450 protein-coding genes, 5 tRNA genes, 2 other RNA genes, 4 pseudogenes and 2 riboswitches (2 of these 463 running past the window's edge) are annotated in these 461373 nt (G+C 35.1%); of the genes and pseudogenes, 78 read left to right on the plus strand and 383 right to left on the minus strand.

From position 1 onward, the window contains the following. Window positions 1-541: the 3' portion of a 16S rRNA (guanine(527)-N(7))-methyltransferase RsmG gene (gene rsmG, locus QJV49_RS01590; RefSeq protein ID WP_225511495.1), read on the plus strand. It extends 176 nt beyond the left edge of the window; only the last 541 of its 717 coding nucleotides appear in the window; the start codon falls outside the window, past its left edge; the stop codon is at window positions 539-541. Between the two features lie 141 nt (window positions 542-682). Here the strand turns inward: rsmG and QJV49_RS01595 are convergent, their stop codons facing one another. From QJV49_RS01595 to QJV49_RS01615, 5 genes are all read right to left on the minus strand, one after another. Further along, window positions 683-2239, minus strand: coding sequence for an LPXTG cell wall anchor domain-containing protein (locus QJV49_RS01595; RefSeq protein WP_225511496.1), 1557 nt, complete (start codon window positions 2237-2239; stop codon window positions 683-685). 143 nt (window positions 2240-2382) lie between these two features. Beyond that, window positions 2383-3108, minus strand: a complete 726-nt coding sequence (gene pyrF, locus QJV49_RS01600) for an orotidine-5'-phosphate decarboxylase (protein WP_225511497.1) — start codon at window positions 3106-3108, stop codon at window positions 2383-2385. 220 nt (window positions 3109-3328) lie between these two features. Beyond that, a complete protein-coding gene (locus tag QJV49_RS01605) occupies window positions 3329-4264 on the minus strand; it encodes a dihydroorotate dehydrogenase (protein WP_225511498.1) in 936 nt (311 codons plus the stop codon). Between the two features lie 71 nt (window positions 4265-4335). Next, window positions 4336-5124, minus strand: a complete 789-nt coding sequence (locus QJV49_RS01610; protein WP_225511499.1) for a dihydroorotate dehydrogenase electron transfer subunit — start codon at window positions 5122-5124, stop codon at window positions 4336-4338. A gap of 329 nt (window positions 5125-5453) precedes the next feature. Beyond that, window positions 5454-6818 carry an MDR family MFS transporter gene (locus QJV49_RS01615; protein WP_225511500.1) on the minus strand — a complete coding sequence of 455 codons (1365 nt, stop codon included), beginning with the start codon at window positions 6816-6818 and terminating at the stop codon, window positions 5454-5456. A 376-nt stretch (window positions 6819-7194) separates the two neighbouring features. Here QJV49_RS01615 and QJV49_RS01620 point away from each other — a divergent pair, with 376 nt between their 5' ends. The 3 genes from QJV49_RS01620 (at window position 7195) to QJV49_RS01630 (ending at window position 10487) form a co-directional block, all read left to right on the plus strand. Next, on the plus strand, window positions 7195-8406 hold the full coding sequence (locus QJV49_RS01620; protein WP_225511501.1) for an SPFH domain-containing protein: 1212 nt from the start codon (window positions 7195-7197) through the stop codon (window positions 8404-8406). Window positions 8407-8565: 159 nt separating this feature from the next. After that, window positions 8566-9705, plus strand: coding sequence for a TFIIB-type zinc ribbon-containing protein (locus QJV49_RS01625; RefSeq protein ID WP_225511502.1), 1140 nt, complete (start codon window positions 8566-8568; stop codon window positions 9703-9705). Next, a complete protein-coding gene (locus tag QJV49_RS01630; protein WP_225511503.1) occupies window positions 9702-10487 on the plus strand; it encodes a TPM domain-containing protein in 786 nt (261 codons plus the stop codon). Before QJV49_RS01625 ends, QJV49_RS01630 begins: the two co-directional genes overlap by 4 nt. Before the next feature lie 32 nt (window positions 10488-10519). Here QJV49_RS01630 and QJV49_RS01635 read toward each other — a convergent pair whose 3' ends face one another. The 9 genes and pseudogenes from QJV49_RS01635 to QJV49_RS01675 form a co-directional block, all read right to left on the minus strand. Continuing rightward, a complete protein-coding gene (locus QJV49_RS01635) occupies window positions 10520-11056 on the minus strand; it encodes an rRNA large subunit pseudouridine synthase E (protein ID WP_225511504.1) in 537 nt (178 codons plus the stop codon). Window positions 11057-11364: 308 nt separating this feature from the next. Further along, the gene (locus QJV49_RS01640) at window positions 11365-12528 is read right to left on the minus strand and encodes a DUF916 and DUF3324 domain-containing protein (protein ID WP_225511505.1); all 1164 of its coding nucleotides are present in this window, start codon (window positions 12526-12528) and stop codon (window positions 11365-11367) included. A gap of 75 nt (window positions 12529-12603) precedes the next feature. Then, window positions 12604-13416, minus strand: a complete 813-nt coding sequence (locus QJV49_RS01645) for a WxL domain-containing protein (protein ID WP_225511506.1) — start codon at window positions 13414-13416, stop codon at window positions 12604-12606. Then, window positions 13397-13735 carry a hypothetical protein gene (locus tag QJV49_RS01650; RefSeq protein WP_225511507.1) on the minus strand — a complete coding sequence of 113 codons (339 nt, stop codon included), beginning with the start codon at window positions 13733-13735 and terminating at the stop codon, window positions 13397-13399. Before QJV49_RS01650 ends, QJV49_RS01645 begins: the two co-directional genes overlap by 20 nt. A gap of 31 nt (window positions 13736-13766) precedes the next feature. Then, window positions 13767-14771, minus strand: a complete 1005-nt coding sequence (locus QJV49_RS01655) for a WxL protein peptidoglycan domain-containing protein (protein ID WP_225511508.1) — start codon at window positions 14769-14771, stop codon at window positions 13767-13769. Between the two features lie 9 nt (window positions 14772-14780). After that, window positions 14781-16718: pseudogene (locus tag QJV49_RS01660) on the minus strand (RTX toxin). Between the two features lie 42 nt (window positions 16719-16760). Then, on the minus strand, window positions 16761-17342 hold the full coding sequence (locus tag QJV49_RS01665) for a hypothetical protein (RefSeq protein ID WP_225511509.1): 582 nt from the start codon (window positions 17340-17342) through the stop codon (window positions 16761-16763). A gap of 197 nt (window positions 17343-17539) precedes the next feature. Then, window positions 17540-20734, minus strand: a complete 3195-nt coding sequence (gene carB / locus QJV49_RS01670; protein ID WP_225511510.1) for a carbamoyl-phosphate synthase large subunit — start codon at window positions 20732-20734, stop codon at window positions 17540-17542. A 311-nt stretch (window positions 20735-21045) separates the two neighbouring features. Beyond that, a complete protein-coding gene (locus tag QJV49_RS01675) occupies window positions 21046-21519 on the minus strand; it encodes a glutathione peroxidase (RefSeq protein WP_225511511.1) in 474 nt (157 codons plus the stop codon). A gap of 183 nt (window positions 21520-21702) precedes the next feature. Between QJV49_RS01675 and QJV49_RS01680 the strand changes: the two genes are divergently transcribed. Beyond that, on the plus strand, window positions 21703-22332 hold the full coding sequence (locus QJV49_RS01680; protein ID WP_225511512.1) for a glycoside hydrolase family 73 protein: 630 nt from the start codon (window positions 21703-21705) through the stop codon (window positions 22330-22332). A 42-nt stretch (window positions 22333-22374) separates the two neighbouring features. Here QJV49_RS01680 and yoaB read toward each other — a convergent pair whose 3' ends face one another. The 4 genes from yoaB to QJV49_RS01700 form a co-directional block, all read right to left on the minus strand. Further along, the gene (gene yoaB, locus QJV49_RS01685) at window positions 22375-25011 is read right to left on the minus strand and encodes a cation-translocating P-type ATPase (RefSeq protein ID WP_225511513.1); all 2637 of its coding nucleotides are present in this window, start codon (window positions 25009-25011) and stop codon (window positions 22375-22377) included. 257 nt (window positions 25012-25268) lie between these two features. Next, the gene (locus QJV49_RS01690) at window positions 25269-25991 is read right to left on the minus strand and encodes an epoxyqueuosine reductase QueH (protein ID WP_225511514.1); all 723 of its coding nucleotides are present in this window, start codon (window positions 25989-25991) and stop codon (window positions 25269-25271) included. Window positions 25992-26212: 221 nt separating this feature from the next. After that, entirely contained in the window at window positions 26213-26782 is a 570-nt protein-coding gene (locus tag QJV49_RS01695) for a hypothetical protein (RefSeq protein ID WP_225511515.1), read from the minus strand. A 132-nt stretch (window positions 26783-26914) separates the two neighbouring features. Beyond that, on the minus strand, window positions 26915-27748 hold the full coding sequence (locus tag QJV49_RS01700; RefSeq protein WP_225511516.1) for a hypothetical protein: 834 nt from the start codon (window positions 27746-27748) through the stop codon (window positions 26915-26917). 494 nt (window positions 27749-28242) lie between these two features. On the opposite strand from QJV49_RS01700, the gene QJV49_RS01705 reads away from it, so the two are divergent. Continuing rightward, on the plus strand, window positions 28243-28797 hold the full coding sequence (locus QJV49_RS01705; protein ID WP_225511517.1) for a TMEM175 family protein: 555 nt from the start codon (window positions 28243-28245) through the stop codon (window positions 28795-28797). Between the two features lie 183 nt (window positions 28798-28980). Further along, window positions 28981-29739: a TraX family protein gene (locus tag QJV49_RS01710; protein ID WP_225511518.1), complete on the plus strand. Its 759-nt coding sequence runs from the start codon at window positions 28981-28983 to the stop codon at window positions 29737-29739. A gap of 64 nt (window positions 29740-29803) precedes the next feature. Here QJV49_RS01710 and QJV49_RS01715 read toward each other — a convergent pair whose 3' ends face one another. The 37 genes from QJV49_RS01715 to QJV49_RS01890 form a co-directional block, all read right to left on the minus strand. Beyond that, window positions 29804-30157, minus strand: coding sequence for a DUF1304 domain-containing protein (locus tag QJV49_RS01715; protein ID WP_225511519.1), 354 nt, complete (start codon window positions 30155-30157; stop codon window positions 29804-29806). A gap of 95 nt (window positions 30158-30252) precedes the next feature. Beyond that, complete coding sequence (locus QJV49_RS01720) at window positions 30253-30681, minus strand: universal stress protein (RefSeq protein WP_225511520.1); 429 nt, start codon at window positions 30679-30681, stop codon at window positions 30253-30255. 316 nt (window positions 30682-30997) lie between these two features. Then, window positions 30998-31399 (minus strand): arsenate reductase (thioredoxin), encoded by a 402-nt coding sequence (gene arsC, locus QJV49_RS01725; protein ID WP_225511521.1) that lies wholly within the window; start codon window positions 31397-31399, stop codon window positions 30998-31000. Window positions 31400-32086: 687 nt separating this feature from the next. Further along, window positions 32087-32147 (minus strand) — tRNA-OTHER (locus tag QJV49_RS01730). 275 nt (window positions 32148-32422) lie between these two features. Then, window positions 32423-32488 (minus strand): hypothetical protein, encoded by a 66-nt coding sequence (locus tag QJV49_RS13195; RefSeq protein ID WP_230315133.1) that lies wholly within the window; start codon window positions 32486-32488, stop codon window positions 32423-32425. 371 nt (window positions 32489-32859) lie between these two features. Then, entirely contained in the window at window positions 32860-33270 is a 411-nt protein-coding gene (locus tag QJV49_RS01735) for a hypothetical protein (protein WP_225511522.1), read from the minus strand. Continuing rightward, window positions 33263-33907, minus strand: coding sequence for a hypothetical protein (locus QJV49_RS01740; protein ID WP_225511523.1), 645 nt, complete (start codon window positions 33905-33907; stop codon window positions 33263-33265). The genes QJV49_RS01735 and QJV49_RS01740 overlap by 8 nt, the downstream gene beginning before the upstream one ends. 187 nt (window positions 33908-34094) lie before the next feature. Further along, complete coding sequence (gene arsC / locus QJV49_RS01745; protein WP_281449147.1) at window positions 34095-34499, minus strand: arsenate reductase (thioredoxin); 405 nt, start codon at window positions 34497-34499, stop codon at window positions 34095-34097. A gap of 91 nt (window positions 34500-34590) precedes the next feature. After that, a complete protein-coding gene (locus QJV49_RS01750; protein WP_281449148.1) occupies window positions 34591-35508 on the minus strand; it encodes a GH25 family lysozyme in 918 nt (305 codons plus the stop codon). 9 nt (window positions 35509-35517) lie between these two features. Further along, complete coding sequence (locus tag QJV49_RS01755) at window positions 35518-35979, minus strand: phage holin (protein ID WP_225513202.1); 462 nt, start codon at window positions 35977-35979, stop codon at window positions 35518-35520. Between the two features lies 1 nt (window position 35980). Beyond that, the gene (locus tag QJV49_RS01760) at window positions 35981-36301 is read right to left on the minus strand and encodes a hypothetical protein (protein WP_225513203.1); all 321 of its coding nucleotides are present in this window, start codon (window positions 36299-36301) and stop codon (window positions 35981-35983) included. Window positions 36302-36313: 12 nt separating this feature from the next. Further along, the gene (locus tag QJV49_RS01765) at window positions 36314-36535 is read right to left on the minus strand and encodes a hypothetical protein (protein ID WP_225513204.1); all 222 of its coding nucleotides are present in this window, start codon (window positions 36533-36535) and stop codon (window positions 36314-36316) included. Between the two features lie 12 nt (window positions 36536-36547). Further along, the gene (locus tag QJV49_RS01770; RefSeq protein ID WP_225513205.1) at window positions 36548-38227 is read right to left on the minus strand and encodes a collagen-like protein; all 1680 of its coding nucleotides are present in this window, start codon (window positions 38225-38227) and stop codon (window positions 36548-36550) included. After that, a complete protein-coding gene (locus QJV49_RS01775; RefSeq protein WP_225513206.1) occupies window positions 38205-38378 on the minus strand; it encodes a hypothetical protein in 174 nt (57 codons plus the stop codon). Before QJV49_RS01775 ends, QJV49_RS01770 begins: the two co-directional genes overlap by 23 nt. Next, a complete protein-coding gene (locus QJV49_RS01780; protein WP_281449149.1) occupies window positions 38378-39499 on the minus strand; it encodes a hypothetical protein in 1122 nt (373 codons plus the stop codon). Before QJV49_RS01780 ends, QJV49_RS01775 begins: the two co-directional genes overlap by 1 nt. A gap of 15 nt (window positions 39500-39514) precedes the next feature. After that, entirely contained in the window at window positions 39515-41311 is a 1797-nt protein-coding gene (locus QJV49_RS01785) for a hypothetical protein (RefSeq protein WP_281449150.1), read from the minus strand. Beyond that, entirely contained in the window at window positions 41311-42876 is a 1566-nt protein-coding gene (locus tag QJV49_RS01790) for a distal tail protein Dit (protein ID WP_281449151.1), read from the minus strand. The genes QJV49_RS01785 and QJV49_RS01790 overlap by 1 nt, the downstream gene beginning before the upstream one ends. Continuing rightward, window positions 42873-46961, minus strand: a complete 4089-nt coding sequence (locus tag QJV49_RS01795; protein WP_225513044.1) for a phage tail tape measure protein — start codon at window positions 46959-46961, stop codon at window positions 42873-42875. Before QJV49_RS01795 ends, QJV49_RS01790 begins: the two co-directional genes overlap by 4 nt. 78 nt (window positions 46962-47039) lie before the next feature. After that, a complete protein-coding gene (locus tag QJV49_RS01800; protein WP_225513043.1) occupies window positions 47040-47603 on the minus strand; it encodes a DUF4177 domain-containing protein in 564 nt (187 codons plus the stop codon). Window positions 47604-47674: 71 nt separating this feature from the next. Further along, window positions 47675-47887 carry a hypothetical protein gene (locus tag QJV49_RS01805; protein WP_039116089.1) on the minus strand — a complete coding sequence of 71 codons (213 nt, stop codon included), beginning with the start codon at window positions 47885-47887 and terminating at the stop codon, window positions 47675-47677. Further along, the gene (gpG, locus tag QJV49_RS01810) at window positions 47884-48201 is read right to left on the minus strand and encodes a phage tail assembly chaperone G (RefSeq protein WP_216793126.1); all 318 of its coding nucleotides are present in this window, start codon (window positions 48199-48201) and stop codon (window positions 47884-47886) included. Before gpG ends, QJV49_RS01805 begins: the two co-directional genes overlap by 4 nt. A 3-nt stretch (window positions 48202-48204) precedes the next feature. Then, window positions 48205-48804 carry a major tail protein gene (locus tag QJV49_RS01815; protein ID WP_225513042.1) on the minus strand — a complete coding sequence of 200 codons (600 nt, stop codon included), beginning with the start codon at window positions 48802-48804 and terminating at the stop codon, window positions 48205-48207. A gap of 18 nt (window positions 48805-48822) precedes the next feature. After that, complete coding sequence (locus QJV49_RS01820) at window positions 48823-49212, minus strand: hypothetical protein (RefSeq protein ID WP_225513041.1); 390 nt, start codon at window positions 49210-49212, stop codon at window positions 48823-48825. Next, entirely contained in the window at window positions 49209-49613 is a 405-nt protein-coding gene (locus QJV49_RS01825) for an HK97 gp10 family phage protein (RefSeq protein WP_136122522.1), read from the minus strand. The genes QJV49_RS01820 and QJV49_RS01825 overlap by 4 nt, the downstream gene beginning before the upstream one ends. After that, window positions 49606-49938, minus strand: coding sequence for a phage head-tail adapter protein (locus QJV49_RS01830; RefSeq protein ID WP_211753057.1), 333 nt, complete (start codon window positions 49936-49938; stop codon window positions 49606-49608). The genes QJV49_RS01825 and QJV49_RS01830 overlap by 8 nt, the downstream gene beginning before the upstream one ends. A gap of 50 nt (window positions 49939-49988) precedes the next feature. Continuing rightward, window positions 49989-50291 (minus strand): helix-turn-helix domain-containing protein, encoded by a 303-nt coding sequence (locus QJV49_RS01835; RefSeq protein WP_225513039.1) that lies wholly within the window; start codon window positions 50289-50291, stop codon window positions 49989-49991. Between the two features lie 12 nt (window positions 50292-50303). Next, a complete protein-coding gene (locus QJV49_RS01840; protein ID WP_167593704.1) occupies window positions 50304-50459 on the minus strand; it encodes a hypothetical protein in 156 nt (51 codons plus the stop codon). 10 nt (window positions 50460-50469) lie between these two features. Next, complete coding sequence (locus tag QJV49_RS01845; protein WP_195363074.1) at window positions 50470-51615, minus strand: phage major capsid protein; 1146 nt, start codon at window positions 51613-51615, stop codon at window positions 50470-50472. 2 nt (window positions 51616-51617) lie between these two features. Further along, window positions 51618-52433 (minus strand): head maturation protease, ClpP-related, encoded by an 816-nt coding sequence (locus QJV49_RS01850; RefSeq protein ID WP_225513038.1) that lies wholly within the window; start codon window positions 52431-52433, stop codon window positions 51618-51620. Then, window positions 52420-53613, minus strand: coding sequence for a phage portal protein (locus tag QJV49_RS01855; protein ID WP_058208910.1), 1194 nt, complete (start codon window positions 53611-53613; stop codon window positions 52420-52422). Before QJV49_RS01855 ends, QJV49_RS01850 begins: the two co-directional genes overlap by 14 nt. Before the next feature lie 133 nt (window positions 53614-53746). Beyond that, window positions 53747-53917 (minus strand): hypothetical protein, encoded by a 171-nt coding sequence (locus tag QJV49_RS01860; protein WP_192840979.1) that lies wholly within the window; start codon window positions 53915-53917, stop codon window positions 53747-53749. 30 nt (window positions 53918-53947) lie between these two features. Beyond that, window positions 53948-54019: transfer RNA gene (locus tag QJV49_RS01865), tRNA-Met, on the minus strand. Window positions 54020-54303: 284 nt separating this feature from the next. After that, window positions 54304-56043 (minus strand): terminase TerL endonuclease subunit, encoded by a 1740-nt coding sequence (locus QJV49_RS01870; protein ID WP_225513037.1) that lies wholly within the window; start codon window positions 56041-56043, stop codon window positions 54304-54306. Beyond that, window positions 56033-56344: a P27 family phage terminase small subunit gene (locus tag QJV49_RS01875; RefSeq protein ID WP_023189099.1), complete on the minus strand. Its 312-nt coding sequence runs from the start codon at window positions 56342-56344 to the stop codon at window positions 56033-56035. The genes QJV49_RS01870 and QJV49_RS01875 overlap by 11 nt, the downstream gene beginning before the upstream one ends. A 142-nt stretch (window positions 56345-56486) precedes the next feature. Continuing rightward, entirely contained in the window at window positions 56487-56786 is a 300-nt protein-coding gene (locus QJV49_RS01880) for an HNH endonuclease (protein ID WP_225513036.1), read from the minus strand. Window positions 56787-56834: 48 nt separating this feature from the next. Beyond that, entirely contained in the window at window positions 56835-57122 is a 288-nt protein-coding gene (locus tag QJV49_RS01885) for a hypothetical protein (RefSeq protein ID WP_225513035.1), read from the minus strand. Between the two features lie 87 nt (window positions 57123-57209). After that, on the minus strand, window positions 57210-57569 hold the full coding sequence (locus QJV49_RS01890; RefSeq protein WP_225513034.1) for a hypothetical protein: 360 nt from the start codon (window positions 57567-57569) through the stop codon (window positions 57210-57212). Window positions 57570-58045: 476 nt separating this feature from the next. Here QJV49_RS01890 and QJV49_RS01895 point away from each other — a divergent pair, with 476 nt between their 5' ends. After that, window positions 58046-58255 carry a hypothetical protein gene (locus QJV49_RS01895; RefSeq protein ID WP_038600435.1) on the plus strand — a complete coding sequence of 70 codons (210 nt, stop codon included), beginning with the start codon at window positions 58046-58048 and terminating at the stop codon, window positions 58253-58255. Between the two features lie 52 nt (window positions 58256-58307). Here the strand turns inward: QJV49_RS01895 and QJV49_RS01900 are convergent, their stop codons facing one another. The 28 genes from QJV49_RS01900 to QJV49_RS02035 all read right to left on the minus strand — a co-directional run bounded on the left by QJV49_RS01900 (window position 58308) and on the right by QJV49_RS02035 (window position 69148). Next, window positions 58308-58541: a hypothetical protein gene (locus QJV49_RS01900; RefSeq protein WP_281449152.1), complete on the minus strand. Its 234-nt coding sequence runs from the start codon at window positions 58539-58541 to the stop codon at window positions 58308-58310. Then, complete coding sequence (locus QJV49_RS01905; protein WP_225513158.1) at window positions 58538-58720, minus strand: DUF1660 domain-containing protein; 183 nt, start codon at window positions 58718-58720, stop codon at window positions 58538-58540. Before QJV49_RS01905 ends, QJV49_RS01900 begins: the two co-directional genes overlap by 4 nt. Continuing rightward, complete coding sequence (locus QJV49_RS01910) at window positions 58717-58959, minus strand: hypothetical protein (RefSeq protein WP_225513160.1); 243 nt, start codon at window positions 58957-58959, stop codon at window positions 58717-58719. Before QJV49_RS01910 ends, QJV49_RS01905 begins: the two co-directional genes overlap by 4 nt. 52 nt (window positions 58960-59011) lie before the next feature. Next, window positions 59012-59431 carry a dUTP diphosphatase gene (locus QJV49_RS01915; protein WP_225513161.1) on the minus strand — a complete coding sequence of 140 codons (420 nt, stop codon included), beginning with the start codon at window positions 59429-59431 and terminating at the stop codon, window positions 59012-59014. Between the two features lie 15 nt (window positions 59432-59446). Further along, complete coding sequence (locus QJV49_RS01920) at window positions 59447-59575, minus strand: hypothetical protein (RefSeq protein WP_281449153.1); 129 nt, start codon at window positions 59573-59575, stop codon at window positions 59447-59449. A gap of 101 nt (window positions 59576-59676) precedes the next feature. Continuing rightward, window positions 59677-59889 (minus strand): hypothetical protein, encoded by a 213-nt coding sequence (locus tag QJV49_RS01925; protein WP_225513163.1) that lies wholly within the window; start codon window positions 59887-59889, stop codon window positions 59677-59679. After that, the gene (locus QJV49_RS01930) at window positions 59886-60554 is read right to left on the minus strand and encodes a DUF1642 domain-containing protein (RefSeq protein ID WP_225513165.1); all 669 of its coding nucleotides are present in this window, start codon (window positions 60552-60554) and stop codon (window positions 59886-59888) included. The genes QJV49_RS01925 and QJV49_RS01930 overlap by 4 nt, the downstream gene beginning before the upstream one ends. After that, window positions 60547-60840 (minus strand): hypothetical protein, encoded by a 294-nt coding sequence (locus tag QJV49_RS01935; RefSeq protein WP_225513166.1) that lies wholly within the window; start codon window positions 60838-60840, stop codon window positions 60547-60549. The genes QJV49_RS01930 and QJV49_RS01935 overlap by 8 nt, the downstream gene beginning before the upstream one ends. Next, window positions 60837-61034 carry a DUF1125 domain-containing protein gene (locus QJV49_RS01940; RefSeq protein WP_225513167.1) on the minus strand — a complete coding sequence of 66 codons (198 nt, stop codon included), beginning with the start codon at window positions 61032-61034 and terminating at the stop codon, window positions 60837-60839. Before QJV49_RS01940 ends, QJV49_RS01935 begins: the two co-directional genes overlap by 4 nt. Window positions 61035-61093: 59 nt before the next feature. After that, window positions 61094-61294, minus strand: coding sequence for a hypothetical protein (locus tag QJV49_RS01945; protein ID WP_225513168.1), 201 nt, complete (start codon window positions 61292-61294; stop codon window positions 61094-61096). A 180-nt stretch (window positions 61295-61474) separates the two neighbouring features. After that, a complete protein-coding gene (locus QJV49_RS01950) occupies window positions 61475-61984 on the minus strand; it encodes a hypothetical protein (protein ID WP_225513170.1) in 510 nt (169 codons plus the stop codon). 10 nt (window positions 61985-61994) lie between these two features. Next, window positions 61995-62360: a DUF658 family protein gene (locus tag QJV49_RS01955; RefSeq protein ID WP_225513171.1), complete on the minus strand. Its 366-nt coding sequence runs from the start codon at window positions 62358-62360 to the stop codon at window positions 61995-61997. After that, window positions 62335-62499: a hypothetical protein gene (locus QJV49_RS01960; RefSeq protein WP_225513173.1), complete on the minus strand. Its 165-nt coding sequence runs from the start codon at window positions 62497-62499 to the stop codon at window positions 62335-62337. Before QJV49_RS01960 ends, QJV49_RS01955 begins: the two co-directional genes overlap by 26 nt. A gap of 97 nt (window positions 62500-62596) precedes the next feature. Continuing rightward, on the minus strand, window positions 62597-62905 hold the full coding sequence (locus QJV49_RS01965; protein WP_225513174.1) for a hypothetical protein: 309 nt from the start codon (window positions 62903-62905) through the stop codon (window positions 62597-62599). Between the two features lie 15 nt (window positions 62906-62920). After that, a complete protein-coding gene (locus QJV49_RS01970; RefSeq protein WP_225513176.1) occupies window positions 62921-63160 on the minus strand; it encodes a DUF1031 family protein in 240 nt (79 codons plus the stop codon). 2 nt (window positions 63161-63162) lie between these two features. Further along, window positions 63163-63537 carry a DUF1064 domain-containing protein gene (locus QJV49_RS01975; RefSeq protein WP_225513177.1) on the minus strand — a complete coding sequence of 125 codons (375 nt, stop codon included), beginning with the start codon at window positions 63535-63537 and terminating at the stop codon, window positions 63163-63165. After that, window positions 63518-63799, minus strand: a complete 282-nt coding sequence (locus tag QJV49_RS01980) for a hypothetical protein (protein WP_281449154.1) — start codon at window positions 63797-63799, stop codon at window positions 63518-63520. Before QJV49_RS01980 ends, QJV49_RS01975 begins: the two co-directional genes overlap by 20 nt. Then, entirely contained in the window at window positions 63783-64583 is an 801-nt protein-coding gene (locus QJV49_RS01985; RefSeq protein WP_281449155.1) for a helix-turn-helix domain-containing protein, read from the minus strand. Before QJV49_RS01985 ends, QJV49_RS01980 begins: the two co-directional genes overlap by 17 nt. Next, window positions 64583-64909 (minus strand): HNH endonuclease, encoded by a 327-nt coding sequence (locus QJV49_RS01990; protein WP_167593159.1) that lies wholly within the window; start codon window positions 64907-64909, stop codon window positions 64583-64585. The genes QJV49_RS01985 and QJV49_RS01990 overlap by 1 nt, the downstream gene beginning before the upstream one ends. Window positions 64910-65136: 227 nt before the next feature. Next, window positions 65137-65913, minus strand: a complete 777-nt coding sequence (locus tag QJV49_RS01995) for a PD-(D/E)XK nuclease-like domain-containing protein (protein ID WP_225512932.1) — start codon at window positions 65911-65913, stop codon at window positions 65137-65139. After that, window positions 65913-66719 (minus strand): recombinase RecT, encoded by an 807-nt coding sequence (locus tag QJV49_RS02000; protein ID WP_225512931.1) that lies wholly within the window; start codon window positions 66717-66719, stop codon window positions 65913-65915. Before QJV49_RS02000 ends, QJV49_RS01995 begins: the two co-directional genes overlap by 1 nt. Window positions 66720-66721: 2 nt before the next feature. Continuing rightward, window positions 66722-66979, minus strand: coding sequence for a hypothetical protein (locus QJV49_RS02005; RefSeq protein ID WP_225512930.1), 258 nt, complete (start codon window positions 66977-66979; stop codon window positions 66722-66724). A 16-nt stretch (window positions 66980-66995) separates the two neighbouring features. Then, window positions 66996-67214 carry a helix-turn-helix transcriptional regulator gene (locus QJV49_RS02010; protein WP_225512929.1) on the minus strand — a complete coding sequence of 73 codons (219 nt, stop codon included), beginning with the start codon at window positions 67212-67214 and terminating at the stop codon, window positions 66996-66998. 98 nt (window positions 67215-67312) lie between these two features. Continuing rightward, on the minus strand, window positions 67313-67489 hold the full coding sequence (locus QJV49_RS02015) for a putative transcriptional regulator (protein WP_032943269.1): 177 nt from the start codon (window positions 67487-67489) through the stop codon (window positions 67313-67315). Further along, entirely contained in the window at window positions 67486-67713 is a 228-nt protein-coding gene (locus tag QJV49_RS02020) for a hypothetical protein (protein ID WP_225512928.1), read from the minus strand. Before QJV49_RS02020 ends, QJV49_RS02015 begins: the two co-directional genes overlap by 4 nt. A gap of 64 nt (window positions 67714-67777) precedes the next feature. Then, a complete protein-coding gene (locus tag QJV49_RS02025; RefSeq protein WP_023188819.1) occupies window positions 67778-68068 on the minus strand; it encodes a phage protein in 291 nt (96 codons plus the stop codon). 12 nt (window positions 68069-68080) lie between these two features. Next, a complete protein-coding gene (locus QJV49_RS02030; RefSeq protein ID WP_225512927.1) occupies window positions 68081-68884 on the minus strand; it encodes a phage antirepressor KilAC domain-containing protein in 804 nt (267 codons plus the stop codon). Window positions 68885-68899: 15 nt separating this feature from the next. Beyond that, window positions 68900-69148 (minus strand): helix-turn-helix domain-containing protein, encoded by a 249-nt coding sequence (locus tag QJV49_RS02035; RefSeq protein WP_021468383.1) that lies wholly within the window; start codon window positions 69146-69148, stop codon window positions 68900-68902. Between the two features lie 153 nt (window positions 69149-69301). Here QJV49_RS02035 and QJV49_RS02040 point away from each other — a divergent pair, with 153 nt between their 5' ends. From QJV49_RS02040 to QJV49_RS02065, 6 genes are all read left to right on the plus strand, one after another. Then, the gene (locus QJV49_RS02040) at window positions 69302-69727 is read left to right on the plus strand and encodes a hypothetical protein (protein ID WP_225512926.1); all 426 of its coding nucleotides are present in this window, start codon (window positions 69302-69304) and stop codon (window positions 69725-69727) included. Between the two features lie 385 nt (window positions 69728-70112). Next, a complete protein-coding gene (locus QJV49_RS02045) occupies window positions 70113-70631 on the plus strand; it encodes a helix-turn-helix domain-containing protein (protein WP_225512925.1) in 519 nt (172 codons plus the stop codon). A gap of 9 nt (window positions 70632-70640) precedes the next feature. Continuing rightward, window positions 70641-71228, plus strand: coding sequence for a hypothetical protein (locus QJV49_RS02050; protein ID WP_225512924.1), 588 nt, complete (start codon window positions 70641-70643; stop codon window positions 71226-71228). 47 nt (window positions 71229-71275) lie between these two features. Further along, window positions 71276-71650 (plus strand): PH domain-containing protein, encoded by a 375-nt coding sequence (locus QJV49_RS02055; RefSeq protein ID WP_012898051.1) that lies wholly within the window; start codon window positions 71276-71278, stop codon window positions 71648-71650. Window positions 71651-71712: 62 nt separating this feature from the next. Further along, complete coding sequence (locus QJV49_RS02060; RefSeq protein ID WP_225512923.1) at window positions 71713-72516, plus strand: Ltp family lipoprotein; 804 nt, start codon at window positions 71713-71715, stop codon at window positions 72514-72516. Window positions 72517-72637: 121 nt separating this feature from the next. Next, entirely contained in the window at window positions 72638-73717 is a 1080-nt protein-coding gene (locus QJV49_RS02065) for a site-specific integrase (protein ID WP_225512922.1), read from the plus strand. A gap of 145 nt (window positions 73718-73862) precedes the next feature. On the opposite strand, the gene ssrA is transcribed toward QJV49_RS02065, so the two are convergent. Beyond that, window positions 73863-74221: a transfer-messenger RNA gene (ssrA, locus tag QJV49_RS02070) on the minus strand. Between the two features lie 198 nt (window positions 74222-74419). Beyond that, entirely contained in the window at window positions 74420-74755 is a 336-nt protein-coding gene (locus QJV49_RS02075; protein WP_225512921.1) for a putative DNA-binding protein, read from the minus strand. A gap of 183 nt (window positions 74756-74938) precedes the next feature. Between QJV49_RS02075 and QJV49_RS02080 the strand changes: the two genes are divergently transcribed. From QJV49_RS02080 to QJV49_RS02090, 3 genes are all read left to right on the plus strand, one after another. Continuing rightward, complete coding sequence (locus QJV49_RS02080; RefSeq protein ID WP_225512920.1) at window positions 74939-75649, plus strand: response regulator transcription factor; 711 nt, start codon at window positions 74939-74941, stop codon at window positions 75647-75649. Further along, on the plus strand, window positions 75639-77192 hold the full coding sequence (locus QJV49_RS02085; RefSeq protein WP_225512919.1) for a cell wall metabolism sensor histidine kinase WalK: 1554 nt from the start codon (window positions 75639-75641) through the stop codon (window positions 77190-77192). Before QJV49_RS02080 ends, QJV49_RS02085 begins: the two co-directional genes overlap by 11 nt. A gap of 99 nt (window positions 77193-77291) precedes the next feature. Continuing rightward, window positions 77292-77732 (plus strand): DUF4395 domain-containing protein, encoded by a 441-nt coding sequence (locus QJV49_RS02090; protein ID WP_225512918.1) that lies wholly within the window; start codon window positions 77292-77294, stop codon window positions 77730-77732. A gap of 7 nt (window positions 77733-77739) precedes the next feature. Here the strand turns inward: QJV49_RS02090 and QJV49_RS02095 are convergent, their stop codons facing one another. The 7 genes from QJV49_RS02095 to QJV49_RS02125 form a co-directional block, all read right to left on the minus strand. Further along, on the minus strand, window positions 77740-78447 hold the full coding sequence (locus QJV49_RS02095; RefSeq protein WP_225512917.1) for a GntR family transcriptional regulator: 708 nt from the start codon (window positions 78445-78447) through the stop codon (window positions 77740-77742). A gap of 189 nt (window positions 78448-78636) precedes the next feature. Continuing rightward, entirely contained in the window at window positions 78637-79689 is a 1053-nt protein-coding gene (locus QJV49_RS02100) for a BMP family protein (RefSeq protein ID WP_225512916.1), read from the minus strand. Between the two features lie 257 nt (window positions 79690-79946). Continuing rightward, window positions 79947-80339 (minus strand): cytidine deaminase, encoded by a 393-nt coding sequence (locus QJV49_RS02105; RefSeq protein ID WP_225512915.1) that lies wholly within the window; start codon window positions 80337-80339, stop codon window positions 79947-79949. Further along, window positions 80326-80988 (minus strand): deoxyribose-phosphate aldolase, encoded by a 663-nt coding sequence (deoC, locus tag QJV49_RS02110; protein ID WP_225512914.1) that lies wholly within the window; start codon window positions 80986-80988, stop codon window positions 80326-80328. Before deoC ends, QJV49_RS02105 begins: the two co-directional genes overlap by 14 nt. Window positions 80989-81000: 12 nt before the next feature. Next, on the minus strand, window positions 81001-81189 hold the full coding sequence (locus tag QJV49_RS02115) for a hypothetical protein (protein WP_225512913.1): 189 nt from the start codon (window positions 81187-81189) through the stop codon (window positions 81001-81003). Window position 81190: 1 nt separating this feature from the next. Continuing rightward, window positions 81191-82483 (minus strand): pyrimidine-nucleoside phosphorylase, encoded by a 1293-nt coding sequence (locus tag QJV49_RS02120; RefSeq protein WP_225512912.1) that lies wholly within the window; start codon window positions 82481-82483, stop codon window positions 81191-81193. Window positions 82484-82517: 34 nt separating this feature from the next. Then, window positions 82518-83117: a class I SAM-dependent methyltransferase gene (locus QJV49_RS02125; RefSeq protein WP_225512911.1), complete on the minus strand. Its 600-nt coding sequence runs from the start codon at window positions 83115-83117 to the stop codon at window positions 82518-82520. Window positions 83118-83304: 187 nt separating this feature from the next. Here QJV49_RS02125 and coaA point away from each other — a divergent pair, with 187 nt between their 5' ends. After that, entirely contained in the window at window positions 83305-84225 is a 921-nt protein-coding gene (gene coaA / locus QJV49_RS02130) for a type I pantothenate kinase (RefSeq protein ID WP_225512910.1), read from the plus strand. A gap of 68 nt (window positions 84226-84293) precedes the next feature. Here the strand turns inward: coaA and psiE are convergent, their stop codons facing one another. The 5 genes from psiE to QJV49_RS02155 form a co-directional block, all read right to left on the minus strand. After that, window positions 84294-84725: a phosphate-starvation-inducible protein PsiE gene (gene psiE / locus QJV49_RS02135; RefSeq protein WP_225512909.1), complete on the minus strand. Its 432-nt coding sequence runs from the start codon at window positions 84723-84725 to the stop codon at window positions 84294-84296. Window positions 84726-84778: 53 nt separating this feature from the next. Beyond that, a complete protein-coding gene (locus tag QJV49_RS02140) occupies window positions 84779-85723 on the minus strand; it encodes a cation diffusion facilitator family transporter (protein WP_225512908.1) in 945 nt (314 codons plus the stop codon). 292 nt (window positions 85724-86015) lie between these two features. Beyond that, window positions 86016-86321: a helix-turn-helix transcriptional regulator gene (locus QJV49_RS02145; protein ID WP_225512907.1), complete on the minus strand. Its 306-nt coding sequence runs from the start codon at window positions 86319-86321 to the stop codon at window positions 86016-86018. A gap of 79 nt (window positions 86322-86400) precedes the next feature. Next, entirely contained in the window at window positions 86401-86943 is a 543-nt protein-coding gene (locus tag QJV49_RS02150; RefSeq protein ID WP_225512906.1) for a ParB/RepB/Spo0J family partition protein, read from the minus strand. Beyond that, entirely contained in the window at window positions 86925-88244 is a 1320-nt protein-coding gene (locus QJV49_RS02155) for a DUF3440 domain-containing protein (RefSeq protein ID WP_225512933.1), read from the minus strand. The genes QJV49_RS02150 and QJV49_RS02155 overlap by 19 nt, the downstream gene beginning before the upstream one ends. A 273-nt stretch (window positions 88245-88517) precedes the next feature. On the opposite strand from QJV49_RS02155, the gene QJV49_RS02160 reads away from it, so the two are divergent. Continuing rightward, on the plus strand, window positions 88518-89084 hold the full coding sequence (locus tag QJV49_RS02160) for a TetR/AcrR family transcriptional regulator (protein ID WP_225512905.1): 567 nt from the start codon (window positions 88518-88520) through the stop codon (window positions 89082-89084). Window positions 89085-89131: 47 nt separating this feature from the next. On the opposite strand, the gene QJV49_RS02165 is transcribed toward QJV49_RS02160, so the two are convergent. The 26 genes from QJV49_RS02165 to QJV49_RS02290 all read right to left on the minus strand — a co-directional run bounded on the left by QJV49_RS02165 (window position 89132) and on the right by QJV49_RS02290 (window position 125592). Further along, a complete protein-coding gene (locus QJV49_RS02165) occupies window positions 89132-89302 on the minus strand; it encodes a DUF3042 family protein (protein WP_225512904.1) in 171 nt (56 codons plus the stop codon). A gap of 191 nt (window positions 89303-89493) precedes the next feature. Then, the gene (locus tag QJV49_RS02170) at window positions 89494-91215 is read right to left on the minus strand and encodes an ABC transporter permease/substrate binding protein (RefSeq protein ID WP_225512903.1); all 1722 of its coding nucleotides are present in this window, start codon (window positions 91213-91215) and stop codon (window positions 89494-89496) included. Then, window positions 91212-92438, minus strand: a complete 1227-nt coding sequence (locus tag QJV49_RS02175; RefSeq protein WP_003130443.1) for a glycine betaine/L-proline ABC transporter ATP-binding protein — start codon at window positions 92436-92438, stop codon at window positions 91212-91214. Before QJV49_RS02175 ends, QJV49_RS02170 begins: the two co-directional genes overlap by 4 nt. Before the next feature lie 207 nt (window positions 92439-92645). Continuing rightward, window positions 92646-93266 carry a GntR family transcriptional regulator gene (locus QJV49_RS02180; protein WP_225512902.1) on the minus strand — a complete coding sequence of 207 codons (621 nt, stop codon included), beginning with the start codon at window positions 93264-93266 and terminating at the stop codon, window positions 92646-92648. A gap of 211 nt (window positions 93267-93477) precedes the next feature. Next, on the minus strand, window positions 93478-95103 hold the full coding sequence (asp1, locus tag QJV49_RS02185) for an accessory Sec system glycosyltransferase Asp1 (RefSeq protein ID WP_225512901.1): 1626 nt from the start codon (window positions 95101-95103) through the stop codon (window positions 93478-93480). A 23-nt stretch (window positions 95104-95126) separates the two neighbouring features. Further along, window positions 95127-96647, minus strand: a complete 1521-nt coding sequence (asp1, locus tag QJV49_RS02190) for an accessory Sec system glycosyltransferase Asp1 (RefSeq protein WP_225512900.1) — start codon at window positions 96645-96647, stop codon at window positions 95127-95129. A gap of 40 nt (window positions 96648-96687) precedes the next feature. Further along, window positions 96688-99957: a hypothetical protein gene (locus tag QJV49_RS02195; RefSeq protein WP_225512899.1), complete on the minus strand. Its 3270-nt coding sequence runs from the start codon at window positions 99955-99957 to the stop codon at window positions 96688-96690. Between the two features lie 148 nt (window positions 99958-100105). After that, on the minus strand, window positions 100106-101053 hold the full coding sequence (locus QJV49_RS02200) for a glycosyltransferase family A protein (protein ID WP_225512898.1): 948 nt from the start codon (window positions 101051-101053) through the stop codon (window positions 100106-100108). A 147-nt stretch (window positions 101054-101200) separates the two neighbouring features. After that, window positions 101201-108997, minus strand: coding sequence for a KxYKxGKxW signal peptide domain-containing protein (locus tag QJV49_RS02205; RefSeq protein ID WP_281449156.1), 7797 nt, complete (start codon window positions 108995-108997; stop codon window positions 101201-101203). Between the two features lie 535 nt (window positions 108998-109532). Continuing rightward, entirely contained in the window at window positions 109533-110969 is a 1437-nt protein-coding gene (locus tag QJV49_RS02210; RefSeq protein WP_225512690.1) for a glycoside hydrolase family 1 protein, read from the minus strand. Between the two features lie 47 nt (window positions 110970-111016). Further along, window positions 111017-112927, minus strand: coding sequence for a beta-glucoside-specific PTS transporter subunit IIABC (locus QJV49_RS02215; protein WP_225512691.1), 1911 nt, complete (start codon window positions 112925-112927; stop codon window positions 111017-111019). A 100-nt stretch (window positions 112928-113027) separates the two neighbouring features. Beyond that, a complete protein-coding gene (gene licT / locus QJV49_RS02220) occupies window positions 113028-113867 on the minus strand; it encodes a BglG family transcription antiterminator LicT (RefSeq protein WP_225512692.1) in 840 nt (279 codons plus the stop codon). 175 nt (window positions 113868-114042) lie between these two features. Further along, the gene (gene trpA, locus QJV49_RS02225; protein WP_225512693.1) at window positions 114043-114804 is read right to left on the minus strand and encodes a tryptophan synthase subunit alpha; all 762 of its coding nucleotides are present in this window, start codon (window positions 114802-114804) and stop codon (window positions 114043-114045) included. Then, a complete protein-coding gene (gene trpB / locus QJV49_RS02230; RefSeq protein ID WP_225512694.1) occupies window positions 114801-116009 on the minus strand; it encodes a tryptophan synthase subunit beta in 1209 nt (402 codons plus the stop codon). Before trpB ends, trpA begins: the two co-directional genes overlap by 4 nt. Window positions 116010-116046: 37 nt before the next feature. Beyond that, window positions 116047-117108 (minus strand): phosphoribosylanthranilate isomerase, encoded by a 1062-nt coding sequence (locus QJV49_RS02235; protein WP_225512695.1) that lies wholly within the window; start codon window positions 117106-117108, stop codon window positions 116047-116049. Continuing rightward, complete coding sequence (trpC, locus tag QJV49_RS02240; RefSeq protein WP_225512696.1) at window positions 117098-117892, minus strand: indole-3-glycerol phosphate synthase TrpC; 795 nt, start codon at window positions 117890-117892, stop codon at window positions 117098-117100. The genes QJV49_RS02235 and trpC overlap by 11 nt, the downstream gene beginning before the upstream one ends. A gap of 9 nt (window positions 117893-117901) precedes the next feature. Then, window positions 117902-118261, minus strand: a complete 360-nt coding sequence (locus QJV49_RS02245) for a VOC family protein (protein WP_225512697.1) — start codon at window positions 118259-118261, stop codon at window positions 117902-117904. 40 nt (window positions 118262-118301) lie between these two features. After that, the gene (trpD, locus tag QJV49_RS02250; protein WP_225512698.1) at window positions 118302-119309 is read right to left on the minus strand and encodes an anthranilate phosphoribosyltransferase; all 1008 of its coding nucleotides are present in this window, start codon (window positions 119307-119309) and stop codon (window positions 118302-118304) included. Further along, window positions 119299-119895, minus strand: a complete 597-nt coding sequence (locus QJV49_RS02255) for an aminodeoxychorismate/anthranilate synthase component II (RefSeq protein ID WP_021722742.1) — start codon at window positions 119893-119895, stop codon at window positions 119299-119301. Before QJV49_RS02255 ends, trpD begins: the two co-directional genes overlap by 11 nt. Window positions 119896-120018: 123 nt before the next feature. Beyond that, on the minus strand, window positions 120019-121389 hold the full coding sequence (trpE, locus tag QJV49_RS02260) for an anthranilate synthase component I (RefSeq protein WP_225512699.1): 1371 nt from the start codon (window positions 121387-121389) through the stop codon (window positions 120019-120021). 456 nt (window positions 121390-121845) lie between these two features. Then, window positions 121846-122205, minus strand: coding sequence for a DUF1304 domain-containing protein (locus QJV49_RS02265; protein WP_225512700.1), 360 nt, complete (start codon window positions 122203-122205; stop codon window positions 121846-121848). A 14-nt stretch (window positions 122206-122219) separates the two neighbouring features. Next, window positions 122220-122858, minus strand: a complete 639-nt coding sequence (locus tag QJV49_RS02270; RefSeq protein ID WP_225512701.1) for a nitroreductase family protein — start codon at window positions 122856-122858, stop codon at window positions 122220-122222. 12 nt (window positions 122859-122870) lie between these two features. Continuing rightward, complete coding sequence (locus tag QJV49_RS02275; RefSeq protein WP_225512702.1) at window positions 122871-123290, minus strand: MarR family winged helix-turn-helix transcriptional regulator; 420 nt, start codon at window positions 123288-123290, stop codon at window positions 122871-122873. Window positions 123291-123403: 113 nt separating this feature from the next. Next, the gene (locus tag QJV49_RS02280) at window positions 123404-124147 is read right to left on the minus strand and encodes a class I SAM-dependent methyltransferase (protein WP_225512703.1); all 744 of its coding nucleotides are present in this window, start codon (window positions 124145-124147) and stop codon (window positions 123404-123406) included. Window positions 124148-124222: 75 nt separating this feature from the next. After that, window positions 124223-124903: a VIT family protein gene (locus tag QJV49_RS02285; RefSeq protein ID WP_225512704.1), complete on the minus strand. Its 681-nt coding sequence runs from the start codon at window positions 124901-124903 to the stop codon at window positions 124223-124225. Further along, window positions 124903-125592, minus strand: coding sequence for a VIT family protein (locus QJV49_RS02290; protein WP_225512705.1), 690 nt, complete (start codon window positions 125590-125592; stop codon window positions 124903-124905). The genes QJV49_RS02285 and QJV49_RS02290 overlap by 1 nt, the downstream gene beginning before the upstream one ends. Window positions 125593-125718: 126 nt before the next feature. On the opposite strand from QJV49_RS02290, the gene QJV49_RS02295 reads away from it, so the two are divergent. The 3 genes from QJV49_RS02295 to QJV49_RS02305 all read left to right on the plus strand — a co-directional run bounded on the left by QJV49_RS02295 (window position 125719) and on the right by QJV49_RS02305 (window position 127680). Then, on the plus strand, window positions 125719-126105 hold the full coding sequence (locus QJV49_RS02295) for a Fur family transcriptional regulator (RefSeq protein WP_225512706.1): 387 nt from the start codon (window positions 125719-125721) through the stop codon (window positions 126103-126105). Between the two features lie 145 nt (window positions 126106-126250). Further along, window positions 126251-126598 (plus strand): YxeA family protein, encoded by a 348-nt coding sequence (locus QJV49_RS02300; protein WP_225512707.1) that lies wholly within the window; start codon window positions 126251-126253, stop codon window positions 126596-126598. A 194-nt stretch (window positions 126599-126792) separates the two neighbouring features. Then, the gene (locus QJV49_RS02305; RefSeq protein ID WP_225512708.1) at window positions 126793-127680 is read left to right on the plus strand and encodes a DMT family transporter; all 888 of its coding nucleotides are present in this window, start codon (window positions 126793-126795) and stop codon (window positions 127678-127680) included. Window positions 127681-127718: 38 nt separating this feature from the next. On the opposite strand, the gene QJV49_RS02310 is transcribed toward QJV49_RS02305, so the two are convergent. Continuing rightward, window positions 127719-128153, minus strand: coding sequence for a MerR family transcriptional regulator (locus tag QJV49_RS02310; RefSeq protein ID WP_225512709.1), 435 nt, complete (start codon window positions 128151-128153; stop codon window positions 127719-127721). Window positions 128154-128229: 76 nt separating this feature from the next. On the opposite strand from QJV49_RS02310, the gene QJV49_RS02315 reads away from it, so the two are divergent. Then, window positions 128230-128961: an SDR family oxidoreductase gene (locus QJV49_RS02315; protein WP_225512710.1), complete on the plus strand. Its 732-nt coding sequence runs from the start codon at window positions 128230-128232 to the stop codon at window positions 128959-128961. Window positions 128962-129065: 104 nt separating this feature from the next. Here the strand turns inward: QJV49_RS02315 and QJV49_RS02320 are convergent, their stop codons facing one another. The 17 genes from QJV49_RS02320 to QJV49_RS02400 form a co-directional block, all read right to left on the minus strand. Further along, window positions 129066-130865, minus strand: a complete 1800-nt coding sequence (locus tag QJV49_RS02320; RefSeq protein ID WP_225512711.1) for a 1-deoxy-D-xylulose-5-phosphate synthase — start codon at window positions 130863-130865, stop codon at window positions 129066-129068. Between the two features lie 455 nt (window positions 130866-131320). Beyond that, window positions 131321-132421 carry an MFS transporter gene (locus QJV49_RS02325; RefSeq protein WP_225512712.1) on the minus strand — a complete coding sequence of 367 codons (1101 nt, stop codon included), beginning with the start codon at window positions 132419-132421 and terminating at the stop codon, window positions 131321-131323. 174 nt (window positions 132422-132595) lie between these two features. Beyond that, window positions 132596-132955 (minus strand): MFS transporter, encoded by a 360-nt coding sequence (locus QJV49_RS02330; RefSeq protein ID WP_225512713.1) that lies wholly within the window; start codon window positions 132953-132955, stop codon window positions 132596-132598. 387 nt (window positions 132956-133342) lie between these two features. Further along, window positions 133343-134884, minus strand: a complete 1542-nt coding sequence (gene guaA, locus QJV49_RS02335; RefSeq protein WP_225512714.1) for a glutamine-hydrolyzing GMP synthase — start codon at window positions 134882-134884, stop codon at window positions 133343-133345. Between the two features lie 208 nt (window positions 134885-135092). Then, window positions 135093-135968, minus strand: coding sequence for a fructokinase ScrK (scrK, locus tag QJV49_RS02340; protein ID WP_225512715.1), 876 nt, complete (start codon window positions 135966-135968; stop codon window positions 135093-135095). Between the two features lie 102 nt (window positions 135969-136070). After that, entirely contained in the window at window positions 136071-136952 is an 882-nt protein-coding gene (locus QJV49_RS02345) for an ROK family protein (RefSeq protein WP_225512716.1), read from the minus strand. A gap of 36 nt (window positions 136953-136988) precedes the next feature. Beyond that, the gene (locus tag QJV49_RS02350; protein WP_225512717.1) at window positions 136989-138416 is read right to left on the minus strand and encodes a glycoside hydrolase family 1 protein; all 1428 of its coding nucleotides are present in this window, start codon (window positions 138414-138416) and stop codon (window positions 136989-136991) included. Between the two features lie 29 nt (window positions 138417-138445). After that, window positions 138446-139054, minus strand: a complete 609-nt coding sequence (locus tag QJV49_RS02355) for a YesL family protein (protein ID WP_012898106.1) — start codon at window positions 139052-139054, stop codon at window positions 138446-138448. 114 nt (window positions 139055-139168) lie between these two features. After that, window positions 139169-141607, minus strand: coding sequence for an endo-beta-N-acetylglucosaminidase (locus tag QJV49_RS02360; RefSeq protein WP_225512718.1), 2439 nt, complete (start codon window positions 141605-141607; stop codon window positions 139169-139171). Beyond that, complete coding sequence (locus tag QJV49_RS02365) at window positions 141604-141939, minus strand: hypothetical protein (RefSeq protein WP_225512719.1); 336 nt, start codon at window positions 141937-141939, stop codon at window positions 141604-141606. The genes QJV49_RS02360 and QJV49_RS02365 overlap by 4 nt, the downstream gene beginning before the upstream one ends. Before the next feature lie 21 nt (window positions 141940-141960). After that, a complete protein-coding gene (locus tag QJV49_RS02370) occupies window positions 141961-143550 on the minus strand; it encodes an alpha-glucosidase (RefSeq protein WP_281449157.1) in 1590 nt (529 codons plus the stop codon). After that, entirely contained in the window at window positions 143543-144520 is a 978-nt protein-coding gene (locus tag QJV49_RS02375; protein ID WP_225512721.1) for a family 20 glycosylhydrolase, read from the minus strand. Before QJV49_RS02375 ends, QJV49_RS02370 begins: the two co-directional genes overlap by 8 nt. Before the next feature lie 77 nt (window positions 144521-144597). Then, a complete protein-coding gene (locus tag QJV49_RS02380) occupies window positions 144598-146049 on the minus strand; it encodes an ABC transporter substrate-binding protein (RefSeq protein ID WP_225512722.1) in 1452 nt (483 codons plus the stop codon). Window positions 146050-146151: 102 nt separating this feature from the next. Further along, window positions 146152-147072: a carbohydrate ABC transporter permease gene (locus QJV49_RS02385; RefSeq protein WP_225512723.1), complete on the minus strand. Its 921-nt coding sequence runs from the start codon at window positions 147070-147072 to the stop codon at window positions 146152-146154. A 55-nt stretch (window positions 147073-147127) separates the two neighbouring features. After that, window positions 147128-148060: a sugar ABC transporter permease gene (locus tag QJV49_RS02390; protein ID WP_003130089.1), complete on the minus strand. Its 933-nt coding sequence runs from the start codon at window positions 148058-148060 to the stop codon at window positions 147128-147130. After that, window positions 148057-150744, minus strand: a complete 2688-nt coding sequence (locus QJV49_RS02395; RefSeq protein ID WP_225512724.1) for an alpha-mannosidase — start codon at window positions 150742-150744, stop codon at window positions 148057-148059. Before QJV49_RS02395 ends, QJV49_RS02390 begins: the two co-directional genes overlap by 4 nt. A gap of 34 nt (window positions 150745-150778) precedes the next feature. Continuing rightward, a complete protein-coding gene (locus QJV49_RS02400) occupies window positions 150779-152038 on the minus strand; it encodes a glycoside hydrolase family 125 protein (protein ID WP_225512773.1) in 1260 nt (419 codons plus the stop codon). A gap of 274 nt (window positions 152039-152312) precedes the next feature. On the opposite strand from QJV49_RS02400, the gene QJV49_RS02405 reads away from it, so the two are divergent. Together QJV49_RS02405 and QJV49_RS02410 are read left to right on the plus strand one after the other, a co-directional pair. Next, the gene (locus tag QJV49_RS02405) at window positions 152313-153350 is read left to right on the plus strand and encodes a LacI family DNA-binding transcriptional regulator (protein ID WP_225512725.1); all 1038 of its coding nucleotides are present in this window, start codon (window positions 152313-152315) and stop codon (window positions 153348-153350) included. Beyond that, window positions 153347-155500, plus strand: coding sequence for a GH92 family glycosyl hydrolase (locus tag QJV49_RS02410; protein ID WP_225512726.1), 2154 nt, complete (start codon window positions 153347-153349; stop codon window positions 155498-155500). The genes QJV49_RS02405 and QJV49_RS02410 overlap by 4 nt, the downstream gene beginning before the upstream one ends. Before the next feature lie 93 nt (window positions 155501-155593). Here the strand turns inward: QJV49_RS02410 and QJV49_RS02415 are convergent, their stop codons facing one another. From QJV49_RS02415 to QJV49_RS02430, 4 genes are all read right to left on the minus strand, one after another. Next, window positions 155594-158062: a phosphoketolase gene (locus QJV49_RS02415; protein WP_225512727.1), complete on the minus strand. Its 2469-nt coding sequence runs from the start codon at window positions 158060-158062 to the stop codon at window positions 155594-155596. A 148-nt stretch (window positions 158063-158210) separates the two neighbouring features. Further along, window positions 158211-159635 (minus strand): L-arabinose isomerase, encoded by a 1425-nt coding sequence (gene araA, locus QJV49_RS02420; protein ID WP_225512728.1) that lies wholly within the window; start codon window positions 159633-159635, stop codon window positions 158211-158213. Between the two features lie 21 nt (window positions 159636-159656). Next, window positions 159657-160358, minus strand: coding sequence for an L-ribulose-5-phosphate 4-epimerase (locus tag QJV49_RS02425; RefSeq protein WP_225512729.1), 702 nt, complete (start codon window positions 160356-160358; stop codon window positions 159657-159659). A gap of 14 nt (window positions 160359-160372) precedes the next feature. Further along, the gene (locus QJV49_RS02430; protein WP_225512730.1) at window positions 160373-161971 is read right to left on the minus strand and encodes a xylulokinase; all 1599 of its coding nucleotides are present in this window, start codon (window positions 161969-161971) and stop codon (window positions 160373-160375) included. Between the two features lie 213 nt (window positions 161972-162184). On the opposite strand from QJV49_RS02430, the gene QJV49_RS02435 reads away from it, so the two are divergent. From QJV49_RS02435 to QJV49_RS02450, 4 genes are all read left to right on the plus strand, one after another. Further along, complete coding sequence (locus QJV49_RS02435) at window positions 162185-163552, plus strand: sugar porter family MFS transporter (protein ID WP_225512731.1); 1368 nt, start codon at window positions 162185-162187, stop codon at window positions 163550-163552. Window positions 163553-163575: 23 nt separating this feature from the next. Further along, window positions 163576-164547 carry a glycoside hydrolase family 43 protein gene (locus tag QJV49_RS02440; RefSeq protein ID WP_225512732.1) on the plus strand — a complete coding sequence of 324 codons (972 nt, stop codon included), beginning with the start codon at window positions 163576-163578 and terminating at the stop codon, window positions 164545-164547. Between the two features lie 21 nt (window positions 164548-164568). Next, window positions 164569-165825, plus strand: a complete 1257-nt coding sequence (locus tag QJV49_RS02445; protein ID WP_225512733.1) for an oligosaccharide MFS transporter — start codon at window positions 164569-164571, stop codon at window positions 165823-165825. Between the two features lie 160 nt (window positions 165826-165985). After that, window positions 165986-167068 (plus strand): GntR family transcriptional regulator, encoded by a 1083-nt coding sequence (locus QJV49_RS02450; RefSeq protein ID WP_225512734.1) that lies wholly within the window; start codon window positions 165986-165988, stop codon window positions 167066-167068. A 61-nt stretch (window positions 167069-167129) separates the two neighbouring features. On the opposite strand, the gene QJV49_RS02455 is transcribed toward QJV49_RS02450, so the two are convergent. The 7 genes from QJV49_RS02455 to xylA all read right to left on the minus strand — a co-directional run bounded on the left by QJV49_RS02455 (window position 167130) and on the right by xylA (window position 176581). Next, complete coding sequence (locus tag QJV49_RS02455; RefSeq protein ID WP_225512735.1) at window positions 167130-168512, minus strand: sugar porter family MFS transporter; 1383 nt, start codon at window positions 168510-168512, stop codon at window positions 167130-167132. Between the two features lie 172 nt (window positions 168513-168684). Further along, a complete protein-coding gene (locus tag QJV49_RS02460) occupies window positions 168685-169284 on the minus strand; it encodes a sugar O-acetyltransferase (protein WP_225512736.1) in 600 nt (199 codons plus the stop codon). A gap of 58 nt (window positions 169285-169342) precedes the next feature. Continuing rightward, window positions 169343-171022: a glycoside hydrolase family 43 protein gene (locus QJV49_RS02465; protein ID WP_225512737.1), complete on the minus strand. Its 1680-nt coding sequence runs from the start codon at window positions 171020-171022 to the stop codon at window positions 169343-169345. Between the two features lie 117 nt (window positions 171023-171139). Next, on the minus strand, window positions 171140-172606 hold the full coding sequence (locus QJV49_RS02470) for an MFS transporter (RefSeq protein ID WP_225512738.1): 1467 nt from the start codon (window positions 172604-172606) through the stop codon (window positions 171140-171142). 76 nt (window positions 172607-172682) lie between these two features. After that, window positions 172683-173687: an aldose epimerase family protein gene (locus QJV49_RS02475; protein ID WP_225512739.1), complete on the minus strand. Its 1005-nt coding sequence runs from the start codon at window positions 173685-173687 to the stop codon at window positions 172683-172685. A 2-nt stretch (window positions 173688-173689) separates the two neighbouring features. Then, window positions 173690-175195, minus strand: coding sequence for a xylulokinase (gene xylB, locus QJV49_RS02480; protein WP_225512740.1), 1506 nt, complete (start codon window positions 175193-175195; stop codon window positions 173690-173692). 66 nt (window positions 175196-175261) lie between these two features. Next, the gene (gene xylA, locus QJV49_RS02485; protein WP_225512741.1) at window positions 175262-176581 is read right to left on the minus strand and encodes a xylose isomerase; all 1320 of its coding nucleotides are present in this window, start codon (window positions 176579-176581) and stop codon (window positions 175262-175264) included. 107 nt (window positions 176582-176688) lie between these two features. Here xylA and QJV49_RS02490 point away from each other — a divergent pair, with 107 nt between their 5' ends. After that, on the plus strand, window positions 176689-177642 hold the full coding sequence (locus tag QJV49_RS02490) for an AraC family transcriptional regulator (RefSeq protein ID WP_225512742.1): 954 nt from the start codon (window positions 176689-176691) through the stop codon (window positions 177640-177642). Between the two features lie 144 nt (window positions 177643-177786). On the opposite strand, the gene purK is transcribed toward QJV49_RS02490, so the two are convergent. The 3 genes from purK to purD form a co-directional block, all read right to left on the minus strand. After that, window positions 177787-178836: a 5-(carboxyamino)imidazole ribonucleotide synthase gene (purK, locus tag QJV49_RS02495; protein ID WP_281449174.1), complete on the minus strand. Its 1050-nt coding sequence runs from the start codon at window positions 178834-178836 to the stop codon at window positions 177787-177789. A gap of 107 nt (window positions 178837-178943) precedes the next feature. Further along, the gene (gene purE / locus QJV49_RS02500; RefSeq protein ID WP_225512744.1) at window positions 178944-179429 is read right to left on the minus strand and encodes a 5-(carboxyamino)imidazole ribonucleotide mutase; all 486 of its coding nucleotides are present in this window, start codon (window positions 179427-179429) and stop codon (window positions 178944-178946) included. A 31-nt stretch (window positions 179430-179460) separates the two neighbouring features. Then, window positions 179461-180699 (minus strand): phosphoribosylamine--glycine ligase, encoded by a 1239-nt coding sequence (purD, locus tag QJV49_RS02505; protein ID WP_225512745.1) that lies wholly within the window; start codon window positions 180697-180699, stop codon window positions 179461-179463. Window positions 180700-181052: 353 nt separating this feature from the next. On the opposite strand from purD, the gene QJV49_RS02510 reads away from it, so the two are divergent. Then, window positions 181053-181679, plus strand: a complete 627-nt coding sequence (locus QJV49_RS02510) for a TetR/AcrR family transcriptional regulator (RefSeq protein WP_225512746.1) — start codon at window positions 181053-181055, stop codon at window positions 181677-181679. Between the two features lie 104 nt (window positions 181680-181783). Next, window positions 181784-183181: an MDR family MFS transporter gene (locus QJV49_RS02515; RefSeq protein ID WP_225512747.1), complete on the plus strand. Its 1398-nt coding sequence runs from the start codon at window positions 181784-181786 to the stop codon at window positions 183179-183181. Between the two features lie 35 nt (window positions 183182-183216). Here the strand turns inward: QJV49_RS02515 and QJV49_RS02520 are convergent, their stop codons facing one another. The 4 genes from QJV49_RS02520 to QJV49_RS02535 all read right to left on the minus strand — a co-directional run bounded on the left by QJV49_RS02520 (window position 183217) and on the right by QJV49_RS02535 (window position 187533). Beyond that, window positions 183217-183909 carry a YjjG family noncanonical pyrimidine nucleotidase gene (locus QJV49_RS02520; protein WP_225512748.1) on the minus strand — a complete coding sequence of 231 codons (693 nt, stop codon included), beginning with the start codon at window positions 183907-183909 and terminating at the stop codon, window positions 183217-183219. A 176-nt stretch (window positions 183910-184085) separates the two neighbouring features. Then, complete coding sequence (gene purH, locus QJV49_RS02525) at window positions 184086-185642, minus strand: bifunctional phosphoribosylaminoimidazolecarboxamide formyltransferase/IMP cyclohydrolase (RefSeq protein WP_225512749.1); 1557 nt, start codon at window positions 185640-185642, stop codon at window positions 184086-184088. Window positions 185643-185816: 174 nt separating this feature from the next. Next, window positions 185817-186359: a hypoxanthine phosphoribosyltransferase gene (gene hpt / locus QJV49_RS02530; RefSeq protein WP_003130055.1), complete on the minus strand. Its 543-nt coding sequence runs from the start codon at window positions 186357-186359 to the stop codon at window positions 185817-185819. Between the two features lie 136 nt (window positions 186360-186495). Continuing rightward, a complete protein-coding gene (locus QJV49_RS02535; protein WP_225512750.1) occupies window positions 186496-187533 on the minus strand; it encodes an NAD-dependent epimerase/dehydratase family protein in 1038 nt (345 codons plus the stop codon). A 131-nt stretch (window positions 187534-187664) separates the two neighbouring features. Between QJV49_RS02535 and QJV49_RS02540 the strand changes: the two genes are divergently transcribed. Further along, the gene (locus tag QJV49_RS02540; RefSeq protein WP_225512751.1) at window positions 187665-188195 is read left to right on the plus strand and encodes a TetR/AcrR family transcriptional regulator; all 531 of its coding nucleotides are present in this window, start codon (window positions 187665-187667) and stop codon (window positions 188193-188195) included. Between the two features lie 52 nt (window positions 188196-188247). On the opposite strand, the gene purN is transcribed toward QJV49_RS02540, so the two are convergent. The 3 genes from purN to clpB all read right to left on the minus strand — a co-directional run bounded on the left by purN (window position 188248) and on the right by clpB (window position 192632). After that, window positions 188248-188796 carry a phosphoribosylglycinamide formyltransferase gene (purN, locus tag QJV49_RS02545; protein WP_225512752.1) on the minus strand — a complete coding sequence of 183 codons (549 nt, stop codon included), beginning with the start codon at window positions 188794-188796 and terminating at the stop codon, window positions 188248-188250. A 28-nt stretch (window positions 188797-188824) separates the two neighbouring features. Continuing rightward, complete coding sequence (gene purM / locus QJV49_RS02550) at window positions 188825-189847, minus strand: phosphoribosylformylglycinamidine cyclo-ligase (RefSeq protein ID WP_225512753.1); 1023 nt, start codon at window positions 189845-189847, stop codon at window positions 188825-188827. Between the two features lie 181 nt (window positions 189848-190028). Next, the gene (gene clpB, locus QJV49_RS02555) at window positions 190029-192632 is read right to left on the minus strand and encodes an ATP-dependent chaperone ClpB (protein ID WP_225512754.1); all 2604 of its coding nucleotides are present in this window, start codon (window positions 192630-192632) and stop codon (window positions 190029-190031) included. Window positions 192633-192865: 233 nt separating this feature from the next. On the opposite strand from clpB, the gene QJV49_RS02560 reads away from it, so the two are divergent. Then, a complete protein-coding gene (locus QJV49_RS02560) occupies window positions 192866-194206 on the plus strand; it encodes a hypothetical protein (protein WP_225512755.1) in 1341 nt (446 codons plus the stop codon). A gap of 32 nt (window positions 194207-194238) precedes the next feature. On the opposite strand, the gene QJV49_RS02565 is transcribed toward QJV49_RS02560, so the two are convergent. The 27 genes from QJV49_RS02565 to QJV49_RS02695 all read right to left on the minus strand — a co-directional run bounded on the left by QJV49_RS02565 (window position 194239) and on the right by QJV49_RS02695 (window position 216748). Next, window positions 194239-194862 carry an NAD-dependent epimerase/dehydratase family protein gene (locus tag QJV49_RS02565; RefSeq protein WP_225512756.1) on the minus strand — a complete coding sequence of 208 codons (624 nt, stop codon included), beginning with the start codon at window positions 194860-194862 and terminating at the stop codon, window positions 194239-194241. A 111-nt stretch (window positions 194863-194973) separates the two neighbouring features. Then, complete coding sequence (locus QJV49_RS02570) at window positions 194974-195780, minus strand: Cof-type HAD-IIB family hydrolase (RefSeq protein ID WP_225512757.1); 807 nt, start codon at window positions 195778-195780, stop codon at window positions 194974-194976. Between the two features lie 2 nt (window positions 195781-195782). Next, window positions 195783-196493 (minus strand): DeoR/GlpR family DNA-binding transcription regulator, encoded by a 711-nt coding sequence (locus QJV49_RS02575; protein WP_225512758.1) that lies wholly within the window; start codon window positions 196491-196493, stop codon window positions 195783-195785. Window positions 196494-196622: 129 nt separating this feature from the next. Beyond that, on the minus strand, window positions 196623-198086 hold the full coding sequence (gene purF / locus QJV49_RS02580) for an amidophosphoribosyltransferase (protein ID WP_225512759.1): 1464 nt from the start codon (window positions 198084-198086) through the stop codon (window positions 196623-196625). Beyond that, window positions 198071-200290, minus strand: coding sequence for a phosphoribosylformylglycinamidine synthase subunit PurL (purL, locus tag QJV49_RS02585; RefSeq protein ID WP_225512760.1), 2220 nt, complete (start codon window positions 200288-200290; stop codon window positions 198071-198073). The genes purF and purL overlap by 16 nt, the downstream gene beginning before the upstream one ends. Before the next feature lie 217 nt (window positions 200291-200507). Next, a complete protein-coding gene (purQ, locus tag QJV49_RS02590) occupies window positions 200508-201179 on the minus strand; it encodes a phosphoribosylformylglycinamidine synthase subunit PurQ (protein WP_225512761.1) in 672 nt (223 codons plus the stop codon). After that, on the minus strand, window positions 201179-201442 hold the full coding sequence (gene purS / locus QJV49_RS02595; RefSeq protein WP_225512762.1) for a phosphoribosylformylglycinamidine synthase subunit PurS: 264 nt from the start codon (window positions 201440-201442) through the stop codon (window positions 201179-201181). The genes purQ and purS overlap by 1 nt, the downstream gene beginning before the upstream one ends. A gap of 55 nt (window positions 201443-201497) precedes the next feature. Continuing rightward, entirely contained in the window at window positions 201498-202208 is a 711-nt protein-coding gene (purC, locus tag QJV49_RS02600) for a phosphoribosylaminoimidazolesuccinocarboxamide synthase (protein ID WP_225512763.1), read from the minus strand. Between the two features lie 137 nt (window positions 202209-202345). Next, a complete protein-coding gene (locus tag QJV49_RS02605; protein ID WP_225512764.1) occupies window positions 202346-202642 on the minus strand; it encodes a hypothetical protein in 297 nt (98 codons plus the stop codon). An 11-nt stretch (window positions 202643-202653) separates the two neighbouring features. After that, window positions 202654-203055: a cupin domain-containing protein gene (locus QJV49_RS02610; RefSeq protein WP_225512765.1), complete on the minus strand. Its 402-nt coding sequence runs from the start codon at window positions 203053-203055 to the stop codon at window positions 202654-202656. 28 nt (window positions 203056-203083) lie between these two features. Beyond that, window positions 203084-203377, minus strand: coding sequence for an antibiotic biosynthesis monooxygenase family protein (locus QJV49_RS02615; protein WP_225512766.1), 294 nt, complete (start codon window positions 203375-203377; stop codon window positions 203084-203086). A gap of 11 nt (window positions 203378-203388) precedes the next feature. Then, entirely contained in the window at window positions 203389-203703 is a 315-nt protein-coding gene (locus QJV49_RS02620; RefSeq protein WP_021469567.1) for a carboxymuconolactone decarboxylase family protein, read from the minus strand. Between the two features lie 34 nt (window positions 203704-203737). Further along, window positions 203738-204106 carry a DUF2255 family protein gene (locus QJV49_RS02625; protein ID WP_225512767.1) on the minus strand — a complete coding sequence of 123 codons (369 nt, stop codon included), beginning with the start codon at window positions 204104-204106 and terminating at the stop codon, window positions 203738-203740. Between the two features lie 14 nt (window positions 204107-204120). Beyond that, window positions 204121-204873: an SDR family oxidoreductase gene (locus QJV49_RS02630; protein ID WP_225512768.1), complete on the minus strand. Its 753-nt coding sequence runs from the start codon at window positions 204871-204873 to the stop codon at window positions 204121-204123. 219 nt (window positions 204874-205092) lie between these two features. Beyond that, window positions 205093-206466, minus strand: coding sequence for an MFS transporter (locus QJV49_RS02635; RefSeq protein WP_225512769.1), 1374 nt, complete (start codon window positions 206464-206466; stop codon window positions 205093-205095). Further along, a complete protein-coding gene (locus QJV49_RS02640; protein ID WP_225512770.1) occupies window positions 206463-206909 on the minus strand; it encodes a MarR family winged helix-turn-helix transcriptional regulator in 447 nt (148 codons plus the stop codon). The genes QJV49_RS02635 and QJV49_RS02640 overlap by 4 nt, the downstream gene beginning before the upstream one ends. A gap of 104 nt (window positions 206910-207013) precedes the next feature. Beyond that, complete coding sequence (locus QJV49_RS02645) at window positions 207014-207853, minus strand: thymidylate synthase (protein ID WP_225512771.1); 840 nt, start codon at window positions 207851-207853, stop codon at window positions 207014-207016. Window positions 207854-207948: 95 nt separating this feature from the next. Continuing rightward, window positions 207949-208401, minus strand: coding sequence for a hypothetical protein (locus QJV49_RS02650; protein ID WP_225512772.1), 453 nt, complete (start codon window positions 208399-208401; stop codon window positions 207949-207951). Beyond that, window positions 208398-208997, minus strand: coding sequence for a hypothetical protein (locus QJV49_RS02655; protein WP_241891794.1), 600 nt, complete (start codon window positions 208995-208997; stop codon window positions 208398-208400). The genes QJV49_RS02650 and QJV49_RS02655 overlap by 4 nt, the downstream gene beginning before the upstream one ends. 31 nt (window positions 208998-209028) lie before the next feature. Beyond that, window positions 209029-209595 (minus strand): hypothetical protein, encoded by a 567-nt coding sequence (locus QJV49_RS02660; RefSeq protein ID WP_225512109.1) that lies wholly within the window; start codon window positions 209593-209595, stop codon window positions 209029-209031. 88 nt (window positions 209596-209683) lie between these two features. Then, complete coding sequence (locus tag QJV49_RS02665; RefSeq protein ID WP_051880132.1) at window positions 209684-210253, minus strand: hypothetical protein; 570 nt, start codon at window positions 210251-210253, stop codon at window positions 209684-209686. After that, window positions 210240-210887, minus strand: coding sequence for a hypothetical protein (locus QJV49_RS02670; protein ID WP_003130008.1), 648 nt, complete (start codon window positions 210885-210887; stop codon window positions 210240-210242). Before QJV49_RS02670 ends, QJV49_RS02665 begins: the two co-directional genes overlap by 14 nt. Window positions 210888-210890: 3 nt before the next feature. Next, the gene (locus QJV49_RS02675) at window positions 210891-213323 is read right to left on the minus strand and encodes a cell wall anchor protein (RefSeq protein ID WP_241891797.1); all 2433 of its coding nucleotides are present in this window, start codon (window positions 213321-213323) and stop codon (window positions 210891-210893) included. 179 nt (window positions 213324-213502) lie between these two features. Next, window positions 213503-214549, minus strand: coding sequence for a zinc-dependent alcohol dehydrogenase family protein (locus QJV49_RS02680; RefSeq protein WP_225512107.1), 1047 nt, complete (start codon window positions 214547-214549; stop codon window positions 213503-213505). Between the two features lie 110 nt (window positions 214550-214659). After that, complete coding sequence (locus QJV49_RS02685; RefSeq protein WP_225512106.1) at window positions 214660-214929, minus strand: bacteriocin immunity protein; 270 nt, start codon at window positions 214927-214929, stop codon at window positions 214660-214662. Between the two features lie 59 nt (window positions 214930-214988). Beyond that, window positions 214989-215696, minus strand: a complete 708-nt coding sequence (locus tag QJV49_RS02690) for a putative ABC transporter permease (RefSeq protein WP_225512105.1) — start codon at window positions 215694-215696, stop codon at window positions 214989-214991. 116 nt (window positions 215697-215812) lie between these two features. Further along, window positions 215813-216748 (minus strand): dihydroorotate oxidase, encoded by a 936-nt coding sequence (locus tag QJV49_RS02695; RefSeq protein WP_225512104.1) that lies wholly within the window; start codon window positions 216746-216748, stop codon window positions 215813-215815. A gap of 140 nt (window positions 216749-216888) precedes the next feature. Between QJV49_RS02695 and msrA the strand changes: the two genes are divergently transcribed. Beyond that, complete coding sequence (gene msrA, locus QJV49_RS02700) at window positions 216889-217440, plus strand: peptide-methionine (S)-S-oxide reductase MsrA (protein WP_017864746.1); 552 nt, start codon at window positions 216889-216891, stop codon at window positions 217438-217440. Between the two features lie 9 nt (window positions 217441-217449). Here the strand turns inward: msrA and QJV49_RS02705 are convergent, their stop codons facing one another. From QJV49_RS02705 to QJV49_RS02775, 15 genes and pseudogenes are all read right to left on the minus strand, one after another. Further along, complete coding sequence (locus tag QJV49_RS02705; RefSeq protein ID WP_225512103.1) at window positions 217450-218424, minus strand: Gfo/Idh/MocA family protein; 975 nt, start codon at window positions 218422-218424, stop codon at window positions 217450-217452. Between the two features lie 25 nt (window positions 218425-218449). Beyond that, window positions 218450-218632, minus strand: a complete 183-nt coding sequence (locus QJV49_RS02710; RefSeq protein ID WP_021722729.1) for a hypothetical protein — start codon at window positions 218630-218632, stop codon at window positions 218450-218452. A gap of 6 nt (window positions 218633-218638) precedes the next feature. Continuing rightward, window positions 218639-220510, minus strand: a complete 1872-nt coding sequence (locus QJV49_RS02715; protein ID WP_225512102.1) for an ABC-F family ATP-binding cassette domain-containing protein — start codon at window positions 220508-220510, stop codon at window positions 218639-218641. 126 nt (window positions 220511-220636) lie between these two features. Then, window positions 220637-221611 carry a LysR family transcriptional regulator gene (locus QJV49_RS02720; protein ID WP_225512101.1) on the minus strand — a complete coding sequence of 325 codons (975 nt, stop codon included), beginning with the start codon at window positions 221609-221611 and terminating at the stop codon, window positions 220637-220639. Window positions 221612-221708: 97 nt separating this feature from the next. After that, a complete protein-coding gene (locus QJV49_RS02725) occupies window positions 221709-222785 on the minus strand; it encodes an iron-containing alcohol dehydrogenase family protein (RefSeq protein ID WP_225512100.1) in 1077 nt (358 codons plus the stop codon). A 103-nt stretch (window positions 222786-222888) separates the two neighbouring features. Next, the gene (locus tag QJV49_RS02730) at window positions 222889-223425 is read right to left on the minus strand and encodes a hypothetical protein (protein ID WP_225512099.1); all 537 of its coding nucleotides are present in this window, start codon (window positions 223423-223425) and stop codon (window positions 222889-222891) included. A gap of 114 nt (window positions 223426-223539) precedes the next feature. Beyond that, complete coding sequence (locus QJV49_RS02735) at window positions 223540-224964, minus strand: C69 family dipeptidase (protein ID WP_225512098.1); 1425 nt, start codon at window positions 224962-224964, stop codon at window positions 223540-223542. Window positions 224965-225079: 115 nt separating this feature from the next. Continuing rightward, window positions 225080-226276, minus strand: coding sequence for a CCA tRNA nucleotidyltransferase (locus QJV49_RS02740; protein ID WP_225512097.1), 1197 nt, complete (start codon window positions 226274-226276; stop codon window positions 225080-225082). A gap of 218 nt (window positions 226277-226494) precedes the next feature. Further along, complete coding sequence (locus QJV49_RS02745; protein ID WP_225512096.1) at window positions 226495-227031, minus strand: GNAT family N-acetyltransferase; 537 nt, start codon at window positions 227029-227031, stop codon at window positions 226495-226497. 48 nt (window positions 227032-227079) lie between these two features. Continuing rightward, window positions 227080-227862: a 4-hydroxy-tetrahydrodipicolinate reductase gene (gene dapB, locus QJV49_RS02750; RefSeq protein ID WP_225512095.1), complete on the minus strand. Its 783-nt coding sequence runs from the start codon at window positions 227860-227862 to the stop codon at window positions 227080-227082. A gap of 100 nt (window positions 227863-227962) precedes the next feature. Next, window positions 227963-228808 carry a DegV family protein gene (locus QJV49_RS02755; protein ID WP_225512094.1) on the minus strand — a complete coding sequence of 282 codons (846 nt, stop codon included), beginning with the start codon at window positions 228806-228808 and terminating at the stop codon, window positions 227963-227965. Window positions 228809-228825: 17 nt separating this feature from the next. Next, on the minus strand, window positions 228826-229218 hold the full coding sequence (locus tag QJV49_RS02760) for a DUF1149 family protein (protein WP_015426726.1): 393 nt from the start codon (window positions 229216-229218) through the stop codon (window positions 228826-228828). Between the two features lie 124 nt (window positions 229219-229342). After that, window positions 229343-230086 carry a tRNA (guanosine(37)-N1)-methyltransferase TrmD gene (gene trmD, locus QJV49_RS02765; RefSeq protein ID WP_281449175.1) on the minus strand — a complete coding sequence of 248 codons (744 nt, stop codon included), beginning with the start codon at window positions 230084-230086 and terminating at the stop codon, window positions 229343-229345. A gap of 4 nt (window positions 230087-230090) precedes the next feature. Further along, on the minus strand, window positions 230091-230606 hold the full coding sequence (gene rimM, locus QJV49_RS02770; RefSeq protein WP_012898171.1) for a ribosome maturation factor RimM: 516 nt from the start codon (window positions 230604-230606) through the stop codon (window positions 230091-230093). A gap of 151 nt (window positions 230607-230757) precedes the next feature. Beyond that, window positions 230758-231231: pseudogene (locus QJV49_RS02775) on the minus strand (pyrroline-5-carboxylate reductase family protein); the annotation flags it as partial. Window positions 231232-231344: 113 nt separating this feature from the next. On the opposite strand from QJV49_RS02775, the gene QJV49_RS02780 reads away from it, so the two are divergent. Continuing rightward, window positions 231345-232220, plus strand: a complete 876-nt coding sequence (locus QJV49_RS02780) for an AraC family transcriptional regulator (RefSeq protein ID WP_225512093.1) — start codon at window positions 231345-231347, stop codon at window positions 232218-232220. 73 nt (window positions 232221-232293) lie between these two features. Here the strand turns inward: QJV49_RS02780 and QJV49_RS02785 are convergent, their stop codons facing one another. The 6 genes from QJV49_RS02785 to QJV49_RS02810 all read right to left on the minus strand — a co-directional run bounded on the left by QJV49_RS02785 (window position 232294) and on the right by QJV49_RS02810 (window position 237618). After that, on the minus strand, window positions 232294-233148 hold the full coding sequence (locus QJV49_RS02785; RefSeq protein WP_225512092.1) for an alpha/beta hydrolase: 855 nt from the start codon (window positions 233146-233148) through the stop codon (window positions 232294-232296). Window positions 233149-233261: 113 nt separating this feature from the next. Then, a complete protein-coding gene (gene hemH / locus QJV49_RS02790) occupies window positions 233262-234206 on the minus strand; it encodes a ferrochelatase (protein WP_003130709.1) in 945 nt (314 codons plus the stop codon). 264 nt (window positions 234207-234470) lie between these two features. Then, window positions 234471-234710, minus strand: a complete 240-nt coding sequence (locus QJV49_RS02795) for a KH domain-containing protein (protein ID WP_038601504.1) — start codon at window positions 234708-234710, stop codon at window positions 234471-234473. A 94-nt stretch (window positions 234711-234804) separates the two neighbouring features. Further along, entirely contained in the window at window positions 234805-235077 is a 273-nt protein-coding gene (rpsP, locus tag QJV49_RS02800; protein WP_003130711.1) for a 30S ribosomal protein S16, read from the minus strand. Window positions 235078-235165: 88 nt separating this feature from the next. Further along, entirely contained in the window at window positions 235166-236398 is a 1233-nt protein-coding gene (locus QJV49_RS02805; protein WP_225512091.1) for a hydroxymethylglutaryl-CoA reductase, degradative, read from the minus strand. Between the two features lie 80 nt (window positions 236399-236478). Further along, window positions 236479-237618: a thiolase family protein gene (locus QJV49_RS02810; RefSeq protein ID WP_225512090.1), complete on the minus strand. Its 1140-nt coding sequence runs from the start codon at window positions 237616-237618 to the stop codon at window positions 236479-236481. Between the two features lie 329 nt (window positions 237619-237947). Here QJV49_RS02810 and QJV49_RS02815 point away from each other — a divergent pair, with 329 nt between their 5' ends. Then, entirely contained in the window at window positions 237948-239102 is a 1155-nt protein-coding gene (locus QJV49_RS02815) for a hydroxymethylglutaryl-CoA synthase (RefSeq protein WP_225512089.1), read from the plus strand. Window positions 239103-239162: 60 nt separating this feature from the next. Here the strand turns inward: QJV49_RS02815 and QJV49_RS02820 are convergent, their stop codons facing one another. Both QJV49_RS02820 and QJV49_RS02825 read right to left on the minus strand, forming a co-directional pair. After that, entirely contained in the window at window positions 239163-239870 is a 708-nt protein-coding gene (locus QJV49_RS02820; RefSeq protein ID WP_225512088.1) for a glucosamine-6-phosphate deaminase, read from the minus strand. Between the two features lie 151 nt (window positions 239871-240021). After that, window positions 240022-240984 carry an alpha/beta hydrolase gene (locus tag QJV49_RS02825; RefSeq protein ID WP_225512087.1) on the minus strand — a complete coding sequence of 321 codons (963 nt, stop codon included), beginning with the start codon at window positions 240982-240984 and terminating at the stop codon, window positions 240022-240024. A 295-nt stretch (window positions 240985-241279) separates the two neighbouring features. Here QJV49_RS02825 and queA point away from each other — a divergent pair, with 295 nt between their 5' ends. Then, window positions 241280-242317, plus strand: coding sequence for a tRNA preQ1(34) S-adenosylmethionine ribosyltransferase-isomerase QueA (gene queA, locus QJV49_RS02830; RefSeq protein WP_015426735.1), 1038 nt, complete (start codon window positions 241280-241282; stop codon window positions 242315-242317). Between the two features lie 76 nt (window positions 242318-242393). Here queA and QJV49_RS02835 read toward each other — a convergent pair whose 3' ends face one another. The 8 genes from QJV49_RS02835 to QJV49_RS02870 all read right to left on the minus strand — a co-directional run bounded on the left by QJV49_RS02835 (window position 242394) and on the right by QJV49_RS02870 (window position 252688). Continuing rightward, window positions 242394-242705: a helix-turn-helix transcriptional regulator gene (locus QJV49_RS02835; RefSeq protein WP_003130721.1), complete on the minus strand. Its 312-nt coding sequence runs from the start codon at window positions 242703-242705 to the stop codon at window positions 242394-242396. A gap of 81 nt (window positions 242706-242786) precedes the next feature. Further along, window positions 242787-243959 (minus strand): DUF916 and DUF3324 domain-containing protein, encoded by a 1173-nt coding sequence (locus QJV49_RS02840; RefSeq protein WP_225512086.1) that lies wholly within the window; start codon window positions 243957-243959, stop codon window positions 242787-242789. Between the two features lie 122 nt (window positions 243960-244081). Next, window positions 244082-249031 carry a hypothetical protein gene (locus QJV49_RS02845; protein ID WP_225512085.1) on the minus strand — a complete coding sequence of 1650 codons (4950 nt, stop codon included), beginning with the start codon at window positions 249029-249031 and terminating at the stop codon, window positions 244082-244084. 36 nt (window positions 249032-249067) lie between these two features. Then, window positions 249068-249823, minus strand: a complete 756-nt coding sequence (locus tag QJV49_RS02850) for a WxL domain-containing protein (protein ID WP_225512084.1) — start codon at window positions 249821-249823, stop codon at window positions 249068-249070. A gap of 37 nt (window positions 249824-249860) precedes the next feature. Then, window positions 249861-250619 (minus strand): WxL domain-containing protein, encoded by a 759-nt coding sequence (locus QJV49_RS02855; protein ID WP_225512083.1) that lies wholly within the window; start codon window positions 250617-250619, stop codon window positions 249861-249863. Window positions 250620-250656: 37 nt separating this feature from the next. Beyond that, on the minus strand, window positions 250657-251448 hold the full coding sequence (locus QJV49_RS02860; protein ID WP_225512082.1) for a WxL domain-containing protein: 792 nt from the start codon (window positions 251446-251448) through the stop codon (window positions 250657-250659). A 28-nt stretch (window positions 251449-251476) separates the two neighbouring features. Next, the gene (locus QJV49_RS02865) at window positions 251477-252322 is read right to left on the minus strand and encodes a WxL domain-containing protein (RefSeq protein WP_225512081.1); all 846 of its coding nucleotides are present in this window, start codon (window positions 252320-252322) and stop codon (window positions 251477-251479) included. A gap of 60 nt (window positions 252323-252382) precedes the next feature. Then, a complete protein-coding gene (locus tag QJV49_RS02870) occupies window positions 252383-252688 on the minus strand; it encodes a cell surface protein (protein ID WP_225512080.1) in 306 nt (101 codons plus the stop codon). A 607-nt stretch (window positions 252689-253295) separates the two neighbouring features. Between QJV49_RS02870 and QJV49_RS02875 the strand changes: the two genes are divergently transcribed. Beyond that, a complete protein-coding gene (locus QJV49_RS02875; RefSeq protein WP_225512079.1) occupies window positions 253296-253913 on the plus strand; it encodes a hypothetical protein in 618 nt (205 codons plus the stop codon). Window positions 253914-253947: 34 nt separating this feature from the next. Here the strand turns inward: QJV49_RS02875 and QJV49_RS02880 are convergent, their stop codons facing one another. The 14 genes from QJV49_RS02880 to QJV49_RS02945 form a co-directional block, all read right to left on the minus strand. Then, entirely contained in the window at window positions 253948-254118 is a 171-nt protein-coding gene (locus tag QJV49_RS02880; protein WP_225512078.1) for a hypothetical protein, read from the minus strand. A gap of 27 nt (window positions 254119-254145) precedes the next feature. Continuing rightward, on the minus strand, window positions 254146-255459 hold the full coding sequence (obgE, locus tag QJV49_RS02885; RefSeq protein ID WP_225512077.1) for a GTPase ObgE: 1314 nt from the start codon (window positions 255457-255459) through the stop codon (window positions 254146-254148). Window positions 255460-255608: 149 nt separating this feature from the next. Next, window positions 255609-256787 carry a cell division protein FtsQ/DivIB gene (locus QJV49_RS02890; protein ID WP_225512076.1) on the minus strand — a complete coding sequence of 393 codons (1179 nt, stop codon included), beginning with the start codon at window positions 256785-256787 and terminating at the stop codon, window positions 255609-255611. Next, complete coding sequence (gene murG / locus QJV49_RS02895) at window positions 256788-257861, minus strand: undecaprenyldiphospho-muramoylpentapeptide beta-N-acetylglucosaminyltransferase (protein WP_225512075.1); 1074 nt, start codon at window positions 257859-257861, stop codon at window positions 256788-256790. A gap of 215 nt (window positions 257862-258076) precedes the next feature. Then, window positions 258077-259429 (minus strand): UDP-N-acetylmuramoyl-L-alanine--D-glutamate ligase, encoded by a 1353-nt coding sequence (murD, locus tag QJV49_RS02900; protein WP_225512074.1) that lies wholly within the window; start codon window positions 259427-259429, stop codon window positions 258077-258079. A gap of 330 nt (window positions 259430-259759) precedes the next feature. Then, window positions 259760-260101 carry a P-II family nitrogen regulator gene (locus QJV49_RS02905; RefSeq protein ID WP_225512073.1) on the minus strand — a complete coding sequence of 114 codons (342 nt, stop codon included), beginning with the start codon at window positions 260099-260101 and terminating at the stop codon, window positions 259760-259762. A 131-nt stretch (window positions 260102-260232) separates the two neighbouring features. Continuing rightward, window positions 260233-261474, minus strand: coding sequence for an ammonium transporter (locus QJV49_RS02910; protein ID WP_225512072.1), 1242 nt, complete (start codon window positions 261472-261474; stop codon window positions 260233-260235). A gap of 181 nt (window positions 261475-261655) precedes the next feature. Beyond that, window positions 261656-263131, minus strand: coding sequence for a HAMP domain-containing histidine kinase (locus QJV49_RS02915; RefSeq protein ID WP_225512071.1), 1476 nt, complete (start codon window positions 263129-263131; stop codon window positions 261656-261658). Between the two features lie 8 nt (window positions 263132-263139). Beyond that, window positions 263140-263832: a response regulator transcription factor gene (locus QJV49_RS02920; protein WP_225512070.1), complete on the minus strand. Its 693-nt coding sequence runs from the start codon at window positions 263830-263832 to the stop codon at window positions 263140-263142. A gap of 155 nt (window positions 263833-263987) precedes the next feature. Beyond that, a complete protein-coding gene (locus QJV49_RS02925; RefSeq protein WP_225512069.1) occupies window positions 263988-264518 on the minus strand; it encodes a DUF177 domain-containing protein in 531 nt (176 codons plus the stop codon). A gap of 130 nt (window positions 264519-264648) precedes the next feature. Further along, window positions 264649-264894: a type B 50S ribosomal protein L31 gene (locus tag QJV49_RS02930; protein ID WP_011676633.1), complete on the minus strand. Its 246-nt coding sequence runs from the start codon at window positions 264892-264894 to the stop codon at window positions 264649-264651. 155 nt (window positions 264895-265049) lie between these two features. Next, complete coding sequence (locus tag QJV49_RS02935; RefSeq protein ID WP_225512068.1) at window positions 265050-265514, minus strand: hypothetical protein; 465 nt, start codon at window positions 265512-265514, stop codon at window positions 265050-265052. A gap of 81 nt (window positions 265515-265595) precedes the next feature. Next, the gene (locus QJV49_RS02940; RefSeq protein ID WP_225512067.1) at window positions 265596-265958 is read right to left on the minus strand and encodes a TIGR02328 family protein; all 363 of its coding nucleotides are present in this window, start codon (window positions 265956-265958) and stop codon (window positions 265596-265598) included. Window positions 265959-266422: 464 nt separating this feature from the next. Then, window positions 266423-267259: a metallophosphoesterase gene (locus QJV49_RS02945; protein WP_255597715.1), complete on the minus strand. Its 837-nt coding sequence runs from the start codon at window positions 267257-267259 to the stop codon at window positions 266423-266425. A gap of 1260 nt (window positions 267260-268519) precedes the next feature. Here QJV49_RS02945 and QJV49_RS02950 point away from each other — a divergent pair. Continuing rightward, window positions 268520-269146, plus strand: a complete 627-nt coding sequence (locus tag QJV49_RS02950) for a LysE/ArgO family amino acid transporter (RefSeq protein ID WP_225512065.1) — start codon at window positions 268520-268522, stop codon at window positions 269144-269146. A gap of 2225 nt (window positions 269147-271371) precedes the next feature. Here the strand turns inward: QJV49_RS02950 and QJV49_RS02955 are convergent. From QJV49_RS02955 to QJV49_RS02975, 5 genes are all read right to left on the minus strand, one after another. Continuing rightward, entirely contained in the window at window positions 271372-272481 is a 1110-nt protein-coding gene (locus QJV49_RS02955; RefSeq protein WP_225512064.1) for a carbamoyl phosphate synthase small subunit, read from the minus strand. A gap of 61 nt (window positions 272482-272542) precedes the next feature. After that, window positions 272543-273475, minus strand: a complete 933-nt coding sequence (locus tag QJV49_RS02960) for an aspartate carbamoyltransferase catalytic subunit (RefSeq protein WP_225512063.1) — start codon at window positions 273473-273475, stop codon at window positions 272543-272545. A 209-nt stretch (window positions 273476-273684) separates the two neighbouring features. Continuing rightward, window positions 273685-274977: a uracil-xanthine permease family protein gene (locus QJV49_RS02965; protein ID WP_225512062.1), complete on the minus strand. Its 1293-nt coding sequence runs from the start codon at window positions 274975-274977 to the stop codon at window positions 273685-273687. A 94-nt stretch (window positions 274978-275071) separates the two neighbouring features. Beyond that, entirely contained in the window at window positions 275072-275593 is a 522-nt protein-coding gene (gene pyrR, locus QJV49_RS02970; protein ID WP_010906054.1) for a bifunctional pyr operon transcriptional regulator/uracil phosphoribosyltransferase PyrR, read from the minus strand. Between the two features lie 260 nt (window positions 275594-275853). Further along, window positions 275854-276552 carry a M50 family metallopeptidase gene (locus QJV49_RS02975; protein WP_225512061.1) on the minus strand — a complete coding sequence of 233 codons (699 nt, stop codon included), beginning with the start codon at window positions 276550-276552 and terminating at the stop codon, window positions 275854-275856. Window positions 276553-276647: 95 nt separating this feature from the next. On the opposite strand from QJV49_RS02975, the gene QJV49_RS02980 reads away from it, so the two are divergent. Both QJV49_RS02980 and QJV49_RS02985 read left to right on the plus strand, forming a co-directional pair. Beyond that, on the plus strand, window positions 276648-276947 hold the full coding sequence (locus QJV49_RS02980) for a helix-turn-helix transcriptional regulator (protein ID WP_003129394.1): 300 nt from the start codon (window positions 276648-276650) through the stop codon (window positions 276945-276947). Beyond that, window positions 276937-277851, plus strand: a complete 915-nt coding sequence (locus QJV49_RS02985) for a cation diffusion facilitator family transporter (RefSeq protein ID WP_225512060.1) — start codon at window positions 276937-276939, stop codon at window positions 277849-277851. Before QJV49_RS02980 ends, QJV49_RS02985 begins: the two co-directional genes overlap by 11 nt. Window positions 277852-277933: 82 nt before the next feature. Here the strand turns inward: QJV49_RS02985 and QJV49_RS02990 are convergent, their stop codons facing one another. From QJV49_RS02990 to QJV49_RS03005, 4 genes are all read right to left on the minus strand, one after another. Further along, complete coding sequence (locus QJV49_RS02990) at window positions 277934-279175, minus strand: glutamate-5-semialdehyde dehydrogenase (RefSeq protein ID WP_225512059.1); 1242 nt, start codon at window positions 279173-279175, stop codon at window positions 277934-277936. Between the two features lie 17 nt (window positions 279176-279192). After that, window positions 279193-279999: a glutamate 5-kinase gene (gene proB / locus QJV49_RS02995; protein ID WP_225512058.1), complete on the minus strand. Its 807-nt coding sequence runs from the start codon at window positions 279997-279999 to the stop codon at window positions 279193-279195. A 381-nt stretch (window positions 280000-280380) separates the two neighbouring features. Beyond that, window positions 280381-280707, minus strand: coding sequence for an AzlD domain-containing protein (locus tag QJV49_RS03000; RefSeq protein WP_225512057.1), 327 nt, complete (start codon window positions 280705-280707; stop codon window positions 280381-280383). Then, window positions 280694-281401, minus strand: a complete 708-nt coding sequence (locus QJV49_RS03005) for an AzlC family ABC transporter permease (RefSeq protein ID WP_010906060.1) — start codon at window positions 281399-281401, stop codon at window positions 280694-280696. Before QJV49_RS03005 ends, QJV49_RS03000 begins: the two co-directional genes overlap by 14 nt. A gap of 172 nt (window positions 281402-281573) precedes the next feature. Here QJV49_RS03005 and QJV49_RS03010 point away from each other — a divergent pair, with 172 nt between their 5' ends. Next, on the plus strand, window positions 281574-282149 hold the full coding sequence (locus tag QJV49_RS03010) for an NADPH-dependent F420 reductase (protein ID WP_225512056.1): 576 nt from the start codon (window positions 281574-281576) through the stop codon (window positions 282147-282149). Between the two features lie 81 nt (window positions 282150-282230). After that, window positions 282231-282773, plus strand: coding sequence for a GNAT family N-acetyltransferase (locus tag QJV49_RS03015; protein WP_225512055.1), 543 nt, complete (start codon window positions 282231-282233; stop codon window positions 282771-282773). Between the two features lie 28 nt (window positions 282774-282801). On the opposite strand, the gene ffh is transcribed toward QJV49_RS03015, so the two are convergent. From ffh to QJV49_RS03030, 3 genes are all read right to left on the minus strand, one after another. Beyond that, window positions 282802-284358 (minus strand): signal recognition particle protein, encoded by a 1557-nt coding sequence (ffh, locus tag QJV49_RS03020; protein ID WP_225512054.1) that lies wholly within the window; start codon window positions 284356-284358, stop codon window positions 282802-282804. Window positions 284359-284436: 78 nt separating this feature from the next. Continuing rightward, window positions 284437-287352 (minus strand): leucine-rich repeat domain-containing protein, encoded by a 2916-nt coding sequence (locus tag QJV49_RS03025; protein ID WP_225512053.1) that lies wholly within the window; start codon window positions 287350-287352, stop codon window positions 284437-284439. 48 nt (window positions 287353-287400) lie between these two features. Next, a complete protein-coding gene (locus QJV49_RS03030) occupies window positions 287401-289113 on the minus strand; it encodes a ribonuclease J (RefSeq protein ID WP_225512052.1) in 1713 nt (570 codons plus the stop codon). 349 nt (window positions 289114-289462) lie between these two features. Between QJV49_RS03030 and QJV49_RS03035 the strand changes: the two genes are divergently transcribed. After that, complete coding sequence (locus QJV49_RS03035) at window positions 289463-290134, plus strand: MgtC/SapB family protein (protein ID WP_225512051.1); 672 nt, start codon at window positions 289463-289465, stop codon at window positions 290132-290134. A gap of 39 nt (window positions 290135-290173) precedes the next feature. Here QJV49_RS03035 and dapA read toward each other — a convergent pair whose 3' ends face one another. From dapA to QJV49_RS03120, 17 genes are all read right to left on the minus strand, one after another. After that, entirely contained in the window at window positions 290174-291067 is an 894-nt protein-coding gene (gene dapA, locus QJV49_RS03040) for a 4-hydroxy-tetrahydrodipicolinate synthase (protein WP_225512050.1), read from the minus strand. Window positions 291068-291167: 100 nt separating this feature from the next. Further along, window positions 291168-291343, minus strand: a riboswitch (Lysine riboswitch). Window positions 291344-291410: 67 nt separating this feature from the next. Continuing rightward, window positions 291411-291866: an NUDIX hydrolase gene (locus QJV49_RS03045; RefSeq protein WP_225512049.1), complete on the minus strand. Its 456-nt coding sequence runs from the start codon at window positions 291864-291866 to the stop codon at window positions 291411-291413. Between the two features lie 10 nt (window positions 291867-291876). Then, window positions 291877-292953 (minus strand): aspartate-semialdehyde dehydrogenase, encoded by a 1077-nt coding sequence (locus QJV49_RS03050; RefSeq protein WP_023189663.1) that lies wholly within the window; start codon window positions 292951-292953, stop codon window positions 291877-291879. A 94-nt stretch (window positions 292954-293047) separates the two neighbouring features. Then, a complete protein-coding gene (locus QJV49_RS03055) occupies window positions 293048-293911 on the minus strand; it encodes an MIP/aquaporin family protein (RefSeq protein WP_003129417.1) in 864 nt (287 codons plus the stop codon). A 370-nt stretch (window positions 293912-294281) separates the two neighbouring features. Beyond that, window positions 294282-294536: a hypothetical protein gene (locus QJV49_RS03060; protein ID WP_038601548.1), complete on the minus strand. Its 255-nt coding sequence runs from the start codon at window positions 294534-294536 to the stop codon at window positions 294282-294284. 94 nt (window positions 294537-294630) lie between these two features. Further along, window positions 294631-296607, minus strand: coding sequence for a transketolase (gene tkt / locus QJV49_RS03065; RefSeq protein ID WP_225512048.1), 1977 nt, complete (start codon window positions 296605-296607; stop codon window positions 294631-294633). A gap of 181 nt (window positions 296608-296788) precedes the next feature. Beyond that, on the minus strand, window positions 296789-298174 hold the full coding sequence (locus QJV49_RS03070) for a PTS ascorbate transporter subunit IIC (protein WP_225512047.1): 1386 nt from the start codon (window positions 298172-298174) through the stop codon (window positions 296789-296791). Window positions 298175-298235: 61 nt separating this feature from the next. Further along, window positions 298236-298535, minus strand: a complete 300-nt coding sequence (locus QJV49_RS03075; protein ID WP_225512046.1) for a PTS sugar transporter subunit IIB — start codon at window positions 298533-298535, stop codon at window positions 298236-298238. Between the two features lies 1 nt (window position 298536). Continuing rightward, the gene (locus QJV49_RS03080; RefSeq protein WP_225512045.1) at window positions 298537-300477 is read right to left on the minus strand and encodes a PTS sugar transporter subunit IIA; all 1941 of its coding nucleotides are present in this window, start codon (window positions 300475-300477) and stop codon (window positions 298537-298539) included. Window positions 300478-300650: 173 nt separating this feature from the next. Beyond that, window positions 300651-301292 (minus strand): bifunctional 4-hydroxy-2-oxoglutarate aldolase/2-dehydro-3-deoxy-phosphogluconate aldolase, encoded by a 642-nt coding sequence (locus tag QJV49_RS03085; protein ID WP_225512044.1) that lies wholly within the window; start codon window positions 301290-301292, stop codon window positions 300651-300653. 2 nt (window positions 301293-301294) lie between these two features. Then, window positions 301295-302245: a sugar kinase gene (locus QJV49_RS03090; protein WP_225512043.1), complete on the minus strand. Its 951-nt coding sequence runs from the start codon at window positions 302243-302245 to the stop codon at window positions 301295-301297. After that, complete coding sequence (gene uxaC, locus QJV49_RS03095; RefSeq protein WP_225512042.1) at window positions 302242-303660, minus strand: glucuronate isomerase; 1419 nt, start codon at window positions 303658-303660, stop codon at window positions 302242-302244. Before uxaC ends, QJV49_RS03090 begins: the two co-directional genes overlap by 4 nt. Continuing rightward, a complete protein-coding gene (locus tag QJV49_RS03100) occupies window positions 303657-304550 on the minus strand; it encodes an aldose 1-epimerase family protein (RefSeq protein WP_225512041.1) in 894 nt (297 codons plus the stop codon). Before QJV49_RS03100 ends, uxaC begins: the two co-directional genes overlap by 4 nt. A gap of 59 nt (window positions 304551-304609) precedes the next feature. Continuing rightward, complete coding sequence (locus QJV49_RS03105) at window positions 304610-306136, minus strand: MFS transporter (protein ID WP_225512040.1); 1527 nt, start codon at window positions 306134-306136, stop codon at window positions 304610-304612. Window positions 306137-306320: 184 nt separating this feature from the next. Continuing rightward, entirely contained in the window at window positions 306321-307397 is a 1077-nt protein-coding gene (gene uxuA, locus QJV49_RS03110) for a mannonate dehydratase (RefSeq protein WP_225512039.1), read from the minus strand. Continuing rightward, a complete protein-coding gene (locus tag QJV49_RS03115; protein WP_225512038.1) occupies window positions 307357-307698 on the minus strand; it encodes a hypothetical protein in 342 nt (113 codons plus the stop codon). The genes uxuA and QJV49_RS03115 overlap by 41 nt, the downstream gene beginning before the upstream one ends. A 55-nt stretch (window positions 307699-307753) precedes the next feature. Further along, complete coding sequence (locus QJV49_RS03120; protein WP_225512037.1) at window positions 307754-309388, minus strand: mannitol dehydrogenase family protein; 1635 nt, start codon at window positions 309386-309388, stop codon at window positions 307754-307756. A gap of 165 nt (window positions 309389-309553) precedes the next feature. Between QJV49_RS03120 and QJV49_RS03125 the strand changes: the two genes are divergently transcribed. Next, entirely contained in the window at window positions 309554-310237 is a 684-nt protein-coding gene (locus QJV49_RS03125; protein WP_225512036.1) for a GntR family transcriptional regulator, read from the plus strand. 48 nt (window positions 310238-310285) lie between these two features. On the opposite strand, the gene QJV49_RS03130 is transcribed toward QJV49_RS03125, so the two are convergent. The 16 genes from QJV49_RS03130 to ccpA all read right to left on the minus strand — a co-directional run bounded on the left by QJV49_RS03130 (window position 310286) and on the right by ccpA (window position 326283). Continuing rightward, window positions 310286-311716 (minus strand): MFS transporter, encoded by a 1431-nt coding sequence (locus QJV49_RS03130; protein ID WP_225512035.1) that lies wholly within the window; start codon window positions 311714-311716, stop codon window positions 310286-310288. 201 nt (window positions 311717-311917) lie between these two features. Continuing rightward, window positions 311918-312892: a substrate-binding domain-containing protein gene (locus QJV49_RS03135; protein WP_225512034.1), complete on the minus strand. Its 975-nt coding sequence runs from the start codon at window positions 312890-312892 to the stop codon at window positions 311918-311920. Between the two features lie 11 nt (window positions 312893-312903). Further along, window positions 312904-313806, minus strand: a complete 903-nt coding sequence (locus QJV49_RS03140; protein WP_225512114.1) for an ABC transporter permease — start codon at window positions 313804-313806, stop codon at window positions 312904-312906. Window positions 313807-313847: 41 nt separating this feature from the next. Next, complete coding sequence (locus tag QJV49_RS03145) at window positions 313848-315326, minus strand: sugar ABC transporter ATP-binding protein (RefSeq protein WP_225512033.1); 1479 nt, start codon at window positions 315324-315326, stop codon at window positions 313848-313850. A gap of 18 nt (window positions 315327-315344) precedes the next feature. Beyond that, window positions 315345-315743, minus strand: a complete 399-nt coding sequence (rbsD, locus tag QJV49_RS03150) for a D-ribose pyranase (protein ID WP_003129436.1) — start codon at window positions 315741-315743, stop codon at window positions 315345-315347. Between the two features lie 21 nt (window positions 315744-315764). Next, window positions 315765-316667: a ribokinase gene (gene rbsK, locus QJV49_RS03155; RefSeq protein ID WP_225512032.1), complete on the minus strand. Its 903-nt coding sequence runs from the start codon at window positions 316665-316667 to the stop codon at window positions 315765-315767. A gap of 10 nt (window positions 316668-316677) precedes the next feature. Next, window positions 316678-317661 carry a LacI family DNA-binding transcriptional regulator gene (locus QJV49_RS03160; RefSeq protein WP_225512031.1) on the minus strand — a complete coding sequence of 328 codons (984 nt, stop codon included), beginning with the start codon at window positions 317659-317661 and terminating at the stop codon, window positions 316678-316680. A gap of 133 nt (window positions 317662-317794) precedes the next feature. Next, window positions 317795-319090: an adenylosuccinate lyase gene (gene purB / locus QJV49_RS03165; protein WP_225512113.1), complete on the minus strand. Its 1296-nt coding sequence runs from the start codon at window positions 319088-319090 to the stop codon at window positions 317795-317797. Between the two features lie 194 nt (window positions 319091-319284). Then, the gene (aroD, locus tag QJV49_RS03170; RefSeq protein WP_225512030.1) at window positions 319285-319965 is read right to left on the minus strand and encodes a type I 3-dehydroquinate dehydratase; all 681 of its coding nucleotides are present in this window, start codon (window positions 319963-319965) and stop codon (window positions 319285-319287) included. Window positions 319966-320062: 97 nt separating this feature from the next. Further along, window positions 320063-320134: transfer RNA gene (locus tag QJV49_RS03175), tRNA-Gln, on the minus strand. Window positions 320135-320228: 94 nt separating this feature from the next. Continuing rightward, window positions 320229-320432: a DUF2969 domain-containing protein gene (locus QJV49_RS03180; RefSeq protein ID WP_010906074.1), complete on the minus strand. Its 204-nt coding sequence runs from the start codon at window positions 320430-320432 to the stop codon at window positions 320229-320231. A 243-nt stretch (window positions 320433-320675) separates the two neighbouring features. Continuing rightward, complete coding sequence (gene trxA, locus QJV49_RS03185) at window positions 320676-320990, minus strand: thioredoxin (RefSeq protein WP_003129442.1); 315 nt, start codon at window positions 320988-320990, stop codon at window positions 320676-320678. 96 nt (window positions 320991-321086) lie between these two features. Continuing rightward, window positions 321087-323417, minus strand: a complete 2331-nt coding sequence (locus QJV49_RS03190; protein ID WP_225512029.1) for an endonuclease MutS2 — start codon at window positions 323415-323417, stop codon at window positions 321087-321089. A gap of 44 nt (window positions 323418-323461) precedes the next feature. Further along, a complete protein-coding gene (locus QJV49_RS03195; RefSeq protein WP_225512028.1) occupies window positions 323462-324022 on the minus strand; it encodes a CvpA family protein in 561 nt (186 codons plus the stop codon). A gap of 159 nt (window positions 324023-324181) precedes the next feature. Then, the gene (locus QJV49_RS03200) at window positions 324182-325147 is read right to left on the minus strand and encodes an NAD(P)/FAD-dependent oxidoreductase (protein ID WP_058209642.1); all 966 of its coding nucleotides are present in this window, start codon (window positions 325145-325147) and stop codon (window positions 324182-324184) included. Between the two features lie 137 nt (window positions 325148-325284). Next, window positions 325285-326283: a catabolite control protein A gene (gene ccpA, locus QJV49_RS03205; protein ID WP_003129447.1), complete on the minus strand. Its 999-nt coding sequence runs from the start codon at window positions 326281-326283 to the stop codon at window positions 325285-325287. A gap of 214 nt (window positions 326284-326497) precedes the next feature. Here ccpA and QJV49_RS03210 point away from each other — a divergent pair, with 214 nt between their 5' ends. Beyond that, the gene (locus tag QJV49_RS03210) at window positions 326498-327586 is read left to right on the plus strand and encodes a Xaa-Pro peptidase family protein (protein ID WP_003129448.1); all 1089 of its coding nucleotides are present in this window, start codon (window positions 326498-326500) and stop codon (window positions 327584-327586) included. A 58-nt stretch (window positions 327587-327644) separates the two neighbouring features. On the opposite strand, the gene QJV49_RS03215 is transcribed toward QJV49_RS03210, so the two are convergent. The 7 genes from QJV49_RS03215 to QJV49_RS03245 all read right to left on the minus strand — a co-directional run bounded on the left by QJV49_RS03215 (window position 327645) and on the right by QJV49_RS03245 (window position 335903). Continuing rightward, a complete protein-coding gene (locus QJV49_RS03215) occupies window positions 327645-329657 on the minus strand; it encodes a cell division site-positioning protein MapZ family protein (RefSeq protein WP_225512027.1) in 2013 nt (670 codons plus the stop codon). Between the two features lie 144 nt (window positions 329658-329801). Then, a complete protein-coding gene (locus QJV49_RS03220; RefSeq protein ID WP_225512026.1) occupies window positions 329802-330956 on the minus strand; it encodes a class I SAM-dependent RNA methyltransferase in 1155 nt (384 codons plus the stop codon). Between the two features lie 115 nt (window positions 330957-331071). After that, window positions 331072-331454: RNase P RNA component class B (gene rnpB, locus QJV49_RS03225), an RNA gene on the minus strand. 134 nt (window positions 331455-331588) lie between these two features. Beyond that, a complete protein-coding gene (gpsB, locus tag QJV49_RS03230) occupies window positions 331589-331975 on the minus strand; it encodes a cell division regulator GpsB (RefSeq protein ID WP_225512025.1) in 387 nt (128 codons plus the stop codon). 53 nt (window positions 331976-332028) lie between these two features. After that, entirely contained in the window at window positions 332029-333033 is a 1005-nt protein-coding gene (holA, locus tag QJV49_RS03235; protein WP_225512024.1) for a DNA polymerase III subunit delta, read from the minus strand. Window positions 333034-333039: 6 nt separating this feature from the next. Beyond that, entirely contained in the window at window positions 333040-333615 is a 576-nt protein-coding gene (locus tag QJV49_RS03240) for a hypothetical protein (RefSeq protein WP_225512023.1), read from the minus strand. After that, entirely contained in the window at window positions 333612-335903 is a 2292-nt protein-coding gene (locus tag QJV49_RS03245; RefSeq protein ID WP_281449159.1) for a DNA translocase FtsK, read from the minus strand. Before QJV49_RS03245 ends, QJV49_RS03240 begins: the two co-directional genes overlap by 4 nt. A gap of 161 nt (window positions 335904-336064) precedes the next feature. Here QJV49_RS03245 and QJV49_RS03250 point away from each other — a divergent pair, with 161 nt between their 5' ends. Further along, window positions 336065-336850 (plus strand): Cof-type HAD-IIB family hydrolase, encoded by a 786-nt coding sequence (locus QJV49_RS03250; RefSeq protein ID WP_225512021.1) that lies wholly within the window; start codon window positions 336065-336067, stop codon window positions 336848-336850. 45 nt (window positions 336851-336895) lie between these two features. Here the strand turns inward: QJV49_RS03250 and QJV49_RS03255 are convergent, their stop codons facing one another. The 3 genes from QJV49_RS03255 to udk form a co-directional block, all read right to left on the minus strand. After that, complete coding sequence (locus QJV49_RS03255) at window positions 336896-337288, minus strand: hypothetical protein (protein ID WP_225512020.1); 393 nt, start codon at window positions 337286-337288, stop codon at window positions 336896-336898. Window positions 337289-337422: 134 nt separating this feature from the next. Next, on the minus strand, window positions 337423-338403 hold the full coding sequence (gene pta, locus QJV49_RS03260; RefSeq protein WP_225512019.1) for a phosphate acetyltransferase: 981 nt from the start codon (window positions 338401-338403) through the stop codon (window positions 337423-337425). 215 nt (window positions 338404-338618) lie between these two features. Continuing rightward, a complete protein-coding gene (gene udk / locus QJV49_RS03265; protein ID WP_010906081.1) occupies window positions 338619-339239 on the minus strand; it encodes a uridine kinase in 621 nt (206 codons plus the stop codon). Window positions 339240-339535: 296 nt separating this feature from the next. Between udk and QJV49_RS03270 the strand changes: the two genes are divergently transcribed. Both QJV49_RS03270 and QJV49_RS03275 read left to right on the plus strand, forming a co-directional pair. Next, a complete protein-coding gene (locus QJV49_RS03270; RefSeq protein WP_225512018.1) occupies window positions 339536-340516 on the plus strand; it encodes a Gfo/Idh/MocA family protein in 981 nt (326 codons plus the stop codon). Between the two features lie 58 nt (window positions 340517-340574). Further along, window positions 340575-340647: transfer RNA gene (locus tag QJV49_RS03275), tRNA-Arg, on the plus strand. A gap of 134 nt (window positions 340648-340781) precedes the next feature. On the opposite strand, the gene QJV49_RS03280 is transcribed toward QJV49_RS03275, so the two are convergent. Then, window positions 340782-341381 (minus strand): transglycosylase, encoded by a 600-nt coding sequence (locus tag QJV49_RS03280; protein ID WP_003130347.1) that lies wholly within the window; start codon window positions 341379-341381, stop codon window positions 340782-340784. Window positions 341382-342038: 657 nt separating this feature from the next. On the opposite strand from QJV49_RS03280, the gene menA reads away from it, so the two are divergent. Further along, window positions 342039-342998 carry a 1,4-dihydroxy-2-naphthoate polyprenyltransferase gene (gene menA / locus QJV49_RS03285; RefSeq protein ID WP_225512017.1) on the plus strand — a complete coding sequence of 320 codons (960 nt, stop codon included), beginning with the start codon at window positions 342039-342041 and terminating at the stop codon, window positions 342996-342998. A 23-nt stretch (window positions 342999-343021) separates the two neighbouring features. On the opposite strand, the gene QJV49_RS03290 is transcribed toward menA, so the two are convergent. From QJV49_RS03290 to QJV49_RS03375, 19 genes and pseudogenes are all read right to left on the minus strand, one after another. Next, window positions 343022-344560 carry a ClC family H(+)/Cl(-) exchange transporter gene (locus QJV49_RS03290; RefSeq protein WP_029344212.1) on the minus strand — a complete coding sequence of 513 codons (1539 nt, stop codon included), beginning with the start codon at window positions 344558-344560 and terminating at the stop codon, window positions 343022-343024. A 168-nt stretch (window positions 344561-344728) separates the two neighbouring features. After that, window positions 344729-344960 (minus strand): annotated as a pseudogene (locus QJV49_RS13200) (hypothetical protein). Between the two features lie 370 nt (window positions 344961-345330). Beyond that, window positions 345331-345639, minus strand: a complete 309-nt coding sequence (locus QJV49_RS03295) for a bacteriocin immunity protein (protein ID WP_225512016.1) — start codon at window positions 345637-345639, stop codon at window positions 345331-345333. Next, window positions 345606-345851: a lactococcin family bacteriocin gene (locus QJV49_RS03300; RefSeq protein ID WP_225512015.1), complete on the minus strand. Its 246-nt coding sequence runs from the start codon at window positions 345849-345851 to the stop codon at window positions 345606-345608. The genes QJV49_RS03295 and QJV49_RS03300 overlap by 34 nt, the downstream gene beginning before the upstream one ends. Before the next feature lie 318 nt (window positions 345852-346169). Then, complete coding sequence (locus QJV49_RS03305) at window positions 346170-347003, minus strand: Rgg/GadR/MutR family transcriptional regulator (RefSeq protein WP_225512014.1); 834 nt, start codon at window positions 347001-347003, stop codon at window positions 346170-346172. Between the two features lie 36 nt (window positions 347004-347039). Beyond that, complete coding sequence (locus QJV49_RS03310; RefSeq protein ID WP_225512112.1) at window positions 347040-347780, minus strand: demethylmenaquinone methyltransferase; 741 nt, start codon at window positions 347778-347780, stop codon at window positions 347040-347042. Between the two features lie 97 nt (window positions 347781-347877). Then, entirely contained in the window at window positions 347878-350583 is a 2706-nt protein-coding gene (locus QJV49_RS03315) for a YhgE/Pip domain-containing protein (RefSeq protein ID WP_225512013.1), read from the minus strand. A gap of 258 nt (window positions 350584-350841) precedes the next feature. Beyond that, window positions 350842-352275 (minus strand): 6-phospho-beta-glucosidase, encoded by a 1434-nt coding sequence (locus tag QJV49_RS03320; protein ID WP_225512012.1) that lies wholly within the window; start codon window positions 352273-352275, stop codon window positions 350842-350844. A gap of 123 nt (window positions 352276-352398) precedes the next feature. After that, complete coding sequence (gene yidD / locus QJV49_RS03325; RefSeq protein ID WP_225512011.1) at window positions 352399-352665, minus strand: membrane protein insertion efficiency factor YidD; 267 nt, start codon at window positions 352663-352665, stop codon at window positions 352399-352401. A 116-nt stretch (window positions 352666-352781) separates the two neighbouring features. Continuing rightward, a complete protein-coding gene (locus QJV49_RS03330; protein ID WP_225512010.1) occupies window positions 352782-354524 on the minus strand; it encodes a 1-deoxy-D-xylulose-5-phosphate synthase in 1743 nt (580 codons plus the stop codon). 148 nt (window positions 354525-354672) lie between these two features. Further along, window positions 354673-356043 (minus strand): cell wall metabolism sensor histidine kinase WalK, encoded by a 1371-nt coding sequence (locus tag QJV49_RS03335; RefSeq protein ID WP_225512009.1) that lies wholly within the window; start codon window positions 356041-356043, stop codon window positions 354673-354675. A 93-nt stretch (window positions 356044-356136) separates the two neighbouring features. Further along, a complete protein-coding gene (locus QJV49_RS03340) occupies window positions 356137-356805 on the minus strand; it encodes a response regulator transcription factor (RefSeq protein WP_021722129.1) in 669 nt (222 codons plus the stop codon). A 177-nt stretch (window positions 356806-356982) separates the two neighbouring features. Next, the gene (locus tag QJV49_RS03345; protein ID WP_225512008.1) at window positions 356983-357957 is read right to left on the minus strand and encodes a LacI family DNA-binding transcriptional regulator; all 975 of its coding nucleotides are present in this window, start codon (window positions 357955-357957) and stop codon (window positions 356983-356985) included. A 152-nt stretch (window positions 357958-358109) separates the two neighbouring features. Beyond that, a complete protein-coding gene (locus QJV49_RS03350) occupies window positions 358110-360365 on the minus strand; it encodes a glycoside hydrolase family 65 protein (protein WP_225512007.1) in 2256 nt (751 codons plus the stop codon). 22 nt (window positions 360366-360387) lie between these two features. Further along, window positions 360388-362025, minus strand: coding sequence for an alpha-glucosidase (locus QJV49_RS03355; protein WP_225512006.1), 1638 nt, complete (start codon window positions 362023-362025; stop codon window positions 360388-360390). Window positions 362026-362067: 42 nt separating this feature from the next. Beyond that, window positions 362068-363642, minus strand: a complete 1575-nt coding sequence (locus tag QJV49_RS03360) for an alpha-amylase family glycosyl hydrolase (protein WP_225512005.1) — start codon at window positions 363640-363642, stop codon at window positions 362068-362070. Further along, complete coding sequence (locus QJV49_RS03365; RefSeq protein WP_225512004.1) at window positions 363632-364237, minus strand: sugar O-acetyltransferase; 606 nt, start codon at window positions 364235-364237, stop codon at window positions 363632-363634. The genes QJV49_RS03360 and QJV49_RS03365 overlap by 11 nt, the downstream gene beginning before the upstream one ends. Window positions 364238-364263: 26 nt before the next feature. Beyond that, complete coding sequence (locus QJV49_RS03370; protein WP_225512111.1) at window positions 364264-365859, minus strand: alpha-glucosidase; 1596 nt, start codon at window positions 365857-365859, stop codon at window positions 364264-364266. Window positions 365860-366095: 236 nt separating this feature from the next. Then, on the minus strand, window positions 366096-367850 hold the full coding sequence (locus QJV49_RS03375) for a glycoside hydrolase family 13 protein (protein WP_225512003.1): 1755 nt from the start codon (window positions 367848-367850) through the stop codon (window positions 366096-366098). A gap of 367 nt (window positions 367851-368217) precedes the next feature. Between QJV49_RS03375 and QJV49_RS03380 the strand changes: the two genes are divergently transcribed. From QJV49_RS03380 to QJV49_RS03400, 5 genes are all read left to right on the plus strand, one after another. Next, entirely contained in the window at window positions 368218-369444 is a 1227-nt protein-coding gene (locus QJV49_RS03380; protein ID WP_029344227.1) for an extracellular solute-binding protein, read from the plus strand. Between the two features lie 78 nt (window positions 369445-369522). Beyond that, window positions 369523-370905 carry a carbohydrate ABC transporter permease gene (locus QJV49_RS03385; protein ID WP_225512002.1) on the plus strand — a complete coding sequence of 461 codons (1383 nt, stop codon included), beginning with the start codon at window positions 369523-369525 and terminating at the stop codon, window positions 370903-370905. Between the two features lie 5 nt (window positions 370906-370910). Next, entirely contained in the window at window positions 370911-371777 is an 867-nt protein-coding gene (locus QJV49_RS03390) for a sugar ABC transporter permease (protein WP_015426871.1), read from the plus strand. A gap of 160 nt (window positions 371778-371937) precedes the next feature. Beyond that, entirely contained in the window at window positions 371938-372132 is a 195-nt protein-coding gene (locus QJV49_RS03395; RefSeq protein ID WP_058210766.1) for a hypothetical protein, read from the plus strand. Between the two features lies 1 nt (window position 372133). Next, a complete protein-coding gene (locus tag QJV49_RS03400) occupies window positions 372134-372691 on the plus strand; it encodes a hypothetical protein (protein WP_225512001.1) in 558 nt (185 codons plus the stop codon). Window positions 372692-372723: 32 nt separating this feature from the next. Here the strand turns inward: QJV49_RS03400 and QJV49_RS03405 are convergent, their stop codons facing one another. Next, complete coding sequence (locus QJV49_RS03405; protein WP_195229180.1) at window positions 372724-373260, minus strand: YagU family protein; 537 nt, start codon at window positions 373258-373260, stop codon at window positions 372724-372726. Window positions 373261-373370: 110 nt separating this feature from the next. After that, entirely contained in the window at window positions 373371-373646 is a 276-nt protein-coding gene (locus QJV49_RS03410; protein WP_012898279.1) for a bacteriocin immunity protein, read from the minus strand. A 220-nt stretch (window positions 373647-373866) separates the two neighbouring features. Between QJV49_RS03410 and QJV49_RS03415 the strand changes: the two genes are divergently transcribed. The 6 genes from QJV49_RS03415 to QJV49_RS03440 all read left to right on the plus strand — a co-directional run bounded on the left by QJV49_RS03415 (window position 373867) and on the right by QJV49_RS03440 (window position 378321). Further along, entirely contained in the window at window positions 373867-374685 is an 819-nt protein-coding gene (locus tag QJV49_RS03415) for an LssY C-terminal domain-containing protein (protein WP_309568392.1), read from the plus strand. A gap of 64 nt (window positions 374686-374749) precedes the next feature. Next, window positions 374750-375052 (plus strand): helix-turn-helix transcriptional regulator, encoded by a 303-nt coding sequence (locus tag QJV49_RS03420; RefSeq protein WP_003130388.1) that lies wholly within the window; start codon window positions 374750-374752, stop codon window positions 375050-375052. Between the two features lie 91 nt (window positions 375053-375143). Next, a complete protein-coding gene (locus QJV49_RS03425) occupies window positions 375144-376319 on the plus strand; it encodes an NADH-dependent flavin oxidoreductase (RefSeq protein WP_225511999.1) in 1176 nt (391 codons plus the stop codon). Between the two features lie 172 nt (window positions 376320-376491). Beyond that, window positions 376492-377031: a DUF1440 domain-containing protein gene (locus QJV49_RS03430; protein ID WP_017864865.1), complete on the plus strand. Its 540-nt coding sequence runs from the start codon at window positions 376492-376494 to the stop codon at window positions 377029-377031. A gap of 270 nt (window positions 377032-377301) precedes the next feature. After that, window positions 377302-377460: a hypothetical protein gene (locus QJV49_RS03435; RefSeq protein ID WP_225511998.1), complete on the plus strand. Its 159-nt coding sequence runs from the start codon at window positions 377302-377304 to the stop codon at window positions 377458-377460. A 219-nt stretch (window positions 377461-377679) separates the two neighbouring features. Beyond that, complete coding sequence (locus tag QJV49_RS03440; protein ID WP_225511997.1) at window positions 377680-378321, plus strand: type II CAAX prenyl endopeptidase Rce1 family protein; 642 nt, start codon at window positions 377680-377682, stop codon at window positions 378319-378321. Between the two features lie 24 nt (window positions 378322-378345). Here the strand turns inward: QJV49_RS03440 and QJV49_RS03445 are convergent, their stop codons facing one another. The 11 genes from QJV49_RS03445 to QJV49_RS03495 form a co-directional block, all read right to left on the minus strand. Continuing rightward, a complete protein-coding gene (locus QJV49_RS03445; protein ID WP_225511996.1) occupies window positions 378346-379494 on the minus strand; it encodes an LCP family protein in 1149 nt (382 codons plus the stop codon). A gap of 28 nt (window positions 379495-379522) precedes the next feature. After that, on the minus strand, window positions 379523-380320 hold the full coding sequence (locus QJV49_RS03450) for an ABC transporter ATP-binding protein (RefSeq protein WP_225511995.1): 798 nt from the start codon (window positions 380318-380320) through the stop codon (window positions 379523-379525). Between the two features lie 17 nt (window positions 380321-380337). Continuing rightward, on the minus strand, window positions 380338-382095 hold the full coding sequence (locus tag QJV49_RS03455) for an ABC transporter permease subunit (protein ID WP_225511994.1): 1758 nt from the start codon (window positions 382093-382095) through the stop codon (window positions 380338-380340). Window positions 382096-382151: 56 nt separating this feature from the next. Further along, window positions 382152-382321, minus strand: a riboswitch (M-box (ykoK) riboswitch). Between the two features lie 99 nt (window positions 382322-382420). Further along, window positions 382421-383392, minus strand: coding sequence for a carbamate kinase (gene arcC, locus QJV49_RS03460; RefSeq protein WP_225511993.1), 972 nt, complete (start codon window positions 383390-383392; stop codon window positions 382421-382423). 24 nt (window positions 383393-383416) lie between these two features. Continuing rightward, window positions 383417-384517, minus strand: coding sequence for an agmatine deiminase (gene aguA, locus QJV49_RS03465; RefSeq protein ID WP_225511992.1), 1101 nt, complete (start codon window positions 384515-384517; stop codon window positions 383417-383419). A gap of 10 nt (window positions 384518-384527) precedes the next feature. Beyond that, the gene (locus tag QJV49_RS03470; RefSeq protein WP_225511991.1) at window positions 384528-385889 is read right to left on the minus strand and encodes an APC family permease; all 1362 of its coding nucleotides are present in this window, start codon (window positions 385887-385889) and stop codon (window positions 384528-384530) included. Window positions 385890-385904: 15 nt separating this feature from the next. Next, a complete protein-coding gene (gene ptcA, locus QJV49_RS03475; RefSeq protein ID WP_225511990.1) occupies window positions 385905-386927 on the minus strand; it encodes a putrescine carbamoyltransferase in 1023 nt (340 codons plus the stop codon). A 232-nt stretch (window positions 386928-387159) separates the two neighbouring features. Beyond that, on the minus strand, window positions 387160-387990 hold the full coding sequence (locus tag QJV49_RS03480; RefSeq protein WP_281449160.1) for a LuxR C-terminal-related transcriptional regulator: 831 nt from the start codon (window positions 387988-387990) through the stop codon (window positions 387160-387162). Between the two features lie 329 nt (window positions 387991-388319). Further along, entirely contained in the window at window positions 388320-389723 is a 1404-nt protein-coding gene (locus tag QJV49_RS03485) for an LCP family protein (protein ID WP_225512110.1), read from the minus strand. Between the two features lie 77 nt (window positions 389724-389800). Continuing rightward, window positions 389801-390463 (minus strand): (d)CMP kinase, encoded by a 663-nt coding sequence (gene cmk / locus QJV49_RS03490; RefSeq protein WP_225511988.1) that lies wholly within the window; start codon window positions 390461-390463, stop codon window positions 389801-389803. 83 nt (window positions 390464-390546) lie between these two features. After that, window positions 390547-391062: an SAG1386/EF1546 family surface-associated protein gene (locus QJV49_RS03495; protein WP_225511987.1), complete on the minus strand. Its 516-nt coding sequence runs from the start codon at window positions 391060-391062 to the stop codon at window positions 390547-390549. 46 nt (window positions 391063-391108) lie between these two features. Between QJV49_RS03495 and QJV49_RS03500 the strand changes: the two genes are divergently transcribed. The 5 genes from QJV49_RS03500 (at window position 391109) to QJV49_RS03520 (ending at window position 394928) form a co-directional block, all read left to right on the plus strand. Continuing rightward, window positions 391109-391312 (plus strand): ferredoxin, encoded by a 204-nt coding sequence (locus tag QJV49_RS03500; protein ID WP_225511986.1) that lies wholly within the window; start codon window positions 391109-391111, stop codon window positions 391310-391312. A 268-nt stretch (window positions 391313-391580) separates the two neighbouring features. After that, a complete protein-coding gene (locus QJV49_RS03505; RefSeq protein ID WP_003130898.1) occupies window positions 391581-392570 on the plus strand; it encodes a PTS sugar transporter subunit IIB in 990 nt (329 codons plus the stop codon). 78 nt (window positions 392571-392648) lie between these two features. Next, window positions 392649-393461 (plus strand): PTS mannose/fructose/sorbose transporter subunit IIC, encoded by an 813-nt coding sequence (locus QJV49_RS03510; protein ID WP_057720129.1) that lies wholly within the window; start codon window positions 392649-392651, stop codon window positions 393459-393461. A gap of 18 nt (window positions 393462-393479) precedes the next feature. Next, complete coding sequence (locus QJV49_RS03515) at window positions 393480-394403, plus strand: PTS system mannose/fructose/sorbose family transporter subunit IID (RefSeq protein WP_225511985.1); 924 nt, start codon at window positions 393480-393482, stop codon at window positions 394401-394403. 141 nt (window positions 394404-394544) lie between these two features. Beyond that, a complete protein-coding gene (locus tag QJV49_RS03520; RefSeq protein WP_003130895.1) occupies window positions 394545-394928 on the plus strand; it encodes a DUF956 family protein in 384 nt (127 codons plus the stop codon). 24 nt (window positions 394929-394952) lie between these two features. Here QJV49_RS03520 and QJV49_RS03525 read toward each other — a convergent pair whose 3' ends face one another. Next, window positions 394953-395648 carry a YitT family protein gene (locus QJV49_RS03525; RefSeq protein WP_225511984.1) on the minus strand — a complete coding sequence of 232 codons (696 nt, stop codon included), beginning with the start codon at window positions 395646-395648 and terminating at the stop codon, window positions 394953-394955. Window positions 395649-395809: 161 nt separating this feature from the next. Between QJV49_RS03525 and QJV49_RS03530 the strand changes: the two genes are divergently transcribed. Continuing rightward, the gene (locus tag QJV49_RS03530) at window positions 395810-396169 is read left to right on the plus strand and encodes a DUF956 family protein (RefSeq protein ID WP_225511983.1); all 360 of its coding nucleotides are present in this window, start codon (window positions 395810-395812) and stop codon (window positions 396167-396169) included. A 383-nt stretch (window positions 396170-396552) separates the two neighbouring features. Beyond that, window positions 396553-397824 (plus strand): serine--tRNA ligase, encoded by a 1272-nt coding sequence (gene serS, locus QJV49_RS03535; protein ID WP_225511982.1) that lies wholly within the window; start codon window positions 396553-396555, stop codon window positions 397822-397824. A gap of 218 nt (window positions 397825-398042) precedes the next feature. Here serS and QJV49_RS03540 read toward each other — a convergent pair whose 3' ends face one another. Genes QJV49_RS03540 through QJV49_RS03565 form a run of 6 tightly spaced genes read right to left on the minus strand, consistent with a single transcriptional unit; the run spans window position 398043 to window position 403842 of the window. Then, window positions 398043-398720, minus strand: a complete 678-nt coding sequence (locus QJV49_RS03540) for an N-acetyltransferase (RefSeq protein WP_225511981.1) — start codon at window positions 398718-398720, stop codon at window positions 398043-398045. Next, on the minus strand, window positions 398707-399891 hold the full coding sequence (locus QJV49_RS03545) for an MFS transporter (RefSeq protein ID WP_225511980.1): 1185 nt from the start codon (window positions 399889-399891) through the stop codon (window positions 398707-398709). Before QJV49_RS03545 ends, QJV49_RS03540 begins: the two co-directional genes overlap by 14 nt. Window positions 399892-399928: 37 nt before the next feature. Beyond that, entirely contained in the window at window positions 399929-400651 is a 723-nt protein-coding gene (locus QJV49_RS03550; protein ID WP_225511979.1) for an ABC transporter permease, read from the minus strand. A gap of 1 nt (window position 400652) precedes the next feature. Continuing rightward, window positions 400653-401504, minus strand: a complete 852-nt coding sequence (locus tag QJV49_RS03555; RefSeq protein ID WP_225511978.1) for an ABC transporter ATP-binding protein — start codon at window positions 401502-401504, stop codon at window positions 400653-400655. A 35-nt stretch (window positions 401505-401539) separates the two neighbouring features. Beyond that, on the minus strand, window positions 401540-402781 hold the full coding sequence (locus QJV49_RS03560; protein ID WP_225511977.1) for a hypothetical protein: 1242 nt from the start codon (window positions 402779-402781) through the stop codon (window positions 401540-401542). After that, complete coding sequence (locus tag QJV49_RS03565; protein WP_225511976.1) at window positions 402778-403842, minus strand: radical SAM/SPASM domain-containing protein; 1065 nt, start codon at window positions 403840-403842, stop codon at window positions 402778-402780. Before QJV49_RS03565 ends, QJV49_RS03560 begins: the two co-directional genes overlap by 4 nt. Before the next feature lie 671 nt (window positions 403843-404513). Between QJV49_RS03565 and QJV49_RS03570 the strand changes: the two are divergent. Next, a pseudogene (locus QJV49_RS03570) lies at window positions 404514-405487 on the plus strand (S66 peptidase family protein). A 21-nt stretch (window positions 405488-405508) separates the two neighbouring features. Beyond that, window positions 405509-406090 carry a histidine phosphatase family protein gene (locus tag QJV49_RS03575; protein ID WP_225511975.1) on the plus strand — a complete coding sequence of 194 codons (582 nt, stop codon included), beginning with the start codon at window positions 405509-405511 and terminating at the stop codon, window positions 406088-406090. 27 nt (window positions 406091-406117) lie between these two features. Here the strand turns inward: QJV49_RS03575 and phoU are convergent, their stop codons facing one another. From phoU to QJV49_RS03660, 17 genes are all read right to left on the minus strand, one after another. Next, window positions 406118-406771 carry a phosphate signaling complex protein PhoU gene (phoU, locus tag QJV49_RS03580; RefSeq protein ID WP_003130887.1) on the minus strand — a complete coding sequence of 218 codons (654 nt, stop codon included), beginning with the start codon at window positions 406769-406771 and terminating at the stop codon, window positions 406118-406120. 156 nt (window positions 406772-406927) lie between these two features. Then, complete coding sequence (gene pstB / locus QJV49_RS03585; RefSeq protein ID WP_003130886.1) at window positions 406928-407689, minus strand: phosphate ABC transporter ATP-binding protein PstB; 762 nt, start codon at window positions 407687-407689, stop codon at window positions 406928-406930. 261 nt (window positions 407690-407950) lie between these two features. Further along, entirely contained in the window at window positions 407951-408760 is an 810-nt protein-coding gene (gene pstB / locus QJV49_RS03590; RefSeq protein ID WP_225511974.1) for a phosphate ABC transporter ATP-binding protein PstB, read from the minus strand. A gap of 33 nt (window positions 408761-408793) precedes the next feature. Beyond that, on the minus strand, window positions 408794-409687 hold the full coding sequence (gene pstA, locus QJV49_RS03595; RefSeq protein ID WP_003130884.1) for a phosphate ABC transporter permease PstA: 894 nt from the start codon (window positions 409685-409687) through the stop codon (window positions 408794-408796). Beyond that, complete coding sequence (gene pstC, locus QJV49_RS03600) at window positions 409687-410610, minus strand: phosphate ABC transporter permease subunit PstC (RefSeq protein ID WP_225511973.1); 924 nt, start codon at window positions 410608-410610, stop codon at window positions 409687-409689. The genes pstA and pstC overlap by 1 nt, the downstream gene beginning before the upstream one ends. Before the next feature lie 118 nt (window positions 410611-410728). Then, window positions 410729-411580, minus strand: coding sequence for a phosphate ABC transporter substrate-binding protein (locus QJV49_RS03605; RefSeq protein WP_225511972.1), 852 nt, complete (start codon window positions 411578-411580; stop codon window positions 410729-410731). A gap of 346 nt (window positions 411581-411926) precedes the next feature. Next, a complete protein-coding gene (locus tag QJV49_RS03610) occupies window positions 411927-412823 on the minus strand; it encodes a phosphate ABC transporter substrate-binding protein (protein WP_225511971.1) in 897 nt (298 codons plus the stop codon). 204 nt (window positions 412824-413027) lie between these two features. Continuing rightward, window positions 413028-413495: an SsrA-binding protein SmpB gene (smpB, locus tag QJV49_RS03615; protein WP_003130878.1), complete on the minus strand. Its 468-nt coding sequence runs from the start codon at window positions 413493-413495 to the stop codon at window positions 413028-413030. Window positions 413496-413526: 31 nt separating this feature from the next. Further along, a complete protein-coding gene (locus QJV49_RS03620; protein WP_225511970.1) occupies window positions 413527-414084 on the minus strand; it encodes an SGNH/GDSL hydrolase family protein in 558 nt (185 codons plus the stop codon). Window positions 414085-414190: 106 nt separating this feature from the next. Then, complete coding sequence (alaS, locus tag QJV49_RS03625; protein ID WP_225511969.1) at window positions 414191-416809, minus strand: alanine--tRNA ligase; 2619 nt, start codon at window positions 416807-416809, stop codon at window positions 414191-414193. 265 nt (window positions 416810-417074) lie between these two features. Next, the gene (locus QJV49_RS03630) at window positions 417075-418001 is read right to left on the minus strand and encodes a peptidyl-prolyl cis-trans isomerase (protein WP_058205148.1); all 927 of its coding nucleotides are present in this window, start codon (window positions 417999-418001) and stop codon (window positions 417075-417077) included. Window positions 418002-418153: 152 nt separating this feature from the next. After that, a complete protein-coding gene (locus tag QJV49_RS03635; protein WP_225511968.1) occupies window positions 418154-418837 on the minus strand; it encodes an O-methyltransferase in 684 nt (227 codons plus the stop codon). 2 nt (window positions 418838-418839) lie between these two features. After that, a complete protein-coding gene (pepF, locus tag QJV49_RS03640; protein WP_225511967.1) occupies window positions 418840-420645 on the minus strand; it encodes an oligoendopeptidase F in 1806 nt (601 codons plus the stop codon). A gap of 63 nt (window positions 420646-420708) precedes the next feature. Next, window positions 420709-421704 (minus strand): competence protein CoiA, encoded by a 996-nt coding sequence (locus tag QJV49_RS03645; RefSeq protein ID WP_225511966.1) that lies wholly within the window; start codon window positions 421702-421704, stop codon window positions 420709-420711. 74 nt (window positions 421705-421778) lie between these two features. Next, window positions 421779-422861: a YdcF family protein gene (locus tag QJV49_RS03650; protein ID WP_225511965.1), complete on the minus strand. Its 1083-nt coding sequence runs from the start codon at window positions 422859-422861 to the stop codon at window positions 421779-421781. 161 nt (window positions 422862-423022) lie between these two features. Next, window positions 423023-423871: an alpha/beta hydrolase gene (locus QJV49_RS03655; RefSeq protein ID WP_225511964.1), complete on the minus strand. Its 849-nt coding sequence runs from the start codon at window positions 423869-423871 to the stop codon at window positions 423023-423025. 193 nt (window positions 423872-424064) lie between these two features. Further along, window positions 424065-425486: an NCS2 family permease gene (locus QJV49_RS03660; protein ID WP_225511963.1), complete on the minus strand. Its 1422-nt coding sequence runs from the start codon at window positions 425484-425486 to the stop codon at window positions 424065-424067. Window positions 425487-425792: 306 nt separating this feature from the next. Between QJV49_RS03660 and QJV49_RS03665 the strand changes: the two genes are divergently transcribed. The 4 genes from QJV49_RS03665 (at window position 425793) to QJV49_RS03680 (ending at window position 429747) form a co-directional block, all read left to right on the plus strand. After that, window positions 425793-426629 (plus strand): HAD family hydrolase, encoded by an 837-nt coding sequence (locus QJV49_RS03665; RefSeq protein WP_225511962.1) that lies wholly within the window; start codon window positions 425793-425795, stop codon window positions 426627-426629. A 179-nt stretch (window positions 426630-426808) separates the two neighbouring features. Then, window positions 426809-427579 (plus strand): (Fe-S)-binding protein, encoded by a 771-nt coding sequence (locus tag QJV49_RS03670; protein ID WP_225511961.1) that lies wholly within the window; start codon window positions 426809-426811, stop codon window positions 427577-427579. Window positions 427580-427588: 9 nt separating this feature from the next. Then, complete coding sequence (locus tag QJV49_RS03675) at window positions 427589-429061, plus strand: LutB/LldF family L-lactate oxidation iron-sulfur protein (RefSeq protein WP_225511960.1); 1473 nt, start codon at window positions 427589-427591, stop codon at window positions 429059-429061. A 2-nt stretch (window positions 429062-429063) separates the two neighbouring features. Beyond that, the gene (locus QJV49_RS03680) at window positions 429064-429747 is read left to right on the plus strand and encodes a lactate utilization protein C (protein ID WP_225511959.1); all 684 of its coding nucleotides are present in this window, start codon (window positions 429064-429066) and stop codon (window positions 429745-429747) included. A 74-nt stretch (window positions 429748-429821) separates the two neighbouring features. Here the strand turns inward: QJV49_RS03680 and QJV49_RS03685 are convergent, their stop codons facing one another. From QJV49_RS03685 to QJV49_RS03775, 19 genes are all read right to left on the minus strand, one after another. Next, entirely contained in the window at window positions 429822-430535 is a 714-nt protein-coding gene (locus QJV49_RS03685; RefSeq protein ID WP_225511958.1) for a Bax inhibitor-1/YccA family protein, read from the minus strand. A 288-nt stretch (window positions 430536-430823) separates the two neighbouring features. Next, window positions 430824-430907 (minus strand) — tRNA-Leu (locus QJV49_RS03690). 910 nt (window positions 430908-431817) lie between these two features. After that, window positions 431818-432270, minus strand: coding sequence for a protein-export chaperone SecB (locus QJV49_RS03695; protein WP_225511957.1), 453 nt, complete (start codon window positions 432268-432270; stop codon window positions 431818-431820). Then, window positions 432270-432557 carry a hypothetical protein gene (locus QJV49_RS03700; RefSeq protein WP_225511956.1) on the minus strand — a complete coding sequence of 96 codons (288 nt, stop codon included), beginning with the start codon at window positions 432555-432557 and terminating at the stop codon, window positions 432270-432272. Before QJV49_RS03700 ends, QJV49_RS03695 begins: the two co-directional genes overlap by 1 nt. A gap of 8 nt (window positions 432558-432565) precedes the next feature. Next, window positions 432566-433153, minus strand: a complete 588-nt coding sequence (locus tag QJV49_RS03705; protein ID WP_225511955.1) for a hypothetical protein — start codon at window positions 433151-433153, stop codon at window positions 432566-432568. A 217-nt stretch (window positions 433154-433370) separates the two neighbouring features. After that, window positions 433371-433775 (minus strand): arsenate reductase (thioredoxin), encoded by a 405-nt coding sequence (arsC, locus tag QJV49_RS03710; protein WP_104141516.1) that lies wholly within the window; start codon window positions 433773-433775, stop codon window positions 433371-433373. Window positions 433776-433865: 90 nt separating this feature from the next. Further along, entirely contained in the window at window positions 433866-434225 is a 360-nt protein-coding gene (locus tag QJV49_RS03715; protein ID WP_104141515.1) for a YxeA family protein, read from the minus strand. 195 nt (window positions 434226-434420) lie between these two features. Beyond that, the gene (locus tag QJV49_RS03720) at window positions 434421-434651 is read right to left on the minus strand and encodes a hypothetical protein (protein WP_095345376.1); all 231 of its coding nucleotides are present in this window, start codon (window positions 434649-434651) and stop codon (window positions 434421-434423) included. A 192-nt stretch (window positions 434652-434843) separates the two neighbouring features. Continuing rightward, complete coding sequence (locus QJV49_RS03725; RefSeq protein WP_225511949.1) at window positions 434844-435014, minus strand: hypothetical protein; 171 nt, start codon at window positions 435012-435014, stop codon at window positions 434844-434846. Window positions 435015-435311: 297 nt separating this feature from the next. Continuing rightward, the gene (locus tag QJV49_RS03730; protein ID WP_281449161.1) at window positions 435312-435560 is read right to left on the minus strand and encodes a hypothetical protein; all 249 of its coding nucleotides are present in this window, start codon (window positions 435558-435560) and stop codon (window positions 435312-435314) included. Then, window positions 435557-435913, minus strand: a complete 357-nt coding sequence (locus QJV49_RS03735) for a hypothetical protein (RefSeq protein WP_058223378.1) — start codon at window positions 435911-435913, stop codon at window positions 435557-435559. Before QJV49_RS03735 ends, QJV49_RS03730 begins: the two co-directional genes overlap by 4 nt. 157 nt (window positions 435914-436070) lie before the next feature. Continuing rightward, entirely contained in the window at window positions 436071-436277 is a 207-nt protein-coding gene (locus QJV49_RS03740; RefSeq protein ID WP_003132808.1) for a hypothetical protein, read from the minus strand. 18 nt (window positions 436278-436295) lie between these two features. Next, entirely contained in the window at window positions 436296-436478 is a 183-nt protein-coding gene (locus tag QJV49_RS03745; RefSeq protein WP_119723755.1) for a hypothetical protein, read from the minus strand. 360 nt (window positions 436479-436838) lie between these two features. Next, window positions 436839-438536, minus strand: coding sequence for a hypothetical protein (locus QJV49_RS03750; RefSeq protein ID WP_225511948.1), 1698 nt, complete (start codon window positions 438534-438536; stop codon window positions 436839-436841). A 9-nt stretch (window positions 438537-438545) separates the two neighbouring features. Next, complete coding sequence (locus tag QJV49_RS03755) at window positions 438546-438815, minus strand: hypothetical protein (RefSeq protein ID WP_225511947.1); 270 nt, start codon at window positions 438813-438815, stop codon at window positions 438546-438548. A 145-nt stretch (window positions 438816-438960) separates the two neighbouring features. Then, window positions 438961-439215 carry a hypothetical protein gene (locus tag QJV49_RS03760; RefSeq protein WP_225511946.1) on the minus strand — a complete coding sequence of 85 codons (255 nt, stop codon included), beginning with the start codon at window positions 439213-439215 and terminating at the stop codon, window positions 438961-438963. A gap of 1 nt (window position 439216) precedes the next feature. Next, window positions 439217-439387, minus strand: a complete 171-nt coding sequence (locus QJV49_RS03765) for a DUF1655 domain-containing protein (protein WP_011675324.1) — start codon at window positions 439385-439387, stop codon at window positions 439217-439219. 98 nt (window positions 439388-439485) lie between these two features. Then, on the minus strand, window positions 439486-440154 hold the full coding sequence (locus QJV49_RS03770; protein ID WP_104141507.1) for a Rha family transcriptional regulator: 669 nt from the start codon (window positions 440152-440154) through the stop codon (window positions 439486-439488). Window positions 440155-440252: 98 nt separating this feature from the next. After that, entirely contained in the window at window positions 440253-440444 is a 192-nt protein-coding gene (locus QJV49_RS03775) for a helix-turn-helix domain-containing protein (RefSeq protein WP_023164457.1), read from the minus strand. 140 nt (window positions 440445-440584) lie between these two features. Between QJV49_RS03775 and QJV49_RS03780 the strand changes: the two genes are divergently transcribed. Together QJV49_RS03780 and QJV49_RS03785 are read left to right on the plus strand one after the other, a co-directional pair. Beyond that, complete coding sequence (locus QJV49_RS03780) at window positions 440585-441082, plus strand: helix-turn-helix domain-containing protein (RefSeq protein WP_058223380.1); 498 nt, start codon at window positions 440585-440587, stop codon at window positions 441080-441082. Window positions 441083-441156: 74 nt separating this feature from the next. Continuing rightward, window positions 441157-442368 carry a site-specific integrase gene (locus QJV49_RS03785; protein ID WP_225511945.1) on the plus strand — a complete coding sequence of 404 codons (1212 nt, stop codon included), beginning with the start codon at window positions 441157-441159 and terminating at the stop codon, window positions 442366-442368. 120 nt (window positions 442369-442488) lie between these two features. Here QJV49_RS03785 and QJV49_RS03790 read toward each other — a convergent pair whose 3' ends face one another. Beyond that, complete coding sequence (locus QJV49_RS03790) at window positions 442489-443403, minus strand: diacylglycerol kinase family protein (RefSeq protein WP_058219409.1); 915 nt, start codon at window positions 443401-443403, stop codon at window positions 442489-442491. Window positions 443404-443559: 156 nt separating this feature from the next. Continuing rightward, window positions 443560-444072 (minus strand): HD domain-containing protein, encoded by a 513-nt coding sequence (locus QJV49_RS03795; RefSeq protein ID WP_003132795.1) that lies wholly within the window; start codon window positions 444070-444072, stop codon window positions 443560-443562. A 331-nt stretch (window positions 444073-444403) separates the two neighbouring features. Between QJV49_RS03795 and rpsT the strand changes: the two genes are divergently transcribed. Next, window positions 444404-444637 carry a 30S ribosomal protein S20 gene (rpsT, locus tag QJV49_RS03800; RefSeq protein WP_010906113.1) on the plus strand — a complete coding sequence of 78 codons (234 nt, stop codon included), beginning with the start codon at window positions 444404-444406 and terminating at the stop codon, window positions 444635-444637. Between the two features lie 92 nt (window positions 444638-444729). Here rpsT and QJV49_RS03805 read toward each other — a convergent pair whose 3' ends face one another. The 16 genes from QJV49_RS03805 to QJV49_RS03880 form a co-directional block, all read right to left on the minus strand. Continuing rightward, on the minus strand, window positions 444730-447234 hold the full coding sequence (locus QJV49_RS03805; protein ID WP_225511944.1) for an ATP-dependent RecD-like DNA helicase: 2505 nt from the start codon (window positions 447232-447234) through the stop codon (window positions 444730-444732). Beyond that, window positions 447231-447824, minus strand: a complete 594-nt coding sequence (locus tag QJV49_RS03810) for a histidine phosphatase family protein (protein WP_029344268.1) — start codon at window positions 447822-447824, stop codon at window positions 447231-447233. The genes QJV49_RS03805 and QJV49_RS03810 overlap by 4 nt, the downstream gene beginning before the upstream one ends. Before the next feature lie 2 nt (window positions 447825-447826). Beyond that, a complete protein-coding gene (gene pheA, locus QJV49_RS03815) occupies window positions 447827-448666 on the minus strand; it encodes a prephenate dehydratase (protein ID WP_014570689.1) in 840 nt (279 codons plus the stop codon). Window position 448667: 1 nt separating this feature from the next. Then, complete coding sequence (locus QJV49_RS03820; RefSeq protein ID WP_225511943.1) at window positions 448668-449156, minus strand: shikimate kinase; 489 nt, start codon at window positions 449154-449156, stop codon at window positions 448668-448670. Window positions 449157-449178: 22 nt separating this feature from the next. After that, window positions 449179-450471 carry a 3-phosphoshikimate 1-carboxyvinyltransferase gene (aroA, locus tag QJV49_RS03825; RefSeq protein WP_225511942.1) on the minus strand — a complete coding sequence of 431 codons (1293 nt, stop codon included), beginning with the start codon at window positions 450469-450471 and terminating at the stop codon, window positions 449179-449181. 120 nt (window positions 450472-450591) lie between these two features. Beyond that, window positions 450592-451656 (minus strand): prephenate dehydrogenase, encoded by a 1065-nt coding sequence (locus QJV49_RS03830; protein ID WP_225511941.1) that lies wholly within the window; start codon window positions 451654-451656, stop codon window positions 450592-450594. A gap of 2 nt (window positions 451657-451658) precedes the next feature. Next, window positions 451659-452534, minus strand: a complete 876-nt coding sequence (locus QJV49_RS03835; RefSeq protein WP_225511940.1) for a HAMP domain-containing sensor histidine kinase — start codon at window positions 452532-452534, stop codon at window positions 451659-451661. Then, window positions 452521-453192 (minus strand): response regulator transcription factor, encoded by a 672-nt coding sequence (locus tag QJV49_RS03840; RefSeq protein WP_225511939.1) that lies wholly within the window; start codon window positions 453190-453192, stop codon window positions 452521-452523. The genes QJV49_RS03835 and QJV49_RS03840 overlap by 14 nt, the downstream gene beginning before the upstream one ends. Before the next feature lie 2 nt (window positions 453193-453194). After that, the gene (locus QJV49_RS03845; RefSeq protein ID WP_225511938.1) at window positions 453195-454259 is read right to left on the minus strand and encodes a VanZ family protein; all 1065 of its coding nucleotides are present in this window, start codon (window positions 454257-454259) and stop codon (window positions 453195-453197) included. Window positions 454260-454439: 180 nt separating this feature from the next. Next, on the minus strand, window positions 454440-456440 hold the full coding sequence (locus tag QJV49_RS03850) for an ABC transporter permease (protein WP_225511937.1): 2001 nt from the start codon (window positions 456438-456440) through the stop codon (window positions 454440-454442). Further along, window positions 456433-457212: an ABC transporter ATP-binding protein gene (locus tag QJV49_RS03855; RefSeq protein WP_225511936.1), complete on the minus strand. Its 780-nt coding sequence runs from the start codon at window positions 457210-457212 to the stop codon at window positions 456433-456435. Before QJV49_RS03855 ends, QJV49_RS03850 begins: the two co-directional genes overlap by 8 nt. A 183-nt stretch (window positions 457213-457395) precedes the next feature. Continuing rightward, window positions 457396-457755 carry a YxeA family protein gene (locus tag QJV49_RS03860; RefSeq protein WP_225511935.1) on the minus strand — a complete coding sequence of 120 codons (360 nt, stop codon included), beginning with the start codon at window positions 457753-457755 and terminating at the stop codon, window positions 457396-457398. 116 nt (window positions 457756-457871) lie between these two features. Further along, a complete protein-coding gene (gene aroC, locus QJV49_RS03865; protein WP_225511934.1) occupies window positions 457872-459038 on the minus strand; it encodes a chorismate synthase in 1167 nt (388 codons plus the stop codon). A 31-nt stretch (window positions 459039-459069) separates the two neighbouring features. Then, the gene (locus QJV49_RS03870) at window positions 459070-459666 is read right to left on the minus strand and encodes an HAD family hydrolase (protein ID WP_225511933.1); all 597 of its coding nucleotides are present in this window, start codon (window positions 459664-459666) and stop codon (window positions 459070-459072) included. A gap of 4 nt (window positions 459667-459670) precedes the next feature. Next, the gene (locus tag QJV49_RS03875; RefSeq protein ID WP_225511932.1) at window positions 459671-460270 is read right to left on the minus strand and encodes a DUF1054 family protein; all 600 of its coding nucleotides are present in this window, start codon (window positions 460268-460270) and stop codon (window positions 459671-459673) included. Window positions 460271-460534: 264 nt separating this feature from the next. After that, window positions 460535-461373 carry the 3' portion of a DMT family transporter gene (locus tag QJV49_RS03880; protein ID WP_225511931.1) on the minus strand. Its footprint extends 85 nt past the window's final position, so 839 of the gene's 924 nt are visible here — the last part of the coding sequence; its start codon lies beyond the right edge, outside the window — the gene reads right to left on this strand; the stop codon is at window positions 460535-460537.

Below are 461373 nucleotides of genomic sequence, written 5' to 3' on the forward strand. Positions count from 1 at the left end.
TGCACCAATTTTATATGGATTGATCACTGACCAACCTGTTAGCATTTTGGATATTGGTGCTGGAGCTGGTTTTCCTAGCTTACCAATGAAAATTATTTTCCCTGAATTAAAAGTGACTATCATTGATTCTCTCAATAAGCGAATTAATTTTTTAAGTTTACTGACAGAGGAATTAGGCCTCGAAAATGTGACTTTACTTCACGGACGAGCTGAAGATTTTGGTCAGGATGCTAATTATCGTGGAACTTTTGATTATGTTACCGCCCGTGCGGTTGCCAGACTTTCTGTTTTAACTGAATTTACGATTCCCTTTCTTAAGAAAAATGGCTTTTTATTGTCATTAAAAGCTGCTCAATTTGAAGAAGAATTAAATGATGCTAAAAAGGCAATTGCTACACTTGGCGGAAAATTTATAAAAGAAGTCGCTTATGAATTGCCTAACGGTGACGAGCGCCATATTGCCCTTATTGAAAAGAAAAAAGAAACTCCTAAAAAATACCCGCGTAAAGCTGGAACACCTGCGAAAAATCCAATAAAATAATTTACTAGGATCTATGAACTCCCTCGTCCTTCATTCACTTCTATCACATACTTTATAATATTAAAAAGCTATATTTATATAAATATAGCTTTTTAACTTTTAATTGGTTTATTTTGTTTCATTAAATTCAAATCCATAAACCTATTTTCTCCTTTTCATTGCTAGTAAAACTGCGCTAAGTGCTACCGCTCCTACTCCTGAGAGGAAGAGATATTTCCTTTGATTTTCTCCAGTTTTTGGTAATTTTGTTTTTTTTACTTTTTTCTTTTCTACATTATTCTGATTTTTTTCTGTCTCGACCAATTTTGATTCTGGCTCTGGCTCTGGTGTTGATACTGGTACTGGTTCTGGTTCTGGTTCTGGTTCCGGTTCCGGTTCTGGTTCCGGTTCCGGTTCTGGCTCTGGTAATGTTATTTCCATTGTAGCTATTCTTGGAATTTCAAATTCACTAATAATTGGAACATCAACAGTGAAAATTGGTACAATTTGTGGTTGAGCTTCCATTGGATCTGAGAGTGTCAAATTATCTTCCCCGACTCCTACAAGGTAAAGGAATGAATAGATTTGCCCTCTTCCTTCATAGCCTCCTGCGATAGCAGACAATACGTTTTGAATGAGCTCAATTTCATACTCAGTTAAACCACCATACTGAGGATTATGACCATTTTGTTCAATTAGCTCTAAACTACCACCTGATCCTTTTTGGATTACTTCCATTGTAAATTCATTATCTAGTAACATCCAAGTTACCATTTGTGTAACCACTCTGAATTCTCCATCTAACTGGCCATAAGTATCATAGATGTAATTGTAGGCACTAATAATACTATTGTACTGCTCTTCTGTCATATCTCTCCCACCCTGCGAAGAGAAATTATTATCAAAAGGATTGACATCCAAATGGTAGCCTATTCCAGTATTTCCAGCTCCTTCACCTGCAAAAGCATTGGAGCCAAGATAGGCACAAAAGGAGGGAAGAAATTTACCGGTTGTATCTCCTACAGGGGAGATACTCATTTCAAAAATATCTGCAAATCCTTTGGTTGACCAATCATATTCCTCACTTTCATATATTCTCCGCCAAACAGAGGGCTCATAACTATAGTTAACTTGATAGAATTGATTTGACTGATAATCGTAGCCCATCTGAGCTAGAATCCATGCTGTAATATCTCCATTCGGTCCAAAGTAGAGCTCTCTTTGTTCTTTTATGGATAGGAGGTCATTATAAACATCTAGTAATATCTGGTAAACAATTAGTAAGTCCTCATATTCTTCTTTTATTTTTTGAATATTTTCTGTGGCCTCCGCTTGGGTTATCTCGTTTTTATTCTTTTCGTAAGCGAGTTTATTTTCTACAAATTGAGCCAGTTTTTCGTTATAGACTACCAAGTCGTTATTATAGAAATTGATTGTATCCCTAAATGAAGCTTCATCTTCAAGAGTCCATTCCAGCGTACCACTCATCCTACTTGTTAAGATTTGGTTGAAATGAATGGTGTCACTTAAAAACTGAATGCCGTCCATATTTGGGGGAGGTAAATCAGCTTGATATGACGAAAAAATATTATTAGAGGTTTCATTTGCCTTAACAATAATTTTTCCAGCCCCCTTTATGTTTCCAGATAAGACTAGTCCTAGAACAGCCGCCTTAATCGTTTTTTGAAGAAAACTATTTTTGTTTTGTTTACTCTTCATGGTAAATTCCTCCTTTAATTTTAATAATACAATTATCTCATTGTTTTAATTATATACAAAACGATATAATTTTCTGTTATTTTAATAGTGCTTTTATTCACTAAAAAAGACCTTCCTAATCTCAGAAAGTCTTATGTGAGGGATTAATAAAGTAAATTTTGATTCCATTCTGCTTTTATCGCATGATAGCTAGCTACTGGATCTTTTGCTTGGGTAATTGGACGGCCGACAACAATATAATCTGAACCAATTGTTCTTGCTTCTTTAGGTGTCATTACTCGTTTTTGATCGCCTTTACTTGCACCTTCTGGGCGGATTCCTGGTGTGAGACAAATGAATTCTTTCGATGTCGCTGCTTTAATTTTTTCAACTTCATGTGCCGAACAAACGACACCGTCAAGTCCTGCTTGAGCGGTTTTTTGTGCGTAATTAATAACCGATTCTTCAAGACTAGTCATAATTTTTTGGTCATTTTGCATAATTTCCTCAGAAGTTGAGGTTAATTGTGTGACCGCAATTAATTTTGGTCTTTGCCGTCCAACTGGCGTTCCGGCCTCTAAACCACGTTTAGCTGCAACCATCATTTCAACACCACCAGCGGCGTGAACATTAACCATATCCACTCCCAAACGTGCTAAAACACGCATTGAGGATTCAACGGTGTTTGGAATATCATGGAGTTTTAAATCAAGGAATACACTGTGACCGAGCGATTTTACATAGTAAACGACTTGGGGTCCAGCCGTGTAAAAAAGTTCCATTCCTAGTTTAATATACAATTGTTCTGACGGATCAAATTTTTCGAGAAAATCTTTTACGTCTGAGAATTCAGGGAAATCAAGGGCAATGACAGGTCTATTTTCTTGCATTTTTTCTACTTCCTTTTTCTAAATATTTAATGATAGAATTATCAGCTCCGCTGACAATTCTTTTAGCTATGGATAAAATGCTCGCTTTGGTCGCTAACGAACGAGAGAATTATCAGTTCCACTGACAATTCTTTTAGCTATCGATAAAATGCTCGCTTTGGTCGCATTTTACTTACAGAATGATTAAACAGGCTGTCAGTAATTTTAGCTAATAATAAAATCATTTTTTTGAGTTTTTAACTTCTTGAATCAAGTTTTCTAAGCTATCAATTCCATATTGATCCATTACCTCTGGTAATTTTTCAATGATTTTTGGACAGACAAATGGGTCAGCAAAATTGGCAGTGCCAACGGCAACGGCTGAAGCTCCTGCCATATACATTTCTAAAACGTCTTGAGCACTTTCAACCCCGCCCATTCCAATGATTGGAATGTCAACTACTTGAGCCACTTGATGAATGAGTTTGAGTGCAACTGGTTTAATTGCAGGACCCGACAATCCACCTGTGATATTTGCTAAAACAGGTTTTCGTGTTTTCAAATCAAAACGTACACCCATCAGTGTATTTATCATTGTCAATCCATCTGCTCCAGCAGCTTCAACTGCTTTTGCAATCGGAACAATGTCGGTCACGTTGGGTGAAAGTTTCACATACAAAGGCACCTTACTGACCGCTTTACAAGCTTTGACTAGCGCAGCTGCAACATCTGGATCTGTCCCAAAAGCTTGTCCACCGTGTTTAACATTAGGGCAGGAGATATTTAATTCAATGGCTTTCACATTGGGTGCATCTCCAATTTTTGCACAAACAGCCACATAATCATCCTCCTCAGAACCAGCTACATTGGCAATAATCGGAAGGTCTGGAAAATTTTCATTGAGCCAAGGCAATTTTTCGGCCATTATCACTTCTAATCCTGGATTTTGTAGTCCAATTGCATTAAGCATGCCACTCGCTGTTTCAGCCACACGGGGTGTTGGATTGCCAAAACGAGGATGAAGGGTTGTTGCTTTGACCATGATTGACCCTAATTTGTTCAAATCATAATATTTGGCATATTCTTCACCAAAGCCAAAACAACCTGAAGCTGGAATGATTGGATTTTTTAAATCAAGTCCGGGTAATTTTACTGATAGACAATTATTTTCGGTCATTTTTTCTCCTAATTTTTTGTGACAATCATCAGCTCTACTGATGATTTTTTTATGCCGATAGAGTACTCCAATTATAGTGATAGTTGTTTTCCTAAAAATACAGGGCCATCTTCACAGACTTTAAGGGCATGATTCTCATCTTCTTTATCATGTTCAACGCAAGCATAACATGCTCCGATTCCACAAGCCATCCGGCTTTCCATTGAAATATAAAGTCGTTCCAACTGGTCATATTTTTTTGCAACAGCTTTGAGCATGGCTGGCGCACCGCAAGTATAAAGAGCATCAACTTCAAAATCAACTTCTTCCATCAGCATCCCAACATGACCTTTTGTTCCATAAGAGCCATCGTCAGTTGCAATTTTCAAGCTTACATTTTTTAGTTCAGCAAATTCCTTCTCTAAAATCTTGACCTTTTCAGAAGCGAAACCTAGCAAAATGGTCATTTGGCAGTTTTTTTCTTCAAGTTGTTTGGCCAATTCATAGAGAGGCGGAACTCCAATTCCTCCGCCGACAATTAAAATTTTATCAGTCGAAACTACTTCATCTACTGGAAAACCATTTCCCAGTGGGCCTATTACATCAATTTTTGCACCTGTTTGTAATTTTGAAATTTCATAAGTTCCACTTGTTTCGTCCCCAATTCGATAAAGAATCGTACAAGTTTTTGCGACTTTATCCCAACTGGAAATAGAGATTGGGCGACGTAAAAGCATACTAGCATTAGGCACCGCAAGATGTAAAAATTGTCCCGGCAAATCCATCTCTTCTACTAGCTCTCCTTTAAGAACCATCTCGAAAATATTAGAAGCAACCTCACGTTGGCTGACAATCGTCATCATCTCTTGTAACTTAGGCATTATTTCTCCATTCTTTATTCGGACAGAAGCTACAGCTTACTGAACCTTCTTTTATTCATCGATAAAATGCTCATGTTAATCGCATTTTACTGACAGAAAGTGCAGATTTACTGACAACTCCTTAATTGACACAAAAAAACACTTGTAAGAGAAGAACAAGTGTACTAAAAAACTGGTAATTTACTGACAGAATAAATGCGCTAAAAAAGTTCATCTTTAAGCTGTCAGTAAGCCAAATTAAATTTTCCGTATCCTTGCAAGCCTCTCTGGACTTAGTTAAAGGTTTTAAAATATTATAACGAAAAAAGTGTCATTCGTCAAAGATTTTTTTAATGATTGGCTCTAATTTTTTTCAAATTTGGGAAACTGACAATTAAACTCACGATAATCAAGATGAAAAATAGAGCTAAAATAATTGAAGTTCCATGACTTGTTCCAACTTTGAAGCCATTGAGTCCTTGGAAAATTGAAAGTGTCGTTGCGACAACTGCTGTTGCCACTGCACCAATAAATTGTTGCAAAGTATTGACCAATGCGTTTCCATCAGAAAGTTGGTCAGTAGCTAAAGTGCTCAAGCTACAAGTCATTAAGTTACTATATGAAATCCCAAGACCTAACATCAAGACAATGTGTGCCACCAAGAGTAAAGCAAGGCTTTTTGTTGGTAAAAAGACGAAGAGCAAAGCAAGACCAAGGGCTGCTAAAATCAAACCAGTCGTAATTGGTTTTCTGGCACCAATTTGGTCCAAAACTTTCCCAGAAATTGGTGCTAAAACTGCGCCAATCAAAGCTCCAGGAAACATAAAAAGTCCCGCCACTGATGAACTAAATCCAGCAGAAACTTGAATAAAACTTGGTAAAACAAAAGATAGACCTAATAGCAAAGCTTGATATACCAAAAGACTAAAAATCAGCGCCACAAATCGGCGATTTTGCAAAATCCCTAAATCAATTAAACTTTCTTTGCGGTTGAATCGAACAAACAAGAAAGCTCCAACCAATCCTACAATAAAGAGTAAGGCGAAAGTCATTAAATGCTCTGCACTTAGAGCCGAAATGAAAGCAAAGAACATGATTGATAATGCAATAACTGGACGAAGCGCCAATTTCTTGGGCGTTTTTGCCCCTTCTCTTGGAAGACAAGCCAAACCAAGCACTAAAGAAATTATCACCAAAGGTAAAAGGAAAATATATATATAACGCCAATCAAGCGAATTAGAAATAATTCCTCCATAAGTTGGACCAATAGCCGGAGCGATGGAGGTCGTTAAAGTCCCAATTCCCATCATCATTCCTCTTTTATGAAGTGGTGCTTTAGTCAAAATCAGGTGGAACATCAGAGGTAAACCAATCCCGGTTCCCACCCCTTGTAAAAGTCGGCCAAATAATAGCATGGCAAAATTTGGTGAAAAACAGTTGATCAAAACCCCAACTAAAAAGATAAGATTAGCGACCAAGAAAAGTTTTCTTGCTGAAAATCGCTCATTAAAATAAGAAGAGAGCGGAATCGTAATCGCAATCACAAGCAGATAAATCGTCGTTACCCACTGTATTTTTGAAGTAGAAAGTCCAAACTCATTAATCAGCGTTGGGAAAGTCACATTCATCGCCGTTTCAATCAAAACGCCAGAAAATGACAAAATCCCTGTAGCAATCACTGCCCCTAATAAGTGGAAATGGTTGTTTTTATTCATGCAATAAAATCTCCTAAAACTAAACAAAAAGAGACGAAATTATTATCCTAAAATAATAATTTCGCCTCTGTATAATTCAACATAATTTATGTTATCTGTACGAAAGTTATAACTTTTCTATTATATCTATAAATCTGATAAAATGCAAGCCTTAACTTGTTAATCCTATGATACAAGAATTTATTTAAAGAAACAGGAGAGAATCAATAAATTCCGACTTTAGTCTGATTTTAGTAAATTTTCAAATAATTGATAGGTTTCGTCAGAGAAATTTGATATAATTAAGTCAAATAGCTGAGCTATTCACTAAAGGAAAGGAAGGCAAATTCATTCTCTAAAATTTTGTATTGAATTGAATTTGTTTGTAAAAGAATACATGGGAATTATTAAAGCTGCAACAGGTTCACTCGGTGGGGCGTTGGCTGACCAATGGCTTGAGGTCATTGAGCCAAATGAAATGTCAGACCAAACGGTTTTCACTAAGGGAATTAAAGTAAGAAAAGATGCAAAACGTGGTTCTAATCGTAAAGGAACCGAAGACGTAATTACTGACGGTTCTATCGTTCACGTTTATGAAAATATGATGATGATTCTTGTGGATGGTGGTAAAATTATTGATTACACCGCTGAACCTGGATATTATACTGTCAAAAACGACACTGCGCCAAGTCTTTTTAATGGTGATTTGCGTGAATCAATTCAAGAAAGCTTCTTCCGTTTCAAATTTGGTGGAACAACTCCTCAAAAACAAGAAGTTTATTATGTCAATCTTCAAGAAATTAAAGGCATTAAATTTGGAACAGCGACACCTCTTCAATACTTTGATAATTTTTATAATGCAGAGCTTTTCTTGCGTACACATGGAACTTATTCAATAAAAATCACTGACCCTCTTGCTTTTTACGCAAACGTCATTCCTAAAAATGCTGACCATGTCGAAATTCAAGAAATTAATGACCAATATTTGGCTGAATTTTTAACGGCTCTAAATACGTCAATTAACCAATATTCTGCTCAGGGCGAACGAGTTTCATTTTTAACTTCAAAAAGTATGGAGCTCAGCAAATACATGGCCTCTGTTCTTGATGAAGACTGGAAACAGTTGCGAGGAATGGAAATTGTTTCCGTTGCTGTCGCTAGCATTTCTTACACTGATGATAGTCAAAAATTAATTAACATGCGTAATCAAGGCGCAATGCTTGGTGACCCTTCTATCCGTGAAGGATTTGTTCAAGGAGCTGTTGCTCGTGGTCTTGAGGCTGCCGGTTCAAACACTGGTGGTGCGACAAATGCCTTTATGGGAATGAATATGGGTGGACAAAATCTAGCTGGTTTTTCACAAACTAACCAAGCTCAAATGCAAGCCCAAGCAGAGAACAAGGCCGATACTTGGACTTGTCCTGAGTGTAATACTAAAAATACTGGTAAGTTCTGTTCAAATTGTGGACAAGCGAAACCCTCAGCAACTCCCGTTATGCCTGAATTAAATATGGCTTGTAACGAGTGTGGAGCAGTCGTTAATTTGGCGAATGGTGTTCCTAAATTCTGTCCTGAATGTGGTAAGCCTTTTGTTGCCAAAGCGCTCTAAGACATGTAAATAATGATTTAAGATAAAGTAGTTCTAAATTAGGGCTGCTTGTCTTTGCGTATTTTTAAGAATTTATTTCTGATGAAAATTCTTTTAGTTTCTAACTGAATTCCCCCTGCTAAATAAGCAGGTTTCATAACTTAAAAGTAAGGAGTAACGATGAGCGAAAGCCAAGTTCTTACACATAAATGTCCCAATTGTGGAGGCCCACTGCTTTTTGAACCCAAAAATCAAAAATTTCACTGTGAGTATTGTGGTTCAACATTTACGGAACAAGAAGTTTCTGATTTCGAGGCCAAGCAAGAGGCAGCAAAAGTTACTGACAGCCCTATCAGCTCTGTCAGTAATGCTGAAACGACTGACGAAAAAGAAAAAATTACTGACAGCGGCCAAAAAAAAGCTGACGAAAACACTGATGAAGAAATTGGACTATTTCTCTGTTCATCTTGTGGTGCAGAAATCGTCACTGATGCGACAACTGCTTCAACTTGGTGCTATTATTGTCATAATCCAGTTGTTCTGACCGAGCGTTTGTCTGGTAAATTTCTCCCCGAAAAAATTCTTCCTTTTCAAATTGAGAGAAAAGCGGCGGAAGAACAATTTTTAGACTGGGTGGGCAAGAAAAAATTTGTTCCGAAGGCTTTTTTTGACAAAAAACAAATTCAAAATCTGTCAGGAGTTTATTTTCCCTATTGGGCTGTTGATGCTGAATTATCTGGCGGTATTTCGGCCCAAGCCACTAATTTACGCGTCTGGATAGTTGGAGACACTGAATATACGGAACATTCTCAATATGAGATTCAGCGGGGTGGAGATACAAAATTTAAAGATTTAATCAAAAATGCCCTGAAAAAAAATCTGTCAGACAAAATGGTCGGCGCCGTTCAACCTTTTGATATGACTGCTGCTATTCCTTTTAAAAATCAATATCTTTCTGGCTTTTTAACTGAAAAACGAGATATTGAATTCCCTGATATGAAAGAAAATGTTGAACGGGAATTTCGTCAGTATGCTGACGGATTAATGGAATCAACAATTGTCGGTTATACTTCTGTCAGTAATTTACAAAGTAATCAGCAGATTAAAAATATCGATGAAGATTACGTTTTACTCCCAATCTGGCTGGTTACTTATAAAGAAGCTGGCAATGACCGTCTCTTTTATTACGCGATGAATGGTCAAACTGGTAAAGTAGCCGGACTTCTACCCATTGATAAGAAAAAACTTTGGACAGTTGCCATTGGAATCTTTATTCTAGTGCTTCTTCTTGGAATTATAGTGGGGTATTTGCTATCATGAGAAAAAAATTAGTCATTCTTTCTTTATTTTTCTTAAGCTTCTTCTTTTTACTCATTGCACCAAAGACATCCGCGGCGACATTCTCGTCAGGTCTTGAAGATAATCTTCAACTTTTAGGTGGAAATGTAAAACTCCTTGAACAAGAAGCTCAGAAATTGGCCAATGAAACAAAAGCAGGTGTCTATGTTGTCACGACAGATAGCTCTACCCCTGCCAGTCAAATGGCAAAAACTTATCTAGCCGATAAAGTAGGCGCTAAAAACAACGGTGTTGTTCTGGTCATTAACATGAACTTACGTAAAGTTTATATTTGGGCAACAGGAAATCTTAAATACTACCTGCCTTCAAGTCGCATTGAAAAAATCTTAGACATTGTCCAACCCGAATTGACTGACAATAATTATTATCAGGCTGTTAGCGGATTTTTTGACCAAGTTTCTAAGTATTACCAAGCAGGAATTCCAACATCAAGAAAATATTCTATCAACTCCGACACAGGAGCTGTAACTTTCCATCGCAGCTTTCAACCCTTATCAATTTTGATTGCTCTTATCATTTCTTTGATTGCAGCTGGCGGATTCGTTTGGACCATCTATCGTCGTTATCAAATGAAAGACGCTCATGCCGTATGGCGCTATGATTACGGCCGAAATGGTAATTTAGAACTCCATCAACGTGAAGATATTTTAGTCAACACCTTTGTTACTACAAGAATTATCCCTCGTCCTTCTTCTGATAACAATAATTTTAGTGATGGCTCTGGTGGCGGACGCTCTTTCTAAATAAAAAAGGAATCAAAAAAATGATTCCTTTTTTATTTTTGAATAATTTTATATTCCCCAGATTTTAGATTTCCCAGTGAATATTGACCAATTGACCAACGAATTAACCGAAGCGTTGGGAAGCCAACCGCCGCCGTCATTCTTCTAATTTGGCGATTTTTTCCTTCTTTGATTGAAATTTCAACCCAGCTTGTCGGAATTGCCTTACGTTCACGAATTGGTGGAGTCCGTTCCCAAAGCCAATCCGGCTCATCAATTAATTCTACTTTTGCAGGCAAAGTTTTTCCATCTTTTAATAAAACTCCTTTTTGCAACTTTTGCGCTGCTTCTGAAGAAAATTCTCCCTCCACTTGAACCAAATAGGTCTTGTAAGACTTTGACCTTGGGTCTGTCAGTAAATTATTAAGCTTCCCATCATCTGTCAGTAAAAGTAGGCCTTCACTATCTTTATCCAATCTTCCAGCAGCATAAACATTTGGTAGTTTAATATAATCTTTTAAAGTTTTACGACCCTCTGCGTCAGTAAATTTTGTCAGTACATCATAAGGTTTATTAAATAATATAATCATAATTTTTTTGCAAAAGTTCATCTTTCTCAAATCTATTTCTATTAATTATTTTACCAAAAAAAATAATTATTAGCTTACAAGCAAAGTTTTAGCTAGTCATTTGGCTGATATGGATGAACTTTAGTTGGTGAATTAATTTCCATACTTAATTAGACACGCGCACTTACATACAAAAACAAGAGCGCTTCAGACTGGTCTTAATAATATTTAATCTTTAATCTTTAATCTTTAATGATAGCAGACCATTGATCAAATAATAAAAACCTTCCGTTTAAAATGGAAGGTTTTTATTTTGAAGTAAATAGGGGTCACTTTTTATTCAAATCATCAATTATTTTTTCTTGGGCTTCTATTTTTTCTCTGAGTGCTTGCTTTTCTTCTTCCTCTTTTTGAGATTTTTTTCTACGTTTCCACAATAAGATAATTAAGAATAAGACAAGTAGCAATAAACCGATGACAAATAATAGCCATGTCCAGTCTTTTTCTTTTTTAACGGTTGGGTCACTATCATTCAGTTTTTGAGCTTGATTATCAGAAATTGTGAACTCTTGGTCAAATGCCCATTGATACTTATACCGTTGCGTTTTATTATCGACCTGCACCTCATATTTTCCCTGATTGTCCGTTCTGGCGTTAACGACAAGCTGAAGGCGATATTTCCCAGGTTTTAAAGGTTCTGACACCCTTGTAGCCGCACTTTGATTACTAGTTGGAACAGGTAAATCAAAACTAGTATTTGGTGCCATTTGCATCATTGAATTTGAATAAGTATATTTTATATCGGGCTCACTTATACCACTTATTGTTGTTTTTACATTCATTGTATTGATATAAGTCATCGTTGGATTTTGGAGATTTACATTAATCACATTTCTTCCATTGATTTGACTAGGATTAATTTTTTTCAATTTTACATCAGGTGATACTTCATTATCATTTTGCTTCATAAGCAGAGCAATAGTATAAGAATAAGTATTCTTTACCGTGATTCCTTCTGGATCTTCTTCTTTATCATTTTGACCCTCTTTAGAAAAAGTAATCCCACCAGCCATTTGTCCACTAAATTCTTCTTTTGGCATATTTACTTTAAGTTCAACCTTTTGACGAGAAAGAGGTGCTAATGTTAGGCCTTTGGGAACTTTAACATAATCTTTAAGATTATATTTTAAGGAAGAATCCGCTGCGATTTCGGTCGGCTCATAAACTACAAGACCATTTATATTCGTTACAGCACTAGAAAGCGAAAGATCTATCCTTATTTCTTGCTCTGTATTATTAGACAGCTCTACTTGCAAAATCTGCTCTTTACCCGCCCCTAAAATAAGATCAAAATATCCTAAATCTTTATTCGATTGATTTTCTGGAATGATTGGCTTTACAGTATAATCATCTGTCCGAGCATAGCCAGTGTGAGCCAGACCAATGCATAACATCAGAAAAAATGCTGATAAAAACAATTGTAATTTTTTCATTATAATTCCCCATAATCCCCCAATTTTATAAAAGTCGAGTCTCCTTTTGAGAGGCTCTACTATCTGAATTAACTACTAGGCATTACCTGGTGCACTGTAAAGATTCCAATTTAGAGTGGTTGTATATGTATCCACTTTAGCAGAACCTGCTGGTACACTGAGTGTAATATTTGGATCAACTTTACCAGTTGTATTTACCGAAGCATCTAAAGTTTCAGGATCAGTCACTAAACTAGAACCATCTGCCGCACCAAAACTAAGTAAGTTTGGTCCTGTACCAGTTCCAGCATCTGCTTGGAAAATATTTACGGCTGTCCCAGGAACAAGCGCATTTGTTGCAGTATTCACTGTAGAACTTGCCTTGTTTGATGATGTACTCACAACAGTATTTGTTTTATCAGTATTGAAAGTCAAAACAGCATTAGTCAAATCACCAGCCTTTGTTCCTTTAAATTGTGCTGTTTGTGTTAGAGAAACTGACCAACCTACTGGTCCAGTCGCTGTCCCTCGGTTATCTGTTACCTGCATGAATTGTGGAATAGCTTTCCCAGACCCATCATTTGCAGCCCAAGCTGACCACGTATGAGCTGTTGACGCATCTACATAGTGTGTTCCAAAGTTAAGCGCTGGAACAAAGTCTAAAGTCAATCCATCATTTGAAGCAATGGGGGTTGAAGTATTGGGAACACCTGGTGTGGTTGGTGTGATTGGTGTTTTACCATCGCCAGGAGCTACTGGATTCGTTGGTGTTTTCTTTGGTTGAAAGGCTATATTTGCTCCACTACTTGTGTTTCCTACCGTCGCAGCGCCAACTTCTAAAAAGCTCGCTGACAATAGAGACGCCGTAATTACTGCAACGCCACTAAGGCTAATTATTGTTTTTTTCATCGAAGTTCTCCTTTAAAATTATTAGTTTGTTTTTTTTCATCACTAGAACCCCACTTCCAATCATTAGAAAAGCCATTGCAATAGGCATCCATAAGTCATTTTCATCGCTCCCCACAATAGGAAGTTTTCGATTACTAGATGTCTGAATTTCATTGGTATTCGCTGTCTTAGAAGTTTCTGGTGGTTTATCGCTTGGCTCTTTTTCCAAAAATCCTACTTTTCCACTGGTACTCGTTCCGCCAATTTCTTGAGCAAAAGTAGCACTTGTATTTAAAAGTAAGAGGGCACAAATGACCCATAAAATATATTTTATTCTCATAAACCTCCTTTCTTATCTGTAAAGTGGATACTTATTTTTTGAAGTAAGCATAAATTGCTCCAGAAGAGATGAGTACCATTAGAATTAATGATATACCTATTGATTTTTTGTTTACAGCTTTTACTTCTTCTTTCTCATCCTGCAGAATTTTCAAGCTTCCAGAATCGGAAACACTCAGTTTTTTTTTGAGCGTTTGATTAGAAGACCTAATTGTCAAATCATATTTTTCTCCTTTTATCAGCTTTTTCTGATTAACTAGTTTGATATTGACCGAAGCGTATGGTACCACCGCTGTTTTAGAGTTACTGAATTCAGACATAACTTCCCCTTGTTTGTCTTTGATTACTGCCTCGACATTCATTTCTCTTAGAAGAGACGAGCTTGGGTTTTTGATTTTTATTAACTGCTCTTTTTCATTTAAATCCTCCACTCCAAAGTCTAAATTTTGCTTATTGGGTTCCGAATAGTTTTTATCTTCCATTACAAGAGCAACCGTATTACTATAAACATTTAATATCCCTTGCTGACGGTCACTCTCTTTCGGAACTTTGGTGACATTTATCCCTCCAATAACTTGACCTTTAATACCTTCTTTTGGAATTTTTAGATTAATCGTAATTTCTCTAACTTCATTAGGGACCAAAGCAAGTTTTAATTTGCCAGCTTCTTGCTCTTTATCAAAAAAAATATCTTCATAAAAATCAAAATTTATTTTTTTATGATTCAAATATTTTTTTGCTTCTTGTTTTGATAAGCTATAGTCAAGAGTAAAATTACGATTATTAACTGCTTGATTTGAGGTGATTTCAAATTCATTCGCTTCTTTACCATTCGTAATTTTTAACTTCAGCTTTATTGATTCCGCTTCTTCTACTCGCAACCACCAGTAAGAAATATTTTTATCTTTTTGATGTCCTTCGATTACTGCCGCTATACTAAAATCACTGTTTGGACTTTCAGCAAAAATAGATTTAGTTTGTAGGAGCAAAAATAAACTAAGGAGGGATAGAAAAAGTAATTTATAAACTTTTTTCATTTTTCCCCCTTAAGATGGTCCGTTTGCCACTGTGTATTGAAAAGTCCCTACATTAGTATTAGTTTGTGTTAACAAGCTGTTATTGGCTTTAATATTCAAACCAGAATCGGTTGGAAATGTCATTGTATACCAACTTCCTGCACCAGTCATTTTAATCCATGAAGGCAACGTACTATCACTTGTGATACTTGCAATTTGTAAAGCAGAATTAAGTGTTAATTGACTCGGCGTTTTAGTTGTTGGATCAACCCAATAATATTGAAGTGCATTAGAAAAATTATTCTGAGTCATTTTGACAAGGACATGTATATTGGGATTTTGTGCTCGATCATCCCCGACAACAAGTGTTGCGGTACTTGCACCATTAATTAGAGAAGACCATGAGCCGTCTACCGGTGTTCCTTGAGCTAAAGTGGGATCTAATGAAACATTAAATGTTCAATTCATACTTGATAAAGCTGCATTTAATTGAAATCCTAGGGGCTGATACCATGAAATATATTTCCCAGCTGCAATACTTGATGCGTCACTTCCATAACTATTAGGACTTAGATTTGTTACCTGTAAAGTAGGGTTAAAGGTCGTGAGTGTTCCCGTATTCATCCGATACCAGATATCTGAACTCGTTGGGGTAATTGTTCCTTTATTGGGCGTTAGCAGGTCGTAAGTCGAATCAAAAGTATAACCGGTTGATGATGAGTGGGTCCGTAAGCCACTTCCCGAAATCGTAATCGGAAATGTTAGAACGGTAGTGGAAAAGACTGAGCCACCTGCTGTATTAAAAGTTACAACTTTGGGGTCGGTCATTGTTATACTACTTCCTAACCCTGGAGCAAGTGAAACTACATTTTGATTTGGATTTAAGTTATTAAATAGAACACTTGAACCTTGTGCAAAATTCCATTTTACTGCACCCGTCAAAAACGCATCCAAACTAATTACCCCGCCTGTTGTCACTTTGAGAGTTGCATTTTGTCCAACATTTAGGTTCCAACTATTTAATGTATTTAAGGCCATAAACCAGCCTCCAGCATAGGTAGATGAGGTATTTACAGTTCCATTAATTACGAAATCTCCATTAATATTCCAATTTAATGCTCCAACTAGTAATCCATCATCATAGTACATCGTATAAGTCTTATTCAAATTCCAAACCATTGACGCTCCAGCATCAACTTGTAAAGTTGAACCACCACTTGAATAATATACGTAGAAAGGTTGGTCATTTCCCCAACTTTGATTCAAAGTCGTTGTACCAGTTACCACTTCAAGATAGGCTCCTCCTTGAATCCATTCACCTTGATTATCTGCCCCAGCTGAACTTGTATCATTGATATTGTGATTTTGTAAAATATTAAAGGTATTTGTACCTCGAAATAATACTTTTCCATTATCATTTCTAATTGGTTGTGCTCCGTAGATTGCATCACCATTGCTCACTGTCACATTTTCATATACAGCAGTAGCCTTAGCGTTTAAACCTTTCATTTGAAAAATTCCACTCGTGATATTGTTTACAATTGTTGCATTCTTAACTGTTAGGGTCGTATCCGTAGAAATCGTTCCATTTGAGCCGAAAGCTCTGGCTGTTCCATCACTTCCACCAATACTCTGAGCTGTTGTATAAGTTGTATCATTATCAAGATAGAGAGTATAATTATTTCCATTTATTGATAAAGATTTACCACTAGAAACGGTATTACCAGAGTTCAAAATACTATTTCCTGGCACATCGGCTGTCACATTAAAAAATATTGTACTCATTGATGTTGCATTTGGAGTGACTGATTTATATGTGTCAATCATGTCCTGCCAGCTATTGGTATTATAATAAGTAGCCCCGGTCACTCCAGTTACAGCCCCTGAGCTATCAACCGTTCCTGTAAGAACGGCCGCCTTAGTTTTGGGAGCTAAGCCAAATAGAATAATTAGAAATCCCAGACTTATGAGGAATATAATTTCTTTTTTTATTTTCACTTTTTCTCCCTTCTATGGTCCTGTTACAAGTGTTGAGGTAATCGTTGCTTTGTAAGAGCCTGTGACGATTACTTTAGTCGTCCCATCTACTGTCAACTGTGCTGTCACAGCACCACTATTCATCGTTCCATTCGCTCCCGTTCCGCTTCGCAAAACAACACCATTCTGTTTGAAAATGTTGACATTGGAACTTCCAATAAGTTTTCCGTCAGAACTATTTGCTACTGAAACATAAAAGGCCGTTGTGGGTAAAACGATAGTGTTAGAAACTAAAGTAAAATCTGATATTGATTGTTGGAGGGAAAAACTTGTGGATGTTCCAGATAAATTAACAATTTTAATTGCTGCATCTCCCGTTGCATTGCTATTGATTACTGACGAGCTTGCTGTTTGAGTACCAAAATTAAAATTTGGAGCAGTAAGAGACCAAGTATTCGTTGTTGGTGCAGTCACATTAATATAGGCATTCGCTACTGAATTTTGACTGTCTATAGCAGTATCCGCTAAGGTAAGTTTCCCACCAAACATCAAGAAGGTTATATTAATAAAAAAGAAACTTACAATGAATATTTTTGCTTTATTTGCTTTCTTCATTCAACAACCCTCTTTCAGTATTTTGTCGTTTATAAATTACTAAGTAGTCTATATATCTTTTATAACCTATTCCCCAACTTATGTCTAATAAAACGCTTTCTTTAATTAATGCGTACGAATATTAATACAGAATTGATGTAATTTTTGGTTTTTTTATTTAAAAATAAAAAAAGCCCCGTTTGGGACTTCTTTATTTTTTAAATATTTTTAGTTGTAAAACTACGACTTTGCATTACTTTTAAAATTGCAGCAACAGTATCTAGTGATGTGAAAAGTGGAATACCGCGACTAATTGCTTCTTGACGAATACGGAAACCATCGGTAGCCGTTGTTAATGAGGCACGAGTATTTCCCATTGTGTTCACAACTGCTTGAACGCGTCCATGACGAATATCTTCAACTAATGTTCCTTCTTCATCTTCTCCACCAGCTAGTTTTTCAACTTCACGGACATAAAGTCCATTTTCCTTAAAGAATGCAGCGGTTCCTTGAGTTGCAACTAATGAATAACCTATTTCTGCGAAATCTTTAGCAAGTGCTAGCGTTTCTTCTTTATCTTCATCAGCAACTGTGAATAAGACCGAACCATAATCTGCCATGTGCAGTTTAGCGGCTTCAAATGATTTATAAAGTGCTTTTTCAAGGGTCACATCTGAACCCATTGCTTCACCTGTTGATTTCATTTCTGGACCAAGTAAGCTATCAACTTTTGCTAGTTTTGTAAAACTAAAGACTGGTGCTTTCACGTGAACCATATCAGGAGTTTCTGCTAAGCCTTCTGTGTAGCCTAAATCCTTCAAGTTTTTCCCTAAAATCATTTGTGTCGCCAATTGGGCCATTGGAATGTTTGTCACTTTAGATAAAAAGGGAACAGTCCGTGACGCGCGTGGATTTACCTCAATGACATACACTTGTTCTTCAAAAATAACAAATTGAATGTTCATCATTCCGATGCAGTTCAAACCAATAGCTAATCGTTTAGTGTAATCAACAATTGTATCAATAATTTCTTGTGAAAAAGTTTGTGGTGGATAGACAGCCATTGAATCCCCAGAGTGAACCCCCGCTCGTTCAATATGTTCCATAATTCCTGGAAGAAGAACTTCCGTGCCATCACAGATTGCATCAACTTCACATTCACGTCCTTGTAAATAAGAATCAACGAGTACTGGATGTTCAGGTGAAGCTTTTACCGCACGATTCATGTAATCACGCAGGTCTTTTTCATTATTAATGATTTCCATTGCTCGACCGCCCAAAACAAAGGATGGGCGAATAAGGACTGGATAACCAATTTTGTTGGCGTTAGCAACGGCTTCTTCTTCATTTGTTGCTGTTGCTCCTGGTGGTTGTGGGATCTCTAAATCTTGTAATGCTTTTTCAAATAAATCTCTGTCCTCAGCACGGTCTAAATCTTCAACTTGCGTTCCTAAAATTTTAACCCCAGCTTTAGAGAGAGGTTCGGCTAAATTGATAGCCGTTTGTCCGCCAAATTGAACAATCACACCTTCTGGTTGTTCTAAGTCAATGACATTCATCACATCTTCAAAAGTTAGTGGTTCAAAATAGAGCTTATCCGAAATTGAGAAATCTGTAGAAACGGTTTCTGGATTAGAGTTGATAACAATTGCTTCTTTTCCAAGGGCTTGGAGTGCTTTTACACAGTGAACTGTCGCATAGTCAAATTCAACCCCTTGTCCAATTCGGATGGGACCTGAACCGAGAACAATTATTTTCTCTTTGCTTGAACGTTTAGACTCATTTTCCCATTCATAAGTTGAATAGAAGTAAGGCGTTGAGCTTTCAAACTCAGCTGCACAAGTATCAACCATTTTGTAAACTGGAATAATTTGATTTTCTTGTCTGCGACGTCTAACTTCTTCTGGGCTGACATTCCATAACTTGGCAATCTGACGATCTGAGAATCCATTTTTCTTTGCTGTTTTTAAAAGCTCTGGTTCAAATATATTTACCTTTAACTGGTCTTCAATTTCGACAATATGGAGGAGTTTATCAAGAAAGAAAATATCAATCTTGGTTAAATCAGCAATTTCTTCAATAGGAATTCCACGACGAATCGCTTCTGAGACATAGAAAAGTCGGTCGTCTTGTGTTTTAACCATTTTTTCATAGAGGATTTCATCATCGGCCTCTTGTGCCTCTTGTAAATCATTATGAAAAACACCAATTTCAAGTGAGCGTACAGCTTTTAGAAGACTTTCTTCGATGTTACGTCCAATTGCCATGACTTCGCCTGTCGCTTTCATTTGTGTTCCTAGGTGGCGGTCACCATTTTCAAATTTATCAAATGGGAAGCGAGCTATTTTTGCTACAACATAGTCGAGCGACGGTTCAAACATGGCATAAGTTTTATTAGTTACTGGATTGATAATTTCATCTAGTGTCATCCCAATCGCAATTTTAGCAGACATTTTTGCAATTGGATATCCTGTTGCTTTAGAGGCTAAGGCTGATGAACGGCTTACCCGTGGGTTAACTTCGATTACTCGATATTCATAAGAATGTGGGTCAAGAGCAAGTTGAACATTACATCCCCCTTCAATTTTTAGGGCACGAATAATATTTAGCGAAGCGTCACGAAGCATTTGATATTCGTTATCTGAGAGCGTTTGACTTGGTGCGAAAACGATTGAGTCACCTGTGTGAACTCCAACTGGGTCAAAATTTTCCATATTGCAGACAACAATCGCATTGTCAGCAGAATCACGCATAACTTCATATTCGATTTCTTTATAACCAGCAATTGATTCTTCAATTAGGCATTGTGTCACTGGAGAAAGTTTCAGTCCATTTGCCACAATCTCACGAAGTTCTTCTTCAGTATCACAAATTCCTCCACCTGTTCCACCCATGGTGAATGCTGGACGGACAATGATTGGATAACCAATTTTGTCAGCAATTTCAACTGCTTCATCAACTGTTGTTGCAATATCACTGGCACAGAGTGGCTCACCAATTCTTTCACATAATTCTTTAAAGAGCTCACGGTCTTCTGCTTGGTCAATGGCGCTTAATTTTGTTCCAAGAAGTTCAACATTAAGCTCTTCAAGAATTCCTGTTTTGGATAATTCCATTGCCATGTTAAGTCCTGTTTGTCCACCAAGTGTTGGTAATAAGGCATCAGGACGCTCCTTACGCAAAATTTTACTGACAAACTCTAAAGTAATTGGTTCAATATAGACAGTGTCAGTTATTTCTCTGTCAGTCATGATTGTTGCCGGATTTGAATTGACTAAAACAACTTCGTAGCCTTCTTCTTTAAGTGCAAGACAGGCTTGTGTTCCTGCATAATCAAATTCTGCGGCTTGACCAATAATGATTGGTCCAGAACCGATAATCATGATTTTTTTGATATCATTGCGTTTTGGCATTTGTTTTCTCCTTTGTAGTAAAGCATAACTTCGTTGCAAATAATTCACAACCCGCTTCGCTCCTTGCGCACTTTATTTTTAACATCAATATGTCATAAATAAAGCAAAAACATCTGCCAGAAACCTAGCAGATGTGTCCTAAAATGCCTTAGCAACTTACTGACAGTTCTGTCAGTAACTTTTAAGGATAATATTTCTTGTTCACAACCTTGCTAGCCTCTCTGGACTAGATTAAAAGTTTTATTGTTTATTAGTTTAGCAAAATAATTGAGCTTTTACAAGTTTTAAAACACTTTTCCTTAAGAAATTAATTAAAGTAATTTTTGGATTTCTTCTTCCATTTCTTTAGGTTCCGTTTTTGGCGCAAAACGTTCAATAACATTTCCTTCTCGGTCAATTAAAAATTTTGTGAAATTCCATTTAATCGTCCCGCTAAGCGCCCCTTTTGCTTCTTTTTTCAAAAATTGATAAAGGGGATGTGCTTCTTTACCATTGACTTTAATTTTTTGAAACATGGGGAAAGTGACTCCATAATTTAACTGACAGAATTCATTGATTTCCGAATTTTCGCCAGCGTCTTGATTAGCAAATTGATTACAGGGAAAGCCTAAAATTTCTAATCCTTGGTCTTTATAGTTTTCATATAGTTTTTCAAGTCCTTCAAATTGCGGTGTAAAGCCACATTTACTTGCAGTGTTGACCACAATTACAACTTTTCCTTTATAATCAGACATTGAAACAGTTTCACCGTTCATTTTAACGGCACTAAAATCATAAAAATTCATTTGATTGCCTCCGTGGCTTTTATTTAATTATTTTATTGACAACACCGATTCTGTCAGTAAAAATTTATGGCCGTCAGTAAAATTTTACTGACAGAAATTTTATCGCTTACTTCTTAACTAATTTTAGTATAACAAATATTGATTTTTAAGCCAAGAACTTGAATTTTATGTTAAACTATTTTTATGAAATATAAAACTCGACGAAGAAAACCAAATCGACGTCAATCCTTGTTAAAACAGCTCATATTTATTTTCTTAATTATTTTAGGAATCTTAGTCTATAATAAAATTTTTAATAATCAAGCACAAAAGCCATCTGAAGCACAACTTCAAGAAATTAACGAACACAAATTCATCAAAGAAATTGCTCCACTCGCTCAAAAATCACAAAAAGAAAGTCAAGTACTAGCTTCTATCACCATTGCTCAGGCTTGTCTTGAGTCTAATTTTGGCAAAAGCGAACTTGCAAGCAAATATCATAATCTTTTTGGTGTCAAAGCATCTGGTGATGTGCCAAAGGTTTCACTTGCTACGCAAGAATATGAAAACGGTCAGTGGGTCACTGTCCAAGGTGTTTTCCGTGTTTATCCTAATTTTGCTGACTCAGTTTCGGCACACACCCAGCTTTTCCTTTACGGAACAACTTGGAATTCTAAACAGTATGCTTCGGTTCTTAGTGCGACTGATTATAAAACTGCTGCTAAAGCCGTTCAAAACTCTGGCTATGCAACAGACCCCACTTATGCTGACAAACTTATCGATATGATTGAAACTTATCATTTAAATCAATATGATAAAAGTTCAAGTATTTAAAAATCACTGACAGAATTTTTGTCAGTGATTTTTTCTAAAATTTTAATGTTTTTCAAAAACGCCTTTAATTGACTTAAGAATTTCCATACAGATTACAGCAATTACTGCAAGCCCTGCTGCTACAATCCATTGAGACCAACCAAAAGCAGCTGGAATTGAGAAAATTTCTCTGAGGAATGGAAGAGTAGTCAAGCTGTATAAAACAAGACAGAAAGTCACAGCCATCAAAACGTATTTATTCGTTGTAAAACCAAGTTTTAAAATATTTTGTGAATTTGAACGTGCAGCAAAAGTTTGCAAAGTACGTGCCAAAATCAAAGTTGTAAAGGCCATAGCCACACCCATTTCAGGTGAAATTTTTTGTCCAACATATTGCGAAATAATCGCCGCAATCCCAATCAATGAACCCCGAATCAAAATAACCCGCATTAACCCATTGGCAAAGATTCCTTCATTTAACTGACGAGGAGCTTTTTCCATAACATCTGGTTCTGCTTTTTCCATCCCCAAGGCAATTGCTGGGACAGAGTCATTGACCAAGTTAATGAATAAAAGTTGCAAAGCAGTAAATGGATTCACCCAACCCACGACCAAGGCAAAGACAATCGCAATAATCGCTCCTAAGTTTCCAGAGAAAAGGTAACTAATTGATTTTTTGATATTATCATAAACCACACGACCAATTGATACAGCGGAAACAATTGATACGAAATTATCATCAGTCAAAATCATACTTGACGCATCTTTTGCTACATCTGTTCCTGAACCCATTGCAATCCCAATATTAGCTTGTTTCAGGGCAGGAGCATCATTTACACCATCACCAGTCATCGCGGTTACTTGATGCTCATTTTGCCAAGCACGAACAATCCGAATTTTATTTTCAGGAGACACACGAGCATAAACCGAAATCTTTTCTAAGTTTTCACGAAGTTCATCCTCAGTCAGCGCATCAAGTTCTTGACCAGTGAGCGCCATATCTCCTTCGTTCATCAAACCAATATCTTTGGCAATTGCTTGTGCTGTCGTTTTGTGGTCACCCGTAATCATAATCGTTTTAATGCCAGCCTTTTTAGCTTCGGCAATAGAATCATAAACAGCTTCACGAGGTGGGTCAATCATTGCTGACAGACCAATCAGAATCAAATCATTTTCGTCAGTAAGTGTGAGTTCAGTCTTATTATCACTGACAGGTTTGTAAGCATAAGCTAATACACGAAGCGCTTTTTGACTGAAAGCTTCATTTTGAGCTTGAAATTTCTCTTTCAATTCAGGAGTAAATTCTTGCACTTTTCCATCCAAGAAAACTTGATTACAGCGATTAAAGAGTACATCTGGGCCCCCTTTAACAAAAATTGTCTTCTGACCTTCAAAATCATTGATTGTACTCATTAATTTACGCTCTGAATCAAATGGAAATTCAGCCAGACGTGGTGATTTTTCTCTTAATTCTTGATATGGATAGCCGATTTTGTCACTGTAAGCAATTAAAGCCACTTCAGTTGGGTCCCCCAGTGCTTGACCTTCTTGTAAAAATGATGAATCATTACAAAGCACCATTGCATTAAGTAACAATTTTTGGTCTGCTTGTGATAAGTCCGTCAGTTTTTTACTGCCTTTCGTTGGCAAGTAAGAATCAACAACGGTCATTTTATTTTGCGTCAAAGTTCCGGTTTTGTCAGTACAAATGACTGAAGTTGAACCCAATGTTTCTACAGCTGGCAAATTACGCATAATCGCATGCTGTTTTGCCATTTTATTTGTTCCAACAGATAAAACAATTGTAACAACTGATGAAAGAGCTTCAGGAATTGCAGCAACCGCAACTGCAACTGCAAACATGAATGAATCAAGAACAGCCTTTTGCATATCAGCCGTTTGATTTGTCGTAAAGAGTCTCAGAATTTGAACAGCAAAAATTAAAGCACAGAGCGCTAAAATTGCCCAACCTAATTGTTTACCAAATTTTTCCAATTTTTGTTGAAGTGGCGTTTGTTTAGCTTCCGCAGTTTCCAACATTTGAGCAATTTTACCAATCTCGGTTTGCTCAGCAATTGCTGTTACAAGAAAATCTGCTCGTCCATAAACAACAAGGCTTGAACTGAAAACCATATTCTTACGGTCACCAAGTGCAACTTCTCCCTCAATGACATCTGAAAATTTTTCAACTGGCTCTGACTCACCTGTCAGCATACCTTCTTCAACACGTAAGTTTTGAACATCAATTAAACGTCCATCTGCCGGAATAAAATCACCGGCCTCAAGCGAAACAATATCGCCGACAACAAGCTCACGCGCAGGAATTGATGTTTTCTCTCCATTACGTAAAACTTTAGCTGAAGGTGCCGACATCTGTCTCAAAGCATCTAAAGAACTTTCTGCTCGTTTAGTTTGCACAACCGCAACCACTGAATTAATCATCAAAACAATGAAGATAACAAGTGATTCAACAAATTCCCCCAAGAAAAGTTGGACAAAGGCAACTAAAAGTAAAATGATAACCATTGGATCTTTCAAAGTATCAATGAAAAGTTCCCAAGTTGATGTTTTTTTCTTTTCTTTCAACTCATTGAAACCACCTTTAGCTTGACGATTTTCAACTTCTTTTGGACTCAAACCTTCGAATTGACTTTTTGTTTCCTCTAAAACTTCATTGACGGATTGATTGTAAGGTTGCATAATGATTCTCCTTTATTTCTAACTGATATCATGCGAGGTTTGACAAAAAAAGACCTCTGCCAGATATCAAAACTGGCAAAGGTCTTGCTAAACATACAAAGTATGTCAACAAAGCCGGTGAGAATCTCACGAATTGACGACTTTGTTTCGGTCTTACCGACGCTACTCCCCTTTGGAATATTTAAGTTACTTTCATTTTATTAAAAAAGGACTTTTTTGTCAAGTTATTTTCTTATTTTTTAAATACAAATCTATGATTATGATTGATTTCTAATAAATTTAATAGCTTCTCGATTCTGTTCTTTTAAATCAATCCCTTGGGCTTTAGCTGCAAAAATACATCCACAATAACATTGACGATAAACATCGTATTCTTTACACATCTCTATAGAACGTTTATAGCCATTATTCTTCTTAAAATCACTTGGAAGATAATTTACATCATAAATCTTTTGAATATCAAGCCCAATTTCATTAATTAATTGACTATTCTTCTTTGGTGATAAAGTCAAAGCACTACCAAAGTAGTCAAAACCAAGTTCTAAAGCCTTCTCAGCAACAATATCCAATCGCATTTCAAAACAAGAGGTGCAACGTTTTCCGCCCTCAGGTTCATTTTCTAAATGTTTTTGACGAACCATTTGTAAGAAAACATTTGGTTCATATTCGGCAGCAATAAATTGAACATTATTCCCTGTCCGTTCATTAAAATCTTTTACAAATTGTTCTTGAACCATCTTTCTTCTTGTATATTCAGTTGACGGATGAATATTTGAATTAGCAAAATAAATCGTCACATCAGCTGATTGCGTAAGGTATTCTAATGAATAAGTACTACAAGGAGCACAACAAGAATGGAGCAAAATTTTGGGACGAACAGAATCTCTTTCCCAACTTTCACGAACCTTTTGAAAAACACGATCATAATTTATTTTTTGATTAGGATTCATTTTTTCAATGATATTTAAACTATTTTCCATCATTATATCCTTAAATTCTCTCTATTTCTGTCAATTATTATATCACATTTTGAAATAAAAAATGGCCTCTTTTAAGAGGCCACTATTGGTTATTATATCTGTTAAATCAAATTCTTGGAAATTTGAAAAATCTAAGAGATATTGGATAAGATAATTCTACCCATTTTCGAGTTTGCTTTCAATACCATTTATTGGTAACTTTTGTTAATCACAAAAATAATCTACTCACTAAAAGAACTATTTTTTCTTCTTCTCACTAAACTTATTTCCAATTTTTTATTTTTACTTTTTATAAAAGCCGTAAAAGTTAAACTTGAACCCCCGGTTATTAACCAAGTTTCCCAACCATCTTTAGCTTTAAATCTGGCAAATATTGAAATTTCTTTAACTATTTCTTTCCAGAATTCCGTCACTACTTCTTCCACTTCCATGTGTGAATTTGAATAAAAATGAGCACTAATTATTAATAAAAACAAAATAGCCCAACCAATTATATAAGGCCAATTCTTTTTCATCAAAATAATCGGACGTTGATATTTATCCTCTTTTCCCTCATCTTTAAATTCAACTTTTGAAGCTTGCAGCCATCCCACGAAAAATGATAAAAAGAATAATATAATAGCCACCATTATATTTTCTTCACCCCAAGTCATCGTGATAAAAAACATCAATGTTGAATACAAAGGCAAAATAATTAATTCAAGTCTGCTAACTTTTTCAAATTCGAACGAATGTTTTGATAACCTAAAAGCCAAATAAAATAATAGGATATAAGATCCAATTTTTAACATAAATACTCTTTCAGTATTATATCCTAAAAATCAAAATGATTCTCAAACTTTTGAATGATTTTCATAAAAAATGACCTTAAACAAATTTCTGATAAGCTCAAAAATTGTTTAGATCATTTTAAAAACTGTCATTTATTGAACCATGGAAGTATCCATATAAACTTTAGATATAATTCTGTAACCAGTCTCATTATTTACATCTTTAATTTCTAAATTACCATCAGAATTAATTCTAAATTCGTTAATTAATGTTTTACTAGCATTATCGGCACCACCATTAGCAGAAGGTGTATAATCAATTTTAAAAACCTTCACATTTGCGATATTTCCATCAGCAGCTGTTTCTAAATCATAGACCACATCAATCCCTGGTTTCACCCCCTTTTGTTCAAATAAAGCATCTTGAACAGCCACCACCCACATATTTAATTGATTTGTTGTTAATTGATTTTGTTTAATCTCTGGAAAACTTTGTGATACAACTTTCATTGCCGGATAATGTTCAAAGTCAATCGCTTCAAGTTCTCCTGAACTATTAACTTTATAAGTGTTAACGGAATCAATTTGTGTCGCAGTATAATCTAATTTTGCTTGATACAAATTATTATCACTTTTAGAAACAGTAATTCGAAGAGGATGAGTATCTTGCATTTGATTGCTCTGCGTGATTGCTACCCATTGCTCAAATTGATTTTCAGTTAAATTTTTTGTATCCACACTCAACTGCCTTTGAGTGGTTTCTTCTTGACTGCTACTTGATGATTGGCTGTTTGAACTTTTCTGGCTTTCTTTTGTTTCACTAGTTTTTGAAGTCATTTCCTTTTTTGAGCTACTTTTTAAACTAGAAGCATTTGTTTTTACTCCACCAGTTTCATTATGTTTTACTAATGCAAAGCTTACTCCACCAATAAGTAAAACCGCCGCCGCTCCAATAGCAGCAAATTGCCTTTTTGTTAACTTTTTCATCTGATACTCCTCCTAAAATCATTCTAGCTTAAATTAACCTAAAAATCTATTATTTAGATGTATTTCTTTGTATTTTTTTGATACAATTCTTTTAGGAGATTATATGAAAAAATTATATCTGCATTACTTCCCTTTGTTTTTTAGCAATCTGTGGAACTAAATCAAAAGAAACTACTTCAACATCAAAGGATAGTCAATCTCTTCTAGTCCTTCAATTTCACAATCAGCGGAGAAAAAGATAGAATATCCTGCTTCATTAAGCAACTTTTCAAATGGAGATTATTCTAACTTTAATTGCCTCCATAAGAGTACTGCAATAGTTATATCCTTATTAGTGCTGACAAAATCGGTTATTACTCCTCTAAACAAGAAACAATTGGGTCAGTCATCGCAAATAAAAGTACTTATCAATCTAAAACAGAATCTGCTCCATAAAGCTAATAAACTCTTTTCTATAACAGAGTTTACTAGCTTTTTTTGCTATAATTATAAGTATGAATAAAAGCAGAATAGAGGCGCTTACCGACGGAATATTTGCCGTAGTAATGACCTTAACAGTTTTAGAATTTAAAGTTCCTAGAGATGGTAATCTTTTTTCACCGAATGTGTTGCTTATGCTTCTTATCTATATCACTACTTTTGTTGCCCTTGCTTCCATTTGGAACTCACTGCACCATGTAATGACATTTATCAAATCAAATAAAGTTGATGAGTTGATTCTCTGGTCTAATCATTGGATTCTACTTATTGTTTGTCTCTTTCCCTTTTCAACTGTTGCACACGCAGAACATCCGAACTCTTTGACTGCAAGTTTAGCCTATGTTTCAACCTATTTAATTCCTTGGATTAGTTTGATTGTTTTCAGTCAAATAATTTATAAACAATACAATGGGAGTGCTACTCTTCGAAAGAGAAATCTGGAAAGAATTAAAATCTTTCTAGTCTTTTTACTACCTGGGGCTCTGATATCACTTGTTTGGCTTTACGCTCTACCAATAGTGACTATTTTAATGGCAATCAATTGGGGAAGACATAGCAATTTTGATTAAGCGTCTAAACAGCGCTTTTTTTATTACCATTTTGCAATTTATAGATTTCTTGACTCCCAAAAATTTATTTCTGAAATATAACTGAGTATTTCCTGAAAACTGACCTTACATAAACGTAAGTCGTACGTTCTATTTTCTATATTAAAATAGATAAGTAAAATATATTTATTGTGAGGTACTTTTTTGAAACAACGTTTTGGTTTATCTGGCTATCAACTTAAAATAATAGCAATCATATTCATGCTACTTGACCATATATACCTAGAAGTTCTTATAAAACTTCCTGGGATACCCGATTTTTCTATCTTAGATATGGCATCCCGATTCGTCTCTCCTCTCTTCTTTTTTCTAATGATTGAAGGGTTCTTTTATACCCGAAGTCGCAAAAAATATCTAACACGCCTTCTAGTTGCTGGAGCAGTAATGGCCCTAGGAAATTTAGTCATACATTATCTCATGAATGTCTCCATAAGCTTTTTTACTATCCTTAATCCAAATATCTTTCTGAGCTTAGCTTGTGGTTTTGCTGCTGTATGGCTCCTTGATACTATTATAGAAAAGAAGAAAATATTGCTGATTTTTCCGCTCATTCTCGTTTCAGCTCTTTCAATATTTACAGAAGCAAGTTTAGTTGCTCTAATCCTTCCATATTTAATGTACGCATCACGTAAAAGTGGAAAAAATTGGATTCTTCATATTGGTACACTACTTCTATCAGTCTTTTTTCTTCTACAGGCTTTTTCTTTTGACACTTCAATTCCGCTCTGGCAAAGTATTTCTCTTAACCCAGAATTCCTAATCATCACCGTTCTTCCTTTTATTTACCTATACAATGGCAAAAAGGGTGGTCGCTCTTCAACCTTTGAAAAATATTTTTTCTATGGTTTTTACCCAATTCATATCTGGATTTTATTTATTATTGGTCACTTACTAAACCACTAAATAAATTTGAAATAAAAAACGCTAATCTAAGCGTTTTTTTATCTTAAAAAAGTTAATTTTAAATTCAAAGCGATAGCAAAAGAACTATTAAAGTTACAAGAGCCGGTAAAGCTTGCACAAATAATATTTTCTTCGTCACTGTCAAGGCACCATAGATTCCAACTAAGATGACAAAAAGCATCGCAATAATAAAAACGGAAGTAGCTGCATGTATTATGGCTAATACTATAATCATCAAACCAAAACCAAGATTATAAATTCCTTGGTTGAAGAGCGCAACCTGCAATGTCTTATTTTTTAATTCAGATTCATCAAAACCAAAAGCATCAGCTTGTAACTTTGTTCCCCCAAACATCTCAATAAAACCAAACAATAAATGCTCTATTCCTAAAATAATTATTAAAATAAGTGATATCATAAATTCTCCTCAATTAGATTATATCAGTATAAATTAGATATAAAAAATAAAAAGACCTATCACTGATGAAAGGTCTTTTTACTACAAACTGATTCTTATCCTTGAACAATAGTTACTCCACAAGGGGCATGATTTACAACGTAATTAGTCGTAGAACCTGCAAGTAATCTATCAAATGCTCCTGCTCCTGTAGCTCCCATAACAATCAAGTCAATATCATTATCTTTAGCATACTGAACAATTTCTCGCTTTGGAGAACCTGATAAAATTTGAGTTTTGAAATTAGATTCAGCTGGAATAATAGAGCCTACTTTGAGTAAAATATCATTTGCCAACTTATCCAATCCTGGAGTCTCAACAATACCATAGTTAGCAATACCATAATATCGCACCAAATCTTTAACAGTCAACACTATTAATTCTGCCTGGGACCATTGAGCTAACATAACTCCTTCTCGAACTGCATTGTAAGATTGGTCAGAACCATCAACAGGGACTAATATTTTTTTATACTGTTTCGCCATAACAATACCTCCACCTTTTCTTATAATTTTATTATAATACTATAGCTAACAAAATGAAAGCGATAAGCAAAGTGTTTTTATGATAGGTGAGTAACAAAGAATCTTGATAAAAATCAGTAATTACTTATTCATTTTTATACTCTTTAAGCTCTTCTTCTTTGAAATATAATTGTTGACTTGCGTTAAATCTATCTGAGTTTCGAGATTTGTTTTCAGCGACTAACATTCCGATAATTACTTTATAATTTTTTCTAGTAAACTTACTAACTGTCCAATTTTATACTTCATTTCCGCTCCTTTTAATAGCTAAAATAAATCACTTTCCAATCAGCTTAACTTGCTCTTTTATTAAATCTCTCGTTTTTCTAAACTTCTCTAAAATTTCTACTTCTGTTCCTAGAGCACGAGCTGGATCTTCTAAGTTCCAATGCTCATGATTAATCTCTTTAGGAATCATCGGACATTTATCTAAAACATCTCCACAAAGAGTAACAATTAAATCGCTCTCATTAAAATATTCAATATTAATAAATTCTGATTGCTGGCTCGAAATATCTATACCATCTTCTGCCATCACTTGAACAGCACGAGAATTTAATCCGTGCATTTCTATCCCCGCAGAACGAACTTCCCAACCCGTTAGAAATTTATGACCATAGCCTTCTGCCATCTGAGAACGACAAGAATTACCCGTACAAAGAAAATACACCTTTTTCATAATGATGCTCCACTTCCTTTTTTATTAACTTATTATATACTATTTTAGTTTCTTATGTGTAACTATTATTTGTTTTCTAATTTTAAAAAAATTAAAATGAAACCCCATTATTGGCTCGCATCTTCTGGGGAAAACGTATAGTACAATAGAAGGAAGAGGATATAAAATTCACCTCATTTTAAAATAATTAAATAAGGATACAATTCCTCAAAAAATATTAGAAATTTAAAAATTGAAAGTCTCAAGGATGATTAGTTTCTTTTTCTATTTTTATTATAATATTTACCTCAGTTCGTAAAACTATTTAGATATCTTATTAGTCCATGTTGATGTCAGTGGTTTCTTGTCGCCATTTGTTAACGACAAACTCTAATATACGGTGTTATAATAATTAAGGCCAAAGCAAACCATTTTATTGACTATATTTACAATCTATTTAGCATTTTCTTTTCATAACCAAAATCCGGCCAATTTTGAAATTATTTCTTCTACTATTTTGTTGTCTAGTAGGAGTTTTTTATTTAAATCGTAATTCATTCAATAAAAAATAAACCGCTCTATTGAGCGATTTATTAGTCGATAGGATTCTATAAAATCCGTACAATGGAGGCGAGGGGAGTTTTTAAAACACTATTATAAAAGAGCTAGCAAGATTTCTCCCTCTTTTTTTCACTCTTCGTTTATTTATGGTTCTTGCTGGACTCGAACCAGCGACCGAACGGTTAGCTACCATCTGAGCTAAAGAACCTAGTATGACAATCTGCAGCACATATCTTGGTTATTATATTAGATATATGTGGACGGAACTGCAGATTATCAAAGATACTGTAAAAGAAATCAATTTCTCATCCACTAAATATATTATAACACACTACTATAAATAATTGACAATTGTCTAAAAAATTGATAATATTTAAATTGTTAGTACCTCTTATTTTTGTATATACGAAATTTTTTCTGAATTTGTACTAACACTCATCATCCTCTAGTTGGACTCCTTGAAGTCATCCGACTAGAGTTTTTTTATTTGAAAAAAGCCACTCCGAAGAGCAGCTTAATTTTAGAAATGGGATGAAATCTCACAAACATCCCGACTATATTATAGCACAAAAAAAGCGCCCCACGATAGTGAGGCGTCTAGGCAAATATGCAGTGAGTATTTCATGGATTAAAATACTCAGTGATTATTTACGGTAACTAATTATAGCGCTATCATTATTTTTTGTCAAGAAAAAAGCGCCCCAGTTAGGAGAGGGACGCTAAAGAGTAAATTTATGAAAAATTTATTTTTGGAATAGGATAATTATATTCTTCTTTTCTTAAATGAGACAAAAAGAAAGCACTCCAATGACGGTTGGAGCGCTTATGCAAAACTATCTATATTTTTATTATACACTGTAAGCGTTTTTCATCAAAACAATACGCTCAATAAAATAAAAAAGCCCCGGAGGGCGAGAATATTATCTGGTTGATAAATAGTCAGGGTTTAAAGTTAGAAGTAATTGTTCGTTAAGCATTTCGTGATTTGGTTCAATTATCTTTTGATTAATTTCAGCAAAAAGTTCATCACATACATCAGGTCTATTTCTACATAATGAATCTTTTGATATGACCAAATCTTTTGATATATGAAATTCTTTATCCAAGTCTATCAAGGTCTTCTTAGAAAATGGGTTTCTATTTATATCAGCTTCTTCTACTATGGAATTATTCACAAGAGTTAATAATCTAGGCTTATAAGTTTGAGATTTTACAAATAAAGCTTCCTTATCATTCCCAACACAAATGTACATGTGAATTACTCTAGCTAATCCAGAGGAGATGTCAGGAAATGGGACTTTCAAATTAATTACATCTTTTTCCTTAATCAACGAGAAGACCTCCGTCTTCTTCGATTTTAATATATACTGGGTTTAGTAGATTTTTATTATTACTTAGCACTTCCATAGTATTATAATGTTCTTCCGTAAGTGATGAATAGTCTTCTTTAGATACCACAAATCTCTTATCCTGCATAACAATCACGTGGTATTTTTTAAATTCTTCTGGCCTACTAAAACTTAATTGGGATAAAATATCTAAATCTTTTTCTGTTATATCGCCTTCGTAAATAGGGATTTGTTTTATACCATTATCAATTTCATCTCTTTTAGATTTCCACATATCAAATACATGAGTCAGTTCAGAAAGTTCAGTATCTGTCATTGATTCAATCAGGAACAATGATTCTTCTGCATTTTCGCAGTCTATGTGTTTCGGATCAATTTTTTCTAATTCGTTTATAAATTCTGTTTCGTTGTGTACCATATCACCATACACTTTGCTAAAAACCGGACCATTAACATAAGCTTTTAAACTATCTAAGGTATAGTCTTTATCGGCAACTTTTTGGAACATTTCGTAAAAATAAAGAAATTTTTGGACTTGTAAATTCGTTAAAGTTTTTATATTTTTGGTACTATTCAACCAAGCTAAAGCATCTAAGTGATTTTGTGAAGTATAAAGCATATGTACCTCCTTTTTATTTAGCTATTTTATATTTAATAAGAGTATACCACATATTCATGCATTTTCAAAACATATGACAAACTTGTTTATTATACCATAAATCTTCGTAAAAAAATATGGTATTTATTAATTATAGTTTTTTTAATGTTTATGTAACAAAAAAACACCCGCCGAAGCGGGGGTTAATTCATACTTTTGTTAATTTTTTAACTTGGTCTTTTATTAAATCTCTAGTTTTTCTGAACTCTTCTAAAATTTCTTCATTTGTTCCTTTTACTCGAGCTGGGTCTTGTAAATCCCAATGTTCGTGGTTTACTCCTTTAGGAATCATTGGACATTTATCTAATGCATCTCCACATAGAGTAATAATTAAATCACAACTATTAAAGTAATCCATATCAATAAGTTCAGATTTCTGTTGAGAAATATCAATATCTTCTTCTGCCATAACTTGTACAGCTTTTGGATTTAATCCATGAGTTTCTATACCTGCAGATTTCACTTCCCAATCTTTTAATAATTTATGCCCATATCCTTCCGCAATTTGTGAGCGGCAAGAGTTCCCAGTACAAAGAAAGTAAATTTTTCTCATAATATATTCCCTTACTAAATTTTCTTAATATATTATACCTTAATTTATGATTTACCATAACAAAAAGCCCTGACCGAAGTCAGGTTTAATTTTATTTCCAAGCAACTTCTACTGTTTTTTGATTGATTGCTTGCATGAAACGGACATACCAAGGGGCATCTGTCCGCCAACTATACTGTTTCAAGTCTTTTCCTGTTGTCTCTTTATAGATTTGACGAATAATTTTAAGTTGATCTTCATGAGACAAAGCAACTACTTTATTTCCATCATAGTAATAAATAGTTCCTTGCGTTTTTCCTGTTTTTGCATCAATAATTTGATATGTAAATTTCATAAGGTCATCATCCTCCAATTGTGAATTAGTATTTGAGTTGTTGTTATTTTGTGATGTAGAACTTCCACCAGCCAGTTGCTTCCATTGATTAGCGTTGATATAAGCTAAGTTTAAATCAAGCTGTCCGTTCCAGTTCATTAAAGTTCCTGATGAACTGTACTGATGAATCGCTGCTGAACTCCAAGCGCCATATCCTTTGCCATCTGACCAAGGTTCTGATTGATAGCCTGTAGGACTTGTAGAAGCATATTGAGCAACCCACAAAGGAGTATTTCCTGAGGTAATGCTCCAATTAAACTGACGAGTAACTTCTGCAGACATGTAAATCATTGGATTGATGCCAGTTTTTTCTTTTACACGATTCAAAAATTGACGAGCGCCAACATTCCCCCATGCATTAATTGCCCCAGCTTCAAAGTCAAGATTTAGTAGTGCTTTACCAACATAGTCTTTAATAGTACTGATAAAGAAGTCTGCTTCAGAGATTGGATTTCCAATACCAGCAAAGTGATATAATCCTAGTAACTTACCAGCCTGTAAAGCTTGTTTTGCTTGTTCTTCCCACGTTGGATTTATATAATTTGTACCCTCAGTAGCCTTGATAATTACAAAATCTGAGGGGACAATGCCAGTATCAAGCTCAGCTTGGTAGCTGGAAATGTCATATCCATTCATACTAACCTCCTATTCTTCAGTGAGTCCTTCTGTTCCATTAATGATTGGTTCTACAAGATTAGCCAGTTCTTCAGCATTGGTAGAAATATTATCCGCTGTTTTAGACACTGATTGAGCAACTTCAGACGTGGCTTGCGCAACATCTTTAATTGTTTTAGCTGGGTCAGCAGTAAAGTTCTTTTTCAACTGGGCCAAAGAAGCTTCAATTTGAGCTTCAATCTGAGCTGGATTAGCCTTGATTTTAAGATTCTTAGCTTCTTCTGTCACATAGTTAATGGCTTCAGATAACTTTTCAGGATTCTCATTGAAGTTTTTCTGTGCCCAACTTACCGCTTGATTGGCCACTTTAGCCAGAGCATCCATGTCTTTTGTATTGCTATGTTTTTTAGCAGCCTGTGAAATGAAGTAAGTCACTATAGAACCAGCTAAGGTTAAAATACCGCTAAAGATTGTCATTAAATTTTGATCCATTTTATTTTTCCTCTTTTTCTTTTTTATATTTTTCATAAACACTGTGGAGGTAATGATTTCCTCCCATTTCTTCGTATTCATCAAAAATACTTCCAACAATTTGCAAACCATAATCTAAAGTTACTGCTTGCATAAATTCAATTCGTTTAATTTCTTGCCGCATGACTAGCAATTGTTCTTCTTGCGCCTTATCTCGCTCATCTTGCCTTTTATTGAGTTTTCGATAGCCTAGAGCTACAATTCCACTTGCTGAAACGATAGCTGGCCAATAATTGATAATATCTCTTATAAAATAGAGCGTATCATGAATTAGTACCTCCATAACCCCTGCTTTCTAATTCAAATATTTAGCAGAAGCTTCTAGTGCATTATCAATCAGAGTTTTTAACTCAACTGATGAATTAGTAAAGTTTTTAATTTTCCCTCCGTCAATTAATTCAATATTTATTGTTCCTCCACCAGTAGAATTGATACTAAAATTACATCTTGCAATCAATTCATCAACCTCATTATAAACTTCATAATATTGAGTATCTCCTGTATTTTTTGTTGCCATGTTTATTCCTTTCTATGTGAGTTCAAAAGTTTGTTGGAAAGTATATTTTTGATTTGCTGCTGCTCCCAATATTGTAATTAATCCACCGCCACTACCATACGTCCCATTGATTTGGATATGCTTATCATTAGTATTCGTTGTTGCGAATGCGATAGCAGTTAGCATAATACTGTTATAAGGTGCATCTTTAGCTGGAAGAGTTCCTAAAGTAATATTACCTGCTGTTGTTACCATCGCATCTACTACGGATAGTGTAATTCTATTACCTTGTCGTTTATATTTAGTATAGGTCCCAATTGAAGTCCAATCAACGTCAGTAGAAAGGGTAAGCCCTTTGGATGTTAATGTAGCAGATTCAGTAGCATTACCAACATATAATCCCATCTCATTATTACCAATTTCAATGAGTCTAATATTGGAAATAATATCTTGATTTTCACTTAAACGTTGGAAAAATAAACCCGCAATTGCATCAAATCCCATAGATTGAGTATATTGAAATACGTTATCTAAGGTCATTGTTTCAGAAATATTGATTCCTCGATAATTAATAACACTATTACCAAGATATTGATGGTTACCTTGAGCAACGAATCCATAAGAAATATCATTTGTGATACTTCCAGCTTCAACATCTCCAAGGGTTGCAGTTACAGCAGAAAGTTCTGTAATTGTCGCAGTATCAATATTTGCTAGTTTAATAGCTGCAGTATCAATCATTGCGTTTGTAATCCATGCATTTACTGCTTGTATATTCTGCGGATTTAATAACCAAATTTGCCAAGCTGTACCGTTCCATACATAGATTATATTTGATAAAACTGTGATACCTGTAGCGTTCAATGGTTCTATTCCAGTATATTGCCATAACATATTTAAAAATTTAGTTGTTGGCTCTGTATTTTGTTGTATTACTTTACCTGGGTCACCATCGCTTCCAGCAGGTCCGACTGGACCTTGCGGCCCAGTCGCTCCAGTATTCCCTTGAGGACCTTGTGGGCCTGTTGCTCCATCTTTCCCGTCATTTCCCTTAAATATAGTCCAAGGAGCATATTTAGCGGGGTCTGTGGATGCTGTAGATGTGAAATCTGAATACTGACCGATGTAGCTTGGCCAGTCAGCAGTTGTGACTTCACTAGCTGAGGGCATCCATGGAGTGGCGGTTGAGCCTTGTTCTAGTTTAATTTCACTTATAAACAAAGTACCAAGAGTTGTTGTTAATTCCCCAAATATCCCGAATGTATCGGAAGCGCCTCTGACTAATCCCTCGACTTTATAAGTTTTTGGAATGTTACTGTTGTTTGTAACAGTAACAGCTTGCGAGGTGTTGACGGAGCCCATTTTAATATTTAGAGAACTTTCTAAAGAATAGGCTTTAATATAGACTGAATATTTTTGCCCAGTTGGAATGGTAGAAATGCCTGCTGTGTAATATGTACGGTTTAGAGAACCAGCTCCATTAAATTTAACTTTAAAATAGCCGGTTATATCGTCTTTTGAAATTGTAGTGCCATCTGTATTCCATTTGGAACTTATTGGTTTCGCAAATTTCCCATCTTCTATTAAATTCAGATTCGGATAAACAGTGGTGAAACCGTCCGTGCCGTCTGCGCTGTAAGCATAAGCAGTATGAGTTATTGTCCCATCATTAACGTTACTTATAGTGAGGCTATTGCTTGCTACTATCGTCATCAGTCACCTCCGCCCAAATTTCAATAATTGGGGTGGAGATACCATAAGTCCGCCAGATTTGTTCAATCACATCACTTGCGTTTGTTGCTTCAAAGCTAACTTGTGTAATTTCTCCACCAAGTTCAACATTGGCATAAAATGTACTTTTCATTATTGATTCACCTCGCATGTATATTGAGCTTTGACATTGATATCAGAAGCCGCAACACTAATTGTTTTACCAGTTTTATATTGATTGCCTGTACCGCCAAAATTAGCATTTAATACGCCATTTTGGTCACGTTGAGACCATTTATAAGTATAGGTTTTTCCATCTGTATCAATTTCAGCACCAGATTGAAATACTCGGCAAGTAAGTGTTGTTGTACCAGAACCGTTTTTAAAAATGCTACCTGCTGTACTATCAATCGTACAAGTTAATGGGTCTGTATAATCAAGAAGAGTACATATACCACTAACTGACGTTCCGGCTGTACCGCCTGCTTGGTCAATGATAACTGCCTTAAAGCTTTGCGAGTTCGTAACAGCTGCTGGTATAACTGTTAATATTCCTTGAGAAGTTGTATTCGTACCCGCTGCTACATTGGGAATTTCACCAGTTGTAGATGAAGTACATAAATGCCATCCTAATCCAAGGTTTGAGTTATAACCAGTTGAACCAGTTGTAGTTACAGTACTGTCTGCATAACCGAAGAATATTTGCTTGTTTCCTGCAGAAAGTTGCCCTCCTTTATATAAATCGGCGTTAACTGTTAAGCTTGCAGGCATAGAATTGTAGAACGCTCCACCATTTCCAGCATAAACATTCGCAAGAACAGCCGATTTAGCAAGTTGTACAACAGTTAAATCTAAAACAGCTGAGAACGGAACGTTTAAACCTGTATTAGGGTCAACCCATAATCCAGAAGCAGTGAATCGTGATGCTGAGTTAGCAATTGGAACATTGACTTTTGTTGTCAACACACTATTTGCACTTCCGCTCATATATTGAGTATCAGTATTAGTGGTTGATGTGATAGTTGTTGTTGTGGCTCCATCTGATCGTGTCCAGGTAATAGTTCCTGAAATACCACTAACAACAGAAGTAGAACTTCCTGCTTTAGTAAGGTTGAGTGTTAACACTTGTGGAGTAGTTGCATAACTTGGTGACCATGTTTGAGCTGTTGCATCATAAGTTTGAGTAGTTACCCCACTTGCTGTGATGAAAGCATTAAGTTGCATCCCATCTGATAAATCTGTGATTGTGATTTGTCCACTTGAGACAATTGACATATTTTATTCCTCCTATTAATTAAGTGGCTCTGCAGTGCAATCAAATGTAGCTCTCTGCCAAACATCACTATTTGTAATTGTAATTGATTTCCGACTTGTTTGATGAGAAAGATTCCAAGCGGTATCTACTGTTCCGTCAGCGTTAGTTTTAGACCATATATAAGCAAATTTTGTCCCATCACTATCAATTTCTTTATTATTTTGATAAAGTATCGCAGTGAAAGTTGTATTAATGATATTATTTTTAAATTGATAGCCATTAGATGAATCAATAACTAGATTAATCGGGCTAGTTCCATCATCCACATTAGTGATAGTCACCGACTGACTTGCGACTACTTTACCCGCAATCGTCGCCTTAAAGCTATAAACTGCTTTATCCACCACCCCACTTGCATCAACTGTGATAGTTTGAGTTGGAGCAACAACCGTTCCATCTTTCGACCATTCGTAGCTGTCAGCGATAGTTTCAGTTGTTGCAGATCCTTTATAGATATGAGCTGATAAAGTAGTTGATCCAGTTCCGTTTTTGAACTGAACTCCATTTGAAGTTGCTATGTCAGCGAAATACGGTGTAGCATCATTGACTAACTGACTGACAATCGCTTTGATATCAGAAGAAGCCTCGCTCTTTAGCTTTTTATAATTTGAAAAAACAATTTTATTATTAGCAGGGTTTGTATCTGATGTAATGATTTCAGAGACTCTTGCAGATAAAATTAGACCAACATTGCCATCAATATCCATGTAGTTATCATCTTGGATAATAACTGTATCTCCTTTTTGGAGTGGTCTACCATCTCCAACAAGTTGATTAACTAAAGTAGATGATGGAGTAACGGTATATGTGATTTGTTTGTAGGCATATTGCTTAAATTGACTGACAATATAACCCCACATATCATTGGCGTTTTTATATTCAGTGGTTCGGTCTGAGTTTGTCCAAATGTCACCCTTGTCTGTTTTCAATTGAGAAGGGAACATTTTGGCAGATAATGGAGCATAAGCTATTTCAGAACCACTTCTTTTATAGAACTCTTCTACACCATCTGAATTTTTATAACTGAAATCATAATTTTTCCAACTAAAACCGTCAGCACCAGTCATATAAGCGGCGTTAAAAAATCCGTCATCACTCACATCTACTTCAACATCCTCGATGTTTTTACCAAATGTTAGTCTGACATCATCACGCTTTGTTCCCACACCTTGAGCATTTTGACCGTCATTTTCTTTATAGATATTTAGAACAACAGTTCCAAGAGAACCATCATTATTTAAAGTCGTCACAAAATCAAATTCAGCGTTAAAATTATTGATTACCGAAATAAGTCTTGATAATTTAGGTTCTTGCGCATCATAATTAATCACTCGTGTTAGATTTGAAACTTCGTTGATTCCAATAGTAATTTGAGTTCTAGAGATTAAGCCCATTTGGTCAAAGTACCATTGAATATTATGGCTTGCAGTATTCGTTAATGGATTTGCTTGCTCATTAATAAGTTCTCGGTCTAACGAAACGCAGAAAAAGGAAATTTCAGTACTTGTTTCATGAACTGATTGCTCGGATGAAGGAGTCATCAAATAATCTCGACCATTTTTTCTGAAGCTAAAATAACTTTGATCACTTAAGAATTGTGTATAATCCTGTAGTTGATTATTAATCACTTTAGCAACTGTAAAACTAAATGTAGTTGCTCCTTGTTCTAAATAGTCATGAAACTCATCGTTATAATAACTAGGTGCATTGGGAAGTTCATTACTTAAGATTGCTACTTTTTTTAATGAACCATTTAAAACATTAATGAGCATTACAAAATCCTTTCTTTCCATGATATTTCAACGTTTGGTGGTGTATTATTCCAAGAGGATTGAATGATTTTTATCTGACTAATTCCAGGTGGAATACTGAAAGGTTCTGTTCCATTTACTACCTCTGTAATGGCTGATATTCCATCTTTGGATACATTACCACTAGCCATATCAATTTCAACGACTGAGCCATTTTTATAGCGATTTGGTAAGTCATTCCATGTATTAACAAAGTCTTTGCGGCACCAAAAGTCACGAATAACCATATGTGTCATTGTTCCCCTTGGGTTAGTTGACCAGTTTCCGAAGAAGAACTTAACCTTGTGAATTGCGACATCTTCAAGTTCTGGAACTACAATTGTTTGATGACCGCCTTTCCAATAAAAACCTAGAGTCGCTCCTTGTTTGAAGAAATCCAATGCCCCTCGATTATCATTAAGCATCGTATTATTATCTTTTAATCCAGTTTGTTCCCCATTATTTGCGACATAAGGAATGTTTTTCCACTCTCCTTTGTTAGGCCCGCCAATCCAAAAACCAACGGTACCGATATTTCCTGTTTTATCATCCTTTAGCGTTCCATAACCAGCCACAAACTCATCATTTTCATCAGTGAATAGAATTTGCATGACTCCAGTTTGACCAAGAACAGTTGTCCATGTAAATAATCTGAACCAAGCATAGAAATTAACTGCACCAGAATCACCATTTGAATCTGGTGGTAACACAAGCTCTGTCATCCCCCCACGAAAGCCTGTCTGACTTCCAGGATCAATCAACTTAACACCCTTCATTGTTTTCTGTTGCCCATTGGAAGACTTATAATTATATTCTTGATACCCAATTGTTCCATTTGTTCCTGCACCAGCCCATTCTGGATGTGGTTGACCTGCGGCTGATACAAACTGTGAAAAAGTAGGATCAGTTTTACTATCATAAAGAACATCGCTATGCTGGATAGTAACACCATCAACTTCTTCTCGATTACCTAATTCTAAAGCTCCCTTTAATCCTATAACTGCGAAATATCCATTGTCATGATTATTGGTAAGCTTTAAATCTATCCAAGTCGGTAATGTTCCTTGATTATTAATTGTGATATCAACCGAACCATCATCATTAGGAGTGATAGAACCATCAACTCCCCCTGAATTATCTGAGTTTAAAACATTAGTATATGTCGAATAAGCATGCCCTTCTGGGACTATAAATGTAAGAGTTCCAGATTTATTTTCCGTTGAGAATGATTGTTCTCCGTCTGGCAATGCATACCAGACTTTATTTGGTTCATCTTCAAAAACTAAACCTAAGGTATTTTCCGAATTGATATAACTTGCTAACCTTTGCTTGTTTGCATTTATCTCATCAAAAAAAGTTCCTTTTATCAAATAATCAAAAGAGATGTTTCTTGGCCCACGAGATGATGTGATGACATCAACGCCTTCTTTTTTAGCTTGCGTATTATTAGTCCATCCTGAGCCGATGTCACGTTTTATGTTAGTGACACTTTCAAACAAATCTGAAAGAATGTTATCTCCATAAGTTACTTTAATAACTTTGCTCATTGGTTCCTCCTTCCGTTTACGATATTATTGATCGATTGGTTAATAGATTGTTGTTTTGTAATTGGTGCTGTTAAGGCTCTTGCAGCCTCATTTTTGTCAAATACTGCAATTGCTGGACGATTTGCTAAAGATTGAATTGCTTTAATAACATCATTATTAGTACCACTATCTAGAATAGCTTTTAAAATAGCACTCAACAGTCCAGTATTGTCAACAACTGGAGTATTAACTACTAACTGTTGTTGAACTGCTCGCATATCTCTAAATATTTTCGCATTAGCTGGAATACCACCAGTCCCATCGGCATATTTAGGGATAAGTTGAGCTGTTTTGCTAGCTTTTAAAATTTTCGTTCCTCTAGGCAGCGGCATTGTCACATCTCGCCCTTCTGGAATAAAACTTACTCCATTAGGCAAGCTGATTAACTCCTTGTAAGTTGGCCCTTTTTGGTCATTAACCATAGCAAGTCCGCCCGGATGGTATGGTGTACCTTGAGCGTTGTTTGTTTTATTTATGATTAAATCAATTGTTTTTGAAGTCGGAATATCACCTAAGAATCCACTCAATGTTTTTCTTGCTCCACTGTCATTGGCATTTAAATCGACAGTTTTCCCAAGGAAATTATTTTGTATCCATGAATTAGCTGAATTAACACCACTTGCCGTTTGGTTGCTTGCTAATAATTTTTTTGCATCTGCAGGCAAATTATTCCATTGCAGAATTGCATTAGTAGCCCCTTCTTTTTTAGCTAATACATCAAAGTTATTAGCGAGCATTTTCTTAACATTCTCAGGCATTGCATCCCATGCTTTTAACGCACTTGCGGCTGCACCTTTTTTGTTTTGGAAATCAGTATCATTACCAAGAAGCTTTTTAACATTTTCTGGCATAGAGTTCCACGTATTCAATGCTTGAGCTGCGTTTCCTTTTTTACTCAAAAAGTCGGTATCATCACCTAATAATTTTTTAGTTTGAGCAGGAAGTGTATTCCAACCAGTTAAAGCTTGTTGGGCCGTTTCTTTATTTTGTAAGAAATCTTTATTATCACCAAGAATTTTCTTTACAGAATCTGGCATTTCATTCCAAATTTTCATGTTTTGTCTACTATCAGCAATAGCAAGCAACCCCTGTTGATTATTGACAACCAAATTCTTTTGCTCAGGAGAAAGCTGGTCCCATTGGCCACTTGCAATTAAAGCTTCTGCGACTGTAATTCTGGCATTCGTTGTTAAATTAGCGTTCTTCAAGATGAACTGCATATTATCCCAACCTTCTTTAGATTTAACAGCTTCTGCTATAACTTCAGGAGCATTTGTTTTGATTTCACCAGTTTTAGGGTCAAAAATAATACTATTCCATGCATCGTTGGCTTTTTTGGCATCGTCTGACATACCCGTTGTATATTTTGCTAAGAGTTTGCCATTATCTCCTAACTTCTTGCTTGCATCTCCAGCTTTAGCCAAAGCCTCATCAAATGATTCACCATATAAACCCATTTCTGCTTCAGCATTTTCACGCCATTCTTTGTAACCAGCTTCACCTAATTTAAGGTTTCCTCTGATTACATCCTCAGCTTTAGCGACAGCTACTCCATATTTGCTTAGTTTGTCAACACGTTCTTGTTCTGCTGCAGCCATATTTTCGTTATAGGTATCTTGAGTGATAATGTGACCATCAAGCAATTTTTTCTGGTCGGCGGCTTGCTGATCGTATTCTTTATTCGCTTGTTCTCTCATCCCTCGCATGTCATTAATAACTTGTTGAGCTTGAGATTTAGACATGTTATTGAACTCGCCATTGAGAGCCTTCATTAAAGTATTCTTTTTATCACCCGTTATTTTAAGTGCGTCAGCTTCTGATTCGAAAATCACTTTCATATTCGAACTTACACGAGCTTGCTCATCAACTGTCAATGCTCTATTTTTTTCGTCACGTTTGTTGGCATTGATATAAACTTGAGAAATATCATTTGCAGCAGCTTCTACAACAGACTTAGCACTTTCACCCCTTTTTTTCATTTCAGCAATTTGGTCAGCGGTATAACCCGTTCGTTTCATTGCATCTTCAAGTTCTTTAGTTGATTTGTCAATATCACCTTTTGTTCCTTCGGAAAGTGAATTGATAGCATCTTTCACTTTTTGGGCTGAATTCTGGCTTCCGGTACCGAACTCTTCCATCGCAACTTTGGCTTTGTCAATCCTATCTCTAAAATCATCTATTTTATCAACAGTTTCTTTTGGAACTTCAACTTGGCCAAAGAACTTAACTCTATCTTTTGCTTCATCTACAGCTTTGCTTACGCCGATAATTAACCCCGCTAGACCAGCTACACCTAATGCACCTACTGCAACTGGACTTAAACCAGCTAATATTGGAGAGATTCCAGCTAAGGAAGCAGATAGTCCACTACCTCCAGCTATCGCAGCAGTTGCCCCTCCTGCTTCTGTAGCAATTCCTCTAAGTGCAAGTTCGCCTGCCCCTTTTGCTCCAATTCTAGCTAAACCTCCAGTAACTCCCGAAATAATACTTGTTAATCCACTCAAAGCTTTCGCTGTTGGAGCAACTGCGGCCGCTGCTATTGCCATTTTAATGATGAATTGTTGAGTTTCTGGGCTTAGTTTTGAAAATGAGCCTGCTAGATTATCTATTTCCTTAACAACTGGAATGATTGAAGGCAATAGTTTTTGACCTAAATCAATGGATAACACTTCCAAAGTCGCTTTAGCTTTATTAAAAGCATTCTTATCAGAATTATTCATTTGGTCTGCGAGCTTTTTAGTATAACCAGTCGCATTTTGAGTTTCTTTGGTTAAGTTGCGTAATGCATCTCCGCCTTGGTTAATTAGCACGTTCATACCTGTTTGAGCTTCTACACCAAAAGCTTTAGCAACTAATGAACTTTTTTCAGCATCTGTCATACCTTCAGTATGTTTTTTGATGGTATCGAGCATATCAGGTAAACCGATATTTCCTTTTTTCCACTCATCGATATTAATGCCAAGTTCTTCAAAAGCTGCCGACGATTGTTTAGTAGGTTTTAACAAGCGAGATAGAGCGCCACGAAGTGATGTACCAGCTTTTTCGCCTTCGATACCATTATTTGAAAGCAATCCTACTGCAGCAGCAGTTTGTTCAACATTCATACCCAAAGAGTGAGCAACGGGCCCGACATATTCCATTGCTATTCCCATGTCTTCAAATCCTGCAGATGTTTTATTAGCTACAAATGTCAAACTATCAGTTACACGTTGGGTATTTTTCATCATGGATGCTGTATCTTCAGTCTTCAAACCAAACTGTTCAAGAATGGCAGTTGACGCAGACATTACTGTTCCGAAATCTTCCCCTGAGGCTCTTGAAGCATCTAATACCGCAGGCATGGCCCCAACGGTTTGATTAAAATCATAACCGCGCTTAATCATTTCTTCCATACCATCATTGATAGATGAGGTATCGATACCGTATTGTCTAGCCCATTGTTTAGATTTATCTGATAAAGTATCCATTTGCTTAGAAAGAACACTTGCTGGTGTTCCATCTGATAACAAAGCTTGGATTTCAGTCATCTTACCATTGAAATTAGTTGCTGCTTGAATTCCTTTTGCAAATACGGCAGTGACTGCTACTGAAGCAGGAGTAGAAACAGAAGCAATCGAATTTAATCCACCACTTACTTTTTGAAATCCTGTCGATAGCTTAGGTAACAGAGATGTTTGTTTATACTGTTCCTCTGCCGCTAACTTTAACTGTGATTTAAATTGAGCCATCTGAGCGCTTGCTCGAGAAATATCAGTCGCATATTTTTGAGTACTAGAGCTTGCTTTCCCATCAACAAGTGAACCATTGTAAGATTTTTTTAGTAAATCTAATTGCCTTTTTTGTGCCTCAATAGATTTTGTTAGAACTTCCATTGGGCTTTTAACTCCGTCAACACCTTTCCCAAATGTTGAAAATGAGGTTTGAGAAGTTTTTAAATCATTTTTTAAGGCGGATAATTGCTTGCTAACCCCGGTAACACCCTTTGCAAAGCTGGAATCATCAAAGCCCATTTCAATTATCATTTTCCCTAAAGGTGTATCTGCCATGGCTTTCTCCTTGAACTTTTATTCTTAATTCAAGGATAAACAAAAAACGCCCTTAAAAAGTAGCGTTTTTTATATTAGTTATCCATTAAAAATTTGTCTTTCCATAGTTACGAGAATTTCACCATGACTGTTTCCTGTCATTATACCTTCTTGTCGCCATGTGTTTTCCACCATAGATATTACTTTCCAGCCTTGTCTAGCGAATGCGTTTAACATTTCTTCCATAGGTTTTGTTTTTGTATCTCCAATAATCATACGATCACGAAACTTCAATACCTTATATTCAAATTTAGGAAGATTGGTGTAAAATTCTTTAATTCTTTCGTTTTGTATATCTTTATCTTTTTTGGATAGTTCTATTTTTGTTAATTCTTGTAGAGCATTTCTTTGGCTCTGTAACTCTTCTAAATCTATATCTACATCTTTTAAAAAATCTAAAAAATTAATTTGAGAGTGCAAAAGAAAATTATAACTTAAAAGTTTATTTACTATTTCTTTAACTCCTTCTGGAGTTATATCTGTAGCAATTACATTTTTACTGTTTTCTATGAATTTGTCGTATAACTCTTTGTCTGCAAATATAGGTTTTTTTATATCAATTGCAGTCTCTTTAACCTCATCAAAAAAATATCTAATTTCCATATCATACTCCAGTATTTTTTATTTAATTATATCTCTTTTTTAAATAAAAAAACAGCTCATAAGAGCTATTTTTATTTTAATGACTGTCCAAATTCCCATAGTGATAACACTTTTTCTTGTTTAGGCTCATCGACGCTACCATCATTTGATATAATTTTTGCACCAACCACAGAAACAACTGTAGAAAAATCATTACTAAGGATATCTGCCAAAGTATATGAACCAGTCGATACTAGCGTTTTTACAAAGTCTAGAAATTCAGAACGAGCTTCTGAGACTGTCATTGTTCCTTTTTTTCGTCACCCGTAACTTCTTTTGAACCAGTAATCGTTTCAAAAACATCTTTAATGAAATTTTGCAGTCCCCAAGCAGGTACACTTGCCAAAATTGATTCTTCTGTTACCTTTGAACTATCGAATAAACCAGCAATGAAATTAATCCGTTTTTTATAAACGTCTGAAATAGACATCTTATCAGCGTTTTTTTCAATTTCAACTGCCATATCCCAATAATCAAGAAGTTTTTGACCGCTAACATGTTCTTGAGTAACAGTAAACTCACCATCTTTATCACGAAGAGTAATTGACAACTTAGTCATTTATTACTCACCTCCTGCAGGTGCTGCTACCATTAAAGCATCAGCTTCAATTTCTGAAATACCAGCTGCATCAGTAGAAGTTCCAGTCCCTACAAAGGTAGAGTAGTACAATCCGTTGTCATCAGAACCAATGGCAAAGCTAATAGCTTCTGATGGTAGTTCGCTTTGTTTCCCTTGTACTGTATTAAATTCAAGACCATCAGAAGAGAACATTCCGTCTACAAATGCCATTAAATAGGGATTACCTTGAGGGGTAACATCTTCCAATAGAATTGAGCAGTATGGAGAAGTACGGTCTGCAGTAGCTTTATATACACCATTAGTAGAGGCTACAATTCCAAGTACTGCGTTTTTAACTTTTTCTGGAAAGTCCATGATGTCAAAGTCGACCTTACCATCACCTACCCCTTTTCCAGAAATAGCATACACTTTATTTGAAGAGTAAGATTTTACAGCATCAACTGCTAATCCTGAGACTTTAGCGGAAACCATCCCACCATTATCTTTTTTTCCTTCAATTACAAATTTATTTGTATTAAGAACGGGATCGCTTCCGTCTTTAATACGAATTGTTAAACGTTTAAAACCAATAGGTACTGACATTATTTATTCTCCTTATTTTCAATAATTTTCATAAAGATTGCTATTGCCTTCATAAAACCGAGCATCCACATATCTTTTTGTATCGCTAAAATATTCATCTAGTCCGCCATTCATCTGGAAGAATCCTTTTGTTTTTAGAATATTTTCAACTGTATTCTGTAATTTTTTTACTGTTAATCGGTCAATTGCCTCTATGCTGACCTGATAGACAAAATGTTTAGCTAGTGAATCATTGCTACCCATAGCTGTTTGTTCTGGTGGACCAGTCGGAGTAATTGTTATACTTGTTGAGCTTTCAGATAAATTTTCATATCTTGAATAACTTTTAAGCCCACCTGTTCTTTGAATTGCTAGAATATTAGGGTCATTAGCTAAAGCTTGCATAAGTTCACTTAGCATATCATTCATTTTAGCAACTCCTTCAAATTATCTTGCGCTGTCTTAACAAATTTTTGTCCTTGAGCATTTGAAAATCTTTGTAAAGCACCAAAACTTTTATAACGATATGATTTACCATTTCTGACAAAACCATTATTTTCAAGATGAACAAGTCTCCAATGCTTACCGTTGTTACCTATCTTTATGACAGGGAATCCTGATGTTCTAGAAACATTCCCTCTAACAACACCAGCTACTGTATCACCAGAATTTGCAAATTGAGAAAGGGTACTCTTTAAATCAACTACAGCTTCATCCGCAGCTGCTTTAAGTGCATCACTTTCTATCTTCTTCACACGAGTTTCACTAAACTTTTCTCTCAATTTTGCTTCAATTTCTTCAAATCCTTTGATTGTCATTGAACTACTCATTAAGATTTGTACCTCCAAGTATTATTTTTAAGAAAGTACGATCATGAAAATCTGGCTGAATATCGATGATATTCCATACTTTATTTGCATATCTCGGATCATCAATAATCACTTTGTCATCGTTTTTAGGTTGATAACCAGTCATTGGATCACGAATTTTAAGCGTCGCACCATTCTTAACGTTTTGATTTCCCAATATCATTAAATCTTTATTACTAGGGGAATAAACATCTGCGTAGGTTTTAAAAAGAACAATAGGATCACCACCTCTCCCGTCAAATGACGTATCAAGTCCTACTCCTTGAAATGTAACTTGCGTTCGCATTGTTCCGTTATTGGTACGATTAGACGACTTAAGCATTTTCTGAGATTTAATCATGTTATTACCTCATCAACAGAAGATTGATTGGCCAAAAATACATCACGGATATTTTGCTTATAATTATCCTTAAATTCATCTAAAGCATCATTGTAAGTATAACGTGAACGCTCAAAAATTAATTCCTTAACTTCTGGATCACTTGCATCAGGCACTCCAACTAATCTAAGAATTGAGGTATAAGAGGCTATGAGCATATCTGTTAAGTTAGCAAGTTCGTCAGAATCATTAGTACTGATTCTCATTCTTTGTTTGAATGAATTAAGGTTATCATTGGCCCAAGTTTCTGCAGTACTCATATTTAACTCCTATTATTTATCTTCTTTTTCCTCCACTTTTTCAACAAAACCAGGGAGCTTTTTTTCAAGCTCCTTGAATCTTGCTACGGAAGCCTCAAAAACTTCATCAACTTCACGTCTAACATTTTCCTTTAAATCATCAAAGACAGCTTTTACTTTTAATTTCATTGACTACTCCTTACCCAGCAGGCACGGCCGCAATTGTAACAAGCGCTGAAGCGTTATTATCTTTTGGTTTGCCCCAATAGAATGATTTGGTAGTATAAAGTTGAAGATCTTCAAGAGCAAACGTTTGGTCAAATTCTTGCATTGTCATTTTTCCACGATAAGCATTATATCGATTTGCAACAAATACAATTCCTTTACCAGCAGGTACGGCCATTGATTGGACTACAGAGATGTTGAAAGGTAAGATATCAACCCATACTCCATTAGCATTCAAATATAAGAACATCGCAGTGAAATTGTAATAATCTTGAGGATTAACCAAAATTTTTGCTTGCCCAGCAATATTAAGAGGAATGCCTTTTTCGCTGAATGACAATTTTTTCATGATAGGTGCTAGAATTTTAGCAGCTTGTTTGGATACATCTTGAGAATTTTCTAAAGCAGCAAGCGGTGAAAGGTCGGCTGATACTGTTTTATCCCCATATGTAGTAGTTCCATTTACAACTGTAGCATCTTTGATTAAACCAACAGGTTTGTTATTTCCATCTCCAAGTACTAAAGCTGTTTCGAGAGCAACTGCAATTGATTCTGATAATTGCAAGACAATAAATGTTTTCAACCAATCATAACTATAGTCAAGAGCATCTTTAGGGATAACAGTAAATGCAGTAAGTTTATTTTGAGAAAAATCATGTTCTCCGAAGTTTTGGTTCAACTGACCTTGGATATCGCCAGTGAATGTCCCCCATACTGCTAATCCACCGTCATAGATTCCATCAGAAGTAATCGCTTTTGTACGAAGTCCCATATCTTGGAAATTGATAACATCAAGTAAAGGATGGGCATAAGTCAATTCGTCAAAAACTTGATTGATAATTTCAAGAGGCAAGGTTTTTTCTACATTTCCAACACCAGAAGTAATATCGTTAAAGAATTTTGTTTCTTCTGCTGACATTACTTCAGCAGAACGAGATGACATTAGAGAGTTGATTTTTTCGTTTGTTTGATCAGCAAGTTTTTCAACAATTTCAGTGCCCATAACTTCCATAGTCTGTGCAAATAATTTTTGTTGTTCTTTTTCATCTGCTCCGTTAGCAACTGCATCTGTATATTTTCCAACAGCTGCTGTGTAATTAGGTAATTTTGTGTAATCCATTATTAAATTCCTCCTAGGAAAAGTGGTTTAAATTTTTGATTTTTAAGTGGCTTTTCTGCCGAGTTATTAGATTTTTTCGCTAATGGTTCTTCATTTGGTTCTTCACTTTCAAAAGAAATAAGTTGATCTAAACGATCTGTTATCCCTTGATATTGTTCTGAATCCAACTTGAATTCTTGCGAATTATTAGTTTCATTTTTAATTTGAGCCTTCATAAAGTTTTTGAGCTTGGCAATTTTATCGCTGGAGAAAGTCTGGTCCATTGATGCCATCATTTGAAGGGGTGTTTTTACTTCTTCGAATGATTTTTCATCTGCAATTCCTGCCTCTACTGCCTGATCTGCAGAATAATAAGTTTCTTCATCCATTGCTGCTTGCGCTTCTTCCAATGTACATCCCATTCTTTTAGCGTACATTTTAGCAATGCTAGAACTCATTTCTTTCAATACATCAGATTGTTTAGCCATATCGCGATAATCGCCTTGATTAACTGACCAAACATTATGAATAACAATGGTCGCTGCCGGAGATACTGCAATGTGTTCAGCGGCCAACATAATGACACTAGCAATAGATGCGCAAAGCCCTGTTACCTCTGCAGTAATTTTTCCTTGGTAGTTCATCAATAAAGTATAGATTGAACTTCCTGTACGTACCGAACCCCCGCCTGAATCAATTGATAGTTTGATATCTTCACCGTTCGCTTCATCTAAAAATTCTTCAACTGACTTAGCGTTAATATTTTCTATTTCTAGAAGATCATAAAACCAAGAATCATCTGAGTCAATAACAGGCCCGTGTAAATTAAGAGTTTTCACTAGGTACTCCTTCCTTTTGATAATTTTTTGTCATAATGAATCTATCTCCATCAGGAATTGGAGGTAAATTAGAAGCCTCACGGACTTCATTTACTTTAACCACACCACTTGAACCAACTTTATCAATTGCATCTGCACGGTCAAGGATGTTAATTGTTTTAAATCCAGTCATTTGTAGGGTATTACCAACTGAATATCCTGATTTTTTAATTAAAATACTTGCAAATCCTTCTGATAATTTGTTCCCTAATGGAATCACTGCAGATTCAATTGCTAAATCCAAGTTTTCAGAATTATTAGCAGTTTCTCCAAGCACTAGTGCCGGAGGAATTCCCAACAATCCTGCTACTTCTCCAATAAAAACTTTTTTTAAAGACCAAAAGTCAGTAATCTGATTTTGAAGTGTTGCGGACTTGCTAGAAGAAATTTCATCATACGAAGACTTTGCTTTATCATCTGCAGGAATAAAGACAATAGGATCATTCATCATTTTTTCGTATAAGGTTGTCGCATATTGTTGCTGTAATTTTATTCTTTCATTATCATCAATCTTACTAGTAACAGGAATGCTAATTTTTGCTCTAACTTGCCCTACACGGAGCTGATTAGCAATTAAGATTCCAAATAATTTCCCATAATCATCCCATAGACTATCAACATATTTTTTTATACCAATATTGTCATTATCTAAGTGAAAACAATCCACTCCTTGAATAAAGGTTCTATTAAAATATTTTTGAGCGTATGGTCCAGAATTAGGAGCATTAGAAACTTTGCTATTGGAGAAGTTAACTGTCACTCCCGTGTATGTGTTCCCGTCAAGCGAATAGTTTGTTACAAAATTATCAGCAATATAGAACTGATCACCATCCTGTATAACTAATAACTCACCATTTAACAGCTTTTTTATCATTGAAATTTTGAATTCACTAGCTGTTTGGTTAGGATTCGGTCTCATATTTAAAGCATAATCAAATTTAGAATCTGTAATCGAGCTTTCATTCTTAAATACAAATTTACCTTTAGAAACAGTTCTTGCTAAGTAAGAAACACAAGATTCTAAAGCAGCATTCTTAATACCAAGCGTGATTTGTGCATTAAATAATGCGTCATACCCAGTTAAATCGGTTGTACTTAATTTATCTTTTACAGATGACCAAATGTCTGAAAATAGTCCCACATTTTCTCCTTTCCGTACTTTTAATTCAAGTTTAATGGAAAAGTAGAGCGAAAAAGTAGCGTTTTTATAAATAAAAGGCTGCCCATTGGACAACCTGTAATAAAATATAATAAATATAGTTGACTAATATGGGCTAAGCCAGAGCATAACCTGCAGTGCATGCATTGTTAAATACTGCTTCACGAGTAACTCCAGTAGCTTTTCCCGTATAAGTAAAGCTAAACCCTGTAGTTGTTGGTTTAAAATCAGTCACTTCAAAAAAGCGATAAGTTTGTCCGTTGTTTGTAAATACGATTAATTCCATTTTTTCTCCTTTAATTTACATAAAATATAATTCAGGATAACGGGATTGAACCGTTCTATTCTAGCTTATGAAACTAGCGTGACGCCTTGCCACCCATCCTGTTTGATACGAGGTTTTACATACTATTAAACGGAAAGCCTCGTTAACCATTTAATACTGAACTCCTAGCTTTGAAGTCCACAATAGCAAGTCAGGGAGTCGAACCCTGCGCACTCTCCAGTGGTGATTTCCTTGCTACGCTGGTTTTATCGTCCAGCAACGTCTCGCTACGTAAAGTAGCCGCTAACAATAGAAGTATATCCAACTGAACTAATTGTTATTTGTTTGCTTTCGCTGATAACTTCATAAGTAAATTATCTAATATTTTTACTCTCAAAAAGTATCGTTTATCCAATAAACCAACCCAAATTATCATAAAAATCTGTAGAATCCACTTCATTTAGTAAATCGGCCTTAAACATTGCTGCTTCAAAAGCTTTAAATCCATCTGTTTTTCGTCTGACATCTTCTTTTTTGATATATTCCACATTCCCATCTTTTTTCAAATGTCTAAGTACATTATTTGTGTACCAACGCATCATGTCATTATCACCAAAATTAATTTTTTGATTAGCGAAACTGTCCTCAATTACCGTTGATAATTGCGCATCAATGGCTCTAAAGTTACGAATGACTTCCACACGATAACCAAGCGGTTCTTCAAATTTGCCATTCCAAGAGACTTCAAACCCAGCTTCTTCAAATTTAGGTTGTAAATACTCCCTCATTTTATAGCCATCTCCACAAATAGTTTGGAATTCATAGCCTTCTTCATCACGCATACGAACGAACCAATCTACAACGTGCTGTGCATCCATTGATGGTTCATCTAATACTGTGAGCAATCCCTCATCTTCCCATTGTCTAATCGGGGCAAATCGTCGCTTACCATTAACATTTTCATTTGGTTTTGAATAGCTATATATTCTATCGACAAATTCTTTACGAACGAATGAATGAGTTTTGAAAACATAATCCCCATCAACCTTAAACAAAGCACCGACTGCAATAAAGTCACGAGTAGAAGCAAAGTCAAATCCTCCAACTGCTGGTAAATTTCGGAGTTCCGGGAACTCTTTTTTTGTTGCTTTTAATTCTTCATAGGTTGCCACGCTTCTTTCAATGTCAGTAACCGGCAGGTTCATCCGTTTAGTCATAAATTCATCACGGCCACTCGGGTTAACCTCTAGTTTTTTATATTGTTTTGTAACCTTTTTATACAATCTTTTCGCATAACTGCTCATTGGAAGAGTAAACATAGGATTAGCCATTTCCCAATTTGTTGGATTATCGACTTCTTGCTCATCGTTCAGTTTGCAAATAAAAGGAAATAATTCATCAAAATCAGCATCTCCTTTGAGTACCTTTTGAGCTAATTCCTTCATTTCATCAATAAATCCGTCCCGAACAAATCCATCTGTTCCTATGTAAAATTCTCGTGGATTAGCAACTTTACCAAGTCCCGAAACATAAACATCTGTTACTTTATGATCCTCGTATTGATGAATCTCATCAAAAATAACCGCTCCATCTCTTAGACCATCTTTTGTATTGCCATTGCTAGTTTTATAGCGAATAATTGATTGTGTATTGCGATTTCTTATTTCCTTTTTCCCCCAAATAAACATCTTTTGGAGTTTTTCATTAAGTTCGATCGTATCAAAGATTTCTTCAAAGCTCGTCTTAGCCTGTTCCTCGCTATTGGCCACTAATGATATATGATATTTTGGAATTCCATGCATGGGTGTTTGAAGATAGTTTGAAACTCCAGAAATTAATCCATTCTTACCGCCACCGCGACCCATCATGATTAGAAATTGCTCAAAAACAATATCCTCGCCGTCGCTCCAAAATAAAAAAATAAAGCTAATAATGAATTTTTGAAAGTCCTCTAGCTTAAAGTAAAAAGTCTCGATATATCTAATACATTTATTTATTTGATCCTCATTAAAGAAAATTTCTCCTTTTTCAAGTCTCGGTTCAATTTCCCTGCTGATATATGAGACGAGTTCTTCTCGCTCTTTGTTAAATTTAACCCTTTGTTCATGGTAAGAATCAATATAATCGCTGACGTATTTAATCAGCATATAAATCCTCCTCATTAAAATCATTATTTTTGCCCTTTTCGGCTCGTTTTTCCTCGAAAAATTCATCCAATTTTATAAGAGCTGTATTAATTTTTACTTTCTCAGAAATGGCAGGGTTTGGTTTCAAAAATTCTTGATTACCATTAACGACTTTTATCATTGTTCCATCTTTAGAAATAGATTTATCAAGGTTTCTGGATATTCTAACCAAACTACAATATCTCTCCACCTTTTCGATTTCTGAAGCTGATTTTTCATTAATTAGCCCTAATAATTCTATTTCAAGTTTGCTTTTTGCCATGGTTACCCCCCCTTTCAAAAAATTGGCTTTATATTTGGTTAAAAAACCCCAACCGGTCTGTGGTAAATTTGGAAATAGACCCAATTATTTTAGACCCGGGGGTATATTTTAATTATTTTTTTGTAATTTCCGAACAATAAAATCAGAATTCAAAAGTTTCATCATCAAACTGTTTGTATCTGTGTCTATCATGCCTCTTGTTGTGGCAGTCGTGACATAAGGTACGCAGGTTACTAGGCTCTAGTGCAAGCTCTGGATGATACTCAAGCTCCATAATATGATCTATCTCTAGTGTCGCAGTCTTAGCCGTTGTCACTCTGCCTTCTGCTTTGCACCATTGACATTCATTGTTATCACGCTTGAGTATCTGTTCTCTCATACGTCTCCAAGCTCCTGAGCAATAGAACCTGTGCCTTGCCTTTGGTGTGCTTACATCTATCATGATTCAATCGTAAAACAAAAACGCTACGAAAAAGTAGCGTTCTTTATATTATTCATAAAACATCTTAAGTAAATGACCACCGTCATATTTCTCAGCAAACTGTTGCGTTGCTTTATTATTTCTCGCAATGACTGCGCTCTTAGAGTAATACATATTCATTGTAATCTTAATGATTCCCCAACCATCAATGTAATAACGTTTAAATATCTTACGATCATCTTCATCTTTAATATTATCTAATGCTTCATTGATAAGCTGAGATTGCTTGGCATTCTTCTTATTGCGAATGATAATTCTTAGCGTCATTCGAACATCATGCCATTGTGCTTTCGTCAATTCTTTTGTCATATTCTAACTCCTGTTATGTTATAATAGTATTAGAATAAATCAGTTTTTAAACCCGTTCCCAGCGGGCTTTTTTGTTTATTTAATTATTTCAGTTTCATTGTCCTCTAATCTAATAATTACAACTTCTTTAATATCATTAGAATCAATAAACTCATCTGCTTGTTTCCTGGTAAAGAAATATTCTTCTTCCAGTTTCCCAATTCCAAACCATCCTTCACGCTTAAACAATACTTTATATTTATATAAAGCTTTGATACTTCCTTCAAGATAATGAATTTTTACACGAAGTGGTGCTAAATCTATTCGGTTATATAAATCTATACAACTTTCAATCTTAACTTCTAATTGAGCCAGACGTTTATTGGTAAAAACTATAAGAACCAATAAAATTATTATTGAGATAGATGTCATTATCTGTGTAATTGCTATTATCATTTTCCCTCCAGTTGAGTTTAGCGAGTTCCTAGCTCAGTATGTGATATAATATAACTGACCAAAAATATTTAAAAATATTATAATAAGTTGTTGTAAATTCGTATTTCGCTCGAGCTTGGTCAACTCGAGCTTTTTTGTTATAACTTATTTTTATTATGGTATAATGTAGTAGACCTAAATTTTAAGAATAAAATTTAAACCTAGAACATATAACTCGAACTTGGTCAGTTCGGGTTTTTTGTTATAGTTAAAGATTTTTTAATAAATCAAATTTCATAGTTATCAATTAATCAGTGGTATAATGAATGTGACCATTCAATAGTAACTAATAATTTTTACAACAATCGCTCAAGCTTGGTCAGCTTGGGCTTTTTTATATTTCCTTTTATTTAAGTCTTCTTGCTTGTACTCAATTGATAATAGTTTTAAAATAAAATTGTACAAACAATACAAACTATTTGAAGGAGGACTAACTCATGAGCTATGTCGTAGATAAAATTGGTGACTTCAGTGGTTATCATGAAGTACACAAAGGAACTTGCCCTAACCGTCCAAAAGTTAATGATTCATACCTTATTGACGGACATTTTGAAAATGATATCGAAGCGATGGAATACACTCGTAGAACTCATCCATCACTTCAAATTAGACCATGTTCATCTTGCATGGACACATCCTCACGTTAATTTTTGTTAATCCCTCGAAGCCCTCATCTTTGATTTGGGCTTTTTTTTGCGTTCAATCCGTATGTTTATCTTCGTTATTTGATAAATAATCGATAACATTAATTATGGCTACCATATAACCAATAGCAAAATCGGATTTCATTGGCTTGTTATTGCTATTTTCATTATTCAAAAGACTATTTGTAATATCATGTATTTGTTTAAGCTTAAATTGTGCTGATAGTTCTGCTCTTCCGATTTCGGAATTCATATAATTAATATCGTTTCTAACCATTCTCCACCTCAATCCATATGTTTATCAAGCCATTTTTCAGGGAACACGTTCTCCGACTCGTCAATGTATGAGCGTGGAATTCGTTTATCTCTAATGTAGCAACGACGACAAGAGCGTTCTTCATGAGTACCAAATAAATAAATTCTCCATTCCGACCACTTATGCCCGAACAGCTTACACATTAGTTTCATTGGTTGTCCTCCTCAAATACTGATTGCAAATATTCATCCGAATACGGGCACCAACCTTCGTCATCAGTCATTTCTTTTTTAAGTTGCTTCCAGTTTGAAAACTGACCAATAATAGAATCATAGTCTCCACACATCTCATAAGGAGCTTCAACTTCTCCTAATTCTTCTTCTGGAATATCTTCTGACATCAGATAAAATCCTCTGTCCAAATGATTTTCAATTACCCAATATTGTTTCATTCAATCCCTCCCCGCCAGTCATTGACCAGCGATATTAGTTTGTCGGTCATAATTACACCTCCCCAGTGCTACCAAAACCGCCTGTACGCTTTCCATTTGCGTTGTCATCGTCTGTTGTAAGGTATTTGACAAATACCCCTTGCATTATTCTTTGACCTTTAGAAATGGTTACAGGCTCTTTTGAGATGTTCATAAACAAGCCTTTAAATTCATTAGGATAGTAATCTGAATCGATAATTCCTACTGAATTAATCAATGCAATGCCACGCTTAACTGGATTACTTGAACGGTCGTATAATTTCAGTACTTCATCATGTCCGAGTTGAACAGCAAGCCCAGTACTTACCAATTTAATTTCATCAGGTTGAATCGTAACTGTTTCGCTTGCTGAAATGTCATAACCTGCGCTGTGTTTTGTCGCTCTTTCTGGAATAGTCGCATTTTTATTTAGTTTTACAAATTGTCTTTTCATTTTTATCCTTAATCTTTAACCAAAATTTTTTGTTTTTACTGCCCCACATTGAGGACACTTATAATAAAAAGTACCGCAACATCCGCAAGCATCTGGGAAGTCATCAAACCACTTCATTTCTATATCACATTTATCACATTTCATTCTCCGTCCTCCACAGGCACAAGCTCAATGAGCGGGTTAATCCATTCATATTTGTTAATGTACGGATTATAGTTCCAGTCTTGATTTTCTAATTCATTCCATTATGCTGTCGCTTCATGACATTTATAAATTGCACCGCCCATGATTTCAGCAAGCTCTAATTTTGTGAAACTATTTTGATTATAGTTCTCAGCATCAGAACCTTTGTATCTGTCAAAATAATAGTCACTTCCATTAAATCCAAGTTGTACAAGATATTTCCCGCCAGGTTGAAAAGCTTCGGCAAGCCTCACATAATATTTTTTCTCACTCATTCCGCCACCTCAATTTTTTCGTATGATCCAGTTTCCATGCTGTCGATTTCTCGCTGGGTGAATTGAAAATCTTTCTCTTTGCGAAGTTCGTACTGTTCTCCATACTTACTATAACCAAACGCTTTAAACAGATATAAACGTGTCAGCTTATTCTTCAAATAGAACAGCTGCGGTTTTTCGACTGTGTAGCCGTTGATTGCTAAATGGAAAAGGACAAATAGTTTATTGTTTAATTCTCCAAAACCAAATCTTTCATCTTTATGTTGAAATTCGTTTAACCAATCAACGCCTTCTTCCCCTAAAGAGCTATATAGTTTTGACCATGAACTTTCAGGATTATTCTTAAGAAGCTCTACAGTTTTCGCCACACACTCAGGTACGACTGGCAGGGCTTGCTGTTGGAGTTGGGATTTTAAATCAATGATTTGCGATTCTATTTTAGAACTTCTGATTACTTCCTTTTCATAGTTATCATTGAGATTACTATATTTATCCAATAACTCCTGAAATTCTTCATCAGAGTGCCAGTTTTTATAATTATCAAAAATCCAATTCGTTTCGATAAATGTTTTTCTCGTAAGCGAACATCCCTTTTGAGTGATATACATTGGTACTTTCTCTGAATTTAATTTCTCATTTAAATCTTTTTCAAATGTTTTAGTCATTTTTCGTGTCCTCCGTAAATAATTCTTGAATAATTTTTCCAATTTCTTCTTTTTCCAATTGGTTCAAATGAAATCCACATACTTCTGCTTCATATAATTCATACGCAGCAAGAGCAATACTCACATTTTTAAGCACGAATTCTTGCATTTGCTCTGCACTATAAAGCATTGTCCCTACTGGCAAATTTGATAATCCTTGGCTATCTTCTGATATAAATTCACCATATTCAAGAGAAGTTTCCTCTTTTACGACTTCCGCTACTGCTTCAATCTCGCTTAGTTTCATTTTGAATCCTCCAAGATAGCAGTAAAACTATTTCCATGCGCTTCTAAAACAAGTATTTTCCGGTTTAAGTATTCAAATGAAACTGCGTTAAGGTCATTGCCTTGACTAAATCGGAGTAATTCTTTTTCAGACTTATCTTTCAGAATTACATCTGTTCCTTTTTGCATTACTTTTAGTAAACTTTCAACTGTCATTTATACACTCCTAACCAGTACATCATCTAGCCAAACTTCTCCGATAAAGTCCTTTGATACTACAGTATTAAGAATTTAACTTGCTTTTTCAACCATTTTTTACTCCAAGTAGATGCATCAGGCAATGGGTATAAATTAGCATCATAGGCTTTAAAAAATAATTTTGTTTCATTAGAATTTTCAACATCAAGTAGAAATTCTACAGATTCAAAGTTTGAACCATTTGAAAATCCACATTTATATTTTTCAGTCCACTTCATTTCAACCCTCACTTTTTATATTTTCAATGAATTTATCTATTTGCATTAAATACTTATCAATTTTGAATTTTAATTTTGCTGAACATAGATGCAAAGATACTAGCAAAAATTGTTTTTCGTAATATAATGTATTTCGTATTTTTCTTTTCTGTGTTCTTGATATTTTTTGCATCTATTAGTTCACTTTGTCGCATTGACAGCATCGTCTGATAAGTCTTTAGTCTGTTGTGCATCAGTCACAGCTTGAGATAGCTCATCAGTCTTTTGTTGAGCGGCAATTAGCTTTGAGTTCAAATCATTAATCTGTTGCGCCATGTTCGCCTTATCTTGGTTCGCTTGATTTAATTGATTGGTAACATCAGATTTTTGCTGATTGAGTGCATTCAGTTGATTTTGATAATTAGCAGCTTGATTTTGCAAGTTTGAGTTATCTTGATTGATTTGGTCTTTCAACTGGTTAATTTGGTTGTTCAATTGATTCAGTTGCTCTGCATATTGCTGTGAGCTATTATTAGCCTGTTTAAGCTGCTCGTTTCGGTCTAGCAAGCATTGTTTCAAGATAGAAATATTCTGTTGCACAGCGACCATATTTTGATGCCCTGCCCATGCATTAGCTGCATAAGCTCCGAAAGTTGCTGAACCAAAGATTCCTGCTGCGACTACTGCTGTTGTGATTAATTTTTTATTCATTGTTTTTCCTTTATTTAAAGACACTGTCGTCTTTTCTTGAGTTTTCGATTGCCATTTGTGCTCTGATATTTCTTCGCAATCTACGTTCTTCTTTTGTTTCGTGCTTTCTTCGTTCACGATCGGTTATTTCATCAGAAGTCTTAGATTTTGAACCACCATAAGGCTTCCAACCTGGATATTTTTCCATCATCGCTTTTTCATTTACAATGGCGATTTTGACTGCATTCTTTTTCGGAGAATTAGCCATACCATTTTTAACCCAAGCAGCGACTGAATGAGGTGATACACAGAGCATTTTCGAAATCTCTTTTTTTGTACCAGTTCCCCTTTTTATCCCATTGAAATATACATCATAAATTTTTTCTAACCTTGCCATCTCCTGCCTCTTTCAATCCACTTAGTTTATTTTTCCATTGTTCGTGAAACCATTCGTCATCTTCATCAGCAACCCGATAGTTTTTTAAAACATCTTTATCTTTAAATTCCAAAACATTTTTTTCTTTTTGCGTTATCATATTAACACCTCATATTTTAGCTTTTAAGCGCTTTTAGATTGTTCGTGATAAATTATCCATTAAACGGTTTAAGCGAGCTAATTTATCTCGTAGCGCCCTAATCTTCTTTACTCTCAAGCAAACGAGCTTTGAACTGTTCAGACATTCTCTGGCGTTCCTCGTCACTTATATCTCGGGCGACGGTTAAGGAAACACTTTTATTATTTAAAGTTCCATGGATCTCAACTATTTGCCCTGAATTTTCATTTGTGACGATTCGGCCATCTTCTAAGAATTTTGAATATTTTCTTGCGAATTTCGGAATAGTACAAGAGATATTCCATTTTTCGTCATCAGCCGATTTATAAATATTAATCTCTTGACTATCTCCTGATAATGTTTGTTTCACATATTCATTTTTTATCATGTAAATTATCCATTTCTAAAGTTCAATTGCTAAACCTTGAATTAATTCTTCAAGTATTTTGTATAAATCTTTCCATTTCATTTGCTTTGAGTGGTTGTATTTATTGCAAATATCTAAGTAAAGCTGAGAAAGTTCGTGATTGTGTTTAGTTCGACCACTGATTTTCACAGACAATTCTTTGTGGTTAGCGTTGTAATTATTATTTCTTGCCAATCCATACAGCTTTTTTAAAGTGACAAAATTTGTTTTAATCATCCTCATATCTCGCTCTCCTCGAACATATTCATTCTTGCTACTTTCTTAGCAATTGTTATCGGAATTCCATATCTGTTAGCAAATAATTTTGCTTTCATTTTAAATTCAGGTAGGACCATGCCTTTTACATCAACAACTTTGATAATCTCGTTAGCTTCATTTCTGAAAACAAAGTCCGCTTTATAAGCTATTTCTCTATAAAGTTTTCCGTTCAATCTGAATTTATCCATGAGAACAAACTTCTCTTGCATGGTCATCCGTTCATCATTTTTATGTTGCAAATAGTAGATCGATTCAGCTTTGCTATCAAATACAATGCCATCTACCGTTGTTTTCTTTGCTCCATATTTTGAATTTTTAGTTTGCTGGAATTTCACTTGCTTCTCCAAATCTAGCAATTGCAGGAATTACTCCTGAATTTGTCAGTTCTTTATTTTTTTCAAAAAATATTTCGGTTGCTTTTTCATTGTCAATACCTTTAACTATTGCGATAAAAGTGATAGGACTTAATACTATTTCCTCTTCATAAGCTTTTTCAACATATCTGCAGTATTGTTTATGGGTAATCCCAGGAATAAAGCTACGAAAATACTCTGATAGCCCCTCATCAAGAGCACGTTTTTTAAGAGTCCAAGCCATTCATATATTCCTCGAATTCTTCCGCTGTCAGCGTTTCTTCGTCTTTTTCAAATCTTTGATTAGACCAGTTAGGAGCAGGTTTGATAACTTTGCTATTTTTAAATCCTTGAATAGGTGTTAAATCATAGTCATCTTCCCAACCTTTGCCGTTAAACCATGTGCTACCATGTTTTATATAGTTCTGTTGGGTATTTTTGATTCGTATTTCTGATAAATAGTTTTCAAGACCCGTTTTTATCTCTTCGTCTGTCGTTCCAGATTTTACAGCTCTTTTATAAGCTAATAGAGCTTTCGGTTTTCCTTTTTTGTTAGGATATATTTTCCAAAGATTATTAAATCTAGTTTCTAAATCAGACTCTTTATCGGACTTGTCCGATATATTATTATTTGATCTATTAATTGATTTATTAGATGATATATTATACTTACGATTCTTCGGTATACCCTCTAATGATTGTTCGGTAGGGGTATGCGGATTCTTCGGTATACCCCCTACCGATTTATCAACATAGGGATAAATATATCTCTTTTTAACTTCTCCATTTTCAAACTCATATTCTAATTTGATGTATCCTTTTTCTTCAAGACGCTTCAGATTAGCTGAAACTGTTCCTTTTGTCTTGCCGTATCTTTTGGCAAGATAAGCATTTGAAGGAAAGATACTTCCAAAAGAATTAGCCATTGTATAAATTTCACTAAAAAGAAGTTTTTCAAAATCATTTAAATCATCAGCTTCAATAATTGGTACTGGTATTTGGTTAAAAAACTTTGTGCTTTGTTCCATCACTTCGACCACCTTAGATTTCCAACATAATTATTTGATTTATTACCATCAATATGTTTAACGTTTGGCAGTCCTTCAGGGTTTGGAATGAATGATTGTGCTACCAATTGATGTATAAATGGCATTACTCGTTTTCCGTTATCGAGTGTAAAACCATATCTTGGCCGCTGGTCTGATGTGGTATTTATTTTTACTTTCTTGCGAATATTATCACTTATAACTTGTCTCAAATTTCCATGGCTGCTAATCTCATATTCACCTACTGGAATACCAACAATTTTTGGAGAGTTAATAAACTCAATTTTTTTCCACGTTTCAAATTCCATGTGTTCTTCCTTTCTTCTATATTTATTTCAAGTTTTCATTTCAAATTAAAAGCTGGCGATGAGTGGTTATGTGTAAACACTAAATACTCATTGACTTTACGGCTCGTTACGCCACCCTCCAGCTTTGACTAAATACGAAACTACCGCCCAAGGTAGCCTTGCTTAAAGTTGAATTATTTCTAATTCTACTGCTCAGGATTAGTGAGGACTGCAGTTTGCTCATAGGTTTAAATTAAATCTGAGTACGAAATTGTTTGAATATTTCGTTTTGTTGCTTTGCAATAGTTACATTGTTCGCATCTTACTGGAACTCTTCCATTCAATACTTCAATATATTTATCAGTAAATTCGCAAACCTCATCAAGCGAATCATCTAACCATTCTTGTGGAATAGTAATTCCAGCACTATCAGGAAAAGTTTCTTTAGTTACCGCATAAATAACTGGACTAATGTTCTTTCCAATTTTTTCATCGTCGGACTGTCTTAGTATTTCTTGATAGATAGCCATTTGCCATAAATATTTTCTTGCTTTAATCCAGCTCACTCTTCGGTATTCAGTTTCTGACCATTCTTTATCTCTGATAGAACCTCTGATTGTTTTGATATCAATAAATATATTTCGCTCTAGATTCAAACAATCTAGGAATCCATGAAATTCTATTCCTTGAATTTTCCCGAATATTTCAAGTTCTTTAACTCCTTGGTAGATTGTTTTAAACAACGGATCATTATCAAGCGTTTGAACCATTTTCTCAGCAATTTGAAATTGAGACTTCAGACTTCCTTTTTTAGTGAACATATCTGATTCATGCTCTAACTTAAACTCCTCTAAAGCCTTATTACTTTCGAAATATTTATGAACATAGCTTCCAGCATTCATAGCTTCAATTGTCGATGGAGAAAAAGTGGCTTGGCTATCCCATTCTCCAGCCATAACTGCAACAGCTTCGGCTTCGCAATCAGAAAATGCTTTTAAACTTGAAAAACTTAATCTTTTATTCATCAGCTTTTACCAATTGGGAACAATTCTTCCACTTCATCTTCCGGAATTTGTTCCTGACTTTCTGTAGAAGATTCGTTATGTGAAACTTCGGAAGTAACTGATTCATCAATTGAAATAACTGGCTCATCTGGCGTAACATCTTTAGCATTTTCAAAACGCTCACTATCATCTTCTGTGATTGCCGTTTGAATCATTTTTGATTCAATAGATGCTGGAGCATATTTAGTAAGCATGGCTTTTAAAACTGTTTTTTGAGCCATTGCATCAAAGTGGTCGCGCCACGGACCATTAGCTGATTTGACAAATTTTTTCTTGTGTGCCAAGACTTGCTCTTTTGACCAGTAAGTAACTTTTTTAAATCCATTAGCTAATTTCATACTTGCGAAATATCCAACTGCATCTCCGCTTGCTTGCTGACTAAAATCAAGTTCTAATTCTTCAAAAAGTGGGTCATAGCTTACAAATTGACTTTCATATACAATTCCACAGTTAAGACCAGTCAATTGGCCACTTCGTAAAGCTAATTGAATAAACCCTTTATATCCAATTTGAAATTGTGCTTCTCTCCCATAAGGAATTACATAAGCAAATCCAAGACTTGGTTCAATTGGTAAATCAAGAGTAGCTGCTTTCATTGCTGCAGTCATAACACTATTTGCATCAGCATTTTTTAAATTAGAATTACCAACTACTGATAGTAAACTTGCAACGAAGCCTTCCGTTTTTTTGCCTAGCACTTCTTCAAACTTCTTTTTTACCTCTGGACTTTTAAGAGTTTGTTGTGTTTTAGTGATTTGATTTGACATTTTTATCTCCTACTATAATTTTCTTCTTCAAAAATTGACATTTGAGGATTATTTTTTTCTTCCATGCTGTCGAATGCTTGTTTAGCATCTTCAAACAATGCATCATATTCAAAATTTATATCAATTGTGATATCACCAGTTTTTTCATTTTCTTTGTATGAAAAAGAATAGCCATTTCCGATAAGATAAAGAGCAAAATCTTTTGCAGTTCCTGACTGTTTTGGCTTGAATTTACCTTTTAATTTCTTTTCGACGCTCATTTAAATTCTCCGTTTCTTATTTTTTACATTTAGCGAATAGTTCGCTTGGTTGTATATCTAAACCAATACAAATTTTTTCGATAGTATCAAACTGGATGCTTTTACTTTTCCCACTAGTAATATTAGAAAGAGTTGATTGTGCAATACCAGTTTCTTTAGCTAGATTTAAAGCTCTCATATTTTTTTCTGCCAGTAAGGTTCTTAATTTCTGACTTATCATATTTTCTTTGTCCATTTAAATTCTCCATTTCAAATTTCTAGGCATTCGTGGTATAATTTAAGTAGAAGTTTTGGCGAATTTCCTACTTGCTCTGCGTGCCATGCAGGGCTTTTTTATTTTGTCAGTTCAACCGCTGCTTTATATGCATTTGACCATTCATAAAGCTGAGGGATGAGCGAATTTTGAAGGAAATCTTTTGAGTAAACTGAGAGTTTTTCTTTATAAAATTCCACTGACTCTTGATAAACTACTTGTCCAAGATGATTAATTGTTTTTACTTGATTTTTCATTTCATCACCGCCAACTTTTGACGAAATTCATCATTCTTTCGACGAATAATTAATTCTGTTTCGGCTGATTCAAGTTTAGCCTCAATGGTTTTAGCGTAATCCATCCACTCATTGCGATTTTCTTCCATCGCTTTATCATGAGCTAGCAAATCTTTATTTTCAGCTAAAAGTCTGTCATAATCAGCTAACTTAGCTTTTTCTTCTTCTGTTTTAAATCCAAACATAGTTTTTAATCTTTTCTAGCGGAGCGCCGCATTTAATTAATTAATTTTGTATGTGGAGGCCATATTATTTACCTCGTCTTTGCAATTGCAAATTTCGTGGTTCTTTGAACCATTCAATAACTAAATCTCTTGACCATTTTGTCCCTGATTTCCCGTAATTCATTTCAGCAAATTTCAAATGTTCTTTAAATGAAATTGAGAATGTGCTTTCATCCTTACACCCAATCAGCTCCATAACTTGTTTTTGAGTTAAAGCAAGAGGATATTTTCCATCATTGGAGATATAGTCATGCATGGAATCTAAAACAATTCCTCTAACTGAATCTCTCAGCTTTTGAATCATTTCTTCAAACATGAATTTTCCTTTCTAAGCAAGATCTTGCTCAACTACTGGCAGATATCCAGCTTTTTTAAGCTTGCGATATAAGAATTCTCTACCTTTTTGAGTCCAGCAAGTATTGATTCGTGTGTGTTGCTTTTTGTCAGAACCGATATAATTAAATGTACGGCTCTTGATATACCCTTTACCTTGAAATTTTGAATAAAGAATCCATTGATTATTTTGCTTATATTGAATTCGTAGTTTATTCAAAATTTGATTAAACTTAACAGCACTGATTCCATAATCCTGAGCAATTTGTTTTACAATTAATTCGTCTGGACTATCAAGAATCAAATCAAGGTATCGAGTCTTTTCAGTTGCTTCAGCAAGATCAAGACTGAGATGACTATTTTCTTTTTCAAGTTCAAGACGTGCTTCTTGCTCGTCTTTGAGTTTAGTGGCAAGCTGAATAATGAAGTCTGGACTTGTTAAAGTTTTTTCAATGACTTCATTAGTCATATACGCTCCATGCTTACGGATTGTCGGAAGGACTTCAACAGCCAGCCAATCTGTGAATTTTTCAGATACAGCATTGTTTGCTTTGAATGCAAGTTTGTAAACCATAGGTTCACTGATAAATGAGCCTTTTTCAATTTCCCCAGAAAGTTGGGGAAGATATTTATTAATAGTTTCCCAGCGAATACTCTCGTAAATTTTTCCGCTCTTATTTTGCTTTTGAGTTAAACCTAACGATTTTGCGACTTGTTCTGCACTAAATAGAACTTCTTCTCCCTCGACTTTAACATCAAGATTGAAAATTCCATTTGTGAAATTTTGTAATTTGTTCATTTCCTAAATCCTTTCTTAGCTTACTTTTGTATTTTGTTGATTAATCCGTTTCAGAAAAACCGAAGTGTCTTCTAAAAAAATAATATCAACAGATACTCCTAATGCTTTTGCTACTTTTTCAATATTTTTGTATTGAGCATTTCGGATAAAGCTAATATCTTTTTCATAGTTACCGATTGTTTTCTGAGTCAATCCTGCCTTTTCTGCGAGTTGACTTTGCGATAAACGATTTAGTTTTCTTAAATCTGTAATTGCTGTTGCCATACTGGCTCCTTTCTGTGTTTAAAATTTCTGCATACGCAGTAAGGGAAGTTCAGGAATCGAACCTGTTCGCCAGTCTCCCCTGCTCATTGTGAGTGATATCATAACTCCGTGCTATAATGTAAGTGACTAAACTAAAATTATATTGGAGGTTTTATGAACGAACAATTAGAAAAATTAGACTATGATATCATTGAATTTATCAAAAACAATCCAAACATTCATAAAGATAAAATAAGAGAACATTTTCCAAACATTGAAAGCCTTGATGAAAGACTTATGCTACTTTCAAGAAGTGAACAGCGCCAAGATATTCAAGGTAGACCACTAAAAAGTAAAGCTGGCTACATTATTCCTCTTTCGAAACTGGATACCTCTTTTCATCCTTCTAATAATTACACTGGTGAATACAAAATATCAGGAAAAGGAAAAAGAGTTCTTCAAGATCATAAAATTAGGTTAGTAGAAGATCGAAAATCATTTTGGATGAAAAGCATACTTACTCCAATCGGGGTATCTATAGCTACCACTATCCTCGCATTAATAATTACATGGATAGTAACCAAACAAATACTAAAATAATTAAATTAGTAACTAGGCTTGATATTACAGATATTATTAATGAAAACTTATATGGATGTTCTTCTTCATAATTCATTAAAAAGTCCGTGAAATAACAAAACCATTCCAGAAGTTTATCAATCATTTAATTTCCTTTGCCCCTCTGGGGCTTTTTATTTGCCAAACTTGCTACTTACGTCGCGGTGGATACGTCGTGTACCGTCATTTGAGCCTGTTCCGTCTGCCGTACTGAATGCTCCATGATTGTTCGCTTGTTTGACTTTATGAGTTAATTATACACTTCGGTTTTTCCGAAGTCAAGAGTAAAATTCACAAAAACCGAAAAATAATATAAAAAACAAGAAATATATTTCACTTTTACCGAAATATGTGTTATTATATATCTATGAAAAAGAATAATAGTAATGAAAATTATTTTGCTATCAATTTAAAATATCTTAGACAAAAAAATAATATGGAGCAATTAGAACTTGCTAATTTACTTGGGCGAAAAAGTTCTTCATCTGTAAGTGAATGGGAAAAAGGCAAGTACACGCCAAAAGCGGGTGTCTTAAATGACATCGCAAAAATATTTTCTATTCCATTAAGTAAATTAATGAATGAAAATTTATCAGAACAGTCAATTACGATTCTGGATAAAATAAATCAAATTAGCTCTGAACTTGACGAACCTCGTCAAAAAATAGTTCTTGATACTGCTTCTTCTCAATTGGAAGAGCAAGAAGAACAGAAATCTAAAATTGTTTCTATTAAAAACGATCAAGAAAAATTTGACCTTGCAGATTTAGTGGATGATAATAAAGTTGATTGGGACAAGTGGGTTTCATTTGATGGCAGACCTCTAACTGATGAAGTAAAAGAAGCTATGAAAAAAGCTCTAGGAAAAGAGCTAGAAGACAAATAGGAGGTTTCTATGAGCAAACAGGAGCTTTTAGAATATCTCCTTAAAGAAATTGAAAAATGTGGATTCAAAATATGTGATATTAAATCTATGCCACTACTGGCAGTTGTTAATGTTGATGCTAGGGTAATGATTTATAATTCTGATGAAGCAACTCCTTTCGAAGTTGCTCATGAATTGATTCATATCATTAATAAAGATAACCATCGTGGAAAATATTTTGATGCAATCAATCCACAAGAAGTTAGAGCAAACCACGAAGCGATTCTTCTGCTTTGGGAAATATTTGAAGCCAATGGGGGAAGCTATGAATATTTCAATGTGTTTGTGAATACAACAGATGCACCTTTTGAATTGGCTGAGTCAATCATCAAAAATGAATATTTAGAGCTGCATGAAGCTATCACTGAAATATTTGAAGATGAAATAAAAGTTAGTATAAATAAGCAAGAAATGCATGATTATATCGTAGATTACATTAGTTATTTTGATGTAATTGAATCTGTTAATATTTATCAATTTCTGGATCGTTATCATCTAAGCCATAATTTCTATAATATGGCAGAAATAGAGTTTCAGCAATTATTGGGAGCTGATTAATATATAAATAATGTGCGCCATCACTAAACTGGTAAGGAGTAAAATAAATGATAGATTTTAACAATGCTAGTTTCATTAAACTGAACCCAGTAGACAACAATGCTTTTACAAACCTTATCTCACCAATATTTGTAACCGGAGAATCAATTTTAGGAACTTACAAAGGAATTCGAGATGGCGTTGTTTTTACAACACACCGTATCATTGCAATTAATGTTCAAGGAATTACAGGAAAGAAAAAAGACTTTACTTCTCTTCCTTATTCAAAAATTCAAAGTTTCTCAATCGAAACTGCTGGAACTTTTGATCTGGATAGTGAACTTGAATTATGGTTCTCTGGTCTTGGAAAAGTTAAACTTGAATTCTCAACTCGTGCGAATGTATCAGAAATTGCAAAAATAATCTCAGAGAAAATTCTATAAAAAGTAAAACTACGAGCAATGTCTTGATTCTCATAAAAAGCTAGATTAGGAACATAAACATTATGAAAAAAATAGCACTTATTGGAGTAACTATGTTTACTGCTATTTCATTAGCTGCATGTTCTCCGGGTAGTAATTCGGGGTCAAAGAATAGCGAAAAAAGCACAACCGAATCAAGTAATAAACCTACGCTTGAAATTCCTGAGTCTGTTGTCGCAGATAGTTCAAAAACTGCTGAAATTACTGGTAAAACAACACCAAATACCAAAGTACAAATTGGATATGGTATTATAGGTGATAAAGTGACCTCTGATAAAGATGGTAATTTTACTTTAAAATATGAACTAGACGAAGTAAATGATCAAGATATAGTTGAAATAACTGCAAAAAATGGTGGTGGTAAAACCACTAAAGAAATTACTATCAAACAGAATCCTGAAGTAATTAAGAAAAAAGAAGCCGATGCAAAAGCAAAAGCTGACGCAGAAGCTAAGGCTAAAGCCGATGCTGATGCTAAGGCAAAAGCCGAAGCTGATGCTAAGGCAAAAGAAGCCGCTACTCCTATTGAATATAAAAATGCTCTAAAAAAAGCACAATCTTATTCCAATATGATGCATATGTCTAAGGCGGGAATATACGACCAACTAACCTCCGATATGGGAGAAGGATTTTCAGCTGAAGCTGCTCAATACGCAGTAGATAACCTAAATGCAGATTACAATAAAAATGCTTTAGAAAAGGCAAAGTCTTATCAATCTCAAATGGCAATGTCAAAAGATTCTATTTATGATCAGCTCACTTCATCTTATGGTGAAAAATTCACTGCTGAGGAAGCACAATATGCAGTAAATAATCTTCCAGCATAAAATAAAAAATCCACCCAAACTTTGGACGGCTAGGGCGGATTTAAACTATAAAGTAGTACAAAAGCTTTTAACAAGCTTTTTACTATACCATTTTATCAGAAATGAGGTATAAAAAGCAACTTTGGAAATAAAAGCATATAAAAAGAAAAATGGCACTACTGCTTATAAATTCAAAGCTTATATTGGGAAAAAGAATGGTAAAAGCCAGTATGCTGAAAAAAGTGGCTTTAAAACCAAAGCTGATGCCCGAGCTGCTTTGCATAATATCCAAGAAGAAATTGACAATCCTACGCCAAAAAGTGCTATGACGTTTAAAGAACTTTATGATGAATGGTTATTGGTTTATGAAAAGGAAGTACAGAACAGCACTTACTACAAAACTACTAGAGCATTTGAAAAACATGTCTTACCCGTCATAGGAAGCACAAAACTATCAGATTTTACACCCATGGAGTTACAAAACTTTAGAAATGATTTATCTGAGAAGCTTAAATTTGCTCGTAAACTATTCGGAATGGTTCGCAAGGTATTTAATCACGCTGCTCTGCTAAGTTACATACAAGCCAATCCAGCGCTTCCTGTGACGTCTCAAGGTATTAAGAAAAAAGTTGAAGAAAAGAAAGATTTTTATGATACCGATGAATTAAGATATTTTATGGATTTAGTAGAAAAAACGAATGACATTAAGAAAATAGCTTTATTTCGTATCCTTGCTTTTACTGGAATTCGTAAAGGTGAACTTCTCGCTCTTGAATGGAAAGATTATAGAAAATCAACTCTTGATATCAACAAGGCTATTTCTCATTCTCCTGTAGGATATGAAATACTTCCCCCTAAAGCTAATTCAAACAGATTGTTAAGCCTTGATGAAAAAACTTGTAAAATCCTTGATGAATTGCACCAAACCTATCCTGAATCCACACGAATTTTTGAATCTGAAAATGGAGGGATGCTATCACCTTCAAAACCTAGAAAATGGCTTTTAGAGATAACCAAAGAAAAAGACATTGAACCAATCAGAATTCATGCATTTAGACATACTCATGCAAGCTTACTTTTTGAATCTGGCATGAGTTTAAAACAAGTCCAATATCGCCTAGGGCATGCAGATTTAAAAACAACAATGAACATTTATACTCATATTACTAAATTTGCAAAAGATAAAATTGGTCAACAATTTTCAGATTATATTGATTTTTAACCAGTATATTAATGCTGGTTTTTTATTTTTTCTCCCTCTTTTTCTCCCTCCCTTTTATCAGATTATATCGTATCATATCGGATTACAAAAAAAAAACCGCTCTGTTGAGCGATTTATAATGCTATAGGATTCTATAAAATCCATTCAATGGAGGCGAGGGGAGTCGAACCCCTGTCCAAACACCTTGCTACATCAACGTCTACAACCATAGGACTTTCTCAAATTTAACAAAATGCCAAAGCCAGTCTCAAACAGCGACATTTTGCGGGGCTTTAAATCTCTTTTGCTGCGTCAAGCCTCCACAACAACGTATCTGACTAAAAGTTTAGGCCATCAAATTGCCATCAGTGAGCAAAAATCAGGCACGCATGGTGCTGTTTAGGCTGCCATTGCGTAAGTTTGTGTATTATTTTTAGCAGTTATATTTATCTGCGGATGATTTTCCTGATCCCTCAGCAGTTGCAGTTCATGCGCGACAATGCCTGTCGAATCCGTAACGCCCCCAAATTTAAGGAGAGAGTTACTGATTATGCTGTCAGTAATTCTTTGAACCTTGAAGTCTAATTATAGCATATTTTAACTTTTCTGTCAGTAAAATTTCATTAATGGATGTTTTTTTATATAAAAATGGTGAGCTGACAGACTCATTTATCATTTGATTCAAAGCTGTCAGTAATAAAAAAATTTCTGTCAGTAAATTCTTTAAAACTCTTCTTCATCAATTTGTTGAATTTCTTGTAATTTAGCGATTAAATATTGGTCAGTAGAATATTTTTTCATCAGCTCTTCTAATAATTGATTACGAACCACATAATTACTAAAAAGATGTAATTTTTCTTCGTAGCTTTCAAGTACTTTTTCTGTTCTTTTGATATTGTCATAGACAGCTTGACGACTGATATTAAACTCTTCAGCAATCTCTGCCAAACTATAATCATCAGCATAATAAAGTTCAATGTAATTCATTTGTTTATCAGTCAAGAGTGTCGCATAAAACTCAAAAAGAGTATTCATTCGATTCGTTTTTTCGATTTCCATAAGCTCTATTATAACAAAATATATATCATTTTTTATGTTTATTCATTATTTTCTAATTGACGATTAAAAACAATAAAATGTAATTTTTTTATCTTTATCAAAGTCGAAATATCCATTATTTTTTTAGCTAAAAATAATAATTTATTCTATACAAAACTCCTTGTTTTCGTTATAATTAAAAGTATGAAAAAAATTTTAATTGCTGATGATGATCGGGCAATTTTGACCCTTTTATCTTATAATTTTCGGCAAAATGATTACGAAGTAACTATTGTATCAGACGGGAAAAAAGCTTATGACAAAGCTCGTAAAAATCCTTTTGATTTACTTCTTCTTGATTTAATGATGCCCGAATATTCCGGAATTGAAGTCACCCAAAAACTTCGTAAAGAAGGTAATTTTACACCAATTTTAATTTTAACTGCTCGAGATGATGATGAAATGAAACTGACAGGGCTGTCAGCAGGTTCTGATGAGTATTTAGATAAAACGACTCCAATGAAAGAAATCATTGTCAGAGCCGATGCGCTCATTCGCAGAAATCAAATGTATAACCAAGCACCATCCGAAACTGTCAGTGAATCTTTAGATGAGAGTCTTTCATCATTAGTTACTGACAGATTGGTCATTGATTTTATAAAAAAAGAAGTCACTTTTGACGAAAAAGTTTTAGATTTAACTAAACGAGAATTTGAAATTCTTGAGCTCTTAGCTAAAAGAGAGGGAAAAATTGTCAGTCGTGAAGAACTCCTACAACATTTTTGGGGAATTTCAGACACTGCTGAAACCCGCACTATTGATGTGCTCATTTCTAAAATTCGTAAAAAATTAAATAATCATTATATCAAAACAAAACGAGGATTCGGATACTATTTTGAAGAAAATGAAACTTAAACACATCATGATTATGACGGTCCTCTATATTATTGCGACCTTAAGTCTGGTGATTCTATCGAACCAAAATATCTTAGAAAATGATACAAATCGAGTATTAAAAACAATAGATAAAATACAACTCTTTTTAGAAAAACATCCTGATAATCCTCTGCCAGATAATTTCGAACATCTGCCAAAGAATACAGTAAATTCGGATACTAAAAAAATAAAAAAAGGTGCTACTTACGCACGTAGTTTGGATTCTCAAGAAATAACCGTGACCAGTCCTATATTTAGGGAGGGACAAATTAACGGCTATCTAAAGGTTACAGAAAATCGTACTTCGACTTTCTTTACAGATTTTGCCATTATCATTTTTGCAATTTTATTTTATTTAGCTGTTGCCATCCAAGTTTTACGTTCTGCTCAGAGAGCCTACGTTTTTCGGGAAAATACTGTTGCTAAAATTAAAAATATTGAACGCAGTCCATTAACTCAAAGTTATTTGATGAATGAGAACGACGATAAAATTACAACTGAGCTCAATAAACTGGGCGAAAAAATTCAAAAACAAGCACTCTCTCATACTGAAAAGAAAGAAAATCTCTACGAATTTATTGAATTTTTCCAATTTCCAATTTTCATTTATAATAATAAAGGACAAATCCGTCGTACCAATGCTTCTTTCAAAAATGAATTTTCAGATACTGAAAATCTAGATATTTTCAGCCCCTATGCTGATTTCTTAAATTTTCTTGTTGATAAAATTTTACATCCTGATATTCAAGAAAAACTTTTCTATTTTGAAAAACTTGGAGCTTATTATCAAGTCCGTATCACTCCTTTACCTGATTTAGATAGTCGATTTATGGTAACAATGATGGATGTTAGCTCTTATCGTCGAACAGTTGATGCTCATAATGCTTTTATTGCTAACGTTTCTCATGAATTAAAAACTCCCCTTGCTTCTATCAAAGGCTTTGCAGAACTTCTTGAAACAGATTCAATTTCAAGTTCCGACACAAAAAATTTCGCATCTATTATCAATAAAGAAAGTTCACGCCTGATGAATTTAGTTCAGGACACGCTGCTTTTGACCAAACAAAATCATCGAATTGATAAAAAGAAAATTAATCTTACCGCTTTGATACAAAATATTCTCCAAAGCTCAGGACCACAAATTAATGAAAAATCACTTCATTTAGAATCTCAAATTGAAGAAATCACTTTTAAAACCAATGAACCAATGGTTCACAGTATTTTTGAGAATTTGATTGAAAATGCAATTAAATACACTCCAGCAAATGGACAAATTTTTGTCAGCTTACATCTTGAACAAAATAAAGTCATCTTCAGTGTGACCGACAATGGTCCTGGTCTTAGTGAAATTCAAAAAGAGCGAATTTTCGACCGTTTCTACCGAGTTGATGAAAGTCGTGCAGAAGTTAGTGGAACAGGTTTAGGGCTTGCTATCGTAGAGAAAAATGTTCAAGAGCTCCATGGGACAATCGACGTTGTATCGATTCTTGGAAAAGGAACAACTTTCACCGTTAACCTTTAATTGAAGCCTTCAGCAAATTTACTTATCATGTTAAAATAATCTTATAACCAAAACTCTCCAATTAGTATAAAATCAATTTATCAAGATTGGAGAGTTTTTATGGCTAAAAATACTTCTCTGGGCATTCCCCGCCCACTCGTGCGTACTAATCAAACTTTCATTGTTCTTAGTATTATTGTAGCAGTTGTGACTCAGTTTTATTGGATCCTTTTGCTTCCTATTCTCGCTGGACTTTCTGGCATTCTTTTTGAGAAAAACTTTATCATTTTAATCGCCAAAAGATTTCTAAAAAAGAAAGCTTCAGAATACGTGCTCGAAGATAAATCAGACCTTCGTTTCAATCAAATTATTGCTACTGTTCTATTAAGTGCTAGTTTGATTTCCTCAATCACTAATCATCCTATCTTAGCAATAATCTTTGCAGCTTTTGTTTTTCTAGCCGCTTCTATTGCTTTAAGTGGTTTTTGTATAGGATGTTGGATTCATTTTCAACTTCGTCAGTACAAATATCGTCGGCAAGTAAAAAAAGGACTTCACTAAGTCCTTTTTATCTTTCCAAATAAAACTCAAACCGGTCACCAACGTATTGAGACAAAACATATTCAAAGGCTGTACCATCTATTAAATAAGAAACCTGTGTTAAACCAAGAATAGCAGCTCCAACTCTTGTTTTTAAATACTCTGAAACCTCTGTACTCACTCTTTTAGCTGAAACAATCTGTTCACTACGCCCAATCACATATCCGTGACTTTCCAAAGTTTTAAAAAAATTACTCGTGATTTCTTTTTTATCAAAAGACTTGACCAATTTGAAGGGAATACTTGCCACCTCATAACAAATCGGGATATTATCCGCATAACGAATCCGCTCCATTCGGATAATTGAATCCTTTTTGGTAATATTTAGCTTTTCACATTCAACCTCGTTAGGTGCAGTTCTAATATAGCTTAAAACTTCTGTTGAGGGAACTTTACCTTGTGAACTAATAATTTCTGTAAAGGAAGTTGTTCCACGCATTCTTTCACGAACACGTCGGCTAGCAACGTAAGTTCCAGAACCCACACGACGGTCAAGGATTCCTTCATCAACCAAAGCTGTCACAGCTTGTCTAGCCGTCATTCGACTAACAGCAAAACGCTCTGCCAAATCACGCTCACTTGGAAGACGTTGTCCAATTTTCCAGATGCCTTTTTCAACTTCATCTTTTAAGGCATCATGTATTTTTACATAATTTGGTACTGATTTTCTTGCCATAGTTCCCCCTAACTAAATAATAACAATATATACCACTTTAATATCTGTCTACCATTATATCATAGTTCACTTAACTTACAAATAAAGAACATTTAAAATAATCGCAAATCTTATATCCTATTGAGTGTTATGGTATCAAAAAAGAATTAGTTAATAACTAACTCTTTTTTATTTTTGATCAGTCTTTAATTATTTTGAAGGAACAGTAATTTTTCCATCAATAATATCTGTTTTTGCTTTAGCAACAGCATCTTTGATTTCTGAATTTGCACTGTCAAGTCCTAAGTTAACCCCACCATTTTTAAGGTCATAAGTAACGATTGTTCCACCAGGGAATTTACCATCTTTAGTCTTGTCAGCAATATCTTTTACAACATTCCCTACTTCCTTGATTGTTGATACAAGTACAAAGTTAGAATCTTTGCCGTCTTTAGATTTGTATTTTCCAAGATATTCTTGGTCTTGGTCAACACCGATAACCCAAACTTTATCAGCTTCATTCTTAGTTGAGTTTAATGCTTTAGCTTCACTGAATACACCAGTTCCTACACCACCAGCACATTGATAAACCACATCATCGCCAGCACCGTACATAGCTGCAGCAATTGTTTTACCTTTGGCCGCGTCAGAGAAAGATCCCGCATATTGAACATCAACTTTAATATCTGGGTTTACAGATTTAGCTCCAGCTTCATAACCTTTTTCAAAACGTGTAATAACATCTGATTGCATTCCACCGATGAAACCAATTTTGTTAGTCTTAGTTGCTTTTGCAGCAGCTACACCAGCAAGATAGGCACTTTCGTTATCCGCAAATGTTGCTGATGCTACATTTTTTTGGTCCTTGATGACTGAGTCAACGATTACAAAGTTAGATTTAGGATTGTTTTTTGCTGCAGCTGATGTTGCATCTTGTAAAGAGAATCCGATACCAAACAAAAGTTTGTAGCCTTGTTGTTCCGCAGAGTTATAGTTAGTTGTATAATCTGAAGCAGAGTTAGATTGGAAATAAGTGTATCCTGTACCTTTTTTCAGGTTATTTTCTTTCCCCCAGCTTTGAAGACCTTCCCAAGCTGATTGGTTAAATGAACGGTCATTTACACCACCAGTATCGGTGACGATTGCTGCTTTGAGGTCAGTTTTTGCTTTACCTGAACCGGCTGCGTCATGTGAACGGCATCCTGCAAGGACTGCGACTGATGCAAGTGCGAGAGCACTAACTGCGATTACACGTTTTTTCATGGAAAGGGTATCCTCCGAATTTTGTTTGGCTAAATATAGCTTAAGACTATTTTAAGATATATTTAGTCTTTTTGCAAGTCCAAATAAGCTGAATATCCCTTTTTCTCATTAAATGTTCGGAAATAACCTATCAATTACTAAGAATTATTCATATTTGTCAGTAATTACCATTTTTACATTTTTAAAAGAAAAGAGTTAAAGCGCTTACTTTAGTTACAAATTAATATGCTACCTTTTGATAGCATATCAATTTTATTTTAATCAAGATTTTTGAAAGAATATGGCAAAAGTTCCTCAACTGAAGTTTCTTTAACATTATCATTTTTAGAAATCAGAAAAACTGGCATATCTGCTGGACAGAATTCTGCTATAACTTGTCTACAAGCACCACAAGGGCTAATTGGTTCTTCTGTTTCTCCGAACACATAAAGAGCATCGAAATCTTTCACACCTTCTGAAATAGCTTTAAAAATAGCTGTCCGTTCAGCACAATTAGAGAGCCCAAAACTAGCATTCTCAATATTACAACCTGTGATAATTTGTCCCTGAGTGGTATGAAAAGCTGCTCCAACAGGAAAATGAGAGTAAGGAACGTAAGCCAAACCCGCCGCTTCGCGGGCGGCTATAATCATTTCTTTAGTAGCTGTCATTTGAAGTCAAACCTTCCATAATTGCAACACCTGCTGAAACACCAAGACGCGTTGCACCCGCATCAATCATTGCTTTTGCTTCTTCAAGATTATGAACCCCACCAGAAGCCTTAACCCCCATATCTGGGCCAACGGTTTGACGCATTAATTTTACATCATGGACAGTTGCTCCACCCGTTGAGAAACCTGTTGAAGTTTTGACAAAATCAGCACCAACTGCTTTAGCAATTTGGCAAGCTTTAATCTTTTCATCGTCAGTCAAAAGACTTGTTTCAATGATAACTTTAAGAAGTTTATCACCTTTTACTGCATTGACAGCTGCAATATCTGACTCAACAAGATCCCAAGCCTCAGATTTCGCTGCACCAATATTAATGACCATGTCAATTTCATCAGCACCATTTTCAATGGCGTTTTTAGCTTCAAATGCTTTGACTTCAGAAGTATTGGCCCCTAAAGGAAAACCAATAACTGTACATACTTTAACGTCGGAATCTTTAAGTTCTTGACTGGCATAATTTACCCATGTTGGGTTAATACAAACACTCATGAAATCATATTTTTTTGCTTCATCAATAATTTGTTGAACTTTAGATTTTGAGGCATCGGCTTTAAGAATAGTATGGTCAATATATTTATTAATTTGCATTTTATGTTCTTTCTATTTTTTTAATTTTAAATAAATCATTCCAACGATGAGGTAGACTACAACGAAGATAATGATAAAAGCAATAAGTTGAATGAGCCAACCAAAATTTTGTAAGTACAATTTGGTCGCTGCACCAGCCAAAGCCGACAAGATAACTTGCAGGGCCATGACAGGTGTTGGAATTTTTAAATCATTTTTCATCTTATCTGATAATTTCTAGAATTTCTTTTTGATGAACTTGTTGATCACTAATGACCAAGCTATCATTAAATTCAGCAACTAATTCGTCAGTAATTTCACGGTTAGAATAAAGATAAGCAATAACTTCACCAGCAACCACCTTATCTCCTACTTTTTTAGTCAGAGTAATACCTGCTTCAAAATCAATATCATCAGCCTTAGTTGCACGTCCTGCTCCTAATTTCATAGCAAGAAGACCAATTCCTAATGCTTTTTCTTCACTAATAAATCCTGATTTGTCTGCTTTAATTTCTACTTGATGTTTTACTTGAAGAGGAGCTGTCAAATGATCAAACGCAGTTGGGTCACCCCCTTGGGCCTTGACCATTTCAACAAATTTTTCATATGCTAGTCCATTAGTAAAATGCTCTAAAATTTCAGGCATTGATTTTTCAAGTCCCGCAAGTTGCAACATAATTTGGGCAAGTTCAGCAATAAATTCTTTGAATTCCTTTGGTGCTTTTCCTTGCAAAGTATTAACTGCTTCGGTCATTTCATTTCGATTTCCAATAGCAAAACCAAGAGGATGACTCATATTTGTGATGACAGCGACGGTTTCTCGTCCCACAGATTTTCCAAGTTCAACCATTGTTTGAGCAAGTAGACGCGCATCTTCAACCGACTTCATAAAAGCACCATCTCCTACCGTTACATCTAGTAAAATGGCGTCAGAGCCTGCGGCAATTTTTTTGGACATGACAGAACTAGCGATTAGAGGAATGATATCAACAGTTGCTGTGACATCTCGAAGAGCATAGAGCAATTTATCGGCTTTAACAAGTTCATCGGATTGCCCAATTATGGCAATTCCGGTTTCTTTGACCTGTTCAATAAATTCTTTTTCCGTTTTTTCAAATTTGAAGCCAGGAATAGACTCCAATTTGTCCAAAGTTCCTCCCGTATGTCCAAGGCCACGACCAGACATTTTCGCAACAGGAACCCCAAATGAAGCTACAAGCGGAGCTAAAACAAGTGTTACTTTATCACCCACTCCACCAGTAGAATGTTTATCAACCTTGATCCCGGCAATATCAGTCAAATCAAATTCTTTTCCTGAATGAACCATTGCCATCGTGAGATGAGCAGTTTCTTCTGTGGTCATCCCTTTAAAATAAATTGCCATCGCAAGTGCTGACATTTGATAGTCTGGCACAATTCCTTTGACATAATTTTCAATCATCCAATCGATTTCAGCTTGGCTAAATTCACCGCCATCTCTTTTCTTTTGAATGAGATCAACCATCCGATAGGTCATAGGCTCCTCCTAGTTTTATCTTATCAATAATTATCTATTTTTTATAACTTCTTAAAATAAAGTACCCTTTATCTCTAGCTACAAGCTGACAATTACCAAATACTTCTTCCATTTTCTTTTGAGCAGACGGAGCACCTTGTTTCTTTTGGATAACAATCGTCAAATGCCCTCCATCATTTAAGTGACCAAAAGCACCAGCTAAAATTTCATGGACCACTTCTTTACCGGCCCTAATTGGCGGATTCGAGATAATCGCATCATATTTTTCACTGACAGACTCATAAATATTTGAAAGTTCAATTATACTATTACTGACAGCATTGTCAATCGCATTTTTACGACATAAATCAAGTGCCCGACTATTGACATCAACCATTGTCACATCTAAATCAAACTTTTTAGCTAAGGTTAACCCTAATGTTCCATAACCACACCCAACATCTAAAAGACTTTTTGCACTTTCAGGTTGATAGTTTTCCAATAAAACACGAGAACCATAATCAATTCCATTTTTTGAAAAGACACCACGATCTGTTTTGAAACGCATTGACTGACCTAACAATTCAACTGTTAAGGTCTGAAAGTCATGCGACAAATCTTGATTGTCTTCATAATACATATTTGTTTTAACCATTAATTTTATTTTAACATAAAAGCCCTTTTTTATCTTAAAAAAATTTTTAGAACTTCTACTTATTTTGTAATCTCTTACACTTTTACTGACAGAAGTGTAAAAATCTTGTCAGTAACTTATTTAATACGCTTACAGATTTATTAGTTTTTTTACCTTGATACGCCAAAAATATGATAAAATATTTGTCATGAATGAATTCATTAATTTTGACGAAATTAGCCGAAAAACATGGCAAAATCTTTATAATACTTCGATTGCTCCCTTAACTCATGACGAGTTAGAATCAATCCGCTCACTCAATGATGAAATCAGCTTACAAGATGTGGAGGACGTCTATTTACCACTGATTCATCTTCTTCGCTTATATAAAAAAAATTTAGAAGACATGAGTTACTCTAAGGGACTTTTCCTACAAAAAATTGTCAAAACTCCCCCACTCATCATTGGGATTTCTGGCTCGGTCGCCGTTGGAAAATCAACTACTGCAAGGCTTCTCCAACTCCTGCTTTCACGTGCCTTTCCAAAATTAACCGTTGATTTAGTGACAACTGACGGCTTTTTGTACACGACTAATGATTTAAAAACTATGGGGATTCTCGACCGTAAAGGTTTTCCTGAAAGCTATGATATGGAAAAATTGACAAGTTTTCTTTATCACGTCAAAAATGGTGAAAAATTTGAGGTTCCGATTTACTCACATGAAACTTATGATATTTTGCCTAACCAAAGTCAAGTAATTGATAGCCCTGATATTCTCATTGTAGAAGGAATTAATGTTCTTCAAAATCCACAAAATCAACTTCTTTATATCAGTGATTTTTATGATTTTTCAATTTATGTCGATGCTGACGAAAAACTTATTGAAAAATGGTACCTCGAACGTTTTGACAGCCTTTTAAAATTAGCTAAATATGATCAGACAAACTTCTATCATCAATTTACAAAAATGCCAGAAGAAAAAGTAATCAATCTAGCCCGTGAAACATGGGCACGTGTCAATCGTGTCAATCTTAGAGAATATATTGAACCCACAAGAAATCGGGCAGAAATTATTCTTCACAAAACAGAAAATCACTATATTGACAAAATTTACCTGAAAAAATTCTAAAAAAATACTGACAAATCTGTCAGTATTTTTATTGTCTTCAATTTTACTGACAGAACTGTCAGGCAAGATTAGAAATAATCTGCTGTATCATCATTTGGAAACACAAATTTCTTTAAGACAAAGACGCCAATAATTAATATCAGAATAGCACTAGCAATCAATAAGACCCCAACCAATCGTTCATGATAGGTTAACAAAAGTCGAATCAGTGAAGTAATCCCGAGTGATAAGAGGAAAATTAATGACACATGCCCTTTATTTCTCAATGAAGTGATAATCAATGTTAAAAATTCAAAGAAGATAAAGAATGAGAGAATACTTTCCAAAATATCGTAATAATGAACCTCACTCTCAGAAAGAAAAGCAAGTAAAACAAGATTATAAACTTCTCTAAATAGAAAATAAACCATCAAAAGCCCAACTACCATAAGCAACATAAAACTAATTTTCGATAATAAATTAGCAAATTTCAGTTCAACATGATTAAAAAAATTTTTCATAGGCGCACTCCTTCTTGTCTCATCATTAAAATATTTCCTTCAGTAAATTGGGCTTATAAATCTGAAGATTGGACATATCCCTGAACGAATTCGTCAATTTCAATATAAATATAGCACTTCTTATCACTAATTTTTTTTCTAATTTCCGCTTCAATTTGATTAATGATTTCATAATCTTCTAAGACAAGCTGACTCACCAAATCAATTTTTGCAGCAATCAAAATTTCTGTTGGGCCAAGGTGAACTGTTTTAACATTAATTACTCGTTCCACTTCAGGACGATTAAAAGCTGTCAAAATCTTTTCTAAATCACTATCTGTCACACGTTCACCAACAATTAAACTATAAAATTCCCTTGTCAAGAAAATCGCTGCTGCCATAAGCAAGAAACCAATCAACAACCCACTGATTGCATCAAAAACAGGATTGCCCGTCACCATCGTCAAGATAGTTCCCAAAAGCGCTAAAAGTAAACCAATAATTGCACATAAATCCTCAGCAAATATAACTAGAATTTCACTGTGACGACTTTCATGCAAAAACTTAAAGATTGGTAACTTTTCTGTGTTCAATTCGCCAATTTCTTTAAAAGCCACCCTTAATGATGATCCTTCAATTGCCATCCCAAGCAATAAGATCCCAATAACAATCCCCGCATTTTCGACACTATGTGCTGGATGAACCAATTTATCATAGGCTTCCATTACCCCAATAACACCCCCACCGAAAAAGAGGAAAGTGGCTACTATCATACTAAAGAAATATTTTGCTCTAGCTTCACCAAATTGGTGGAGATTAGTACTTGCTTGTTTTGAGCGACGATCGCCAAACAAAAGTAAAATCTGATTCCCACAATCCACTACTGAATGAATACTTTCATTAAGCATCGCTGCTGAGCCAGATAAACCAAATCCAATAAACTTACTAATTGCAACCAGAACATTAGCCCCAAGTGCCGCAAAAACTGCAAACATTCCTGAAGTTTTTTTCTCTTCCATAACTCTCTCATTTCCTATTCAATATATTTTAATTATAACATAAGCCTTTATTTAAGATTTAATCTGTAACTTTTAAGTCAAAAATAAAGAAAAACTAAAAGGTTCTTCCTACAAAGAAAGAACCTTCAAGAGAATAAATCATCAAAACCTATCCCCTAATACTATGTAAGAAAAGAAGTCAAATGAATTTCACTGATGAACTTCATTTAACAAAGATAATAATACAACATTTACAAAAAAGTGTCAATCCATTAACATAATGTTTTTAGTGAAAAATTAGCTTCACAACTTCTCATTCTTTTTGACTTTCTAAAATCAAAATTTCAAGTTCTTTTTTCTCACGATTCAATTTTTCTAAACGATAAGCTAAACTATTTTTATTGTCTTTTTCTTCGATTCCTAACAAAAATTCAATTGATACATTAAAATAATTTGCCATTTCAAAAACACGACCAACACTCGGTTTTTTCTTATACTTATAATTTTTCAAAGTATTCCGAGGGTAGCCAAGTTCCCGCTCAACTTGATTAAAAGATTTATGAGCATCTTTAATCAACAATTTTAATCTTGAGTAAACAAACAAATATTCATGTTCCATAATAATATTCCTTTTTTATAATTTTTTATAGATAACTTTTCAATAAGTGAATAAAATAAATTCAAAGAAACATTCAAATTCATTCTTCACTAATTTCTCCATCCTCTTCCCAATTCCAAGCCCTAGAAAACTCCTGATTTTGGAAAAGTGAAGCCAAACCACTCAACTGCTTTAAACGAAGTAACTCTTCTTTATCCATTCCAATATGTTTCATAATCCACTGGTCACTCAATCCTGATTCTACCAATTGTTGAACAATATCCGTCATTAATTCGATTGAATGTGTGCCTCTGGCACGGTTATGTCGAATGGTACTAGCAATTCTATCTTCAAGTGGACGGTCAATAATCGACACAGGTAAACAATTTCCTTCTCGTTTAGCAATTTCTTCAGAATTTTTCATGACAAGATAACGATGAAAACCATCTACAATTTCATAAAAATCCTGTTCTTTATCGTAATAACAAACGATAGGCATTGTATAACCATCTTCTAAAATCGACCGTTCAAGTAGTTGAAATTCAGGAGGTGCTGTTCGATTTGGATTATAAGCATTTGCTCTAATCTTCTCAATTGGCACTCGCCTGATATCATAAGCTGGACTTATAAAAATGTCTCCCATTTTTCCATTGCCTCTTGTTTTTTCTGTAATTCATCCTTCGTTTGACCAAACCCCATATACTGACAAGAAGTATCATTCTTTAAAATCGTGATACACATTCGTTTATATGAAGGGACCAACCTAAAATTCTTAATTGGCACATCATCTGGATAATCTTTAAACCGAATAACTTCATATTTTTGTTTATATTTTCGTTTATTTGTGGGGGGACCCAAATGTTCAAAATCTAAACCAAGCAGATCCAACTCAGCAATTACATTTTCTGGTAAAGCTCCACCAGTTTTCATCCAATAATCCATCGAAGATTTAAATTTTTTACGATAAACCTTTCGGGTTTCTTCTGGCAATGTATTAAGTAAAAATTCAACGTAAGATTTCCAAGTATGACCTTTTGGTAGCACTGCTCCACGGTAACCCATCGCTGCGGTTCCACCATAGAGTGCTGCAAAATTTGCACCATTGACACGACCAACTAATTTCCCCCAAGTAGCTGGCTCTAGCGCCTGATAAAGTTTTAATGAGTGTACCCCACACTGATGGAAAGGATTGGCAACTCTCATTGATTTATACGGAACTCCCGCCTGAAAATATAAATCATAAAGATGATTATAATCAAAATCAAATTTAGCATTAGCCCGCCAGATATCTTCAAATAGCCAATCATACATTGGATAAAAATTAAAGACATTTTGACTAATACGATGACTATAATTAGTTGTTCCAAAACGAGAAAATGTTTCCTCGCGTGTCACCGCATTATAACGATTTAAACTTTCTTGAGCACGAATTCCCACCAAAACAGCTGTTCGTACAGCCTCTTTTTCTTGATGAAGCCACTGACAAAACTTACTTTGAAACTCATAATCAGACATTCCAACTTTAAAAAATGTAAATTCTTGATTTTCTAAACAAATAGCTTCTGGAGGAATTGAATTCAACCAAAGTTCTTGATGTTCTGGGTCCCAAGGCAGCCAAGTTGATTGTGACATCGAAATTCCACAAGAAGCTGACACAGGAAGACAAACATGATAATAATCAAATTCAGGGTATTTCCCCATTGAACGTTCAATATAATTTCTTGTTTCTTGATAATTTCCTTCATAATCCAAATAAAAAACAGAAACTTTTATTCCTTTTTTTATCCAATCATGACTTTCATAATAAAGATGAACTAATTCCAACATCAAACCCGAATCCTTACCACCAGAAAAAGAAATAATCAGATGGTCAAAATAACTACAAATATAATCTAGTCGATGATTAAATGCTTCATAAACATTTTCATTTTGATAAACTTTCACCTCGTCTTTCCTTTCCATTATTGATTTCATTTTTCCAAAGCGCTTCGTTAAAACTATCAACAATTATATATTACAAAAAAGCAATGACTTTGTAAAAGTTTTTATCAAACGAAAAAATAATCAAAACATTTAATTTCTTACTAAAATAATGATATACCATTTCAAATAATGAAAAAATTATCTATAATAGATTATTTTTAATAGTCGCTTATTAATTAGATAATTAAAGAAAGAAAGGATTTTATACTCCTAAAAGTATAAAATAGAAGCATCATGACAAAAGATACGAAAGAAATTATTATTCGCACTCTCTTAAATATCGCCTCAGAAAATGGAAAATTGACTATTGAGGAAATTTCAAAACGGTCGCATATTACTCGCGCCACTATCAAACGTAATTTTAAGGCGGGAGTTCCCGCTATTGTCGAATATATCTACCTAAATATTGTGGATGAAGCCAATGAACGTTTACTCCAATACAAATGTGAAGAGGTTTCTCTTGAGCTTCTTGCCGATATCTTACTACCAATCCTTTGGCAACACAAAGAGGAAGCTCATATTATCTACAGCTCTCAACTTCCTTTTCGTTTAATTGAAGGCATTAGTGATAGAACCTGGAAATGGGCTGAAAAACGTTTTAACTTTCTTATAAAAGAACATGGCCTAGCAAATTATTTTACAGCTCAAGAACTTCTAAAATATTTTAATGCCCAACTCATTACCGTTCTAACCCTTTGGCTAGAAGCAGATATTCCAATCGATATAGACAAATTCCGCCCAAAATTCATGTTTTTCATGAATTCTTCTATCAATCAACTCATTTTTAAAGGAATAAAATAAAAAACGTAAATCTGTGGATTTACGTTTTTATTATCATATTTTTTTGCTTAGGGAGCAATCCGTTTTCTAGCTGCTCGTTTTCTACCCATTTCAATTTGTTCTTCTTTTTTCTTGATAGGATTGATAACTTTTGCTTTAACGCCAATAGCAGTGGCAGCGAGCCCAGCTATCAAAAGCGCATTTCCTGCCAAAAAGCCCTTAATAAATGTACGATTCATTTTTCTCTCCTCCTAGTTCTATAGATAAATAATCAAATAAAAATACTTTAGTAAACTTTCCTTATTTGACTCTACAAAATCATTTTAACATAAATGTTATAAATCTAAAAATAATAAACTTAGAATGAAATAATAAAAAACCTTCTAACTATAATGCTAGAAAGTTTTTATTAAACTCAAATATTCGTTGATTATTTAAACCATTTATCAACTTCTTTTTGATGATCTTTAATCCAATTTTTGGCAGCTTCTTCTGGTGTTTTACCATTTTGAATATCAAGCATAACAGCTTCCATATCCTTAGTTGTCCAATTAAACTTATCTAAAACTTTATAAGCTTCTGGATTTTCTTTCTTCAAACCTTTACGAACAATCGTATTGATATTTTCTGAAGTTCCCATTGTGCCTTTTGGATCAGCCAAATATTTCAAATCATATTTGTTAAACATCCAGTGAGGAGACCAACCAGTAATAACAATATCTTTATGTTGTTTGATTGCTTCACCAAGAGCAACAGTCATTGCACCTGATGATGAAGGTACAAGTTTCCAACCTTTAAGATTATCATAACTATTAAGTGTTTTTTCACTAGCAGCCATTACACCTGCACCTGGTTCAATACCTGTAATTGTCTTATTCGCTTGATTTGTTAAATCTTCAATTGAATTAACATTCATATAGCTTGGAACAACGAAACCAACTTTAGCCCCTTTAAGGTTAGGACCTAACAAATCAACAGATTTACCATATTTTTGCCATTGTGTTTTATGCGTATTTGGGAGCCAAGCAGAAACCATTCCATCTGCTTGACCATTCGCTACTGTTTGCCAAGCCACCGCATTATCTAAAGCTGTCGTTTTAACATCAAAGCCATGTTCTTTCATCGCTTGAGTCAAAACATTAATGGATGCAACTTCTGAATCCCAGTTCATATAAACTAATTCTACTTTTTTGTCAGAGGCTGTTTTTCCAAAAGACATTCCTGAAAAAGCACCGACAATTAAAGCTAACAATGAAACTAAGGCAATTCCCCGTTTCCATTTTTTCACCGTAGGATTCCCCTGCTTTTCAAGAGGTGAAACATTCAGTTTTTGTGTAAAGCGGTCAATAATAATAGCTAAAATAACTAATGAAATCCCACTTACAAATCCTTTACCAATATCCGCTGATTGAACGGCGGCAAGAACTCCACGACCTAAGCCAGGCGCACCAATCATAGAGGCAATAACGACCATAGAAAGAGCTAACATAATCGTTTGGTTAACACCGGCCATAATTGTTCCTTTAGCTAAAGGAAATTCCAATTTAAAGAGCTTTTGACGAGCAGTTGAACCAAATGAATCTGCCGCTTCAACTAATTCCGTTGAAACTTGACGAATTCCCAAGTTAGTCATTCTGACTGTTGGTGGGAGTGCAAAGATAACAGAAGCAAATACCCCAGGAACAACTCCAATTCCAAAGAATGCAACCGCTGGAATCAAATAAACGAAACCAGGCATTGTTTGCATAAAGTCCAAAATTGGTTGAACGATCTTAGCCACTATATCAGATTTGGCCATCCAAATTCCTAAAGGAACTCCAATGATGATTGACAATAAACTAGAAAGTAAGACTAGTGTGATTGTACTCATTAAGTCTGACCACAAACCCTGATTAGCGATTAAAGAAAGACCGATGAAAGTGAATAAAGGAAAGGCAATTTTTTTACCTGAAACCAAAATGGCAAGAATTGTAACAACAGCAATCATCAACCAGAATGGAACGGCAGTTAAAACACCTGTAATGCCATTCATCAATGCCGTTCCTGATTTTTGAATCACATCAAATCCAGAACTAAAAGTACTTGTAATCCAATCTGTTGCCGATGATACCCAGTTTGCTAAGGGGACTTGTCCAATAGCTAAATCAATCATTTATTCTCCTCCTCTTTTTCAATCTCCTCTACTTCGTCTTCATCAGGAATATCAGCCAAGGCTTCTAAAACACTTCCTCGAATCAATACACCTTTAAGGAATCCATTATCATCCACAACTGCTAAAGGCGTTGGGGCATCATAGATAATTGGCAAGATATCTCTTACAAGCATTTCCTTAGAAACTGTTCCGACATCTGTAGTCATCACATCTTTTAATGGTTGATTATTTTTTCTAGCAGCAATAGCTTGTTCACTCGTAACAACCCCACGGAATTGACGTTTTTTGTCAACAGCCATTAGAGAGCTGACTTCTTCAGTCTTCATCTTCTTCAAGGCAACACTTGGCCCATCAACATCAATGTTAGTAGTTAGAGCTGGAATCATAATGTTTTCTGCTGTAATAACTTTTGCACGATCTACATCTTCTACAAAAGTTTTAACATAATCATTTGCTGGATTAGTCAAGATCTCTTCACCAGTACCAATTTGCATGATTTTACCATCTTTCATGATAGCGATCCGATCTCCGATACGGAGGGCTTCGTTCAAATCATGAGAAACAAAGATAATTGTTTTTTGAAACTTTGCTTGAAGTTCAAGTAGCTCATCTTGCATTTCACGACGAATTAAAGGATCTAGTGCAGAGAAGGCTTCATCCATGAGTAGAATCTCTGGGTCATTAGCTAAAGCGCGTGCTAGTCCAACCCGTTGTTGCATCCCACCAGATAATTGCTTAGGATACTGATCTTTAAAGTCTAACAAATTCGCATTATCCAAGGCCTTTTCTGCACGTTTGCGACGTTCTTCCTTTGGCACATTTTGAACTTCCAACCCATATTCAGTATTTTCTAGAATTGTTCTATGTGGAAATAGACCAAAATTTTGGAAAACCATACTCATTGTTTTACGGCGAACTTGAAGTAAATCTTCTTTATTTAATGTAGCAACATCTTGGTTGTCAATAAATATTTTTCCACTTGTTGGTTCAATCAATCTGTTAAGTAAACGCAACAAAGTTGATTTACCTGAACCAGATAGACCCATGATTACAAAAATTTCCCCCTCATTGATTTCAAAATTTGTATCATAAACCCCTACAGTGGCACCGGTTTTTTTCAAAATTTCATTTTTAGGCTCACCTTTTTCAACCATCGTTAATGCGGTTTTAATTCGTTTGCCAAAAATTTTAGTTAGATGTTCAATTTTTATTTTTACTGGCAAAATAACTCTCCTTTACTCTAACACAGGGAAGCTTAAAACGTTTTTTAGAAATATAAATTCTAAATAAGTTAATTAATAATTAGAAGTTTTAAGTTACACAAGTGATTTTCTTATTTAAAGTGACCACTCAATAATAACAATATGTAGTCACTATGTCAACTAACTAAACTTAAGCTTAAAAAAAGGCACCGTTTTGTAAACGATGTCTTAGTTGCAATAAAAGAAATTTTGTACAATTTGTCCCGTATCAGAAGCACCCACAAAATATAAGGTATCTCCCTGATTTAAAGTTGCGTATGGTCCTGGCGAAACAATTAATTCTGCATTTTGTAAAATAGCAACAACTGTCGCGCCTGTATTTTGCCAAAGATTCATTTCTCCTAGACTCATTCCAAATTTTTCAGAGTCTTTTTCTAGTTCGAATTCAATAGGAGTTAAAGGATTTGTTTTTTGAAAGTGTTCAGTTTGATCAACCAATTTATCTAAGATTGATGAAAAATTAGCTAATTCTCTTCTTTGACTTTCAACGCTCTGCATGATTTGTGTCCGTAAATCTTGCATAGTTTCCACTTCTTGATATTGAGTCAGATATTCCTGCGCCTTTTGCTTTGAAGCAATATTCACACCACTACCATGAACAGGGTCAACAATCCCCAGATCACTTAGAACATTGATTGCTTTACGTGCCGTTTCGGGTGAGACACCAAAAGTTGTTGCAAGAGTTGAACGAGCGTATATTTTTTGTCCAACTTTAAGTTCATTACGTACAATTCTCTCAGCAATTTGTAGGGCAATTTGCTGATATCTTGGTTGCCTCGCTATGCGCATATAATTCTCCTCATCTCAAATCATTAAAAATTTATTCTACCTGAACAAAATGAAATTATTTCATATTATAGCGCTTTATCCTTTATTTTTCAATCTATACCATTTAGTATGATTTTTCAAACCTCTAAGTAAAATATGTTTTTAATGCTCCGTTTTTAGCTGAAATCCTTAAGAAAAAGAAGCTATCACAACAATTATTTTAACTGTTTTTCTATTTAGAATTTTTTAAAGAGTAAATTCTTTGATCACCTATTCCCTCTGTAATTGGAAAACGATAATCAATATTCTTTTTGTTTGCATCTTCAATGAGACTTTGCCAAGCTTTCCAAACATTTTCTTCGGAATATCGTCCAGCGAGTTCATAAGACCGAGTAGACATTTTTTGTAGCTTATCTTCTTGAGTAAAGAGTTCCACTAAACGGTCAGCCATTTCTTGAATCCCCTCAAAAGGAACAACAAAACCATTTTCTCCATCAACTATTAACTCATTTGGACCATAATTAACATCGTAGGTAACACCAACCATACCATGGCTTATTGCTTCCATGAGCGATAAATTAAACCCCTCCATGATTGAAGCTAAGGCATAAACTTGAAAATTCTTTTGCAATTCTCCCACATTATTAGCATACTCAAATTGATGCACCGCCTCTTCCATATGGTATTCTTTTATCGCAGCATTAATGGCTTTTTGCGCCGAATCATCATCTCGATGGTCAACATAACCATAAAAATCTAGCGTAATGTCTGGAACAGTCTTCCTCGCAATCCCTATTGCCCTAATAATATGATCAATTCGTTTTTCAGGTGCAACACGTGCAGTAACTAAAACACTATGTGCTTTACGCGCCTTCATATCAATCCGCTTCTCTGAAAATACTTCATTTGGAACAACCCCAACAGGAATAGTAAATAATTTGCACTGCGGATTAAATCGTTTTGAAACATCAACTGTCTGTTTTTCTGTCGCTGATATCAGGGCATCATAACCATTCAAATTCATTAAACCAAATTCATAAAAGTTATTCATGACTGAATGCATGGGTTCTTGAGCATCTCCAGCATGAGAATTATGTAAATGAAGTACTGTATACGCTGGACGCTCCAAATTTAATAAAGCCCAATCAGCTAAATGAGTCCTGTCCATGATGAAAATATTTGCTTTATCTTTCTGCCAATATTCTTCATTTAATAAATTAAGAAAATGGAGGGTAAGTTCATCAATATTGGCAAAACTATAAATTGCTCCATCGGTACCATTCAAGCGCCATCCTGTTTTACTATATTTTTGGTTCCCGTCATACTTATTAAAAGTTTCTAGTACGGGTTTACCATTGATATCCATCCAAACCTCTGTCCCAATTTTATTATCTGGAGTATACCACTGGCTTAAGCTTAAGAAGCCACGAAAGTCATAAAAATCTACTCGATAAAGATTCCCAAAGCCATCAAAAAATTCTATTGCACTCACCCGTTCAAGAGAATCTTCTGCAAAGTATCGTACTCGAGCTATAAGCTGCTGCCCTTGAAAAACAAGATATCTCAATTGATTAGGTTCTTTATTATAAGTTAATGAATCAACTCCAAAATCTAAATCTTCTACATGAATCACCTTCTCATCTACATGTTCTGCTTTCTGAAAATAATCAAACATACATAAAGTTTCTGAATCAGAAACACCCACTTCAGATAAAAAACGATGAATATTAGGATTCCATTCTCTAAATACTAGTTTAAAAGCCTCTTTATGTTCTCGAAATAGTGCTGCACGTTTAAGTTGCGCATGCTCTATCCCAGAATTTTTTTGATTAAATGTTGAGTTAATAAAAAATAACATGATTTACCATTTCCTTTATTTGTTTATTTTATGAATAAGCTCTCAGCATTAACCTTCTCATTGAGCCACTGCGACCAAACCGCTTCTTCATTGTATTCTTTAGACTTTTCATATGAATAATTAGAAAATTTTTCCCAGTTTTCCTCTGATTCCAAAATTTCAACAATAGAATTGCTTGCTGCTTGAATTGCCCCATAAGGAACGAGATAGCCATTTTTCCCATCTTCTATTTGTTCACTCAAACCATACTTCACTTTATAAGCTACCACAGGAACACCATGATTGAGCGCTTCTAAAACATTCATCCCAAAAGCTTCTCCTTCAGAAGTATTAAGTAAAAGCCCAGCATTATCTAAAGCTTCATCTAGTGCTTTTCTCGATTGATAGCCTTTAAATTTCACCACATTTTTTAAATTATTTGCTTCTATAAGTTTTTCTAAATCTTTCTGAACATCTAGTGGAGAAGAATAACCGTAAAAATCAAGGCTTGTTTCAGGCAATCTACGATGGACTTCCGCAAAAATTTCTACAACATCAGCTGGTTTTTTCTCTACTGATAAACGTCCAACATAGACAATTTTATTTCTATCTCGCAAAAGTGATTTTTTAATTTTTTTCGAAAAAGTATCTGTTAAAGCTATAACATGTTTAAAATCATAATATTTAATAATCTCTTTCTTTTGTTGTGCTGTAGGGACTATTAAACCATCAAAACTATTTTTATAAACTGTAAATAGATTTTGCAGATAGTCAACAACCAATCTGGAAGCCCCTGCTTGTTGATTGTTTTTTGAGTGTGAATTATGTAAAAATTGCCATTTTCCCACAGCTCCTTTTATAGATGCAACCGCAGAAATAAGGGATGGACGGTCATTGATAAAGACAGAGGGCTCTTGCCCAGCTAATTCATTCATAAAGAAGGAAAAAAGCTCTTCCTCCCGATTAAAACGTCGATTTTTCCCTTTGTAGTTTAATAATTTATACATTGTTGGATTTAGAATCCCTTGAATGTTCATATGAGTAATTTCTAATTTTGGCGTTCCGTTAATATCAAAGAAAATTTGCGGACCTAGTGTACCATCTGGATGAAAGTACTGTGTAGAAGAAAGAAAACCTCGTCGATCCCAAATATCTTTAGCTATTACATGATTCATTGAATCATTAAATTCCATTGAACCAACCAATCCCACCGTAGCAGGTGCAATAAGAACTTTAGCAATAGTCTGGCCAGCATGTTTAATTAGAGACTCATTAGCATCAATTCCTTCAATATGATATTTTCTTTTATCAATCTTCTCGGTATAGCGTACATCAACATCTTTTTCAGGAACATTCATAACTTCTTGAAAATAATCGTACATATTTATGACATCATCATGAGTTAAATCTACTCTTTTTAAATCTCCAGAAAGTTGAGGATTGTAATTCTTTGTCAAAATTTTTGCCTCAACCTGATGATTTTTAAACATTTTCAAACGTTTAATAGCTGAAAATTCAGTTCCAGAGTTTAGAGTAAAGATGTTCTCATTTACAAAATAATTCATTATCAGTGCCTTTCTCTTAGGTATATTATTAAAACTGATATTAAGCAAGAGCCTTTAGCGCTTCTTTTTTCTCTATCTTTTGATGTTGCTTTTCAATTTTTTCTATTTCAACAAGATCTTCGATAAATTCGGGTTTGTCGGTAAGAGTTTCTGGTTTTTCTGGTGTTGAATAAGAAGTTTCTAACTTCTCCACCGAAGCAGGGGCCTCAATATTTTTTAATGTGGCAACTACAAGTAAAAACTCTAATTTTTTTTTATTAAAAATCATAGGAACTTCTGGAAGACTGATTGCACTTCCTCCTTCATTAACAGATAAGATATTTTGAACTCGCTTAAATTCCTTAACCTTCTTTACAATATTAATAAAAGATGAACTACCCGTAATGGTAGAAAATAACTGTTTGACATTTTCATCCAAAGCAGTTGTAAAATAGCTCTTTAAATCAAGATCCTTAGGGAGGGAACTTTCTATTACAACCTTCCTTGTTGGAATCCCCGTCAATTTTTCCATCCTATCCAGTTGTTTTCTTAAATTAGTGATACTTTGGTCATAATTAAAGCGAATTTCAGAAAAATGATTAATTGTATCTTCTAGGTTTGTATCTATCAAAGCAGAAACACGTTCAAAATAGACTCTATGAACAAGTTCTTTTAATTCATCCATTGTTCTTAAATGTGTTAAAGTGGAAATTTCTGTTCCAAGAGTGGTGGCCAACAAATGAACATCACGATAAGAAGCACTGTAAATATCCATATAATTAGGTAATGAATTAATGGCATTAACTATATCTTGCAAGCCGTTTTTAGAATCTGACATTTTAGCAATATTTTCATTTAGTTTTATCGATTCATCCAAATACTGGCGATAAGCATAAACTACTTGAGCAAAAGCCTGCTCTCTTTTGGCATACTCTGTTTGCCACTCTTTAAAATTCGTTCGTAATCTTTCCAAATATGTTTCTATATTCGTTCCACGATAAGCTAACTCACTATTTCCCAAATCAGTCAGTTTTTTACCGCCAACCTTCATGAAAACCGAAACTTGCTTTTGGTATATTGTCAGAGATTCTGTGAGTTCTTTGGCACTGGCTTCAACTTGAGCGTACAGATTTTGATAGGTTTCTGTCCATTGTGAGAGTTCAATTTTTCTGACTAATCTTGCAGATGACTCATCAACTTGAATTTCTGGAATATTAAACTCATCTATAAAATTGTAGCCTGTTGCTTCAATAATTGGAAAAGTCAATTTCTCGTTCTTAAAAACAAACTGTTTCAAATTATTCAAAGCGCCTTCAAATTCATTATCTTTTTTGAGAACATTATTTCTCAAATCTAAACAATGGTTAAATTCAAGGCTCACCTGATTATATAATTCTTGATCAGAATTATATTTTTGCATTTCTTGTTGATATTGTGTTTGAGTGGCTTTATGAGACTTCTCTAAGTTTTGATAGTCGTTATATATGACTTCGTATTGCTGATTAAGTTTTTCCAGTTGCCTACTCATCTTTGCATACTCAGGTACAAACGCCTTATAAGAATTATTATAATTAGGATATTCCTCGTGCCACACTTTTGCCTGCTCTGTCAATTGAAGGTAGAGTTTGTTGCCACTTTGATAAGTTTCTTCTAAAACGAAGAAATTATTTTCTACCTCAAACCCTAGTTCTTCTTCCGTTTCTGTCAGTCTTTTCAGTAATTTTTCAGAGACTTTATACTTCTCTAAAATTGATTCTTTATTAGCTGTCGCCACTCTAAGAAGACCAGCCACATCAGAATAAGCCTTTTGAACAATTTCAAGATTTTCTTCACTTTGAGCAAGTTTTACTTTAGCAGCTTCATATGATTCCTTAGTTGAATTATACCGGTTTTCAAAAGCAGTATAATCATCTTTTATCGTATTAAAGTACTGCTCTTCTTTTTGAAATTCTTTCTCAAGTTTATCGTATTCTTGAGAAATTGTTTTAAATGCTTCTTGTGATTGTCCACGTTGATGATTAAGAAGCCCATATTTTGATTTTAAAACTTCTAAAACCATCGTAATTTTTTTCTGAGCAGCCAATGTTTGTATTAATGATTCATTGGAAACCTTAGACTTATCTTTCTTTTCATCGACAAGCTCCTTGACTAGGGAATAACTTGCGCTGATTTGTTCAAATACACTTTTTTGCAGTTTAAATTTTTCTTCTAATGGATAGAAATCCTTTGCCAAGTTGTCAACTCTACTCTTGGCAACATCCATATCCCGTGTGATATACCCTATAACAGTTTGGCTTGGATTTTTGAGGCTTTTCATTTCCTTAAGATTCGACTTAAGTTCAGCATACTTAGCATACTCTGCATCATAACTTTTCTTTGAAATATGATAAGCTATTGATGCTGCTTCATAAGCTTTTTTATGTTCTTTATATTTATCCGTCATTGCTGTTAAAGAAGGTTCAACAAAACTAAAAATTTCCTTTGAGCTGTTCGCTTGCACCTCTGTACTTTTTATTTTTTCTTCAATTGACGAGAGATTTTGCTCAAATTTTTCCTTATTTGATTTTGTCTTTTCAAAATCCTTCATCAGCATCTCCCAATCATTTTTTATGGTATTAGCATGATGCCATTTTTTTCTAGATGCTTCAAAAGTTTCCTTCTTTTCAAGATAATTTTTCTTGAGTAACTCATAGACAGAAATAATTCCATTTAATCGGCTCTGTGTCGCCTTAAAGACTTCTCTCTCTATTACCAATTTACCTTTTAATTCTACAAAAGTATCATTCTTTTCAGATTTTTTATCAATCAGCTCTTGAACTTCTTGATTTATATTTTTTAAGGCCAAAGATTGTTCTGAAAATTTCTTTTGGGCCTCTTGTTTATCACGGATGATACTCTCATATTCTTTTGTGATTTCTTGATACTCTTTTAAACTTTTTTCATACTTTTGCTTGATTTCTTGATATTTAATCATTACAGAAGTATACTCTTGCCTTTTATCGGACATTTCCCTCGAAAGCTGATCAAAGTTTTCTAAATTGCGATTTAATTCGCGGTATCCTTTTTTATATTCAGCTAAATTTTTAAAATATTCTTCTGAATGTTGAAGGTACTTTTCAAGCAACTGTTTGTGCGTTTTTAGTCCTGAAGAATAGGCACTCCTTCCTATCATATTGCTCACTTCCTTTTGACTTAATGATGATTCCTCGCTATTCTTTAGCATAACTTGACTTTTTGAAGTCTCCCTTGATGACGCTCTTTGCTCTTGCTCTTTTCCATTTTTCAAGAACAAGCCATTCAAAATATTAAGTTGTCTGCCTTGTTTCTTCATTAACGAACCTAACCTCTCTAATAAATAAAGTTTAAAAATAATAATAAAAAATAATAACATTAAGCAGATAGATATTTTTATCTATCCGCCTAAAAATTGGAAAGGAATCGTTTCAAAAGATTAAGTTAATCTTTTAGACATCCTTTATTTACCAAGGAAGACTTTGAGCTATCCACTCTTTAAAGCCATCGGTTTTTATTCCGTGCCACTGATTATTAGGGTCGGCACTTTTTTTATCTACTTGTTTTTGAAGTTCTGGAGTCCAGCCAGAGAAAACATCTGAAACCCCCGCAATACATTTACGTTGTTCCTCCCACCACTCTTGCTCATCTATGGGAGGATACTTTTGAGATTTCAAATAGATATCTGTCAAATAATTTTCAAAATCTATCCTTAATCTTTCTGGTTTCCATTTGCTAATCATCTCAAACCAATGTCTGTTTTCCCGCGCCCAAATATGGTTCTGATAATTAAATTTATTCTCCTCGTTTCTCGTAATAGATTTAGGATTACATAGCCACATATAAACGATTTCTTCGAGATAACATTTATCAGTCGCTAATATACAAGCTAAACCAACGAAATAGGTATCTTCGTAGATGGGTAAATCTGGTAAAAATCGTAAATTTAGCATTTCTAAATAACTTCGCTTATACCATTTACCGTAGACTGCCTTTACATCCTTGTTATCATGAACTAAGTAAGTATACGGCGTTCCTTGAATTTGTTCCCAATATCCTGCTAATATCATTTGATGTCCTTGACTAGCCGCATTATAGAATGGCCACAAGGCTCCAACATAGTAGAGAACATCATCTGCATCAATGAACATGAGGTATTCACTATCGCTATGATCAATACCATACTGGCGAGCTAAACCGGGACCACCATTTGGAACTTCATGATAATGAATTTCTAAACGGTCTGCCAAAACATCAAATTTTTTGACATCAATTTTTTCTCCACCGTCGTTAACTAGATGAACATCTAGTTGAGAAAGGTCAATTCCAATTTGATTATAGATAGATGATAAAGGAAGCATTAACTCTGATTCTGTCTGTCCTTTAAAAGGAATAATAATACTTACTTTCTTCATATTTTTAATTTTTCCTTTTATATGTCTGAATAAGCGAACTCTACAATGCTGCACCTCTTCATTGTCAAAAACAAAAATATCTTCTCTTGCAATCTATCAATCATTTGCAAGAGAATCTATTTCAATACAACCTTAAAGATAAGCTAATCAATTTTCTTTCCGACGTTTCACTTCGGTAAGAGTAAATACTCCAAGTAAGGTTCCCAATCCAAGGGCCAGTGCTTCTGCACTATTTAAATCATCATCTCCTGTTTTTGGTAACGTCGCATCACCTGGATTAATGCTAACAGGATTTCCAAGCGTCATCACTGTAGAATTTTGTGTATGTTTAGAAGTGGCTCCACTGATATTTTGACCCGAGGTTGTTCCATCTGGATAAATGATTTCTCCATTTGGAAGATGAATGGTGCCATCTGGGTCAACAACTGTTCCATCAGGCACAGTAAATGTTCCTTTTGGAGTTGTCACTGTACCACCTCCTGGTAGAGTAATACTTCCTCCAGGTCCTACTTGAACTGGATCTTTACCATTTGGCGTTACTGTAACCTCATCGCCTGTATTTGGCTTACCATCATTGCCAGGCAAAGTAATTTTTCCTCCTGGGTCAACAACACTGGCACCAGGTAGATGAATCGTACCATCTGGATCTACTACTGTGCCTCCAGGAACTGTGATTGTTCCTCCGGGAGTAGTAACTGTACCACCTCCTGGTAAAGTAATACTTCCTCCAGGTCCTACTTGAACTGGATCTTTACCATTTGGCGTTACTGTAACCTCATCACCTGTATTTGGCTTACCATCATTGCCAGGCAAAGTAATTTTTCCTCCTGGGTTAACAACACTACCACCAGGTAGATGAATCGTACCGTCTGGATCTACTACTGTGCCTCCAGGAACATTATATGTGCCATCAGGGGTCTTGACTGTACCACCTCCATCAGGAAGCGTCACACTTCCATCTGCACCTGGTTGAAGTGGCTTTTTACCGTTTGAAATTACAGTTACATCATCAGGAGTTCCAAGTTTACCATCTTGCCCTGGCAAAGTAACACTACTGTTATCAGCTGGGTTTGTTGGGTTTGTTGGACTTTCTCCATTTCCTGGGGCTGTTGTAATTCCTTTAGCAATTGCTTTAGCTTTATCGGCATCATCTTTGGCTTTTGAGGCCGCACTGGAAGCAATTGAAGCCATAGATTTTGCATCATCTGCTAAACTACTAGCTACGTTTGAGGCTGATGAAGCTTGATTAGCATAGCTTTCTGCTGCTGAGTTATTTCCAGCCGCAGCGGCTGAACTGGCTTGTTGAGCATAAGAATTTGCTGCATCTGCTGCCGAATGAGCCCCTGTTGCATCAGAAGATGCTTTCACTGCTGCACTGGAAGCAATTGATTTCTCAATCTGAGCATCACTGTTAAGCGAAGCAATTGAACTGTTGTCTGAGAATTGACTTGCTAATGAGTTAGTTGTATCAGCTGCTTTACTTGCATTATCTGCTGAGTTACTTGCTTGTTGAGCATAATCATCTGCTTGTCCATCTGAAACCCCTGCACCAACTGCATAGTCAGAAGCTTTGTCTTTGGGATTAGTTACATTATTTGCTGCATTGTTTGCTTCAGAAGTTGCAAGTGAACCTGCTGTAGCAGCATCACTTTTGGCTTGTGAAGCTGCACTGCTTGCAATAGAAGCTTGTGATTTTGCATCATCTGCTAAACTTTGTACTGCATTTGATGCTGATGAAGCTTGATTGTTTAAAGTATTTGCTAAGCTTTCATTTCCAGCGGCAGCTGCTGAACTTGCACCACTTGCATAACTTGTTGCTTCGGAATCTTTATTACTTGCTTCTTTAGCATCTGATGAAGCTTTATCTGCTGCACTTGAAGAAATCGAATTCTGGGTTTGTGCATCACTATTAAGAGAAGCTATTGAGCTGTTATCTGAAAATTGGTTTGCTAATGAATCAGTTGTATTCGCTGCTTTACTCGCTTCTTTAGCTGAGTTACTTGCTTCGCTTGCATAAGAATCTGCACGGCCACTATCGATTTGTGCACCTTTAGCTGTATCAGAAGCTTGACTTGCAGCCGATGAACCTGTCGTAGTGCTTGAGGTTGGATTTGTGGTAGCGCCTGAACTTGATCCACTATCCGTACTTGAGGTTGGATTCGTTGTAGCTCCTGAACTTGATCCACTATCCGTACTTGAGGTTGGATTTGTGGTAGTGCCTGAACTTGATCCTCCACTTGTGCTTGAGGTTGGATTCGTTGTAGCTCCTGAACTTGATCCACTATCCGTACTTGAGGTTGGATTTGTGGTAGTGCCTGAACTTGATCCTCCACTTGTGCTTGAGGTTGGATTCGTTGTAGCTCCTGAGCTTGATCCACTATCCGTACTTGAGGTTGGATTTGTGGTAGTGCCTGAACTTGATCCACTATCCGTACTTGAGGTTGGATTCGTTGTAGCTCCTGAACTTGATCCACTATCCGTACTTGAGGTTGGATTTGTGGTAGCGCCTGAACTTGATCCTCCACTTGTGCTGGAGGTTGGATTCGTTGTAGCTCCTGAACTTGATCCACTATCCGTACTTGAGGTTGGATTTGTGGTAGTGCCTGAACTTGATCCTCCACTTGTGCTTGAGGTTGGATTCGTTGTAGCTCCTGAGCTTGATCCACTATCCGTACTTGAGGTTGGATTTGTGGTAGTGCCTGAACTTGATCCACTATCCGTACTTGAGGTTGGATTTGTGGTAGCTCCTGAGCTTGATCCACTATCCGTACCAGCATTTGATGAAGCAACATAGCTAGAGGCTTCTGATGCATTAGATGAAGCTTGACTTGCTGCATCACTAGCTGCTTGGGCTTCACTCAATGCTTGGGTGGCAAGACTAGATGCTGCTGTGGAGTCCTCTACAACCTCTGAGCGATAATTTTCAAAATTAGGATCACTATTAATAGCAGCAACACCCGCTTGATTTGCTTCTGAACTAGCTTTATCAACCAAAGATTGTGCTTGACTTGCATGAATACTTGCTTGACTTGCCAATGAACTTGCTGTGCTTGCTGCTGTTGATGCATCTGAAGCATAACTTTGGACAGTAGTATCATCTGGATATTGATTAGCAAGAGAATTTGCGGCTGAAGATGTCATCGAAGCAGCATCTGAAACATCAGTCGCAATACTTGTTGCTGATGATGCTGTACTTTGTGTAACATCCCAACGAGGTGAGACATAAAGACCATTTCCTGAACTACCAGTCAGAGGGTCACCAACAGTAAATGTAGAAGTTAAATATGCATTTGCATAGTTAGTTAAATCAAGTCCCGAGAAGGTAAAGAGGTTTTCAATAGATTCACCATCTTTATTAACATTGATAGATACATTGATGGTGGAAATCGCTTTACCATCGGCATACAAGGTAGCCGTTCCTTCTTGAGTAGAGTTTGGCATATCCGCACCCCAAACATCAAGAACAGAATAGATGGTTTGATTTGAACCGGCTGGAAGGATTTCTCCTTGTTCATAAGCAAGTGTATAACCGTAAGAACCAGTAAATTCTTGACCAGTTGAAGGATCTGTTGATTCGTAGGTAAAAGTAATTGGACTTCCAGCTGCATCAACTGTTGCTGAACTTGCAGTTCCCGCTACTAGTCCATAACCTGAAATTGTAGGGGCAGAAACTGTTTCGCCGGCATATTTATCATAGGTGTATGAACCGATTGTGGTACCGTCAGCTGTTACCGCATTAATGCCCCCTTGAATATCATTTGTATTTACTTGATAAACAATTGATGTGTATTGGGTTTGTCCCGGTGCTGCTGATACCCCTTGAACTGCTCCAAGTGCATTTGCTGAGATGACCGTTGTTTCTGGAATAAAAGTATTATCAAGTTGACGATCGGTTGTCGCAGCAGATTGACCCTCATAATAATAATTCGGAGTTTTCAGATTTTCTAAGATTTGGTCTGTTGGGTCATTAAAGGTCAAGCCAACCGCAACAGTTGCAAGTCCAGTTGCTGAATATCCAGAACTCGTCAAGATTTTTTGTACGGCTGAAGACATAGCAACAGACATCGCACTAGAAGCTCCTGACAAGATTCCGTTAGATTGTGTCACCACATTCATGGCCGACGTATCCGCTGCTACAGAACCGGTTGCGTTATTCGCAGTATTTAACATATTTTGGAAAATGGTATTAATATTTCCTTGAGCCGTTGCAATATAACTTCCGGCAACGGACGCCGTATTTGTACTCGTTGACAAACCGTATAAGTCAAGCGCACCTGATAATGCCAAATATTTTGCGTAAGCAAGATTGACCCCTAGATTTGACTGCAAGTCACCTGATGCGATTGCATTAGAAACTGCTCCAGACAAATTGATTGGCATTAAGCCCGCAATATTTGATGAAGATAAAGCTGCTGCAGATACTTTCGTAGAAGCTTGACTAGCTTGAGCCGTTGAAACAGCAATAGGGAGTGTAGAAACAGTATTAGCTGCTAATGTTGCTTGGCTGATCAAATTTGACATGATATTCGCAATATTTTGGCTAACTGCTGTTGTGTATGAAATCCCGTCAGCATTAATGGTTAATGTACCATCCGTATTCATTGTTACGGGTGCCAAGATAGATTGCGTATAGATGCCATTTGTCCCTTTAACTACGGCTTTAGCATTTGTCGCTAAGCCATCTAAAGTTGTTTGAGCTGCATTTACAGTTTGTTGATAAGAAAGTAAAGCATTAATTAATGCAGACAAAGGTTGTTGTGCTTGGGTTGCGGCTTGAGCAATTGAATCTCCAAGTACTGCGGTTGTAGCTTGAGTAATATCTTGCCAATTGGAAAGGCCTAGAATATCCGAAACTTGCCATGAACCAAAAGTAGGACCTGTGATAGGGATTCCCACACTCACAACATAATCCATCAAAGCGTTCAGTTGGTAGGTTTGGAGATCTTCAGAGTAGATATTATAAAGCGCACCATTTTTATATACCGTCACTTGAGTGGTTCCTGTTCCACCTGCGACTGGTGTGACATTTCCATTGATATCAAGATTAAATGTTGTTGCATTATTTACTGCACCTAACAATGAATAAGTTGGTGTACCAATCAAAGCGGCGGTTGCTTGAGATGCTGCAACAGTTGCTGCTGAATTCATCAATTGATTAGCTTGCGAAGCATTTAATTGAGTAATCAGTTGTTGAGTATTAGTCGTATCTATTAAAAGATTTGAAGCTCCAACCATTTTAAGCATATTATTTTCTGCTTGTTGAGTGGTATAGAGTTGTAAGGCAAGACTTAATAATGTAGAGTTAGTTGCAGTTGCTAAAGAGTCAACAGCCACTGCTGCGGCTGCATAAGAAGCCACTCCAGAGCTAAAAGCTGTGTTCACCAAGGAAGTTGCTGCTGAATTTCCAGTAAATTGAACAGAAACTATGGCTTGAGAGTCTTGGGTAGTTTGGTAGTTTCCGTAAGTTGTCGTTAAGGCATTGTTTGAACCCAATGATGCCATAGTTTGATTATTTGCTACTACCGCTGAAGATAATGCAAGCACATTTCCTAATTCAAGAAATTCAAGGGTAGACCCTGTTTGAGCTGAGATTAGTGCTGAAAGACTTGTTAAACTTGTATTATTATTAAGGACGGCTGTTGACGCTGTGGCTGCAGCTGCGGAAGCAATATCATAAATTGATTGAGCAGTTTGCTGAATTGTAGCCAAGCTCGAAACAATCGTACTATAAGAATTTGCAATATTAGCATAAGATGCAGCTAAGCTTGTATTTGATTGTGCTTTATATGATGATGCAATTATTGAATAAGAAGTTGCTAATGAATTTTGCATCGCAATTCCAGCACTTGCTGAAGCCGCTACAACGGATGCTGAGGAGGCTATCATATTTTCGGTATCGAAAGTGAGATTAGCTGTTGAAGCATTCGAAGCAAAAGCTGAGGCATTGGCAAAATCATCTGCTTGTGACTTTTGAAAGTCATTAAATGAAGCAACTGAGGAAGCAATTGCGGTTCCAGAGTTATTCGCTGCAATAGAATCTGTGATTGAAGTGGCAATCGAGATATATGCCGATTGAGCTTCGTCAAGTAGAACAGATTCTGAATGAATAATCACAATATAAGAATTTGCAATGCTATTAAAAGTTGATTGGGCTGCTGAAGCTGAATTCAATAATGCTGTTGCTGAAGTTGCGACCGAGGTAGCTGATGAAACTGTGGAACTCATCGCCTTCATTGTTGCATTGGCTGAAGAATAGGCATTTGAAGCCTGAACATAAGCTCCTGAAGCATTTATTGCTGCTGTACTATAAGAATTTGCTATTAGTCCGTAGGAACTTGCGAGTGCAGCATAGGAAATATTATTAGGATCCGCATCAGCAGCTGCTTGAGCAGTTTTACCTGTGTTAGCACCCGTCACAAGGTCTGTAGGATTTGGAATGTAAACCCCAGCAACAATGGTTCCTCCTGCAGCTTTGTAAGCTGAATCATAAGCGCTTTGGGCATAGGATGAAGCAACACTTGACGTATAACTTGATGCTAAACTTTCCCAAATGTAATTACTCGTTGTCGCAAGATTAGCTGCCGATTGACCTGCAGCTACTTGAGAATTGAAGGTACTCGTTGCAGAGGAAGTATAACTTGTCAATCCAGCAGAATTGGCCCCGATTGCTGCTACTGAAAAGGCCGATTGTTTATTCATTTCAGATGAATTTGAAATGGCATTTGAAGAGGCAACCGATGCTGTTGAGTTTGCTGAGGAAACAACTGAACTTGCCGAGGAAATCATTGTTGTTGCATTTGATGCAGCAATTGCATAAGAACCCGCGGATGACATATTTTGTAGTGCAAGCAGTGAACTTGCTGTATAGCTGGCTTGGATAGATGTAAGAGTTGCGCTCAATAGAGAATAAGCAGAGCTGTAGGTTAATAAATTATCAGTTGTCGCTACTGCTGAAACTAGCGCAAAAGCTGAAGAAACATTGCTAGCTAAAGATGATAATACGGTCGTTGCACCATCAGAAATTAATACTGCTGTCTCTGAGTAGTATGCAGATTCGAGAGAAGCATTTGACTTACGAAGTGCATCAATCATTGAATTATTAGCTGCTACTGAGGAAGCGGTAATCGTATTTGCTGTTGAAGTTGCTGTAAAATTGCCTGATGAGGGTTGCCCACTTGTCAGTTTTGTGTATGTCCCACCAGCAAGTTGAGCTGTTGCTCCTCCTGCAGAAGACTGTCCTGAATCCGTTCCAGGTGTAGTGATTGTAACAGCAGCCACAGAATAACCAGCTTGTGTTTGGTCAGTTGATGGCGAAATTGTCCAAGAATAAGAACCATCAGAAAGCGTTGAACCTGAGTTTGATACTGACTGGGTCGCTTTGATGTCTACCGTTGTTTGTGAAGCTGCACCAGAACCCGCTGTTACTGCTCCGTTTGAATTCAAGTTTGTTGAAGAAGTTGTATTAATAGTTCCTCCACTTGAAGCTGTAGATGAACTATTGATACCAATCGTTGTTGCGCCACCAGTACCGTTCGTGTTTTGCGAGTTACTTACTTCTGGTGCACCAATTGGATTTCCAGAATTATTATCTTGTTTAAGTACTGCACTTGAAGAATTTACCTGTGCGTCAGTATAACTACTCGGATTTGCAGAAGATTTTGCAGCTGTATTAGCTGAATTTGCTACAGAAGCATTATCAGCTCCAGCTGTAGCATTTGATCCAAGTCCACCTGTTGCAGTATTATCCGCCCCAGTTGTTTTACCTGTTGAAGTTGACAGGACTTGGTCAGCAAAAACGCCATGGGACGAGGATGCAATTGCTCCGCCTGAAACTACTAAAGCAAGAATAGACGAGGCATAAAGCCATTGTTTTCCTGATTTCCAAGTTCTGAAATTTTCATGAATCTGTGCATTTTCAGGAATTTTGAATTGATTATTTTTCATCAGTTCTCCTTTGTTTGTTATCATCGTTTGAACGTTAATAACTAATTATTATGACTAGTGAATATTCCGACAATTTGAGATGTTATAAGTGTCAAGCTAAAATATATGAAACCTATTGACTCTTTTTAAACTTTACCTGGGAAAGCCTCTAATAGTAACATTACTTCTCCTCATTCTTCAACCCTTTCTTTTTATTTTGACTCAGTCCAACCTTTTATTTAGTCCCCTGTTTTCACAACGTTTACTATCATTTTCGAGCGGAAATGAATCCCTTTTCAGAAATATTAACAAATTCCTTTTGATAAATTATACAACTTTCTTTCTTTTATTTCAATATGTTTCTTTTAATTTTTTTATTTTAAATAAAAATAATCAAAGTATTTCTTAGAATACATATAGATTTATAATGGTTTGCTCGAGATAGCTTTAATCTATAGTATTTTTTATACTTCTAAGCTTTGTTTTTTATTACAATTGTATTACTCGCTCGAAGTAATGTATAAAAAAAAGCCTCATCATATCATGAGGCTTTTTTTTATAAATTAGTACCATTTGAAGCAATTACTTCTTTATACCAATCAAATGATTTTTTCTTAGAACGTTTTTTTGTTCCATTACCTTCATCATCTAGGTCAACATAGATAAATCCATAACGCTTACTCATTTCTCCTGTAGATGCTGAGACTAAGTCAATACAACCCCAAGGCGTATAACCCATTAGGTCTACACCGTCTTCAACTGCTTCGTTCATTGATTGGATGTGTTTTTTGAGATAATCAATACGATAATCATCTTGTATCGTTCCATCCTCTTCCACTTTATCAATTGCTCCTAAGCCATTTTCGACAATGAAGAGTGGAACTTGATAGCGACCATATAAATCATTGAGGGCATAGCGAAGTCCATCAGGGTCAACTGCCCAACCCCATTCACTTTCTTTTAGGAAAGGATTTTTAACGCCTCCAAGAACCATATTTCCTGAAGCTTGAACCCCTTCTCCTGTTTTTGATTCTACAGTCGACATATAATAACTAAATCCTATATAGTCAACTGTTCCCTCCTTTATAATTTCAAGATCTTCTTCAGAAATTTCTAATGCCTGTGCGTCTACATCATACTTACGATGAAGTCTATTCGTAAATGCGGGATAGGCTCCTCGAACTTGGACATCATTACAGAAATAATTAAATTCTTGAATGCTTTCTTGTGTTGCTAATTGATTTACTGGGTTTGCATCAAACGAGTAAGTTGTCGAATAAATGCTCATACAACCAATTTGTAAATTTTTATTCAAATCATGACCGAATTTAACTGCTTGAGCACTTGCGACAAATTGATTATGCCAAGCTTTAAAGACATTTGTTTTATCATTTCCACCATTTGAAGGAACAAGACCTTGGCTTAAGGCAGAAAAGAAAGTTGCTGAATTGATTTCATTAAAAGTCATCCAATATTTTACTTTGTCTTGATAACGCTCTAATAAAACTTTTGCAAAACGGACGTAAAATTTGATAAGTTCACGATTTTTCCATCCTCCATATGTTTTAGCCAAATTAAGTGGCATTTCATAGTGAGAAATTGTAACCACTGGTTCAATTCCATATTTCAAACACTCATCAATCAGTTGATCATAAAAAAGCAAACCTTTTTCATTTGGAGTTGTTTCATCTCCCATTGGGAAAATTCTTGACCAAGCTACCGAAAAACGGTAAGCTTTAAATCCCATTTCTGCAAATAATGCAATGTCTTCTTTAAAATGGTGGAAATGATCAATTCCTTCATGATTTGGATAGGTAAAGTGTTCAGTATCAATCGTCCAATCAAATTCAGGACTTGCAAGAATTGCTAATCTTTCTTTACCTCCTGGCATTGCATCTGCTACTGAGAGCCCTTTACCATCTACATCATAAGCACCCTCTAATTGATTTGCTGCCGTTGCTCCACCCCATAAAAAGTCTGTTTTAAATGTCATTTTATAATTTTCCTATCTAATTTTTAAAGTTTTTTATCAATGTTATTTTAAACTGGATTTGCCACTAATTCAGTTGATTGTGCATTAACTGCAGTTAGTAGCACTTCATTTTGATGAATCGTCGATTGATTTGTAACTAGAATGTCCATATAATCCTGAGTATTTGTTACAATGATCGGAACTTGAGTACTGTATCCCGCATTTTGAATACGCTCAATATCAAACTTGAGGAGTAAGTCACCTTTTTTTACACTCTGTCCTTGTTTTACAAAGGTTTCAAAGTATTTTCCTTCAAGTTGGACGGTATCTATTCCGATATGAATGAGAAGTTCAGTTCCCTCGTTTGAAATTAAACCTACTGCATGTTTAGTTGGGAACAAAATCATAACCATTCCATCAAATGGTGCACGAACCTCACCAAGCGTTGGCTCAATCGCTGCACCTTTACCCATTACTCCTGCAGAAAAGGCTGCATCTTTAACTTGTGATAGTGGAATAACCTTTCCTTCAAGAGGGCTTCCAATTGTTTCTTTATTCGTTTTTTGTTTATTAAATTTTTTGTCAGGACTTGGATTTTCGATAACATCATCTTCAAATCCCACAAGATAGGTCACTATAAAGCCAGCTATAACTGCTACAGCTGATACAATCATCATTTTAATCGCGCCTGAAACTTCACCTGTAAGGGTAATATTAGATGTAAAACTGAAGACTCCCAAAGCTCCCATTGTGTAGGCTTTAATTCCTAAGGCCATGGCAACAGCTGATAAAATTCCACTTACGATACATGAAACCCAAAATGGACGCTTCTTAGGGAGGGTAATTCCGTAAATTGCTGGTTCTGTAACACCAAACCAACCAGAAATAAAGGCTGGTATTGCTAATTCACGAAGTCGTTTATCTTTTGTTTTTAACATGACTGCTCCAACAGCTCCAGTTTGCGCAAATGATGCAACACTTGCGGCAATTAAAAGCGCGGTTGGTTCTCCTTTTGCTAATGCGATAATTGCAAATGGAACAATTGCCCAATGTAGTCCAAACATTACTAAGACTTGCCAAGCAAATCCTAGCACTAGACCAAAGATAATAGGATTAAATCCTTGTAATGCTAATAAACCTTTACCTAAAGCATCTGAAGCAAGATTCATTACTGGCCCAATAACTAGGAAGCCTAGAGGAATTGAGATGATTGCCGTAAAGAATGGTGTTAAGAAAAGCTTTACTACATCAGGAATAATTTTCTTTAACTGGTGTTCTAAAAATGCTGCAAATGCTGTAATGGCAATAATTGGCATTACAGAAGACCCATAGCCGGCTGTTGGTACTGAAAAAGGAATTCCAAAGAGGCTTAGTCCACCACTTTCTGCAAATGTTTTTGCAACTGTTCCATCTACGAAGCCTGGGTAAACAAGTGCTGCGGCAATCATCATTCCAACAAATGGTGAGCCATTAAATTTTTTCATTGAAGTATAACCAATGAAAATTGGAAGGAAAAGGAATAGTCCATCACCCATCGCATTAAAAACAGCATAGGTTGCAGACGCTTGAAAACTTTGTCCCAAGGCAAAGGATAAAATTGCATTAACCCCTTTAATCATACCCGCTGCTGCTAATGGAGCTAAAATTGGTTGGAAAATTCCTGAAATCAATTCTACAAACTGATCAAAAAGATTTCCTTTTTGTGCAGAGTCTGCTGGTGAGGTATCAAGTACCCCAAGGACAGCATCTACATCTGCACGTACTTCTGGTACATGATTCCCAATAACAACTTGGTATTGGCCACCAGATTGCATGACTGTAACTACACCATCCATCTTTTTCAGGACATCGGTATTTGCTTTTTTCTCATCTCTGAGTTTAAAACGTAACCGTGTAATACAGTTAATCACTGAGATGACATTTTCTTTGCCACCTACATTTGCTACAATGTCTTTTGCAAGAGCTTCATATTTGCCCATTACAAACCTCCAAAATATTATATTTTTTAGAGGTTTCGCCAACTTAATGTCACGATCCAATTGTTACCATAGTTGATGATGACTAAAGTCATCTTAAAAATTAATCTTGTATTTTCTCTAAAATACGTGCTAGATGGACAGTCATATATATTTGTTCATTTTGAGAAACTTCGTATGACCTTGTCTGTTTAAGAAACTCACTAACTTTCTTTGTTCCTATATATGCCCTTGGGTATTTTCTGGTTATTAGAAGGAATAAATCTTCATCGGTGCTTTCATCACTTTTTGTATTAGAAAGTATTCTTTCGGTGAAAAATTTAAGGTGAGTAATGAACCTTTGAAAATAAATATCTTGCTCATTAAAGTTTACTTGTAAAGTATACTTTAGAGTTGTTAATATTTCTTCCATTAATTTTGTTAATTCCGTTGCATATTCATGACCACTTCCCAGGGTTCCATTAACAATGTGCATGGCTAGAAAACCTGCTTCATCTTCTGGAAGTGAGATATTAAGTTTTTCTTGAACTTTTTGAAGTGTTTCAAGACAAAGTGCAAATTCTTCTGGAAAAAATCTCTTAATATCCCACAAAAGAAAATTTTTAATAGTTATATTGTCTTTTTCACGAATAATTGCTGCATTCAAATGGTCAGCGAAAGCTACAAGTACGGTATCGGAAATTGTTTTATCAAATTTTGTTTTTGCTTTTGCTAAAGTTAATATCGAAAGTTCTACGATTCCGCTTGGAATTTCCGAAAGTAATTCTGAAAAATTCTGTTGCTCAGAAGTTACTTTCAATGCAAAAATTTTTTCAATTTTTTCATCTTCAACAACTTCTCCTGCTTTTTTCCCAAATCCTAAGCCTAACCCCATAAGAATGGTTTCTTCATTATCATTTTGAGCAATGACTACATTATTGTTCAGAACTTTTTTGATTTTCACATTCTTCTCCATTTCACAAAAATAGACCTTATCCCCCTATAATTATAGGTTTGATAAGGTCTAGCTTAACTTAATAATCACTATCCAATTTTTGTAACCGTTTTATTTAATAAAAGTATACCATTTGTAAAGTGGACTGTCAAGGATATATCGTTATATTAATTTTTCAATTATTTTAAAAATTGATTGCTTTTTCAATAAATTTCATAACATCATTCTCTTTGCCTTCATATAAATCACGAACTATTTTCGAGCCGACGATTACTCCCGAAGAAACTTTGTTAAATCGTTCAACATCTGCTAAAGTTGAAATTCCAAATCCTGTCAAAACAGGAATATCGGTTAATGAAGACAATGCTTCTAAATGTTGGTCAAGTTGGTTACTATAAGCATTTTCTTTTCCGGTTACTCCATTGATTGCAACAGCATAGATAAATCCTTCGGCATCAGCTACAAGTTCTTTTTGACGTGAAAGGGGTGTAGTTAATGAAACCAGAGGAACTAGGCTGATATCTTTATCATTGATGAATGGTTTAATATAGTCCTCATGCTCTTTAGGTAAATCAGGAATGATAAGGCCTTTAACTGGTGTTTCTTCAAGAGCTGCAACAAATTTTTCAATTCCAAACTGATAAACGGGATTGAAATAGGTCATAATTACTAGAGGAACTTTTGTATCAATTGTTTTTAAGGTTTGAAGAATACTTGAAAGTGATACATTTCTTGCTAAAGCACGCAAACCTGCTCGTTCGATGACTGGGCCATCAGCAACTGGATCTGAAAATGGAACGCCAATTTCAATAGCGGAACTCCCAGCTTGTTCAAGAAGTTGAATAGTTTCTTTAAGACCTTCTAAGCCTTTTTCATGGTCACCAGCCATGATATAAGGGACAAAATTATTTTTTTTATTGCTTAAAGTCATTTGTAAAGTTTTCATTTTTTCACCTCTTTTTCTGCTTCAAGTCGTTCTTTTACTTGAACCACATCTTTATCTCCACGTCCTGAAAGACAAACAATCATTGATTTATCTGGTCCTAATTCTTTTGCTAATTTGACTGCATAGGCAATAGCATGAGAACTTTCTAGTGCTGGAATAATTCCTTCAGTTCTAGATAAGATTTTAAAACCTTCAAGTGCTTCTTCATCTGTAATATCAACATATTTTGCTCGTCCAACAGCATTGAAATAAGAGTGTTCTGGCCCAATTCCTGGATAGTCTAAACCGGCTGAAATACTAAAGGCTTCTAAGATTTGACCATTTTCATCTTGAAGAACATCCATGAGTGTTCCGTGAAGAACACCGGGGCGGCCTTTAGTAATTGTCGCCGCATGATGTGGTGTATCAATCCCAAGACCAGCAGCTTCAACACCATACATGGCAACTGATTCATCATTAACGAAGGGATAAAAAAGTCCCATTGAATTTGAACCTCCACCGACACAAGCTACTAAAGCATCTGGAAGTTTATTTTCTTTTTCTAAAAATTGGACACGCGCTTCTTGTCCAATAACGGCTTGATAATCACGCACAATTTGTGGAAATGGATGTGGTCCAAGAACTGAGCCCATTACATAATGCGTATCTTCAACTTGAGCAACCCATGCTCTAAGTGCTGCATTAACTGCATCTTTGAGTACACGCGAACCATCAGTTACTGAATGAACTTTTGCCCCGAGTAACTCCATGCGAAAGACATTGAGAGATTGTCTTTTGACATCTTCTTCCCCCATATAAATCGTACATTCCATACCAAAGAGTGCTGCAGCTGTTGCGGTTGCGACACCATGTTGGCCTGCTCCTGTTTCAGCAATGACTTTATTTTTTCCCATTTTTTTGGCAAGGAAGACTTGTCCGAGGGCATTGTTAATTTTATGTGCTCCTGTATGGTTTAGATCTTCTCTTTTAAGATAAATTTTTGCTCCGCCCGCATATTCTGTTAAGCGTTTTGCATAATAGAGTGGATTTTCTCGTCCAACATAGTCTTTAAGTAATTCTTTAAGTTCTGCTTGAAATAGAGGGTCTTTTTTACTATCTTCATAGGCTTCTTCTAATTGTTTTACTGCTGTCATTAAGGTTTCAGGTACGAATTGACCTCCGAATTCGCCGTAAAATCCTTTGTTGTTGGGTTGGTTGTAGGTCATATTGTTGCTCCTTTTTATATAAGTTTCATGGTGAATCTCATTTAATATTTGCGTCATTTTCTTCAAAAAGTAATTTATTTAAAATCTTCTTATCTTTAGTTTTTTTAGCTCGCCATCTATCTATCACTGCCGCTTGGTAAATTTGAATATTTTGCTTTAAAGTAGGGAGAAAAAATTCTTGATGTAACTCAGATCTGGAATTGATTTTAGGAATATCATTATAGTCAACCCCGGCATAGTTTTTAAGGGTCTCCACACTTGCAAAACCAACATGAATGCTAGCCTTTTCAAATTTATGCTCATGTAAATCAATAAGATGATAACCTAATTCTTCCATTAAACTTGTTAATTGCTCAAAATTTTCAAAATCAGACGTTTTGAGTTGAATATCAATGTCATCAGGATTTGTTGGAAAATTGATTATTTGTTCGACTGCTAAACTTCCCATTAAATAAGGGATAATCTTATTTTCATTTAGCTTTTTTGTGATTCTTAAAAACTCTGTAAATAATTGCTTTGATGAGGCAAAGCTTGCATTTTGAACAAAGTTTTTTATCTTTTTAAGGTTTTTAATTCCGTCAGTTTCTACTCCAGAAGAAACATCCACACCATAAGTATCTGGAAAATGTTGGATAGCAGTTGCTACATTTTCTGCATTAAGTCCGCCAGCGATGAAAAATTTATTTTTCAGACCGCTGGTCACCAAAGATTCCCAATCAAATGCTTGACCACTTCCAGCTTGTGGACTATCAAATAATAAAATTACATCTTCGTACTCATTAAATTCTTCGTCTGGCCTTATTGCTTTAATAACCGGAATATCTAGCTGATTAATGTAATTCATATCTTCATTTCCGTGAAGCTGAACGAGATCGAGTTGGGCAATTTGAATGGCTTTTTTTACAAAATCAATAGGCTCATCAACAAAAACTCCTACTTTTTTGACTGTTTTTGGGACATCGTTTGTGATTTGAAGAATTTTTTCTGGTGTAACTTGGCGTTTTGAGGGACTAAGAATAAAACCGAGATGTGTTGCACCAGCTTCTACTGCTGTATCAACAGCTTCTTTTGTAGATAAACCACAGATTTTAATTTTCATTCATTTTCCTCTTGACTTTTAAATCTTTCAAAGATTTTTTGAGATTTTCTGATTGCATGAGTGCTGTTCCAACCAATATTCCATTGAAATCTTCGGAAACTTTTTGGGCCTCATTCGCGCTAAAAATGCCAGATTCGGAAATATAGACATTGTCTTCTTTAAAGTAGGGAATCAAATCTAATGAGTTCTGCAAGCTTACTTCAAAGGTTTTTAAATTACGGTTATTGACTCCAATAATTTTAGCACCAAGCTGATGAGCAATCTCAAGTTCTGCTTTATTATGCGTTTCAACAAGAACTTCAAGTCCTAGCGAAAGTGCGTAGTTGTAGAGGTTTTGTAGTTTTATATATTCATTTTCAAAAACTGCGACAATGAGTAAAATAACTGTTGCTCCTGCATTAACTGCCCTATTGATTTGTTTTTTATCAATGATAAAATCCTTGTTTAGGGTGGGAATTTGGACATTTTCTGAAATTTCTCGGAGATATTCAATATTCCCTTTAAAAAATACAGGGTCAGTTAATACGGAAATCATAGCAGCACCAGCTTGTTCGTAATTTTTAGCTTGGTCAACAATATCTACTTCCAAATTAATATTACCTAGACTGGGCGAAGCTTTTTTGACTTCGGCAATCACTTGAAGTTTGTCAGAATGTTTTTTTAAGTAGTTATAAAAATTGTAGGTTTGACGAACTTTTCCTACTTGTTCTTCTGTCATTTTAGCAATTTCAAGTCTTTTTTCTACTAAGATTGTTTCTAGAAATTTTCCTTTTTTTATATTCATATTTTTCTCTTATTCTTTCCCTATATGACAGACTGCCTCAATTCGATAGCCATCTGGATCAATTATATATGCTGCGTAATAATTGTCTTGGCGAAGGCCCGGTGCTCCGTTATCTCTTCCACCATTTTCCAGTGCTTTTTTGTAAAATTCGTCAACCTCGCTTTTTGTTTTTGCTTGAAATGCAAAATGAAAAGGATAAGGTTCTCCTATTTCAAACCAGATATATCCATTGGAATCTTCTCCTGTTTGATAAGTCAATCCTATGTTACTTTCATCAATTAAATGACAACCAAGCGTTATTAAAACAGCTGTGTAAAAATTTTTTGTTCTTGTTAAATCTTGGACATGAATATCTAAATGGTCAATCATTTTTCTCTCCATATTTTCTCAGCGAGTTTCAACTATATTTTTAGCCAATTTGTTCTGCTTGTAATTCATGCAACTTTGTAAGAGCTGCTCCTGTACTAATTACTTCTCTTGCAAGGTCAACTCCGGATTTGATGGAGTCAACTTTGCCATTGGCATAAAATCCAAGTCCGGCATTTAAAGCGGTCGTTTCTAAAAAGGCTGACGGTTGATTTTCAAGGACATTCTTTAAAATTTCAGCATTTTCTGGGGCTTCACCTCCTCGAATATCATTGAGTTGAACTTCTGAAATACCAACGTCTGAGGCTCTAAATTCATGCAAAGTCACTTTATCATTTTCTAAAAGGGCGTAATGATTAAGTCCAAAGGGGGTTGCTTCGTCCATTCCTCCTTCTCCTGTGATGACTAATGCTCGCTTACGTCCCAGACCTTTCAAAACATTTGCTGTTAATTCAAGTAAATCTGGACGTGAGGTACCAAGAAGTTGCGTATCAAGCGGAATTGGATTGATTAGTGGCCCAGTCAAATTCATAATTGTTGGAATTTCGAGTTGTCTGCGGACAGGCGTGAAGTATTTCATTGCTGGGTGAAGATTTTGAGCAAAGAGGAAAACTAATCCCACTTTATCAAAAACTTGAGCTAACTTTTCTGCTGGTAAATAAAGATTGATTCCTAAGGCCTCAAGAACGTCTGCCGAGCCGGATTTACTGGTAATGGAACGATTTCCATGTTTTGCCATATTAACTCCACCAGCTGCTAAAACGAAAGCGGCTGTGGTTGAAATATTAAAACTGAATGAGCGGTCGCCTCCTGTTCCACAATTGTCCATCGCATTTGTCAAATTTGTTGGGATAGAAATAGCTGCTTTTTGTAAAGCTCGAGCCAAACCGGTCAATTCGCTTGCTGCTTCACCTTTCATTTTTAATGCCACTAAAAAGCTGGCAATTTGGACCTCACTTAATTCACCTTGGATAATTGAATTAGCAAGCATATTCATTTCATTTTCGGTCATGTCACGACCTGACATCACTTTTTCAAGTTCATTTTTCATTTGATGACTCCTTGTTTTCATTTACTTGGTTGACAAAATTTTCAATCATGGTCATACCATCCAATGTGCCAATGGATTCGGGGTGAAATTGTAATCCATAAATCTGTTCTTTTTCATTTTCAATAGCCATAATTTCTCCATCATCTGTCGCGACTGCTGTGATTGCAAAATCTGGTAAAGCGACTGCCTCATCCATGACAATTGAATGATAGCGCATGACTAAAAATTTTGAAGAAAGTTTATTGAAGAGTAAATTTCCTGAGGTTTGCCTAACTTGTGAATTCTTGCCATGCATGACTTGATGTGCCAATCGAAGTTTGCCACCAAAAACTTCAACGATGGCTTGAAAACCTAGACATATTCCTAAAATTGGTTTTTGACCCGCAAATTGTTGAATGAGTGTTTCCATTTTTCCAGCATCTGCAGGCCAACCTGGACCTGGTGAGAATATTAAGGCATCTGCTTTTTCTGCCATATTTTCCAAAGAATCATCGTCATTTTTCACAACTGCTACATCAGTCAAAGCACCGACGTATTGCACTAAGTTGTAAGTAAAACTATCATAATTATCTATTATTAAAATCAATTTTGTCTCCTATTTTTAACGACAAGGCCTGTCAGTAATTTTTTATTTTCTATCAGTAAAAAATTACTGACAAAAATATCTGATGATGTTGAATTTTTTATCTTACATCTTTTTTGGGCCGATTTATTGACCAACTTTCAGTAAGCCTTGGGCTTTGTTTAAGGTTTCTTGGTATTCATGTTCGGGTACTGAATCGTAAACAATTCCGGCTCCTGCTTGAACATGTGCTTTCTTATCTTTCAAGACCATTGTCCGAATGGCAATTGCAAAATCGCAATTACCATTTTTCGTTAGATAACCAATAGCTCCACCATAAATTCCTCGTTTTTGTGTTTCAAATTCATAAATTCTTTGGTAGGCTCGATGCTTTGGTGCTCCTGATAGCGTCCCCGCTGGCAATGTTGCGCGTAAGGCATCCATAGCTGTAAATTCAGGACGAAGCTCGCCAGTCACTTCACTTGTAATATGCATGACGTAGCGATATTTCTCAACTTTCATGAAAATAGGAACTTCAATTGAACCATATTTGGAAATTTTACCAATGTCATTTCGTCCTAAATCAACAAGCATTTTGTGTTCAGCGACTTCTTTTGGATCACTTTCTAAATCTTCAATAAGGGCTTGGTCTTCAAATTCAGTTTGCCCTCGTTTTCTTGTTCCGGCAATTGGATTGGTTGAAACTTGATTTCCATGAACAGCAACCAAGCGCTCTGGTGAGCTGCCAATAACATGAAAATTATCGAATTCCATAAAGTACATATACGATGATGGATTTTCAACCCGAAGTTTTCTGTAATAATTAAAGGGGTTGTCAGTAAAATCTGCTGTTAAACGTTGTGATAAAACAATTTGGAACATATCCCCATTTCTGATAAGTTGCTTTGCTTTAGTAACTTTTTCTTCAAAAAGTTCTTGAGACATATTGCTGACAAAATTCAGTTTACTTAATTCTGTCAGTTCATTTTTCGCTTCTGTCAGTAAAGATAAAGACTCAATATTTACTGACAGAGCTGTAAGTAAGTCTTCTTCTGAGCGTTGACTGTAAGTATTGTCCTCAATAAAAATCAGTTTTTCTCTTTTGTGGTCAAAAACTAAGGCTGATTCGTATAACATAAAATACATATCTGGTGTTCCAATTGTATCTGTCAGTTCAGGTTGAATGCCTTCAAAAATACCATAGGTATCAAATCCAGCATATCCAATCGCACCACTTGTGAAAGGCAAGTCTATATTTTCGTCAGTACTTTCTGGCTGACAGACTAATTTTTCCAGAAATTCCATTGGATTTTCATTGTTAATGATTTCGTCATTAACGCTTAAAATTCCGTCAGTAAATTTGATGTGCTTCACAGGATTCAACGCAATAATTGAAAAACGTGATTGATCATTTTCTCTGGGAATGGATTCTAAAATTACTTTATTTTTCCCTTTCAGGCGAAGATAAACCGAAATTGGAGTCAAGGTGTCTGCTGGAATCTCTTTAATTTTTCTCATGTTTTCTCTCTATCTATAGGTTTGAGGAAGTCTTTTCCATTGATACTGATTAGTTAAAATTTAAGCTTCGCCATCGTTGGTTCATTTTAGAAATCCTTTCAAAAAAATACAAAAAAGCCCGTAGAGTATCAAATACTCTACGGGCGTATGTCACGCGGTGCCACCGTAATTTAAGAGTCACTAAAAGTATTACAAAAATACTAGAAAAACTCTTCTTTTCCTCGTCTAACAACAAGTCGCTTGGTATCGGGAGCATCCGTGATTTTTATTGTTTCAAATCAAATTGCGAAAAACAAATCTTTCTCGACTTTCAAATCAGCCCATTCGCCCTGATGAATTTATCTGCTCGCACAACCGCAGACTTCCTGAAAAATTCTTATTTAGAGTTACTTTTCTGATGTTGAAAGTAATTGTAAAACTTTTTATAAGACTTGTCAAGGATTTAAAAATATTTTTTTAAAAAAATGAAGAAATCAGAGCTAAAATGGCTAAACCACCTTGCGTGAGAATAATCTTTTTATTACTTGTCAAAGAGCCATACAAAGCCACTAAAATAATATAAATAAGCAGTAATCTAACAATTTCAAGTGGAGCTGACGAAAAGAATGTTGCATAAACTAATTCAAAGCCAACCAAACCGTTATAAATCCCTTGATTTTTAAAAAGCGTCTGAACTGAAGAACGTTCTAGCTCCTCTTTTCCCATATTAAACACACGACTGGTTGTTTTTGAGCTTGTAGCAAAGGTTTCTAAATACATAATGTAGAAAAATTCCAAAGCAACCAAAAGCGACAGAATAATTGTTAAAACGGTCAAATTACTTCTCCTTTTTATTTAAAAGTAGTGATTTTATCAGCATTCATGCGAACAGATTCATAACCTTCTTCGACTGCTTTACCAATTGATAAAATCATAACTGGGACAAAGCGTTCTTTGTCTAAATCAAAGGCTTCTGCTAATTGGTCTTTTTCAAAACCACCAATTGGATTTGTTTCATAACCGTGAGCTCTTGCCACCAACATCAATTGCATTGCTGCCAAACTTGAGTCAATTTTGACGACATCATTCATTTCTTGTTTAGAAAAGCTCTTATAATAAGGGATAATTGCTTCGATTTGTTGATCTCTTACTTCCTGAGGCATTTTTCCTTCAGCAACAGCTTGGTCATAGATTTCTTCACCTAATTCATAATTAAGCATGTCACCAAAAATTAAAATCATGGCTGATGAAGTATCATTTTGACGTGTGTTAAAGCGAATTAATGGTTTTAATTTTGCTTTTGATTCTTCTGTTTCAGCAATAATAAAACGCCAAGGTTGCATGTTTACTGATGAGGGTGCGGCTGTTGCTTTTTGAATCATTTCAAGCATTTCTTCGTGAGAAATTTTGTAGTTTTCATCATAAAGTCTGACTGATTTTCTACCAAAAGTAATATCTGCGAAATCGTTATTTTTAAAGTTCTTATTCATTTTTTTCTTCTTTCATTTTGTTAATTTCGTGAGTAGTTCTAAAAGTTGTTCTTCTTCTAAATCGCTGAGCCCAATATTTAATATTTGCTGACTTACATCAAGAGAATCATCATGTTTTTTTGCACAAAGCACTAAATCATTTTTCGCTTTGTCAGTAATTTCGACAAATACTTCTCGATTATTCTCTTTATTGCGCTCTCTTTTGACAAGATTTTTTTCTTCAAGTAGTTTTAAATGTCTTGTTACAGCAGCACTATCAATTTTTAATTCATTTTGTAATTGACTTTGAGAGCAACGACCTTTACATTTTAAAATCATCATAAGTTGATAACGAGTAATACTATAGCCCGTTGACTTCTCAAATTTTGCTGTCATTTCTTGATTTACAATTTTGAGCTGATAGAGTAACTGGCTGACTTTTTCAAGCTTCATAATTTATTTCTCCTTTCTTAATTGATTAGTCAATCATTGATTAATCAATTATAGTACTAAAATAAATAAATTACAACTAAAAGAATTGAGAAATAAAAAAACTAGGATTAAACCTAGCATTTTTCCCAATATAATAACTCAAATATCACTAATCTTTCCATTTCTCGAATTTCTGTTTCACTAAAAAATAATTGCTTCAATGCCATTATTTCTATATTTGAAAGCTCATCAGAGAAATAATCAGAGAAAAACTGTGAACTTACTTTTTCCGATAAAAAGAATCTAAATTTCTTACTTTTAAATTCCCAGCCTAATTCCTCTAACCATGCCTTATAAAGCAACATCTGCTCTTCTTTATTCTGCTCTTGATTGGGTAAATACAATTGCTCGACCTGACTAAAGAGATTATCCTCGTCAAAAATCAAGCGTAAAATTCCAACATTTCCATTGGCAATCCGATTTAATTCTACTAAGGCTTCTTTTGACTCCAACGCAGGATTCATGGCTGAAAACACAAAATCATAAGTATTTTCTTTTGTATTCTTTAAAAATTTATTTTGTTCTTGATGCGTAAAAGTAATTTTATTTGAATCAGCTGACTTATTCTTGGCAAATTCTAACATTTTTGCTGACAGATCAACAAGATGATAGCTGTCAGTAAAATTTGAAAAATGTGGAATATATTTTCCTGTCCCACCAGCTAAATCTAAAAATTGACTTGTTGGTAAAAGTTTTTCAGCTACCAAAAATCCCTGTAATCGCTGACCAATATCAACCAAGCTTTCATTTTGAATTTCTTCATATTCTTGAGAAAACTCATCCCAATATTTTTCTAATTCTTTAGTATTATCATCCATTTGTCAGCCTCTTTCTTAATAATCATAAGTCCTATCTATAATTATAACAAAAGTGTTTAACTAAGCCTAAATTCATTAACCTAAAATCCGACCAATAAAATAATGAATAAAAATTGTCAGTAAACCAATAATAATATTTCTAAGAATTGCTTTAATTACCAAACCATCAGAAAGCTTAGCGCTAATCATTCCGGTTAAGGCCATTGCAATCATTGTTGCAAAAATTGTTGCTGGAAATTGCCAAGCTCCTCTAACCAAAATCATGGTCAGTAAAGGAAAAAGTCCACCAATCGTAAATGAAATTAATGAAGAACCTGCCGCTTGCCAAGGATTCATATAATGTCCTAAAGCAATATCATATTTTACTGACAGAACTGTTTCCAAAGGTTTCCGAGCAAGTAATTCATTAGCAATTTCTGCTGAAGTTTCCGGACTAATTCCTTTTTCAATATAAAAATCTTTCACTGCTACTTTTTGATTTTTAAAATCTTTTTTCAGCAATATTTTTTCTTCTTGAACCACAACTTTCTCACTATCAGATTGTGAACTGACACTTGCATATTCACCAGAAGCCATTGAAAAAGCACCAGAAATCAAATTTGCCAAACTAGCAATCAGTAAAGCAAAGCTACTTCCAGAAGCTGCGGAAACCGAAAAGAGCACACCAACAACTGTAAGAATTCCATCATTTGAACCCAAAACTCCCGCACGAACGCTATTTAATTTTTCATCTATTGTCATTGCTTGTTTTTTCATCACAAACCTCCTTGTTTAAAGAGCAAACCCACTACATAAGTGACAAGCATCGTTAAAATTCCAGCAATAATATTTCTAAAAGTCGCATGTTTTTTATCAGCTCCATTTAAATAAGCCGCTGCATAACCCGTAAATCCTAGAGCAATTAGTACGGAAATAAATGTTGCTAAAGCACTCCAACTTTTAGGAATCAAAGAAATGGCTATCATAGGCAAAAGCGCTCCAGTTGGAAATGAGAGCATTGATGCAATTGCTGCTCCTTTGGCACTCAGTTCTTGCCCAATTGTAAAACCATGTCTTTCACGAACCGTTGTTGCCAAAGCATCCTTTTTCATCATCTCATCCGTTGCTTTATGAGCCAACTCCTTTGAAATCCCATCTGCTCTGTATTTCTGATAAACAAAATTAAATTCATTTTGATAATTAGTAGCAAGTGCTGCTTTTTGTTCTTGAATAATTTTTTCCTGAGCATCACGTTGCGAACTGACGGAAACATACTCTCCCATTGCCATACTGACCGTTCCTGCTAAGGTTCCGGCGAAACCTGCCAGCAAAATTGTACCAATATGAGAAGTTGCGCCAGAAACACCTATGACAATTCCTGCAATGGAAATAATTCCGTCGTTTGCTCCCATAATACTTGCCCGCACAATATTATTTCTTTGAATTAAGTTATTTTTTTCTCTCATTTTCTCACCTTTTTAGAATCATTCTAAATTATATTTTAGAATGATTCTAAACAAATGTCAAGTCATTGAAATGATTTTATGTTGATGATATAATGAAATAAAATACGAGAGATAGGAGTGATGATTTTGGAACAAGACTTAAAACAACTACTACAATCCCATGGTTTGAAAGCCACACCTCAACGTCTTATTGTCTTAGAATATCTAATGAACCATCAAACCCATCCCACGGCTGAACAAATTCATGAAGATTTAGAAAATATTAGCTTAGCCACTGTTTATAATACACTCGATAAATTGGTAGATAGTGAACTTGTCATTGCCATAAATGATGGTAGCAAGAGAAGATATGACTACTACGGAGAGCCGCATTATCACGTGGTCAATAAAACTACTGGTGAAATTATGAATGTCGATAATTTTGATTTTCGTCCACTACTTGAAGCTGCTCGAAAAGCAAGTGGTCTCAATATTACTGGATATAAGGTTGAAATTTATGGAGTTGAAGATTAAATTTATCAAAAATGCTAATGATAATCATTAGTATTTTTTTGTTCTATATTGTAAATTAAGTAATTTCAATCTTACAAAATAGTAAGTTTATTTTTGTAAAATATTGCTAAAATAGACTTGTTTAACAAGAAAGGAATAAGATTTTATGAAAAAAATATTAATTGGACTTGTGGCCTTAGTTTTTATTGTTGGAGGTTCTGCTTACGCTTGGTACAAGATAAATTATGGAGGAACAAGTTATTATGTCCAAATCCATAATGACGGAAAAAAACTTGAGGAAAAAACGCAAAGTGGTTCTGTTTGGCATGGCTATAGTTATAAAGAAAAAGCTTATAACAATGCAGGACAAGAAAAAACACTAGACTTTACTGCCACACATAACTTACGCCATGAAGCCTATTTGAAATTAACTTATAATAAGCAAAAAGGAGTGACAAATTGGGAAGAAGTTAAAAAGTCTGTAATCCCCAAAAAAGCTCTAGATAGATTATAAAAATTCCGTTCCTAAGTCAATTAGGAACTTTTTTATTTAAAAGGATTAATGATTCGAGAATAGTCCCACTTTCGGTAAATCTTTGATAAACATGAATCATCTATGTTAAACTATTAATAATATGAAGTATATAAAGTACTTAGAAATCGAGGATAAAATGACAAAAATAAAAAGTATCAAGTATTGGTCTGATCATGAATAAATTTAAAGGAATTATTTACGCTTCTTTGGGTGCCGCTTTTTTTGGAATTAGTAGTATTATTGCTGGACTCCTCTTTAATCGTTGTTCTATTGAACCGGGTTGGCTAGTTACCACGCGCATGCTCTTTTCAGGCTTATTGCTACTTGCTTGGTTAGCAATTACCAAGCACAACATTTTTAGTGTCTGGTCTTCTGTAAAATCAAGTCTAAGAATTGTAGCTTTTGGGATTTTCGGCGTACTTTTTGCACAATCTTCTTTTCTATTATCTGTTTATTACGGAAATGCAGCTATTGCGACTATTTTACAATCTCTAGGTCCCTCCATCATTATTATTATTTTAGCTATCAGAAGTAAAGCAATTCCACGTCGACTTGATATTATTGCTATTTTTCTTTCTTTAATTGGTGTTTTTCTGCTTGTGACTAATGGAAATATTGGAGAACTTAGTTTTTCAGCTTCTGCTCTTGTTTGGGGCCTTTTATCCGCCCTTGGCGTTTGTGCTTATACTCTTATTCCATGCCCCCTTATCAAAGAACACTCTCCTTTAAGTGTTGTCGCTTGGGCCTTATTAATTGGTGGTGTCATTTCTAATTTCTTACATCCAGTCACAAATTTACCTAAAAATTTTGATCAAACTGATTTACTTTTGGTCAGCCTCATTGTTATCGTTGGAACGCTCCTAGCTTACTCTCTTTATATCAATAGTCTAAAATATACAGAACCTCATATTGTTGGTATGCTTGGAATGCTTGAACCTGTCACCGCTATTTTAATTTCCACTTTATTCCTAGGCGTTTCATTTTTAGGATTCCAACAGTTAGGCATTTTTGTCGTCTTTCTGTCGCTATTTCTCATAAATTTTCCAGCTAAGAAAAAATAAAAAACAAAGCGTAAAAAATACGTTTTGTTTTTTTAATATTATTTGAAAATATCTCTTATCTCTGGTTTAACTTGTGTTGTTCCCGGAATAAAGTGGATACTTTCAGTGCCTGCTTCTGCTGCTGTTTGATAGTACCAAATTTTCCATCTTAAAAAGGCCAAATTCATTTCTAAAACTTTAATTTTTTCTTCTAATTGCTCTTCGTGCGTTTTCATAAAATCTAAACGTTCATCAAGTGTTGAGTCGCCCTTCATACACCAATCAATAAATTGAGCAATATCTTTTATGGGTATGCCTGATTTTTTTAAACAATCAATAACTTCAATATAGCCAAGGTCATCATCTGTAAATTCTCTTCGACCAGCTTTATTTCTTTTAGCAAAAGGGAGCAAACCTTCCTTATCATAATAACGTACAGCATCGTTAGAAACGTTTAATTTACGTGAAATATCTCCAATTGTATATTTTGTCATTTCTTCTCCTTGACATGGAGTTAACTCCATGTTGTATAATCAGTATATCAAAAAAATACTCTTAAGGAGAAATAAAATGTCTAAACCACTTATTGTTATAACAGGAGCAAGTTCAGGATTTGGTGCTGAAATTGCAAAATTATTTAATGCTGATGGATTCCCAATGTTGCTTTTAGGCCGTCGTACAGAAAAAATCAAAGCCTTGCCTCTTGATTTTACGAATGTTCTTGTGGATTCTGTAGATGTCACAGACAAAAAATCTTTTGAAAATGCAATTACTAAAGCTGAGGAAAAATATGGCAAAACTGATCTTCTAGTCAATAATGCAGGTGTCATGTTATTAGGAAATGTTCTTAATCAAGATCCAGCAGAATGGAAACAAATGATGGATACTAATGTTTTGGGGGTACTCAATGGAATGCAAATTGTACTTCCGCAAATGATTGAACGCCAAGGAGGAACAGTAATTAATATGTCTTCTCTTGCTGGTAAAAAAACTTTTACCAACCACGCCGCTTATGTCGCTTCAAAATTTGGTGTCCATGGTTTAAGTGAGACCGTCAGAGAGGAAGTTTCTGCTAAAAATGTTCGAATTTCACTTGTTGCACCTGGTGCTGCCGAAACAGAATTATTGACACATGTTACTGACGAAAGTGCCCTAAATGATTATAATCTTTGGAAAGAATCAATGGGTGGTACAACACTTGCTCCTGAAAGGGTTGCACAAACCGTGAAATTCATTTATGATATGCCTCAAACGGTTAACATCAGAGAAATTGATATTGCTGCAACCAATCAAAATGCTTAAAATTCAATATCTTAGCTAAAAAAGATACTAGTTAATCGCTAGTATCTTTTTTAGCTATTTATTTCATATTTTATCTAGGAGATAAGCTCTGCCCTCAAAAATTATTATTTAGAAAATATTTTCTTAAAAAAATCAGGTGCTTTAGATTCTTTGGTTGCTTCGATAATATCATTTGCCATAAGTTCTGGTCTTATGTGGTAACGATTGTAAAGTTCATCTTTTGGAACAGCATCAATAAACTCAGTATCTGCACCATATACAAGTGTTTTTATACCTTTGCTTGCCAAATAGGTGGCCACTTTTTGACCAAATCCCCCATCTTTAGTGCCATCTTCAATCGTAACAAAGAGTCCATGAGTTTCAGATAATTTGTCTAAAGCAGTTACATCCAAAAGATTAGCAAAGAATGGATTTACAACCGTTGGATTAAATCCTGATTTTTCAAGTTCTTCTGCGACATTTTCTGCTTTCTCAAGCATTGCACCAAGTCCCAAGATTGCAATTTTTTCGCCAGACTTAACGACTTCATACTGAGGTTTGCTAAAATCAGTAATTTTTGTTGGGCGATTTTCCAAAGTATGCTCTGGCAAGTGTATAAATACTGGATGTTCATGTTGATTATATGCCCAATTAAGCATTGCAAAAAGGTCTTCTTCACTTGTTGCTGCAAGGTCAATTACATTGGGAATATTTGATGTTTGACTATAAACAAAACTTCCTTGGTGAGTATCGTTTGTTCCGCCAATTTGGCTGTTACTGATAATAACAATTGCTGGTTCTTTATTCAGTGCCAAATCATGGTTAAGTTGGTCATAGGCACGTTGTAAGAAAGTTGCATTTTGGAAAATAATAGCTCGAGTTCCTGCTGCTGCGATTGCTCCACCAAGTGTCACTGTATATTGTTCAGCAATTCCTCCATCAACATAATTTTTTGGATGATTCTTAGCAAATTGTGACAGGCCAAAGAACATTGGAATTGCGGCATTAATGGCGATAAGATTGTCACCTTTGGCTAACTTTTCTTCCATAAAGTCAAGAAATACATTATTATAGCTACGAACGATATTAGTTGAGCCATTGACTGGTTGACCTGTAGCAATATCAAAGGGTGCAAAGACTTGGTGCATTCCTTCTTTATTTTCAACTGCTGGTTTATAGCCATGTCCTTTCTCTGTGTGGATATGAAGAACAATTGGCCGATTGATATCTTTTACTGATTCAAAAAGGGCAATCAAACTTTGGATATCATTTCCCTCCTCAAGGTAACGGTAATCAAGCCCAAATGATTTAAAAAGGTTATTTGCTGATGTTCCTTTACTTGCTCGAAGATCTGCAAGATGTTGATAGATTCCTCCATGATTTTCGGTGATGGCCATTTCATTGTCATTTACAATAATAATAAGATTCCCGTTAAGTGTACCTGCACCATCAAGTCCCTCAAATGCAAGTCCTCCTGAGAGCGCGCCATCACCAATGATGGCTACAATATTTTCTTTTTTTCCTTGCATATCTCGAGCCAAGGCATATCCCATTGCTGTTGCAATTGATGTTGATGTATGACCTACTCGTATAAAGTCATGTTCATTTTCTTCAGGGTCTGTATAGCCTGTTGTTCCAGAAAATTTGTCGTTGTCAGTAAAAAATTCTTTACGCCCCGTTAAAACTTTATGCGGATAGCTTTGATGACTAACATCCCAAATTAATTTATCAACAGGTGAGTTAAAGACTTTATGTAAAGCAACAGTCATTTCTACCACACCAAGATTTGGACCGAGATGGCCCCCTGGATATTGACTCACACGATTAAGAATTGCATCGCGCACATTTGTGGCGAGCTCTTCTAGTTCTAGCGGTGTAAGATTCTTGATGTCTTTGGGATCATTTACTTTGTCTAATACTGTCATAATTTTTTCTTCCTAGTTCTATTTAGATTATAAAGATGCGAGTAAAATTTAATATTATTTAAGTTTAATAAGGTCATTTTTTAATAAGCTAATATAATATCAACGTTTACGTTTGTAAACGATAAAGAAATTATACTTTTTTATATTTTACTTGTCAAGAAATCTGTCATCTTTTTTAAACAAAGTCTATAATATTATTTTGAGAAACACATTTGGTTTGAAGGAAAAAAGACTAACGTAATTATTAGTCTTTTCCTATTTCGTATAAATTGTCATCTATTTTTTCTAAGGTCCTCCAGAATTCAGCTTGTTCTTTCTCGGTCAAGGAGTCAATCAATTTCTTCTCAGAAGTTTCAAATATTTGATTAATCTGATTAATAATTTTTAGTCCTCCTGATTTAACGGTTGCTGAATAATAAAAAAACGAGGAAATTTAAGGCCTCGTTTTTTATATATTATTTCCCAGTCCAGACGAATTTATCATAATTTAAGCCTGATAAAGCTTCTATTGTTTGTTTTGTTATCAGGTCAGCTGACTCTTTAGCTTTTTTTACTGCCACTTCTCCCCCAATCGAATCAGCCTTTTGTAGACGTGAAATTTCTTCAACCAAAATAGCATGTGTTTTTGAATTAAGTTTGAAAGTAAAAGCATTCCATAAAGCAATTAGCATCAGGCCTCCAACTAAAAACGTCATCAGCATAGCAATTCCAAAGCCAGCACTTTCAATCTGATGTTCTAAAGTAGAACTTGTTACTAAATGGTGAAAAGCTTGTCTAGTCGTCACGTGGTGTACTTGTACATAATTTGACATTTTGTCTGCCACATTAGAAACATGTTGGTTATAACCAGCAACTCCCATAACCGCTCCAATGACAACATTAAAGACAATATTAGTGAATTTACGTACAAAAGTCATAGCTCCAGCAAAAACTCCTGCCCGCTGTTCTTTATGAACAATCATATCAATATCAGGAATTAAAGGAAAGACGACCCAAGGAAGTCCACCAATGATGTTACGCCCCACAGTAAAAACACAAGTTGTAAAAATGATGAGTCCCGTAATCTGAGCTTCTGATAAACTCCCTCTTGCGAAATAAACAATACCATAAGTGATACATGCTAAAATACCAATGCCAAAACCAATTAGGTAGAGTAGGCGTGGTCCAATTTTGGGGTGATTAAAAAGCCATGCTCCAAATGGTGTATATGCAATTGTCATAATCAATAAGGGTGTCGCTAAAATAAGAGCTGCTTGCGCTGGATCAAGTGTTAGAGTTGGCAAAAACGAAATCGTCGCAAAGATAACAAAAATAGCTGTAAAAGAATCAATAATCCCAAAAGTAGAGAAATAAAGAACTAGATGTTTGCGAAAAGTTTTAATCCTTAAGGTTAAAAGTAAATTAGCGATATTTTCCAAGAATAGCCTAGCAGGAGTTTTAGCTCGTTTTCTTTCTTCATCTAAATGTCGCAACATAAGTTCTGTTTTTTCTTTAGAAATAAGAATAGGGTCCCAAGAAGAAAAGTAAACAAAGAGTGTAAATATAATCCCAATCACACCCCAAACACAAGCTGTTGCAAATAAGGCTCAGGCAGAAGTTTGCATTCCATGTTCAGCAGGTAAAAGTTTCATAAAGAGAGTTGGGACAAAAGCGATTAAGGGTTGGGCTAAACCTGAAGCCCACATTCTGATTGACCCCATTTTATTACGTTGTGTATAGGTAGAGGTAATTTATGCAGGGATAGCTTCCCAAGGAATGAGAACTAAATCCAAACAAAAATCAAAAAGTATAAATGACACAAGATAATAAAGCCAAGAAAGGCCACCTGCCATTGGAATCCACATCGCTGCAAAAGCAACCGATGTTGGAATTGCAAAAATCAAAAAGAATCGTCTACGTCCATATTTTCGCCCAAGTGCAAAGCGATAAAAATTATCTGAAATAACAGCAACAGCAGGAGCCCAGAACATATCTATAACGAGTCGGGCTGAAATTAAAAGTGCAGCTAATCCAGGATTAACCCCACCAAAAGAGGTCATAAAATATAAGAGCCACGAACCAATAAGGCCACCAGTTCCTCCATTAAACATATCCCATGAACCAATTCCTAAAGCTCGATGAAACCCAATTATTCCTTCTGCTTTGTTTGTTTTGAAACTAAAAAATTCCCTAAAAAAAAATATTTTTCATTGCCAACCATAACCTTCTCCAAATTTAAATTATATTTCTTGAAAGTAAGAAGTTGTAAGTATATTATGTTGCAAATTAAAGACTTTTCACTCTTAAATATTGCAAAACATAGTTACACCTAATTAATTTCAAGCAAATAAAGTATGGCGCTTTCAAAATAATAAACTTGATTAATATTACGTTATCTTTTAGGAAATAATGCTATTGAACAATGAGTGTTAGTTTTAAAATTTATTATTAAAATAAATAAAAAAACTGATAACAGACACTGTTATCAGTTTTTTATTCTATTGCCACTCAACAGTTGCTGGTGGTTTGCTCGTAATATCGTAGACGATACGGTTGACGTGGTCCACCTCATTAACGATACGTTTTGAGATTTTTTGGAGAAGATCCCAAGGAAGTTGGGCAAAGTCAGCTGTCATTCCATCAATTGAAGTGATTGCACGAATAGCTAGTGTATAGTCATATGTTCGTTGGTCTCCCATGACACCGACTGATTTCACGTCTGTATTTACTGTGAAATATTGCCAAACATCACGCTCAAGGCCTGCAGCAGCAATTTCTTCACGAAGAATTGCATCTGATTCACGAACAGTTTCTAGTTTTTCTTCTGTTAAATCACCAAGGACACGAATGGCAAGTCCTGGTCCAGGGAAAGGTTGACGCCAAACGATTTCATCAGGCATTCCAAGTTGTGTTCCAAGCGCACGAACTTCATCTTTAAAGAGTGTGTTCAATGGTTCAATCAATTGGAATTGCATATCTTCAGGAAGACCACCAACGTTATGGTGTGATTTGATTGTTTGAGCTGTATCTGTTCCTGATTCAATGACGTCGGTGTAGAGTGTTCCTTGAGCAAGGAAGTCGACACCTTCTAATTTGTTTGCTTCATCATCAAAAACATAAACAAATTCGTTACCGATAATTTTACGTTTTGTTTCTGGGTCTGAAAGGCCAACAAGTTTGTCCATGAAACGTTTTTGAGCATCTACTTTGATGATATTAAGACCGAATTTTCCGCCCAATGTATCCATGACTTGGTCAGCTTCGCCTTTACGAAGGAAACCGTGGTCAACAAAGATTGATGTCAATTGGTCACCGATAGCACGTTGTAAAAGAACACCTACAACTGATGAATCAACACCACCTGAAAGTCCAAGAAGAACTTTTTTATCGCCAACTTTTTCACGAATATCTTTGATTTGCATGTCAATGAAATTTTCCATTGACCAGTTCCCTTTTGCTCCACAAATGTTAAGCGCAAAGTTTCTGAGCATTTCTGTCCCGTGAACTGAATGACGAACTTCTGGGTGGAATTGGATACCGTACAAGTTACGTTCTGTGTTTTCAACAGCAGCAAATGGACTATTTGGTGAAGTTCCGACAACGTGGAAACCTTCAGGAATAGCTGTTACACGGTCACCGTGGCTCATCAAAACATCTTGAACTTCGGGAGTTCCTGCAAACAATGCTGATTTTTCAGTGAGTTGAAGTGGGGCAACACCGTATTCGCGTTCGCCTGCTGCTTCTACCATACCGCCAAGCTTGTAGCTCATCAATTGCATTCCGTAGCAAATACCAAGAACTGGCAAACCAAGTTCAAAGATTTCAGGATCAATATCGAATGAGCCTTCATCATAAACTGAATTTGGACCGCCTGAAAGAATAATACCGATTGGATTAAGCTCACGAATTTCTTTGGCTGTAACTTTGTGACTCATGAGTTCTGAGAAAACACCGATTTCTCGGATACGACGCGCAATAAGTTGATTGTATTGTGAACCATAGTCGAGTACAATGATTTTTTCAAGTGTAGTGTCGGACAAGGGACCCTCCTCTAATAAGGTGCAAAAGTCCGAATTCCTGTTGGAAAGTTCGAACTTTTGTTCAATTATTTTATTAGATTTATTCTATCATAATTTATTGTTTTTTGCAGAGATATTTGTGAATAAATAAAATAAATTTTAGAAAAATCGTATGATAGTGATTACATTTATTTTTACTGACGAAAATGAAAAAATACTGACAAAGCTGTCAGTAATTTTTTTCATCTAAATCTTTTGCCAAAGCAAAATTTCCAATCGTTGCCGAACCATTATTTGCAACTGACGGAGTCATAATATAATCTGTCAGTAGATAGGGAACGTGGACATATCCTGCCATTAATTTTGTGAATTCCTTGCGCACGCGCTCAATCATGTGCGTTTGGGTCATAACTCCTCCACCAAAAACAATTTTCTCAGGTGCAAGTGCTAAGGTTGTATTAACGGCAATTTGTGCAATGTAGAATGCTTGAATATCCCAAACTTTGCTGTCAGCTGGAATATCTTCTCCGCGAATTCCTAAGCGAGCTTCAAGGGAAGGGCCTGCTGCCACTCCTTCTAGACAATCACCATGAAATGGACAAACGCCTGCGAAATTGATATCGTCTGGATGACGCTTGACATATTGATGACCCATTTCTGCATGAGAAAATCCACCAATAAATTTCCCATCTTGTACGGCTCCTCCACCGATTCCTGTTCCGATTGTGAAGTAAACCAATGATTTTCCGCCAGTCACAATCATTTCACCATAAGCCGAGCTATTGACATCGGTAGTGAAAACCATCGGAATATCAAGTGCAGCTTTGAGTTTTCCTAATAAATCAACATTTGCCCAACCAGCTTTTGGCGTGGTTGTTATATAGCCATAAGTCGCGCTTTCAGGCTTGATGTCAATAGGGCCAAAAGAACCTACTGCCAATGATTTCACGGGATTCTCTTTAAAAAATTCAATGGTTTTAGCAATTGTTTCTTCAGGGCTTGTCGTTGGAATTTGATTTGTTTTTAAAATGTTAAACTGCTCATCACCAATCGCAAGTACAAATTTTGTTCCGCCTGCTTCGATTGAGCCATAATGATTTGTCATAATTTTTTCCTATAATTTGTTACTTTTTATGTTTTATTTCGTATAGTATTAGTGAAGGAATTTTCTGTCAGTAAAAAATATTACTAACAGAAAACTTCTAGCCTATTTGTCAGTCTTATTAGCGTAAGTTTGTGAAAAATCTACTGCTGCACCAATTAAGTTGGCAGAATTTCTGAATTCACAAGTTACAATTTCTGGTATAAAAGTCGCCACTTCAATAATTTCCATGATTTTTTGAAGTTGTTTTTGCAGTTCTGGAATTAACCATTCAGCTTGGGAAACTCCTCCGCCAATAATAACTAATTCTGGATCAAAAGAATAAGTCAGATTTAAAATCCCTTTAGCGACATTGTATAGAAAAATCTCTTTTTCTTCATTAGCTATTTCATCACCATTAAAGGCTTTTTCAAAGATTTCGATGGCATCAAGAGCTTCTCCTGTGCGCTTATTATAGCGCTCGGCCATTCTAATTGTTGTTCCTAATGTTGAAAACGAATGTTCATCATCCATGAGCATAAAGCCAAATTCACCGCCAAAAAGATGTTTCCCATGATGAACTTTCCCATTCATAACAACAGAACCGCCAACACCTGTTCCAAGCACAAGGAGCAAAACATCTGACAAACCTTTTGCCGCACCAAATTTCACTTCGGCAAGCGCCGCACAATTGGCATCATTTTCGATAGAAACAGGTAAACCAAATCGTTTTTCTAGTTCAGCATGAATATCAAAATCATGAATATAAGGGAGAGCACTTGCTCCTTCAATGACACCAGTTGCTTTATTTACTGCTCCTGGGGAACTAATAGCGACACCACAAACATCAGAATTTTCCTTAAATTGTTCAACGACTGCTGTCAGTGATTGATAAAATTGATCCAGATTATCAGGAGTTCCAAAAGCACCTTCTTCTCCTAATTTTCCGTCAGCAAATCTTGCATATTTAATGCTTGTTCCACCAATATCTATTGTTAATAATGACATATTTCTCCTCCAAATTTTATTATATTTTAACAGAAATCATTGACTGTATTTTTCTAAAATCGAATCTGGAACTTGTAAAAGTGATGAGTCTGTTAAATTTTTATACCAATAAGCTGATTTTTTTAAAGTTTTCACTTGGGTATGGATATTCAAACTAATCAAACCATAACGATTTTTGTATGAATTGCGCCAACTCCAGCAATCAATTGGTGTCCAAACATGATAACCAAAACAATTGGAGCCTTCTTGAATCGCTTTATGGAGCCAGAAAAGATGTTCTGTTGTAAAAATAATTCGATAATCATCTTGGATTTGTCCATCAGCATTTTTGAAACGTTCTTCATTTTCTACGCCCATCCCATTTTCAGAAATAAACCAAGGAATATTTCCATAATCTTCTTGAATTCGCTTGGCAATTTCGTAAATGGTTTGTGGATGTATCTCCCAACCTCTGTCAGCATTCATCCGCACCCCACGTTTATTGAATGATGCGTAATATTTTTCGGGACGCCAATCTTGAGCCAAACTATCACTAGAATATTCAGGTTCTTGCACTCGGCTTGGGTGATAATAATTAACTCCTAAAATATCAATTTTATTGTCCCTTATCCGTTTCAAATCTTCTGCTTCCGACTGCCACAAAACATTTTCTTCTTGTAAAAGACTGACTAATTTTTCTGGAAATTCTCCCTTTATTGATGCATCTAAAAAGAGGCGATTTTGCCAAAGGTCTGCCATTTCTGCTGCTTTTAAATCTTCGATTTTTTCAGTTGCTGGATAGGACGGAGTCAAATTTAAAATGATTCCAATTCGTCCTTCAGGATTTTTATTAATTTTTCGGTATTGTTCAATTGCAAGAGACGAGGCGAGTTGCAAATGATAAGCCACTTGAACAGCTTTTTTTCCATCAACAATATCAGGGTAATGGAAACCTAATAGATAAGCACACTCAACGACAACCATTGGCTCATTAAAAGTAAACCAATCACTCACTCGGTCGCTGAATTCAGCAAAACATTTTGCTGCAAAACCTGCATATAAATCAACAACATGTCGGCTTTCCCAGCCTCCATATGTTTTTAAAAGTTCAACTGGTAAATCAAAATGATTTAAATTAATCATCGGACGAATCCCTTGCGCTATAAATTCATTAATTACAGCGTTATAGAAATCAACCGCTTTTTCATTTACCGTATTCTTTTCTAAATCATCTATCAAACGCGACCATTGAATACTTGTCCTTATTGATTTTAGACCAGCAGCCTTCATTAATTTTATATCTTCTCGAAAGTCATTGAAAAAATTACTGGCTGTATCAGGTCCAATTCCGCCCCAAAAACGTTCTTGATAATGGTCAAAATCATAATCAAAAACATTGTCATGCTGCTTTTTAAAACGTCCTTCAGTTTGTGGTCCACTCGTTGCTGCTCCCCACAAAAAATTTTCTTGGAATTTTAATTCCATTTTCCACCCCTCTCAGTAACTCTTCTTTTTTACTCTGCTAGCTGTTCTTCGACTTTCAAACGCCAAGTTTTTGTCACACTTAAAGAATAAACTTGTAAAAGGCCAATCAACCCAAAGAGAATCATGCCTTTAAATTGCCAAGTCAAAACAAAGATAAGGACAATCCCAAATAAAAGTTTTAGATAGGTTTTAAAACTAATAAAATTTGAAATAAAGCTCATTTTTAATAAGTTTCCAAAACTAATTTCAAATTGACTATCAAAAATCATTGTATATTCAAAAGCGGTCATAAGATAAGTTAAACCAAAGAATAGAATGAAATCAATCACCAAGAAAAGTAAACCTTGGATTTGTACTGAAAGATATAAATTATAAGCGAGTAAAAGACTCAAAGACGTATAGAGCCAAAAAATGATATTTGCTCTTAAAAAGTCTCGCTTGAAAATTTGATAAGCCTGTTTCACTGAGATTGACTTATAGTCAAAACCATGTTCCAAATACAACTCTGTTACCACTTTAAAGGCAGGACCAAGTCCTAAAACAAACAGCCCTGTGAGCGCTAAGAGCCAAAATATCAAGGTCAATTTAACAACGACCCAAATTCGAATAAAGAATTCTTCTAGTGCTTTTCCAATCATTTTTCTATAACTTTCTAACTTTTATTACTTCATTATAACACTTTTCCAATGAAATGTTAGGGTTTTCATGATAGCCTTTTCTTTGCTTTTATGGCAAGTTTTTACAGCCCTTTGTCAGCTATTTTTTTGTCCTAATACTTGTATTTCATATAAACGAACAGCAGTATCTGCTCCTTGTGTTGGTTTAATGGCTGTTATCCTAACGTACCGCGCTTCTGTCTGTTTGAAAGAATCTTTGGTTTCCCCCAATTTATTTTTCTTAACGTTGACAACTTCTGTCCAATTTTGATTATCCTTTGAAATCTCAATGGTGTAATCAGAAGTATTCATGTCAGGTGATTCTCCTCCTTTTTGCGCATGGTCAATCAGGACTTGATTGATTTTTTCTGATTTCCCAAGGTCAATTGTGATATTGTGTTTACCTGGGCCAACGGCACACCATTTGGTATTTAATTTTCCATCAACTGCTTTTGGTCCTGATTCAGATTCATTAGTGAAACTATCTACTTGAACTGATTGATTTAAGGCAAAATTTGTTAATTCTACTGGATGATCAATTACAGTAATCAATTCAGTTTGAGTGACTGAATCTTCTTCCCCTTTTTCGTTGATAGCCGTTAATTTGACGGAGTAGTTCCCCGCTTTATCAAAACTTACTTGAGGGTTCTTTTCTGTAGAAGTAGCGGGACTTGCACCGTCAATTTCCCATTTATATTTGACGGAAGCTAGATTAGATTGATTCATTAAAGTTACTTTTTCACCAATCGTAACTAGAGTTTTATCTGCTACAAATGATGCTTTAGCTAATGAATTATCTGGCCATTTAACAGAGGTCGTAACTGAATGTCCAGATTCTCCAGCCTTATTAATTGGGACAATTTCAAATTTTGTTGAATTGATATTTTTGCCACGTTTTAAGGCATTAACAAAGAAGGCATTGATATTGCTTGCTCCTAAAAATTCTTTACTTCCATCATCATTCAACTGATAGATTTCATAAGTAGAAAGATTATTTTTATTTGCATCTGATTTCCAAGAAAGTCTAAAACCGCCAACTGTGCCTTCTTCTTCAAAAGATTCATCAGTTACTTTTGCATCCGAAAGTGCGATTGGAGCGACTTTTTGACCATTGGTCAAAGTCATTTCTCCTAGATTAATGGCTTTAAAATCCATTGCTTGATCAGATTTTAAGCTTAGGCTGATTTTTTTGATTGTTTGACCTTCATATTTCTTAACATCAAAACTTATTTCTGACCAATTTTCAGTCAGGCTTTTATCACCTGCAATGCTAACTTTTTGACCATTTGCTAGTTCTAAGATTGCTGAAACTTTAATCGCTTGGTCTGAGCGCATATTAACAGAGAATTTTGCTCCCTTATCAATTTTCAAATCACTAGCAAACAATGTGATGTTCGAGCTTTTGCCTGCTTCTAAATGTTCAGCCATAAATTTCAGTGAATTACCACCATTATAAGCACTTGCAAAGTCGAAGCTTGGACTTATTTTGTTTTTTCCTTCGTTGTCAATAATCCAGCGGTAAGATGGTAAAATACCTGCTAAACTGCGGTCATTCCAATCCATTTCTGAGATCTTTTGGCCAGCTTTATAATAGTTATAACCATTTCCTAGATTAAAATTAGTATTAAATTCATTACCGCTTATTGCTGATTTTTCCAGAACATATTTGGAAAGGCCTGTCCATGATTCATTGACGGAGTGATCAACTTGACGAGGGTCTGCTTTTTGATTGACCCAAAAAGCAGATTCACGATTTTGAAAATCATCCCAATTGCTTGCGTTAGTGTAGGTAGCACTTGCTGCATAGAGTCCTATTGATGTTTGAGTGGCTTGATTTCCTTTTTCTAAAAGGTTCCATTTAACTGGAGTTTGAACGTCTTTCGCTTGCACATCTATTCCGGCATATATATTATAAGGGTCAATATTGTGATTTTTAGCATAGATATTAGATTTTTCAAGTAATTTTTGATCGGCTAAACCATTTTCTGTCCACCAAAAATTTAAAAACATTGCATCTGCTGCTTTATCTTGTAGAAATGTCGCATTTTGGTCATTTAACTGATTTTGCCAATCCACTTTTCCGTCTTTAGTCATGGCATCATACCACATGATTTGAAGACTAGGATCTTCTTTTTTTACTTGTTGAATCAAGGCTTTCATGTTAGCTGCATCATCAGCATTTAGCCCTTGGGTTTCTTCATTGATAAACCACCCTTCAAATCCATAAGTCTTGGCAACCTTAACCATTTGACTGGCAAATGGATATTGTCCTTGCTCATCTTTTTTGAGCATTGTTTTGACCCAATCTACTTTTCCACCGTATTCTTTAGGCGGTAAGAAAATTGTTCCAAGTACGGGAACGCCATTTTTGTGTGCTTCATCAATAACATCTGCTGACGGGGTTACAATTATTCCTTCACCAGATGAGCCACCCCAATAAACCAGCGTGTCAATATATTGCCAATAATCAAAAGTATAGCTATCAAATTTTGTTGTTCCTCGCGATGGATTCCCTGAAGTTGAAGAGTTCATCATAGACAAGGCGACAATTTTTGTCTTTTTTTTTGATTTGAATTAGATGGACTTAGTTTATCAGGAAAAATTCGTTTGGCAAGCGAAACTTGGGATTGATTGTAAATTAGATCTTGATCATTTTCTGCTGACCATTCTAAAAATTTATCAGGCATCCAATAAGACGAAATAGGGGAATTTTTACTTTGGTAATCTGGAATTGCTTCAGCTGTCACTTTGTAATTAGCTTTCACATGATTTGCTGTGCTTCCAAAACAAGCTGTCAACAAAGTAACGGATGCCAAAAGTCCTGTAGAGATGGACAATTTACTAAAAGTTTTTTTCGATATTTTCATAAAATCCTCCAATAAAATTTATTAATCAACATTTTTTATTTCTAAAGCAAAAGCTTGCCAAGGTTGAATTTCTATGTCTGTCAGTAAATCTGGAAAGCTGTCATTACTGATGATTTCAGTTTTTTTGACAAAAGAACTTTCAAAGCGTTGGGCTAAATTTGATAAATTGGCGACCACAAGAAAAGTTCTTGTTGTCGTTTTTCTCAAGTATGCGAAGATTTCGTCAGCACTTTCAAGTAATTCAAAATCGGCTTCTATCAACCAATTTTCTTGGTGACGAAGTTTGATTAACTTTTGATAAGTATAAAATACAGAGTTAGAATCGCTGACAGCTTGGTCAGCATTTATCATCTTAGTATTAGGATTAATAGAAAGCCAAGACTTTCCTGTTGTAAAACCAGCTTTCTCATCACCGGTCCATTGCATCGGCGTCCTAGCGTTATCACGACTCATTTCTCGTAAAACTTTGATAATTTTTTCTTCTGACTGTCCTTCTTTTTTTCTGTCAGTAAAATATTCATGTGATTCTACGTCATTTATTGCTGACAGATTTTTAAAAGGAAAATTGGTCATTCCTAATTCTTCGCCTTGATAAATGAAAGGAGTGCCACGCATCAAATGAAAGAGAATTGCAAAAGCTTTGGCTGATTTTTCTCTGTATGTCCCCTCATCTCCCCAAAAAGAGACAATGCGTGGCAAATCGTGATTACCTAGAAAAAGAGAATTCCATGCTTCATTCGGTGTCAATTTCTGCCAAGCTGTCATTGCTTCTTTTAGTTTTGGAACATTTAAGGGGAGTTTTTTCCATTTGTCCCCGTTTCCTGCTGATGTCAATAGATGCCAGAAACCAAAAACCATTGAAAGTTCATGACGATTGGCTCCACTATATAACTTTGCTAATTCTGGTGAACTTGACCAAGCTTCACCAACAGTGAGATAATCCTTTTTACCAAAAGTTGCAGAATTCATCTCTTTTAGGTAATCATGCAATTTTGGACCATTAACCGTGATTTCTTGATCTGGTTTTTTTCCAATCAGATCAATGACATCTAATCTAAAACCAGAAATTCCCTTAGCTAACCAAAAATTCATCATCTTATGAATCTCCTTGCGCACCTCTTCATTTTCCCAATTCAAGTCAGGTTGCTGTGGACTAAAAAGATGGAAATAATATTGTTCAGTGCTTGAGTCATAAGTCCAATTTTTAAATTCTCCAATTGGTTGATCCCGCCAAATATAAAAATCTCTTTTCGGATTATTTTTAGATTTTATGGCTTCTTTAAACCACAAATGTTGGTCAGAAGTATGATTGACGACCAGGTCCATAATGACACGAATGCCAAGTTTCTTTGCTTTTTCTATAAGCTCTTCAAAATCAGCCATTGTGCCAAAAAGTGGGTCAATTTTGTAATAATCACTAATGTCATAACCATTATCAACCATTGGTGATTGATAAATCGGAGATAGCCAAATGGCATCCACTCCTAGTTTTTCAAGATAAGTTAATTTCTCTATTATTCCATTGATGTCACCAATTCCATCATCATTTGAATCCTTAAATGATCGGGGATAAATTTGATAAATGACTGCTTTTTTCCACCAATTATTCATCATTTCCTCCATAAATTTTCATAAATACCGGAAGTATTTTTCTAAGATCGTTTAAAATTTCACTGACAGACTTAGCCGCAGCATTATCAGCCCAAATTGAAAAGTAAGTTCCTCTGACAGCTTTCATTTCTTCTTGATTTAAATATTGCTGACCAGAAAATTTTTGAATTTTTCCTTTCCTTTCCAGTTTTTCAGCCGTTGGATAAGAATAACCTGCTTCTTCACCCAAAACATAATAAAGGTCATTATCACAGAAATTTATTAAGGTATAACCCTTAGCTAACCACTCTTTGACTTCTGCCATCCCTTTGTCCCAGTTTGTCCAATAACAAACCTCCACATTTTTATTCAAAGGAACCAATGACTGAAGATCTTTTCGTAAAAATCCATCATTCCAAATACGAACTTGTTTCCCTTTTTCTTGTAAATGCTCAGTCAATTGATTAACATAGTCATAATAAAACTCTAAACCACTCGCCTTATTTCCGTATTTTTTCCGAGTTTTCTCCAGTAAATAAGGGTATTTTTCAATTTGACGAAAATCAATAAATTCGTCAGCCCCAATATGAAAAGTATCTGAATCTGGGAAAACATCGACTATTCTATCCATTATTCCCAAAATCCAATCAATGGCTGCTGGATTAGTAACATCTACCGCTTGTTGCTTACTGTCAGGCAGTGCAAATTCAGGATTTTTCTCTAATAAGGAGCCCATGTGGCCTGGACTATCAAAATCAGGAATCAAGGTAATTTCGTTTATTTTCGCAAATTCTTTCAATTCTTTGAGCGCTTTTTCTGAATATTTCTTACTGACAGGATTGTCAGTAAAATTTAGCGCAAAACCTTCATTTTCATTGAGATGAAGTTGTAAATGAGTCATCTTGTGCGCTTGAAGTAAAAGAACTAACCTTTTTAACTCTTCTATTGACCAATATTTTCGTCCAATATCAACTAATAATCCTTTTTCCATAATAATTCCAATAAAATAAGACCTCCAAACTAGTTTCAAAATGAATTTAGAAAGGAGATCTTGGATTTGTTTACCTCTTATTTATTTTTTAGATAAGTATCATATTGACTTTGCATTTCTTTTTGAACTTTATCATAACCTGCTTTTTTCAATTCAGCTTTGAGTTTTGGTAAAGTTTGAACCGGATCAACAGAACCTGTGTTCAATTGGTCCAAATATTGACTCATGACATTTGATAAGTTTGAAATTTCAGATTTCACTTTTGATTGGTCAAAAGTAAAGCCAAGCAATGGTGAAACTTTTGCGTCTTTAATTGATTGGTCTCGTTTAGTAATCATTTCATTGGTAACCGCATCAGTTGTATAAAGAATGGCATTATTTCCTGTATTCCAAGCAGCCATATGTTTTACCCCTTCACTGTATGAAGGAAGTAATTTAATTTTCTTATCACCAGTTTTTTCCCATTGTTGTCCTTCAACACCATAAACTAAACCATTTAAAAGTTCAGCGTCACTATTGATGATTCCAAGTGCTTTAACCGCTTCTTCTTTATGTTTAGAGGTATTTGAAACAACGAAGTTAGCCATACGAGCTTGGTCAGTTGTAATTAATGGATTAGTTACTGCTTTAGATACAAGGGGTTGTCCTGCTGCTTGAGTCAAAATAGTATCGCCATAATCGTAAGGGCCTTGTGTTTCGACGCGAGCGAACCAGTTATTTGAATTCAAGTCAAATGCAGTATTTGAAGTAGCTGCATCGGCTGGAATTAAACCTTTAGTATAGTAATCATGCATTTTCTTCAAATTATCAATATAGGCAGGAATGTCATAAACATTTTGGATTTTTTTACCATCTCCTGTTGTGTCTACAGCAAATGGCAAACCATTTCCAAGGACATAGTCAACATTACCTGGTGTTTTGAAACCTTGACCAATGGCAAAAGCTGCAACATTAGGATCTTTTTTATGGAATTCTTCAATCACTTTTTCAGCAGAGGCAAATGAATCAACGCCGTCAATTGATAAATTATATTTATCCAAATATTGCTTGTTAAAAGTAATCACTTGTTGAGCATAAATATTTCCATTTACAGGATATCCATAAAGTTTTCCATTGATTTTATTTCCCTCAATATATGCAGGATTAAGTTCATTATAAGCTGTCTTGGCATATTTAGGGGCTAAATCAGTTAAATCAGCAAAAGCACCTTTAGCGGCATTTGTTGCATAATCCTGGGCAAAAGCAATGTCATAAGCTTCACCAGATGAAACGATAACGTTCATTTTTTGAGCGTAATCTCCCCAACCAATGTAACTAATGTCCAATTTCACACCAGCTTTTTTCTCAAGAATTTTATTAGCGTTAACCATCAATTCTTTGTAATTGTCTGGCTTATCACCAATCTGGTACATGTGCAAAGTTGTTTTACCAGAACTACTTTTTGACTTCGCAGATGAACCACAAGCCACAAGAGTAAAGGCTGCAAGCACTGATACGGTACCAAGTGCAACTTTTTGATAATTTTTCATTAGAGTATGCTCCTTTAGGGTTTCCCCAAATTTTTTAACTTTATTAATGTTTACGCTTTCTTTAAGCGTCTAAATTTACTCTGCTAAATAAGCAGAGTCTTCTTATTCTTTAACGCCACCAATGGTTAAACCTTTGACAAAATAACGTTGGAAGAATGGATAACTAATTGCGATTGGTAAAGTTGAAATTATAACAATTGCCATACGTGCTGATTCACCAGGTAGAGCCGCTAAACCTCCGGCAATCTGTGAGCCTGCTCCTGCATTTTGCGTTAAGAATTGTAAGTTATTTTGAACTTTCATCAGCAAATATTGCAATGGAATCAATTTATCATTTGAGATATAAAGAAGGGCATTAAACCAGTCATTCCAATATCCTAAGGCCGCAAAGAGGGAAATGGTTGCAATCCCAGGTACTGCCAAAGGAAGAACAATTTGAGTGAAAATTCTAAGTTCACTTGCTCCGTCAATTCGGGCAGATTCAATAATTGAATCTGGAACTGAACGTTTAAAGAAAGTTCTCATAACAATGATGTTAAATGGCGAGACAGCCATTGGTAAAATCAAAGCCCAAATTGTGTCTTTCAATTGCAGAAGATTAGTCATTACCAAGTAATTCGCAATCATCCCAGGTGAGAATAACATTGTGATTAAACAAAAGATCGTAAAGAATCGACGGAAAGGAAAGTTATTTCTAGAAATTGCATAAGCATAAAGTGAAGTTGCTGTAGAATTAATTGCAGTCCCTAGAACCGTAACAAGTACTGTGACAAACAATGATTGCAACATTTTATCTTTCATTTGGTCAAATAAGAATGTATAAGCATAAAAGCTCCATTCTCGTGGCCAAAAGCTATAACCGAATTGTTGCAAAGCTGATTCTTTTGTCAGCGAAATGGCTAAGACAAAGAGGAAAGGTAAGACACAAGAGATTGCAAATAGTGCAATGACGATATTAAAAATAAAGTTAACTGGACGATTGAATCCTCGAACAGATAATGAGGCTATTTTTTTCTTTTTCATATATTATTAGCTTTCAAGTTTGATAAAAGGCTTGACCTACTAGCTTCCTCCTTTCTTAGAATAATGCTGAATCACTATCAAGTCTACGGGCAAAGAAGTTTGTAATCATTAGAAGAATAAATCCTACTACCGATTGATAAAGCGCTGCTGCCGTTGCCATTCCTAAGTCACCAGTGTTAGCCAATCCATTATAGATATAGGTATCAAGGACTTGCGTTACTGGTGTCAAAGCACCTGATTGTCGTGGAACATTATAGAAAAGACCAAAGTCAGCACGGAAAATATTCCCAACAGCTAAGATTGTCAAAATCGTCATCAGTGGAACAACTTGAGGAATGGTAATATTTTTAATTTGTTGCCATTTTGTTGCTCCATCCACCATCGCTGCTTCATAGTAGGTTGGGTTAATCCCCATCACTGTTGCGAAGTAGATAATCGAATTATAACCAATTCCCTTCCAAACACCAATGAAGAGGATAATGAAGACCCAGTATTTTGGTTCTTGATACCAATTGACTGGCATTCCTCCATTATGCATAATCATTTGGTTGAAAATTCCTTTGTTTCCTGGTGCCAAGAAGGCATAAACAAAGTAGGAAATAACAACCCATGAAAGGAAATAAGGAAGAAGTGACATCGTTTGATACACTTTTACCAACTTTTTATTCCGTAATTCACTCATGATAATTGCAAATGCAATAGAAATAATCAAGTTCAGTGTAATAAACCCAACATTATAAAGAACCGTATTTCTTGTGATATCAAAAGCAGCACCGGAAGAAAAGAGGAATTCAAAGTTTTTAAATCCTACCCAAGGACTATTGGTCAAACTAGCCAAAAATCCGTCTGGGTCAATATGGAAATCTTTAAAAGCCACCACATTTGCAAATACTGGAATATAAAAGAAGAATATCATCCAAATTGCACCCGGTAGAGCCATAATTATCAGTGCTTTATAGCGCCAAATATTCCGAAAAAATTTTTTCATTGATTTTTCTCCTTAATCAACAAAGTCCGAATTTCGTGAGCTGCAATTTGTGTTTGTGAGTCTGCTTCAATTTCATCTTCGAGTAAATTAAGTAATTTTGCTTCTTCTTCAAGCGCTAAACTTAATGACTGACCAGACATATTGTAGCCTCGTAAAACTAGACCATTATCTGATTCGCGACGTTTCAATGCCGTGATAGCAAATTTATCAGTATCAATTTCTAATATTTTCCCAACTGACGGTAAGGTTTTTTCTGCTGACGGATTTGTCAGTTCTACCGTTGAAAATGGAACTTGTGCAACATAAGCATGTTGATAAGTTTCATAACGTTCATCAGCGAGTCCATGAAATTCTAAACTATAGTTAAAAGTATGACGTCCTAAAGTTTGAGCCTCTGGTGTTGGAAAGTAACCCCAATCACCAAGTTCGCCAACTCCTCTAAGCAAGGTCAATGCAATGACAGAGCTGTCAGTAATTTCATATTCATTTAGGCCAAAATTACCAACAGTTAAACCATATTCTTCATTATGAAGATTGACGAAAGCTTGTTGATGCTGAGGATTTGTTGGATTTTCCCAAGTTTTAGGCATAACATTAGGTCTTGTCACAACTTCATAAATACTGTCAGCTTCGTGATTTTCAGCAGTGAATCCTGCTGGGAATAAAACACGAAGTCTGTGATCCTTCATTTGATTATCAATGCTTGTCTCAAAATCAACTTTTTTTGAATTTTTACGTACAGTGATCTTGCTTGTTACCTCTAAAGGCAAAAGTTTATCAGAACGACCAGCATGACGATATCGGAATTCCAAAACCTTTTTTTGTTCCTCGTCCAATAATTCGTCAGCAGATTCAGGAATCATTAGCACTTGTTTAAGCTGAACTTCGGCAATTTCTGCTCTGTCAGTAATAATTGAAAACTCAACAGGGCTGTCAGTAGAAAGAATTGGTTTGGTATTTTTAGGTTGGAAATAGATATATTCATTTCCAATATCACCAGTGTCTTCAAAGACAAGCAAATCTTTAAAAACTTTATTAAGGCTCTTATCAAAAATACTTAGGCTGCCATTATGATTAACTGTCAGTTTCAAACTTTCATTTTCAATAGTTTGACCAGAAATCATGCTTTCATTATTACTGACAGAACTGTCAGCAGCGTCAGTAAGCACCAAATCAAAGCTTTCCCAAGAAAAAGCACGCATTTCATTTAAAAATAACTTCACTTTCACAAATCGTTTCATGTAAGGAACTCGGAAACGATCTTTCGGTAAATCATAATCAAATAAGACTTCTTCTTCACTGATTTCAGCTGGAACTTCTTGACCTTCTCGATTGATTACTTTATAAGTTGCCTTTGGCTGTGCCTTAAGTTCATCATAAAGTTTTTCAGGAATTCCTTCTTTGAATAATTTACGTTCAAGAACCACTTCAATTTCAGCCTCACCTGTTTTAGAATGTCCAGCTGTATTAAAGACTACAAAAGGATGTTGGCCTTCAAAGTCAATCACTTTAGCGAGTTCAAACAATGCATCATCAGCAATATATTTCCCTACTTCATTTGCTTTTTCAAAACGTGTCATCATTTCACGATGAACTTCGTCAACAGAGCAGCCACAGATACTGTCATGTGGATGATTTTGCATCAAAGTTTTCCAAGCATAAGTCAATTTGTCATGCGGATACTCTCCTGTCACTCGATAAGCTAAACTAGCAAGAGGTTCTGTGATATTTTCTAACTGACGCTCAACTTTTGTATTCCATTGTTTGAGATAAACTCGACTTGAAGCCGTATTCGCTAAAGTATACCAGCCATCGGTTTCCTGTGAAGTTAGTTCCCCTGTAACTGTAGATAAGTTTTCAGGCAAGTCTGACCGTACAGCTTCTAAATAACTTGGCCAATTAGAATGAACAAACTCATAATCTGGGAAAAGTTCATTTGCCAAGCGAATTGCTTTGCTCAAATCTTTCTGAACTGGCTGATGATCCACGCCATTCATCATTAAGAGATGTGATGTCGAAGCAAATTTTTCAACATCTGCTAATTTTTGATTCCAAAAGTCAAGAGCTTCTGATTTTTCAGCAGGAATTTCATTTCCATTTGAGTACCAATTGGCAAATAGAATTCCAAGAATTTTTGTCCCATCAGGACCTTCCCACCACATTTCTGAAAATTGAGAACTATAAGCTTCTTCTGATTGTTCCAAGACTTGGTTATCAAACCCAATTGGCTTCACCCCTCGACCGAAAGCTGCAGCGCTAAGTCCTGCCCCCTTCATCATTTGTGGTGTTTGGCCCATATTCCCAAAAGTATCAGGAAAATACCCCAACTCAACTGGAGCACCCCAACGCTCCGATTCTTTACGCCCAACAAGCATATTACGAACGTTTGATTCAGAACTAATGAGGAAATCATCTTGTAAGATATAAAATGGACCAATTCTCAGTTTTCCAGCTGAAATCGCTGCTTGCACTTCCTCACGACGTTCGGGACGTACTTGCAAATAGTCATCTAAAATAATCGTTTGTCCATCCAAATGAAAGCTATCAAACTCAGGATCTTTCTTGAATAAATCAAGTAAATCATCCACTAAATTGACTAAACGCATATGATGTTCTTCATAAGCCATATACCATTCTCGATCCCAATGACTGTGAGAGATGATATGTACCGTTTTCTTTTTCATAAAGTTCTATCTTTCTAAAACTAATCTCATTAACTTATTTTTCAATTCGGATATCAAAATAATCCATGACTAACTCACAAAACATCATATTAGCCCAGCTAAACCATTCTCTAGTGTAATTTTGTGGATTATTGACATCAAATCCTTCATGCATCAAATGTGTTCCAGCATCTGTTTCGACCAAATGATTTAAGATTCGTTCTTTTTCAGTCTTATCATTTGTAGTCATTCCCTCCATTGCTAAGGCAATTGGCCAAACATAATTTTCTGGTGTATGACTAGAACCAATTCCTCGTGCATATTTTCCTTCATAGTAATAAGGATTTTCTTTACTCAATAAAGTTTGTCGTGTTTTCAAATAAACTTCGTCTTCAGCCTGGCAAAATCCCAAATATGGAGCTGCAATCAGATTGGGAACATTGCTATCATCCATTAAAGTTTTGTTCCCAAGCCCATCAACATCATAAGCCCAAACCTCTTCGCCTTGTTGATTTTTAGTTTTAGCAAATTTCTCAAGTCCCTCTTGAATTTCATCTCTAAGAATCCTTGCTTCATTTGCAATTTCTTCATTAGATAGAAGATCAGTAAAAATTTCCTTGATATAATCCAAAATAACGACAGCAAACATATTTGATGGAACCAAATAACCATACTCACAAGCATCATCACTTGGTCTAAATCCTGACCAAGTCATTCCAGTGTAGGCTGTCTTGGCTCCTTTTCCGTCTCTTATTAAAGTATCTTCTTGTCGCTCAGTATCTCGAACGAAATAATATGGAGAAGCTTCATGATTTTGTTCTGTTTTAAAGACATTCAAAGTGTTTTTGACCGCTTTGATAAATTCTTCATCAAAATGTTTGGTATAACCTGTATTTTTATAGACTAAGTAAGCGAGTTGAATAGGATAACAAAGGGAGTCAATCTCATACTTTCTTTCCCAAATCCAACCTTTGTGTTCATTAAAGTTGGTATGATCTGTCTGATGCCCAGCAAAATTTTCACTTTCGTTGAAAGCATTGGCATATGGATCCAGATTAATATATATCATTTGTTTTTTAACTAAACCAACAATCAAATCACGAATTTCTTCATCTTCATGTGCAAGTACCAAATAAGGTCTCATTTGAGCTGTCGAATCTCGTAACCACATTGCTGGAATATCACCTGTTAAAAGAAAGGTAGTCCTGTCATCATGCACTCTTAAAGTAGTTTCAAGTGTGTTTGAGAAAGAATGATTAAAGTTTACAGCCCACTCTTTATGTTCTTCTCCACAAAGAATTGTTATGTCATTCATAAACTTTTTAACAGATTTTGGAATATTTGCTTTCACTGCATCTCCTTTTAAAATTCATTTGATATATCATTTAAGGTTATTTTAATATAAATTTTTATATTTTGCAAGCGCTTTTTTATTAAAATAAGATTAATATTGTTATCTTTTTTTATTTTTTCTGAATATTGTAGAGGTAAAAAGCCTATTTTTATCATTTTCACCTGTAAAAGACTTGTTTTTTTATAAAAAAAGAGTAAAATATGATATATCAAATAAAACACAAAGGGATACTTCTATGAGCTTACCACTCTACCAGCAGATTTCCGATGATTTAAAGCAAAAAATTGTCACTAAAACATTTAAATCAGGAGACCAGCTTCCCACTGAAAAAGAACTCTCAGAGACTTATTCAGTTAGCCGCATTACCGCAAAAAGAGCTCTTACTGAATTAGAACAGCTTGGTCTTGTCAGTAGAACACGAGGAAAAGGAACTTTTGTTCAAGAATTAAATAAAAACCATACCAAACTATTAAAAAGAGTGCTCTTTATTATTCCTTTTGAAGGAATGTCATTTGGAGATTTCACACAAGGTTTGGTTCCTGCTTTAAAAGTTGAAAACACAACCGTATTTATCACTTATGCAAATTATCTTAAAGAAAATACAGCGGATGATATTAAAGAAAATTTTGATGGATTAATTTACTATCCAATGTATACTGAAGATTATTTAGATATCTTATTAGAACTTTCACTACAAAACTTTCCTGTCGTTCTTTTAGATAAGCAGATTTACGACCTAGGATTTCCTTGTGTTTCCTCAGATAACTTTAATGGTGGTGAGCAAGCCGCTCAAGCGCTCTTAAATTTAGGGCATAAACGAATTGCTTTTGTGGCTAGTAATGATACCCACCATCCCCAAACAACAAGAAATCGATACTTAGGATATGTCAAAGTTCTAAAAGAACAAGGAATCAAGTTTCACACTACTCTTGATGACTCACTTTACACCGAAAGTTCTGTTTTGGAACTTATCCATAACGAAAAAGTCACAGGACTCATCTGTGAAAATGACTTAGTCGCTCTTCAAACTATGAAGACTTTGCAAGATAGTCATTTTTCTGTTCCAAATGATATATCAATTATTGGTTTTGATGATATTCAAGCAGCAAGCTTATCAAATCCGCCATTAACAACCATTGCTCAAGATTTCATTGGCATGGGAAGAATCGCTGGCGAACTGCTTTTAGACTGGATTAAAAGCGGGCAAACCCCCAAAGATGTCAAAGTTCCAATCAATTTAATTAAAAGAAAAACAACTGAGGAGTTGAAATGAAGATAAACAAAATTGATACCCGTCATGGTACTGCTAACCAATCCACTTTTTCACATGGGAATTGCCTTCCTTACACTGGTTTTCCTTGGGGAATGAATTACTTTGCCCCTTCAACCGCTGCTGCTCGTGGGGCTTGGTGGTTTCATCCAGAAGACCGCACCTTTGAAGGCTACCGAATCACTCACCAACCCAGTCCTTGGATGGGAGATTTCTCACATTTGACAATGACACCTGTTGCGGGCCCTTTGCCTGAAACTTCCTTGTGGCACACAGTGAGTTCATACCGTCCAGAAGAATCAACTTTTAATCCAACGCAACTCAAAATTACTCAATTACGTTATCAGATTACATCTCAGTTAATTCCATCAATGTATGGTGGAATTCTATCAATGAATTATCAAAATTTAAGCCTTAAAGATAATGGCTTGATGCTTCATCTCCCCGGTTCTTATGAACTTCAACAACTTGATGATTACAGCTTAGAGCTTTCAATTATTAATTTTGCTGGTTGTGAAGATGAAAATTTTACTTTTTATCTCAAATTTACTGCTGACCAACCTTTTGTTTTAAGTGGAAATTTATCTGATGAAGATTCTTCTGTTCGCTTAGATTTCAAAGCATCCAAGCAGGTTCAAATACATTTTGCTACTTCTTTTATTTCCAAGGAACAAGCCGCTCTTAATCTGGAGCGTGAACTAGATAATTCAGCAGAAACATATTTGGAAAATGCTGAATCTGCTTGGAATAACCTTTTTTCACGTATCGAAATTGAGCATCATAATCAACAAGAAGTTTCCACTTTCTATCACAATCTTTATCGCTCATTTCTCTTTCCACAAACTTTTTATGAATTTGACCAAGAGTATCAAAAAATCCATTACGATACAAGCTCTAAAACTCTCAAGAAAGGCCCGCTCTATACAAACAATGGCTTCTGGGATACTTTCCGAACAGTCTATCCGCTTTATAGTCTAATAGCCGTTGACGAGTACGGTGATATGCTCGAAGGTTTCCTAAATTCTTATCGTGCGACTGGTTTTCTTCCAAAATGGCTTTCTCCTGATGAACGTGGTCTAATGCCCGGTACCTTGATAGACGCTGTCATTGCTGATGCTGCAAGCAAAAACATTCGTCCTGATTTGATGCCTGAGTTTTTGGAAGCAATGAAAAAAGGAGCCACAAGTCAATCTGAAAACTCTAACTACGGCCGTCGTGGCACAAAAGATTATCTAAAACTTGGTTATGTTCCGCTCACTCACCATGAATCTGTTAATCACACTTTAGATTACGCATTTTCTGATTATTGTATTTCTCAAGTGGCGAAACAAACTGGTGACAAAGAAACTTCAGACTTCTATGCCCATCAAGCAAAAAACTATCAAAATATTTTTGATTCTGAAACTGGTTTTATGCGAGCAAAAGATACTGACGGAAATTTCAGACCTGACTTTTTAGATATTCGTTGGGGTCGTGATTATGCAGAAGGTTCTGCTTGGCAGACTTCTTGGTCAGTTCTTCATGATTTTGCTGGACTAATTAAACTACATGGCTCAAGAGAAAATTTTGAAAACAAACTCATCGAGCTTTGTAACCAACGACCAAATTTCAATGTTGAAGGATACGGTTTTGAAATTCACGAAATGAGTGAAATGGCTGCTATCGAATTTGTACAAGTGGCTATCTCAAATCAACCAAGTTTCCATTACCCATACCTTTTTAGCTACATTGGCAAACCTTGGATGGCTACGCCTTTAATCAAAAATTTACTGACAGAAACATTTAATGATAGCCCAAAGGGCTATCCTGGTGACGAAGATAATGGAACAATGGCAGCTTGGTATATTTTTTCAAGTTTAGGATTCTATCCAGTCACGGCTGCTTCTAATCAATATGTATTAGGAATTCCACTCTGGGACAAAGCTAGAATCAACCTTTCCTCTGGTCAGCAACTTACTATTCTTGCAGAACCAAATGCTCCGCAACAAGTTTTCGTCAACCAAATCACATTTACTGACAAAAAAGTCAATGATACTTTTATCAAGCACAAAGAATTGATAAAAGGCGGAACCCTAAAATTTGATTTAGGAATCGTACCAAATCCACTTAAATATACGAACGAACAACTTCCTTATTCACTGACAGAAAATTAATTACTGACAGACCAGACCTAATCATTCTGTCAGTAAAAAAAACACGCTTGATTGATTAAAATCAGCGTGTTTTTTTATTTTATAAATTTAAGCCTATTTCTTTAAATCAGACCAAACCCATTCAGTAAACTCAGGAATATCTACTCCTTCATTTCTTGTCACTTCGAAGTGTTTAACTAGCGTCCGTTCCATTCGGTCAATGAAAGCTTTCGCTAGACCTTGATTAACTTTTCGGTTGACATAAAGAACTTGCATGGCATCAATCGCTTGGTGGAAACGGTCAAGCTCAGAGTAAACCCGCATATCATAAGTCGTCGTAATGTCACCGTCTTCACGATAACCATGAACAATCAAACCATCATGTCCTCTTTGATAGAAAATGGATTCGATTAAATCTTCATATCCATGGAATCCAAAAATTACTGGAGTGCCTGAAGGGCCAAAGTATTTTTCAAATTCTTCATCTGAGAGTTCACGTTCTTGGTTGAGCGCTCCTTTTTTCTTTTGCAACCGACCCAATTCAACCACGTTCACATAACGGAATTTTGCCTGTGGGAAAACTTCGTTTACAAGATGTAAAGCTGCCAGTGTTTCAATTGTAGGCTCAGCTCCTGCTGAGGCAAAAACTAAATCTACTGCTTCTCCATCTTTAGCCGTTGAAGCCCAATCAATTGTTGAAATTCCGTCAGTCGCCAATTTTTCAGCTTCTTCTTTAGTAAACCATTGTTGACGAGGTTGTTTAGAGGCTACAATATGATTAATTTTACTTCTATCTTGAAAAGCACGGTCAAATACGGCTAGCAAAGTATTTCCATCAGCTGGCAAATATTGTCTGATAAAATCAGATTTCTTTTCTGCCAAATGAGTCAACATTCCAGGATCTTGGTGAGTATAACCGTTATGGTCTTGTTGGAAAACAGTTGAAGTCGAAATAACATTAAGCGAAGGATAATCATGGCGCCATTTTTGGTCTGCCGCTTGACGAATCCATTTGAAATGTTGAGTTAACATTGAATCGACGACGCGCAAGAATGATTCATAACTTGCAAACACTCCTGTACGTCCAGTTAAAGTATAACCTTCAAGCCAACCTTCAGCTTGGTGTTCTGATAATTGAGAATCAATAATCCGACCCTCAGGTGAGATAAATTCATCATTTGGATTTTTTATGACTTGCATCCATTGACGATTCGTCACCTTAAACATTTCCCAAAAACGATTAGACATGGTTTCATCAGGACCAAACAAACGGAAACGCGTAGGATTAAGTTTGACTATTTCAGCAAAATATTTTGACAAAACATTCATATCCATATTGTCATTTGTATCAGGGAGCAATTTTCCGCGATTATTTTCAGAAATTGGATTTGCAAATTCTTTCCAATCTGGCAAGACCAAATTAGAAGAGTCAACTCCGCCATTAGTTACAGGGTTTGAAGCCATTCTCATATCACCTTTTGGTGCAAAATCACGCAACTCTTCTTTCAAACTTCCATCAGCATTAAATAAAGTTTCCGGTTGATAAGAAGTCATCCATTTTACAAATTCTGGTAAAGTTCCCATATTTTTAGAAGATAATGGAAGTGGAACTTGGTGCGCACGGAAACTATGTTCAATCGGCATTCCTCTTCCGTCAAATTTTGGACCTGACCAATCATTATAACGTGGACCACCCCAACCTTTTGGTAAACGTGCGATAACAATTGGCCAAGCTGGAATTTCTCCGTTTTGATAACGATTATCTTCACGCGCATCTTTCTGAATTTGATGAATATCTTCAATCGCTTTATCAAAAACTTCAGCTGCTAATTTATGATAAGCCATGTAATCATGAATATCATCATTTTCAATATAACGAGGAGAGTAACCCAGTCCTTCAAAGAACTTACGAATATCAACATCTGAAGTTCGAGCGAACAAAGTAGGATTTGAAATTTTAAAACCATTTAAATCAAGAATTGGTAAAATTGCCCCGTCATTCTTAGGATTAATGAATTTAATAGAGTGCCAACTTGTCATCAACGGTCCAGTTTCAGCTTCTCCATCCCCAACAACAGCAAAAGCAATCTGTTCAGGTTGATCAAGAATAGCCCCTGTTGCATGTGATAGCACATAACCCAACTCACCTCCTTCATGAAGTGAACCAGGGGTTTGCGCCGTCATATGTGACCCTATTCCTCCAGGAAATGAAAAACGTTTAAACAGGCGTGACATCCCTTCCAAGTCTTGAGTAATCTCTGGATAAGCTTCTGTATATGAGCCATCAAGATAAGAAGGAACAACCATAGCTTGACCTCCATGTCCGGGGCCACCCATGTAAAACATCTTTTGATTATATTTATTGATTAGACGATTGGCATGAGCATAAAGGAAAGTTTGTCCTGATACCGTCCCCCAGTGCCCAATAGGATTTGCTTTAAGGTTTTCCGCTTTAATTGGAGTACCTGTCACAGAGAACAAAGGATTTTCTTTCAAGAAGATCATTCCTGCTCCAAGATAAGTTGCTGCTCGCCACCATTTATCAAGCTTTTTCAAGTAAGCTTCTGAATTATATTCTGTCATTTTTTCCTCCTGATTTTCCTTCATTATAGGTTAATTATGCTTGATATTCTAATAATTTGTTCATATATCCGCTAGGAAACATTGCTATTTATTTTTGTTTATTAAAACTAGGGAATACGAAAAGAGAGAGAATTCTCTCTCAAATTTTTCATCCAAGATTAATATAAGTTAGTCCAAACATTGCACACAAATCAGCAATTTGTTCCGAATCAATCACAAATGATAAAACAGTGTGGTGACCTCCGCCTGTTCTTAGCCATTGCTCTGCTCCAGATTTTAATCCTTGTTTAGGTGTCCATAGCTGTTTAGCAACAGGTAAGAATGGCGTTTCTTCTTCCGGCTTATTTCCAACAACCTCATAGGAAATCAACTTAAATTCATCGCCGTAATCTGCCATAGTAATATCTACACCTTCACCAACCATCCCATTAAACACTAAACGTGCTGGATCTTCTTTCCCACCTATATCTAAAGGATGAACTTCAATGCGAGGTTTATTCGATGCAATAGAAGGATCTACTTCGAGCATATGTGACCCAAGAATCGCTTCATGCCCTTGACGCAAATCTAAGGTATAATCTTCCATAAAAACTGTTTCTTTATTATGTGACATAATCTTGAACAAACGAACCAATGCTGCTGTTTTCCAGTCCCCTTCACCAGCAAAACCATAACCATCAGCTAAAAGTAGCTGTGCTGCAAGACCAGGAAGTTGTTCTAAACCTACAAGATCTTCGAAATTGGTAGTAAAAGCGCTATAGCCTTTATCGTCCATAAATTTCTTAATTCCAAGATATTCACGTAGTTGATATTTAACATTTTTTTCAAATTTTTCCGAGCTATTATCCCCTTGAATATAATCATATTTACTTTGCAGTTCTTTATAAAGTTGGTTAATCTCATTATTTGCTACTGCATTGACGTATTCTACTAAGTCACCCACTCCCCAATAGTCAACGGTCCAACCAAATTTAATTTGTGCTTCCACCTTATCACCATCAGTTACTGCAACATCACGCATTTTATCAGCAAATGTCACAACTTTTATTTTATAGGATTCATTGTAAGCTACTGCAACATCCATCCATTTAGCAATTTGTTGACGAATTGCATCATCTTCCCAATATCCAAAAATAATTTTATTATTCTTTTTCAATCGAGCATTAATAAAAGCATACTCACGATCACCGTGCGCAGATTGATTCACATTCATATAATCAAAATCAATCGTTTTATAGGGGATATGATTCAAGAATTGAGTAGCCAAATGAAGTAAGGGTTTTGTCAAAAGTTGCGTTCCACGAATCCAGTTTTTGGCGGGTGAGAATGTATGCATCCATGTCATTACTCCCGCAACTTCATCATGATAGTTCGCTTCTTTCATAATTTCAGTAATATTCTCAGAAGTGGTTGCAACAATTTTAAACTTAATCGGGTAAGGAAGGGTCCCAGAATTATTCATTTCATCAACAATTTTTCGGGCATTTTTTTCAACTGTATCGAGAGCTTCTGGACCATATAAAAATTGAGACCCTGTAATAAACCAAAATTCTTTTTGAGTATTTTCTAACATTTTCCTACCATCTTTCTTATTTTATTTATTTTTTTGGCCGTAGTATGCATTTTTACCATGCTTACGTAAGTAATGTTTATCTAAGATTCTTTGAGGTAAATCCGCCGCATAACTGTTAATTTGACGAGCAAAAATATTCATCTTACAAACATTTTCTAAAACTACTGCATTATATACAGCATCTTCAACATTTTTCCCCCATGTGAAAGGACCATGCCCATGAAGTAGAACAGCTGGTATATCTAAGATATTGATTCCTCTTTCTTCAAAAGTTTCAATAATGAGTTGACCAGTTTCATATTCATAGCCTTTATCAATTTCCTCTTGCGTCAAATAACGAGTACAAGGAACAGGACCATAAAAAGTATCTGCATGAGTTGTTCCCATAGCCGAAACATCTACACCCGATTCAGCCCAGGCTGTCGCCCAGTTAGAGTGCGTATGGACAATTCCACCTAATTCTGGATATTTTTTATATAGTACAGCATGAGTTGGAGTATCTGAGGAAGGATTTAATTCACCTTCAATCACTTTCCCCTCCAAATCAACCACCACCATATCAGAAGCTTTTAATCTCTCATAGCTTACCCCACTTGGCTTAATAACAAAATATCCCGTTTCTTTATCAAAAGCGCTCGCATTTCCCCAAGTAAACTCTACAAGCTCATGTTTAGGAAGTTCAAGATTAGCCTCTAATACTTTTTCTTTTAATTCTTCTAACATTTTCCTCTCTCTTCTTATTTCATTTTTTCAATAGCCTGGCGTTCTATATCAAGTCCCTCGTGATAACGTTTAATGAATAGGTTATAACTTTCTTCATCTTCCGGCTTGGGAATAATGGTAATACTTTTTGTGTCAACAAAAACTTTTTGTTGCAAAAATTCATTTAAATTACCGAACTCGCTTGAAAGAAAAGCTCCTAGAACAGCCATTCCCCAAGCTCCACCTTCTCCGGCCGTTTCCATAACTGTCACGGGTTTTTGAAGTGCAGCAGCTAAAATTTGCTGTCCCACTTTTGGCGTCTTGAAGATTCCACCATGCCCCACCAAGCCACTAATTTCTATTTTTTCATATTTCAGAAGATCCATACCAACTCGCATCGCTCCAAAAGCACTAGAAATATGCGTTCTCATAAAATTAGCTAAGTTGAAATTACTGTTAGGTAAGCGAACAAATAAAGGACGTCCCTCACTAACTTTCGTGATATTTTCACCAGAAAAATAGCCATAACTTAACAATCCACCTAAATCTTTATCTGCCTCTAAAGCTTTATTGAAAAGAATTGAAAATATTTTCTCACGACTGACTTCAATACCTAAACTCATCGTATATTCTTCAAATAACTTTATCCAAGCATTAATATCTGACGTAGAATTATTGGCATGAACCATACCTACAATCTCACCGTCAGGCGTAGTCACAATATCAATCTCAGGATAAACCCTGGAAAGAGGTTTTTCAAGAACAATCATTGCAAAAGCTGAGGTACCCACAGAAACGTTTCCCGTTTTTACTTCTATACTATCTGTTGCTACCATCCCTGTGCCTGCATCTCCCTCTGGTGGACAAAGTGGGATTCCTGCTTTTAGCCCCCCTGTAGGGTCAATCAAAAATGCTCCTTGTTCTGTTAGTGTCCCTGCTCTTTCCCCAGCTCTTAAAACTTTGGGAAGAATACTTTTTAAATCAACTGAAAACTGTTCTGCCTCAAGTTGTTTTTCAAACAGACTAATAAGTTTTTGATCAAATGTTTTTGTTTTACTATCAATTGGAAACATTCCAGAAGCGTCCCCAATTCCAAGAACTTTCTCACCTGTCAATTGCCAGTGGACATAACCTGCTAATGTAGTGAGGTAATCTACTTGCTTAATGTGTTTTTCCTGATTAAGAATCGCTTGATAATAATGCGCTATAGTCCATCTTTCAGGGATATTAAACTCAAAGAGTTTTGTTAAACTCTCTGCTGCTTCTAAAGTAGTTGAATTTCTCCATGTTCTGAAAGGGACTAACAGTTTATCTTTTGCATCAAAAGCCATGTAACCATGCATCATGGCACTGAAACCAATAGAAGCAACTTTTTCAAGAATCAGCCCATACTTTTCATAGACCTCCGCCGCTAGTTCTCTATAACTTCTACGCAACCCCTTCCATACTTCTTCTAATGAATAAGTCCAATAGCCATCAATCAACTTATTTTCCCATTCATAACTTCCAGAAGCGATGGTATGAAATTTTGAATCAATCAATACAGCTTTTATACGTGTTGAACCAAATTCAATCCCTATATTTGTACGGACATCAACTATATCCAACATTTCTTCTGCTTTTACAGATTCCATCTTTTCTCCTTTTCTATCAATTTAGCTTTCACATAGCGCTTACAGAACAAATAATAACACTTACATACGGACATGTCAAGGAAAAATATAGTTTTTTTATAAAAAAAGGCTTGACTTGTCCGGACATAAAGGTTATAATGAAAACGCTTATAACATAACGCTTACATTTGTATTTAATAACTCACATTATCTTATAAGGAGATTTTCAGTAACATGAAAACTAATAAAAAAATTTCTGCTTCTTTTATCTACTTTTTTGGGGCTTTTGGCGGAATATTATTTGGTTATGATATTGGTGTCATGACAGGAGCCCTTCCTTTTTTACAAACTAGTTGGGGATTAACTAACAATGCAACAATTATCGGATGGATTACTTCATCAGTGATGTTTGGGGCCATATTTGGAGGAGCGGCGGCTGGGCTCTTATCTGATCGATTAGGGCGTCGTAAAATGATCCTGATTTCCTCAGTCATTTTCATGGTAGGTTCCTTACTTTCTTCCATATCACCTCATAACGGTCAATATTATTTAATTATTGTGCGCATTATCTTAGGTCTTGCAGTAGGCGCTGCTTCTGCTCTTGTTCCGTCATATATGTCTGAAATGTCCCCTGCTAATATTAGAGGACGTCTCTCAGGAATTAATCAAGTAATGATTGTTTCTGGTATGCTTTTATCTTATATTGCTGATTATTTTTTAAAAAACTTAGCTACAGATATTGCATGGCGAGTAATGCTTGGGGCTGCCGCTATACCAGCTTTGATTCTCTTTTTTGGAGTTTTAGCTTTACCAGAATCTCCGCGTTTCCTTATTAAATCCGGAAAAATTCAAGAAGCTAAACAAGTCCTCAGTTTCATACGTCCACCCAAAGAAATTGAAAGCGAAATAAAATCAATTCAAGATACAGCTATGCAAGAGTCGTCTGCCCTATCTTCTACGAGTTGGGGTACCTTGTTCACAAGTCGTTACAGATATTTGGTTGTTGCTGGTTTAGGAGTAGCAGCTTTTCAACAATTTCAAGGAGCCAACGCTATCTTCTACTACATTCCACTAATCGTAGAGAAAGCGACTGGGCATTCTGCTAGTGAAGCCTTAATGTGGCCAATTATACAAGGAATCATACTCGTAATTGGCGCTCTTTTCTTCTTAGTTATTGCCGATCGATTTAATAGACGGACATTACTTCGATTGGGGGGCAGTATCATGGGACTCTCTTTTATCCTTCCGGCGATCATCAACTTCATCATTCCCAACTCTAGTCCAATGATGATTGTCTTCTTCTTATGTATCTATGTCGCGCTATACTCTTGCACCTGGGCCCCCTTAACATGGGTACTAGTAGGGGAAGTATTTCCGTTAGCAATTCGGGGCCGTGCTTCTGGATTAGCATCATCCTTTAATTGGATTGGTTCATTCCTTGTTGGACTTCTTTTCCCAATTATGACGGCCTCCATGAGCCAAGAAGCTGTTTTTGCTATCTTTGGTGTAATTTGTTTGCTAGGAGTACTCTTTATTCAATTCTTTGTCCCAGAAACACGTGGACGTACCCTAGAAGAAATTGAAAAACATCTTAAAAGCTAAATTCTATCATTAAGGAGTAAATGATGACCACTTACACTACCCCACTAATTATTCAAAGAGCTGACCCGTTTATTTATAAACATACGGACGGTTATTATTATTTTATCGCTTCCGTTCCATCCTATAATTTGATTGAACTTCGGCGTTCGAAGACAATTGAGGGGTTAGCCTTTGCTATGCCTAGAACAATATGGCGAAAACACCCTTCCGGAACAGGAGCTCAAAGTGAATTAATTTGGGCACCAGAAATCCATTTTATAAAGGGAAAATGGTACGTTTATTATGCCGCTTCGCATACCACTGAATTTGATGAGAATGGAATGTTCCAACACAGGATGTTTTGTCTTGAATGCGCAAGTAAAGATCCTATGGAAAATGAAGAGAATTGGATTGAAAAAGGTCAAATTTTAACACCCTTGGATTCCTTCGCTCTTGATGCAACTTCTCTACAAGTTAATGGAAAGCTTTATTATATTTGGGCTCAAAAAGATCCTGAAATTCGTGGAAATTCCAATATTTATATTTCAGAAATGACAAACCCCTGGACTTTAAAAACTGAACCTGTTTTACTCAGTAAGCCTGAGTATGACTGGGAAACAAAAATATTCTGGGTCAATGAAGGGCCAGCTGTTTTACACCGGAATGGGAAGTTCTTCCTAACTTATTCTGCAAGTGCCACTGATGAAAACTACTGTATGGGAATGCTAGTTGCTAATGAAAACTCTAATCTACTAGATCCAAACTCTTGGTCCAAATCAAGTCGACCAGTTTTTGAATCCGACATTGATAATGGACTATTCGGACCAGGACATAATTCATTTACTGTTTCAGAAGATGGACAGACCGACCTGATGGTTTACCATATTCGAAATTATACTGATATCCTAGGTGACCCCCTCTATGATCCAAATCGACATACCGTAGTCCAAGCTTTTACTTATGACAAAAAAGGTTATCCTAAATTTGATAAGCCCCAAAAATTTACTTTTCAATAATTAAAAGGAGAATTATTAATCATGCAAAATAATAAACAAAAAGGAATGTTCTGGTCATTTCCTGTCTCCCACTTTTCATACTTTTTTATATGGGCAATTGTTGCTGGTTATTTAACTTTATGGTTAGAGCAGGTTGCACACTTAAATAGTGGACAAGCTGGAATTGTCTTTTCTATGATGGCGGCCATGTCTCTCATCTTTCAACCTTTCTTTGGATTCTTTTCTGATAGGTTAGTGATGAAGAAGAAACTGGTGATTATTATCTTGCTTGCTGGTGCGCTCATTGGACCATTTTTTCAGTGGTTTTTTATTCCAGTTTTGAACGCAACTAATGGAATCACCGTTGCTATTTTTACCGGATTATATCTCTCCTTTGTTTTGAATGGTGGAGTCGGTGTGATTGAACAGTATATTCAGAGAGCCTCCATAACAAACAGATTTGAATACGGTCGTTCCCGTGTAGGTGGCTCTATTGCAGGTATGGTTGCATCTTTTGCGGGTGGGCGAATTTTCTTAATTAATCCTTATCTCATTTTTTGGATTTCTTCTGCTTCAGCCATTCTTTGTATTATCATGTTTGTTTTCTTTAATAAAATCAATTATGAAAATATAGATCAAGTCACAAACACTTCTGAAAAAATTGCATTATCAGATGTCAAGAAAATTTTCAAAATTCGTAATTTCTGGATTTTAGGCTTATTTTATATGGGCGCCTCAGCAATTTATGATGTATTTGATCAGCAATTTGTCATATTCTTTCAACAATTTTTCTCGTCTGTTTCCTCAGCTACAACTGTTTATTCTAATACGGTCACCATTCAGATGTTTATCGAAATTATCTTAATGTTGATTATGCCCAAAGTCGTCAATAAAATCGGACCTCGCAATGGCCTATTAATCTACGGTTTTGTGACAGCATTACGTATCATTGGCACAGCCCTTTCACCAAACTATGCTTTTGTGGTTGCTTTACGTTTATTGGCTGGCTTTGAAATGCCTTTGGTTCTAATTTCGATTATGAAATATATTGGTATAGCTTTTGATAACATGTACTATGCAACTATCTATGCTCTAACAGCTAATTTTATGAAACAAGTTTCTGTTTTTATCTTTTCAGCTCTAGCGGGAAATATGTATGATTCTCTTGGTTTTCAAACCACCTATCTTATCATGGGAAGTGTTGTCTTAGTCATCTCTTTTGTCGCCTTATTCTTTTTAGAAAAAACAAAATCTAATGACGATTTAAATGAATCCTCTTCAGAGATTTTAGCCAAATAGTTTAGCTAAAATAATAAAAGTCTCGAAAATGAACGAGACTTTTATTATTTTACTTTTTTGTCCGTACCTATGATATAATATAGTACATTATTAAACCTATAAGAATATTTACAGCTTTGGATACTATAAAACATAAATAAATAAGAAAGGAGGTCTTGCTATGAAACCCAAATATCAACTTATTGCTGACTCACTCCGTGATAAAATTATTTCGACTGAGTATCCTGTTGGAGGAGTGATTCCTACTGAATTACAATTGCAAGAAGAATATCATGCAAGTCGCTATACCGTTAGACAAGCTGTATCAGTATTAGTGGCCGAAGGATACCTTCGTAAAGAAAAGGGTTCTGGAACCTACGTCAATGAACTTGTTTCAGTTAGTGAAGCTTCTCCTAAGAAAACAATTGGTGTTATCACAACATATATTTCAGATTATATTTTTCCAACAATTATTCGAGGAATTGAAAAAGAACTAAAAGCTGAAGGCTATTCACTACTTCTTTCAAGTACTAATAATGATTATTTTCAAGAAAAAGAGTGCTTGGATCGAATGATTGAGTTTGGTGTAGATGGTTTAATTGTTGAACCAACTAAAAGTAATCAATATAACCCAAATTTAGCTACATATGTTACCTTACGTGAACACAATATTCCAATCGTTATGATTAATGCTACTTATGAAGAATTAAATACTCCTTCTATTCATGTTGATGATGTTGAGACTGGTTATTTAGCTACTAAGGAACTTATCGATAATAATCATCAACAGCTCTTATTAATTACTAAGATTGATGATCTACAAGGAAAATATCGTATGAAAGGATTCATAAAGGCTTGCGAAGAAAATGAAATTAAGCTTTCTTCGAACTCAATTATTACCTATACCACTGAAACAGAAGAAGCAATCTACGACAAAGTCATTGCTCATCTTGAAGTATTTTCCAATATTACTGGAATTCTTTGCTATAATGATAAAATTGCCAAAACTTTGATTGGAAAACTGTCAGCCGTTGGTTATAAGGTACCTGAAGACTTTTCAATTGTCGGAAATGATGATTCGACTTTAAGTCAAATGGGCGAAGTCAGTTTAACAACAACTGTTCATCCAAAAGAAGAGATGGGCGTGGATGCAGCAAAATGGATTGTAAACACTATTAAAAATGGAACTTTTGAGAAAGATATTATTTATCCGCCAAAATTAATTCGTAGAAACTCTGTAAAAAAACTAAACCCGGTAAAATAATGTTATCTATTATATATTATATGTAAAAAATCCTTGATTAATTTCAAGGATTTTTAAATCACTATTTTATCTCTTCATTTTCTAAATGGTGTACACGATGAAGTAATTCTGCTTCAATCTGTTCAAGGGTCTTTCCTCTAGTCTCGATAACTTTTTTGCTTGTAAACCAAATTGAAAGGAAACAACAAGCTGCATAAATCAGGAAAATTTTACCTGTTCCAAAGAATGATAATAATGGCAAGAATGTCAATGACACCACCCAGTTAGCAGCCCAGTTGACTGCTGCACCAAATGAATTTCCTAAACCACGGATTTTAAGTGGGAAAGATTCACCAATCATTACCCACATTACTGGTCCCCATGTTGCCGAGAAGAAGGCAATATATACTGTTAAAGCGATAACTGCTAAATATTTACCAAAGCCAATATGAGCATTTTCTGCTAAAATCATCCCTACTGACATTAATACGAGAGAAATCCCCATTCCCCAAGCACCAAAATTGAGCATCCACCGACGATTAACTTTATCCATTACTCTCATGGCAATATAAGTTACAATAACATTGAAAATACCAATCCCAATATGAGCTAAGAGCGCTGCGCTTGCCCCAAAGCCTACCGCAACAAAAATTGATGGTGCAAAGTATAATACTGTGTTACAGCCCATAACCTGTTGAAAAATTGCCAGACCAATTGCCATAATCAAAACTGGACGTGACATTTGACCAAATAATTCTTGCAACCCACCTTGTTTTTCTTCCTTAGCCATCAATTGAATATCAGAAATTTCTGCTTCAATCGAGTTCGGATCGTCATTTATCATTCCTAATATTTCACGGGCACCTGCTTCATTATCATGACGAACAAGAAATCTTGGAGATTCTGGCAAAAAGAGTCCACCGATGAAAAGGAGTGCTGCTGGAACAGTGGCTAAACCAAGCATCCAATGCCAATTTCCTGAAACTCCCTTTAAGGCATAGTTTGAGATATAGGCTAATAAAATCCCGGTCATAATCATCAATTGAAACATAGTTGAAACTCCACCGCGAATTTTAGCGGGTGAAAGTTCAGATAAATAGGTTGGGACCAAAGCTGAAGCTGACCCAACAGCCATCCCCAAGATAACACGAGAAATGATGAGCAACTCAGCGCTATTTGAAAGCCCTGAACCTAGAGCCCCAACAAAAAAGATGACCGCAGACAAAAGTAACAAACGTTTCCGACCAAAGCGGTCACTCATTGGTCCAATCACGACCGCGCCAATTACAGCTCCCATTAAAACTGCCGCTGTAATCCATCCTTCCATCCAAGCCCAAGAACTCACCTGCCAGCTCTCTTTTTCAATAAAAAGTAGCGCTCCTGATATAACGCCTGTGTCATAACCAAATAATAAGCCACCTAAAGCACCAAAAAAATAGATGAAAGTGGGAGAAAGTTTTCTCATGATAGTAACTCCTTAATTTTTATTTGCAAGTTTTCTTGCCTTTTTTACTACCCACAAATGATACCGCTTTCCACGCTTATTTTCTTGTAATCCTTGATATTTTAAAATGGAAATGTTGCTCATAATAAAGCTAAAAACTACTCTTATGTAAGAGTAGTTTTGATAAGTTTATTCATTTTTTTATTAAATGTGCCGGATTTCCAGCAATTATGCAGTGGCTAGGAAATGATTTGGTCACCACAGAACCAGCACCAACGACAACATCATCTCCTAAAGAAACTCCGGGCAAAAGAATCACTGACCCACCAAGCCAACAATCATTACCAATTGCTATTGGTCCATCATATTGCCAGCCTTCACGTCTTAAAATCATATCTTTGGCATGATGATTAGGTGTAAATAATTGACAATTTGGTCCGATAAAACAGTTTCCCCCTATCTTAACCTTACCCGCACTAATAATCTGAAGTCCACTATTAATAAAAGTATTTTCTCCGACTTTAAAACGATTGGGATATTCTAAAGCATTTATTGGAAAATATATTTCTGAGCTTTGAGGTAAATTTGGAAGAAAATCCTCCAAGAGTTTTCTTGCTTCATCAATATTTTCTTTTGCCTTATCATTAATTTCAGAAATTTTTTGACTATAATTTTTGACTATTTTTTGTAGTTCTACTTCTTTGCTATATTGGTACCAATCACCATTACTTATTTTCTCAAAAATGGACAACTTTGCTAAACGTAATTTTTCTGCTTCATCTAACACTCTCATCGATTTTTTCCTTTACTAAAAATCCCTTACTACAAATATGTAGGTAAGGGATTGTAGACTAATCAAACCTTGATTCACTTGCTTTCCAAGTATAAGAACCATCTGGTAAGACTTTATCTCCCAATTCTTTATAGTCAAAGTTATAAAATTCTGCAACTTTATCATATCCAGAATAATCAACGGCAGCAAGCCCGACAAATGCTCCAGTGAAGAAGCCGCCATAAGTTTGTAAAACATAGTCATCAGAAAGGACAGCCGCATCTAGGACTACAGGAATTTCTATGAATTTTTTGCCGTCAAAACTATATTCATATGAATATGATTCTTTACGTACTTTAGTGCGGAACCAAACATATTCAGTCCCGTCAGGAATCTTAATGGCATTATCTTTTAAATAAGAAGTATAGTTCCCTCGGTTATTTTCAGCCACTTCAATGACAGCTCCATTGATTTCATTCCATGTGATAAAAGCGAAGGACCAATGACGGTCATTGTAATAGTTGGTTAATCCAGCCATTTGTTGGTAAGAAAATGGGTCAAATTTTACTTTGACTTCTGCGTCAAAATAGAAAGCTTGCCAACGTCTAGCAATCAAAGATAAATCAAAATTATTTGCCAAAGAACCCTGACCAATCAATGTTAACTTGCCATTTCCAACTGAACCCATGTTCTCAGTAAATGGGACACGCAATGTGTTCCAGTTAATATCCAAAGTAGAACTTGCAAAATCATCTTTTTGACTGTTGTCAGCAGGTGCATTAGTTTGAATTGCATCTTTTGGTCCTTCGACAAATGTCGTACCGCCATGTCCTCCAACAATACGTGGCCAACCTTCTTCGTCCCATTCCACTTTTTGGATAGAAGTTTCACGACCTAAAGAACTCCAACCACGAGGGTCTGTGCTTGATTCATTTTTATGATTCCATGGTCGAGCGCATAAGGAAGCATAATACCACTCACCTTCGGGTGTAGATACAAGGCCTCCGTGTCCTTGTTTTTGAATATAATTATCAGGAGTATCGAAGTTTGTAATAAATGGGTCGCCGGGTTCTGTTTCAAAAGATAAAGTATCCAATGTTTTAGAGCGAGCCACGACTTCTTGGTGCGTAAAGACTGTTCCACCTTGAGCCGCAAAAAGATAATAGTAATCATTAATTTGGTAGAGGTGTGGACCTTCAACCAATTTGACATTTGTACCATTGTAAATCGTTTTAGCTGTTTTAGGTTGTAACTTCATTGTTGTCACATCAAACTCAGTCAATGTGATTCCGTCAAATGGATGCTTGTATTCACGATGATCCCATGTTTGTTGAACTAAGTATTTCCGTCCGTCTTTATCATGGAAAAGTGAAGCGTCAAAGCCAAGACCATTGAGCTTGATTGGGTCTGTCCATGGTCCTTTGATGTCTGTGGCAGTTGTTAAATAGTTGGTCATATCTTTGAAAGCACCTTCTGTTACTTTCACATCGGTATAAACCAACCAAAATTTACCATCAGCATAAGACAAATCGGGTGCCCAAATCCCTCCTGATGAAGGATTGCCTTTCATGTCAAGTAGCGTTCGTGTAGACAATGGACTTGGTAAGAGATTCCAATGTTTTAAGTCTTTGGATGCATGCAAACGTACACCCGGGAACCACTCAAAAGTTGAGTTCGCGATGTAATAAGTGTCCCCCACACGAATAATGCTTGGGTCAGCATTGAAACCAGGAAGGATTGGATTTTGAATTGTTGACATTTGTCAAATCTCCTTTGTTTTAATTCTGTCAGTCCTATCAGATGATCGGGACTTTGTGAAGCTGACGAAATTCTCGCCAGCTTTCAAAATCTCTATCTTGAGTTAACTTTAAAATTTTTATCCTTTTAATTCTGCACGTTTAGCATCAAGTTGAGTATTAATATCATTTATGTCTTTATCAGAAATTGGATAGAATTGCATGATAATCATTGATATAACGGCAAGGACAGCTGGAATCCAGATTGCAGTCACATTAATACCTGCAATGGCATTTGCTGTTTGAGTTGCAGCTGTTTCATTGAAATGAAAGATAGATAAAAGGGCAAGTGGCAAAGCACCGCCGAGCGTAAACCCAATCTTGAAGAAGAGTCCCATGATGGCATTTATAATAGCAGCGTTACGCTTACCGGATTTTAATTCACCATAAGACACAACTTCAGGGACAAGTGCCCACATAAATCCAGTTGCTGATGTCAAGCCCCATTGTTTAAGGAAGGTGGAAATATAAGCAAGCCAAAGTGCATCGTGCATGCCATTCATTGACCAAACCCAAGTCAAGAGTTCACCAACAATAAACATGGCAAGGAAAAAATGGAAGAATCCTTTTTTACCAAAAATTTTCTTAAGTTTAGGCCAGAAAAGCGGGAAGACGATCCCAGGAATAGATGAAATCAACCCAACTGCACCCATCCAAGGACTATGTTGAACAACAAATTGATTGAAGAAACCATTTACAGTATTCATGAAGAACATGAATGTAAAAGCCAACATGAAGAATAGACCAAGAATAACGAGCGGACGGTTGTTTTTAAGTTCTAAGAAAAGGTCCGTTGTTTTAACTTGTGCTGATTGTTCGGCAGTTGCGACCACCCGTTCTTTTGTGAACTTGTAGCAAAGAATTAAAGCGATGGCACCAAGAATAGCGTAAACCAGATAAACCGAGAACCATGCATGTTGAGCCGACGGATCTGTGTAAGTTCCCATATGGAGTTTCAAACCAAAAAGCCCAGTATCTTGAAGTTTATTATCTTTTGGCGCTGCCATTTGGACAAACATTGGGAACAAAGTATAAACCAAAAGGTTTGCGCCATTAGCTAACATCATCCGTGTAGAAGTCAATTTGTCAACTGATTCTGGATCACGTGTCAATGAAGCATTGAGTGAACCGTAAGGAATGTTAACCACAGAATATACTAAGTCCATCAAAAAGTAAGTGATAAATGCAAACGGAACATTTCCTTTGATACCGGGGAGAGGAGCAAACATCAAGAGGGCGAAAATCATCAATGGGATTCCTGCACGAAGTAACCAGGGACGATATTTACCAGCTTTGGACGTATGTTTATCAACAAACGTACCAACAAATGGATCCCAAACCACATTGATAATCCGAACAATCAGGAAAATTAATGCTGCTGTTGCTGTACCAATGGCATTGACCGTTGTCATGTAGAGTGCCAAGAATCCACCCACAGTACCGAAAGTTAAGTTTTGGGCAAAGTCACCAAGACCATACCCAATACGTTCGCCGAGGCTGAGCTTTTTGTACTCATCTTCGCGAATCTGAGTTGTTGTTTCACTCATTATTTAGTTCTCCTAACTAATTTTATATAAAATATGAATATTTTTAAGTTACGCACAAGTTCGTCAGTCACTTTTTTTATTCTATGGTAAAGACAAAAGTGTTACGATAGCTCTTTTTCTGTCCAGCAGCAAGGGTGATATTTCCCCATTCAGGATGATGAACAAGGTCAGGTATTTCTTGAAATTCAATAGCAATTCCACGATTTTTGGACATTGGTCTGCCATTAATTATTGACTCTGTTTCTGGATTTGTGGCTGTGTAAATCACGACCGCTTGTCTATCAGTTTGAGCTACTAGTTTACGACCAGATAAAGGGTCATAAAGCATTAAACTTTTATCTCCTTTGGGATTAAAAACAAAGCAATCATCTAGTCCTTCGGGATTATCTTTTAAAAGCTTTTTGATTGAAACGCTTTCTTTAATTGAATAAGAACTGTCGTCAACAGTTAGAAGACGACCAGTTGGTATATTCTCTTGATTGGTTTCAACTAGAAAGTCAACATTTGCTTGAATGAAATGCTCATGAGTCGTTGATAATTCTGCTGACAGATTAAAATAAGGATGCCAAGCCGGATTAAAGATTGTGTCAGTTACTGACAGGCCTGATATTGTCACCTCTAACATATTGTCAGTTAATTTGTAAGTGACTTCTGCTTGGATTTGACCTGGAAAACCGGACTCTTCATCCCTTAAACTTAGTTTAATGCCAAGAGATGACGCTGTTTCAAAAGTTTCATAAGACCAAAATTGTCTTTCCCAACCATGACTTCCTGAATGTAAATTATTCTTTCCTTCATTTGCCTCTAAACTGACAGAATCATAAGTAGCGCCTGAAATACGCCCGGCAACAGGGCCGCAAATTACACCATAATATCCTCCATCATTTGCATAGGTTTCGGAATTGTTTTTGGATAGGAGAATATTTTCAAATGTTCCATTTTTGTCAGGAGTGAAAAGTTGATGGACTCTTGCTCCATAATCATGGACAACGATGGTGAGTCGTTCATTTGATAATGTAATCTGACTGATTGATTTGTCAGCTCTGAAAGGCAAAGATTCTTTGGAAATAGTAAATGTCATAATTAACCCTCGTCATTGAGTTCTACTAATTGATGAGAAATTTCAGAGGTATTTTTATAAACTTGTTTCCAAATTTGATAAATTTGCTCATAACGAGCTACATTTTTCGGATTCGGTATGAAACTGGCTTCCTTGTAATGAACAAAAGATTTAGTGACCGCTTCTAAGCTATCAAAAAGTCCGCAACCAAAAGCAGCAATCATACAAGCACCAAGTCCCGGTCCCTGCTCAACCGTTAAGCGAATCATTTCTGAATTAAAAATATCTGCTTGCATTTGCATAATGTCGGGATTTTGCGCACCCCCACCTACGGAAATCAAACGTTTAAACTTCTTGTTTTTCGTTTTTTCCATGATATCTTTAGAATCACGCAATGAAAAGGTAATTCCTTCAAGCACTGCTCTTGAAAAATGTTTTTGTTCATGATGAGCAGAAATTCCTATAAAACTTCCGCGAATTTTTGAATCAAAATGTGGTGTTCTTTCACCTACAATATATGGCGTAAAGAGCAATCCTTCTGAACCAGGAGAAACTGTGTAAACTTCTGACAAAAGTTCATTGAAACTCAAGCCTTTTCCAAAAGTTTCCTTATACCAGTTTAAAGAATTTCCAGCAGCCAAGGTTACTCCCATTGAGTAATAAGCACCCGGAACCGTGTGATTAAAGAAATGAAGTTTTCCTTTATAATCTGCAATTTTAGGTTCATAAGCGGAAACGACTCCGGAGGTTCCCATTGAAATCAAGCCCACTTCTTCATTGATTAAACCAACACCCAGAGCGGCGGCAGCATTATCAGCTCCACCAGCAAATACTTTTACTTCATTTGTCAGTTTATAGCGTTCAGCTATTTCTGCTTTGACAAATCCTGTTCGGTCAGTGGATTCAATCAATTCAGGTAGAATTTCCATATCAATATTGAATGCGTCAGTAATTTCCTCTGACCATTGTTTTTTCTCAATATCTAAAAGTAAAGTTCCTGCTGCGTCAGAAAATTCGGTATAAATATTTCCTGTCAGCCAAAGGCTCAAGTAATCTTTTGGCAACATTATTTTTTTAACTCTTGACCAAACCTCTGGTTCATTTTCTTGGAGCCAAAGAATTTTTGGTAAGGTAAATCCTTCAAGAGCAATATTTTTTGTAATCTCTAAAAGTCGCTGACCAAGTCTGTCAGTAATTTCTTGACATTGTTTGCTTGTTCTCACATCATTCCAAAGAATTGCTGGATAAACTGGTTTATTATTGTCATCTAAAACGACTAATGAATGCATTTGCCCCGAAAAACTAATGCCTGCAAGTTGCTGACCAAAATCTGAAATTTCTACTGCCAAACCGGTCAGTACCGATTCAAGTGCCACAATCCAATATTCTGGACGTTGTTCAGAATAGCCTTGTTTGGGCGTATCAATTTGGTATTCAGCAGATTTTGTTGTAATTAAATTACCAACTTCATCCATCAAAATTCCTTTAAGACTTGATGTTCCTAAGTCAATTCCTAACACGTAAGTCATTATTATTCCTCATAATAAAAGAGAAGGACGAGGAGGAATTCCTCGCCCTCTTTTAAGTTCTAAATTTTAAACAAGATAGTCATTCAATACTGATTTGATGTATTCCAAGTGGTTAGAATCAAGTTCAATATCGTCACCATGTTCAAGTGCAAATGCGGCAAGACTTTCAAAAGTTGCTGTTCCATTTTCAATGGATTGACCAACTTCTGTATTTTTGTATGAACTATAACGTTCGTCAACAATATCAGACAAGAATTTGTCTTCAATAATTGCTGCTGCTCCTTTCAATGCACGCGCATAAGTATCCATCCCTGCAATATGAGCCAAAATCAAATCTTCTGCTTTGAAACTTGTACGACGTACTTTCGCATCAAAGTTAATTCCACCTTTGCCAAGTCCACCGTTCAAAAGAATTTGGTGCATCGCAAGTGTGATATCAATAACAAGTGTTGGAAATTCATCTGTATCCCAACCAAGCAAGTAATTTCCTTGATTGGCATCAATAGAACCCAAAGCATTGAAAGTACGTGCAGTATTTAATTCGTGTTCAAAAGTGTGCCCAGCCAACCAAGCATGATTTGTTTCAAGATTGAGTTTGAAGTATTTGTCCAAGTCATATTTTTGCAAGAAAGCAAGAGCTGTTGCTGAGTCAAAATCATATTGGTGAGTCATTGGTTCTTTTGGTTTTGGTTCAATCAAGAAAATAGGCAAGTGGTTGATTGATTTTGCATAATCAATTGCCAAATGGAAGAATTTTGCCATGTGATCCATTTCAAGACCCATATCTGTATTCAAAAGTGATTCATAACCTTCACGCCCACCCCAGAAGACGTAGTTTTCACCGCCAAGTTTTTTAGAAAGTTCAAGTCCTTTCTTGACCTGAGCAGCACCATAAGCAAAGACTTCAGCACGGTTAGAAGTTGAAACACCATTCATATAACGTGGGTCTGAGAACATATTTGCGGTATTCCAAAGCAATTTAATACCTGTTTCTTTTTGTTTTTTAAGAAGGTGGTCAGTAATTTCATCCAAATTAGCATAAAATTCTTTTAAAGAATTTCCAGTAGGTGCAATATCAATATCATGAAAACAATAATATTTAACACCTAATTTTTCAGCAATTTCAAAGAAAGCATCTACTCGACGATGGGCACGGTCAAGTTCAGAACCACCTTCCAAATCCCAAGGGCGTTCCATTGTTGCACTACCAAAGGGATCTGATCCATCCATTGTAATTGTATGCCAAAATGCGAGGGCAAAATGAAGGTGTTCCTCCATTGTTTTACCAGCAACTACTTCTTCTGGATTATAATGACGAAAGGCAAACATATTTTTTGTTTTTGTACCTTCGTATTTGATAGGTGCGATGTTGTTAAAGTAAGCCATTTTTATAGCTCCTCCTCTTTATGATATTAATATTATTTTCAAACTCGTAATTACTACTATACTTTTTATGTAATATATGTCATAATAGTGACTAGGAGAGAATGAACATGAAAAACGAATTAGAGAATATTTATCACTCAAAAATAAATAATCTTAATTTTTTACTTGTTGATATTACTTACAGAAAACCTCACCTTCATTTTGACATTGAATTAGCTTTTGTCTTGGAAGGGGCTGGTCAGGTAATAACACAAGAGCAATGCTTTCAAATCAAAGCTGGACAGGCAATTATCTTTAATAGTTGTCAAGTTCACGAACTATCTTCAAGCGACTCTATGAAACTTTTGATTCTACAGTTTTCATCAGAAATTTTTAAAATTATCTTCCCTCAGCTTGATAAAATTTATTTTGAAAGTCATCCTTTCAATCTAAAAAATCAACCTGAAACTTTAAAATTACTCTTACAAGCGGCTTTAAGTTATTTTGCTGATGATAAGAATAATTCCTTGCGTACTCACGGATATACTTCCCTTTTATTAGATCGCTTATTAAGTATTTCTGAATACAGTATTTTAAGCAGTTCTGAACAAAATAAATTAATGGATCTCCAGGAGCGAATGGAAAGAATTTCTTCTTACATTCATGAAAACTACGACCATAAAATTTCTTTAGAAATGATTGCTTCGCATGAAGGACTTTCCAGAACGTATTTTTCCCATTTCTTTAAAAGTAATTTTGGGATTAATTTCAACGAGTATTTAAATAAGATTCGTTCTGAAAAAGCAAGAACATTACTTTCTTCTTCTAAAGATAATTTATTAAATATTGCCTATATGTGTGGTTTCTCAGATATCAGAACACTCAACACCGCTTTTGTTAAATCTTATGGTGTTCTGCCAAAAGAATTTAGGAAAAATAATGTACTCTTCCCAAATCTCAACTATATGACTTTCAATCAAGATAAAATTGATAATCAAGTTTTTTATTCTGATAGAGGCTCTTTTGATATTTTGCAATATTATTTAGAAAAAAACTTTGAAAAAACAAGTAGTCATTTTTAGACTCTTTATTTTTAACAAGTTAATGATATCGCTTTCTAAGAATCTTATCTTACTGTTTTGTTCTATTTTTCAGGGGAAATGTTGTCATTTTATCATGCCTAAATTAAATAAAAAAAATACTTGGCTTTTACCAAGTATTTTTTATTAATCCCAAATTTTAGTTGCTTTAATTTCATTAATCGTTTGGTCAAAATCATTTGTTAAGATTGTAACATGTCCCATTTTTCGGTTATGTTTAGCATCTGCTTTTCCATAATCATGTTGATGCCAATCGGCATGCTCATGATCAAGTTTCTTAACCGCCTCAACATGTTGCCCTAAAACGTTCAACATAATAACAGGTTTCAAAAGCTTAGGTTCTGGTAGGTCTTCTCCTAAAATCCCTTTAATATGTAAATCAAATTGGCTGAAATCACAAGCCTCAATTGTAAAGTGACCACTGTTATGTGGTCTTGGTGCTAGTTCATTGACATAAATTTGACCATCTGCTGTTAAAAACATTTCCACACATAAGGTGCCAGATAGCTCTAATTTTTCCGCAATTGATATCGCAATTTTATAAGCATTCTCAGTAATTTCAGCAGATGTACGCGCCGGAGAAATTGTTTGATGTAAGATATTTTCTCTATGTTCGTTTTCAGCCAGTGGAAAAACCACATATTCGTGACCATTTCCACTAATAATAACAGAAATTTCACGTTCAAAAGAAATAAAATCTTCTAAAACACATTCTGAAAGTTCTATCAGTGATTTTGCCGCTGACAAATCTTTGTCATTTTTTAAAACCACTTGTCCATGCCCGTCATAACCTCCAGTTGTTGTTTTTAAAACTTGTTTTCTAGTTACTGTTTCTGGGAGTTTTTCCACTGAATCTATAAGTTGCCAAGGTGCAACATTAACTTTAGCTTCGTTGGTCAAAAATTCTTTTTCAAAGCGACGGTTTTGCGTAATCTCTAACAGACGTATTCCTTGAGGAATCCTTACACAGCCTTCAATTTCGTGCAAAGCTTTTGCTGATACATTTTCAAACTCATAAGTAATGACGTCACAAGCATAGGCGAGTCTTAATAAGTTTTCAACGTCATCATAAGGTGCAACAATCAGTTCATCAGATACTTTTGCCGCAGAACAGTTTGGATTTGGGTCAAGTGTAATGACTTTATGTCCCATGTATTGAGCAGCAATTGCCATCATCTGTCCAAGCTGACCTCCACCAATAATACCAATTGTTTGCTTTGTATTCTTTATCACAAGTCTTCCTACCCTTCATTATTTAAAATCCGACAACTTTTGAACTCTTTTTAAAGTAATGTTTTGTTTGATTCCTCAACCATTTCTTGTGCAGCAGCCCGATAGACCAACAATTTTTGGTATAAATTCTCGTTTGTATTCGCCAAAAGTTGCAAAGCAAATAAAGCAGCATTTTTTGCTCCAGCCTCTCCAATTGCCATTGTCGCTACAGGAACCCCTGCCGGCATTTGAACAATCGAATAAAGTGAATCCAAACCAGATAAAGCTCGCGATTTTATTGGAACGCCAATGACTGGGACGAGGGTCTGAGCAGCTACCATTCCTGGCAAATGAGCGGCTCCACCAGCACCTGCTATGATAACTTTATAACCTGCCTCATGGGCTTGGCTCGAAAATTCAGCCATTAAAGCTGGTGTTCGATGTGCTGATACGACTTTTTTTTCATAAGCTAAACCAAAGTCATCTAAAATTTTTGCTGTTTCTTTCATTGTCGCCCAATCTGAGCTCGAACCCATGATAATTGCTACTTCTGCCATTTTTCCTCTTCTTTTTTCTTAACCTAAATTTTTATATTGCTCGTGAACCGATATCATGACGATAAAAGAAACCATCATTTTTCAATTTATCAAGTTTTTCATAAAGCAATTTTTGTGTACTTTTTACATCTTCTCCCGTTTCAGAAACAAGATAAACTCGTCCTCCACTAGAGATTAATTGATTATTTTCATTTTTGGAAACTCCTGCATAATAAACATTTAAACCTTCAGGAATTTCTGGAAGAATAAGTCCCAGTTTTGCTTGACTAGGATAGCCTCCTGCGGCAACAACCACACCCAAAGTCACACCAGACTCAAGCCATTCTAATGTTGGCTCATTTCCAGCTAAAATATCAATAATTACTTGAGCTAGATCACTTTTTAAACGAGGGAGAACAACTTGGGTCTCAGGATCTCCAAATCGTGCATTAAATTCAATTGTTTTGACTCCGTCTTTTGTCAAAATTAAACCTGCATAAAGAACACCTGTAAATGACTTGTCTTCTTCTATCATTCCAGCTACTGTTGGTTTAACAACTTTTTCAAAAGCCTCATTCACAACCTCTTTAGAAATATGTAGGACCGGTGAGTAAGCCCCCATTCCCCCTGTGTTAGGACCTTTGTCACCATCGAAAGCTCGTTTGTGGTCTTGAGCAATCGGCATCGGATATATTTTTCCGTCATGGACAAAACTAAATAAAGAAAATTCTTCACCGTCAAGAAATTCCTCAATCACAACTTTTCCTTGACTGTCAGAAAAAATATCGGCCAGAGCTGACTTAGCGGTCTCAATATCAAAGGCAACCGTCACACCCTTTCCAGCAGCGAGACCATCAGCTTTAATAACAAGGGGAACTCCTTTTTCATCTAGATATGCAAGAGCAGGCTCTAAGCTATCAAAAGTAGCATAATCAGCCGTCGGAACCCCATATTTTTTCATAATTGATTTTGCAAAATCTTTAGAACCTTCCAGCTCTGCGGCTTTTTTATTTGGCCCAAAAATTGGTAATTTTGCTTTTCTAAAAGCATCGACAACGCCATTCATCAAAGCAGTTTCTGGGCCAACAAACGTTAGTCCAATGTTTTGATTTTGAGCAAATTCAACTAATTTATCATTAGATAGTTCGGAAATATCAACTGTTTGAATTCCATCTTTTTCCATTCCTGAATTGCCTGGAGCTACAAAAACTTCTTCAACTTGAGGACTTTCCATAAATTTTTTTGCTAAGGCATGTTCGCGGCCGCCAGAACCAATTACCAAAATTTTCATCATTTCTCCGATATTCCCAAACGCTTTTTATATACACAAACTTGTGTATTCAGCTATTTTATTTATTATTCAGCAGTCTTGAACGAATAATAAAAGCCAAAGTGATGATAGCTCATCTATCTTTTCTTGCTTTATAAATCTTATAATTCTATCTTAAAAGATTTATGATAAAAGAAAAAGCCTGAACAAAAATTTCAAGAAATAAGAAGAGAGATTGTTCGGTATTTACTCAATTCTAGATGAAATTTTTCCTAGCAATTTTTAAATGACAAATTTGTTTATCAGCTTTTCTATCGCAATTTTTATTAAAAACATGTAAAATAAATCTAAGTAGAAAAAGAAAGCGAAAACTTATGGCGACTCAACCAACCAAAGATAAAATTATTAGTAGCAGCTGGGAACTTTTAGAAGAACTTCCTCTCACAGAATTTTCAATGCGTAAGTTAGCTAGTCGGCTAGGAATGACAGTGTCTTCTCTTTATTACCATTTTTCAAGTAAAGAAGCACTTTTTGCAGAACTTATTGATAAAGCAAGCCTTGAAATTATTTTTCCAGAAAATGAAAAAACGTGGCAAGACCGCCTTTTCGTCTATGGTAAAAATATTTATGCTGTTTTAGAATCTTATCCAAACCTCGCACAATTGATGATGGATTATCCACCAGAATCTGAGAATTATCTTCGGCTCTTTGATAAACTTTTAATGATTGTAGATGATCTCAAGCTTTCTGATGATCACAAATTTTACACCATTAACCTTTTTCTAAATTTTATTTACACCAGTAAAATAGATAGTGATCGTTTAGTAGAGCAACCCGAAAAAACCGTTTCTACTGTCAAAATTCCTCTGGTACAACTGGCTCCTTTTCTCGATAAATATTGGCGAACTGAGAGCCTCACCAGTCTTGGCTCTTCTGAAAGTTTTGAATTTGGTTTACAGCTTATTATTTCAGGAATTGAAAAAATGCTTAAAATTAATTAATTTATAAAAAACTTCCTGAGGAAGTTTTTTTTCTTGACTTTATTTTAGAACAATGGTGTTATTTTTACCGAACGGTGTTCTATAAATATAAAAGAAGGTTCTTTATGAATAATACTAATGATTTTAATTTAAAAAAAGTCTTACCTGCGGTTTTAACAATTGCAATTGGAATGCTTTTAGTAATGATGGATACAACCATTATGAATGTCACTCTTCCGCATATCCAGTCTGCTTTCCATCAAAATCTCTCAAATAGTCAATGGGTCATTACTGCTTATACTTTGGCTATGGCCACAGTTATTCCATTTGCTGGATTTTTGGGAGACCGCTTTTCAGATAAAAAAGTTTTTGCTTTAGCAATCATTTTTTTCACTATCGCTTCATTTCTTGCAGCTAAAGCTCACTTACTGCAAAGTCTTATTATTTGGCGAATTGCTCAAGGCTTAACTGGTGGCGTTGTTGCTCCAATCGGAATTGGGATGTCTTTTAAAATTATCCCAATGGAAAAACGAGGTTCAATGATGGGCCTTCTAGGGTTACCAATGTTGCTCGCTCCAACAATAGGCCCTGCACTTTCAGGTTTCTTAGTTAAACACTTCAATTGGTCAACTGTCTTTTTGATTAATCTTCCGGTTGGAATTCTAGCCTTAATCTTTGTTCTCCTCTTTCTCCCAAATTTTCCTGCAAATAAAGCAAGTAAAATTGACTTAAAAGGGGCTCTTCTTTCTCCATTTGCCTTTCCAATTTTAATTTATGGTGTGCACCTTGGGGCAGATAAAGGCTGGTCAAATCCTACTGTCCTCTCTTTTGTAGGTCTTGGGTTAATCATGTTGCTTTTATTCATTGTTGTTGAACTACGTGTTGAGAATCCTCTTTTACACCTTCGAGCTTTTGCAATTCCTGAATTTACAAAAGGAATTTCGCTCATGTGGCTCAATCAAATCGTTGTTTTCGGGGCCATGCTTCTTGTCCCACTTTACTTACAAAATGTCGTTGGACTTTCTTCTGAAAATACAGGGCTAATCATGGTTCCACAGGCAATTGCTAGTTTTTTAGGAATGACAATCGGTGGGCGTATTTTTGATAAATTTGGGACGAAAGCCGCAGTTCTGCCGGGCTTTACTCTGGGAGCTTTAAGTCTTAGTCTTTTTAGTCAAATTAAACCTAGTTCTTCTTTGGCTTTCACACTTTGTGCTATTGTTTTACTTGGTTTAAGTCAAGGTTTAGTCAATATGCAAGTTAATAATCACGCCCTTCAATCTGTTCCAATGAAAAATATCAGTCGAGTTACTCCACTAACAAATGAAATGATGCAAGTAGTCAACTCATTTGCCATTGCCTTTTTGACAGCATTTTTAAGTGGTCAAATCAAAAAACAGACTGGGCTTTCTTCTTTACAAGCAAATCTAACTGCCTTCCATCATACTTTTTACTTACTTCTTATTTTTGTAAGCTTCGGTTTCATTTTAAGTCTATTTTTGAGAAAAAAAGTGAAAGCATAATAAAAAAACACTGTTTAAATAAACAGTGTTTTTTATTACCAATTTTTAACCAAAGCTGGAATTTCTAATAGGTCTTGGATTTGCACATCTGGTTGTGCTTCACCACTAACTTCCAATCGTTTTGGATTATACCAAATTGTCTTAATTCCAGCTCTATTCCCTCCTAAAATATCAGTTGCTAGGGAGTCGCCAACGATTGTAAATTCCTTTTGATTGGCCGCTTCAATATGGTCAAAAACGTAATCGAAGAAAGCAAGAGAAGGCTTATGATGACCCACTTCTTCACTAATAAAGATTTCTCTAAAGTGATCAGAAATTCCAGACTCAAATATTCGTGGGCGCGAAACACGTGACGTTCCATTACTAACCACATACATTTCTGCCTCTTTGGCTGACAGCTCTGTTAGTAATTCCTTGGCATGATTAATCAGTTCATGACCCTGTGATAAGTAAAGTTGATATTCATCATCAACAGCAACTGGATTATAATTTACTGACACATTTAAAGCTCTAAAAGCATGGTCAAATCGAGTAGATAGAAGTTCTTCACGTGAAAGTTTTTCTGATTCGTGTAAACGCCAAAGCGCTTTGTTTTCACGAGAGTAAGTCGCACGATTTTCCTGATTATCTTCAATTTGATAGTGGGTAAAAATTTTTCCCAAAGCATCATATTCTGCTTTATCAAAATCAAGTAAGGTGTTATCAATATCAAAAAGTAGTACAGTCATTTCTTTTCCTTTGCTTAATGTATTCTTTGCATTCCTTACATTATAACAGAAAAGGAGATAAAGATGACTGTTCTGAAACTTGAAAATTTTTTCAATAACAATAGACAGAAGATTTTACGATAAAAATTTTTATATTAAATTAGTGAAAAAAATCTACCTTAAAGGTAGACTTTTTATTAATGTCTAAAATGACGAAGTCCTGTGAAGACCATCGCAATTCCATATTTATCACAGGCATCAATCACTTCTTGGTCGCGGACAGAGCCACCTGGTTGAACGATTGCTTTAATTCCTGCTTTAGCAATTTCATCGATATTGTCAGCAAATGGGAAAAAGGCATCCGAACCAAGAACCGCATTTTCTTGGAGTTCTGCTGATTTTTCAGCGGTTGCCTCTAAAGCAATTTTTACTGAGCCCACACGGTTAGTTTGACCAGGACCAACACCAAGCGTCTGGTGGTCATTGGTCACAATAATACCATTTGATTTGACAAACTTAACTGCTTTCCAAGCAAACTTCATGGCCTCCATTTGTCTGTCAGTTGGTTGAACTTTAGTCGCCACCGTCCATTCTTTTGGATTTTCAACAATGATGTCTTGATTTTGAACAAGTAGTCCTCCAAGAACCCCTGTTACAAGCGCTTCTTTTTCTGAGGCTTCTTTTTTAGAAAAATCAACGGTTAAAAGCCGAATATTTTTCTTTTTACTTAAAACTTCCAAGGCCCCTTCGCTATAAGAGGGTGCGATAATAATTTCAAGGAAAATCTTGCTCATTTTTTGCGCAGTTGCCAAAGTTACTTCTCGATTTAAAACGATAATTCCACCGAAAATTGAAACTGGATCTGCTTCATAGGAGTAATCCCAAGCTTTTTCGATATCTGTTGCTGTTCCAATCCCACATGGATTCATATGTTTGAGTGCTACAACTGTTGGTTCTTCAAAATCTCTTGCAATTTGTAAAGCAGCATCTGCATCACGAACATTGTTATAGCTGAGTTCTTTACCATGAATTTGCTGACTTTGTGCAATTGAATAAAGCGTTGGTAAACCTGACTCATAAAAATCTGCATTTTGTTGCGGATTTTCACCATAACGCATTCCTTGTTTAAGGTCGTAAGTCAAGGTTAATTTTTCTGGTTTTACATTTTCTACTGGAAATTCTTCTGTCAAATATTGTGCAATCAAAGCATCATAACTTGCAGTGTGGCGAAATACTTTTGCTGCAAGTTGCTGACGAAAACTTAAACTTGTTTCACCTTTTGCTGACAGTTCTGTCAATACTTTTTCATAATCATTTGGGTCACAAACAACTGTGACTGACGCATGATTTTTAGCTGCTGAACGCAACATTGAAGGACCACCAATATCAATCTTCTCAATCATTTCTGCTTGACTGCCTCCAGCAAGCAAAGTTTCTTTGAAAGGATACAAATTCACAACAACCAAATCAATTGGAGAAATATGGTGTTCTGTCATTGATTTCATGTGACTTTCCAAGTCTCTACGTCCAAGAAGGGCTCCATGAATTAGTGGGTGTAATGTTTTAACACGACCATCCATCATTTCTGGAAATCCTGTTACTTCATCGATTGCAATATTCGGAATTTCTTCTTGGTCCAGAACGGCTTTCGTTCCACCCGTTGAGATAATTTCCCAACCTAATTCCTGAATTTTCTTAGCAAATTCTACAATACCTTCTTTGTCTGAAACACTGATAAGTGCACGTCTTGACATGATTTCCTCCAAGTTTTCTGCTGACAGTTCTGTCAGTAATATTTTTTTATAAAACCACTGACAGAACTGTCAGTAAATATTTATCATGTCTTTATTTTACATTTATCGTTTGGAAATAAAAAGCACCAGTTTTAAAACTGGGCTTTTTTTAATTTAATTGTTCGGAAATTACTTTTAATCTTTAATTAAAAACTCTTCATTGAAAATTCCAATATATGGCAACTGACGGTAACGTTCCGCATAATCAATTCCATAGCCCACAATAAAGGCATCCGGCACTTCAAAGCCAACATAATCAGCGTCAATATCAACTTTACGACCACTTGGTTTATCTAATAAAGAGATAATTTTTACTGAATGTGCTTGACGTCCTGTCAGCAATTTTTTAAGATAGAGCAGAGTATTTCCAGTGTCAATGATATCCTCAACAATCAAAATATCACGTCCATGAGCCACGGTTGATAAATCTTTCAAAATTCTAACTTCTCCAGAAGATGAAATCCCATAACCATAACTGGTGACATCCATAAAATCCACTTCAGCATCAATTGATAATTCTTTAAGCAAATCAACCGTAAACATGATTGACCCTTTTAATATTCCGACAACAAGTGGATTTTTTCCCTCATAATCGCGTGAAACAACTTCCGCAAGCTCTTTGACACGTTCGGCAATTTGTTCTCTGGTAAATAAAACTTCTTTTAAATGTGGATGCATTTTTCTCTCCAATTTTTTTCACAATATGTTTCTATTTTAGACTTTTTTAGAGAGAAGAAAAAGACCAGAAGTCTGACTTTGGTCTTTTTTAGCTTACAACGTTCGGAAATAGAAAATTTTCAAAACCATAATTTTCTTAATCAACTTTAATAACTCCCAAATCCAACATCGTTTGTGCCGTTTGAATAATCGCTGCTTCACCTGAACGTGGTTTCCAGCCTAAAAGTTTAACTGATTTTTCATTTGAACAAGCTGTGTTTTGCCCCAAAAATGTAGCTGGCATCGCCAAACTTTTATCAAATTGAGCTAAAATTTTAACTAAAAAGTCGGGAATTACCTGAGTAGATACTTTTTTAGCTTTTGAACCAAATTCCTTTTTCAAAAACTCTGCTTGCTTTTTGTAAGTAATATTTTGGCCTGAAGTTGCAATGAAACGCTGACCAATCGCTTCATCTTTTTCAAGAGCTAGCAAATGTAAATCAGCAACATCACGAACGTCAACATAATCAAATGCTAAATTTAAAAGTCTGGGCATTTTACCTTCAAACATATTTTTTATAGCCGCACTAGAATGTGAAAAATCATTTCCAAGAATTGGACCCATAACAGCTGTAGGTAGAACCGATGCTCCTTCAATATCATAAGCTTCTGCAAGTTTCCAAAACTCCATTTCCGCCATTGTTTTAGAACGTTGATATGCATTAATTGGAGCATCAAGATTTGTCCAATCTTTCTCTGTGAAGATTTCTGAATGATGCTTATGCCCCGCTAAAACAGCTCCCGATGCTGAGGTCAAAACCACTCTTTTAACTCCTGCTTGCTTGGCTGCTTTCATCACAAACTTCACTCCATCTATAGCCATTTTCACCATTAAATCATCAGCGTCAGGACGTTGCAAAGGTGTTGGTGAAGCCACATGAATCACAGAATCAACACCAGTCATGGCTTGACTCCATCCTTCTTCTTTTGTCAAATCAGTTTGGACAAAATCTAAATCTGTAAAATCTAAAATTCCGCCTTGTGCCATCATTTTTTTCACTTCTTCTTGTCGAGACATCGTCCGCAATGTCGCCCGTACTCGATAGCCTTTTTTCAATAAAACAATCATGATAAACATAGCAATATATCCAGAACCACCTGTTACAAGAATTGTTTTTTTATTTGTATTTGTCATTTAATTTTCTTCCTCTATTTTTCTTAATTCACATCCGTTACACTTGAAACTTATGTAAAATTATTGTACGATAGAAGTGTAAAAAATACAAGCCTTTGAAAAGCTTGTGTGACACAATCAGGAGAAGTGTAATGGCAGCGACAAACTATTCCCAAACTATCAAAAATGATACAAAAGATTTTATTACTACAGCTATTTTGCAACTATTAGGAATTCAAAAAACATCCAAAAAACCGAAAAATCTTGCTCAACTCACCGTTTCAAACGTTTGTAAAAGAGCCGGAGTTAGCAGAATGGCTTTTTACCGTAACTTTGAGTCCATTGACCAGGTCATTTATCAATACTATCAGCCACAAATTTCACAAAGTTTTGAAATCATTCGTCAGAATGTTTCTGCCAGTTCAAAAATTGAAAACCAATTAAAATTCTTTGAAGAATTCAAAAATGACCTCTTCCTTTCTGAAAGTCAAGGTTATGAACCAATTATTCGCCAGATTTATATTGAAGAAATTGAGAAATTTTATGAAAAGACAAATGACGAATATTTCATCACTTTTGTCGCAAATGGAGTTTATGCTCTTTGGCGCAAATGGTTAATGAACGGTCAAGATAGGCCAATTGAAGAAATACATGAACTCATTAGAAAAATTGTTACAATTTAAAAAGGCAGAGTAATCTGTCTTTTTTATTCATTTTCCTAAGAAAAAAACTTCATCATTGCTGATGAAGTATAATTTGGCGAACGACTTCTGGATAGAGCTTGTGCTCTGCTTCATGAACAGAACGCTCATAGACTTCTAAATCTTCGTGATAAGCTAGCGGGATTTGAGCAATCAACTCCCCAGTATCAACTCCCTCATCAACATAATGAATACTGATTCCCAATCCCTTTTTTGCCTTATGTGACTCTTCAATCGCATGAGGAGATCCGGCAAAATCTGGAAGATAAGAAGGGTGAACATTGATTATCTTTCCTTTATATTTTGCCAACATCGTCGCACTAATGATTTTCATGTAACCCGCCAAGAGAATTAAATCAATTTCTTGGTCTTCTAAAATTTCCACCAAAGCCTTTTCATAATCCACTTTTGAAGAAAATTCTTTTAATTCCAAACTCGCCTTTGCAACCCCTAATTGCTCAGCACGTTCAAGTACATAAGCATCATGGTGATCTGAAAAAACAAATTTCACTTGGTCTGGAAATTGTTCAGCTAGTGTTTGAAAGTTAGACCCATTTCCTGATGCAAATACTGCAATTTTCATTTTATCCCCTATTCTCAATGAAAAAAGATTATTTTTTGATAACTACTGCTGTATCTTGTCTTTTGACCATTTTACCAATTTCAAATGCATTCAACTCTTTTTTGAGAGCTTCAGCATTTTCAGAAGCAACAGCAATTACCATTCCAATTCCCATATTGAAAATTTCATACATTTCTTCATGTTTGATACTCCCATATTTTTCAAGAGCTTTGAAAATTGGTAAAATATTCCAAGAACCTTCGATAATTTCAGCTGACAAGCTATTTCCGAACATTCTTGGTAAATTCTCATGGAAACCACCGCCTGTAATATGAGCAATCCCTTTTATTTTATTTTGTTTAATCAAGGGCAAAAGCTCTTTGACATAGATTTTTGTCGGAGTTAAAAGAGTATCAATCAAAGATTGGTCAAGTTCAGGCAATGATTCATTCAAATCAAAGTCAGCAAAAACTTTCCGGACCAAAGAATACCCATTAGAATGAATCCCAGATGAGGCAAGACCAAGCAAAACATCGCCCGCTTCCACATCTTTTTCACCATCAATTAATTGTGATTTTTCAGCCACACCCACAGAAAAACCAGCTAAATCGTAATCTTCTTCATCATACATTCCGGGCATTTCGGCTGTTTCTCCACCAATCAGCGCTGCTCCTGCTTGCAAGCAACCTTCTGCCACTCCAGCCACAACTTGCTCCAATTTTTCAGGAATATTTTTCCCTGTGGCAATATAATCCAAAAAATACAATGGCTCAGCCCCAGCAGCAATAATATCATTGACGCACATAGCCACGCAATCAATCCCAATCGTATCATGTTTGTCTGCTTGAATGGCTAACATCAATTTAGTTCCCACACCATCTGTCCCTGAAATCAATACTGGCTCTTTGACATCAAGCACAGATAAATCAAAACTTCCACCAAAACCACCCAGTGCACCAAGCACACCCAAACGTTCGGTTTTAGCCACATGCTTCTTAATACGAGAAACCACCTCATATCCTGCTTCTACATCTACCCCAGATTTTGCATACGCATTCTTAGACACTGTCATTCTCCATTTTCTGATTTATTTTATTCTACTTCCATGTTAAATGATTTTCAAACATAAAAAAAGTTTCAGCGGGTAGTACTGAAACTTTTTGTTTAAATCGTTCGGAAATAACATTTTATTTCAACTTCAATAGCATATCAAATTAAAAAAACCGCCAGCATCAGCTAACGGTTTTTTCTATTTATTCAGCAATTGTTTGAATATCAAAGTCAATCTTGTTATCTATAAGTGTTACAATAACTTTTGATTTTGGTGGAATTTTTCCTCCGATAATCAGCTTAGCTAATGGATTTTCGATGACTTTTGTCAAATAACGTTTGAGTGGACGTGCACCATAAGCTGGTTCATAAGCATTTTCAGCAATCCAAACTTTTACTTCTTCACTCAACTCAAGTTGAACGTCCATTTCTTCAAGACGATGTGAGAGTTGACTGGTCATTTTAACGATAATATTCTTGATATCTTCAAGCGCTAATGGTTTGAAAAGAATGGTATCATCAATCCGGTTTAAAAATTCTGGTTTGAAATGTGCTCGAAGTTGAGACATCACATTTTCAGTTGTTTCTTCAGAAATTTCACCATTTTCTCCAACATTATCAAGCAAATATTGAGAACCGACATTTGAAGTCATAATCAACACTGTGTTCTTAAAGTCAACGAGAACACCTTTAGAATCAGTCAAACGACCGTCATCCAAAACTTGCAACAAAATATTGAAGACATCTGGATGTGCTTTTTCGATTTCATCAAGCAAGATGATTGTATAAGGATTACGACGAACGGCTTCAGTCAATTGGCCGCCTTCATCGTAACCGACATATCCTGGAGGTGCTCCGACTAAACGAGAGACTGAGTGTTTTTCCATATATTCACTCATGTCAATCCGAACCATATGTTCTTCTGAATCAAAGAGATTTTCAGCCAGAGCTTTCGCAAGCTCCGTCTTACCTACCCCAGTTGGACCGAGGAAGAGGAATGAGCCAAGTGGACGGTTAGGGTCTTGAATTCCTGCACGCGCACGGATAATGGCATCAGATACGGCTTCAACAGCTTCATCTTGTCCAACGACCCTTTGATGCAATGTTTCTGGTAAGTGAAGTAATTTTTCACGTTCACCTTCAACCAATTTGGTAATTGGAATACCTGTCATGCGTCCAACCACTTCGGCGATTTGTTCTTCAGTGACTGATTCTTGAACTAAAGATAAATCATCTGATTTTGCTTTTTCTTCAATAGCTTTGAGTTCTTTTTCAATTTCAGGAATTTTACCATAACGAAGAGCTGCTGCTTTTTCTAAGTTTCCTTCATTTTGAGCTTCTTCCAATTCGTGGCGAGCATGTTCTAATTCATTTCTTTTTTCAGAAATATTGCCCACTTCTTTTTTCTCAGCTTCCCATTGCGCTTTGAGTTGATTGTTTTCTTCTCGAAGTTCAGCAATTTCACCACGTATAATTTCAAGACGTTTCTTAGAAGCATCATCTCGTTCTTTTTTGAGGGCTGCTTCTTCAATTTCTAATTGCATCAAGCGACGATTGGCTTGGTCAAGTTCAGTTGGGAGTGAATTCATTTCTACACGAATTGTTGCACTGGCTTCATCAACCAAGTCAATAGCTTTATCTGGTAAAAACCGGTCAGTAATATAGCGATTTGAAAGAGTTGCTGCTGCGACTAAAGCATTATCATGAATCGTCACACCATGGTGAATTTCAAAACGTTCTTTTAGACCACGCAAGATTGAAATTGTATCTTCAACAGTAGGTTCAGTAACCAATACCTTTTGGAAACGACGTTCAAGTGCTTTGTCTGTTTCCATGTATTTACGGTATTCATCAAGGGTAGTTGCCCCAATCAAATGGAGTTCACCACGCGCAAGCATTGGTTTTAAAAGGTTTCCAGCATCCATAGATCCTTCAGTTTTACCTGCACCAACAATCGTATGAAGTTCATCAATAAAGAGGATAATTTGTCCATCTGATTTTTTCACTTCATTAAGGACTGCTTTCAAACGTTCTTCAAATTCACCACGATATTTCGCTCCTGCAATCAGAGCACCCATATCAAGTGAAAAGATTGTTTTATCTTTCAGATTTTCAGGAACGTCTTTTCTGACAATTCTTTGTGCCAATCCTTCGACAATAGCTGTTTTACCAACCCCAGGTTCACCAATAAGAACGGGGTTATTTTTTGTTTTACGAGAAAGCACTCGAATGACATCACGAATTTCTTCATCACGTCCGATAACGGGATCTTGTTTACCTGATTTAACTTGAGCAACGAGATCTACCCCATATTTTTCAAGTGCTTTGTATGTTTCTTCTGCATTTTGACTGGTCACTTTATCACCTCCGCGTAATTCTTCAATCGCAGCTTGCGCTTTTGCTTTTGTCAGTCCATGATTAACCAAATATTTAGTCAATGGATTTTGTTTTAGTTCAAAAAGGGCAAGAAGCACAATCTCGGTTGAGAGGTATTCATCGCCCATTTTTTGCGCAATTTTGTCTGCTTCAGTAAATATTTGGAACAAATCTGGACTTAGATTTTGGCCATAAGTAATATTTGATCCTTCCACTGAATTAATTTTGTCAATTTCTTTTTCAATTAAATTTGTAAAGTCATCTAGGTCAATCCCTAAATCTTTATAAAAGTTCGCCCCAAAACTATTGGGTTGAACAAAAATTCGCCATAAATGTGGAACTTCGATCACTTGGTGATGACGAACTTGCGCAATTTGTTGCGCTGAACCAAGTGCTTCTTGCATCGTTGTTGTCATTTTTTCGATGTCCATAAAAACACCTCATTTCAATTTCATAGTTAGTAGTGTTTATTATCTTTTTCTCACTACATTCTAATTATAATACTTTGGTCAGCAATGGTCAAACTTTTTGATTCGTTATTTATAAAAAATTATTTGCGCTTTTTAGATGAATTATCTGCGTACTAATCCTAGTGAAGCTGTCTTTTTAATACACTTTGCCTTATAATGGATTTAGTGTCAAAAATAGAAAAGATAGGAGAAAAATGACTCAACAACTAAATTCTTTGGGAAAGTCTGCCCTCTTAATATTAAGTAATACAATTATTGTCCTTCCATTCATGATTTTTATTCAAATTGCAAAAGGAACCTCGCTTCTTGCCCTACTTCCTTTTTTGCTCTTTTATACTTTCAGAATGACTGGTGTATTCTTTATTAGGGGAATAAAAACAAGAATCAACAGCTATAGTCTTTTAAAAATTTCATTGTATGCCGGTTTACTTGGTTGCTTGCTTGGATTTATTGGTTCTTTCTACTTTCCTTTCTACACTTTATCCGGTATTCTTTTAGGAGTGAGTGCAGCTTGGTTGCCGATGTCAAACACTTCGGTAAATTATTATCTAAAAAATACTAACCAGCTCATCAAAGGAAAAACCTTAGTTAGCTTACTTTTGTTTTTAGTCCTTGGCTTTTCTTTTGTCTTATCCCCCTCTCTAAAATATCCCCTGTTTTTTGTCTTCTATGGAATAGTTTATCTTCTCTCTTTCCAATTAGTTGGAAATTTGGATAATTACAAAGTTGATCCAAATGATTTAGAAAAAGCTTCATATAAATATCTTATTTTATTTGCTTTATTTTTTGTTTGCCTCTTTCTATTACGCTCAAGTCGATTACTTGCCAATAGTTTAGAATTTGATTATTTTATTTTCGGATTTTTCTTTTTGGTCACCCTCTATATTGTCGCTATGAATTTTTTCAAAAATAAAATTCAAAGAAATATTCCTCGTAAATTATCATATTTGACAGTTATTAATGGGGCAGTGGGAAATTATTTATTTCTTTTTTGTTCTTTGTATGTCGCTGGTTTTTATGGTCATCAGCATTTATTTTTACAGTTTTATCTCCCTTATGTTTTAGGAATTGTCTTTGCTTCTAAGGTCAAAAATTTACTTGGAAAGAATGTCAAAACCTATTCTTTAATCGGAATTTTTCTGGGGTTACTTTTGATTGTTTTTAGTCCTCTATTTGCTCTAGGTTTATTTCTTACTAGCTTGTTTAAAGGAAGTTTAAATTCAAGATTAACTCAAGACTATGAGAGCACTGTTAATATCGTTGAAGATAAACGTATCTGGGTAAAATATACCATTCAAAATATCGGAAGTATTCTTCACCAATTTTTGTTAATGCTTTTAGGTTCACTTATCATCATGAAAAATGGCTTATCTATCAAGACTTTGTTCGTTATTACTTCAATTCCTATTCCAACAGCTCGAAGTATTGAACTGATGAAATCATGGAATCTTATTGCGACGTCATTGATTATCTTAATTATCATCGCCTATCTTATTTATCCAAAAATAGTTCCACTTCTTAAAAAATCAAAGTAAATTAGAAAAACTCATGTCTAAACATGAGTTTTTTATTTAATACGAGTGGTCAGTGAACTTTCTTTTCCTTCGATAATTTTATGAATCTCTTTAGCAAATTGACTTCGTTTAATTGGACGATAACTTTTTAAGAAAGAAAAAAACGGAATTTTTATGAGTGGTTCCAATAGGCGTGCTGGAAAATAACTGCTTTTTCGTGAAGCATCATAGACAATTCCTGGAAAAACAGAAACAAATCTTGATTTCAAACGTTTTTGACCATAAGTTTCCACTTCTTTTTTAGCATTCATATAGTCATTCATAAAAAAAGGACCATCGTTTGCTGAAATAAAAAGGCATTGATTTTCTGAGTTAACTAATGTATCAATAATTATTTTTGCTGGTTGAATACTATTTTTTTCATAAGTTGTTCCCTTTGATTTGCTAGGAAATAGAATTCCTACCGCATCAATCACCCAATCTGATTTTTGTAAAAGTTCTTGCCAATCCCCAGCTTCATTTAGATTGGCAGCATGATAAATGACTGGCTCAACTAGATTATCTTTAGATTTACCATGTCTTGATAAACCATGTAATTCATAGTCTACAACTTGAGCAAGTTCCTTAAAGATGCCTTGACCAACAAGTCCAGTTCCTCCAACAATCGTAATAATCATTTGCTCACCTCACTTGCTTTTATTTCTTATCCTAACATATTAGTGATAAAAAAATAAATAATAAATTCGATTATTTTTTAAAATACAAATAAATTTATGATTTAAGCTTTTCTAATTAAACAAGAATTTTTTAACGGCTGAAGAAACTCCTGAATGATCATTTGACTGTGAAATATAATCTGCAATATTTTTTACTTCTTGAGGAGAGTTGCCCATCGCTACACCTAATCCTGCACTTTCTAACATTGGAACATCATTGAAGTTATCACCAATTGCCATTGTAGAAAATAAAGGTACGCCGTAATACTTTGCAATTTCTTTTAAAGCGTGCTCTTTTGAAACTTTGTTGGATGTAATTTCTAAATAATTATCTTTTGATAAATAAAAGTCTACCTCGTTAAACTGACTTCTTTTTAGTTTTTTTAATAATTGATAGATGTCTTCGTTCTCTCCAATTACCAATAATTTATGAGCGCTTTTTCCTTCAAAATTTGTAATTTGAGGATTAGTCCCAACAATTTCTGCCTCAATTTTAGTCCACTTATTTTCTTCTTCTACTAACCATAAGGTTTTCGAATAAAGATTTACTGAAATTTGAGGAAAATTTTCTGATAAAATTTTTAAAATTTTCCTAAGTTCAACTTTACTTATGGTCTCTTCACTTATGATTCTAAATATTTTATTTTTATCAAAATAACCAATTAATGCTCCGTTATAACATGCTAACGGGGTATGATATAATCCTAATTTGTCAGCTATTTCTAACATTCCAATTGGAGAGCGTGCTGATGCTAATACCAATGGGATATCTCTATTTTTCATTTTTTTCATTATCTCAGGTAGCTGCGAATCAATCTGATGGTTAGAGTCTAATATTGTTCCATCAATATCACTAATTATTAATTTTATATTTTCCATCTTTAACTTTCCCCATTTTTCTCATCTATGATTTGGTCAAAACTTTCTAAACGACTCAAAGTATATTTTGCCTTCAGATTTATTTTACCGGTTTGGGCAAGCAAAATTTTTTGACAAGATTGTTTCATTGCAATTTTTTTAACGAAAACATCTTTCTCATCATCAAAACTAACTTCACCATCTCTTAAACCCGCGGCTCCAAAAAAACCTGCATCAAAATTAACATTTTTAAGTAATTCTATTTCATTTAGAGAGAAGAAAAATCTATTTTTAGAATAAAATTTGCCCCCTAAAAGATGGAACTCTATATTTGGTTTATCAGACATAAGAATTGCCAAATCCAAAGCGTGTGAATAAATCGTTATTTTCATCTCCGGATTCAAAATTTGTCCTAAGGCCAATACTATTGTTGAAACATCAAAGAAATAGATTCCGTTATTCCTTATCAATTTTTTAGCCTGTTTCGCAATATTTATTTTTTCTTCTGACATTTCAATCAAGCGTTCATTAAATGAAAGAATGTCTGAACTTGATTTTATTGAGATTAGTCCCCCATGAGTCCTCTTAGCTAGTTTTTTTTCTGATAAAATTGTAAAGTCTCTTCTGATAGTATCTCGTGAAACATTAAATTTTTTCATTGCTTTTACAACAGATAATTCCCCATTTACTGATAACTCAGCTATTATTGCATTTAAGCGCTGTTCTTGGTACATTTCTCACCTCTCTTATAATTATATTATAGAATTATTTTTTCCAATAAGCAATAATGCTTTTTTGTAATCATTTATAAGTGATATTTTCAAACTAAAAAACCATGAAAATTCTCATGGCTATATTATTTTCTATTTCAAGCTATTTTTTTCCAAAGACTCCAAATAGTCTGCTTCATAATCATAAAGCGGTGTTGGATATTCGCCATCAAAATATGACAAGCAAAGTTTATCATGACCAATCGCCTCGACAAGTCCTGATTGGCTGAGATAGGTTAGACTATCCGCTCCGATAACTACTCTGATTTCATCTGTAGTGTGTGTGGCTGCGATGAGTTCGTCACGGTCTTGGATGTCAATGCCGTAAAAACAAGGATATTTTAGGGCGGGACTGGCGATTGCCACATGGACTTCAGCAGCTCCCGCGTCTTTGAGTAGTCTGACAATGCGTTTACTAGTCGTTCCCCGAACAATACTATCATCCACCATAATGACGCGTTTTCCTTCTACAACACCTCGAACAGCACTCAATTTCATGCGAACGCCTTGTTCACGAAGTTCTTGAGTCGGTTGAATAAATGTTCTTGCCACATACTGATTTTTAATCAGCCCCATTTCGTAAGGCAAGCCAGATTCTTCAGCGTAGCCTGAAGCGGCACTGAGTGATGAATTAGGCACACCAATGACAATGTCAGCGTCAATTTGAGCTTCTTGGGCTAAAATTTTTCCTGAACGTTTTCTGGCAGTATGAACATTAACTCCAGCGATATTACTATCAGGACGGGCAAAATAGATGTATTCCATTGAACAAATGGTCATGTTGGTGCTGTCAGTAAATTGGTCCACATGAATGCCGTCGTCATTAATTTCAATGATTTCACCGGGTTGAACATCTTGAATCCAAGTGGCGCCAACGACATCAAAAGCACAAGTTTCTGAGGCCACAACAAGTGCACCGTTGCTCATTTTACCGATTGAAAGTGGCCGAAATCCATTAGGGTCAAGGGCTGCGACAATTGAATTTTCAGTCATAATGAGATATGCAAAGCCACCTTTGACCGTATTGAGCGCTTCTTTGACTCTGCCCATAAATTCTGGATGATGACTACGGCGAATCAAATGCATGAGGATTTCTGTGTCTGAATTACTGGAGAAGATTGCCCCAGATTTTTCAAGTTCACAACGCAAGGATTGGGCGTTGGTTAAATTTCCATTGTGGGCAAGTCCAAGTGCTCCGTCATGAAATTCAAACTGGAAAGGCTGAATATTATTGATATTTGCTGAGCCAGCCGTGGCATAACGAACATGTCCAATGGCTGCTGACCCTGTCAGTTCTTCCAAATCTTTTTCGTCACGGAAAACTTCAGTGACTAGACCCAAACCACGATGACGATTGAGTTTTCCATTATTATTGACCAAAATCCCTGCACCTTCTTGCCCGCGATGTTGGAGAGCATGAAGTCCAAAATAGGTCAGGCGAGCGGCATCAGGATGTCCCCAAACACCGAAAAGTCCACATTCTTCATTTATTGTCTTCGCTTCAAAGTGCGACCACTCTTGCTCAGTAAATGTTGCGCTTGTCATTTCATCAGACATGGGAGGGCTCCTTCATAAATGCTGACAGCTTCGTCAGTAGAAATAGAAAGTTCATTCATCTTCAAAATTCCGCTGTTAGTAACTTTTCCGATTACTTCGCCACTGACAGAAAGTTCTGTCAGTAATTTTTCAAAATCAGCTTGATTTTCTGGTGAAATTGAGAGTACAAAGCGACCTTGCGTTTCTGAGAATAATTGGGCATTGGTTAAATCAACTTTCACATCAACGCCTAAGCCATTTGCAAAAGCAGATTCAGCCAAGGCAACCGCTAATCCACCCTCTGCCAAGTCATGTGCTGAGCTGACCAATCCGTCATTAATTGCTTTTAAAACAAAGTCTTGATTGATTTTTTCAGTTTCTAAATCAAAATCAATTCTTCCAGAAATTTCTCCTGTCAACATTTTTTGCAGCTCAGAACCTGAAAAATCATCAAAGGTTTGACCAACCAAAACAATCAAATCACCTGCTTTTTTAAATTCTTGAGTCGTAATATTTTTTACATCCTCAATCAAACCAACCATTCCAATCATTGGGGTAGGTAAAATAGCTGAACCGTTTGTCTCATTGTAAAGACTGACATTTCCTGAAATAACTGGTGTATCAAGGGCCAAACAAGAACGTGAGATTCCATCAGCCGCTGTTGTTAATTCCCAAAATTGTTCTGGTTTTTCCGGATTTCCAAAGTTCAAACAGTCAGTAATCGCGAGCGGTTTTCCACCAGAGGCCACGATATTACGAGCCGCTTCAGCAACTGCGATTGCTCCTCCTTTTTCTGGATCAAGATAGAGATAGCGAGCGTTACAGTCCGTTGTCATCGTAAGTGCCTTGTTAGTGCCACGCACTCGTAAAACTGCGCTATCTGAGCCTGGTGCAACAACAGTGTTGGTCATCACGCGCGAATCATAAGTTTCATAAATTGATTTCTTGCTAGCAATTGTCGGTTGAGCCAAAAGTTTTTTGAAAATTTCACTGACCGCGCTGTCAGTAATTTCTGGAAGATATTTTTCGCTGTCAGTAAATTTTTGAATTCGCTCAGGAACTTTTGCCTCACGGTAATAAGTTGGAGCATCTTCCGCCAATGAATCAACTGGAACATGAGCAACCATTTGCCCTTTATGATAAAGCGTATAAAAACCATCATCAGTCACTTGCCCAATATTCACAGCATCAAGGTCGTATTTTTTAAATAAATCAATAACTTCTTGTTCATGTCCTTTTTTGACACAAAGCACCATGCGTTCTTGTGACTCAGACAACATCATTTCATAAGGAATCATATCTGTTTCACGCTGAGGCACATTATCCAAGTTAAGACGCAGACCCGACCCGGCTTTTGAAGCCATTTCTGATGTGGATGAAACCAATCCGGCAGCACCCATATCTTGAATTCCAACTAAAATATCGCCATGATTTTGGATGACTTCAATACAAGCTTCAAGCAATAGTTTTTCCATAAATGGATCTCCGACTTGAACCGCTGAACGTTGTGTTTCTGAGCCAGAACCAAATTCTTTAGAAGCAAAAGATGCTCCATGTATGCCGTCACGTCCTGTTTTCGCTCCGACATAAAAAATAGAATTTCCCACACCTTTAGCTTGTCCCTTTTGAATATGTTTATGTTCAATCAAGCCCACACACATGACATTCACCAAAGGATTTCCAGCGTATGATTCATCAAAGGCTACTTCGCCACCAACCGTCGGAATTCCAATACAGTTTCCATATCCCGCAATCCCGGCTGTTACTTGGTCCACAATATGACGCGTTTTACCATTATCAATTGGTCCAAAACGTAAACTATCCAAAATTGCAATTGGACGAGCTCCCATTGAAAAAATATCCCGAATAATACCACCAGAACCTGTTGCTGCACCTTCATAAGGTTCAACATAAGATGGATGATTATGAGATTCAGCCTTGAAAACAACCGCCAAATCATCACCAATATCCACAACCCCAGCCCCTTCACCAGGCCCCATCAAGACTTGTGGACCAGTCGTCGGAAATTTTTTTAAGACAGGTTTTGAATTTTTGTAACAGCAATGTTCTGACCACATCACGGCATACATCCCAGTTTCCGTAAAGTTTGGCAAACGGCCATTAAGAATCTCATCTTTGATTTTCAAATATTCTTCATCCGTCAGTCCCCACTCACGGTAAATTTTGCTTTCTTGAATCTGTTCTGGTGACATCTCCAAAGTCATGTTATTCTCCTATAAGATATGAGAAACGCTTGCTTAAAAACGTAGAAACTACAGTCCAATTTACTGCATTAGTAGTCTAAAGAGTATACGTTTCAATAGAAATGCAACTTGTATATTCTCTAGTTTAAAAACTTTCAGCGCTCTGAATTCAATTATTTCAAATTACAAATTTACTGACAGATTCGTTTTAAAAATCTAAATTCTGTCAGTATTTTTTTCATTTCCCAACAAAGTTTTTCAAGACAGAAGCAAACAAATATACTCCGTCAGCGCCACCAAGCAGTTCTTCCATGGCCCGCTCAGGGTGAGGCATCATCCCAAGCACATTTCCTTCTTTATTGACAATTCCAGCAATATTTTCAACTGACCCATTAGGATTTTCGTCAGCATAGGTGAAAATAATTTGCCCATTTGCTTTAAGTTCAGCAAGCGTTGCTTCGTCAGCAACATATTGACCCTCACCGTGAGCAATTGGTAAATTAATCAAAGCATCCTTAGCATATTCGGTCGTAAAATTACTTTGATTATTTTCAACTTTAAGAGCTTGCCATTTGGAAACAAATTTCAAACCCTCATTGCGAATCAATACACCCGGTAAAAGTCCAGATTCAACCAAAATTTGAAATCCATTGCAAGTACCAAAAACAGGTTTTCCTTCTTTAGCTAAACGTTTGATTTCCGGCATAATATTTGCAAATGACGCAATCGCACCACAGCGTAAATAATCACCATAAGAAAATCCGCCTGGAATCAATACTCCGTCAAAACCTGCAAGCGACTTCTCATCATGCCAGACAAATTCTGCCTCAGCTCCCATGACATCACGAATTGCCCAAAGTAAATCAAAATCACAATTTGACCCAGGAAATTGAATGACTGCAAATTTCATTAATTAGCTCCTTCGCTTTGTTCATTCAAAAGTTCAACTTTATAAGTTTCCATATTTGGATTTGCCAACAATTCATTGGCAATTTCAATTGCTTTTGCGCGAGCAATCTCAGCTTCTGCATCAAATTCAAAATCGAAAAATTTTCCAACATTTAATTCTGTAACTTCTTGATAACCCATTTTATGAGTTGCCGCTTTAATCGCTTGAGCTTGAGGGTCGAGAATTGAGGCTTTGTAAGCCACGTAAACACGTACTTTAGTCATTTTAAAATTCTTTCTATATAAGATGTGAGGAACTGTCCTAAAAACTAGAACTCATTTATTTCGCATTTTCTAACAAATTCAAAACTTCAGTATAAGTTTCAATTAAATCGCCAATATTACGTCTGAAAACATCTTTATCCATATGCTGACCATTCGCATCCCAGAGACGTGAAGTATCAGGTGAAATTTCATCAGCAAGAATAATTCTTCCGTCAGCAAGACGGCCAAATTCAAGTTTGAAATCAACCAAAGTTAAGCCAATTCCAGCCCATATTTTTTTCAAAATCTCGTTGATTTTACGCGTTTCACTCTTTAAAAATTCAATCTCTGAATAAGTTGCAATGTTCAGGAATCTAACATGTTCATCATTAATAAATGGGTCATCTAAAGCATCATCCTTATAGTAAAACTCAACAATTGGTTCTTTTAAAACAATTCCTTCTTCAAGACCAAATCGTTTGGCAAAAGAACCAGCAACAACATTTCTTAAAACAACTTCTAAAGGAATTATTGAGACTCTTTTATTCAATTGTTCGGTTTTTGATAACTTTTCTATGAAATGCGTTTCTAAACCTTCAGCATTTAATCTTTCAAAAATTAATGAAGTAATTTGATTATTTAGAGCGCCTTTCCCCGTAATCTGTTCTTTACGAGCACCATTTAATGCAGTCGCTTGATCACAGTATTCCACCCAGAGCACCTCAGAATCATCAGTAAAATATAGTTTCTTAGCTTTTCCTTCATAGAGCAACTTTTCTTTTTTCACAATATCCTCCATCCATTTAAGGAATCCTTTATGCTTCTTATTCTATTCTAATGAGCCAAATAAAAAAAGCTCTAGCGGATAAAACTAGAACTTTTTCAATTTATTGTTCGGTTTTGCTGAATGTTCGGAAATAACGCTTATTCCTTTTCCAAATACATGATTTCTTTCCCTTTTGATTCAGCATAAATGATTTCTTTGTATGTAGATTCGCCAATATATCCGTTCTTATTAACTACAAAAATTGCATCAGACAAATCAATTTTTTTAAAATGTGCACTTGAAAAAGCGGTAATTTCAGTAGGTTTGTAATCAATAATCTTTTTCGTTGGATATATTACACCCAGCACACAATTTCCCGCCAGTTCCAAAAGTTCAGCTTGAACTTTCATCTCTTCAGTGAATTTTAAACTACCACAAATTGTAATTATTTTCATCTTGTTTCCTCTTAGAGAGTATTATACCACTCATCAGAAACTTCTTCTAACCAAACTGCTTCTCCCGCGGTAATGGCCACATGACTGAACCAGCTATCTTTTGTCGCTCCATGCCAATGTTTAACTCCTGCATGAGTAACAATCGTATCGCCCGCATGTAAAAGTTGGGCCTCCTTACCCTCTTCTTGATACCATCCCTCACCTGCTGTAACCAATAAAACTTGATAACCATCTTTATGAATATGCCAATGATTACGACACCCCGGCTCAAAAGTCACGTTTCCTACACCAAAGGGCAAGTCCTTATCCGAAATCATTCCTTCTAAATAAGATTGGCCAGTAAAATAGGCACCATAAGGATTTTTTTCTCCTTGAGGAGAAATAAGAGCATTGTCTAATTCTTTTTTATTCATTTCGTTCTCTCTTTTCTAACTCTCTTTTCTAATCAATCTGCTGATAACGCGTTACCTTTAGGCGCAGTTGATATTTTTCTCTCAATTCAGCAATTTTTGGCATCATCGGACTTTTATGATGAATGTCAATTGCTTCTTGGTTTTCCCATTCATCAATCAATAGAATTGCTTGTTCATTATCCAAGGGAACAAAATATTCATAACGTAAATTTCCACTTTGTTGACGTATTTTATCGACGAGACCCGAACTTACCATTTCATCAGCAAAGAGGCGGGCATTATCACCTTCACCTTGGTACAAAATGTTGACCGTAATTGTCATATCTTTCCCTCCTATTCCCAAATTTTTTTTGCAATATTAAAAGCCGACCAAGCCTTTGGCCATCCCACATAAAAACTCAGATGTGTAATTATTTCTGAAATTTCTTCCTGACTGATTCCATTTTCTTTTCCTTTTGCCATATGAAAATTTAATTGTTCAAAATTTCCACCAGCAATCAAAGCAGTAATCGTAATGACGCTACGTTCATGTGCTGAAAGTTCTTTTTCACGACTCCAGACTTCTCCAAAAAGAATATCGTCATTTAATTCAGCAAATTTTGGCGCAAATTCTCCAAGTTGTTCATGTCCTGCGGTTTGTTTTTCCATTTTAACCTCCAATTTTTTTAATTATCAAGGCACTTTATCTTGTGCTTTTTCCAAGTTCTTCCAAGAATTTTAGGCGTATCACTGTCGGTCTAAAATTATTCTCCCAAGCAGGGTCCCAGCTATAGCCTGAACGTTGTCGATAAGAATCAATAAACTTATCGATATTTTCTTTATCTGTCACAGGTTCAAATTCCACTTGATAGACTTTCCCGTCAATGTGAATTTGACCCTTACGTGAAATCATTGCCGAATTCCACCAACTTGATGCCGTTCCGCGACCTGCTGCTACCGCTAAATCATCATCAATATAAGCAAACCAAATCCAAGCAGGACGATGTTCTTGCGGGTCTGGGCTAATATAAATATCTTGTATCTTAGAAAACTTTTTTACATCAATTTTCATTTTTTCTCCTTTTCTTACCAAGGTTGTGTTGTAGGTCCAACAGTAAACTCGCTGACGTTAACATCTTCAGGTTGTTCAAGAGCAAAAGCAACAATGCGAGCAATTGCCTCTGGACTAATCCCATATTGTTCATAAAGAGCTGTCATTCCTTCTGCTGCTTCTTTGTCAGTGATTGTATTCAGTAACTCAGTATTTATAGCAGCCGGATAAATAGTAGCTGTCCGAATATGAGTTCCTTCTTGAGCAGATTCCATTCGGAGTACCTCCATTAATTCACGAACCGCCCATTTTGTTGCCCCATAAACACCACCATTGGGATATGCTTTTAGGCCAGCAACTGAACTCGTTGTGATAACATGTCCTGATTTTTGAGCTGTAAATTCAGGAAGTACAGCAGCGAGCCCATTAAGTACACCTTTTAAATTAATATCAACCATATTTTCCCATTCTTCAACATGCAGAGCTGATAAAGGGGAACTTGGCATGATTCCTGCATTCAAGAAAATAGCATCAATTTTGCCAAAATTTCCTTTCGCATATTGTACCAACTTTTTATTATCTTCTGGATTAGTTACATCTGTAACTTGATAGATTGCTTGTCCACCAGCCTTTTTAATTTTATCAGCCAGTTCCTGCAAACGATTTTCACGTCTTGCTGCTAAGACAATTTTTGCTCCTTTTTTAGCAAGTAATTCAGCAGTTGCTTGGCCAATACCGCTTGATGCTCCTGTGATTAAGACGACTTTGTTTTCAATATTGTTTGACATTTTTTCTCCATTCATTTTTAACTTCTATTTTTATTATATTCCTTGAAGTTCACTTCAAGTCAACTCAAAAGCTTCATATCACTTTATCTTTTCGATGATTTATTATAAAATATTTTTTACCTGCCGTGAAATGCTTTTTACATCAATAATTATGCTTTTTAAGCATACTATATTAAATTAAAAAAGCTTCGTTTAATTACGAAACTTTTTTAATCAAATTTATTTTACCTTCTTGTTCAAAATCAAAGTATAGAAGACAAAATTAAGCAAAGCAAGACAAAGGAAAAACATAAATACATGTTGAGTTCCTGTTGTTAAATTACTTGATTTTGTTGCAATAAGACTAGCTGTAGCCGTTCCTGCTGACGCTGCAAATTGAGAAGTTGTAGTAAACCAAGCATTACCAGAGGCAGCTTTATCATGAGGAAGTTGAGCTAAACTATTGGTCATGGTTGTTGCAAAACTTGAAGAACGACCAATAGTGAAAATAACATAAAGTCCCATCACACCTAGTAAAGTCAGATTCTTTGTAAAAATCGTTAATAAAACAAGAGCGATAAAGAATACAGTATTTCCACTATATAAAATCCCCTTGGCCCCTTTGCGGTCATAAAGCGCACCAATTGGACCTTGAGCTGCTGAACCAATTAATGAACCAGGCAATAAAGCAAAACCTGCTAATGTACTTGTAGCTCCTAGTGAAACCTGTAAGAAGTTAGGAATGATAAAGTTAATTCCCAAATTGACAAATTGTAAAATACAATAAACAAGGACAGATAAAGTGAAAGTTGGGCTCTTAAAAACATTGATATCAATAAAATTCAATGGACTTGTTTTTGAACGCCAAATGAAAGCAATTAACCCCAAGATAAAGACTACTAACCAGATCCATGAAAAATGATCACTTGAAAGTGAATCTAAAGCTAAAAGAGCGCTGGTCATTACTAGTGACAAGAATATAAAAGCAATAAAATCAAATTTTCCTGGACGTATTTTTTCACTTTTCTCAATGGCCCAAGCCCCTAAAGGAAAGAGACAGATTGGGATAATCAAAATAATTGCAAAAATCATTCGCCAACCTAAAGTTCCTGTTAAAAGTCCACCATAAGTTGGTCCAAGTGCTGGGGCAATACTCAAAATCATCCCAGCAAAACCCATCCAAAGTCCTACTCTCTCACGTGGAATTTTAGTTAAGACAAGATTAAACATCAATGGAATTGCAATACCAGTTCCGATTCCTTGTATTAACCGTCCCGCCATTAAAATAGTAAAATTCGGAGAAATTAAACTCAGTAAATCTCCAAGGGTAAAAAATATTAATCCTGAAAAAAATAAAGTCCTATTTTGAAAACGTTGACTAATATATGAACTTGTCGGCATAACAATCGCAACAACTAATAAATAAGCGGTTGTTACCCACTGAACCGTACTCAGCGGGAGACCGAAGGTCTTTTCAAGAGTTGGAAACGTAACATTCAAACTTGTTTCTGCTAGTATCCCCATAAAGGCCACAAGGGCCACGGCGACAATTGAAAAGCGCGTTTTCGCGCTAATTTTATGATTGCCTGTATTTGTTTCTAATTCTGTGTTCATTCTTTTCCTTTCTGCATGCTAAAATTATTAAAAAATTTTTCAACTGCAGCAATCTCTTCTGCTGACAAACCCGCCAAAGCTTTTTGATTATGACCTTGGATATATGTTCTAATTTCAGGTAAATATTGTTTGCCTTGTTCAGTTAATTCAACCGATTTTTGACGAGCATCTGTTGGGCTCGCTTTTCTCTTAATCAACTGACGTTTTTCCATACGTTGCAAAATTTCCGTTGTTGTAGAACGTCGGATATTAAATTCTAATTCAATCATTGTCTGACTGATTTCTTTTCCTGAGTCTTCTTCACTCTGGTTGCCAAGAAAATCTAATATTGACATTTGCTGACCGGTCAAATCAAATTGAATTGCAAAATTATCAAATTCTCGTGACATTTGATTGCTGGCAACTTTTAAAAGTCGACCAATTGCTTCTTTTTTCGTTCGCATACGAATTATTATAACACAATCTTTTTTGTTCGTCAACGAACTATATATGAATTTTTATCAATCAAAAAATTACTGACAGCTCTGTCAGTAACTTTTTGATTAATCTAAATTGCCAAATCAAATTTTAATTGAGGTTTTACTGGTTCATAGTCCACTAGCTCAAAATCTTCAGGTTTGATGTCGAAAAAGTTTGTTCCGTCAGGAACATTAAGCACCAAACGGGGCTCTTTTTCAGAAGCTGTTCGCTTAACTAACTCATTTGCTTGTTCAAACTGATTATCATAAATATGCAAATTATTTACGAAATAGAAAAATTTTCCAACTTTCCAAGAAAAATGTTTGGCAATCATCATTTGCAAAGCAACATATTGCATGGCATTGATGTGATGAGCCACAAGCATATCATTTGAACGTTGGATGAGTGTTGCATCCAAATAAATCTGACCATCTTTTTCTCGTCGGACATCAAACATTGTTTGGAAAGCACAAGGTAAAAGTCCTTCGGTTTCCTCAAAATCGTCATATTGCCAAAGATTGATGATATTGCGACGATTCCAAGGATTTTTAGCTAGCCCATCCAATATTTTTCCAATAATATTATATTTTTTGACCGTTGCCCCATAGCGTTGTCCAATCGTACCGTCGCCAATTCCCCATTCGCCCCAGTATTTGACTCCATATTTTTCTTCAAGAACAGCAAGTTCACTTGTTTGATCTTGATAAATCCACATCAATTCTTTAATTGCCGATTTAATTGGAATTGGACGCAAAGTAGTAATTGGAAACTCACCTTTTTGCAAATCATAAGTAACGAAAGAGCCTGTAATATATTTGCTATTCGCCGTTTGACCATCCTTATACTTAGGACGTGCATTTTCTGATAAAACACCATTATCAAGGATATTTTGGATATTTTGTTTAAAAATCTTGTCTGCGTAAGTCATGAATCTTCCTATCTTTTTATTCCTTTCATTATAACACAGTCTGCTATTTTGATTCAATAGCATTTATCAAATATTTACTTGTAAAAAATAAGATACTAATTTGTATTCTTTCTTCTATTATCAAGAATATCAGGATAGAGTTTTCGCAATTTTCTCGCTGACAATAGTGCAAAAATAGCAGCTAAAAATTGTAAGATAAGCGTCACCAATCCCAATAAGACTCCCACCGCTAACTCCAAAAGATTATGCGCCTGATTTGCAAAAATAATCAAAACAACACCAATAACACTCAAGATATTAAGACCATATACTAAAATCGAAGCAATACTTTTTATTTTTAATTTATGATTTTGGGTATGAAGCGCAATCGCATAAATTAAAATAATTAAACCAAAACCTAAAGTTAAATATTGGTCTGTAATAATTTTTGTTATTAGTAGCAAAAAAATGATGAATACAGCGATAATCCAGATTCCAAGAAAGATATTATATTTATATGCTTTTTGAATCACTTCTTTTTCTTTATTTTCGTCAATCTCTTCTTTCATTTTTCAATTTCCTTTCTCTTTTCTAATTCTTTAATCGCTAGACTTCTAAATTTTCTTGCTCTACTGATATAAAACCAATAAATATAGACAAGCATATTGACAAGAATTAAATCACTAATATAGATTAACCAAAGTTCTATATCTCCTGATTCAGTATAAGTTCCACCTAATGTTATACCTATTCCTCCAAAAATCAGAACACAGATTATGAGGATATTTCCAAATACCTTGTCCTTGATTTTATAAAGTTTTTCTAGTCTTTTTATATCTTCTACTTTTTCAAAATTTCGATAATTAGTAAATTTTTCTGAAAGATATAAGCTCAACCATGCTATAACAAAAGATAGAAGTAATAAAATAGTCGTCGTCAAAATTGCCCATTTTACAGGAGAAATCTTGGGAGAATGGCTTTCTACAAAATTTACCGTGGAAGACTGAAAAACTGATGATAAGATTGCAAAAGTTACTTTGCCCATGCCTGTTATTTTTTTATTACTCTTTATAAATAGTTCTTTATTTTTATAATTATAGCCATATCGCTCATCCGAATTTCCACCAATATCAACAATAATTTTATTTCTATGTTCTTCTTTCATTTTATTTCTCCATAGATATCAATGTCCAGAGTCAAAAGATTCCTTCTTTTTTCATCTTCCTAAGTAGTTTGTAACGCTTAGGAATTGTTATGATGAATGTTGTTGAAATTGAACTTAAAATCATCATTACGACAAGGGCAACTAAAAACATGACATTAGTATAATCAATAAAATAAATTGACATAACTACCATTACCAGAGGCGCAATCCAAGCAACTACGTAAAATATTGATGCCCTATAAATCCTATTGAACAGATAAGCATCATATGATTTATCAATCTTTTTGACAATTAGTCTACCACTAGAGATTATCCTTTTGCTTCTTTTAATTTGATAAATTGGCAGAAAAATGGAGGAAATAATGATGATAAGCCACATTAATAGTACAACTATAAATTTATTTTCAGGGTTAATCATAAGAATATTTCCTTTAAAAATTATTCCCAAAACAGTGGCTATCGCCCCAGATACACCCACCAACTGAGGAACATTAATTGTTTTTTGTTCTGAATCGGTAAATAATCGGTAGGTTTCAGTATCAATAAAATAATCAACACCCTCATTTGTCAGTAGAAATATTTTTTCTGAATTTTCCATTACCATTTTCTCCGTTTAAACCAATATCAACCATATTTTTATTTCTGTATTCCTCTTTCATTTTTTTCCATAGACATCATGTTCAGAGTTAAAAGATTCCTTCTTTCTTCATTTTTCTAAGAAGTTTGTAGCTTTGTGGAATATTCAGAGCAAAAGGAACCGCCAATGAGCTGAGCATTGTTGCGAGTATCATACAGACGAAGAACAACATATTACCATTTCCTACAAAATAGAAAGAACCCATAATCATTCCTATAGGGGCAAGAAAAGTGATCGATAATAGATAGCTCGCCTTATAACTTCTGTCCAATAGCCCCTTATCCTCTTTATTTCTCTTTTTTAAAATTAACTTTTCGCCCATATTTATCTTTTTCTTCTCTCTTATCACTAAAATTGATAATAATATGGCCGAGGGTATTGCAATTCCCCACATAATGGCGAGAATTATTAGATTGTTTCTTGGATTTTCAAAAATATTATTTCCCTTGGATACAATCCCCAAAATTGTCGCAATACTTCCAGAGAATGAAACAAGTTGTACCCCAGCGGCTGATTTGCTATTAGGCGAAGAACGGGTATATAACTGATAATTTTCTACATTGATATAGTAATTAACCATATTTTCAGTACGAAGATATATTATTTTAGTTTTTTCCATTACCATTTTCTCTTGTTTTTTTCTCCCATTTATCAACAATCCTTTCTTTTTTAATTGCCAAAATTAAATATGGAAAGAGTAAAGTGAACAGAAAAAATACAATACCATATAGAATAAACAGTCTAGGTTCTGAAGTTGTAACATATAGTCCTCCAAATATTGGAGTTAAGATTAAGAAAAACAAACAGATTAATATAACTATCCTAATATGCTTTTTCACTTCTCTAAGTATCCTCAACTTTTTTTCGGGCACCAACACAATAGCTTTGTATTTCCAAGCTTTTAATCCTCTATCCAAGTCTTTAAATCTTGGATAATCAAACATTCTCTCAACAAAATATAAAAGAGAAGTGATAAGAACTGTTAAAATAACCATTCCTAAAACTAAAGATATTTTTACCAGATAAGTTGGTGAAGAAATAATCGATTGTGCTAACACTCCAAGAACAGTTGCTAGAATCCCTGAAAATTGAGCAAAATTTTTCCTCTGATTTGAAGAAGAATTATTAATCTCAGTTTTTATATAAAAAAGCTGAAAGGTCTGTGTATCAATGTAATATCTCTTCCCAACTTCTTCATATAAAAATTGTTTATGAGAATCAAAGATAGAACTTTTCTTTTCTATATTTACCATTATCTACCTCCTTCTTTTTTTAATTTTATCGTAAATAAAATCAAAACCAACACCAAGAGCCGCACCTATTCCAATTCCAATAATTGTACCAACCCCAGGAGCAAGAGCAGTCCCAAGCATTCCTCCAATTTCTTCTGCAACATATTCACCTGCTACATCTCCCACCGCACTCAGTCCAGCATGAACAGCCGTTTTATTTAGAGCATCATTTGCATCCTCTCCCGATACAATCTGTGTCCCATAGTCCACAAAACTACTTATTTGCCAAGGAGCAAATCGTGTCACATTTTTTAGGCTTTCTCCCAAACTAGAAGACCATACACTTTCTCCAAAATTCAAAAGTGAGTTATCTTCTTTATCCGTGGAATAATTTACTTTAGATGAATTATTCCCACCTTCTTCTGCTACAAGTTGAGCTTCTTTAGAATAATAAGCAGATTGTGGGACATAATTTGGATAGTAAGCTCCGCTAGAACTACTATATCCACCTGATGAATAAGCATAACCTCCAGAGTAAGAGTAGCCTCCACCATAGCCATAACTATCATAAGTTGGTGCATAATAAACAACTGGCGGAATATAATTCGGCACATACTCGTAACCATTGGCATAATAAGTCGTCGCATAAGGATTGCTCGTGTTGTAATAAACAATCGGTGGAACATATTTGTAGTAAACGTTTAGCGTTTCATCAGTTTTCGGATAAAGTCCAGACCGCGTCGTGCTTCCTTCGATATAGTAATTGCCAAAGTTATAAGGCACATTGACCGAATAAGAATGTCCATAAAGCCCCGTGGTGGATTCTTGACCGAGATAAACCCCGTCCATACCATAGTAATCATAAGTGACGGTACTTTGGATATGATAATAATCACTAACATTTATCGTGTTTCCTTTGGTCGTTTGGTTTTGCCAACCGTATTGATAATGCGGAAAATTACTTACTGGAACATTCCAAGAAACATTTGGAAACCAGATAAATTGATGTTGGGGAACGATAAGCTGATTGTTTTCGTCCGCATCATAATAGTTGAGATAAACAATATCACGAACTTGGGTCACCAAATGTGCTTGAAGCGCTGAACCAAAGAGGTCATAGCGAACCCCTTGCGAATATTGATAAGAATCTCCACTACGAGCGGGTGCTGGACTATAAAAATCATAGTCAAAGTTTGACAGAAAACCGACACCCAGATAACCGCCATAAGGGAGACTAGCTTGACCGTTCAAGTCGGTATCAGGAATTGTTGTATCATAAATAATACTAGAACTATCTGTCGCAAGGTTAGTGGTCTTTGGAATGACCGTTAAAAGGTTGGCAAGATTGGTTTTGACTCCTTGTGCCATATCAATATCCGTTGTGATAAAAGAGGCGAGAACAGGGATTTGAAAATTCGTATGATGTACGACGATTTGATAATTCAGATTGACATTATTTGCCCCGTAGTAGAGGGCGACAATCGAGTTTCCGTCAGAGTTGGCAATATTTTGTTCGCCTGTAAAAGCGAGGCCAATCGGACAATCGGACGTACTTTCTGCGGGGGCTTGCCAGCTTGATTCATCTGTTGAGATGACTTTGTAGATCAAATCTAGATTGGTTCCGGCTAGGGTCCTTCCAACATTAGTAATTCGTCCAGAATCCCCGGCGTTCATAGTATAGCTCGTTGCCGGCGTCGTTGGACCGTCAGTTAAACCAAAGTTTTCGGAGCTTATTTGACCCGTTGCTTGACCTTTGACTGGAATAACCTGCGTATTGTCCGACCAATGGAGTCCGTCTGGGGTCAGAAAATTATTGGGAACAAGATTATTAGCCTTGATTGTAATATTGATACCATCTAGCGTGGATGGTCCTGTAATGTCATTGGCGACTGAACCGGTCGCAGAAATCGAGCTTATGACAGGGTCTTGACCATTGGCTTGGCTGGCAATTGAACCATTTGTGAGAGCAGGATTTATGATTGTTCCGCTCGCCGATAGGCTTGAAGCAATTGTGACATTTGCTTTTGGTGAATCAAGAGGAACACTTGGGGCTTTTGAAGTTGAGGCCTTTGAACTCAATGAAGCTGAAACCTCTGAAGAATTAGAGCTTGCTTCTACACTTGAAGTCTGAGCCGAACTGGTTGAAGATGATGAAACTGAACTGGCGCTTAGGGTTGTGCTTGCCTGCGAAGTTAGTGAGTTTGCCTCTTTAGTTCGCGTTTCTGCCTGTGAACTCCCTGTATTTCCTTCGGTTGTCGAATCAGACGCGGCAAGAGAAGAATTTACAGTTGGATTGGTGACAGCTTCTGTTTGGTTTGGTGGGGTAACAGCCGAATTTTCATCAGCCTTTACTGCTAAAGGGTGACTAGTCACTAACAAACTTAAAAGAATTCCAGTGCTAAGTAACCAAAATTTACTTGATGACTTCATCTGAAAGTGCTTTTTCTGATTTTCCAATGCAAAACCTCCTTTTAGTGAATATTTTTTGTTTTCTGATTATTTAATATTATACGCTTAATTAGAAACTTTGGTAAAAATAAAGTAACCGTTTTAACTTAATTTAAAAACAAGACTTTTAGAATACAAAAAAGCCCACCAACTTTGGTAGACTTTTGATTTATTTACTATTTTCTTATTTATCCCTCTGAAATTCTCAATAGAGATTTAATTGCTGTACGTTGATCCATTGCTTCATATGCTTTTTGAATTTCATCTAAGCTAAATTCTGCTGTAAAGACACGGCCTGGATTAATCTCCCCACTTAAAACTGCTTCAAGTAAGATTTCCTTATCCCAGCGTGCGACAGAGGCTACTCCCCCTCCAAGTTGGATATTTTTCCAAAAAAGAGAATCAATCCATTCATTGTAATCAACATCATGAGGAACTCCCACACGACCTACTCGCCCTCCTGCTCTTACCGCTTGAAAAGCAGATTCAATTGCTTGTTTTGTTCCGACACATTCTAAGGCAGCATCTGCACCATAACCATTGGTTAAGGACATAATTTTTTGAATCGCTTCTTCACCACGTTCAGCAATAATATCTGTTGCACCAAAGTCACGCGCAAGTGCTGCACGGTCTTCATGGCGACTCATGGCAATAATCCGTTTTGCTCCTAAAAGTTTAGCTGAAATCACTGCACAAAGTCCAACCGCTCCATCACCAAAGACAACCACTGTATCACCTTCATGGACATCTGCTGCTTTAGCTGCATGAAAACCTGTAGGCATGACATCAGCTAAAGCCGTCAATGAAGCCAACTGGTCATCAGAATAATCACTTGGTTGGCCCGGGATTTTGACAAGTGCACCATCAGCATTAATCGCCCGATAGAATTCTCCTTGATAGCCGCCATTCACACCATCTTTTGCATTTGGACAATTGGCTTCAAAGCCAGCCAAACAAATTGGACAGTGTCCACAACCGTGCGTAAAGGGAACAATGACAAAATCTCCTACTTTAAAGTTTTTAACTCCGGTGCCTACTTCTTCAATCAGACCAATAGCTTCATGCCCTACCGGTCCAGGTTGACGTTCAGAAATCCCACGGAACCACCATAAATCGGAACCACATACGCAGGCACGAACAATTTTTATGATAGCATCTGTTTCTTTTATAAGTTGCGCTTTAGGAAATTCTCTAACTTCCATTTTATTTTTTTCGACAAAATAAGATGATTTCATTTTTTACTTCCTTTTCTTTTATTGAATTCATTATAAAATGAATTTTACTTTTTTTAAAATACTTTTTTAAAAACTCCTTATGCTCTTAAAGCATAAGGAGAACTAAGGGCTTATATAATGCCACCAACTCCTCGACCAAAGAGTTTGCTGTTGGAAATTTTTTGATAAAATTCAGCAACCTTTGGTGTAAGATTATAACGTAATGCCAGTGGTCTTAAAGTGGCTTCTAATTTTGCTAATTCGTCTGCAAGTTGACCTTGATTCTCTAATTGAACTTTCGTATGAAGCAAACACTGGCGTTCCCAGTCACGAATATTTCGGTCTAATATAAGATTATAGAGTTCATTTAAAATTTCTTCTTTTTCAAATGTTTTATTCATGACCTCATTATGCCACGAATTTATTTCTAAGGCTACTAAAAACGCTTACGATTTATAAATTATCGTTTTTTAGTCAAATTCATATTTGGGTAGTTTTTGAGAATTCTGCGTAAATTATAATGTTTTAATTTTAGAGGTTTATTTTTAAGTAATTCTAATACTTTTATCCGATTTGCTGCTGTTTCATGGTTTGTAAAGAGATGTTTAAGACGAAATTCTTTGATTGTTGCATTTTCTTTGTCAGAATCATCAATCATAGCCAAGACTTCTTTCTTGGTTGAAATCGTAAAAATAAATGTTGAAATAAGGTCAGCCAGAAAGATAATTAATATCAAAATCACGCCCCAACTGTGGGTTAATTCATTAAAATCATGAATCCAATTTTGAACAGGCGGATTAACTAGTTTAATTAAAATAATACAACCTACACCCCAAAATAATGAAACGGGAACAGCTACTCTTCCTTCAATATTGAAAGGAAGGGTTGAGTAGTCCCATAACTTCATATTAAAGAATTTCTCTAAAATCCAACTTCCAATGAATTCAACTACTGTCACAATCACAATCGTATTAAGATAAAGGCTGAATAAATTTCCGGTATCTGGAACTAAAAGTAAAACGGCAGAGACGCCAAAACCATAAACAGGGCAATAAGGGCCTAATAAAAAACCTCTAAAAACAAAATGCCTGTCTTTAAATGAGCAATAAAATGTCTCCCATATCCAACCAATAAAAGAATAAACGATAAAAGTCATAAAAATTTCCATATATTTCTCCTTGTTTGTTTAATCTTTTACATTATATCATCTCTTTTAGTAATTTTTAAATTTCATTTATAAGATAAGAAAAAAGCTGTTTAAATTCAGCTTTTTATGATAATTTTTTATAATGATTTTAATTTTCCATGGAAATCGGCAATTGATTGATAGCCTTTTTTATCCATAATTTCTTCTAATTCTTTAATGATTCTATCAAAAATTGTAGGGCCTTCTTTGTGTAAAGCTGTACCAATTTGAAGCATTGTAGCTCCACATAAGAGGTGTTCAAAGGCATCTTGTCCTGTTTCAATACCACCTGTTCCAATGATTTGAATTTCAGGTTTGAGTCGAGTATAGAAAGCACGAACATTTGCAAGCGCTGTTGGTTTGATGTATGCTCCACCAATTCCACCAAAACCGTCTTTAGGCTTAATAACTACGCTTTCTGCTTCTGAATCAATAAAAAGTCCATTCCCAATACTATTGACTGAGTTAACATAAGTCAACGGAAATTGATTGAGGATTTCTGCCATGATATCAAAATGAACGAGGTCAAAATAAGGAGGAAGTTTTACACCTAAAGGCTTTGTGAAGAAGGTAAAAACTTCTTTTAGGAGTTTTTCAGTGGCTTCAAAATCATAAGCAAGCTGTGGTTTCCCAGGGACATTTGGACAAGAAAGGTTCAATTCTGTAATTCCTGAAAAATTACTTTCTTGAATTTTCTTAAGCATAGCGATATTTTCGGCTGCGCTCATACCAGCAATGGAAAAGAAGATTGGCGCTTCTTGAGTCTTTTCTTTTTGATTTTTTAAAACGTAATCTAAGTAGTAATCAAAACCTAGATTGGGCAAGCCCATAGAATTAATTGAACCTAATTCTAAATCAACATAACGTGGGAGTGGATTACCTTCTCTTTTTTCTAATGTGGAACTTTTGGTGATATAAGCCCCTGCTTGAGAGGCTTTTAATTCTTCTAAATCCTCAGTCGTCATACAATGCACTCCTGAAGCGTTCATGAATGGATTAGCGAATTCCGCATTTGCAAAAGTTGTTTTTAGCATTAAAAAATCGTTCCCCTTTTCTATTTTTAACTATTCTATCACAAAAAAGTCAAATTCAAAATTTTTAAAGTTCGAGTCAAATGATGAGGTGGCATTTTTTTCACATGATATAATTAAATTAGAGCAAATGGAGGTGTAAAATGAGTACAGAACGAGCTATTTTTGCTGGTGGTTGTTTTTGGTGTATGGTTGAACCTTTTGAAGAACGTCCAGGTATTTTGGCTGTAACTAGTGGTTATACTGGTGGACATATCGAATACCCTACTTATGACCAAGTCCTCTCAAAAGCTTCTGGCCATACGGAAGCAGTTGAAATTTTATTTGATAATGAATTGATTTCTTATGATGAACTATTAGATATTTATTGGTCATTGATTGACCCCACTGATGCTGACGGACAAATTTATGACCGAGGGGCAAATTATCGTCCAGTGATTTTTGTTGAAAGTGAAGAACAAAAAATTGCTGCTCAAAAAAGTAAAATTGCCTTAGAGAAATCTGGAATTTGGGATAAACCAATTGTTGTTCCGATTGAAGAGGCAAAAACCTTTTGGCCAGCCGAAGAATATCATCAACAATACTATAAAAAAGATCCTAAACGTTACCAAGCGATGCACAAAGCGCGTGAACGTTATTTAGCCTTACAACGTTTTAAAGGAAAATTTAAATTTTTAAGAAAAAACACTAGATAACTAGTGTTTTTATTTTATATTTGGCCAATCTTTACCAAACCATTCTTGGTATAGGTCTTCCACAATTTTGACAGTCTTCATTGTCATTTCTGGGGAAAGTTTTTCACTTTTTTTCTTGCCCTTACTGATGAGTTCAGCAATTTCATCAATCTCATAGCTAAATTCACTTGGCATTGGATGAGAAAATTCTTCAACCGTTCCATCCTTTTTAATAAGACTGGCTTGGTTTGATTTCCAATAATTTGGAACAGAAATTTCTCCTTTTTCACCATAAATAATAAATGTATTTGCTTTATCTAAGCGCGTGCTAAGTGAGATATTAATCATAATTTCTGCTTTTTTCAAGAGAATTTCGTAATCTAAATCTGCTTTATTTTCTTCAGGAGACCAATAAATTCCTTTTGCTGCATCAAAACCTGTTCCAAATAAGAATTGTAGGACAGAGAGTGGATAGCTGGCATGCATGATAAAAGCGCCACCGCCTTCTTTTAAATCTAAGGCCCAACTCTCACGATTAGTGTGAGGTCTGAAATCATTAATTGCAAGACGAGATATTTTACCAATTTCATTGGTATCAAGCCATTTTTTGATTTGGGACACCACAGGTAGAAAAACAGATTTTTGAGCTTCCATCAAAAAAAGATTTTTTTCATTTGCTATCTTGAATAATTCCTGACTTTCTTCAAGAGTCAAGGTAAATGGTTTTTCTAGAAGTACATTTTTACCTGCTTCTAAAGCCATTTTTGCTTGAGGATAATGTTGTTTATTGATGAGAGGAATATAGATTAAATCAATTTTTGCTGCATTTACTAAGCTTGTATAATCATCATAAACTTCTGGAATTCCTAATTCCAAAGCGGCTTTTTGTGCTTTTTCTTTATTTCTGGCAGCAATCCCAATAACTTTAGCTTGACCACTCTCTTTTACACCTGCTACAAATCTTGGAACAATTTTTGCAGCACCCATAATTCCGATTTTTAACATTTGGCTTCCTCTTTCGTCTCTAGGTTTAAATACCAATAATCACGGTATCTACGGTTTCAACTCCTGCAGTGGTAACACGGACTCTGGCCAGATTTTCTACTGTATTAACATCAAAAAATCGTTCCCCACTGATATCGTTTTGAATGATTTTTACAGTTGCTTCAGCCGGAAATTTTTGTAAGGTTTCAATAAGTTCTTGTGTTGTCATAATGTTCTAGTCGGCCCTTTCTGATAGATATTCCCAACGTTCATATTTTTCTTCAAGTTCTTTTGTTTTGTTGTCTAGTTCTTTTTGTAAGTCCAGTAGGAGTTCCGTATTAGAACCATTTTCATTCATTTCTGTGTCAATCTCAGAAATTCGCTCTTCGATTTCAGCAATTTGACTTTCAATGGTTTCCCATTCTTTCTTTTCCATATAGGTCAGTTTCGTTTTGTCAGTATTTTCAGTTTTGTCAGTACTTATTGGACTTTCAATTTTACTGACAGCTTTGTCAGCAGATTTTTCTTCCGTTTTGACAGCTAAATAGTCACTGTAAGCCCCAAAATAATGATTAATTTGTCCATCTTCAAAGGCAAGTAATTCGTTGCTCACTTTATCTTGAAAATAGCGGTCATGAGAAACTGTCAAAACAGCACCCGGAAAAGAGCCTAGGAAATTTTCAAGTACAGTTAAGGTTGCAATATCCAAGTCATTGGTTGGTTCGTCAAGCAAAAGCACATTGGGTTGTAATAATAAAATTTTAAGTAAATAGAGTCGTTTTTTCTCACCACCTGAAAGTTTAGAAATCAGTGTTCCATGACTACTTCTTGGGAATAGAAACTGCTCTAATAAATTTACAATTGAAATATTTTCACCGCTGCTGTTATGTGCAGCAGATGCAACTTCTTCAAGAAAGTTAATCATGCGTTTATTTTCATCAAGTCCACGAATTTCTTGACTGAAATAACCAATTTTTACTGTTTCACCAATTTCCAAAATCCCGTCAGTTAGTGCTAGCTCACCGTCAATGATGTTGAGTAAGGTCGATTTTCCGACGCCGTTATCACCAACGATCCCCAAGCGCGCGTGCCCTTGAACGACTAATTCAAAATCTTTAAAAATTGGTCGGTCAGGATAAGAAAAAGCTGCATTTTTAAAATTAATTACTTTTTTTCCTAGACGACTGCTCGCAATGTTGAGTTCTAAATCTCCTAGATTTTTACTAGTTTTCATAGAATCTTTAAGGTCTTCAAAGCGATCAATCCGTGCTTGTTGTTTTGTAGCACGCGCTTGAGGTGATTTACGAATCCAAGTTAATTCAGATTGATAAAGTTGTTTTGCCTTGTGACTTGCTGCGGCTTCTCTTTCCTCATCTTCAGCTTTTTTCGCAAGATAATCTTGATAATTTCCTTGGTATTCTTTAAGTCCCGCATCTTCCAGTTCAAAAATTCGTGTTGCAACATTATCTAAGAAATAGCGGTCGTGCGTGACAAAAAGAACGGTTCTTCGAGAATTTTTTAGATAATTTTGCAACCAAGCGATGGTTTCAACATCGAGGTGGTTGGTTGGTTCATCAAGTAATAATAAATCGGAATCATTGACTAAAGCTTGAGCCAATTGAACCCGTCTTTTTTGCCCACCTGAAAGGCTTCCGATTAGAGTGGCAGGGTCAGGAAGTTGAAGTTTAGTCAAAATTGTTTTGACATCTGCTTCTACTTGCCAAGCATTCAAAGCATCCATTTCTGATTGGGCACGTTCTAACTTAGCTAAATTTTCATAGTCTAAAAGAGCTGCTTCGTAATTTTTTATTGCTCGCATTTGCGGAAGCGAATCATCTAAGACTGTATCTAAAATTGTAGCATTTGGATTAAAATCAGGTTCCTGAGTAAGATATGTAATTTTATAATTTTGTGGATGATCAAAGGGCGTGCGGTCTCCATCAAATCCTGAAAGTCCTGAAATAACATTCAAGAGCGTTGTTTTACCCGTGCCATTAACTCCCAAAAGACCAATTCGGTCAAGGTCGTAAATGATAAAGTTGATTTTGTTGAAAACCGTTTTTTCTCCAACTGATTTACTTAAATTTTGTGCGATGAAGTCTGCCATTTTTCGTCCTAATTTCTCTTATATTACCTTTGATTATACCACAAAAAAGCCTGTCAGTAATGACGGCTTTAATTTTTTACTGATAAAAAGCTGGATAGTAAACTACTTATTTCTGTCAGTATTTTTTTACTGACAGATTTCATTTGATGAGCTGTCAGTATTTTTTTTACCTTCACGAACATCAAAAGGATGTACAATTTTTTCCAGTTCTTTTAAATAAAGTTCAGCCTGATTGGTCAATTGAAGTTCACTTAGTGAGATCCAACCAATCTCAATATTATCTTCCACTGCTAAGGGAATAGCTACAATATTGTCACCATTCAAGTCTTGACTGACAATTCCAGTTGAAATTGTATATCCATTTAATCCAATCATCAAATTGAAAATGGTGGCTCGGTCTCCTACTTTAATGTCTTTTTTAGCATAAACCGTAGATAAAATTTCTTCTGAAAAATAGAAAGAATTGTGTTCTCCTTGTTCATAGGATAGGCGAGGAAATTCTTCTAAATCTTCTAATGTTACAAATTTTTTATGAGCTAAAGGATTTGTTGAACTGACAAAGATATGAGGCTCCGCCAAAAAAAGTGGATGAAAAGTTAATCGATTTTCTTTTAAAATCTTATCCATAACATTTGCATTGTATGAATTTTTATAAAGAATTCCTAACTCACTGCGCAGTGACTTTACATCTTCAATAATTTCATAAGTTCTAGCTTCTCTCAGAGTATATTCGTATTCTCCAATCCCCTGACTTTCTGTTTTTTTGACCATATTGACAAATGCATTCACCGCAAAAGCATAATGCTGGGTCGAAATCGCACAAAGTTTTCGAGAGGGCTTTCGGTCCAACCACCGTGTTTCCAATAAATCAGATTGTTCTACAACTTGTCGTGCATATCCCAAAAACTCTGCACCATCAGCTGTCAGCGAAATTCCTTTACTTGACCGTTGAAAAAGGGACAAATCAACTTCCGCTTCAACATCTTTAATCGCCTTCGACAATGAAGGTTGTGTAATAAAAAGAATTTCAGCAGCTTGATTAATTGAACCAACTCTGGCTACTTCAATAAAATATTTGAGTTGTTGTAAACTTATCGTCATTCCTTTTTCCTTATTTCATTTTTGACCTTGAAACTTTGATTCTATTTTTCAAAATTTCTGTCAGTAACTTTTAGATTCAATGACAGAATGTCAAACCTTATTTTTTACTGACAAGAGCTTCTAAGGCTTTGATGGCACTTATGATTTTTTCGTCAGTAACTTTTGAATCAATCAAATGATAAGATTCTACAGGACTTGCTGCAAATTTTGCTACTGCTTGCAATTTTTCTAAATCAAATTGTAAATTAATTTCTGCTAGAGAAGCAGGTAAATTATTTTCCTTGTAAAATGGCAAGAGTCTTTCAATTTCTGAAATATCTCCCGTATAAGCCAATTGTACCAAGATACCATAAGCGACTTTTGAGCCATGCAAAATAGGATGTGTTTCTGAGCAAAGTGATAGGCCATTATGAAGCGCATGAGCTCCTGACATCCGTCCATAAGTCCCGGCGAAACCTCCAACCGTTCCCGAAAGTTCAATGATTGTATCAACAATTCGCCCAAAAGCTGGCGTCACTTTCTGTTCAGCCAAATCATTAAGTGCTACTTTAGAATCAGCAAATAATATTTTAAAAATTTCCTTTGCACTCGCAAATCCCAAACGAACTGAAGCTGAAAGTTCTTCCTGTGAAACCTGACGAACGATTCCTTCCATTTCATACCATTTGGCGAGAGTATCCCCGATTCCAGCAACAAAATAATCATGAGGCGTTGCCAATAAAAAATCGTAATCAACTAATGTCAAATAGCTCACTTTATTTAAATAACCAACTTTATCAAAAGTATGGTCAGGGTGATAAAGAGCTGCAACCGGTGTGTAAGGAGCACAATTAGAAACCAACGTCGGAATAATAATTAACTCACAGTTTAGCTCCTGGGCTACAACTTTACAAGTATCAATCAAACGCCCTCCGCCAATTGCAAGAAGGCCATCGGATTGACCAATTTCTTTGGCCAGTTTTTTCCCATTTTCGATAGAGGCCGAGCCATCATAATGAAAAACAGGATAACTTAAGTCTTTAGGATAAAAATCTTGAAAAACCTGAAAAGATTTTTCCCCAGTAATTATCGCAAGTTTATTAAAAGGCGCAAGATAGCTTTCTAAATCTTGCAAAATTCCTTGACCACTCACATATCTATTGGCTCCGGGACGTACTTCTTCTGAGATATTCATAATTTTCCTCCTAATTAAGTAATTATTAGAATATTCTATCACTTAAGAATCAAAAAAACAACATTTAACTGAATAAATGTTGTTTTTCTTGTAAAATATAATTTTAGGCACTATAATTCAACGTTTTGATGACATTCCCCTTATCATCAGCCAAATCAACTTGCAATTTAGGTTGAGCAACCCCAGCTTTTTTCATTGAATCTAACACCTTATCCGCTACTTCTTCAACTTGGTCACCACTTGCTAATAAAAGGGCGCCAACGGTTGCTTTATTGAGTTTAGAGGATTCCAATGTGTAAGTCACTTTAGAGTCGGTGCTCGTTGCTTTTGCTGAACTTATCATTCCTTGTGATTGACTCTTAATTACATCTGCATTTTCATTTAATTTTGTGGCAATAGCTGATGGTGTTGCCGATCCCATTTGGCTCACTGCATCGGTCACACTAGCTGAGTCTTCTGAACTTCCTGAGCTTGGTAAAAATTTAGCAGCAATATTATCGGTTTGACTTGAAATGACTTGCCGACCAATCATGACTACTCCAAAAATAATTAAAGCAAAAAATATAACAATGGATAATAAAATCGCAAAAATTTTACCTCCTCGGCCTTTTCTCACTTTTTTACTTTTTCTAGAATTCATTTCTTTCCCTTTTCTATTTTTGAGACTTATTTAGTATTATACCATTTTGTACTTTAAAGAAAACTAAAAAAAGTAGTTTTTCAACTACTTTTTTACAATTATTTTTAAACTAAATTAGTCATTAAAATCAAAACGTAATTTCATATTAGCTGAACCAAGAACGACCATACGTCCCAAAAGTTCCGTTTGTGCTTTAAACGCCGTCTCTGCTAATTTTTCATTTGCCTGAGTCAAATAAGCAATTTTATCTTCAGCTGTTTCAAAATTCTTATCTGTTTCATTTTGAATTTCATGGAATTTTGCCATGGTATTTAATTCAAAAGTATTTCGTAAATCAACAAATAAATCATAATTAGAATCACCAAGAACAGCTGTTGTTGCGCTCAACCAGTACATATTTGTTGGGTCATATTCTCCCTTAGCATCACGATAAGAAGCTGGCGTATCATTAATTGCAGTGTAGAATGGTACAACATGATTGAAAGTGTTTGCTCCAAATGCAAGCCATTGAACTCCTGCTAATTCATCAGGAACATTATTTCTAACTTGCAAAATATGAACACTATGATTACGATTTATTCCGATTGGACGGAAAAGTTTTCTTTCCTCTGGACTATTTGTTGTGCCGTAAGGGTCATATTTTGTATTTTCAAAATGACTTGATAAAACAAATTTCACATCTTCAACAGTAATTTTTCGACTGGCTTCACAAATGAATGGAAGTTCTTGATTTTGTGGATTTTCAGATGGATTTCCTAAGAAGTTTTGACCATACCAAGTCCGTGGATTATTATACACAGAATCCTTGATTGAAGATGAACCAAAGATATGACGTAAATTATAATGACTTTCATAACCTTCAAAATCAGGATTTAGATGATTTTCGTCAATTAATTGTTTCAAATCACTTGAACACATATAATCATCATTATCAAATTTGAATTCATCAATATTCATTCGGTTTGGCGCTACAACATAAGAATCATCAGGAATACGAACTGCTGCCCAATGATGCCCACCGATAGTTTCTAACCACCAAACTTCTTCGTTGTCAGCAAAAGCAATCCCATTTGGCTCATAAGTTCCATAAGTCTTAAGTAATTGTCCCAAACGCTCAACTCCCTCGCGAGCACTTTTAATGTATGGCAAAACAAGTGTTACAAGGTCTTCTTCACCCATCCCATTTTCCACATAAGGGTCAAGACCCAAGATTCTTGGATTAGTAGTAATCGTTTCTGTTGCAGACATCGCAACATTGGCACTATTAATCCCAGCTGCTGGCCAAATTCCTTCTTTCAAAACCGCATTTGGTGTTGAAGTATAACGTAATGGATTTTCAGGTAAATCTAATTCTAAACCAGATAAAACAGCTTTATAATGACGAGGTTGTTCTTCAGGTTGAATCACAATAAAGCGTTGTGGATCCAAAGCTTCGTGTCCGTCATCATTACGAGCAATCATGGTTGAACCATCAATTGACGCTTTTCTTCCCACAAGAACTGTTGTACATGAGCCTTTACGGCGATTTTCAATTTTCATTTATTTCTCCTTTATAATCTATAGAATACATTACTTAGAAACCAAGAAATTGTATTTATTCTAAATACTAAACTTCACTTGGTTCTCTGTCAAAATTTCTGTCAGTAAAATTTAATCAGAGCATTTTTTTTACTTCTGCAAAAATAGCAGCCTGATCATTTTTCAATTCATTTTTGACAATTTTTTCTTCAATAATTTTTAATATTTTGCCAAGTTCTGGACCAGGTTTAAGCGAAAATTCTTCCATTAAATCTTTTCCAGCAATGACAATCTCTGATTTATCATGAATTTGAAGTTGGTTATTGATAGCCACAGCTTGATTTCTATCAATCTTCAAACCATAAGCCACTTTCAATTCATCAACCAAAAGTACTTTTTCTAAACCGAAATGATAAAGACTCATCAAATCCCAAGAGTCAAATTCATAAGCTGATACAAGGTCTGCCACAAATTTTGCAAATTCATTGGACACTTTCCATTTTCGTAAAAATGTTTTCACATCAACATTTGAAAATCTGGTCAGTAAAGCTGCCCAGGCTTGCTCAGAATTCTGAAAATGGAAATCTACTGACAAGTCTGTCAGTACTTTTTCCAAGGCCGAATCTTGCAAATCTGGTAAATATTTATAAGCCCCTGATTTAAGCAGCAAGGTCAAACCATTTCGCCAATCCTGACCTAATAACAACTTATCAAATTCAATAAAAATTCGTTCAACTGAGATTTTTTCCAGTAAGTGAGCCGACTCACACATGGCTAAAAAAGTTTTATTTTCAATTTCAAAATCTAAAGTTGCTGCGAATCGCATGGCCCGCATAATCCGTAAAGCATCTTCATTAAAACGTTCCAAAGCACTGCCAACCGCTGTTAACCTGCGTTCCTTCAAATCCGTTAGTCCATCAAACAAATCAATAATTTGCCCATTAACATCACAAGCAAAGGCATTGACCGTGAAGTCACGACGTTTTAAATCCTCTCGTAAATCTCTGACGAAATCCACATGATCTGGTCGTCTGTAATCTGTATATTTTGATTCTGTCCGAAAAGTAGTAATTTCATAATGTTCAGCTTCTGATTTTCCAGCTAAAACAAGTACTGTCCCATGTTCGATTCCCACATCAATGGTATAAGGAAAAACATCCTTAATTTCCTCTGGATATGCGCTTGTTGCAATATCCACATCGTGAATCTCTCGCCCAAGCAATATATCACGTACAGAACCTCCCACAAAATAAGCTTCAAACCCATGATCGATTATTTTTTCTAAAACCGGCTTGGCCTGTACAAACTCCTCGGGTAATTTTTCTAATTTCATATCTATTATTTTATCATTTTTTAAACAAAAACGGGGCATAGCCCCATTGTACACCTTAAAATTTTACTGACAGAAAGTTTAAGCAGAGCTGTCAGCACTTTTAGCTCTCATTAATTACTGTCATAAGCTAGTTCTTAAGCTTTGCCCTTTATCATTCACCTGTGAATTTGTCTGACGCTCTGCCAGATTAACCCAAGCAATCCATCAGTAATTTTATCCTATTGTTCTTCTAAATTAATCCAGTAACGACAAATTTCATCACCATCAATATCTACAATATTTTCCAAAATTCCCCCATTTGCTTCAATACTTTTACGGCTCGCCAAATTTTCTTTGTCAGCAGAAATCATTACCTGAGAAATTTTACGTTTCCGGTATTTAGGAAGAGCGAATCTGACCATTTCTTCAGCATAATGATGTCCTCTAAAATCAGGAGCCACACCATAACCAATATGACCTCCCCATTCTAACAAAATCCCCTTTTCAATTTGCCAACGACAAGAAATTTCACCAACGATTTGCCCATTAATAAAGGCAAAATATTTAGTTGCTGTTGACCAGTCGGGATTTTCAGCGAAAGTTTCTTCTCTATAAATTTTTTCCACATAGTCCGAAAAATTTTCCAAAGAAAGCTCCGCATAAGCTTTAACGGCATCGATTTTAAAAGGGCTTGTATCTGTTGCCCAATTGGCAATATAAACCATAAAAGCTTCTGCATCGCTTAATTCTAATCTACGAATCTCTAATTCACTCATAAAATTCCCCACTAATCATCCAGTCACAATCTATTCCGTCAGTAAATATTATAAATCCAAAAAGTGTTCCAAACCATATTTTAACTCAGATACCGTCATTACCTTACGAATTCCTAAAGCAATACCAGTCATGAAACTTGAACGGTCATAAGAATCATGGCGTAAAGTCAGCCCCTCACCTTTTGAACCAAAAATAACTTCTTGGTGAGCCACCAAACCAGGTAAACGAACCGAATGGATTCTCATTCCTTCAAGATCGGCACCACGAGCACCAGCTAAAGCTTCCTTTTCATCCACTGCCCCTTGATGATGAGCCAAACGTTCCTCAGCCATCAATTCTGCCGTCTTCACAGCGGTCCCAGAAGGAGCATCTTTTTTTCCGTCATGGTGTAATTCAATAATTTCCACATCTGGGAAATATTTGACAGCCTGCTTAGAAAATTGCATCAATAAAACCGCACCCAAGGCAAAATTCGGTGCAATAAGACCACCCAATTCTTTTTCTCTAGAGAACTTAATTAAATCTACCACTTCATCCTCAGTAAATCCAGTCGTTCCAACTACTGGTCTAAAGCCATTTTCTAAAGCAAAATGCGTGTTCTCATAAGCCACTTCAGGAGCTGTTAAATCTAGCCAAATATCAGCATCAAATCCAATCAAATCCTCTTTTCGATTAAAAACAGGAACTCCAAACGCTTCAGAGACTTCTTCTTTCTTTCCCAATAAAGCCACAAGTTCAAAATTTTGAGCATTAAGAATCATTTGTACCGCAGTAGCTCCCATTTTCCCACGAAATCCAGCAACAATCACTTTAATTTTATTCAATTTCATCCCCCATTCATTTATAAAGAAATTAGTATTTTATAGAAGTAGCTATTATTTTTATTATTCAGAATATTCATTTTCAGACAAAAGCACGCAAAAACGTGCTTTATTTTTTAGGTGAAATACCATAAGCCACTGTATTCAAGCCCAAATGAGTTGCGATAACAGGCCCAAAAGTGACGATTTCAACATCATCAAAACCTTGAGATAAAGCATAATCGTATAATTCTTGTGCTCGTTCTTCAGCTCTAGTATGAATAACATAAACTTTGTATGCCAAAGGATCTTTGGCGTCTTTTAACAAAAGTTCCTTCATCCGGCTCATCGTTTTTTTCACAGTCCGAACTTTTTCAAAAACTTCTACCTTACCTTCAGTACTAAAAGTTAGCACAGGCTTAATATTTAATAAAGTTCCGAGCACAGCCGCACCATTAGACAAACGTCCACCTTTTGCTAACCAATGCAAATCATCAACAAGCATATAGGCACGGTCACCATCTCTTTGTTCTTCAAACTTTGCGATAATTTCTTCAAATTCGACATCAGCTTCTGCCAAATCCAATACTGTTTCCACCATATACCCCAAAGGACTTGAGGTAATAAAAGTTTCAGGAAAGACTACTTTCATTTGCTCATATTCACTTTGTAAGTAAAAGATATTTTGGTAAAAACCAGAAATTGCTGCTGGTAAGAATAGGCCTAAAACATGAGTATATCCTTGTTTTTCTAAGTCTTTTAAAAGGCTATCAAGTTCAGCGACACTAGGTTGTGATGTTTTAGGTACTTCTTGGGCCTCCGCCATAAGGTCGTACCATTCTTCATGAGAAATTTTTTGCAAATCATAATCCACTCCATCAATGGAAATTGGAATATCTAAGACAAAAAGATTTTCGTAAGTTTTATATTTTTCAGCAAAATCCGCCGAAGAGTCAGTAATAACAGCTAATTTCATAAATTCTATTCTATTAATTAAAATTCCAAGTTTATTCCAGGCTGGTCTAAAGCAACCTCAGTTGTTTCATAGACCAAACGTTTAAGAAGTTCAAACAAAGGCGCCGCAAGTTGAGCTAATTCCTCTTGTTCAAGTTCTTCTTGTTCTTTAATAATTTGTCCACGTACATAGTTCAATTGACTCACAAAACCAGAAAGTACAATATTATCCAGTACAATCAAGTAAGTCAAAACAGCGTGAATACCAGTATCACCTTCACCAAGTTTTTCAAGTTGTTCTTTTGGAACAAGTTGAAATTGAACATTTAGATTAGTCTCAGGTGTTCCATTTTCTTTTTCCCATTCATAATTACGAGCATCATAATGAAATTGGTTGACAAATTCTTGTTCTCGTTCAATCGTTAAAGCCATTTTAAAATCCCCTATTTTTTATTATAAATTTAGTCATATCCAGATATGAACAATAAGAACAAAGATTTCATCATTCAACTTTAAAGGATATTCCCCAATATTCAACTAAAATCTTAACACTACTTCATTCTACCACATCTTGAACATTTTCATGCAATAATTGTAGCATTTTTAGTTCCTCATCATTGGCCTCATATTTATCTAATAAATCTGGACGACGTTCTAAGGTCTTTTTCAAAGATTCTTTTAACCGACATTTTCGGATATTTTCATGATGACCACTCAATAACACTTCTGGAACTTTCATTCCTCTGAAATCTTCTGGGCGAGTATATTGCGGATATTCTAAAAGTCCACTAGAAAAAGAATCATCTTCATGACTAGCCGCTTTTCCTAAAACACCCGGTATTAAACGCACAACCGCATCAACCATTACTGTTGCTGCAACTTCTCCACCAGTTAAAACAAAATCTCCCAATGAAATTTCATCCGTCACCAATGTTTTAATACGTTCATCGTAGCCTTCATAATGTCCGCAAATAAAAATTAATTGCTTTTCTTGAGATAATTCTTCGGCCATTTTTTGGTCAAATTTTTTCCCAGCTGGGTCTAAAAGAATAACACGCGCAGGTTTTTCAGACTTCTGAGGTATTTTATCCATTGTGTCAAAGATTGGCTGTGGCATTAATAACATCCCTTGACCACCACCATAAGGCATATCATCAACATGACGTTGTTTATTCGTTGCATTTTCCCGAAAATCATGTGTATGTAGCTCCAAAATACCTTTATCTTGAGCTTTACCTACGATTGACTGATTAAGTGGGCCAAACATTTCCGGAAAGATACTTAAGATATCAATTCTCATATTTCTAGTCATCCAATCCTTCCATAATAGATACGTCCACTCGGTGTTGACTCACATCTACATTTAAGATAACTGGCGGAATATAAGGCAATAATAAATCACGTTTTCCTTTACGTTTAACAACCCAAACATCATTAGCCCCTGGTTGAAGTATTTCAGAAATTTGACCAATTAGGACATCATTTTCATAAACATCACTGCCAATGATTTCATGATAGTAAAATTCGCCATCATCTAAATCCTCTTGGTTTTCTTCTGCAATTTTGACAATATATCCCTTATACTTTTCAACATCATTAATATGATAAAATCCTTCAAATTTAACGACATAAAAATTCTTTTGTGGGCGACCAGACTTCACCTTTAAATCTTGAATATAATTATCCTTATCATCGAAAAGTGCCAAAACTGAACCTTTTGAGAAGCGTTCTTGAGCAAAATCTGTCGATGGCATCACACGAACCTCTCCTTGAAGTCCTTGTGTGTTAACAATTGTTCCTACCTTGTAAAATTTTTCCATTCTACAATTATACCATACCTAATAACCCCTGATTTAAATGAAACTATTTTTAAGTAAATTTTATAATTAGAATTTCTTTTTATAAAAAAATAAAGCAAGAAAACTCTCTCTTGCTTTTTAATAACATAAATTATTTATCATATAAATCAGACTATTTACTATTAAGTTCGATGTCTTTAATGATAGTTGCATCAATTCCTTTAACAACAGTTGAAATAAATCCCTCATCTTCTAGAGCAATCAAACCAGCAACTGTTGTTCCTCCTGGAGAAGAAACTCTATCAATCAAGGTCCATGGATTTTCAGCACTCTCAAGAATCATCGCTGCACTCTCTAAGACAGCTTGAGCAGCAATTTGAGTTGCTAGATCTTTTGGAAGTCCATTTTTTACACCTGCACGAGCGATACTATCAATGAAAAGATAAGCATAGGCAGGAGAGCTTCCAGCTAGAGCAGTAAAGTTTGAAAAATCCTTTTCCGGTAAAATCCAAGCCATACCGAGGGATTGAAACATATTTTGAACATAACTTACTTGCTCTTTACTTGCAAATTCATTTCCACAAACCGCAGCAGCCCCTTTACCAATCATGGCATTAACGTTTGGCATAACTCGGACGATGGAAACTTCTTCTTTACTTCTTAAATTGGAAAAAAATGTATAAAGTATCTAGAGAACAATTTACCCATTTTTGGGACTTTTTAAAGACACTTGATTGCTATATAAAAAGTGAATCAGGAATGATTGAAGAACTAGAAGAATTTGCGAATAATCCAAATCGAGAAATTGCAGCTTTAGTTTGTCAAAATACTTCAGGTTTATTAACCTATTCTGCTCCTTACATTAGAATTATTTATGTTCTGTCAGGCAAAATATCCCTTTACCTAGATAACAAGAAATCAATTTATCAAGAAGGAAGTCTTATTCTGGCTAATAAATGGACAAAAATTGATTATCAAGAATTATCAGATGAGACAGTCATCATTGGTTTTTATTTTAAACCTGAATATTTTGATGATTCTCTCCTCAGTCAAATCATTGAAGAACCGATGCTTTATCGCTTCTTTGTTGAAAGTATTGAAAAAGATAGTGAGCAAATAAGTCACTTCTGTATCTATCAATTCACAATCCTTGAGGATACACACTTTTACGCCTTACTCCTTTTAAAACAAGTTGTAAAAATGTGTTACTTTAATAATAAAGTTACAAAAGCTGCCTTTATTTTATTGATTGTTGAATTAAGTCATCACTCTGAAGAGTATTTAATCCTTAAAGATTCCAATATTTCCTCTAGTGTACTTATAAAAGAAATTCTTTCCTACATTGAAAATAATATTCGTACAGCAAGCTTAGAGGAATTATCTACCAAATTTTATTTTCATCCCAATTATCTTTCTTCACTTATCAAGCATCAAACTGGTTTAAGCTATTCCACTTGGCTTACCACTTATCGAATTAAGCACGCTAAAAATTATCTTACTCAAACTAATTTATCTATCCAGGAAATTCTCGGAAAAATCGGATATTCAGACAAGACCTATTTTTTTAAACTTTTTAAAACACAAGTTGGAATGACTCCTGGAGAATATCGAAAACAAAATAAAATTATTTTCTGATTTTATTAAAAAAAGAGCCATTCAAATCGAATGACTCTTTTACTATATTTACTTCAATTCTAATTAAACCTAATTAAAAATTTTCTTCTAGAAAAAAACTTTTAATTTTTTCAATGAACTTGTCTGCTTCAGTATCTAAATGGAGTGCATGGTAACCGTCTGCAATCTCTATTAATTCTAAATTTTCTCCAGCATTATTTGCAAATGAGCGAATGGCCACAGGCGAACAAATCTGATCTGATTCACCACAAAATAGTAAAGTTGGTATTTTCAATTTCCCAGCCTGACTTTGCACAAAACGCCCCGCTTCCATAATCTGTGAAAAGAGTCGCAAAGAAAGAAGTTCGTGGTATATTCCATCTTTAGTTACTAAATCTACTAAATCGTTTCGGTGAGAAATTGCTTCAACTTTTAAACCTGTACGAACTCGAATTTTTGGACTTATTTTTCCTAAAAAGCCTGCCAGTCTTTGAAGCGGCACGGCTGGTGGATTTGTCAGCGCTAGCCAAGGAGATTCAATTACTGCTTTTTGGTAAAGTTTTTGATTTTCAATATTTCTTAGAAGAACATTGAGTGAAATATTTCCCCCCATACTATGTCCAAACAGATAAACCGGTAGTTTTGGATACTTTTTACCAATTATCTTCCTCACTTCTAAGACATCACTAATTAGGCTCTCGTAAGCTCTAGCTCGTCCTTGAAGTTTTGGGTTAGCAGCTGCTAAAACACCATGCCCTCTCTGATCATGCATTAGGCAAATAAAACCAGCATTGACTAATTCATTAATTAAATAGAGATAATGACCTGTGTATTCACCAAATCCATGAACTAATTGTACTACCGCTTTTGCTTTTTGGTCTGGCTCAAAAATTCCAAGGCGAATTCGGTAATGGTCTTTCATTGAAATAATTTCATACTGTTTTTTCATTGGATTTCCTTACTATTTTTAGCATCTTTTGAACCATTATAACAAATCCTATTTCTCTTTAGTAATGTTATAAAATTTAAAGGCCAAAACTAATAAAATAATGATTTTATTTCTCAGAGTCTATTTTGGTCAACTACTTCACTTAATACTCTAGTAAAGTCTAAAGAGTCATTAAAAGGATGAACAAAATCAAATGTTTCTCCGCCATTTTCAACAAATACTTCTTTATTTTCAATTTCTAATTCAAATAAAGTTTCTAAACAATCTGCAACAAAGGCTGGTGAACAGATCAATACTTTTTTAGCATTTTCTTTGGGAAGTTCAGCAACTCTATCAATAGTCGCAGGTTCTAACCATTTTTCAGGACCAAATTTTGATTGATAAGTATGCTCGTATTCTTCTTCCCTCAAACCAAGTTTACTTACTACCAAACGTGTTGTTTCTTTACATTGCTCTTCATAAGCATCTTTTTTCTTGGTCACGTAGGACAAGGGAATTCCATGATAGCTAAGGACCAATTTATCATAGTCATTTGCTTGCCACTTTTCTCTAATAGACTCTGCAAGTAAATCGCTATAAGATTCTACTTTGTGGAAATCTCTAATTACTTTTATCTTATCATCAATTTTTTTAACTTGTTGAATTACAGGTTCAACTGTTGTTAAAGAATATTGGGGGTAAAGTGGAAGAACAGTAATTTCTTCAACACCAGATTCTTTCATCTCAGCGATTACTTTATCAATGCGTGGCTCTCCGTAAGTCATGGCAAAACGAACATCAAAATCTTCGCGCATATCCTGTAGTTGCTTTGCTTGTGCTACTGTGTAAATCATCAAAGGGGAACCTTCATCTGTCCAGATTTTTTTATACATCTCTGCTGATTTTTGCGGTCTAACTTTTAAAATAATTCCATTTAAAATCGGCAACCAAAGCCATCTTGGTTTTTGTATAACAAGAGGGTCACCCAAAAATTCTTTTAAATAATCCCTCACATCATCTGCTTCACATGAGCGCGGAGTTCCCAAAGCTACTAATAAGATTCCTTTTTTCTTATCCATTATTCCACCTATATAAAAAATCAGTTTATTTATATTTATAACCGATTGTATCTACATTTGTTAATCAATATTTTTCATTCTAGCATAATTTTTCATACAATTAAAGTGAATCTTAAAGAAGTCTTTGATTATTATTAGGAATATTCGTCTAATCTAAAAAAAGGCCTCGCTCTTCCAACTCTTTTAATATTTAATTTACTTTAAAATAAGTAAAATCCGAATCAGTAGCAAAAATAAAAGACCCACTAAGTGAGCCTTTAGTTCTTATTGATCAACAAGAAGTCGAACTTTTTTTCCTTCTACAGGAACAAAGTAAACCACTGTGCGAATTGCTTGAATAATCCGACCTTGACGTCCGATAATTCGACCGATATCAGCCTCCGCAACTTTAAGGTGATATTCCATAAATTCCTCACCCTCAATGAGTTCCAAAGAGACTTCATCTGGTTGAGTAACCAATGGTTTAACAATTGTTAGAACTAATTCTTTCACATCTTTTTGCATTTCTTACCTCTACTCTAACTTGAAAAATCTTCAAGTTCAATATATGGATTCCTTTATTCACGAAAAGCTGCTAAAAAGCAGCTTATCTCAAAAATTATTTAGAAAGTTTTGATTCGTGGAATTTTTTCATAACGCCAGCTTTTGAAAGAAGGTTACGAACTGTATCTGAAGGTTGTGCTCCTTTGCTCAACCATTCCAATACGCGTTCTTCTTTAAGAGTTACTTGCTCTTCAGTTACAAGTGGGTTATAAGTCCCAACTGTTTCGATGAATTTACCATCACGTGGAGCACGTGAATCAGCAACATTGATACGGTAGAAAGGTTTTTTCTTAGAACCCATACGAGTCAAACGAATTTTTACAGACATTTTATATTTCCTATTTCTATTTTTATTATATTTAATATTATAGCAGACTAATTTCGCCCTGTCAAGAAAAAATCTTGACAGCTCTTTTTTAGTTTCTGAGACTATTTAATAAACGGCGAGCTACTTCTTGATTCATCACTTTTTCCTGCCGAAGTTGTTGACTTATGACTGCTATCTCATCTGCTTTTGCACCCACGGATAATGCCAAAGAGCGAGCCTGTAAGCTCATATGTCCTTGTTGAATTCCTTCTGAAACAAGTGCGCGCAAAGCTGCTAAATTTTGTGCTAAGCCAACTGCGGCGATAACTTTGGCCAGTTCTCTAGCATCTGTGATTCCTAAAATTTCCATTGCCGCTTGTGCTTTGGGTAAGACTTTCACCCCACCACCAACGGTCGCCACAGGTAAAGGAATTTCTAACTCTCCAAATAACTTTTCAGCATGAACTTCCCATTTAGCCAAACCTTGATACGTTCCTTCTTTTGCTGCATAAGCATGAATTGCTGCTGAAATAGCTCGCGTATCATTTCCTGTTGCAAGAATTACAGCATTAATCCCATTCATAATTCCTTTATTATGCGTGCTAGCACGGTAAGGGTCAAGTTTTGAGTATTGTGAAGCAACTGCAATTTTTTGAGCAATTTCTAAACCATTTGATTTTTTTGAAAGAGCATCAACTGGAATTTCACAGCTCACCTTTACTAAAGATTCAGTTGCATAGTTTGAAAGGATGCTAAACAGAATTTTTTCCTCAGAAAACCAGCCACGAAAAAGTTCTGCTACACCTTCTAATATAGAATTAATAATATTGGCACCCATTGCATCTTTGACATCCACTTTGAAATCAACTGAAATAAATTTCTCACTTGAAAAAAGTCTGCTCGAAATTTCTCTCAAACCGCCCCCACGCTTATTAATTGAAGGATACGAAAGCTTAGCTTGTTCAAATATTTCATTTTTGCATTCAGATATTTTCTTAATAATTTCTTCTGGTTTCTTTACGTCATAAAATACAATTTGCCCACGCATTAACCGTTCATCTATTTTAGCCGTAAAACTTTCCGCTATTTTTGCTCCATTACTCGCAGCAGCTATAACTGATGGTTCTTCTGTAACCATCGGAACTATGTATTCTTTTCCATTAATGACAAAATTTTGAGCAAGTCCCATTGGCAATTCAAATTCGGAAATTTGATTTTCAATTAGATTGTTTAAAATATTTGTATCTAAAGCCATTTCACTCAAAATTTCCTGAGTATCTTCTGACAGATTCAATGAATCTAATCGCTCTTTAGGCGACATTTGATAAAATTTTTTTCTCATATTTTCCAAAAATGCCCAGATAAGCTGGGCAATTCCTCCATTAATTTCTTAAAAATTACTTGTTTAAACCACAATAATTTTTAAAGGTTAGGATTTTTTAAAAGAACAGCCAAACCTAGGCCTCCACCGATACAAAGACTGGCAATTCCGTAGCGTTTTTGCTCACGTTTTAAGGCATAAGACAAAGTTGTGAGAATTTTAGAACCGCTTGAACCGATAGCATGACCTAATGCAATTGCACCACCATAAATGTTGACTTGTGACTCATTTAAACCAAGTTCACGATTGACAGCAAGACTTGATGCTGCAAATGCTTCATTAATTTCAAACAGGTCAATATCCGAAAGTTCAAGCTCTGAACGATTAATTAACTTTTTGATAGCTTCAATTGGTGAAACTCCCATAATAGCAGGGTCAATTCCAACTTCTGTACTATCAACTAGTTCTGCTAGGTATGGAATCTCATGTTTTTCAGCATAGTCTTTCGTTGCAAGAATGACAGCTGAAGCTCCATCATTAACAGGAGAAGAATTACCTGCTGTCACTGTTCCGTTTTCTTTAAAAGCTGTCCTTAAAGTGGATAATTTTTCTAAACTAGAAGATGGACGTGGTGTTTCGTCGACTGCGACTTCTCCAATCGCAACAATTTCTTCTTTAAAAATTCCAGCTTGACTTGCAGCAACTGCTTTTTCTTGGGAGTTTTGTGCAAAAGCGTCTTGGTCTGCTCGACTTATATCAAATTGTTCAGCAATAGTTTCACCAATAATCCCCATGGAAATTCCTGAGAAGGCATCAACTAAGCCATCATTTAACATACTTAATGTTTCTTCTTGAGTTTTGCGATTTTTTATAATTGGGGCATTAGACATAGATTCAGTCCCACCAGCGATTACAACTTCTGCTTCACCAAGCTGTAAAAGTTGTTTGGCTAAAATCACTGCTTTCATTCCTGAACCACAAACTTCGTTGATTGTTGAAGCGGGCACTGTATTAGATAGACCACTATGAATCGCAATTTGACGTGCTATATTTTGACCATTACCAGATTGAAGAACATTTCCAAAAATAACTTGTTCAACATCTGATTTTATATTTTCATGTTTTGACAATAAGTTTGAAACAACGTGTGTTCCAAGTTCTACTGCTGAATATTCAGCAAGAGCACCGTCGTATCTTCCAACTGGTGTTCTTAAGGCGTCAATGATTACAATTTCTTTCACGAATGAACCTCCGAAAGCCATTATAGCATATTTCAAACTACTTTTGTCAAAGTCTCTTTACATCAAATTAATAAACAATATCTAATCAATGACTGAGTTCAAGTTTTCTTGTAATTTAAATCGAACATCTTTTGGAGTAGCTAATTCATAAATCTATTTACTTAATTCACATTTTTATTAATAAACAAAAAAATAAATGTGTGTATTTTATAGAAAGAAAATATCTTAGCAAAGAATTTAGCGTATTTTTATGATAAAATTAAAGCATTCCAAAGACATTGAAAGGAGTTCCTTTCTTTTATAATAATAAGTGAGGAAATTTTTAAAATATGAAAGTCGGTATAGATAAACTTGGATTTTTTGTCCCAAATACTTTTGTTGATATGAGGGATTTAGCAAATGCTCGTAATGTTGACCCTGCAAAATTCCAAATTGGTATTGGGCAAGATGAAATGGCAGTCAATCCTGCTACTCAAGATATTATTACTTTTGCAGCTAATGCAGGCGCAAGTATTTTGACTGAGGAAGATAAAAAAGACATTGATATGGTCATTGTTGGTACTGAATCAAGTCTTGATGAATCAAAAGCTTCTGCTATTGTCGTTCATGATTTGCTTGGCATCCAACCTTTTGCTCGAAGTATTGAGATGAAAGAAGCATGCTATGCAACAACTGCTGGCCTTGCTCTCGCTCGTGACCACGTTCTCTTAAATCCTGAATCTAAGGTTTTAGTTATTGCTTCTGATATTGCCAAATATGGACTAAATACTGGTGGAGAGCCTACTCAGGGGGCTGGAAGTGTCGCAATGCTTATCACAGCTAATCCTAGAATTATGTCATTAAATAATGATAATGTTGCTTTGACTCAAGATATCTACGATTTTTGGCGTCCTTTTGGTCAGTCATATCCCTCAGTTGATGGTAAATTTTCAAATGAAACATATATCAATGCTTTTGCTAAAATCTGGAAAGAGTATACCAGAAGAACAAATTTAAAATTTGAAGACTTTGCAGCTATTGCTTTTCATACCCCTTATACTAAAATGGGTAAAAAAGCTTTATTACCAATGCTTGAATCAGAAAAGCCAGCTAATGCTGAAGAATTAATGGAACAATTTGAACGTGGTATCGTTTATAATCGTCGTGTGGGTAATCTATATACTGGTTCTCTTTATTTGAGTTTAATTTCACTTTTGGAAAACTCTGAAAAATTGAGTGCCGGTCAACGTATTGGACTTTTTAGTTATGGTTCTGGTACCGTTGCTGAATTTTTCTCTGGGGATCTCGTTGAAGGCTATGAAAATCATTTGCTAAAAATTGAACATCAATCAATGTTAGATGCAAGAACTCGTCTATCAATTCCTGAATACGAAAACATGTTCAATCAATATTTAGATTTGAATCATAATATTTCTTTCAATGATGAGACAGATTACTCAGTTTCAGAAGTCGTTGATAATCATCGTAAGTATAAAAAAATATAAAAAAATACTGACAGAATTTCTGTCAGTAAATGAAAAGTCCTGTCAGGACTTTTTTTTATTTTATTTGTTCAACAATGATACAGCTGCTTCATCAGCAATAACAGTAACATTAGCGTGGTTTTGAAGAATTGATGCTGGAAGCTCTGTTGTCACTTCTCCTTCAACCATTCCTTTGATTGCTTCAGCTTTTTCTTTACCATAAGCCATCAAAACAATATTTTTTGATTTCATAATTGAAGCAAGTCCCATTGAAATTGCTTTACGTGGTACATCTGCTTCTGATTCAAAGAAACGTGCGTTGGCTTTGATTGTGCTTTCTTGAAGGTCAACAACATGAGTTGTAATTTCAGCAGGTGTTCCTGGTTCATTAAAACCAATGTGTCCATTTTGACCAATTCCAAGAATTTGCCAGTCAATTGGATTTTCTTCAATAATTTGGTCGTAATGTTTTGCTTCAGCTTCAAGATCAGCCGCTTTACCATTTGGTAAGAAATTTTCTTTAAATGGTTTTTCTTCAAACAAATGTTTGTTCATGAAGTAACGGTAAGATTGATCATTTGAACCGTCAAGTCCAACATATTCATCCAAGTTTACTGAAACCATGTCTGTAAAATCAAGGTCTGAGTTAACAATTTGGTTATAAAATTCTACCGGTGTTGAACCTGTTGCAAGTCCCAATGTTTTAGCTCCATTAGCCATTGATTCTTTAAGAAGATCAAGTCCGATTTTTCCACCTTCAAGTTGATTTTTTACTACAATAACTTTCATTTTATATGCTCCATTTCTAAATTGGTATATATCAATTTTTCTACACTTTCATTATATCATAAATTATCTCCATGTCAACTAAAAATTGTCTTCAAAAAATACATTAGCAAAAATAAAAAGTCCTTTTAAAAAAGGACTTTTTTGTAATCAATTAAGACATATATTTTCCAACAAAATTCCAAATATGGCTCCAATATAAGTCTGGGTTAACTTTTTCTGATTCTCCATGACCCGCCCCATAAACAATCAGCTTTTCTTTATCAACTTTTGCTGCATCATAGAGAGGATTTAACATTTTAAATGGAACGAAAGTATCTTTATCACCATGAATGAACAAAATTGGTGTTTTGCTTTGAGCTACTTGTTTAATTGCCGGAGATTTAAAGATATCATAGCCAGCTCTCATTTTAACAACGGTATTTGCCGCATAAAGAACTGGAAATTTTGGTAATCCATATAATTGTTTTAATTGATAGGCAAAAACATCACCTGTTGATGTGAACCCACAATCTTCCACAATTGCTTTGACATTAGAGGGGAGCTTTTCGCCTGAAGTATTCATCACTGTTGCTCCTCCCATAGAAACGCCCAATAGGACAATTTCTGCCTGTGGATCTTTTTGAATAATTTTGGCAATCCAAAGCAACATATCTTCACGGTCAGCCCAGCCCATACCGATGTAATCCCCCTGACTTTTACCATGCCCTCTTAAATCTGGTGTAACAACATTATAACCCTTATTGTAAAAATGACGTGTCCAACTTGCCATATCGGTCGATTGCCCACCATAACCATGAACAACAATAGCCCATTTATTTGTTTTAGTTGGTTGCTTATAATCCGCAGCATAGAGTTTCAACTTCAACTTATCAGAGGAGATAACATACCAATCGTCGGATTTTGCGTCCTCTAAAAATGCTTTATTTTCCTTTTTTCTTTCTTCTTCTTTTTTAGAAAGATGTTTCTGTTTGCTCCCGGCACTTAGAAAAGATTTATTGGTATGTGCGTTAACAGCTAAGTCATAAAAATAGTTTCCTATTGCAAAATAACCACCGACCAAAACAACGGATAAAACTGCTAAAATCCAAGCAATCATTTTTTTCCTTTTTTTCATAAAATTCCTTTTAATTTTTATTTTACTATTGTAATATTAAAGCTTCTTTTTTGCAACTTCTTATATTCTTTAGTAATAACCTTACAAAAACGGTGTTTTTGTCATACAATAATTCTCGTTCTTCCTAAAGCTAGTCTATCCAAAAAATGATATAATAAAACAATATGCATTGCTTTTTTATCAACCAATTGATTTAGTGATTTGGAATAAAAATTGCCTTTAGATCAACTAAACTAGTTTAAAATAAATGTATTTTAGAATCCTTTTACGGAATGGAGTAAAATAAAAAGAACTTATGAATATAAATGATTTTGATTTTGATTTGCCAGAAGAATTGATTGCCCAAACGCCTTTGGAAAAACGTTCTGAATCACGTTTGTTGATTCTTGATCCTAAAACTGAAGAGCTTGAAGATAGACATTTCTATAATATTATTGACGAACTTGAAGCTGGCGATGCTCTTGTCCTAAATAACACAAGAGTACTCCCGGCTCGTCTCCACGGTGAACGCGCTGAAACAGGTGGACATATTGAACTCCTCTTGCTTAAAGATATGGGGCAAAATCGCTGGGAAACATTGGCAAAACCCGCTCGCAAAATGAAAGTTGGGGAAGAAGTCGTTTTTGGTGATGGTCGTTTGAAAGCTGTCGTTGTAGAAGTTCTTGATCACGGTGGACGAATTGTTGAATTCAAATACGATGGAATTTTCCTTGAAATCTTGGAAAGCTTAGGCGAAATGCCACTACCACCATACATTCATGAACAACTTGAAGATCAAGAACGTTATCAAACAGTTTTTGCAAAAGAGAATGGTTCTGCTGCTGCTCCAACTGCTGGCCTACATTATACACCTGAATTGTTAGAAAAAATTGCTGACAAAGGAGTCAAAATTGTTGAATTAACACTTCATGTTGGTTTGGGAACATTTCGTCCTGTCAGTGTGGATAATGTTGATGAGCATCAAATGCACAGCGAATTTTATCGTCTAACTGAAGAGGCGGCTGCACAATTGAGAGCTGTTAAGGCTAGTGGACATAAAATTGTTGCTTCTGGAACAACATCAATCCGTACTTTGGAAACCATCGGTAGTAAATTTGATGGGGATATCCAAGCCGATTCTGGCTGGACTGACATTTTCATTAAACCTGGCTATGAATGGAAAGTTGTTGATGCTTTTAACACCAATTTCCATTTACCAAAATCAACTTTGGTCATGTTAGTCGCTGCTTTTGCTGGCCGTGATTTTGTTCTTGACGCTTACCAACATGCAATTGATGAAAAATATCGTTTCTTCAGTTTTGGGGATGCAATGTTCGTTCGTCCCAAAAAATAATTAAATTCTAATTAATTTTTATAAATAAAAAAGCCTTATAAGGCTTTTTTTATTTATAGTTTATACTCTCTTTAATCTATTTTGAAGACAACAACCATTCTTGACAAATAATGCATAAATCTTTTTTCTGATAATCATTAAGACTTTCAAAAATAATTCTAGTTCCATTATTTTTTGGGTCATTGTTTATTCCTAGCAAATACTCAGGTGTTACTCCGAAATAATGTGCCAATTCAATCAATCGAATTCCCGAAGGTTCCACACCGTTTTTATAATTATGAAGCGCATTTCTAGGATATCCTAGATCTCTTTCAACTTGATTAAAAGACTTTTTTGATATTCTTATTAATTCTTCTAACCGTGGGTAGAATAGCTGATTCTCGGCCATAAAAAACCTCCTGCAATTTGTTTTACTTTTACTTAACTTTAATAAATGTAAATAATCATGATTCAAAAATCTAAGTAGAACCTAAACATCTATCTCATCAGAATTATCTTCTTTACTTATTTGCTCTCTCATTTCTTCAAGTTGAGCTTTTAATTTTTCTTTTTCTAAATCTTGCTCCTCTTCTTCTTTTTTACGTCTCTTCCATAAAATAAAGAACAAGAAGAAAAGAGCTAAAAGAATTAATAATAAACCTAACCAGATAAGCCAATTTTCATACCAAGGAGTCTTTTTAACAGTTACATCTTTTGAATTTAATTTACTTGCTGTTTTACCTAATATTGTAAAGTCTTTTGTAAATTTCCATTGATAATCAAATTTTTGTTCTTTTCCTTTTGAATCAACATAAGTGAACTTTCCGTCATTATTTTTTTGCCCATATACTGTCATCGATAGACGATACTTACCCGCTTCAAGCTTATTTCCATCACCAATAGAAACAGGATAATCAAAATTACTATTTGGTGCCATTTGCAGCATCTCTTTGTTTGCCTTATAAGATAATTTAGAATTACTTAAACCTTTGACCTCTGCTTGAACATACATTTGATTTAGATATCCAGCCATTGGATTTTGTAAATTGGCATTAATTACATTTCTATAATTAACCTGACTAGGCTCTACACTATTTAATTTCAAGTCAGGCGCAACAGTATTTTTATTTTGTTGCATCAGTAAAGCAACAACGTAAGCATATTTATTTTGAATACTTAATCCCTTAGAATTAGAATTTGTTTTCTCTGAGTCCTTCTCTTTAAAAGTAATTCCACCAGCAATTACACCATTAAAATTTTCCTTTGGCATAGTAACACTCACTTTTACTTGCTGTGAAGAGTTTGGTTGTAGTGATACTTCTTTTGGAATTGAGGCATAGTCTACTAGATTATACTTTAGTGTTGAATCTGCTTTAATTTTATTTGGTGAGTATTCAACCACACCGTTAATATTTGTTGTCGCACTAGCTATTTCTTCTTCAACCACTACTGTTTTGTCAGTAGTATTTTTTAGAGTAATCGTCAAAGTTTGCGATTGCCCTGGACTCATTTGTAAATTAAAGTATCCGCTCTCGCCAATTTGGTTTTCTGGAAGAACCGGGTTCACAGAAAAATTAAATTCATTTGCATGAACTTCTTTACTGACACTCCCTAAAGTAAAGATAGTGGCAATGAACAGTAAAACTTTTTGATAAATTTTCATTATGTTCTCTTTCTAGAACTACATCTCTGTAGTATTTTGATTAAAATCTTATAATAAAATTAAAATAAGTCCGTTATACAAAGTAGGGCTAATCCCACTTTGTATAAAATTGCTATACGCAACTAATTAGAAGGTACATTATTTAAAGACCAAGTTAATTCTCCCTCATAGGTTCCCTTCTCTTGATGATCAACCGGAATATTCAATTGGATTCCTTCACCAGAGGTTGAATTCCAGTTTTGATTTAACTTAAAAGTACCAGTAGTTGGTGAAGTATTGGCATAAATCTGTAAGGCATCACTTGTAATTACTTTACTTCCTGTACTATCTTTGAAGAAAAGATATGAAGCCAAATTATTATTATTTGTCAAACCTTTTAAATCTTGAGTTTGTGCGACACTCACATACCATGGCTTCAAGGCAGAACCTGTCCGTGTGTCAGTAACAACCACATCACTGGCAGGACTTGTGGCCCATGAAATTAATGGTTTAGGACTTACGTCTAATGTACCAAAGTCGTAAGAATTTGGTGTAGAAAGACTTATAGAGCCAAAAGTTAAATTAAGTGTAATATCTTTTGATAATCCATTATAAGTATAAGTAACAGGACGAATATTACCATCTCCATCAATGATTGGATTATTGGCTTGTATAGTTTGCAAGGTTGTAACCAAATTTGACGGACTGCTAATCACTGGTTCTTCTATCGTTCCATCCGCTTTAAAAGCTAAAGCATAGGTCCAATTACCATCCAGATCTTTTTGATCTTTTAAATCGTGTGCATCATCACTTGTCATACTTGCATCATAAACATTAAGAGCTGTCTGACTATCTGATGAAATAACTGCTGCCTGTGGTACAACAACAATGTTACTATTAGTAGAACTTTTTCCCAAAGTCCAGCTCACAGGTATTTCTGCATATGATTTATCTTTTACATTAGTATCACTAGTTGTAGGATCTTGAATCGTATTACCTGCATTATTTATTGAACTTAATGGATCACCACTCGTCGTAATATCTGTCATTACACCCACTCCTTTTAAACCAACAATTTTTTGGAGTTGTGCTTGAGTCAATGATGATGCATTTATTGCCGAACCTTTATTCGGTAGGATATAGTTTCCAGCACTTAGACTAGTGGTGTTATTAGTAGCCACATTTTGTACAATATAACTTCCATATATTGCTTGATCGTTTGTGCCATCTTGTTGATTTCCTACAAAATAGTCTCTCGTACCAAAGTTACGTGTAGCACCAGTAGTTCCAGCATTGACATCAAAATTAGGATTAGTTGATGGATAATTATTTAAAACCTTTCCATCAAATGCCGTGGCTGTTCTAGATTTTATGTAATATGGTGCTTTAGCGGTGAAGCTAAAGGGAGCTGTTGTGCTATCACTATATCCCATCACATACATTACTTTGATCGAACTTGCATCAGTATCAGATGCTACCGAGGCCCATGCTTGCATCGTTTGACCAGCAACGGGATTCCCTGTTGTAACATTAGATTTTAAATGATGTTGCCAATTTCCTGAATCTGCATCACCAGTTGTATTATATACACGTACCTGCCCTGGAACAACATAACCAATCCAAGTTGGATTACTTGGGGTGGAGAGGGAAGACATTGTATAATCCCCTAAAAATGCATAATTTTTTACTGAATCTACACCAGAAAAATTATTAGGAGTAATATTTACTGCACCAGATTTTGTAGAAGTATCTCCACCATTAAACGTCAAAATTGGGAATGCCGCTTGTGTTCCCCAATAGGCTCCATTATAAGTATTACTAATACTTGCTGGTGGATTACCAATAGGCTTCCAAAATAGATTACCCTTATTGGTTGAAAGATCTAAATCGGATAAATTAATCAATCCAGATGTTTGGACATAGGGTGTAGAAAGTGTTGCATTTGGATAGGCAACCAATTGGCTTGCTGATACAACTGATGATGTTGAAGTAACTCCAAGAGTAGAATCAGTATCCATTTGAATCGAACCATGTTTGGAGTACGTTGCAGCGTGGTTTGCTGCTGTAGCTCCACCTCCATTTTTAAAGGAACCTACTACATTCACTACTGCTTTTTCGGTAATTTCTGCACTATTAAAATTGATCAGTGAGCCATTAATGGTAATTGGATTATGTGAAGTACCATTTCCTAATGTAATAGTCGATTTATTGTTATTAGCTGCGGCAATCACATCAGTTAGGTTATCACTACTTCCTCCGGATGTTATCGTACCGGAAATGGTAGTGCCATCCCCAATTTTTATATTCGTATTGTATCTTTGACCTGAAGCTGGCATGGCTACATAATTAGTTGCATAAACAGAACCTACAGTGTTGCCATCTGCGTTAATGGTCATGTTGATCGTACCAACATTTGTATATGTACTATTTGAACCTGTTGACTGCCCGTCGCCGTAAATAACAGCACCATTTAAAACATTCCCAGATGTAGCATTTGCTGATATATTGACACTAATACTGTTATTTGCTCCAGAACCAACGTGAGTCACAGTATTGTTATAACCTGCTCCTCCAGATAAATATGTACCAGAAGGAAGTTGGAAGCTTGAGCCAGTTGAACCTGTCAAATCGACATTTAAGGCTGTATTTCCTAAAATCGAGGATGCCCCATTAAAGAACGGACCTCCGCAAAGTTGCTTAGTTCCTGTTCTTGGCGAACCTGAGAAATCACCCCCATAAACATTGACTGTAGAATCACCAGCAATTGTCTCTACTCCAGCTTGGCCATAGTTTCCACCAGTAATAGCGTTGATATATCCGTTATAAACGTTTACTGTTGCACTCCCAGTATTATATAAATCTCCCCAAGAACCGCCTGACAAGAACCAATTTACTTGACCTTGATTGACTTGTGCTGTAGTATTTCCCCATTTTGTAGTTGCGGTATAACCACCGCCTTCAAGAGTATCAACAATAGCCCCATTCAAAATATTGTATGAATTTCCGACCTGACTACCATTAGATTGACCTCCATAGGTCCAACGGGCAATATCATTATTGTGAATAAGATAGGAATTACCGTTTTGTAAAAAGGCTTGACGATAGGTCCATACCGTCCCTCCGCCTCCCCATAAATCCCAGCCGGAATTAATGGCAGAACTTGTATCAGTTTTACCATAAGCAACTGTTCCTTGGGCTGCCAGAGTTGTTTCTGCGGTACCTCCCATGGCACTACAATATACTACTCCGGCACCTCCAACAGAATTATCAGCATTTGCCGTTCCAGCTTCTAAAACTGATTGTCCTTGAAGATACCCATTTGAACTTGCACCATATGAATAACCTGTCCAATCGTTTGCTCCACCACCCGATGTTGTTGACATAACACCTGATTGTAACCAAGTATAAACATCGCCATAAATTGCATTACTAGTAATTTTTTGGGCATTTGAAACTACAGTAGTAGATGGAATCTGTCCATAAGCTTTAGCATCTGTTACACCAACTGCACTATCAAGACCAGTCTGACTTCCAAGTCCCCATTGTGATGGAGAAATTTTTAGAGAATCATGACCATTACCACCAACTATTCCATAAACTGCCCCAGCTGTTCCAGTTGTAAAAGCAGATTTAATATAGTTAGTAATATTAGCATATAATATCCCTTGAGCCGCGGTAGTGGAGTTGGTTGCCTGAGCATATGAAGCGCCTGTTCCAGCATTACCACCTGTAAATAAAGCTTGACCTGTTGTGAAGGATGATGTATTGTAACTATTTGAGATAACATTTCCGGCACCAGATGTCCCTATATTCCCTTGGAATGAACCTCCGTTAAAAGTTGATGCTGGACCACCAGCACCATTTATATTACTAGTTGCGCCAGTCCATCCTCCTGCCCCACTTAAAGTATTATAGATTGAACCACCTATATTTCCATAAACTGTTCCACCTTGATAAAGTTGGTATCTTGCACTTCCATTTGTTGAGTTAACATAAGTTGTGACATTCCCATTCACATTAACAGGAGAATTAGAAGTACCAATTCCACCACCGTAGATATTTGTTATCTGAGAAGCAATAGCTCCACTTATATCAAGGTTTGTATTCCCTGAAATTGTTGCTCCTGATGCACTTCCACCAGTTACACTATTTATAGTAGATGATGACTGTGCAATCGTAACATGAGTATTGCCAGATATTGTTCCAGCTGATGCATTACCACCATAAATATTCCAGCCTGCAGTACTTCCGGTTGCTCCAATATATAAGTTTGTATTCCCAGATATATCACTATTGTCAGTTCCACCATAAATGTTAGGAGCACCAGTTATCCATGATCCATTCGTTGTTGCAAATGCATTTCCTTGGGCAAAAATATTATCTCCACTTGCAGCTACGGTTACATTACGAAAAACAGTTGGAACTCCAAAATAGACATTTGAAGGTAGGGTCACAGTATAATTTATTCCTGTGGGCTGAGAACTATTTGAGCTCGTAAGTAGATCAGCTGGATTTGAAATCCAGGTTAAACTTTTAGCATGCCCTTTTAGTGTGCTAAATGTCATATTAGTCGCACTTGGATTAGAAACTACTACTTTTAGAACTGAATTACTTAGTGTTGTATTGGCTCCATAGTATAAGACAAAATCTGAAGCGTTGGCATTAGTTGCGCTATACATGGCATAAAGTGCTTGTTGAACACCAGCATCTGTAGTTGGATAACTTCCTATAATTGTTCCATTTTGTACAGCAGTAACTTGATTAGTTGGTAACGTTAGATTAGCAATAGTTTGTTGCCATCCAAAGCTATTAGGCATTATTGCATCTTCAACTGAATTTTGTGGAAGTGGGGTACGACTTGGTTGTGAAACTGAATTTCCATTGAAAGTAGTGCCACTGGGACTCACGCTTTGACTATTTATAAGTGTCTGAGTTGCTGCTGACACCCCTTGAGAAGAAAGCATCTTTTCAAGAGAATTTATCTTAACATTTACTTTATTCTTCTCTGGATAAAATCCGTTAAAATTTATAGTCGGTAACAGTGATAGCAACATTATAAAAGTCACAAGTTTAAATTTATATTTTCTTTGCATGAAATCTCCCTTGCTTGTTTCTCACCACTAAAAATATTAATTAGATGGTGTATCGTCAAGTGTCCAGGTTAAATCTGCTGTATACTTGGCTGCACCTGCCACACCTGCTGGAACAGAAAGTTTGATGGCTGTGTCTTTTGTGGCTCCATCTTTCCCCCCAAAGTCAAGCAAACTATTACCAGAGCCGTGACCAGCCGTTGCTCCCAATATTGTTGCCGATTGTACCCCAGGTGTCAAAACTGTAGTAGCTGAAGAAATATCTGCTGGGTTTGCTGTACCAGCTCCTTGAATCTCAGCATCACCTAGAGTCACTGTTGCTCCTGTTAATGTACCGTGACCGTTTGCTACTAAATTACTATCTGCTGTTGTGAAGTCGGTCATTTGAACTTTTAAATTCCAACCTGAGAAAGTCCCACGATTATCTGCTACTTGAACATAGTTAGTACGTGTCGTATTATCATCTAATTTTTGTGCAGCAGCGTTGTAAACTTCTGCTTTATTGCTTACAGGATGACTTCCAAAATCAAAACTTGAGGCATAGACAATGGTTAAACCACTATCAGGCATTGTCGGTCCTCCTGGATTTACACCATCTGGCTCAGTTGGTTTTACTGGAACGGTTGGGTCTTGCGGGTCAACTGGACCTGTGGTATCTGTTCCAGCGGTAAAAGTCACTTCTCCTTGCGTACCATATGATTGTGTTGTTGCTGCGCTGGCAAGTTGTGGGGTTACTGATACTGCTAATATCCCTAATGTTGCTAGAGAGATATATTTTGTTACTGATTTAGACATATAATGTCCTCTTTTCTATAATAATGTGTTTTACAAATTAATTTGGTACGTTTGTCGGTAAATCAGACAATATCCAATTCAAAGTTGTAGTATAAGCAGTCGCATCCTTGGGGGTATCTCCAGGAACAAATAATGAAACTGCTGTTGTTAAGCCATCTTCAGTGACCATTGAATCGTTCCCCCATCGAATTACCCAAGTTCCAGCTCCTTCGCCAGTTGAGGCAAGAGCTACTTGAGTTTCAACACCGGGAATAAGTCCCAAAATTGTTTGTGTTTTGGGAGATTTTTCATTGGTAAAAGAAGCTGTTTCTGAACTTTTTAAATTTATCGTTGCTCCTTTAAGTACTTTGTACTTCTGAGGGCCTGAGTCAATTTGAGTAAATTGTGTTTTCTCGACTACTTTTAAGTTCCAACCGGCAAATGTTCCTCGACGATCGGTTACTTGAACATAATTCGGTGTTAAAACTTCAGAATCAAAATACTTTTGGGCTTTAGCTAAGTATGTTTGATCTTTATTAGAAATTTTATGATTCCCAAAGTCAAAACTTGAAGCAAAATCAATAGTCAGTGAGCCATTTCCCCCTGGATTAGGCTTTGAACCATCTGGATTTTGTGGAAATACAGGTAAAGTTGGATCAGGTTTGTTAGGATCAACAGGAGGTTGAATTCCGTTACCTGGCCCAAAACCAACTATTCCTTGCGAATTATAGCTTTGGACTTCTGCTGCATTAACTCGAATTTCCAATCCTAATGTCATTAATATGAGAGGTACACTTAACCATCTTATTTTTTTCATAGTACCCTCCTTTTCATAGTTTAGAAATTATAGACATTTAATTTCCTGGGGTATTCGTTAAGGACCAAATTAATTGTGTCGTATATGAAGTCGCCTTATTTGTACCAGCAATAACTTTAAGACTGATTGGTGATGCTGTAGAAACTGCTTCATTACCCAGATGCGCTCCACCATTTTCTTGATAATCTGCGTTAGCTCCTAGGCCATATACCCAAGTTCCCATCCCTTGATTTGAACCAGCTCCTAAAATTTTGCTAGCAGCTGTACTAACAACAAAACTAGTGCTATTGATGTAACCGGGTTTTGCAGCAGTGGTTCCATCGGTATAACCTTTACTAAAAGATAGTTCTGCTCCGGTTAGCTTGTCTCCTGAAGCATTTTGAAATTGATCGGATTCTGCAACAGTCAAGGTCCACCCATCCCAGGTTCCACGTGTATCAGTAACTTGAACATAATTAGGACGTGTAATATCAACTGCACTTCCATCTTTATCTTTGCTAATCCACTGTGCATGAGCATAGTATGTGGCATCATTTGAAGAAATTTTTTGTGTTCCAAAACTTAGACTTGAAGCAAAATCGATTGAAAGTGCTCCTCCTGTTCCGGGTGTTGGGTCAGTACCATCAGGATTTGTTGGTCCTACAGGGACAGAGGGGTCTAAAGGATCAACAGGGTTAATTCCAGTATTATCTCCTTCAGCAAAGTTAACATATCCATTTGATGTATAATCTCCACCGGTGCTTGCGGCATCAGCTTCACTGGCAATTATTGGTCCCACGATTAATGCAGTAGTTACTAGTACCGTTGATTTTAATAAAATTTTATTCATTTAATCTCTCCTTTTATCAAAATCAGACTTATGGTGCCGGTGTAACCGCAGATGTATTTCCATCCCAATCATTTCCTGGAACGGCTTGCAAGCTCCAATACAAATCTGTAGTATATGGTGCCGCTTTCTCAATCAAACCTGCAGGAACAGCCAAACTAATTGCTGATTTTGTCGCCACTTTAGTATGATCTGTGGTATTGGCTGTATCAACTGAACTTGCATCATAGGCATCTACATCACCAAAATTATACAACCAAGTTCCTGCTCCTTCATTTTTTGCAGCTGAAACTAGTTTTGTTGCTACTCCTGGTGTGAGCGTTCCTGAAGCGACAACATCACTTGGCTTCCCAGCGGTAATACCATTTCCTCCAATGAGAGTACCACCGGTAAAGCTAATTTGTGCACCACTAAGTGCATATCCAGGATCTGTTGAAGTTCCAGTAGCCATATGAAGATCTGAAGCTTGTGTTAAACTTAATGTCCAACCTGATAGCTCACCTGATTGGTCTGTTACTTGAGCATAGTTAGGCACTACTTTTACAGCGTTAGATTGATCTTTTACCATATCAGGATGTGCATAATAAGTTTTAGATTGAGTGGAAATTGATTGGGTTCCGAAGTAAAGGGTTGAACCATAATCGACAGTAAGATTTCCAGAAGCACCTGGAGTACCTGGGTCGACTGGTGTTACAGGATTGGTTGGGTCTGTTGGATCAAGAGGGTCGACTGGACCAGTTCCTGCTTGCAAAGTCAAATTTGCACTTGAAGTGTAATCCCCACCTGTAGTCGCCGCACTAGCGGTTGTGATTATCATAGGGGCAGAAATCAGTATGCCGGCAAGAAGTGTTGTTGATTTTAAAATTAGTTTATCCATTAAGTTTCTCCATTTGTTTTATCCTTAAAAAAGGTGCAGTAATCGACTATTATTTATTTTCTATAAAGTTAACCTCCCTCTTTCTTTTTTATAAACTATTATGCTTGCCAAAATTAATAAGCCAACATAACTAGTTACCATTGATGAGAATTCCATATCTCCTGTTTTTGGGAGTATGGTCTGAGTAATTGGAAGGTCTTTTTTAGGATTTTCTTTACTACTTGAACTTGATTCTGGTCCTACCCAATTTCCCGTAAATCCGACTTGACCTTTTGTATCATAACTTGTTGTATCTGCTGAAGCCATGCTCGTCAATAAATTTGACGATGAGAATAGCAATAAAATAATTAATACTAATTTTTTCAATATTCTTTCCTTTCTTAATCTTTACATTTACAAACTTTTATCTTTGTAATCAATAAAAGACCTCTCTTTCTCTATAAATTCTAATGTAATTTTCAGAAAAACTTCAATTTTTCGGAAATTTTTTCATTGTATTGCAATGTTTTTGCTCAATTTTAGGTCTTGATTTGTTTAGGTAATTGAGTAATGTGTAATTTTACAGATATATTTTTTAATAATCGTGTAGTTAATCTTGTACAAAATAATTAATTATTATATAATATAGTTGTATGTATCTAATTTTTTTAGTTACAAAGTAATTCTAGAGTGAAAATTTGATAAGTTAACTAGTGTTCTTTCCGAAAAATTGAAGTTTTTCGTAAAGAACACCAATAATTAGAGTTTTTTTTCTGCTATTTTTTCTAATTCATCTTTATATTTACTAAAAAACAATTTATTACTTCATAAATTGTTTTTTAGTATCATTTAATTGTTTTTTAATATGAAAAAAAATAGTATAAAATTTCCCAAAAGTGATACAATGATAAGAAACATTTGAAAATCAACCACTTCTTCTGTCAGTAAAATTTACTAAATACTTTGCTGACAGAATTTTTAAGGATTTTATACCATGAGTTTTATAAATATTGTTATGTTGCCGGATTTCATCAGTATTATTTCAGATGGACAAATTACAACCAACGAAGTTCTTACCCAAAGTCATTTTAAAAAATTTGAAAGTAATCCAAATGGGTTCGTTGTTGGAATTACCGGATTTGAATTGATTACCAATAATATTCGCAAGAAATTTTATTATCAACCTAATTTAAATTTTGAGGAAGCTGAGCTTTTGCTTAGAGCTGAACTTGAAAAATATAAAAGTAAGCAAGTTAATTTTGGTCAACATATTTCTTTTAATGCTGTTATTGCTGGATTTCCTATTGATAACCCCAAAGTACCTAAAGCTTTAAGTTTTCATGTCGCAAATCAAAACATCTCTGAACGCTACTATGAAAAATCGGCAATTCTTTCTTTGATTCCCGATGATATTTCTTTTAACCCCAATCAAATTATTACTGATAATCTGAATAAATCTTTGAATATCACTCCTACTTTTCAAGTTCAAACCCTTCAACGTAATGCGCTCTATAAAGTTGCTGACCAATCCCAAACGGTCAATAAAGTTATTTTTCAAGAAATAATTGAACCTAAAATTACTGACAGAAATCACTATTCTAGCTGTCAGTGAAAATATTTGTTCTGTCAGTAAAAAAAAGACTGAATTAATCAGTCTTTTTTTCATCATTTTTCTTTTGATTAGCCTTTGATAAAGTCAATTTACCATGAGGATTGTATTTTTTTAACAATTCGTCAATCCGTTCATCGGTCCAATAATCGGCTGAGGCAATAAAATTTCCGTCTTTGTCACGGTCACCAATAATTTTAAATCCCATTTTTAATCTCCGAAAATATTGAAATTTTTAATCTACAAATTCAAATTCAAATTTTTGAATTCTAACATAGTCGCCATCCTTGGCTCCCATTGAACGAAGCGTTTCATCAACGCCCATTGCACGCATTTGACGAGCAAATTTCATAACTGATTCATCATGATCAAAATTAGTCATGATAAAGAGCCTTTCAATCTTATCACCAGATAAGCGCCATCCACCATCATCATCACGAGAAACTTTAAATGGTTTTTCTTCTTCTTCAAAGCCGTAATAAGCCGTTTCATCAGCCATTTCATCTTCGTCATAAAGTAAGAATTCTGGTGTTTGTGCAAGTAATTCACTTGTGCGTGCAAGCAAACCTTGAAGGCCTGTTTTAGTCAAACCAGAAACTTCGAAAATTTCAGGCATTTCTTTATCTGGACCTAAATCAGCAGCCAATTTTTCTTTAAATTCTGCTAAACGCTCTGCGGCTTCGGGCATATCCATCTTATTGGCAACAATAATTTGTGGACGCTCCATCAAACGTAAATTGTAAGATTCTAATTCATCATTGATTGTTTTGTAATCTTCGTATGGATCTCGCCCTTCAAGTTCCGACATATCGAGGATATGAAGTAGGACACGTGTACGCTCAATATGACGCAAGAATTGAATTCCAAGTCCTGCACCAGAGTGTGCTCCTTCAATCAATCCTGGCATATCTGCCATAACAAAACTATCTCCATAGCCTACTTGAACCATTCCGATATTAGGAGTAATCGTTGTGAAATGGTAAGCACCAATTTTAGGACGCGCATTTGAAACAACGGATAATAATGTTGATTTACCAACAGATGGGAAACCAACTAAACCAACATCTGCTAATACACGAAGTTCCAAAAGTAGAATTTTATCTTCACCTGGTTCTCCATTTTCTGCTACCTCAGGTGCTGGGTTACGTGGTGTGGCAAAACGAATATTTCCACGTCCACCACGTCCACCTTTAGCAACCACAAATTCTTGATCTTTTTCGATTAAGTCAACTAAAACGTCACCAGTTTCGTTATCTTTAACAGTCGTTCCTTGAGGCACATGAACAATCAAATCTTCGGCTCCACGACCGTGCATTCCTTTGTTCATCCCTTTTTCACCTGGTTTACCACGGAAAATACGGTTATAACGGAAATCCATCAAAGTTGACATTCCTTCATCAACTTTAAAGATTACAGAACCGCCTTTACCTCCATCACCACCGGCAGGTCCACCATCTGGAACATATTTTTCACGGCGAAAAGCAACTGCACCATCGCCACCTTTACCAGCTTTTACTTCAATTCGTGCTGTATCTAAAAACAAAGACATACAGTTTCTCCTCTAAATTTTCTTTATATAGTTTATTTATTATTTTTCCACAAAAATGCGTGCTATCTATTATAGCATTTTATCGGCTATTTTTATAGCTTGCTCTGTGCTAAAAAAGTGACAATCCTAAATTATCACTTTTTTTATTTTTAATTTGAACTTGTTGTTGTGCTTTGGGCAGTATTTTCACTACTTGCATCAGTCTTTTTCGCATTTTGGGCAGAAATAGATGCTGATTTTGAGGTAGATAATTGTGAAAGATAAGCATCATAAGCAGCTTTTGGCTTCGTATAAATACCTGCTTCCATATCTACAACTTGCGGTGCTTGAACTTGCTTAGCAACGCTTGGATAATATGGCAGGCGGTCAGCTAATTGACTCAATGAAACTCGAACCTGATTTCCGTCACTCATATCAATGGCAATGAAATCTTTCGTCGCATCTGTAGGAGTTTTAGTAACATTAGTCATCAGTGATTTTATTGCTGGTTTAAGCGTTTCATAAGCATTTACAAAAGTTTTAACTTCTTCATCATTAAAATTTTGTAAAACTGGCAATTTTTCAAGCTTAGTTGCATCAACTGGTGTTGTAATAACATAACCGTTATTTAAGACAAGGTAAGTTTGGTTGTTACGTTTGACATAGACACTGTTTGTATGTTCTTTTACAATGGCCTCAAAACGATTAGGAAAATGGTAATTGATTGTAACGGCAGAAATTCTAGGAAATTTTTGTTCGATTGTTGCTTCTATTTTTTCCTTATTATTTAGGATATTAAAAATACTATCACTTGTTTGAATTCCTGAAGCTAATGCAACTTGTTCGCTACTTTCATTCGCATTTCCGGAAACACTAAAAGTTGATATTTTGCTTAGAGGTGAAATCAAATAAAGAGAGCCAACGAATACCAGAACAACAATTGCTAAGGCTGGCCACATTTTCTTTAAAAGTGGAGCTGAACCTTTAAATAAAGAAGAAAATCTCGAAAGTCTTTTGATTTGCTCTTCTTCGTACTCATATTCATTCTCTTGAGAAAGTTGTTCTAACTGAGCAATAATTTTTTCGTTTTCAATCGGAGCTTCTCTTGATTGACTTTCTTCGTTATTAGTTTCAAAGTCTTCGTCTAACAACTCAGCTGACTCAGCTTCGTCTCTAGTGTCATCAAAGTTATTTTCAGTTTTTGGGAGACTTTTAAGAAAAGGTGAAGAAAAATGAACCTTTTTAGGTTGATTTGCTTTCTTTTCTTTTTTGGCTTCTTCTGCTTTTCTTTTCTGATATTCAAGATGTTTTTGCTGCCAAGGGGTTAAGTTATTATCTTTTTCACTCATTTATTTACTAATTTCTTTCACTAGATTGTAAAGGCGTTGGCTAGCATCTGGAACGCCCGCTTTTAGACTAGCTGCTTGCATTTCTTGATACTTCTCATTATTTTCAAGTATATTTGAAATAGCTTCAACCAAAGTTTGACCCGTTAGGTCTTCATCTTTGATGATAATAGCTGCACCTTGGTCAACGTATTCTTGAGCATTTTTAGTCTGTTGGTCAGCTGTCACATTTGGACTTGGGACATAAACGGCTGGTAAGCCCAAAGCTGTAACTTCAGCAATGGTTGTTGACCCAGACCGTCCTAAAAAGAGCTGACTTTTTGCTAAAAGTTCTGTCATATTATTAATATAAGGACGAATATCTAAATTAGAATTTTCTTTATATTGATTAAAAGTTTCCTTGTAATCATCATAATAAATATCTCCTGAAGCATAAACGGTTTTAAATGAACGTTGTGCTAATTCAGGAAGGGCTTCAATAAAGGCATTATTAAGTTTTAAAGCGCCACGTGAGCCACCAAAAATAACAACCGTTGGCTCTTCAAATTTTTCTACTTGAGCCGCTGCATCTGCAACTTCTTGTGCCCTTGGATTTCCAGTAAAAGTCGTTTTACTCGCTGGAAAATATTGTTCTGCCGCATGAAAACCTACTGCAATTCGGTCAACTTTTTTAGCAAGGAAACGATTAGTTATTCCTGGGAAAGAATTTCCTTCATGTATAATTGTTGGAATTTTTAATTGCGCAGCAGCATAAACAACTGGTCCTGCCACATATCCACCAGTTCCCAAAACAACATCTGGTTTAAATTCTTTCATAATTTTTTTTGCATCTGAGACAGATTTAAAAAACTTATAAGCTGTTTTTAAATTTTGAGGACTAAGCGAACGACGTAATCCTTGGATATCAACTGTTTTTAATTTAATTCCTGCTTGAGGGACAATTTTTGCCTCCAAGCCTTTTTTCGTTCCAATATAAAGAACTTCTGTATCTGGTTCTACTTTTTCCAAATACTTAAGGAAAGCTAGCGCTGGATAAATATGACCGCCTGTGCCGCCACCTGTAATGATAATTCGCATGTTTGTTTTTCTCCAATAGTTTGGGGATTCTCTGACAAATATTTTTGTACCTAAGGTTCATTAAGTCCTTGTTCTCCATGAGGATAACCCAAAAAATAATGATAGAAATAAAGTACAAATTAAATCTGATAGCTGTCAGCAAGATGAATCGTAATTATTCTTTCTGTCAGTAAAATTAATTTTAACATAAATTAATTCAATAGTTGTCAGTACTTTTATTTTTTCAAATTTTCAAAGGCTTGGATGAATAAATCGCCGCGTTCTTCAAAAGTTTTATATTGGTCCCAACTTGCGCAAGCTGGACTAAGTAAAATTGTATCTCCTGCTTGCGTTTGAGGTAGAATTTCTTCGAGGGCTTTTGCAACATTTTCACTATCAAAAACGGGAATATTCAATTTTTCTGCAGTCAAACGTAATTTATTTGCTGTTTGACCAAAAACAACCATTCCTTTCAAATCTTGCAAGTCTTTTTCTAACTCTTCAAAACCATTTCCACGATCAAGTCCACCAGCTAAAAGCCAAAGTTTACTATTATCAAAACCAGAAAGTGCTTTTTGAGTAGCCAAAATATTGGTTGCCTTGCTGTCGTTATAGACTTTACGACCATCAATTTCGCCAAGATATTGCAAACGATGTTTTACGCCAGCAAAACTCGTCAGCACTTCTACAATCGCTTCATTTTTTGTCCCTTGTAATTTTGAAGCTACAATAGCAGCTAAAGCATTTTCTAGATTATGCTCACCAGGAAGTGAAAGTTCAGAAACTTCCATGATATATTCATCATTAAAATAAATTTTTCCATCTTTAGAATAGGCACCATTAACTTTTTCTTTTGTTGAAAAAGCAAAAACAGTCGCTTTCGTTTTGTCAGCCAAATTACGGCACTTTTCTTGATTAAAATTGAGAATCAAAAAATCATCTGAAGTCATATTTTCTTGAATTCGCCATTTTGCAGCTTCATATGCCTTTTGCGAACCATGATAGTCTAAATGAGCTGAAAATAAATTTGTAATTAAGGCAATTTTAGGGTGGAAGGTATCAATGCCCATCAATTGAAAACTTGAAAGTTCCATCACTAATGTATCAGAAGCACTCGCTTTTTCGGCTACTTCTGAAGCTGGAAAACCAATATTCCCTGACAATTTTGCTGACTGACCATCGGCATTTAAAATATCAGCAATCAATGTTGTCGTCGTTGTTTTCCCATTGGTTCCGGTAATTCCAATAATTGGAGCCTCACTAATGAGATAAGCAAGTTCAACCTCAGTAATTACGGGAATCTTCAATGCTTCAGCTCGTTCAACCATTGGATTATCATAACGAATTCCTGGATTTTTTACCATTAGTGCAAAATCTTCATCCAATAAATCAATAGGATGACTCCCTGTGATGACTTTAATCCCTTCTTCTAAAAGTAATTGCGCTTCTTTATTTTCTTCAAAAGGTTTGCCATCATTGACCGTAACAATCGCACCCAACTCATTGAGCACAAGGGCGGCAGCCATTCCAGAACGGGCAAGTCCAAGAACTAAGATTTTTTGATCTTTAAATTTCGTTATTTTTTTCATTTTCTATTCCTTTTTAAGTTGTCAGTAAAATATTTCACTGACGACTTTATCTAATCTATTTTACCCCTAATCGGGCTTTTTTTCAACAGTCTTATTTACTGACAAGTCTGTCAGTAATTTTTTCAAAAAAATACAAAAAGCTGACCTATTTGTCAGCTTAATTTTTAATAAGATAGAACTCATCAAGAAGAATCATTTCCAACCTAGAAAAGTCGTTGTTAGCTTTGCTGACTTACAAATATGCTAGTTATTACACTGAGAGTCAGCAGTAGTGAATCTGGAAAGGGCTTTCTAAGAATTTACACTTTATCCTGTTATAAAGTATGATACTTAGAGCGCTTGAGCATCTTCTTCTAAGGTTCTAATTCGAATTACACGCTCAACAGGTTGAATGAAGATTTTCCCATCTCCCACTTCACCCGTTTGGACTGCTTTAATAATCACATTAACAATGTCATCAACTTTTTCATCGATTGATACAATTTCTATTTTTAACTTAGAAAGTAAAGTAGTTTCAATTCGTTGACCACGAACATATTCTGTAAATCCTTTTTGTTCACCATAACCCAAAACTTGAGAAACTGTCATCCCATGCACTAAGCCATTGTCTGATAAGGCCGCTTTCAAATCTTCTAATTTATCTGTCCGAATAATCGCTTCAATTTTTTTCATATTTTTTCTCTCTTTGTATCTTACATTTTTACTGACAGACTTGTCAGTATACTTCAAAAACATCACTCAAAATTGATTTTACTGACAAACTCACAATTTTATATAAGAAATATCTGTCAGTAAAATTAAACTTAAGAATCCAAACCTAAGAAGGTTGGATAAGCAGTTTCTTCGTGCTCACTGTCGTCAAGTCCAATAGCTTCAGCACGGTCAGACACACGAATTGGCATAAACAAGGCAATTACTTTAATAATGACCCAGCTTACAAGAGCAGTAAAAATAACTGTGAAGATAACCGCAGATACATTAGCCAAAAGTAATTTCCCAGAACCATAGATTAAACCAGCATAACCTTTTTCTGGTGCCAAAGCTGGCGTTGCAAAAATTCCTGTCATAATTCCGCCAAACATCCCGCCAATGCCGTGACAACCAAAAGCATCTAAAGCATCATCATATCCCAATTTCTTTTTAACTACAGAAATCATAAAGTATGACAAAGGACTGACCAAAAGACCAATAATTAATGATGACCATAGAGAAACAAAACCTGCACCTGGAGTAATCGCAACCAATCCAACTACCGCACCAGAACAAGCACCAACAATTGAAGGTTTACCAATCAATATTTTTTCTACAATCATCCATGAAAACATTGCTGCCGCTGCCGCCGTATTAGTCGTCATAAAAGCGTTAATTGCCACACCATTAGCAGTAAGTGCTGACCCAGCATTAAAGCCGAACCAACCAAACCATAGGAGGCCAGCGCCCAAAACAACAAAAGGAATATTATGTGGACGATAATCTAAACGCTCATAATCTCGACGTTTTCCAAGCACTAAAGCGAGTACAAGTCCTGTCACCCCACTGGAAATATGAACAACATCTCCACCTGCAAAGTCAATCGCATGAATCTGAGCCAAAAATCCACCGCCCCAAACCATATGAGCCAAAGGATAATAAACTAAAATTAACCAAGCAGTCATAAAAATCAAAATTGGTGTAAATCTCATTCTTCCAACAACAGATCCCGTAATTAGAGCTACTGTGATAATCGAGAACATCATTTGAAAACCAGAAAAAAGGCCATCTGGAATATGATTAGCAGGAAAAAGTGAATTTTTAGCCATGTCCACGCCATTCATAAACAAATGGTTGAAATCACCAATCCAACTATTGCTTCCTGAAAATGAAAATGAGAAGCCAATAATTACCCATAAAATAGAAGCCAGGGCCATTGGTGCCAGAGACATCATCATTGTGTTTAACACATTTTTTCGGCGTCCAAGTCCCCCATAAAAAAATGCTAATGCAGGCGTCATCAAAAATACCAATGCCGCACAAATTAAAATAAATGCAATTGAGCCTGTGTCCATAAAATTTCTCCTTTAAAAGTTCGAGATTAAAACAGAATATTATCAATATTTTCTGATAATTTAATCATGTAATAAAATATAACACAATTTTCCAAACAAGTCAATTATTTTTGCATTTGATGTTACAAAATATAACATGCACCACAAAAAAAGAACTGCCCTTTAGCAATTCTCTTATTCTTTATTTTATTTTCGGGAATTTTAGAGTAAAAGTTGAACCAAGACCCAGTTCTGAATTTACCTCAATTTCCCCTTGATAATTTTCGGCCAATCGAGCTAAAATTGGTAAACCTAAACCAGTTCCACCAATTTCTCGATTGCGAGCCTTGTCCGCTCTAAAGAAACGTTCAAAAAGATGATTAATATCCTCTTCTGAAATTCCAATTCCTTTGTCAGACACACTCGTAATCACAAACTGTTCATCCTCGGAAACAGTAATCACGATTTCTTTACGATCATCAGGAGAATATTTAGCAGCATTATCTAACAGAATTCGTAAGCCTTGTTCAAAATGATTTTCTGAAATTCGCGCATGAGTTGGATAAATAAGACGGTTATCAAGCACTATTTCAAAATCATCATGCAAAAGCTGAAAATTCTTAAGTGCCCGATTACAAACTTTTCCAACATCACAATCCAGTTCTTCACTTGATAAGTCAACATTTTCAAGACGAGCAAGAGCCAACATCTCCTCAAGCATTTTCTTCATTCGATCAACTTCATCTAAACTTGCCTGCAAAGATTCATCTAATACTTCTGGATCATTTTTCCCCCATCGATTCAACAAGTTAATATGTCCATCCAAGACAGCTAAGGGTGTTCTTAATTCATGAGAAACATCAGAAACAAATCGATTTTGCTGTTCGAGATATGCCTTCATCTTCAACATCATATCGTTGTAAACGTGAGCCAACTCTTCGATTTCATCTCCACTTTGAATTTCAATCGGTTCAAAATCATTTGTTGGATCATTTGCCATTTCTTGCATACCCTGATAAAGTTTTTCCAATGGTTTCATAAAATAATTAGCCATGAAATAACCAATCATCTGAGCGACTATCAAGGCAACAATTTCTAAAATTAACAAGACAATCAAAAGAAGATTAGAAATTCGATGATAAGTCGTCGTATCATAAAAAGCCTGTAAGTATCCCACAACTTGTCCTGTTGATTTAGAAATAATTTTTCTCTGAACTAAATAACCCGGATTTTCTCCCCGAATCTCTTTCATTTCATTATTAGCCTGATTCTGAAAGCCAAAAGTATGTCGATTCGTTGAATACAATAATTTATGATTTAAATCATAAATATAAAAAGCTTTCCGTGTGCCAATAATACTCCCCAAACTCATTCCTTCAGACTCACCGTTTTGAATCTTTGATGTCGCTTCAATATATGTGTTCAAATTCGATGAATTCAAAGGAGCATCTGCTTTTTCTAAGACTTCCTCAACACTATCCATAGAGCGAGTTAATAATTGTTGTTCTTCTTTAATAAAAGAACTGATTGTCAATTGATAAGTCAAAGTAGCAAACAAAGTAAAAGTAATAAAACAAAAAACGGTGTTAGCAAAAGCCCACCTAAGCATGATAGACCGCTTAGTTGAACTTTCCCCTACCGTCTCTTTTTTCTTATTGAAAGTAAATAATTTTTTCATCTTATTTTTTATTTGCGTTCACGCATTACATAACCTAAGCCACGAACAGTTTGAATATAGCTATCTTGACCCTCAACATCAATTTTATTTCTAAGATAACGAATATAAACATCTACAACATTTGTTTCTGTTCCTTCTTCATATCCCCAAACTTGTGAAACTAAATGTTCACGAGTCACAACATCACCAACATTTTGCATCAATGTCAAAAGAAGGTCATACTCACGACGCGTTAAATCAATTACTTTTTTACCACGATGAACCGTACGATTCGTTTTATCAATCACAAGATCACGGAAAGAAGTATTTTCAGCACGTTCAATGGCGTGACCATGCTCTTCACGACGGAAGAAAGCACGAACACGCGCCAAAAGTTCCTCTATGGCAAAAGGTTTAGTGATATAATCATCAGCACCAATATCAAGACCAGCAACACGGTCCATCGTTGAATCACGTGCCGTCATCATAATAATTGGTGTATCTTTTTCTTTTCGTAAACGACGAGCTACCTCAAAGCCGTCGAGTTCAGGAAGCATCAAATCAAGCAAGATTAAATCATAATCTTTTGAAGTTGCTTCTTCAAGACCAGAGCGACCGTTATCTTTAATCTCAGTCGCATAGCCTTCATGCTCTAATTCCAATGAGACGAATCGCGCTAAATTCTTTTCATCCTCAATAATCAAAATTTTCTTTGAAGTCATATTATTCTCCTTTGTTAAAAAAACTGTATAATTCGATTTCTTATAATACTATTATAAGATAAATTTAATTTATGTACAAACTATTTGACGCTTTTTTTAAATTGTTTTCGCTTTCTTATGCTTTAAGGCTGAAATCCTTTGAAAATGAGAGCCGTCTAATCAAATAATCCATTCAAACCGTCAAAAGGAGATTTCTTTTCTTCCAATTTTTCTTCTTGTTGTTTGGCATAATCTTCTTCACTTAAAACAGACCAGAATTTACCAGACGGCAACTCTTCGGCCTCTTCATCTTCAGCAAAAATTTGTAAAGGAATTTCCAATAAAAGGTTATCAGTGATTGATTCATCTAAACTAATTAAATCTTTATCCAAAACAATAATCAAATCATTGTCTAATAATTCTTGATTTCCTCTCAAACTCTCTTCAGTCGCAAAAATTTCATTGACAAGAAGATCAATAGGATACTCAACTGGTTTTAAACTTCTTGACGAAGGCAATGTCAATACTGTTTTTATTTGATAATCTAAATAAAATAAATCATCATCATAAGCAATTTCACCTTTAACCTCAATTGGTTGACAGTTCAAAATTTCTTGTGAACGTTTGAGCAACTCTTCACGTAAATCTAATTCTTCATTGAAACTAATCTGTTTTTTTTTCGTTAATTCATTTAGAGACCATTTCATCTTTTAATATTCTCCCACAATTTAATTATTTTTCTTTATTTTATCTTATTTCTATATTTTTTCATAATAAAAAGCTGTCAAATGACAACTTTTAAAAGTAAAAATAAAAATGGTCGAGTGACCATTTCTATTATTGTTTGCCGTATTTCTTTTCGAAACGAGCGATACGTCCGTCCGCTGCTTGGAATTTTTGACGACCTGTATAGAATGGATGTGAATCTGAAGAGATTTCAACACGAATCAATGGATAAGTGTTTCCGTCTTCCCATTCAACAGTTTCTTTAGAACCTTTAGTTGAACCAGTCAAAAATTTGTAACCAGTTGTAGTGTCCATGAAGACCACTGGTTGGTAATTTGGATGGATATTTTGTTTCATCGTTAGAATTTCCTTTCTGCCTTGGACTGTTTGCCAGACCAAAGTTGTACGAATACTTAAACATTCTATCAAATTTATAGATAAATTTCAAGTTAAAATTTTCTTTTGTCAAGAAAAAAACTTTACAAACTTTACAATTCTTAAAAAAAGTAAACCTACTCCAATAAAAATTTTCTATAATAATATTTTCCGGTAGTATCTCTAGCATAAAGACCAATCTTACGTTGATTAATTCCAAGTTCTTTTATTTTAGTTATACACTCATTTTTGGCTATGAAATAAGTTGCGTCTTCTTGCGGATTAAGTAAAATTGGTAGTTTGGCACTTTCATACTCGAAATCTCTAGGCATCATAAAAATTATTTTCTTTCGTCTTTTTCTTAGCCAATTTTTTCGATAAATACCCACTTCATAAATTTTTACGGGAACAGAGCCAATATTTACAAGATCAATAGACCACAAAGATACTTTTTCTCCAGAAAATATTTTATAAGAAATCCAATAGTCAACTTCTAATTTTTTCCGATAGTCTTTTCTTGCCAAATAAAGTGAAACAATAACTACACCTATAGTTCCAATCGCACTCAAGGCATCCCAGATATTTCCTAAATCGACAATCATGAGTCACTCTCTTTCTCATTTTATACTCATGATTTTATCATATCATTTAAGCCTTTTCAAAGGAAATCCTCTTTTTATTTTCTAGATTATTATTCCCTTTTCTCTTAAATTTTCTTTACATTCTTCAAGATAATCATTATTATGTTCAGGATAGATTGGAAAGGTTTGGACAACTTCTTCTAGTTCTAAATATACTTTAGAAGTTTGTCCCCGATATAAAGGATTTAGCCATTTTTCATCCGGATGATAACCTCTTTTTCTCATTTCAGCCATTACTTGTAAATGATATTGAAAAAGTTTATAGGGCGAATAATTAAAAACATAATTTACTGTTGAATGTGGCTTGCCCCAGCCTTTTCCTCGAAGGGCACAACATTCACGATGCTGTCCCAAAAGTTGCTGTCTTGGAAGCTTTTTGATTAAAGATTCATGCCAAAGTCTCATATTCTCCCCTTACATACTTAGAATAGAAAAATTTCTTTATTAAAAAATCCTCCCGAAGGAGAACTCTCTTTTCCCTATTTGAATCAGATATTAATTGTTGATTTCCGATTGTTCAACCGATGAGTTCTAGAATTAACAATTAATATCTGAAATAAAGATATATCTATTATACCTTGATAAAAGGATGCCCTCAAGTAATTTGATTAGCTGATTTTTTAAAGAACCTATTTTCAAATTACATAACGTAAAAGACTGGCTTAAGCTTTGCTTAAAACTTGAGTTCCATTAGCGATATTCCAAACACCCACTGCTTTTATAATACTAAGTAGCAAATAAACCTTTTCCCCTGCATCCAAATACCCCATTTTAGCCTAGCCTTATGCTATTTAAGCTAATATATTCTATTTAAACTCTATAATAGGTCACCTAAAATGTCAAGCGATTTCATTTAGTAATCTAGATATCTAAAAAGTTAAAACGGCAATTTCAGGAGCTACACCAAATCTGGCTGATAAATGAGTCGTTCCTATCCCCGTATTAACATAAAGTTTTTCATTTTTCCCTAACTGATAGAGTCCACCAGTATAGTTATTCGCATGACTCATCAATGACGTAGCTTTTTTTTGAATTTGAGGAATGAGTGGGATGTTTATTTGACCTCCATGGCTATGACCAGAAAGAATTAATTCATAACCCTTATTTTGATATTGGCTAACTTCATCCGGTTCATGAGTCAATAATATATCATAACACGTTTCAGCCATTTGATTTGGCGAGGGAAATTGCGGATTCCCTAACAAAGCATCATCCAAACCTGTGAATAAAATTTTCTTACCATTATCCAAAGTAAAAACTTGATTTTCATTTCTTAAAAGATAGAAGTCAGATTCAGCCATAATATTTGCATATTCCCTGACAGCTCCCCCACCATAATCTCGATTGCCCCAAATTGCAATTTTTCCATATTTTGCTTTCAGGCTTTTTAACTTAGAAATAACCGCTTCATTTTCATTGTATTGCGAATAATTATCATATAAATCTCCCGAGAAAATAATAAAATCAGGATTTTGTTCATTTGTTTTTTGAATCACTTTATCTAATCGATCAGCATTAAAATCCTTTTTAATATGTAAATCAGACAACTGAACAATTTTCAAATTTTCTTTAGAATTTGTATTATTCACTTGATGCTCGTTGACTACTAAACGATAAGGTTCAACTTTAAAAGCGTAGTAAAAGACTCCTATAACAGTACATATTATAAGAATAATAAGTGAAAATACTATTTTTTTAATTTTCATATCTCTAGATTATAACATATTGCGTATTTTTTAAACTTACAAAAAGAATTCACTTTTTTATAAGGGCATGCTACATATAATTATTGAAATATGTACTCAATAGATTGGATAAAATTTAAAGTTTATAAAAAAATTCATGAGGAAATTTGATTATTTTACAAGTAAATATGTGAGGAGCATATTCTTCTCAATAACAAATAACTTAGAAATAAGCCTATCATTATGCTTTTTATTGTTAATATTTTGAAACTCACTTTTAAATTCAACTTCAAAAGTTACTTTGTATGCTTGATAAAGCCTCTAAAAACATTATATTAACCTTCTGAAGTGATAAAGCTTGTACGCGAGACGATAAAAAACGCCTAGATTAGTAGGCGCTTTAGGAGTATTTATGAAAAAGTTTATTTTTTGGAATAAAGTTATTATAGAACACATTTCTTAAATGAATAATAAAAAATTTTTTCGACTTCTATTTTATCTGAATTTGCAGGAGAAGGAACCACCCACGTTATAATTTGTAGCGATGCAACGCCCAATCCCATAATAGGAAAAAAATAAATTTCTATTATACCTGTGGCCAGTAACAAAATATTGATAAGTTGATGAATCTTTCTATGAACAGTATTAAATGATAGTGCATTAAATCCATCAAATTGAAGATTATCAAGATATAATATCCAATTTAATAAATAATAAGCTACTGCCCACAATATATAAACTATAAAATAAAAATACTCTACTCTGGTACACGTGCTAAAGGTTATTGGTCCAAAAGTCTCTACGTGAAAACCACTTTATCTTTGCTAACAAATAATGGCGATAGTACCAACCGGCGCAAATAAATATAAAACTTATTATAAATGCGATAAAGTAATGCGAAACAATTACAATACAGAATGTAATTAAAAAACACCTAATAAATATTAGGCATTTTGCTACACACTAGAATACTTTATAGAATAGAAAGCATATAGAATAGCTACTCGTGCATAGATAATTTAATTATATGAAGTTTAGAAATCCTTTTCAAGTGAAATGATCTTTGTGAGAAAAGAATCTCATGTACTCTGCCATTTTCCGGTATGTTACAAAACTAATGAGCTATACATATAACTGGTGTATTTTTTATATAAAAAATATCAGAGTCTTGCTGACACTCATTTTTAAGCCCTTCATTATATCTAATTTTTTAAACTATCAGTTTAAGAGCTTAGAGCATGCTTTGTGTTTTAAAAACATAATTATGTTAAAATTTATTTTATGTTATTTGTAATTCTTAAAGGTATGCTTATTGGATTTGCAGCAATTGCTCCAATAGGGATGCAAAATATTTATGTTTTCAATAACGCACTTACTAATACTCTCAAAAAAGCACTCATTTATGCTTTTTTTATATGGCTTTCTGATGCTATTTTCGAAATTGCCGCCTTCTATGGAATGGGGGCTTTAATTTCTACAAACGAAATCTTTAAGCTTATAGTGATGGCAGTAGGTGGAATGTTATTGATCTATATCGCATGGGGGATTCTGAAAGATTCTCGAGCAGCTCATTTTGATGAAAATTCACCTGTTTCTGCTTCCCAAACTCTAGGTAAAGTAATTTTGTCTTCTTTACTGCTTGTTTGGGCCAATCCGCAAGCTCTCATAGATGGATCTTTAATGCTAGGTGCCTTACATGGTACACTATCCGGGATAGAATCTTTCTACTTCATAATTGGCGTTCTCTTAGCAACAGTTTTTTGGTTCTACGGTATTACGCTATTCGTAGGATTACTGAAAGAAAAGTTACCAAAATTATTCTTAGTGTGGGTCAATGTTATCTCTGGAATCATTGTTCTTGTCTATGGGATATATTTAGTAATACATGTTTTAACAACAGTATTTTAATAGAACATAAAAAGACTCGGTAATTTACCGGTTTTTTTATATAAAAAGCACCTAAAGTAGGATGCTAAACTGAAATTATTAAGAGCTTGGAACTCTTAGATTAAGAGATATCAAGAATAAATCTTGATTTTCTTAGTTTACTCTTATGTTCTTCTTTTGCTATGAATTATATAGACTATTCAATAAAATAAAAAGTATCAGCATTTACTGGCACCTAAGTTTGAAACTTTTACTATATTATAAAAGATTTTCATTCTTACTGATCGATAATTTTCCCTTTAAGTTCCGATAAATTATTATACTCACTAATCCTCGTTTATTTGGATTGAAAATTTCAACATTGCTGCAGCAGTTCATAAATTTCATACCTACAACTACTTGTTGAGCAGCACAAATCAAGGGAGCAATAACCTGCACGTCCAAATAGTGGTAAAATGGATGCTGCTCTCCGGAAATACGAACTAGTTAATCCAACTATATTCCATCCTTTATCCATATCTTCACACTCTGTAATAATCTCTTTAATTGAATCAGATAAATCCCCTGTTTTTATTTTTCTGTTGGAAGTTGAATATGAACATCAATTTCAACCAATGATTTTCATTGAGAACAATTCATGATGATTTTTAAAGCGATGAACTTACAATTGTTTCCATGAACAACTTGTGTTCACACTAAAATTAATGCTTTATAAGCCGATCTAAACAATCCACTATTCTTCCTTTTTTGTTAGTATTAAAAGCTTATACTTCTTTAAGCAAAACTTGAAAACCATCTACTTTTAAACTATTTAAGTATTATGATTAAGTTGACTAGTTCAATAATACAAGTTATTACACTCACATTTACCATAGCCTGGCCCTTGCCAGTTCGGGTCTTTTGCGTTTTAGGAGTAGCTGTTTAAGACTTTTTTGCATAGCGTATTCGTTGTGTCTTAGTTTACTATTCTTTGTCTGTTTGTCTGAAATAGTAGTCAAAGACATCACTCGCTTCTAATAAGATATATTTTCTGAGTGTGATTTTTTGTCATACCAGAATCCTTATGTGCATGAGAAATGCTTTGTGTTTATTAAATATGACTTGTGGCATCTCCTCCTGCTCTCATTACAAGGACCATCCTCAGTTATGCCAACACTCTCATCGCCCATTAAGTCAAGCTATGTTTGTAGCTTCCCTTGACAACTCCGACCCCACTTGCCTAATTTTATAGGTACATTGACCGCTCTGATATTCTTTTTCGATTATCATTGACAGTTTTTAGGTGTCTCCTATACTCCGGGTTCAGCTCCACCATCTGTAGTAGAGTTAGGAATTACTTTATTGGGAGTAATTTCATCATTTTGAACATAATATTTTGCATTTCAAAACCCATTTCTAAGTCTTAAGCTTTCAAAGCCGTATATTTGTAGATTACTCAGTGTTGAAACTTCTCACCTTGGAGACCGACTCATACTTATCTAGTTCCATTTGGCTTATTATTTCTGATGGTTTTTGACAGTCTGACCTTTTCGGAGGTATCTTTTAGCATATGTTACCCAGATATTGTTTCCCATATACCCTTGGGACGGCATAAGATATTGGAGGTGGCATTTCAACCGCTATTTTATATCACTTATGTCTCCAACTTTATCATAAGCAAATCAAACTTGTTTCACTCCTTGCAGTACTGATTTTTCCAATTCAATCATCGTAGCGAGTGCTTACTTTGCAAATATTGGTTCAACACTCGACTTTGAAGAAGTGTGAACATCATCTATTGGTACTTCCGCGATCCCATCTGATGTTTCTGTCAGTTACTCTTCACATCTGTCAGAGCGTTCTTGGCATTTTACAACTGAAATCTTTCCATTTTCAATCGCTTACTCAATTTAAGTTTTTTCTGCTGAAAATGATGACTATATTTTCTTATTTAGTAGAGGTAACTCATAAGTGTTAAACTCTTTTAATTTAAGTTTAAAAGAAGCTACCAAAACTAATCGTATTCCCACAAAAATTTCCTCTCATATTTTTAGACATTCTCATGTTTAACTTCTCTCAGAACTCGTTATATCATTAAAATCAATTATGGAAAGAGTAGGATATTCTGATACAAAAGTAACCCTTAAAATATATAATCATTTTACTAAAAAGGCAAAAATGATATTGTTGATGCACTTATTAATTTATAAAAAAAGAACCTGCTATAAAAACAGGCTTTCTATTTTTTGTTACTTTTGTCAGTTTTATTAAGAACCAATATTTGTAAATTCATTTATACCAACACTTTTTTTAAAATTATCCATGAGATCCATAAAATCATCAAAAAGATAGCTAGCATCGTGAGGTCCAGGAGCTGCGTCTGGGTGAAATTGTACCGAAAATGCTGGGAAGTGTTTGTGACGCACTCCTTCAACTGAGTCGTCATTGATTTCAACATGGGTAATCATTAGGTCTTCAGGTAAATTTTCTGATGAAACAGCATAGCCATGATTTTGCGAGGTGAAGTCAATTCGTCCTGTTGCAATTTCACGAACGGCATGGTTAAATCCACGGTGTCCAAATTTCATTTTGTAGGTTGTCGCTCCATTTGCAAGGCTAAATAATTGATGACCTAGGCAAATACCGAAAATTGGAATTTTACCTTGAATTTCTTTAATCATTTCAATTGCTTCTGGAACATCTGTTGGGTCTCCTGGTCCATTAGTTAGCATGACACCATCAGGTTCCATTTCCAAAATTTCTTGAGCACTGGTGTTGTATGGTACAACGGTGAGATTACATTCTCGTTTTGAAAGTTCCCGTAGAATGCTATGTTTCAATCCGAAGTCAACAACGACAACTTTTCTGCCTGTATTTGGTGATGGATAAGCGGTTGTTGTACTACTTGTTTCGACTTGATTTGTTGGTAATACTGTGGCTTGAAGTTGGCTCATTTGATGTTCTACCTCATCTCTTGCTTGTACAAGTGAAGCCTTCATCGTGCCGTGTTCTCGAACAATTTTGGTAATCGCTCGAGTATCCACACCTGTAATTCCAGGAATATTTTTTGTTTTTAAAAATTCATCAAAAGACATTTGCATCCGCCAGTTTGAAGGACGGCGCGCTGCTTCATGAACAACTACGGCTTTACAGGTTGGATGAATTGATTCATAATCATCTCGGTTGACGCCATAATTTCCAACAATTGGATAAGTGAAGGTCAAAATTTGTCCGTTATATGATTGGTCAGTGATTGATTCTTGATAGCCTGTCATTCCTGTATTAAAGACAAGTTCACCTGTAACATCCAAGTTTGCCCCAAGGGATTCTCCCTCAAAAATGGTTCCGTCTTCTAAAATTAAAAGTCTTTTGCTCATAATAAATATTTCCTTTGAATTTGCTTTAGCAATTATTTTTTCTTGTGGTTAGCTCTTTGAATTATTTAGCTTTTTTTCCAGCAAGAATTGCTTCAAGAATTGCCATTCGAGTATAAACGCCATTGCTCATTTGTTGAACAATCCGACTTTGTGGACTCTCAACAAGGCTGTCAGCAATTTCAACATCCCGATTGACTGGAGCTGGGTGCATAATAATAGCTGTTGGTTTCAACATTTTTGCTCGTTCTTCTGTCAGTCCAAAATGATTATGGTAGCCTTCTTTAGAAAAACTTTCACCACTATCATGACGTTCGTGTTGAACGCGTAAGAGCATATGAACGTCAAGTTCTGGCAAAATTCGGTCTAGGTTGGCATAATGCCCGTAATCATCGAATTCTTCACTATACCATGCTGCTGGGCCTGTAAAGTAAAGTCTAGCTCCTAATTTTTGAAGCATCATCATATTAGATTTAGCAACACGTGAATGAGTTAAATCTCCAGAAATTGCAATTTTTAAACCTTCAAATTTTCCAAATTCTTCATAAATGGTCATCAAGTCAAGTAAACATTGACTTGGATGTTGCCCTGAACCATCTCCACCGTTAACAATCGCACAATGAATATTATCTGAATTCACTAATTCTTCATAGTAATGTTCTACTCCTGAACGAATAACGCAAATATCAACTCCAAGTGCATCAAGTGTTAAGACGGTGTCATATAAAGTTTCGCCTTTACTAATTGAACTCGCTTGTGCATCAAATTCAAGAACATCCAAGCCTAATTTACGCTCAGCAATATGGAAACTATGGTGCGTTCTTGTAGAATTTTCAAAGAAAAGATTTGAAGCAAAAGTTTGTTTTTCTAAATCAAATTCTGCTGTTCCTGCTTTGAAAGCTGAAGCTCTTTTGATAAGTCCCATGACTTCATCAACACTCAAGTTTTCCATACTTGTGAGGTTTTCGATTTGAACTAATCCATTTTTTACTGACATGAGGTCTCCTTTACCCTGACTGTGTGCTCTCTGTCACAACAGTTTTATTGACAATATATTTGATTGTTTTGTCAGTAAACTGACAAAATTTTTATCTACTGATGGAAATCTTATCAAGATTTTATCAGTTATAAGTTCACTTTTTTTATTACTGACAATTCTGTCAGTAAACTGACTGACTGACGGTTCTGTCAGTAATTTTGAGGATTTTAAATTTCGCTAGGATCTTTCGGCAAGACAAGATTTAAAATAATTCCGAGAATTGTTGCAATGGCTACTGATGAAATTTGTAGATTTTGAGTGATATTAATAATCATTCCACCAATCCCAATAACAAGGACAACTGAGCTGATTAATAAGTTTCTTTTTATATCAAAATTAACTTTATTTTCAACCAAAATTTTCAAACCAGAAGCTGCAATTACTCCAAAAAGGGCAATTGATGCTCCCCCGATGACGGGTGCTGGAATTGATTGCAAGAGTGCTGTAATTTTCCCAATGAATGAGACAACGATAGCAAGAACGGCAGCTCCAGCAATAACATAAATCGAATGAATTTTTGTAATTGCCATAACTCCAATATTTTCACCGTAAGAGGTCACCGGCGGTGCACCAATAAATCCGGCGATGATTTGAGCTAGACCATCACCAGTTAATGTTTTTTCTAATCCTGGTTCTTTAAAGTAATCTTTTTTAGTTAATGAATTCAAAACCATAATGTGGCCAAAATGCTCAGTCATTGTGACAAAAGCAATGGGTGCCATTGTCAAAATTGCTGACGGATAGAAGGCCCATTTGTAATTGGCAAACGGAATTTCCATTGGCGGAATGGTCAGCCATTTAGCATGTGAGATTCCAGTGAATGAAACAATGTTCATCCCTGTAATCTTACCAATAATTATTGCTGCAACATAACCTGTGATGATTCCAAGTAAAATTGGAACAACTGACAGAAATCCTTTGCCATAGATGCTGTAAACAACAATAGATAACACAGTGATGAGGGCAATAATGATATAAGCTAAACTGTATCCTTTTAGATTTGCAACATCCGTGTACATGGCATCATTAATTGCTGTTGGAGCCAGCGATAATCCAATGACCATAACGATTGGGCCAACGACGATTGGCGGTAAAACTTTGTCAATCCAACCTTTACCTGCAAATTTTACAATTAAAGCGACAATCAGATAAACCAATCCACCAGTCATTGCCCCTTGAGCAATGGCTGGCATTCCACCGTTTTTCATCAGTAAAGTCATCGCACCTATATAGGCAAAGCTTGATCCCATGTAAGCTGGAACTTTAAATTTTGTAACACTCATGTGTGCAAGCGTACCAAGTCCAGAACTCAAGAGGGCAATCGCTGGGTTAATCCCAACTAAAATTGGCACCAAAACCGTTGAGCCAAACATGGCAAACAAATGTTGAAACGAGAGACCAAACCACTGACTTGCGGCTGGTTTCTCATCAACTTTTAAGATAATATCATTATCGTGCACTTTTTTCTCCTAAAACTCTAAGTTGAATATTTGTTAATTATTTCGTCAGTAACTGACAGCATATTTTTTACTTTAAATTAATGACAGAAATTTTTTAATCTTCACGTTTAATTAAAATACTGTCATTGCCATCGTGTTCAGACATTTGAACAATGATTTCTTCATCACGACCTGTTGGAATATTTTTCCCAACGTAGTCTGCACGAATTGGCAATTCACGATGTCCACGGTCAACTAATACAGCCAATTGAACACGAGCTGGACGACCGAGTTTTACAATTCCATCAATTGCCGCACGGATTGTCCGACCTGTGTAGAGAACATCATCGACAAGAATGACATCTTTTCCTGTAATATCGATGTCAATTTCTGTAGTGTCTTCTTGAGCTTGTTTGTCATCACGAAATGGACGCGTATCCAACTCACCAAAAGGAATTTCTAAACCTTCTAATTGTTGCAAACGTTCTTGGATTCTTTTTGCTAAATAAACACCACGTGTTTTAATCCCAATCAAAACCAATTTGTCCAGCTCTTTATTACGTTCAATAATCTCGTAAGTGATACGTGTAATTGCACGTTTCATTGTGATTTCGTCAATAATTTCTTTTCTAGCCATTGTGGCTCCTTTCATTCTTGATGATCAATCGGTCAGTAAACTAACAAATCTTTCATTTAGCGATTTAGCTTCCATTTCTAAGTTGTCCATTAACATACAAAAAACCTGCACTCAAAAGAGAATGCAGGTAGGTATCAGAAAATGGACAGTATCCATCATATTATTACATTATTAATTTCTGACCTTGCCTGCCTCTCTGGACAATCTTAAAGGTTAGATAGATTATAGCAAAGTTCTCGCCACTTGTCAAAAATTATTTTTTATTTAGAGAATAAAATCTTGAAAGTGATTATAATCAAAAATAGACAAGATGACATCATTAAAAGAAAAATTAGTTTCCAAATAAAAGCAGGAATTATTTGAAATTTCTCATGGAGTAAATCTGCATCAGAAAGTTCTTCATTTCTATGAAAAATTACTCTAAGGTCAATGAATGCCCCTAAAATCAGAAAGCCAATTAAAGCCCCACCAATAAAATTAAAAATCTGAATTTGACCAAAATAAAGCAAAGCCCCTGTAATTAAAATTCCTAGCAAACAAATCAAAAAGCCATACCAATTTTTAATGACGATGAGAACAGAAAGGCTGACTATCAACAGACTTATAAGAATGAATTCTGGATGATTAATAATCAAAAACCAGCTAAAGAGACAGCCAAAAAGCAATGGCATTGGATAGCCCATCAATAAAACAAAGAAGCTTCTCCCACCACCGCTTGTTTGGGTGAGGCCGGAACTATCATGATTAAGATGAATTCTATAAACTTTACCAAAAGTAATTTTCGCCGCCAGAGCATGACCAAATTCATGTAAAAGCGTCACTAAAATTCTTAATAATGGATAAAGAAAGATCGCTATTAAAAGCCCACAAATCAAGCCTAATAAAATTATTTTTTGCTGGTCACTAAAGTCTGCGATTCTTTCAAAAGCAGAATAAATATATTGGATAAAATCTTGCAAAACTTCTCCTTTCAGTTTATCATAACAAAAATAACTTAAAATAAAATATTTAAAGAAAGCTTGACAAACATATTATAAAATTATAATATAATAATATGATTAACGAAAAAGATATTGCTGAATTTTTTAAACTTTTCTCTAACGACGGACGTTTAAAAATTATTTCCAGCCTAGCCACTGATAACCTAACCGTAAATGAGATTGTTGAAAAAACACAACTTTCTCAATCTCTTGTCAGTCAACAACTAAAACTTTTAAAAAATGCACGGATTTTAACGAATGAAAAAATTGGAAAAACGGTCACTTACAGTATCTATGACCGCCATATTTTGCATCTTTTGAAAGATGTTGCTGAACATTTGGATGAACAAGAGGGAGGAAATCATGAGCCTTAAAAATAAACAAATAAAAAGTGAGCATGACCATAATCATCTAGATAAACTTGTCTCACAAAACGTCACAATTGTTTTTGCTTTAAACCTCTTCTTTGCGATTTTAGAATTTATTTTTGGGGTGCTCTTTAATTCTACGGCCATTTTATCTGATGCCGTCCATGACACAGGAGATGCCGTTGCTATCGGCTTAGCCTGGTTTTTCCAAAAATTCTCTAAAAAACAAGAAGACAAACACTTTTCTTTTGGTTATCAACGTTTTAGTTTACTTGGCGCCTCACTCACAAGTGTCATATTAATTACGGGGAGTTTCATTGTTCTTTTCGAAGCGGTTCCTAGATTTTTCAACCCTCAACCTGTAGAGGCAACAGGCATGCTCGGTTTGGCTATTTTTGCAATTGTCGCTAATGGTTTTGGTGCATGGCTTTTGGCTCGAGGTTCCTCACGAAATGAAAGTATTTTAAATCTCCACGCGCTCGAAGACGTTTTAGGTTGGCTGGGGGTTCTAATTGTTTCAATCGTCCTTCATTTTGTAAAATGGTACTGGCTCGATCCACTTCTCTCTATTCTAATTGCTTTGTTCATCTTATCCAAGGCCATGCCAAAATTCTGGGGAACTTTACGTATTCTTCTTGAATCAGTCCCCGAAGATATTGATTACAAAAATCTTCTAAGAGCCCTTGAACAACTTCCTGAAGTACTTGCTGTCACACAACTTATCATTTGGTCAATTGACGGTGAGCAAAATGCGGCAATGATTCACATTGTGATTCCCGAAAATCAAGATTTTTCTGATGCAAAAATCGCTGTTCGTAAGCTTTTAGAAAGTGGGAAAGTTTGTCGCTCAGCCATTGAACTTGATGAAACTACTGACGAACATAAAAAACACGTTCAATATGAAATTTAATTACTGACAGAACTTGTCAATTTATAAAATTACTGATGAATTAAAAGACTCGGCTTATAAAAAGTCGAGTATTTTACTATTTTTAACGAATTTGTCCTGTGCCATCAATCAAATATTTAGTTGAGGTTAGAGCCTCTAAGCCCATTGGCCCTCTGGCGTGAAGTTTTTGAGTTGAAATACCAATTTCAGCACCTAAGCCAAATACAAAACCGTCAGTAAATCTTGTAGACGCATTAACATAAACGGCTGCCGCATCAATCTCATCTTGAAATTTTTGCGCATTGAAATAATCATGAGTGACAATGCTTTCTGAATGACGACTTGAATAAGTATTAATGTGCTCAATTGCTTCATCCAAATTATCAACCGTTTTTACTGACAGAATATAATCTAAAAATTCTGTCCCAAAATCATCCTCAGTTGCAGGAATTCCAGCTGACAGAACATTCAGCGCACGCTCGTCAGCACGAAATTCAATTTCATGAACTTTATTGATTTCATTTTCCAATTTAGGTAAAAATTCGTCAGCAATTTTTGCGTGAACCACTAGACTTTCGGCTGCATTGCAAACACTAGGACGCTGTGTTTTGGCATTTATCACAATTTTGGTCGCCATTTCTAAATCAGCAGATTCATCAACAAAAATTGTACAATTACCCACCCCAGTTTCAATGACAGGAACCGTTGCTTTTTCCTTGACACGATTAATCAAGCGCGCTGACCCTCGCGGAATCAAAACATCTAAAAATTCATCCGCCTGCATCATTTTTTCCGCTTCAGCATGACTTGTGTCAAATAACAATTCAACTGCTCCGTCAGTAATTTTTGCTGACAGCAAATTTTCCTTAATAATTTCAACTAAAACCATATTAGAATAAATCGCGTCAGACCCACCGCGTAACAAAACAGAATTTCCTGTTTTAAAACAAAGAGAAAAAGCATCGATAGTCACATTTGGACGACTTTCAAAAATCATTCCAACAGTGCCAAGTGGCACTCTTTTTTGCAAAATCTTAAGTCCATCAAGATTAGTGAAACCTTGCAATACTTGCCCAATTGGGTCAGGAAGTTCTGCAACTTGTCTCAACCCTGTTGCCATATCAGAAATTCTTTGCGCATTTAGACGCAAACGGTCAACCATAATCTCAGAAATTCCATGTTCCAGAGCGTTAGCCAAATCTTTTTCATTCTCAGAAATAATTCTGTCAGTATTTTCGATAAGGCTGTCAGCTAATTTTTGCAAAAAAACATTTTTGTCAGCAGTTGATAGCTTTGCCACTTCTTTGCTCGCCTTTTTAACCTTTAATCCAAGTTCTTCAATCATCGTTTTATCCTTCTTTCTCAAGATTTTTGATGAAAATAAGTCCCAATCTCACGTCCTTCGATAATTTCTTTAATCTCTCGAATCCGTTCGCCATTGGTCAGAACCATTTCTTGACCATTTTCAAATAAAATCTGTGCAGCCGCCAATTTTGAAGTCATCCCGCCAGTTCCAAAACGCGAACCGGCACCACCAGCCATTTGACGTAATTCATCAGTAATTTCATGAATTTCATTAAAAATTTTCGCATCATCATAAATTGTTGGATTTTTATCAAAAAGTCCATCAATATCTGACAGCATAATCAATAAATCAGCATTCACTAATTTAGAAACAATCGCTCCCAATTTATCATTATCACCAAATTTTGTTTGATGATCCATTTCATCAACCGCAATAGCATCATTTTCATTAATAATTGGAATAATCCCAAGCCCAAGTAACGCATTTAGTGCATTTTCAGCATTCTCACGACTCGTTGGAAAATCAGTCACATCACGTGTCAAAAGTAACTGAGAAACTTTTTGCGAATAACGACGAAACATTTGCGTATAAAGACTCATCAATTCAACCTGACCGATTGAAGCCAAAGCCTGCTGGTCAGCAATTCCTTTGGGCCGTTTATCCATACCAAGCACATTCAAGCCAACACCAATCGCTCCAGAAGTCACCAAAATCACTTCATAACCTTTATTATTCAAATCAGATAAAACAAAAGCTAACTCGTCAATATTTGATAAATTTATTTTTCCATTTGGCAAAATCAACGAACTCGTTCCAATCTTCACCACAATTCGTTGAACTTTCAAAATATTTTTTCTTGTCATAATCATTTATTATAGCATATCTTATCAATAGGGTTCAATACATCATTAATTACTATTCTCTAATCCTTTGTATGGGCACGTTAAAAGCTCAACTTTATAAAATTATGCCTTTAAACCAAAGCATCGGGTCTGGGAAGTTGAGTCCTTTCTCTTTCCAAGCTAATCGCCGTTATCATTATCTCACATTTCGGTCTTTAAGCGGCCATAGTAATTCAAATTCCATTTCGATGACAGTAGACAATAGTCTCAGCCCCTAAAGTAGCTCAAATATAGCCCCTATTTTTATAACTCTATTAATCCACAGAACTGGAAATTGATTGTATCTCCTTTAAAACTACCTGATTTAAAAATAAAAAAGCATTAATTAATGCTTTTTTATTTTTAGAATGCTAATTGAATAAGCGCAAGAGAGAGCACTCCAACAATGACAATGATTAACAAATTTTTAGTTAAAATGGCAGCAATAATCGTTGGAATTGAAGCAAATAAATTATTCCAGTTAACTGATGGCAAATGACCTAAATGCTGAATAAAAAGATTTGAAATCCATAGGGCTGACATAATAACTACCGGTACAAAACTTAAATATTCCACAACTATTTGAGGCAAACTCATTTTTTTTAATAAAATAAAAGGTAGAACTCTTGAAATCCAAGTTACAATAGCGCATCCAATAATTGTTAATGATATAAATTCAAAAGAAGACACGTTTTACCCCCACACCTAAAGCACAAGCAATCAAAGTAACAAATAAAACTAACAAGTTGCTTGGCAAAAATATCAAACCAAAATAAAATAGAACCAAGGTAATTCCAACCATGACTAACTGTAGCATTAAACCCAAAGTTTTATCACTAATAAGTTGCAAATAAAGTAAGCCAATAAACATTGCGATAACTGCGAATCCCAAACCTAATTTTTCTGGATTTGCGAGTAAATTCCCTAATAGAGCTCCAATAGCACTGGCTAATGCCCAAACTAAATAGGCTAGTAAATTTGATGCATTAAACCAAGAAAAATTCAGTTTACCCTCAGTATAATTTTGTTTATTCATTCCTAAAGCAAAACTTTCATCGGTCAATAATGTCCCAAGTAAAATATTTTTCAGTAAACTTTCATTTTTAAAATATGAAGCCGTCGTCATGCTCATTAAAATAATTCGTGAATTAACTAAAAATACACTTAATACTATTGACATAATAGGACTATGAGTTGCTAGCATACTAACCATGATAAATTGTGCTGAACCAGCGTAAACAATCAATGAGAGTAATAAAATTACCCAAACGCTAAACCCCTCGCTGTGCCCTATCATCCCAAACGCAATTCCTATCCCAATATATCCAAAAACTGTCGGCATTGTATCTTTCAAGCCTTGTTTAAAAGTTAATTCCGAATTCATATTCCCCTCACTCCCTAAAAGATTATATCTAACCATTATCACATAAATATTAACTAACTGTCAATAAAAATTTATTAATCACTTGATTTTTGCAAGGTATGTTGCTATAGATTTCATTTTTTCAATGATATAATCAAATTAATAACAATATCAACCTTAGAAGAGGAAGACTATGGTAACAATTAGTATTTTTGGTAAAGGAAAGATGGGAAAAGCAATTGGTGATAATTTTAGTTCATCTGGTAATGAAGTCAACTATATCTTATCAAACTCAGCTAAAACAGAATTGGGTGAAATTATTGTTTTAGCTGTTCCCTATGTCGCAATTGCTGGAATCATCAAAGAATATTCAACTGATTTACAAGGAAAAATAATTATCGATATTACAAACCCCGTTGATTTCACAACATTTGATAGTCTATTAGTTCCTTCGGATACTTCTGCAGCGGCTCTCATTGCTAAACAACTCCCAAATTCAATGATTGTTAAGGCTTTTAATACGACTTTTTCCGATACATTGGCAACAAAAAAAATGGCAAATGAACATCAAACAACAGTTTTGCTTGCTAGCGATAGCCAGGAGGCAAAAAAGACTATTATCAAGGCTCTTGAAAATAGTGGTTTGAGTCTATTAGACGCTGGTTCACTAAAAAGAGCTCGCGAACTAGAAGCTATTGGTTTTCTGCAAATTACTTTAGCTGCTTCTGAAAAAATTTCTTGGGACGGTGGTTTTGGTATTTTCAAATAGTCGCTTAAAAAATAAAGTCTTGTTATAATTAAATAACAAGGCTTTTTACTTTATAAAGAAATATAATCAAGGAGTAGTATAATGACTACATTAACAAATGAACCAACAATGAAAATCAGAGCATTGGAACGGACAGATTTAAAAAATATTCATATCATAAATAATAAAGCTGAAACAATGCGGCTATGGTTTGAAGAACCTTATGAATCACTAGACGAGTTAACCAGTCTTTATGATAAACATATCCATGATAATACTGAACGTCGCTTTGTAATTGAAGCCAATGACACTTTTATTGGAATTGTGGAACTTATGTCTATTGATTACATTCATCGTACCTGCGAAATTCAAATCATTATCATTTCTGGTTTTTCCGGGAAAGGCTACGCTCAAAAAGCATTGAAAACAGGTGTTGACTATGCTTTCAATACTTTAAATATGCATAAAGTTTATTTATGGGTAGATATTGATAATGCTCCTGCTGTTCATATCTATAAAAAGTTAGGTTTCAAAATTGAAGGAACAATTAAGGAACAATTCTTTGCTGGCGGTAGATATCATGATAGCTACTTTATGGGGATTCTTAAATCTGAATATACTCAAAGAGAAAAATCAGTTAAATAAAAAAACAGGAGTTCTCCTATTTTTTTATTTAACGTTTTTTCTTACCTTTTTTCATTTTCTTTTGAGCACGTTTCATGGCTTGTTTCATAGCAAACTCAGTTGCTTTACCTTTTAAGCCACCACCAAACATAGAACTCATATCGGGCATCCCATTTGCTGAACCATTACCCATCATCCCTTGTAAATCACCCAAAGATGACATATCGGGCATTCCAGAACCCGCAGGCATATTCGGCATTTGTCCACCGGCTCCACCCATCATTTTTTGCATCATGGCATTCATATCACCGTTCATGATTCCTTGCATCATTTCTTTGGACTGATTAAATTGTTTAATAAATTTATTTACTTCAATAAATGAATTTCCAGAACCTGCAGCAATCCGACGACGGCGAGCGGGCGATAGTTCAGCCTCTAAATGACGCTCTGCTGGAGTCATTGACAAAACCATTGCTCGTTTTCTGGCAATATCTTTAGGGTCAACTTTAACCTTATCTAAACCAGGCATTTGTGACATTCCTGGAATCATTTTCATGATATCTTCCATTGGACCCATATTTGTCACTTGATCAAGTTGTTCAACAAAGTCTTCATAATCAAAACGATTTTCAGCCATTTTTTCGGCTAGTTTCGCTGATTGCTCTTCATCATAATTTGCTTGAGCCTTCTCAATCAAGGTGAGCATATCACCCATTCCAAGAATTCGTGAACTCATTCGATCAGGATAGAAAACTTCAAGGTCTGTTAATTTTTCACCAGTCCCTGTAAATTTAATTGGTTTTCCTGTAATTTCACGGATTGATAATGCTGCACCACCACGTGTATCCCCATCAAGTTTAGTGATAATCACACCTGTAATGTCCAATTTTTCATCAAAAGTCTTAGCAACTTGTGCTGCAACTTGACCAGTCATTGCATCAACAACAAGCAAAATTTCAGTTGGTTCAGCAAGTGCTTTAATCTCTTGCAATTCGTTCATTAGAGTGTCGTCAATTTCCAGACGACCTGCAGTATCAATCAAAACATAATCTTTACGTTCTTCTTGAGCTTTTAAAAGACCATTACGAACAATATTAACTGGTTTTTCAGCAGTTCCTTCATCATAGACAGGAATTTCAAGCTGTTCACCTAAGGTTTTTAATTGGTCAATCGCTGCTGGACGATAAACGTCGGCTGCGATCATCAAAGGGCGAGCATTTTGCTCTTCTTTGAGTTTTTTGGCAAGTTTACCAGCAAAAGTTGTTTTACCTGCCCCTTGCAACCCAACCATCATGATAATTGTTGGAATTTTAGGAGATTTAAGTAATTCAGCCTCGCCACCACCCAAAATAGCTGTTAATTCTTCATCAACAATTTTAATTACTTGTTGAGCTGGGTTTAATGCTTCTGATACTTCAACACCCACAGCTCGCTCACGGATTGCCTTAATAAACTTCTTGACAACTGGGAGAGCAACGTCGGCTTCAAGAAGAGCAACTCGGATTTCTTTTGTAATTTCTGTGACGTCTGTTTCAGTAATTTTTTTCTTTCCACGTAGATTTTTAAAAACGTTTTGTAAGCGTTCAGTTAAGTTTTCAAATGCCATATTTTATAATCCAATTCTATTTTTTACAATTACTTCATTATAACATTTCTTTAGCTAAAATTGAATACATCAAAAGTTCTAGTCTATATCTTTTTTCACTCTTTTCTTCTTTTTTAAAAATATAAATATGAAAGTAAAGCAAACTCCTAAAATTGTTATTAAGATAATGAAAAAATTATTGCTTATCGGATTATTGTTTTTTAAAAGCTTAGTTTTCTGTAAAATATCATTATCACTATCAAGTATTTTAGAATTAATTTCCGTTCTTTTAAAAAATCCCTTATCTATACTATCCGTTTTAAAATTTTGACTATGGTCAATATCTTTATTATCAGAGTCTTTAGTCACACCTGTTTTAGAATCTTCCGATACTTCTACTTCCTTGTCTAAAAATAAGCCTAAATCAGTTATTTGTCCTAAATTTTGACTTTCATCATTTTTTTGAGAAACTCTAATGAGTTTCTCACTTATTGTATCAGAATTTTTATTTTTTTCATTTGTTGCTTTTGATTTACTAGGTAAGCTGTAAATTACTAATAATTTTTGGCTAGTCAAAGAATTCACAAGAGTTCTATCACTTATGGAATTCAATTGTTCTGAAGCTCTCTCCATATTATCATTTGATTCTACTTCATCAAAGAAACTTGATTGAGCGTCTTCTTTATGTGGACGAGAATTTGAGTTCATAATTGATAAGTGTGAACTTAAGCTGTTTGTTGAGCTTTTAGAACTTTCCGAAATTGCTTGTATTGAAGACAAATTATATCCAATTGAATTTGGAGATGACGAACTATGTGAAACTTCTGAATAATTGTCTCTTTGTGCCTCGTTAACTATATTTGAATATCCTGTTTCTGATAATGCTGGGTTATTATTTGAACAACTACTTAGATTAGAAGTAGGGGAATTTTCTGATGATGAATTATTAAAAGTTATTGGATTGTTGATTCCTACTGTTGAATTAAGTAGATTCGATTGACTATCTTTTGGTTGTGAGTTAGAAACTGTGCTGATAGGTGAACTTATGCTACCTTTTGAGTTAGTAGACATCTCCTGGTCTGACTGAATTAAACTTAAGTTTTCCTGAACTGAATTTGAAGAGGAAACGTACTTAGGGTTTTCTGATATATTATTTACTTCACTTGGTCTGGACGAAATAGTTTGATTCGTTTCCAAATTAGGGCTACTACTAAGATTTGAAGAATCTGAACCTAAACTATCATTTGAACCACTATTTAAAATATCTGAGGAGTGAGTTGATGAATTATTATCTACTTCTGTTGCTTTAGAAGAATTAGACTGATTAATTGCTGATTCTGAGTTAAAATTTATACTTATACTTGATGATGATAAAATTATACTACTATTTGAATTGTTCGTAGCCTCAGAACTTGTTTGATTTGAAGTTGAAACAGCTTCTGAAGTAGATATTTCCGTGCTAGCCTTGGTGTCTATAAGATTATCAGAACCAGATTGATTTATTTCTAAATTATCAGCTGTGCTCGTACTGGATAAAACTGAACTTGAACTATTGTTTGCGGAAGCTAAGGAATTATTAGCTACTTCTGCTACATTAGAGAAATCAGACGAATTAGTTGCTGATTCTGAATCAGAAGTCGAACTCATGTTTGAGGGGGATAAACTGATACTACTATTTGAATTGACTGTAGCCTCAGAACTTGCTTGATCTGATACTGAATTACTTTCTGTCAGAATTGATGATGATAAAATATTGGTTATTTCTGAACTATTATTCGTTTCGTTGATATCAGAAGAATTAGAATGCTCACTTTCTTCGTTAGAGGACATACTTGAACCTAATGAGGATTGGTTTGAATCATTTTCACTACTTGAATTAGAATTAAGTTGGTTTGATGAAGACAAAATATTAGGTTTTTCTGAATCATAACTACTTTCTACTGTACTGGAAGCTCCTGACCGACTATTTTCTGTTTGTGAGCTAGAAATACTACTGTTTAAAGAAGCGGTTGAATTTAAAGTATTATCTGTAATACTACTCGCTTCAGATATTGGATAGAGTGAAGCCGAATTTGTCTCTTGTGTTGATTCTGAACTGGCAACATCAGCTTGCTCTACTGAATTGGAAGAAGAGACAGGGGCTGTATCTGCATTTTCTATACTCACAGAAGCCGACTGTGAACTGTCAGAATTTATCCAACTTTTATCCAAAAGCCCACTAGAATTGACAGAAATTGTCCTAATTCCATCTGACGGTAAATCTGATAACTGACCAAATAAAGGACTGATTTTATTGAATACGTCATCAGCCAAAGTCACTCCAATTCCCAAAGTCAAGCTATGAACTGGACTCCCAGAAAAGGCCGCTGAATCTACTATTGTCAATGATTCATCAGCAAATTCTATTGTAGTGATTTGGTTACTTTGAAAGGCTTTGGCCATAATTTCTGTGATATTTGGACCAAAGGAAAGTTCCGTTAAATTATTATTTGCAAATGCTCTTGTCGCAATCTTTAGAACAGAATTTGGAAATTCAATATTACTTATGGCGTTTCCAGCAAAAGCATCTGTTTTTATATTTTGGACTTTTGCTCCTAAAACTACTTCTGTCAGTGATTTTTTATAATAGTCAGGAAAAGCTGTTGTTGTTTGAAAAGCACTCGTATTAATATCTACAACATTATTCCCTATGACAACTGAATGAATCCCGCTATTTGAAAATGCATAGGTCCCAATTGATGTCACAGCATAAGTTTTTCCACCAACTGTGAGGGTATCTGTAATAATAATATCAGCCCCTGCTGAACCGGAATAGGAGGCAACTTCTGCTGTCATTGAATTATTATCAAGATTATAAGTGATCTTTTGCTCATCTGTATATGTAATTTTACTTGTTGCGGCTTCAACCGGCAATTCTGTCAGCAACTGATGATTCAAGAATGTGGGATTAAGAATGGCTGTCATTAATCCCACTCCAACAGTCATCGTTATTTTCTTTATTGATTTTTGAGACATAAAAAACCTCCTAACTTTCTATACGAAAAAATGGAGGTTTTGTAACTTTTATTTTTTATTATGATTTTTTTTAGTGTAACGTTTATTTAAATCTTGAGGTTGACGTGCTTCCATCACTACCGGAAGAATTACTGGTTTACGTTTTGTTTGCTCATATAAAAATTTTCCAAGGGCATCACGGATAGAACCTTTGATTTCTGCCCAATCAAATTCTTTTCCAGAAAGATATTTATCAACAGTTTCATTGACTAACTCGCCAGCCTCACGCATCAAATCACGTGAAGTTTTAACATAAACAAAGCCACGAGTGTGAACACGAGATTTGCTGACGATTTTACGTTCAGTCTTAGAAATTGTGATAACGGCAATGAAAATACCATCTTCTGATAACACTTTACGGTCACGTAAAACAACTGAACCGATATCTCCAACTCCTGAACCGTCAATCATAACATTTTCAGCTTGAATAACACCAGAAGGAATCATGTCTCCATTTTCTAAACTGACTGTTTCACCACGCTTAGCGATAAAGATATGTTCTGGTAAAATGTCCATTTCCATTGCTAAATCAGCATGGGCACTAAGTTCACGATACTCACCTTGGATTGGAATCAAATTTTTTGGACGGAAGATATCAAGTAAGAATTGCAAATCACGAGCATTCGCGTGACCAGATATTTTCAAATCTGAAGCCAACATTTTCATGACTCCGCCAGCTTTATAGATTTCATTTTCAATACGAGCAATTGTTGTTTCATAAGAGACAGATGGACTTGTAACAGCAAGTACTAAATCTCCATCTTTAATTTTAACGTATTTATGACGACGATGAGCCATATCTCCAAGAGATTTGAGGGGTTCACCCATTCGTCCTGTTTCTAAAATAACTAATTCATTGTCAGCATATTTTTTGATTTCTGTTGGTTTAATAATTGATTTTTTATCAACAATTTGTAATTTGTTAAGACGAGTTGCTGTTTCGATGATTTGGTCCATATCTTCGCCTGTAAAGGCAACACGACGACCAAGTTTAATGGCAGCATCAATCGTTTGTTGAATTCGTCCTAAATTACCCGCGTTACAAGCAATAATGACCCGTCCTTCATTGTCATCAATATAGTCATAAATTTTTTCATAAATTTCATGCTCACTCGCTGATTGCATTGTTGACAAAGCGTTTGGTGATGATGAAAGTAAAGCAAGGACGCCACTATTTCCAATTTCAGCCAATCGGCGCATATTGGTACGATAGCCTTTTGCAACAGCTGGATCAAAACGGAAATCACCTGTATAAACAATGTTTCCGTCATTTGTAGAAATAACAATTCCTAAACTTTCTGGAATTGTATGTGTTGTTGAGAAGAATGAAATGACGGCTTTACCAAAATCAATTTCTGTATCTTCAGTTACAACATGAAAATCGTTGAATTTGCGACTGTCAGCATAATTTTTGACATTAATTTTTGCAAGTTCGATTGTTAATTCTGAACCAAAAACAGGAACTTTTAATTCAGAAACGATATAAGGCAAAGCCCCAATTGAATCAGCATGTCCGTGAGTCAAGAAAATTCCTGCGACACGATCCGCATTTTCTAAAAGATATGTAATATCAGGAATAACAAAGTCAACACCAAGTTGATCCATTTCAGCATATTTAAGTCCTGCATCAAGCACAAAAATTTGCTCTTCAACCTCAACTAAATACATGTTCTTACCAAATTCACGCACACCACCTAATGGAGTGATTTTAATATTAGACATAAAAACCTTTCTTGTCAGTGTAATTTATAATTTTTTCGATATAAAAAGAATCTGTAAGTTATTGACAAATTCTGTCAGTAAATTTACAGTCCTGTTTTTAGCAATTTCCTTGCCATATTCACTCTCGAAGTCGGTCGAGTGGGACAAGCGATATTGAAAAGATAATTCTACTTAGAATTAAAATAAAAGAGATTGGCATTCCAATCTCTACCGAGAATACACTAATATAAGTTTAACCCAAAGCAAGTAAAAAAGCAAGTCAGTTTCATTTTTTATGGGTCTTACTTTTTTTCTAATCAAAATAGCGATATAATGGAAGGTAAGTTTTAAATGACAAGGAGGAAATTTTATGCAGATTACTTTCTTAACACAACTTGATTGGTTAATTCGATTAATATTAGCTGGGGTATGTGGATATGCCATTGGTTATGAAAGAAATAGTCGTTCCAAAAACGCTGGCACACGTACGCATTTAATTGTTGCTTTGAGTGCTGCTTTAATGATTATTGTCTCAAAATATGGTTTTATGGACATTATCAGTACTCATGGAGTCAATCTAGACCCTTCCAGAATAGCAGCTCAAATTGTAAGTGGTATTGGCTTTTTAGGAGCTGGAATGATTTTTGTTCATAATCAATCTGTTAATGGATTAACTACTGCGGCTGGAATTTGGGCAACGTCTGGTATTGGGATGGCTATCGGTTCTGGATTATATTTTATAGGTATTGTAGCTACTTTACTTATTTTACTTTTTCAAATTATTTTACACCAAAATTATCGATGGATAAAATCAGCGACAAGCGATCATCTTATTCTTCAATTAGAAGATTTTGAAGGGCTTCAACTGTTGCAACAACAGCTGAAAGAGGAAAATGTCAAAATTCTTAGTATAAAAGTTGAAAAAAAATCAAATAATTCTTTGAAAATAGATCTATATTTGAACTTACCAAATGCTTATGAAGTCGCTTCGTTAATGAGTCTTTTGGAATTGAATGATAAGATTAAATCAATTGAATATTAAGCTACTTTTATAAAGAAAAATACCCTTTTAGGGTATTTTTTAATTTTCTATTTTTTCAAGAATTGTTTTACTTTCCTCAGCAGTACAAGCTACAAGTGGTAAACGTAAGCCACCAACTTCATATCCTTTAGCATTCAAAACCGTTTTGATTGGGGCTGGACTTGTGACACTAAAAAGTGCATTTATTTTGGGTAACATTTTTCTTTGAATTGCCGCTGCTTTTTGAATAGAACCCTGGTCTATTTCAGCAAACATTTCAAAAAATTCTTGACCTAGGATATGACTAGCAACCGAAATTACACCCTGACCTCCTAAAGCTTTAGCATGAAAAGCTAACCCATCTTCTCCAGTATAAACTAAAAAATCTTTGGGTAACTTTTCAATTAGATAAGCCAGATTATCAGTATTTGTGCATTCTTTGATGGCAATTACATTTTCCAGTTCTGCTAAACGTAAAATGGTCTCCACCTGAATTTCAGTAACCACTCTTCCTGGAATATTATACAAAATAATTGGCAAATCACTAGCAGTAGCAATCGCTTTAAAATGTTGATAAATTCCTTCTTGGGAGGGTTTGTTGTAATAAGGAGTAACTGCAAGTCCCGCATCGATATATCTAAGTTCAGCAACTTCTTTGACAAATTCAACCGAGTCACGTGTGTCGTTAGTCCCAACACCGGCAATCAATGGAATACGTCCAGCCACTATTTTATTAACCGCAGCAAAAATTGCCAATTCTTCATCATGAGTAAGAGTAGGCGATTCAGCCGTTGTTCCAGCTAAGATAAGGCCTTCCGTATGATTAGCAAGTAAATCCTCAATTAGCTTAGGAAATGCTTCAAAATTAATTTGACCATTTTCTTTAAAGGGGGTCACTAGGGCCGTGATGATACGTGCATTTTGTAATTTTTCAATTGTTTCTTTTGCTGACATATTTTCTCCTTATGTGTGAGCTTACTGACAAGCTCTTGTCAAGAGGTCAAAAAGAACCTCTTTTTATGCAAAAGAGGTTCTCAAAAGTTCGTCAAAAATGATTTTGATTAGCTCCCCTTTCTGTCAGTACTGACAGAAAGACAGTCTGTGGGATTTAACCACACAGCCCAAGAAAAATTCTGTGACAATTTTTCTTTCGGCAAAGAACGCCGCCATCAGCTTCAATGCGTTCACCGCTCCACTAACTTCTTCGTCTTCGCAACCTCTAATTTTGTTTGACCCATTATAGCATATTTTAGTAAATGAGGTCAAAAATTTTATTTTTATACAGTCTAATTTATTATTATTCTTTCGCAATTAATTGGATGAAATCTTCGATAACACGCCGATTTGGCTCATGAATATTTTTAGGAATTTCTTTAAATTTAAACCATTTCAGCTCTTCAACTTCACTCATTTGTGAACTTAAACTTCCTGTGAAATCTCGACAAATATAATAAACGCCTGGCATATAAACTTGGTCCATATTGGGATAAGTCATAAAACGGTCTTGTCCTGAATAAATTCCTAAAAGCTCAAGTTTACCTGCTTTTAGACCCGTTTCTTCAAATAATTCTCGCCGAGCAGTTTCCTCAAGTTCTTCACCAACTTCTATGCCACCCGCATGTAAAGCCCAAGTTCCATTATCTTTACGTTTTTGTAAGAGAATTTTTTCATCAGAATAAACAATAACGCCAGCTCCAAGATAGATCAAAAGCTCATGACCAATTTTTTCACGAATTTTACTGATATAACTCATTTACCAAACCTTATTTCAGTTCAAATTTTAACTCATGAGTTGGTCTAACTAATCCACGTTCATGTAGTGTTTCAGCAATTTGAACAGAATTCCAAGCTGCTCCTTTGAGTAGATTGTCAGAAACTACCCAAAGATGAATCCCATTTGCCGCATCCAAATCGCGGCGAATACGACCCACAAAAGTTTCACGACGACCGACTGAATTAATGGCTTGTGGATAAATTTGATGAGCAACATCATCTTCTAAAACAGCTCCTGGGAATTCAGAAATCAAACGTTTAACCTCAGCAATATCTGCTACTTTCTTTGTTTCAACATATACTGACTCAGAATGACCATAAAGAACTGGAATTCTGACACAAGTTGCCGAAACCGCAATTGAATCATCTTCCATGATTTTTTTGGTTTCATTTGTCATTTTCATTTCTTCATAAGTATAATCGTTGTCAGTAAATACATCAATTTGTGCAAGCGCATTGTAAGCAATTGGATAATGTTTTTTATCTCCAGCAGACGGTAATATTTCTGCTGACAATTCTGTCAGCGCTTTTCCATCAAGTGCTTCTTGGAGTTCACGATTTGTTTCATTAATTGCTGATTGACCTGCACCCGAGACTGCTTGATAAGTGCTAACTATTACTCGCTCAAGCCCATAAGCTTGCCGAATCGGCTCTAAAGCAACCATCATTTGAATCGTTGAGCAATTAGGACAGGCAATTATCCCATTATGTTTTTCCAAAGCATGTGCATTAACTTCTGGAACAACCAATGGAACATTAGGATTTTGACGGAAAAATGAGGTATTATCTACGACAACAGCTCCAGCTTTCACAGCATAAGGGGCATATTTTTCTGATACTGATCCTCCAGCTGAAAAAAGTGCAATATCAATGCCTTCAAAACTATCCTCAGTCAATTCTTCTACAACTAGCTCTTGACCCTTAAATTCAACAATTTTTCCTGCCGAACGTTTACTTGCAAGCGCACGTACGGTTTCTATAGGAAGTGTAGATTCTTCTAATTGTTCAAGCATACGTGTACCCACGGCACCAGTAACACCAACGACGGCGATATTATATTGTGTCATAATTGTCTGTCCTTTTCAGTAAATTATAATTATTATAGCGCTTTTAAGTTGTAAGGGCAAGAAAAAATCTGCCTTTCGACAGAAATTTTTGTTTTTATTTAAACATAAGTTTAAAGACTGTAGCTGCAATTACTGCACCAACGATTGTGGCAACAACTGGAACCCAAGCGTACCACCATTTAGCGTCTTTATTTTCACCAACAACTGATTGTGGCAAGAAGCTATAAACGATACGAGGACCAAGGTCACGTGCTGGATTCAATGCTGCACCAGTTGGTCCACCAAATGCTGTAACCAAACCAACAAACATCAAACCAATAGCAAGCGCACCAATCATTTTAGATGATGAAGCGCCTGAAACAGAAGCCCAAATTTGGCTTACTGTTGCATTTGCTGTAACATCAGCTCCTTGTTGTTGAGCGTAGCTTGTCATCCATTTGATTGATTCTGCACCAAAGAAGTTCGTTGTAAAACTGAGAATTCCGAAAACAAATACAAACATTCCGATTACTTCATTGATAAATCCGTTGAAAATTGCTTTTCCACGATTTGAACCATTATCCAAAGCGTTAGTTGTTGAAAAAGCGCCTAAAGAAATTGCTCCGTCATTAGTTTTAGCGAAGTATTCTTTATAAATCGCTACAACAAGTAATTGACCAATAATTGCACCAATAAGTTGTGCCAAAATATATTGTGCAACATGTGCCCAAGGGAAATAGCCAGCTGAAGCGAGTCCAATTGTAATTGCTGGATTAATATGTGCACCTGACACATTTGCAAAAGCAAGTACAGGAACTAAAATCGCAATTCCGTATCCCCATGCAATTGCAAGACCACCCATGCCCTCATTTTTAGAGCCTTTGAGGGTTACCCCAGCAATTGTACCATTACCAAGCAAGACGAGAAGCATAGTTCCCAATCCCTCAGCAATATATTTTGTCATCCATGAAACATCCATGATAATTTCCTTTCTATTTTAAAAAATATATAAAGATGTTGACACTTCAATTTTATCATATTTTTCTTAACTCTTGCTAATAATAACATTGAAAATATGATTAACTCCTACAATAGATTGTTTTGAAGTTTCTTCGGCATTGTATTCATCTGATTATAACAAGATTTTTTTATTAATTATTTTAATCGTTACGTAAAAAAGCCCCCTTTCGAGGGCTTTTAAAGGCACTAAAAGTGTGTCAAAAAGGTTCACACAATTTGACAAATACTCACGCTTCCTGCGCGGAAAACCCAATTTCCCAGTATTCCTTAGCTTCGAAATTCTACAAAGTAGAATTATTCGACTCATCGCATAGTTAAATTTTAACATATTATGCTAAATGAAACAAGAAGCCAATCAAAATTCCTACCGTTCCCACAAAACTAAGGATACAAATAGTAAATCCTATCGTAAAATAATTCTGACCATATCCATTATAATGAACCCTTTTAGTTCTTTTCCCACGATAAATGATTAAAGATATTACTGACAGAACCGTCAGTAAATATTGGATTGGCTGATTTTGTCCATACATTAAGTTCAAAATTGAAGCTACTCCCACAACAATTGCAAGTAAAATCCCCATCTTATTTCCTTTCTATTTTTTTATTAAAATTTACTGACAGACTTGTTTGTAATCAAAAGAGCTCTGACAAAAAATCAGAACTCCTTTTTCAATATTAGTCAAGCTCTTTGTATGCTTTAACTACATTTTCAGCAGTAAATCCGTAAGCTGGAAGAACGATGTTTGCTGGTGCCGAAGCTCCCCAAGTATCTACTGTAACTGTTGCACCATCAAGTCCAACATATTTACCCCATCCGTAACTTGTACCAGCTTCAATCGCTAAACGACGTCTTACAGCTTTTGGTAAAATTTCTTCGCGATAAGCTGCGTCTTGTTCGTCAAAAATATTCATTGAAGGCATTGAAACGACACGAATGCCAGAACCCAAAGTCTTCTTAGCTTCAAGAGCTAATGCTACTTCTGAACCAGTCGCAATGATGATTCCTTCAAGTTTTCCTTCTTCTTTTGAAAGAATATAAGCTCCACGATTCAGACCTTCTTCAGCCAATTCATAAGTATCAGGTAAAACTGGAAGATTTTGACGAGTCAAAATAAGTGCGGTTGGGCGGATTTTACTTGATGCAGCACGACGCCATGCAGCCACTACTTCATTTCCATCAGCTGGACGAATTACATCCAAATTAGGAATTGAGCGAACAGAAGCTAATTGTTCAACAGGTTCGTGAGTTGGACCATCTTCCCCAACAGCAATGGAATCATGTGTCCAAACATAAGTGACTGGCAAGCTTTGTAGAGCAGCCATCCGAACAGAAGGAAGCATGTAGTTTGAGAAGACGAAGAATGTTCCACCATAGACACGAGTTCCACCATGCAAAGCAATCCCATTCATAATGGCTCCCATCGCAAATTCACGTACACCAAACCAAATATTACGTCCAGCATAGTTATCTGGCATGAAGTCTTCTTCAACTTTAACCATTGTATTATTTGAAGCCGAAAGGTCAGCAGACCCACCCCAAAGATTTGGCATTTGAGCTGATAATTCTTGGATAGCTTCTTGTGAAGTTACACGGCTGGCCTTGCTTGTTTCCATTTCATGCTTGGTCAAAGTAAGATCTGGCGTTTCATTTTCAAAAGCTTTTGCGTATTGCTCAGCAAGCTCAGGGTATTTTTCAGAATAATCATCAAAAGTACTGCGCCATACTTGCTCCATTGCTTCACCACGCGCAACTACTGTTTCTAAAAAGCGTTTTGAAACTTCTTCAGGAACTGTAAATTCAGGGTAATCCCAACCATATGCTTTCTTGGCAAATGCAACACCTTCAGCTCCAAGAGGAGCTCCATGAACTGCTGAAGTTCCTTGTTTTTCAGCACCAAAACCAATGACTGTTTTAACTTCAATGATTGTTGGTTTAGATTTTTCAGCTTTAGCCACTTCAACAGCTGCTGCGATTTCTTCTAAATCATTTCCATCTTTTACCAATAAATGTTGCCATCCATATGATTCAAAACGTTTTTGAACATCATCAATAAATGACATAGATAAGTCACCATCTAGAGAAATATTATTTGAATCATAGAAAAGAATCAATTTACCAAGTTTCAATTTACCTGCAAGTGAAGCTGCTTCTTGTGAAACACCTTCCATCAAATCACCATCACCATTTAAGGCGTATGTGTAATGGTCAACAATATCAAAACCAGGTTTATTGTATTGTGCAGCTAAATGTGCTTCAGCCATTGCCATTCCGACAGCATTGGCAATTCCTTGTCCTAAAGGACCTGTTGTTGCTTCAACACCGTCTGTATGATTAACTTCTGGATGCCCTGGTGTTTTTGATTGCCATTGACGGAAACCTTTTAAATCATCAGTCGTTACATTATACCCCGCCAAATGTAACAAACTATATAACATTGCAGAACCATGACCAGCAGACAAGACAAAACGGTCACGATTTGACCATTTACGACTTGTCTTAGGGTTCACATTAAGAAATTTGCTCCAAAGTACATAAGCCATTGGTGCAGAGCCCATTGGAAGTCCAGGATGTCCTGAATTTGCTTTTTGAATCGCATCTAATGATAGAGTACGAATCGTATTTACAGCCAATTGATCAGTAGTATCAAACATAAGATTTCTCCATATTTTTTATTTATACTCACATTATAACACAAGTTAGAAACGGTTTTCATTCTCTGAAATTAAAATCTTTTTCTTTTTTTATGTTTTTATATGAAAATCTTTTTAATTTTGGTAGGAAAGGTTGCGGTTGACCTGTTTTATAAATCTTCAAATAATTTATTTTTTTCAATTATAATTCTTTACTTTTTGAATTAATTTTATCTCTTCTATTCAAAATTAAACTCGTCATTAATACAATCAAAAGAAAAATTAATATAAAGGAAATTAATGCTATGGATCCTGCTTTGCCAATTACCCCAAGCAATCCTCCTGAAACAATATAATCTGAATCTGCAAAGGTCGATGCAGAATTCGCTCCAAACGAACCTAAGGCAGGCAGAATTAAAAGTGGACCCCAAGCTAACAGTATTCCATTCGCCGTTGAGCCGATAATCGCCCCACGCAAACCTCCAAAAGCATTGCCATAAACTCCTGCTGCTCCTCCACAAAAGAAGATACCAACAACACCAGGAATAATCACAGTTGTTCCTAAGCCAAGCATTATTAGCATAGAAATAACTCCAACAATAAATGAGACAAAAAATCCAATTAAAACAGCATTTGGCGCATAAGGAAATACTATCGGAACATCTAATGCTGGTTTTGAGTTAGGAACAAGCTTTTTAGCAATCCCTTGAAAAGCTGGTATAATTTCTGACAAAATCATACGAACACCTTGAAGAACAACCACAAAGCCTGCTGCAAAAGTCCCTGCTTGAATAACCGCATAGACAATATAATTAGTCCCAGCAGATAATGCTGGACTTTCAACAAAATGAGGACCTGCAATTAAAGCTAAAACAACATAGACAACCATCATTACTAGAGAAATAGAAACAGTAGAATCTCTCAAAAATCCAAGGTTTTTAGGGATATTTAATTTTTCAGTTGATTTTTCTGGGTCCTTATTTCCAAATTTTTCTCCAAGCCAACCGGCTAGAGCATAGCCCATATTACCAGTATGGCCCATTGCAACTCCATCGTTACTAGTGATTTTTCGCATATAGCGTTGAGTTAGAGCGGGTGTGATTGTCAGTAATGTTCCTTCAAATATTCCTCCTAACAAGATTGTCAACCAACCATTTCCTAATCCAGCCGAAATGAGGACAACAGCTGACATTGTTGATACATAGAGCATTGCTTGCCCAGTCAAGAAAATATATTTAAATCTTGTAAAACGTGCAAGTATTACATTGACAATAAATCCCACAATCATAATTAAGGCTGCGGGTGTTCCATACTTCACTAATGCTAAAGCAACCACTGCTTCATTGGATGGTACAACTCCCTTAGCATTAAAGACATGTTGAAACATCGTTGCAAAGGGATTCAATGAGGTAACTAATATCCCCGCACCCCCGGTCAAAACCAAAAAACCTGCAAATGTTTTAATTGAACCTTGGATAACAGTACTTGCTGTTTTTTTCTGCAAAATCAATCCCAACATTGCAATTAATCCAACTAAAAGCGCTGGAGTAGTTGCGACTGATACAATAAAGTTTAAAATACCATTCATTTTATTTTTCCTCTCTAGTCTAGAAAAATTTTGTATTTTATAGATTCGATTTATTTTTTCCTTATTGATGACTTATATTATTTTCATCAAGCACTTTATAAAGTGCTTCACGCGCAACTTCTTTATCAATAATTGACTGAAGTGACATAATTTTTTCTCTGGGAATATTAGGAAGAGCAGATACTAATGTTGCCTCAACGAAAAAATAATCCGCTGCATTCGGTGTTGCTGACCCCACATCCATATGCTCCAATTCGAACTTATCAATATTTACTCCTGATTCTTCTAATAATGACTGAATGTTCATTTGAACCATAAAACTCGTTCCTAACCCAGATTGACATACACATGCAAATTTCATATTATTTTTCTCCTTCTTCTTTTAAAAGTATTTGTTCAACTTCTGCTGCATTTGTTGCTACAAGTAACTGCCCCAAGCGTTCTTTATTTGATAATATCTTAGTAAGTGTTGATAAAGCTCTAAGATGGGTCTCATTATCAATAGCTGCTAAAACAATAAAAAGTTTAATTTCATGCTTATCATCGTTCATTAACTTTACTGGATGCTCGCATCTTAAAAATGACATTCCTAATTTTTTGACCCCCTCTTCTGGTCGAGCATGAGGAAGGGCAATTCCCAATCCTAAATCAATATAAGGGCCGAAAGCTTCTACTTTATCAATAATAGCTTTGATATAACGCTCTTCAATTTCATGTTTATCAAGAAGGGGTTGTGCAGCTAATTCAATTGCTTCTTGCCAGGTCAATTCTCTATTGGTAAAATTTATTTTTTCTTTTGTAAGTAAATCTGTTAGCATAACTCCTGATAGTTTCCCTTCTTTTCTAGTACGATTTAATTTTTTTTCAATAATTTTTATTAAATCCAGTTTACTTGCTGGTTTTTTTATAATAATGTAAGGTTCTATTGAATCTAAAATAGTTTGAGCAGATGGTTTTATAAAACCTGGGAGCTGAAAATCTTGTAAAACTTGATTATAGAGCTTATTTTCTTCACGCTGCTCTGGAAAAGCTGACATAAGATAAACTTTTTTGTCTGACTTTACAGGAACCGTTGAAAAAATAATATCATATGAATTTATAGGTAGTTTTTCAAAATGAGAGACTCGAGCACTCAAAATAAATTCCATTGTCGGGAATAAACTCTCTAGTCTTTTTTGCATTATTAAACTCGAACTGATTCCATTTACACAGAGTACAATTGCTTTTAATGATTTACCTGAGTACTTATTTTTATAGATCTCTCCACCAAATAAAATGACAAAATAAGCTTTTTCAGATTCTGAAATTTTACCGACCTCTTCTTTTAATGGTTGAAGGACGTTATCCATCAGTAAAAACAAGGAGTGGTACTCTTTTTTTATCCGTTCAAGCAGGACATTTTTTAATTCAAAATGATTTTTTAATCGATAGTATGCAGGAGTTAGGTGAGCTAATAGCGCCATAAAGGTCTTTGTGAAATCATCGAATTCAATTGCTGCTAGTTTCATAACATTTTCCATAATGTTAAAGGCCATTCGATATAAACCATTGTCTTGCTCAATTGTATTTTTCCCATCGGACATCCCAATAATTAATGATTTGAGTAGCTCATTAATATTTTCACTCCCCTTTTCAAAACCTCTACACTTGAGCAGACTTGCAAACAGTAATGTCGAAAGATATCGACTATAAACAACCTCAATCTGTAGTTCTTGCATTATCTTTTTCAATAATTGATTATTCTTAAAAATAGTTAATGGATCTTTATCATTTAAAACTTTTGATAAGATATAAAATCCTGCGTCCTCAGATAAATTTTGTAAATAATACCAAGCCTTCTCCTGTAAAATTTTCTCCTCAAAATTGAGGGAAAATCCTTTTTTTCTTGAATATTCAATCTGAACATTTTTGCTCATAAGCTCCTCTCTAAGTTTTTTTAAATCACTTAAAACCGTATTTTTACTTACTTGAAGATATTTTTGAAAAAGAGCTATTGAGAAGGAAGATTCATTTGTAAAAATAAGTAAATAAATAAGGGAGCGCCTTTCAACTTCTGATAAAATAAATGTCTTTTGATTGATAGAATAACGAGTTTCTTCAAAATTTTCTATTTTATTAGAAATTGCTAAGCATTCATTTTTATATTCCAATTTTTTTAAACCTTGATTTTCTAATTTTTTATTAAATTCCTCCAATATTCGATAAAATTTTTCTTTATCTAGATTAGTGACCTCCAATATTCGCTCTAATTTCCATAATTTATGTTTTGAAAAAAAGAGAATGTCTAAATCATAATTAATCATAAAAACGCTCCCTTGTATTTTTTATTATAACTCAATTATTTTACCAAAATATAGCGCTTACAGCCCAAATTACTTTTACTAAATAAAAATAATTGGACTGAACTTTAGAAAATAAAAAAACTCCAAAAAATGAAGTTTTTTATTATTCAAAAGGGAACATTAATAGCTAATTCTTATTTCTTAGCTGCATTAAAAGCTGCCATAAATTTTTTGGCATTTTCAGTAACCGCACTATAGTTGTTGTTGGTTGCTGGAGCTGTGACCCCACCTCCAGCACTTACAGCTACTGCCCCTGCTGCAAACCATTCAGCAACATTATCAACATTTACCCCTCCTGATGGAAGGATATTAATATATGGAAATGGTCCTTTTAAGTCTTTTATCATTTTGGGACCTGTAATATCACCTGGGAAGAGTTTGATTAACTCTGACCCGTACTCTAAAGCTTTTTGAGCTTCAAGTGGAGTTAAAATTCCCGGAACATAAGGAATCTGATAAAGATTACATATCTTTGCGACTTCTTTGTTAAAACTGGGACTGACAATAAATTGAGCCCCTGCAACAATGGCCAAACGAGCAGAGGTCGGATCTAAAACTGTTCCTGCTCCAATCACTACATCTGTTCCTAGATACTTGGCTACCAAATCAGAAATAACTTCGTTAGCTCGCGGGACTGAATAGGTCAATTCGATAGAAGTGATTCCTCCTAAGACGACAGCTTCTACAATTTTTAATGCTTTTTCGCCACTTTCAGCTCGGACGACCGAGACGACTCCTGATTGAATCACTTTATTTAATAATTCTGCTCTTTGCATGACTACATCTCCTTGTAAAATGCTTTTAGTTCTTCTTTTGTGGGATAACCTTCACTATCTCCTGAGCTTTGAACTGCTAATGCTCCAACGGCACAGGCGCGCTTGACGGCTTCTTTTAAGGTTTTTCCTTCAAGTAAGGCGGACTCCAGACCAACGGCGAATCCATCTCCTGCTCCAACCGTATCAACAACTTTTGCTACTTTAAATCCAGAAACAAAATATTGTTCACCATTTTTTAATTTTACAAAAGCACCGTCAGCGCCTAATTTGACAACTACAATCTTTGTGAGAGGGCTTTGCTCAAGGTAAAAATCAGCAATTTTTTCTGGTTCAGATGAACCAGTCAAGATTTCGCCTTCATTTATTCCTGGCAGAATGATTTGACTTTGCTTTGCTAAATCATTGATTATTCTTATCATTTTTTCTTGATTATCCCAAAGTACAGGTCGTAAATTTGGATCAAAAATGGATATAATATTTGCTTCATTTAATTTTTGATTGAACGCTTGAAAAGTTTTTAAACTAGTTTCTGAAAGGGCTGGAAAAATTCCTGAGAGATGAGCAATTTTTATCCCTGATAAATCTAGAGCTTTTAGTTCAGCAATGGATAAATTGGCCGCTGCAGAATTTTTGCGATAATAATCAACTTTTGGGTCACCCTGACTTACTTTTTGTTTTAAATAAAAGCCTGTTGAATAGTTTTTATCTTTGGTGAGATAGTCCGTTTCAATCTCCGCTTTTTTGACTGATTCAATAATAAAATTACCAAATGAATCATCTCCGACTTTAGAAAGGTAAATTCCTTTATGTCCTAGACGACTCAAACCAATCGCAACATTTAGCTCCGCACCAGCTAAATATTTGGTGAAATGCTGAGCTGCATCTAAACTTATATCTTGATTTTCCGAGGCAAGAACGACTAAAGGTTCGCCAATTGTTATAAATTCAGTCATTGCTTAGAGTCCTCATCTTTGAAAAACCCAAAATAATCATGCACATTATTATAACTAATATCTTCAATCATTTTTCCAACAAGTGCTTCATTATCAGGAATTCTACCGTTTTCAATCAATTGTCCAACAAAATTACAGAGGACGCGACGGAAATATTCATGACGTGGATAACTTAAAAAGCTCCGTGAATCTGTCAACATTCCGACAAAATTGGACAATAAACTTTGTGAAGCAAAAATCTCTAATTGGTTTTCCATTCCTTTTTTGGTGTCATTGAACCACCAACCAGCTCCAAGTTGTAATTGTTGCACTCCTTCACCTTGAAAACAGCCAATCAATGTGGCTAACTCAAGCCAATCATTTTGATTAAGGGAGTAGAGAATAGTTTTTGGTATCGTTTCAAGTTCTGCTGCTTTGCTAAAGAGTTTGGTTAATTCCTCAGAAATATTAGCTTGAGTTCCCATGCTATCGAATCCAGTATTTTCACCAATTTTACTTAAGGCTGGACCGTTGATAGAACGGTTGACGTTAACATGGAGTTGCATTGTCCATTCAAATTTTTTATTTAATTTCATAATTTCAAGGATTAATGCTGTAATGTATTGATTGTATTCTAGGTCTGTTAAAGTTTGATTTTCTTTGGCTTTCTGAAGGATAGAATCTAAATCCGCATTTTTAGTTTCTGCAAAAGTATATGTAGATAAGGAGTGGTCAGACAAACGTCCACCAAGGCTTGTGAAAAATTCAAATCTTTGTTCAAGTGCCTTAATCATCGTCTTAAAACCTTTTATTTCAATTCCAGAAACTGCTGACAGCTCTGTCAAATAGGCTGCAAAATGTCCATCAGTAATCGAAATTAAATGGTCTGGCCTTAAAGCTGGCAAAACTTTGAAATCTTTTTCCTCTTTAGCTAATAATTTATGATAAGAAAGCGTTGAAATAGGGTCATCTGTTGTACAAACGACTTTTACCTGTGAATTTTTAATCAATGCGCGTGGTCTGAAATCATCTGTGGCAAGCATTTGGTTCGCTTCATCCCAAATTTCTTTGGCTGTCTCGCTTGAAATAATCTTATCAATATGGAAAAATCGTTTTAATTCCAGATGAGTCCATTCATAAATTGGATTACCAAATGATTTTTCAAGTGTTTTAGCAAATGCTAAAAACTTTTCATAGTCATCTCCATCTCCAGTAATTAAGTTTTCAGGAATGCCATTCGCACGGAGCAAACGCCATTTATAATGATCCCCACCTAGCCAAATTTGTGTTAAATTTTCATATTTTTTATTTTCATAAATTTCTGCGGGTTCAAGATGGCAATGATAATCAATAATTGGCATTTTTTCTGCATGTTTGTGAAAGAGTATCTTGGCACTTTCACAAGTTAGTAAAAAATCTTCTGATAAAAATTTCATGATTCTCCTTTATTACTATTAAAAGTTAATTCAACTTCGTAAGTTTTTGATTCATTTGATTTTAAGCTGATATTTCCCTCTTTTTGCAAGAGTTCTTGTTTTTGATTGAGAATATCAGGCAGTCCTTGGAAGGGTTCAATACAGAGGTAAGAAAGATTTTCGCCTTCTTTTGTCCACAAGCAAAGATAAGGAAAATCCGCCATTTTCATGGTCATTTGATAGTCTTTCTCTTGTGAAAAAAGTTTCACCTCTTCAATTTTATTGTCAAAAATGACGAGCCCTTTTTCAAAGAATTCTCTTTCAAGTGGAAAGTTAGTGACAGGTCTGTTAATTTCTATGATTTTTCCGGAGCGATAGGGAAATGGATTTTTGACAATTTCAAATTGTTTTAAAGACCTATCTTTAGTTTCAAAGGAAATCTGGTAATCTTCAAAATTTGCTGACAGGTTAAAAGCTGGATGAAATCCTAAGGCAAAAGTCAATTTTTTTACTGACAGATTTTTTATTTCAAATTGAATCTTCAATTTTTTACTGACCAGTTGATAAGTGACTTTTAATTCAAATTGAAAAGGGTAGGATTGATAAGTTTCCTCGTTATCTTTTAATAACAAACTTATCTGGTCTTCTTTCTGGTCAATCATTTCAAAGAAATAATCTGAAGCAAAACCATGTTGTTGCATCGGATAAATTTTCTGGTTCAGCAAATATTCATCATCAGTTGAGCGTCCAATAGCCGGAAATAAAATAGGGGCATGTTTTGGCCACTCAGAACCATTCCAAATAAAATCAAATTTATTTTTAGTATCAATTACATGAGTTAATTCGGCCCCTTTTGGATTAATCTGAACAATAAGCTCATTATTTTTTAGTGTTATCAATTGATTTTCCATCGTTTTTCTCCGATAAATTTACTGACAGAATCTGCCAGTAAGCTTTTAAGCTTTTGTCATTAAATATCTGCTTGGTCAGGCCAACATTTTTCATAAGGATGACCTGTCAGTAATTCAACGACCTGACGTGTTTCAAGAGTGACATCAGCTTTTGAGCCTCCTTCTTCAAGGCGTTGCAATTCTGCTTTTAAAATATCATGATTGGCCCGATTAAGTTTGAAGGTGCGAGCTGCAATCAATGCGGCTGCTAACAAGCCAATTGGAACAAAGATGAAAATCAACATAATTCCGTGTTGAATACCTAATGGCGTATTTGCATGAGTCGTCATTGTTGTGGAATTAAATCCAATTTCTTCAAGGGCCCAACCAGCAATATATGTTGCAAGTGCCCCTGTTGATTTACGAAAGAAAGTCATGACAGAAGCATATACGCCCGCTTTATCACCATGTGTAAAAATTCGGTCAACATCGGGTATAAAAGGGAAAACATTCCAAGGGGTAAATTCTAAGATCCCTCTTCCAAGTTGATAAATAATGGAAACAATCACAAGCATCCACATTGGATTATTGATTCCTGTCAAATAGATAACAAAATAACCTAACATGGCTACAATAATTGCCAAATAACTCAAAGTAAATAAATATTTTGGACCTCGTGTGACCATTAATTTTACTGCGGCAATGGTCGATAGAATACCAAATACTGAGAGTGCTTGGAGAACCCACGGAGCATTGGCAGATGTTCCAGACAATCCAATCACGATAAAAGTTGGGAGCAGTGTAGAATAGAAATCTTTTCCTGTAAATGAGAGGAGATAAACCAATAAATGTTTTCTGAATGATTTATTTTTAAAAGTGCCAAAGTAATCTGTCACTGTTTTTTTCATAAATCCGCTAAATCCCAATCGTGGTTGAGCCTCTAATTCTGCTAGAAATTCTGGAGTTAAAGGTCGTTCCCAGCTTGCTCGCCAAGAAGTGAAAATGGCAATGACAAAGATAACTGTCCAAGTAATTCCCGTATAAAGATAAGCATTAGGATTATTAAATGATTTAAGTACAGCTAAGGTAAAGAAGACAATTGCCGTTCCAGTTGCTGAAATAAACATTCGACTTCCTGAAAGAGTGGTTCGTTTTTTATAATCAGGCGTCATTTCCGTAGGCAAGGTTTCCCAGGGAATTAATATCATGGAAATCGCTACCTCAATAGCAACATAAACCCAAAGATAATATTGCCAACTGCTAGTTGAAATCCAAAACATTGGAAATAAAATCGCAAACAATATTCCGCCAAGTGCAATAAAGAAATGACGTCGTCCATATTTTCGTCCTAATTTTGTGCGATAAAACCGGTCCGTAATTGCCCCAAAAAAGAGGGACCAGATAGCATCAATAATTCGGCCAATCCCCAAAACTGCTCCTGTAAAAAGAGGACTAATTCCTTGTGAAAGGACAAAGACAAAGATGACTCCTGAAACAATGTTATTCCAGCCTCCGCCCATTAAATCAGTCAAACCATAAAGAAGTCCACGCCTTGTATTGATTTCTTTTGGGGTATAAACCCATGAAGTTTTTTGTTTTTCTGCCATTTTAAACAGATTCTCCTATTTTTATATTTTTGTCAGTAAAAATTGACAAATTTTTCCATAAACTTTGTTAATTTGTGAACTTTGTGAAACGCTTACTCCAACGTTTTAATTTTAGCGGAGAGTATTCTCCGCACATTTTTTCACAAAAAGTTCTTTAAAACAGATTTCTTCATATCATTTTTATTTACTGATTCGTTTTCTCAAGAGCCTCCCAAAGCCCATTAAGATAACTTGCTCCAAGTGCTCGGTCATATAAGCCGTAGCCTGGGCGTCCTGTTTCTCCCCAAATCATTCGCCCATGGTCTGGACGAATATATCCATCAAAACCATTATCATACATGGCTTTCATTATTTTATACATATCAAGCGAACCATACTCCGACATATGAGGAGCTTCGTAAAAATCTTTTTCACCACTTGGCAAAAATTTAATATTTCGTACATGTGCAAAAGGAATTCGGTCTCTTTTGACAAATTCAGCCATAATTTCATAGACATTATTAGCTGGATCTTCAGCAATTGACCCCGTACAAAGTGTAATCGCGTTTGACGGACTATCTACAACATTACATATCCAATCTAAATCTTCCCGATTTTTAACCACCCGAGGAAGCCCAAACATTGGATACGGGGGATCATCAGGGTGAACAGCCATTTTAATTCCAACTTCTTCACAAGTAGGAATGATTGCTTTTAGAAAATAGGCAAAGTTTTCACGCAATTTATGCTCATCGACATTTTTATAGGCTTCAAAGAGTCCTCTGACTTCTGATAATCTTTCAGGTTCCCAACCTGGGAGTGAAAAGCCACCATCCGCAGCTTGAACGCGGTCAATGATATCCTGAGGGTTTGCTGGGATATCCCCCGCAATAAAAGCCATTGTTTGTGAATTATCAGCTAAGCGATAATCCAAATCTGACTTTAGCCAGTCAAAAACGGGCATAAAATTATAACAAATCACTTCAATCCCAAACTCAGCAAGATTTCGAATCGTTTCTTTATAATTCTCAATATATTTATCACGAGTTGGCAAGCCAATCTTAATATCATCATGAATATTGACAGATTCAATTACTTTTAAACTTAAACCTACGGCTTCAATTTCTTCTTTAAGTGCTTTGATTCTCTCCTTTGGCCAAATTTCTCCCGCTGGAATATCCATAATCATTCCAACAACTCCTTTAACACCTGGAACTTGGGCAATTTCAGAAAGTTTTATCTTATCTGCATTTGAACCAAACCAACGCATTGTCATTTCCATTTTTTATTCCTTTACTTTTTTTATATAAAATCAAATAGCGTGCTGTAGCTTCCCAACAAGTGGTAAGACCAGTTGAAAGTTGTACGTCAATGATTTCGTAATTTTGATTTTGCAAATCTGCCAAAACTTTATTTAAAGCTTGATTAAAAAGTTGTTCAGTTTTTTCCCAATTTGGCAGAAATGGAAAACTGATGCTATGAATTTTCCATTTTTTTCTTAAAAATCCATTCTTTTTATCTCTTTCTCTTAGCTCAATAATGACTGATAGCAGTATTTTTACTGACAGCTCAAAATTAAACATTCTGTCAGTAAATTTTAAGATATTTTTTTACTGACAGGTCTAAATAATTAGTCTGTCAGTAACTTTTACCGTGTTCTTTTAGGGCATTTTGTAGCGTCTTAAGCACTGCTCCTTTGCCTTGAAGCATTTGCTCAAAGTAATTTTCAATCTTTTGAGCTAGTCCTGCTTGGTACATATCATTTGGAAAAATTTGGTGATTAGATAAGATAGGTTTTAGAATTTCATGAATTTCTTGCTGACTACCATCTAATTTTACATCGGCAACAAAAGCTTGCAACTCTTCAAGAAGAGGGTCGGGGCTTGGAGTAAAACTGTCTAAATCATCATTAATTCCGATTAAATAACGGCACCAAGCAGCAATGACTAATGGAACAAATTCCAATTCTTTAACAGAAAATCTTGGATTGGCAATATAGTGCCCAATTGTTACGCCATAGCGAACAGGAATTTTTTGTGACGTATCTGCCGCAATTCTTTGTGGTGTGTCTGGAATATTTTTATTTGGTAAACGTTTAGTCAGTAACTGGTCAATAAAATCTTTCGGATTGATAATTTTCGGATTCTTAACCACAGGCAAAGCCTCGCCATAACTCAAATTCTTAATAAGTGCTAACAAATCTGGATTGGCAACTTCTTCCCAAATTGAATGATAATCTAATAAACTTCCAAAAATAGCTAAAGCGGTATGCAAGGGGTTCAAACAAGCTGTGACTTTCAACTGATCAGCGTCATTGACTGTTTCACGATCAGTCAAGATAACTCCAGCTTTTTCTAATGCCGGCCTGCCGTTTGGAAAAGCATCTTCAATCACTAAATAATGAACTTCTTCCGTATTACCAAAAGGGGCAATATTTGTATGTTTTTGACTATGTAAAATTTCTGTGTCCTGAAATCCATCAGCTGTCAGTAATTTTGCAACTTTTTCAGACGGATTGGGTGTAATTCGGTCAATCATTGACCAGGGAAAACTAACTTTTTTAGGATTGATAAGGTAATCATAAAAATCTTGTTCTACGATTTCATTTTCCACCCAAGCTTTAGCAATTGTCAGAATTGCTTCCTGCAACTTCAAACCATTCTCTGAAAAATTATCTGTGCTCACCATGGCAATCGGAAATTTACCGGCTTTAAATCTTGTATAAAGAAGATAAGTAACTGCCCCTATATTGGTTTTGGGCTTGCTTCTTCCTTGCATATCTTCAAGGGATAAAGGCGTCAATTGGTCTTTTGAATCCCGCAGTGAATAACCTTTCTCCGTAATTGAAAAAGTTGTAAACTGTAAAGACGGGTTTTCAAAGACTTTTGTTAAATGAGCCCATCCCTCGGTATTTTCTGCATTAAAATAAAAACTTTCAGCAACGCTCGCAATTAATTCTTTGTCAAAAGTTCCATCTGTTTTCATTGTCACTGACAGAAAACGATTATTATAGGCACGATAGATTTTATCAATTACCTCATCATCATAAGTTTCGGCCACAATAAGACCTGAGTTGAGTTCTCCTTGATTGAGTAAGTCTTGGGCGACAACCGCATGGAAACATCTAAAAAGATTTCCTCCACCAAAGTGGACCCAGACTGGATTATCAGCTGTTGACTCTATAACTTTGCCTTGATTAAAGTTAGGAATTTTAATTTTTGCCTTTTTAAATTCCTCAGCTTTTACCAAATAATCATCAAGCAATTTCACCATGATTTCTCCTTTAAATCTCAAAAGTGATATATCAGTTTTTCTTCTACGAAAACTAGTATATCACTTTTGAGAAACCGTTGTCAAGAATATATTAAAAAAAGACATTATTTTAAAAGAATACCTTTATTATTTGACTTTACCGCCCCTCTGCTCTATAATTACAGAATGAATGAATTGAATTTTAATCTACAGAATCAGGCCTACAAACAAATTACAGGAAAAATTCTCAGGAATGAATATCGTCCTGGACAAAAAATTTCACAAAAAAATATCGAAATTGATTTGCAATTAGGCCGAACTCCTGTCAGAGAGGCACTTCTTCGTTTACGTCGTGATGGACTCATATACAGCATCCCTCAATCAGGGACCTACGTCACAAAAATTGATTTAGATGCTGCCATCAATGCTCGATTCATTCGAGAAAATTTAGAAGCTAAAATCGTTTCCGAGGCCGCGGCTTTAGAAAATAATAATCTTTTACTCAATCAAGCACGTGATGCAATTGAGCTTCAAGAACAATACGCCGCTAAAGCTGAATATCACAATTTTTTTAATGCCGATGAAGAATTTCATAAAACTTTTTATCTAATGACTAACCATGCCCAAGTTTGGGACTGGCTTCAAACCATTAATATTCAGTTCAATCGTTTCCGTTGGTTACGCCTTGCGATTTCTGATTTACCGTGGAATACCTTGATTGAGCAGCACAAGGAAATACTCTCCGCTGTTGAAAATCATGATGGAGAAAAAGCTGTCACTGCAGCTGCTAAACATTTGCACTTGATGTTTGACGAAGAAATGGCAGTCTTACAAGCTTTTCCTGAATACTTTGATAATTTACCCGAATAAAAAAACTCTGACGGAATTCCGACAGAGTTTTTTTATTAAGTAACTAATTTATTTTACATTTTTAGAATCTGGAATTAAAAATGAAGTAAAGAAAGCAATAATAACAAGAATCAATCCTGTGACAATTCCAGAAATATAACCAGAACTACTTCCACCAACACTGGTGTGTAAAAGCGTTGGCACTGCGTACAAGATAATGAAACTGATACCAGCTCCTAGATTAAACATTCCTGCATTTAGGCCTGGAAGATAACCTGGATTATCCTCTGGTGAAAGCACGATTCCTAGACCATTTAACATAATATTTGTTATTCCAGCATAGGTAATCCCAATGAAGGTAGATACCAACAATAAAAGCCAGATTGAAGGTTGTAGCACTCCAGCAACGGCTAAACCAATGCCGATAATCGTCGTTAAAAGTCCAACTCGAAGGACTTTTGTAAAACCAAAGCGAGCAGCCAAGAATCCTGAAACAGGTCCAAAGAATAAGCCAGCAAGCGCATAAGGAGTAAGGGTAACAAGAGAAACCATATCTGCCCCAAGCCCCAAACCAATCTTACCATCTTGCCCCAAAGCTGGAATAATACCATTCATAATTGCAAAGACACCGGTCATCGTTAGGAGAGTTGTAATCAATAATCCCCAAGTTCTTCTTTGTTTCAAATAATGAATAGGAACCATTGGATGATTCACTCGTTTTTCAACTTGCCAAAATCCAACAAAACAAATCAAACCTAAAAGAGCCAAGACTGAGGCTAAAAGCCAATTGGGAAGTCCAAGACTTCCAAAACTTCCTTGCAAGGCATTCACCGCGCTCAAGAGCGCACCCATTGCCACTACTAAAAGAATGACTCCGCTCCAATCCATTTTTGGTGTATCTTTTGCAGTTGACTCTTGCGTTCCGAAACTTATCAAAAGAATAGCAAGTGCCGCAGTAATTCCCATAACAAAAAATACAGATCGGAAACCACCATGGCTTACTAGCCAACCACCTGCTAGCGCATCAACCCCAGCAATTCCCCCATTAATTGAAGTAAGTATGGCCATTAATTTTGCATATCTCTTCTCATTACGTACTTTCACATGCAAAATAATTAAACAAAGTGGAACCACAGGGCCAGCAGCACCTTGTAAAATACGACCAATCATCAAAATTCCCACATTTGTAGCAAATCCTGAGATAAGACAACCAATCATTGTCAAGGTAAGCATTCCAATTAGAACTTTTTTTCGTCCAATCAAATCCGCCAAACGAGGCAAAAATAGAGCAAATAAGGCCGCAGCTGTAAAAAAGATGGTTTGTGTTAGTGCTATAGACGAAGCTGTTGTGTGTAATTGGGTCTGCATGATAACCAAAGCAGGCGAGAGCATTGAAGCATTGAGCTGAAAAGCAAAGATTGCTACCAATAGGGCCACCATTAAAGCCACTATTGAACCCGCATTATCACTAGATTTTTGAGGAACAGTATTTTCTCCCATTTTTTCTCCTTTTTTTAGAGGATAAACTCTTATTTTGTTTCGCAACCTTAAAAGAGCCCCAGCTATCTATTATATTATAAATTTTACTTTTTGCGAAGTTTAAATATGTCACTTGGACAAATTTATATTTTTATTCATTATTCATCTTCTTTATTAAAAATAAAAAAACTCTGTCCTAACGACAGAATTTTTATTTTTATACTACCATTGATGTTGATCAACATTATCTTTGTCCACAAGATAGATGGGTGAATTAATCATATGCGCTATTTTTTTACCTTGATAATAATCATAGGTAGCTTGCAAAGCCATTTCACCAATTTTAGCTGGTTGTTGAGCAATTGTTGCGGTCATTGTTCCTGATTTTATGGCATCATGTGTTTCAGACTCACCATCAATTCCAAAAATGGCTATTTTTTGTCCGGTCGCTTGTACAGCTTTAGCTGCTCCCAGTGCCATTTCATCATTTTGAGCAAAGATTGCTTGAACCTCTTTATGAGATTGAAGCATATTTTGAGTAGTGTTCAAACCAGTTGTTCGGTCAAAATTAGCTGATTGACTGGATAGAATATTTAAACCTAAGGTCTTAGCTTCACTATTAAATCCTTTACCACGGTCTATTGTTGCCGAAGCTCCTGGCGTTCCAGAAAGTTCCAGAACTTTTACGTTTTTCCCAACCAATTTTTCAACGGCTTGAGCTGCCATTTTTCCGGCTGCCACATTATCAGAGGCAACGGTTGTTAAAACTGTTCCACCATTTGATCCTCTATCCATTGCAATCACTGGGATATGCGCATTGTTGGCTGCTTTAATGGCCGGAACAATGGCATCAGAATCTACAGGATTAATTAAAATCGCATCCACATTTTGGCTGATGAAATTTTGAACATTATTTAATTGTGTTGCAGAATCATTTTGGGCATCAGAAACCGTTAATTTTGTATTTTTTTCTTTGGCCATTGATTTAATCGCATTGTTCATTGAAACAAAATAAGGATTGTTTGTTGTCGAAATAGAAACACCAATATTTAATTCATTTGGTTTCTTATGCGTTACCTCTTCTACTTTTTCTTTTCCATCACGGCCTGGAATGCCGGTATAAAGACTACATGCGGTCAAAGTTGAGACTGCTAAAGTAGCTACAAAAGCAAAAGTTAATTTTTTTACTAATTTCATGTTCAACTCTCCTATTTCCGTTTGCTACGAATGACATCGATAAGAACTGCAACGAGAATAACTAATCCTTGGATGACTTGTTGCCAAAAGGCTGACACACCAATTATATTTAAGCCATTATTTAGAACACCAATGATTAATACCCCAATCATTGTTCCAAACATTCGCCCTTTCCCTCCCATTAGAGAGGTTCCCCCAAGGACAACGGCAGCAATTGCATACATTTCATAGCCAGAACCTGCTTGTGGCGTTGCTGATGACAAACGAGAACTGATGATTAAACCAGAAATTGCGGACATTCCTCCAGATAAAGTGTAAATGGCAATTTTTACTTTATTTAGTTTAATTCCTGAAATATAAGCAGCTTTTTCATTACCACCCAAAGCATAAACTGATTTACCAAAGGCTGTTTTATGAAGCAAAATCCATAAAATAATGAAAACAAGAATCATTAAAATAACAGGGAAAGGAATACCCAGTAAATAACCTTGTCCAATATAGGCTAAGAAATAGCCATCCATGTGTTTAGTAATTGGATTACCATCAGTAAAAACAAGGGTTGCTCCGCGGTAAACCATTTGAGTAGCTAAAGTTACAATGAAAGGGGCCAATTTCCCATAGGCAATAAGTGCACCATTGATCGCTCCAAGAAAAGCACCAATGATTAACGCACAGACTACTGCTAGCGGTAAAGGCATTCCTTGGGCTATAAAACCTGCGGACACTGCACTTGAAAGGGCTAAAATTGCGCCAACTGACAGGTCAATTCCTGAAGTTAGAATTACGAAGGTCATCCCAAAGGCAATAAATCCATTAGCCGTGACTTGTAAGAGTAAATTTAGCAAATTATTTGCCGTCATAAAGTTGGGATTGATACATGTAATGATAATCATCAAAACAATCAGAGCAATCATTGTCGTTAAAGAACTGAATTTTTGAGATAGAGCTTTCACACTTATTGTCCTCCTGTTGCGAGCTGCATCACATTTTCTTGTGTTGCTTCTTTTTTGGCTAAAATTCCTGCTATTTCTCCTTCATGCATCACTGCAATTCGGTCTGCAACACCAAGAATTTCGGGTAAATCACTTGAAATCATAATAATTGGAACACCACGTTCAGCAAGTTCATTCATTAATTGATAAATTTCACGCTTGGCTCCCACGTCGACTCCTCGTGTTGGTTCATCTAAGATTAAAACTTTTGGCGCAATGCCAATCCATTTGGCAAGGACAATTTTTTGTTGATTTCCTCCAGATAGAGAACCAACTATTTGTTCTTCATCTGTCGCTTTAACATTAAGACGCTCAGAGAGTTGCTTAACAAAAGTTGTTGCTGTTTTATCGTCAAAGAGGCCATGATGAATAAAATCCTTTGTACTCGGAAGAGTAATATTATCTTTTATTGAGAAATCAAGAACAAGTCCTTCATCTTTTCGGTCTTCTGTTAAAAAGCCAATTCCTTCTTTGATTGCTTGTGCCGGGTTATTGATAGTTAGACTCTTTCCATTAATTTTTATCGTGCCTGATTTTAGCTTATCAATTCCAAAAATTGCTCGCATGACCTCAGTTCTACCAGCTCCCATGAGTCCTGCAAATCCGAGAATTTCACCTGAACGAACTGAAAATGAAATGTCTTTAAAAGATTCTGCCGATAAATGGTCGGCTTCAAATACAATTTCTCGAATTTCAGCATTTTTTTGGGGATAGTAATCTGTAATTGACCGACCAACCATTTTTCTAACTAATTCATCAACGTTGGTTTCTTTCGTCTTTTGCGTATCAATGACTAGACCATCACGCATGACAGTTACACAATCTGTGATTTTAAAAATTTCTTCCATTCGATGAGAAATATAAATAATTCCAACCCCTTGATTTTTTAGACCAGCAATAACTGAAAACAATCTTTCTGTTTCTCTTTCGGTCAATGCTGCTGTTGGTTCATCCATAATCAAAATTTTTAAATCAGACAAAAAACTTTTAGCTATTTCAACCATTTGTTGCTGACCAACTGATAAATTACCAATTTCTTTGTCTAAATCAATTTTTACTCCCAGCTGTTCAAAAGCAAAATTTGCTTTTTTTTGCATGGCCTTCGTATCTAAAATACCAAATTTATTTTTTATCTCTCGTCCTAAAAAAAGATTCTCTAAGACTGTTAAATCAGGCCAAGTATTCATTTCCTGATGAATAAAACTAATTCCAAATCCTTCTGCTTCCTGAGGATTTTTAAAAATTTTCTTTTCACTGTCAATCTCAATTTCCCCACCAGAAGCTGGAAATAGACCAGTTAGAATATTCATCAAAGTAGATTTCCCAGCCCCATTTTCTCCCATTAAGGCATGAACTTCTCCTGAATTAATCGTTAAATCAATTGCTTCAAGAACTTTATTCGTTCCAAATGATTTAGAAATGTTCTTCATTTCTATTTTCAAAATTGACCTCCTCCTTTTTCACAAAGCGACACCTGATTGTAAAATAATATTTGAATAAGGTGTATTTTCTCCTGTTCTCACCACTGCTTTGACCTCATGATTCATTAATTTTAAGGTTTCATGACTGACAAAAACTATTTCAACATCTGCTGATAATTTTGTCAGTAAAATCGCTAACTGTTCAGGATTATTTTCTTTTATTTCCTCAGCAAGATAGACTTTTTCAACTAAAATATTTTCCAAATAGATGTCCAGCACTTCTTGAAAACTGGGTTTTCCTCTGGTCAGGGCTAAATCAATTTTTTTGACACCTGATGGTACTGGTAAGCCTAAATCTCCAATACAAACTTGGTCAGTATGGCCCAAATCGTCAGCAATTTTTGCTAATTCACTATTAAGTATTCCTTCTTTTTTCATAAATTTAACTCTCTTTCTTTTTTAGTAGAGATTAATTTCAAGTTCTTTTAATTTTGCTTTAACTTCTGATAGCTTTGGCATCCCGCCTTGTGCGCCAAATTTTTGAATAGATAAATGAGAAGCAACGACAGCTAATCTGATGGAATCACTAATTGATAAGTTCTCAGTCAAACCAAAGGCAAAGGCTCCGTTGAATGTATCTCCTGCACCAGTTGTATCTACAACCTTAGCTTTTATGGCAGGAATTTTTTGAAGAGTCTCTCCATCGTGGAAAATGACTCCTTCACTTCCTAAGGTGACAATCAGACGATTTGAATATTTTTTGAGAATTTCTCCAAGTGCTAAATTCGGAAAAAGTTCCTTACATTCGTGTTCATTCGGTGTGATATAATCAACAAAATCAATCATTTCCAAATCTGTTTTTCTTGCTGGAGCTGGATTATAAAGAACTTTTATCGCATTTTCTTTACAGAATTTAGCAATCGCTAGATTTGTTTCATGTGGAATTTCATTTTGTAGAATAACAAGTTGGCTTTCTTTAATTTTATCCCAAAGGTCTGCTAGATAACTTGGTAGAACTTCATTATTAGCACCTGGAATAATAATAATACGATTATCGTCATCATAGAGAGTAATTTGAGCAATCCCTGTTGTTTGTGGTACCGTTCCCACATTTTCAAAAAGAACTGCATTTTCTTTGAAGTTTTGCAAAATACTCTCACCAAAAGCATCCTTGCCTACTGCTCCAATCATACTTACTTCATTGGGAGAAAGTCTGGCAAAAGCAACGGCTTGGTTCGCTCCTTTTCCACCGGGAACCATAGCGAAATCTTCACCAAATACTGTTTCTCCAGCATTTGGCACTCGGTTAGTCCTTGTGACTAAATCCATTGAAATGCTTCCTATAACACTTACTTTTGTCATTAATTTTTCCTCATTCTTTTCTCTTTTGTCGAATTGTTTCACGCGCTACATAATGAACAGGGAGTTCAATTTTAGACTTCTCAATTACTTGGTCAGTCGCGATTTTATAAATAAGTTGAGCAGCTTCAAGCCCCATCTGATAAGCAGATTGATGAATGGTTGAGAGTGCTGGATAAATGAATTGGCTCATTTGAATATCGTCATAACCAATAATTTGAATATCCTCAGGAATTTTCTTATTTAAACGATGAATTTCGTGGATATAAGCCATGGCATGAATATCCGATGGTGCAATGATACTATCAAAGTTTTCTTCATTGGCAAGCACTTCTCTCGCCTCTTTCTGAATTTCTTCAAAATCATAACTTTGACTGTAAAAAGCTTTAAAATCAACTTGTTTTTCTTTTAAATAAGCAATACTTGCTTTAAAACGATTATTGATATTTGTGGCATTTAAAGGACCGCTGACTACAGCAACTTTTTTTGCTCCTGCTTTTACAATCACTTTTGCTGCTAATCGTCCGCCTGACTCATTGTCCGAAAAAACACCATAGTTACTTTTATGACCTACTCGGTCCACAATTACAGTTGGAATATCCAAATCAGGAAAGTCTTCTTTAAAATCATGGGTTGAAATGATACCTGCTGCATTACTTTGAATCAAAACTTTCAAATAATCTTGCTCAGATTGATTCTCTTCACCAATATTTCCGAGCATCACACGATAACCTTTTTCTTTTAAAAATTCCTCTGCTCCTTTTGCTAGCATTGGGAAAAAAGGATTGGAAATATCTGGCAATAATAGTCCAACAAGCTGATTCTTTTTAGTTTTTAAAGATTGGGCAGAAAGATTGGGTCTGAAATTTAGTTTTTTAATTGCTCGTTCAATTTTTTCTCTGGCATCATCACTTACATAACCATTCTGAGCAATAAAACGGGAAACAGTGGACTTTGAAACTCCTGCTTCAAGTGCAACTTGTTTGATTGTTGTCATTACTTCCTCCTTTCACATGTGGGAACGTTCTCATATTTACATTTATAATTGTATCCGTTTTCATTAAATTTGTCAATCCTTTTTATATTTCGTTTTAATAACAAAAAAACCTACTTTTTAGTAGGCTTTCTTATTAATCAAAGACACGTTCAAAAATTTCATCGACTCTTGTTAAATGATAATTGTAATCAAAAGCTTTATCAATATCTTCATCATTCAAATATTGACGAATTTGTTCATTTTCTTCAAGCAATGGTCTAAACATCACTTGTTCATCCCAAGATTTTGCAGTCAAAGGCTGAACTAAATCGTAAGCTGCTTCACGCGTCATTCCTTTTTCAATCAACATTAACATGACATGTTGGCTGTAAATCAAACCAAAAGTCGCATCCATATTTCGTTTCATATTTTCTGGGAAAACAGTCAAATTTTTAACGATATTCCCAAAACGGTTCAACATGTAATCCAATAATTCTGTTGTATCTGGTGCAATGATGCGTTCAGCAGAACTGTGTGAAATGTCACGTTCATGCCAAAGGCTAACATCTTCAAGAGCTGTAATTGCATGTCCACGAATGACGCGGGCTAAACCTGTCATATTTTCAGAACCAATTGGATTGCGTTTGTGTGGCATTGCTGATGAGCCTTTTTGACCTTTAGCAAAGAATTCTTCAACTTCACGTTGTTCAGATTTTTGTAATCCACGGATTTCTGTGGCCATGCGTTCAATTGATGTCGCAATGAGCGCCAACGTTTGGAAGTATTCTGCATGTAAATCACGTGGTAAGACTTGTGTTGAAATCTCTTGCGGACGAGTCCCTAATTTTTCACAAACATAGGCTTCAACAAATGGAGGAATATTAGCAAATGTTCCAACAGCACCAGAAATTTTCCCAGCTTCAACAGCTTTCGCAGCATGTTCAAAACGTTCAATATTTCGTTTCATTTCGCTGTACCAAGTCGCTAATTTCAAGCCAAAAGTTGTTGGTTCAGCGTGAACGCCGTGAGTTCGACCCATCATTACTGTGTATTTATGCTCTAAAGCTTTATTTTTAACAATTTCTGCAAAGTTTTTTAGGTCATTGCGCAAAATATCATTAGCTTGTTTATAAAGATAACCATAAGCTGTATCAACGACATCTGTTGATGTAAGACCATAATGCACCCATTTGCGTTCTTCACCCAATGATTCACTAACAGAACGTGTGAAAGCTACCACATCATGACGTGTTTCTTTTTCAATTTCAAGAATGCGTTCAACATTAAAAGTTGCATTTTCGCGAATTTTTTTCACATCTGCTACCGGGATTTCCCCAAGCTCTGCCCAAGCTTCATCTGCAAGAATTTCGACTTCAAGCCATGCTTTATACTTGTTTTCTTCTGACCAAATCTCTGCCATTTCTGGACGTGAATAACGGCTAATAACCACTTTTTTCTCCTTTTTTACTGACAGAATTGCTGTCAGTAAATTAATCCTATTTTTAATTTCTAATGAACAAAGCGTCCTTTTCATTATCTATTATAACATTTTCACTTATAAAGCTTTTGGTCCATTCTACTTGTCCTAATAAAAGTAAAAAATTATCTGTCATAACCGAACAATATCTCTGACCCTATCATTTTCTATTTTTCTAAGATATCCAAAATATACTCTGTTTCTTTTAGAGAAATTTGTCCAGGCGCACTGGAATTTTCTAAACTTGCAAAAGTCCAACAAGAACCAGTCAAATAGCCAGATATTCTTGAAAGTCGTCCTAAGTCACCCATTGCCATGCTGATAAAATGGTCACCGTATTCTAAAGTCATATCACGAGTAATTTGTAATAAATCTAGAACATCACACTCACGTTCTGGCATCACAGCAACTTTAACAAAAGCAGTTCCTTCTTCATGCATTTTAATCAAACGATTGGTTAAATCGGTTGGAACTTCATCAAAATTATGATAAGAGAGGACCATCTTATCCCGAAAATCTTTCAAAGCGGCAAATGAAGGACCATGCGTAAAGAATTCGACATCGATATATGCGGGATTGTAAGTCAAAATTTCTTGTAAAATCTGTAAATATTTTTTTTCAGAAACTTGAATATTTCCGCCTTCTCTGACTGTTCTTAAAGTAAATAAAATCTTACTTTCTTTAAATTTTTCAAAGAATTTAGGAGCTATCTCTAAAATTTCATCTGCTGACAAAAAATCGGCACGCCATTCAACAATATCTGCTGCTCGATAATCACTGACAGAAACTTTCTCAAGCTCTGCTAATTCTGTCAGCATGATTGGAACAACAATTTTTGTTTTTCTCATAAACTTCTCCTTACATTTTCATAAATGCTTTCCCCTATTCTAGCATATTTTCGCAAAAAGAAAAAAGGAAACAGCGTTTCCTTTTACGTTTTTTTTACTGGGGTAGCTGGATTCGAACCAACGCATGAGGGAGTCAAAGTCCCTTGCCTTACCGCTTGGCTATACCCCAAGATTGCTTTATGACGACAAGAAACATTTTAACAAATTATCTTATTAATTTCAAGTTATAACTTATAAATTTCAAATCAATCACAAATAAATCTTTAAATCGAAAGATTATAGGCCATAATCGCTTCTTCAAGAGCTGCTTCAAAAGAAGTGACTGTAGCAATTTCTTTACCTGAAAAAACAATGACAAAATTTCCTGATTTTTCTTTAATTTCGGCGATTGTTTTTTTCCCACTTTTAATGACAGCTCCGTCAGCTGTATCAATAATTTCAAGTTCAGTATCTTTTTTCTTTGACATATTAAACTCCTCAAAATTCGAAAAGTCATTTTGACCTTCCAAATCCCTATTTTCTTTGAAATTTTTCTTTCTCAATCATATCATTTTAAAAACCTTTTGTCACGCTCATTTTACTGACAAACTTGTCAGTATGTGCCATACATTCACTCTCTTTTACTGACAGAACTTTTCACTAGAATTGAAAATAAAAAAATACTGACAGACTTTATTTCAAGAAGAAAAAAGTTCTGTCAGTAATTTTTATTATGATAATTCAGCAATAACGGCTTTAAGTTGTGCTTTTGTTTGAACACCAACAATGCGTTTTACTTCTTCACCATCTTTTTTGAACATCAATGTGGGGATAGACATAATGCCAAATCCTTGAGCTGTTGCTGGGTTTTCATCAACATCCATTTTGCAAATCTTAAGTTCTGATTCGTCAAGTTCTTCTGAAAGTTGTTCCAAAATTGGCGCTTGCATGCGACATGGACCACACCAAGTTGCCCAAAAGTCAATTAAAACAAGCCCTTCTTTTGTTTCTTCATCAAACGTTGCATCAGTAATATTATATTCCATTTTATCTCCTTCATTGAAATAATTTTCTTCAGTAAGACTATTCTAGTGTAATTCACTTAAAATTTCAAGAAAATAGATTTTGAGAAATTTATTATTTTACTTCAAAATAGCAATCGTTGCCCCAGAGCCCCCAGCATTAATTGGTGCATATTCATAAGATTTAATATGACGGTGTTTTTGAAGTTTTTTCTGTACCATTTCTCTAATAACACCCGTTCCAATCCCATGAACAATCGTAATTTGAATCAAATTTGCAAGTAGAGCTTGGTCAATATAATTATCCAATTCCAGTTCTGCTTCTTCATAACGCATCCCGCGTAAATCAAGTTGAGCTTTGACTTTAGAAGTCACCTTCTTGCTGACATTTTTAGTTTTGGCTTGAATTTGTTCTGGACTTTCAATCACTTCAAATTCATCTTCATTTAAACGAGTTGTAATTGAACCCATTTGAACTGTCCAACGTCCATCTTTTTCTAAACGAATCAATTTACCACGCTGTCCATAAGAAGTGACATTAACTTCAGCCCCTTGCTTAAGTCCTCTTTGAGCTTTCGCTTTTTTCAAAACCTTATTTTTAGAAAAATCAATGGTTGGAGCCAATCCTTCAAGTTCTTTTCTAGCAGCAATAATTTCATGTGGTTTCAATGCTGCTTTATCATTGAGATTCTTCAAAATTTCTTGTGCTTCAAGACTAGCTTTTTTAACTACTTCTTGAGCTTCTTTTTGTGCTTTTTCTAATTCAAACTCGCGCTCACGATTAATTTGATTATAGACTTTTGTCAAATCTTTATGCAAACCTTGATTTTCTCGTTCAATTTTTTTAATATTTCTTGAACTTTCAATCACTTCACGCGTTTTTTCTTCCAACTTTTCAATCATCTGATTGACATCATGCTCACTGTCAGAAATTTGTTGACTGGCTACTGAAATAATGGTTTCTGGCAAACCTAATCTTCTAGAAATCTCCAAGGCATTTGAACGTCCAGGCACTCCCAGTTGCAAATGATAGGTGGGTTGCATTTTATCAATGTTAAATTCCATACTTGCATTGATCACTTGTTGCGTTTCGACCCCATAAGCTTTTAACTCTGGGTAATGAGTACTTGCCATGGTTTTCACATTTCGTTCACGTAAATTTTCCAGTATAGCAATAGCGAGAGCTGCTCCTTCTTTCGGATCAGTTCCTGCCCCAAGTTCATCAAATAAGACCAAACTATTTTCATCTGCTTGAGCTAAAATATGAACGATATTAGTCATATGACTTGAGAAAGTTGATAAACTTTGCTCAATAGATTGCTCATCCCCGATATCGGCAAAAATATCATCAAAAAGATGAATTCGACTGCCATCAGCTGCTAAAATTGGCAGACCTGATTGAGCCAATATTGTCAACAAACCAACTGTTTTCAAAGTAATGGTCTTCCCACCCGTATTAGGACCGGTAATAACAATCGTATTGAGCCCTGCATCAAATTTAATATCATTTGCCACAACTATTTTTGCTTCAATCAAAGGATGACGAGCTGCAAAAAGGGTAATATCTTTATCGGTTGTTAATTCTGGAAGTGTCGCTTTATTCGCTGCTAAATAAAGATACTTGGCACGAACAAAATCAATATGACCAATCAACCAAGCATTTTGCCTTATATCAAAGCTATAAGGTTTTAATTGACTAGCAAGCTCACGATAAATTCTTGTGATTTCTTGGCGTTCTTCAATTCTTTTTTGATTAAGTTTGTTATTTAATGAAACAACCGCATTGGGTTCAATATAAAGAGTTTGACCTGAAGCGGACATATCATGGACTACACCAGGAATTTTATTTTTATTTTCTGCTTTTACAGGAAGAACTTGTCGGTCATTTCGGATAGTGATGACATTTTCACTCAAAGATGAAAGATTTTTGGTCAGCATTTCCTGCATGATTTTACGAATTTCTGATTGATTGCTCTTGATTGAAGCACGGATATGCATCAATTCGAGGCTGGCATTATCATAAAGACTTCCCGCATTATCAAAAATTTCTAATTTTTTGACTAATGCTGATAAATCAACCAATTTTTCTAAAGTAATAGCTAGTGAAGGTGTTTCAACATTTTCAGCTTCATCAAAAAAGCGTTGAATATTAATTCCTAATTGAATCACTTTTTTTATTTCAACGAATTCCTTGCCTGAAAGACTAGCTTCAAGCTCTAGACGTCTGAGTATTTCTGTTAAATCATTTGTTTTTCCTAAATTTAATAGGCCGTTTTCTTGGGTCAATAAGCGAAAATCAGCAACTTCATCAAAAAGGAGCTGAATTTTTTCCTTATCTGTCAAAGGTTTTAAATCTTTTAATTCTCGTTGACCCTGCGCTGTCGTCAAAGCATTCATAAACTGTTCTTTAACTTTATCATATTCCAATATTTGGAGAATTTTTTTATTCATTCTATTTAAATTTCAAGTTGTATCTTTAAATCTCTCCCCTAGTACTATCCTAGAGGATTAATGTGGACAATGTTTTCAATAAAAAGGTTTTGTAAGATTCCTGATGAAATCGGTGTATGTAAAACCATAAACCGAGCTAGAAAACTAGCATCAAGTTGACTTTGAACCGCTGCAATAGGAACTAAACTCAAGACCATCAGGACCATTTGTAAACCAAAATAAGTCGCCGCAAATCCTAAAATTCCAGCAATGATTTTTCCATTTCTTCCCAGAGGGCTAAGTGCAAAATGTAAAAATAAACCGATAAGACGGATAATAGCATAAACGACAATAAAAATTGCTAAAAACGAAATGCTCGCATAAAAAGCATCATCAAGTTGAAAAAGAAGTTTATCACTAAAAAGTAAGAGATGTGAGTTTTCTGTGGCATTTGAAAAAGGAACCCAAATACTCAATTTTTGTGCTAATTCTTTATAATTATTGGCTGCAATGAAGGCCGCAATAATCGTACCAAAACTGTAGATGACTTGTAAAATCAAGCCTCGTGAGTAACCAACCATGAAAGCCCAAACCAAGGCTACTAAAATAATCAAATTTAATATCATCAAACATTCCCAATTTACTTTTATTTTGCTTTTTAAACAAAGCACTCATAAAACTTGGCTCATTTTTATTAATGAAGCTAAGTTCAAGTCATTTTTCTTTCTCTATTATACCGTATTTCATAAAAAAAACGTACCCCTATTTAGAATACGCTTTTTATTTTAAAAAATGGATGAAGAATGTCCCCCTCTAAGTGGGTGGTCAAATTCAAGTTTTTTCGTCATGGCATTAATCGCATGGACTGCTTCACCAAAACCAACGGACATCAAGGGCATTTTTCCCAGATAATCACTTGCGTCTCCTGCGACATAAAGTCCATCAATATTGGATTGCATCATTGAATCGGCCTTAACGCGACCATTACGACTAACTTCTAAGTTTTCAGCTAAAGTCACTTGATTTGTTAAAAAACCATAATTAACCAAAATTTTATCAATCGAAAAGTTCAAGCTTTCTTCTGATTTTACTTTTTTTAATTCTAATTCATTTTCAATCAAATTTGAAAAAGTATAAGGCGTATGAACTTGAACATTAGAATTCATCACTCGGTCAACTGTAATTTCATGACCACGAAAAGCAGTTCTTCTATGAACCAAATGAACATTTTTAGCTACTTTTTCAAGCATTAATGACCAATCTAAAGCCGAATCTCCTCCACCAAAAACCGCAACATTTTTTCCCTCAAACTCTTTTAGAGAAGTGATAAAGTAAGATATTTTTCCTTCATTAGCTAAAGTTTCTTCGTTATCAATTCCTAACTTTCGAGGTTTCAAAAGGCCGGCACCAGTCGTCAGCAAAACGCCTTTGGCTCTTCTGGTTGATTTATCAGTCGTTACAGAAAAAATCCCCTCTTCTTTTTCAATTTTTTGAACGCTCTCCCCAAGAAATAATCGATGAGAGATTTGTGCTAGTTGTTCTAAAAGATTTTTTGTCAAATCTGCCCCTGTCACTGCTGGTAGGCCAGCAATATCGTAGATTAATTTTTCAGGGTAGAGATTTTGGGGTTGACCACCTGGAACTTGCGCTGATTCAATTATTGCAACTGATAAACCGCGCATTCCTGCGTAAAAAGCCGCATATAGACCAACAGGACCTGCTCCAACAATAATTAAATCTAATTCTTGCATATCAAACTCCTTAACAATTTATTCATTTAATCTATTGAATAAATTCTTTTTATCATCTCTCTATTATTGCGACTTTTCTCTCAAATGTCAAATACTTTTTACTTTAAATAAAAAAAGCCCTCAAAAGGGCTTAATTTTTATTTAGTAGAACGACGTGAAAAGATTTCATGATCCAAAACTAATTGATTTTGTTCAACATCTTCTTTAAGCATTAATTTTGTCAAAAGACGCATTGCTACTGCTCCCAAATCGTAAAGAGGTTGGTTAACAGAAGTTAAAGTTGGATATGTATATTGAGTAATTGGTGAATTTGCACCTGAGATAATTTCGAAATCTTCAGGAACTTTCACTCCCTTATCCATCATTGCAGACAAGAGTCCAACTGCTACTGTATCATGTGATACTACTGCAGAAGTTGCTCCTCGCTCAAGTAAACGTTCAGCAAGTGCTTTTCCTTGTTCATAGCTATAATTACCTTCAAAAACGAGGTTTTCATCAAATTCAATATTTGCTTCAAGCAAAGCTTCTTGATAACCAACCATGCGTTCTGTATTTTCAACGTCTTTCAATGAACCCATGATATAAGCGATTTTTTTATTTCCGCTATCAATCAATTTTTTAGTTGATTGATAAGCAGCCAAATGGTAATCAATATTAACAGATGGAATTTCTTTATCTCCATCAATTGTTCCAACTAAAACGACAGGTGTTCTTGAATTTTTGAGGGAAGTTCTAATTTTTTCATCTAAAGATGAACCCATATAGACGATTCCGTCAACTTGTTTTGATAAGAAAGTTTCTAAAACTTTTTCTTCTTTTTCAACATCATTATCACTATTAGCTAAAATCATGTTGTATTTATACATGGAAGCGATATCATCAACCCCGCGAGTAATCGCTGCGAAGTAAGTTGAAGTGATGGTTGGCAAGATAACACCAACTGTTGTTGTACGTTTACTTGCGAGTCCGCGCGCAACTGCATTAGGACGATAGTCAAGCTCAGCAATAGCTTCTAAGACCTTTTGGCGCGTCTTTTCCTTTACATTTGCATTTCCATTTACAACACGACTAACGGTTGCCATTGACACTCCGGCGACACGTGCCACATCATAAATTGTTGTTGTTGATTCTACCATAATTGGCTATCCTCTTTCTTTTCTTTTTATTCATAGTATTTATGAAAACCATTTTCATTTACAAATTATATCATTAACTGTAAACCTTTTCAACCTTCAGCTATGTTTTTTTACGTGATTTTTTAATAAAAATAGCGTAGAATAGGGGATATAGTGTTTTTTATTTTCATAAGAATTTAAGAAACTCATTTTCATAAATATTGGAGGAACCATTTTGAGCAAAATTGAACGTATTTCAGCTTTTCTGAATGACAAGGAAGTCGATATGACTTTCATTACTAATCCGACAACTCTAAATTATCTAACAGGGCTAGCAATTGATCCCCATGAACGAATTGCTGGGCTGATGATTTTTAGAGATTCAACTCCAATGTTATTTACTCCTGCTTTGGAAGTTGAAAAAGCTAAAGAACACACAAGTGGTCTGGATATTTTCGGATATGAAGATTCTCAAAACCCTTGGGAAGTTGTTAAAAATCATGTAAAATCAGATGTTAAATCAATAGCTGTTGAATTTTCAGATATTCCTTTAGCTAAAACTGAAGGCTTGAAAGCACAATTTGGTGATATTAATTTTGTGAATTTGACTCCTTTGATTGAACGGATGCGTTTGATTAAGTCAGCAGATGAAATTGAAAAAATGAAAGTTGCTGGTGATTTTGCTGACAAGTGTTTTGAAATTGGTTTTGCCACTGCTGCTGAACGTAATGGTGTGACTGAATCTGATATCGTTGCAAAAATTGAATATGAAATGAAACGTATGGGTGTTCCACAGATGTCATTTGACACGCTTGTTTTATCAGGAGCTCGCGCTGCTAATCCACATGGTGCACCTGAAAATGTTGAAATTCAAGAAAATAAACTTTTGCTCTTTGACTTGGGTGTGATGAGTGGCGGATATGCTTCTGATGCGACACGTACAATCGCTATTGGTCAACCTAATGACTTTGATGCTGAGATCCATAAAATCGTTAAGGAAGCTCAACAAGCAGCCATGGACTTCATTAAACCTGGTGTAACTGCACATGAAGTTGATGCTGTTGCTCGTGATTTAATTACTAAAGCAGGATATGGTGAATATTTCAATCACCGCCTTGGACATGGTATCGGAATGGACGTTCACGAATATCCATCTATTGTTGCTGGAAATGACCTCGTAATTCAAGAAGGGATGTGCTTCTCTAACGAACCTGGAATTTATATTCCTGGTAAAGTAGGTGTGCGTATTGAAGACTGTCTTTACGTAACAGAAAATGGTTGTGAAAGCTTCACTCATACTGACCATGACTTATTAATTTTCTAATCGATTAATTGATAAAAGTAAAAAACTAATCATCATTTTGATGATTAGTTTTTATTTTCTAAGCGTCATAGTCTAAGTTGTCAGCATGGCCAGAACCATTACCAACAAAGAAACCTGTTTTAGCATTGATTGATACTAAATACCGACCATCTGGTGCATAAAGATTGTAATAACCACTAACAATTCCGGCTGGGAAACCTTGGGAACCATTGGTTGTATGAATCGCTGTTGGAACTAAAATATAATTATCTCCTGTAATATAGCCGCGTTCACGGGCTTTATTCAGAACCATTTCTTTAATTCCAGCTCCCCATGTGAAAGCAGGATCATTCGTGTTGACTCCAGCTTGAGGTTGGACACGTGCTGCTGATACTTCTAAATTAACTCCGTTGCTACTCAAACCATTAGTATTACTACTTGTGCTGGCATTTGTACTTGAACCTGCTGAAGCTGCTGACGAAGGAGTCGTCGTAGAATTGCTTTGACTAGCTGTACTTGATGTAGAACTTTGGCTAGTAGCTCCTTGATTCGCTTTGGCTTCTGCTGCACTTGCAGACGCTTTAGCTGAACTTTCCTTGGCAACTTGGCTCTTAGCTAAATCAATGGCTTGTGTCAGTAATTTATTCAGGGTTTCATTGGTTGTTTTAGGAGTTTCTGGAAATTTTACATTTGCCACTACTTTAGCTGATGAATCAAGTTTTCCGTCAGTAATTGCTGCGCTAGTAAAGAGAGCATTCACTTTCTTAATCGCATTAATTTGGTCTTTTAGGCTTTCTGTATCAGAGACTGCATTTGACCATGCCATGGAATTTTTGTGAGCATCAACTAAAGTTTCAAGAGCTGATAACTTGCTAAATTGACTATTTCTCAAAATAGTATGTGATTTGTCAGTGAAAAAAGCATCGTATTGTTTCTGATATTTATCTAAATCACTCTGACTGCTTTGAGAAGTTTGAACCGTTTTCCCTTTTTGATGACTATTATATTGGGCAAATCCAATCGCTCCAGCTGCAATTAAAACAATTGCACATAGACCAATAATGATTGGTTTTTTACGATTTTTTGACTTTTCGTCAGTAATTTTTGCCGCATTTTCTTCTACTTTATCTGCTTTAAAGGATGTTGTTTCAGCTAGTAAGTGAGGTGAAACTGATTCAGCAGTAATAACTTTATCAGGAATATCACTTTTTGTCTCTTTTGGTGAATCTGTCACTTTTTCCTCAGCTCCCGATTCAAGAGACTCATTATTTTCAGTAGAATCTTCTTTTGAATCAGATTTAATTTCTTCTGCTGGTTCTTCTGTTACTTTTGGTTCAACTTCTGATTTTTCGTCAATTATTGAATCAGTTTTAGTGTCAGCGTCAGTTTCAGAAATTTCTGGTTCACTTGGCTCGTCCATTGGAACTTCGTTTGCTGACATCATAACTGGTGCAGCAACTGCCTTCTCATCTTGTGGACTTTCGGCTTTTTCTTCTTCGTCAGTTGGTTCAGTTTTCTTGACTTCTTCAACTTGCGGAGCTTCTTTTTGCTCTGGCAAAGTACTGACAGGGGCGTCGACCATCACAACTGGATCTAAAACTAAATCATTTTTTGATTTTTTAGTTCCTTCACTTTCCTTGTCAGCAACTTCTAAGTCTTTATTCTCTGCTGACAAATCAGAATCAGAACTGTCAGTAACTTTTTCAGTTTCAATTTTTGAAGCTGCTAACCCATCATTCTCGTCGTCTTCCACATTGGAAACTTCTTGAATTTTTTCTGACTTAGTTTCTTTTTCTTCTTTAACCGGAACTTCTATATTCGTACGTTCTGCCTGAATGAATTCATCCAAATTTTTACTTTTAGCTTCTTCAATTTCTCCACGATGCTGACGAATATATTTATCTAAAACAGACTCATTTTCTTCATTTTCTTTATCAACACGTTTTGATTCTTCAACAATTTGCCCTACAGTAAAATCTTGTAAATCTTGAAGTTTCAAAGTTTTTTCACCAATTTGTTGCTCGTTTTTTGGCTTATTGTTGTTTTTGTTATTTTTGTTTTTGTTTCTATTTTTTTTATTTTTGTTTGACATTTTTCCTCCGAATAAGATTCCCACAATTCCAATAAAATGGTGAATCAGACAACGAGAGTTGCTCAAACTCGTCTGAATTTTACTGACAGCCGTCATCACTAAAATTTATAGTTCTAGTAATAGCTTTTGTTCTGTCAGTAAAATTTATTTCATACGTTTTCCGAAATACATATACAAATCTGTTCTAAGTGTTCCGTTATATAGTTTGCGTTTTTTAGTTGCTTTTGCCCCATAATGCTTTTCAAAAGCGACATCACTCGTCAAAATGTATTTACTCCAAGTTTCTAGTGGCGCAAAAGTTTTACCCATTTCACCATAAAGAGCTGCTACAGCTTCTTCATCTTCCAAACGCACCCCATAAGGCGGGTTAGAAACTAAGACACCGTCAAGCTTATCAGTTCTAAAATCTTGAAGTCGCATTTGCTTATATTTTATCACATCTGAAAGGCCTGCCGCAAGTGCATTATGTTTTGCAATTTCAATCATTTTTCCATCAATGTCAAAACCTTGAATATCCAATTCTAAATCTGTACGAACTTGTTTTTTTGCTAAAGCTTTTTCTTGCTTCAAAATTTCTTTATCAAACCAAGGCCATGCAGTAAAAGCAAAAGGACGATTCATTCCTGGCGCCATATTTAAAGCCAGCATTGCTGCTTCAATTGTAAATGTTCCAGAACCACAAGTAGGGTCAACAAAAGCACGACGGGGATTTGCTAACCAATTGGTTAATAAAATAATCGAAGCTGCCATATTTTCTTTCAAAGGAGCTTCTCCTTTTTCTGAACGATAGCCCCGTTTAAATAAAGAATCGCCAGTCGTATCAATCAATACAGTTGCCATATCTTTGTGTAAAGCAATCTCAATTGAAAATTTAGCTCCATTTTCAGGAATCGGAACACCTTCAGGACGATGATAAGTCGTCTGTAATTTTTTTACAATCGCTTTTTTAGTGATACTTTGAATTGACGGCTCATTATGTAAAGTTGATTTCACTGCTTTAGCTTTGCTGACAGGAAATTGGCTTCCAAAAGGAATAAGCTCTGCCCAGGGAAGAGCATAAACATTTTCAAACAATTCATCAAATGTTCTAGCTTTAAATTCCCCAACCACAATTTTTACACGGTCAGCCGTTCTTAACCAAAGATTCGCCTTAGCAATTGTTGCCAAATTTCCCTCAAAGAAGACACGTGAACGGTCGTCAATTGAAACATTTTCAATTTCCAGATTACGAAGTTCGCGAGCAACTAAACTCTCTAAACCACTTGAAGAAGTTGCTAATAACTTGAATTTCTTTTGCATTTTTTAACTTTCCATTCTCTGCATGATATGAGCAGAGATAATTCTATCTATTTCAATTAAACATTATTTATCAAAAAAAGCCGAGGCTAAAAGCCCCAGCCTGTGTCATACAGTTTTCTATAAGCCATGTTTTGTTCCAGTTCAATTCACATTCGTGAATCTCCCCTTCGATAATCATCTGTCTGCCAAAATTCTTAATTTCAGCCTCGACCACGCCTTCATTTTGGCTAGTCAAGTGCCCCGACCATAAGTTTGGGTTGCTCGCTTGAGGGGTTTACCACGTTCCATTCTTAGCGTTTCCTCTAAGACTCGTCTCTATGGCACTTTTACAGGCTACTCACGCATATCAAAAGACTTAGCGTTTTGGCCAGCCGTTAGGCATGACGCTCCTACCTAGGTTTATTGTTTGACCTAGCACAATCACTGCGTGCATCTCAGCAACGCGCGAGCATGGACTTTCCTCACGATTTACAAAAAATCGCGCGATTATCCGAAAACTGTTTTTATCAAAAATTAAGCAGAACAATAAAGTTCATTTACCAAAATCTTTGCCTTCACATCTTGTGAAGTTTGCAAATAGGCTCATTTCTAAACCTAATGCAGAACATAAAACATTTCAATTTTATATTTTCTTAGTTGTTGTCACTAGCAATGCCATTAGGACCAAATACAGCTTGTTCTAAACGATTAATTCGTTTGAGTAAATCAAAATTACTTGGATTACGCATTTCCACTTTTGGTTTACTTGAACGCGCTTGAAGAATTTGGTTAGGGTCAAAGCGTTGTGTATCATCAAGATTTGCTTGATTTGGCTTAGAAACTTGCATTTCTAATTCAGCAATCTTTTTCTTCAAAAACTCATTTTCCTCTTGAAGACGCAAGTTTTCAGTCTGATAAGTTTCATAATCAGCAATAACGTCATCAAGGAGTTCATCGACTTCTTCTTTATCGTAACCACGCATCTTTGTAGAGAAGTCTGCTTCATAGATATCTTTAGGCGTAAATTTAAATGTCGGCATTTTTACCTCTTCATCATCATTATAAAATGTCCATTATTTATGATAACAGATTTTCAGTTTTTTTTCAAGGTCAACCTGATTAAAGTGATATCAAAAAGATAGGATTTATCAGCTGCACTTGTTTTTATATCAAAATCAAGTTTAATTAAATCAGAAAGTCCATTTTTTAGGGATCTAACATTTAATTTTCTAACCAATTGATTGGCCAATTTTACAGGATAAGGGTGCATTTTTAAAAAGGCAACTTGTTGATTTTCTTGCCAACCTTTGTTTTGGAAAAGTTTGACTTGTAAATACAAACGATAAGAATTTGTCAAAATAGCTAATATTTTAATTAAATCTTCCCCTTGCAAGGTCAAATCATGGACTAAACCACGCGCCTCATCAATTTTCCCTTTAAAAATTAAATCAGTTAAGGCAAAGATATTGTCTTGTAGCGATTTTGGGACGACTCTTTCCACATCATCAAGCGTCACTTCTCGCCCTAGTGCATAAGTTTGAACTAGGTCAATATTTTGCTTCATTACTGAAAAATTATCATTTGATTTGGCGGCAATTAAACTCAAAACTGCCTTTGGTAACGGACTTATCCGACTAAAATATTGAATTAATTCTTGACTCTTTAATTCTTGTGCTTCAAGTAAAGTTGCTTTAGCTTTTAATTTTTTAACAACTTTAAGACGACTGTCCAATTTTCCATAAAGAATTAAAACAAGTTGTGTAGTTTCTGGCGGATCATCTAAAAAATTTTCAAAGCGCTTCAACTGCTTTTCATCTAAAACACTTTTTTTAGCCGTTGTTAAATTAACCAAGTTTTCTAGGATTACCAACCGAGAATCTGAGAAAAAAGGTAGAGATTCCAAATCTTCAAGGGCTAAATCACTATTACTAGGAGTTAAGTCATAATAAGCCTGGCTCAAATCCGTTGGCTCGAAATTAACCTCTGTTAAGAGTTGATTTTTCAATTCTCCAACTAGTTCCCTTGACTCACCAAAAATTACTAAAATTTGAGGGAGTCCTTTTCTTTTGACTTCGTTAAATTCATCAAATACTGTCATTTTTAACTACCTCGTTACCATTTTTAAAGCAAGCCCCAAGAGAACAAGGAGCAGGATGAGCAAAGCAAAACCTAAACAACCAACTTGAAAGAGTTTAGCAAAACTTGATTTTGCATTTCTAACAATTTCATTATCCGGTACGGCTATTTTCTCCTCCATTGATTTATATTTTTCATTAGAGTCAAAAGTGACATAACCCCCACCAATAAAGCCAACATCGTCCGTCATTTTATTTCCGTACAAAGCATCATTCCATGTAATCGGTCGATAAGCTTGAACTCCTGCAATAAATTTTTGTGAAGAAGTGATATTTTTATCTGTCTTTAATTCTTCATAAAGTGCTTTGACTGGGGCTTTCATGCCGCCTTTTAAAATCTCATCATCAGCAGGCCGATTCCAAAATTCTAAGCGCATATAAAGCTGTCCTAAAATTTGTAAAACTGGTTCTTTGCGTTCATTTAAAACCAAAGCATCAGCTAAAACATTTTTTTCCTTGGTTGAAAGTTCTTTATTTTGCTCATCTTCTCGTAAGATTTCATAGATTTGGAGAAAATAGTGACGATAATATAGTTCTTCACTCACTCTTCTCCCCCTCCAATAAACTCTCCATCCGGACTAACAAGGACTTTACGAGGAGTCGTTCCTTTAGCCGGACCAACAATTCCTTGCGCTTCCAACTCATTCATCAAATCAGAGGCGCGATTAAATCCAACTTTTAAAGCCCGTTGCAATTGAGCCGTTGAAGCTTTTTGAGCTATAATAACCATATTTCGTGCTTCTTCAAATAAGGGGTCACCAGAACCTGCATTTGAAGCTCCCGTACCAACTTGGCTCTCATCTACATCACCCGGGTCAAAGCTTTCGTCATATTGAGCTTCTGATTGGTCTTTAATAAAGGTTACAACAGATTCGACATCATCGTCGGATAAGAAGGCCCCTTGCAAACGAATCGGATGATTTTCATCAATAGGTTTAAAGAGCATATCCCCACGACCTAGTAATTTTTCAGCCCCATTAGTATCTAAAATTGTTCGTGAATCTGTTCCAGATGAAACAGCAAAAGCAATTCTTGACGGAACATTTGCTTTAATTAGTCCAGAAATGACATCAACAGATGGACGCTGCGTCGCAAGAATCATATGAATCCCTGCGGCCCGAGCTTTTTGTCCCAAACGAATAATTGCATCTTCCACTTCTTTACTGGCAACCATCATCAAATCGGCCAATTCATCAACAATGACCACAATCAAAGGAAGCTCAATCATTTTTTCATCTGATTCTGCATTATATCTTTGAACTTTTTCATTATATCCCGCAATGTTTCGGACGCCATAACGACTAAAGAGTTCATAGCGTTCTTCCATTTGGTCGACAACTTTTTGAAGGGCACGTGAAGCTTTACGTGGATTTGTTACGACTGGAATCAATAGATGAGGAATATCATTGTAAACAGAAAGTTCGACCATTTTAGGGTCAACCATCAGAAACTTCACTTGACTAGGCAAAGCCTTCATCAAAATTGAAGTAATAATACCATTTACCGCTACTGATTTACCTGAACCAGTTGAACCTGCAACCAATAAGTGAGGCATTCTTGTTAAATCAAATGTGCGAATTCCACCATCTAATGATTTACCAAGAGGAATTTCTAACAATTTGCTTGGATTAGTTTTGCCAGCCTCCCACATTTCGCGGAAACCAACCATTGCAACTTCGGCATTAGGAATTTCGACGCCGACTAAAGATTTCCCAGGAATTGGCGCTTCAATTCGTATATCTTTGGCAGCTAAGGCTAAGGCTAAATCATCTGATAAATTAACAACCCGTGAAACTTTAGTTCCGGTCGCTAATTTGATTTCATATTTTGTAATTGATGGACCGACGACTGCCGATTCAACATTGGCACCAATTCCAAAAGATTTGAAAGTTTCTTCTAAAATACCAATATTTTTACGAACATTCTCACGTTCGCCTGATTGATTTTTGACAGGAACTTCTGCCAGTAAATCAATGGTTGGTAATTTATAGTTACCGTTGTAGTTATTAGTATTTGAAAAATTGACAGGTTCATCATCAAGAGGAACTTCTGCTAAAACTGGACTTTCATTTTCATTTTCTTCAAAAGGCGCTTCCGGGATATTAATTGGAATTTCAGTAGGTGCTGTGGTAAATAATGAATTTTCTGCTGCCTCTGGAAGCTCTTCTCTTTCTGCTACGGCTTGTTTTTCTTCTAGCTCAGCAAGTGCTTTCGCTGCTTTTTTAGCTTCTGCTTTTTCGGCATGTTTTTCTTTCCATTTCGCTAAACGTTGATGTAAATCTTCACGCATTTTAGGGAAAAGTCCTGGAATCATGAGATAAATAGCAACTAACCAAAGTACCGCAGCAATAATATAGACACCAATGACTGAAAACAAGGCTTTAGCAGGCTCGGTGATTAATGCTCCAATGACACCTGAGCCGACAAAATGAATGACACGGCCAGCCATTAAATCAGACCAGATAAGATGAAAAGTTTCATTAAATCCTTGATGAAGTCGAATTTGAAAGACAAACATTAGGCCGATAAAAGTTAAAATAATGGCTGGAATAATTCTTTTATTTTCTTTTAAAACTTGCTTACGAAAGACGGAAATAATCATTAGTCCAGCAAGCAAGAGAAGAAAAACAATCGCAAGAGAACCAACAAACAAGCGGACAATGTTATAAAGTAAGACTCCGACAATTCCTAGGCGAGCAAGCGCAAATAAGATTAAAAGAAGCCCAACAAAAAAAGCAATCATTTTGCGTGTTGCGGCCTTTTTCTGTTGTTCTTTTTTAGTATTTTTTCTGGTTGTTTTTTTCTTTGCAGGCATTTTTTTACTTTCACTCATTTTTAATAATATTGACAGGTTTGTCAGTAAAATAATATTAATTATATTTATTTATTTTTATAGTTAACACAAACTGACAGTTCTGTCAGTCATTTAAATTCTTCATAAAAGAATAGATAATTCCACTTACAATTATATCATAAATTTGATACAATAAAATTATGGAAAATATCAATGATTATAAGGCTTTAGCCTTCTTCGATTTAGACGGAACGTTACTTAACAGTCAAAGTAAACTTGACCAAGAAGTTATTGAAGGAATTCATCGGATTCGCGAAAATGGTGTTTTACCTTTCATTGCTACTGGCCGTGGACATTTTGAACTTGATGAAATCATGAGTTTAACTGGGATTAGTGGAGCGGTTGCCATGAACGGACAGTATATTGTTTTAGATGGTGAAACAATATATAAAGAAGAAATTCCGACAAGTAGTGTTGAAAAATTACTTGAGGCAGCAAGTCCTCACTCAGAAGCTCTTTCTTTTTATGACAGTCAAGGTTATTGGGTGAGTGAATTAACTGACTTAGCTAAAACCGCTTATGCTTACACTCATATGCCAATGCCTCAGGCAGATGCCAAACGTTATCTCTCTCAAGAAGTTAATATGCTTTTGGTTTTGACCAATCAACTCAGTCAAGTTGATTATTATAAAGAACAAGTTCCTGAACTTAACTTTTTCATGAACTCTCCAAGTTCAATTGATGTGACAAATAGTACAACTAACAAAGGGACAGGAATTAATCATGTCAAAGAAGTGCTAAATTTCACTGGTCAAACTTTCGCCTTTGGTGATGGTCGTAATGACTTAGATTTATTCAAAGCAGCTGACCACAGAACGGCAATGGGAAATGCTGTTCCTGAATTAAAAGAGTTAGCCGATTTTATCTCTACAGAAAATACTAACCACGGAATCATCAATGCTTTTAATCATTGGGGCATCATGTAAAGTATAATCAAAAAATTACTGACAGAAAGTTTGTCAGTAATTTTTTTATTTATTTTCAAGCATTTCTCGTCTTCGATAGACATAAGCAAGAATGAAACAGAGGGCAACTGGTAAGGTCAAAATTAAGCCAACACCGTTAAAAACAGAGGCTACACAATAAAAGATACCAACAACTAAGAAATAAATTCCCCAACCTTTTTCTTTTGTCAATCTTGCAAAAGCCACCCAATTTAAAGCTAGTAAAGCGATTAAAATCAGAGCTGCAATCATTGCTGCGGTAGACAATAATTGCTTATCAAATCCTGAATCTTGAAGTTCTGTCATAATTTCTGAATTCTCTGGCATATAAATAATGGCCCAAAAACTAATTAGCCCAACAAGTGCCAAAATTGAAAAAATAATCGACCCTACTAGAGCAAAAATTTTTGATTTTCTCATTTTTTCTCATTTCCTTTTTGATTCTTTAATTATAACATTTTTAGACCAACAAAAAAATCCGCCTCAAATGGCGGATTAATGACAGACTTGTCAGTAATTATTGATTTACGAATTTACTGACAGAGTATCATTATTTATTTTAAAGCTTGGGCAGCTGTGATAATTGCAAGTTTATAGACATCTTCTTCGTTACTTCCACGAGAGAGATCAGAAACAGGTGCGTTCAAACCTTGCAAAATTGGCCCAATGGCTTCAAAATTACCCAATCGTTGAGCAATTTTATAACCAATATTCCCTGACTGAATATCTGGGAAGATAAAGACATTCGCACGTCCCGCAACTTTTGATTCTGGGGCTTTTTGACGAGCAACAGCTGGGACAAAAGCAGCATCAAACTGCAGTTCACCATCAATTTCCAATTCTGGGTAACCTTCTTTAACAAGTTTTGTTGCTTCTACTACTTTATCAACATCTTCTGATTTTCCAGAACCTTTAGTTGAGAATGAAAGCATAGCAACTTTAGGATCAATATCAAAGAGTGCAGCAGTTTCAGCTGAGGCCACAGCTATGTCAGCAAGAGTTGATGCATCTGGATTGATATTAATCGCACAGTCACCAAAAATATATTTTTCATTGTCATCACGACCACGAACCATGATAAAAGCACCAGAAACAGATTTTACTCCTGGTTTGGTTTTAATAATTTGAAGTGCCGGACGAACAGTATCAGCAGTTGAATGAATTGCGCCAGAAACCATTCCGTCAGCAATTTTCATATAAACAAGCATCGTTCCAAAATAATTTGGGTCTTTCAAGAGCTCTTTTGCTTGTTCTTCTGTAACTTTACCTTTACGACGTTCCACAAAAGTTTCCGTCATCGTTTCAAAACGTCCACAATTTTCTGGGTCATAAATCTCAAAACCTTCAGGATTAATTCCACGTGAAATCAATGTTTCAGTGACTTCTTTTACATTTCCAATAAAGACAGGTGTAATTAGTCCATCAGCGTTAAGACGATTTGCAGCACCTAAAATACGTGCATCAGTTCCTTCAGGAAAGACAATTTTTAAGCCTTTTCCACTAATTTTTTGTTTCAGTGATTCAAAAAGTTCCATTTTGACAAAATCCTTTGGTTACAAATTTCTCATAACCCACCGCTTTAAGTTGCGGATTTCCTTTCTGCAATTGTTACGAATTAAGTATATCATACTTTCACAAAAAAAGTAAGCATTACCATTATTGCTATTTAAGGACAATTAGCCTTTTTATTTTTCCAATTTTTCACGAGATTCACTAGCTAAAAACAAAAAAACTGTCGTAAACAGCTTTTTTAGTCATTTAAAATGCTAGCGATTTTCGTTGTAATAATATCCACCCCAACAGTATTTGATACACCTTCAGGAATGATCACATCTGCATATCTTTTCGTTGGTTCAATAAATTGATGATACATTGGTTTAACGGCATCTAAATACTGTGTAATCACTGAATCGAGAGTTCTTCCTCTTTCTTCAATATCTCTGCGAATTCGACGGATAATCCGCACATCGTCATCTGTATCAACAAATATTTTGATATCCATTAAATCACGCAAACGTTCATCTTCTAAAACCAAAATTCCCTCCACGATTAAAACATCAACAGGTTCTTGACGATAAGTTTCTTGTGAACGCGTATGTTTTGCATAATCATAAATTGGAATATCAACTGCTCGTCCATATTGAAGCTCTTTTAATTGAGCAATTAAATAATCTGTATCAAAGGCTAATGGATGGTCGTAGTTCGTTTTTGTCCGTTCTTCAAAAGTTAAATGCGATTGATCTTTATAGTAACTATCATGTTCAATCATTGCAATTCGTTCATTTGAAAAAGTTTCTAAAATAGCATGTGAAACACTTGTCTTTCCACTTGCTGACCCACCAGTGACACCAATAATCAACGTTTTCTTCAAAATTAATTCTCCAAATTTTCTTCTATATATTCTACCACAATTTTTCGGCTTTTGGTCATCAACTGACAATTTTTTACTTTTTAAGCGTTCACATCAAAAACTCTTAATTTTACTGACAAAAGCCCTTAATAAGTGACATGGAATCTTTGGAATTCTTATTTTTATAATTTATTCACTGAAAATTTAATTGTAGAGCAATGACCTTTAAGAAAAAATTTGATATAATAGAACAAGCTTTTAACAGGAATTTAGAATCTTCTAACGAATGATTTCATCCACCTATAAAGGAGAATTTGATGCTAAAACTTGGAGTAATTGGTACGAGCTGGATTGCTCGCTCATTTATTGATGCTGCCCATATGACTGAAAAATTTCAGTTTTCTGCTGTCTATTCACGTCGACTAGAATCTGCTGCTCAGTTTTCTGCCGATTTTAAAGACATCCAAAAATTCGATAATCTTGATGATTTTTGTGAATCTTCACTTGATATTATCTATATTGCTAGTCCAAATGCCCTCCACTTTGAGCAAGCTAAAGTCGCAATTTTAGCAGGGCATAATGTCATTGTTGAAAAGCCTGCTTTTTCAAATCCTAAGGAACTGACAGAAATTATTAAGCTTGCTAAAGAAAATGAGGTTTTCTTCTTTGAAGCAGCCAGAAATATTCATGAACATTCATTTTCAATTATTAAAGATTTTATTGCTGACAAAACAGTCAAAGGGGCAGATTTTACTTATTCAAAATATTCATCAAAAATGCCTGCTCTTTTAAACGGTGAAATCCCTAATAAATTTAATGCAAAATTCTCTGGTGGACTTTTAGCCGATCTTGGCGTATATCTTTTGTACGCTGCAATCTTTTGGTTTGGCAAACCACAAAAAGCAACTTATGATGCAGTCTTACTTCCGTCAGGCGTTGATTTAGCGGGTGTTGGAATTCTTGACTATCAAGATTACAAAGTTTCGATTAAATGCGCAGGAAATGTGAATTCATATCTTCCTAGTGAAATCTATACCACAGATGGAACCTTAATTTTGGATGGTGTTAATGCGATTACTTCTGCCAAATTCATTACTATGGATGGTTCAGAAACTATAATCGACATTGAAGCTCCAAAACACTCTCTATATGATGAAGCTGTTGACTTTGCCCAAATCTTAGAAAATAATGATTTTGCTGCAAGTCATGACTTACATCAATTTGCCCAAGAAGTTTCAGAAACTTCATACCAAATGCGTCAAAGTGCTGGCATCATTTTTGATGCTGACAATAAATAAAGCTCATTAAAAATTACTGACAGAAATTATTTTGTAAGTCTGTCAGTAATTTATCTCTGGTCTCTTAGTTAAATTGGATATAACTACTGCCTCCTAAGCAGTGATTGCCAGTTCGATTCTGGCAGGGGCCATACAATAAAAGAACACCGAATTCGGTGTTCTTTTTTATACTCAATCAATCCCAAACGAACTTGAGAGTTGATTGCTATGAGCCACTAAGTTTGATTTATTATCAAAGATTTTTAAGACGAGTTTTAATCAATGCTTAGTTATAAACAACCCAGCTACCAGCAGGAAGTTTACTTGCCATCGCAATTTGTTCTGCCAAAGTCATTCCAGCATATTCGCCATGACCTAGCAATTGGAAAGCACCATAAGCACCTGAACTTGAATTCACACTATCAATCCCACCATTTGATTCGTGAGTAATGATATAAGCCCATTCGCTAGCAGAATAGCCCGCTGCATTAGCTGTATTCGATGCCATATAATTAGCAAGAGCTTGGATGTCAACTTGTCCAGAAGTTTGGCTCATATTAAGCCCACCAGAAACACTTTGTGTTGCTTGAGTTGGTGCAACTGATGTAACTTTAGTAGGTTGTTCTTCAGCAGTTTTAGTTGTTGCAGAAACTTGAGTTGTTGTTCCTGTCAGAATGTTATTAACTTCTGTTTGGATTGCTTTCACATCAAAACCTTTACTTTGAAGGTTAGTGACACGAGTATCTCCATTTCCGTAGTTTCCGTTAATTACTTCTATAGCAACTTCATGAGTTGATTTAGGTGTATCCGCATGAGCGATTCCGCCCCCAATAAACATGAATGATGCAACTAATCCCGTTGAAATAGCAACTTTACTTAATTTCATTTAGACCTTTCGATTTCGCCACTAAGAACATTCCATAGGATTCAAACTGAATCCAGTCTATCTTCTATTAACATGGTTACTTCCCATACACATCATAAAGTCCGAACGCTTGTGTAGGATTACCGTAAGCAGTTTAACGTCATTGCACGCTATGGACGTTTAAAAATTCATTTCTCACAACTTATTGTGAGTTAAAAAACGATTTAACATCAGTGGTAAATTTTCTCCACCACTCATGAGAAATGATTATATTATCCATTACTTAACCGAACCTTAAAATAAATGCTAAGAATCCCTCACAAAACTGATTATAAAGCCTTTTCCTTCAAATCTTATTCTCATATTGTAGTATCTTTAGTACGACCTATTGGAGGCTTAAACCGTTCCCAAATCAATTAAAATTAGCATATTTTATATTTATCTTAACAAAGATTACTAAATATAATCTTCAAGTCTATGTTGATTCTTAACCTATAATCAGTTATAATTACAATAGAAATGAAAGCACTTCAGTAAAATGAGTAACATTTGTTAACGTTTTTACTTAAACTTTTTTAATATGATTAAAAAATAGAGAATTATTTTCTCAAAAAATAAATAAGTAAAAGCCGTAAAATAACGGCTGTTTTTATTCAAATTATATTTTCAGGAGTAGTTATGTCCCTCAAAAATTTTTTAGAACTCGTCGAAATTAAAACTAAAATCGCCAGTATTTTCCCTTACATTATTGGTTTGCTTTTTAGTTTAAGCTATTTTAAAATGATAAATATTGGTCTTTCTCTCTTATTTTTAATAGCTATGCTCCTTTTTGATATGACCGTAACTGCTATTAACAATTATCAAGATTTCAAAAAAGCCAAAGATGAAGATTATAAAAAGCAAGAAAATATCATTGGTCAAGCCAATCTTTCCACCCGATTGGTAGCTTCAATTATCTTGTTTATGCTTATTTTGAGCCTTTTTTTAGGATTTCTCCTCGCTTATTTTGTTGGCTGGCTTTTCTTTATTCTTGGTGGAATCGTCTTCTTTATTGGCGTTTTTTATACTTATGGTCCTATTCCACTTTCACGTATGCCCTTGGGAGAAATTTTTTCTGGTGGGACAATGGGCTTTGGAATTTTTGCAATGGTCATCTTGATCAACAGTGCTCAATCACCTATTTTTAATCTAAATCTCGATTTCACAAACGGCTCTTTTAGCTTTACTGGTAGTATTTTTGCAGCCATCGCCATGATTATTGCAAGTTTACCACTCATTTTTACCATTGCAAACATCATGCTGGCCAATAATTTACGTGATTTAGATAGCGATATTAAAAATCATCGCTACACATTAGTTTATTACATTGGTCGTCCAAACGGAATCAAACTTTTTCAACTTTTAATGTATTCTTCCTATTTGGCTATTATTATTGGATTTATTTTTAGAATTTTTGAATGGCCAACTTTACTTAGTTTACTCACTTTTCCGATTATCAGAAAGAATCTAAAATCTCATGCTAGTCAAGTCCCAAGTCCTCGCAGCTTTGTTTATTCACTGAGAAATATGGTTCTATTTAACAGCGCTTATGCTGTGAGTCTTTTTTTATCAATCATTTGGCAATATTTAATCAAATAAAAAAGTGATAGAATATCACTTTTTTATTTTTCATTTAAAACCTGACGAAGCTGTTCTCTAGCAATCACTTCATCTTCTCGTCTAATCAAAAATGTCAAATAATCTCCTGCTTGTAATTCAGTATTCCCGTGTGGAATAATATCCTTACCTGAACGATGAACCGAAACAAGCAAACATCCTTCTGGTAAATGTATCTCTGACAACTTCTTACGATCCGCAACTGAATCAAATTGAACAATTGTTTCAAACATCATCTGCTTATCCGAATCATCAACATCAATTTCTTTTTCTTTCAACATGTTCTCTAATAAAGAATCATAAATTGGCTCAGATTGTAATAAATCAGCAACGACATAAGCAATTAAAGAGACAAGAGCCAAAGGAAGTAAATGATCAAATGAACCAGTCATTTCCACCAAAAGAAGTATTCCAGTCATCGGTGCTCGAACAATTGCTGTAAAGGTTCCAGCCATCGCTAAAATTACTAGATTGGCAAACAAATGGCTTGGAAGATGAAAAAGTGAAATGACAATTGTCGCAAAAACAGCTCCAAGACTAGCACCCAAAACTAACAAAGGAAAGAAAATTCCTCCTGGCACACCCGAAGCATAAGATACCATTGAAATCAGATATTTCCCAATGAGAATCAAACATAGAAAGGCTAATCCCATTCCTAAACTAAAGGAATCCATTAAACGATGGCCACTCCCAATTATATTAGGAAACAATAAACCAGTTGCCCCAACCACTAAAAAAGTAAGTAAAACACGAAGAAATGGACTCTTTATTTTCTTCATCAAATTTTGACTTGTGAGGAGTGTCCAGTTATAAAAAGCACCGAAAAATCCTAAAATAATTCCTAAAATAATAAGTAGCCAATAATTTGAGAGTTCAATTGAACCAACAATTTGGAAATGAAAAACTGGACCACTCCCAAACATTATTCGTGCAACCATATCAGCAACCATTGCTGAGGTCATACAAGTTAATAAAATCAATGGAGAAAAGTATTTAAATACTTCTTCCAAAGTAAACATGACACCTGACAAAGGTGCATTGAAAGCAGCAGATAAGCCAGCAGATGCTCCAGAAGCAATTAGAATTCTTTTATGACGTTCAGTTTCAGCCAACCGGCTAGAAACCATCTGACCCATTGAAGCCCCAAGTTGAACTGAGGGACCCTCACGCCCCAGTGATAGACCTGCAAACATTGCTAAAGTCCCAGCGATAAATTTAGCAAAAGCCGTCGTGAACCAATTATTTTTAAAATAACCCTGTAATTGTCCTTTAACTTGTGGTATCCCAGAACCTGAACTCATCGGATATTTCTTCATAAAGAAAGTAACCACAAAAGCTAAGAAAGCCAAACCCAAAATAAGGAGGGGAATAAAAATAAGGTGTGAGCTAACAAAGCGATAAATACTCAAGCCCCAAGTTTCAGCTTTTTCCAGTGCCAACCGATAAAGACTGGCCAAAAAACCCGCAGTCAAGCCCACGAGTACACTTAGAAAAAGCAGATAAAGATTTTTATTTGTTGATTTCTCTATATCTTTTAATTTCATTACTACTTCCCTACTAACGCTTATTTTAATAAATTTTTAAGCAAGATTATTATACCATAAAATAGATTTCTTATGTTTTGTACTTTTAATAATATACACATCACCTGTATAAATTTACTCAAAAAGGCACTCAATCGAGTACCTTTAATTTTTTAACTACAGATTTACTTAAAGTTTTCTATCTTTCCAAAAAAGAAAGAGCCCGAAAAACATCATCAAATAAAATGGAAGTGTCAATGCAGTAATTTCTAGTGGTATTCTTACAACAAAAATAAGAATAATGAGAGAGAGATAAGACTAAACCTCTATACTTAAAAATTGATTTTGGAATTCGTGGCCAAACATAGATTTGTAAAAGAAATCCAATGAAAATCATCACCGAACATAAAACTAAAAACATCACTCTACCTCCTTGTTAAGTTTAATTCTCTTTTTTCCCCTCAGAATCTCGTTTACTATCGTGTATTAAATAATAGATACCTAAGCCAATTAAAAAAATAGAGAATAAAACTACTGGGAACAAACTATCATTTTTTACGAAAACAAAGAAACTAAGCAGTAATAACGACGAAACAATGATAATCAATCCTCTTTTGCTTCGGCCATAGCTGATTAAAAAAGAATCTTTATATTTTTTCCTATTAAATAACGCCCCAGATTATCAATAGTATAGCGATACTAAGTAACATTTTAATACCTCTTTTCTAAAATAATCAGATTATACAGACGAAATAAAATTATTTATCTGAGTTTTGCTCTAATAATTTGCATCACTTTCTTTTTTGTGGAAATTGAGAAATTCCTGTCAACAAAGAACTTCCTTCCCCCCAAGCTACTTTTCTTTCAGCTCGAAGTTCCTTATAAAAACTCAAGACTTCTTGAGAAAGTTGAGAACTAATAACTAAGGGAAGTAAAGCATTTCTGAAATGAACTAATTCAAATTCAAGGTTTTTACTTTTGTCAATTCGTTCGCGATAATCCAATAATATTTCTTCCTCAGATGATTTGAGTTCTGACTTACTTTTCAGAAGTTCATCAATTCGTTTTAGGATTTTTTCTTTATTTTCTTTTTTAAACATGTTATATTTTCTCCCTTCTGCCAGTTTACTCCTTGAGCATTAAATACGTAAATTGCGGCTCCCATTGGACCTCTCGTTTGAGCAAAAACATACTTATGATTTACTTGATCATAATAAAGTACTCCAGAAGCAGTATTTTGAATAAATGTTAGATTAGAAGTATTGGTCCAATATCCACTATCTGAACTACCACCTTCAAATTCCACATTCATTCGTGGTAGTATTCTTAAAGGAGTTATTACATCTTGAGAATTCGAAACAATGGAGTCAGCAGATACTGATATTGAGTAAAATCTGAAAAAAATGCTAAAGCTATTAGGCTTACATAAATTTGTTTTGCTTTCATAAGAATTCCCTTCTTTATATTATATTTTTGTAAATATTTGTTCGTTTTATTAATTTTTTTAATATATTTCTCCTTTCTATTAATTTTTCGAGCGCGCTTTCTTTTATCTTTAACTTCATTTTAGCAGAAAAAAACTCCTTTTTAAATCATTGCAGAAATGCAACGAAGTAATCTGGAGATTTTTTTATGTTAATAATTTTCCTAAAAGCTTTTGATACCGCTTTTGATAATAATCTGCTAAATCTTCATACCCAACTTGTCGAAAAATTTCAATAGCATTTTTGATTTGCTTTTCACCACTTACCTTGTCTTTGAAACAATAGCTATAAAAGCCATGTGCCAGATTTCTTAGATTTTCAACATAGAGGTCGTAGAAATCATCTTTAGGATAACTTTCTTGCAAGATACTTCTAGCTGAGTCACGAGCTCCTTTTGAGGAAAGCAAAACGACCGCTCGATACGAAGATTGAAGAACTATTCTGCGATATTTAAAAACACCATATAAGTGTTTACTCTTCTCCCAGAGTTCTTTCATCAAATACATAATTTCTCGTTCACTGAAACTATCCAAAGTCAGATAAAAAATCGAAAGTTCAAAATAACCCCATTCTCCAACATCATAGAGATATTCAACCACATCATCAGCTTCCATTTGTGTCAGTATTTCATAACGACTTTTAGCACAATAAGCTAGCATTTTTGAATCATATTCCATAGCTTCTAGATAGAGATTGTGAAGTTTATCAAGGTCATCTGCAATATCCGCAAGAATTATATCTTCTAAAAATTCTTCTTTATAATCCATTGAAAAATTGTTGATAAAATGTTCATACTCAGCTAAAGTCACATTCATCTCTTGCAGCGCACTATCCAAGCGTTCAAAGCTTATCATGGTTTGACCTAATTCAAATCTTGATAAACTCGCTTTTGAAATACCTATTTCTGAAAAATGAGAAAGCGAAAAATTCTTTTGTTCTCGTAGTTTTTTAAAAATTTCCCCATAACGTTTATAAGGCATATTTTTTCCTCGAAATTTTTATTTTTTATTGTCCGATTACTTTTTACCAATACGAATATTTGATTTAGGTTTTTTAGACTTAGTAGCAAAATGACTTGCGATTGCTCCACCACCATGTTTTTGATACTCTACGGCAACAAAGCCAGCTTTTCTAAAAAGTTCTTCAAGCGTCTTGGCATCTGGAAAATCTTCTGCTGATTTTTGAAGCCATTGATATTCTTTTAAAGATTTGGCAAAAACTTTACCAAAAAAGGGCATGACATTTTTAAAATAAAGTTCAAAAGCTTGTTTATAAATCGGCAAAGTTGGATGTGAAGTTTCGATACAAACTACTCTGCCCCCTGGTTTTAAGACACGAAAAATTTCTTTTAATACAGTAAGATAGTCAGGCGTGTTTCTTAGACCATAACCAATCGTAACTACATCAAAACTTTCATTTTCAAAAGGTAAAGCCATCGCATTCCCTTGAAGAAATTCAATATTTTTCCTTGCTTCTTGCTCAAGTTTTGCTTTTGCAATTTCGAGCATATTTTCTGAAAAATCAAGACCAATTACTTTACCAGAAGGGCCGACACTTTCAGATAAATCAAAAGTCCAGTCTCCAGTTCCACAACACAAATCAAGAATTGTCAGACCTGTTAGATCTCCCATTCTTTTCATTGTTTTAGCACGCCATAAATCATGTTGTTTAAAACTGATAATGGCGTTCATTTTATCATAATCTGATGAAATACTATTAAAAATTTCTTGTACACGTTCTTCGTTTACTTTTGTCATAGACATATTATAGCACAAGTTCTCCCTTACTATTTGCTCATTATGATTATAAATAATAGAAAAACTACTGAACAGTCTGTCAGTAGTTTTCTTAACATTAGTGGAAGAAATGACTCTTGCTTCCAATTTCGGAAATTTTCTTCGTTTTATCTTCAAAGTGTGGGAAGAGGAAGGCACCTATTGCAACAAACACAATTGATACTGCCACAAGGATAATTATCGCAAACCAAGCGTTTGGCCAGTAAATTCCTCCCGCTGATTCTCGTAAAAGGTTGACAGCGTGGGTAAATGGTAAATAAGGATTAATGGCTTGGAAGAATTTTCCAGAAACTTGGATTGGATAGTTCCCACCACCACCAGAAATGGAAAGAACCAGAATGATAATCGCTATTCCTTTACCTACATTGCCAAACAGGGCGACCAGAACATAAACCATTATCATAAAGGCTATGGATATTAGTAAGGCAAAGAGAACACTGTAGAATGGATCTCTTACATCTACTCCTAAACCAAAATAATTTCCAAGCGTTACAATCAAGGCTTGAGCAAGTCCAATGGCTACGAAGCTTCCCATCCGAGCAAAGAATTGTTCACGTTTAGAATAACGTTTTTTATCTTTATCTGATAAGTGAACATCAGTTGTTGCCAAACTTGAAAGTAAGACTGCACCAACCCATAAACAAAGCGCGGTATAGAAAGGTGTACTTGCTGAACCATTGTTGGCAATCGGATAGATTTGATTTTCTTGGACTTCAACCGGTTGTGTCAGAAAGTCACTTTCTTTGGTCGCATCTAATTTTAGGAGTTTGACGATTTCACCTAAGTCAACTTCTTTTTCACCCTTTTGAATAGCTGCGGCTGCTTTTTGAATTCCTGATTTGATTTCAGGCCAATCATTTTGAATTAAATCGTTGGCTTGATTCAAAGCAGACTCAACATCAGGCATTTTCTCATTTGCCATTGTTAAGGTATCTGTCAAATCCTTACGAACACCAGCATAATCATTTTTAAAGAAATCAGAAGCAGTCCCTAATTTAGTTTTAAGAGTAGGAAACTCATTTTTATAGAGATTAGCTCCCTCATTGATTGCATTAACAATCGTTGTCATATTGCCATTTAACATCACATTCGCATCATGAATTTCTTGTTTAATGGCTGGCATTTCGCCTTGATATTTTTCTAAGATAGTAATAGCATTAGAAACTGTTTGACTTGTTGAATTTAGTAAGGCATCAAAGTCGATTTGTTGGGCTTGATTTAGTAAACCTTTAGCATTTGTTATGGTATTAATCAATGTTGTTAGAGCTTTGCTTATAGTTGAATTAATTTCGTCTACATTGATTTGGTCTGCTAAATTAGAAATATCAGTGACAACACCATCTAGTTTGTCTAAATAATCTTCTACTTCAGATACACTAGCATTTTGAACGAGATCATTAAGATGATTCATTCTATTACTGAGGTCTCCCAATAACGAATCTAATGCGCTTAAGTTTTTAATAGCTGAATCTAAATCATGACTCCCATTACTTGCTTCGATTTTCTTGAGATAGTCAATTGTTGTTTCAATTGAAGCTCTTTGTTGAGCAATTTTAGTGACAAAATTAGTAATTAAGACATTAATTTGATTTTTTTCTGCGGGGCTTATTTGATCTCGATTTATTGCATCCTTTATTGTCTTGATAATTGTCGAAGTATCATTAGAAAAATCTTTAATAGATTCTAATGCAACCTTAGAACTACTTGTAATTGCTGGCAGTGCTGTTTGTAATTTATTAGCCGCATCCAAGGTTATAGTCCCCAAACTATCAGCATCTTGTCCCAATTTTTTAATGTCTGGCATTGATTTTTGGACTTGATTGATAATTTGTAAACCTTGTTTGGCTTCTTGAATGCCTTGAGTCATGGTACTTTCTACTGACGCAAAGTCATCATCAATCATCGAGATTTGTTTCCCAGCATTTTGAATCTCAGGTATTTTCTCTTGAAGAGTCAAAACGAGTGAAAAACTTTTATCAATTTCTGGCATCTTATCATTTAATTTAATGACTTTTTGACCTAAAGCATCTACTTCTGGTAAATAAGTGATAAATTCATTAGCTTTTGCCAGTTTTTCTTTAATTTCTGGCATTTTTCCATGAAGATCAACAACTTGTTGAGTATATTTATCAATGGTTCCTAAATTATCATTAGTTGATAAAATCGCTGATTTAACCTTCTGAATACTTACCATATTTTTATCAATATCGTAACCAATTGTATTGAAGGTTTTTAAAAGGGTACTACTTGCCGTTTTGATAAACTCTTCAGAAATTTGCGATTGTAGAGAAGAGGCTCCTTTTGACGTTATTTTGGGAGCAATGGCATTTATTTTTTCATTGATTGAATAAACAATTTGTGGTTTTTTGATATCACCGGTGGTGAAACTTAAGAGGTCTTTTGAAAAATCCTTTGGTAAATAGATTCCAGCATAGTATTTTCCAGATTTCACACCTTTATCTAAATCTGCTTTGGAATCAACAAATTTCCAGCCTAATTGGTGATTTTTCTTTAAATTTTTCAGTACTTCATCACCAATATTGATGGTTTTATCTTGAAAACTTGCCGATTTATCTGCACTATAGACCGCAATTGGCAGTTGCGAAGTATTGGCATAGGGATCCCACAAGGCTTTAATATTAAACCAAGCATATAAAGAGGGAATTATCATTAGGGCAACAATTAAAAAGGTCGCCACAGGATTTTTAAATATTCGCTTCCAGTCTAGGGCAAACAACTTCCATGTATTTTTAATACTTTTCACTTCTTATCCTCATCATTCTTATCTCACTTGTAACTTTTTAAATTTCTTAAATATCATCGAGGCTTTTTCATACTTCATGACTGCGGATTTAAAAATTACGCAATACACGATTTTATCATATTTCATAAAAAAGTTCTAGCACTGTTTCCTTTTAATGGACACTTGCTTAACTATTGTAAATTTTTCTTGCTAGATAAAAATATTAAATCAAAGAAATGTTTTATTTGATAAAAAAAGGAGGAAAGCCCCCTTTTTTACTTATTCATTTGTTAAATCTTCACCGTTGCTTGCGATAACTTTTTTGTACCAGTCAAATGATTTCTTAGGTGTCCGTTTCAAACTTCCTTTACCACAGTCATCTCGATCAACATAGATGAATCCGTAACGTTTGCTCATCTCACCCGTTCCAGCTGATACTAAGTCAATACATCCCCAAGAAGTATAACCTAATAGTTCAACGCCATCAAGTTCAACCGCTTTTTTCATTTCTTTGATGTGTGCAGCCATGTAATCAATTCGATAATCATCAGCTACAAATCCATTTTCATCAGGTTTATCTACTGCTCCTAAACCATTTTCTACAATAAATAATGGTTTTTGATAGCGGTCATAAATAGAATTCATTGTGATTCTTAAACCAAGTGGGTCAATCTGCCACCCCCATTCACTGGCTTTTAAATAGGGATTTTTTACAGATTCAAAGATATTTCCAGCTGATTTATCTGCATCCTCATCCTTGACTTTAGCGACTCGACTTGCATAGTAACTAAATGAAATAAAGTCAACTGTGTTTTCAGCAAGGATTTCTAAGTCGCCTTTTTCAATTGGAAGTGTAATTTCTTCACGCTCTAATCTCTTTAAAAGGTAGTTTGGATATTTTCCGCGAGATTGAACATCAATGAAAAAGAGATTATCATGATTTTGTTTTTGAGCTTCAAAAACATTTTCTGGATTACAATCAAATGGATAGTAATCTCCAGCAGCTAACATACAGCCTATCTTATTTTCTGGGTCAACTTCATGTCCAATTTTTGTTGCTAAAGCCGATGCTAGTAGTTCATGATGAGCAGCTAAGTATTTGGCTTGTTCTTTATTTTCTCCTTCTTCAAAAACAAGGCCTGCTCCCATAAACGGAGCATGGAGGAGCATATTAATTTCATTAAATGTCAACCAATAGCGAACTAATCCTTTATAACGTGTAAAAATTGCTCTAGCTAAATTTTCATAGAAACCAACCATTTTTCGATTACGCCAACCACCGTATTCTTTAATTAGGTGGACAGGGCAATCAAAGTGAGTGATGGTTACTAAGGGTTCAATTCCTAAACGTTTGCATTCTCTAAAAATGTCTTCATAAAATTGCAAACCTTCTTCATTTGGCTCTTGTTCATCACCTTTTGGAAAAATTCTTGTCCAAGCAATAGACATTCGATAGGTTTTAAATCCCATTTCAGCAAAAAGTGCGAGGTCTTCTTTCCAATGATGATACATATCAATCGCTTCTTTTGCGGGATAAAAATGGTCTTCATCGAATTCAAGGTGCTTCATTTCCCCTGTAATAATTGGAAGACGGTCTTTCCCGTGTGGAACAAGGTCAACATTGGCAAGTCCACGTCCTCCCTGATTATAGCCGCCTTCACATTGATTAGCTGCAGTTGCTCCGCCCCAGAGAAAATCTTTACTAAATGGCATAATAGATGACACTCCTTTTTTTATTCTTTTTTTCATTTTAACATTTTTTTATAACATTTGATAGCGATTTCATCTATTTTTTCGAAGCGTTTTCTATAATTTTATAAATAGAAAAGACTCAAATTAATTTGAGTCTTCTTCTTTTTCTGGTTCTTCCCAATTTCTTCGCAAACTAAAATGGTCTGGAACTAAATCATATCCTGGCTGGCAAAATGGGTGGCAACGTAAAATACGTGCTGTCCCCATTGCCAAACCTTTGGCTGGTCCATGTTTTTCGATGGCCTGAATCATGTAATTGGAGCAGGTAGGATAATAGCGACAGGCTGGTGGCAAGGCTGGAGAAATCCAGCGTTGGTAGCCATGTACTGCTTTTACTAATACTTTTTTCATCTATTTCACTTTATTAAGTAAGAACTTATCATCATTCTTGCTAGTTTTACTGACAGACATTATCAGTTCTTTATTTTTACTGACAGAAATATTTTGGACCATCTGTCAGTAAATTTTTATTTCAAAAGACTAAGAATATCAGCAACCATGAGTTCTGGTGTCAAATGATAACGATTGTAAAGTTCTGTCACTGGAACAGAATCATTAAATTCACGTTTCGCACCAAAGTTCAAAACTTTAACATCATACTTACCAAGGAAGGAAGCAACTTTTTGACCAAATCCTCCGTCAAGAATTCCATCTTCTATCGTCGCAATAACTTGATGATTTTCAACTAAGTTTTCAAGGAAAGCTTGGTCCAAATCGTTGATGAAAAGTGGATTTACTAAGGTTGCATTAATTCCATTTTCAGCCAAAACTTTAGCTACTTTTTCACCATGTGAATAAAGACCGCCAAGTGCCAATAGGGCAACTTTTTCACCTGATTTTGTCATTTGATATAAAGGGGTTGAATAATCTGTGAGAACAGTAGGACGTGATTCTAAGCCGTGTTCTGGCATTTGAATCACAACTGGTTCTTCATGTTGATCAAGGGCCCAATCAAGAATTGAAATAAATTCTTCTTCAGAAGTTGGAGCAAGATATTTGATATTTGGAATGTTTGAAATCCAAGTCATAGCTGATGAGCCTTGGTGTGTTTCATCTGAACCTGAAATAACTCCACCTTTAACAATAACAATTGCTGGTTCTTCATTAATTGCTAAGTCATGCCAAAATTGGTCATAAGCACGTTGTACAAAAGTAGAATTGTGGAAAATAATTGGACGAGCGCCAGCCGCAGCCATTGCACCACCAAAAGTAATGGTAAATTGCTCAGCAATTCCTGCATCAATATAACGGTCAGGGTATTTAGCTGCAAATTGTTTCAGTCCAAAGATTCCTGGAATTGCTGCATTGATTGCAACAAGAGGTAGCGCTTCCGAAACTTTTTTATCCATGTAATCCAAGATAACTGAACTATAAGATTTACCAGAATCAATCACTTTTGATTGACCAGTTTCTAAATCGAAAGGCATGTGCCAGTGAAAAGCTTCTTTATTTTCAAGAGCTGGTTGATAACCACGTCCTTTTTCAGTATGAATATGAAGGACAATTGGATGGTCGATATCTTTTACTTCTTCAAATAGGTTAATTAAAGATTCAATATCATTTCCATTCTCAAGATATTTATAATCTAAACCAAAAGTTTTAAAGAAGTTATTTTCGGCCTGACCATTTGTCGCCCGAAGTTCTGCAAGGTTACGGTAAAGTCCTCCATGATTTTCAGCAATTGACATTTGATTATCATTAACTAAAATAATGAGGTTTCCTTTGAAATCTCCTGCATTATTGAGGGCTTCCATAGCAAGTCCCCCAGAAAGTGAACCGTCACCAATGACCGCAATAATGTTGCCTTTGCCATTTGTCAAATCACGCGCTTTGGCATAACCTAAGGCATTAGCAATTGAAGTTGAGGTATGGCCAACTGTGAAAAAGTCGTGTTTTGATTCTCTTTGACTAGTGTAAGGTGTGATGTCATGGAAATGTCCATCAGTAAATCCATTTTTACGTCCAGTTAAAATTTTATGTGGATAAGTTTGGTGAGAAACATCCCAAATAAACTTATCAATTGGTGAATTGAAAACTTTATGAAGGGCAATTGTTAATTCAGTCGCACCCAAGTTTGGGCCAACGTGTCCACCAATGTTTGATACTTTATGAAGAACCGCTGCTCTAATTTCTGAAGCTAATTCTTCTAGTTCTTGATTTGATATCTTTTTTAAATCCGCTGGGCTGTCTATTTTGTCTAACACTGACATCTCTGATTTTCTCCTTTTTAATTTTACTTTGTCATTTATTGACAGAAACTCTTCTTAAAAAACTAGTAAATCAACTGACAAATTTGTCATAAATTAGATGCTACTATTATCTTATCATAATTTGTCAGTAATTTTTCTCTATCATATTTTACAACTTTTGGAAAATTTTTGCAGGATTTGAAATTGTGCTATCCACACGAATTCTAATAATGAATTTTGTACCTTTAGGTTTATTATCTTCAACTGTAATTTTTCCATTGTAGGCTTCAACAATTTGTTTGGCCAGAGAAAGACCCAAACCTAAGCCACCTTTTTGACGTGTCCTTGCTTTATCTACTCGGAAGAAGCGGTCAAAGATTTTTTTCTTATCTTCATCAGAAATTCCTTCACCATTGTCAGCGACAGCAAAAACTAAGAAGCCTCCATTTTTTTGAACATCTACAGAAATTTCACCCTCATCACCCGTGTATTTAAGGGCATTATCAAATAAGATGGTTAGCAATTGTTTAATCAAGGCTTGGTCCAAATTAATCGTTCCATCTAATTTCAAATGGCCTGAAAACTTCTTACCTGCGTTTTCAGCAAGCATTTCATAGCTATTAAAAATATTCTCAAAATAAGTTGCCGTAGTCGCCTCTGGCTCAATTCTGATTCCAGAATCTCGACGGGCCAAGTTCAGTAAGTTACTTGTTAATAAACGCATATTGCGAACTTCTGATAAACTTTCAGAAATATTTTCTGATTCATCAATAATTGTTGCTGTCGGCTTTTGGAAAAGTAATTCTAGACGATTTTGCAAGATTGCCAGAGGTGTTCTCAATTCATGTGAGGCATTTTCGACAAATTCTTTTTGCTTTTCATAAGCTGCCAAAATAGGTTTTAATGTCCAGTTTGCAAGATAAAGACTGATAATTACTGACAGAAGCCAGAAAGTAATCATCGTTGTCACAATGACCCACATAGCACGGCTCATGGCATCTTGAATTTGGTCAACATTTGAAAAAATTTGTACATAAACTGGAGTTACGGTTCCATCAGTGTTTGTAATAATAAATTGTGATGTTGTCAGATAACGATAGTGCCAATTATCTCCATAAGGATTTTTTACAGAAACTGCTTGAATTTGATTAATTTGATTTTCATTGAATTTCATTACTTTTTGCAAACGACTCATCACGAAATTTGTATTAACACGACCATTAGTTTCAGATGATGGCATGAAACTTTTACCCTCTGAATCATAAAAAATTACACTATTATTAGGGCCGTAAATACCACTATCCTGTGAATCATTCACACCAAATTGATTATTAGCCGCTTCTTCCAAAAACACTCGATTTTGAGCCAAATTACGTAAATTTTGGTCGGTCGCTCGGTACATTCCCAATTGCATGACTTGAATAATAATTACGGCTAAAGCAACAAAAATGACTGTAAAAGCTAGAAAAAAATGAAGGAAGTTTTTCCCATCATTTTTTACAATAGCTGAAGATTTAACTTTTTTAATTATTTTCTTCAAAGTGGTCTCATTTCTAGATAGGTTTACTGACAGAACTCATCGAAGGAGTATATGAGTTACTTTTCGATTTTTCAATAAGCTGTCAGCAAAATTTTATCTCAGGATATAGCCAACATTTCGCAAGGTTGAAAGATTGTTGACAAATTCTGTATCTTTCAATTTTTTCCGAATCTTACTCATATAAACTTCAACAACTGTTACTGTTGTATCACTGTCATATCCCCAAATCCGGTCAAAAATTTGCTCTTTTGGCAAAATAACATTTTGATTTTGCATTAAATAAACGACTAAATCAAATTCTTTTCCGATTAAATCAACAGGTTGATCATCAACTAAAGTTGATTTATTTGATAAATTCAAACGAATATTTCCATAAGTTAAACCGTTTGAATCTTCTAATTTACCTGTCCGTTTCAAAAGTGCTTGAATACGTGCTTTTAGTTCATCCAAATAGAAAGGTTTTGTTAAATAATCATCTGCTCCAATGTCGAATCCGTGCATTTTATCATCCAAAGATTCCTTAGCAGTCATGATTAAAACTGGCGTATCTACATTTTGCTCGCGTAATTCCTTTAAGACTTCAAAACCATTCTTCTCTGGAAGCATTAAATCAAGCAAAATTAAATCATAGATCCCCAATTCTGCCTCGTAGAGTCCTTCAACTCCATCATAAACCTGTTTGACTTGCGCAAAAGATTTTAAGAAATCGTAAACAGATTTTGAGAGTGATAAATCATCCTCCACTAATAAAATTTTAATCATTGAATCCATCCCTTTTCACATTTTTTAGGGCTCATAATTTATAAATTATTTTTAGTTAAATTGCTTGAAAAGTCAATAAAACTGCGCCCATCCCTTTCTATTATTTTACACTATTATCATATTTTTGTCTTGTACTGGGCTTAACTCTATCTTAAGCAAAACTAAAAAAACTAGAACTTAAGTTCTAGCTTTTGTTGATTCTCTAATGATTAATTCAAAAGGAATAATTGATTTCTCTGGCAAATTCTCTTTCTTATCTCGCAAATCTAAGATTTTCTTAATTGCACTTGCCCCTAACTGTTCAATATGAATATCAAAAGTTGTTAAATAAGGATGAATCATTGCTCCAAAGATAGAATTGTTGTAAGTAATTAAACTCACATCTTCTGGAACATTTAAACCCTGGCTTCTTAGACGTTCCACAACTTTTAAAGACAAGACATCATCCATAACCACAAGAGCGGTTTCGTTTCGCAAGGAAAAATTAGCATCCATAAATAATAGGTCATGATTGAGTCCAAGTTTCTCGGCTTCATCTTTAAAACCCTGATAGCGTTCTTCAAAAACTTCTGTTTCTTTCGTATCAGTCACAAATGAAATATTTTGATGATTTAATTGTGCTAAATGACGAATAGCCTCGCGTCCAAGCAGCATATTATCATTATCCACATGGGTAATTTCATTTTTCCCTTCAGCTGGAGTTCCAACTAAAACAAAAGGAACTTTATTTTCTAATAAATAATCGCGAACTTCATCATTTTTTCCAGCGTAAAGCACAATAAATCCATCGACACGCTTTTCTGAATATTGAAGTTCAATCTGTTTTTTCAACTCTTTGGCTGAATGCCCCGTCGCAATAGCGATTGAAACATCGTAATCACGAGCTGTTTCATTGATTGAGGTCAATATTTTCATAAAGAAAGGTTGGCTAGCTTTGTCAGCTACTGGTGGAAAAACAACACCAATTGTATTTGTTTTTCCAGAAGCTAGAATCTGAGCCGCTGCATTCCTTCGATAACCTAATTCATGCATGGCTTTGCGAACTTTTACTTTTGTTTTATCCGAAATCTCTGAACTATCTTTAATGACTCGACTGACCGTTGAGGCATTAACACCAGCTTTTTTTGCAACATCTTTAATTGTAACTGCCATATTTTCACTTGAGACTAGCTAAACCCAGCTCAACTCAGCGCTCCTTTCTCTTTCTTTTATTTGATATTCTGAAATTTTATTTTGCCAAAATTTCGATTAATTTTCAACTATTTTTTAGATTTTTGATAAAAAAGTCATTTAAAGACATCAATTCACCTTGTTTTTGTAATATAAAAATCCCTTAACTCAATTTTTTCACCATAAATTTCAAGATTTAAGGCTTGCCCACGTAATAATTCAAGCTTTACTTCTTGATCAACAGAAATTTTTAATAAACGTCCACGATAGTTAATGTGGAAGGCATAACCCGTCCATGCTTCTGGTAAAAATGGTGCGAAACTCAATTGGCCGTCCCAAGTTTTCATTTGGGCAAAACCATGAACAATCGCCAACCATGAGCCAGTCATTGATGTGATGTGAAGTCCATCTTCTGTGTCGTTATTATAATTGTCTAAGTCAAGCCGAGCTGTTCTTCCATACATTTCAACAGCCTTGTCTTCCATGCCAAGCTCTGCTGCTAAAATCGCATGAATGGATGGAGAAAGTGAGCTTTCATGAACAGTTAATGGTTCATAAAAATCAAAATTTCGTTGTTTTTCGGCTAATGAAAATTGATTCCCGAAGAAATATATTCCTTGAAGTACATCTGCCTGCTTAATATATGGACTACGTAACACTCGATCCCAAGACCAATTTTGGTTCAATGGAAGATTTTTAGGGTCAAGTTGAGCCACTGGAGTCAAATCTTTATCTAAATAACCATCATGTTGAACAAAGATACCCAATTCTTCATCTTCTGGATAATACATTTTATCCACAATTTCTGACCAGTGAGCAATTTCAGCTCCTTCAATTAAATCTGGGCGTGGATATTTCGCTAAACTTTCAGCAGTATAAGTCAAAACCCAAGCTGCCAATTTATTAGTGTACCAATTGTTATTGATATTATTTTCATACTCATTTGGGCCTGTGACTCCATGAATCATGTATTTATCATTTCGTTTACTATAATGCACACGGTCTGCCCAAAAACGAGCAATTTCAATCAAAACTTCTAAGCCTTCATGAGCAAGATAAGTTTCATCTCCCGTGTAGTTGCTATAGTTATAAATCGCATAAGCCATTGCTCCATTACGGTGAATTTCTTCAAATGTAATTTCCCACTCATTATGACATTCAACACCTGTAAAAGTAACCATTGGATACAAAGCACCTTTAAGCCCTTGTTGACGGGCATTATGTTGTGCTTGTGGCAATTGATTATGACGATATTTTAAAAGATTCTTAGCAACTTTTTCATCAGAAAGCGCCAAGTATAATGGAACGGCATAGGCTTCTGTATCCCAATAAGTTGCTCCGCCATATTTTTCTCCAGTAAATCCTTTAGGGCCAATATTTAAACGTTCATCTTCGCCGTAGTATGTAGAGAAAAGTTGGAAAAGATTAAAGCGAATCCCTTGTTGAGCTTCTGCTGAACCGTCAATTTGTACATCAGCAATTTCCCAACGTTTTTTCCAGGCAATTTCTTGTTCTTTATAAAATTCATTATATGTTTTCTTAGAAATTTCAAGGGTCAAATTTGATAGCACCTTTGTTAAATTCGAGGGTTCAATATCACGACTTGTGACAACCAAAACATTTTTAATAAAGGTGAGTGGTACATTTTCCACTAATTTTGCTTCGTAAACATCTAAAACAGAACTTTCTCTTGTTTCTTGCTTAACTCGAGTAAAATCGCCTGCAAAGCTTTGTTTAGCGGCAACCGTAAATTGTTCAACTCCAAATGGATTAGGAATTGTTTCGGTGACTATAAATGAGCCCGTAGCTGTGTTATCAAGGTTTTTTACTGACCAAAATTTTTCATCGTAATTGGAATCTTCATTACGAACATTTGCATCAATGATTGAGGCTGTACGAATTTGGTGAATTTCACCATCTAAGCTTTCAAACATGAAAGCAAAGACTGCAAGCTCTTGTTGAGCAATTGAGAAAAATCTTTCGGCAGTCACACGTACTCCATAAGCTACATAAGTATAGGTGAGTACACCTTTTTGCATATCAAGCGACAGATTGAAATCAGTCACGTGACTTGCAGCTAAATCAACTTCTTTGTCATCAATAAAAACTCTGACAGAAGCAAAATTGAGAGCATTGATTGCTTTACCAAAATATTCAGGATAACCATTTTTCCACCAACCTACACGGGTTTTATCTGGAAACCAAACCCCTGCAATGTAAGTTCCTTGGTGACTGTCGCCACTATAAGTTTCACTAAAATTTCCGCGCATTCCCATGTAGCCATTCCCAATGGAAGTAAGCGATTCTTGCAAACGACGGTCTTCTTTTTCAATCTGATTTGATGTAATTTTCCAAGGGTCAATGCCCATAATTCTTTTGATTTGTTTCATAGTGTTATCTTGTTCTCACCTTCTATTTTTTATAAACCCGATATTCCCAGGCTGACAGAACCATTTTTTCTTGAAATTTTTGATTTGAACTGCCCAAGACTTGTTGATAATTAATGACAGAACTTTCAGCAGAGCTGTCAGTAAAATTGTCAATTTTTGTAAAATCTAAATGAGCTTTTTTATCAGCCAAATTGACAATAATTAAAAATTCTGCTCGTTCATAAACTAAAACTTGAGGATGTCTTTTAAAATGAAATTTAATTGAACCCTCTGAAATCGCTGGTTCTTGATGCCGTAATTCAATCAATTTTTTATAAAGTTCAATGAGTTCTTGATTAGCTTGACTATTAATAACAGAAAAATTTGGATTAATTTCCATCCAAGCTTGTCCACTTGTAAATCCTGCATTTTTAGAATTGTCCCACTGCATTGGTGTTCTTGAGTGCTCACGACTATTTTGGGTGACTTCTGCTAGTGCTTGATTTGCTGACAGTTCTGTCAGTAACATTTCATACTTCTTTTTAATCTCGTCAGCTCGCAATTGCTTTGCGTCAGTAAATGGAAAATTAGTCATTCCAAATTCCTGCCCTTGATATATGAAAGGCGTCCCTCTTAAGAGCATATAACTGACAGCCAACGCTTTAGCTGATTCTATTGAGCCATTGCCATAAGTATCAATACTTCTTGGTTGGTCATGATTTTCAAGATACAAAGCATTCCAACCTCGTTCAAGCAAATCTTCTTGCCAGCGCATAATGACTTTTTTATAGCCATAAATATCTCCTTGGCTGTTGTCAGTTGCTTTTCTAAGGTTATGCTCTAATTCAAAAATCATATTGATATAGCCAGATTCATCGGTCCAGTCGGGTGCTTGCTTGGAGCGAACCCCTGAAGCTTCCCCAACAGTCAAAGCACCATATTCATCAAAAATAGCTTTCAAATCTGACATATATGTTTCAATCCCAGCAACATTCATAAAGGGCACCCACGGGCCGTCCCCTTTCCAAGACTTAATTTTATAGTTCCATGGCATTTTTTGAATGTGTGAAATCGCGTCTAATCTGAAGCCATCTATTCCCAAATCTAACCACCAACGAATCATGTCATAAATTTCTTGCCGAACTTTGGGATTTTTCCAATTTAAATCAGGCTGCTCTTTGGCAAAAACGTGAAAATAAGCTTGTTTTGTTTTTTCATCATAAGCCCAAGTTGAACCACCAAAAAAGGAAATCCAATCATTTGGCATTTGGTTAGGGCTAGCGTCTTCCCACAAATAATAATCACGGTAAGGATTATCTTTTGATTTTTGACTTTCTAAAAACCAAGGATGTTGGTCTGATGTATGATTGACTACCAAATCCATGATGACTTTCAAGCCATTTTCATGCGCTTTATCTAGTAATTTTTTAAAATCTTCAAGTGAGCCAAACATTTCATCAATGACTTGATAATCAGAAATATCATAGCCCCCGTCAACTTGTGGACTCTTGTAAATTGGATTTATCCAGATAAAATCAATCCCCAATTCACGTAGATAAGGAATTTTTTCAATGATGCCATTGATGTCGCCAATGCCATCTCCATTGGTATCTTTGAAAGATTTTGGATAAATCTGATAACCTACCATCTTGTGAAAATCATTTGTTTTTATTTTTTTCATAGTTTTACATTTTCATTTTTAAAGTCCCTAAACTGAACTTATTTATTTTTTCAAAATAACGGTGCTATAAGCTGGAATTGTCAATTTTCCATCAGTTAATTTTGCTTGAGAACTACTGACAGAAAGTTGGTCAGTGATTTTTGTCCCAACAACGCTTTTTGGGAGTTTCATTGTCACATTTTCTGTATCGGAAAAATTATTGATAATAGTCAAATCCTTTCCATAATTAATGACAGACAAGCTCTCTTCACTGACAGAAATATTTTTCAATCTGTCAGTCGCAATTTCAGGATATTTTGCTTTGACCCGTAAAATTTTTTTGTACCAATTGAGCAGTGAGTTCGGATTGGCTTCTTGTTGAGCTACTGAGCCTCCGTCAGTTGTGGCAATTTCTGTCGCACCTGGCACAGAAATGTCTGCTTTGGGAGAATCTGTCCCGGCAGCATTCCAAGGCATTGGCAAACGTTTATTTTGGTCAATGCCAGAACCGGTCAGCCCCAATTCCTCACCGTAGTAAATAAATGGATTTCCCAGCATCAAAAGATAAGTTTGAGCAGCCATTTTCTGCATGGATAAAGAACTTAAAAGGGTTGCAGATCGGTCTGTGTCATGATTACTCAAGAAAGGAGCGTCAATGGCTTTCGGGTTATCCGCATGAATTTCTTGGTCCCATGCTTCAATTTGTTGACCAAATAAAGAGCCTTCACCTAAGACTAAAGCTGAATTAATTGGACTTGAACTCGATTGCAAAGCATTCGGAAAGTCAAATAATGAATCAATACCTGATGGATAAATATCATCAATTGCCGAAGCCGTTGAAAAAACTTCGCCCACTAAATAAGCTTTTGGATTTTGCTTTTTGACCGTGTCTGTCAGCCATTTGGTAAAGGCCGTCGTTTTTTTGTCATCATTTGAGAAATAAAAACCGACAGCGTCCAAACGAAAACCAGAAACACCTTTGTCTAACCAAAATTTCGTAATTTTTGCAATTTCTTTTTTGACCTCAGGATTGGCAAGATTGAGGTCTGGCATAGATTTATCAAACTCTGACTCATAGTATTTGCCGTTGCTGGCTAAACTATAACCCTCTTTAGCTGTATCTGACCAATTATAATAAGCCACATATTTTTTGTCGCCAGCTAGTGCTTTTTGAAACCAAACATTATCAGTCGCCGTGTGGTTAAATGGCATATCTAAAATCACAGCAATACCTCGTTTTTTAGCTTGAGCAATCAGATTTTCAAAATCAGCCATTGTCCCAAATTTAGGATTAATTTCTTCGTAATTAGTGACATCATAGCCATGATAACTAGGACTAGCAAAAATCGGTGTCATCCAAAGTCCTTGCACTTTCAAATCCGTTGTAGAATTGGATTTTCCAGTATTCAAGTAGTCTAAATGTTGCGTGACCCCATTTAAATCACCTTCGCCATCATGATTTGAATCGGCAAATGAACTCGTAAATATTTCATAAAAATTACGATACAAACTCCTATCAACCTTTTGGCTGACAGCCGCTTTTTTTACTGATGAATCTTTTGAATTTGCTTTTTGACAAGCACTTAAAGCACACGTCGCCAGTAAAGTTACTGACAGAAGTAAAAGCTTATTTTTCATAATATTCGTTCTCTTTTTCTTCCCAGTAAAGTCGGTCAGAATCAGTAATTTCGCGGAGAATTCGTGCTGGATTACCTACTGCAATCACATTTGCTGGCAAATTTTTTGTCACTACCGTTCCTGAACCCACAATTGTATTTTCGCCAATCGTAACGCCCGGATTAACAATTACTCCTGCACCGAGCCAAACTCGATTACCAATCGTAATCGCTTTTCCATATTCTAGTCCACGCTGTCGAACTCCGGCATCAATTGGATGAGAAGCCGTAATCAGACTGACGCGAGGTCCAAACATCACATCATCGCCAATCGTAATCGGTGCAACATCCAGAAAAATACAGTCCATATTGGCATAAAAGCGCTGACCAATTCTTGTTTTTTTACCATAGTCGATGTAAAGCGGTGGATTTACAAATAACTCATCACCAGTTTGACCAAAAAGTTCTTTTTCAAGTGCCACAATTTTTTCTGTATCAAGTAGATTGAGTTGGTTAATTTCTTGATTTAATGCTCGATTATTATCAGGTTTGTATTCTGGTTCAACTTTACTTGCTTTATAGAGTTCGCCAGCAACCCTTCTTTTAAATTCGCTCATTTTCACCTCACCCTTTTGCGCTTTAACTATTCCACTTCGCAAGCAAAGGCTTCCCAAGCTTTTAATTTAATCTGAGAAAGTTCAGGCAGGAAATTTTCATTGTGAATCAATAAGTCACGACAGACAAATCCTGTTTTAAATTGATTTTCTTCATCAGATAAATTGGCAACGACCAAATATTTCTTGCCCTTATAAGTCCGCAAATATGCAAAAACATCAGCCTCAGAATCAATCAACTTGAAGTCCCCATAAATGACCCAATCATGTTGTTTACGAAGTTCAATCAACTTTTGATAAGTATAAAAAACAGAATCAGGATCACTTATGGCTTGATCAGCATTAATTTCTTCATGATTAGGATTGACAGCGAGCCAAGGTTTTCCATCAGTAAAACCTGCATTTTCTCCAGCCGTCCATTGCATCGGTGTTCTTGCATTATCACGACCAACACGACGAATTGAATCCATGATTTCATTTTCAGAATGACCAGCAGCTAAGCGTTCAGCAAACATATTCCGTGACTCGATATCATTGACTTCTTCAATTGATTCAAAAGGATAATTCGTCATTCCAAGCTCTTCACCTTGATAAATATAAGGCGTTCCTTTCATCAAATGCAATAAAATCGCAAAAGCTTTAGCTGATTTCAAACGATATTTTCCATCATTTCCCCAATTTGAGACAATCCGTGGTAAATCATGATTATTCCAAAAAAGTGAATTCCAACCTTTTTCTAAAGCTTGCCATTTGGCTAAAATTTCTTTAAGTTTTGAAACTGAAAATTCCTTTTTATCCCATTTTTCGCCCTCATCAAGATAAGCATTTGTGATGTGTTCAAATTGGAAAACCATTGATAACTCTTGACGTTTAGGGTCAGAATAAAGTTCCGCAATCTCTGGTGTTGCTCCCCAAGTTTCACCCACAGTCAACAAATTTTTCTGACCAAAAGTTTCCTGATTCATTTCATGCAAATACTCATGTAATTTAGGCCCATTTCCTGTGATTTCTTGGTCAATTTCTTTCCCAATCAAATCAATCACATCCATGCGAAAACCGCCGATTCCCTTATCAATCCAGAAATTCATCATGTCATAAACTTCTTGATGAACCTGAGGATTTTCCCAGTTTAAGTCTGGCTGACGCTTGCTAAAAAGATGAAGGAAATATTGGCCCGATTTCTCATCAAATTCCCAAGCAGAACCAGAAAAGGTAGATTGCAAACCATTGGCTTCATCAGCCCAAATATAATAATCACGATAAGCATTATCTTTTGATTTTCTAGCTTCCACAAACCACTTATGTTCATCGGAAGTATGATTAACTACCAAATCCATAACAATTTGAATGTTTCGCTTTTTAGCTTCCATGAGCAATTCATCCATATCCGCCATCGTTCCAAAAACATCAGCAATTGCTTGATAATCAGAAATATCATAACCATTATCATCCATTGGCGATTGATAAACTGGACTCAACCAAATTGCACCAATCCCAAGTTTTTCAAGATAATCTAATTTAGAGATAATTCCTTGCAAATCACCAACACCATCACCATTAGCATCCATAAAAGAACGCGGATAAATCTGATAAACGACTGTTTTTTGCCACCAATTTTCTTTCATATTAACTACTCCATTAAGATGTGAGTTCATTCTCCTATTTTCCTAGGATATAGGAGAATGAACTCAATTAAAATTTTACTGACAGCTTTATAAGTTAATCCCGTCAGTAAAATACTCACTAAACCAAAGATTCTGTCAGCAATTTTTACTGACAAAACTATCAGCAAAGCCGATAGTTTCTTTATTTACCGATTCAATGACTCCCTCGGTTGCAGTGAACTGACAGAATCCGTTTTCTATTTATAGATTACAAAACCATATTGTAAAATATTATTTTGGTCAACCAAATTAGAGAAAACCACTTCATCAGCTGAAAAATAAGCCGGTTTTTCGCCAATATTGAAAATAGCTTTCAAAGTTCCACGTTCAAATTTCACAATGCCATTTTCTGAATCTACGATTTTCCATTCTACTTCTGAATCACTTAAAATTCCTTGATATTGTTTGCGTAAAGCAATCAGATTTTTAAAGAATTCAAACATCTCTAAATCTTGATCTTTTTCTTCCCAAGGCATCACCTTACGACACTCAGGGTCCATCCCACCTGTCACCGCATACTCATCCCCATAATAAATACAAGGCACACCTGGTTGCATGAAGGTGAACGTCTCAACCAATTTCATCAAATTTTTATTATTTTTTGCAACAGTCAAAATTCTGGGTGTATCATGAGAATCTAAAACATTAAACATCATTTGATTCACTTGCTTACGGTATAATGTCAGTTGCGTATTAATATTAGAAACCATTTGTTCCAAAGAAATCTTCTTTGTAATCAAACCATCTTTAATCGCATCGGTATAAGCATAGTTCATAACGGCAGAAAACTCATCGCCAACTAACCAAGGTTGTGCAGAATGCCAAACCTCACCTAAAATATAAAAATCATCTTTTGCCGCGTCACAAGTTGTGCGGAATTTTTTCCAGAAAGTGTGATCCACTTCATCCGCCACATCCAAACGCCAAGCATCAATATCAAACTCAGAAATCCAATAATCAGCTACTTTCAAAAGATAAGCTTCAACCTCTGGGTTAGCCGTATTCAGTTTTGGCATGTGTGGAGTAAAGGCAAAAGTATCATAAGTTGCATTCTCAGCATTTTCAAAATCATCAGTCGGAGTATAAGTTGCTGGCCAACTATTAACATGGAACCAATCCGCAAATTTTGATTTTTCTTGATTTTTCAATACATCTTGCCATTGAGCAGACGTATCTCCGATGTGATTAAAGACCGCATCTAACATGACTTTAATACCACGCGCATGTGCTTCTTTCACCAAAGTTTTAAACAATTCCTTATCCCCAAATTGCTTATCAATTTCCATATAATCTTCTGTATCATATTTATGATTAGAAAAAGCTTGGAAAATAGGAGTAAAGTATATGCCATTCACACCGAGTTCAGTCAAATGTTCCAAATGATCAATCACCCCTTGCAAATCTCCCCCATAAAAATCTTGACGGTCAGGAACATCTTGTGGATTCCAAGCTTTTGTTCCCTCAGGATCATTGCTCTTATCCCCATTGGCAAAACGTTCAGGGAAAATTTGATACCAAACCGTTTCTTTGACCCATTCAGGTGCTTTAAAACGATCACTTTCATGGAAATAAGGCAAACGGAAAGCCCCATATTTTTTAGTCACCAAGCTCTCATCATAATCAAACATTCCTTGGTCTGTGTAAACTACTTTTTCTCCATCCAAACCTGTAACGACAAATAAGTAATCTACTCGTTTCGTTGCAACAGTAATTTCGGCCTCAAAATAATCGCTAATATTAGTAGAAAGATACTTTTTCATCTCTACTTTTTGACTAGCCCAATACTGTGTTTCAGGGTTATCAAGCCCTTCCCACGAATAAGGATCGCCATAAAATAATTCGACTTTTTCCACATCAGATTTTTGTGTTTGCAGACGAACATGCATCAGATTCTTTGCATAAAGATAAGCAAATTCCGACTCAGGACGATGATAAATTGCAGCTTTGTTCATAATAGAACCTCCAAATTTTTTTGATGGCTGTACTGTCTTAAACTATTTTTAATTAATCTCAAGGACAGCGAAAAGCACCTTTTCCGTCGCTTTTCGATAGTGTCATTTCCACCACATCTGGAGAAGATAAATCTCACATTAATCATATTTTATCATAACGCTTTCATTGACGCAATCGTTTGCGACAATTTTCGTATATTATTTTTTAAAACATTTATTTTTCATTCTAAAGAATACGCTGAAAAGTCGGTATAAAACAATTTCTAAGTAATCAAAATGTAATATTTTTTCCCTTGACAAAAAGCAAACGGTTGCGTAAAATGAGGAGTGTATAAAATAAACCGTTTTCATTAGGAGGAAACACAAAATGAAATCATGGAAAAAAGTTGCTCTTGGTGGAGCATCTGTACTCGCCCTCGCAACCCTCGCAGCTTGCGGTTCATCAGCAAGTTCTAACAAATCATCATCTTCTAGCTCAGACAGCATTAAAGGAACAGTTCGTGTTTATGTAGATACACAACAAAAAGCAACATATACAGACGTTGCTAAAGGGTTGGCTTCAAAATATCCAGACCTTAAAGTTCAAATTATTGCCAATGCATCTGGTTCAGCAAATGCTAAAACAGATATCGCAAAAGACCCATCAAAATATGCTGATGTCTTTGCCGTTCCAAATGACCAACTTGGTGATATGGCAGATAAAGGATTTATCAGTCCAGTTGCAACTAAATTTGCTGATGAAATCAAAAATGATAACTCAAAAATTACAGTTGCAGGTGTGACATATAAAGATAAAGTTTATGCTTTTCCTAAATCCACTGAAGCTCAAGTTCTTTTTTATAACAAATCAAAATTATCAGCAGATGACGTTAAATCTTGGGATACAATGACATCAAAAGCTGTATTTGCTACTGACTTTACTAATGCTTATAACTTCTATCCTGTCTTCTTCTCAGCTGGTACACAATTATTTGGTGCTTCTGGCGAAGATGTAACTGGTACTGACGTAGCTTCTGATAAAGGCATTACTGCCATGAAATGGTTTGCTGAACAAAAAGCAAACAAAAATGTTATGCAAACATCAAATGCTTTAAACCAACTCCAATCTGGAAAAGCTGACGCTATTATTGATGGACCTTGGGATACTGCAAATATCAAAAAGATTTTAGGTGATAATTTTGCAGTTGCTCCTTATCCTACAATTACTTTAAATGGAGAACAAAAACAATTAGAAGCATTCCAAGGAATCAAAGGATTCGCAGTAAATTCAGCGACTAAAGACCAAGCAGCATCTCAAACTGTTGCTCAATATTTGACAACTAAAGCAGCTCAATTGAAACTCTTCAATTCTCAAGGAGATGTTCCAACTAATCTTGATGCACAAAAAGATGACGCTGTTAAAAATTCAGATGCCACTAAAGCTGTAATTACAATGGCAAAAGAAGGAAATTCTGTTGTAATGCCTAAACTTCCACAAATGGCAACTTTCTGGAACAACGCTGCTCCACTTATCAATGGTGCTTATACTGGATCAATTAAAGCAACTGACTATCAAGCTCAATTACAAAAATTCCAAGATTCTATCTCAAAATAAGAGCTAATCTAATGGTTATATGTGAATAAGAGGTTGGGCTCCTTCAGCCTGACCTCTTAATTTTTAAAAGGAAATATTATGACTAAAAAGAAAAAAAGAAAACAAACCGAAAGTAATGTTTCTCCTGAAGAAAAATCTATCAAAATTGGTGAAGTTTTCCAAAAAGGTGATACTGCTACAAAATTAACTTTCTTTGTGATGGGCTTGAACCAAATTAAAAATAAACAATGGGTAAAGGGATTTACTTTCTTAATTCTTGAAATTGCATTTATTGGTTGGCTTCTTTTCTCTGGACTTAGCGCTTTTTCTCTTTTGAGTAGCTTAGGCCCTAATAAAACACTTAAAGAAACAACTGACGCCAATGGTTTCCCAGTTATTATTCAGCCCGATCACTCCGTTTTAATTTTACTTTGGGGGCTCATTGCTTGTCTTGTCGTTGTCCTATTTATCTTGCTTTACTGGTTCAACTACCGCTCAAATAAGCATCTTTATTATTTAAAACGAGAGGGTAAACATATCCCAACAAATAAAGAAGAACTCGCTTCTTTACTTGACGAAAAACTTTATGCAACTTTGATGGCTGTTCCATTGATTGGTGTATTAGCTTTTACCATATTACCTACTGTATATATGATTTCAATGGCGTTCACAAACTATGACCGCCTTCATGCTACCGCTTTCTCATGGACTGGCTTTCAAGCCTTTGGCAATGTCTTGACAGGGGACTTAGCAGGAACCTTCTTCCCAGTCCTAGGCTGGACATTAGTTTGGGCAATTGTTGCAACAGCAACCACATTTCTCGGTGGTGTTTTACTCGCCTTACTTATTGAGTCAACTGGAATTAAATTTAAAGGTTTCTGGAGAACAATTTTTGTTATTGTCTTTGCAGTACCCCAATTCGTAACCTTATTGATGATGGCACAATTTTTGGACCAACAAGGAGCCTTTAACGGAATTTTGATGAATCTTCATCTGATTTCTAATCCAATAAACTTTATTGGTGCAGCTTCTGACCCAATGGTCGCACGTATTACAGTTATTTTTGTTAATATGTGGATTGGTATTCCTGTTTCAATGCTCGTATCTACCGCAATTATCCAAAATCTGCCACAAGATCAAATCGAAGCGGCAAGAATTGACGGAGCAAATAGTCTAAATATTTTCCGCTCAATCACTTTCCCTCAAATTCTCTTTGTTATGACTCCTGCATTGATTCAACAATTTATTGGAAACATCAACAACTTCAATGTTATTTATCTATTAACACAAGGTTGGCCAATGAATCCAAACTACCAAGGAGCAGGTTCAACCGATCTTCTTGTTACTTGGCTCTATAACCTCGTATTCGGTCAAACTCAGCGTTATAACGCAGCCGCTGTTCTTGGTATCTTAATTTTCATTGTTAATGCATCAATTTCATTAGTAGCATACCGTCGTACAAATGCATTTAAGGAGGGCTAATTGAAATGAAATCTTATAAAACGCAACGCCGTATCTCATTAAGTTTGAGATATATTCTACTCGCTCTCTTAGCAATTGTTTGGATTTTCCCTATTATTTGGATTGTCTTAGCCAGTCTGACTCAAAACAATACAGGGTTTGTCTCAACAATCATCCCCAAAACATTTACCTTTGAGAATTATATCCAACTTTTCCAAAATAAAAGTGGTAGTTTCCCCTTCGTTTCATGGATTATTAACACCTTTATTGTAGCCGTTATCTCTGCTACACTTTCTACATTTATTACGATTATCATGTCGTATACACTCTCCCGTTTACGTTTTGCTTTCCGTAAACCATTCTTGCAAATCGCCCTCGTTCTTGGAATGTTCCCTGGATTCATGTCAATGATTGCTCTTTATTATATTTTAAAAGCAATGAACATGTTAAACCTCGGTGGTTTGATATTGGTATATGTTGGTGGAGCTGGATTAGGTTTCTACATCGCTAAAGGCTTCTTTGACACCATCCCACGTTCAATTGATGAAGCTGCAACAATTGATGGAGCAAACAAGTGGCAAGTTTTCACGCATATCACCTTGCCTCTCTCTCGCCCAATCATTGTTTATACTGCTTTAATGGCATTCATCGCCCCATGGACAGACTTCATCTTTTCTGGAATCATTTTAGGAAATAATCAAGCTCATCCAGAAACCTTTACAATTGCTTATGGTTTATATAGCATGGTTCACTCGCAAAAAGGAGCTGCCACAGCCTTCTTCACACAATTTATTGCAGGCTGTGTTATCATTGCCATCCCAATCACAATCCTATTTGTCATCATGCAAAAATTCTACGTCAATGGAATCACAGCTGGTGCAGATAAAGGATAAAAAAGTAAATATTTCATTAACAAGATAAAAAGGGCACTGATAATAATAATTATCGGCGCCCTTTTTTATCTCTTCTTTATATTCTAATTATATTCATAAATAAAAATTTTATATGCTATAATTAAGCCGTAATGTCACCAAAATTGGAGTATATAAATTTATGAAAAAATTTTTTATTATCATCTTTGCTATTTTTTCTATTGGAATTTTAAGCAGCTGTAAAACTTCTTCTGCCTATAGAGCTACAGTTTCATCAAATATCACTCATTTTGATGAGTGTACTATCATAACAAGAGACAGCTCCACAGATCACGAATTTAAAGCTTATTTAAGCCCCGTAGAAACCACAAATTAATATGAATCTATTTTCCCTGAAACTACTTCTAATCCCTATTCTAGTTTTATCACCACTTGCCTTATTGTTAATTGAAAAATTAACTAAAAAAAAATATATTACCGCTAAAAATATCTCAGAAGACGTAATTAAGGCTGATGAGATTGAAGCTCTTGTTTTAGCTGTTCTTAGCTCATGGAATCAGTCAAAACTATATCAAAACAGTCAATTTTACAGTAAAAATTTACTAAAAAAACAGGACAAACATATTGTTCACAATGATATGTATGGAAAAAAAGAATCCATTTTTGATATTCAGATTGAAGGAATAAACAACCTACACCAATTCAAGAATAAAATTACTGTGGAAATTTCCCTTAAAGCGAAATATTCTCTATCTTTTGATGAAAATGATAGCCTTATGTACCTTGTCACCTCAAGGTCAATGTCCAGATATAATGAAATGCTAAAAGATCCCCTGCCTGATAGACAAACATATCAAAAAGACGTACAAAAGTGGGAATTTGTTATTGAAGAAAATCTCTTTAAAGTGAATAAATTCTCATCAAATCTGAAATAAAAAAAGCCCTCTTAAGAATGGCTCTTTTTATTTTAGAAAAGTGAAAGAACATCTGAATAGTGAGTAGCAATCATATAAAAACTCACAGCAGCTATTGACCAAGCCCAGACGATGTGTCCAAAAAATTCTGAAAAGTGTTCTGAAAAAGGTTGTTTCCAAGGTTGTGGTACCGTTCTAGTAATAGGCATTAACAGAATATGCCATAAAAACCAGATAATAATACCGTAAAGAGCCCCCTCGCCTAAGCTTATACCACTCCATATTTGTGATAAGACAACAAAAATAAATGAAAAAACAATTGAAAAACTGAAATGAAGAATCAAGGCAAACCAATACACTTTTTGGTCTTTAGAATACAAAAAGTAAGCATGAGTAATTTTTTGGGGAAAGCCAATTTGTTGCATAAGTTTTTGAGGAGGGTTTGTTTCATCTCGCTCTTTTGTACGAGGAGGAAGAATGGCTTCCCAACCAATTTTTACCATTCCAGAAATTAGTCCAGAAACAATACCAATCCATAAGCAAGGCAATAAAATTTCCAAAAACCAATCCAACGATATATTTTTTACCATTTCAAAATCTCCTTATAATATATAAAATAAAAACTACTCTTATTTTATAAAAAATTTATTATAAAGTGTATTGAATTGTTTACTCATTCTAAAGGAAAGATTTATTATCATTAAAGCGAAAGCCAACTTCCACGTTGACCTCTTTCAATAAATTGTTGCGACAACTGAAGATAAAACCTCACAACTTCACTAGATAATTCCTGTTTTCTAGCAAGAGGCGCTAGAGAATGTTGAAGATCGTTGATTACCTTCGGAGTATAATTTCCCTTTTCTAAATTATTCTTACTCTGCACTAAAACTTCACGTTCTTTGCTATTCAATGTTTTACTAAGAATTAAATCATAAAGTTCTTCTAAGATTTCTGCTTCACTCGCTTTTTTGACCATTTGTTCACTCCTCTAACCTTTCAGATAGCTTATTTTATAATTTTCTGATAATATAGTCAATTTCTTCCGAATCTATTTTATTTATTTCTAAATCTTTAGTCAATACTCTCTCTAGTATTTTAGTCATTTTTAAATTAGAATAGATATATAAATAGATTTTGTGTCAAAAAAATCTACCATACTTTATCAAAAAATATTCATTAACCTCTAAATAAGAAAGATGATATCAATGGATCAAAAAACTAAAATTATAAATTTCACCGCTCGTACTTTTCGTGTTTTAGTAGCAGTTGTCTTTGGATATACCATTTATGATTTATTTTTCAGAGAGTTATTAACTCGTAAAATTCATATTTTTTTATATATTGTCACATGGCTAATTTTGTCCTATCTGATTATCCCCAATATCACAAAAATCATCACAAAAATTTATCTACCGGAATATTTTATTGGAAGGTCCAGAACTTCTGATGGTGTATTAGGTGATTCGGTAAATTTATTAATTGATGGTTCAAAAGAAGATATAGAATCTGCTTTTTTAAAAATGGGTTGGACAAAATCAGATAAAATTACTTTAAGGTCCTCTCTCAAAATTATAAAATCAAGCTTATTACATCAAAGCTATCCCACTGCACCCGTTAGCTCTCTCTTTTTATTTTCTAAAAAACAAGACCTCGCCTTTGAAAAAGAAATTGCTGGAAGTCCTAAACAAAGGCATCATATCAGATTATGGGAAACTCCACAAGATTATTACCTCCCTGGGGGAGTAAAGTCTGATTGGGTCTGTGCTGCTTCCTTAGATATTGGAATTAGATTTTCTTTATTTACAGGACAAATTACTCATCGTATTGATGAGAATATAGATCAAGAAAGAAATCTTATCACAAATGAACTCATCGAGCATGGACTAGTTGAAGAAAGGAAGCTATATACTCATTTCACAAATCCTTATCGAAGTAGAAATGGTGGGGGAGATAAGATTTCTACAGATGGTTCTTTAGTTTATTTGAAATTAAGAAAAAAACCCAACAAACGATAGGTATTTAACTTACTCCCAAAATCTTTTATATTGACATATCGTATTTTTTCGATATAATAGATTTATGGAAAATGTGGAAACTTTTAAAACCCTATCAAATGAATATCGATTGAAGATTCTTACTTTACTCAAAGAACCAAAAAAACATTTCTACAACGAAACTAAAGTAGATGAAGTTGAAACGGGTGTTTGTGTAGGTGAAATCCAAAAATTACTGAACTTAACTCAGTCTACTACTTCTCATTATTTATCTATGTTAGAAAAAGACAATTTATTAATTGCTACTCGCATTGGTAAATGGACCTATTATCGTCGAAATGAGGAGATGATTTCCGATTTTAAAAATTTCATATTAGAAGAGTTATAATTAACTTTCTTTTTACTTCTTCATATCGACATTTCTCGAATTATAGTTTTAATAATCTACTTTCCAAATATAATAATAACAGGATAAAAATATGCCAAATCAACTAACTGATCATGTTACCTTACGCCATGGGGCAACTTTAAACAACCGTATTGTAATGTCTCCAATGCAAACTCATTCTGGTTTAAAAGGTGGTTTCGCTTCTGATGATACTATTCAATATTACTCTGCCCGTTCACAAGCGGCAGGTATGTTAATTACAGAATTCCATTATGTAAGTGAAAATGGTGGACCAGCATATGTGCCAGGATATCCTGAACAATTAGGAGCTTATTCTGACGCTCATCTTGAAGGACTACGAAAAACTGCACAGGCTCTAAAAAAAGATGGAAATAAAGCTATTCTTCAAATTCATCATGCTGGGCGAGCCGCTGTAGGACGTCATGTTAATGGATTAGATGTGGTGGCTCCTTCTGCTATCGATTTTTCTTTCTTAGATTACCCTGTTCGTGAACTCACACTAACAGAGATTGATGATATTATTCTTGATTTTGGTAAAGCCACAAAACGGGCAATTGATGCCGGCTTTGACGGTGTTGAAATTCATGGTGCCAATCATTATTTAATTCAACAATTTTTCTCAAAACTTTCTAATCTTCGCACAGATAAATGGGGTGGTTCACTGGAAAATCGAATGGCCTTTCCGCTAGCTGTTGTTAAAGAAGTAAAAGCAATCGTTGATGAATATGCTCCTAAAGACTTTATCATTGGTTACCGTATTTCTCCTGAAGAACTTCATGGAAAAAATGTTGGCTATGATTATAAAGAAGCTCTCTCACTTATCTCTGAAGTAATTAAATATGAACTTGATTATATCCATCTTTCATTATGGGCAGGATACAATTCTAAACCTGAAAATAGCGAAAAATCTTATGCTGAACTTTTTAGAGAAATCTTAGATGATAAAACAAAACTTCTTATTGTCGGTGGTATTTTTGGGGAGGATACAGCGACTGATGCGATTGAAAACTATGCTGATTTAATTGCTGTTGCTCGTGGAACTTTGATTGACCCTAACTTTGCTAAAAAAGTTACTGAAGGAAAAGGGGACACAATTCTTTATAAGATTAGTCCGGAAACAGTTGAGTATTCTCACTTAACTCCTGGATTACTTGAAGCCTTTAGCCGTGAAGATTCTCTTGGCTTACCACCTTTACCCGGAGGCGAATCAATCAGGACTTTGCATACAGGAAAGTACGATATATAATTATTTCCTCACAGAAATTTCTGTGGGGATTTTTAAATATCTAGTAGCAATTTTTTTACTTCCTTTGTTTACAATTTTTGGAAGATAACATCAAAAACACTGAATCCTCCGGTATTTTTGAATTACAATTAACTTTTTGTTAGAATAGAGGACATAAGAAAGGAGTATTATTATGTTCTCATTAAGAAAACCAATTGCTTCTCTAAAAGAAATTATTCTCAAAAGCATTTGGTTCGGATTTATTTCAGGTATGATTTCTGGAATGGTTAAAATTGGTTGGGAAGCAATTCTTCCGCCACGAACTATTGCTCGTAATTTAACCAACCCTCCACAACATATGATGGAACAGTTTGGTGTGCCATCTTCTCTCACCCACTCATACATTTTATATTCTCAAGATCAAAAAGTATTTTGGTTCTCTTTGATTCTTCACTTTAGTTTTTCAATTTTCTTTGCTGCATTATTTATTTTTATAGCGCAATACTGGAAAGCTATCACTTTATGGCAAGGGGCTGCTTATGGTATTGTAATATGGATTATCTGGCATATTATCTTAATGCCAGCTATGGGAACAGTTCCTGCTCCTTGGAACCAACCTTTCGACGAACACTTTTCTGAGTTCTTTGGACATATTGTTTGGGCCTGGGCCATTGCAGCGTGCGCCTACTACTTAATAGCTAAAGATAAAAAAGGGCACTTAGAAAATATTTAATATAGTAGAAGGATTATTCCTTCTTTTTTATTTTTTTCAGTTCTTTTTCGAAAAAATATTGCCCTGTTTATCTCTAAAAGGATTGGATTAACAGATATTTTATCAAAATATCATAAACCTGATTTTAAATTTCAATCTAAGGGCAAATACTTTATTACCTATTAATTTTCTCGTATATTGCAAATACTTTGTTTTTGTGTTAAACTGAACTTGGAATTTCGTTGTGATTGTTATAGTCCCTTTCGTTAAAAAAAGAAAGGAGAATGTATTATGATGACATACACTAACAAAAATAAATTTTTTGAGTATAGTATTCAACTTGATACTTCAAAAAATGTGTTTCGAGCTTTTTTGGCTAACGAACCTCAAATTTTTGGTATTGGTAATACAATTGAAGAAGCAACACACAATTTAGAAAAAATAGTATAGGAGAATAAGTCAATGGATGAACATCCCTCACCGTAAAAGTATCTACTTTAGGATATAGAGTAGGTGCTTTTTTTGTTGTCAAATTTTTTCAAATACCCTTTTAAGCTACCTATTTTTATCCACTGTTTATATTCCTTAAAAATTGTTTTATTCATGTTATACTTATTTAAATAGCTTTATTAGGCTTGTCAATCTATCTAAATTTTGGAGGTTTCTCTTTTGAAAAAACTTTTTACCGCACCTATGAGCAAATCAGCAGTTCCTCTATCACTGATTTTACTATTAGCTGGGTTTTTAGCATTATCTTTTGGGCTGCCAGTTATTGCTCCTTTTTCCTTAGCTATTGCTGGCTTTATCAGCCTTTACATTCTTTTTGGGAAAAAGGGAATTTCTTACACTTTTTCTAAACCTCAAAAAATAGTGAGTACTTATTTTGCTGGACTTATAGGTGCTTATATTTTTGCTGGAGTTGGCATTCTAATTACTAAAATACTATTAGGAAATTCTCCAAATTCTAATCCAGTAGCAGATGGAATGACTCTTTTTGGACTTCTTAAGACAATTCCTATGCTTTTAGGGGAAGAGTTAATTACTATAATTTTACTTATAATTATCGCAAACTTATTAGGTGGAACACGCAAAGCCTTAATTGTTGGGTTTATCATATCCACTTTAATATTCGGATTTCTACATTTACCTACTTACGACTGGAATTTTGCCCAAGTTATTTTTATTATTGCAGCCGCGAGAATTCCCTTTACTCTTGCCTCTTTAAGGAGCGACTCCTTGTATGCAGGTTTACTTATTCATATTACCTATGATTGGATTATTTTTATCCTTGTAATCCTATCACATCACTAATTCATTCTGTTATTGCCCTTCTAATTACTTAATAAAACCATTTGAAGTCTTAATATTAGGCAGAGGACCAGTAGTTGTATTACCGCTTGTCCCAATATATGTATTTCCATTCGTTGAAGTATCTTCTTGGGCTTCAGCTTCTGGATTCTGGACAGTATAGTCACTTTGATAAAGATAGTCACCATTTGTATGGAAGGAATATCCCTTGTTATCAGTCTCATTTTTACGATCTAATTCGAGAGAGACTCTTAATTTATGACTGACAAATTTGATACTATCTTTATAGAGTTCTACCATACTTCTTCCTTGGTTACTAAAAGTTCTCCAATCAAAAGTTAATTGTTGTTTAGAGTAATTACTAAAAGTTAAAGCATTAGAAATAAGCTCTTTAAGATCTTTTGGTGTGATATCAGTCTGAATATTATCATCTAAAGAATCAATAATAGAATATAAATTAGTGAAAGAAGTCATTGATTTTAACTTTTCCTCAACTGCTGAAATTACCTTTTGTTGCCTGAAACCTCTCATAATATCTGTATCTATATGTCGTTCTCTAGCATACGAAAGAGCCTTGGCACCATCTAAGTGTTGCTTACCTGAATTAAATTTTATAGACTCATTACCACTTTCATCAGTACCCATAAAGGACTTTTCAACATCAATATCAATTCCACCTATAGCATCAATAAACTTAATGAATGAATTGAAATTAAAAACACAATAATGATCAATAGGAATATTAAAAGTTTTTTCAACCGTGTTAACTGAAGCCGAAGGTCCTCCATAAGTATAGGCTGCTTCTATCCGTTGCATACCTTTGTATGATTTTGAATCAATTTGAACAAAACTATCGCGAGGGATACTACAAAAAGTTGTCGTTTTTGTTTTTTTGTTAATTGTAATAATCATCATCGCATCCGTTCGCGTCGTTCCCAAATTTCTCTCTTGAGTATTATCTAAACCCATGATCAAAAATGACTCTGTATCTTTATGTTTCTCAGATTTATAGTTGTTATCAACTTTATGATAACCTTTCTCTAATATATTATTTAAGCGATGATTGGCCATCGCGATATACCCGAATACTCCAACTCCTATTATTATTACTAGAGATACGATAAATCCGGCTATTTTTTTTATTTTATTATTTCTTTTTCTCCTATGTGGAATCATATTAATTTTTCTTCCTTTCTTTTACCTACTAAAAATTTTTATTAACCTTAATTTCTGTCATGACTACCATTTCATTAGTAATTTCTTCAACAATACTTGAGATACTACTTATAGTTCTTTGATTTCTTGGGATATCAATATTGTAAACTTTCGCAATCCTCCCCGGATTTGAATCTAACAATATAATCCTATCAGACATTTGCACTGCTTGTTCTATATCGTGCGTAATCATTACAATTGATTTTGTGACAATTTGTTGACTTAACCACATACTTATAAGTTGATCTGACAGCTGTTTGGATGTTACAACATCTAAAGCAGAAAAAGGTTCATCAAGTAATAACAATGTAGGTTCTGCGGCTAAAGCTCTAGCAAATCCTACTCTTTGTTTCATTCCGCCAGAAATTTCTCTTGGATATGATTTTTCATTACCCTCTAGCCCAATCATTTTTATTAGGTTTTTTACTCTATCATTAATTTCATTTTTAGACATTTTCAAATTATTATCTATGCCAAACGAAACATTTTTATAAACATTTAACCATGGAAATAGAGCAAAATTCTGAAAAACCATACTAATGTTTGGATCCGGTTCTTTGATCTTTTTTCCTTCAAAGATGATTTCTCCATGACTTGGATGAACAAGACCAGCTAAACTTCTCAATAATGTCGATTTTCCTGCTCCTGATTGTCCAATAAGACTTACAAATTCCCCTTCCTTTACGGTAAAGTTTATATCTTTCAGAACTTGTATATATTTCTTTGATCTTTCTACTCCATAATCTTTGCAGAGTGAAGTGACTTTTATTAAATTTTTCTTTTCCATTCTTATTTCCTCCCTTTTTAATAATGGAATTTTTCTCTAGCATATTTGTAAAGTGGTTGCCAAACGAATATAATACACAATCCTACTACAGCACACATCGCCAAGGTACCAAGTGCTGATTTATCCTTAATCCCATCATTCACAGCAATATATTGCCCTAAACCGGTAACATTTATTGTTTCCTTACCCCACTGCAGGCTTTCCGCTGCTATATCTGCATTCCATGCTGCTCCCGCCGCATTTATGATAGCTGTTATCAAGTATGGAAACATTGATGGAATGAGATAGCGAGTCCACCACTTAAACTTGGATAATGGGAAAATTTTTGTGACTTCTTTTATATCATCTGGTATTGCTAAATACCCAGCAATAACATTGAAAAAGTAATACCATTGACAACCAACCATGATTAGCGGCAAAATCCACCACTCAAGTTGCTTATACCCTAAACTAATAAAAATTACTATGAATGGAGTATATACGTTTGAAGGAATTGACCCAATAACTTGTCCAATTGGTTGGATAAAGCTTAAGCGTATTTTGTTACTTGCAACCCACACCCCGAGAGGTGTAAAAATCGCTGCTGCTATAAGCATTGCTAATACTACCCTCAATGTAGTTAAAATCATTAAGTGAGGGATCATTGAAAAATCTTCATGGGGTAGGAATCTATAAAGTTTAATAGCAGAGATAACAACCGCATATCCTAACAGGATATACCAAATAATTGAAATATATTTTTTTACTTTCCCTAGATATTTAAAAATAAGATTTATCCTAAGAATATACCAAGCTCTAGGTAACTTAAAAATCCAGAAATCTTTTATTTTTTGAATCCATTTCACTAATATTTTTCCAAAATTAGATGGTTTTACTAAATTGTATACAATTGATTTTGGAGGATTACCTTGAGTTGTTCCTTCATCATAACGATAATAATAAGTAGCTTTAACCAAAGGTTGAAAAACTAAGAAATTTAGTATGACGACATTAATAATTAAAGCAATAACAGCGAAACCACAAGCTTTAAAGTCTGCACGATCTAATGCAACTTGAATATAAGAGCCAATTCCTGGCAAAATTAAAGTTTCAGACTTAGGGATTGCGACGGTAACCTGTTCACTTGCAACAATAGCAAACCATGCTGCTGACTGAGATATGACAAGATTCCATAATAGGCCCGGAATTGAATATACAAATTCAAGACGCCAAAATTTTTCCCAAGCATTATATCGAAATTGTGATGTTACTTCTTTCAAATCTTTGGGAACTACTTCCATTATTTGGTAAAGTGACAACATGATGTTCCATGCTTGTCCAGTAAATACTGCAAAAATGGCAAGCGCTTCAGCTCCCATTACATTACCTGGATATAATCCAAGTAAAAATGCAGTAGTAAATGTCATGAACCCTAATAAAGGAACTGATTCTAAGAAATTGACCATCGGCAAAATAATTCTTCTTGCAGTTTTAAACTTAACTGCCAATACACCACAAATAACAGAGAATAAAATTGACCACATCATTCCCACAATCATGCGAAACATTGTTCGCATTGAAAAATAAGCAAGGTTTCCAATAGATAAAAAATCGTGCATTTTCTTGACATCATCCACTGAACTTTGAGACGGTAACGATGAAAGGGGTTGGTTAATTGTTATTTGCGTCACAATAAGAATAAATGCAAACAAACAAATAATACCAATTAAAATAAAATCACCCATAATAGATTTTACTTTTGGTTGTTTTGTATCAAGATATTTTCTTCTTGACATAAAAAGCCTCCTTTTCATATAAAGGGAGGCTCTCAAAATCAATAGATTATTAGTCTATTTAATCACGACATTTGAGTTTTGGCTTTCTGAGACGTAAGAAATGATATTTCTAGTTATCTTGGAAAAGCCTTGATTCGACTAGTCCTGCTTTACCCATTATTGTCTCTCGACAGTTTTGAGCGATAACCTATGTTCTTCAGAGTAACCTCACCTAATATGATTAGTTTTTATTTACTACAAAAAAAGTATAGCACTAGCTATACTTTTTGTCAAATTAAAATGGGCATCCTATGTAAATTTCTTTTTATTTCAAATTTGAAATAAATTATTTTGAAAAAAATTTTAAAATTAAATCGGGGACAATCCGTGTTCCTGCTCCAGTTTTGACAAAGTTTTCCACATTTTCAAGTGAAGTAATCGTGGCTTGTTTACCAGTATTTTCGACAAAAGCGACAGCTGCTGCCACTTTTGGTTTCATAGAACCTGGCGCAAAATAACCTTCTTCTAGATATTGATGCATTTCGCTAACTGGTACTATTCCTAGAGCTTTTTGATTGGGTTTACCAAAATTTAAAAAGACATCACCGACAGAGGTAAAAATAACTAGTTCATCAGCATCAACAAGTTCTGCTAATTTTGCTGCCGAAAAATCTTTATCAATTACCGCTTCGACTCCTTGATATCCCTTATTTTTTTCAATAACAGGAATCCCTCCGCCACCAGATACCGTGACCAAAGCTGATGATTCTAACAATGGTTTAATTGCGTTAGCCTCAACAATTTTGAGAGGTAAAGGTGAAGGAACTACTCTTCGGTAACCTCGTCCAGAATCCTCAATCAATTTCCAATCTGGATATTGAGTCTGAATATTTTTAGCCTCTTCTTGGCTATAAAAGGGCCCAATAGGTTTTGTCGGATTTTTAAAAGCCTCATCATTAGCATCTACTACTGTCCTTGTCACTACAGAAACAAAAGGAACTTCAGACATTCCATTATTCGCAAGAGCCTCTGTAAAAGCTTGGGCCATCCAATAACCAATTTGTCCTTGAGTCATAGCAACAGCTGTATCAAGTGGCATTGCCGGATTTTTAACTGAATTACTTTCAAGTTGTTGCAAAAGCAAATTACCAACTTGAGGTCCATTTCCATGAATGATAACCATTTCAACATCATTGTCTTTTATTAAAGGCATCAATTGTTCGGCAGTCTTATTAAGTGCCATAGATTGTGCTTGCGCTGTAGGGTCGCTAGTTAAAATAGCATTCCCCCCTAGAGCAACTACAATACGTTTTGCCATCTTCTGTTAAATCCTCTCTACACCTTATTTGGCTTTAGGCTGTTGTTGAGTAATACAATGGATATTTCCTCCACCATAAACTACTTCAACAGTGTTTACACCAACTATTTCACGGTCTGGAAACATCTCTTGAACTTGTTTTAATGCTAGAGCATCATTTTCATCACCATATTGTGGTACGATAACTCCTTTGTTTGTAATTAAAAAGTTCATATAAGAAGCAATACAAATATCTCCATCTTCACGTGGCATGGTTCCTTCAACTGTATCAATTCTAAATTGTTTTTTAATCGTTACATTTTTAGCTGGACAAGTCAATTTATGAACTTTAAGTTGGCGTCCTTTAGCATCTTTCATTTGGCTCAAGCGTTTATAGGCATCTTGGGCAGCTTCATAAAAAGGTGATTTCTCATCATCAGTATAAATACATGCAACTTCCCCTGGTGCTACGAAGCAAGCAACATCGTCTACGTGACCATTTGTTTCTTCTGGGTCAATTCCATCCCCAAGCCAAAGAATTTTTTCAGCATTCAGATGTTCTTTAAGTTTATTTTCAATGTGCTCTTTGCTCATGTGAGGATTGCGTCCTTCAGACAAAAGGCACATCTCAGTGGTCAAAACTGTTCCTTGACCGTCAACATGGAATGAACCTCCTTCAAGAACAAAGTCATCGGTCCGATAAGAGTCAACACGTTCTAATTCACAAACTTTTTGTGCCACTAGATCATCTTGGTCCCAAGGAAAATATAGACCATCAACAAGTCCACCCCAAGCATTAAAAGTCCAATCATTTGCTCGAAGTTCACCCTTATCATTAATAACAAAACTTGGCCCACAGTCACGGACCCAAGAATCGTTGTTAGAGACTTCAAGCACACGTACATCAGCGGGTAATTGATAACGAGCATTTTGATATTGCGCTTGTGAAACTAACATTGTTACTGGTGTAAATCTACTGATTGCTTTAGCGACATTAGTAAAGGCAACCTGAACAGGTTTCGCTCCATCACGCCAGTTATCTGGACGTTCGGGCCAAATCATAAAAATTTGATCTTGAGCTTCAAATTCACCAGGCATCCGAAAACCATCTTCTTTTGGTGTTGTACCAATAATACGTTTTGCCATTTTTTCTCTCCTATTTTTTTATTTTTTTAAATTTAATAATTAATTCACCAATCACAATAAAAATAATTGCGCCAATTGTAATCGGTAATTGTTCTATCAATGATGCCTTATCATATTGTAAGGGGATGGCTGTAAAAATTAGTGATATGATAATAATAATCATTGGTAAGGCCATGTATCCTTTCAAGATTCCGTCACTACCACTCACTCTAAATGGACGTGGAGTGTCAGGGTCAATCTTACGTAATTTATAAAATGCGGGGAAAACCGGAATATAACTCAATAAAAATAGAACCAAATTTAATGAGAAGAATGACCAGAACAAATCTTGATTGGGTAATAAAGGCGCAATCACTACAATAAGTGTAGCTACAATCCCATTCATCAAAGCTGCACCCCAAGAAATTCCATTAGAAGCACGTCTTTTCGAAAAGAATTTAGGCATGTCACCATTATCAGCGGCATAACTAGCAATATTATTAACTCCTTGCGACCAAGAAACCATATTACCCACTAAAGTCAGCATAAACAAGAAAGCAATTAAACTAATGAACCAACCTGTTGGTGTACCTAGCATCACTTGGAAACTATCTACTAATCCCGAACTTGTTGATAATTTATCGGTTGGAATGGCAACACCGATTCCAAAGGCCGAAAACATATAAATCGCTGCAATTACAATACCACCAATGATGATTGATTGTGGGATTTGTTTCTTAGGATTTTCCATACTGTCAGCAAAAGTACAAATGACTTCAAACCCCAGTAAGTTAAAAATGATTACTGAGATAAATGATAGACTATGCAAATCAAAACTTGGAAGTAATGATGCTAAAGTATAATGGTTTGCTACTCCCTTAGTCAAAGCTGAATAAACTCCTAAGGCTCCTAATGCTAATGCTAAGAATACCTTAATTACCGCGCCGCCATTTAAAATCCAAACGCTATCACTTACTGGATATAAACTAATCAAAACAATAACCCAGATGAAAATTAATTCAATTAATAGCGAAATACCTGTGTTTAATTGAAAACCAAATATTGTATGCAATAAATCAGGACAAAGTACAGCAAGTGAAGCCATCCATAATGGGAAGTTTACCCAATAAAACCATGAAGCACGCGCTCCCCAACGATGTCCAAAGGCTTTTGTAATCCAATCATAAAGTCCTCCTTCACCAGTATAAGTTGTTCCGAGTTCAGATGTAATTAGACCATAAGGTAAGAGAAAAGCAATGATGAGAACAATCCACCAAAAGAACTGCGAGTTACCAATAGCAGCAACCGGTGCTGCTGCTTCGGCAACAAAAACAACACAAATGACAGAAAGAATAGCACTAAAGAGACTAAATTTTTTCTTTCCATTTTCCATAAATGATACACTTTCTTATTTGGCTAAGTAAGCCTCTAACTCAGCCTTAGCTTTCGCTTGTGCTTTCAAATCATAAGGATTTTTTTCAGCATAATCAGACATCAACCAAACAAGGAGGGCACGAATTGAAGTCAAGCGATTTTCGGCTTCGTCAAAACAAATTGAGTTTGGACCATCGATAACCGCATCAACAACTTCTTCCCCTCTTGAAGCTGGAAGACAATGCATAAATTTTGTATGTACTCCCGCTTTTGCCATCATCTCAGGTGTCACTTGATATTTAGGGAAGAAAATTGCTAGACGTTCTTCTTCTGATAGTTCTGCATCATACAAACCGTACCAAACATCTGTATAAAGGAAATCTGCACCGACAATTGATTCTTCATCGTCTGTTACTTCATAGGTACCACCAGAAACCTCACAATTTGCAGCTAATTTTGCTTGATGTTCTTCATTAAGTTGGTAGCCTTTAGGTCCAAAATGAACAAAGTGCATTCCCATTTTAGTTGCGATTAGACCTAATGAGAAACAAACTTGAGTCGCATCCCCGACAAAGACAACTTTACAATCTTCTAATTTTTTACCGGCTGGTAAATGTTCAATCATTGTAGTCAAATCACCGACTTCTTGTGTTGGGTGATTATAGTCTGACATCCCATTAAGAACTGGAATTGTTGTATGTTTTGCAAGGTTATTAACTGATTCATGACGATCAACACGTGCCATGATGACATCAAGCAATCTAGAAAGAACTGTGCTTGTATCTTCTATTGTTTCATGACCACCGAGTTGAATTTGACCAGGTGCTAAATATTCTGCATGGCCTCCTAATTGAGTCATAGCTGTTTCAAAGGAAACACGAGTACGAGTTGATGTTTGTTGGAAAATCATTCCTAATGATTTGTTTTTAAGAAGTGGTGGATAGTAGCCATTTTTAATCGCTGCTTTGATTTTTAAGCCTAGTGTTACAATATCAAGAATTTCTTCTTTAGTGTAATCTTCTGTTGTGATGAAATCACGTTTGTTTGTTGTTACCATTTCTTTATTCCTCCTGAATAAAATAGTTATTTGACTCCCCTCTTGGGAACGTTTTCAGTATATCAAGAGCAAAAATATAAAACAATCAACTCTAGGATTTAATCTTTTATAAAAGCCGAAAACCCTTTGATAGCAAAGGGTTGAGTAAAAAGGTTTAGGAAGGTTTAGAACTATTTTAACCGCTTTCTTAATCAAAATAAAAATAAACTCCATTAAAAATGGAGTTTTAGGATTATTGAGTAAGCTCTGATTTTTCAAACGCTTCCCAGACTTCGCAAACTTCTGAACGTTTTTCAACTTGTAGTTTTATAAAAATATTGTGAGTGTGGGTTTTGACTGTTCCTAGAGAAAGATATAATTGATTGGCTATTTCTTGATTGTGTTTACGTTGAAGGAGAAGTTCAAGAATTTCTCCTTCCCGTTGAGTGATTCCATATTTATCCATAAATCTCTCAAAGTAATATTCATCTTTTTCAAAATTACTTACAGAATCATTAGTCTCATTTTTTTCATTTCTGATATCAATGACAGCTACTTCTTCGTTGCCTTTTTGATAATTGGTTAGAAAAAATTTAATGGCAATAAGGCAAAGTGCAATATGAAAAATGTCTTCTGAAACATTTCTATTATGGATTTTAAGCATATTTGTATGATAAATATCTCTATAATAAATAATAAAGGTATCTTCCACTACTATAGCTAATCCCAAAGTTATTGCTAGGATCCCAATTAATTTCGTATATTTTCCTAAACTGCTTTTAGGAATCATTTTTCGATTATGGCTTAATAAATAAATTCCAAGATAGACCGTTAGTAACTGACTTGGAAAATAATAGAGCCAGACCTTTAGTGCTGAATTTGCCATAAAAGGAACAACAATAAGCCATAAAGCAAAAGCAATATAAATACCATATTGATAAGTTTTTATTTTTTCTTCAAATAATTCGGTCACTAATTTTAAGGCAATACCAAAAGTTGCCAAGTAGTAAATTGTTTCAATAATGGGATTAACCATAAATTGCCGATTATAGTCATTGGCAAATATTTGAAAAGTTTCGGACATGGTCACTATTAAACCATTTAAAATAAGGAGCAAAAAATAAAGACTTACCAATAAATAATTCTTTTTTCGTTCTTTTAGATACAAACTTAGAGAAAGTGACATCAAGATTGTGTATAAAATTGTCAAAAAAGTAGTATAAATATAATTAAACATCATTGGATTAGACCTACTTATCTTATTATCATACTCATATCATATCATAAAAATACAAATTTATAATTTATTTATAAGGCATTAATCTATAACTAAGGAGAGAAAATTGTCATTATTTTTCTCATATGAATATTTAAAATTAAAAATTACTAACAAAACTGTTAGTAATTTTCTTTTTACTGACCAAGAAGTTCTTGAGCTTTCGCTTTATATTTTGTCATATCAATTGAGAGTCCTAAACCACCATACATATCATAAGCATTCTCCCAGTCATTATTAGCCGGAATAGTTGTTGACTTTATGCCATTTTTCATATCTAGAAGAGCTGTAATTCCTTTAGTTAAGAAAAATGAATTTGGAATATTCGTCATTGTAACTGCTCTTGTTGTTCCCAAGGCACTTGAAGCAGTAAACAATGAGAGCGGATTTTTCATTTTAGACATTACTGTTTCTAAAACTTGTTGTTGACGTTTTACTCGTCCATAATCTCCCTCGTCATCATGACGGAATCGGGCATAATTCAAGAGCATTCGTCCATCCATTTTCTGAGTCCCTGGTTTAATCATCATGAATGTCCCACCACCATCAGGATAACCTAAAGCGGCTGCTTCTTCAGCTGTCAAGTCTTTGTCACTTGAAACTTTTCCTTCAGTTGCAGCTAAATCATCAGGAACAGGTACCGCAGCAAGATTCTCACCATTCACAGTCGAAAATTTTGCATCAATTTTTAGGCCAGTTGGGAACAATGAATCAATAATCGTTGCAAAACTTGAAAAATCAACGACTGCATAATATTGACAGTTAATGCCAAAGTTATTTTTCAATGTCTCACTCATCAAATTCACACCCTGTTTATTGTATTGTTCTCCAATTGTAAAGGCAGAATTTATTTTTGAATCTGGTGTATTACTTGAGCCGACATCAGGAATATTGACAAGGGTATCACGCATAAAGCTCACGATTTGTATTTGATGATTCTTACCATTAACATGTAAAACCATAATAGTATCAGTATGAGCAACTCCTGATGATTGCCATGGTCTTTGGTCTGCTCCTAACAAAAGAATATTTACAGAACCGTCCGTATTTTTTAAACTTGTGAACTTTTCTTGTTTAGCGACGCTTCCCTCATGTTTAACGCCCCTTTGATATCCATATACAAAGAAACCAATCATGACGGCAATAATCAAAACAATAATTGTTAATATTGTTCTTAACCAATGACGTTTTTTCTTCTTGCCAGATTTAGCTTTTTTAGAAGATTTGTTTTCTTTTTTTAATGATTTATTTCTGTTGTTTTCCTGATTTGAAAAACTTTCTCGCGTATTTCTTCGACTAGCATTCCTACCGTTAGAAGAGGAAGTACTTTTTTGAATGCTTTCTGGTTCGTAATCGGAATATTCATATTCTGGCTCGACGTATTCTTCAAATTCCTCGAAATTTTCGGGTTCAGATTGATTTCCAGCTTTTTTTAGTTCATTGAGTAAGTCATAGTACTCTTGACGCTCTCGGATTGTGAGATAATTGATGTTATGTCTCAAATATTCTAAGCGTTTATACTTTTTTTCATTCATTGTTATATTATTATATCAAAGTTTGATAATTCCTGCAAAATCTTACCAATCTTTAGACTATCTAATAATTAAAAAGAACTCATTTACATGAGTTCTTTAGCCTTATCTTCAATAAATTGAACAATTTCATTAATTGTTTTTCCAGTACTATCAAGTAATATTGCATCTTCTGCTTGTTTCAAAGGAGAAATTGCTCTTGTGCTATCTTTTCGGTCTCTTTCCGAAATTTCAATTTTCAAACGCTCAAGATCGGTTGGAATTCCTTTAGACAGATTTTCTTTATAACGTCTTTCAGCTCGTTCATCAACTGAAGCAACAAGGAAAATTTTCAAATCTGCCTTTGGCAAAACAACTGTTCCAATATCACGTCCATCCATGATAATTCCACCGTTTTTAGCAATTCTTTGTTGTTCTGCAACCATGAATTCACGAATTTCGGTCATAGCTGATATTTTAGAAACGGCATTTGTTACTTCATTCGTTCTAATCACTTCTGTAACATTTTCAGAGCCCATTAAAACTTCTTGACCTTTTTGACCATTCATAAAAGAAATTGGATTTCTTTTAATAAATTCAATGATTTCTTTTGCATCATTTGTTTCATTTTGCAAGGAAACAAAAGTAGCTACTCGATACATAGCACCCGTGTCCAAATAAATTAAGTCAAGATTTCGTGCAATAATTTTAGCAACTGTTGATTTTCCACTTGACGCTGGACCGTCAATTGCAATTTGAATCTTTTTCATAGAATCTCTTTATTTACCTTATTTCCTATTTTAGTTCAATTTTTACTGACAGAATTATGTAAAAAGGCCTGTCAGTGATTTTTTTATTTTAATTTTAAAACTTGTCCAGCATGGATAGCTGATCCATCAGCATTATATCCATCAGCTGTAATTCCATTCAAACTAGCAATCGTTGCCCAGGGAATCCCTGTCTTAGCTGCAATTGTACTTGGATAATCTCCGGTAGCAATTGTATAAGTTGTTCCAGACTCAGCGCTACTGCTAGATGAAGAGGCAACTGTACTGCTACTAGCAGGGGGAGTCGCTTCTGTTGAAGAAGAGGCCGCGGCTTGACTGGTTGATTCTTCGGTTTTAGCTACTGATGAAGATTGATGAAAACTTTTTGCGATACTAGCTGTATTTCGTACTTGATTATTCCATAAAATAAAACCAATAGCTAGCCCAACAAGAATAAACATGAGGATAACGAGAAAAGTCAAAAAACGCGTCGTCAACGGGCGCTTACTTTCATCCTTGCCTCTATCATGTCTTTTCATTTCAGTCGATTCTTCTTTCATCGCACGATAAATTTCATTATTCCAGGGTTCTTTTGTTGACACGACCTTTTCCTTTCAATTTTACTATTTTTTTATTATCATTTCCTATATGAAGATAAAAATAATTCCCGATAAATGTATCGCATGTGGTTTATGTAATCTCCATGCGCCAAAAGTGTTTGATTATCACGATAATGGAATCGTTAAATTTTATGATACGGATAAAGTTCAAAAAGAATTTTCTGATGATAGTTCACTTCTTTTAGCTATAAAATCCTGTCCTACAGGAGCACTTAAAATCGAGAGAGATTAGTGTATTATTTTATCAACTACTATTCTACCATAAGTTTTTCAATTCCTGTCATTTTTCAAAAAGATTTATCTTACTTTGATAATCTTTTTTTATTTACGACCCAAAAAACGCTTTATAAAGCTATCTATACAAATTATTTATAAAGGGTTTCCATTCCTTAAAAAACAAGTGTAATATTTTTATGAAAACATTTGCAAATATTGATTTGAAGTAGTATAATAACTAAGTAATAATTTTTATTATAATCTTATATAGGAGGTTACTCACATTGAGTATCGGAATTGTTATTGCGAGCCATGGTGAATTCGCCGCAGGCATCAAACAATCTGGTTCTATGATTTTCGGAGAGCAAGAAAAAGTACAAGTTGTTACTTTTATGCCTAGCGAAGGACCAACTGATTTGCATGCTAAAATCGAAGCTGCCATCGCAACATTTGATGCTGAAGATGAAGTACTTGTCCTTGCTGACTTATGGAGCGGTTCTCCATTTAATCAAGCAAGTGCAGTGATGGGTGAAAATCCAGAGCGCAAGATTGCTATCATCACAGGCCTCAACCTGCCTATGCTTATCCAAGCCTACACAGAACGCATGATGGATGCGTCTGCCGGGGTGGATAAAGTCGTAGCAAATATTATGAAAGAAGCCAAAGGCGGTATTAAAGTACTACCTGAAGAACTTCAACCTGCTGAAGAAACTGCTGTTGCAGCTGCTCCGGCTGCTGTTCAAGGTGCGATTCCTGAAGGAACAGTCATCGGTGATGGTAAAATTAAAATTAACCTCGCTCGTATTGACTCACGTTTGCTTCACGGACAAGTTGCAACTGCTTGGACTCCAGACTCAAGAGCAAACCGCATCATCGTCGTTTCTGACACCGTTTCTAAAGATGAACTTCGTAAGAAACTCATTGAACAAGCGGCTCCAACTGGTGTAAAAGCTAACGTTATACCAATTAAGAAAATGATTGAAGTTGCTAAAGACCCACGTTTTGGTGACACTAAAGCCCTTCTTCTTTTCGAAACTCCACAAGACGCTCTTGCAACAATCGAAGGTGGCGTACCAATTGAAACATTGAACGTTGGTTCTATGGCTCACTCAACTGGTAAAACAATGCTCAACAAAGTTCTTTCTATGGACAAAGATGACGTTGCTACTTTTGAAAAATTGCGTGACCTCGGAGTTAAATTCGACGTACGTAAAGTTCCAGCTGACTCTAAATCTGACCTCTTTGGTTTGATTAACAAAGCTGACGTACAATAATCAGAATATGCTCGTCTGATATTCTGATTACTAAAATTGAATATTAGGCAGCCAAATAATTAAGGAGATATAAAAAACATGGAATACGGTGTTTTATCTGTAATCTTGGTCATTGTTGTTGCCTTCCTTGCTGGTCTTGAAGGTATCCTTGACCAATGGCAATTCCACCAACCAATTATCGCCTGCTCGCTCATCGGTATTGTTACCGGTCATGCTTCTGCAGGGATTATCCTCGGTGGTTCACTTCAATTGATCGCTCTTGGTTGGGCTAACGTTGGTGCCGCTGTCGCACCCGATGCTGCCCTTGCCTCTGTCGCATCATCTATCTTGATGGTTCAATCAAATAACTTTGACTTGACTCACATCATGGGTACTATCGTTCCTGCTGCTATCTTGCTTGCAACTGCTGGTCTTGTATTGACTACTCTTGTACGTATGCTTTCAGTTGTGCTCGTTCACCAAGCTGACCGTGCTGCTGAAAAAGGTTCATACTCAGGTGTTGAAATGTGGCACTTCATCGCGCTTATCTGTCAAGGTTTGCGTATTGCTATCCCTGCTGGACTTCTTTTGGTTATCTCACCAGATGCTATCCAAAAAGCACTTGCTGCTATTCCTCCAGTTATCTCTGGCGGTCTTGCTGTCGGTGGTGGGATGGTTGTTGCCGTTGGTTATGCAATGGTTATCAACCTTATGGCTACTCGTGAAGTATGGCCATTCTTCTTCCTTGGTTTCGCTCTCGCACCAATCTCTGAATTAACATTGATTGCAACTGGTGTCCTCGGTGTTGTTATCGCTATTGTTTACCTTAACCTCCAAGCTTCTGGTGGTTCTGGAAATGGTACTGCATCTTCATCAGGTGACCCAATTGGCGACATCTTGAACGACTACTAAGAAAGGAGGATCTAAAAAATGTCTGAAAATAAAGTAACTCTTGATAAGAAAATCCGTCGTAGCGTTATGTGGCGTTCAATGTTCCTCCAAGGTTCTTGGAACTACGAACGTATGCAAAATGGTGGTTGGGCTTACTCGCTCATTCCAGCATTGAAAAAACTCTACCCTTCTGGCGAAGAAGCTAAAGAAGCTTTGAAACGTCACTTGGAATTCTTTAATACTCACCCATACGTTGCCGCTCCTATCATCGGTGTAACTCTTGCCCTTGAAGAAGAACGTGCTAACGGTGCTGATATCGATGATGCCGCTATTCAAGGGGTTAAAGTTGGTATGATGGGTCCTCTTGCAGGTATCGGTGACCCTGTCTTCTGGTTTACAGTACGTCCTATCGTTGGTGCGATTGCAGCTTCATTGGCTACTGGTGGATCAATTATCGCTCCACTCTTCTTCTTCATCGTGTGGAACGCTATCCGTATCGCTTTCTTGTGGTACACTCAAGAATTTGGTTATAAATCAGGTTCTGCAATCACTAAAGACCTTGGTGGAGGACTTCTCCAAACTGTTACTAAAGGTGCATCTATCCTTGGTATGTTCGTCCTTGGTGTATTGATTCAACGTTGGGTAACAATTAACTTTAATGGTCCTAACGCCGTTGTTTCAAAAATTCCTTTACAAAAAGGTGCTTATGTAGAATTCCCTAAAGGTTCTGTATCTGGTACACAACTTCATGATATTCTTGGTCAAGTTGGTAACAAACTTTCTCTTGATCCTACAAAAGTAACTTATCTTCAAGATAACTTGAATCAATTGATTCCTGGCCTTGCTGGTTTGCTTATCACATTCCTTTGCATGTGGTTGCTTAAGAAAAAAGTTTCTCCAATCGTTATCATCTTTGGTCTCTTCATCGTGGGTATCCTCGGTCGTTGGGCTCAAATCATGTAATCGATTTGGTAAAAAAATCAATCTTTGGATTGGTTTTTTTTATTTTATTTTTCTCTAATAAATTGAAGTATTTAAGGCAAGTAAAGCGTTTTTATGGTATAATGGTTTTTAGATTATTAATCTAGGAAATGGAGAGAATCTGTGGCTCAATCACTAAATACTAAGGCTGATTATTCAACAGAAGGAATTGCTTATTTAGGTTTTGCTGAATATGGAAAAATTCTGATTGGTGATGTTGCTTTTGAGTTTTATAATGACCGAAATGTTGAAAAAAATATGACTTTTCCTTGGACGGCAGTGGCTCGTGTTGAGGGTGACGTTTCAAAATCCCTCAAAGGTGAGGTAAAAGTTGGTCGACAATTTTCAATCGTTTTACAAAATGGCTCTAAGGTTCGATTCTCATCGAAAAACTCAGGAACTGTTTTAAAATGGATTCGTCATTATTTAGGAAACGATAAAGTGGTTAAATCCCCTAGTTTCCTCGGAACTTTTAAAAATGCTTTTAAGAGAAAGAAGAAAAAATAAAAATCCCAATTTGGGATTTTTTTGTTAGTTAGAGCAAGAGCATTCATTAGTTTTGCAAGAACAGCTTGGCTCATTTTTTATTAATCTAACTTTTTGTAAAATTTGTTGGCGGTATGAGGGTCGTCCTATGAAACGTGTGACTTTACTGAAGATGTAACAAGATAAGAGTGTGACGAAAAAATTGGGAAGGGAAAGATAAGTCATGACTGCTAATAGCATAACTACAATATCAATACCAAAGAGCGTTTTATCAATTGGCACTTTCCACTTATTTTCAAAAAGTCGCGCAAGTAGAATAGAGCCTCCAAATGTTCCTTGTGATAGAACAACTAAACCTGCACCAATTCCTGAGAGGATTCCGTCTATAATCCCCACAGTAATCAATGAGTCCATTTGAAAGCCAGTAATTCCTACGGCTTCATAAATCATCATCAACCCGCTCATGGCCAGCGCTCCAGGAATAGTCAGTAACAATTCCCGCTGCACAAGTAGTTTCCAACTTAAAAGAAAGAGTGGAATATTGACTGCAAAAAAAGTCAAAGCTGGATTCATTCCGAAAACAAAGTGAATAAATACTGAAAATCCTGCGATTCCATTGCTAGCCATCGCGTTAGGAACGACAAAAAGTTGAATAGAGAGAATATAAAGGCCTACACCAACTAGTAGTATGAATAGATCTCTAAGAAATAGTCTATCAATTTTTACTCCGATTAAAGTCATTTTACCTCCTTTATTAGTTTTTTCTTATAATCTAATGATAACATTTTTATATTTATTCTTTAAACCATATCCCTCGTTGGGCCTATTTTTATTATCTTCTTTAGTTCTTGATATAATATAGATATGTTATAATACAGGTATAAACGGAAACGAGGGCGATTTTGGCAACTAATAATTCTGAAATTTTTTATGAAACAAAAGGAACAGCCTATTTAGGTGTGGTTGAAAATGGAAAAATTATCTTGGGTGATTCTGGTTTTGAATTTGAATATAAAAAACCACGTCGAGGACAAAACATTTTCTTTACTTGGTCAAGTATTAAAAGCGCCGAAGTTGATGTTTCAATCAGTGGAAAACTTGGTCAGCAGTTTTCTTTGATTTTAGACACTCAAGCTAAGGTACGATTTTCTTCTAAAGATTCCAGATCTATTTTAAAAAAAGTTGCTGAATATGTGGGTAAAGAAAATATTGTCAGAGCACCTAGTTTGCTTGACCCTTTCCGTCGCGCTTTCAAAAAGTAATGATTGATTTTAAAATGATGATTTTAAAAATTTTTGACAAAGTAATTCACAAAATGGTAAAATAAATCTAGAAATGGGTCTTATTAAATTTTTTTAGAGAGCTTGTGGTGCTGAAAACAAGTAAAATGAAATAATGACTTTCTACTTCTGTTAATTTTCTCATGAAAATGAGAACGTCTGCTTACGTTACAAGCGACTTGAGTTCTATTTTTACTGACAGCTTGAATATCAGTTTTCGTCAGTAAATAAATAGATAATTTAGGTGGAACCGTGCGATTACCGCGCCCTAATTCTTTTTGAATTTGGGCGCTTTTTTTCTACTGACAGAACTTTTTCTAAAATATTCTTGTCAGTAAGTTTTATATAAAAATAAAGGAGAGCTTATGCTTGATATTAAAAAAATTCGTGCTGATTTTGACGGTGTTGCTGCAAAATTAGCCACTCGTGGTGTTGAAAAAGAGAAACTTGAAAAACTTCATGACTTAGACATTAAACGTCGTGAACTCATTGTAAAATCTGAGGCTTTGAAAGCTGAACGTAATAGCGTTTCTGATGAAATTTCTCAAGTAAAACGTGCAAAAGGCGATGCCAGCGCACAAATTGCTGCAATGCAAAAAGTTTCTGCTGAAATCAAAGCCATTGATGCTGAACTTGCTGAAATCGAAGAAAACTTGAATGAAATCATTATCATGTTGCCAAATCTTCCTCATGAAAGTACACCAATTGGTGCTGATGAAGATGATAATGTTGAGGTTCGTCGTGTTGGTCAAACTCCAACTTTCAATTTTGAACCTAAAGCTCACTGGGATTTGGGTGAAGATTTAGGAATTTTGGATTGGGAACGTGGTGGTAAAGTCACTGGTTCACGCTTCCTTTTCTACAAAGGTGCTGGCGCAAGACTTGAACGTGCACTTTATAACTTCATGCTTGATGAGCACGGTAAAGAAGGTTATACTGAAATGATCACTCCTTATATGGTTAATCAAGAGTCAATGTTTGGAACTGGTCAATATCCTAAATTTAAAGAAGACACTTTTGAATTGAAAGATGACCGTGGTTTTGTTTTAATTCCAACTGCTGAAGTTCCTTTGACTAACTACTATCGTGGGGAAATTTTGGATGGCGCAGAATTGCCAATCAAATTCACAGCAATGAGTCCTTCTTTCCGTTCTGAAGCTGGTTCTGCTGGTCGTGATACTCGTGGTTTGATTCGTTTGCACCAATTCCATAAAGTTGAAATGGTTAAATTTACTAAACCTGACCAATCTTATGATGAACTTGAAAAAATGACAGCAAACGCTGAAAATATTCTGCAAAAATTGGGTCTTGCTTACCGTGTTGTGGCTTTGTCAACTGGTGACATGGGATTCTCTGCTGCTAAAACTTATGATTTAGAAGTTTGGATTCCTGCGCAAAATACTTACCGTGAAATTTCTTCATGTTCAAACTGTGAAGATTTCCAAGCACGCCGTGCCCAAATTCGTTATCGTGACGAAGATGGTAAAGTTCAACTTCTTCACACTTTGAATGGTTCTGGACTTGCCGTTGGACGTACTGTGGCTGCTATCCTTGAAAATTATCAAAATGAAGATGGCTCAATCACTGTCCCTGAAGTTCTTCGCCCATATATGGGTGGACTTGAAGTAATTAAATAATAAAAAAATCTACTGACAGAAATTTTTTGGACTTGTCAGTAGATTTTTTTGTTGAAGATTACTGATGGGACTACTAGCATATTCGTAATGTACTATCTACGTGCTGCGCACTACGCTGTCCATTCCAACTAAGCGCTGAAGCGCTTGCTGTCAGGGCAAAGTACAAACGAATATCCTATGACAGAATTTCTATCAGTAAACTTGTGATTCAACTATTGCTAATAAATATTCTTAAGTTTGAAATAATAGTATTTATCTAAAACTTTGAAACCCTGAGAGAAATATAAATTATTAGCAGAAATATTTTCACGCCAAGTTTGAATAAAGACTTGATGTGTTTGACTACTACTACCTTTATCTAATAAGGAACTAAAGAACTGCTTAGCGTATCCTTTATTTCTAAATGGAGGATAAATTTCAAAATCGTAAATTCCAATGATATCATCTAAAAATACTAGACAAATTTTCCCTATCCTATCACTTCCCCAACAAATCGTATAAGGAACAATAGTTTTTGAAAATAATCTTTCTTGTGGAAATATGACCGCCCACTTTTTTTCTGAGGATATATACAAATTATCACTCTTTTTCATTAGAAAATCTAAAGCTTCTCTATTATAATTTGCGACATAGTTAATGTCTTCAGTCCGCTCTTTAATAAAATTCGTATATGATACAATCTTCTCAGCAACTTTTAAAAATTGTAAATGGTGATTTTTCATTATTTTTATTATTTTTATCTCAGGAATTATTCTTTTCAATAATAAGAAATTAAAATCCTCTGTTTTAATCAGTTTATTTTTCACGATAATATAAGAATCAGTTTCAATAATTTCACAGCCTATAGAAGCTAGCCAAATTAACTCGTTTTTTAGGAACTTTTTATTCAGATTCATTATTTGCCTCTAAATCAATATTTCGATAAATTTTTGTCTGAACTAGTATCAGGTAGGTCAGTAAAAATACAGTCGCTATTGCAGCTCCAAGTGGAATCAAACCAAAATGGCTAACTGCATTTCCAAGAATCATTCCAATAGGGGCTGCAATATAGACGACACAATCAATGACCCCAATAATTCGCCCACGAACCGAGGAATCAATAGAACTTACAAAATAGCTAAATAAGGGTTGAGTAAAGGTATCAAAAAATCCATAAAAAAGGAGAACAAGAAAGATAACAAATATAAATTTATTAATCATTGGCAAAAAAATAAAACAAAAAGCTGAACCTAAAAGACCAATTTTCGTCATTTGTGAGACTTTTTTACTAAAGCGAATAATGACGATAGATGCCAAACTTTCGCCTATATTAGTGGAAGACTTTAATAATGATAAAAACAGAGGAGAAAGACTTTTTGTACTTTGCAACATGAAGAACGGTAGGATATTTGGAATATATCCATAATCTAAATTTAAAAAAAATAGAAGAATCATGAAAATGATTATTTTCTTATCTGACAAAATTTTTTCTTTAATAAACGAAAGAGGAAAAGTATTTTCCTTTTTCTTTATCTCCTGTTTTCTTTCATTAGGAATAAGGAAATAAGTCACAAAGAAGGACAAAATAAATAGTAAAAGCACTAAAAGATAAATATAATTGAGCCCAAGAAAAGTAATAATAAGACCTGCTAAAATATTGTTTAAAACTGCTGTGACCTGTGTGGATAAAACGCTGATGGAGTCATATTTTATATATTCATTTGTTGACAAAGTTGAGGCAACAAGTGTGATAATTCCGCGTTGAAACAGGGTGCTAATTGCCGTAAATAGGAGATAAAAAATAATTCGAGCATTATCAATCTTTATGAAATAAACTCCAATAATAACCAAAATAAAACTGACAATACTTATCAATAATAATCTCTTTTTAGGATAGGAGTCAGCAATTACACCAGCTACAAGTGAAAAAATGGATTGAAGAATAAAAGATGAGCTTAAAACAAGAACAATGGTCTGAAGTTGCTCATGATTGGTAAAAATTCTCCAAAGAATATTCATCTGAAACAAAGTGCCAGCAAATGATACTAGAAGATTTATTCCAAGAAATAAAGACATTTTTTTATACATTGATATGCTCCATGAAATAGGCTATGACGTTTCATTGTCAATACCTTGAATTAATTCCCTTCTTTTTTGCACGATTATAGACATAAGTAAAAGTGGCTGTTCCTATAATCATATAGATAATCATTTGTAGAATAAGGAGTAGAAAAGTAAGAAAATTAAACGAATTTTGGCTTACCTTTAAACCAAGATTAATAGGTAAAATTTTGGTTAGTACAACTAAAATTTGTGGCATTTTATCCAAAGAAATTAGTGTTCCTGATGCAAAAAGTAAGAGGTACTGGATAATTCCGACAAAAGAAGCGATTTTAGTAAATTTCAAAGTCAGTCCTGAGAATATCATGGAAAATCCAACAATTGCAAAAAAATTAATGACTAAAGCGGTTAAAGAAAACCAACTTAACTTTATATGAATTTGATAAAAAAGGCAGACAATGATCGTTGCAATCATTATTCTAATAAAATTAAAAATTCCCCAAACAATTGATTTAATAAACAAGATATAAATCAATCGGATGGGTTTTAGAATCAATTGTTCAAAAGTTCCCACTTGTTTTTCATAAGAAATTGATTCTGACGCAACAGTCAAAACACCGCTGAGCAAAAACCAAAAAGCATAACCAATATAGCTCGAACTTGTAAAATGCTGTCCCAGAATCATAAATACAGATAAAAGAATAACCATCATCACTAAACTTGAGATAAAATCTGGATAAAAGACTAAAGTTTCTCTTAGTTCTCGTTTAAATTCTGCTCTAAACATTTTACTCTCCTTTATAATAATCAATTAAAATTTCTTCTATTGATCGGTCATGTTTTTTGTAAGAGAGAATTTTTTCGCCCTCTTCTATCAATTTTTTTAATTTTTCTTCTGCCAACTTTTCATCTGTAAGTTGATAGCTGTCAGTACTTGTTCTAATAAGGTAATAGGCAAGAGAATTTTCTAAAATAAAAGATTCATATTTTCCTAAAAATGAAATTTCTCCTTTGTTTAATAAGAGAACTCTATCGGCAAGGGCTTTGATGACATCGGTTTGATGTGTGGTTAGGATAATTGTTTTATTATGTTCTTTTGACATTTTCTTGACCATATCCAGTAAGTCACGATTGGCTTTAAAATCCAGTCCCAAAGTCGGCTCATCTAAGAACAAAATTTTTGCATCATTGAGTAAGCTACAAATAATAGATAATTTTTGTTTCATTCCTCTTGAAAAGTTGAAAAGGCGTTTATTCGCTGCTTCTTTCAGGTCAAATTGTTCTAAAAGTTGTAAGATTTCTTGCTTTTTGATTTTTCGTTTGTAAAGTGCTGCGAAATATTCGATATTTTCAATCGCTGTTAGATAACCATAAGTATTTTCTGCATTTTCTAAGACCGCTGAGGTCATTTCATAAATTTTTTGACCATAAGTGTCGATAGATTTCCCGTAGTAATCGATTTCTCCGGAATCCTGTGCAAGAATACGGAGCAACATCTTAATCAATGTCGTTTTTCCTGCACCATTTTTCCCTAAGATAATAAAAATTTCTCCTTCATTGACAGAAAAAGAGATGTCTTTGATAATCGGATTATCTTCAAATGATTTTGAGAGATGAGTGACTTTTATGACTTCTTTCATGATTTTACCTCACTACACTCATAATACCCAGTGCATTAATAAACTTTATATGGGTCATGCCAATAATACAAAATTTTTATATAAAATAAACTTACTATTATCATTAAGCTTCCCGTTATTAAAAAAATTTCGCTGAAATTGGCTCTATCGTAAAGATAACCAAACAAAATGATGCTTAATGATCTGAAAAGTTGGTCATAATTTTTTTGCCTTGTTAAAATATTATTTAATGCACTTTCTGAAAAATAGTTCAAAGTATTTACAGATAGGCTCACTCGGTATCTAACAATAATTGCTGAGAAAAATAAATTAAATAGACTGATACTTAAAAACGGTGAAGTATATTTGGTATAAAGTAATACCGAAAAAAGAACTACTATACTTCCCATTAAAAATATTGATTTTGGTAAATCTGCTAATTTTGCCTCTTTTTCCAAACTTTTGATTAAAAATAATCCTGATATTAACATTCCAACAGCCCACAAAATTTTTGTGAAAGCATATTGGAAAGTGGATAATGATAATTTGTTAATTTGAACAAATGGTAATCCTACGTTTATTGATGAAAAACTAATAGATATAATGCTTGGTAAGATAACAAAAAGAAGAGTTTGTATATGTGAAGAAAAATTTTTACTTTTATTAACATTTGCTGAAAGGGCAGAATCACTTCTTTTATCTCTTCGCTCATATCTCTTGTTAAAAAATATTAAACGTGAAATCATAAAAAGGGTAATAAAATCAATAGTCGTACTAAGAACAATATATGTTGTAGAATTTAATATCGTAAAAAGTGCCGCAGCTAAAAGAGGGCTGAGAATGAGGGCAATGGCACCTATGATTTCTTCTAGTGATTTTAATCTTTTAAGTTCTTCTTCAGACTTCACAATAAATTGGCAAGAAACATTGTATGAAATGGAAAATATTTGACCGAAAATCGAATTAATTGTTAATAATATAATTATTGAAATGAATAGAAAAGCTGAACTAGAAATAAGCCATAAAGCTACTCCTATCAATAATGAAATAATTATTGTAGAAAAAAGTGATATTTTTAAAATTGAAGAAATTTTATATTTTTCCAAAACTTGTTTCATTTGCTTTGTAAAAATAAAGCAGACAACTGGTCCTAAAAATTGTGATATCCCAAAAATAAGCGCTGATTTGGATTTTAATAAAATAATTAAACCAATGCCAAAACTCAAAAATTGTCCCGAAAAACTTCCAAAAAAGCAAGCTGTTAGCGCCCAAAGTATGTTTTTATTTTTTGTTTTCATATAATAAACGGCTCTGATATTATTTGGGATAAGAGTGGATAAATTTCACGCGCATAAAATTCTACAAGTTTACAAGTTAATTCAGAGTAACTATATAAATCATTACTATCGTAGTAACTATCTGCTCGACACCCCCCACCACAATGTTTCAATAAATCACAGTTTTGACATTTTTGTGGGAGTTGACGTGGAGTAAAATTATAGACTCTCAACCATTCTGGATTATTCAAAATTTTATCTATAGGATCTTTTAAAATATTCCCATAGGACATATCCAAAGAAGGACAATAAGTTACATCCCCATTAGGACGAACAGTAAGTGCTCCTTGATAAGAACATGGACGACTATCTAAGTTATATTGAACAAGATGCGCCCCTTCAAAAATTCCAGACCGATAGAGCTTACTGACATCTAATTCAAAAACTTCTGGTTCCTTCATGTGTTTAACGATAAGCTCTTTAATTTTAAAAAATTGTTCCTCCGTTCCCTCGAATTTCAAACTATTCTTACTTGCATTTCCTTGTCCAAAAATAAACCCAAGCCGCCACCTATCAACACCCATATTTTTGAATAATTCATACATTTCCATAAGTTCATCAATATTTTCGTTAGTAATCATAGTATTTACTGTGGTGACATATCCATTATCCAATAATCGCTTTACTCCATTTAGTGCATATTTATAAGGGACACCACGAATATTTTTATAGCTTTCTAATCCGTCGATACTTATTCTAAACTCAATAAGTAAGTCTTTAATTGCATTAAGCTGATTAATTACTTTTTGTGATATAAGCATCCCATTTGTTAAAATATGTATTGGATGGTCTTTGGCGTATGTAATCAGTTCTAAAATATCTTTTCTCATAAATGGTTCCCCACCTGAAAATCCGATATCTCTACAACCAATTTCTAACGACTTATCAATGATTCTTTTTATAGTTTCAACATCGATATCATCATCAGAAGAATCTAAATAGTCAATATTATAGCAATGCGTACATCTTAAATTACATTGATTTGTAAGTTCAAAATGTAATCCTGTAAAAGGTTTCTTCATAACTTTTCCTTTCATAAAAGGTCAAAGAAATCTTTGACCTTTATTTTTTAGATAGAATCTTTAGTCAGCTTCTTACTTAGTTTCAAGAAGAGGAAGGCAAGCAGAATCATTATTCCAACTAGACTCGTTTGAAACAATGCGTGTTTCACTCTTGCCAAAGAGTATAATACGTTTTTGTTCTTTTGACATTCTAAACTCCTTTCTCCTGAATACTTTTTGCGCTTAAAAGTAGCTAGGGATTTCTAATTTTACTTTATTTCAACTCCGTTATTTGCAACTAATGAAGCTAAAATAATCAATCAAATCCACTATTTCAATTGATAAAACCATTATAGCACTCTGAAAATTCTGTGAAAAAGTTTTGGAATATATGCCAAAAGATGATTTTATTGCTCGAAAGCCTTGGATTATAACGTCTTCTTAGTTTTTTATTTTCTTATATTATCGTCAGTTCTTACACAGTATCTTTGGTTAACGACTTAAAAAAATTAATTTTATTTTTCTTTTGTCATATATTCCAAAAGTTAATCGAACATAAAAAATACTGACAGAAATTTCTGTCAGCAACTTTCAAAATATAATCCTAAATTAAAATCTTTAAATATTTTTGATGACAATGCTGTCAGTAAATGCTATAATTAGTTCAATTTACTGACGGAGGGCTTTGATGAATGAATAAAATATTTCCTGAAAAATTACAAAAAGGGGATGAAATCCGTGTGATTTCACCTAGTTCTTCTTTGACTCGGACTGGAAAATTTGAAGATAAATAAAAGCAAAAGCTCGTCTTGAAGCACTTGGTTATCAGGTTACTTTTGGTCAGCATATTTTAGAAAATGATTTGCTTGAATCAAGTTCGATTAATTCACGACTTGCAGATTTCCATGCAGCATTTTCAGACCCTAATGTCAAAGCTGTTTTATGTACCATTGGTGGCTTTAACTCTAATGAACTTCTTCCTTATATTGATTGGAACATTGTAAAAAATAATCCTAAAATTTTCTGTGGATTTTCTGATATCACTGTTCTTCACCAAGCTATTTTCGCTAAAACTGGCTTGGTCACTTACTATGGTCCAGGTTATATAGCCTTTTTAATGGATGAATTACAAGACTTTCAAACTAATTCTTGGCAAAATGCAGTCGCTGGTCAGTCAACTTATTCTTTAAATGCCAGCGATTTCTACACGAGTGATGCTTGGTATGACCCCACTCAAGCTCGTCATCTTCTGCCTGCTGCCTGGAAAATATATAATCATGGCAAAGCGACAGGGGAAATTATTGGCGGAAATCTAAATACCTTGATGCTTGTGACAGGAACCAGTGCTCAGGTCAAATCCAATCAACCAATTGCTTTTTTAGAAAATGCTGAAGGTGAAGATTTTTATGATTGGGACCGAGAATTAGCTCATTTTCTGCAAATTTATCCAGATATTGCTGGGCTTGTCATTGGTCGTTTTCCTAAGGAAGAGGGGATGACCGAGGAAATTTTACACTTTATTTTAGATAAATATCCTCACTTAAAAACAATTCCAGTCGTCTATGATGTCGATTTTGGACATACTCAACCGATTTTTACTTTTCCTCTGGGAGGGCAAGCAGAAATTTCCACACAGCCTTTAAAAATTGAAATCTTAGAAGGCTAGAACATCAAAAAGGAGAGTCACATGACTGAAGTTTATTTTATTCGACATTCTCTTAGAGATAATGCAGCCTATGACGATATGGATGTTCCGCTGACTGCCGAAGGTGAAAAACGCGCACTTATCTTGGCTGATGCTTTTGCAAATGTATCAATCGAGCAAATTTTTTCCAGTCCATTTCAACGTTCTGTTCGTACCCTGAATCCTCTTGCTCACTCTAAAAATCTTGAAATTCAACTCATTTCTGATTTGAGAGAAAGAAATGTTGGTCATGAAATAGCTGATTTTTGGCCCTTTGCTAAGCGACAATGGAATGATTTTGATTATAAATTTGCTGACGGAGAATCCTTACGTGAAGTCCAAAATCGCAATATTTCAGCCCTTGAACAGATTTTAGCAACTTCTAAAAATCAAAAAGTTGCCATCGGAACACATGGTACTTCTCTTTCTACCATTTTAAATTTTTATCGACCAGACTTTCAGTTTCAAGATTTTCAATCTTTAGCTGGAAAAATGCCTTATGTCATCAAAATGGACTTTGCTGAAAATAATTATCTGACCCACCAAGTCATTGAAATTGATTATGACAATAAAAAAAGTTACTGATAGAACTACTGTCAGTAACTTTTTATTTTATAGTTCAATAATGTTTCCAGAATTCAAGTAAACAATCCACTCACAGAGATTGACCGCATAACCGGTAATTCGTTCTAAGTAAACTAGTGTCAACAAGTATTCTTTACCTGTTGTTACTGTTTCAGAGTTTTCTTTCATTCCGTCAAGAATTTTTTCTTGAATTTCATGACTCATACTTTTGATGACATATTGTTGTTCAGCAATTTCATGAGCCCGTTTATCATTACCTTGAATATAAGCATTGAGTGAAGCATCAACGATAGATTTAACTTTTTCACCGAGTAAGCTAATATCTTCTTCAACTACATGAATTCTTTCTTCACCTTTAAGTGAAATGGTTGCCTTAGCAATAGATGCAACATGGTCACCCATTCTCTCAAGGTCAGATGAAGCTTTTAGAACGGTGATGATTGTTCTTAAATCGCTAGAAACCGGTTGTTGAAGTGCAATCATTTCTAATGATTGATTTTCAAGACTTTTTTCTTGGTCATTAATGGCATGGTCGCCTTCAATGACTTGTTCAGCCAAATCACGATCATGGCTAACAAAGGCACGAACGGCCTTATTCAATTGAGCAGAAACTTGCGTGCCCATTGAGTAAAATTGATTATGAAGTTTATTAAGATCTTCTTCAAATTGTGTACGCAACATAATTACCCCTCTTTGTTTTTATAGTAATGTTATTATGATACATTCATTAAATCAACGCTATTTCGCTTTCTTTAATGAATGCTAATGAAATATCTCGCTTCGCCTTTTGGCTAGACGTTCCATTCTAAAGTCAGCATCAAAGCCTGTCAGTAAAATTTATCCAAATTTACCAGAAATATAATCAGAAGTTTCTTGTTTTTCTGGATTTAAGAAAATACTTTTCGTATCATTATACTCAATCAGATTTCCGTCTAACATAAAGGCGGTACGGTCTGAAATTCGTGATGCTTGTTGCATACTATGTGTAACAATGGCGATTGTATAATCTTTTTTAAGTTCAAGCATGGTTTCTTCGACACGAGCCGCTGAAATTGGGTCAAGGGCTGATGTTGGTTCGTCCATTAGGATAATTTCGGGATTGACAGCAAGGACACGTGCGATACAAACCCTTTGTTGTTGCCCACCTGAAAGTCCAAGTGCTGAACTGTGCAAAATATCCTTAACTTCATCCCAAATATTTGCTGCTTTGAGTGAATTTTCCACCACTTCATCAAGAAGTGCCTTATCTTTCACTCCTTTTAAACGCAATCCATAAACCACATTTTCATAAATTGAAAATGGAAATGGATTGGGTTGTTGGAAAACCATGCCAATTTCTTTACGTAAATCAACAGTATCAACTTTAGGACTGTAAATATTTTTACCTTTATAATCAATGGCTCCAGTAATTGTTACTGTTGGAATCAAATCATTCATTCGATTGATTGAACGTAAAAGCGTTGATTTTCCACATCCTGATGGACCAATGAGCGCTGTAATTTCATTCTTATAGAATGTCATGTTTATCGTATTCAACGCTTTTTTCTTGCTGTAATAAAGCGATAAGTCGCTGACGGTTAAAACTGCTTCTTTTTCCATATTTTACCTTTTTATAATTTACTGATAGAACTACTAGCACCTTCGTAATGCACTATCTACGTGCGGCGCACTACGCTGTCCATTCCAACTAAGCGCTGAAGCACTTGCTGGTAGGGCAAAGTACAAACGACTGTTCTATGACAAAAAATTTTTCAACTTTCTGTCAGTATTTTTTTGCTGACAGAAAAGATTTAATCAATTTGTAGTCTTGTCAGTAATTTTTATCAAATATTGATGACAAATTTGTGATTTATTTAGCTCTTAACCAAAGTGACCAGAAACATAATCTTCTGTTGATTGCAAACTAGGTTGAGTAAAAATTGTGCTTGTTTTATCATACTCAATCAAATCTCCTGAATAGAAGAAAGCTGTATTGTCAGAGGCCCGAGAAGCCTGAGCCATATTATGAGTCACAATGATAATCGTATAATTTTCTTTAAGCTCCATCATTGTTTCTTCAATTTGCATCGTTGAAATTGGGTCAAGAGCTGATGCTGGTTCATCCATCAAAATAATTTCTGGTTTGACCGACAATGCTCTTGCAATACATAAGCGCTGTGCTTGTCCACCAGACATGGCAAGGGCTGATTGATTTAGATTATCTTTTACTTGATCCCACAAAGCAGCTTGCTTCAATGAAGTTTCAACAATCTCATCCAGTTTTTTCTTGTCTCTCACGCCATCACGACGATGAATGAAGGCAATATTTTCATAAATTGATTTTGGAAATGGATTAGGTCTTTGGAAAACCATCCCAATTTGCTTACGAACTTCGAAAACATTTACTTTATTTTCGTTAATATTGACCCCTTCATAATTGATTTCGCCAGTCACCCGAGCGCCATCAATTGTATCATTCATGCGATTCAAAGCACGTAAATAGGTTGATTTACCAGAACCTGAAGGACCAATAAGTGCAGTGATTTCATTCTTAGGAAAAGACATTGTTACACCATGGATTGCTTCTTTTGTTCCATTATAGAAAACACGCAAATCATTTGTTGATAATGCAATTTCTTCTTTCTCAGGCACCATAATTTTGCGCTGAGACCAGTCATATGTTGTTGCCATAATTATTCTTTCTCTATAAAATCTTTGATTTTCTTAGTTAGAAGATGTTAACTTCTTGTGAATTCGATTTCCAAGGAAACGTGCCCCCAAGTTAAAGAGGAGAACAAAGATAATCAATACTGCTGAAGCTCCTGCAGAAATTTGTTGTGCTGTTGAAATCGTTCCCTCGGTGTTAAGTGCCCAGATATGAACAGCCAAAGTTTCAGCTGGTCTGAAAAGTGAGAGCGGCGAAGTCAAGCTCATCGGATTCCAGTTTGCCCAGTTAATTGGTAAGTTCGTTTGTCCAGCAGTGTAAATCAAAGCCGCAGCTTCACCAAAGACACGTCCTGAAGATAAGATAACCCCAGTAATGATTCCGGGAACAGCAGCTGGTAAAATTACTTGTGTTGCCGTTTCCCAACGTGACATTCCGAGTGCCAAACCACCTTCACGCTGTGAAGTTGGAATTGCTCGAAGTGATTCTTCAACATTCCTAGTCATCAATGGTAAGTTGAAAACAGTCAGTGCCAAGGCACCTGATAAAACTGAAAATCCAAGACCAAATTGTAATACGAAAATTAACATCCCGAAAAGTCCAACAACGATTGAAGGAAGTGAAGATAAAACTTCAATAGCTGAGCGAACAACACCAGTTAACCAATGTTTTTGATTCGCATACTCAGACAGATAAATCCCTGCACCAAGTGATAAAGGAACAGAAATAATCAAAGTTACAATCAAAAGATAAACAGAGTTAAAAAGTTGTACGGCAATCCCACCACCTGTCAATGGATTTGACGCAGTGATGATGAATTTAGGATCTTTAAAGATAACTGGCAAACCTTTAATTAAAATATAAGCCAGTAAAAAAGCGAGGATAAGAACAATGATGCCAGAAAGGACGTAAAGGACACCAGTGGCAATCTTGTCAGAGCGTTTAGCGTTCATTATTTAAGACTTCCTTTCTTAGCAATAGCACGCATTGCGAGGTTGAAAAAGAGTGACATAATCAAAAGGAGTAAAGCAAGTGACCAAAGTGCATTCAATTGAATACCAGGTGTTGCATTTGGAATTCCTGATGTCAAGATTGAAGTCAAGGTTGAAGCTGGTGAAATCAAATCTTTTGGCATTGTCACTGCATTACCAACCACCATTTGAATAGCAAGAGCTTCACCAAAAGCACGCGCCATACCAAAGATAACAGCAGTCAAAATTCCTGGTGTTGCCGCTCTTAGAAGAACACGCCAAATTGTTTGCCAACGCGTTGCACCAAGCCCGAGTGATGCTTCTTTATAATAAGAAGGAACAGCTTTCATAGCATCCACAGTCATTGAAGTTACGGTTGGTAAAATCATGACAAAGAGTACAAACACACCTGACAAGAGACCCAAACCAGTTCCGCCAAAAACATTACGAATGGCTGGAACAACAACAGTTAAACCAATGAAACCATAAACAACTGATGGGATACCAACAAGGAGTTCAATGACAGGTTGTAAAATCTTTTTACCATATTTCGGTGAAATTTCTGTCATATAAATTCCCGCACCAATAGCAAATGGAGTGGCAACGAGGGCTGAAAGTACAGTAACAATCAATGACCCCGTGAACATCGGCAATGCACCAACTGCAGGTTTACCGTCAGGGCCAAGATTACCTGGTGACCAATTCGTTCCAAAAAGGAAACGGAAAGGATTAACACCATCTGAATAGAAAGTTGACAGACCTTTTTGAGCAATGAAGACGAGAATTGCACCTACAACAAAGACAATGAGGGCAATACATAAGAAAGTTAAACTCTTACCAAATTTTTCAAGTCTTGAATTTTTATTGCTTGAAAGCAATTTTTCTTTGATTTTTGAATTTTCCATAGGGACCTAACTATTTTTGTTAATTTGCATCTATCTGATTAATGCAAATGAAGTTATTGATTAAACTTATTTTGACTAATTTTTACTGACGGAGGATAAGTTTAATTTCCATCAGTAATTATTTAATTTTTTCAACATTTCCTTTCGCATCACGGTCAACCTTCATTTCAGAAACCCGGATATAACCAAGATGCTCTAGGGTTTTCTTATCATTTTGAACATATTCGATAAATTTATTTTCGATTGTATTCTTACGAGATTTGTTGGTGTACATATGCTCATATGACCAAATTTTCCATGCATTAGTTTTTACATTGTCATAAGTTGGCTCAACACCATCAACATTAACCGCCTTTACACCGGGTTTGTTGGTGTAACTGAAAGCAACATACGAAATAGCCCCTGGCGTTTGCCCAACTAATTGGACAACAGAACCTGAAGCATCTTGGGTTGGACCATTCACTTCTGTGGCACCATTCAAAGCATATTTATCAAAATTTACTCGCGTTCCTGAACCAGCAGTACGACCAATGACCGTAATTTTTTGGTCTTGACCTCCTACTTCTTTCCAGTTGGTAATTTTACCAGTGAAAATATCAATCAGTTCTTGTTGAGTCAAATTTGAAACTTTTAACTTTTTGTTGATAATTGGTGCAAAACCAATGACAGCAACTTTATGGTCAATAATTTTATCAGCTGCTATTCCTGATTTTTCTTCAGCGAAAATATCAGAATTCCCAATTTGGAAAGAACCAGCCGCAACTTGAGCCAATCCGACACCAGAACCACCACCTTGAACCATAATAATTTCATCAGGATTTTGCTTCATATATGCCATAGAAGCATGTTCAACCATGGGTTGCAAGGCAGTTGAGCCACCCGCTGTGACCTGTTTATTTCCAGAACCACAAGCTGCCAATGTAAATAAACTCACACTGGCCATCAAAGCAATAAAAATTTTCTTCTTCATAGCTTAATTATACCATAATGGCCTATCAATGAGCGGTTGATGATAGCGTTCTTATGTAAATGTTTTGTAAATAATACGGGAAAATGCCCAACTCTAAAAAAGAGTGAGCAATTTCCTGTCTTTTAGGGAAAGAATAATGAAGAAAAATTTAAAGATAGGCTCTCATCAGTTCATCCTGTTTATGTTAACTGATAAAATTTTTATAAAAAAGGAGTCAAACTTTAAAATTTTAATTTATGAAGAAGAAAATTTTTATTGCTTTGAATCCTATGGTTATAAACTAATTTATTAATTGTTAAATTTACTGACAGACTTAAATTATTTTGAAATTGACTTACTGTCAGTATTATTTCTTAGTGATATTTCCGTCAGCATCACGTTCAACTTTCATGTCACTGATTGGAATGTATCCCAATTTTTTGATGTCTTTTTTGTTTTCTGCCACATATTTAATGAAAGCTTTATCTGCTGCAGTTTCTTTCTTAGTATTGGTGTACATATGTTCGTAAGACCAAACTTTGTAGTCATTAGTTACAACATTTGCTTCTGTTGGCTCAACACCATCAATTGAAATATCTTTGATGTCTTTACTTGTATCAACATAAGAAAGTGCCACATATGAAATCGCTCCTGGCGTTTGACCTACCATTTGAACAACTGATCCTGAAGCATCTTGTGTTGGACCTTTAACCTCTGTTGCTCCACCAAGTGCGAATTTATCAAAGTTTACGCGAGTTCCAGAACCCTCAGTCCGTCCGATAACCGTAATTTTTTGGTCTGAACCGCCCACATCTTTCCAGTTTGTCACCTTCCCAGTGAAAACATCTTGCAATTGTTGAGAAGTTAAATTTTTAACATCAATTTTTGCGTTAACAATCGGTGCAAAACCAACAACCGCTACTTTATGGTCAGTAATTGTAGAAGCATCAATTCCTGATTTTTCTTCAGCAAAAATATCAGAGTTCCCAATTTGGAAAGAACCAGCTGCAACTTGTGTCAAACCAACACCAGAACCTCCACCTTGCACAGTCACTTGAACCCCAGTATTTTTTGCCATAAATTCTGTTGACGATTGTTGTGCTAATGGTTGAAGAGCAGTTGAACCTCCAGCAATAATTTTTCCTGACAGAGCTTTGTCAGAAGAACTTGAGCTACTTGATGATGAGCCGTTTGATGAACCACAAGCTGCCAAAGTTAACAATGCACCAGCAGTAATAAGACCAACAAGAATTTTCTTTTTCATGAGAAGTTTCTCCAATTAATTTCTAAATAAGTTGTTAAGCGTTTTTGCTTACAAAACTATTCTATCATCGAAAGAAGGCACTGGGTGTAAACACATAGTAAATACAAGGTAAATGGATTGTAAACGAGATTTTTATCTAGAAAACTTTTTTACTGACGACAATTCTGTCAGTAAAAAAACACTGACAGATTTATCAGTGATTTTTTAACGGTTGTAAGCTTTGATTTGTCTTGCGATATCCCGATTTTGTTCTTTACGTTTGAGCGTTTCGCGTTTATCGTAATCTTTTTTACCACGAGCCAGTCCCATCAAGACCTTAGCAAAACCGTTTTTTAAATAAACTTTTAAAGGAATAAAAGTAATTCCTGTTCCTGATAATTCCTTATCAATCTTAGCAATTTCTTTTTTATTTAGTAATAGTTTTCGCGTACGCAATTCTTCAACATTAAAAATATTTCCCTGCTCAAAAGGAGCAATATGAACATTTGATAACCAAACTTCTCCATTACGAACTCTGGCAAATCCATCTTTTAATTGAATTTTTGCTTGACGAACAGACTTAATCTCCGTTCCTGTCAGCACAATTCCTGCTTCAAAAGTTTCGTAAATTTCATAATCATGCCGAGCCTTTTTGTTCTGAGCTAAAGGCTTATCTTCTGTATTTTTTACCATGCCCTCATTTTACCACAAAAAGAACATTTATTTAAGGATTTTTAATGACAGATAAAATCTCTCTGACCAACAACTCATAAGCTCTTAAGGTAAAATGTAAACCATCAGCTCTCAACAAATTTTTAGGATTTTCAGACCTCTTCATTATCTGAAAAATATCAATCACCTTAAGTGATTTTTCTTTGCCTAAATTTAATGTGACTTCTCTAAAAAGTTCAACCTCGGAAAGCTTACTATAATGTGTCGGTTCATCATCATTATAAAAAGGAGGAGTAATTAGAACCGTTCTTTCTACCCCCAACTGTGAAATCATTTTTAATAAATTTTCGCGAAATTCTGCCGGTCGAATCAAATGATAAGGTGAAGCATCATTTGCCCCAAAAAAAATAAAATTTAAGTCCGCTTCTTCCTCTAGAACATATTTTAGACGTAGAAGTCCACCATAAGTATCATCTCCATTAATTCCATGAAGTAACACTTTCAGCCTGGGCTCTTTTTCCTCGATTAATCTTGCAATAATATTTGACGACCCCCCTTCATCCATTCCAAAACTATTGGTAATTGAATCTCCAAAAATTGTGATCTTCATTTTAAGCATCTCTTTCAAGTATTTTTATCATTTTACCATAAATATTTATTGACACATATCAAAAAAAATAAAAAAATATCGTAGAAAATCTACGATATTTATCTTTTTAAGCTAATTTTTCAGCGACTGCGGCCAAAAGTTCAGGAATTCCTGCTGCTTTTGAACCACCAGCCATTGCCATATCTGGTTTTCCACCACCACGACCATCAACAAAAGGTGCTAATTCTTTAACTAAATTACCTGCTTTTACATCTGATGATTTAGAAGCCACTAAAAGGCTTACTTTTTCACCAATTTTGGCAACTAAAACAAGAACATCTGAAAGCTCTTTTTGTTTCCAAATATCTGCCAAATTACGCAAACCATTAGCGTCAGGAACAGTTACTTCACTGGCGATAAAGTTTAGAGAGCCAGTTGTTTGCACATTTTTGAAAATTTCATCTGATTGACTTGCTGCAAGTTTTCCAGCCAAAGCATCATTTTCTTTTTGAGCTGTTTTAAGCTCATCTTGTAAGCTAGTAACTTTTGCTAAAACTTGTGAAGTTTGGGGCGCTTTAACCATTGTTGCTACTTCATTCAAAGTATTTTCAGCATCTTTAAAAGCTTCATAAGCTTTTTGACCTGTCACAGCAATAATCCGGCGAACACCAGAACCAATTCCTTCTTCTTTAACAATCTTGAATAAACCAATTTCAGAAGTTGTTTGTGTATGTGTTCCACCACAAAGTTCGATAGAGTAGTCACCAATTTTTACAACGCGAACGTTTTTCCCATATTTCTCACCAAAGAGGGCCATAGCTCCCATTTCTTTGGCTGTAGCAATATCAGTTTCAACGGTTTCAACCTTTAATGATTGCCAAATTACTTCATTAACTTGACGTTCAATCTCAGCCAATTCTTCTTTAGTCACTTGTGCAAAGTGAGTAAAGTCAAAACGTAAGAATTCAACCTCATTAAGTGAACCAGCTTGTAGTGCATGATTCCCAACAATATTATGCAAAGCAGCATGAAGTAAGTGAGTCGCTGTATGGTTTTTTACAACAGCAGAACGACGTTCTTTGTCAATCTCTAAAGTATAGTTTTCGCCAACTTTAAGTGGTGAAAGAGTTTCAACAGAATGAAGATTTTGACCATGAGGCGCATGTTGTACATCTAATACATTCGCCACAACTTGACCCTCAGCATCTTTAATTACTCCATGGTCAGCCACTTGACCACCCATTTCAGCATAAAAAGGAGTCACATCAAAAACAAGTTGAGCTTTACCAGAAACTTCATCAACAATTTCATCGTCTTGTATAGCAACAAGTAATTTTCCTTGAGCAGTCTTATCTTCATAAAGGAATTCTGATTCTACTTCAATAGATGACAATGTCTCATTTTGAGCGCCCATTGAACCACCTTTGACAACAGCAGCACGTGCACGCTCTTGTTGAGCTTTCATGGCTACTTTGAATCCTTCGTGGTCAATTTTGAATCCTTCATCTTCTGCCAATTCTTCTGTCAATTCCACAGGGAAACCATAAGTATCGTAGAGGCGGAAAATATCTGCCCCTTCAAGTCTATCTCTTCCTTCAGCTTTAAGATTTACCAAAAGTTCATCAATCAATTTTTGACCGGCATCAATCGTGCGGTTGAAAGTTTCCTCTTCACGATCAATAATTTGCATGATGAAGTCTTCTTTTTCAAGCACTTCTGGATAGTAAGATTGCATGATTTTACCAACAGTTGGAACAAGTGAAGCTAAGAATTTTCCTTGAATTCCCAATTTTTTACCATGCATAACCGCGCGACGAAGTAAGCGACGTAAAACATAACCACGTCCTTCATTTCCTGGCAAAGCACCATCACCGATAGCAAATGAGAGTGAGCGAATATGGTCAGCAATTACTTTGAAACTCATATTTTCGCTGTCTGGACTATATGTTTTTCCAGATAGTTTTTCAATTTCACGAATGATTGGTAAGAATAAGTCTGTATCAAAGTTTGTTTTTCCACCTTGAATAATGCAAACCATTCGTTCGAGTCCCATCCCCGTATCAATATTTTTTTGTGGCAATTCAGGATATTCTGAACGAGGGATTGATGGATCTGCATTAAATTGTGAAAGAACAATGTTCCAGATTTCAATATAACGGTCATTTTCAATGTCTTCTGCCAACAATTTTAAGCCCACATGTTCTGGGTCATAAACTTCTCCACGGTCAAAGAAAATTTCTGTATCTGGACCAGAAGGACCAGCACCAATTTCCCAGAAGTTGTCTTCAATTGGAACAAGGTGTGCTGGGTCTACCCCAACTTCAACCCAACGATTATAAGTATCCTTATCAGCTGGGTAATAAGTGATATAAAGTTTTTCTGCTGGGAATTCAAACCATTCAGAACTTGTCAATAATTCCCAAGCAAAAGCAATCGCTTCTTTACGGAAGTAATCACCAATTGAGAAGTTACCAAGCATTTCAAACATGGTATGGTGACGTGCTGTTTTACCAACATTCTCAATATCATTTGTCCGAATAGCCTTTTGAGCATTAGTCAATCTAGGATTTTCTGGCACTACTGAACCATCAAAATATTTTTTTAGTGTTGCTACTCCTGAATTTATCCAAAGCAAAGTCGGGTCATTTACAGGAACAAGACTTTGAGAAGGTTCAACAGTGTGACCTTTTGATTTGAAAAAGTCGAGGAACATTTGGCGAACTTCTGCCGAAGTCATGGTTTTCATTATTTTCTCCTTTTATATAAAGTTTAAAGTCTAACGATAAACTTATTTCATATACTTTGTTAATGTTTTCACAATAAAACAATAAAATTCTACCGTAAACAAAGGGGCGTATACAGTTATACCGCGGTACCACCCTTATTCACGATAGAATTTCTATCATCTTAGTTCGGTTGTTAAAGCAGTTATCGCTGCTATAAGCACTTTTTTTAACTTGCTCATTCTCACCGTTTAGAGCTCTCTTTAAAGTTAATTTCTATTATCTAAATTATTTAGATGATGAAGAACTTGATGTTTGTGTAAATTGTGAGAAGAGTGATGCAAATGCAGATTCTTTCACAGTTACGTTATTCTTTTTGAGGTATTTAGCAATAACACCACTTACAAATGTTGTATCTTGTTCTTTTTCAGTTTTAATGACATTTTGAAGTTCTTTTTTGTACTTGTTCATGTCAGTTCCTTTTTCAGATGTTTTTACCATTTCAACAATATAGTAAGAAGTAGCACCTGTTGATGAACTTGTAGATTCAATGACATCTGAAAACTCGCCATTTTTTAATTTGAAAGCAGCTGTTTGAACTTCTGTTGGAACACTTGTTGAAGTTGAATTAAATGTTACTTTGCTTTCAGCATTTGTTTTTTCAAAGCTTGCTTTACCAGCATCATCTTTTTTAGCGGCATCCAATGCTTTTGTTGCTGCATCTTTTGATGTTTCAGAAACAACATAAGCCGTTACATCTGGATGATAAGATTCCCAAGCTTTTTTGAGGTTAGCATCTGTATATTGAGTTTCTTTGATTTCGTGGTCAATCGCTGCTTGTTCAAGCATTTGTGTACGCATGTATGGTGTGAAACTTGCTTCAGTCAATCCTTGTTGTTGCAAAGCAGATGAAAATTGGCTACCATATTGGTCTTTGATTGACTTAACTTTTTTGCTAACATCTTTATCAGTGACTTCTTTTCCAAAGTCTTTAGCAAAAATTTTGTCAAAAGTTAAATTTTGAAGTAAAGTATTTGTCGGTTGTGATGGAAATTGTTTGGCTTCCTTGTATAAATCAGAAACGCGAATGGTATCACCTTTCATTGTGATGATATCCTTGCTTGCTGAATCGCTACTTGAGCAACCAGATAAGGTTACCAGTGCGGCTCCGGCAAAGACAGTAGTCATAACTAATCCGAGTTTTTTGAATTTCAAGATATTCTCCTTCGCATGATTCGATGTTTCTAGTTAATGTATCCTAAAACATCCTTTTATTTTTAACTTGTTGCAATTATATCATAAAAAATTAAATAAAGCTTTAAATACACCAAATATAAATCAGTGAATTGGTAACCTAAAAGTTTAATTTATGCTTTCTTTATCATCAATAAGCCATCTCCAAGTGGGAGAATACTTGTTAAATATTTAGGATTATCTAGGACCTCATCAAAAAGCTTACGTAAGCCCCGCTCTAGCGCCCGTTGATTTCTTTTGATTTCCATGATTGGGGTCAATATTTCTCCACCTTGAAAAATATCATCCATTAAAATCACTCCATTTTCAGATAGTAAATCTAGAGCAATTGGTAGGAATTCGATATATTTTGATTTAGCTGAGTCCATAAAGATTACATCGAATGAGCCCGATAATTCTTTCAAAATATCTGCAGCATCGCCCTCTTTAAGAATAATTTGATTTCGATGGTCATACTTGTCCAGATTTTTTTTAGCTAACCCAATCATTTCAGGATTACGGTCAATTGTTACAATCTCTGCATTTGGAACCTCTTGAGCCATTACGAGAGCCGAAAAACCAATTGCTGTTCCGATTTCGAGAATTCTTTTTGGTTGCAACAAGCTTAATAGCATTTGAAAATAAATAACTGTCTCATGCGGGATAACTGGAATATTATTTTCTTTAGCAAATTTCAGTACTTCTGCAAGTTCTCCGGTTATTTGTGTTTGACTTGAACGCATCCATTCTACTAATTCTGCTTTGACAACTGGTCGATTCATCATGGGGTTACTTGTACGTTTATATGTTTCAACCATTTTTAAAGATGGACTCCTTTTTCAACTAATTTTTCTAATTCACTCAATCGATTTTCAAAAAGCTCAAAGGCGGCATCTAAATAATCGGTAGATTCCATATCTACTCCAGCTTTGGCAATTACTTCTAAAGGATAAGCTGAGGAACCTGCCTTCAAATATTCAAGATATTTTTGACGATCCTCATCTGAACCATGAACAACTTTTTCAGCTAAGAAAGTTGCCGCAGCAAAACCTGTTGCGTATTGAAAAACATAGAAATTATAATAAAAATGCGGAATTCTAGCCCATTCATATTGAATTTCTGGATTTTCTTTGGCTGTTAAATTATAGTATTTTTCATTTATTTCGCCATAAAGTGAGTTTAAGTACTCACTTGTTAAAACTTCGCCGGCAGCATCTGCTTCATGAATTTTTTGTTCAAATTCGGCAAATTGACTCTGACGGAAAACAGTTCCACGGAAACTATCAAGCCAGTGGTTCAAAAGGGCGAAGCGCTCTTTATCATTTTTACTTTCCTTTAATAAAGTCTCAGTTAAAATATTTTCATTTGTGGTTGAGGCAATTTCAGCTAAAAAGATTGGATAATCCCCATAAACATATGGTTGGTTTTCACGCGTGAAAGCACTATGCATTGAGTGCCCCATTTCATGAACTAAAGTAAAAAGATCATCTAACGTTTCTTGCCAATTGAGAAGCATAAAAGCATTGGTATCATAAGATCCACCTGAATAAGCACCCGAACGTTTTCCGATATTTTCTTCGACATCAATCCATCTTTGTTCAAAAGCTGCTTTAACTTTTTCTTTATATTCTTTACCAAATATCGCTAAAACTTCTTCTGCTTTTTTCACTCCATCTTCATAGTTAAATTTATAATCTAAATTAGATAATGGAGTATAGATATCATACATCTTGAAATCAGAAATTCCTAAAATTTTCTTGCGTAGTTCAATATAGCGATGTAAAAGTGGTAAATGTTGATGAACAGCTTCCATCAAAACATCATAAACTTTTTCTGGAACAAAGTTATTAGCTAAAGCAGCTTCACGAGCTGAATCATAAGAACGGATTTGGGCATTAAAATTATGAACTTTCACATTGGTCTGCAAAGTTTTTGCATAAGTATGTTGATATTGTTCATAATTACTGTAAAGTGCTTTGTAAGCTGCTTTTCGCACTTCTCTATTTTTACTTTCCATGAGAGAGGAGTAATTTCCGTGTGTGAGTTGAATCATCTCATTCGATTCATTTTTGACCATAGGCAACTTAATATCTGCATTGTCAAAAATTTCAAAAATTTCTGATGGACTTTCAAAAATTTCACCAGCGGAAGCCACTATTTTTTCTTCTTTTTGGCTAAGGATATGCTCTTTTTTAGCAAATAATCGTTCAAACATATGGTCATATTTTTTCAATTTTTGAAGTGATTTCAGCCATTTGTTATATGATTCTTTTGTGATTTTCAAAAATTCAGGTTCATAAAAGGCATATGTTTCTCCAAATTTTACATAAAGAGCAGTCGCTTTTGATTGATATTCTTGATATTTAGCTTCTCGTGTATCTTGATCATTTTTCATTGAAGCATAAACATATAGTTTTTCAACTTGTTGAGAAATAGATAACATTTTTTCAGTAATTGTCAGAAGACTTTCAGCTGAATCAAGTAAATGCCCACGATCTGCTTCTCCAACGAGTGAAAGTTCACTTTTTATTTTTACTAGATCTGCTTCCCATTCTTTATCCGTTTTATAAATTGTCGTCAAATCCCAAGTTAATTTTTCAGGAATTTCATTTCTGTTCTTAGCCATAAAGGTCACTCCTTTTTATTCAAAATAATTTTGTATTTTCTTTAAAGATTTATAAGTAAAATTTCATTTATACTTATTTTTATCCTTATTCTGCTTTTTCATTATAGCATAGAAACGTGGAGGATAGACTGCCTCAGAGCTATTTTGTTGAAAATTTATTAAAAAATTTTCATAATAAAGATTAATGTTCTGCTTAATCTGTGTAAATTTATGTAATGGAATTTCTTCATCAAAAACTTCAAGTAAATTTAAACCTAAAGGAGCAATAAATGAACGCTCAAATGTCAAATTCAATAAATTTTTACCTCTTTGATAATATTTTTCCTGAAGTTTTAGCCATTTTGGGGAACAATAATAAAGTTGCTGACGAATAAAATCTGGTAGTTTATCATCAACAATAAGTGGTATTGTTAGTAACTTTTGTGATAAAAAAGGGAGTCTTAAACATTCAATAAGTCGTCCTTGCCCAAAAGAAATTTCTTCTTGTAAATAAATAATTTTCCCACGCAAATCTTCATGAATTAGTGATTTCAATCTCAGCTTCTGAGCTTTGAAATCTAACTCCCAGTAATAGAAACCTCTATTTTCTGAAAAATAGACTAAATGCCTTTGAAGTTTCGTTATTTGATCTTTTAGCCATAAGTCCTTGCCCATTAGCCAAATCACTACATAACCATGACTTTGGTAGTTTTCTGTTCTTTCTTTTAGACGTTTTATCGGAAGATGGGAGCATTGGATTTCAATAGCTATTTTGTCATTTACTAATAAATCTGGTCTTTGATTGAGCTCAGGAAGGTATCTTTCAATTTCAACCCTGTCAGTTTTTTTAAACCATTGATAAAATATTTTTTTTAATCCCAAATGTTGTTCAGATTCGTTTTCAGTCCATAAGTCACAACTTTTTAAAGATTTATGAGCAAAGTGAGGAATTTTTATTTCACCATTTTTTATAAATAATTCTGATTTACAGAAGGGACAAAAATATTTCCCTGTCAGTTTTTTTACATCTATTTCTAATAAGTTTACTATTTTTTTATTTTCGTCAATTGCTGTCAGCATACTTTTTTATACGAAAAAAATAACTGTTTGTAACTAAAAAAGTTACTGGCATTTTTGTCAGTAACTTTTTACTATCAATGATTCCAAAAATAACCAATCTGAGAAACAATAGCAATAACCAAAAAGAATGTTACAATAATCCCCACCCGTATCATATGTTTTTTCTTTTCATAATTCAAGACAGCTATAAATTCGCGGATAAAAGCCGGAACACGGTAATACATGGCTGTTTTTCCACCTCTTCCGCCTTGAGCATCAATCTTTAACATTGCCGCAAAGAGTGCCGCTCGAAATACATGATAATCGGACGTAAAGAACATGAATTTTTCTTTGATTAGCTGCGAAGAATAAACCAAATTTTCATAAGTCGTTCTTGATTGTTCTTCGAGCATTGTTCGTTCAATTGGAAATCCGAGAACTTCTACCGCATATCTTCGCATTGCTCTCGCTTCAGAAATCTTTTCGTCAGGACCTTGTCCACCTGAAAAAACTAAAATCGTTTCATTATCTTTCACAGCTTTAACTGCTGCCAAAATCCGATTCCCCAATAATTTACCCACGTGTTCTCCCTGAATTAAACCGGCTCCCAACACAACATGGTATGCCGCTTTTTGTTTTCGAACACGACGTCCATACACCCAACTTGATAAAAAGAAAATACCAAATTGCCAAGCAATATAAATTGAAAGAACTGGATAAACTATTCCTAGTATTTTTAACCAAATCCAACTATCTGGTAGTCTGCCCATTGAAAGATGAATCCAGTCAACTACTAAAAAAGTCAACACAACAATAGGCAACAAGAGGTTCCCTATAGATTTTGATTCTCTACGCCACATTTTTATTGTCAACACAACAATACTTATTGGTACTACTATCCCAATAATCATCGGTATAATTAAAAACATCCCAACTAATTCAGCAATGAGTAGAAATAAGAGTACATTTTGATGCAATTCAGTTAAGACTAAACCCGAACCAATAATTCCGTTAATCGTGATCCACAAAAAGAGTAAGGCAAAAAAAGATAAACGCCCTAATCGCAAAGTTCTTAAATCCTTCAGTTTCCTAATTTTCCACCAAAAAATAAATGTTAATACTGCAAAAAGTATTGTTGGGATTACCCCAATAATAAATAAACCATTCTTTATATCCATGCTGTTATTATACCTTGACTTGAAGCAAACTGTCAATCAATTGCGCCAAGCCTTCTTTTGAATAAATTTTGTAAACTATAACTTGTATTTAGCCTAGATTTAATAATAAAAAATGACCTTTATGAAAAGTCATTTCAATTTAAAATTTTTTAACGTTCTTTTTACTCATAAAAGAACACTTTAATATAATTGATTGCTTGTTTATTATGAGGCATTTCAGCATGTGATGTATCTTTGCCCTTAATAAGATAATGAACTACAGAATTTCCATTTTTCATCAGTAAACGATAGATTGAAAAACTATCCGCCCAAGGAACTGTACCATCGGTTTGCTTTTCACTATCGTAATCTCCCGCAAGCAACACCGCTTGAATACTTTTATCAACTCGTTCATAATTTTGCAACCAATAATCATAATATTTCGTCTTAACTTTAGGACCATCCGTCAAAACTTGGGCTAGCGTTTGATCCGGTTGTGGAGTACTGGCATTAAATTGACCATCAAGAGAGACCCATTTTTTTATTGGAGGAAGGCTACGGTCATATCCATATTCAATTAAATAACGGTAAACACCTGAACCTCCGGCAGAATATCCTAAAACATTCGCATAAGGAATATTATAATGCTTCCCAAGATAAGACATAATTGCTTTTAAAGAGCCTTCATACTTCAAAGAATTATTTGTCCCTTTGACCATCCCCACTTCTATTGTTGGATATGTGTTTCGTTTATCAATTTTACCAGTCACTTTAAGCGAATAATTATTATCTGTATCAACGACGATTGTCAGCCCCTTCCTAGCCCGAGTATCTCGATCAGAAGTTACATCATTAACCATAGTATTCATAGTTGATGCTTTGCCATCAGATCCAGTAATATAAATAGTAGGATATACTGGTCGATTATCATCCGCTAAAGGCGGGTGCGGAGCTAAAACAAACCGCCCAATAATAACACCAATTATAAATACACCAATAAAACTCACAATAAGAGAAATATTTTTTTTCATACTTTGCTTCTCACATATTTCTTTAGATTACTCACATTTTTTACATTCAATACTCTACCATTTGATTTTAGCATAAAATAGCTAAAGCAGTAATTTTTTTATTTTTAGATATACATTATATTAGTTTCATTGGCTTGTGACTATACCTGTCAGTAAAAAAAAGATCCATCATTTACTGACGGATCTTAATTTTTTAAAGCACTGCCAAAACAGCGAAGTTAATCAAGAATAAAAGTGCAACCACCCAAATGACAGGTTTTACTTCTTTCACTTTTCCTGTGAAAAGTTTTACCAGAATATAAGTGATAAAACCAGCTGCGATCCCATAAGAGATTGAGTAAGCGAGTCCCATAAATACTGAGGCAAAGAAAGCAGGAATCGCTTCAGTCAAATCACCCCATTTAATTTCTTTAAATGAACCAAGCATCATCATCCCAACAATAATCAAGATTGGTGCTGTTGCTTGTGTTGGAACAATTGCTAGAAGTGGCAAGAATAAACTTGAGATGGCAAACATAATTGCTGTTACCACAGATGCAAGACCAGTACGTCCCCCTGCACCAATTCCGGCTGCAGATTCCACATAAACAGTTGTATTTGATGTTCCGAAAATTGCTCCGATTGGAGTGGCAATCATGTCAGCAAACAAAGCTTTATCCATTTTAGAAGAGAAACCATGACTTGTTTCCATATCTTTCAAATCTTCATCTGTAAAGATTCCTGTTGCGCGACCTGTTCCAATAAAGGTACCAATTGGGTCAAAGATAGATGTCAATGAGAAAGCAAGGACTGTCATCAAAACTTCAATATAACGTGATGAGTCTGAGAATAAAGAGCCAAAACCTTTTGGACCAAAAGCAGCACCAAAGGTTGTTCCCATTTGATTGATAGCTGTTCCTAAGTTGTTTTCAGCAAATAAAGTATTCACATCAACTTTAACTACACCAGTCAAAAGAGCTAAGATAGTTGTTACTAAGATTGAAAGTAAAATTCCTGCACGCCATTTACGAATAACAAAGAACATTGTCACTACAATCCCAACAAGTGCGACTAATACGCCTGGGTTATTAAAAGTTACAAGTTCTGGAACAATTGATGAATTTGCTGTAATAGTTCCATGGTTGTTCAAATAAGTTCCTGGGTCAGCGATAAAACGCAAAATTCCTGCATTTTTAATCCCAATATAGGCAATGAAAATACCGATACCACCACCAATTGCGTGTTGTAAACTTTCAGGAATTCCAAGAATGATTGCTTTACGAATGGAAGTAAAAGTAATAATAATATTGATAATCCCACAAATGAAAACCATTGCCAAAGCTTCTTGCCAAGTATAACCAAGCGATAATACAACAGTGTAAGCAAAGAATGCATTTAGACCCATTCCGGGTGCCAAAGCGTAGGGAACATTAGCGATTAAGGCAATTGCAAGTGTCCCAACAATAGAGGCCAAAATAGTTGCTAAGAAAACTGCTTGGACAGGCATTCCTGTTGTACCCAAAACTTGTGGGTTAACAAAGAGGATATAACTCATAGCAAAGAATGTAGTCAAACCAGCCATTATTTCACGGCCAACTGTTGTGCCGTTTTCTTCAAGTTTAAAGAACTTGTTCACGAATAATTTCTCCTTTTAGGGTCTGTGATTAAAATTTCAACCCTTTGATAAAAAGTTGTCTTTGCTTTTTAAGCAAACACGTCATAAAATAAAAAACATTATATTATTATTCTAATCAGTTTTAGTTAAGGAAACAAGAAATTTAGCATAAAAACTACTCTAAATCCTTTAATTGTTCGGTAATGACGAACAAGTTTTTTAAAAAGTGCTTTCTTGTTCGTAGAACATGGTAGAGTTCCGCTCCTGCTTCTAACTATGATATAATGAATGAATTGACAAATAAATTTTAGAATAAGGGGAGTTTGAATGGAGAACTACAAAGAACGTAAACTGATTGCAATTGATTTAGATGGTACTACTTTGCAGTCTGATGGACGTTCAATCAGCCGTTATACCAAATATATTTTTAAACAGGTAGAATCACTCGGACATATTATCTGTATCACAACCGGACGCCCTTTTAGAATGTCTTTAGATGTCTATCGCGAGCTTGAGTTGACAAGTCCAGTCATTAACTTTAATGGGGCTTTGATTTCAATGCCTAATGATAAAAACTGGGAACATACAAAATCTTATTATATTGATCGTTCCTTCATTTTTGACCTTTTGAGGCACCAACAAAATTTTAATCTCCATTTCTTTGCCGTTGAATATCGTCGAAAGTTCTTTCTAAACACTTTCCGTAATGTCGAGCCCAAGCTCTTTGGTGTAGAAAAATTTCAACCCTATAATCGACTTCGTACAGACCGAGTTACTGAAAATCCTCATGCAGTACTCCTTTCCACTCGCCAAAAAGATAAATTAGCATTGGCAGAGGAAATGAAACGTCATTATAATGGCAAGATTGATGTCGGCGTTTGGGGTGGACCGAATGGCATATTAGAAGTTGTTCCTAAAGGAATTTCCAAAGCTTCTGGTCTTAATCATCTACTTAAAGTGCTTGATATTCCTTTAGAGAATCTTATTGCTTTTGGAGATGAACATAATGATATCGAAATGTTTAAATTAGCCCCTCAAGCCTATGCTATGAAAAATGCCTCTGCTAGGCTCACTCCTTATGCCAGTGAAATTCTTCCTTGGACAAATGATGAGGATGGTGTAGCTAGACAGCTTGAAAAACTTTTTTTAAACCCAAATAAATAAATACCAATCATTGATTGGTATTTTTATTTTACAAAATAATTTTTATACAACAGTCTGTCAAATTCTTTTGACAGCTCCTTTTTTTGAAAATGTAAATAAATCGGCTTATAATGAAAGAGCATACATCTCTAGGAGATGTCTAGTTTTTAACAAAGATTTCAAAATACTAAGGAGTGCTTATGAAAGTTTCAATATTCTCCACTTGTGTGATGGACCTGATGTTTCCACAAGTTGGAATTGCCATGGTTGAAGTCCTTGAACGTTTGGGGATTGAAACAGATTTGCCAGAAGAACAAATTTGTTGTGGACAACCTACTTATAACTCGGGATTAGTTAAAGAATCCATGCCAACAATCAAAAATCAGATTGATGCTTTTGAATCTTCTGATTATGTCGTTGGGATTGCTGGTTCTTGCTCAGGGATGTTTACAGAATATCCCCATATGTTCGATGAAGGTGACCTATATAAACAAAAAGCAATTGATTTAGCAAATAAATCCTATGAATTCACCCAATTTCTTTATCGGGTTTTAGGTCTTGAAGATCTTGGTGCCACATTTAATGGTGAAAAAGCAACTTATCATCGTTCTTGCCACATGACTAGAATTCTAGGTGAACGAGAAGCTCCATTCATTTTATTGGATAATGTCAAAGGGCTTGAAGTTCTTCCTCTTCCTCATTTGGAAAATTGTTGTGGCTTTGGCGGAACTTTTTCAGTTAAATCTCCTGAGATTTCAGAGATGATGGTCACTGAAAAAACAAACGATATTCTATCAACTGGTGCTGAAATCTTAATTTCTGCTGACTTAGGCTGCTTGATGAATATTGGTGGAAAATTGAATCGCGAAGGTAAAAAAATAAAAGTGATGCACATTGCCGAAATTTTAAACACCAATGTCGATTTAGAAAGAATAGATGCTGTGAAAAACCCAGCGTTTATCAAAGCATAGGGGGAGAAAATGGGACTTTCAACAAGTACAAAAACTTTCGCTGAACGATTAGAAGAGAGTAAAAAAGACCAATTTGCTAAAGCTGCGGTAGCCAAAGCGCAGGATGCCCAATGGGAAAAAAGAGAATCTGCGCGTGATGAGCTTGGAAATTGGCAAGAATGGCGTGATATTGCTGAATCTATCCGTCAACACACCTTAAAATATTTACCCCATTATCTGACAGAGTTTTCAGATAATGTAGCGGCTCGTGGCGGTCATGTCTTCTTTGCGGCTGATGCTAAAGAAGCCAATGATTATGTTAAACGGATTGTTCTTGAGAAAAACGCGAAAAAGATTGTCAAATCAAAATCAATGGTAACCACGGAAGTTGACATTGACCCAATGCTCGTTTCTCTTGCAGATGATATGGATATTTTGGAAACAGACTTGGCTGAATTTATTTTGCAAGTTGCTGATTGGGATGAGCCTTCACATATTGTTTTTCCAGCTTTACACAAAAATCGTGACCAAATTCGTGAAATATTTGCTAAAAAATTAGGCTATGAAGGTGATAATAATCCAGTTAATTTGGCTCGCTGTGCTAGGGATACCATGCGTAAGCTTTTCTTAAAATCTGAAGTCGGAATTACGGGCTGTAACTTTGCGATTGCTAACACTGGTGACATTAATTTATCTACCAATGAAGGAAATGCTGATTTAACGATTTCAATTCCTAAGACACAAATTGTTCTGATGGGAATGGAACGAATTGTTCCATCAATCAAAGAAGCTGAAATTTTAGATAATATGCTTGCTCGTTCGGCCGTTGGTCAAAAGCTGACAACTTATGTCACTTTTGCTGGTCAGCAGGCCGACGACGAATCCGATGGTCCTGAAGATTTTCATGTTGTCATTGTTGATAATGGACGTTCAAATGCGATTGGAACTGCTTTTGAAGCTGTTTTACAATGTATTCGTTGTGGCGCTTGTTTGAATGTTTGCCCAGTTTATCGTCAAATTGGTGGACATGCTTATGGTTCAATTTATCCTGGACCAATTGGTTCGGTTCTCTCTCCCGTATTAGGAGGTTATGAACAATATGGTGATTTACCTTATGCTTCAACCTTATGTGGCGCATGTACTGAAACTTGTCCGGTAAAAATTCCTTTGCATGAACTTTTGATTGAACATCGCAAAGTGATGGAAGATGATCTTTCCATGCATCATGATGGCTCTTTTGTCAATTTTGAAATGAATACGATTGGGAAGGGAACTAGTAGCCCAGCACTATTTGGAATGGCAATAAATATGGCTCACACTGGTCTTAATATGTTACCAAAAGCTAAGGAAGTCAGCGTTGAGGGTTCTTTATTTAACTATGGTGCCGTTAGAAAAGCTCCCGCTCTAGCTAAAGGTTGGACAGATGTCCGAGATTTGCCAATTGCTCCGCCACATAAAGAACAATTTCGGCAGTGGTATAAAAAACATAAGGCAGGTAAATAAATATGACAGGAACTATTGAAAATCGAACTAAATTTTTAGAAACTTTATTTGAAAAACGGGGTGGCGTTGAACTTCCTTTTGAACCTTATGTTTCAAATTCGGATTTGCCTGAGACCCATTTGGCTCATTTGACTACTGAGGAATTATTGGATATTGCCAAGGAGCAAGCCAGTCGAGTTTCTGCTAATTTAATCGAAACCTCTTCTCCTGAAATGAATGAAGTGATTCGCCAATTAATTGAAAAGTCTGGTGGCGGGCAAGTCATGATTCCTACGACAGATGAGTTTGAAAAATTAGGAGTGAATGTTATTTCGGACCAATTGGTGAAGTGGAAAATTGGTAAAGAAAATCGGGATGAAAATATTAATGCTGCTCAAAATTCTAATGTTGTCGTGGCCGTTCCTAAATTTTTCCTTGCTGAATCAGCAACGATTGTAGTCGAATCAGAAGCTGGCCAAGGTCGTTCTCTCCACTTCTTACCTACTCATTATATTTCTGTAATTCCACTAAGTCGTATGGTTCCCCGTTCTACCCAAGCTGCTGCTTGGTTTGATGAACATAAGAAGCCTGGTTCAACCCTTCATTTTATTTCTGGGCCCTCAAATTCTGGTGATATTGAAATGCAACTTGTGGTTGGACTTCATGGTCCTTTGGAAATTAATTATGTGATCGTCAAAGATTTATAAGATGAAAAAACTCTGCTGACAGCAGAGTTTTTATTATTATTTTCACTGACAGATGTGTTGTCAGTAATTTTTGCTTAATCACGATTTCCGCCTGCTATACCGAAGATACGGAGCAAGAAGAGGAATAAGTTTAAGAAGTCTAAGTAAAGTGACAAAGCCATTGAGATTGCCCAACCGTCATTTACTTGACCGTTATTTGCATTATAAACATTAACGATTTTTTGGTTATCCCAAGCAATCAATCCAGAGAAAATAACAACACCGGCAATACTTGTTAGGAACATCAAGCCTGTGCTTGCAAAGAACCAGTTAAGAAGTGTTGCCACAATCAAGCCCCAAACTGCCACTCCCATTACTTTACCCATTGCAGAGAGATTACGTTTTGTCACTCGACCATAAATTGCTAGTCCTAGGAACATCGCTGCTGCTGTAACAAAAGCAAGAGTGATATTAGTTGCCGTATACATAATCAATGTAAAGCTAAGTAAGAATCCAAAGAATGCTGCAAATCCAATAAAAAGCGGTAGTGCTGCTGGAGAATTTTTGAGTGCTGCTCGTTGCATAGGAAATACTAAGAACAATGGAACCAACCATAAGAGTAAGAATCCAAAGCCTCCTCTTTCTAACATTGCTACCATATTATCTGCGAAAAATGCAATCATTATCCAAGAAACAACTGCAGAAATCAATACTCCTACACCCATTAATGCATAAATTTTACTGAAAAATGCATTCAATCCATCACTTCTTTGGTCAAAGATAACATCATTATCATTCATATTTTTCATTATATTTGGCCTCCCTTTTTAATTTAATTCTAAGACCATTCTACCAAAATTTGGGAGTTTTGTCATCAGTCTTAAGTCCTATTTTTTAATAATATATAGTTATTTATTCTGATTTAATAAACCAAAATACTATATTATCAACATTCTATTAATCTAACTATATTTTAACAGATTTTGGAACGTAACATAAAACGTAACACTTAGAAAATGTTACGTTCGCTATAACTTGCACCGCCGTGCGTAAAATTGAGAATCATGACTAGGCACTTGTTTAGTGCTTTTTTATTATGCTCAAAGAGGGACTTGAACCCTCACGGTTTAATAACCAACGGATTTTAAGTCCGCAGCGTCTGCCAATTCCGCCATTCGAGCAAAGCTCCGCCTAGACACTAAACGGAGACACTATTATTATAGCATAGTATGAACTTAATACATTATAAGTAAACGTATACAAAAAACTTGACTATGATTAATTTTTCTGATATTATTACTTTCGTAGGTAAAAGATTTGGCTTATCCATTTCTTGGAATACGTTTACATTCCGCTAGCGCTGGGTTAGCGGTCTTTTTATATTTTAAAAGCCGCTCCGAAGAGCAGCTAATGAGGAGAGTAAAACTCTTCATCGATGTCCAATAATATTATAGCACAAAAAACGCCCCACGAGAGTGAGGCGTTTAGCAAAATAATCACTGAGTATTTCATGGATTAAAATACTCAGTGATTATTTATGATAACTAATTATAGCGCTATCATTATTTTTTGTCAAGAAAAAAGCGCCCCAGTTAGGAGAGGGACGCTTACGATAAACTTATGAAAAATTATATATTTTTGGGTAAATATAGTATATATCTACTTCCTTAACTAGAACAAAAAGCCCTGTTTAAGGGCAGACGTCATCTTATATAGGTAAGATGAATTCATTCTACTACTTTTTGTATTCGTTTTCAAATAAAAAACACCGTCACTTAGTCAAAACGATGTTCTCCGAGTTATTTATAACCTTATGTAAAAGGATAAAATTATTATACAATTTACTGTTTCCGTTGTAAAGAAAAACGCCCTTACCTTGAAAAGGACGCTCACTGTGCTTCTAAATATTTCAGCTATTTGTATTTGGAAGGACAACTATGATGATTGAATTATACCAACATTTATAAAGTTATACAGTAACATTTGTTAACAAAAAGGACCCCCAATTAAGGGGTGTCAGTGTTAGAAACTTAATTATAGCAAACTTCTTAACGAGAACAAAGAAAAATGCCCCGGAGGGCGAAGAGTTGCTTACAGTCCTTTTTTTAGACTTCTTACAGTAACTTTATCTTTATCTTTTATCATATCTACCACGTTTACTGGAGGTAATATAAATGTCGGAAATTTATTCGTTCTTAAAGTCATGTCAGCAATAAATGAACGAAGATAAGGGAATAACATGGTAATTGTATTTTGTGATAAAAAATCATTTGCTAACTTTGTATCATCACCATTATTTTTATCAAATTCTACTTCGAAAATTCCTGTAATAGTTACATCTCCAGTAAATGGGCAATCTATTTTTTTTGCATCTCCCAGATTACAGCTAAGGGTAACTAGAGCCATGCTTGCATCTTCAACAATATTCACTTCTGCTTTTGGTTCAAAGTCTACATCCAAGCTTTTTGATTCAATATCAAAATCAACGTTTTCTCTAAAACTAAATGTATCAATGAAATAATTTTTAAATTTTAAAGTTGCCATTATGCTGCAAAAGCTCCTATATTTTTTTGGATTACATAGAAGTCTGTAATATCTTTACTTACAACTTCTTCATTTATTTTAGTATACTCTTTTTTCTCATATGAGTCATTGTCTTCTTTGCAATAGAAATAGGCTTGATTTTTACTTACTAATCTATTAAACATCTTAAAGTCATCATAAGAATCTTGATCTATCAATTCAGCCATCAATGCTGCTTCAAGAATCTGACTTTCAGTAGGTAAATAATTTTCAAAATTTATTTCATCCCATCTTAATTCTTTAGCCATAGCATTACCTAACCTTTCCAATTTTCTACATTTTTGATAATAGATTGATCTCTAACTGTAAATTCTACTCCATTAGGTGCATATGAAGTATATGATGAATCTTCATCTTCATCTAAATGAGTATATGTAGCCATTTTTACAGCTTTTATAGTCTTAATACCTTTTAAATTATCAAAAAACATTTCTAATAATATTCCATCAAAAGTATGTTGTTTTTTATCATTAGTTCCTAATTTGGTACCTGTTATCATCTTTTCTATTAGTTTTCTAGAAGATTTACAATGATTTTTAAATATCTTTATATATTTGGTCTGAGTAAGATCAAATATATATTCATCATCTAATTCATCAAACTCAAATTTCAATACCTTCACATTATCAGCGTTAAATTTTTTAGAAAATTCAAGAGCTAACACCGGATCATCCAAAAATGTATATAGACCATATCCCAAACTTCCCGGTATTTTATAATGTTCTTTTTGTTTGCATTTATCAATTTCATCTCTTATGGAAGGAATTCTTTTATATCCTCCTTCCATAATCCTAATAGAACCTTGTTCATTGGTACCGTGATATCCTAAAAGTTCTTTCTCCACAAAATGGGCCTTTACTTAAAAATAATAATAATTTATTATTATTAGTGATTATTATTTATATTCACTATACATAGTATATCATTTTTTAGTCGATGTCAACACTAAAAAGACCAGTTGATTATTATACCATAAATTTTTATAAAAAAATATGGAATTTATTAATTATAGTTTTTTTAATATATATGTAACAAAAAATACCCGCCGAAGCGGGGTTAATTCATACTTTTGTTAATTTTTTAACTCGCTCTTTTATTAAATCTCTAGTTTTTCTGAACTCTTCTAAAATTTCTTCATTTGTTCCTTTTGCTCGAGCTGGATCTTGTAAATCCCAATGTTCGTGGTTTACTCCTTTAGGAATCATTGGACATTTATCTAATGCATCTCCACATAGAGTAATAATTAAATCACAACTATTAAAGTAATCTATATCAATAAGTTCAGATTTCTGTTGAGAAATATCAATATCTTCTTCTGCCATAACTTGTACAGCTTTTGGATTTAATCCATGAGTTTCTATACCTGCAGATTTCACTTCCCAATCTTTTAATAATTTATGCCCATATCCTTCCGCAATTTGTGAGCGGCAAGAATTCCCAGTACAAAGAAAGTAAATTTTTCTCATAATATATTCCCTTACTAAATTTTCTTAATATATTATACCTTAATTTATGATTTACCATAACAAAAAGCCCTGACCGAAATCAGGGTTAATTTACTTTCTACTATTTAATTCTTCCAAAGCTGCTACTGGTACTTCTAATTTTTTTACTTCCTTCCAGCTGATCACATTTTCCTTCTTACTGTACGCTACTTTTAGATATGCATCATGCTTTAGGATTCGGGATTCTATCAATTTTACCTGTTGGCTTTTTCCACTTTTGTCGTAACCTGTTAAATTATAACGATAGAGAGTTCCTGAAGTTCCGTCATTGTAGGTTATTTTCTCGCTCTCACCATCTTGTGTTAGTTGAACATAATATGGAGTAGTCCCATAATTTACTTTATACCAAACACAACCAACCCCAATAATTATTACTAATACAGCAACTAAACCCCAAAATATTTTTTTCATTATTTTATCCCTCTAAATGTTTCGATACTTAAAGTATAACATTTTATAAGTGTTTCACTAAAAAAAGCCTGACCGAAGTCAGAGGTTTATTTTATAATTTATCTGCATTCAGTTATCATGACCGTAAGTAGTAATCCTAAATTTTAGGAATAAAAGAAAGTACCTCCACGTTAGAGTACATTCTTACAACATTTTTCATCTCTTTCTCCTTTTTTCCAATAACTGCCAATTATCCGCAATCCATTTAATGATTGGATCTCGTGGAAAAGCTTCTTCAACATCTCCGTTTTTCACAACTGGGAAATTATGTTCATAGCGATAATACTTATCAAAAGTGTTCCCACTTACTCCGATAAATTCGGCTGCTAATTCTCGAGTCATAATCAGCGGATAATCAGTATCATTTTTTAGATTTTTTCTTTGCATAATTGTCAGCTTTCCTTAATGATAATTTTATTATCTCATACTATATTAAGAATCAAAAGGTTAATCAAACATTAATATCACAAAAAAAGCCCACGGCAATGGGCTTAAAAAACAGATTTCTTAACTACTATTATATCATAGCCCTTTAGGGGACTTTTTATTTTGTACTACAATTAAACTAAACTTGCGAGATTATTTTTCACGATATTCTCGCATATAATTTTTCATATATTCAGGATTCTTTTTCTCCCATTTTTCACGAACTTTCTTACGAGCTTCTTTTCTACATTCTTCGCTACAATATCTTTCTTGCTTGGCAGTATTGAACAAATTTTTGCAAGTTTTGCACCGAATAACGCTCATTTTTATCCCCCCCTTTCTGCTTGTTAAACACATACACGAGAAAAAATGTACAGTGACGGCGTGAAGTACGGAGTGACCCAGAGGGAGGGGGCTATGCCCCCATAGTTTCTTTAAAAATATTTTCAGATTTAAAAAATAAAATTAATAAATAATAAATTAATATAAATATTTTTTTATTATTTATTTTAAACTACTATGTTAATAAATAATAATTAACATAGTTTCATCTGGTTATCTTTTAAAGATACGAGCCAAGCACTGGACGCCAATCTCAGTGACCTCAGTAACTTACTAATGTTACTTGATGATTGGTTGTTTCGTTTCATCATCATAGTATAGAATATTCTTTGAATACTCACCAATAATAATGTCACTCTCATCAAGTCTAATCCTATACCTTACATCATGGATATAACCATATTGGACTTGACTTCTGCCTATGATTGTTCCGGGCATTCCGGCATAAGGTCCTGATATATCTCTGACAACTCTGTCACCACTGTTGAAGCTTTTCTTCCGTCCTCTTCGTTGTTCCTTATTACTCAATCATCAAGCCCCCTAAGATTTCTCAACGTTGATCGATAGGCGTTCTCTAATTTTTCTGTCTTACTTGATTTTACTCCATGCTTCTCATACTCTTCTTCGACTTTATCCAAGGCTCTTGCCTTTGCTTTTTCTAATTCTACGGCTCGTTTTTTCTCCTCTTCTTTACGTGTCTTTGATATAGCTTTATAAAAAAGTTCTTGATTTGCAGCACGTTCACGTTCTGCTTTCTCTGTCAATGCCTGTAAAGACGCTCGACTTTCCTCAGCCCGTTTGAGGTCATTCTCTTTGATAGTTTTTTTCCACTGCTTAGAATCAGTTAGAAAGCCATTGTCAAAACCATTTTCCTTTGTCATGTTAATTTCTCCATTTTCTATTGGTAAATATATATTATAATCGGAACACTTGATAGCCCCTGTAATTCCCTATGTTTATTGGGTTGATAGCTGTTTTTATAAATTAGTTAAAACAATTGATTTTGGTGGGTATCTTGCCCTCATTATTTCTCCTTTATTATTCTGGTACTGTACCAAGTGGCCCACGTTTTGCAACTTTAATCGCCACAACATGACTTCCATTAAATACGGTAGTTCCTAGTCTAAATAACTGGTCAGGGTTATCTTGCCATTTGCCAATGACTTTCATATTATCCAGTGTCTGATTAAAGACAAATGCTGATGAATCATTGACTGTGTAAACCATAATTACTTTATCGCTCATTTTTTTATCTCCCTATGTTTAAACTCGTTTTATTGAAACAATATTTTTTATGTTAAATAAGTAGCCGCTTAGCCACTCCGCATTTTTATCGACTAAAAGTGCATGACTAAATTTCTCAAATTCCTCTTCATCATAAGGAATATTAAATGGCATTTTTTCATTGACTGTAAAGACTACTGTCTTTGTAAAATTAAAGCTCATTATCAAACCTCTTTTTCTAAATTGGTATAGCTTTTTTCATTTGATGACTATAGGTTTCTAAAATCGTTCTCTAGACCACACTTTTTTTGCGTGGTCAACCACGTTTTTACCACGCTTATAATTCGCTCTACTAAGCCATTGACACGCAAAATACGCTTTTTTATAAAATCTCTATAATATAATATTAAAAACAATAAACTGCTCTATAATTGGTATACTTAAAATGTTAATATACAATCAATAAAATATTATTTCTTAAAATAAAAAGTGTTTTTTGCGTTTTTTGCGTGGTCATTCCTTTAATACCGCTATTTATAGCCCTTATTATTCCGTGGTAAAATCGTGGTCAAAGTGTGGTCATTATGGTGGCTCATACATTGTTTCAAGAAATGCGGCGACTGCTTTTGATGCTCGACGTGGATTTCCTATTGCAATTACTCTAAAAGTACGACGCTCACCCTCAAAAGTTGGTAATTTCCTTGTAGTTTCAAAATATCCAATGATATCTAGAGCTTCTTTTCTTCGCTTAGGACTTCCAGCACCGTAATAGGTTTCTTTCAATAGCTTCTGAACCTCATCCGTTTTGATTATTGTCTTGTTACCTTTGATATGCTCCTCGATAATATAAATTTGTACATCATCAAAATCGAAGTGATCACTGCTGAAATTGTCCATTTCCACTTGCTTAAAATTGAACTTAAATTTATTTTGTCTCCAATAAACAAATGAAGAGTATAAAGCAGCCACTCCTGCAAGCGCCGTTGCTTCTCTACTGGTCTCAGATACTCGCTGTTCAGTAAATGCTTCCCAGTAGGGCGAAAAGATTGATTCACGTTCGCTATCAGTTTCCCCTTTAGGACGATTCTTAAAAGCAATGTTCACAGCCCTGCTATTCATCTCAGAAGAAAACAGAACTTTTTCATTTGAATCAATAGACAGCACACCAGTCAGATTAATATCCGCATAGTTTTGGCCAATACCTCTACCACGATATGTACTTTCAGTAGCCAGTATTTTCAAATAACGTTCTAAACTCTTTCCGATTTCTCCTGATTCAGTCACCAGTAACATTTCTCCGCCATCAAATCCAGCCCAAGCCATTGCAGCCGTCGCTTTATTTGAAAGTTCATCTAGGTTGACATGTTTTGTATCAAAAATGGATGAAATTAATTTATGACGTAATCCTTTACCAGTACGTGTGCCAGATTTACTCACAAAGAACCTTGTCTTAGTAATCTCACGACATGCCACCAGCATTTGATAGATTGGCTGTAGTTGCGCATTATGCAAACTGTCTGCATCGTCTATCACCATTCCTAAGTAATTAGCGTTCAAGATTGACATCTCAATTACATCAGAGAGCTGACAATCAAACACTTTAAAGTAACATTCATTGTCTTTGATAGAACAATCTTTTAAAATTTTCTTTTGATGTAGATCCATTTGAAAGTCATGACAAGCAATAATGGATGCTTTAATTTCCTTAAGAGGTTTTATCTTTATCTGTTCATCTATAAAAGATATAATTTCTACAACCTCACTAGCTGTAAAGTCAGACCGTTTCCCTAATTTATATTCATGAGCAATATCCATCTCTGACAATCGTTTGAATTGTGAGGTTGAAATATCATATAAATATCCATGATGCAAAGCAAGCTTTCCAAATAGATAATCTAGGATCACATTGACAAAACGAGGTATACTTTTACTTGATTTTAATGTAACTACTTCTTTATCTTCTCCATCGTCAGTTTTTTCAGCTTTTTTATTAACTCCACCGTAGAAAATAGATACAGTATTTTGACCATTGTTTAAATGCAAACTAGGTCTTTTGATTCTTTTATTTTCTCCTGTAGACTTTACTGACAGATAAGGATATTCATAAATATCACGATGCAAGATATGGACTAAATCAAGACTTTGAGGAATCTTAGCGCCATCAATGTTTCCAAATTTTTCCCAGGGAAGATTAATCACCTTTTTTAGATTATTTTCTAACCGTTCCCATGCTTTGCGTTGTTTTTCCAAATCTCCGTAATCAGTTTTAACTTCTGTCACTTCTTCCCCCTATTCAGCCAATGAATCCATCAAGGATTCCAATTGACTTTTTTTATACCAAACAGTACGATCTCCATCTTCTAAAATCACCTGCTTTAATCCGTGTGCCCGAAGTTTAGCTAAATATGTGGTTGAAATGTTCAGTTCTTTCAATAATTCAGCTTGTTGCACATATGGGAACTCACGACTTTGTTCAATTCTTGCCTCAACTAATTTATCAACACGATTTAATACTGATTGAGTCAGTTCCTGCTCTGCTTCAAATGATAAGATGCTCATGATTTCCCTCCTCGTTTAAGTCTTATATGCAACTTTGGGGCTTTAGATTCATTGACAATTAATAATTTTCTAACTTCAACACGACTGAATTTAACCCACCAAATAGGCAGTATTTCTGTGCTTATAACGTCCATTTTTATAAATTTCATACTTTATCTCTTTTCTTAGTTTCAGCTTGTTTTTTCAGTTTCCAACTTTGTGCAAACTCATGGGATACTTTGATACAAAGAGGTGCTTTATTTTTATTGAAAATAATTACTGTTTTTTTGTTTTTTACGCTTTTTAAAAAAACTTGATGTCCAATTTCAGAATTCATTTTTACAGAGAGAATTAGAAAATGTTTATTTTCAAAAGTTCGTGCTTTCTCTAAATCTTCTATTTTAAAAGTAGATGATTGCATTTTAAGCCTCCAATTCCACTTGATAGCCATTCCCCATAAAAGTAAAGGTGGCTACGCTTTTACCATCAAAAAGTTTGTCAGTGACATCATCCACTTCAATATGGTGTCTTGCTCTAGCTAGGCACTCTGTGAATAATAGCTTCGCTTCATCAATACTTATAAATTCTGTCATTTGTGTTTCTCCTCAAATATGTTATAATTTGAGTAAAGCAAAACTCGTAAAGAGCTTGCCTTACAATAGTTTAAAAGTCGTTTATTGATGGGGATCGTTCACGGCTTTTTTGTTGTCAAAAATTCTAGTTTTTCTTTAATGTCGTGGTAATCCATTGCTTTTTCTCCACTTTTGGAAAGCATTGGAATTACTAAAGATTTCATATAATTATATTCCTCCATTTCGTCAGAAGTTAATAAATCAACCATAGATGTTTTATTACTTGAGTCCCGATTCTTAACATAAGTGTGTGATTCTCCAGTAGCAACTTTCACTAATAGATTTCTGATGTGAATATAACTATGTTTAGATTTATTATCCCAATCATGAACGGCATCAGTTAGGCTACGAGTGGTTACTTTCTCTGTAGCACGTTCGATTTTTCGTGCTTGCAGTTCATTTTTCATCGCTACAAAAGCAGCAGCTAAATCAAATTTGAATTGTACAACTGCTGGTGTATTTCCTAATAATGGAATAAAGAATAAAGTTTGCTGTTCGTTCAATTTATATATTTTCCTTGAACGTCCTACATCATTTACATTTAGCTTTTTGAAAAAGCTATTTAGAGGTGCAATCTTTTCAAGTTCAAAACGATACTTACGAACTAAATCAGATACAACTTTGTAAGAATTATCTGATCGTTGAGCAATAATCTCGGTAGTCGTATAAAAATTTTCATTGCTTGCTTTTGACAAGTCTAGGCTGTCAAATAATACTAACGGGGTCATTTATCCTCATTTCTACGTAGTTTATCGACAATCGCGGTCTTTTTCTTGCTTTCAATTTTGCGCTGGCGGTGCGTTCTAGTTTTTCTTAATTTATAATTTTAGTAATCTTTAGCAAGCCAATTTGTTATTTTTTGATATACACTACTTTTGACTTTAGAACCACTGGTTTCAATTTTTTTATAAGTTTTAAAAGAAATATTTAATTGAGTATAGACTTGCTTTTTTGTCAATCCCAAATCCGCACGCTTTCTGCGTATAGCTTTTGCAATATCCGTCGTAATATAGTTCATGGATCCTCCCTCTCAAACTCCAATTTTTTTGGATAAGTTCATTTTATTCCAATTTTTTTGGAATGTCAAGCATTAAACTCCAAAAAAATTGGAATAAAATTTTTAATTATGGTACAATCATTGAAAAGGAGGAGTTTTCCATGAATATCACTGCTGAAAGAATTAAACAAGAACGTATAAATAAAGGTTTAAATAGAAAAGAACTTGCTTCAAAGGTGGGGGTGAAATCTCAATCAACAATTACTAACTGGGAGAAGGGAACAGTGGTTCCAAAGGCTGATAAATTACAAAAGCTGTCAGAAATTTTTGAAGTTTCAATACCATATTTAATTGGCTATACCACTAATAAAAATGAAGAACTTTTAGGCTTTGATTCTCCAGGATACTTTGAAAAACGACGTCAACAAATTTTCAACGAATATAGATATAATCCAAATATAGGCTCTACCCTCAAACAATCTTTTGGATCTGGGAAAAAATTAAATAACATAGAACTCATAAAAATAGATATGCATGAACGATATAAGGAAGTAGCAAACAATTTGGCTACAGATCTCTCAGATGAAAACAACGAAAAATGGCTCGAGTATGGGCGATTACTTATTCAAGAGCAAAATAGAAATGAAGATTTAAAATAATATTTCATCTTATTTTTGTAAAAAATTTCATGTTTTGACTTTTGCGCTTGGCGGTGCTAGAAGGACAAATCAACATGAACAAATTAAATATAAAAGAATACAAAACAAAAAGCGGAGAAGTACGCTATATTCTCCGTGGCGCTTATATAGGTACTGATGTGCTGACAAGTAAGCAAGTGCGGACTTCCATTACTGGGCGTACAAAAAAAGACATAAAAGTTAAACTTTCACGTCTTCAAAATGAGTTCATAAAAAATGGTTGTACTAAAAAAATTAAAGTCTTAAAAACTTTTGATGAAGTTGCAGCAGCATGGTTTGATTTTTATAAAATAAATAGAAAATCAGCAACTGTCAAGCAAACAGAAAAAAATTTAAGATTATATCTTATCCCAGCATTTGGGAACTATAAGATAGATAGACTCACAACTGCCATTTTACAACACCAAATTAATATTTGGGCAACAATAGCTAGTAAACCTTTAAACGGTCGTCAGGCACGAAAAAAAGGCGAAATGAGCGATTATAAGAGATTATATACTATAATCAATAGAATTATGAAGTATGCTATTTCAAATGGCCTTATTTCATCCAATCCATGTTTAACTGTTCTGATGCCTAATGTCAAAGTAGAATCTACAAAAAAAGAGATCAAGTTTTTTACTAAATCTCAACTTCAAAGTTTATTTGATTATTTAGATAATCAGGCTTCCCCTCAATGGAAAATGCGGCTATTAAGAAATCTTTTACCTTTTCTAGCTTCAACCGGTCTCAGAATTGGCGAAGCAGTTGCATTGAGCTGGTCTGATATTGATTTCAAACAGGGAACTGTTACGGTATCAAAAACGGTAAATGACAGCAATCAAATTCAATTTTCTACCAAAACAGAAACAAGTAACCGAACAATAGATATAGATAAATCTACACTAAATCTTTTATCTAAATGGCAGCTTGAAATAAAAAAAGAGTTCCTCAAATATGGAAATCCTAATCAGCCTTTGCTTTTTCCAAATATCAATGGCTCTGTGCTTAATAGTCGACTACTTAGAAATACTTTACTTGATTGTTTTGAGAATGTGGGCCTACCAAATATCGGCTTTCACGGCTTTAGACATACCCATGCTACGCTCTGTTTAAGCGCAGGAATGAGTTATAAAGCTATCCAAACTAGGCTAGGACATTCAACGTTACAAATGACTATGGATATTTATGCTCATCTTGAACCTGAAACAGCTAAAAATGAACTCAGCTTATTTGAGAAATACCTTAATCATTCAAACCAAGCGTAGCAAAAAACGTAACATTATTTCATAAGAAGCTCTCAAACCCCTTTTATAATCAGGATCACACAGACTTTATATCATAAGTCTTAAGTCTGATTTTTATTTCTATTATTTACTGACAGTCTTTTATTCACTTTTAGGAACAAGGGTTGTCAGTGCTTTTCGATAAACTTTGATGTCTAATGGAAGTGGGTCACTTTTATCCCCATCAATTCTTGAATATGGATTATCTTTCTTTTTCTTTGAATGTGTGAGAATCTCTAAATGGTCAGTATCAAAATGAGTCATTTCAAGAAAATCATCAAATTTTCCTCGGCGAAGTTTATTCAAATGAAAAAGGATATTAAATAAATTGATTTCTTTTAATGAATAAACACGGATAAGTCCATCATCAACTTTAGCTTTTGGAGCCAACGCTTGCATTCCCCCAATAGTATCTGTCATTGTAATCAATAGTAGTTTTGTTCTTAATGACTTGGTTTTACCATTATATTTTACTTTAATTCGATAGGTTTTATTATAGCGGATAACCTTATAAGCATCTTTCAGATAAGCTAAAGGTCCAAATTTTTTCTTCTCAGAGCCGCTAACATTTTGGGCAATATCTGCTAAAATACCTAGTGTTAAGCTTGATGTCATATAATCATTATTGACTTTGGCAATATCAAATTTTTGAATTTCGCCTTGCCTTAAATTATTAAGTGCTTCTTCTAATTTTTGCGGAATATGAAGTGATTTTGATAAATTATTAACCGTACCATTAGGAACAATGCCTAGAATCGGTTTTGCTCCTCCTTCAAATACTCCTCCACAAATTTTATTGATGGTTCCATCGCCACCTAAAGCAACCACAAGGTCTGTTTGGTCTTGACTGGCTTTTTTAGCAAGACGGATTGCATCCTCTGGGCTTTCTGGATTGATAAATTCAAGTTTAGAGGCTGAATTTTCTGGTCTTGCAAAAAAGTCCTTAATTGTTTTCAAAACTTTGTCTTCATCATTATTACCAGATTTTTCATTATAAAATACTTTTACATTTTTCATAAAATACCTCCTTATTTTAGTGCAATGGAATTTATTGCTTACATACTAATTTTATCATATTATGAAAAATCTCTGACAAGACTTGCTTTATTTTACTGACAGACTTATTTCTAAATAAAAAAACCTATCAATGGATAGGTTTTATTTTTTACTTTTTTAATCAATACTGAAATAAGGTAAACGTTTAAAATGCTTACGGCGATTCCATTTGTACTTGAGGTTAACTGACCCTTCAAGGGTAGCTACATATTTATCAACAGCAGTAACAATCCAACTTTCTTTATAGCGTGGCGGATTGATTGTCGCACCGAACATATGTTTGATGATTATGTCTTTTTCAAGAGCTGACAAGGTTGTCAGTTTGCGCGCATTACGGTAGGCGATATGAGGATGCACATAGGCATGGCTCTTAGCAAATTTTGTATTACGCCAATCATAATAGAAAAGGTCATGCAAAAGTCCAGCTCTAGCTGTAGCTTTAGCATTGAGGCCACGTTTTTTCGCAATGAGATAGCTGACATAACTTACTCTTAAGCAATGTTGCAAGCGTGTTGAAGTATAGTGATGTGTAATCCCATCAAGTTTTTTAAGCTCATCCATTTCTAATAGATGACCGACATAACTCATATATTCTGCGTCGTTAAACCACGGCTTTTCTTCTAAATTCATGACTTGATTATAACACGATAATTCTCTTTGTCAATACAATATACTTAGTTTTTAGATTAAATTTTTCTTTTTAAATGCTTAGAAATTTATTTTTAATGCTTGTAAAATTTTGAAAATTTGCTATTTTACTTGATTTCCATTTTTATTTATTTATTATTTTAGCAAAAAATATTTTTCCTATTTTTTCTAAAAAAGTAAGGCCGATAGTTTACAAAAACTCAAATTTCCTGTATAATTGATAGGTATTAGAAAAATCTTGGAGGGTGTAGTGTGCCCACCTGGGACATCACATCAACCGCTTTTCTATGAAAAGTAATAAAAGGAGACAAAAATGGCAAACATTAAATCTGCAATCAAACGTGCTGAATTGAATAAAGTAGCAAACGAACGCAACGCACAACAAAAATCTGCAATGCGTACTCTTATCAAAAAATTTGAAGCTGCACCTACTGAAGAACTTTACAGAGCTGCTTCTTCATCAATTGATAAAGCTGCTTCAAAAGGCCTTATCCATGCTAACAAAGCATCACGTGATAAAGCACGTCTTGCTGCTAAACTTGGCTAATTAAAAATGTCTGTCTCTTTGGCAGATTTTTTTATATCAAAAAGTACTGATAGAAACAAAAAAATACTGACAGCAATTTCTGTCAGTATTTTTTATTTATTAAAGATTGCAAAGTCTTGTTGCGTTAAACCAATTAATGGATCAAAATTTCCTGACAAAATAAGCGCTTCTGTCAAGCTTCCCTTATCAAGTGTTTCAATTTCTTCATTTTCAAATAAAGAAATTTCTTCTACTTTTGCTGGCATTTTTTTACTGACAGAATGATTTTCCCCTTGTAATTCTACTGGTGATGCAGGCATCTTCTCTTTGTCAGTTATATCTTTTCTGTCAGTAACTTTTTCACTCACAATTTCTACTGACAGATTTTTAGCCGCTGGATTTTCTCCCATAAATCGCTCAATCAGATAGGTCTTTCGATTTGCACCTTCACGCGCTACCGCTTGTGCAAAAGCTCGTTCTTCGCCAAGTAAAATCAGACTTTGTTTGGCCCTTGTAATTGCCGTATAAAGCAAATTTCGCTCTAACATCCGTGAATACGAAGAAACCATCGGTACAATAACTGTGGAAAACTCCGAACCTTGAGATTTATGAATGGACATGGCATAAGCCAGAGTAATTTTATACCACTCCGCTCTTGGATAAGTCAATTCTTGACCATCAAAATCCATCACCAACTCATCTTGTTTACTGTCAGTATATTTTGCTGCAATCAATTCTACGATTTGTCCCAAATCTCCGTTAAATACATTGGCCTCAGCATCATTTACTAAATGAAGAACTTTATCTCCTTCACGAAATTTCATATCACCCAAAGCAAATTCAAGGCGGTCATTAAGCGGGTTAAAGAGATTTTGCAAAAGAACATTCATTGCATTAATCCCCGCCACGCCTTTATACATAGGTGCTAAGATTTGTAATTCAAAAGGATTATTTCCTCTTTTTTGCCATGCACTTGCGATTTGTTCAACCATCTGAGGAACAAAATTAGCACTGACCTCAAAATAAGAACGGTCAGGCTTTTTCGCCGTGAAATCACTTGGCAATTGGCCATCTTTGATATGGTGAGCTAAATCAGTAATGGTAGAATCATCCCCTTGACGAAAAATCTTATCCAATTTTACTGACGGGATTTCTGGAATTTTTAGTAAATCCGCAAAAATTTGCCCTGGGCCCACAGAAGGAAGTTGGTCAGCATCTCCAACAAGGAGAACTTTCATTGACCCGGGAATCGCTTGAAAAAGTTTGTTAGCCAACCAAGTATCAACCATAGAAAATTCGTCAACAATCAAAAGAGAACCAGACAATTCATTTCCAAGAGCATCTTCTGCTTCATCTTGTCCCAAGCCTAAATGGCGGTGAATCGTCGCTGCTGGAAGTCCAGTCAACTCATTCATCCGTCTAGAAGCTCGACCAGTCGGTGCAGCCAATAATATAGGAAAGACGTCATCATTATAATGGTCTGGGTCCAAGTCTAGCTGATGAAGACGGGCATAAGTTTCAATAAAACCATTAATAATTGTTGTTTTCCCAGTTCCTGGTCCACCAGTCAAAATGAAAAATTGCTGATTCATTGCACCAATAATGGCTTGCTTTTGCAAATCATCATAAGTAATTTCTAAATCTTTTTCAACTTCCGCCAAAACTGTCAGTAACTTTTCATCAGAAAAATCTTTACCAGAACGATTAGTTAATGCTGTCAGTGATTTCCGAATCCCGTCCTCAGCAAAGTACAAGGAATTCTCAAATATTTTTGTTCCTTCTTGTTGCACTTTTCCATCAACAATTAAACCATTAATTTCCTCCGCAACAGCAGATGGATTGACCTCGACATTACGAGCTTCTTCAAGTAAGTCTATCGTCATCTCAAGTAAATTTTTGGCTTCAATGTAAGTATCACCTGTTGATTGCGAATGCGTATTGACCTCATGCATCAATGCCGCTCGAAATCGATTAGGGCTATCCGCTTCAATTCCTAAACTACTTGCAATCTTATCGGCTGTTTTAAAACCAACTCCCTTAACATCTTCCACAAGCTGATAAGGATTTTCCTCAATTTTTTCAATCGTTTCTTCTTTATAAAGTTCATAAATTTGAAAAGTGATTTTACTTGGTAAGCCATATTCTGCAAGCTTGGTCAGCACTTTTTCCATTCCATGATTCTCACGTAATCGTTTAATAAATGAATTTTTTCTGGCTAGGGTCAATAGGCCATCCAATTTTTCCGGAGCTTCTAAAATTGAATCTACTGTATTTTCAGGAAAAGTTTCAACAATTTTTTCTGCCGTTTTCTTACCAATTCCAGGAAATTTATCTGAAGAAAAATATTTAACTAAACCAGCACCAGAAGTCGGCACTGCTTTTTCATATTGACTGACCTGTAATTGTTCCCCATACTTAGGATGCTGCGTCAATTGACCATAAAATGTATAAGAATCTCCTTCAACCACATCCCCAATTGTCCCGTTAACCACAATTTCAAAATCATCATATTCAGCATTAGTTTCATCAATTTCAATGAGTAGAACTTTATAAAAATTACTGGGATTGGAGAAAAATATTGCCTCAATCGAACCAGTAAAATAAGTTTTTTCAATCATAGCTGTTTATCCCAAATTTTTAAGTCAAAATGGCCAGCATTTGATTCTAAAACAGTGACCGTATTATTGGCTAAACCACCAACTGAACGTAATTCAGCAATTGGAAAGCCAGCTAAATGACGCATTCCAGCCGTTCCAGAAGCCCCGTGACCAACTAAAAGTACATTGTCCATTTTAGAATTCAACAAATCCTGAGCCAAAGAATCAAAGCGATTCAAGACAGAACTCACAGATTCAGCTCCAAAAGCACTTCCATCAAATTGATCCAACTCAAAGCGTGAATCATGCATTTCTTTAGGATATTTAGCAATTGCATCGCTAATGAACCAACCCTCTAATTCCCCGAAATTCCATTCTGACAATCGTTTGTCAGTGCTCACACTTTGATTTGTCAGTAAATCTGCTGTAATCAAAGCTCTTTTTTGTGGACTCGACAAAACTTTGTCAAATTCAATTGGTTCTAAAAACTTATGAACTCGTTCAATCGCTTCATAAGATTCTGGCAATAAAGGTGAATCTCCTTTTTGTCCTTGCAAACGTCGCGCCAAGTTCCACTCCGTCTTACCATGTCGTACAAAATAAATTCTCACCTTTACACCTCTCCCAATGAATAGACTGCATAATTTCCTAATAAACGAACCTTTACTCCCAAACCTGATAGTTCTTCAAGAGCATAAGGAATTTTTAAATTATTTTTTTCATTATTTACCAAATCAATATTAAAAAAGTACTGACCTAGCCTTGTTCTTAAAGGACGTGATTCAATTTTTGTCATATCAATATCACGCCAAGCAAATACAGAAATCGCTTTATGAAGCGCTCCTGGCAGGTTATCAGGTAGAGTCAAAGCCAAACTCACCTTCTCACCTGTTTTTAGTAAATCAAATGATTTTTTCTCTTTCCCCAATAACCAAAACCGAGTAGAATTTCCTGCTAAATCCTGAATATTTTTGGCAACGATCTCTAAATCATACATTTTAGCCGCGTAAGAATTAGCAACAGCTGCAATTGGCAAATCTGGATGATTTTTCACAAATTCAGCTGCTGCTGAAGTAGAATCCGTAATTTCAACCTTTGCCTGTGGATAATGCTCTCGTAAATAATTTCGTGTTTGTGCAAGCGCTTGAGGGTGTGAATAAATATGTTCAATTTTTCCCTCTTTTGAAAGAGCCAGCAAATTTTGTGAAATTGGCAAAACAAATTCAGCCACAACTGTCGCCTTAGAATCATGAAAAATTTTATCAATACTCATATTCACAGTTCCTTCAGTCGAATTTTCAATAGGAACAAGAGCAAAATCACATTTTCCTTCATCATAAGCTTCAATAACATCCAGAATACTATCATAAGCAAATAATTCTTCTGATACAAATGCTGTCTCAGCCACCACCGAACAAAAAGAGCCCCGAGGTCCTAAATACGCAATTTTCATCTTACTTTATCCCCCATTTTTCACGAATCTCTTCTACAATTTGCTCTGGACTCTTATCAGTAACATCAATCGTTAAATCAGCCACTTTTGCATAGTCTTTTTTTCTTTTCTCAAATAAAAATTGAGCGGCCTTTTTATCCTGCGCTAGAGGACGAACATTCTGCAAATCCATCGAAATTCGTTCCCAAAGCGTTTCAAAATCAGCTGTTAAAAAGACAACTCCAGTTTCTCTATCAAGAGCCTCTAAATTCTTTGGATTTTCAATTATTCCACCGCCCGTTGCAATAATTATATTCTTTTGAAGCGCAAGTTCAAAAACCTCATTTTCAATTTTACGAAAATCAGCTTCCCCAAATAATTCAAAAAATTCAGCAATTGGCATCTCAATTTCTTCTTCAATTAATTGATCCAAATCAGTAAAATTTTCTGTTAAAAGTTTTGCTACTGTGGACTTTCCCGCACCCATAAATCCAATTAAAATGATACTCATTTTTTCTTCCAATCACTTAAGCTCAAATATTTTTCGACAATTGTTCTAAATCGTCAAAGAAACTTGGATAACTTGTTTGAATTGCTTCAGCACGTTCAAGTTCAACTTCCCCATTTTCAACCAAAAGTGCTGCAATTGCAACCATCATTCCAATTCTATGGTCACCTAAAGTATTAATTGAATTTTCTGGAGCATGGAGTTTCGTTCCACCTTGAATAATCATTCCATCATCAGTTGGTTGAATTTTGGCCCCCATACTATTAAGAGCATCCGCGACAACAGCAATTCGGTCAGTTTCTTTTACTTTTAGCTCAGCCGCATCTCGAATAATTGTTTCGCCTTGAGCTTGCGTTGCTAAGAGAGCAATGATTGGCAATTCATCAATTAATCTAGGAATTAAATCACCTGAAATTTCAGTTCCTGTCAATTGGCTAGCTTTTACTTTTAGAGTTGCAGCCTTTGCCACATTATCTTGCTCTAAAATTTCCAACTGTCCACCCATTGCTTGAATGACTTCGATAATTCCAGTTCTCGTTTCATTAACTCCAACATTTTCTAGAATAAGTTCTGAATTATCAACAACCAAGGCCGCAACCAGCCAAAAAGCTGCCGAACTAATATCTCCAGGAACTACTACTTTTTGCCCCACAAGTTTTTGTCCACCAGGTACAAGAATTGTTTTATCAGAAACCTTAAGTTCTCCACCAAATTGAACTAACATTTCTTCCGTATGTGAGCGTGTTTTTTCCTTTTCCACAACTTTCGTCAACCCTTCTGCCTGCAAAGCAGCAAAAATTAAAGCTGATTTTACCTGAGCCGAAGCCACCGGAAGTACATAGTCAATTGCCTTCAAATGCGTGCTTCCTTTAATTGTCATCGGTAATCTAACCTTATCGGTTTGACCAGTAATTTCTGCCCCCATCAATTGTAAAGGAGTTGCTACACGATCCATTGGTCTTTTTGATAAACTGTCATCACCAAACAAAGTAGTTTCAAAAGGAAGGCCTGCTAAAATCCCCGATAAAAGACGAGTTGAAGTTCCGGAATTTCCCATATCCAGTGCTTTTTCAGGAGCCTTAAGTTCTGAAATTCCTTTACCGTGGACAGTAATCACCTCACCCTTATCCTCAATCTCAACTCCCATCGCACGAAAAGCTTCAATAGTAGATAAGACATCTTCTCCACGTAAAATATCATAAATAACAGTTTTTCCTTTAGCAATAGAGCCAAACATAATACTACGATGTGAGATTGATTTATCTCCTGGAACTTTTAAACGTCCTCTTAAACCCTGCGAATTTATCTTTAATTTCATTATATTATCCTAAACATTTTTTAGTATTTATTATAGCATAAAAGGGCGCTTAGAGCCCTTTTATTTTCAATAATTTTTCCTAAGATTTTAAGACTAAGAAAGTCCTATCTTTAATCTTTATCAAACAACTGTAAAATCAGTTGCTTTTTTAATAATTTCTCGTGCTTCTTTTAAATCTTCCGCTCTCTTGAATGAAATTTGAAGTTGACCATGAATATCTTCGCGATTTTCTTCATTAATTTTTACATTTGTTATTGAGAAATCTTCTAGTAAGCCTAAAACCCTTAAAACAACCCCTTTTTCATCGGGAACCGAAATAAATAAATCATAAAAGTTTGGCAAAGCCCCTTTATGAATTTCCATGACTTGACGAATTTTTTTACCTTGTTCAAAAAAGTGTTCTATAGCTGCAGAATCCCTATTAGCAATTTTTAGAGCAATTTCATCTAATTGTTTTTTGAAATTTTCTATTCTATCAATCGTAATTTCTGGATTTGATAATAAGACACTTGTCCACATCAAACTGTCAGCCTCGGCAATTCTAGTTAAATCTCTAAAACCACCAGCCGCTAAATGTTTCACTAAAGGATGTTCTTTTGAAAAATCATCTGACTGCCAAACGAGGGCCGAAGCTAAAATATGCGGGAAATGAGAAACCTGCCCAGTGACACGGTCGTGCTCTTCTGCATCTAAGATAATAAATTTGGCATGAAGTCCTTTAAGTAAATCACGTAATTCTTGATTTTCTTTGGTCAAAACATAATAAGCATTTTCAAATAAATTAATATCTGCCGCCATAACTCCTGATTTATGAGAGCCAGCCATCGGATGTCCACCGATAAATCGTACTTTGCCTTCATCAAAAAGTTGATTTGCGAGTTCAACAATTTCACTCTTAGTTGAACCTGTATCTGTAATCAAAAGACCTTTTTTTAAATCCAAAGTTGCTAGCTTTTTCAAAAGCTCCAAAGTGGTTGTAATTGGAACAGCCAAAATAATAATATCTGCTTTTTCAGCTCCTTCAACTAAGCTAACTTTAGAATCAATAATTCCGCGCTTTTGAGCAATTTCTTGAATTTCCTCACGATCAGAGCCAAGAATTTCAAAATGAGGATGAGCTCTTTTTATTCCTAAGGCAATTGAACTTCCAATCAGACCAAGCCCAATGATTAATATTTTTTTCATTTTTATTCTTTCGTTATTGTCACAGACGTCCCATTTCCAATTTCAGAAGTAATTGAAATTTCAAATTCTAATTTATCTAAAATCAATTTAGATAAATAAAGTCCAAGACCTGTTGATTTTTGTTGAATCCGACCATTATATCCAGTAAATCCATGTTCAAAAAGGCGAGGAAGGTCTTCTTTTAATATCCCAATTCCACTATCTTGAATGATTAATTCACCAGTTTTAATTTTAATTAGAATCCCACCTTCCTTGGTGTACTTTACAGCATTATTTAGCAGTTGCTCAACAGCCAAACTTAACCATCTTTGGTCACTATTAACTAACCATTCTCCTTCAATTTGGATTGAAAGATTTTTCTGAATAAAAAAGCTACTGTATTTTTTGACTAATTCTTTCACAAGTAAAGCCATGCTCACTTTTTCAAATCTGAAATCAGTAGCTAAATTGTTAATTCTTTGATACTCAAGGAGAATTTTTAGATAATTTTCTAGAGAAAAAACCTGATTCTTCAACTCCTCCCTATTAACTTGAGTTTGAGTCATTAAATCAATAGCTGCCAAAGGGACTTTCATCTGGTGCGACCAGACTCTAATAATATCTTCCATTTCACGCTCGGCAAGATTTTGTTGTTCCAACTTTTTTTGCAACTCTTCATTGTCTTTCACTACTCTCTCAATAGCTTCGCAGTTTGCTTTCCAACGAAAATAGGATGAAATAAGATAAATGACAAAAATGATTATTGCAAACAAGGTACTATTAGCAAATGCCATCATTGGTAAATGCCAAAGCCAAAATGTCACAATATAAATAGCCGACATAAGCAAGAAGACACCAATTTGTGGAATCTTAGACTTAAAAAATTTAAACCAGAGCATAGCCACTTCCTCTTTTAGTCATAATATGCTTGTCAAAGCCAATTTCACCAAGCTTTTTGCGTAAACGAGTCATTTTTACATTCAATGTATTTGCATCAATAAATTCATCTGTTTGCCACAACTCTTGTAGAATTTTTTCCTTAGTCACAACCTCGCCATTTGCTCGAAAGAGTAAAGTTAAAATTTTATTTTCAGAATTTGTCAACTCAATTTCTTCACGAACAGCTTCATGAGTCGAGATCAGGGTATTTTCAGATAAAATATAACCAGCAAATTCTAATTTTTCAATACCAGCAAAAGAATAACTCCTACGTAAAAGGGCTTTTATTTTTGCATTTAAAATTTCTAATGAAAATGGTTTCGTTACAAAATCATCAGCTCCTTGATTCATTGCAGTTACTTGATTCATATCATCTGAAGCTGAGGAAATAAAGATAATGGGAATTTGAGATAGTTTTCTCAATTCATTTGTCCAATAAAAACCGCTATAAAATGGTAGCCCGATATCCATTAATACTAAATCTGCTTCAAATTCCATAATTTCTTGTTTCACTGCTCGAAAATTGGAAACACTTCTGACTTGAAATTCTTTTTCCAAGGCTATCTTAATTGCTTTTACAATAATTTCGTCATCTTCTACAATAAATATTTTAGTCATGTTTACTCCCCATTTGTTTTCAATCTTGCTATTATTTGTGTATCACTGACTCTTTCATACCAAAGCTTTCTTGTTTTCGAAAGAAAAGCAATTAAAACATCCAGTAAAGGTAAAAGGCTTAATCCTAAAAAGAGTAGAATAAGTAAAAAGTTTTGTCCCAATTGATCCTGAGCTATTGTAGCTGAACGTTGAAGAAAATAATCTGCTGCGATAATCAAAGCAAAGTTTCCAAAAGATAAAAATTGTCTTAAAGCAATTCTAAAACGATTTTTGGCTTTGATTTCGATTCTCAATAATAATTGACCTGGAGTTGCCTTGAGAACTATCGGAACAATTCCTAAAATTATTAATTCTGAATAATAGCCTGTCGGAAGGAATAAACTTCCAATGATAGAGACCAGAATCATATCAACTAAAAATGCAATAAACCGTCTTGAAAGGCTAACTCTTGAACTTTCAACCTTAGTTGCATCCAAATCTGGTAAAAATCGACTAAAAAAGACCGCAATTCCATAACCAATTAAACTTCCAAGCGTATTAATCATTAAATCATCAACATCAAATAAACGATAAGGGCGAGGATACAGTCCAAACAGAGCTGACCTTTGGATAAGTTCAAAAGATAGAGTCAGCAAAAAACTTGAAATAAAAGTTTGTTTAAATGAACGTTTAAAAAGATATTTTAAATAAAAACCAAATGGCAATGTCAACAGTAGATTAAAGAAAGGCTGGATAAATGTTGAATCTTTTAGGGCTGAAATCCAAGTTGAAGGTTCATTTAGACTAAAAGGGCTATACAAAATAAATTGTCGAACAAACTCAAATGGAACTAGGTTTTGTTCTGGGCCTGTCATTTTTGCCACTTCACTTACAGGAGGAAGAGGAAAAATAGTCATGGCATAGGCACAAATCAGATAAAGAATAAATGAAAAATTGACAAAGAAACGCCAAAAATTAATCCGACCATAGCGACGATATTGAACAATCAAATATGGAATTAAAGATATAAATAAAAATATAAAGAAGAGAAGAACTCCAATTTGAATTGAATGAAGATAGATCGTCATATTTTCCTTTCCTTGAAAGTATCACTTTTTCCTCTAACAATATACTTCTCGTGTAGAGAAAAATCATTGTTTTCGTTCCTTTTATTATATCAAAAGTAGCTCTCTTTTGTAGCATTTTCCTTTCCTTGATTCTTCTATAATTATTCTAAATAAAAAAGAGGCATATTTATGCCTTCTTTTTTATCTTTCAACAATTTTGTAGTAAACACGACTCGTTGCCTTATAAATGAGATAATAAATAAGGGCAAGAATTGCAATAGTGACTAAAGAAATTATTAAAATAATGGAACGATCAGTAATATCAAACAGCATTATTATTTTTTCAATCATAAGATAAGCACCAGCAAAGTGGCAGATGGTGATAACCAATGGCAAGAAGAATATCATACGAACTTGAGATTTGATTGTTTTTTGTACTTCTTCTTTTGAAAGCCCTACCTCTTGTAAAATCTTAAATGAGCGTTTATCTTGAGCTCCCTCAGAAAGTTGTTTGTAATAGATAATCAAAGCTGCTCCAAGAATGAAGCTGATTCCTAAAACAAATCCAACAAATACAAGTCCACCAATTTCAGCACGTTGGTCTTGCAAAGCTTCACTACGATAAGAAATTGTTAAATCTTTATTATTTTTAAATTCTTCTTTGAAAGCTTTTGTAAATCTCTTTTCATCAACTGGTTTAATGTCAAAAAGAATCGTTGTATTTGCTAGATTTTCAAAACCTTGTTGACCACTTATAGCCTTATTAAAATTAGCAAGTGCTTTTTCAAAAGCTTGGTCATTAGCGAAAATAATCATCATATTCTTAGATGAAATTGTAGATGTACTACTTGAAGGGAAATCTTTAACAGACTTGAGATTTTCCTTAACCTCATATGTTTGACCATACCAAGTTACTTCTTTAGGATTAATTGCTGAAGAATTTTTCTTAGATAAATCTATGAGTAAAACTTGATTATCTTTTAAAGATGGAATTTTTTTATTTCCTAAGGATTGTAAACTTTGAATAGTTGTCATTGTCGCATAATAAGAATCCTTATCAAACATGGCTCCTAATTTATTCGACGTGATAAATTTTTCTTTAGAAGAAGGCGTTCTGTCAACTTGCAAGTCTTGAACATAGTATAAATCTGCAATATTATCAATATCTATTTTTTTACTATCAGCAACACTTTTAATTCTATCAATAGTTTCTTCTCTATTCTCATTAGGAGAGGTTGAGAAAACTTGGGCTTCTCTTGTATAGAATGTTTTAACCATGTTTTCAGTGCCGAGGAAAACTCCTAAACTAACTACCACCGTCACGATAGTCATTGATAACAAAATTGTGATATTTCCTAGACCAACAGCATTTGCTTTCATTCGATAAAGCATAGAACTAGTTGTAATGAAATTATTTGGTTTATAATAACTTGGGCGTTTCTTTTTGAGTTTAAGGTACCAAACAGTAAAACTAATATAAAAGAGATAGGTTCCAAAGATAACCAACAAAACAGCAATAAAGAATTTCACCAAAGCTGATATAGGGTTATCCACAGTTAGAGCAATATAATAACCTGCTCCAAGAAGAATAACAGCAGCAATTGCAAAAAACAAATTTGATTTTGGTTCTTTTTCGCCTTTTGATTCCTCCCTTAGAAGGTCAAGGCTTGAAGAACGCCAGATAATCCAGACTCCAATCATCATTAATATTAAAAAGAAAATAAAGAAGAGAATGGCAAGTATAATAATGGCACCAGGGCTAATAACTAAATTAAAGTAATTTCCCCCAATCATATTTACAAAAACCAAGAAGAGGAATTTTGAAAAGGCAATTCCACAAATTGTTCCAACAATTACAGTGATGATATAGCTTAAAAGTAACTCTAAAAATGCTACTCCAACAATTCTTGTTTTACCAAAGCCAAGAATATCATAGAGTCCAAATTCTTTAGAACGTTGGGTTTGTAAAAAGCGATAACTGTAGATTAGTATAAGAACTGCAAAAATAGATAACACAATTAATGCAAAACTCATAATTTGTGAAAGAGAACTTCCTCCTTTTAATTTATCAATTGAGGGGGATAAGGCGATCGATGCAGTAACAAAAATCATTACGAACATCGTAACTGAGGCCATTAAAAAAGGAGCAAAACTTTTAAATCCTTTTTTGATGTTATTGGCCGCAAGTTTTAAACTAAGCATTTAAGGACACCTCCTCATCCTCTGGCGCTCCCAAGAAAGCGGTCATTGAAAGAGTGATTTCTTTTGCAAATTCAGTTGAGCTTTTTTCACCACGATAAAGTTGGTGATAAAGAACACCGTCTTTTATAAAAAGAACACGTTTCGCATGGCTAGCAGCTAAACTTGAGTGAGTAACCATGATAATGGTTTGACCGCTATCATTAATCTCCTCAAAAAGATTGAGCAAGTCTTCTGAATTTTTAAAGTCCAAGGCAGCTGTGGGTTCATCGGCAAGGACTAAATCAGGTTGGCTAATCAATGCGCGAGCCACTGCAACCCGCTGTTTTTGTCCCCCTGAAAGTTCAAAAGGTTGTTTTTCTAAGAGTTTTTCAATGTTGAGTTTAGGTGCGAGAATTTTTAGTCTGCTCTTCATTAATTCTACACTTGATTTTGATAAAACGAGCGGAAGATAAATATTGTCTCTGACGTTAAGTGTATCAAGTAAATTGAAATCTTGGAATACAAAACCAAGATGATCACGTCTGAAAGCAGAAATTTCTTTGTCTTTAATAGCTGTGATATCTTCTTTATTTAAGAGTACTTGTCCAGAAGTTGGTTTTTCAAGAGTTGACAAGATGTTCAAAAGGGTTGTTTTTCCTGAACCAGATTCCCCCATAATGGCAATATATTCGCCTTCTTCTACACCAAAATCAATATCAACAAGGGCAGTGGTTTCTTCTTTTGAAAATCTTGTTTTAAAAACTTTCTTGAGATGTTTTACTTCGAGTAACATATTTTTCTCCTATCTTTCGATTTCGTTCTTTTTATTTATTTTAGCTAAACGTGTTCGCATTGTCTTCATGGAATAAAGGAGGCAAGCGCCCATTAGTGAAGCCAAAATAACTGTAATGGTCATTAGCATAATATTAATTTGCAAAAATGTCATCTTCTTTCCTCTTTCTTTCTGAGACTATTTTTATGAGTTATTATTTAATTTCTTAAGGGCTTCTTTGGGAACCTCTGCTTTTTTTACTTCTTCCCAAGAGGTTACGCCTTTGACGGAATTAACTGTTAATTTCAGGTAAGCTTCTTTCCGGAGATTATGGTCCGCCATAAAGTTAACTTTTTTCTCCTTACCATCTTTTTGATAAGAATTTATATCATAAATATATTCCGTATATTTATCGCCTGAATCTGTTCTTCCACTTTTTTCTTTGCCATCTTTGGTAATTTGAACGTAGTAAGCCCCTCCGCCATAAGTTACTTTGTACCATGCAAAACCAGCTCCTCCAATTATTAAAATAAGGGCTGCTATTCCAAAAAATATTTTTTTCATTTTGTTCTCCTTAACTTTTCTTGATAAGTTTATTGTAACAAGAAATATTCGTCTGAAAACTTACAAATTCGTAAGTTATTTATTTATATAAAAAAAGCCAGAGACTGGCTTATTTTTTAATATTTTGATAAACGTTTTTTGTAGTTATCTACAGCAATTTTCAGCTCATTCATTGTATCCGAATTAAATTTATCACAAATTTCTTGAGCAACAACTGTTGCCACTACATTTTCCATCACAACTCCTGCAGCTGGAAGAGCAGTTGGATCAGAGCGTTCTACACTTGCTTTATAGGGTTCGTGACTTTCTGTATCAATAGACATCAAGGGTTTATAAAGTGTTGGGATAGGTTTCATGACACCACGGATGATGAGTTGTTCTCCATTTGTCATACCTCCTTCAAAACCACCTAATTGATTACTTGAACGACTATAACCTTTGTCCTCAGACCATATGATTTCATCCATCACTCGACTGCCTAGTCGTTTTCCTGCTTCAAAACCAAGTCCAAATTCAACTCCCTTGAATGCGTTGATAGAAACAACGGCAGCAGCGAGTTTTGCATCCAGTTTCCTGTCATATTGGACATAGGAACCGAGACCAGCCGGAACTCCTTCCACTCTGGTTTCAATGATTCCACCAATTGTATCGCCAGCTTTTTTAATTTGGTCAATGTAAGTGCGTAATTCTTCTGCTTGGCTATCATCAAAAATAGATAAATCGCTGAGACCAGCCGTCTGACGGATTTCTTGAACACTTAAATTTTCTGGACTCGTAATTTCTCGTCCGCCAAAATTTACGACATGATTAGCTACTTCAATCTCTAACTCGTGAAGAAGTTTTTTTGCCACAGCTCCAACTGCAACACGCATTGTTGTCTCACGCGCTGATGAACGTTCTAAAACATTTCGTAAATCTTCAAATTCATATTTCATTCCACCAACTAAATCGGCATGTCCTGGGCGTGGTTTGGTCAAACGACGTTGTTTTTTTATTTTATCTTCAACATCTTGAGCTGCCATAATCTGTTCCCAATTCTTGAAGTCACGGTTTGTAACATTAAGCGTAATTGGGCTACCAATTGTTTTTCCGTGTCGAACTCCTGAAGTAATTTCAACTTGATCGGATTCAATTTTCATCCGACCGCCACGGCCATAACCGCCTTGACGACGTTTAAGTTCAATATTAATATCTTCTGCTGATATTGAGAGACCAGCCGGCACACCTTCAATAATTGCTGTAAGTCTTGGGCCGTGAGATTCTCCCGCTGTAAAATAACGCATTTTATACCTCCATTTTTTAGTAACCTTTTACTTATTTTATTTCAAAAATTTGAATAATATCTTTTAATTTATTGATTTGCTGTGAATTTTTTGCTGAAAGAAAATTGATTGATTGAATGCCACCGTTATGGGCTGCTTCAATATCAAGGCTTCGGTCACCAATATAATAGGTTTCTTCAGGCTTTAAGTTATACTTTTCAAGTAAATAATTGATTGCTTCAGGATGAGGTTTTCTTTTAAATCCATTTTCAGAAGTGACAACTTCTAAAAAATAGGGTGAAATTTCTAGCTGATTAAGTAAATCATAAGCATTTTTTCCCTTGTGAGTATAAATGAAATTTTGAATATTTTCTTTTTGAGTCCATTCTAAAACCTCTTTTGCACCAGCCATTAATTTAATTTTGTCATTTTTAGCTGTCGAATTTGCCGTGAAATCTTCTTTTATTTCTTGAAAAGGAACGGTTTGTTCTTTTAGTAAAGCATTGACTGATTGCCCCTTTATAAAATTATATACTGTTTCTCGGTCAAATGGTAGGTTGAAGTTTGCAAATGATTCGGACAAGGCTTCTAAAAACACCTCATAGCTATCAATTAGTGTCCCGTCTAAATCCCAAATAAATGTCTTCATTAGATTAGACCTCCATTAACTTTTGATAAATCGGTAAGAGTTGGTCAATTGTTTCTACCATTTCCGCTATAATTATTGAATCCTCTTTGCCGTTAAATCTTTCTTTAGGCCAAATCCGTCCAATTTCCAATTCAGATTTTTTTACTTTTCCTAATCGTTCAGCGGCTTCCCTAAATGCTGACAGGGGATAAGTTTCTGCTTTTGTGTGGTCTTTTGAGATTACAAAATTTTCTGTCAGTAACTTTTCTACTGACAGATTTGTCAGTAAGTTAGCGTATTCTTTTTGCTTTTTAGGCTGGTCTATCATTGATAAATAAATAAAAACGTAATCTTCCCAAATTCCTAATTGAAAATGGGCTTCCATTTTATAACCACGGGCTTTTGTGGAAATTGCTGACCAAGTATTTTCAGGCGCATTTGCTGTTCTTCTGCGATGTTGAGCGATGTGAAAGTAAAATTCTTGATTTGGAATTTTTACTGACAGCTCTGTCAGTAACTTTTGACCAATTTCAGAAAAAACAGGTTGAATTTCAGAACGAATCTCGGCCATTCTTGGTTCTAAACCTTCTATTTTAAAAATTTCAAATGATTTTTGAGTAAACATTTTAGAGTGATTATCCTCAATTTTCTAAGTTCTTTTATATCTATCATTGCTTGTATCACGCTAGCTATGCTGTCCATTCTCGCTATGCGAATAAAGTCGCAAGTCGAGTCGCACTCACTCAGCGGAAAAATTATCGTTTCTAGGTAAAACTACTAGCATATCTGTAGGTCAGTAAACTGACAACAGCTATCCTCCGCTTCATTCGGTCATAATAGGAGTAGGAAGTTAGTGAGCGTGAAGCCCTGTTCCATATTACTAGCTACATTATAAAAATTTAATGAATATTATTCCGGTCAGCATAATTAGAATCCCAACAATTTGCCATATTTGAATTCCATATTTACTTGAGCGCCACCAACCAAATTGCTGAACCAGCATACTGCCTAAAATTTGTCCAATCAAGCCCATCATAATCGTCAGCCCCGCCCCAATTTGCGGAACAGCAACAACTGTTGCAAAAACGAATGAGGCTCCTAAGAATCCACCAATTCCATTCCAAGGTCTTGCTTTTTTTAATTCTGAAATTTTTGGCAAACGGCGGTCAATAAAAAGTGACACGATAAAAATAGCTAAAAATCCAATGAAGAACGAAACAAAGGCTGCTTGTGCAGTATTTTCAAGTAAAACTCCCAATCGGCCATTAATTGCTTGTTGAGCAGCTGACATTGCCCCAACGATGACCGCCCAAATTCGCCAGCCCAGTAAGTTAGTTTGGTGCGTTTCTGCTTCTTTTTCTTTTAAATTAGGAAGAACAACCGCAACAATAACCCCAGCTAAAGTAATGATAATTCCTAAAAAACGCATCAGAGTCATCGGAAGTTGCATGGCATGAAACCAGCCAAACGAATCGATAAGTGTCCCCATCAATATTTGACCCAAAATAGGTAAAATCACCGTTTGGACGGCTCCTAATCTTGGAAAAAGTAAAACATTAGATGTTAAGAAAATCCCACCAAGAATTCCACCAATCCATATCCATGCCGGGTGTGAGCCAACAAATTGAAAACTAGGAAAAAGTGTTTGACTTGTCACTAAAGTGATGATTCCTAAAAAAATCGAACCAACAAAGTTGGAAATTCCAGAGGCTAAAAATGGTGAGCCAA

This window comes from Lactococcus sp. NH2-7C, from assembly GCF_029953655.1.
GTDB lineage: Bacteria > Bacillota > Bacilli > Lactobacillales > Streptococcaceae > Lactococcus > Lactococcus lactis.

Excerpts from the sequence above, each read along its gene's own strand:
- QJV49_RS01955 (WP_225513171.1), bottom strand. The coding sequence starts at position 62,360 with ATGGCAAGGTTAGAAAAAATTTATGATGTATATTTCAATGGGATAAAA.
- QJV49_RS03775 (WP_023164457.1), bottom strand. The coding sequence starts at position 440,444 with ATGAACTATATTACGACGGATATTGCAAAAGCTATACGCAGAAAGCGT.
- QJV49_RS02835 (WP_003130721.1), bottom strand. The coding sequence starts at position 242,705 with ATGGCCGAGAATCAGCTATTCTACCCACGGTTAGAAGAATTAATAAGA.
- QJV49_RS02605 (WP_225512764.1), bottom strand. The coding sequence starts at position 202,642 with ATGAAAATAATTACAATTTGTGGTAGTTTAAAATTCACTGAAGAGATG.
- QJV49_RS02695 (WP_225512104.1), bottom strand. The coding sequence starts at position 216,748 with ATGCTAAAAACAACTTTTGCAAATGCGGAATTCGCTAATCCATTCATG.
- QJV49_RS02445 (WP_225512733.1), top strand. The coding sequence starts at position 164,569 with ATGCAAAATAATAAACAAAAAGGAATGTTCTGGTCATTTCCTGTCTCC.
- QJV49_RS02510 (WP_225512746.1), top strand. The coding sequence starts at position 181,053 with ATGGCGACTCAACCAACCAAAGATAAAATTATTAGTAGCAGCTGGGAA.
- QJV49_RS01675 (WP_225511511.1), bottom strand. The coding sequence starts at position 21,519 with ATGAATTTTTATGATTTTAGTGCCGTTAAAATGAACGGTGAAACTGTT.
- yoaB (WP_225511513.1), bottom strand. The coding sequence starts at position 25,011 with ATGCAACCTTACAATCAATCCGTCAATGAAGTTTTAGAGGAAACAAAA.
- QJV49_RS02825 (WP_225512087.1), bottom strand. The coding sequence starts at position 240,984 with ATGAAAAAAAGGAAAAAAATGATTGCTTGGATTTTAGCAGTTTTATCC.
- QJV49_RS03670 (WP_225511961.1), top strand. The coding sequence starts at position 426,809 with ATGAAAGTTTCAATATTCTCCACTTGTGTGATGGACCTGATGTTTCCA.
- QJV49_RS01790 (WP_281449151.1), bottom strand. The coding sequence starts at position 42,876 with ATGAGCAAAGTTATTAAAGTAACTTATGGAGATAACATTCTTTCAGAT.
- QJV49_RS03420 (WP_003130388.1), top strand. The coding sequence starts at position 374,750 with ATGGAAAATGTGGAAACTTTTAAAACCCTATCAAATGAATATCGATTG.
- QJV49_RS02165 (WP_225512904.1), bottom strand. The coding sequence starts at position 89,302 with ATGAATCGTACATTTATTAAGGGCTTTTTGGCAGGAAATGCGCTTTTG.
- QJV49_RS02740 (WP_225512097.1), bottom strand. The coding sequence starts at position 226,276 with ATGAAATTAGAAAAATTACCCGAGGAGTTTGTACAGGCCAAGCCGGTT.
- QJV49_RS03355 (WP_225512006.1), bottom strand. The coding sequence starts at position 362,025 with ATGAAAAAAATAAAAACAAATGATTTTCACAAGATGGTAGGTTATCAG.
- QJV49_RS02320 (WP_225512711.1), bottom strand. The coding sequence starts at position 130,865 with ATGACAGTATTAGACAAAGTAAATGATCCCAAAGACATCAAGAATCTT.
- QJV49_RS02450 (WP_225512734.1), top strand. The coding sequence starts at position 165,986 with ATGAAACCCAAATATCAACTTATTGCTGACTCACTCCGTGATAAAATT.
- QJV49_RS02990 (WP_225512059.1), bottom strand. The coding sequence starts at position 279,175 with ATGATTGAAGAACTTGGATTAAAGGTTAAAAAGGCGAGCAAAGAAGTG.
- QJV49_RS02160 (WP_225512905.1), top strand. The coding sequence starts at position 88,518 with ATGACAAAAGATACGAAAGAAATTATTATTCGCACTCTCTTAAATATC.
- arsC (WP_104141516.1), bottom strand. The coding sequence starts at position 433,775 with ATGAGAAAAATTTACTTTCTTTGTACTGGGAATTCTTGCCGCTCACAA.
- QJV49_RS02955 (WP_225512064.1), bottom strand. The coding sequence starts at position 272,481 with ATGAGCAAAAGACTTTTAATTTTAGAAGACGGAACCATTTTTGAGGGA.
- trpE (WP_225512699.1), bottom strand. The coding sequence starts at position 121,389 with ATGAGAAAAATTAAAGAGATTCCAGCAGACACCTTGACTCCAATTTCG.
- QJV49_RS02035 (WP_021468383.1), bottom strand. The coding sequence starts at position 69,148 with ATGGCAACAGCAATTACAGATTTAAGAAAACTAAATCGTTTATCGCAA.
- QJV49_RS02370 (WP_281449157.1), bottom strand. The coding sequence starts at position 143,550 with ATGAATAATTGGTGGAAAAAAGCAGTCATTTATCAAATTTATCCCCGA.
- QJV49_RS03555 (WP_225511978.1), bottom strand. The coding sequence starts at position 401,504 with ATGAAAGAAGTCATAAAAGTCACTCATCTCTCAAAATCATTTGAAGAT.
- QJV49_RS03190 (WP_225512029.1), bottom strand. The coding sequence starts at position 323,417 with ATGAATAAAAAAATTCTCCAAATATTGGAATATGATAAAGTTAAAGAA.
- QJV49_RS02905 (WP_225512073.1), bottom strand. The coding sequence starts at position 260,101 with ATGAAAAAAATTGAAGCGATTATTCGGACAGATAAATTAGAAGATTTG.
- QJV49_RS02200 (WP_225512898.1), bottom strand. The coding sequence starts at position 101,053 with ATGAAGAAAGTAAGTATTATTATTCCTTTTAAAGGACAGACAGAATCA.
- QJV49_RS03125 (WP_225512036.1), top strand. The coding sequence starts at position 309,554 with ATGAATGAATTGAATTTTAATCTACAGAATCAGGCCTACAAACAAATT.
- rbsD (WP_003129436.1), bottom strand. The coding sequence starts at position 315,743 with ATGAAAAAAGAAGGAATACTTAATAGTGAATTAGCAAAAATTGCTGAC.
- xylA (WP_225512741.1), bottom strand. The coding sequence starts at position 176,581 with ATGGCTTACTTTAACAACATCGCACCTATCAAATACGAAGGTACAAAA.
- QJV49_RS02350 (WP_225512717.1), bottom strand. The coding sequence starts at position 138,416 with ATGGAATTAAAATTCCAAGAAAATTTTTTGTGGGGAGCAGCAACGAGT.
- psiE (WP_225512909.1), bottom strand. The coding sequence starts at position 84,725 with ATGAAAAATTTTTTTAATCATGTTGAACTGAAATTTGCTAATTTATTA.
- trpB (WP_225512694.1), bottom strand. The coding sequence starts at position 116,009 with ATGACCTACAACCAACCCAACAACAAAGGATTTTACGGCGAATTCGGA.
- carB (WP_225511510.1), bottom strand. The coding sequence starts at position 20,734 with ATGCCAAAACGCAATGATATCAAAAAAATCATGATTATCGGTTCTGGA.
- QJV49_RS01690 (WP_225511514.1), bottom strand. The coding sequence starts at position 25,991 with ATGGAAAATAGTTTAAATATCATTGAAAAAATGAATCCTAATCAAAAA.
- QJV49_RS01970 (WP_225513176.1), bottom strand. The coding sequence starts at position 63,160 with ATGATTAAAACAAATTTTGTCACTTTAAAAAAGCTGTATGGATTGGCA.
- QJV49_RS03575 (WP_225511975.1), top strand. The coding sequence starts at position 405,509 with ATGACTGAAGTTTATTTTATTCGACATTCTCTTAGAGATAATGCAGCC.
- QJV49_RS03085 (WP_225512044.1), bottom strand. The coding sequence starts at position 301,292 with ATGCAAAGAGCAGAATTATTAAATAAAGTGATTCAATCAGGAGTCGTC.
- aroC (WP_225511934.1), bottom strand. The coding sequence starts at position 459,038 with ATGCGTTATTTTACAGCGGGAGAATCTCACGGCCCAAGACTTACAGCA.
- menA (WP_225512017.1), top strand. The coding sequence starts at position 342,039 with ATGTCCCTCAAAAATTTTTTAGAACTCGTCGAAATTAAAACTAAAATC.
- QJV49_RS03365 (WP_225512004.1), bottom strand. The coding sequence starts at position 364,237 with ATGAGCGAATTTAAAAGAAGGGTTGCTGGCGAACTCTATAAAGCAAGT.
- QJV49_RS02910 (WP_225512072.1), bottom strand. The coding sequence starts at position 261,474 with ATGGACACAGGCTCAATTGCATTTATTTTAATTTGTGCGGCATTGGTA.
- QJV49_RS03075 (WP_225512046.1), bottom strand. The coding sequence starts at position 298,535 with ATGAAATTTGCATGTGTATGTCAATCTGGGTTAGGAACGAGTTTTATG.
- QJV49_RS03115 (WP_225512038.1), bottom strand. The coding sequence starts at position 307,698 with ATGTTTAATTTTGAGCTGTCAGTAAAAATACTGCTATCAGTCATTATT.
- QJV49_RS02475 (WP_225512739.1), bottom strand. The coding sequence starts at position 173,687 with ATGACATTTACTATTTCCAAAGAATCTTTGCCTTTCAGAGCTGACAAA.
- QJV49_RS03415 (WP_309568392.1), top strand. The coding sequence starts at position 373,867 with ATGATATCAATGGATCAAAAAACTAAAATTATAAATTTCACCGCTCGT.
- QJV49_RS03160 (WP_225512031.1), bottom strand. The coding sequence starts at position 317,661 with ATGACAACAATCAAACAAGTTGCACTTGAAGCAGGAGTTTCAAAGTCC.
- ccpA (WP_003129447.1), bottom strand. The coding sequence starts at position 326,283 with ATGGTAGAATCAACAACAACAATTTATGATGTGGCACGTGTCGCCGGA.
- QJV49_RS02930 (WP_011676633.1), bottom strand. The coding sequence starts at position 264,894 with ATGAAACAAAATATCCATCCAAATTACCAACCAGTGGTCTTCATGGAC.
- QJV49_RS02100 (WP_225512916.1), bottom strand. The coding sequence starts at position 79,689 with ATGAAAAAACGTGTAATCGCAGTTAGTGCTCTCGCACTTGCATCAGTC.
- QJV49_RS02180 (WP_225512902.1), bottom strand. The coding sequence starts at position 93,266 with ATGCGCATAGCGAGGCAACCAAGATATCAGCAAATTGCCCTACAAATT.
- QJV49_RS02395 (WP_225512724.1), bottom strand. The coding sequence starts at position 150,744 with ATGAAAAAGAAAACGGTACATATCATCTCTCACAGTCATTGGGATCGA.
- QJV49_RS03135 (WP_225512034.1), bottom strand. The coding sequence starts at position 312,892 with ATGAAATTAGTAAAAAAATTAACTTTTGCTTTTGTAGCTACTTTAGCA.
- QJV49_RS02515 (WP_225512747.1), top strand. The coding sequence starts at position 181,784 with ATGAATAATACTAATGATTTTAATTTAAAAAAAGTCTTACCTGCGGTT.
- QJV49_RS01945 (WP_225513168.1), bottom strand. The coding sequence starts at position 61,294 with ATGAAGTGGACTGAAAAATATAAATGTGGATTTTCAAATGGTTCAAAC.
- yidD (WP_225512011.1), bottom strand. The coding sequence starts at position 352,665 with ATGAAAAAAGTATTAGTAAAAGCAGTACATGGCTACCAACGCTGGATT.
- QJV49_RS02490 (WP_225512742.1), top strand. The coding sequence starts at position 176,689 with ATGAAAAACGAATTAGAGAATATTTATCACTCAAAAATAAATAATCTT.
- QJV49_RS02615 (WP_225512766.1), bottom strand. The coding sequence starts at position 203,377 with ATGACAATTACGGTCAACATTTTGTACCAAGGTGAAGGTGATAATGCC.
- QJV49_RS01985 (WP_281449155.1), bottom strand. The coding sequence starts at position 64,583 with ATGGAACAAAGCACAAAGTTTTTTAACCAAATACCAGTACCAATTATT.
- QJV49_RS01835 (WP_225513039.1), bottom strand. The coding sequence starts at position 50,291 with ATGAGTACTGCAGAAACTTGGGCCAATGATAACCTTAATTCATTCAAA.
- QJV49_RS03280 (WP_003130347.1), bottom strand. The coding sequence starts at position 341,381 with ATGAAATTAAGTAAAGTTGCTATTTCAACGGGATTAGTTGCATCATTC.
- QJV49_RS02170 (WP_225512903.1), bottom strand. The coding sequence starts at position 91,215 with ATGATTGATTTAGCTATTGGACAAGTCCCCTTAGCAAACTGGGTATCA.
- QJV49_RS03745 (WP_119723755.1), bottom strand. The coding sequence starts at position 436,478 with ATGAGCTTTAATTTTACAAAGACAGTAGTCTTTACAGTCAATGAAAAA.
- QJV49_RS03715 (WP_104141515.1), bottom strand. The coding sequence starts at position 434,225 with ATGAAAAAAATATTTTGGGGTTTAGTTGCTGTATTAGTAATAATTATT.
- QJV49_RS03790 (WP_058219409.1), bottom strand. The coding sequence starts at position 443,403 with ATGAAAAATGTAAAAGTATTTTATAATGAAAAATCTGGTAATAATGAT.
- QJV49_RS03510 (WP_057720129.1), top strand. The coding sequence starts at position 392,649 with ATGGAATACGGTGTTTTATCTGTAATCTTGGTCATTGTTGTTGCCTTC.
- QJV49_RS01915 (WP_225513161.1), bottom strand. The coding sequence starts at position 59,431 with ATGAAAAGACAATTTGTAAAACTAAATAAAAATGCGACTATTCCAGAA.
- QJV49_RS02365 (WP_225512719.1), bottom strand. The coding sequence starts at position 141,939 with ATGAAAATATCGAAAAAAACTTTTAGTAAATTGTCCATCTCTACAGGA.
- QJV49_RS02460 (WP_225512736.1), bottom strand. The coding sequence starts at position 169,284 with ATGAGAGTGTTAGATGAAGCAGAAAAATTACGTTTAGCAAAGTTGTCC.
- QJV49_RS02125 (WP_225512911.1), bottom strand. The coding sequence starts at position 83,117 with ATGGTTAAAACAAATATGTATTATGAAGACAATCAAGATTTGTCGCAT.
- QJV49_RS02780 (WP_225512093.1), top strand. The coding sequence starts at position 231,345 with ATGATTGAAGAACTAGAAGAATTTGCGAATAATCCAAATCGAGAAATT.
- QJV49_RS02575 (WP_225512758.1), bottom strand. The coding sequence starts at position 196,493 with ATGTACCAAGAACAGCGCTTAAATGCAATAATAGCTGAGTTATCAGTA.
- QJV49_RS01930 (WP_225513165.1), bottom strand. The coding sequence starts at position 60,554 with ATGACTAAAACATTTGAAAAAGATTTAAATGAGAAATTAAATTCAGAG.
- QJV49_RS03610 (WP_225511971.1), bottom strand. The coding sequence starts at position 412,823 with ATGAAAAAGAAAATTCTTGTTGGTCTTATTACTGCTGGTGCATTGTTA.
- QJV49_RS03320 (WP_225512012.1), bottom strand. The coding sequence starts at position 352,275 with ATGCCATTTAGTAAAGATTTTCTCTGGGGCGGAGCAACTGCAGCTAAT.
- QJV49_RS02390 (WP_003130089.1), bottom strand. The coding sequence starts at position 148,060 with ATGAAAAAATTTTTTCGGAATATTTGGCGCTATAAAGCACTGATAATT.
- QJV49_RS02650 (WP_225512772.1), bottom strand. The coding sequence starts at position 208,401 with ATGAAAGAAGAGATTGACGAAAATAAAGAAAAAGAAGTGATTCAAAAA.
- QJV49_RS02235 (WP_225512695.1), bottom strand. The coding sequence starts at position 117,108 with ATGAAAATTAAAATCTGTGGTTTATCTACAAAAGAAGCTGTTGATACA.
- QJV49_RS03060 (WP_038601548.1), bottom strand. The coding sequence starts at position 294,536 with ATGGGGATTTTACTTGCAATTGTTGTGGGAGTAGCTTCAATTTTGAAC.
- QJV49_RS03100 (WP_225512041.1), bottom strand. The coding sequence starts at position 304,550 with ATGGAAAATCAATTGATAACACTAAAAAATAATGAGCTTATTGTTCAG.
- QJV49_RS01905 (WP_225513158.1), bottom strand. The coding sequence starts at position 58,720 with ATGAAACTAATGTGTAAGCTGTTCGGGCATAAGTGGTCGGAATGGAGA.
- QJV49_RS02880 (WP_225512078.1), bottom strand. The coding sequence starts at position 254,118 with ATGGGATTTAAAATTATTGGTGACCGTGACAAAGACGGAAATTTTATT.
- QJV49_RS03215 (WP_225512027.1), bottom strand. The coding sequence starts at position 329,657 with ATGTCAAACAAAAATAAAAAAAATAGAAACAAAAACAAAAATAACAAA.
- QJV49_RS03050 (WP_023189663.1), bottom strand. The coding sequence starts at position 292,953 with ATGACACAATATAATATCGCCGTCGTTGGTGTTACTGGTGCCGTGGGT.
- dapB (WP_225512095.1), bottom strand. The coding sequence starts at position 227,862 with ATGAAATTGAATAAAATTAAAGTGATTGTTGCTGGATTTCGTGGGAAA.
- QJV49_RS02570 (WP_225512757.1), bottom strand. The coding sequence starts at position 195,780 with ATGGAAAATATAAAATTAATAATTAGTGATATTGATGGAACAATATTA.
- QJV49_RS02040 (WP_225512926.1), top strand. The coding sequence starts at position 69,302 with ATGAACGAACAATTAGAAAAATTAGACTATGATATCATTGAATTTATC.
- QJV49_RS03725 (WP_225511949.1), bottom strand. The coding sequence starts at position 435,014 with ATGAGCGTTATTCGGTGCAAAACTTGCAAAAATTTGTTCAATACTGCC.
- QJV49_RS03700 (WP_225511956.1), bottom strand. The coding sequence starts at position 432,557 with ATGGCTAAAGAATTAAGATGGGATGAAATAAATTTTGAAAATTATTTA.
- asp1 (WP_225512900.1), bottom strand. The coding sequence starts at position 96,647 with ATGAATTATTTTGTAAATGAGAACATCTTTACTCTAAACTCTGGAACT.
- QJV49_RS03010 (WP_225512056.1), top strand. The coding sequence starts at position 281,574 with ATGGTAACAATTAGTATTTTTGGTAAAGGAAAGATGGGAAAAGCAATT.
- QJV49_RS02805 (WP_225512091.1), bottom strand. The coding sequence starts at position 236,398 with ATGAGAAAAAAATTTTATCAAATGTCGCCTAAAGAGCGATTAGATTCA.
- QJV49_RS02120 (WP_225512912.1), bottom strand. The coding sequence starts at position 82,483 with ATGACCTATCGGATGGTTGATCTCATTCAAAAGAAAAGAGATGGCGGT.
- QJV49_RS02330 (WP_225512713.1), bottom strand. The coding sequence starts at position 132,955 with ATGTTTAATGGAGGAACTGGTGGCCTTATTGGTTCGTGGCTCTTATAT.
- QJV49_RS02730 (WP_225512099.1), bottom strand. The coding sequence starts at position 223,425 with ATGAATTCTAGAAAAAGTAAAAAAGTGAGAAAAGGCCGAGGAGGTAAA.
- QJV49_RS02735 (WP_225512098.1), bottom strand. The coding sequence starts at position 224,964 with ATGAAAATTGAAAATCGCCGTAAAGGCTCATGTACAACAGTTCTTGTG.
- QJV49_RS03470 (WP_225511991.1), bottom strand. The coding sequence starts at position 385,889 with ATGGAAAATGGAAAGAAAAAATTTAGTCTCTTTAGTGCTATTCTTTCT.
- QJV49_RS03310 (WP_225512112.1), bottom strand. The coding sequence starts at position 347,780 with ATGACAAAAGTAAACGAAGAACGTGTACAAGAAATTTTTAATAGTATT.
- QJV49_RS02945 (WP_255597715.1), bottom strand. The coding sequence starts at position 267,259 with ATGAAAATTAAAAAAATAGTATTTTCACTTATTATTCTTATAATATGT.
- QJV49_RS01840 (WP_167593704.1), bottom strand. The coding sequence starts at position 50,459 with ATGAAATTAAAAGTAAAAGCTGTCTTTGATGATTTAAAGGAAAATGTT.
- purM (WP_225512753.1), bottom strand. The coding sequence starts at position 189,847 with ATGACAGTGTCTAAGAATGCGTATGCAAAATCTGGGGTAGATGTAGAA.
- QJV49_RS03770 (WP_104141507.1), bottom strand. The coding sequence starts at position 440,154 with ATGACCCCGTTAGTATTATTTGACAGCCTAGACTTGTCAAAAGCAAGC.
- trpD (WP_225512698.1), bottom strand. The coding sequence starts at position 119,309 with ATGAAAAATGAACTTGAAAAAGTGATGTCAGGTCGTGACATGACCGAA.
- pheA (WP_014570689.1), bottom strand. The coding sequence starts at position 448,666 with ATGAAAATTGCGTATTTAGGACCTCGGGGCTCTTTTTGTTCGGTGGTG.
- QJV49_RS02315 (WP_225512710.1), top strand. The coding sequence starts at position 128,230 with ATGTCTAAACCACTTATTGTTATAACAGGAGCAAGTTCAGGATTTGGT.
- QJV49_RS03380 (WP_029344227.1), top strand. The coding sequence starts at position 368,218 with ATGAAATCATGGAAAAAAGTTGCTCTTGGTGGAGCATCTGTACTCGCC.
- QJV49_RS02080 (WP_225512920.1), top strand. The coding sequence starts at position 74,939 with ATGAAAAAAATTTTAATTGCTGATGATGATCGGGCAATTTTGACCCTT.
- QJV49_RS03780 (WP_058223380.1), top strand. The coding sequence starts at position 440,585 with ATGAATATCACTGCTGAAAGAATTAAACAAGAACGTATAAATAAAGGT.
- QJV49_RS03735 (WP_058223378.1), bottom strand. The coding sequence starts at position 435,913 with ATGACAAAGGAAAATGGTTTTGACAATGGCTTTCTAACTGATTCTAAG.
- QJV49_RS02360 (WP_225512718.1), bottom strand. The coding sequence starts at position 141,607 with ATGATGAACTCTTCAACTTCAGGGAATCCATCGCGAGGAACAACAAAA.
- QJV49_RS03025 (WP_225512053.1), bottom strand. The coding sequence starts at position 287,352 with ATGTCTCAAAAATCAATAAAGAAAATAACGATGACTGTTGGAGTGGGA.
- pstA (WP_003130884.1), bottom strand. The coding sequence starts at position 409,687 with ATGAACGCTAAACGCTCTGACAAGATTGCCACTGGTGTCCTTTACGTC.
- purD (WP_225512745.1), bottom strand. The coding sequence starts at position 180,699 with ATGAAAATTTTGGTAATTGGTTCTGGCGGCCGCGAACATGCCTTAGCA.
- QJV49_RS03300 (WP_225512015.1), bottom strand. The coding sequence starts at position 345,851 with ATGAATGTGGAATTTGAAGGTGGTAGTTCAGATAGTGGATATTGGACC.
- QJV49_RS01640 (WP_225511505.1), bottom strand. The coding sequence starts at position 12,528 with ATGAAAAAATTACAATTGTTTTTATCAGCATTTTTTCTGATGTTATGC.
- QJV49_RS01935 (WP_225513166.1), bottom strand. The coding sequence starts at position 60,840 with ATGAAACTAAGCGAGATTGAAGCAGTAGCGGAAGTCGTAAAAGAGGAA.
- QJV49_RS03200 (WP_058209642.1), bottom strand. The coding sequence starts at position 325,147 with ATGCAAGAATTAGATTTAATTATTGTTGGAGCAGGTCCTGTTGGTCTA.
- QJV49_RS03410 (WP_012898279.1), bottom strand. The coding sequence starts at position 373,646 with ATGGTCAAAAAAGCGAGTGAAGCAGAAATCTTAGAAGAACTTTATGAT.
- QJV49_RS02560 (WP_225512755.1), top strand. The coding sequence starts at position 192,866 with ATGACTCAACAACTAAATTCTTTGGGAAAGTCTGCCCTCTTAATATTA.
- QJV49_RS02285 (WP_225512704.1), bottom strand. The coding sequence starts at position 124,903 with ATGAAAAAACAAGCAATGACAATAGATGAAAAATTAAATAGCGTTCGT.
- QJV49_RS01700 (WP_225511516.1), bottom strand. The coding sequence starts at position 27,748 with ATGAAAAAGTTAACAAAAAGGCAATTTGCTGCTATTGGAGCGGCGGCG.
- QJV49_RS02050 (WP_225512924.1), top strand. The coding sequence starts at position 70,641 with ATGAGCAAACAGGAGCTTTTAGAATATCTCCTTAAAGAAATTGAAAAA.
- QJV49_RS03565 (WP_225511976.1), bottom strand. The coding sequence starts at position 403,842 with ATGAAGAAACCTTTTACAGGATTACATTTTGAACTTACAAATCAATGT.
- rimM (WP_012898171.1), bottom strand. The coding sequence starts at position 230,606 with ATGGAAAAATTTTACAAGGTAGGAACAATTGTTAACACACAAGGACTT.
- holA (WP_225512024.1), bottom strand. The coding sequence starts at position 333,033 with ATGACAGTATTTGATGAATTTAACGAAGTCAAAAGAAAAGGACTCCCT.
- QJV49_RS02140 (WP_225512908.1), bottom strand. The coding sequence starts at position 85,723 with ATGGAAGAGAAAAAAACTTCAGGAATGTTTGCAGTTTTTGCGGCACTT.
- murG (WP_225512075.1), bottom strand. The coding sequence starts at position 257,861 with ATGCGAATTATCATTACAGGTGGCGGCACAGGCGGTCATATTTATCCA.
- QJV49_RS03515 (WP_225511985.1), top strand. The coding sequence starts at position 393,480 with ATGTCTGAAAATAAAGTAACTCTTGATAAGAAAATCCGTCGTAGCGTT.
- QJV49_RS03400 (WP_225512001.1), top strand. The coding sequence starts at position 372,134 with ATGAATCTATTTTCCCTGAAACTACTTCTAATCCCTATTCTAGTTTTA.
- QJV49_RS03785 (WP_225511945.1), top strand. The coding sequence starts at position 441,157 with ATGAACAAATTAAATATAAAAGAATACAAAACAAAAAGCGGAGAAGTA.
- QJV49_RS03425 (WP_225511999.1), top strand. The coding sequence starts at position 375,144 with ATGCCAAATCAACTAACTGATCATGTTACCTTACGCCATGGGGCAACT.
- QJV49_RS02840 (WP_225512086.1), bottom strand. The coding sequence starts at position 243,959 with ATGAAAATTTATCAAAAAGTTTTACTGTTCATTGCCACTATCTTTACT.
- araA (WP_225512728.1), bottom strand. The coding sequence starts at position 159,635 with ATGTTAGAAAATACTCAAAAAGAATTTTGGTTTATTACAGGGTCTCAA.
- QJV49_RS01870 (WP_225513037.1), bottom strand. The coding sequence starts at position 56,043 with ATGCTGATTAAATACGTCAGCGATTATATTGATTCTTACCATGAACAA.
- coaA (WP_225512910.1), top strand. The coding sequence starts at position 83,305 with ATGAATGAATTCATTAATTTTGACGAAATTAGCCGAAAAACATGGCAA.
- asp1 (WP_225512901.1), bottom strand. The coding sequence starts at position 95,103 with ATGTTATTTTTTATTAACTCAACATTTAATCAAAAAAATTCTGGGATA.
- QJV49_RS01610 (WP_225511499.1), bottom strand. The coding sequence starts at position 5,124 with ATGCCTAAGTTACAAGAGATGATGACGATTGTCAGCCAACGTGAGGTT.
- QJV49_RS01940 (WP_225513167.1), bottom strand. The coding sequence starts at position 61,034 with ATGACAGTTGAAAGTTTACTAAAAGTAATGCAAAAAGGAACAGATGTA.
- QJV49_RS03855 (WP_225511936.1), bottom strand. The coding sequence starts at position 457,212 with ATGTTACTCGAAGTAAAACATCTCAAGAAAGTTTTTAAAACAAGATTT.
- QJV49_RS03840 (WP_225511939.1), bottom strand. The coding sequence starts at position 453,192 with ATGACTAAAATATTTATTGTAGAAGATGACGAAATTATTGTAAAAGCA.
- QJV49_RS03545 (WP_225511980.1), bottom strand. The coding sequence starts at position 399,891 with ATGTATAAAAAAATGTCTTTATTTCTTGGAATAAATCTTCTAGTATCA.
- QJV49_RS03830 (WP_225511941.1), bottom strand. The coding sequence starts at position 451,656 with ATGAAAAAAATATTAATCATTGGGCTTGGTCTGATTGGAAGTTCAATT.
- QJV49_RS03430 (WP_017864865.1), top strand. The coding sequence starts at position 376,492 with ATGTTCTCATTAAGAAAACCAATTGCTTCTCTAAAAGAAATTATTCTC.
- dapA (WP_225512050.1), bottom strand. The coding sequence starts at position 291,067 with ATGTCAGCAAAAGAAACAATTGAAAAATTACAAAATGCACGTATCATC.
- QJV49_RS03030 (WP_225512052.1), bottom strand. The coding sequence starts at position 289,113 with ATGTCTAATATTAAAATCACTCCATTAGGTGGTGTGCGTGAATTTGGT.
- purK (WP_281449174.1), bottom strand. The coding sequence starts at position 178,836 with ATGATGGCAATTGCTGCTCAATACATGGGACATAAAGTCATTACACTT.
- QJV49_RS02195 (WP_225512899.1), bottom strand. The coding sequence starts at position 99,957 with ATGAAGAAACAAGGCAGACAACTTAATATTTTGAATGGCTTGTTCTTG.
- QJV49_RS03370 (WP_225512111.1), bottom strand. The coding sequence starts at position 365,859 with ATGAAAGAAAATTGGTGGCAAAAAACAGTCGTTTATCAGATTTATCCG.
- QJV49_RS03540 (WP_225511981.1), bottom strand. The coding sequence starts at position 398,720 with ATGAATCTGAATAAAAAGTTCCTAAAAAACGAGTTAATTTGGCTAGCT.
- QJV49_RS03450 (WP_225511995.1), bottom strand. The coding sequence starts at position 380,320 with ATGGAAAAGAAAAATTTAATAAAAGTCACTTCACTCTGCAAAGATTAT.
- QJV49_RS03550 (WP_225511979.1), bottom strand. The coding sequence starts at position 400,651 with ATGTTTAGAGCAGAATTTAAACGAGAACTAAGAGAAACTTTAGTCTTT.
- QJV49_RS01815 (WP_225513042.1), bottom strand. The coding sequence starts at position 48,804 with ATGTCAGTACCTATTGGTTTTAAACGTTTAACAATTCGTATTAAAGAC.
- pta (WP_225512019.1), bottom strand. The coding sequence starts at position 338,403 with ATGGAACTTTTTGAATCACTGAAACAAAAAATTAGTGGAAAAGGCTTA.
- uxuA (WP_225512039.1), bottom strand. The coding sequence starts at position 307,397 with ATGGAAATGACAATGCGTTGGTTTGGTTCAAATGCAGATAAGATAAAA.
- QJV49_RS02115 (WP_225512913.1), bottom strand. The coding sequence starts at position 81,189 with ATGAAAAATGATTTAAAAATTCCAACACCTGTCATGGCCCTGCAAGTT.
- QJV49_RS01760 (WP_225513203.1), bottom strand. The coding sequence starts at position 36,301 with ATGGAGGTACTAATTCATGATACGCTCTATTTTATAAGAGATATTATC.
- clpB (WP_225512754.1), bottom strand. The coding sequence starts at position 192,632 with ATGGACATCGAAAAAATGACAACAACGATGCAAGAAGCACTTGGTTCA.
- QJV49_RS03650 (WP_225511965.1), bottom strand. The coding sequence starts at position 422,861 with ATGGATATAAAGAATGGTTTATTTATTATTGGGGTAATCCCAACAATA.
- QJV49_RS03070 (WP_225512047.1), bottom strand. The coding sequence starts at position 298,174 with ATGAATGGTATTTTAAACTTTATTGTATCAGTCGCAACTACTCCAGCG.
- QJV49_RS02755 (WP_225512094.1), bottom strand. The coding sequence starts at position 228,808 with ATGAAATTAGCTGTTATTACTGACTCTTCGGCGGATTTTGCTGAAAAA.
- QJV49_RS03055 (WP_003129417.1), bottom strand. The coding sequence starts at position 293,911 with ATGGATGTTTCATGGATGACAAAATATATTGCTGAGGGATTGGGAACT.
- QJV49_RS02915 (WP_225512071.1), bottom strand. The coding sequence starts at position 263,131 with ATGAAAAAATTATTTACTTTCAATAAGAAAAAAGAGACGGTAGGGGAA.
- QJV49_RS01825 (WP_136122522.1), bottom strand. The coding sequence starts at position 49,613 with ATGAGTAGTTCAATGACAATCAAAGGATTTGAAGAAATTGAAGCAAAA.
- purN (WP_225512752.1), bottom strand. The coding sequence starts at position 188,796 with ATGAAAATTGCAGTATTTGCATCAGGAAATGGGTCTAACTTTCAAACA.
- QJV49_RS02385 (WP_225512723.1), bottom strand. The coding sequence starts at position 147,072 with ATGAAAAAGAAAAAAATAGCCTCATTATCTGTTCGAGGATTCAATCGT.
- QJV49_RS02520 (WP_225512748.1), bottom strand. The coding sequence starts at position 183,909 with ATGACTGTACTACTTTTTGATATTGATAACACCTTACTTGATTTTGAT.
- QJV49_RS02000 (WP_225512931.1), bottom strand. The coding sequence starts at position 66,719 with ATGTCAAATCAAATCACTAAAACACAACAAACTCTTAAAAGTCCAGAG.
- QJV49_RS02345 (WP_225512716.1), bottom strand. The coding sequence starts at position 136,952 with ATGTCATTATTAACAATAGATATTGGTGGAACAAGCATTAAATATGCA.
- QJV49_RS03345 (WP_225512008.1), bottom strand. The coding sequence starts at position 357,957 with ATGGCAGTTACAATTAAAGATGTTGCAAAAAAAGCTGGTGTTAATGCC.
- QJV49_RS02680 (WP_225512107.1), bottom strand. The coding sequence starts at position 214,549 with ATGAAATCATCTTATTTTGTCGAAAAAAATAAAATGGAAGTTAGAGAA.
- QJV49_RS01785 (WP_281449150.1), bottom strand. The coding sequence starts at position 41,311 with ATGCTCATTAATGTTTTAAATGGTTCATTAAAAAAAGTAGCAATCTTA.
- QJV49_RS02865 (WP_225512081.1), bottom strand. The coding sequence starts at position 252,322 with ATGGATAAACTAATTTTAAAATCAACAACACTTCTTGCCGGCATACTG.
- QJV49_RS02850 (WP_225512084.1), bottom strand. The coding sequence starts at position 249,823 with ATGTCTAAATCAGTAACAAAATATATCTCTCTAGCAACATTAGGGATA.
- purH (WP_225512749.1), bottom strand. The coding sequence starts at position 185,642 with ATGTCAAGACGTGCACTTATCAGTGTTTCAGACAAAGAAGGTATTGTA.
- QJV49_RS02430 (WP_225512730.1), bottom strand. The coding sequence starts at position 161,971 with ATGGAATCTGTAAAAGCAGAAGAAATGTTGGATATAGTTGATGTCCGT.
- aroA (WP_225511942.1), bottom strand. The coding sequence starts at position 450,471 with ATGAAATTAAAGATAAATTCGCAGGGTTTAAGAGGACGTTTAAAAGTT.
- QJV49_RS02630 (WP_225512768.1), bottom strand. The coding sequence starts at position 204,873 with ATGTCAAACAATATTGAAAACAAAGTCGTCTTAATCACAGGAGCATCA.
- phoU (WP_003130887.1), bottom strand. The coding sequence starts at position 406,771 with ATGTTGCGTACACAATTTGAAGAAGATCTTAATAAACTTCATAATCAA.
- xylB (WP_225512740.1), bottom strand. The coding sequence starts at position 175,195 with ATGACTTACGTGTTAGGAATTGACTTAGGAACATCAAGTCTTAAAGGA.
- QJV49_RS03805 (WP_225511944.1), bottom strand. The coding sequence starts at position 447,234 with ATGATTGAAAAAACTTATTTTACTGGTTCGATTGAGGCAATATTTTTC.
- QJV49_RS03405 (WP_195229180.1), bottom strand. The coding sequence starts at position 373,260 with ATGGTAAAAAATATATCGTTGGATTGGTTTTTGGAAATTTTATTGCCT.
- purE (WP_225512744.1), bottom strand. The coding sequence starts at position 179,429 with ATGGCAGAAGTAGCAATTATCATGGGTTCGAGCTCAGATTGGGCGACA.
- QJV49_RS03120 (WP_225512037.1), bottom strand. The coding sequence starts at position 309,388 with ATGGTGAAATTGCTTGATGATTATTTGGTAAAAGCTGAGGAATTTAAA.
- QJV49_RS01895 (WP_038600435.1), top strand. The coding sequence starts at position 58,046 with ATGAGCTATGTCGTAGATAAAATTGGTGACTTCAGTGGTTATCATGAA.
- trpC (WP_225512696.1), bottom strand. The coding sequence starts at position 117,892 with ATGAATATAAAAAAAGGAAAATTTCTAGAAACAATCTTAGTAGAAAAA.
- QJV49_RS02875 (WP_225512079.1), top strand. The coding sequence starts at position 253,296 with ATGAGTTTTATAAATATTGTTATGTTGCCGGATTTCATCAGTATTATT.
- QJV49_RS03305 (WP_225512014.1), bottom strand. The coding sequence starts at position 347,003 with ATGCCTTATAAACGTTATGGGGAAATTTTTAAAAAACTACGAGAACAA.
- msrA (WP_017864746.1), top strand. The coding sequence starts at position 216,889 with ATGAGTACAGAACGAGCTATTTTTGCTGGTGGTTGTTTTTGGTGTATG.
- QJV49_RS03295 (WP_225512016.1), bottom strand. The coding sequence starts at position 345,639 with ATGTTTAAAAAAGAAAATAAAGAAAAAATCCTAAAACGAATTGATGAA.
- pstB (WP_003130886.1), bottom strand. The coding sequence starts at position 407,689 with ATGGAAAAAGAAGCAGTTTTAACCGTCAGCGACTTATCGCTTTATTAC.
- QJV49_RS02015 (WP_032943269.1), bottom strand. The coding sequence starts at position 67,489 with ATGAAAAATCAAGTAAAAACAATTAATCATCTTGGACAAGTAGTTTAT.
- QJV49_RS01990 (WP_167593159.1), bottom strand. The coding sequence starts at position 64,909 with ATGGAATTTGAAACGTGGAAAAAAATTGAGTTTATTAACTCTCCAAAA.
- QJV49_RS02210 (WP_225512690.1), bottom strand. The coding sequence starts at position 110,969 with ATGACATTTAAAACAGACTTTTTATGGGGTGGAGCAACGGCAGCAAAT.
- QJV49_RS03860 (WP_225511935.1), bottom strand. The coding sequence starts at position 457,755 with ATGAAAAAAATATTTTTTGGAATAGCAGCCCTTATTTTAATAATTGGA.
- QJV49_RS02435 (WP_225512731.1), top strand. The coding sequence starts at position 162,185 with ATGAAAACTAATAAAAAAATTTCTGCTTCTTTTATCTACTTTTTTGGG.
- QJV49_RS02380 (WP_225512722.1), bottom strand. The coding sequence starts at position 146,049 with ATGAAAAATTATCAAAAAGTTGCACTTGGTACCGTATCAGTGCTTGCA.
- trmD (WP_281449175.1), bottom strand. The coding sequence starts at position 230,086 with ATGAGAATTGATATCTTAAGTATCTTTCCGGAAATGTTTGGCCCACTT.
- QJV49_RS02535 (WP_225512750.1), bottom strand. The coding sequence starts at position 187,533 with ATGACAAATACAAATAAAAAAACAATTCTTGTAACAGGTGGTTCTGGA.
- QJV49_RS03350 (WP_225512007.1), bottom strand. The coding sequence starts at position 360,365 with ATGAAACAAATCAAAAGAATTATGGGCATTGACCCTTGGAAAATTACA.
- QJV49_RS03675 (WP_225511960.1), top strand. The coding sequence starts at position 427,589 with ATGGGACTTTCAACAAGTACAAAAACTTTCGCTGAACGATTAGAAGAG.
- QJV49_RS03005 (WP_010906060.1), bottom strand. The coding sequence starts at position 281,401 with ATGAATTCGGAATTAACTTTTAAACAAGGCTTGAAAGATACAATGCCG.
- QJV49_RS03655 (WP_225511964.1), bottom strand. The coding sequence starts at position 423,871 with ATGAAAAAAAATATTTCTCTTATTGTGAGTTTTATTGGTGTATTTATA.
- QJV49_RS01830 (WP_211753057.1), bottom strand. The coding sequence starts at position 49,938 with ATGCGAACGCAAGTTACATTTCAAGGAGTAGGACTTGATACGTCATTT.
- QJV49_RS02465 (WP_225512737.1), bottom strand. The coding sequence starts at position 171,022 with ATGTCAACAATTCAAAATCCAATCCTTCCTGGTTTCAATGCTGACCCA.
- QJV49_RS01795 (WP_225513044.1), bottom strand. The coding sequence starts at position 46,961 with ATGGCAGATACACCTTTAGGGAAAATGATAATTGAAATGGGCTTTGAT.
- QJV49_RS01780 (WP_281449149.1), bottom strand. The coding sequence starts at position 39,499 with ATGTCAATTGTCTCAAGTGGACAAATCACAATCACAGATTTATCAGAT.
- aroD (WP_225512030.1), bottom strand. The coding sequence starts at position 319,965 with ATGAGAAAAACAAAAATTGTTGTTCCAATCATGCTGACAGAATTAGCA.
- QJV49_RS02245 (WP_225512697.1), bottom strand. The coding sequence starts at position 118,261 with ATGATTGACCATTTAGATATTCATGTCCAAGATTTAACAAGAACAAAA.
- QJV49_RS03480 (WP_281449160.1), bottom strand. The coding sequence starts at position 387,990 with ATGTCCGAAACTTTTCAAATATTTGCCAATGACTATAATCGGCAATTT.
- QJV49_RS01820 (WP_225513041.1), bottom strand. The coding sequence starts at position 49,212 with ATGAATGATATGCTAAGTGAACTTATGCAAGCTTTAGCTAATGACCCT.
- QJV49_RS03740 (WP_003132808.1), bottom strand. The coding sequence starts at position 436,277 with ATGAGCGATAAAGTAATTATGGTTTACACAGTCAATGATTCATCAGCA.
- gpG (WP_216793126.1), bottom strand. The coding sequence starts at position 48,201 with ATGACTAAGTTGTCAATTACTCTTCGTGATAAAGATGGTGAGTTTACT.
- QJV49_RS03180 (WP_010906074.1), bottom strand. The coding sequence starts at position 320,432 with ATGTCAAAGAAAAAAGATACTGAACTTGAAATTATTGATACAGCTGAC.
- QJV49_RS03685 (WP_225511958.1), bottom strand. The coding sequence starts at position 430,535 with ATGAAAAATATGAATGATAATGATGTTATCTTTGACCAAAGAAGTGAT.
- QJV49_RS01635 (WP_225511504.1), bottom strand. The coding sequence starts at position 11,056 with ATGATTATATTATTTAATAAACCTTATGATGTACTGACAAAATTTACT.
- pepF (WP_225511967.1), bottom strand. The coding sequence starts at position 420,645 with ATGGCTAAGAACAGAAATGAAATTCCTGAAAAATTAACTTGGGATTTG.
- QJV49_RS02410 (WP_225512726.1), top strand. The coding sequence starts at position 153,347 with ATGAAGATAAACAAAATTGATACCCGTCATGGTACTGCTAACCAATCC.
- QJV49_RS02145 (WP_225512907.1), bottom strand. The coding sequence starts at position 86,321 with ATGGAACATGAATATTTGTTTGTTTACTCAAGATTAAAATTGTTGATT.
- QJV49_RS02565 (WP_225512756.1), bottom strand. The coding sequence starts at position 194,862 with ATGATTATTACGATTGTTGGAGGAACTGGACTTGTTGGTCAAGGCATC.
- serS (WP_225511982.1), top strand. The coding sequence starts at position 396,553 with ATGCTTGATATTAAAAAAATTCGTGCTGATTTTGACGGTGTTGCTGCA.
- QJV49_RS01995 (WP_225512932.1), bottom strand. The coding sequence starts at position 65,913 with ATGAATAAAAGATTAAGTTTTTCAAGTTTAAAAGCATTTTCTGATTGC.
- QJV49_RS03220 (WP_225512026.1), bottom strand. The coding sequence starts at position 330,956 with ATGCAAAAGAAATTCAAGTTATTAGCAACTTCTTCAAGTGGTTTAGAG.
- QJV49_RS03035 (WP_225512051.1), top strand. The coding sequence starts at position 289,463 with ATGCAGATTACTTTCTTAACACAACTTGATTGGTTAATTCGATTAATA.
- QJV49_RS03560 (WP_225511977.1), bottom strand. The coding sequence starts at position 402,781 with ATGAAAACAAAAAATAAAAACATACTTTGGGCGCTAACAGCTTGCTTT.
- QJV49_RS02925 (WP_225512069.1), bottom strand. The coding sequence starts at position 264,518 with ATGAAATGGTCTCTAAATGAATTAACGAAAAAAAAACAGATTAGTTTC.
- QJV49_RS03765 (WP_011675324.1), bottom strand. The coding sequence starts at position 439,387 with ATGACAGAATTTATAAGTATTGATGAAGCGAAGCTATTATTCACAGAG.
- QJV49_RS03245 (WP_281449159.1), bottom strand. The coding sequence starts at position 335,903 with ATGAGTGAAAGTAAAAAAATGCCTGCAAAGAAAAAAACAACCAGAAAA.
- QJV49_RS03360 (WP_225512005.1), bottom strand. The coding sequence starts at position 363,642 with ATGAAAAATAAGCTTTTACTTCTGTCAGTAACTTTACTGGCGACGTGT.
- proB (WP_225512058.1), bottom strand. The coding sequence starts at position 279,999 with ATGACAAGAAAAAATATTTTGAAAGTTCAACGAATTGTGGTGAAGATT.
- hpt (WP_003130055.1), bottom strand. The coding sequence starts at position 186,359 with ATGCATCCACATTTAAAAGAAGTTTTATTTACCAGAGAACAAATTGCC.
- QJV49_RS02710 (WP_021722729.1), bottom strand. The coding sequence starts at position 218,632 with ATGACAACACAAGAACTTATTGAAACCTTACAAAAATTTCCGGCTGAA.
- QJV49_RS02300 (WP_225512707.1), top strand. The coding sequence starts at position 126,251 with ATGAAAAAAATATTAATTGGACTTGTGGCCTTAGTTTTTATTGTTGGA.
- QJV49_RS03080 (WP_225512045.1), bottom strand. The coding sequence starts at position 300,477 with ATGATTAATTATGATTTAGACATTCTCTTTTTTTCAAAACATAAATTA.
- QJV49_RS03875 (WP_225511932.1), bottom strand. The coding sequence starts at position 460,270 with ATGTTTACTCAAAAATCATTTGAAATTTTTAAAATAGAAGGTTTAGAA.
- QJV49_RS01595 (WP_225511496.1), bottom strand. The coding sequence starts at position 2,239 with ATGAAGAGTAAACAAAACAAAAATAGTTTTCTTCAAAAAACGATTAAG.
- QJV49_RS03270 (WP_225512018.1), top strand. The coding sequence starts at position 339,536 with ATGCTAAAACTTGGAGTAATTGGTACGAGCTGGATTGCTCGCTCATTT.
- QJV49_RS02820 (WP_225512088.1), bottom strand. The coding sequence starts at position 239,870 with ATGAAAGTTATTGTAGTAAAAAATCAACTTGAAGGTGGAAAAATCGGA.
- rpsT (WP_010906113.1), top strand. The coding sequence starts at position 444,404 with ATGGCAAACATTAAATCTGCAATCAAACGTGCTGAATTGAATAAAGTA.
- QJV49_RS03850 (WP_225511937.1), bottom strand. The coding sequence starts at position 456,440 with ATGCTTAGTTTAAAACTTGCGGCCAATAACATCAAAAAAGGATTTAAA.
- murD (WP_225512074.1), bottom strand. The coding sequence starts at position 259,429 with ATGAAAAAAATAACGAAATTTAAAGATCAAAAAATCTTAGTTCTTGGA.
- QJV49_RS03255 (WP_225512020.1), bottom strand. The coding sequence starts at position 337,288 with ATGAGAAAATCAAAAATTTTTGCTCTAGTAGGGTCGATTATTTTTTCA.
- rbsK (WP_225512032.1), bottom strand. The coding sequence starts at position 316,667 with ATGACAAAAGTAAGTGTTATAGGAAGCATTTCAATGGATTTAGTCACA.
- QJV49_RS02815 (WP_225512089.1), top strand. The coding sequence starts at position 237,948 with ATGAAAGTCGGTATAGATAAACTTGGATTTTTTGTCCCAAATACTTTT.
- QJV49_RS02045 (WP_225512925.1), top strand. The coding sequence starts at position 70,113 with ATGAAAAAGAATAATAGTAATGAAAATTATTTTGCTATCAATTTAAAA.
- QJV49_RS02935 (WP_225512068.1), bottom strand. The coding sequence starts at position 265,514 with ATGATTGTCGATTTAGGAAATATCTGGGATGCCTTGAGTGCGATTGGA.
- purL (WP_225512760.1), bottom strand. The coding sequence starts at position 200,290 with ATGACTTTGGAGATGTCACCAGAACAGATTCAAGAAAGCAAAATTTAC.
- QJV49_RS02960 (WP_225512063.1), bottom strand. The coding sequence starts at position 273,475 with ATGTCAGTAAAAAATGGATTAGTTCAAATCGAAAACCTCACAAGTATG.
- QJV49_RS02625 (WP_225512767.1), bottom strand. The coding sequence starts at position 204,106 with ATGAAAATTGATGTAAAAAAGTTTTCTAAGATACAAGATATTTATATT.
- QJV49_RS02670 (WP_003130008.1), bottom strand. The coding sequence starts at position 210,887 with ATGGTAAATATAGAAAAGAAAAGTTCTATCTTTGATTCTCATAAACAA.
- QJV49_RS02305 (WP_225512708.1), top strand. The coding sequence starts at position 126,793 with ATGAATAAATTTAAAGGAATTATTTACGCTTCTTTGGGTGCCGCTTTT.
- QJV49_RS01720 (WP_225511520.1), bottom strand. The coding sequence starts at position 30,681 with ATGGCGAAACAGTATAAAAAAATATTAGTCCCTGTTGATGGTTCTGAC.
- QJV49_RS02150 (WP_225512906.1), bottom strand. The coding sequence starts at position 86,943 with ATGGGAGACATTTTTATAAGTCCAGCTTATGATATCAGGCGAGTGCCA.
- QJV49_RS02310 (WP_225512709.1), bottom strand. The coding sequence starts at position 128,153 with ATGACAAAATATACAATTGGAGATATTTCACGTAAATTAAACGTTTCT.
- QJV49_RS02020 (WP_225512928.1), bottom strand. The coding sequence starts at position 67,713 with ATGTTTGGATTTAAAACAGAAGAAGAAAAAGCTAAGTTAGCTGATTAT.
- QJV49_RS02950 (WP_225512065.1), top strand. The coding sequence starts at position 268,520 with ATGTTATTTGTAATTCTTAAAGGTATGCTTATTGGATTTGCAGCAATT.
- QJV49_RS03645 (WP_225511966.1), bottom strand. The coding sequence starts at position 421,704 with ATGCTGACAGCAATTGACGAAAATAAAAAAATAGTAAACTTATTAGAA.
- QJV49_RS02455 (WP_225512735.1), bottom strand. The coding sequence starts at position 168,512 with ATGAGAAAACTTTCTCCCACTTTCATCTATTTTTTTGGTGCTTTAGGT.
- arsC (WP_225511521.1), bottom strand. The coding sequence starts at position 31,399 with ATGAAAAAGGTGTATTTTCTTTGTACGGGTAATTCTTGTCGTTCTCAG.
- QJV49_RS02085 (WP_225512919.1), top strand. The coding sequence starts at position 75,639 with ATGAAACTTAAACACATCATGATTATGACGGTCCTCTATATTATTGCG.
- QJV49_RS03755 (WP_225511947.1), bottom strand. The coding sequence starts at position 438,815 with ATGAGCATCTTATCATTTGAAGCAGAGCAGGAACTGACTCAATCAGTA.
- QJV49_RS03605 (WP_225511972.1), bottom strand. The coding sequence starts at position 411,580 with ATGAAGAAGAAAATTTTTATTGCTTTGATGGCCAGTGTGAGTTTATTT.
- QJV49_RS01920 (WP_281449153.1), bottom strand. The coding sequence starts at position 59,575 with ATGAAATGTGATAAATGTGATATAGAAATGAAGTGGTTTGATGACTTC.
- QJV49_RS02425 (WP_225512729.1), bottom strand. The coding sequence starts at position 160,358 with ATGTTAGAAGAATTAAAAGAAAAAGTATTAGAGGCTAATCTTGAACTT.
- purS (WP_225512762.1), bottom strand. The coding sequence starts at position 201,442 with ATGACTAAAGTACGTGTTTACGTGGCTTACAAAGCCTCAATTCTCGAC.
- QJV49_RS03500 (WP_225511986.1), top strand. The coding sequence starts at position 391,109 with ATGAAGATAAAAATAATTCCCGATAAATGTATCGCATGTGGTTTATGT.
- rpsP (WP_003130711.1), bottom strand. The coding sequence starts at position 235,077 with ATGTCTGTAAAAATTCGTTTGACTCGTATGGGTTCTAAGAAAAAACCT.
- QJV49_RS03795 (WP_003132795.1), bottom strand. The coding sequence starts at position 444,072 with ATGAATTTAGAAGAAAAGCCGTGGTTTAACGACGCAGAATATATGAGT.
- QJV49_RS02855 (WP_225512083.1), bottom strand. The coding sequence starts at position 250,619 with ATGAAAAAAATAAGATGGTTAAGTGTACCTCTCATATTAATGACATTA.
- QJV49_RS02715 (WP_225512102.1), bottom strand. The coding sequence starts at position 220,510 with ATGGCAGACTTCATCGCACAAAATTTAAGTAAATCAGTTGGAGAAAAA.
- uxaC (WP_225512042.1), bottom strand. The coding sequence starts at position 303,660 with ATGAAATTTTTATCAGAAGATTTTTTACTAACTTGTGAAAGTGCCAAG.
- QJV49_RS03820 (WP_225511943.1), bottom strand. The coding sequence starts at position 449,156 with ATGAGTATCATTTTAATTGGATTTATGGGTGCGGGAAAGTCCACAGTA.
- QJV49_RS02275 (WP_225512702.1), bottom strand. The coding sequence starts at position 123,290 with ATGAAGCTTGAAAAAGTCAGCCAGTTACTCTATCAGCTCAAAATTGTA.
- QJV49_RS02355 (WP_012898106.1), bottom strand. The coding sequence starts at position 139,054 with ATGATTGGAAAAGCACTAGAAGAATTCTTTATTCGAATTTGGGTCGTT.
- QJV49_RS02090 (WP_225512918.1), top strand. The coding sequence starts at position 77,292 with ATGGCTAAAAATACTTCTCTGGGCATTCCCCGCCCACTCGTGCGTACT.
- QJV49_RS03720 (WP_095345376.1), bottom strand. The coding sequence starts at position 434,651 with ATGCAAAGAAAAAATCTAAAAAATGATACTGATTATCCGCTGATTATG.
- QJV49_RS01715 (WP_225511519.1), bottom strand. The coding sequence starts at position 30,157 with ATGATATCACTTATTTTAATAATTATTTTAGGAATAGAGCATTTATTG.
- pstB (WP_225511974.1), bottom strand. The coding sequence starts at position 408,760 with ATGGCAACAACATATGACTGGTCTCAGCGCAAAATTATGGTGCCTGAG.
- ffh (WP_225512054.1), bottom strand. The coding sequence starts at position 284,358 with ATGGCATTTGAAAACTTAACTGAACGCTTACAAAACGTTTTTAAAAAT.
- QJV49_RS01655 (WP_225511508.1), bottom strand. The coding sequence starts at position 14,771 with ATGAAAAAAGTTTATAAATTACTTTTTCTATCCCTCCTTAGTTTATTT.
- QJV49_RS01845 (WP_195363074.1), bottom strand. The coding sequence starts at position 51,615 with ATGGATTACACAAAATTACCTAATTACACAGCAGCTGTTGGAAAATAT.
- QJV49_RS01750 (WP_281449148.1), bottom strand. The coding sequence starts at position 35,508 with ATGAATGGATATGACATTTCCAGCTACCAAGCTGAGCTTGATACTGGC.
- QJV49_RS02920 (WP_225512070.1), bottom strand. The coding sequence starts at position 263,832 with ATGACTTCAAAGAAAATTTTGATTATTGAGGATGAAAAGAATTTAGCG.
- QJV49_RS02005 (WP_225512930.1), bottom strand. The coding sequence starts at position 66,979 with ATGAGCGTCGAAAAGAAATTAAAAGGTAAATTCAAGCCAAAACAGTCA.
- QJV49_RS02405 (WP_225512725.1), top strand. The coding sequence starts at position 152,313 with ATGAGCTTACCACTCTACCAGCAGATTTCCGATGATTTAAAGCAAAAA.
- QJV49_RS02270 (WP_225512701.1), bottom strand. The coding sequence starts at position 122,858 with ATGAATAAGAACTTTAAAAATAACGATTTCGCAGATATTACTTTTGGT.
- QJV49_RS02795 (WP_038601504.1), bottom strand. The coding sequence starts at position 234,710 with ATGCAAAAAGATGTGAAAGAATTAGTTCTAACAATTGTTAAACCATTG.
- QJV49_RS01775 (WP_225513206.1), bottom strand. The coding sequence starts at position 38,378 with ATGAAAAGTACATTTTATGCCAATGTTGAACTTGGTGGAGAAATTACA.
- QJV49_RS02540 (WP_225512751.1), top strand. The coding sequence starts at position 187,665 with ATGGCAGCGACAAACTATTCCCAAACTATCAAAAATGATACAAAAGAT.
- QJV49_RS03635 (WP_225511968.1), bottom strand. The coding sequence starts at position 418,837 with ATGGTTGAAACATATAAACGTACAAGTAACCCCATGATGAATCGACCA.
- QJV49_RS03525 (WP_225511984.1), bottom strand. The coding sequence starts at position 395,648 with ATGACTTTAATCGGAGTAAAAATTGATAGACTATTTCTTAGAGATCTA.
- trpA (WP_225512693.1), bottom strand. The coding sequence starts at position 114,804 with ATGAAAACTTTACAAATGACTTTAAGCAATAAAAAAAATAATTTTGTC.
- QJV49_RS03130 (WP_225512035.1), bottom strand. The coding sequence starts at position 311,716 with ATGGGAGAAAATACTGTTCCTCAAAAATCTAGTGATAATGCGGGTTCA.
- QJV49_RS03045 (WP_225512049.1), bottom strand. The coding sequence starts at position 291,866 with ATGAGTTATATCAGTAAAATTCGTGAAAAAATTGGTCATGAGCTTTTG.
- QJV49_RS02745 (WP_225512096.1), bottom strand. The coding sequence starts at position 227,031 with ATGAGTGAATTAGAGATTCGTAGATTAGAATTAAGCGATGCAGAAGCT.
- QJV49_RS03340 (WP_021722129.1), bottom strand. The coding sequence starts at position 356,805 with ATGATTAAAATTTTATTAGTGGAGGATGATTTATCACTCTCAAAATCT.
- QJV49_RS02785 (WP_225512092.1), bottom strand. The coding sequence starts at position 233,148 with ATGAAAAAACAGTATGAAATTATTTCAATGAAAGACCATTACCGAATT.
- tkt (WP_225512048.1), bottom strand. The coding sequence starts at position 296,607 with ATGTTTGATACTACTGATCAATTGGCTGTAAATACGATTCGTACTCTA.
- QJV49_RS03870 (WP_225511933.1), bottom strand. The coding sequence starts at position 459,666 with ATGAAGACATTTATTTGGGATTTAGACGGGACACTAATTGATAGCTAT.
- QJV49_RS01695 (WP_225511515.1), bottom strand. The coding sequence starts at position 26,782 with ATGTTAAAAATTGGATCTTATATCCTATTATTTTATTTGGCTTTTAGG.
- QJV49_RS02290 (WP_225512705.1), bottom strand. The coding sequence starts at position 125,592 with ATGAGAGAAAAAAATAACTTAATTCAAAGAAATAATATTGTGCGGGCA.
- QJV49_RS02075 (WP_225512921.1), bottom strand. The coding sequence starts at position 74,755 with ATGGAAATCGAAAAAACGAATCGAATGAATACTCTTTTTGAGTTTTAT.
- hemH (WP_003130709.1), bottom strand. The coding sequence starts at position 234,206 with ATGGATAAGAAAAAAGGAATCTTATTAGTAGCTTTGGGAACTCCGCGC.
- arcC (WP_225511993.1), bottom strand. The coding sequence starts at position 383,392 with ATGGCAAAACGTATTGTAGTTGCTCTAGGGGGGAATGCTATTTTAACT.
- QJV49_RS02940 (WP_225512067.1), bottom strand. The coding sequence starts at position 265,958 with ATGAGACTTTGGCATGAATCTTTAATCAAAAAGCTTCCAAGACAGCAA.
- QJV49_RS03835 (WP_225511940.1), bottom strand. The coding sequence starts at position 452,534 with ATGCTCTGGTTTAAATTTTTTAAGTCTAAGATTCCACAAATTGGTGTC.
- QJV49_RS02280 (WP_225512703.1), bottom strand. The coding sequence starts at position 124,147 with ATGGATGATAATACTAAAGAATTAGAAAAATATTGGGATGAGTTTTCT.
- QJV49_RS03140 (WP_225512114.1), bottom strand. The coding sequence starts at position 313,806 with ATGATTGCTCTGATTGTTTTGATGATTATCATTACATGTATCAATCCC.
- QJV49_RS03760 (WP_225511946.1), bottom strand. The coding sequence starts at position 439,215 with ATGCAATCATCTACTTTTAAAATAGAAGATTTAGAGAAAGCACGAACT.
- QJV49_RS02060 (WP_225512923.1), top strand. The coding sequence starts at position 71,713 with ATGAAAAAAATAGCACTTATTGGAGTAACTATGTTTACTGCTATTTCA.
- QJV49_RS02470 (WP_225512738.1), bottom strand. The coding sequence starts at position 172,606 with ATGAGTGAAACAACAACTCAGATTCGCGAAGATGAGTACAAAAAGCTC.
- QJV49_RS01950 (WP_225513170.1), bottom strand. The coding sequence starts at position 61,984 with ATGAATAAAAAATTAATCACAACAGCAGTAGTCGCAGCAGGAATCTTT.
- QJV49_RS03395 (WP_058210766.1), top strand. The coding sequence starts at position 371,938 with ATGAAAAAATTTTTTATTATCATCTTTGCTATTTTTTCTATTGGAATT.
- QJV49_RS02645 (WP_225512771.1), bottom strand. The coding sequence starts at position 207,853 with ATGACTTACGCAGACAAGATTTTTAAACAAAATATCCAAAATATCCTT.
- QJV49_RS03455 (WP_225511994.1), bottom strand. The coding sequence starts at position 382,095 with ATGTCAAGAAGAAAATATCTTGATACAAAACAACCAAAAGTAAAATCT.
- QJV49_RS01705 (WP_225511517.1), top strand. The coding sequence starts at position 28,243 with ATGAATAAAAGCAGAATAGAGGCGCTTACCGACGGAATATTTGCCGTA.
- QJV49_RS02215 (WP_225512691.1), bottom strand. The coding sequence starts at position 112,927 with ATGGGCAAATATGAAGCTCTTGCAAAAGACATTGTAGCAAATGTAGGT.
- purF (WP_225512759.1), bottom strand. The coding sequence starts at position 198,086 with ATGTCTGATGAAATGACAAGCGCAACATTTACTGAGCAAGAGTGGTCG.
- QJV49_RS01910 (WP_225513160.1), bottom strand. The coding sequence starts at position 58,959 with ATGAAACAATATTGGGTAATTGAAAATCATTTGGACAGAGGATTTTAT.
- QJV49_RS01860 (WP_192840979.1), bottom strand. The coding sequence starts at position 53,917 with ATGGAATTAATCGTATTTACAAACAACGGACAAACTTATCGCTTTTTT.
- QJV49_RS02105 (WP_225512915.1), bottom strand. The coding sequence starts at position 80,339 with ATGACAGCTACTAAAGAAATGATTATAGCCGCCCGCGAAGCGGCGGGT.
- QJV49_RS01925 (WP_225513163.1), bottom strand. The coding sequence starts at position 59,889 with ATGAGTGAGAAAAAATATTATGTGAGGCTTGCCGAAGCTTTTCAACCT.
- QJV49_RS02985 (WP_225512060.1), top strand. The coding sequence starts at position 276,937 with ATGAGCCTTAAAAATAAACAAATAAAAAGTGAGCATGACCATAATCAT.
- QJV49_RS03015 (WP_225512055.1), top strand. The coding sequence starts at position 282,231 with ATGACTACATTAACAAATGAACCAACAATGAAAATCAGAGCATTGGAA.
- QJV49_RS02610 (WP_225512765.1), bottom strand. The coding sequence starts at position 203,055 with ATGAATAAAAAAGAATTAGACAATGCTCTTATTTCTCCTCAAGGAGAA.
- QJV49_RS02760 (WP_015426726.1), bottom strand. The coding sequence starts at position 229,218 with ATGGCTTTAACGATTGAACGAGAACAAGAATTTGTCAACCAATTTCAT.
- QJV49_RS02055 (WP_012898051.1), top strand. The coding sequence starts at position 71,276 with ATGATAGATTTTAACAATGCTAGTTTCATTAAACTGAACCCAGTAGAC.
- pyrF (WP_225511497.1), bottom strand. The coding sequence starts at position 3,108 with ATGCAAGAAAATAGACCTGTCATTGCCCTTGATTTCCCTGAATTCTCA.
- QJV49_RS03445 (WP_225511996.1), bottom strand. The coding sequence starts at position 379,494 with ATGATTCCACATAGGAGAAAAAGAAATAATAAAATAAAAAAAATAGCC.
- QJV49_RS03695 (WP_225511957.1), bottom strand. The coding sequence starts at position 432,270 with ATGGCAACTTTAAAATTTAAAAATTATTTCATTGATACATTTAGTTTT.
- QJV49_RS02725 (WP_225512100.1), bottom strand. The coding sequence starts at position 222,785 with ATGAATATCTCAGAAGAAGTACGTCCCGGAGCCAATAGATATGTGAGT.
- QJV49_RS01875 (WP_023189099.1), bottom strand. The coding sequence starts at position 56,344 with ATGGCAAAAAGCAAACTTGAAATAGAATTATTAGGGCTAATTAATGAA.
- QJV49_RS01620 (WP_225511501.1), top strand. The coding sequence starts at position 7,195 with ATGGGAATTATTAAAGCTGCAACAGGTTCACTCGGTGGGGCGTTGGCT.
- QJV49_RS01650 (WP_225511507.1), bottom strand. The coding sequence starts at position 13,735 with ATGAGAATAAAATATATTTTATGGGTCATTTGTGCCCTCTTACTTTTA.
- cmk (WP_225511988.1), bottom strand. The coding sequence starts at position 390,463 with ATGAAAAAGATTCAAATTGCAATTGACGGTCCAGCGTCAAGTGGAAAA.
- QJV49_RS01605 (WP_225511498.1), bottom strand. The coding sequence starts at position 4,264 with ATGACCGAAAATAATTGTCTATCAGTAAAATTACCCGGACTTGATTTA.
- QJV49_RS03665 (WP_225511962.1), top strand. The coding sequence starts at position 425,793 with ATGGAGAACTACAAAGAACGTAAACTGATTGCAATTGATTTAGATGGT.
- QJV49_RS03330 (WP_225512010.1), bottom strand. The coding sequence starts at position 354,524 with ATGTCAGTGTTAGACAAAATAGACAGCCCAGCGGATTTAAAAAAGATA.
- alaS (WP_225511969.1), bottom strand. The coding sequence starts at position 416,809 with ATGAAAACCATGACTTCGGCAGAAGTTCGCCAAATGTTCCTCGACTTT.
- QJV49_RS01765 (WP_225513204.1), bottom strand. The coding sequence starts at position 36,535 with ATGGCAACAAAAAATACAGGAGATACTCAATATTATGAAGTTTATAAT.
- QJV49_RS02890 (WP_225512076.1), bottom strand. The coding sequence starts at position 256,787 with ATGAGTGAAAAAGATAATAACTTAACCCCTTGGCAGCAAAAACATCTT.
- obgE (WP_225512077.1), bottom strand. The coding sequence starts at position 255,459 with ATGTCTTTGTTTTTAGATACAGCACGAATTGAAGTAAAAGCTGGTAAA.
- QJV49_RS02860 (WP_225512082.1), bottom strand. The coding sequence starts at position 251,448 with ATGAATAAAATTTTATTAAAATCAACGGTACTAGTAACTACTGCATTA.
- QJV49_RS01880 (WP_225513036.1), bottom strand. The coding sequence starts at position 56,786 with ATGATAGATGTAAGCACACCAAAGGCAAGGCACAGGTTCTATTGCTCA.
- QJV49_RS02660 (WP_225512109.1), bottom strand. The coding sequence starts at position 209,595 with ATGGAAAATTCAGAAAAAATATTTCTACTGACAAATGAGGGTGTTGAT.
- QJV49_RS02205 (WP_281449156.1), bottom strand. The coding sequence starts at position 108,997 with ATGAAAAATAATCAATTCAAAATTCCTGAAAATGCACAGATTCATGAA.
- QJV49_RS01980 (WP_281449154.1), bottom strand. The coding sequence starts at position 63,799 with ATGGCTTGGACTCTTAAAAAACGTGCTCTTGATGAGGGGCTATCAGAG.
- ptcA (WP_225511990.1), bottom strand. The coding sequence starts at position 386,927 with ATGGTAACAACAAACAAACGTGATTTCATCACAACAGAAGATTACACT.
- QJV49_RS01890 (WP_225513034.1), bottom strand. The coding sequence starts at position 57,569 with ATGATAATAGCAATTACACAGATAATGACATCTATCTCAATAATAATT.
- QJV49_RS03680 (WP_225511959.1), top strand. The coding sequence starts at position 429,064 with ATGACAGGAACTATTGAAAATCGAACTAAATTTTTAGAAACTTTATTT.
- QJV49_RS02705 (WP_225512103.1), bottom strand. The coding sequence starts at position 218,424 with ATGTTAAAAATCGGAATTATGGGTGCTGCAAAAATTGTTCCAAGATTT.
- QJV49_RS02690 (WP_225512105.1), bottom strand. The coding sequence starts at position 215,696 with ATGGAAATTTTTATGACTTTTATCGTTTATTCTTTTATTGGTTGGATA.
- QJV49_RS02720 (WP_225512101.1), bottom strand. The coding sequence starts at position 221,611 with ATGACGATAAGTTTACAACAACTCAAATATTTTATTGAAGTAGCCAGA.
- QJV49_RS03090 (WP_225512043.1), bottom strand. The coding sequence starts at position 302,245 with ATGACTGAATTTATAACAATTGGCGAACCTTTAGTCGTTCTTGCCTCG.
- QJV49_RS01615 (WP_225511500.1), bottom strand. The coding sequence starts at position 6,818 with ATGAATAAAAACAACCATTTCCACTTATTAGGGGCAGTGATTGCTACA.
- QJV49_RS01740 (WP_225511523.1), bottom strand. The coding sequence starts at position 33,907 with ATGCTTTATACTTCACAAAATCACTTAGATGCTTTAGCTTGGTTGAAT.
- QJV49_RS02980 (WP_003129394.1), top strand. The coding sequence starts at position 276,648 with ATGATTAACGAAAAAGATATTGCTGAATTTTTTAAACTTTTCTCTAAC.
- purQ (WP_225512761.1), bottom strand. The coding sequence starts at position 201,179 with ATGAAATTTGCAGTCATTCAATTTCCTGGGTCAAATTGTGATTTTGAT.
- QJV49_RS02400 (WP_225512773.1), bottom strand. The coding sequence starts at position 152,038 with ATGAATGACATAACAATTCTTTGTGGAGAAGAACATAAAGAGTGGGCT.
- queA (WP_015426735.1), top strand. The coding sequence starts at position 241,280 with ATGAATATAAATGATTTTGATTTTGATTTGCCAGAAGAATTGATTGCC.
- QJV49_RS03105 (WP_225512040.1), bottom strand. The coding sequence starts at position 306,136 with ATGGCAGAAAAACAAAAAACTTCATGGGTTTATACCCCAAAAGAAATC.
- QJV49_RS02620 (WP_021469567.1), bottom strand. The coding sequence starts at position 203,703 with ATGGAAAAACAAACCGCAGGACATGAACAACTTGGAGAATTTGCGCCA.
- pyrR (WP_010906054.1), bottom strand. The coding sequence starts at position 275,593 with ATGGCTAGAAAAGAAATTATTGACGAAATCACAATGAAACGTGCAATT.
- QJV49_RS03250 (WP_225512021.1), top strand. The coding sequence starts at position 336,065 with ATGGAAAATATCAATGATTATAAGGCTTTAGCCTTCTTCGATTTAGAC.
- QJV49_RS01805 (WP_039116089.1), bottom strand. The coding sequence starts at position 47,887 with ATGACAGTCTCAGAAGCTCGTTCTGAATTTCTAGACTTTGTAAAAACG.
- QJV49_RS03195 (WP_225512028.1), bottom strand. The coding sequence starts at position 324,022 with ATGATATTAAATTTGATTATTTTAGTAGCCTTGGTTTGGGCTTTCATG.
- gpsB (WP_225512025.1), bottom strand. The coding sequence starts at position 331,975 with ATGCCGACATTTAAATTTACGCCTAAAGATATCTATGAAGCAGACTTC.
- deoC (WP_225512914.1), bottom strand. The coding sequence starts at position 80,988 with ATGCAAATTAATAAATATATTGACCATACTATTCTTAAAGCCGATGCC.
- QJV49_RS02665 (WP_051880132.1), bottom strand. The coding sequence starts at position 210,253 with ATGGAAAAAACTAAAATAATATATCTTCGTACTGAAAATATGGTTAAT.
- QJV49_RS02655 (WP_241891794.1), bottom strand. The coding sequence starts at position 208,997 with ATGAAAGAAGAACATAGAAATAAAATTATTGTTGATATTGGTGGAAAT.
- QJV49_RS02440 (WP_225512732.1), top strand. The coding sequence starts at position 163,576 with ATGACCACTTACACTACCCCACTAATTATTCAAAGAGCTGACCCGTTT.
- QJV49_RS02025 (WP_023188819.1), bottom strand. The coding sequence starts at position 68,068 with ATGTTTGAAGAAATGATTCAAAAGCTGAGAGATTCAGTTAGAGGAATT.
- QJV49_RS01630 (WP_225511503.1), top strand. The coding sequence starts at position 9,702 with ATGAGAAAAAAATTAGTCATTCTTTCTTTATTTTTCTTAAGCTTCTTC.
- trxA (WP_003129442.1), bottom strand. The coding sequence starts at position 320,990 with ATGGAATATAATATTACTGATGCAACGTTTGATGAAGAAACAAAAGAA.
- QJV49_RS03290 (WP_029344212.1), bottom strand. The coding sequence starts at position 344,560 with ATGAAATTAAAAGATATAGAGAAATCAACAAATAAAAATCTTTATCTG.
- QJV49_RS01800 (WP_225513043.1), bottom strand. The coding sequence starts at position 47,603 with ATGGAAATTAGATATTTTTTTGATGAGGTTAAAGAGACTGCAATTGAT.
- arsC (WP_281449147.1), bottom strand. The coding sequence starts at position 34,499 with ATGAGAAAAATTTACTTTCTTTGTACTGGGAACTCTTGCCGCTCACAA.
- smpB (WP_003130878.1), bottom strand. The coding sequence starts at position 413,495 with ATGGTAAAAAATACAGAAGATAAGCCTTTAGCTCAGAACAAAAAGGCT.
- QJV49_RS01960 (WP_225513173.1), bottom strand. The coding sequence starts at position 62,499 with ATGATAACGCAAAAAGAAAAAAATGTTTTGGAATTTAAAGATAAAGAT.
- QJV49_RS01645 (WP_225511506.1), bottom strand. The coding sequence starts at position 13,416 with ATGAAAAAAACAATAATTAGCCTTAGTGGCGTTGCAGTAATTACGGCG.
- QJV49_RS02010 (WP_225512929.1), bottom strand. The coding sequence starts at position 67,214 with ATGGACAAAGAAAATATGATAAGTCAGAAATTAAGAACCTTACTGGCA.
- QJV49_RS01680 (WP_225511512.1), top strand. The coding sequence starts at position 21,703 with ATGAAATATAAAACTCGACGAAGAAAACCAAATCGACGTCAATCCTTG.
- QJV49_RS01665 (WP_225511509.1), bottom strand. The coding sequence starts at position 17,342 with ATGAAGAAAGCAAATAAAGCAAAAATATTCATTGTAAGTTTCTTTTTT.
- QJV49_RS02375 (WP_225512721.1), bottom strand. The coding sequence starts at position 144,520 with ATGGAAAAAGGATTATTAGTTGATATTGGACGAAAATATTGGTCAATA.
- QJV49_RS02030 (WP_225512927.1), bottom strand. The coding sequence starts at position 68,884 with ATGAACAAATTACAAAATTTCACAAATGGAATTTTCAATCTTGATGTT.
- aguA (WP_225511992.1), bottom strand. The coding sequence starts at position 384,517 with ATGGCAAAACGTATTATTGGTACAACACCAAAAGAAGATGGTTTTCGG.
- QJV49_RS02095 (WP_225512917.1), bottom strand. The coding sequence starts at position 78,447 with ATGGCAAGAAAATCAGTACCAAATTATGTAAAAATACATGATGCCTTA.
- QJV49_RS01770 (WP_225513205.1), bottom strand. The coding sequence starts at position 38,227 with ATGACGATAGTAGCAAGCAATAGCCTCACTATAAGTAACGTTAATGAT.
- QJV49_RS02415 (WP_225512727.1), bottom strand. The coding sequence starts at position 158,062 with ATGACAGAATATAATTCAGAAGCTTACTTGAAAAAGCTTGATAAATGG.
- QJV49_RS01625 (WP_225511502.1), top strand. The coding sequence starts at position 8,566 with ATGAGCGAAAGCCAAGTTCTTACACATAAATGTCCCAATTGTGGAGGC.
- QJV49_RS03385 (WP_225512002.1), top strand. The coding sequence starts at position 369,523 with ATGACTAAAAAGAAAAAAAGAAAACAAACCGAAAGTAATGTTTCTCCT.
- QJV49_RS01755 (WP_225513202.1), bottom strand. The coding sequence starts at position 35,979 with ATGGATCAAAATTTAATGACAATCTTTAGCGGTATTTTAACCTTAGCT.
- pstC (WP_225511973.1), bottom strand. The coding sequence starts at position 410,610 with ATGGAAAATTCAAAAATCAAAGAAAAATTGCTTTCAAGCAATAAAAAT.
- QJV49_RS03845 (WP_225511938.1), bottom strand. The coding sequence starts at position 454,259 with ATGACGATCTATCTTCATTCAATTCAAATTGGAGTTCTTCTCTTCTTT.
- QJV49_RS03375 (WP_225512003.1), bottom strand. The coding sequence starts at position 367,850 with ATGAACAAAGCTGCAATTTATCATCGTCCTGAGTCGGAATTTGCTTAT.
- QJV49_RS03620 (WP_225511970.1), bottom strand. The coding sequence starts at position 414,084 with ATGAAGATCACAATTTTTGGAGATTCAATTACCAATAGTTTTGGAATG.
- QJV49_RS02635 (WP_225512769.1), bottom strand. The coding sequence starts at position 206,466 with ATGAACACAGAATTAGAAACAAATACAGGCAATCATAAAATTAGCGCG.
- QJV49_RS03435 (WP_225511998.1), top strand. The coding sequence starts at position 377,302 with ATGATGACATACACTAACAAAAATAAATTTTTTGAGTATAGTATTCAA.
- scrK (WP_225512715.1), bottom strand. The coding sequence starts at position 135,968 with ATGACAAATCATTATGGCTCAATCGAAGCAGGCGGAACAAAATTTGTA.
- QJV49_RS01965 (WP_225513174.1), bottom strand. The coding sequence starts at position 62,905 with ATGATAAAAAATGAATATGTGAAACAAACATTATCAGGAGATAGTCAA.
- QJV49_RS02640 (WP_225512770.1), bottom strand. The coding sequence starts at position 206,909 with ATGCGAACGAAAAAAGAAGCAATTGGTCGACTTTTAAAAGTTGCCAGC.
- QJV49_RS02685 (WP_225512106.1), bottom strand. The coding sequence starts at position 214,929 with ATGAATAAAACATTTGAAAAAGAAGAAATTTTAAATGAACTCTATAAT.
- QJV49_RS03390 (WP_015426871.1), top strand. The coding sequence starts at position 370,911 with ATGAAATCTTATAAAACGCAACGCCGTATCTCATTAAGTTTGAGATAT.
- QJV49_RS02845 (WP_225512085.1), bottom strand. The coding sequence starts at position 249,031 with ATGCAAAGAAAATATAAATTTAAACTTGTGACTTTTATAATGTTGCTA.